Below are 461373 nucleotides of genomic sequence, written 5' to 3'. Positions count from 1 at the left end.
CCACCACCGACCACAAGACGATCGGCACGCTGTATCTGGTGACGTCGTTCGCGTTCTTCTGCATCGGCGGCGTCATGGCGCTGCTCATGCGCGCCGAGCTCGCCCGGCCCGGTCTGCAGATCATGTCGAACGAGCAGTTCAACCAGGCGTTCACGATGCACGGCACGATCATGCTGCTGATGTTCGCGACGCCGCTGTTCGCCGGTTTCACGAACTGGATCATGCCGCTGCAGATCGGCGCGCCCGACGTGGCGTTCCCGCGGCTGAACATGTTCGCGTACTGGCTGTACCTCTTCGGCTCGACGATCGCGGTCGGTGGCTTCCTCACCCCGCAGGGCGCGGCCGACTTCGGCTGGTTCGCCTACTCCCCGCTGTCGGACGCGGTCCGCTCGCCGGGCATCGGCGCCGACATGTGGATCATGGGTCTGGCCTTCTCCGGCTTCGGCACCATCCTCGGCGCGGTCAACTTCATCACCACCATCATCTGCATGCGCGCTCCGGGCATGACGATGTTCCGCATGCCGATTTTCGTGTGGAACGTGCTGCTCACCGCGGTGCTGGTGCTGCTGGCCTTCCCCGTCCTCGCGGCGGCCCTGTTCGCGCTGGAGGCGGACCGTAAATTCGGTGCGCATGTCTTCGACGCGGCGAACGGCGGAGCCTTGCTCTGGCAACACCTCTTCTGGTTCTTCGGGCATCCAGAGGTGTACATCATCGCGCTGCCGTTCTTCGGGATCATCTCCGAGGTCATCCCGGTCTTCTCGCGCAAGCCGATGTTCGGTTACATGGGCCTGATCGGCGCGACCATCGCGATCGCCGGTCTGTCCGTGACGGTGTGGGCCCACCACATGTACGTCACCGGCGGTGTACTGCTCCCGTTCTTCTCCTTCATGACGTTCCTCATCGCCGTTCCGACGGGTGTGAAGTTCTTCAACTGGATCGGAACGATGTGGAAGGGCTCCTTGTCCTTCGAGACACCGATGCTCTGGGCCGTCGGCTTCCTCATCACCTTCACCTTCGGTGGTCTGACCGGCGTCATCCTGGCCTCGCCGCCGATGGACTTCCATGTCTCCGACTCGTACTTCGTGGTGGCTCACTTCCACTACGTCGTCTTCGGCACCGTGGTGTTCGCGATGTTCTCCGGCTTCCACTTCTGGTGGCCGAAGATGACCGGCAAGATGCTCGACGAGCGCCTCGGCAAGATCACCTTCTGGACGCTGTTCGTCGGCTTCCACGGCACGTTCCTGGTGCAGCACTGGCTGGGTGCCGAGGGCATGCCGCGTCGTTACGCGGACTACCTCGCGGCCGACGGCTTCACCGCGCTGAACACGATCTCGACGATCAGCTCGTTCCTGCTCGGCCTGTCGATCCTGCCGTTCCTCTACAACGTGTGGAAGACGGCCAAGTACGGCAAGCCGGTCGGCGTCGACGACCCGTGGGGCTACGGCCGTTCGCTGGAGTGGGCTACGTCCTGCCCGCCGCCGCGGCACAACTTCCTCACCCTGCCGCGGATCCGCAGTGAATCCCCGGCGTTCGACCTGCACCACCCGGAGATCGCCGCTCTCGACCAGCTCGAGAACGCCGGTCACGGTACGTCGGCTCTGTCTGGTGGCAAGGAGGCCGGCAAGTGAAGGTCCAAGGCAAGATGTTCATCTGGCTGGCCCTCTTCATCCTCGTCATGGCGATCGTCTATGGCGTGTGGTCGAAGGAGCCGGCCGGTACCACGGCGCTCTTCCTGGGCTTCGGCCTGAGCATCATGATCGGCTACTACCTGGCCTTCACGGCCCGGCGGGTCGACCAGATGGCCCAGGACAACAAGGAGGCCGACGTCGCGGACGAGGCCGGCGAGGTGGGCTTCTTCAGCCCGCACAGCTGGCAGCCGCTCGCGCTCGGTGTCGGTGGCGCGCTCGCCTTCATGGGCGTCGTCTTCGGCTGGTGGCTGCTGTACTTCTCGGCCCCGATCATCATGATCGGCCTGTGGGGCTGGGTCTTCGAGTACTACCACGGTGAGAACCGCACCCAGTAGGGCGCGTCGATCACCCGGGAGCCCGGACTTTCCGCGAGGAGGGTCCGGGCTCCCTCGTTTGCCGGTAGCCGTCCCCCGCACGGGTCACCCGCCGCGCAGCAGTTGACGGTCGTTCATAGCGTGGGCCCATGAACCACTCTCCGCGCATCCGCACGGTCATCGGCTGCACAGCCCTGGTGGTCGCCCTCGGCGCCGGCGTCACCGCCTGCTCCGACGGCCATCCGCTCTCGGCGAAGCCGTACGACGCGGCGGGACTGATCTCCTTCAACGGTGTATCCGGCGACGGCAAGAAGGCCGCGAAGATCGACCCGGACAAGCCTCTGGAAATCACCGCCGAGGACGACGACGAGCAGATCACCGACGTCACGGCCACGGACGCGTCAGGACGCTATGTCGTCGGCGAACTCGCCGCCGACGGCAGCCGCTGGCACAGCACCTCCCCGCTGGCCGCAGGCGCCCACTACACGGTGCGGGTGAGCACCGAGGACGAGGACGGCGCCCAGGGCCGCAAGACCTTCGAGTTCGACACCACCACGCCCACCACGAAGCAGCACGTGGACGTGAAGTTCGGCCCGAAGGAGGGCACCTACGGGGTGGGGCAGCCCGTCACGGCCGAACTCAGCGTCCCCGTCAAGGACAAGGCGGCCCGCACGGTCGTCGAGCGGGCCCTCAAGGTCGACTCGATCCCCGCCGTGGAGGGCGCCTGGCACTGGGTGGACGACAAGACGCTGCACTACCGCCCCAAGGAGTACTGGCCCGTCCACGCCACGATCCAGGCGCACAGCAACCTGGCGGGCATCCGGATCGGCGACCGTCTGTGGGGCGGCAACGCCAAGGCACTGAAACTCACCACCGGCGACAAGCTCGTCGCCGTCACGGACGCCGCGGCGCACTCGATGACGGTCTATCGCAACGGCCGGCAGATCAACCAGATCCCGGTCACCACCGGCAAGGCCGGCTTCGAGACCCGCAACGGAGTCAAGGTGGTGCTGGAGAAGCAGTACTTCGTACGGATGCGCGGCACCACCGTCGGCATCGCCGAGGACAGCGCGGACTCGTACGACCTGCCCGTCTACTACGCCACCCGGGTCACCTGGAGCGGCGAGTACGTGCACGCCGCGCCCTGGTCCGTGGGCGACCAGGGATACGCCAACGTCAGCCACGGCTGCACCGGCATGAGCACCAGCAACGCCGAGTGGTTCTTCGACAATGTCCGCGAGGGCGACATCGTGCAGGTCAAGAACTCCAACGGCGCGACGATGGACCCGTTCGGCAACGGCTTCGGCGACTGGAACATGCCTTGGAAGAAGTGGCGCGAGGGCAGCGCCGTCGTGGGCGGCACCCCCGATGCCCCCGCTCCGGCGGAGAAGGCCCGCCTGCGCCCAGAGTCCGTGTGACGTCCGGGCGCCGGGCGGGAGCCCGTCTCTCAGGCGCCCAGAAGAGCCTTACGGCGCAGCAGGGAGGCCAGCGAGGCCGCGAACTCCACCGGGTCCACCGGATGGGTCACGGCCGCCTCCGCGCGGCTCCACGTGGCCAGCCAGGCGTCCTGGGGCCGGCCGATCAGGACGAGCACGGGCGGGCAGTTGAAGACCTCGTCCTTGATCTGCCGGCACAGACCCATGCCGCCCATCGGCACGGCCTCGCCGTCCAGCACGCAGACGTCGATGCCGCCCTTGTCGAGCTCACGGACGACGGCGGCCGGCGTCGCGCACTCCACGAACTCGACGGCGGGGACGTCGGGAGCGGGCCTGCGCCCGGTTGCGAGCCGCACCTGTTCGCGGGTGTTGGAGTCGTCGCTGTAGACCAGCACCGTGGCGGTCGGCTGCATTCTTCCTCCGAGACGTCGGCGTCGTACGGACATGAAGCGATCGGGTTGATCGGTCAGGCCCCGATGCGCGGATGCTACTCCCTTGAACACCTCGTCAACACCGGTTCGGACAGGCCTTCGATGGGCCATATGGGCTGGACACGCCCCATCAACACTCCGAACGGCACCCCCCGGGGTGAGGGCGGGATAAGCGACCGACATAATGTCGGTCGTGGCGACAGCAACGACAGTAGAAACCGGGCACGCGCACCCGTCGGTCAATCGGCCGAACCTCACCAGCGTCGGAACCATCATCTGGCTGAGTTCCGAGCTGATGTTCTTCGCGGCCCTCTTCGCGATGTACTTCACCCTGCGATCGGTGACCGGGCCGGAGCACTGGAAGGAAATGGCGTCCAGCCTGAACTTCCCGTTCTCCGCGACGAACACCACGATCCTGGTGCTCTCCTCTCTGACCTGTCAGCTCGGCGTCTTCGCCGCCGAGCGCGGGGACGTGAAGAAGCTCCGGATGTGGTTCGTCGTCACCTTCATCATGGGTGCGATCTTCATCGGCGGTCAGGTCTTCGAGTACACCGAGCTGGTCAAGAAGGACGGGCTCTCGCTCTCCTCCGACCCGTACGGCTCGGTGTTCTACCTGACCACCGGCTTCCACGGACTGCACGTGACGGGCGGCCTGATCGCCTTCCTGCTGGTCCTCGGCCGCACCTACGCGGCCCGGAGGTTCACCCATGAGCAGGCGACCGCCGCCATCGTCGTGTCCTACTACTGGCACTTCGTCGATGTCGTCTGGATCGGCCTCTTCGCCACGATCTACATGATCAAGTAGCCGGGCCCACCGCCCGACACATCCAGAAGCATCGACGCAGAAGATCCTGACACCGGGGTAATCCGTGAAAAAGCTCTCCGCACGACGACGCCATCCGCTGGCGGCGGTCGTCGTCCTACTCCTCGCGCTGGCGGCCACCGGGGGGCTGTACGCCGCGTTCGCACCCGCGGGCAAGGCGCAGGCCGATGAAACCGCCCAGTCCCTCGCCATCGACGAGGGCAAGAAGCTCTACGCCGTGGGCTGCGCAAGCTGCCACGGCACCGGCGGTCAGGGCACCACCGACGGGCCGAGCCTCGTGGGCGTCGGCGCCGCGGCGGTCGACTTCCAGGTCGGCACCGGCCGTATGCCGGCCCAGCAGCCGGGCGCGCAGATCCCGAAGAAGAAGGTCATCTACTCGCAGGCCGAGATCGATCAGCTGGCGGCGTACATCGCTTCGCTCGGCGCCGGTCCCGCGATCCCGACCAAGAACCAGGTCAGCCCCGAGGGGGCGGACATCGCCGCGGGTGGCGAGCTCTTCCGCACCAACTGCGCCCAGTGCCACAACTTCACCGGCAAGGGCGGCGCGCTCACCCACGGCAAGTTCGCGCCCAGCCTGGAAGGTGTCGACCCGAAGCACATCTACGAGGCCATGCAGACCGGCCCGCAGAACATGCCGTCCTTCCCCGACACGACGCTGTCGACGAAGAACAAGCAGGACATCATCGCGTACCTCGACGCGGTCAACGGTGACGACACCGAGAGCCCCGGCGGCCTCGAACTGGGTGGCCTCGGGCCGGTCAGTGAGGGCCTGTTCGGCTGGGTGTTCGGTCTCGGCGCGCTGATCGCCGTCGCCGTCTGGGTCGCCGCTCGGACCGCAAAGGCCAAGAAGTCATGAGTAGCCAAGACATTCCAGAAGAGAACCTGCCCGCTGCGCAGGACGCCGACGAGCACGCTCCCGGCACGGTAGCCGTCGCGGACGAGACGAACCCGTTCGCGGACCCCGGCCTGCCGCCCCACGAGCACCGCATCCAGGACATCGACGAGCGGGCCGCCAAGCGGTCCGAGCGCACGGTCGCCTTCCTGTTCACGCTGTCGATGCTGGCGACCGCCGGCTTCATCGCGTCGTACGTGACGATCCCGAGCGACAAGTCGATCTACGTCTTCCCGATCGGCCACGTCAGCGCGATGAACTTCGCGCTCGGTCTGACCCTCGGCGTGGCGCTGTTCACGATCGGTGCGGGCGCGGTCCACTGGGCCCGCACCCTGATGTCCGACGTCGAGATCATCGACGAGCGTCACCCGATCTCGGCGGAGCCCGAGGTCAGGGCCAAGGTCCTGGCCGACTTCAAGCAGGGCGCCAAGGAGTCCGCGCTCGGCCGCCGCAAGCTGATCCGCAACACGATGTTCGGCGCGCTGGCCCTGTTCCCGCTCTCCGGCGTGGTGCTGCTGCGCGACCTCGGTCCGCTGCCCGGCACCAAGCTCCGCCACACGCTGTGGTCCAAGGGCAAGCTGCTCGTCAACATGAACACGAACGAGCCGCTGCGTCCCTCGGACGTCGCCGTCGGTTCGCTCACCTTCGCCAAGCCCGAGGGCCTGGAGGAGCACGACGAGGACTTCCAGAAGGAGATCGCCAAGGCGGCCCTGATGATCGTCCGGCTCCAGCCGGCGAACATCAAGGACAAGCAGGAACTCGAGTGGTCCCACGAGGGCATCGTGGCCTACTCGAAGATCTGCACCCACGTCGGTTGCCCGATCTCCCTGTACGAGCAGCAGACGCACCACGTCCTCTGCCCGTGCCACCAGTCCACCTTCGACCTCTCCGACGGTGCCCGAGTCATCTTCGGCCCGGCCGGTCACGCCCTGCCGCAGCTGCGCATCGGCGTGAACGACGAGGGCTACCTCGAGGCGCTCGGCGACTTCGAAGAGCCCGTCGGTCCTGCATTCTGGGAGCGCGGATGAGCACTACCACGACCTCCGACTCGCGCTCGCGCGAGAAGGCGCCCGCGGGTGAGCGGGTAGCCGACTGGGCCGACGGCCGCCTGGGGATCTACTCCCTGGCCAAGGCCAACATGCGCAAGATCTTCCCCGACCACTGGTCGTTCATGTTGGGTGAGGTCTGCCTCTACAGCTTCATCATCATCATCCTCACGGGTGTGTACCTGACGCTGTTCTTCCACCCGTCGATGAACGAGGTGGAGTACCACGGCAGCTACGTCCCGCTGCAGGGCCAGCTGATGTCCGAGGCGTTCAACTCGACCATGCACATCTCCTTCGATGTGCGCGGTGGTCTGCTGATCCGGCAGATCCACCACTGGGCGGCGCTGATCTTCCTCGCCGGCATGTTCGTGCACATGATGCGCGTGTTCTTCACGGGTGCGTTCCGCAAGCCCCGTGAGGTCAACTGGATCTTCGGATTCCTGCTGTTCGTCCTGGGCATGTTCACCGGCTTCACCGGCTACTCGCTCCCGGACGACCTGCTCTCCGGCACCGGTGTCCGCTTCATGGAGGGCGCGATCCTGTCCGTGCCGATCGTCGGCACGTACCTGTCGTTCTTCCTCTTCGGCGGCGAGTTCCCGGGCGGCGACTTCGTGGCCCGCTTCTACTCGGTGCACGTGCTGCTGCTGCCGGGCATCATGCTCGGCCTGGTCGTCGGCCACCTGATCCTGGTCTTCTACCACAAGCACACGCAGTACGCGGGCCCCGGCAAGACGAACAACAACGTCGTCGGCATGCCGCTGCTGCCGGTCTACATGGCCAAGGCCGGAGGCTTCTTCTTCCTGGTCTTCGGTGTCATCGCGGCCATCGCGGCGATCGCCTCGATCAACCCGATCTGGTCCCTGGGCCCGTACCGTCCGGACCAGGTGTCCACGGGCGCCCAGCCCGACTGGTACATGGGCTTCTCCGAGGGTCTGATCCGTGTCATGCCCGGCTGGGAGATCAATTTCTGGGGTCACACGCTCGTCCTGGGTGTGTTCATCCCGCTGATCATCTTCCCGCTGGTCCTGGTCGCGATCGCGGTCTACCCGTTCATCGAGTCCTGGGTCACCGGCGACAAGCGCGAGCACCACATCCTGGACCGCCCGCGCAACGTCCCGACCCGGACCGCGTTCGGTGCCGCCTGGATCAGCTGGTACTTCGTCCTGCTCGTCGGTGGTGGCAACGACCTCTGGGCCACGCACTTCCACCTGTCGATCAACTCGATCACCTGGTTCGTCCGGATCGCGTTCTTCGTCGTGCCGGTGCTGGTCTTCATCGCCACCAAGCGGATCTGCCTCGGCCTCCAGCGCCGCGACCGGGACAAGGTGCTGCACGGCCGCGAGTCGGGCATCATCAAGCGCCTGCCGCACGGTGAGTTCATCGAGGTCCACGAGCCGCTCAGCCAGGACGCGCTGCACACGCTCACCGCGCACGAGCAGTACAAGCCGGCCGAGATCGGCCCGACGGTCGACGAGAACGGTGTCGAGCGCAAGGTCAACGGCCCGGAGCGACTGCGCGCCAAGCTGAGCAAGGGCTTCTACGGGGAGGACAACCAGATCCCCAAGCCCACGGTCGAGGAGTACAAGGAGATCACGAGCGGCCACGGCCACCACTGATCACCCACCGATCCTGCTGATCGCCACGGCTGGAGCCCCGTCCATTGCATGGACGGGGCTCTTTGCCGTCCTCCGGGCTGGATAGGGTGGAGCCTGCCGGTACGTGCGTGCGTACCCGCCTTTTGTACGTGTCTACGAACCCAGGAGCGGCATATGAGTGCTGTGACCCCCGCTGGAGGCGACATCGCGGCGGGCCGTTCCTGGCCCGAGGTACTGAACGGCCTGCTCGACGGCCGTGACCAGAGCGCCGACGACACGGCGTGGGCGATGGACCGCATCATGCGCGGCGAGGCGACGGACGCGCAGATCGCCGGCTTCGCGGTGGCGCTGCGCGCCAAGGGCGAGACGGTCGAGGAGATCTCCGGACTCGTCCGGACGATGTACGAGCACGCCAATGTGATCGAGGTGCCGGGCCCGGCGGTGGACATCGTCGGGACGGGCGGCGACGGCGCGAAGACGGTGAACATCTCCACGATGTCCGCGATCGTGGTCGCCGGGACCGGCGCCAAGGTCGTCAAGCACGGCAACCGGGCCGCGTCGTCGGCCTCGGGCGCCTCGGACGTCCTGGAGAAGCTCGGCGTCAATCTGGAACTGACGCCGAAGCGGGTCGCCGAGGTGGCCGAGGAGGCCGGGATCACCCTCTGCTTCGCCGTGAAGTTCCATCCGGCGCTGCGTCACGTGGCCGCCGCGCGCGGCCAGCTGGGGATCCGGACGACGTTCAACATCCTCGGCCCGCTGACCAACCCGGCACGGGTGAAGGCCCAGGCCGTCGGTGTGGCGGACCCGCGCATGGCACCCATCGTGGCCGGTGTCTTCGCCGAGCGGGGCAACTCCTCGCTGGTCTTCCGCGGCGACGACGGGCTCGACGAGCTGACCACCACGTCGACCTCGCGCGTCTGGGTCGTGCGCGACGGCAAGGTGACCGAGGAGCGCTTCGACCCGCGTGACGTCGGGATCGAGCTGGTCCCGGTGGAGGCCCTGCGCGGTGCCGACGCCTCGTACAACGCGGACGTCGCGCGACGGCTGCTGAACGGCGAGCGCGGTCCCGTGCGGGACGCGGTCCTGCTGAACTCGGCGGCGGCGCTGGTGGCGCTCTCGCCGGGCGACGCGCCGCTCACGGAACAGATCCGTGCCGCCATGGCGCAGGCGGCCGAGTCGATCGACTCGGGGGCCGCGAAGCAGGCCCTCGACCGGTGGGTGCGGGTCAGCAACGCCTGACCCACTGCCGTCCGTACCCGATGTGACACAGGGCGCAGTCCGGATCCTGGACTGCGCCTTGCACGTCGAAGATCTTCTGGCAAGATGCTGTACCAGGTCATGAGCGACAGCCATCAGGCCCCGGCCGGCTGTCCGGCAACCCTCCGTCCGTGGCGGGGTGCCCCGGGTGAAGACCAGGCCGTAGGCAGCGAGGTCTACGGCAAGCGCGGACCCCTCGTGTCACCAGGGGTCCTGGTCGTTCGAGGGAGCCTTCTGTGAGCAAGCGAATGCGATAGGGCGTCGAGCCCCGCCTCCGCGTACCCCTTTCACGCTTTTCCCGCGCCGAGCCGTGCCCCCGTGCACCGGCCGCGCGGTGATTCCGCCTGCCTCTCACAGGAGCTCGCCATGTCTGTCACCACCGTTGCCGCCGACCGGTCCGTTTGTGCCCCTCTGGCCGTTCTCGGGCGAGATGTCACCGTCCCGCTCGTGACGGGCGGCGAGGTCAGCTACGCCGCGCTCGACTACGCCGCCAGCGCCCCCGCCCTCCAGCGGGTGTGGGACGACGTCGCCGCGTACGCCCCGTACTACGGCAGCGTGCACCGCGGGGCCGGCTACCTCTCGCAGCTGTCCACCGACCTGTTCGAGAACGCCCGCCGGACCGTCGCCGAATTCCTCGACTGCCGCTCCGACGACCAGCTCGTCTTCACCCGCTCCACCACCGACTCGCTCAACCTGCTCGCCGCCACCCTTCCGGCCGGCTGCCAGGTCTTCGTCTTCGAGACCGAGCACCACGCCTCGCTGCTGCCCTGGCGGGACGCGCACGTGACGTACCTGAACGCCCCGCGCACCCCCGGGCAGGCGGTCGCGACGCTGGAGCGGGCCCTCGCCGACCGCGATCCCCACGGCCCCGCCCTGGTCTGCGTCACCGGCGCCTCGAACGTGACCGGCGAGCTCTGGCCGGTGCGCGAACTGGCCGCGGCCGCGCACGCCCACGGCGCGCGCATCGTGCTGGACGCCGCGCAACTGGCCCCGCACCACCCGGTCTCGGTGCGGGACCTCGACGTCGACTGGGTCGCCTTCTCCGGGCACAAGCTGTACGCGCCCTTCGGCGCCGGCGTCCTCGCGGGCCGCGCCGACTGGCTGCGGGAGGCCGACCCGTATCTGGCGGGCGGCGGCGCGAGCCGCAAGGTGTCGCGGCGGGAGGACGGCGGTGTGGACGTGGAGTGGCACGACACCGCTGCGCGGCACGAGGCCGGTTCACCGAACGTCATCGGCGCCTACGCGATCGCGTCCGCCTGCAAGGCGCTCACCGAGGCCGGCTTCGACACGCTGGTCGCCCGCGAGCGCCACCTGATCGACACCGTCCGCGCCGGTCTCGCCGGCGTACCCGAGGTGCGGGTGCTCTCGCTCTTCGGCGACGACGCCGCGCGCGTCGGGGTGATCTCCTTCGTCGTCGAGGGCTGGAACAGCTCGCACTTCGCCGCGGCGCTCTCCGCCGAGTACGGCATCGGTGTCCGCGACGGCCTCTTCTGCGCCCACCCGCTGGTCAGGACCCTGCTCGGCAGCGACCCGCAGACGCAAGGGGAGTGCGGGGCCCCGGAGGCCGCGCCCGGCGAGAAGTCCCTGAACGCGATCCGCGTCAGCTTCGGCGCGGGTACCCCCGACGAGCACGTCGAGCGCTTCGTCACCGCGGTGCAGGAGCTCGTGCGGGACGGCGCGAAGTGGCGGTACCGCACGGAGGACGGCCGCTGCGTGCCCGCCGTCTGAGCGGGGTTCTCGTCAAGGGCCGCCCGGCGACCGGGCGGCCCTTCGTGCTGCGGTCACACGATCAGGAGTCGAGCCCGATCGCGAACGCCGCCTCCAGGTCGTGCTGGGAGTAGGTGCGGAACGCGACGTGCGTGTCCGTGGCCTCGACGCCCGGGATCTTGCTGATCTTGCCGGGGATGACGTCCGCCAGGTCGTCGTGGGCCTGCACCCGGACCATCGCGATCAGGTCGTACGTACCCGTGACGGAGAAGACCTCGCTGACGGAATCCAGCGCGGCGATCGACTCGGCGATCTCGGGGATCCGGTCCACGCTGGTCTTGATGAGGACGATCGCGGTGATCACGGCTGGTTCTCTCCCTCGGGGGCCGCTGCTGAGGCTCTCACCCTACTCGCGGTCCAAGCTGCCCGGTCGCCGCGCCGGGGGTCCGCCGTGCGGCCGGGCCGTCGCCGGGGGCGGTGTCCCCTCGGCGGGCCCGGCGGCGGCCCGGCCGAACCGCAGCCACGCGTAGCCGAAGCCGAGTGTGAAGCCCACCAGATGGGCCAGATAGGCGACCCCGGGGCCGCCGTCGTCCTGGCCCGCCGCCATCCCCTGGAGGGCCACCCAGAAGGGCAGCACCACCCAGGCCGGAAAGCGCAGCGGCAGGAAGAAGAGGAACGGCAGGAGACTGGTCACCCGGGCCGTGGGGAACAGGTACAGGAACGCGCCGAGAACAGCGGAGATCGCCCCGGAGGCGCCGACCAGGGACTGCTGCGACTCCGCGTTGGCCGCGGCGTAGCCGAGGAGCGCGAGATAGCCGCAGCACACGTAGAAGAGGGCGAACTGCAGATGCCCCATGCGTTCCTCGGTCATCAGCCCGAAGACGAAGAAGAAGAGCATGTTGCCCAGGAGATGGAGCCAACTGCCGTGGATGAAGAGGGCCGTGGCGGGGGTGAGCGCCTCGCGTGCGGCTCCGTCGAACAGATCGCCGGGGACCACGCCCCAGCGCCGGAAGTAGGCCCGCTGCGCGGCGGCCAGCGTGTCCCCGGTGCCGTAGACCGGGTTCAGGCCGGATGCCGGGCCGATCACGAAGATCAGGCAGCACAGGGCGATCAGCCCGTACGTCACCGGCGCCGACTGACTCCGTACCGCTTTGCCGACCGTCGTACTCCATTTGCTGATCATGGTGCAGAGCATGGCGTAACGGGACGGATGAACACAGACCGCCTCGCCGCGGTGGACGGCGGAGCGTCGGGGAGCTGCCAGGCCGTAGGGTTACGAGCCACATGCACCAGGAGACTGGCGCTGGACGGACACTAGAAGGAAGCGGACTGCCTCATGACGGTTCCCCTGCCGGACGCCAAGACGCGCTGGCGCTGCACTCTGTGCGGCAACCTCACGCGTTTCGACGTGACCCGCTCGTCGAAGGTCGTCGAGTATGTGCACCTCGACCTGGCCGGTGAGCCGAAGGTCGAGGAGCGCGAGGTGGTCAGTGAGACCATCGAGTCGGTCCGGTGTCGCTGGTGCAACGCGGTGGACCAGGTGGAACTGGTGGACAGGCCGGGTGCCGGCTCCTGAGGGAGCGGGCCCCGCACAGACATTGGGGTGACGGATGGCGGAGACCACAGGCGGGGAGCCGGACGACGGCGCCGCTGAGGTGCTCGACCGTCCGCTGCCCGACGGCGTGCGCCGCCGCGTCGTGCAGATCGTCTCCGACGGTTTCGGCGGGCTGACCGTCGGTGAACTGCCCGCCCAATTGCGGCAGTATGCGCGGTTCGCCCCCAATCGGCGGGCCAAGTTCGCCGGGAACGCCATGGCGGCCGCCCTGGAGACGGACACGCTGTTCAGACAGCGCATCGCCGAGAAGCTGAGAGAGGCGCAGCCGGAGATCGCCGGTGCCCTCGACTCGGGCGCGCCGCCCCCGGCCGCGGATCCGCTGGACGTGGCGGCCGCGGCCTATGTGCTGCGCCCCACGGGCTGGGTGAAGCTGGTCACCGCCGCCGGCGAGGAGGCCCTGCGGGCGGACGCCGAACGCGCCGACGAGGAGACCCGTGCCGAGCTGGAGCGGCTGCGGGCGGAGCTCGCCGAGGCCCGCGGCCAGACCAGGGCCGAGACGGAACGGCTGCGCTCGGAAGTGGAGTCGGCGAAGAAGGAAGCGGAATCGCTTCACCGCAAGCTGCGCGGGGCCCTCAGCGACGTCAAGCGCGGTGAGGCGGCCCTGCGCAAGCTCCAGGGCGAGATGGACGGCGTACGGGCGGAGGCGCAGGCCCAGGTGTCCGCCTCCGACAGCGAGACCCGGCGGCTCAAGGCGCGCCTCGGCGAGGTCGAGGCCAATCTGGAGGCGACACGGCGGGCGGCGCGTGAGGGCCGCAGTGTCGAGGACATGCGGGTGCGGCTGCTCCTCGACACGGTGCTGGACGCCGCTCAGGGGCTGCGGCGCGAACTCGCCCTGCCACCCGTGTCGGTGCGGCCGGCGGAGACGGTCGACGCGGTCGAACCGGGACGAATGACACCAAAGGACATCGCCGCTCGTGCGCTGTCCGAGAGCGATCCCGCGATCCTCGACCAGCTGCTCGCGCTGCCCCAGGCGCATCTGGTCGTCGACGGCTACAACGTCACCAAGACGGGCTATCCGCAGATGCCGCTGGAGAAGCAGCGGCTGCGGCTCCTCGGGCAGCTCTCCCAGCTCGCCGCGCAGACCGGCTCCGAGGTGACCTGTGTCTTCGACGGGGCCGAACTGGCCGCGCCGGTGCTGCTCGCGCCGCCGCGCGGGGTGCGGGTGCTGTTCTCCAAGCCCGGTGTCACCGCCGACGAGTTGATCCGTCAGCTGGTCCGTGCGGAGCCTTTGGGGCGGCCGGTCATCGTGGTCTCGACCGACCGCGAGGTGGCCGACGGCGTCGCGAAGGCGGGTGCCCGGCCGGTGGCCTCCGCGGTGCTTCTCAAGCGTTTTTCGCGCGGCTGACCTTCTGCGGCCTAAGACTCAAAGGCAACGTACGTCCCATGCGTAACGTCCGGGCGTGATGCCCGAATTGGCGTGACCTTCACGCAACGTAGTGTCAGAGCCGCATCACTGCATGTGAGTTGTCGGCAAAGAATGCGCTCGGTGACCGAGATTTTTCCTATGAGGATTTGAACTGATCACAGGAAGGTCACTAGGGTCAGGCCTCGAACCTCCGCTCGGGTGATCACTCATTGGGAGTGACGGTGGAGGGGCACCGCCCGTCGCACCTCGGCAGGCGGCTGGAGGAAGAAGGAGCTCGCCTTCGTGGCGTCCCACCGTCGACCCAAGCAGCCGAGCCGCACCCGTGTGACCGTGCTCACCACCGCCGCCGCCGCTGCCGTGGCCCTCAGCGCCAACGCCGCCAATGCCGCGCCGAGCGAGAAGCCGAGCAAGGACGAGGTCAAGTCGAAGGTCGACAAGCTCTACGAGGAGGCCGAGAAGGCCACCGAGAAGCTGAACGGCGCCAAGGAGAAGCAGGAGAAGCTGCAGAAGCAGATCAGCTCCCTGCAGGACAACGTCGCCCGCGGCCAGGAGGAGCTCAACGAGCTGCGCGACGGCCTCGGTTCGATGGCCAGCGCCCAGTACCGGTCCGGCGGCATCGACCCCTCCGTGGCGCTCTTCCTCTCCTCCGACCCGGACGACTACCTCGACAAGGCGTCCGCGATGGACCAGCTGAGCGCTCAGCAGGTCGAGGCGCTCAAGAAGGTCCAGGAGAAGCAGCGTTCGCTCGCCCAGCAGCGTTCCGAGGCCTCCGAGAAGCTCAAGGACCTCGCCGACACCCGCACGGAGCTGGCCAAGAAGAAGAAGGAAGTCCAGGGCAAGCTCGGTGAGGCGCAGAAGCTCCTCAACACCCTGACGGCCAAGGAGAAGGCGGCCCTCGACGCCGAGCAGGCCCGCGCCAGCCGTGCCAGCGAGCGCAGCGCCCTGGGCGGCTCCGGCGCCCCCGCCTCCGGCCGTGCCGGTGCCGCGTTCGGCGCGGCCCAGAGCAAGATCGGCTCGCCGTACGTCTACGGCGCCTCCGGCCCCAGCTCCTTCGACTGCTCCGGTCTCACCTCCTGGGCCTACGCCCAGGCCGGTGTCTCCATCCCGCGCACCTCCCAGGCGCAGGCCAACGCGGGCACGCGCATCTACTCGCAGAGCGACCTCCAGGTCGGCGACCTGGTCATCTTCTACGGCGACATGCACCACGTCGGCCTGTACGCGGGCAACGGCCAGGTGCTGCACGCCCCGCGCACCGGCACCGTCGTGCGCTACGAGTCGATCGGGAACATGCCCTTCCAGTTCGGCGTCCGGATCTGACGCACGCCTCCTGACGAGCCCTCGCCGAAGCATCGGCGGGGGCTCGCGTCGCTCCGCCCAAACGGGCGAATTGCGGTACCGCCGCCTGACCCCGCGACCCGTCCGTGACCTGCGTCTGAGGCGGGGCGTCACTTTGTGTGCCCGCAGGGACCTTTGGCCGTTGCGTAGTCGCGCGGCTACTGTCTGGCGCGTTTCCCCCAATCCGGGGGACCGTCAGCGGAAGGGAGAGCGGCCACCCGTGGGGTTTCATCGCCGCCTTGCACCGTCCGGCTTCGACCGGGGCGTCGGCGCCTTCGGCCTCGCCGCCTGCGTGATGTCCGCGGCGGCCGCCGCACTCGGCACCCTGCCCGCCTCCGCGGCACCGCAGGACGACACCCGGGCCGAGGTGGACCGCCTGTACACACAGGCGGAGAAGGCCACCGAGGCGTACAACAAGGCCGACGAGCGGGCCGACTCGCTGCGCGAGCAGGTCGGCACGGCACAGGACGAGATCGCCCGGCAGCAGGAGCGCATCAACACGATGCGGGACGCGGTCGGTTCGCTCGCGGGCGCCCAGTACCGCTCCGGCGGCCTCGACCCCTCCCTCGCGCTGCTGTTCTCCGACGACCCGGCCGAGTACATCGACAAGGCCGCCGCTCTCGACCGGATCAGCTCCCACCAGGCCGGAGAGCTCAAGGATCTCCAGTTCGCCATGCGGGAACTCGCGCAGAAGCGTGAGGAGGCCACCGGCAAGCTCGCCGAACTGGAGAAGAGCCGCAAGGCCGTCGCGCGGCACAAACGGACCGTGGAGCGAAAGCTCGCCGAGGCGCGACAGCTGCTCAACTCGCTGCCCTACGCCGAACGCGCCGCCTACGACCGGGCGTCCCGCTCCGGCCGCTCGGACCTGCCCGACCTCGGGGACGCCGTCCCGTCCTCGGCCCGCGCGGCCGCCGCGGTCGCCGCGGCCCGCTCCGCGCTCGGCCGCCCCTACGTCTGGGGCGCCAACGGGCCGGGCGGCTTCGACTGTTCGGGCCTCATGCAGTGGTCGTACGCGCAGGCCGGGGTCGGGCTGCCGCGTACCTCGCAGGCCCAGCGGTACGCGGGCCGGCAGGTGCCGCTCTCCCAGGCGCAGCCCGGCGACCTCATCGCCTACCGGTCCGACGCCAGCCACATCGCGATGTACATGGGCAACGGCCAGGTGATCCACGCCCCGTACCCCGGCGCTCCGGTGCGGTACGACCCGGTGGGCATGATGCCGGTCTCGTCGGTCACCAGGGTCTGACCGCGGCCGGACCGGAGCCCGAAGCGCCCGGGCAGCCGTACGATCGGGAACGTGGCTGGTCGAAGGCGTGCGTCGAGAGCGGGACTCTCCCTGGTGCTGCTGCTCGCCGTGCTCGTCGGCTGCGGCGGCCGGGCGTCCTCGGACACCGTGTCGGCCGAGGTGCAACGGGTCCTCGACCTGCGGGCCGCCGCGGTGCTCGCCCGGGACGAGCCGGCGTACCGGGCGACCGGTCGGCCGGCCGGTGCCGATCCGGCCTTCGCGAACCTGCGCGCCGTCCCGCTGGAGTCCTGGGCGTACCGCGTGACCGATGTCCACCGCACCGGCGACCGGGCCACGGCCGACGCCCAGTTGCGCTACCGCATCGAGGGGTACGACGCCGCGCCCGTCACCGTCGGCCGCACCCTGCGCCTGGTCCGCGCCGGCGGGACCTGGTACGTCGCGTCCGACGAGCCCGCGAAGAAGGCCAGCGAACAGCTGTGGGAGCAGGGGCCGGTGACGGTCGTGCACGGCGAGCACAGTCTGGCGCTCGGGGTGGGGCAGTCCGCCGAGCGGCTGCGCGACTACGCCGGGCTGGCGGACCGCGCGGTGCCCGCCGCGTCCGGGGCGTGGGGCACGGACTGGTCGCGGCACGTCGTCGTGCTCGTGCCGAAGTCGCTGGAGGGCATGGCTGGGCTGCTCGGCGCCCCGGCGTCGGGGTACCGGGGGATCGCGGCGGTCACCACGGGTGAGGCGGGCGGGTCCGGGAAGGCGCCCGCGGACCGGATCATCGTCAATCCCGACGCGTTCGGCGTCCTCGGCGACTTCGGCAAGCAGGTCGTGCTCACCCACGAGACGACCCATGTCGCCACCCGTGCCCACACCTCGGCCGCCACACCGCTGTGGCTCTCCGAGGGGTACGCGGACTGGGTCGGCTACCGCGGCAGCGGGCGGACGGCCTCGCAGGTCGCGCCGGAGCTGGAGCGTGCCGTGCGGGACGGGAGCCTGCCGGCCGCGCTTCCCGTGGACGGGGACTTCGGGTTCAGCGGGGACGCGGCTCGGCTGGCACGGGCGTACGAGGGCGGCTGGCTGGCCTGCCGGCTGATCGCGGACCGGTGGGGCGAGGTCCGCCTGAACGACTTCTACCGCGCCGTCGGCGACCACGACAAGCGTGCCGGGGCCGTCGAGGACGCGCTGCGGGACGTGCTGCACACGACGCCGGAGCGCTTCACCGCGCAGTGGCGGGACTACCTCAGGGCGCAGCTGCTTCCAGCCGGGTGATCGCCTCGGTCAGCCACGCCCGCTCCGCCTCGCCCGTCGCACGTGCCACCCGCAGCATGCCCTCCCGGAACAGGTCACCGCTGTCCTCGGCCCGCACGGGCTCGCCGTCGCGGTAGAAGAAGCTCGCCGGCGTCCTCAGGAAGTCCAGCCTGCGGCGCAGCACCGCGGCCTGCTCCTGCCGGTCGGGCAGGTGGCGCAGGAAGGCCAGCAGGGTGTTGAACCGCACGTGGTCGGTGATCTCCGCCTGCTTGGGGTGGCGCAGCCGCTCCAGCAGATCCTCGCGGCCCCGGTCGGTGAGCGACAGGATGCGGCGGGGGGCCGCGCTGCTGCCGGGCTCGGTGCGCTGGTCCAGCTTGCCCGCGTCGACCAGGCGGGTGATCGCGGGATAGAGGGCCCCGTCGCTGACCGGGCGGACATGGCCGCTGAGCGCCTTGATGCGCTCCTTCAACTCATAGCCGTGGAGCGGCTCTTCGGACAGGAAACCGAGGATCGACAGCTCCAGCATGCGGCGGCTCCGTGGTTGCGGGTCTCTTGGCGCCATGGTACCTCTTATCGAGATACCTCGAAACGAGGTAACTCTGATCGAGGTGTCGCGGCGGACCGCACCCGCCGGGCGCCCGTACCGAGGCGGCCCCTGGCCGGGCCCGCCCGTCCAGGGAGGCCCACCGGGCCGCCCGCACCGAGGGAGCTCCCGTGAACGCGCACCGCAAGCAGCTCATCGCGCTCGCCCACCCCGTCTACCTCTCCCTGCTCGCCTCCGTCGCCTCCGGGGTCATCAACACCCTCTGGGTCTCCCGGCTCGGCGGCGCCGCCGTGGCGGCCGTCGCCGTCGCCACCAACACCGAGAACGTGCTGCTCGGCGTCGCCCTGGTCTTCGCGTCCGGCACCACCGTGCTGGTCTCGCACGCCCGTGGCGCCCGGGACCCGGGCGAGGTCCGCGCGGCCGTACGCGGGGGATGGGCGCTGTGCGCCGTGGTCACCCCAGCGGTCGTCGCCGGCGGTCTGCTGCTGCGGGAACCGCTGGCCCGGCTGGTGCTCGGCGGTGACGGGAAGGCCACGGTGCTCGCCGTGCAGTACTTCGCGATCTCCCTGCCGGGCATCGCGGTCTTCTTCGCGCAGAACCTCGTCGACGGCATCCTGAAGGGCACCGGCGACACCCGCACCCCCATGCGCCTGGCCCTGCTGGCCAACGGTCTGATCCTCTGCCTCGACCCGCTCCTCATCCACGCGTACGGCGTCCCCGGCGCCGCCGCCTCGACCGTGCTCTGCCGTTGCGTGGCCCTGGCGGCCGGGCTGCGCGCCCTGCGCCGGAACTCCCTGCTGCGCGAGGCCGCCCCGACCCCGCCCGCACGGTCCACCGCCGCCGCCCTGCGCCGCACCCTGCGGACCGGGCTGCCGATGTCCGCCGACTTCACCCTGCGGCAGGGCGGCGCGCTGGTCCTGGTCGCGATCGTGGCCCGGCTCGGGGTGACGGCCGTCGCCGCGTACTCCATCGCCTACAAGGTCATGTACGTCGCCACCATGGCGTTCTACGCGGTCCGGCAGGCCGCCTCGATCCACACCGCGCACACCCGCGGCGCCGGGCGCGACGAGCGGGGCGCCATCGGGCGGCAGGCCGTCCTCGTCGCCGGCGCGGCCGGACTGTCCGCCGCCTGTCTGCTCGGCACGCTGGCACCGTGGATCATGCGGGCCTTCGGCGCCGGTCCAGGCGTGGCGCACGACGGAGTGCTGTTCCTGCGTTGCGTCGGCCCGTACCTGCTGCTGATGGCCTGCTGCATCGCGCTCGGCGGGGTCTTCGAGGGGAGCGGGGGAGCGCCGGTCCTGCTGCGCGTCACCCTGCTCGGCACCGCGGTCCAGCTACCGCTCGCCTACGTCCTGTCGGGGCTCGGACTGCCCGGGATCTGCCTCGCCCTCGCCCTGTCCATGACGGTGCAGTGCGCGGCGCTGGGCACCTGGGCCCGGCGTCAGGAGGACGCCAGGCTCTCCTGGGTGCGGGTCGCCTGAGGGGGCACCCTCGGCGCCGGGTCCGACACCGTGCTCCGCCACAGCTCCAGGGCGGCCAGCACGGTGGCGATCACCAGCAGGCCGTTGCGCGCGAAGAGGAGGCTCACGCCCAGCAGATCGCTGCCCACGACGTGCGAGAACCAGACCGGGAACTCCAGGACGGTCACGAAGCACGCGGCCAGCACCAGGACGACCGGCAGGGTCATCCCGCTGCGGCGGAAGCACAGACAGACCGCCGCGAGCCCGACCAGCCACACCATGTACTGCGGGCTGATCACCCGGCTGGTGGTCGTGAACATCAGCACCGCCACGAACGCGGCGTCCGCGAGCGTGTGCGGCAGGAACCGCCTGACGCGCAGCCGCCACAGCAGCAGCCAGCCGAAGGCGAGCCCGGTGAGGACCAGCGCCGCCGTGCTCACCACGTCGACGTACGGGCCGAGGAACTCCACCGAGCCGTAGTTGAGCAGCACCTGACCGTCCCAGCCGTGCCCGCGCGCCACGTGGAAGACCAGGGAGCCGAGCGACTCCACCTCGGTGCCGCGGTCGCGCTGGAACGTCAGGAAGGAGAACGCGCCCGGCATCGCCAGTCCGAACACGACCGCGATCACCGCGGCCGTCACCGCGGCCGCGGCCCAGGCCCGGCGCCGGACGGCCCCCACCAGCAGCAGCACCGGCCACACCTTCACCAGCGCGCCGAAGCCGGTGAGCATCCCCATGATCCGCGGATGGCGCGCGCCGGCGAGCAGCGCGGCGACCGCGACGGCCGTCACCATCACGTCGTAGCGGGCGTACACGGTCGGACCGAGCAGCGGCACCCCGACCGCCCACACCCAGGCCCCGCGCAGGGTCTTGCCGGGGCGCAGGCCCGCGTAGAAGAGCAGGGCGAACACCACCAGGTCGGCGACGCAGGCCAGCACGAAGAACGCCTGCGCGTAGCCCAGGGAGGGCAGCAGCGCGGGGGAGAGGATCGCGAGCGCGGCGGCCGGCGGGTACTGCCAGGTGACGTCGTCCAGCGGGAAGGTGCCGTCACGCAGGACCTCGTACCAGCCCTGGTAGATCACGAAGACGTCGCTCGTGACGTCGGGGCCGGGGAAGACGTACACCTTGAACACGAACAGGAGCAGCAGCACCCTGGTCAGGGTCCAGGTCCCGAGCAGCGCGAGCGGTCCGTACGGGAACCACGCCCCCCTAGTGCCCGTCATGCCCACCTGGTCCTTGTCCGTCCGGAGCGAATGTGCTGTGCTGCCGTGGTCCCGCACGGCCCGCGGTCGCGTCGTCGCGGAGCCCGCTGCGTGCCGCGTGCGCCGTGGTCATGATGTCGCGCCGCCCTGTGCGCGAGCCGTCAAGCGCGGCCGTGCGGAGCTGTGAGTATAGGTTCGATAGTGTCGAACACGATGCACAAGACCTTGATCGTGACGAACGACTTCCCGCCCAGGCCGGGCGGCATCCAGGCGTTCCTGCACAACATGGCGCTGCGCCTGGACCCCGAGCGGCTCGTCGTCTACGCCTCCACCTGGAAGCGCGGCCGCGAGGGCGCCGAGGCCACCGCCGCCTTCGACGCGGAGCAGCCCTTCACCGTCGTGCGCGACCGCACGACGATGCTGCTGCCCACCCCGGGGGCCACCCGGCGGGCCGTCGGACTGCTGCGCGAGCACGGCTGCACCTCGGTGTGGTTCGGGGCCGCGGCACCGCTCGGTCTGATGGCGCCGGCGCTGCGCCGGGCCGGTGCGCGGCGGATCGTGGCCACCACCCACGGGCACGAGGCCGGCTGGGCGCAACTGCCCGCGGCCCGCGGACTGCTGCGCCGCATCGGCGAGTCCACCGACACGATCACCTACCTCGGCGAGTACACCCGCTCCCGGATCGCCTCCGCGCTGACCCCCGAGGCCGCCGCGCGCATGGTCCAGCTGCCGCCCGGCGTCGACGAGAAGACCTTCCACCCCTCCTCGGGCGGTGACGTGGTCCGCGCCCGGATGGGCCTGACCGACCGCCCCGTCGTCGTGTGCGTCTCGCGTCTCGTGCCGCGCAAGGGCCAGGACACCCTGATCCTCGCCATGCCGCGCATCCTCGCCAAGGAGCCGGACGCGGTGCTCCTGATCGTCGGCGGCGGGCCCTACGAGCGGGACCTGCGCAAACTCGCCTACGACACGGGTGTCGGCGAGGCGGTCCGGTTCACCGGGGCGGTGCCCTGGTCGGAGCTGCCCGCGCACTACGGCGCCGGCGACGTCTTCGCGATGCCCTGCCGTACGCGGCGCGGGGGTCTCGACGTCGAGGGGCTCGGCATCGTGTACCTGGAGGCGTCCGCGACCGGGCTGCCCGTCGTGGCCGGGGACTCCGGCGGGGCGCCGGACGCGGTGCTCGACGGTGAGACCGGGTGGGTCGTCCGCGGCGGCTCCCCGTCCGAGACGGCCGACCGCGTCGTCACCCTCCTCGGTGACTCCGAGCTCCGCCGCCGCATGGGCGAGCGGGGCCGCGCCTGGGTCGAGGAGAAGTGGCGCTGGGACCTGCTGGCCGAACGCCTGCGGGAGCTGCTGTAGCGGTCACTCGCCCCCTCCGCCCCTGCCCGTCCCGTACCCGGGGCGCCGCCCCGGACCCCGCTCCTCAAACGCCGGAGGGGCTGATTTCAGCCCGTCCGGCGCTTGAGGACGAGGCCGTCCAGGCCGATACGGGGGTCTGGGGGCGGAGCCCTCAGGGGCAAGGGGCGGCGGAGCGAGGGCCTACCCGGGGACTCCGTCGCCAGACCCGGAAAACGCGGAGGGCGCGAATCCTCGGTGAGGACCCGCGCCCTGAAGGCATCCGAAGGGCTCAGCCCCGGTAGATCGCCTCGATCTCGTCCGCGTAGTCCTTCGCCACCACATTGCGCTTGAGCTTCAGCGACGGCGTCAGGTGCCCCGACTCCTCGGTGAACTGCGACGCGAGGATGCGGAACTTGCGCACCGACTCCGCCTTGGACACGGCGGCGTTGCCGTCGTCGACGGCGTCCTGGATCGCCGCGAGGAGATCCGCGTCCGCGCGCAGCGACGCCGCGGTCGAACCGGCCGGCTTGCCGTGCTCGTCGGCCCAGCGGCCCAGGAACTCCTCGTCGACGGTGACCAGCGCGCCGACGAACGGACGCCCGTCGCCGACGACCATGCACTCCGCGACGAGCGCGTGCGCACGGATGCGGTCCTCGATCACGGCCGGGGCGACGTTCTTGCCGCCCGCGGTGACGATGATCTCCTTCTTGCGGCCGGTGATGCGGAGGTAGCCGTCCTCGTCGAGGGTGCCGATGTCACCGGTGTGGAACCAGCCGTCGGCCAGCGCCTCGGCGGTCGCGGCCTCGTTGTTCCAGTAGCCCTTGAACAGGTGCTCGCCGTGCAGCAGCACCTCGCCGTCGTCGGCGATCCGGACGACGGAGCCCGGCAGCGGCTGGCCCACCGTGCCGATCTTCGTCCGGTCCCAGGGGTTGAACGCGGTCGCCGCGCAGGACTCGGTCAGGCCGTAGCCCTCCAGCACCGTGAAGCCGATGCCGCGGAAGAAGTGACCGAGGCGCTCGCCCAGCGGCGCGCCGCCGGAGATGGCGTACTCGCCGCGCCCGCCGAGCACCGCGCGCAGCTTGCTGTAGACCAGCTTGTCGAAGGTCTTGTGCTTGATCCGCAGGCCGAGGGAGGGACCCGACGGGGTGTCCAGGGCACGGCTGTACGCGATCGCCGTGTCCGCCGCCTTGTCGAAGATCTTGCCCTTGCCGTCCGCCTGGGCCTTGGCGCGCGCCGAGTTGTAGACCTTCTCGAAGACGCGCGGCACACCGAGGATCAGCGTCGGCCGGAACGCGGCGAGCTCGTCGGTGAGGTTCTTGATGTCGGGGACGCAGCCGAGCTTGATCGGCGCCATCATCGGCGCGACCTGCACGAGCCGGCCGAAGACGTGCGCCAGCGGGAGGAACAGCAGGACGGAGCACTCGCCCGTGCGGAACAGGGGGCGCAGACGCTCGACGATGTTGCCGCACTCCGCGAAGAACGCCCGGTGGGTGAGCACACAGCCCTTGGGGCGGCCGGTGGTCCCGCTCGTGTAGACGATGGTCGCCGGGTCGTCGGCCTTGGCGAGGGAGCTGCGCTCCTCGACGGTCGCGTCGCTGACGTCCTTGCCGGCCCGGCCCAGCTCCTCGATGCCGCCGGCCTCGATCTGCCAGACGTGCTTGAGGGCGGGCAGCCGGTCGCGCACCGAGTCCACCGCGGCGGCGTGCGCGTCCAGTTCGACGATGCAGGCGGTCGCGCCCGAGTCGCCGAGGATCCACTGGACCTGCTCGGGGGAGCTGGTCTCGTACACGGGCACGGTGATCGCGCCGGCGCTCCAGATCGCGAAGTCGAGCAGCGTCCACTCGTAGCGGGTGCGGGACATCAGGCCCACCCGGTCGCCGGGCTGCACGCCCGAGGCGATCAGGCCCTTGGCCGCGGCGTGCACCTCGGCGAGGAAGGCGGTGGCGGTGACATCCGTCCAGGTGCCGCCGACCTTGCGGGCGATGACGGCCACGTCGGGATGCTGCGCGGCGTTTCTGCGGACGATGTCGGTGAGATTTCCGTCCGCAGGGACCTCGTACAAAGCCGGAAGGCTGAACTCGCGCAAGACTGCTGCTCCTCATAGGGCGCCGACGCCACGACTCTGTGTGATGCGACGGTGCGGTCCAAGGCTCGGGCAGGTACTCGGGTGATCACTTGTTGAAAACCTGAGTACGACTGGACTGCCCGGACGTTACCCGCCGGTATGGCGTCTTCGACAGGGGGTCCCGGCGAGATGTTCTGTGCGTCACACGTGTTGGCGTTCCTTCGCGCACAGTAGTCCACGCAATTCCTGACTAGCCAGTAACCGCAGGTCCGACCGCCTCTATTCACGTTTGCCCCACACGCCTACGCTTGATCGTCATGGCACCCACACCGGTCGGTAACGCGAGGACGCGCATTCATGTGGTCAGTGACGTGCACGGCAACGTGCGCGACCTGGCCGGAGCCGGGGACGGCGCGGACGCCCTGATCTGCCTCGGTGACCTGGTGCTCTTCCTCGACTACGCCGACCACTCGCGCGGCATCTTCCCGGACCTGTTCGGTGTGGAGAACGCGGACCGCATCGTCGAGCTGCGCACCGCCCGCCGCTTCGAGGAGGCGCGCGCGTTCGGTGCCCGTCTGTGGTCGGGCATCGGCGCGGACCGGGCCGCCGCCATCGAGAAGGCGGTGCGCAAGCAGTACGCCGAGATGTTCGCCGTGTTCCCGACGCCGACGTACGCGACCTACGGCAATGTCGACATGCCGACCCTGTGGCCGGAGTACGCCGGGCCCGGTACGCAGGTCCTCGACGGCGAACGCGTGGAGATCGGCGGCCGGGTCTTCGGGTTCGTCGGCGGGGGACTGCGGACGCCGATGCGGACGCCCTACGAGATCAGCGACGAGGAGTACGCCGCCAAGGTCGAGGCGGTCGGCGAGGTCGACGTGCTGTGCTCGCACATCCCGCCGGAGGTGCCGGAGTTGGTGTACGACACGGTGGCACGCCGCTTCGAGCGCGGCTCCCGCGCCCTCCTGGACGCGATCCGGCGCACACGCCCGCGCTACGCCCTGTTCGGCCACGTCCACCAGCCGCTCGCCTCCCGTATGCGGGTCGGGGCGACGGAATGCGTCAATGTGGGCCACTTCGCGGCCACGGGCACGCCCTGGGCGCTGGAGTGGTGAGGCGCCGGGGCCGGTGAACCCCAGGTGGGGTGATAGCGCCCGCGGCTGTGCGCGGTAGCCTTCACGCTGCACACACGTGCGCCCCACCCTCCCTCACCGGACCGCATCTGGAGGAGCCACCGCGATGGCGGAACACACCAGTTCGAGCATCACGATCGAGGCGGCACCGGCTGACGTCATGGCGGTGATCGCCGACTTCGCCCGCTACCCGGACTGGACGGGTGAGGTGAAGGAGGCCGAGGTGCTCGCCACCGACGACCAGGGCCGCGCCGAGCAGGTGCGCCTCGTCATGGACGCCGGCGCCATCAAGGACGACCAGACCCTCGGCTACACCTGGACCGGCGACCACGAGGTCTCCTGGACCCTGGTCAAGTCCCAGATGCTGCGCTCGCTCGACGGCTCCTACCTCCTCAAGCCCGCGGGCACGGGTGCCACCCAGGTCACCTACCAGCTGACCGTCGACGTCAAGATCCCCATGCTCGGCATGATCAAGCGCAAGGCCGAGAAGGTCATCATCGATCGCGCGCTGGCGGGCCTGAAGAAGCGCGTGGAGTCGGGCGAGGTCTGACTCCCGGCACCGGAGCGCACCTACGGCGATCCCGGCACCCCGGGACCGGAGCGGGGTGCGCCCGGCGGTCTCCGGCAGCGGCGCGGCGCCCCCGGCGTCCCGGCGACCGAGCCCGGTGACTCCGGCGGCCTGTCCCAGGGCGACGTCCGCGGTGACTCCGGCGGCCTGTCCCAGGAGGGCGACGTCCGCGGTGGCCTCCGGACCGAGCGCGGTGAACCCGGCGCCCCGGAACCGGATGGCGGCGACCCGGGCGGCCCGGCGACGGAGTACGACGCCCTCGGCGACCGGAAGAAGACGGAGCACGGTGACCTCGGCGACCCGGGGACCGAGTCCGGTGACCCCGGCAACAGGGGGAGCGCGGTCCGTCCCGCCTGTGCGGCGCAGGTACCGTTCACCCTCATGCGCACCATCCTGATCACCGGCCAGGGCGGCACCGGCCGTACCACCGTCGCCGCGGCCACCGCGCTGCGGGCAGCCCACCAGGGCACCCGCACCTTGGTGCTCACCGCCGACCGCACCGACACCCTGGGTGCGGTCCTCGGCGTCCCGACGGGCCCGACCCCCGTCGAGGCCGCGCCGAACCTCACCGCCTGGCGCCCCGACGCCGCCGCGCGCTTCCGCGAGGACCTCACCGCCTTCCAGCAGCGCGCCACCGCCGCCCTCGACCTGCTCGGCGCCTCCCGCCTGGACGCGGAGGAGGTCACCCCGCTGCCCGGCGCCGAGGAACTCGCCGTGCTGCGCGCCCTGCGCGACGCGGCACTCTCGGAGGCCTACGAGCTCCTGGTCGTCGACCTCCCGCCGGCCCCGCAGACCCTCGCCCTGCTCGGACTCCCCGAGGAACTCCGCCGCTATCTGCGCCGGCTGCTCCCGCCGGAGCGTCAGGCCGCCCGCGCCCTGCGACCCGTCCTCGGCCGGCTCGCGGGCGTCCCGATGCCCGCGGAGTGGCTGTACGAGACCGCCGCACGCTGGGACGTCGAGCTGGCCGCGGTGCAGGCGGTCGTCGAGGACAGGGCCACGACCGTTCGACTGGTCGCGGAGCCCGGCCCGGCCGGCACCGACGCCGTACGGACCGCCTCCACCGCGCTCGCCCTGCGTGGACTGTCCGTCGACGCCCTGGTCGCGAACCGTGTCCTGCCCGCCGCCACGGACGACCCCTGGCTCGCCGCCCTCGCGGCCCAGCAGCACAAGGCTCTGGACGAGTGGTGCGAGACGTACGACCTGCACGAGGTCCCGCACCTGGGACGGGACCCCCGGGGCGGCGGCGACCTCGCCGAACTCCCGGTGCCCCACGTCAACGCGGCGCCCACCCCGGTCGAGTGGCCCGTCACCGACCGGCTCGCCGACGACGGCGTGCTCGTCTGGCACATCCCGCTGCCCGGCGCGATACGCGAGGAACTGGACCTCGTCCGGCGCGGCGACGAACTCGTCGTCACCGTCGGACAGTTCCGCAGGATCGTCGCCCTTCCGTCGGCCCTGCGCCGCTGCACCGTGGACGGCGCGGCGCTGCGCGAGGGCGAGCTGCGGATCCGCTTCGCGCCGGACCCCGCGCTGTGGCCGCGCGGCAAGTGAGGCACCGTCCGTGGCCCGGCCGATCCGTGCCCCGGACACGGTGAACGGTGTACCCCCGTTCGGGTAACGTCGAAGGCACGAACCGTAGGCAGGAGTCCGCCATGAGCGAAGAGCGCCCCACACCCGACGCCGCTCAGGAGGAGACGGCCGAAGAGGTGCGCGCGGCCGACGCCGACGCCTGGGCGCAGGCGTGCGCCGAGGACCTCGCGGCGGAGAAGGCCCGCCGCCGCGCCCAGTACGGCACGCCCCCCGGCTCGGCCGCCGAGGAACTGCGCAAGCTCGTCGACGCCGTCGCCGACAAGCTGTCCGGACTGCAGTCGCCGCTGTTCGGCGCGGTCGCCTCCGGCACCGCCCAGCAGATGGTCAACCAGGTCGTGCAGCAGGCCAAGGCCGCCGTCGAGCCCGTCCTGGAGCGCAATCCGGACGTGTTCGACCACCTCGCGGCCGCGGGTTCCGAGCTGCTCGCCGCCTACCGCTCGGCCGTCGAGGCCCAGGAGCGGCGCTGGACGACCCGGGACACCGGACCCCGCGACGAGGGCACCGGTCCGGGGGAGCGGATTGACTTGGACTGAAGGCCCCTCGGGTACGGTTGGCCGTAGCGGGGCTCGACCGAAACTGAGGGATTCATGGGACTCACCATCGGCGTCGATATCGGCGGCACGAAGATCGCGGCCGGTGTGGTCGACGAGGAAGGCAACATCCTCTCGACCCACAAGGTGCCGACCCCCAGCACGCCGCAGGCCATCGTGGACGCGATCGCCTCGGCCGTTGAGGGCGCGCGCGCCGGTCACGACATCGTGGGCGTCGGCATCGGTGCCGCCGGATATGTGAACCGCCAGCGCTCGACGGTCTACTTCGCGCCGAACATCGACTGGCGGCAGGAGCCGCTCAAGGCCGAGGTCGAGGCCCGCGTGGGCCTGCCGGTCGTCGTCGAGAACGACGCGAACGCGGCCGCGTGGGGCGAGTACAAGTTCGGCGCCGGCAAGGGTCACCGCAACGTCATCTGCATCACCCTGGGCACGGGTCTCGGGGGCGGCATCATCATCGGCAACAAGCTGCGCCGCGGGCACTTCGGGGTGGCCGCCGAGTTCGGCCACATCCGCATGGTGCCCGACGGTCTGCTGTGCGGCTGCGGCTCGCAGGGCTGCTGGGAGCAGTACGCCTCCGGGCGCGCCCTCGTCCGGTACGCCAAGCAGCGGGCCAACGCGACCCCCGAGCACGCGGAGATCCTCCTCGCCCTGGGCAACGGCACGCCCGACGGCATCGAGGGCAAGCACATCTCGGTGGCCGCGCGCCAGGGCGACCCGGTGGCGGTGGACTCCTACCGTGAGCTGGCCCGCTGGGCCGGTGCCGGCCTCGCCGACCTGGCCTCGCTCTTCGACCCGTCCGCGTTCATCGTCGGCGGCGGCCTCTCGGACGAGGGCGAGCTGGTCCTCGACCCGATCCGCAAGTCGTACAAGCGCTGGCTCGTCGGCGGCAACTGGCGCCCCGTGGCCGACGTCATCGCCGCGCAGCTGGGCAACAAGGCCGGCCTCGTCGGTGCCGCGGACCTGGCCCGGGAGCCCGACCCGATCATGTGACGCCCGCACCGCCTGTGTACCTCTCCGCCCGCCGCGCCCTCCGGGGACGGCGGGCGGTGCCATGCCCGGCCCGCTCCCCGACCGGATTGCCGAAGCGGGCCTCCGCTCCGGCTCTCCGGCCACAGCGCCGCCCGGCGCGCGCCGTCGCTCTCCGGCCGGATCGCCTTGGCGGGCGCGCCCTCCTGCTTCCCGGCCCGGATCGCCGCCCCGGCGTGCACTCCCGCTCCCGGTGGGCCGTGGCGGCGTATCTTGATCGGCATGGCGACGACCCCGCTGCCCAACTCCCGTACCGAGCCCGACGGTTCCGCCGTCATCCGGGTGCTCAGCTACAACATCCGCTCGATGCGCGACGACACCGACGCGCTCGCGCGGGTGATCAGCGCCTGCGAACCCGACCTCGTCCTGGTCCAGGAGGCGCCGCGCTTCTTCCGCTGGCGCAAGAAGCTGGCACGGCTCGCGGCGGCGTCCGGGCAGGTGATCCTCTCGGGCGGCGCCACCGCCGCGGGCCCCGCACTGCTCTGCTCCCTGCGGGGGACGGTGGAACGCACCGAGGACGTCCTGCTCCCGCTCACCCCCGGCCTGCACCGGCGCGGCTTCGCCACCGCCGTGGTGCGCTTCGGCGGCGCCCGCCTCGGCGTCCTGAGCTGCCACCTCTCGCTCCAGAAGGACGAGCGGTACGAGCAGGGCGGCATGCTCCTCGACCGTCTCGCCGGCCTCGGCACCCCGTATGCCGTCGCGGGCGGAGACCTCAACGAACGCCCCGGCGGGCCCACCTTCACACGCCTGGCCGGCACGCTCCAGGACGCCTGGACGACCCGCCCCTGGGGCGCCGAGCACACCTCCACCCCCACCGACCCGCACCAGCGGATCGACGCGATCTTCGCCACGCCCGGCGTCGAGATCCTGGGCTGCGGGGTGCCACTCGGCCTGCCCGGAGTGACGGAGGACGACCTGAGGGCGGCCACGGACCATCTGCCCGTACTGGCCGCCCTCAAGGTGCCCGCGTCCTGAGACGCGCTCAGACCACCGCGCCCCGGCCGGGGTCGTCCCCATCCTCGTCGTCGGTCTTCATCCGCATCACCAGGGTGGTGAAACCGCCCAGGAAACCGCCTATGCCGAGGGTGGCGAGCCACCAGGTCATGTCCCAGCCGAGGAGCACCGCCAGCAGCAGGAGCACCGGGCCGCCGAGTACGGCGAGCCAGGCGAACTTCGCGGTCGCGTCCGCGGCCGGCAGCGGGGGCGGCTCGGGCGGCACGAAGTGGCCCTCGTCGTCCTCGTCGAAGTCGTCGTCGGAGGGCTCGGACGCGCGATAGTCGCGCGGGCCGCCCACACCGGGAGCGAACGCGACCGAGCTGCCCAGCGGCTTCGCCGGGGTCGGCTCGTCCGCGGACGGCCCGTCCGAGGAGCCGGTCCCCGCGGCGCTCTTGTCGCCGTCGCTCTTCTCGCCGTCGTCCGGGCCGTCGTTCGTCTCCGGGTCGAGGAGCGCGAGGTCCTCGACCGACTTGAACGGCTTCGCGCCCGGCGGGTCCGGCGGCTCCTCCCCGTACCCCTCGACGATCGCCTGCCACGCGGCGTCCTCGTCGAAGGGCACGCTCTGCTCCTCCGGCGACCCGCCGAGGGAGTCACCGGACGACCCGCCGAGGGGCTCCCCGACCGGGATGCCCTTCTCCTCGGAGTCGCCGCGGTCCGCGTCGTACTCAGCCACCGGTGGCCGTCCCTTCCTGCTGACCCAGCCGGCCCGTGCCGGGCTCCTTGCCGACAGCGGGTGCGAGCCGGGCGATGAAGGCGTAGCTCTCCTCGAAGATCCGGTCCGCGTCATGGTCCAACGTCGCGACGTGGTAGCTCTGTTCCAGCAGGATCTCCGTGACGTCCGTGGACGACACCCTGCTCAGGACACGGGCCGAGTCCGCGGGCGGCACGACATGGTCCTGCGGGCTGTGCAGCAGCAGCAACGGCTGGGTGACCTGGGGCAGCTCACCGTCGACCTGCCGGTAGAAATTCCGCATGGAGTGCGCGGAGTGCAGGGGCACCCGGTCGTAGCCGATCTCCTGGGCGCCCTCCTTGGCGATGTCGCTCGTGATCCCCTTCACGGTGGGCACGAGGTGGCGCAGGACCGGCAGGGCGTGCGCGGCGAGGCCGTGCACCTTGTTCGCCGGGTTGACGACCACGACGCCGGTGACGTCGTCCCCGTGCTTGGCGGCCAGCCGCAGGGCCAGGGTGCCGCCCATCGACAGACCGAGGACGAAGACCTGGTCGCACCGGTCCTTCAGGGCGCGCAGCTCGCGGTCGACCTCCGCGTACCAGTCCTGCCAGCCCGTGAGCTGCATGTCCTCCCAGCGTGTGCCGTGCCCCGGCAGCAGCGGCAGCGCGACGGTCAGGCCGCGCTCGGCGAGAAACTCCGCCCAGGGCCGCAGCGACTGCGGGGACCCGGTGAAACCGTGGCAGAGGAGGACGCCGACCTCTCCGCCCTCACGGCGGAACGGCTCGGCTCCAGGAAGGACCGGCACCTTCGGTCTCCTGTTCATCAGGCGGGCGGAACGGAACGAACGGAACCCCCGAGGCTTCGAGGCGTACTTCACCGTACGCGACCGCACTGACACCGACCAGGGTCGTCGGACCCTTTGACGGCGCTCCGGGTTAAGGTCTGACCGACGACACAGGAGGCACTCGGTTGATCTACGGCGCAATGAAGTTTTCCATCGGAGGGCCGCTGAAGCTCGCCTTCAGACCCTGGGTGGAAGGCCTCGAGAACATCCCCGCCGAGGGCCCCGCGATTCTGGCGAGCAATCACCTGTCGTTCTCGGACTCGTTCTTCCTGCCCGCGATGCTGGACCGCAAGGTGACCTTCATCGCGAAGGCCGAGTACTTCACGACGCCCGGCCTCAAGGGCCGGATGACGGCCGCCTTCTTCAAGGGTGTCGGGCAGCTCCCCGTCGACCGCTCCGGCGGGCGCGGCGCGGGCGAGGCGGCGATCAAGAGCGGCATCGAGGTCATCGAGCGCGGTGAGCTGTTCGGCATCTATCCGGAGGGCACGCGCTCCCCGGACGGCCGGCTCTACCGCGGCAAACCCGGCGGCCTCGCGCGCGTGGCGCTCGCCACCGGCGCCCCCGTCATCCCGGTGGCGATGATCGACACCGAGAAGATCCAGCCGCCGGGGAAGGTGATGCCCAAGCTGATGCGCCCGGGCATCCGTATCGGCAAGGCGATCGACTTCAGCCGGTACGCCGGCATGGAGCACGACCGTTTCGTGCTCCGCGCGGTGACCGACGAGGTCATGTACGAAATCATGAAGCTCTCCGGCCAGGAGTACGTCGACATGTACGCGACGGCCGCCAAGCGGCAGATCGCGGAGGCGGCGAAGGCCGAGAAGGAGGCCGAGAAGGCGGCGAAGGCGGCGCTCGCGCAGGCCGCGAAGCAGGCCGCCGGGGAATCCGGCCACGGGGACAAGGAACGTTCCGGCTCCTAGCTGCGTCCGTGAGGACGTCGGGGAGCGGTGGGGTGGGGGGACATGGCCAGGCGCGAGAGAGTCATGAGGATGTCGGTCGAGCTGCCGCTGTGGCGCGCGCTCACCGCCTACCGCGTCCTGACCATGTTCTACGCGGTCGGGCTCTTCGCCACCGCGTACGACGAGTTCACCCGCCCCTGGGTGGCCATCGTGTTCTACGCGGTGCTGTGCGTGTGGACCCTGGCGACCCTGCCCAGGGTGGCGAACGCGGCCAACTGCACCAAGCGGTTCCTGGCCGCCGACCTCACCGTCGCGCTCGTCGGCATCCTGCTCACCCGGGTCGCCGACGCCTCGTCGCGGATCGAGGACGGCGGCCCGACGCTGCCGTCCATATGGACCGCCGGTTCCGTCCTCGCCTTCGCGGTCAAGGGCGGCTGGCGATGGGCGGCCTTCGCGTCGACCCTGGTCGCCGCGGTCAACGTCGTCGAGCGGGGCGCCCCGACCCGCGACACCGTGCACAACGTGATCCTCGTCTGGGTCGCCTCCATCGCCATCGGATACGTCGTCGAGGTCGCCCGCGCCTCCGAGCGCACCCTCGCCCGCGCCCTGGAGATCGAGGCCGCCACCCGCGAGCGGGAGCGCCTGGCCCGCGACATCCACGACGGCGTGCTCCAGGTGCTCGCCATGGTGCAGCGGCGCGGATCCGCGCTCGGCGGCGAGGCGGCGGAGCTCGGCCGGATGGCCGGTGAGCAGGAGGTGGCGCTGCGCACGCTGGTCTCGGGCGGTCTGGTGCCCGTCTCCCGGGTGTCCGAGGACGCCGCGCTCGGCGCGGTCGTACGAGCCGTCGACGAACCGGACGCCGGCGAGGAGCCGGCCGGCCCGGTCGACCTGCGGGCCCTGCTCGCCCCGTACGCCGCCGCGCGCGTGACCCTCTCCGAGCCCGGCGCGCCCGTACGGCTCGCGCCGGGAGCCGCCGGGGAACTGGCCGCCGCCGTCGGTGCCGCCCTCGACAATGTCCGCAAGCACGCCGGTCCCGACGCCCGTGCCTGGATCCTCGTCGAGGACGAACCGGACGAGGTGATCGTGACCGTGCGGGACGACGGTCCGGGCATTCCCGAGGGCCGGCTCGCGCAGGCCGAGGGCGAGGGGCGGCTCGGGGTCGCCCTGTCGATCCGCGGGCGGCTGCGCGACCTGGGCGGCACGGCCGAGCTGATCTCGGTCCCGGGCCAGGGCACCGAGGTCGAGCTGAAGGTGCCGAAGGCGTCCGCGGCGAAGGCGGAACAGTGACCCGCGCGAGGACGGAGCGGTGAACCGCAGGAGGGCGGAGCGGTGATCCGGGGGGGAAGAGGCAATGGCGACGACGAACACGGTGGGGCGGCGATGACGGCGAAGACGGAGGCGGCGGACGTGCGGGGGAACGACCCGATCAAGGTCATGGTGGTCGACGACCACCCCATGTGGCGTGACGCGGTCGCCCGCGACCTCACCGAGTCGGGCTTCGACGTGGTCGCCACCGCGGGCGACGGCGAGCAGGCCGTGCGCCGTGCCCGGGCCGCCGCGCCCGACGTCCTCGTGCTCGACCTGAACCTGCCCGCCAAGCCCGGCGTCCAGGTCTGCAAGGAACTGGTCGGCGCCAACCCCGCCCTCCGTGTCCTGGTCCTGTCGGCCAGCGGTGAGCACGCCGACGTCCTGGAGGCGGTGAAGTCCGGGGCCACCGGTTATCTCCTCAAGTCGGCGTCCACGGAGGAACTGATCGACGCGGTGCGCCGTACGGCCGTCGGCGACCCGGTGTTCACACCGGGCCTCGCGGGCCTCGTCCTCGGCGAGTACCGCAGGCTCGCCTCCGAACCGGTCCCCGCCGCGGGCGACGACGAACCGAAGGCCCCGCAGCTCACCGACCGCGAGACCGAGGTGCTCCGGCTCGTCGCCAAGGGCCTGAGCTACAAGCAGATAGCGGAGCGTCTCGTCATCTCCCACCGCACGGTGCAGAACCACGTGCAGAACACCCTGGGCAAGCTCCAGTTGCACAACCGGGTGGAACTGGTGCGGTACGCCATCGAACGCGGTCTTGACGAGGCGTAAACCTGGTGCATCCCACCTTCGGGTGAAGGCCGTAGATCAACACCCCCACAATTCACCGGAATTGACCTTCCGCACCATGCCGAAGTGACCTGCATCACCCTTAGCGTGAGTCCATCAGGCAACCGCGGAGAAGGGACTTTTCCATGCGGGTCGGAGTACTGACCGGAGGCGGCGACTGCCCCGGGCTCAACGCCGTCATCCGGGGCATCGTCCGCAAGGGCGTGCAGGAGTACGGCTACGACTTCGTCGGCTTCCGGGACGGCTGGCGAGGTCCTCTCGAAGGCGACACCGTCCGTCTCGACATCCCCGCCGTGCGCGGCATCCTGCCGCGCGGCGGCACCATCCTCGGCTCCTCGCGGACCAACCCCCTCAAGCAGGAGGACGGTATCCGCCGGATCAAGGAGAACCTCGCCAAGCAGGAGGTCGAGGCGCTCATCGCGATCGGCGGCGAGGACACCCTGGGTGTCGCGGCACGCCTCACCGACGAGTACGGCGTGCCCGTCGTCGGCGTACCGAAGACCATCGACAACGACCTCTCCGCCACCGACTACACCTTCGGCTTCGACACCGCGGTCGGCATCGCGACCGAGGCCATCGACCGCCTGCACACCACCGCCGAGTCCCACATGCGCGTGCTCGTCGTCGAGGTCATGGGCCGTCACGCGGGCTGGATCGCCATCCACTCCGGTCTGGCGGGCGGGGCCAACGCCATCCTCATCCCGGAACAGCGCTTCGACGTCGAGCAGGTCTGCCAGTGGGTGACCTCGCGCTTCAAGGCGTCGTACGCCCCGATCGTCGTGGTCGCCGAGGGCGCCATGCCCAAGGACGGCGAGATGGTCCTCAAGGACGGCTCGCTCGACTCCTTCGGTCATGTCCGCCTCTCCGGCGTCGGCGAGTGGCTGGCCAAGGAGATCGAGAGGCGCACCGGCAAGGAGGCCCGCACCACCGTGCTCGGGCACGTCCAGCGGGGCGGCACCCCGAGCGCCTTCGACCGCTGGCTCGCCACCCGCTTCGGCCTGCACGCCATCGAGGCCGTCCGGGACGGCGACTTCGGCAAGATGGTCGCCCTGCGCGGCACGGACATCGTCCGCGTCCCGATCGCGGAGGCCACGGCCAAGCTGAAGACGGTCGACCCGAAGCTGTACGAGGAAGTCGGCGTCTTCTTCGGCTGACCCGGCACCCTGGGGTTATGGGCCGTATATTCGGCCCATAACCCTCCAGAGCGGGAGATGCCGGTGGAGATCGTCGCGTTCGGAGTGCAGTCCGACGAGAGGCCGCTCATCGAGAGGGCCTTCGAGGGGCACCACGAAGTCCGCTGCCTCGACGTCTTCCTCACCGAGGACACCGCTCCCGTCGCGGCCGGCTACGAGGCCGTCTCCAGCAGCGTCAACTGCGCTCTGGGACACCGCGTCCTGCAGACGCTGGCGGCCGGCGGCACCCAGCTGATCGCCCAGCGCTCCACCGGGTTCAACAACATCGACCTCGCGGTCGCCGAACGCCTGGGCATGACGGTCGCCCGGGTGTCGTACTACTCGCCCCACTCGGTCGCCGAGTTCGCCTGGACCCTCGCCATGGCCGTCAACCGCCGTATCGTGCGTGCCGCGACCCGCACCCGCGACTTCGACTTCCGGCTCGACGGACTGATGGGCCGTGACATGCACGGCCGCACCGCCGGCGTGGTCGGCACCGGCAAGATCGGTGAGGCGTTCGCCACCATCGCGCACGGCTTCGGCATGAATCTGCTCGGCTGGGACATCGCCGAGAACCCGGCCTGCGTCGGACTCGGCATGAAGTACGTCCCCAAGGAGCGCCTCCTCGCCGAGTCCGACCTCATCACCCTGCACGTGCCGCTGATGCCGCAGACCCATCACCTCGTCGACGCCGCCGCCCTGCGCGCCATGAAGGACGACGCGATCCTGATCAACTCCAGCCGCGGCGGGCTCGTCGACTCCCAGGCCCTCGTCACCGAACTGCGCGAGGGCCGTTTCACGGGCGTCGGCCTCGACGTGTACGAGGAGGAGGCCGGGCTCTTCTTCCTCGACAAGTCCCTGGAGCCCGTCGAGGACGACACCCTGGCCCGCCTGGTCACCTTCCCGAACGTCCTGGTCACCTCGCACCAGGCGTACTACACCGAGGACGCCGTCGGCCAGATCATCGACACCACGGTCCGCAACGTCCTCGACTACGCCGAGGGCCGCCGCTCGGACAACGTGCTGGTGCCCCGCAGCTGACCGATCAGCTCCCGCACCACGGCCGTGCCGTTCAGCGTCAGCACCGACTCGGGGTGGAACTGCACACCCGCGAACCCCGGACCGCGCATCGCGTGCACCTCGCCGCCGTCGCCGCGGCTCACCTCGACGCCGTGCGCGGCGAGCTCCGCGAGGGCCTCGTCGTCGCAGCGCGCCACGAAGCTGTTGTAGAAGCCGACCGTCTCCGTCCGCCCGAAGAGGTCGATCGCCGTCTGCGCCCCCTGGTACGGCACCTCCTTGCGGACGATCTCCAGGCCCAGCTCGGCCGCGATCAGCTCATGGCCCAGGCAGACGCCCAGCACCCCGTGCCGGTGCCCCCGGAGCACCTCGGCGGTGAGGCCGCGCAGGAAGCGCATCTTCGGGTCCCGGACGTCGTCCGGATCGCCCGGACCGGGGCCCAGCACGAGGGGGCCCTCGTGCGCGAGGACCGCCTCCCGCAGACCCGGCTCGTCGTAGCGCCGCACCGTCACGCCGAGCCCCGACGAGCGGAGCAGATGCGCGAGCATCGCCGTGAAGGTGTCCTCGCCGTCCACGACGAGCGCGTGCCCGTCGAGACCGTCGCCCCGCTCCTGCATCCGGAGCCAGAACGGTGCGAGCGAGGACCGCCGGCCGTCGAGCGCGGCCTGCACCCGCGGGTCGTCCGCCAGCCGCGGCCCGGCGTGCTCGGTGCGCGGCCGGACCTCCCCGACCCCCAGCGCCGCCAGCACGCCCGCCGCCTTCGCATGCGTCTCGGCGACCTCGCCGGCCGGATCCGACCCCCGGACGAGGGTGGCGCCCACCGGGACCCGGAGTCGTCCGTCCGCGTCGATGTCGGCGGTCCGGATCAGGATCGGGGAGTCGAGGGTCTGCGCCCCGCCGGAGTCCCGTCCGACGAGAGCGAGCGCGCCCGCGTAGTAGCCGCGCCCGCCGACCTCGTGCCGCTCGATGACCCGGCAGGCGTTCTGCACCGGCGACCCGGTGACGGTCGCCGCGAACATGGTCTCGCGCAGCACGTCCCGGACGTCCAGCGAGGACCGGCCCCGCAACTCGTACTCGGTGTGCGCGAGATGGGCCATCTCCTTGAGCCGCGGGCCGATCACCACCCCGCCCATGTCACCGACCGTGCACATCATCTTGAGCTCCTCGTCGACGACCATCGACAGCTCCTCGATCTCCTTGCCGTCGGCCAGGAAGGCGAGCAGGTCCTCCGGAGTCGGGCCCTCGGCCGGATAGCGGTACGTCCCGCTGATCGGGTTCATCACGACGGTCCCGCCCGACATCCGGACATGCACCTCGGGGCTCGCCCCGACCAGCGTGCGCCCACCCGTCGCATGCCCCTCGGGCCCTTCCTGCGCCCCGGTGTGCACCACGTACGTCCAGTACGCGCCCCGCTCTCCCACCAGCAGCCGCCGGAAGAGCGCGAGGGCGTCGGCCCTCCCGAACCCCGCGATCCGTCCCTCGTACGTCCGCCGGATCACGAAGTTCGCGCCCTCGCCCCGCCCGATCTCCTCGTCGAGCACCCGCCCGACGATGCGGGCGTACTCCTCGTCGCCGACGTCGAAGCCGCCGCCCTCGACGCGCACGTCGTGCGACGGCAGCTGCTCCAGGACCCGGTCCAGCGGCAGTTCGTGGCGCTCCCGGGGGACGAGCACGGTGAGCGGGGTGCCGTCGTCGCGGACGTCGAAGCCGCGCTCCCGGATCTGGCGGAAGGGGATCAGCGCGAGCGCCTCGCCCGGGATGTCGGCGAGCAGGCCGACCTCGCGCACCTCGCCCAGCAGAAGCTCCACCACGTCGTGGTCGTGGCCGGGTGTCCGGCGGCGCAGCAGGGCGAACGGTCGGGGATCGTCCAGCAGGTCGAGCAGGTTCATCGGTCGGTTCCTTCTCGTGAGCGGAGCTCGCTCGGCGAGCTCACCTGGAGAGGAACGACCCCGGGAAACACCGAAGGCCGCCCCTCGGGCGGCCTTCGCGAAGTCTTGCGTACGCGCAGTCAGTGGGCCGCCGGATGAGCGGTCCACCACCAGTTCTGGATCGAGTGCACGAACATGCGCCGAACCCTACCCGACGCCGACGGTCGGGCAACAGCGTGAACCGTTCCCGCGCGGCGTTCGGACAGCGCGGCCAGCGGCCATGGATGGCCAGGACACACCGACCCGACCGGAGGAGAGAGCCATCCACGCCGCCCGTTCACCCCAGTCCCGCCGAAGGAGCGCCCGCGCTCTCACTCTGGTGCTCGCCGCCGCGGCCCTGGCCGCCGGACCGCTCGGCGCCGCACGCTCGGCCCCGCTGCCGACCGACTCGGACGACATCACCCGGGTCTCCTACCGGGGCCACGAGTTCACCGTCCCCGCCTCCTGGCAGGTCGTGGACCTGGAGAAACATCCGGATACCTGCGTCCGGTTCGACCGGCACGCCGTGTACCTCGGCACCCCGGGCAGCCGGCAGGACTGCCCGGCCCAGGCCAGGGGGCGCACCGAAGCGCTCCTGATCCAGCCGGCGTCCGCAGCCGTCACGGGCAGCGCCGTCACCGAGAACCGCGTGGCGCGCACCTACCGGGCGACCGCCGACCGGATCGCGGTGACCGCCGCCTACGGCTACGACCGCAGCCGCATCCAGGACGTCCTGCGCAGCGCGGGCCTGCCCGTCGCAGCCGCCCAGGACGAGCAGCCGTCCGGGACGCCCGCCGTGGCCACGCTGCCCGACGACGCGACCTCCTTCCGGGGCGAGGGCTTCGACGCCTGCACCGCGCCCGGCCAGGACGCCATGGACGCCTGGCGGGAGCACTCCGACTACGGCGCCATCGGCATCTACGTCGGCGGGATCAACCGGGCCTGCTCGCAGACGAACCTCACCGCCGCATGGGTGCGGACGCAGTACACGAAGGGCTGGCGGTTCTTCCCGCTGTACGTCGGCCGCCAGCCCTCCTCCGACGGCGGCAGCTGCCAGGGCGACTGCGCGGCCATCACCAGCCCGGTGTCGCAGGGCACCGCGGCCGCCGACGACGCGGCCCGGCAGGCCGCCGCGCTCGGCTTCGGCAAGGGCTCGGTGATCTACAGCGACCTGGAGAACTACGAGCCCGGCGGCACCGTGACCGACCAGGTCCTCGGCTACGTCGACGCCTACACCGAGCGGCTGCACGAGCTCGGCTACCGGGCGGGCGCGTACGGCAACACCTCGTCCCTGGTCGCCGACCTCGTGAAGAACCGCAAGGACGTGACCCTGCCCGACGTGATCCACTTCGCCCGCTGGAACAACCAGGCGACCACCGCCGACCCGGCGGTCCCCGCCGACCTGTGGAACGAGCACCAGCGCATCCACCAGTACGCCGGCGACACGACCGAGACCCACGGTGGCGTGAAGATCTCCATCGACCGCGACCGGCTCGACGTGGACTGACCGGCCGACGACCCCGGAGAGCAGCGGTTCCGGGCGGCCGGGCGACCTCGTCGCGCCGGCCGCCCGAGGCGTCCCGATCGAGCGTGCACCGTCTCAATTGATGAGCACGTGAATGGACGCCCGACACGACCCCGTAGTGTTGGGAGGGTGACCGTGAACGCTAAGTCCAGCGCGAGCGCTGGCAACACCTGGCGAAACCTGCCCGCGGCGCAGCAGCCCGAGTACCCCGATGCCGAGGCTCTGCGCGATGTGATCGCGGACCTCGAGTCGTATCCGCCGCTCGTCTTCGCGGGCGAGTGCGACCAGCTGCGCGCCCGGATGGGAGCCGTCGCCAAGGGCGAGGCGTTCCTCCTTCAGGGCGGCGACTGCGCCGAGGCCTTCGACGCCGTGTCCGCCGACCACATCCGCAGCAAGCTCAAGACCCTGCTCCAGATGGGCGCCGTGCTGACGTACGCCGCCTCGGTGCCGGTGGTGAAGGTCGGCCGCATCGCCGGCCAGTACTCCAAGCCGCGCTCAAAGGGCACCGAGACCCGCGACGGCGTGACCCTGCCGACCTACCGGGGCGACTCGGTCAACGGCTTCGACTTCAACGAGAAGGCCCGCGTCCCGGACCCCGAGCGCCTGAAGCGGATGTACAACGCGTCCGCCTCCACGCTCAACCTGGTGCGCGCCTTCACCACCGGTGGTTACGCCGACCTGCGCCAGGTGCACGCCTGGAACCAGGACTTCGTGAAGTCGTCGCCCTCGGGCCAGCGCTACGAGCAGCTGGCGCGCGAGATCGACAACGCGCTGAACTTCATGCGGGCCTGCGGCACCGACCCGGAGGAGTTCAAGACCGTCGAGTTCTTCTCCTCGCACGAGGCGCTGCTGCTCGACTACGAATCGGCGCTGACCAGGGTCGACTCGCGTACGGGACAGCTGTACGACGTCTCGGGCCACATGGTGTGGATCGGTGAGCGCACCCGGCAGCTGGACGGCGCGCACATCGAGTTCGCCTCGAAGATCCGCAACCCGATCGGCATCAAGCTGGGCCCGACGACGACGGCCGAGGACGCGCTGCAGTACATCGAGCGCCTCGACCCGGAGCGTGAGCCGGGCCGTCTCACCTTCATCGTGCGGATGGGCGCGGACAAGGTCCGCGACAAGCTGCCCGAGCTGGTCGAGAAGGTCACCGCGTCCGGTGCGACGGTGGCCTGGGTGACCGACCCGATGCACGGCAACACCTTCGAGGCGGCCTCGGGCCACAAGACCCGCCGCTTCGACGACGTGCTCGACGAGGTCAAGGGCTTCTTCGAGGTCCACAAGGCCCTCGGTACGCACCCGGGCGGCATCCATGTCGAGCTCACCGGTGACGACGTCACCGAGTGCGTGGGCGGCGGCGACGAGATCTTCGTCGACGACCTGCACCAGCGCTACGAGACGGCCTGCGACCCCCGCCTGAACCGCAGCCAGTCCCTCGACCTGGCCTTCCTCGTCGCCGAGATGTACCGCGACCAGTAACGGACCGCCGACAGGTCCGGCTGTTACCAGCAGGTGAAGTGGGGCGTGGATCACATACGATCCGCGCCCCACCGCACTTTTGCGGCCCCTGGGAGCCGGGTAAGGTTAGGTTAGCCTCACCGATCAATCGGGAATCCGCTCCATCGGTACGGCACGACCCTGAAACCCCGACGGGAGGTGGACCGCGTGTTCGTCTGCAGCTGCTTCGGTGTCACCGAGGCGCAGGTAAAGAAGCACGCGGAAGAGGGTGCCTGCACCCCCCGCCAGATAGCGTCGGCATGCAAGGCGGGCACGGACTGCGGTTCGTGCGTCCGCCGTATCCAGGCCCTGCTGGGCCGTGGCGCGTGCCCGCGTCGTGAGCTCGCGGACGAGGGCAAGCCGGTCCTGTCGGACCTCGTGGACGCCCCGGTGCCCGCGCCCGTGGCGATGCCCGCGACGGCCATGCCCGCCACGGCGGCGCTGACCGTGGCGGCGCTGACTGCGGCGGCGGCCGAGGCCGCCTGACGCGTCTGTCGCCGGATCAGCTCTCCGGCTGCTCGATCAACTGCGCGATGTACAGCGCCTCGCCGAGCTTCTCGATCAGTTCGAGCTGGGTGTCCAGGTAGTCGATGTGGTGCTCCTCGTCCGCCAGGATCGACTCGAAGATGTTCGCCGACGTGATGTCGCCCTTCGTGCGCATCACCTCGATCCCGCGCTTGAGACGGTCGATCGCCTCGACCTCCACCTGCCGGTCCGCCTGGAACATCTCGGTGAGGGTCTGTCCCACCCGGACATGGAACAGGCGCTGGTAGTTCGGCAGGCCCTCCAGGAAGAGGATCCGGTCGGTGAGCACCTCGGCGTGCTTCATCTCGTCGAACGACTCGTGCCGCGTGTACTTGGCGAGCTTCGTCCAGCCGAAGTTCTCCTGCATCTTCGCGTGCAGGAAGTACTGGTTGATCGCGGTGAGCTCGCCGGTCAGCTGCTCGTTGAGGAATTCGATGACCTCGGGGTCGCCCTGCATCGCAGAGGCTCCTTCCAAGCGGGGACTGGGCAGGTTGCGCCGCATCCTCGCATCGGCGCAGTGAACCGTCCAGTAAGTGCACGCTTAGTAGGAGTTGCCCGATTCGGGACGGGGCTGGTCATGTGCACTGTCCCGGGTCTGTCAGGATGGAGTCATGGGTCAGCCGGTGGAGAGAGAATCTGGAGAAGCGGCACAGCCGGAGCTTCCGCCGGGGCAGCGACTTCAGCGCGGCTGGCCGGTCACGCACTACGGGCCCGTACCCAAGTTCCGTCCCGAGCGCTGGGAGTTCAGGGTCTTCGGCGCCACCGCCGACGGGGAGAAGCACTGCTGGACCCACGAGGAGTTCACGGCCCTGCCGTACGCCTCGGTCGTGGCCGATCTGCACTGCGTCACGAAGTTCAGCATGCTCGGGGCCGAGTGGGGCGGCATCCCGGCCCGGACGATCCTGGACATCGCCCCGCCCGCACCGTCGGTCACCCATGTGATGGTCTGGGCCGAGTACGGCTTCAGCTCGAACCTCCGTCTGTCGGACTTCGCGTCCGACCGCACGATCTTCGCCACGCACAAGGACGGTGAGCTGCTGACGGCGGAGCACGGCTTCCCGCTCCGCCTCGTCGTCCCGCACCTGTACGCCTGGAAGGGGCCCAAGTGGGTTCGCGGCGTGGAGTACATGACCGCCGACCGCCGTGGCTTCTGGGAGGAGCGCGGCTACCACAACATCGGCGACCCGTGGCGGGAGCAGCGCTACTCCTACCAGGAGGAGCCCGGGGACGGCCCCGAGCTCTGACTCCCGTGACGGCGGCCGGCCGCTGACCGGCGGCCCCTCAGTGGTGGTACCGGTGGACCACCGCGTGCCCCTTGCCGCGGCCGATCGTCCACTTGTTGACCGGAGTGGTGACCACGAAGGCGATCACCAGCGAGATGGCCAGCGAGATCCAGAACAGGGCGTCGGCCAGGCCCGCGTCCATGGCGTCCGGCCACAGCACGATCACGCCGTTGTCGATCAGCTCCATCACGGCGATGGACAGCGTGTCGGCCGCCAGCGCCACCCGGAAGGCGGTCCGGAAGTCGACGCCCGCCCGCAGGACGCCGCGCAGCGTGAGCGAGTAGCCGAAGAAGAACGCGAGCACGATCGCCAGGACCATCGTCGGCACATTGCCCCAGCCGAGCGCCGTGCCGATCACCATGCCGAGGATCTCGCCGATGGCGCACCCGGTGAGGCAGTGCAGGGTGGCCTGCGCGGCCATGGACCAGCTCGCCCCGCCCTGGTGGCCGCCGTGGCCCGCGTGCCCCCGGTGCTCCTCGTGTCCCTGGTGCTCGTGGTGCTCGTGGTGCTCGTGCTGGTCCTGCTGGGCCCCGTGGTGCTCGTGCCGTGCGTGCGTGTTGTGTTCCATGCGTGCCCCCATGCCGGATGACGGTCCCTGTGCGCAGAAGGAACCGTATACCCCCTGGGGGTATTCCTCAACGGGTTATGAATCCCGGAGTTTCTTCAGCCGCTCCACGTCCGCCGCATGCCCTTCCTTGCCGCCGGGCGTCTCGATGACCAGAGGCACGCCCGCCGTGGCGGGGTGGGTCATCAGGGCGCGGAACGGGTCCTCGCCGATGTGTCCGGAGCCGATGTTCTCGTGGCGGTCCTTGTGCGCGCCGACCACGTCCTTGGAGTCGTTGGCGTGGATCAGCTTCAGCCGTCCCTCGCCGACCGTGCCGACCAGCAGATCGAGCGTCTGGTGCATGCCGCTCGGCCCGGTCAGGTCGTGGCCCGCCGCGAAGATGTGACAGGTGTCGAGACACACGCCCAGCTTGGGATGGGCGTCGAGCGCCTCGAAGTACGGCCCGAAGTCCCAGGTGCGGGAGCAGAGCGAGGCGCCCTGCCCGGCCGTCGACTCCAGGAGGAGGAACGGGTCGTCGGCGTGGGTCAGCTCGTCCAGCAGGGGCAGCATGTGCTCACGGACCTGCGCGAGGGCGACGGAACGCTCCCTGCCGCCCGTGGCGCTGCCGGTGTGCACCACCACGCCGAGAGCACCTATCTCCCGGGCCCGGCGCAGCGAGTGCCGCAGGGACTCCACCGACCTCTCCACCGTCGCCTCGGTGTGCGAACCGAAGTTGATCAGATACGGGGCGTGGACGTACGCGGGGATCGACTCGGCTGCGCACGCGGCGCGGAAGGCCTCGTCCTGCCGGGGGTTTCCCGCGGGCGTGGCCCAGCCGCGCGGGTTGGCGACGAAGACCTGGACGGTCTCGGCCGCGAGGTCGCGTGCGTAGGACAGGCCGACGGAGTGGAGGCCGCCGGCCACCGGGACATGGCCGCCGACGGGGTTGCGGAGCTGCTTGCTGGTCACACCCTTCAGGGTGTCATGGGCCGCCGAGGGCTCCGTCGGCGGATCGCGACGGGGTCGCGACGGCCCGCGGCAGAGCCGCGGGCCTCACTCAGCGGATCTCGATGGTGATCGTCGACCCCTTGGGCGCGGTCTCCCCGCCCTCCACCGACTGGCTCTTGACCTTGTCGCCGAACAGCCCGAGCAGCCCGCGGTCCTCGTCGACCTTGAACCCGGCGTCCTCGAGCTTCTGATGGGCGTCGTCGACACTGTCGCCCACCACGTCGGGGACCTCGACCATCTCGGGGCCCTTGGAGATCGTCAGGGTCACCGTGTCGCCGGAGGCGGCCTCGCGGCCCGCGGCCGGCGACTGCTCGGCGACCTGGCCCTTGTCGAACTCCGAGGTGACGCGCTTGGTGGCGATCTTCACCTTCAGACCGGAGTCCTCCAGCTCGGCGGTGGCGTCCTCGACGGACGAGCCCGTGACCTCGGGCACCTCCACCGGGCTGCCCTTGCTGACGGTGATCGCGATGGCCGAACCCGCGTGCCGCTCGGTGCCCGCCTGCGGGTCCGTACGGATCACGAAGCCCTTGGCGACGTCCTCGCTGAACTCGCGGTTGACCATGCCCGCGGCGAGACCCTTGTCCTTCAGCACGTCCTTCGCCTTGAACAGGGCGAAGCCCTTCAGGTCGGGCACCTTCACGGTCTCGGGCCCGTCGGAGACGGTCAGCGTCACGGAGTCGTTCGCGCGGATCCGGGCGCCGACGGCCGGGTCGGTGCCGATCACACTGCCGCGCTTCACGGTGTCGCTGAACGCGTGCTTGACCGACTTCACGTCGAGCCCGGCCTTCTCCAGCTGGGCCCTGGCGTCCTGCTCGCTCTTCGAGAGGACCGGCGGGACCTTGGTGAACTGGCCCGAGTTGATGTACCAGATGCCGGTGCCGAGGCCCAGCACCAGCACGACGGCGGCGACGACGGCGAGCATCCCGCGCCGGGGCCGGGCAGGTCCGCGCCGCGGCAGCGGCGGCTCGGAGGCGAACCGGGTGGTCCGCTCGAACCGGCTGGTGTGCGCGACCGCGCCGTCCGTGTCGGGTTCGTTCACCGGCAGCGGCCGGGGCACGGACAGCGAGCGCGGGATCACGCTCGTACGGTCCTCGGCGATGTCACGGCCCACCGCGAGGGCGCCCGGCGGCACGGCGTCGAGCTGCTCGGCGGTGAGCCCCGCCCGCACCTCCAGGACCTGGCCGAGCAGCGCCACCGCGTCGTGCGGGCGCACCTCGGGGTTGCGGGCGGTCGCCGTGGCGACGAGGTCGTCCAGCGCGTACGCCATGCCGGGGACCAGGCCCGACGGCGGCGGCACGTCCGCGTGCAGGTGCTGGTAGAGCACCTGGGCGGGCGAGTCCCCGGAGTGCGGCTTGGCGCCGGTGAGCATCTCGTACAGGACGACGCCGCAGGCGTAGACGTCGACGCGGGTGTCGGCCGTGCCGTGCTCGATCTGCTCGGGAGCGAGGTACGACACGGTGCCGAGGACCGTGCCCGTCGTGTTCGTCACCGTGTCCACGGCCCGGACCAGGCCGAAGTCCGCCACCTTGACCCGGCCGTCGTCCCCTATGAGGACGTTCTCCGGCTTCATGTCGCGGTGCACGAACCCGGCCCGGTGCGCGGCGCCGAGCGCGGCGAGCACCGGCTCCAGGATGTCCAGCGCCGCCCGCGGCTGGAGCGCGCCCCGGTCGCGCAGCACGTCGCGCAGGGTGCAGCCGGCGACGTACTCCATCGCCAGGTAGACGTACGACCCGTCCGCCCCCTGGTCGAAGACCTGCACCACATTGGGGTGCGCGAGCCGCGCCACCGACTTGGCCTCGCGGATGAACCGTTCGACGAACGAGCCGTCGGCGGCCAGCGTCGGGTGCATCACCTTGAGCGCGAGCACGCGGTCGAGGCGGGTGTCCAGGGCTCGGTAGACCGTGGCCATCCCGCCGACCGCGATCCGCGCCTCGACGCGGTAGCGGCCGTCGAGCACCTGCCCGACAAGCGGGTCGTGAAGGGTCGTATCCACGCAGGTGAGTGTACGAGCCGCCACTGTCACGACGACCCGTTCGGCCGATACCGGGGCGGGACTGCAGCCGAGCTGTGACGCGCGGCGTACGCAAGCGCGCACCGCTCTCGCACAGACGTCCGGTACGGGGCGGGGGTATCCGAACGAAGGGCCGTTCCGTCAGAAGGCCGGACGCTCGGGATCCAGTCGTGCCATGCCCTCCGTGGGGGACGACGCCTCGGCGAAGTGACGGCGCGGGATACGGCCGGCACGGAAGGCGAGGCGTCCCGCCTCCACCGCGTGCCGCATCCCCTCCGCCATCAGTACCGGCTCCTGCGCCCGCGTCACGGCCGAGGCGAGCATCACACCCGCGCACCCCAGCTCCATGGCGAGCGCCGCGTCGGAGGCGGTCCCGGCGCCCGCGTCCAGGATGACCGGCACGCGCGCGTGCTCGGTGATCAACTGGAAGTTGTGCGGATTGCGGATGCCGAGCCCGGAGCCGATCGGCGAGCCGAGCGGCATGATCGCGGCGCAGCCGACGTCCTCCAGCTTCCGCGCGAGCACGGGGTCGTCGTTCGTGTACGGGAGCACGGTGAACCCGTCGTCGACCAGGGTCTCCGCGGCGTCCAGCAGCTCGATCGGGTCGGGCAGAAGCGTGCGCTCGTCGGCGATGACCTCCAGCTTGACCAGGTCCGTGCCGAGCGCCTCGCGCGCGAGGCGGGCGGTCAGCACGGCCTCGCCCGCGGTGAAGCAGCCCGCCGTGTTCGGCAGTACGCGAATGCCGAGCCGGTCGAGCACGGACAGCACGGAGCCGTGCACGGACGCGTCCACACGCCGCATCGCGACGGTCGTCAGTTCCGTGCCGGACGCCACGAGCGAGCGCTCCAGGACGTCGAGGCTGGGCGCCCCGCCCGTCCCCATGATCAGCCGGGACGAGAAGGACGTACCACCGAGGACCAGGGGATCGTCGGCCATGGGTCAGCCTCCCTGGACGGCGGTGAGGACCTCGACGCGGTCTCCCTCGGTCAGTGGCGTGACCGGCCACTGCGTGCGCGGGACGACCGTTTCGTTGAGCGCGGCCGCCACCCCGGAGGGGGCGGCGGTGAGCGTGGCGACGAGCGCGTCGAGAGCGGTCCCCGCGGCGATGTGCCGCCGCTCGCCGTTGACGAAGATGTTCATGCGGGCTGCTCCGTGAGGGCGGCGGCGAAGCGCCGCGGGGTGAAGGGGCGTGCCGCGTCGGGAAGTTCGCCCGTGGTCAGGACGTGCGCCATGGCGTCACCGGTGACCGGGGTGAGCAGCACGCCGTTGCGGTAGTGGCCGGTGGCCAGCAGGAGGCCGTCCAGCCCGGTCGGGCCGATCAGCGGCGCGTTGTCCGGCGAGCCGGGGCGCAGCCCGGCGCGCGTCTCGGTGAGCGGCAGTTCGGTGATGCCGGGCACCAGCTCGTGCGCGTCGCGCAACAGCTCGTAGACACCGCCCGCGGTCACCGTCGTGTCCCAGCCCAGCTCCTCACTGGTCGCGCCCACGACGAGCTCGCCGCTCTCCCGCGGCACCAGATAGACCTGGCTGCCCCGGACGACCGCACGGACCGTGCGGCTCAGGAACGGCGCGTACCGCTTCGGCACCGTCAGCCGCAGCACCTGCCCCTTCACGGGGCGCACCGGCGGCAGCACATCGTCGGGTACGCCCGCCAGGCGCCCGCTCAGGCTCCCCGCGGCGAGCACCACCTGGCCCGCGGACAGTTCGCTGCCGTCCGTGGTCACGGCCCCCACGGCCCTGCCGCCCTCGACCCGCAGGCGCTCCGCCCACGTGCGGTGGAACACCACGTCGGCCCGCTCGCAGGCCGTGACCAGGGCGCCGGCGAGCCGGCGGGGGTCGATCTGGTGGTCGCCGTCGACCCGCAGGCCGCCGCGCACGCCGGGCGCGAGCATCGGCTCCAGACGGCGGCACTCACGGCCGCTCAGCCACTCCGACTCCAGCCCCGACCGGCGTTGCAGGGCGTGCAGTTCGCGCAGATGGGCACGGTCGTCGGCGTCCAGGGCGACGGCCAGCGTGCCGCACCGGCGGTACCCCAGCTCCTGGCCGGTCGCCTCGGTGAGTTCGGCGGCGAAGTCCGGATAGCGGCGTGCCGAGGCCAGGTTGAGGCCCAGCAGGGTCTGTTCGCCGTAGTGCAGTTCGGTGACGGCGGCGAGCATCCCGGCCGCGACCTGAGCGGCCCCGCCGCCGGGCTCGGGGTCCACGATCGCGGTGGCCATCCCGCGTTGCGCGGCCCGCCAGGCCGTGACCAGGCCGATGATCCCGCCCCCGATGACGAGGACGTCGGGCGTTCGTGACGACATGGGCGTCCAGCCCCTCCCTTCGCCGGCATGACCCGGATCAGGTTCGTACGGTCGGAGGCCGCCCAGCCTCCCTCTCAGCCCGGTGCGTCCGGGCTCCCGCGAGTGCTTTACGTTGGCCACCCTAGCCCGCCGTCACATGTCTCAGTAAGGGAGCCTCCGCCCATGGCCCGATCGCTCGACGGCGTCGTCCTCGCCCCTGTCGCCGACCAGGCGCCCGGCCAGGTGGGCACCCGGACCCGGTTCGTCTACCACGAGAGGAACGGGGAGATCTGGGCCGAGTACGAGGGCGGCGACGTGGTACGCGGCCGCCTCGTGGGTACCCGTGAAGGTGACCGCCTCGACTTCCGGTACGTGCAGCTGGGGCGTGCCGGCGACACCTCGTCGGGCCACTGCGTCTCCCGCGTGGTGGAGCTGCCCGACGGGCGGCTGCGCCTGGAGGAGACCTGGGAGTGGGAATCGCGGGCGGGCAGCGGGACGAGCACGGTGGAGGAGGTCGCCCGGGTGGAGCATTCGCCGGCGGCGGACGAGCAGGTGTGGAACAGCTCACTGAGCACGTCCGCTGACTGACGAATTGTCAGGTGTCTATGGTGATCAGGTGAGCGAGCAGACGCAGGCGCAGGAGCGCACGAAGCGGCGGGTCGTCGTCGTGGGCGCGGGCATGGCCGGTGTCCAGACCGCGGTCGCCCTGCGCGAACAGGGCTTCACCGGCACCGTCACCCTCATCGGCGCGGAGCCCCATCAGCCGTACGACCGGCCGCCGCTGTCCAAGGCCGTGCTGCTCGGCAAGTCCGAGGGTTCGGCCTTCGACGTCGACTTCGAGGCGCTGGACATCGACCTCCGGCTCGGCTGCGAGGCGCTCGGCGTCCGCCCGGCCGACCATGAGCTGGACACCGAGGCGGGGCCGGTCCGGTACGACGTGCTGGTCATCGCGACCGGCGCCGAACCGATCCGGTTGCCCGGCGCCGAAGGGGTGCCCGGCGTCCATCTGCTGCGCACCCTCGACGACGCGGAACGGCTGCGTCCCGTCCTCGCCCGGCAGCACGACATCGTGGTCGTCGGGGCCGGCTGGATCGGCGCCGAGTTCGCCACGGCGGCACGCGAGGCCGGCTGCACGGTGACGGTCGTCGAGGCCGCCGACCGCCCCCTCGCCGGGGCGCTGCCCGCCGAGGTGGCCGCGCCGATGGCCGCCTGGTACGCGGACAGCGGAGCCGAGCTGCGTACCCACGCGCGCGTGGAGCGTGTCGAGCCCGGTGCCGTGGTGCTGGACGACGGCTCCCGGGTGCCCGCGGACGCCGTGGTCGTCGGAGTCGGCGCCCGTCCGGCCACCGCGTGGCTGGCCGGCTCCGGCATCGAGCTGGGCGCCCATCGCGAGATCGTGGCCGACGACCACCTGCGCACCTCCCTGCCGGACGTCTACGCGGTCGGCGACTGCGCCTCCTTCCCGTCGGGCCGGTACGAGGACCGCCTCCTGGTCCACCACTGGGACAACGCCCTCCAGGGCCCGCGCACGGTCGCCGCGAACATCATCGGCGAGGCCCCCGCCGCTTATGACCCGGTCCCGTACTTCTGGTCCGAGCAGTTCGGCCGCTTCGTCCAGTACGTCGGGCACCACGCCCCCGACGACACGACCGTCTGGCGCGGCGACCCGTCCGGCGCCGCGTGGACGGTCTGCTGGCTCCGCGACACCCGCCTGGTGGCCCTCCTGGCGGTGGGCCGCCCGAGGGATCTCGCCCAGGGCCGCAGGCTGATCGAGGCGGGCGCCGAGATGAGTCCGGAGCTCCTGGCGGATCCGGCGAGGCCCCTGAAGTCGGCGACCGTCTAGCCGGGCGGCCGCACCGGGGGCCGGCGGAAGCACTGGGGCGGAGGCGCCGCGGCGAGGCACCGGGGCGGAGGTCCTGGGGCACGGCGGCCGCGCTTCGGCCTTCCGGCGGAGTGGCCGGACGCAGGGCGACACCCGGCGCGCGGCGGGTCCCCGGGGGTGCCGCGGGCTTGGGAGCCCGGGGCGCAACGGCGTGCGCGGAGCCCCGACGGAGCCGGACGCGGCGCGCGCCCGGACGGTGGCCCGGGTACCGAGTGTCAGTCCGGGATGGCAGGCTTGTCCCGTGACCGAGATTGACGCAAAGATCGATGCTCTCGTCCCCGCCTGGCTCACCCTCCCCGACATCGCCGAACAGCTCGGCGTCGAGGTGACCCGCGTGCGGCAGCTGGTCAAGGAGGGCCAGCTGATCGCCGTACGCCGTGGTGAGAACCGCGCGCTGCACGTCCCCGCCGCCTTCATCGACGGGGACAAAGTGGTCAAGGGCCTGTCCGGCACCCTGACGCTGCTGCGGGACGACGGCTTCACCGACGAAGAGATGCTGGAGTGGCTCTTCACCCCCGACCCGACCCTGCCGGGCACCCCCGCGCAGGCTCTGAGCGAGAATCGCGGCACGGAGGTGAAGCGCCGCGCCCAGGCGCTCGCCGTCTGACCTGAACCGACCGTCCGGCGTACGGACCGCGGAGCGCCAGCCCCTGGCCCCCGTGGTCCGTACGCACCGACCACGGGGGACACACGCATGCCCGAGAACGCCGCGACCACCGCGCGCGCCCAGCTCGCCGACGCCCGTCTCTACCTCTGCACGGACGCCCGCAAGCGCCAGGGCGACCTCGCCGAGTTCCTCGACGCAGCCCTGTCGGGCGGCGTCGACATCGTGCAGCTGCGTGACAAGGGCATGGAGGCGGCCGAGGAACTGGAGCACCTCCAGGTCTTCGCGGAAGCCTGCGCCCGGCACGGAAAGCTCCTCGCGGTCAACGACCGGGCCGACGTGGCCCACGCCGCCCGCGCGGACGTGCTCCATCTGGGGCAGGGCGACCTCCCGGTCCCGGCGGCCCGCGCCGTCCTCGGTGATGACGTGCTGATAGGCCGTTCCACGCACGCCGAGTCCGAGGCCTCGGCCGCCGCCGTCCAGGAAGGCGTGGACTACTTCTGCACCGGCCCGTGCTGGCCGACGCCCACCAAGCCCGGCCGCCACGCACCCGGCCTCGACCTGGTCAGGCACACGGCGGCGCTGGGCACCGACCGCCCCTGGTTCGCCATCGGCGGCATCGACCTCGGCAACCTCGACGAGGTGCTCGACGCGGGCGCTCGCCGGGTCGTCGTGGTCCGGGCGATCACCGAGGCGAACGACCCGGGCGCGGCGGCGGGGGAGTTCGCGAAGCGACTGCGCGGCGCGTAGGCGCGAGCGTCCGGCAGGACGCCGTCCGGCGTCCCGGCACCGCCGGGATCCCGTCCTGCGTTCCGTCCGTGCCGGGGAGCCGTTCCGCGTCCCGTTCGCGGCACGGTCCGGGGCGCTGTCCGCGGGATCTGTCCGAGGGGTGGACAAGAAATCGACAGATCGGACAATTTGCGTCGGTCCGGTTGGGGGACCGGCGCCCCCTGGCTAACCTGCCCGTATGGCCCTCGGATCTGCCTCCACCAGGACTGATCGCGCACGCACCGTGCGCGACATGCTCGCGACCGGCAAGACGACGTACTCGTTCGAGTTCTCCGCGCCGAAGACTCCCAAGGGCGAGCGGAACCTGTGGAACGCGCTCCGCCGGGTCGAGGCCGTCGCGCCCGACTTCGTCTCCGTGACCTACGGGGCGGGCGGCTCCACGCGTGCGGGCACCGTCAAGGAGACCCAGCAGATCGTCGTCGACACGACGCTCACCCCGGTCGCCCACCTCACCGCCGTCAACCACTCCGTCGCCGAACTGCGCAACATCATCGGCCAGTACGCCGACGCCGGGATCCGCAACATGCTCGCCGTGCGGGGCGACCCGCCGGGCGACCCCATGGGGGAGTGGGTGCCGCACCCCAAGGGCCTGACCTACGCGGCCGAACTCGTCCGGCTCATCAAGGAGTCGGGGGACTTCTGCGTAGGCGTCGCGGCCTTCCCGGAGATGCACCCGCGGTCCAGGGACTGGGACCTGGACGTCGGCCACTTCGTCGACAAGTGCCGCGCCGGCGCCGACTACGCCATCACGCAGATGTTCTTCCACCCGGAGTCGTATCTGCGTCTGCGCGACCGCGTGGCCGAGGCGGGCTGCGCGACTCCGGTCATTCCCGAGGTCATGCCGGTCACGAGTGTGAAGATGCTGGAGCGGCTCCCGAAGCTCAGCAACGCCGTATTCCCGGACGCCCTGAAAGAGCGGATCCTCACAGCCAAAGACGATCCGGCGGCTGTACGCTCCATTGGCATCGACTTCGCAACGGAGTTCTGCGCGAGGCTGCTGGCCGAGGGAGTCCCCGGACTGCACTTCATTACGCTGAACAACTCCACGGCGACGCTGGAAATCTACGAGAATCTGGGTCTGCACCACCCACAGCAGGCCTAGACCGGTCGCACCCGCGTACGACACACTGCGTAGCGGCCACTGGGAGAGGGGCGTACATGGGCTGGACGGTCCTCTATTTCGCGTTCGGAGTGGTCGCGCTGTGGCTGCTCGGCGAGGTCCTGCTGCAGTACAAGGCGCGACTGCGCTACCGGCTGCTCGCCTTCGTCGGCTTCCTCGGTGTCGTCCTCGGTGTGCTGATGCCCTCGGTGGTGGTCATCGGCCTGGGCGCGGCCGCCTTCGCGGTCGGTCAGACCTACGTCACGCTGTCGTTCCGCCGCGGCTTCGCCCAGGGCTGGGCCATCAACGGCCGTTCCGGGCCGGACAGGCCCAGCAAACGCCGTCGCGGCGAGCCGGAGTACCAGGACCCGACGCTGGAGGTCTCCGACCTCGAAGCCGCCGACGGCGCGGCCTACGCGCACGGTGACGACTACGCCGGCGACGACGACGTCTTCTCGCCCGGCCAGTCCGACCGGTTCGCGCCGACGGGGGCGAACGAGCCCTCGGCCGCCGAGGCCACCGCCGTGTACGAGCCGCAGCCCCTCCCCGAGGACACCGGCTCCTACGGCATCTACAGCGACAACGCGTACGCCGCGGCCACCGACCAGTCCTACGGTGCCGCCCACCAGTCCCAGGACCAGCAGGCCTACGCCTACGACTACTCGGGCTACAACCAGCAGCAGTACTCCTACGACAACGGCCAGCAGCAGTACGCCGCGTACTCCGACCCGTACATCGGCACGCAGACCTACAGCGGTGCCGGATACGACACCACGTACGGCGGGCAGCAGCAGTACCCGCAGCAGGGGTACGGCCAGGACCAGTACGCCGGCACCGGCACCTACGGCGGCGAGACCCCGGCGGGAGGCGTCTGGGTGCCGCAGCAGCGCAGCACGGACGACCCGTACGGCGGCGAACTCCCGCCCGAGCAGCCGTATCCCTACCAGGGCGACGGCAACGGCACGGGCTCCGGAAACGGGTACGACGAGCAGTACCGGTACTGACCGCGGCCGGTGCCGCCCGTCCGCACCGGCCCTCGGACCGTCCGGTCCCGGTCCCCCGACGGGTCACCGGGACCGCTCACTGCGACCCGCGGAACTCCGGTCCCTCCACGATCAGCCCGGCCACCAACGCCCCCGACATGCCGGCATGCGGAAGACCGCCGCCGGGGTGCGCCCAGCCGCCCGCCGTGAACAGGCCGGGCATGCGTGTGCCGTTCGACGGGTGCAGCAGCCGGCCGTCCGCCGCGGCGAGCGCCGGGGCGGGAACCGCGCCGCCTTCCGCGCCCGTCTCGTCCGCGATGTCCGCCGGGGTGCGGACCTCGTGCCACAGGAGCCGCTCGCGCAGGTCGGGCAGCGCGCGCCCGGCGGCGCCGAGAACCCGCTCCACGTCCGCGTCGGACACCGAGAACCCCGACGGCACGGTGACCGACAGCGTCACCGCCTCGTGCTCGGCGTCCGGGGCCGTCGCCGGGTCGTCGGGGCGTGTGACCACGAGGGTGGGCGAGGCCGGCAGCCCCGGGCGCTCGCCGAACAGGCGGTCCAACTCGTCGTCACGGTCGGCCGAGTGGACCACCGTCCGGTGCGCCACCCGCTCGGGCCGCCCGCCGCGCAGCGCCAGCAGCACGGTCAGCCTGCTCGGTGCCCCGCTCTGCGGCGGGACCTCCCCGTCGCCACGGACCGCCGTCTGCGGGACGAGGCCCCGCAGCACGCCGGGTGCCACACCGGCGACCACGAACTCGGCCTCCTCCACGGCGCCGGACGCGAGCTCCACACCCGCGGCCCGGCCGTCCTTCTCGACGATCCGTGCGACGTCCGCCCCGAAGCGGAACTCGACCTTGCGGGCGAGGCACCGCTCGTACACCGCGCGGGCCAGTTCCCGCAGGCCGCCGCGGACGTACCAGGTGCCGAAGGCGTGCTCCATGTAGGGCAGCACGGCGGCGCTCGCCGGCGCCACGCGCGGATCGAGCCCGTACGCCAGGGCGTGGCTCTCCAGCAGGGCCGCGAGGCGCGGTTCACGCAGCTCCCAGGCGCCGACCTCGGCGAGGGTGGTGGCACGGCGGGTCCGCAGCAGCTTCTTGTGCGGCACCGAGGGATAGGGCTCCTGCCGGGCGAGCACCGGCCAGTCGGGCCACAGCGGCTCCTCCAGGAGCGGTCTGCGCGTGCGGTCCCACGCCTCGCGGGCCCGCACCAGGAAGTCGCCCCAGCGCCCGCCCGCGCCGGCTCCGAGCGCTTCGTCCAGCGCGGAGACGACGCCCGCGCGGGAGGCGTTCGGCAGGGACACCTCCGTGCCGTCCGCGAAGAGGTGCCGGGCCGAGGGGTCGACCTGGACCAGTTCGACGCACTCCTCCAGGGGCTGCTTCCCCGTCTTGACGAACAGGTCGCGGTGGACCGCGGGCACCGGCAGGAGCGTCGGGCCGGTGTCGAAGGTGAAGCCGTCGCGCTCGACGCGGCGCAGCGCACCGCCGTACGTCGCCGTGCGCTCGTACACCACCACCCGGTGGCCCGCGACGGCCAGCCGGGCGGCCGCCGCCATCGCGCCCATCCCGGCGCCGATCACCACAATTCGTGCCATGCCAGGGACTTTATCGGCCGCCTCCGACACTCCCTCCCGCGGGCGCTCAGTCGGGGGGCCGCTCGACCCGCGCCGCGAGCCGTCTCTCCTCCCGCCGCTGGGCTCGGCGCCGCAGGAACCGGCGGATCCGCGAGAGCAGGAAGAACAGCACGACCAGTCCGGCCACGAGCAGGACGGCCGCGATGATCGCCGCCGCCAGCGGGTGGAACATCGCGAACGTGACGATCGCGCCGACCCCGAGGTCCTCGGCCAGGCTGATGACCATGTTGCTGAGGGGCTCCGGGGAGGTGTTCACCGCCATCCGGGTTCCGGCCTTGACCGTGTGACTGGCCAGCGCCGTCGAACCGCCGATCAGGCCCGCCACCACGTCCGAGAGCGAACCGCTCTGCCCCGCGAGCAGCGCGCCGATCCAGGCGCCGGCGACCGGCCGTACCACCGTGTGCACCGAGTCCCACGCCGAGTCCACGTACGGGATCTTGTCGGCGACGGCCTCGCACAGGAACAGCGCGCCCGCCACCGCGAGCACCTCGGGGCGCTGCATCGACTCGGGGACGTCGTCGGTGAGACCGGTCGCGCCGAAGACGCCCAGGAGCAGCACCACCGCGTACGCGTTGATGCCGCTGGCCCAGCCGCTGGTGAAGACCAGGGGGAGTACCGACACGGACGCGATCGTAACCAGTGGCGGACGCCACGGCCTGGGCATGAGTGCGTACGGCTGAGTACACGTACTCAGTGAGTGAGATGAGTACGCGCGCGGATGGGGCCCGACCAGCGCGAACGAGAGAGTGGAGACACGGAAAGGGGCGCGGCTCCGGTACCGCCGACACGGGGCGGCGGAACGGTTCTCGCGCCCTTGGCCGCTCCTTCCGCCGACCCGGTCGGCGGGAGTGAGGCACGGGGGACCCGGGGGACGACCGGAGCGGGGCCCGACGGGGGAGCACGGGGGAGTACGGCGAGGCGCCGGTTCGATCGGCCCGCGGGGGACGCGGCCGATCGGACCGGCGCTCTCGCCTGTCCGGCTCCGTTGCGCCCCCGCCCTCAGCGGCCGCCGCTCACGCGTCCCTGGAGCAGCCGGGACAGCGCCGCGTGCACGTCGTCCAGCGAGCGCTCCGGCTGGAAGGCCTGCCAGTCCAGCGCGGCCACGAGGACCATGCCGACCAGCGCCGCAGCCGTCAGCGGGATGTCGATCTCGTCGCTGAGCTCGCCGCCCGCCACGCCCTCGCGCAGGACGTTCTCGACGACCGCGACGGCCTCCTGCCTGACCACCATCAAGGTGGACTGCCAGGCACGGTTCGTGCGCCACAGCTCCGCCACGTACAGCTGGGTGAAGGCCGGATACCGGTCGATGAAGACGAGCCCCGCGCGGATCATCGCGTCCAGCGCGTCGACCTTGCTGCCGCCGTCGCGCGCGGTCTTCTCGGCCGCCTCCCGCAAGGAGGCGGTGAGCAGGCCCACGCCGTGCCGCAGCAACTCCTCGAAGAGGACCGACTTGCTCGCGAAGTTGTAGTAGACCGTGCCCTTGGCGACCCCGGCGCGCTCGGCGATCTCGTCCACCGTGGTGGCGGAGAAGCCCTGTTCGGCGATCAGGGTGACGGCGGCCTCGTAGAGCTTCTGCCGGGTCGCCTCGCGGCGGCCGCCGCCGCCCGCCGTGGTGCTGCTGCTTTCCATGGCCCCGATTGTCACAGGGCCGGTGGCGGGCGTGGTCACAGGCTCAGCTCCGGGTGCAGCCGGTCGAGGGTCCACACCTGCTTGCGGCGTGCCGACAGGGCGGTGAGCGCGAGGGCGCCCGCGGTGAAGGCCACCAGGACGGCGCACGCCTGCCAGACGGGACCCAGGCCGCCGCCGGTGATGAGCCTCCTGAGGGCCTCGACGACGTAACTCATCGGCAGGAAGGGATGGATCGCGCTGAAGAAACGCGGACTGGTCTGGACGGGGTACGTGCCGCCCGCCGACGTCAACTGGAGCATCAGGAAGGCGAGGACGAGGATCCGCCCCGCCGCGCCGAAGCGCGCGTTCAGCCACTGGACGAGCGCGGCGAAACACGCCGTCACGAGGAACAGGAAGCCCACCGTCCCGGCCGCGCGCGCCATCTCCAGGCCGATCGCCCAGTGCAGCACGGACATCAGGGCCGCCGTCTGGAGCACTCCCACCGCGGCCACCGGGAGCCAGCCCGCCAGCGCGACACGCCACGCCGAGGCCCCCACCGCGAGCGCGCGCCGGTTCAGCGGCGGGATCAGCATGTACGCGACCATCGCGCCCACCCAGAGCGACAGCGGGATGAAGTACGGAGCGAAACCGGTGCCGTAGTTGGGCGCCTTGTGCAGGTCCTGGGAGGCGAGCCGGACCGGGTCCGCCATGACCTGGGTGCGCCGGTCGCGGTCGGACTTGCCGTAGTCAGGGATCTGCTCGGCGCCGTCGTGCAGCCCGCCGGCGAGCTTGCCGGAGCCGCCGACGAGCTTGTAGATGCCCCCGTCGAGGTCGCTCGCGCCCGTCTTCAGCGCCCCCACGCCCGTGTCGAGGTCGCGCGCCCCGGCCTTCGCCGTGCCGAGTCCGGTGTGCAGCCGCTTGGCGCCCTTGGCGACCTTCGCGGCGCCCTCGTTGAGCTTGTTGATCTTGGAAACGGCGTCGGTCAGGTCCTCGGAGAGGTGCGGCGAGCGGTCGGCGAGCGCCTGGGCCTGCTTCTCCAGGGTGGCCAGGTTCTTGTCGAGCTTGTCGAGATCGCCGTCCTGGTCGTCGATCAGCGTGTTCAGGTCGTCGGCCACCTCGGCCACGTCCGCCGCGGCCGTCCTGGCCTTCTTCAGGTCGCCGCACGCGAGGTCGGGGACGACCGGCGTCTCGCAACGCGCCTTGTAGACGGCATCCAGCGCGGTGGAGGCCGCGTGCGCCCCCTTGGCCGCGGCCGGAGCCCGCTCCACGAGGTCGTCGAGGTTGTGCCGGATGCCGGACGCCGAGTCGGCGACGAGCTGGGCCGTGTCGCCGATCGACTTCTCGTTGTCCTTCAGGAACGGCCCCACCTTGCCGGCGACCCCGTTGACCCGGTCGGCCAGCGTCTGCGTGCCGTCCGCGACCTGCCGCGACCCGTCCTCCAGGTCGCCCGCGCCCTTGTCGAGCTTCCTCAGGCCGCCGGACAGCTTCCCGCTGCCCTTCTTGGCCTCCGCGAGACCGTCCGCGAGGTCCTTGGATCCCTTCTTCGCCTTGCCGATCCCGCCCTTGAGCCGGTCGGCCCCGTCGGCGGCCTTCTCCGTCGCCCCGTGGATGTCCGAGAAGGAGATGAAGATCTTGTCCAGGAACGACCGTGACGCCTTGGTGGACGCGGCGGTGCGCACCTCGCTGAACACGGTCCGGGAGATCTGCCCGACGATGTAGTTGTTCGCGTCGTTGGTCCGCACCTGGAGCGCGCCCGTCTCGGGCGAGGCGCCGGAGTTGGAGGCGATGCGCTCGCTGAAGTCGTCCGGCATCGTCAGGGACAGGTAGTACGTGCCGTCCTCGACGCCCTTGCGGGCCTCCGAGGCGCTCACCTCGTGCCACTCGAAGGTGTCGCTGTCGCGCAGCCCCTTGGTGATGTCGTCGCCCGCCGAGACCTTCCTGCCCGCGGCCGTCGCCCCCTTGTCGTCGTTCACGAGGGCCACGGGGATGCGGTCCAGGCGGCCGTACGGGTCCCAGAACGACCACAGGTAGAGGGCGCCGTACAGGAGGGGCAGCAGGAGGAGGGCCACCAGCGCGGCCCGGGGCAGCTTGCCGCGTCCGAAGCGCCGGAGTTCAAGGGCGGCCAGTTTCGGCGAGCGCATCGGCCGTCTCCTCGTCGTCGGGGGTGTTCTTGCCGGGGGTGCCGTCACCGGTGGCCGGGGTTTGCTCGGCGGGGGTGACGTCCGCGGTGGCAGTGGCGGTGGCGGTGACGTCGGTGCCGGTGGTGCTGTCCGTGGGGCTGGTGGCGTCCGCGGGCGTGGGCGTAGGCGTGGGCGTGGCGCCGTCCTCGGCGGCCGGCTCCCGCCCGCCGTGCGGTCGGGTCGAGACGACGACGGCACCTTCAGGAGCCTCGCTGCACACGGCCACCACGGTGGTGCCCGAGTCGGCGATCGACCTCAACAGGGCCCACACCTCGGCCCGTTCGGCGTCCGAGAGCTTGAGATCGGTGTCGTCGACGCCGAGCAGGCGGGGGCGGCCGATCAGGGCCAGGGCTATCGACAGCCGCAGGGATTCGAGCCGCTCCAGGTCGCGCACGGCGGTCCGGGAGCCCTTGGGCAGCGCCTCCCGGTCGAGTCCGGCTGCCGCCAGCGCGGTGTCGATCCGCAGCTTCGCCTCGGCCGCCCTGCCGCCGGTCCGCGCCTGCCCGCCGGCCGGGCGCGCCCCCTTGGACCACGATCGCAGCAACCCGCGCAGGGGGCCGCCGAACCGCCGCTCCAGCAGCGCCCGTTCGCTCAGGTGCTCCCCGACGGTCAGTGCCGGGTCCAGGTCGGTGACCCCGGGCACGTGCGCGAGCCCGCTCGTGCGGCGCACGGCGGCCATCTGCTTCGGCAGTCTCGACGAACCCACGCGGGCCGTCCCCTCGGTGGGCCTCATCCGGCCCGTGAGCGCGAGCAGCAGGCAGGTGCGTCCGGAGCCCGAGGGCCCCTCGATCGCGATCAGCGAGCCGGGCTCCGCGTCGACGCGGACCCCGCCGAACACCCGGCCGCGCGGTCCTTCGAGCCCGAAGTCCTCGGCCGTGACGCCCAGTCCGTGCGGACCGTCCACAGCTTCCCCATCCCTGGAACTACTTTTGAACTGACTGGTCAGTGCAAAAAGTATCCCGAACCTTCGATCGAAGCAAAAGCCCTGGTCAGAACGGATTGTCAGTGGCATACCTCACGATGGGCACATACGGCCACAGTGCCGTCACACAGACGACAGGAGGTTCGTCATGGCCAGCTCTTCCGCAGCCGCCGCCCGCCGGCGCCGCGCCACCGGCCCTGCCCCCTCACTGACCGGTCCGGCGAGCGACGTGCACCCCGTGCTGCGCCGGGCCACGGCCCCGCCCGCCGCCCTCGATCTGCTCGCCCAGGCCCGCGCCGGACTCGACGAGGCGACCGCGCTGGACACGCCCAACGAGCGCTATGCGACAGCCCACTTGGCCGCACTGCGCACCGCAGCCGCCGTCCTCGCCGCACGGGGACGCCCGGAGACCACCCCCCGGCGCAGGGCGCGCATCCGCAGCGCCTGGGAGGTACTCCCCGAGATCGCGCCCGAACTGACCGAGTGGAGCGCGCTGTTCGCCTCCGGTGCCACCCGCCGCGCCCGCGCCGAGGCCGGCATCCAGGGCGCCGCCACCACGCGCGACGCCGACGATCTGATACGCGACGTCGCGATGTTCCTGCGCCTCGTCGAGCGCATGCTCGTCCTGCAACCCGTCCTGCCCCAGCCCCGGCAGCAGAGGGAGGAGGACGGCGAGGTCCCGGACGCGGGCTGACCGGCACGGCGGCCACGCCCCACGACCGGCAAGTGACGGCCCCCTCCTGGTGAGCCGCCGCGTGAGCCGGAGGATCGGCGACGCCCGCGGAGGCAATAGGGTGGAGGCGCCTGCGACCTCCCCGCCGGGAGGGCCCCGATCGCTCCGCCGCGCAAGAGGCGGTGCCGCGCCGAGGAGTCAACTGCCGTGCCGGACCCGATGCGCCCCCGCGCTTCTCTCCGTACCGCCGTGGTCTGGGAGGTCCTCAAGGACGCCCTCGACCGCCGGGTCAAGGCCACCGGGCGGGAGTCCCTCGACGTGCTCGACACCGGCGGCGGCAGCGGCAATTTCGCGGTGCCCGTGGCCCGCCTCGGCCACCGCGTCACCGTCGTCGACCCCAGCCCGAACGCGCTGTTCGCGCTGGAGCGCCGGGCCGCCGAAGCCGGTGTCGCCGACCGGGTGCAGGGGGTCCAGGGCGACGCGCACGGCCTCTTCGACGTGGTCGGCCGCGGCGGGTACGACGCCGTGCTGTGCCACGGGGTCCTGGAGTACGTGGACGACCCCGCCGAGGGCGTGCGCAACGTGGTGGACGCGCTGCGCCCCGAGGGTGTCCTCAGCCTCCTCGCCGCGGGCCTGGGCGGAGCCGTGCTGGCCCGCGCCCTCGCCGGCCACTTCAAGGAGGCCAAGCAGGCGCTCGAGGACCCGGACGGACGCTGGGGCGAGGGCGACCCCGTACCGCACCGCTTCACCGCCGAGCAGCTCACCGCGCTCGTCGAGGGCGCGGGCCTGCGGGTCGGAGCCGTGCACGGTGTGCGGGTGTTCGCGGACCTGGTGCCGGGCGTCCTCGTGGACACCGAGCCGGGTGCGCTGGAGGCCCTGCTGAAGCTGGAGGCGGCGGCCGCGGAACTCGCCGCGTTCCACTCCGTGGCCACACAGCTCCATGTGCTCGGTGAGGCGCGAGGGGCCTCGGAGAGCTGAGCCGCCTCCTGTGACGTAGCCCTGATCAGGGGCTTGGCGGCAGATGGAGTACGCCACAGACCCCCCGATCGGGTGCTCGGCGCCGTATGATCGAGGGAGACCGTCCGGCATGACGGACCGTTCGCTGGGGAATGCACGCCTCAGCGAGTCGGGGTGCCATGGCGGGTTCCGGTTGGCGAATTGGCGTAGAGGGGCGGGTTTCACGGGGGCGATTCCCTGCCTATCCTGAAGGGGACCCCCGGGTCGCCCCGGCGACTGCACGATGAGGAGGACTCCGTGCCGCTCTCGGAGCACGAGCAGCGCATGCTCGAGCAGATGGAGCGAGCGCTGTACGCCGAAGATCCCAAGTTCGCGACAGCGCTTGAGGGAAGCGGGCTGCGTACGTACACCCGGCGACGGGTCTACCAGGCGGTCGCGGGCTTCCTGGTGGGTATCGCGCTCCTCATGGCCGGAATGGTCGCTCAGCTGATCTGGGTAAGCGTGGTCGGCTTCCTCGTCATGCTGGGTTGCGCGGTGCTTGCCGTCACCGGTTGGCGCAAGGCCCCCAAGCCGGGCGAACAGTCGGCGGCCACGGGTTCCCCCGCTGCCCGCCGCCAGGGCCGACAGCGCCGCTCCATGATGGATCGCATCGAACAACGCTGGCAGCGCCGCCGAGACGAGCAGGGTCACTGACCCTCCGGGCGGACAAGCAGACATCGCGTGAGGGGGTGTCCACCGACGAGGTGGACACCCCCTCACGCACGCCCTGGAACCCGGGCCGGCTGATCCCACCACGCCCGGCACCCCCGCACGGCCGCCGCCGACCTGCCCACTTGCGGAAGTACGACCGAGAACTTCGCACCTCGGGAGCCCCGGCCTCGCGGCCCGGCGGCCCCTCATGCGCGGTGCGCGGAGAGCGTGCGCGACGCGTCCCCGACCGCCATGCGTCCCCGGTGGCCACACGTCCCGGGTGACGTCCCCGGCAGACGCCGTCCGTACCTCCCGCGCCGGGCCCGCACGGCAGACGCAGGTCCGTACCTCCCGTGTCGGCCCCGCGCGGCAGACCAGGTCCGTACCTCCCGTGTCGGCCCCGCGCGGCAGACGCGGCGGTGCTTTCCCGCTCCGCGCCGGCAGACGCAGGTCCGTACCTCCCGTGTCGGCCCCGCGCGGCAGACGCGGCGGTGCTTTCCCCGCCCCGCGCCGGCAGACGCCGTCCATACCGCCCGCGCCCGCCCGCCTCGTCGGGCACACACGGCGGTACCGCCGCGCCGCCCGGCAGACACGGGCGGTACGGCCTGCGCCCGCCCCGCCCGGAAGCCCCCGATCCGCCGCCCCCGCCGATCCGCCGAGGCGTCCCCGGCCCCGCGCAGCCCGATACGTGTGTGGCCCCGCTCCCGACGGGAGCAGGGCCACACGACGTGTTGCCGAGCGTCAGCCGCTCTGTCCGGAGGGACGGCCCGGCAGACGGCGCAGCACCGTCTCCCGGCGGCTCGCGAGACCGGCCCTGAGGGTCGACCAGCGGTCCGAGAAGGCCCAGGCGACCCGGACCGCCGAGCGGGGCGCGAGGAGAGCGCGGAGCCGGGCCGGACGGCTCGCGGAGGCGCGGAAGGCGTCAGCGACGAGGCGCGCGTCGTTCCCCAGGCCGGCCACCGGACGTGGACGGGGCGCGTAGAGGACCTGCTCCACGGCCGCCGCCAGCCGGTGCACCGACTCCGAGGCGTCCTGGTCGAGGCTCCCGAGACGGACGATGCGCGCGGCCGCCTTGCGCGGGGTCTGCGAGTCGTCCGGCGCGATCCCGTAGTCCCACGCCGTGTCGGTGACCTCCTGCCAGGCGCCCAGCGTGTACGCCGCCGCGTCCGCCTCCGTGCGGCCGTGCCCGCCGAGCCGCGCTGCCCGTTGGCGTAGTCGCCAGAGCATCGGCAGCAGCGGCACGCCCAGGACCAGGAGCCCGGCCAGCGTCAGTCCGAGGATCTTGAACCAGGGCCAGTTGTCCTCGTGGGACCCCACCGTCGCCAGCGACGACTCGCTCGGGCAGGCCTCCAGCTTCCGCTGCTGGGCCGAGCAGCTCTCGCTCGCCGACGGTGCGCTGGAGGGCGCCGCGGACGACGACAGCGTCGGCTTCGGGACGGCCGGAACATCGGTGCCGGGTGTGTCCGCCTGGGTGTACTCCGGCACCGTCCCACGGTTCGGCGTCGGCTCGAAGCGGGTCCAGCCGACGCCCTCGAAGTACAGCTCGGGCCAGGCGTGTGCGTCCCGCAGCCCGACCGACATCGAGCCGTCCGCCTGCGGGGAGCCGGGCGTGAAGCCCACCGCCACGCGGGCCGGTATGCCGAGGGTCCTGGCCATCGCGGCCATCGCGAAGGAGAAGTGGACGCAGAAGCCCTCCTTGTCCTTCAGGAAGCGGGCGATCGCGGCGGACCCCGTGCCGACCTGCACCTGGGTGTCGTAGCGGAAATTGCCGCTGACGGCGAAGTAGTCCTGGAGCTTGACCGCCTGCTCGTAGTGGTTGGCCGAGCCCTCGGTGACCTGGCGTGCCGTCCTCGCCACCACGGCGGGCAGCGACTCGGGAACCCGGGTGAACTCGCGCTTCAAGGCGCCCGGAGGCTCCGGCGCGTCCGCGAGCTGCTCCGCCGTCGGCTGCACGACCAGACTCGTGACCTGATACTGCACGCCCCGGGTGTTCTGCCCGTGGTCCCCGACGAGGGTGCGGCCCACGGGCTCGTACCGCCAGCGGCCGCTGATGTCGACCTTGCTCGCGGGGTACGGCATGGGCAGCCAGTCCTGCGCGTACCAGTCGGCGGCCGAGATACGGGTCTGGATCGAGGCCCGCCGGATGTCGCCGCCGAGACCGGTCGGCGTCGGGAAGGTGTCGGGCACGTCCTCGATGTGGCGCTGGGCCGGTTTCCACGCCGTGCCGTCGAAGTCGTCCAGGGAGACGATCCGCAGATACAGGTCCTGGGTGTCCTCGGTGTTGGTGCGGTAGGACAGGACCTGGCGGTCCTGGTCCACGTTCAGGCTGTCGCGGAGGGAGACCAGGGGGTTGACGGCGGAGATCGTGCCGCCGCCACCGGTGCCCGTGCCCACACCCGTCCCCGCGGCGTCCAGCAGCCCGCCGTCCAGGGCCGGCAGGCCGAGCGGCACCACCAGGGCGATGCCCAGCGCCACCGCGCCGATGCGGCGGCCGGTGCGGACGGGCGCGACGGCGCCGCTCGCGGAGTCCGGGCCGGGCACCCGGGGCGCCCCGCCGAAGACGCGTCCCCACTGCGAGAGCCGGTCACGGCCCTCGGCGAGCAGCAGCATCAGATAACCCGCGGCCGCCAGGACGAACCACAGCCACGCTGCGCCTCCGCCGGCGAGGCCCGCGGCGACCGAGTAGAGCGCGAGCAGCGGAAGCCCTGCCGGTGCCGCGCTGCGGTACGTCACGGCGAGGGCGTCGACCGCGAGCCCGATCACCAGGACGCCGCCGACGAGCATCAGCCGGATGCCGTCGGACAGCGGCGCCGGGATCGAATACCGGCTGACGTCGTCGCTGCCCGCCTGGAGCAGGTCGCCGAAGTGCTGGAAGACCTCGGGCCCCGGGATGATCCCGGCGAGGGCCTCCTGCCGGGCGAAGGCCAGGGTGAGCAGCGCCAGCGTCACCAGTGCCTGCACCGCCACGGTCAGCGGCCGGGCCAGCGGGACCCGCCGGGTCAGCGCGCCCACCGCGGTCTGCACCGCCAGCAGGAACGCCGCCTGGAAGATCCAGGTCGCCGGGTCGACCAGCGGCAGCAGGGCGCAGGAGGCCATCAGCGTGGCCGCGGCCGCGCACAGTGCCAGTCGCGCTCGCCCGCTCATGAGTCACCACCCCCCGCAGTACTCCCCGTCGACGCCACGTGCGTGCGCTGACGGTCCGCCTCCCGCCACAGGTCGGCCAGTTGGGCGCCGCGCGGCACGGTCACCGCGGTCCAGCCCGCCTCGCGCAGCATGCGCAGCCGGTCCTCACCCCTGTCCAACGGCCCGGCCACATCGGTCGGTTCCCGCCCCCAGGACTCGCTGTCCAGCAGGAAGGCGACCGCCCCGCCGCTGCGCTGACGCATCCTGCCGAGCACGCCGGCCTGTTCCTCGTCCAGATCGCCGAGGAAGGCGATCAGCAGTCCTTCGTTCCCCCCGCGCAGCACGTCGTAGGCGCGGGACAGGCCCGTGCCGTCCGAGTGGTCGATGACCGCGAGGGTGTCCATCATCATCCCGGCCGCGTCCGCCGACTCCTGGCTGGCGCCCGCGAAACCGTCGGCGCCCTCGCCGGGCACCGAGCTGCCGGTGTCGGTCAACAGCCTCACCGAAAAGCCCCGTTCGAGCATGTGGACCAAGGTGGAGGCGGTGCCGGAGACGGCCCACTCGAAAGCCGAGTCGGGGCCCGCGCCCTGGAAGGCGACGCCGCGGGTGTCGAGCAGCACCGTGCAACGGGAGCGCTGGGGCTGTTCCTCACGACGGACCATCAACTCGCCGTAGCGCGCGGTCAGCCGCCAGTGCACCCGGCGCAGATCGTCGCCGTAGCGATAGCCGCGCGGGATGATGTCGTCCTCGCCCGCCAGGGCCAGTGAGCGCTGCCGTCCGTCGCCGTACCCCTTCGCCTCACCGGTCAGGCGGACCGGCGGCAGAGCCTCCACGCGCGGGATGACCGTCAGGGTGTCGTACGTCGAGAAGGAGCGGGTCAGCTCGCACATCCCGAACGGGTCTGTGAGCCGCAGCTGCAGCGGACCCAGCGGATAGCGGCCACGCAGGTCCGAGCGCACGCGGTAGGACACCTCGCGGCGGCCCCCCGCCTCCACCCGGTCCAGGACGAACCGGGGCCGCGGCCCGAGCACGTACGGCACCCGGTCCTGGAGCATCAGCAGTCCGGTGGGCAGCCGCGAGACGTTGTCCATCCGCAGATGGACCCGGGCCTCGGAACCGGCGGGCACCCTGCCGGGGGAGAGCCGGCGGCTTCCCGCGACGCGGTAGCGGGTGCGGTACAGCACGGTGGCGCACACCAGCGGGAGGACCGCGAGGAGCAGTCCGACCCGGAGCAGATCGCTCTGCCCCAGGACGTACGCGCAGATCGCGGCGGCGACGCCGGCGGCCAGGAAGGAGCGTCCGCGGGTCGTGAGCCCGGCGAGCGCCGTGCGCAGTCCGCCCTTGTCCTCCTCGGCGGCGGGCCCCGTCCCCCCTTGCGTCATCACAGCCTCCGCGGCGGCTGCTGGCCGTAGGCGGGCGCACCCCGGCCCATCGGGAAGCCGGCCTGCTGCTGGGGAGCCGCGGGCACGGGCGTGCGCTGCAGGATCTCCAGGACGACCTGCTCGGCGGTGCGGCGGTTCAACTGCGCCTGGGCCGTGGGCAGCAGGCGGTGGGCCAGGACCGCCACGGCGAGCGCCTGGACGTCGTCCGGCAGCGCGAACTCCCGGCCGCTCAGAGCGGCGGACGCCTTCGCCGCGCGCAGCAGGTGCAGCGTGGCACGCGGCGAGGCGCCGAGTCTGAGGTCCGGGTGCGTACGCGTGGCCGCGACCAGGTCCACGGCGTACCGCCGCACCGAGTCGGCGACGTGGACGGCGCGGACCGCGTCGATCAGCTTCACGATCTCGTGCGCGTGGGCGACCGGCTGGAGGTCGTCCAGCGGGTTCACCCCGCCGTGGATGTCGAGCATCTGCAGCTCGGCGTCCGCGCTGGGGTAGCCGATGGAGACGCGGGCCATGAAGCGGTCGCGCTGGGCCTCGGGCAGCGGGTACGTGCCCTCCATCTCGACCGGGTTCTGCGTGGCCACCACCATGAAGGGGCTGGGCAGTTCGTAGGTCTGGCCGTCGATCGTGACCTGCCGCTCCTCCATCGACTCCAGGAGCGCGGACTGCGTCTTGGGCGAGGCGCGGTTGATCTCGTCGCCGATCACGATCTGCGCGAAGATCGCTCCGGGCTTGAACTCGAAGTCCCGGCGCTGCTGGTCCCAGATGGACACACCGGTGATGTCCGAGGGCAGCAGGTCGGGCGTGAACTGGATACGCCTGACCGAGCAGTCGATGGACCGCGCCAGCGCCTTGGCGAGCATGGTCTTGCCGACGCCCGGGACATCCTCGATGAGGAGGTGCCCCTCGGCGAGCAGTACGGTCAGCGAAAGCCGTACGACCTCAGGCTTGCCCTCGATCACTCCTTCCACCGAACTGCGGACGCGCTCCACAGTGGCGGTCAGATCCGTAAGGCTCGCTCGATCGTCATAGGTCGTCACCCGGCCCTCCTCGGCCCGTTCTCGGGCCGACGCCCTGTGCGGACCGGCCCACCCCGAAACACGGACACCACGCGTGAAAAGTTCCGCGTGACGCCACACCCGCATTCTTGTTGCCGTTACCGGTTCGTGTCACTCGCCTGTGGATAACTGGCCGCGATATGTCAGGTCTTGCGGCTCTTTGGGCGCCGGGGAGGCAGGGTGTTTCCGTGCGGAGAGCGTCCCACGGGCCGCCGGCGGACGGCGACCCGGGTCAGGACGTGGACCTGGGCGAGGGGGAGCGAAGCCGGAGAACCGGGTCCCGGCGCGGCCGGGACCGGGCCCGTCAGGCGGGGTCGATCTCGCGCAGGAGTCCGGTCTTCACGTCGAAGACGAAGCCCCGCACGTCGTCGGTGTGCAGCAGGAACGGCGAGGTGCGCACGCGCTGCATCGACTGCCGCACGTCCTGGTCGACGTCGCGGAACGACTCGACCGCCCAGGCGGGGCGCTGGCCGACCTCCATCTCCAGGTCGTGCCGGAATTCCTCGGTGAGGGACTCCAGGCCGCAGCCGGTGTGGTGGATGAGGACCACGCTGCGGGTGCCGAGCGCCCGCTGGCTGATGGTGAGGGAGCGGATCACGTCGTCGGTGACGACTCCGCCCGCGTTGCGGATGGTGTGACAGTCGCCGAGCGCCAGGCCGAGTGCGGCGTGCAGGTCGAGTCGGGCGTCCATGCAGGCGACCACCGCGACGTGCAGCACGGGGCGGGCGTCCATGCCGGGGTCGGTGAACGCGTCGGCGTAGTGATGGTTCGCGTCGACGAGGCGGTCGGTCACGGTGCCGGAAGTGACTATGGCGCCTTCGGGCTCGGTGGGAACGGATGCAGAAGTCGTCATACCTATGACGGTACTGGTCACGTAGGGCGTGGTCTTGTTGTGAGAGTGGACAAAGAACGTCATCGTGGCTTGTTGTGACGTAACCCACACGGGCGGTGTCGGTGCGTCCGTCAGGGTGATAGGGGCGTATTTGCGGCTTCGGTGGGAGCGGGGTCCGCGACGCGCATGCCGGTTGATTGACCGCGAGACACCGTGGACTAAAGTGACGCGAAGCGGGAGGCGAGGCTCTCCCTGCTGGACTTGTATCCCCCGGAGACCCGGCGATTTTCCGGCGTCTCCCCGCGTGCGCGGCGCGTACGTACGGCTCGGCCTCCTCCCGCTCCCGGTCGGCTGACGCCACTCACCGGCGCCAGCAGGCCTCCCCTTCTCGAGCGGGCGGGGACCCGGCGGTGCGTACGGCCGCGCCGGACCTGAGAGGGCCCCTTGAGCCAGAGTCGACATGTCCCGGTGATGCTCCAGCGGTGCCTGGACATGCTGGCCCCGGCCCTCGGTGAGCCGGGGGCCGTCGTCGTCGACTGCACCCTGGGACTCGGCGGCCACAGCGAGGCCCTGCTCACGCAGTTCCCCGAGGCCCGCCTGGTGGCCCTGGACCGCGACAAGGAGGCCCTGCGCCTGTCGGGGGAGCGGCTCGCCCCCTTCGGTGACCGCGCCACCCTGGTGCACGCCGTCTACGACGAGCTCCCCGAGGTGCTCGACCGCCTCGGCATCCCGCGTGTCCAGGGCGTGCTGTTCGACCTCGGTGTGTCGTCCATGCAGCTCGACGAGGCGGACCGCGGGTTCGCGTACGCGCAGGACGCCCCGCTCGACATGCGCATGGACCAGACGACCGGGATGAGCGCTGCCGAGGTGCTCAACACCTACCCGCCGGGTGAGCTGGTGCGGATCCTGCGGGCGTACGGCGAGGAGAAGCAGGCCAAGCGGATCGTGTCCGCGATCGTGCGCGAACGCGAGAAGGAGCCCTTCAGCAACAGCGCACGGCTCGTCGAACTGATCCGCGACGCACTGCCCCAGGCCGCCAAGCGAACCGGCGGCAACCCCGCCAAGCGCACCTTCCAGGCGCTGCGCATCGAGGTCAACGGCGAGCTGAGCGTCCTGGAGAGGGCGATCCCCGCCGCCGTGGAGGCGCTCGCCGTCGGCGGCCGCATCGCCGTGCTCTCGTACCACTCGCTGGAGGACCGGCTGGTCAAGCAGGTGTTCGCGGCCGGCGCCGCCTCCACCGCGCCGCCCGGACTGCCGGTCGTCCCCGAGCGCTACCAGCCCCGGCTCAAGCTGCTCACCCGCGGTGCCGAACTTCCCACCGAGGAAGAGGTCGCCGAGAACCGGCGGGCGGCACCCGCCCGGCTGCGGGGGGCGCAACGCATTCGCGAGGACGCCGAGTGAGGCGCGGCGAGAGGGAGGGCGCGTGAGCCGAAAACCGGAGCTCAGGGGGCGGGCCGCCCGGCTCGCCCGACTGCTGCCCACGGGGGCCGGCCAGGCCGCCCGCACCCCCTTCGTGCTGCTCGTCGTCCTGCTGCTCGGCGGCGGCCTCATCGGTCTCCTCGTGCTGAACTCCGCGCTCAGCGAAGGGGCGTTCCGGCTCGACGACCTCCAGAAGGACACCAAGAGCCTCACCGACGAGGAGCAGGCCCTCCAGCGGGACGTGGACGCCTACTCCGCCCCCGACGCCCTCCAGCGCCGCGCCCGTGAACTCGGCATGGTCCCCGGCGGGGACCCGGCCTTCCTCGACCCCGACGGCACCGTCAAGGGCGTCCCCGGGGGGCCCGCCCAGCAGTCCTCCGCGCGCGCCCCGATGATCCCGGCGCCCGAGGTGCTCGCACCGCAGCCCCGCCGGAGCCCGGCCTCGTCCCCGGCGTCCACCGCGCAGCCGTCCGTGACCGCCCCCTCCCGTCAGGGCCCCGCCCCGTCCACGCAGTCCCCCACGACCCCCGGCAGGTGACGGAAGTGTCCGACAGGGAACCGCCGCGCCGCCGAGTGCCCGGCCCCGCCAGGCCCGTACCCGGCGGCCGGCGCCGTCCGGGACCCGGCGCGCGCCCCGTACGCCGACCGGGTGCGGGCCGCCCCCAGGCCCCGAGCGCCATCCGGCTCGGCAGCCCCCGCCCCCGCCTGCGCATGGTCAGCCTCGCGCTGACCCTGGTGATGGTCGCCTTCGTCGTACGGCTGCTCCAGGTGCAGGCCGTGGACGCCAGCGCCTACGCCGCCAAGGCAGAGCAGAACCGCTACGTGGGGCGCACGCTCGCCGCCGAGCGGGGCGGCATCACCGACCGCAACGGCGTCGAGCTCGCGACCAGTGTGGACGCGTACGACATCACGGCCGACCCGACGATGTTCACGCGGGAGGCGACGAAGGCCGGTGACGCGCCCGAGCAGGCCGCCGCGCTGCTCGGGCCCATCCTCAACGAGGACATGGACAGCGTCGCCAGGAAGCTGCGGACGAAGAACACCCGCTACGTCCTGCTCGCGCACCGCCAGACCCCGCAGGTGTGGAAGCAGATCAAGGACCTGAAGTCGACGCTCGGCACCAAGGCGGAGACCGACACGAACACGGTCAACGTCCTCGCCGGCGTCCTGGCCGTACCCGCCAGCAAGCGCGTGTACCCGAACGGCGACCTCGCCGCCGGGATACTGGGCTGGGTCAACGCCGACGGCAAGGGCGGCGGCGGCGTCGAGCAGGCGCTGAACAAGCAGCTCGCCGGCAAGGACGGAAAGATCCGCTACGCGCAGTCCGGCGGCCGGCAGGTGCCGACCGTGGGCTCCACCGAGACGCCCGCCGTGGCCGGCTCCGACGTCGAGCTGACCATCGACCGGGACATCCAGTGGGCCGCGCAGAACGCGATCACCGAGCAGGTGAAGAAGTCCAGGGCCGACCGCGGTTACGTGATAGTGCAGGACACCCGGACCGGTGAGATCCTCGCGATGGCGAACGCGCCCGGCTTCGACCCGAACGACCTCTCCCAGGCCAACTCGGCGGCCATGGGCAACGCCGCCCTCCAGGACGCCTTCGAGCCCGGCTCCACCGCCAAGCTCATGTCGATGGCGGCCGTCCTGGAGGAGAACGCCGCCACACCCGACACGCACGTGGTCGTGCCGAACCGGCTGCACCGCGGCGACCGGCTCTTCCAGGACGACGTCGACCACTCGACCTGGTACCTGACGCTCAACGGCGTCCTCGCCAAGTCCAGCAACATCGGCACCATCCTGGCGACCGGGCAGCTGGGCAAGACGCAGAAGGAGGCCAACCGGGTCCTGTACTCGTATCTGCGCAAGTTCGGCATCGGCAGCCACACCGGGCTGGACTTCCCCGGCGAGACGGCGGGCATCCTCGCCCGCCCCGACGCCTGGTCGACCTCGCAGCAGTACACGATTCCTTTCGGCCAGGGCGTGTCGATCAACGCGATGCAGGCGGCCTCCGTCTACTCGACGATCGCCAACGGCGGCGTCCGCGTCGAACCGACCCTGGTGCGCGGCGCGAAGGGACCCGACGGCCGCTTCACCCCGGCCGCCGAGCCCAAGAAGACACGGGTCGTGAGCGAGAAGACGGCGAAGACCCTCGCCCAGATGCTGGAGTCCGTCGTGGACGACGAGCAGGGCACCGGCAACAAGGCGCGCATTCCCGGCTACCGGGTCGCGGGCAAGACGGGTACGGCCAACCGCGTGGATCCGGCCACCGGCAAGTACCACGGATACACCTCCTCGTTCGCCGGATTCGCACCCGCGGACAAGCCGCGCGTCACCGTCTACTGCGCGATCCAGAACGCCACCAAGGGCAGCTACTTCGGCGGCCAGATCTGCGGACCCATCTACAAGCAGGTCATGGAATTCGCGCTGAAGACCCTCCAGGTCCCGCCCACCGGGGCGCAGCCCGCCCGACTGCCCGTCTCCTTCTCGCCGTGATCCAATCCGACCGCACGCCCTGATCGGCCCCCACGCACAACGGACCAGGAACCAGCCCGTGACAACGATCACCCCCGCTCCCGGGAACCAGTCCCCGCCGAACCCCTCACTTCGCTCCGGCGGGGGTGCGCCCGGTACGCTCACCGCCGTGCCACATGCTGATCAGTCCCAAACCACCCAGAAGGGCGTTCCTGTGACATATCCGGGGCCGCCCCGACCGGTTCACGTCTCCGCCACACCCCTCGCGGAGCTCGCCGATCAGCTGGGGACCACCGCCCCGGCGTCGACCGCGGAGGTCACGGGCATCACCCATGACTCCCGCGCCGTGCGCCCGGGCGACCTGTACGCCGCGCTGCCCGGCGCCCGCCTGCACGGCGCCGACTTCGTGCCCCAGGCCGCCGGCCTCGGTGCCGTCGCCGTGCTGACCGACCCGACCGGCGCCGAGCGAGCCGCGGCCACCGGCCTGCCTGTGCTCGTCGTCGACGACCCGCGCGGACGGATGGGCGAACTGGCGGCCACCATCTACGGCCACCCCGGGCGCGAGCTGCTCCAGATCGGGATCACCGGCACGTCCGGCAAGACCACGACGGCGTACCTCGTCGAGGGCGGTCTGAAGACGGTCCGCAGCACCGGCCTGATCGGCACGGTCGAGATGCGCATCGGCGACGAGCGCATCAAGTCCGAGCGCACCACCCCCGAAGCCACCGACCTCCAGGCGCTGTTCGCGGTGATGCGCGAGCGCGGCGTCGAGGCGGTCGCGATGGAGGTCTCCAGCCACGCGCTGGTCCTCGGGCGCGTCGACGGCTGCGTCTTCGACATCGCCGTCTTCAACAACCTGAGCCCGGAACACATGGAGTTCCACTCCGACATGGAGGACTACTTCCGGGCCAAGGCGCAGCTGTTCACGCCGAAACGCAGCAGACTCGGCGTCGTCAACCTCGACGACGAGTACGGGCGCCGGCTGGCCAAGGAGGCCACCGTCCCGGTCGTCACCTTCTCCGCCGAGGGCCACCCCGACGCCGACTGGCGGGCCGAGGACGTCGAAGTCGGGCCCATGGACTCGACGTTCACCGCCGTCGGCCCCAAGGGCGAGCGGATCACCGCCAGGTCACCGCTGGCGGGCCCCTTCAACGTGGCGAACACCCTCGCCGCCGTCGTCGCCCTCGCCGTCGCGGGGATCGACCCGCAGGACGCCGCCGACGGCGTCGCCGCGGTGCCGGGCGTACCGGGCCGCCTGGAGCGGGTGGACGTCGGCCAGCCCTACCTCGCCGTCGTCGACTACGCCCACAAGACGGACGCGGTCGAGTCCGTGCTGCGCGCCCTGCGCAAGGTCACCACCGGACACCTGCACGTCGTGCTCGGCTGCGGCGGCGACCGCGACAAGACCAAGCGGATGCCGATGGGCGCGGCCGTGGCCCGGCTCGCCGACACCGCCGTACTGACCTCCGACAACCCCCGCTCCGAGGACCCCCTCGCGATCCTCGCCACGATGCTCGCGGGCGCCGCCGAGGTCCCGGCGCACGAGCGCGGCGAGGTCCAGGTCTTCGAGGACCGCGCCGCCGCCATCGCCGCCGCGGTCGCCCGCGCGCAGCCGGGCGACACCGTGCTGGTCGCGGGCAAGGGCCACGAGCAGGGCCAGGACATCGCCGGGGTGGTCCGTCCGTTCGACGACCGCCAGGTGCTTCGCGAAGCTATCCAGCAGACCCAGGGATGAACTTGTGATCGCCCTCTCTCTCGCCGAGATCGCAGCAGTCGTCGGCGGGCAGACGCACGACATACCGGATCCGTCGGTACAGGTCACCGGACCGGTCGTCAGAGACTCCCGTGAGGTGGAGTCCGGCAGCCTCTTCGTCGCCTTCGTCGGCGAGCGCGTGGACGGCCACGACTTCGCCGGGGCGGTGGTCGAGGCGGGCGCGGTCGCCGTGCTGGCGTCCCGCCCCGTCGGCGTGCCCGCGATCGTCGTCGCGGACGTCCAGGCGGCGCTCGGCGCGCTCGCCCGGCACGTCGTGGAACGGCTCGGCGCGACCCTCGTCGCCCTCACCGGCTCCGCGGGCAAGACCAGCACCAAGGACCTGATCGCCCAGGTGCTGCGGACCAAGGCGCCGACCGTCTTCACGCCCGGCTCGCTCAACAACGAGATCGGCCTGCCGCTCACCGCGCTCAGCGCCACCGAGGAGACCCGTTTCCTCGTCCTGGAGATGGGTGCCCGCGGCATCGGCCACATCAGCTACCTCGCCGGCCTGACGCCGCCGAAGGTCGGCCTCGTCCTCAACGTCGGCACCGCCCACATCGGCGAGTTCGGCGGACGCGAGCAGATCGCACAGGCGAAGGGCGAACTCGTCGAGAGCCTCCCGGAGGACGGCGCGGCGATCCTCAACGCCGACGATCCCCTCGTCCGCGCCATGGCCTCCCGGACGAAGGCGCGCGTGATCCTCTTCGGTGAGTCCGACGAAGCGGACGTACGCGCCGAGAACGTCCGTCTCACGGACAGTGGACAGCCCGCCTTCAGCCTTCGCACACCCTCCGGGTGCAGTGATGTGACCATGCGCCTGTACGGTGAGCACCACGTGTCGAACGCGCTCGCCGCGGCCGCCGTCGCCCATGAGCTGGGCATGTCCGCAGACGAGATCGCCCGCGCGCTCTCCGAGGCGGACTCCCTCTCCCGCTGGCGGATGGAGGTCACCGAGCGTCCGGACGGCGTGACGGTCGTCAACGACGCCTACAACGCGAACCCCGAGTCCATGCGAGCCGCCCTGCGCGCGCTCGCGGCCATGGGCAAGGGACGTCGTACGTGGGCGGTGCTCGGCCAGATGGCCGAGCTCGGGGACGAGGCGCTCGCCGAGCACGACGCGGTCGGACGGCTCGCCGTCCGGCTCAACGTCAGCAAGCTCGTCGCGGTCGGGGGCAGGGAAGCGTCCTGGCTGCAACTGGGCGCATATAACGAGGGTTCGTGGGGTGAGGAGTCGGTGCACGTGTCCGACGCACAGGCGGCTGTCGACCTGTTGCGCAGCGAGCTGCGCCCGGGGGACGTCGTACTCGTGAAGGCGTCCAGGTCGGTCGGGCTCGAACGGGTGGCGCAGGCGCTGCTCGACAGCGGCCTCGAGGGTGAGGTTGCCGCCCGATGATGAAGCAGATCCTGTTCGCAGGAGTCATTGGCCTGTTCCTGACGCTGGTCGGCACTCCGCTGCTGATCAAGCTCCTGGCCCGCAAGGGTTACGGCCAGTACATCCGCGACGACGGCCCGCGCGAGCACCACAGCAAGCGCGGTACGCCGACCATGGGTGGTATCGCCTTCATCCTCGCGACGATCATCGCGTACTTCCTGTCGAAGGTGATCACCGGTTACGCGCCCACGTTCTCCGGCCTGCTGGTGCTCGGCCTGATGGCGGGCATGGGCCTGGTCGGCTTCCTGGACGACTACATCAAGATCGTCAAGCGGCGCTCGCTGGGTCTGCGCGCCAAGGCGAAGATGGCCGGACAGCTGATCGTGGGCATCGCCTTCGCGGTCCTGGCCCTCCAGTTCGCCGACAACCGCGGGAACACCCCGGCCTCCACGAAGCTCTCCTTCGTCCAGGACTTCGGCTGGTCCATCGGCCCGGTGCTCTTCGTGGTCTGGGCCCTGTTCATGATCCTGGCCATGTCCAACGGCGTGAACCTGACGGACGGTCTGGACGGTCTCGCCACCGGCGCGGCCACGATGGTCTTCGGCGCCTACACCTTCATCGGCGTCTGGCAGTTCCAGGAGTCCTGCGCCAACGCCACGACTCTCACGAACCCGGCCGCCTGCTACGAGGTACGCGACCCGCTGGACCTCGCGGTCGTCGCCTCCGCCCTGATGGGCGCCTGCTTCGGCTTCCTGTGGTGGAACACCTCGCCGGCCAAGATCTTCATGGGTGACACCGGTTCGCTGGCCCTCGGCGGCGCGCTCGCCGGTCTGGCGATCTGCTCCCGCACGGAGCTGCTGGTCGCGCTCCTCGGCGGTCTCTTCGTCCTCATCACCATGTCGGTCGTGATCCAGGTCGGGTCCTTCCGGCTGACCGGCCGACGCGTCTTCCGCATGGCACCGCTCCAGCACCACTTCGAGCTCAAGGGGTGGTCCGAAGTCCTTGTGGTGGTCCGCTTCTGGATCATTCAGGGCATGTGCGTCATTGTGGGACTGGGCCTCTTCTACGCAGGATGGGCAGCCAAGAAGTGATCGACTGGCAGGGCAAGAACGTCACCGTCGCCGGGCTCGGCGTCTCCGGCATCCCGGCGGCCAAGGTGCTGCACGGCCTCGGCGCGGTCGTCACGGTCGTCAACGACGGCGACGACGAGCGCTCCCGGGCCCAGGCCGCGGAGCTGGAGGCGCTCGGTGTCACCGTGCGCCTCGGTGACGGCGCGACCCTGCCGGAAGGCACCGAACTGATCGTGACCGCACCCGGCTGGAAGCCGGACAAGCCGCTGTTCGCCGCGGCCGCCGAGGCGGGCGTCCCGGTCTGGGGCGACGTCGAACTCGCCTGGCGGCTGCGCGGCCAGGACGGCAGGGAGCCAGCACCCTGGCTGGCGGTCACCGGCACCAACGGCAAGACCACCACCGTCCAGATGCTCGCCTCCATCCTGGAGGCGGCCGGACTGCGCACCGCGGCGGTCGGCAACATCGGCGTCTCGCTGCTGGACGCGGTCCTCGGCGAGGAGACGTACGACGTCCTCGCGGTGGAGCTGTCGAGCTATCAGCTGCACTGGGCGCCCTCGCTGCGCGCCCAGTCGGCCGCCGTGCTGAATCTCGCGCCCGACCACCTCGACTGGCACGGCTCCATGGAGGCGTACGCCGCCGACAAGGGCCGTATCTACGAGGGCAATCGGGTCGCCTGCGTCTACAACGTCGCCGACAAGGCGACCGAGGACCTGGTGCGCGAGGCGGACGTGGAGGAGGGCTGCCGGGCGATCGGCTTCACGCTCGGCACGCCCGGACCGTCCCAACTCGGCGTCGTGGAAGGCATCCTGGTCGACCGCGCCTTCGTCGAGGACCGGCACAAGAACGCGCAGGAACTCGCGGAGGTGTCGGACGTCAATCCGCCCGCCCCGCACAACATCGCCAACGCCCTTGCGGCGGCGGCCCTGGCGCGCGCCTTCGGTGTGCCCGCCAAGGCGGTGCGCGACGGACTGCGCGCCTTCCGCCCGGACGCGCACCGCATCGCGCACGTCGCCGACGTGGACCAGGTCGCCTACATCGACGACTCCAAGGCCACCAACACGCATGCGGCGGAGGCCTCTTTGGCCGCCTACGAGTCGATCGTGTGGATCGCGGGCGGCCTCGCCAAGGGCGCGACCTTCGACGAACTGGTCGCCAAGTCGGCGAAGCGGCTCCGGGGCGTCGTCCTGATCGGGGCGGACCGCGCGCTCATCGGCGAAGCGCTCGCGCGACACGCCCCGGAAGTACCCGTCGTCGACCTCGACCGGACCGACACTGGGGCGATGCTCGCGGCGGTCCGGGAGGCCGCGCGGCTCGCCGGGCCGGGGGACACCGTTCTGCTGGCGCCGGCCTGTGCGTCCATGGACATGTTCGCCAACTACAACAAGCGCGGTGACGCTTTCGCGGAGGCGGTTCGCGAACTCGGCGCCGCGAGCGCCTGACGGCGGGTCCGGCCGACCCGGGCGCCCGGGACCCTTGGGAGCGACGCGTGACGCCATCCTGGTCGGTACCTCGTCTGCGGCTTCGGGCCGGCGGCACGGTGCCGTGGAGGCCCCTCCCGCCCTGCGGGGAGTCCTCCCGCGGCACGGGAGGTGCCGGCCGTGCCGAGTAGCCGTACGGGCCGCCCTCCGGTCCAGCGCGCGCCGCGACGGCCGTCCGGTGCCCGGCCCCCGCGCGACAACCCCGTCCGCCGGTTCCTGCTGCGCGCCCGCAAGGCCTGGGACCGGCCGCTCACCGCGTACTACCTGATCCTGGGCGGCAGCCTGCTGATCACCGTGCTGGGCCTGGTGATGGTCTACTCGGCCTCGCAGATCACCGCGCTGCAGCTCTCGCTGCCGGGGTCGTACTTCTTCCGCAAGCAGTTCCTGGCCGCCGTGATCGGCGGTGTGCTCATGCTGGTCGCCTCGCGGATGCCGGTGAAACTGCACCGGGCGCTGGCGTACCCGATCCTGGCGGGCGCCGTCTTCCTGATGGCCCTGGTGCAGGTGCCGGGGATAGGGGTCTCGGTCAACGGCAACCAGAACTGGATCTCCGTCGGCGGCCCGTTCCAGCTCCAGCCCAGCGAGTTCGGCAAGCTCGCGCTCGTGCTGTGGGGCGCCGACCTGATCGCCCGCAAACAGGACAAGCGGCTGCTGACCCAGTGGAAGCACATGCTCGTGCCGCTCGTGCCGGTGGCCTTCATGCTGCTCGGGCTGATCATGCTCGGCGGCGACATGGGAACCGCGATCATTCTCACAGCGATCCTCTTCGGGCTGCTGTGGCTGGCGGGAGCGCCCACCCGGCTGTTCGCCGGTGTGCTGGCCGTCGCCGCGACCATCGGCGTCATCCTCATCAAGACCAGCCCGAACCGCATGGCCAGGCTCGCCTGTATCGGCGCCACCGACCCGGGGCCGGGCGACCACTGCTGGCAGGCCGTGCACGGCATCTACGCCCTCGCCTCCGGCGGACTCTTCGGTTCCGGCCTGGGCGCCAGCGTGGAAAAATGGGGCCAACTACCCGAAGCGCACACCGACTTCATCTTCGCCATCACCGGGGAGGAACTGGGTCTGGCGGGGACGCTGTCGGTACTCGCCCTCTTCGCGGCTCTAGGCTATGCGGGTATCCGCGTGGCCGGACGCACGGAGGACCCCTTCGTGAGGTATGCCGCGGGAGGCGTGACCACCTGGATCACGGCCCAGGCCGTGATCAACATCGGTGCGGTGCTCGGTCTGCTGCCGATCGCCGGAGTCCCGCTCCCGCTGTTCTCCTACGGAGGTTCCGCCCTGCTGCCGACCATGTTCGCCATCGGGCTGCTGATCGCCTTCGCACGCGACGAGCCCGCTGCGCGGGCGGCGCTTGCCATGCGGCAACCCCGCTTTGGTAGAAAGCGTGCTGCGGTGAGAGGCTCCGCGGGGACCGCGGGGCCTCGGAGATGGAACACGATGCGACGGCGTGCCGGCACGGCGCGTTCGTCCGGAGAGCGGTGAATTTCGGTGCATGTCGTACTCGCCGGCGGGGGGACCGCCGGCCACATCGAGCCCGCGCTCGCCCTCGCGGACGCCCTGCGCAGGCAGGACCCGACCGTGGGGATCACGGCCCTGGGCACGGAGCGCGGTCTGGAGACCCGCCTCGTACCGGAGCGCGGCTACGAACTCGCGCTGATTCCCGCCGTGCCGCTGCCACGCAAGCCCACGCCCGAGCTGATCACCGTCCCCGGGCGGCTGCGCGGCACCATCAAGGCGGCCGAGCAGATCATGGAGCGCACCAAGGCGGACGCCGTCGTCGGCTTCGGCGGGTACGTCGCCCTGCCCGGCTATCTCGCGGCCAAGCGTCTCGGTGTGCCGATCGTCATCCACGAGGCCAATGCCCGTCCCGGCCTCGCCAACAAGATCGGCTCGCGGTACGCCGCCCAGGTCGCCGTCTCCACGCCGGACAGCAAGCTCCGCGGGGCCCGCTACATCGGCATCCCGCTGCGCCGCTCCATCGCCACCCTCGACCGGGCAGCCGTGCGCCCCGAGGCCCGCGCCGCGTTCGGGCTCGACCCCAACCTGCCGACCCTGCTGGTCTCCGGCGGCTCGCAGGGCGCCCGCCGCCTCAACGAGGTCGTCCAGCAGGCGGCGCCCTACCTCCAGCAGGCGGGCATCCAGATCCTGCACGCGGTCGGCCCGAAGAACGAACTGCCGCAGGTGCACCAGATGCCGGGGATGCCCCCGTACATCCCGGTACCGTACGTGGACCGGATGGACCTCGCGTACGCCGCTGCCGACATGATGCTCTGCCGCGCGGGCGCGATGACCGTCGCCGAACTCTCCGCCGTCGGGCTCCCCGCCGCGTACGTCCCGCTGCCCATCGGCAACGGCGAACAGCGGCTGAACGCCCAGCCGGTGGTCAAGGCCGGCGGTGGGCTGCTGGTCGACGACGCGGAGCTGTCGCCCCAGTGGGTGCAGCAGAACGTGCTCCCCGTGCTCGCGGACCCGCACCGGCTGTACGAGATGTCCCGTGCCGCCAGCGAGTTCGGCCGCCGGGACGCCGACGACCTGCTCGTCGGCATGGTGTACGAGGCGATCGCCTCTCGCCGCCACTAGGACCGCATGAGGGAAGGCAGGGAGCGTGGCCGGACCGAGCACCGCCGAGCGCGGCGAACGGCAGAAGCAGGAATCCGGCCCGCCCCGGCCGCCCCGTGCCGGGCGGCTGAGACACCCTCGTAGGCTCATCGTCGTCTTGGCCTCCGTGGTGTTGACCGGGGCCGCGTCCGTCTGGGTCCTCTACGGCTCGCAGTGGCTGCGCGTGGACCGCGTGACGGTGTCGGGGACGCAGGTGCTGACGGCGGACCAGGTGCGCAAGGCGGCCGACGTTCCGGTCGGTTCCCCGTTGATTTCTGTCGAAACGGACGCGATTGCGGCACGATTGCGGCGTGAATTGCCCCGAATTGACTCGATTGACGTCGTCCGTTCCTGGCCGAACGGAATCGGGCTGAAAGTGACCGAGCGCACCCCCGTCCTGATTATCGAAAAAGGCACAAAATACGTCGAAGTGGACGCCAAGGGTGTGCGATTCGCGACGGTTTCCGACGCTCCGAGGGGCGTGCCCGCACTGGAATTGAAAGTTTCCCGGTCGGCCGGCCTGCGCCGCTTCGGCACCGACCGGCTGGTGCGCGAGGCGGTGCGGGCCGCGGGCGACCTTCCGGCCGCCGTCGCCCGCGACACGAGCACCGTCAAAGTCCGTTCCTTCGACTCGATCCGGCTGGAGTTGAAGGGCGGCCGGACAGTCGACTGGGGCAGCGGCGAGAAGGGGCGCGCCAAAGCCAGGGCGCTCACCGCTCTCATGAAAGCCGCTCCCGGCGCCCGGCACTTCGATGTCAGCGTTCCCACCGCCCCTGCGTCATCGGGGAGTTGACGCACATCTGCGCAGGCCAGCACCCTAGTTGGGCAGCGCTACGGCTGATCACATAGGGTGAAAAGAAAAACGGGAGGTTCGGCGTGTTCGTTGAACGTGCGCCACTTGTCGACTTAGTGTCCTGTTCGGAAGAGTCCAAGGAACAGACACACTGGTAACCCTAAACTTCAGCGTTAGGGTTCGGGTCGGCGTTCGGACCGTCCCAATTCGGCATCAGCCGTCGGACCGCGGAGCACCCGTGGGGCGACGGCAACGTAATTCGAGGCGAGAGGCCTTCGACGTGGCAGCACCGCAGAACTACCTCGCAGTCATCAAGGTCATCGGTGTCGGCGGCGGTGGTGTCAATGCCATCAACCGGATGATCGAGGTCGGTCTCAAGGGTGTCGAGTTCATCGCCATCAACACCGACGCACAGGCGCTGTTGATGAGCGACGCCGACGTCAAGCTCGACGTCGGCCGCGAACTCACCCGCGGACTCGGCGCCGGCGCCAACCCGGCCGTCGGCCGCAAGGCCGCCGAGGACCACCGCGAGGAGATCGAAGAGGTCCTCAAGGGGGCCGACATGGTCTTCGTGACCGCCGGTGAGGGCGGCGGCACCGGCACCGGCGGCGCACCCGTCGTGGCCAACATCGCGCGCTCGCTCGGCGCCCTGACCATCGGCGTGGTCACGCGCCCGTTCACCTTCGAGGGACGGCGCCGCGCCAACCAGGCCGAGGACGGCATCGCGGAACTCCGCGAAGAGGTCGACACCCTCATCGTCATCCCGAACGACCGGCTGCTGTCCATCTCGGACCGCCAGGTCTCCGTCCTCGACGCCTTCAAGTCGGCGGACCAGGTCCTGCTCTCCGGTGTTCAGGGCATCACCGACCTCATCACCACGCCCGGTCTGATCAACCTCGACTTCGCGGACGTCAAGTCCGTCATGTCCGAGGCCGGTTCGGCGCTCATGGGCATCGGCTCGGCCCGCGGCGACGACCGGGCCGTCGCGGCGGCCGAGATGGCGATCTCCTCGCCGCTCCTCGAAGCCTCCATCGACGGCGCGCGCGGCGTACTGCTCTCCATCTCCGGCGGCTCCGACCTCGGCCTGTTCGAGATCAACGAAGCCGCCCAGCTGGTCAGCGAGGCCGCCCATCCCGAGGCCAACATCATCTTCGGCGCGGTCATCGACGACGCCCTCGGCGACGAGGTGCGGGTCACCGTCATCGCCGCCGGCTTCGACGGCGGCCAGCCCCCGGCCAAGCGGGACAACGTCCTCGGGTCGTCCACCGCGAAGCGCGAGGAGCCGGCACCGGTGCGGTCCACCGAGAGCCGCCCGTCCTTCGGCTCGCTCGGCAGCGTCACGCCGAAGGAAGCCGCTCCGGAGCCCGCCCCCGAGCCGGTCAGCGAGATCCAGGCCCCGCCGCCGGTCCCGCCGTCCCGCTCGTACGCCGACAGCCCGGCCGAAGAGCTGGACGTGCCGGACTTCCTGAAGTGATAGGGCAGCGCTCCCGAACGAGCACAGTGAGCGGCGCGCACTTCGCCTTCACCGACCGGTGGGGCGGGGTGAGCGCCGTTCCGTACGAGGAGCTCAACCTCGGCGGGGCGGTCGGCGACGACCCCGCCGCCGTGCGCTCCAACCGTGAACTGGCCGCCGGGTCACTGGGACTCGACGCGGCCCGGGTGGTCTGGATGAACCAGGTGCACGGACCGGACGTGGCCGTCGTCGACGCGCCGTGGGGGGACCGCCCCGTGGCCGAGGTCGACGCGATCGTCACCACGCGGCCAGGACTCGCCCTCGCCGTGCTCACCGCGGACTGCACGCCCGTGCTGCTCGCCGATCCGGTGGCCAAGGTGGTGGCCGCCGCCCACGCGGGACGGCCCGGCATGGTGGCCGGAGTCGTCCCCGCGGCGGTGCGGGCCATGGTGGAACTGGGGGCCGAGGCGGAGCGGATCGTCGCCCGGACCGGACCCGCGGTCTGCGGACGCTGCTACGAAGTGCCCGAGGAGATGCGCGCCGACGTCGCCGCGATCGAGCCGGCGGCGTACGCCGAGACCAGCTGGGGCACCCCCGCGGTCGACGTGACCGCCGGAGTGCACGCGCAGTTGGAGCGGCTCGGGGTGAGCGACCGGGAGCAGTCGCCGGTGTGCACGCTCGAATCGCAGGACCACTTCTCGTACCGCCGCGACCGCACGACGGGGCGGCTCGCGGGCTATGTCTGGCTGGACTGATGGGGCATGACAGAACGTAAGGCTCAACTCGCCGCGAATCTGGCGAAAGTGGAGGACCGCATCGCGGCCGCGTGCAAGGCGGCAGGGCGGGAGCGCGAAGAGGTGACCCTGATCGTGGTCACCAAGACCTACCCCGCGAGCGATGTGCGGATCCTGTCGGAACTCGGTGTGCGTCACGTCGCCGAGAACCGCGACCAGGATGCGGCACCCAAGGCCGCGGAGTGTTCGGATCTGCCCCTCTTTTGGCATTTTGTCGGTCAGTTGCAGACCAACAAGGTGCGTTCCGTGGTCGGTTACGCGCATGTGGTGCAGTCCGTCGATCGTTCCAAGCTCGTCACGGCCTTGTCGAAGGAGGCGGTGCGGGCGGAGCGCGAAGTGGGGTGCCTGATCCAGGTCGCGCTGGACGCCGAGGAGAGCGGCCGGGGTGAGCGCGGGGGTGTGGGAGTCGCGGGAATCGAAGAGTTGGCCGACCTCGTCGCGGACTCCCCGGGGCTGCGACTCGACGGGCTGATGACCGTCGCGCCGCTCAGCGGACCGTACGCGGGACGTGAACAGGCTGCGTTCGAGCGGCTGATGGATTTGTCGACTGTCCTGCGCGGCGCTCATCCGGCTGCGAACATGGTCTCGGCAGGGATGAGCTCGGACCTCGAACAGGCCGTGGCGGCCGGAGCGACACATGTACGCGTCGGTACTGCGGTACTCGGAGTCCGACCCAGGCTCGGGTAACGTCGCCAAGAAGTCGGACCACAGCAGAAAATATGGTCATTTCCGCCAAAGGCGGGCATAACGACCACGTGGATCGCGGGCACTTGGCAATTCGTCAGCCGATCCACCACAGAGCGGAGGACTCAGAGCATGGCCGGCGCGATGCGCAAGATGGCGGTCTACCTCGGCCTCGTGGAGGACGATGGGTACGACGGCAGGGGATTCGACCCCGACGACGACTTCGAGCCCGAGCTCGACCCGGAGCCCGAGCGGGACCGGCGACGGCATGAACCGTCACACCAGTCACATCAGGCACACCAGTCCCAAAGGGACGATTCGGTACGAGTGGTGCAGCCTCCGGCGCCGCGCGATCCGGTGCCCCATTCCGCTTCGCTCCCCGCGGAATCCGGGCGTCCGGCGCGAATCGCCCCCGTGGCGTCCATCACACAAGAACGTCAGAGCCTGGAGAAGAACGCGCCGGTGATCATGCCCAAGGTCGTGTCCGAGCGAGAGCCGTACCGGATCACCACACTGCACCCCCGGACCTACAACGAGGCCCGTACCATCGGGGAACACTTCCGTGAAGGCACCCCGGTGATCATGAATCTGACTGAGATGGATGACACAGACGCGAAGCGACTTGTCGACTTTGCGGCCGGTTTGGTGTTTGGTCTCCACGGCAGCATCGAGCGGGTGACGCAGAAGGTGTTCCTGTTGTCGCCTGCTAACGTCGATGTCACGGCGGAGGACAAGGCCCGCATCGCAGAGGGCGGGTTCTTCAACCAGAGCTGAGACGCAGGACCGGAACAAGGCTGGGAAACAGGGGAGAGGGAAGCACGAATCATGAGCGTGGTCGGGCAGGTTCTTTACATCGCGCTGATGTGTTTCCTCATCGTGCTGATTTTCCGGCTTGTCATGGACTACGTCTTCCAGTTCGCCCGCTCATGGCAACCCGGCAAGGCGATGGTGGTCGTTCTGGAGGCCACCTACACTGTCACCGATCCACCGCTCAAGCTTCTGCGGCGGTTCATCCCGCCGCTGCGTCTCGGGGGCGTGGCGCTCGACCTGTCCTTCTTCGTACTGATGATCATCGTCTACATCCTGATCTCCGTCGTGAGCCGGCTGTGAACGATACGGTCTTGCCGAATGCCGACGACTACGTTGAGGTGAAGAGATGCCGTTGACCCCCGAGGACGTGCGGAACAAGCAGTTCACGACCGTCCGCCTCCGAGAAGGCTATGACGAGGACGAGGTCGATGCCTTCCTCGACGAGGTCGAAGCCGAACTGACGCGCCTGCTGCGCGAGAACGAGGACCTGCGCGCCAAGCTGGCCGCCGCCACGCGTGCCGCCGCGCAGAACCAGCAGCAGGGCATGCGCAAGCCGCCCGAGCAGCAGGACCAGCAGCAGGGTCCGCCGCAGGGCATGCGAGGTCCCGGCGCTCCTGTGCCCGCCGGCATATCGGGCCCGCCGCAGCAGCAGATGGGTGGCCCCATGGGTGGTCCGCCCCAGCTGCCGAGCGGTGCACCGCAGCTGCCCGCAGGCCCCAGTGGGCAGGGCGGTCCGCAGGGTCCCGGCCCGATGGGTCAGGGTCCGATGGGTCAGGGTCCCGGCCAGATGCAGCCGCAGATGCAGCAGCAGATGGGCGGCCCTATGGGCGGTCCCATGGGTGGTCCCATGGGCGGCCATGGTCCGCAGATGCCGCAGCCCGGTCAGGGTCCCGGCGGCGACAGCGCCGCCCGTGTGCTCTCGCTGGCCCAGCAGACCGCCGACCAGGCGATCGCCGAGGCCCGTTCCGAGGCCAACAAGATCGTCGGTGAGGCCCGCAGCCGCGCCGAGGGTCTGGAGCGGGACGCCCGCGCCAAGGCCGACGCGCTGGAGCGGGACGCGCAGGAGAAGCACCGCGTCGCGATGGGCTCCCTGGAGTCCGCCCGCGCCACGCTGGAGCGCAAGGTCGAGGACCTGCGCGGCTTCGAGCGCGAGTACCGTACGCGACTGAAGTCCTACCTGGAGTCGCAGCTGCGCCAGCTGGAGACGCAGGCGGACGACTCGCTCGCCCCGCCGCGTACCCCGGCCGCCGCGTCCCTGCCGTCGCCGTCCGCGCCCTCCATGGCTCCGGCCGGTGCGAGTGCGCCGTCCTACGGTGGCAACCAGGGCATGGGTGGAGCGCCGGCGCCGGCCGCGCCCTCCTACGGCGGGCAGCAGCAGATGTCGCCGGCCATGACCCAGCCGATGGCTCCGGTGCGGCCGCAGGGGCCGTCGCCGATGCAGCAGGCTCCCTCGCCGATGCGTGGGTTCCTCATCGACGAGGACGACAACTGACGGCCTTCAGTACGCCTTAGGCGTCGGCAGCGTTCAGGGCGGGGCCCCCGGGATTCCGGGGGCCCCGCCCTTTTGCGTCCTCCCGCGGCGGCGCGGACCGCGTTCTTCGCCCCCTCCGCCCCTGCCCGTCCCGTGTCCCTGGGGGCTCCGCCCCCAGACCCCCGGTCGGCCTGGACGGCCTCGGCCTCGTCCTCAAGCGCCGGACGGGCTGAGATCAGCCCCTCCGGCGCTTGAGGAGAGGGGTCCGGGGCGGCGGGGGGCGAAAGAAGACGGCCCCGGCGTCCCGGTCCGCCGCTGGGGAAGCGGGGCCGGGGCGCCGGGGCCGAGAGGGTTCCGGGGCGGGTTACGCCTTGCGGAGGCGGAACGTCAGGGACAGGGACTCGTCCGTGAACGGGGCGCCGTAGGAGTCGTCGGCCTCGCCCTGGGCGAAGTCCGTGGCGAGGACCTCGTCCGCGATGAGCGAGGAGTGCTCGGAGAGCGCCGCGATGACGGCCGGGTCCGTGGACACCCACCGCAGCGCGATCCGGTCGGCCACGTCGAGCCCGCTGTTCTTGCGGGCCTCCTGGATCAGCCGGATCGCGTCACGCGCGAGGCCCGCCTGCCGCAGCTCCTCGGTGATCTCCAGATCGAGCGCGACCGTGGCACCGGAGTCGGACGCCACCGACCAGCCCTCACGGGGGGTCTCCGTGATGATGACCTCGTCCGGTGCCAGCGTCACCGTCTCCCCGTCGACCTCGACCGACGCCGTGCCCTCACGCAGGGCGAGGGAGAGCGCCGCCGCGTCCGTCTCGGCGATGGCCTTCGCCACGGCCTGGACGCCCTTGCCGAAGCGCTTGCCGAGCGCCCGGAAGTTCGCCTTGGCGGTGGTGTCCACGAGTGACCCGCCGACCTCGGAGAGCGAGGCGAGCGAGCTCACGTTCAGCTCCTCGGTGATCTGGGCGTGCAGCTCGGGGTCGAGGACGTCGAAGCCCGACGCGGCGACCAGCGCCCGGGACAGCGGCTGACGCGTCTTGACGCCCGACTCCGCGCGCGTGGCGCGGCCGAGCTCCACGAGACGGCGCACGAGCACCATCTGCCGCGACATCTCGGGGTCGATCGCGGACAGGTCCGCCTCCGGCCACGAGGACAGGTGGACGGACTCGGGGGCGCCCGGCGTGACCGGGACGACCAGGTCCTGCCAGACCCGCTCGGTGATGAACGGGGTCAGCGGGGCCATCAGCCGCGTGACCGTCTCGACGACCTCGTGCAGCGTGCGCAGCGCGGCCTTGTCGCCCTGCCAGAAGCGGCGGCGCGAGCGGCGCACGTACCAGTTCGACAGGTCGTCGACGAACGCCGAGAGCAGCTTTCCGGCGCGCTGGGTGTCGTACGCCTCCAGCGCCTGCGTCACCTGGTCGGTGAGCGCGTGGAGTTCGGAGAGCAGCCAGCGGTCGAGCACCGGGCGGTCCGCCGGGGCCGGATCGGCCTCGCTGGGCGCCCAGTCGGAGGTGCGGGCGTACAGAGCCTGGAAGGCGACCGTGTTCCAGTAGGTGAGGAGCGTCTTGCGGACGACCTCCTGGATGGTGCCGTGGCCCACGCGACGGGCCGCCCACGGGGAGCCGCCGGCCGCCATGAACCAGCGCACCGCGTCCGCACCGTGCTGGTCCATCAGCGGGATCGGCTGGAGGATGTTGCCCAGGTGCTTGGACATCTTGCGGCCGTCCTCGGCCAGGATGTGGCCCAGGCAGACGACGTTCTCGTACGACGACTTGTCGAAGACGAGGGTGCCGACGGCCATCAGCGTGTAGAACCAGCCGCGGGTCTGGTCGATGGCCTCGGAGATGAACTGCGCCGGGTAGCGGCTCTCGAACAGCTCCTTGTTCTTGTACGGGTAGCCCCACTGCGCGAACGGCATCGAACCCGAGTCGTACCAGGCGTCGATGACCTCCGGGACGCGCGTCGCCGTGCTGCCGCAGCCGTCCTGCGGGCAGGCGAAGGTGACCGCGTCGATGTACGGCCGGTGCGGGTCCAGGGCGGACTGGTCGGTGCCCGTCAGCTCGGTGAGCTCCGCGCGGGAGCCGACACAGGTGAGGTGGCCCTCCTCGCAGCGCCACAGCGGGAGCGGGGTGCCCCAGTAGCGGCTGCGGGACAGCGCCCAGTCGATGTTGTTGTTCAGCCAGTCGCCGAAGCGGCCGTGCTTGACCGACTCCGGGAACCAGTTGGTCTTCTCGTTCTCCTCGAGGAGACGGTCCTTGACGGCCGTGGTGCGGATGTACCAGGACGGCTGCGCGTAGTAGAGCAGCGCGGTGTGGCAGCGCCAGCAGTGCGGGTAGCTGTGCTCGTACGGGATGTGCTTGAACAGCAGGCCGCGGGTGTCGAGGTCCTCGGTGAGCTTCTCGTCGGCCTTCTTGAAGAAGACGCCGCCGACCATCGGGACGTCTTCGTCGAAGGTGCCGTCGGGGCGCACCGGGTTGACCACGGGCAGGCCGTACGCGCGGCACACCTTGAGGTCGTCCTCACCGAAGGCGGGGGACTGGTGGACCAGACCCGTGCCGTCCTCGGTGGTGACGTACTCGGCGTTCACCACGAAGTGCGCCGGAGCCGGGAACTCCACCAGCTCGAACGGTCGTTGGTAGTTCCAGCGCTCCATCTCGGCGCCCGTGAAGGACTCGCCGGTGGTCTGCCAGCCCTCGCCGAGCGCCTTCTCGACGAGCGGCTCGGCGACGACGAGCTGCTCCTCGCCGTTGGTGGCGACGACATAGGTGACGTCGGGGTGCGCGGCGACGGCGGTGTTGGAGACGAGCGTCCAGGGGGTCGTCGTCCACACCAGGAGCGAGGCCCGGCCGGCCAGCGGACCGGAGGTGAGCGGGAAACGGACGTACACGGACGGGTCGACGACCGTCTCGTAGCCCTGCGCCAGCTCGTGGTCCGACAGGCCGGTGCCGCAGCGCGGGCACCAGGGGGCGACGCGGTGGTCCTGGACCAGCAGACCCTTGTCGAAGATCTCCTTGAGCGACCACCAGACCGACTCGATGTACTCGGGGTCCATCGTGACGTAGGCGTCGTCCAGGTCGACCCAGTACCCCATGCGGGTCGTCAGGTCGGAGAAGGCGTCGGTGTGGCGCAGCACGGACTCGCGGCACCTGGCGTTGAACTCGGCGATCCCGTACGCCTCGATGTCCTTCTTGCCGCTGAAGCCGAGCTCCTTCTCGACCGCCAGCTCCACCGGCAGGCCGTGGCAGTCCCAGCCGGCCTTGCGGGCCACGTGGTAGCCGCGCATGGTGCGGAAGCGGGGGAAGACGTCCTTGAAGACGCGCGCCTCGATGTGGTGGGCGCCCGGCATGCCGTTGGCGGTGGGCGGGCCCTCGTAGAACACCCACTCGGGGCGGCCCTCGGACTGCTCAAGGCTCTTGGCGAAGATCTTCTGCTCGCGCCAGAAGTCGAGCACTGCGTGCTCGAGGGCGGGCAGGTCGACCTGGGCGGGCACCTGGCGGTACTGCGTCGGTTTCATCGGCGAGCTTCCTCCGGCGGACGTTCTGCCTTCCGTCGGAGGGACGAGAGCCTGTTCTCATACGGACGCCGTGTGCGGCGCGCTCCCGCGGTACCACCCTCCTTGGCTCCCCGGTGCGCCGTTCGCACCAGTGAGCCCCCTCATTGGGGTCGCGATACCGGGTCTACTGGCCCCTGCGGGGTGTTCTTCCGGCGGCTCCGGGGTGATCTTCACGTCGCGCTGACCCCCGGGCTTCCACCGTCCCCGGGTCGCTCATGGCCGCGTACGCCGCTACTCGTCCCCATCCACGCTTCTCGCTCCGCCCAGTGTACGGCGCCGCGGGGACAGCGGCCGACCGGTTTAACGGGTGTCCGGGCGGCCCGCGCGGTGACCCGAATGGCGAGGCGGGACCGTCCGGATCCTGGGACGCGGGGCCATGCGGATTACCCGGCGGGGAGCTGGGCACAACGCAGGCAGGCTTGCCGCGCGGGACCCGCGGGGCGGACGAATCGATGGCGTGCCCCGTTGCCGCGGGCCGGAAGTCGATTTATCGTCCCAGCACGATTCGCGAGCAAGATCACAGTATGTGAAGGGGCCGCGGCCATGGTGGCGAAGAAGACCGCCGTACAGCAGTCGGCGTCCGGCAGATCCACGGTTTCGGCGGCCAAGGACGTGGGTGGGAAGAAGAGCGCCACGGGGGCACCCGTGTCCCACGAGGCCCGGTCCGTGAAGACGGTCTCCGGGGCGCACTCCGGATCGAAGCCCGCGGCCGGTGGGACCGCCCCCGGGGAGGCGGACGGCAAGAAGGTGGCCACCAAGAAGGCGGACGGCAAGAAGGCGGATGCCAAGAAGGCGGCGGCCGGGAAGAAGGCGGCCAAGAAGGCGGCGACCGGCAGGAAGGTCGCGAAGAAGGCGGACGCCCGGGAGCCGGGAGCCGGGAAGGCCGCGGAGGAGGCTTCCGCGGCGGCGGAGAAGGCCGCGGAGGAGACGGGGGCCGGCGCCGCGGCGGAGGGCGGCGCCGCGAAGAAGACCCGTGCGAAGGGCGCCACGGCCAGGAAGAGCAGCGGTACGGCGAAGAAGAGCACACGCACGGCGAAGAAGGCGGTCGCTTCCGCGGCCGAGGGCGCGGCCCATGCCGCGAAGACGACGGGAGCCACGACGGTGGTTGCGAAGAAGACTCCTGGCACGGCCACGGCGGCGAAGAAGCCCACGGCCGTCCCCAAGGCGCGGGTCGGCGCGGTGGAGCCGGGCGAGCTCGCGGTGCGCCCCGGTGAGGACCCCTGGACATCCGAGGAGGTCGAGGAGGCCCGCGCGGAGCTCCAGTCGGAGGCGCTGCGGCTGAGCACCGAGATCTCGTCGTCCGAGGAGGCGCTCGCGGGACTGATGCGCGACTCCGGTGACGGAGCCGGGGACGACCAGGCGGACACGGGCACGAAGAACATCACCCGCGAGCACGAGATGGCGCTCGCGGCCAACGCGCGCGAGATGCTGGAGCAGACCGAGCGGGCCCTGGAGCGCCTGGAGACGGGGACGTACGGGCTCTGCGAGAGCTGCGGCAATCCGATCGGCAAGGCCCGTATGCAGGCCTTCCCGCGCGCCACCCTGTGCGTCGAGTGCAAGCAGAAGCAGGAACGCCGGTACTGAACCGCGTGGGAGTACTCCTGAGCACGTGGGCCGCGCGGGGCGTGCCGTACTCTCGTCCTCAGTCAGGAACCTAGGTCGAGGGACTCACTCACGTGGCAGAGGCGGAGCGCATCATCGGTACGCCGGACATCCCAGGCGCGGCGGGGGCCGATCCGGAGCAGTCCGACGAGAAGGCGGCGTCGGGCGGCCGGTCCGGTTCCGGCGAGCAGGTCCCGGCCGAGCGGTCCGCCGAGGATGCCGGGCGGCCCTCCCCGGAGGCCTCGGACGCCGGCGCGGACGGGGCGCCGTCCGAGGACGGGCGGCCCAGGGGCAGGCGCCGGATCGCCGTGCTCTTCACGGTCGCGGTGCTCGCGTACGCCCTGGACCTCGTCAGCAAGATGATCGTCGTCGCGAAGCTGGAGCACCACGACTCGATCGAGATCATCGGGGACTGGCTGAAGTTCGAGGCGATCCGCAACGCGGGCGCGGCCTTCGGCTTCGGCGAGGCGTTCACGGTGATCTTCACGGTGATCGCCGCGGCCGTGATCGTGGTCATCGCCCGGCTCGCGCGCAAGCTCTACAGCCTGCCCTGGGCGATCGCGCTGGGCCTGCTGCTCGGCGGTGCGCTCGGCAACCTGACCGACCGGATCTTCCGCTCGCCGGGCGTCTTCGAGGGCGCGGTCGTGGACTTCATCGCCCCCAAGCACTTCGCGGTGTTCAACCTCGCCGACTCGGCGATCGTGTGCGGCGGCATCCTGATCGTGCTGCTGTCCTTCCGCGGACTCGACCCGGACGGCACGGTCCACAAGGACTGACGCGCGGCGCTCCGCCGATCCCCCGGACGCCCCGGCGGCGGGCGGGCCGGGCCCCGGCGGCGGCCTTCGCCCCGGCGCCGGGGACACCAGGCGAGGGCACTGATGTTCGGGCCGTGGTCAGGGGGTGTCCGAGCCTTCCGGCATACTCGACGGGTGAGCACGCTTCCCGAGATCCGTACCCTGCCCGTGCCCGACGGCCTGGAGGGCGAGCGCGTCGACGCCGCCATCTCCCGCATGTTCGGCTTCTCCCGCACGAAGGCCGCCGAGCTGGCCGCCGCGGGGAAGGTCGCGGTGGACGGCTCGGTGGTCGGCAAGTCCGAGCGTGTGCGCGGCGGCGCCTGGCTCGAGGTCGAGATGCCGCAGGCGCCCGCGCCCGTGCAGATCGTCGCCGAGCCGGTCGAGGGCATGGAGATCGTGCACGACGACGACGACGTGGTCGTGATCGTCAAGCCGGTCGGCGTGGCCGCGCACCCCAGCCCCGGCTGGTCGGGCCCGACCGTGATCGGCGGTCTCGCGGCCGCCGGGTACCGCATCTCGACCTCCGGCGCCTCGGAGCGGCAGGGCATCGTGCACCGCCTCGACGTGGGCACCTCGGGCCTGATGGTGGTCGCCAAGTCGGAGTACGCGTACACGTCGCTGAAGCGCCAGTTCAAGGAGCGCACGGTCGACAAGCGCTACCACACGCTCGTCCAGGGCCACCCGGACCCGACCAGCGGCACCATCGACGCCCCCATCGGACGCCACCCGAACCACGACTACAAGTGGGCGGTCACGGCCGAGGGCAAGCCCTCGGTCACGCACTACGACCTGGTCGAGGCGTTCCGCGCGGCCTCGCTGCTCGACGTCAAGCTGGAGACCGGACGCACCCATCAGATCCGCGTCCACATGGCGGCCCACCGCCACCCGTGCGTCGGCGACCTGACCTACGGCGCGGACCCGACGCTCGCCAAGCGGCTCGGCCTCACCCGGCAGTGGCTGCACGCGGTGCGGCTCGGCTTCGAGCACCCCGGGGACGGGCAGTGGGTGGAGTTCGCCAGCGACTACCCCGAAGACCTCCAGAAGGCGCTCGACAAGGTCCGCGAGGAGAGCTACGCGTGAGCACCGAGTACGTGGTGCGGGTCGCCGAGGACCCCGCCGACCGCGAGGCCTGCTTCGTGGTGCGCAAGGAGGTCTTCGTCGGCGAGCAGGGCGTCCCCGAGGACATCGAGTACGACGCCTACGACGCCACGGCACTGCACGTGCTGGCCGTCCGCGCGGACGGCACGGCGCTCGGCACCGGTCGGCTGCTGTACGGCGAGGCGGCGGCCGCGAAGACCGGCGGCGATCTCACCGTCGGCTCGCTGGGGCGGCTCGCCGTGACCCGCGAGGCACGTGGCCTCGGCGTCGGCGCCGCGCTCGTGGGCGCCATCGAGGACGCCGCACGCGCGCGTGGACTGGCCGCGGTCGACCTGCACGCGCAGACCCACGCCCTGGGGTTCTACGAACGGCTCGGGTACGTGGCGTACGGGCCGGAGTTCCCGGACGCCGGCATCCCGCACCTGGCGATGCGCAAGGTCCTGTAGCGGGGGATCGTCCCGAGGGCATGGCAGGCTTGGAGCCTGCTTGTCCTTGATCTCCTAGAGCTGCCGGAGCGCTGACCGTGGATCAGTTGGCCCTGCTGTTCGTCATGCTGCTCGGGGCCGTGGTGAGCGTCCCGGTGGGGGACCGGTTCGGGCTGCCCGCGCCGGTGCTGATGACCCTCCTCGGGATCGCGCTGGCGCTTCCGGACTTCGTCCCCAACGTGGACATCCCGCCGGACCTGATCCTGCCCGCGCTGCTGCCGCCCCTGCTCTACGCGGCGGTGCGGCGCACCTCGTGGAGACAGTTCGCCGCCAACATCCGCCCGATCTTCCTGCTCGCCGTCGCGCTGGTGTTCGTGACCACCCTGGCCGTGGCCGCCGTCGCCCACGCGATCGTGCCGGGGCTGCCGCTCGCCGCCGCGGTGGCGCTCGGCGCGCTGGTGGCGCCGCCCGACCCGGTCGCGGCGACCGCCGTGGCCGGCCAGCTTGGGCTGCCGCGCCGCCTGGTGTCGATCCTGGAGGGGGAGGGCCTCTTCAACGACGTGACGGCCATCGTGCTCTACCACGTCGCGATCGCGGCCGCGGTGAGCGGCACCTTCTCGCCCTGGGCGGCGGGGCTCGACCTCGTGCTGTCCGCGGTCGTCGCGGTCGCCGTCGGAGTGGCGCTGGGGTGGGCCGCGAACAAGCTGATGTCCCTCCTCGGCGACGCCACCCTGCAGATCGGCCTGACGCTGCTCGTGCCGTACGCCTCGTACGTCCTGGCCGAGGAGCTCCACGGTTCCGGGGTGCTGGCGGTGCTCACCACCGCGCTGTTCCTGGCCGAGTACGCGCTCGACGCCGACGACGTGCTGACCCGGCTGACCGGATCGACGGTCTGGGACGTGGTGGACACGCTCGTGACGGGCGTCGCGTTCGGGCTCATCGGGCTCGAACTGCACAACGCCATCAGGACGGCGGCGGGACGCTGGGGCGAGATGCTCGGCTGGTCCGCCACGATCGTCGCCGTCGTCGTGTTCGTACGGCTGGCCTGGCTGTTGCCCGCGACCTGGCTGACCAAGCGGCTGCACGCCAAGCGTGACTACGACGAGGAGATCCCGACGTCGTGGCGGGAGACCGTCGTGATGTGGTGGGCCGGAATGCGGGGCGTCGCCTCCGTGGCCCTGGCGCTGGCGATCCCGCTGGAGATGGACGACGGGTCGCCCTTTCCCGACCGCGACGAGATCGTGTTCATCGCCTTCGGAGTGATCATGGCGACGCTCGTGCTCCAGGGGCTCACCCTGCCGTGGCTGGTGAGGAAGCTCGGGGTGCGGGCCGACGAGGACGTCGAGAAGGCCTTCGAGAAGGAGCTGGCGATCCGTGCCGCGAAGGCCGCGAGGACGCGGCTGCGGGAGATCGAGGACGTGGAGGAGCTGCCCGAGGAGGTCTCCGAGCAGCTGCTGCGGCGGGCCCACGACATCGGGGTGCGGATCAGTCCCGACATGGGGGACGAGGAGCGCCGCGAGGCGTACGAGCAGCGGGCACGGCGGTTGAAGCGGATGCGGCGGATCCAGGCGGAGATGCTGAGCGCGGCGCGGCACGAGGTGCTGGCCGCGCGCAGTGAGCCCGGGGCCGATCCCGAGGTCGTCGACCGTGTGCTTCGGCATCTGGATGTGCGCAGCCTGCGATGACGGTCCCCTGGGGCTGCGGGGGCGTTTCCTGCCCGGCCTGCGGCCGGGTTCGTCTCCCGCCCGCGCACCACCCGTGACCCTCCGCCGAGCGGCCGGACCCTCCCGTGGGGGTGCGCGCCGCCTGCGGCCTCGCGTGGGCTCTGGCCGCTGTGGGCGTGCAGCAGCCGTCACCCATGGCCGAGTCTCCCGTGGGGGGTGCGCGCCGCCGGCGGTCTCGGCTGTGAGTCGGGGCTGTGGGGCCTCGGGGCGGCCTAGCCGCGGCCCGTGCCTGTGCGTGGGGGGTCGAAGGGGCGGGTGGCGGCGCCGTCCTGGTCGCGGCGCGGGCCCCGCAGCGTCCTGCCGGGAGGCGGCGCCGCGTCCGCCGTGTTGACGCGGGGGAGCGCGTAGGGGTGGTCCTCGGTGAGCCAGCGGATCATCCGCTCGCGCACCGTGACCCGCACCGTCCATATGTCGTCCGCGTCCTTGGCCGTGACCAGGGCGCGCACCTGCATGGTGTTGGGGGTGGAGTCCGTGACGGCGAGACCGTAGTCGCGTCCGTCCCAGGCCGGGCACTCGCGCAGGATGTCGCGCAGCTTCTCCCGCATGGCCTCCACCGGCGCCGAGTGGTCGACGTGGAAGAAGACGATGCCGGTCATCTGGGCGCTGCCGCGCGACCAGTTCTCGAACGGCTTCGAGGTGAAGTACGAGACGGGCATCGTGATCCGCCGCTCGTCCCAGGTCCGTACCGTCAGAAAGGTCAGGGTGATCTCGTCGACGGTGCCCCACTCGCCGTCCACCACGACCGTGTCGCCGAGGCGCACCATGTCGCCGAAGGCGATCTGCAGCCCGGCGAAGAGGTTGGAGAGCGTGGACTGCGCGGCGACACCGGCGACGATGCCGAGGACGCCCGCCGAGGCGAGCAGCGAGGCGCCGGCCGCCCGCATCGCCGGGAAGGTGAGCAGCATCGCGGCGACCGCGACCACGCCGACGATCGCGGAGACCACCCGCTGGATCAGCGTCACCTGGGTGCGCACCCGGCGCACCCGGGCGGGGTCGCGGTGCGCGGTCGCGTAGCGGGTGTAGGAGGTCTCCACGACGGCGGCGGCGATGCGCACGACCAGCCAGGCCGTGGAGCCGATGAGGGTCAGTGTCAGGGTCCGGCCGATGCCGACGGAGTGCTCCTCCAGCAGCTTGGCCTGCGCGTAGGACCCTCTGAGCATGGCGGTGCACAGGACGAGTTGGAAGGGGACACGGCCGCGACGGAGCAGCCCCCACAGCGGGGTCTCGTGGTGCCGGCCGTCCGCGCGTCGCAGCAGCTGGTCCACGGCCCACCCGACGAGCAGCGTGAGCACGACCGAGCCGCCGACGACGATCACCGGGCGCAGTACGTTCTCCATGCCCCCGACCGTAACCGGCCCGCCGCGGTCCAAACCTGGAGCCGGAAGCCGTCGGTACGCGGGCCCGCGCGGCGCCGTCGGTCCAGGCTGGCACCATGGAGCCCATGAACGTCATGCTCTTTCACTCCACCTACGGGCTGCGGCCGGCGGTGCGCGCCGCGGCGGACCGGCTGCGTGCCGCGGGGCACGAGGTGTGGACGCCCGACCTCTTCGAGGGCCGCACTTTCGACACAGTGGAGGAGGGAATGGCCTTCAACGAGGAGATCGGCAAGGACGAGCTCCTCAAGCGCGCCGTGCTCGCCGCCGCGCCCTACTCCGAGCGCGGCCTGGTGTACGCGGGCTTCTCCCTCGGCGCGTCGATCGCGCAGACCCTCGCCCTGGGTGACGAGAAGGCCCGGGGACTGCTGCTCCTGCACGGCACTTCGGACATCGCGGAGAGCGCCTCGGTGGACGAACTGCCGGTCCAGCTGCACGTCGCCGAGCCGGACCAGTTCGAGACGGACGACTGGCTGAGCGCCTGGTACCTGCAGATGCGCAGAGCCGGCGCCGACGTCGAGGTCTACCGGTATGCCGGAGCCGGTCACCTGTACACCGACCCGGACCTGCCGGACTACGACGCCGAGGCGGCCGAGGCCACCTGGAAGGTGGCGCTCGGCTTCCTCGACAGCCTGTAGAGCGGCGGCGCAAGCCGGTCCGCCGGCGTCCCGGGGAGTTGCCCGGGCAGCGCGGGGAGCGCCGGCGGCCCGGAGAGCTCCGTCGGCCCGCGGAGCTCTCCGGACAGCGCCGTCGTCACGGCGTCACACCGGGTCGTACGTCCGCTCCACCTTCTGCGTACCGCTGCGCGTGCGGTACGAACGGACCCAGGACGCGGTCGCGTTCGGGTCCGTGCGGTCGGAGAGCACGTAGTAGTCCATCTGTGCGCGGGCACTGGTGATGTCCAGGACGCCGAAGCCGTGGCGGTCGGTGTCGACCCAGTGGACGTGCCGGTTGGCCGCGCGGATGATCGGCGACGCCAGGGCCGAGACGGTGCCCTCCGGGACCTTGACGATGTCGTCGAGGTTGTCGGAGGAGACCGAGGTGACCACGAACTCGGTGGCGGCGGAGGCGGACAGCGGGTACGTACCCGCGTCGACCGGCACGTCATTGGCCCAGGCCATGTGGATGTCGCCGGTGAGGAAGACGGTGTTGCGGATCGCCTGGGAACGCAGGTGCGCGAGCAGTTCGCGGCGGTCGTCCGTGTAGCCGTCCCACTGGTCGGTGTTGAGGGCGATGCCCTCCTGCGGCAGCCCGAGCAGCTTGGCGAGCGGCTTGAGCAGATCGGCGGGGAGCGAACCCACCGCGAACGGCGAGATCATCACCGAGTTGCCGACCAGGCGCCAGGTGGTGTCCGAGGCCTTCAGCCCCGACTTCAGCCAGTCGAGCTGGGCCCGGCCGGTGAGCGTACGGTCCGGGTCGTCCACCGAGCCGCTGGCCGTGGAGGCCTGCTGCGAGCGGAAGGAGCGCAGGTCCAGCAGCGAGAGGTCGGCGAGCTTGCCGAAGCGCAGTCGGCGGTAGGTGGTGCCCTCGATGGCGGGACGCACCGGCATCCACTCGAAGTAGGCCTGCTTCGCGGCGGCCTGACGGGCCGACCAGGTGCCTTCGGCGCCCTCGGTGTGGTTCACGGCGCCGCCCGACCAGGCGTTGTCGGCGAACTCGTGGTCGTCCCAGATCGCGACGACCGGCGCCTTGTGGTGCAGGGCCTGGAGGTCCGGGTCCGTCTTGTAACGGCCGTGCCGGGTGCGGTAGTCGGCGAGGGTGAGGATCTCGTTCGCGGGGGCGTGCGGCCGGACGACCTTGCCGCGCGCCGCGTACTCGCCCGACTTGTACTCGTAGATGTAGTCGCCGAGGTGCAGCCAGGCGTCCAGGTCGCCGCGGGCGGCCAGGTGGCGGTAGGGGGAGAAGTAGCCCGCCTCCCAGTTGGCGCAGGACACCACGCCGAAGCGCAGCCCGGCCACGGAGGCGTCGGCGGCGGGCGCGGTGCGGGTGCGGGCGGCGGGGGAGTCGGTGCCGCCGGCGGAGAAGCGGAACCAGTAGTCGGTGGCGGGTTCCAGACCGCGGATGTCCGCCTTGACGGTGTGGTCCGAGGCGGCCGTCGCGGTGGTGGTGCCCTTGGCGACGATCGTGCCGAACGCCTTGTCCTTGGCGACGGTCCAGCTGACCACGGTGTCCGGGCCGAGCCCGGAGCCGGGTATCGCCTCCGGGGTGGGCGTCACGCGGGTCCACAGCAGGATGCCGTCGGGCAGCGGGTCGCCGGAGGCGACGCCGTGCAGGAAGGCGGGTGCCTCCGCGGCGGCCCGGGCGGGCAGGGCGGCCGCCAGCGGGGCGGCGAGGACGGCGGTGGCGGCCGCGGCCTTGACGACCGTGCGGCGGCGCGGGGCGCGGGAGTTGAGGGCGCCCGAGGGGTCGGATGATCTGAAGCGACTGGTCACGAGCGATCAGGTTACCGATCGGTACAAGCCAAGAGCGGGCGAACTGGCAAAAGTTCGCCCGCTCTTCGAGAGCCGGTCGTTCAACGCACCCGTGAGGGGCCGCCGGTGGTCCCGGTCCCGGTCTCGCCACCGGCACCGGAACCGGTGACTCAGGCCTTGAGTGCCGCCTCGATCGCCGTGGTGAACTCGGCGGTCGTCATCGGCGCGTTCTCTCCGTCGGAGCCCGTGAGCTTCTTGCCGTCCATCACCAGGCTCGGCGTGCCGTCGACGCCGTCCTTGTTGGTGTTGAAGGTCTGCGACATCGCGAGCGCCCAGGAGTCGTACGTGCCGTCCTTGACGGCCTTCTGGAACGCCGTGTTGTTCTTGAGCGCGCCGACCGTGTCCGCCACCTTGATCAGGTAGTCGTCGCTCTTGAACTTGTCGTCCGTCTCCTCGGGGTGGAACTTCGCCGAGTACAGCGCCGTCTTGTACTCCAGGAAGGCCTCGGGGCTGACGTTCAGCGCGGCGCCCAGGGCGCTCATCGCGTTCTTGGAGCCTTCGCCGCGGGAGCCGATCTGGATCTTGCCGCTCTTGTCGGAGTCGCCGTCCAGGAACGTGCCGCCGATGAACTGGATCTTGAACTTGCCGGCGTCGAGGTCCGACTTCAGCGTCGGGCCCACGGTCTGCTCGAACTGCGCGCAGATCGGGCAGCGCGGGTCCTCGTACAGCTTCAGGGTCTTCTTCGCGGTGCTCTTGCCGAGGACGACCGTCGTGCCGTTCGTGCCCGTGGTGTTGGCCGGAGCCACCACCTTGTCGTCACTGGCGGTCTCCCAGTAGGTGGGCTTGTTGTTCTGCACGACCGCGTAGCCGACACCGCCGGCGATCGCGAGGACGGCGACCAGGGAGCCGGCGACGACGGCCTGCCGCCTGATCTTCTCGCGCTTGGCCTGACGCTCGCGTTCGAGGCGCAGCTTCTCACGGGCCGCCGACTTCGCCGCCTGGCTGTTCCGCTTGCTCATAGTGGTGATCTCCATGGGGGACGCGCACATGTCGTACGCGGATACGTAAAGGGGACTGCTTGTGCTCCGGGGCGCCGGCCCGGGAGCGGTCGCTCAGACGAGAACGAGTGAGCGGGGCGGTCCTCGTCGTCCCAGGGAGTGCACGAACAGACGTGTGCGGGTGAAGGCCGCGCGGTGCGCGGTGTGCGGCAGGCGGCGCGCCGGAGCGAGCCGCACGGTCACCGCGGCGACGGCGATCAGCAGCGGCCGGAAGGTCGAGGCGCCCACCGCGCGCAGCAGCTGGGCGAGGGCCCGCTCGCCGCGGCGCAGCCAGGCGGCGGCGATCAGCCCGACGGTGACGTGCGCGCCGAGCAGCAGCCAGGCGGCCTTCGGGTCGGTGTGCGCGAGCAGCGTCGCCGCCCGGTCGCCGTGGCCGCCGGTCACCCGGGCAAGCGGGGCGCCGACGCTGCCACCGCCGCACAGCACGTCGAGGCCGACCGAGCGCAGCGGGCCGGCGACCGGACCGCCGGCCCGGCCGTAACAGACGTGCTGGCCCGTGGTGAACACGGTGTCGGCGGCCAGCTCCAGCGGGATCAGCAGGGCGGCGATCCGTCCGAAGCCGCGCTCGCGGCCGGCCAGCGCGAACGCGATGACGAAGACGGCGGCGGCGATCGCGGCGACGGTGCCGAGCGGCAGCGGAGCCCGGGACAGCAGGACGTGCGACGCGGTGGAGAGGGTCACGACGACAGCCGTGAACAGCACCGCGCGCACGGCTCTGAGTGGGGTCCCGGACAAGTCCATAGCGCAGAGAGTCTCCCACGCGCTCCCGTAAGAGTCCCCTAAAGGATTCCCATGAATACCGGGAGCGCCGTGGGAGCGGGCCGGAGCCCTACAGCCCCGGGATGCGGCCGTTGCGGAAGAGGTCCACGAAGATCTGGTGGTCGGCACGCGCCCGTGCGCCGTAGCTGTGGGCGAAGTCCACCAGGAGAGCGGCGAAGCCGTCCTCGTCGGCCGCGATCGCGGCGTCGATGGCCCGCTCCGTGGAGAACGGGACCAGCTCCGAGTGGCCGCTCTCGTCGTCCGCCGCCGCGTGCATCGTGGCCGTGGCCCGGCCGAGGTCCGCGACGACCGCGGCGATCTCCTCGGGGTCGTCGATGTCGCCCCAGTCGAGGTCCACCGCGTACGGCGACACCTCGGCGACCAGCTGGCCCGCGCCGTCCAGCTCGGTCCAGCCGAGCCACGGGTCGGCGTGCGCCTGGAGCGCCCGCTGGGAGATCACCGTGCGGTGGCCCTCGTGCTGGAAGTACTCGCGGATCGAGGAGTCCGTGATGTGGCGGGAGACGGCGGGGGTCTGGGCCTGCTTGATGTAGATCACGACATCGTTCTCCAGGGCGTCGCTGTTGCCCTCGAGGAGGATGTTGTACGACGGGAGGCCGGCCGAGCCGATGCCGATCCCGCGGCGCCCGACGACGTCCTTCACGCGGTACGAGTCCGGGCGGGCCAGCGAGGACTCCGGCAGCGTCTCCAGATAGCCGTCGAAGGCGGCGAGCACCTTGTAGCGGGTGGCCGCGTCCAGCTCGATGGAACCGCCGCCCGGCGCGAAGCGGCGCTCGAAGTCGCGGATCTCGGTCATGGAGTCGAGCAGCCCGAAGCGGGTCAGCGAGCGGGCGTCACGCAGCGCGTCCAGGAGCGGACCCTCCGCGGTGTCCAGCGTGAAGGGCGGCACCTCGTCGCTCTTGGCGCCGGTCGCGAGGGCGTGGATGCGCTCGCGGTAGGCCGCCGCGTACACCGTGACCAGCTCGGTGATCTGCTCGTCGCTGAGCGCCTTGGCGTAGCCGACGAGGGCCACGGAGGCCGCGAAGCGCTTGAGGTCCCAGGTGAACGGGCCGACGTAGGCCTCGTCGAAGTCGTTCACGTTGAAGATCAGGCGGCCCTGGGCGTCCATGTACGTGCCGAAGTTCTCGGCGTGCAGGTCGCCGTGGATCCACACGCGCGCGGTGCGGTCGTCCAGGTACGGACCGCCGCGCTTGTCGGCGTCGAGGTCGTGGTAGAAGAGGCACGCCGTGCCCCGGTAGAACGCGAAGGCGGAGGCCGCCATCTTGCGGAACTTCACGCGGAACGCGGCCGGGTCGGCGGCCAGGAGCTCGCCGAAGGCGGTGTCGAAGACGGCGAGGATCTGCTCGCCGCGTTGCTCGTCGCTGAGCTGCGGGACCGACATCGCTGGGTGCCTCCTGGTGCAGGTGATGCGTGACATGGGGCCGGCGCACCGTCCCCGTGGACAAGGGGTCCGGTCATCCCAACGGACGGCGGACCACGGGAGTGCCCGGAATCCGGCGGCGACGGTGCCGAGGCTTACGGGTACCCCGCATGAAGGTACGTGTGATCCTCCGCGGAGTGTCAGTGGCCCGGCATAGACTTCGACGCTGACCCCCCAGACTGTCCGCAGCCTGTCGACGATTGTTCTCCTTGGAGGCCGAAGCCGTGTCGAAGCCGCCGTTCACGCACCTGCACGTCCACACCCAGTACTCGCTGCTGGACGGTGCCGCGCGGCTCAAGGACATGTTCAATGCCTGCAATGAGATGGGCATGACGCACATCGCCATGAGCGACCACGGCAACCTCCACGGGGCGTACGACTTCTTCCACTCGGCCAAGAAGGCGGGCGTCACACCGATCATCGGCATCGAGGCGTACGTCGCCCCGGAGTCCCGGCGCAACAAGCGCAAGATCCAGTGGGGCCAGCCGCACCAGAAGCGCGACGACGTGTCCGGTTCGGGTGGTTACACGCACAAGACGATCTGGGCGTCGAACAAGACGGGCCTGCACAACCTCTTCCGCCTCTCCTCCGACGCGTACGCCGAGGGCTGGCTCCAGAAGTGGCCGCGCATGGACAAGGAGACGATCTCCCAGTGGTCCGAGGGGCTGATCGCCTCCACCGGCTGCCCCTCCGGTGAGCTGCAGACGCGGCTGCGCCTCGGCCAGTTCGACGAGGCCCTGAAGTCGGCCGCCGAGTACCAGGACATCTTCGGCAAGGACCGGTACTTCCTGGAGCTGATGGACCACGGCATCGAGATCGAGCGCCGGGTCCGCGACGGCCTCCTGGAGATCGGCAAGAAGCTCGGCATCCCGCCCCTGGTGACGAACGACTCGCACTACACGTACGCGCACGAGGCGACCGCGCACGACGCGCTGCTGTGCATCCAGACCGGCAAGAACCTCTCCGACCCGGACCGCTTCCGCTTCGACGGCACCGGCTACTACCTGAAGTCCACGGACGAGATGTACGCGGTCGACTCCTCGGACGCCTGGCAGGAGGGCTGTGCCAACACCCTCCTGGTGGCCGAGCAGATCGACACCACGGGCATGTTCGAGGCGAAGAACCTCATGCCGAAGTTCGACATCCCCGAGGGGTTCACGGAGGTCACCTGGTTCAAGGAGGAGGTCCGCCTCGGCATGGAGCGCCGCTTCCCGGGCGGCGTCCCCGAGGACCGCCAGAAGCAGGTCGAGTACGAGATGGACGTCATCATCCAGATGGGGTTCCCCGGCTACTTCCTCGTGGTCGCCGACTTCATCATGTGGGCCAAGAAGCAGGGCATCGCGGTCGGCCCGGGCCGTGGTTCGGCGGCCGGCTCGATCGTCGCCTACGCCATGGGCATCACCGACCTCGACCCGATCCCGCACGGTCTGATCTTCGAGCGGTTCCTCAACCCCGAGCGCGTCTCCATGCCCGATGTCGACATCGACTTCGACGAGCGTCGGCGCGTCGAGGTGATCAGGTACGTGACGGAGAAGTACGGCGCCGACAAGGTCGCCATGATCGGCACCTACGGCAAGATCAAGGCCAAGAACGCGATCAAGGACTCCGCGCGCGTGCTGGGCTACCCGTACGCGATGGGCGACCGCCTCACCAAGGCGATGCCCGCCGACGTCCTCGGCAAGGGCATCGACCTCAGCGGCATCACCGACTCCTCGCACCCCCGCTACAGCGAGGCCGGCGAGATCCGGGCGATGTACGAGAACGAGCCGGATGTGAAGAAGGTCATCGACACCGCCAAGGGCGTCGAAGGCCTGGTCCGGCAGATGGGCGTGCACGCCGCCGGCGTGATCATGTCCAGCGAGCCCATCGTCGACCACGCCCCGGTCTGGGTGCGGCACACGGACGGCGTGACCATCACGCAGTGGGACTACCCGCAGTGCGAGTCGCTCGGCCTGCTGAAGATGGACTTCCTCGGCCTGCGCAACCTGACGATCATGGACGACGCCGTCAAGATGGTGAAGTCCAACAAGGGCGTCGACCTCGACCTGCTGGCCCTCCCGCTCGACGATCCGAAGACCTTCGAACTGCTCCAGCGCGGCGAGACTCTCGGTGTCTTCCAGTTCGACGGCGGCCCCATGCGCTCCCTGCTGCGCCTGATGAAGCCGGACAACTTCGAAGACATCTCCGCCGTCTCGGCGCTCTACCGTCCCGGCCCGATGGGCATGGACTCGCACACGAACTACGCGCTGCGCAAGAACAAGCTCCAGGAGATCACCCCGATCCACAAGGAGCTGGAGGAGCCCCTCGAAGAGGTCCTCGCGGTCACCTACGGCCTGATCGTCTACCAGGAGCAGGTGCAGAAGGCCGCGCAGATCATCGCCGGGTACTCGCTCGGCGAGGCCGACATCCTGCGCCGCGTCATGGGCAAGAAGAAGCCCGACGAGCTGGCGAAGAACTTCACCATCTTCCAGGCCGGCGCCCAGAAGAACGGCTACAGCGACGAGGCGATCCAGGCCCTGTGGGACGTGCTGGTCCCCTTCGCCGGATACGCCTTCAACAAGGCGCACTCCGCCGCGTACGGCCTGGTCTCCTACTGGACCGCCTACCTGAAGGCGAACTACCCGGCCGAGTACATGGCCGGGCTGCTCACCTCGGTCAAGGACGACAAGGACAAGTCGGCCGTCTACCTGAACGAGTGCCGGCGCATGGGCATCAAGGTCCTCCCGCCGAACGTCAACGAATCCCAGTCGAACTTCGCCGCCCAGGGCGACGACGTGATCCTCTTCGGCCTCTCCGCCGTCCGCAACGTCGGCACGAACGTGGTGGAGGCGATCATCCGCGGACGCAAGGCGAAGGGGAAGTACTCCTCCTTCCCCGACTACCTCGACAAGGTCGAGGCGGTCGTCTGCAACAAGCGCACCACGGAATCGCTCATCAAGGCGGGCGCGTTCGACACCATGGGGCACACCCGCAAGGGCCTCACCGCGCAGTTCGAGCCGATGATCGACAACGTGGTCGCGGTCAAGCGCAAGGAGGCCGAGGGCCAGTTCGACCTGTTCGGCGGGATGGGCGACGACAGCGCGGACGAGCCGGGCTTCGGCCTCGACGTCGAGTTCACGACCGACGAGTGGGACAAGGCCTATCTGCTCGCCCAGGAGCGGGAGATGCTCGGCCTGTACGTCTCGGACCACCCGCTCTTCGGCCTGGAGCACGTCCTGTCCGACAAGGCGGACGCGGGCATCTCCCAGCTCACCGGCGGCGAGCACGCGGACGGCGCCGTGGTGACGATCGGCGGCATCATCTCGGGCCTCCAGCGCAAGATGACCAAGCAGGGCAACGCCTGGGCGATCGCGACGGTCGAGGACCTCGCGGGCTCCATGGAGTGCATGTTCTTCCCGGCCACCTACCAGCTGGTGTCGACCCAACTCGTCGAGGACGCGGTCGTCTTCGTCAAGGGCCGCCTCGACAAGCGGGAGGACGTGCCGCGCCTGGTGGCGATGGAGCTCCAGGTCCCCGACCTGTCGAACGCGGGCACCAACGCCCCCGTGATCCTCACCATCCCCGCGGTCAAGGTCACCCCGCCCATGGTCAGTCGCCTCGGCGAGATCCTCAGCCACCACAAGGGCGAGAGCGAGGTGCGCATCAGGCTCCAGGGCCCGCGTAAGACGACGGTGCTGCGGCTCGACCGGCACCGTGTGAAGCCGGACCCGGCGCTCTTCGGCGACCTCAAGGTGCTGCTCGGCCCGTCCTGTCTGGCGGGCTGATCAGCAGGCCCGCACGGGGCGGGTGAGCCGGCGGGCACGGGCTCTCGCGCCCCGGAGGGGCACCGGGCCGGGCGACGTGACGCACCGAGTCGCGCGACAAAGGGGGCGCATCCCAGTGGGATGCGCCCCTTAGTGTGTGCCGGGCTTCAACGGCCCGAACGCGCGGCCTCAGTTGTGGCCGAAGCGCTTCTGCTGCTTACGCGCAACATCCGCGGGGCTGCCCTGGGCGTGCGACATCGACGACTGCTGAGCTTCCGCCGAGGAACGCTGCGCCTGCTCGTGGGCCTGCTCGGCCTGCGAGGCGCGGTTCTGCTGGCTGCCCTGCTTGCGGTTCTTGTTCTTGGCCATGGTGATCTGCCTCCTGTGGGGGATCTAGGGGCCAGGGCCGCGACCAGATTCACATAGGCTGACAAGAGGCGCATTTCAGAGAATTACCGTGCGTAATAAGCCCTGTCGAGGGGTGATCCTCCGATACGCCACGCCGAAGATCGAGTTCCGGCCGTTAACCTCCGCGCGGTCGGGCAGACTCGAAGGAAGCCCGAAGCAAACCTCCCGGAGACCGGAAAGAGGGTGGACCGCGTGGACCGCTGCATCGTCCTGGTGGACGCCGGTTATCTGCTCGGGGCTGCTGCCAGTCTCCTGGCCGGGGAGCCGTCGCGATCCCGGATCACCGTCGACCACGCCGCCCTCATCCAGGGCCTGCGCGAGCGCGCCGAGTCCGACACGGAGCGGCCCCTGCTGCGCATCTACTGGTTCGACGGCGCCCCCGACCGCGTACCGCAGCCGGAACACCGCAGGCTGCGCGTGATGCCGCGGGTGACCGTCCGGCTGGGCGCACTGACCCGCAGCGACGGGCGGTGGGCGCAGAAGGGCGTCGACGCGGCCATGCACGCCGAGCTGACCGAGCTGGCGCGCAACCGCGCCTGCTCCGACGTGGTCCTGGTGACCGGCGACGGCGATCTGCTGCCGGGCATGATGGCGGCCAAGGAGCACGGAGTCGCCGTGCACCTGTGGGCCGTGCAGGCCGCCGACGGCGACTACAACCAGTCCGAGGACCTGGTGGCCGAGGCCGACGAGCGCCGCGTCCTCGACCGGGCCTGGATCACCAAGGCCGTACGGGCCAAGGAACTGGGCGGGATCTGCGCGCCGCCGCCCGCGCCGCGCCCCGAGATCGCCGCGATCCTGTCCGCCCCGCTGCCCGACGCGGCGCTCGCCGCGGCCGCCGAACGGCCCGCCCCGGAGACCGAGCACCAGACGGCGGCCGAGCCGCGCAACGGCACCGAGGAGCGCGTCCCCACCCCCAAGGGCGTCCCCACGCCGAAGGACCTCGCCGCGCTGCGCGGGCCCGGCACCCAGCCCGCCCAGCACCCGGCGAGCGCGACGCTGCGCTGGTCCTCGGACAAGGGGTGGATCGACCGGCCCGGGGCCCCCGCGGAGCCGGCGGAGGCCGCCGCGCTGCCCACGCTCGCCCAGCTCACCACCGCCGAGCAGCGGTGGGCCGACCGCGAGGAGGACATCACCACGGTCGGCGGCGACCCGTACGAGGTCGGACAGGTCTTCGCGCGCCGGTGGATGGCGCGCCTGACCGACCAGAATCATCTGCAGAAGCTGTCCACGATGTACCCGCGCATCCCGCACCGCGTGGACGGCGAGCTGCTGCGCTACGCGGCCCGGTTCGGCCTGCTCGCGCACAAGGACGACCAGATCGACGAGCACGACCGGTACGCGATCCGGGCCGGCTTCTGGCGCGAGATCGACGTGCGGACGGCCGCGGAGCACGCCCCCGCCGGGGAGTGAGCCGCGGCCCGTGCGGGGCCCGAGCCATGGCCCCGGACGCATAACGGGGCATCGGACCCCGTACCCTCGTCCTTCGTGAGTACGCGCACGGCACAGACGGTCCCGGACGGACACGAAGGCGACGTCGTGTGCGCGGTGCGCGGACTGACCAAGACCTATCCGCCGCTGCGCGGACACCGCGGCACCCCGCCGACGCCCGAGGTGCGGGCCACCGACGGCGTACGCCTGGACATCCGCCGTGCCGAGATCTTCGGACTGCTCGGACCCAACGGTGCCGGGAAGTCGACCCTCGTACGGCAGCTGACCGGCCTCATGCGCCCCGACAGCGGCAGCGTCGAGATCCTCGGGCACGACATCGTGCGCCACCCCGACCGGGCGGCCCGCATCCTCGCCTACCTCGGCCAGGAGTCCACCGCGCTGGACGAGCTGACGGTGTCGCTGGCGGCCGAGACGACCGGGCGGCTGCGCGGACTCGACCTGCGGCAGGCGCGCTCGGAGCGCGACGCGGTACTCGACGAGCTGGGACTCACCCCGCTGGCCTCCCGCCCCCTGAAGAAGCTCTCCGGCGGGCAGCGGCGGCTCGCCTGCTTCGCCGCGGCCCTCGTCGGAGAGCGCCCGCTGCTGGTCCTCGACGAGCCGACGACCGGTATGGACCCGGTGGCCCGCCGTGCCGTCTGGGCGGCCGTGGACCGCCGCCGCGCCGAGCGCGGCACGACCGTGCTGCTGGTCACCCACAACGTCATCGAGGCCGAGACCGTGCTCGACCGGGTCGCCGTGCTCGACCGGGGCCGCGTCATCGCCTGCGACACCCCGGCCGGGCTCAAGGAGCGGGTGGCCGGCGAGGTGCGGGTCGAACTCGTGTGGCGTGAGCGCGCCCCGCTGGAGGTGCCCGAGGTCGCCGCGCTGCGGACCCGGGCCGTCGAGTCGGGCCGCCGCTGGACCCTGCGCCTGGCCCCCGAGGAGGCCCGCGCGGCCGTTGCGACCGTCACCGGCGGCGCGGCGTTCGCGGCCCTCGACGACTTCACCCTGGCCACCCCGAGCCTGGAGGACGTGTACCTGGCGCTCGGGGGCAACACGCAGGGGCTGGTGAAGGCGTGAGTGCGCGGGACGCACGGATCGTACGTACCCTTCGAGGGCCCGCGGGTGCGCGGAACCCGGGGGAGACCGTGGGCGTTGGGAACAGGACGGCTGCCGAAGCGAAGGGAAGCAGCTCGACGTGAGTGTCGTACCCGCCGGAGTGCTGCCGGGCAGTGCGCTGCCCGTGGCCGAGGAGCCCGGTGCCGCCGCGGAGCTGGGGCCGCGTGCGCGGCTGTGGCCCTCGCTGGCCGCCGTGTACCGTGCGCAGCTCTCCCGGGCGCGTGTCGCGCGCATCCCGCTGCTGTTCGTGGCCACCTTCCAGTCCGTCGGGATCATGATCCTGATGCGTGGAGTGGTGGACGGCGGCGCCGAGGCGCGGGCCGTGGTCGCCGGGTCGTCGGTCCTGGTGGTCGCCTTCGTCGCGCTCAACCTCCTCGCGCAGTACTTCGGGCAGCTCAGGGCGAGCGGCGGGCTCGACCACTACGCGACGCTGCCCGTGCCGCCCGCCGCCGTCGTGCTCGGCGCCGCGGGCGCCTACGCGTCCTTCACCGTGCCCGGGACCATCGCCACCGCGGTCTTCGGCAGCGTGCTCTTCGGGCTGCCGATGGCCCACCTGTGGGTGCTCGCCGCGGTCATCCCGCTCGCGGGTGCCGCGCTCGCGGGGCTCGGGGCCGCGCTCGGACTCCTCGCCCCGCGGCCCGAACTCGCCACTCTGCTGGGCCAGTTGGGGATGTCCGCGGCGCTGCTGCTGGGTGTGCTGCCGGCCGACCGGCTGCCCACGGTCGTGCAGTACGGCCGTGACCTGCTGCCCTCGACGTACGGCGTCGAGGCGTTCGCCCGCACCTTCGGGGCGCATCCCGACTGGACCGCGGTCCTCGTGGACCTGGCCGTCTGCGCGGGTGTCGGGGCGGTATCGCTGGCCCTCGCCACCTGGGCGTACCGCCGGGCCGCCGTCCGGTGACGCGCCCGCCGGCCGGGCCTGGCACGATGTCAGGGTGACCGCTCCGCTGACTCCGCCCCCGCCGCCGCACCGACAGCCCCCGCACGACGCCTGGCAGGTTCCCCCCGCCGGTGGCGTCGCGTACGAACAGGACGGCCCCGGGATGAAGACCGAAGTGCGCGAGGCCGCCGTGATCACCGTGGCCGTGGCGCTCACGGGACTGCTCCTCGGGGTGCTGTGGTGGTGGCTGGCGCCGCATGTGCCGCTGATCGCGGACGACAGCGCCGTGTATCTGAAGGACACCGAGGGCGAGCAGGCCATCGGTGTCGACGGAACGTTCACCCTGCTCGCGCTCGGCTTCGGCGCGGTGAGCGCGCTCGTCGTGTTCCTGGTGCGGCGGCGCGGCGGTGTGCCGCTGGTCGTGGCGCTGGCCGTCGGGGGGCTGCTCGGTTCGCTGATCGCGTGGCGGATCGGGGTCTGGCTCGGGCCCACGCAGAACGTGGTGGCGCACGCCAAGGCCGTGGGCAAGGGGGTGACGTTCTCCGCGCCGCTGAAGCTGGGCGCCAAGGGGGCGTTGCTGGCCTGGACCGTGGCGGCGCTCGTCGTCCACCTCGGGCTCACCGCGCTGTTCGGTCCGCGGGATCCCGATCCGTACCAGAGCCCCTACACCGGCGGTCCCTCCGCGCCGCCGGCCGCCTAGGCCCGGTCGGACAGGCCCGATCGGACAGGCCCGATCGGACAGGCCCGATCGGACAGGCCCGGGCAGGCGCTCGGCGCCGGCTGTGCCCGGCGGGCGGTTCGTCCGCCGGGTCCCCGCTCGTCGTCCGCCCGGGGCCGGCGCCCTCCGGAGCCCCCGTTCCGGTCCGTACGGCCCTTCCTCAGGCGCCGGACGGGCCGGCACCGGGGGAGTGGGTCACGCCGGACGGCGGCCGTGGTTGGAGCGGCCCTTCTTGATGCGCCACTTGCGTTTGCGTGTTTTCTTCGACATGTCCCTCGTACTTAACCGAGGACGGGACGTCCGTCGAGGGGTCACGCACGGCCGACGGGCGCGGAGACCGCGTCCGTGAGCTTCGCCAGGTCGTCGGGGGAGAGCTCCACCTCCAGGCCCCGGCGGCCCGCCGAGACGCAGATCGTGGCGTGCGCCGCGGCCGAGGAGTCCAGGACCGTGCGGAGCCTCTTGCGCTGGCCCAGGGGCGAGATGCCGCCGCGGACGTAGCCCGTGGTGCGCTCGGCCGCCGCGGGGTCCGCCATCGCCGCGCGCTTGCCGCCCACCGCCGTGGCCAGCGCCTTCAGGTCGAGGGAGCCCGCCACGGGGACCACGGCGACCACGAGGGCGCCGTCCACGTCCGCCACCAGGGTCTTGAAGACCCGCTCCGGCGAGACACCCATGGCCTCCGCGGCCTCCTCGCCGTACGAGGGGTGGGACGGGTCGTGCTCGTAGGAGTGGACCGTGAACGCGACGCCCGCGTCCGCGAGCGCCACCGTCGCCGGGGTGCCCCCGGACTGCTGCTTCTTCGACTTCTTCGCCATCGGCCTTCTCGGATGCGTCAGTTGAGACTCGTCGGGCCGCGCGTCAGGTCGGACGCCGGCAACGACGGCAGATTACGGATGATCGCGGTCTCGGCGCGCAGGAGTTTCAGCTCCTCGCGCAGCCGGGACGCCGTGTCCGGCGCCTGGAGCAGCCGCTGCTTCGCCGGGATGTCCAGCATCACGGCGGCCGCGACGAGGTACGAGACGACGGACGGCTCGTCCGGCAGGTCGGCCCCGGTGGACAGGGACCTCTCCCGGGCGCCCGCCAGCCGCTTCTGGTACTGGCGGAAGGCCCGCAGGACGCCCTCGGCGAGCGCCCCCGCCTCCTCGCCCTGGTCCTCGGGCAGCTCCTCCAGCTCGGCCGTCAGGAACGCCCCGGAGGCGTCCACCGAGAGCAGCCGTACGCGTGTGGTGCCCGTGGCGAGCACCTCGAAGCTGCCGTCGGCGCGCTCCCGGATGGTCGCCGCGTCCGCGATGCAGCCCGTCTGGTGGAAGGCCTTGGCAGGGTCGTCGCCGAAGCCGGCGGCGGGTCCGCGTTCGGGCACGGCCGTCTGGTCCGGCATGCCGGGCGCGGACGCAGCGACCTCGTGCCCGTCGCGGATGGCGACGACGGCGAATCGGCGCGGTTCGTCCTCGGGGGTCTTCAGCAGATCGCGCATCATGGCGCGATAGCGCTCCTCGAACACGTTCAGAGGAAGCACGAGCCCCGGGAAGAGCACCGAGTTCAGGGGGAAGAGCGGGAGCCGGACGGTGGTCACGACGGGAAAGCCTAATGGTCGCCGGAGCGGGCGCGTCCGTCGCGCCCACTCCCCGGATGCGGATCGGGGCCCGGCGAGCGCAGCGGAAGGCCCGAGGCGACCTCCAGCCGGATGCCGTCGCGCAGCTCCAGGAACTGGCCGAGCGGGTCGTCGGAGACCCTGTCCCAGGGGAACGACGTCGCGTACGGGCCGATCAGGCGCAGCTGTTCCAGCGCGTCCGTCCAGCGCTCCAGCCGGACCAGGACGTACATCAGCAGGTTGCGGACCTCCGCGGGCCACGGATCGGACTCCGTGTACGTCGAGGACAGGGCCACGGCGAGGTCGGCCGCCGCGTCCAGGCGTTCGCGCGGGACCTTCGCTCCGCCGCCCTCGGTCAGGTAGGCGAAGGCCGCACGCACCGGCAGCGCCTGCACCAGCGAGCCGGGGAGCGCGTCCTGGGCGGCCGTCTCGGCGAAGTCGAAGCATTCGCGGTGCGAGCCGTACCAGGCGGCCGACAGGTACTGGAGCGCCGCGACGTGGCAGCCGTAGTGGTGCGGGGAGCGCCGTACGGCCTCGCCCCACAGCTGCTCGAACTCGGAGTGCCCGACGTTCGTGCCGCGGGCGTGGTCGAGCGCGATCCGCCAGGGGACCGGGTCGCGCGGATCACCCTCGGCGGCCGCGGTGATCAGCGGCCCGACCTCGCGGAGCAGCTCGGCACGGGCCGGGGACTCCCAGCCCCGGCGCACCGCCAGCTCGGCCTTCACGAGCAGGGCGTCCGGATCGTGCGGCGCGGCGGCCTGCCACTCCCGCAGCCATGCGTCGCGGGAGCGGGCGAAGGTCGCGAGGCGCATCGCGTAGCGGTCGCGGTTCTCCCACTCGGCGGCCTCGCGTGTGGTGGTGAGCAGCTTGGCGGCCGGCCCGTACTCGCCGCGGGCCGCCGCGACGAGGGCGGGACCGAGACGCTCGTCGGGGGCGTCGAGCAGTACCTCGTCGTCGGCCGGCAGTCCGGCGGCGAGGCGCGAGGTGTTTCTGGCCATCCGTGCCGTACGGATGAACGCGCGCAGCAGTGCCATGGTGTCGACCATTGAAAGACGCAGGTCGGGGGTCTGCCAGGGGGTATGCGGTGACGCTTTTGTAACCGTCGTTTGGTTGTATGCGCATTGGTCAAGGGCGAGTAAAAGCTGACTGTTGCTCACCTGTTCGACGGCTGTTCGTGCGGCATGCGGGGTCGTGTGTGCGAGTCCGGGGGAGCCCTCGTACCGCCCGCCCCACAGGCCCCGCGCCGGCGGCCGGGCCCCGCCTCAGCCGCGCCGGAGCAGCCGGGTCGCGCCCGCCGCCACGGTCGTCGCGAGGATCCAGCCGAGGAGGATCACCGCCGCGGCCAGCCACTGCCAGCCGCCGCGCAGCTGCCAGAAGCCGGCCTGGCCCAGGTCGATGACGGGCAGCAGCAGGTCCAGGGCGAACAGCGAGGCGTTCCACGGCGGATGCCCGTTGCCGTCGATCGGCGGATGGCTGGCGTGCGAGAAGGCGATCGACGACGCCGCCCACAGCACCGCCATCCACAGCGCGGCCCGCCCCGGCCGGTACCCGTAGGCGACCGTCCAGTCCTGCGCGTACCCCCACAGCTTGGCGGCCAGCGGCAGGGTCTCGCGGCGGCGGCGCTGCTTGGCGAGCAGCACCTCGCGCGCGTCCTCGTCCTCCCCGGAGTTGCGCAGCACCGTGGCCAGCCGCTCGTACGGCTCCGGGTTGTACTCGGCGGTCGCCGCCGCCACCCATTCCAGCCGCCGGGTCAGCGGGAAGGCGCCCTGCGGCACCAGGCTCTCGTAGGTGAAGCCGCCCATGTGGAGGCTGCCGGGACCCGGCCAGCTGGACGCCCGGTCGATCAGGTTGACGACGCGCGCGCCGGACAGCACCACCCGGCCCCGCTCCGGGCTCTCCCCGAGGAAGCGCAGTTCGGGCGTCTGGACCCGGCGCAGCGACAGTTCCTGGTCGTCGTCGAGGACGAACCGGGCCCGTTCGAGGTCGACGGCGTCCCCGAACCGGCCGTCGTCCAGGCGGATGCCGCCCTGGCACTCGAAGCGCTGCACCAGCGTGCCGCGGGCCGGCGTGGTGCCGCTGGTCAGCAGCGGATTGCCGATGCCCGCCGGCGTCATGTACAGCGTGCGGTTGACGGTGAGCTGTGGGGCGTTCAGGGCCAGCCGGGTGTACGGGTTGTTCAGCTTGCTGCCGCGCAGGCTGAGCGAGACGCCGACGGTGGCGCCGCGCAGGCTGAGCTCGCCGTGCGACTCCAGCATCTCGGCCTGGAGGTCCTGCCCGACGGTCATGCCGTCGCCGGTGAGCGAGCGCCCCCGCCGGTCCCGGTAGACGACGGCCTGGTTGAGCAGCAGATCGGTGCCGATGTGCGCGTCGGTCAGACGCACCCCGTTGTGGAAACGGCAGCGCGGCAGGTGCAGATCGCCCTCGGTGTGCAGCCGGGCCGCCTCCAGCCGGGGCACCGAGCAGTCCACCAGCCGTACGGTCGTGAAGCGGGCCTCCGGCAGCAGGACCTCCTTCTCGAACCGGCACCCCTTCAGCTCGACGTACGGCACCACGGTGCCGCCGGCGAGGTCGAGGACGTCGGTGATCCGGACACCGGTCAGCTTCAGGGACGAGACCCTGCCCTGGAGGGCCGGCGGGCCGTCGAGCAGCAGCCACGCCACGATCCGCGCCCGCACGCTGCGCTCGGGCCCCCACGGATGGCCGCCGTGCGGATCGTCGACGGTGGTGTCCCCACTGCGCAGGTCGTACACGCTGCCGTTGCGGAAGGCCTGCCACATCCCGGCTTCGGCGGCGGTCAGTTCGTCCGGCAGGTCCCCGTTGCGGATGCCGGCACCCTCGGTCACGGCTCTTCCTTCCTCCCCAGCTACTCGCGGGTTTCGTACAATCGTTCAATGCCCGCTCGGTGACGGCCCGAACGCTACTGGTGACGAGGATCTTCCGGTGAACCGAAGGTGGCCTGTATCAGCCACTGATACGGGCGTCCGGCGCCTTGTCGCCGTCTGAGAGAATTGGGCCTGTGATCTCCCGAATCGATCTGCGCGGCGACGCCCTCCCCGAGGGCTCCGCCCTGCGCGACCTGCTGCCCCGAGCCGACTTCGACGTTTCGGCCGCACTGGAGAAGGTGCGTCCGATCTGCGAGGCCGTGCATCATCGGGGCGACGCGGCGCTGATCGACTATGCGGAGAAATTCGACGGCGTCCGGCTGGAATCCGTACGCGTCCCGGCCGAGGCACTCCGTGACGCGCTCGACACGCTCGACCCGGCCGTGCGGGCCGCCCTGGAGGAGTCGATCCGGCGCGCCCGGCTCGTCCACCGCGAGCAGCGGCGCACCGCCCACACGACCCAGGTCGTGCCGGGCGGCTCGGTGACCGAGAAGTGGGTCCCCGTCGACCGCGTCGGTCTCTACGCGCCCGGCGGCCGGTCGGTCTACCCGTCCTCCGTGATCATGAACGTCGTCCCCGCCCAGGAGGCCGGCGTCGGCTCCATCGCGCTCGCCTCACCCGCCCAGGCCGAGTTCGGCGGGCTGCCGCACCCCACGATCCTGGCGGCCTGCGCGCTGCTCGGCGTCGACGAGGTGTACGCGGCCGGCGGCGCGACCGCCGTCGCCATGTTCGCGCACGGCACCGAGTCCTGCCCGCCCGCGAACATGGTCACCGGCCCCGGCAACATCTGGGTCGCCGCCGCCAAGCGGTACTTCGCGGGCAAGATCGGCATCGACGCCGAGGCCGGTCCCACGGAGATCGCGATCCTCGCCGACGCGACCGCCGACCCGGTGCACGTCGCCTCGGACCTGATCAGCCAGGCAGAGCACGACCCGCTGGCCGCCGCCGTCCTCGTCACGGACTCCGTGGAGCTGGCCGACGCGGTCGAGAAGGAGTTGGAGCCGCAGGTCGCGGCCACCCGGCACATCGAGGACCGGATCGTCCCGGCGCTCGGCGGCAGGCAGTCCGCCGTCGTGCTCGTCGACGGCGTGGAGGAGGGCCTGCGGGTCGTCGACGCGTACGGCGCGGAGCACCTGGAGATCCAGACCGCCGACGCCGCCCGCGTCGCCGACCGCGTCAGGAACGCGGGCGCGATCTTCGTCGGCCCCTGGGCCCCGGTCTCGCTGGGCGACTACGCGGCGGGCTCGAACCACGTCCTGCCCACCGGCGGCTGTGCCTGCCACTCCTCCGGCCTGTCGGTCCAGTCCTTCCTGCGTGGCATCCACATCGTGGACTACACGAAGGACGCGCTGGCCGACGTGGCGCACCACGTGGTGACGCTCGCGGAGGCGGAGGACCTGCCCGCGCACGGCGCGGCGATCAAGGCCCGGTTCGGTTGGAAGGTGCCTGAGAGCCAGTGAGCTTCGGAATCGACGATCTCCCCGTACGGGACGAGCTGCGCGGCAAGTCCCCCTATGGCGCGCCCCAGCTCGACGTCCCCGTACGCCTGAACACCAACGAGAACCCGTACCCGCTGCCCGAGCCGCTCGTCGAACGGATCGCCGAGCGGGTGCGCGAGGCCGCCCGTGACCTCAACCGCTACCCCGACCGGGACGCGGTGGAGCTGCGCACGGAGCTGGCCAAGTACCTGACGCGGACCGGCGGCCACCGCGTCGGCCGGGAGAACGTCTGGGCGGCCAACGGGTCGAACGAGGTCATCCAGCAGCTGCTGCAGACCTTCGGCGGCCCCGGCCGCACGGCGATCGGCTTCGAGCCGTCGTACTCGATGCACGCGCTCATCGCGCGCGGCACCGGTACCGGTTGGATCTCCGGTCCCCGCAAGGAGGACTTCACGATCGACGTCGCGGCGGCCGAGCAGGCCATCGCCGAGACCCGGCCCGACGTGGTCTTCATCACCACCCCCAACAACCCCACGGGCAACGCGGTCCCGCCCGGGACGGTCCTCGCGCTGTACGAGGCGGCCCAGGCGGCCAAGCCGTCGATGGTGGTCGTGGACGAGGCGTACATCGAGTTCAGCCACGGCGACTCGCTGCTGCCGCTGCTCGAAGGTCGGCCGAATCTCGTCGTCTCGCGCACCATGTCCAAGGCCTTCGGGGCGGCGGGGCTGCGCCTCGGCTACCTCGCCGCGCATCCCGCCGTCGTGGACGCCGTCCAGCTGGTCCGGCTGCCGTACCACCTGTCGGCCGTCACCCAGGCGACCGCGCTGGCCGCCCTGGAGCACACCGACACCCTGCTCGGCTACGTGGAGCAGCTCAAGGCCGAGCGCGACCGGCTGGTCGCCGAACTGCGCGCGATCGGCTACGAGGTCACCGAGTCCGACGCGAACTTCGTCCAGTTCGGGCGGTTCGACGGCGCGGACGGCTCCCACGAGGCCTGGCGGCGGATCCTCGACCGGGGCGTCCTGGTCCGGGACAACGGCGTGCCGGGATGGCTGCGGGTGTCCGCCGGGACCCCCGAAGAGAACGACGCGTTCCTCGACGCGGTCCGTGAACTGAAGAAGGAGCAGAGCGCATGAGCCGCGTAGGACGCGTGGAGCGCACCACGAAGGAGACGTCGGTCCTCGTCGAGATCGATCTCGACGGGTCCGGCAAGGTCGACGTGTCGACGGGGGTCGGCTTCTACGACCACATGCTCGACCAGCTCGGCCGGCACGGTCTGTTCGACCTGACCGTGAAGACCGAGGGCGACCTGCACATCGACTCGCACCACACCATCGAGGACACCGCCCTCGCCCTGGGCGCCGCCTTCAAGCAGGCGCTCGGCGACAAGGTGGGGATCTACCGCTTCGGCAACTGCACGGTCCCGCTGGACGAGTCGCTCGCCCAGGTCACCGTCGACCTCTCCGGCCGCCCCTACCTCGTGCACACCGAGCCCGAGAACATGGCGCCGATGATCGGCGAGTACGACACCACGATGACCCGGCACATCCTGGAGTCCTTCGTCGCCCAGGCGCAGATCGCGCTGCACGTGCACGTGCCCTACGGGCGCAATGCCCACCACATCGTGGAGTGCCAGTTCAAGGCCCTGGCCCGGGCCCTGCGGTACGCCTCCGAGCGCGACCCGCGCGCCGCCGGCATCCTGCCCTCCACGAAGGGGGCGCTGTGAGCGGCGCACGCGCGGCCACCGGGCCGCGGACGACGATGACCCGGCCGGCGCGCCGCCAGGGCGCAGAAGCGAACGGAAAGACACTGTGACCGGCCTGTCGAGCATCCTGATCGTCGTCGGACTCTTCCTCCTCGGCGGCGTCTACTCCTTCGCCAAGCAGAAGATGCCGCGCAGCCTCATCGTGCTGCTCTCCATCGGTGCCGCGATGTGTCTCGTCGCGGGCGTCATGAGGCTGGAGGTGTGGGCGTGAGCGACCCGAAGAAGGTCGTCGTCTTCGACTACGGCTTCGGGAACGTACGGTCCGCCGAGCGGGCCCTCGCCCGCGCGGGCGCCGAGGTCGAGATCACCCGCGACTTCGACACCGCCATGAACGCGGACGGCCTGCTGGTGCCCGGCGTCGGCGCCTTCGCCGCCTGCATGAAGGGCCTCAAGGAGGCCCGCGGCGACTGGATCATCGGCCGCCGGCTCTCCGGCGGCCGCCCGGTGATGGGCATCTGCGTCGGCATGCAGATCCTCTTCGCCCGCGGCATCGAGCACGGCGTGGAGGCCGAGGGCCTGGACGAGTGGCCCGGCACGGTCGGCCCGCTCCAGGCCGACGTCGTGCCCCACATGGGCTGGAACACGGTCGATGCGCCGGCCGACTCGGAGCTCTTCGCGGGCCTCGACGCCGACGCCCGCTTCTACTTCGTGCACTCCTACGCCGTCCACGACTGGTCCCTGGAAGTCGCGAACCCGGCGATGCGCGCGCCCAAGGTCACCTGGTCGACGTACGGCGAGCCTTTCGTGGCCGCCGTCGAGAACGGCGCCCTGTGGGCCACGCAGTTCCACCCCGAGAAGTCCGGCGACGCCGGAGCGCAGCTGCTGAACAACTGGATCGGAACCCTCTGATGGCTTCGAAGCTCGAACTCCTCCCCGCCGTCGACGTCCGCGACGGGCAGGCCGTCCGCCTGGTGCACGGCGAGTCCGGTACCGAGACGTCCTACGGCTCGCCCCTGGAGGCCGCCCTCGCCTGGCAGAGCGCGGGCGCCGAGTGGCTGCACCTCGTCGACCTGGACGCCGCGTTCGGCACCGGCGACAACCGCGCCCTGATCGCCGAGGTCGCGAAGGCCATGGACATCAAGGTGGAGCTGTCCGGTGGCATCCGCGACGACGACACGCTCGCCGCGGCCCTCGCCACCGGCTGCACCCGCGTCAACCTCGGCACCGCGGCGCTGGAGACCCCCGAGTGGGTCGCCAAGGTCATCGCCGAGCACGGCGACAAGATCGCGGTGGGGCTCGACGTCCGCGGCACCACGCTGCGCGGCCGCGGCTGGACCCGCGACGGCGGCGACCTCTACGAGACGCTGGAGCGACTGAACTCCGAGGGCTGCGCGCGGTACGTGGTCACCGACATCGCCAAGGACGGCACGCTCCAGGGCCCGAACCTGGAACTGCTGAGGAACGTGTGCGCGGCGACGGACCGCCCCGTCGTGGCCTCCGGCGGCGTGTCCTCCCTGGACGACCTCCGGGCCATCGCCGAGCTGGTGCCCCTCGGCGTCGAGGGCTCGATCGTCGGCAAGGCCCTGTACGCCAAGGCGTTCACGCTGGAAGAGGCGCTGGAGGCGGTCTCCGTATGACCGACGACGGAGTACGGCGGATCTCCTCGGGCGGTCCGTTCGAGGACGCGGTCGGCTACTCGCGGGCCGTGGAACTGCCCAACGGCCTGGTCCTGGTCTCCGGTTGCACCTCCGTGGTCGGTGGCGTGATAGACGCGGGCACGCCGTACGAGCAGGCGGTCAACGCCTTCCGGGCGGCGCTGGACGCGCTGAAGACCCTCGGGCTCGGCCGCGAGCACGTGGTGCGCACGCGGATGTACATCACCCACGCCCGTGACGTCGACGAGGTGGGCCGCGCCCACAAGGAGCTCTTCGACGACGTGCGCCCCGCCACGTCCATGCTCATCGTCTCCGGCTTCATCGACCCGAGCCTGGTCGTCGAGGTCGAGGTGGAGGCGTTCCGCCCCAGGGCGGAGAACGGAGGTGCGCGGTCATGACGCTCGCGGTACGCGTCATCCCCTGCCTGGACGTGGACAACGGCCGGGTCGTCAAGGGGGTCAACTTCCAGAACCTGCGCGACGCGGGCGACCCCGTCGAGATGGCCAAGGTGTACGACGCCGAAGGCGCCGACGAGCTGACGTTCCTCGACATCACGGCGTCCTCCGGCAACCGGGAGACCACGTACGACGTGGTGCGCCGCACGGCGGAGCAGGTCTTCATCCCGCTCACGGTGGGCGGCGGCGTCCGCACCGCCGAGGACGTGGACAAGCTGCTGCGGGCCGGCGCGGACAAGGTCGGCGTCAACACCGCCGCCATCGCGCGGCCCGACCTCATCCGGGAGATCGCGGAGCGGTTCGGGCGGCAGGTGCTGGTGCTGTCCGTGGACGCCCGGCGCACCGAGGCCGGTTCCTTCGAGGTCACCACGCACGGCGGCCGCAAGGGCACGGGCATCGACGCCGTCGAGTGGGCGCACCGCGCCGCCGAGCTGGGCGCGGGCGAGATCCTGCTCAACTCGATGGACGCGGACGGCACGAAGGACGGGTACGACATCGAGATGATCGAGGCCGTACGCAAGCACGTGAACGTCCCGCTGATCGCCAGCGGCGGCGCCGGCCGGCTCGCGCACTTCCCGCCCGCCATCGACGCGGGCGCGGACGCGGTGCTGGCCGCGTCGGTCTTCCACTTCGGCGATCTGCGGATCGGCGAGGTGAAGGAGACGCTGCGGGGGGCGGGGCACCCCGTCCGCTGAGGTCCCGAGGAGTCCGCCGCCGCGGACCCGCCGCCAGGTGTTGTCGAGCCCCGGTCACCGAGTGACTGGGGCTCCTTCATGGGGAGACGTGAAAGAAAAGTTGCGCAATTTATGTTGCGCAACTTTTCCTTCGCATCTACGGTGAAGGCATGGCGGAAGAAGAGACTCGCAAGGAGAGCCGCAGGGTCTCGGATCTGGGAACGCTCAAGGCGCTCTCGCACCCCCTGCGGATGAATCTGTACCGCTCGCTGCACGTGGCCGGCGCGGCCACCGCGTCGCAGCTGGGGGAGCAGGTCGACGAGGCTCCCTCCCTGGTGAGCTACCACCTGCGCAAGCTGGCGGAGCACGGACTGATCGAGGAGGCGCAGCCGCGCAGCGGGGACGGCCGCGAGCGGTGGTGGCAGCCGACGTCCGGGGGCGTGAGCTTCCACGACGAGGACTTCCGCGGCGCCCCCGAGACGGCCGCCGCGCACACCGCGTTCGCCCGGCTCCTCGTCGACCAGCGCGCCGACCTCTACCGGCGCTACCTGGACGAGCGGCACGCCTGGGCGCCCGAGTGGCGCACCGCCTCCTCCGACTCCGAGTCCAGCCTGCGTCTGACGGCGGCCGAACTCGCCGAGCTCAACGAGGAGTTGCTCGACCTCGTCAGGAAGTACGACGAGCGGGGCCGCGCGGCCGAGGAGGCCGGCGACACCGAGGGCCGCGAGAACGTCGCGGTGCACCTGTACGGCTTCCCGTTCCGCGCCTGACCCCCTCGCAGGGACCTCGTCCGGCACGCGACGCGGTCCGCCGCGAGAGCCGCGCCCGCGCGGGACCTCGCCCGCATCCCGGGACCTGCTCCCGGCCCGTACCCCGCACATGCCTGCTTCCGTGCTCGTCTCAGCGTCTGAGAGGACCTGGACCGTGACCACGACCGTCCTGACACCGGCCCCCGCCGCCGATGGCCGCCCCGCCCACCGCGACGGCAACGTACTGCGCTGGCTCGGTGCCTACACCTCGTCGATGATCGGCGACAACGTCTACTACATCGCGCTGTCCTGGGCCGCCGTGCAGACCGGGACGCCCGCGCAGGCCGGTCTCGTGATGACCGTCAGCGCGATTCCGCGGGCCCTGCTGATGCTGGGCGGGGGAGTGGTCGCCGACCGGTTCGGACCGCGGAAGGTCGTCATCGGGAGCGACGCCGTGCGCTGCGCCGCCGTGCTGGCGGTCGCGGCCCTGCTGTTCGCGACCTCCCCGGGGCTGTGGCCGCTGGCCCTGCTGGGCCTCGTCTTCGGCACCGTCGACGCGGTCTTCATGCCCGCCGTGGGCGCCCTCCCGGCCCGCATCACGAGCCGCGGCCAACTGGCCCGCGTCCAGGGCATGAGGGGCCTCGCGATCCGCTTCGCCAACGTCGCCGGCGCCCCGCTCGGCGGCCTCGGCGTGGCGCTCGGCGGCGCCGCCGCGGCGTTCGCGCTCGCGGGGGCGCTGATCGCCTTGTCCGTGCCGCTGCTCGTCTCCGTTCGCGTGCGGGAACTGCCCGCCGACGACACGGCCGCGGAGCGCACCCCGTGGCGTGACCTGCGCGAGGGCCTCGGCTACATCCGGCGCCATCGGGTCCTCGCGCCCCTCGTGATCGCCATCGCGCTCGGTGATCTCGGCTTCGTCGGACCGCTCAACGTGGGCCTGACCCTGCTGGCCGACCGGCGCGGCTGGGGCGCCTCCGGCATCGGCTGGGTGCTCGCCGGGTTCGGGATCGGCGCGGGCGCCGCGGCCCTGCTCCTCACCGTGCGCGGCAGGCTGCCGTACGCGGGCCGGGTGGCCGCGGTGGCGATCCTCGCCGGTTCGGTCGCCATCGGCGGGCTCGCCTTCGTGCCGACCGTGGCCGCGGCCGTCGGAGTCGCCCTGGTCGTCGGTCTGTTCGCCGGGCTCAGCGGTGCCCTGTGCGGCGCGCTGCTGCAGACCCACGCCGACCCCGCCTTCCTGGGCCGGGTCAGCTCCGTCGCCACCATCGGAAGCCTGGGGCTCGCCCCGCTGAGCATGCCGCTGACCGCCGCCGCGATCGGCTGGTGGGGCACCGGGCCCGTCTTCGTCGTCAGCGCCGCGGTGTGCGGCCTCGGCGGGGTGGTCACCCTCTGCGTCCGCGACCTGCGCCGCGCCGAACTGCCGCGCTGAACAGTGCGCCGGCGGACGTGCGCCGTCGTCGCTGCCGCCGCTGCCGTCGTCGTTGCCGCCGTCACCGGCGTGGTGCGCGGCCCGGAGGTCTCGGGAGGGGGTCCCCGGGAGGGCGGGCGCCTCCCCGGGAGGGGGCCCCGGGAGGGCGGCGCGGGAGGGTTCCCCGGGAGGGCGGGCGCGGGCACGGGTGCGGGCCAAGGCCGGTGATTCTGCCGATGTGCGCGGCCGGGGCACGGGCGGACAGTTGCCACCGCAACCCACCGAGACGGACCCCGCCGCTTCGGAGCGTGCGCCGTCCGACACCCACGCCCCGGCCGCGCAGCGACCCGCGGCGCGGGTCCGTCACCCCTCACCGAGAGGACGCACCCGCCGTGCAGCAGCCGAACAACGCTTCCCCCGCCGCGCCCGTCGGCCCCGACCCGTCCGCCCCGCGCCCGCACCGGTTCACGAACCGTCTCGTGCGGGCCGGCCTCGCGGTGCTCCTGGCCGCGGGCGGCCTGGTGGCCGCGCAGGCCGCCGGAGCGCAGGCCGTCCCGGCGGGGGCGGCCGCCGCGAACCCGTACGAGCGCGGCCCCGCGCCCACCGAGTCGAGCATCGAGGCGGCCCGCGGGCCGTACGCCGTCTCGCAGACCACCGTCTCCTCGCTGTCCGTGTCCGGATTCGGCGGCGGCACCGTCTACTACCCGACCTCGACCAGCGACGGCACCTTCGGCGCGGTCGCCATCTCGCCCGGGTACACCGCGTACCAGTCGTCCATCGCCTGGCTCGGACCCCGGCTCGCCTCCCAGGGCTTCGTGGTGTTCACCATCGACACCCTCACCACCCTCGACCAGCCCGACAGCAGGGGACGTCAACTGCTGGCCGCGCTCGACTACTTGACGCAGAGCAGTTCCGTGCGGACCAGGATCGACAGCAGCCGGCTCGGCGTCATGGGGCACTCGATGGGCGGCGGCGGCACGCTGGAGGCCGCGAAGAGCCGTCCCTCGCTCCAGGCGGCGATCCCGCTGACCGGCTGGAACCTGGACAAGACCTGGCCGGAGATCAAGACGCCGACCCTGATCGTGGGCGCCGACGGTGACACGATCGCTCCGGTCGCCACCCACTCCGAGCCCTTCTACGAGAGCCTGCCGAGCTCGCTCGACAAGGCGTATCTGGAGCTCAACGGCGCCACCCACTTCACGCCCAACAGCTCGAACACGACGATCGCGAAGTACAGCATTTCGTGGCTGAAGCGATTCATCGACAATGACACCCGCTACGAGCAGTTCCTCTGCCCGTTGCCGCGGCCGTCCCTCACGATCGACGAGTACCGAGGCAACTGCCCGCACACCTCCTGACCCGTCCCGGCGTCGTCGAGTCCGCGCCCGGGGTGCTCTCACGGCACCCCGGGCGCACCGCTTGTGCGGGCGCACAGGCAAGACCCGCCGGGTCTGGGAGCGCGCCCAGCCCGCGCCCGCCCCGTGCCTCCCCGACGGCCCTCTTCTCCCTGGTCACAGGGGGTCTCCGGGAGTGCGGGGCAAGCGAACCCGGCACTTCCGCCGTCGTTTACGCGGAAGTAACGTGACGCTCGTGACCGGAATGACGACTGCGCGAAGTCCACTCCGGACAGCGGGCCGGAGCGCGTCACCCCCACCCGTGCGGGGGGCGTCGGATCCACCGCCCCGGAGCCGTACGCCCGGAGCGCCGACCGCCGCGGCCACCGAACCACCGGAGGGCCGCACGGAGACTCAGCCGCCCCCGGCGGCGGAGGCGACGGCGGTCCCGGGCGCGGGCGCGACGCCGCCCCCGAGTGCGGAAGTGACGGCGGTCCCCCTCCCGGACCCGTCGATGGCGCGGGCGGGGAGTGGGCGGGGCCGCACCGGTCCGACTCCCGCCGCCGCTCCGGTACTCGACGCGGAGGGCCCCGCCCGGGCCGACAGGCCGCCGGGGTCCAGCCGCAGGGGTTCAGCGGGCGCCGCGAGCTCCGCCGGGCCGTCCGGTCCCGCCGTGCCGGTCGTCGGGGGTGAGGCCGTGTGGCCCGGTGAACGGTGCGTGGGGGAGGGTGAGTTGATGCTGCTGGCGGCTGCCGAGGGGGAGCGGGGCGTGAGGGGCGCCGGAGTGGACGCCGCGGTGGTCCGCAGAGCCGCCGGCGCGGGCGGGCTCGACGCGGGTGTCCTCGACGCGGCGGAGGCCGCGGGTCTCGTCCGGCTCACCGGAGGCCGGATCGGCGTGGTGGACCCGGGCACGGCCCGCACCCTCTACGCGACCGCGCCGGCCGCCCGGCGGCGCGCGGCCCACCGTCTGCTGGCCGAGGCCCACGCCGGGGGCCCGCATGCGCTGCCCGTGCTCTTCCACCGGGCCGCGGCGGCCACGGCACCCGCACCCGGCCTCGGCGACGCGCTCGCCGCCGCCGCGGCGGCCCGGGCGCAGGCCGGGACGGACTCCGCGGAGCTGTCGGCGGCCTGGGCGCGGTCCGCCGAACTCGCCGCCGAGGACGGTGTACGCGCCCTCCGGCTGATCCACGCCGCCGAGCACGCCCGGCTGGCGGGGCTGCCGCGGCGCGCCCGGGACCTGCTGGCGCAGGCCGGCTACGAGGGTGCGCGGGACGCCGTGCGCGGAGCGGCGGAACTGGTCGGCGGACGGCTCGCCCTCCAGGACGGCCCGGTCGCCGACGCGCGCGAAGCGCTGCTCCTGGCGGCCGAGTTACTGGCTCCCGCCGACGCGGGCCGTGCCCAGGCCGCCCGGCTCGCCGCCATGGAGGCGGCCTGGGCGGCGGGCGACGCGGCGGCCTGCCTGGAGGCCTTGGAGCCCTCCTCCGCACAGCCCGGCGCCGACCGCCGGCTCACGGCGTACCGGGAGGGGATGACCGAGGTGATGCACGGCCGTCTGGAGGCCGGACGGCAGCGGCTGCGCGAGGTGGTGGCGGGCGCGTCCGGTACCGCTCCGCAGAGCCCGGAGGCGCTCCTGCGGGCCGGGGGTGCCGCCCTGGTGGCGGGCGATCTGCCGGCCGCCTGCCGGGCCGGCTCCCGTGCCCTCGCCGTCGCCCGGGCCAGGGGCCCGCGCCTGCTCGTCGCCCAGGCGCTGGAACGCCTGGCCTACGCCGAACTGCGCGCCGGCCGGCACGCCCGTGCCCGCGCCCACGCCGAGGAGGGACTGCGCACCGCCCGCGACGCCGGCCAGGACAACCTCGCGGCCCACCACCACGCGATCCTCGCGCTGGTGGCGTCGGTCGAGGGTTCCGCGGAGGCCGTCGCCGAGCACGCCGACGCCGCCGAACGTGTCGCCGCGCCCCACGGACTCGTGCAGGCGGCCACCCTGGCCCAGTGGGCGCGGGCCCGCGCCGACCTGGCCCGCGGCCGGGTCGCCGAGGCCGCCGCGCGACTCGGCCCGCTGGTCGGACCCGGCCCGCGCCGCGGTCACTTCGCGGTGCGGATGCTCGCCGTCCCCTGTTTCGTGGAGGCGGCGGCCCGCACCGGCCAGGCGGAGGCCGCCCGTTCGGCGGTGGCCGAGTTCGCCCGGTGGGCCGGTCAGGGCGCCGACCCGCAGGCGCCAGCCCAACTGGCCCGCTGTCGCGCCCTGCTGAGTAGCCATCAGGAACGCGAAGCGCTGTTCGTCGCCGCGCTCGCCCGCCACGAGGAGGCGACCGGGGACTTCGAACGCGGCCGTACCCAGCTGCTGTACGGGTCGTGGCTGCGACGGCGGCGCAGACCGGGTGAGGCCCGCGGTCGTCTGCGTGACGCGCTGGTCTCCTTCGAGCGGGGCGGCGCACTCGGCTGGGCCGCGCAGGCGCGGGCCGAACTGCGCGCCACCGGGGACGCCGCACCGCGTGAACCGTCCGGCCCGCTGGCGCTGCTGACGCCCCAGCAGCTGCGGATCGCGCGGTGCGTGGCGGAGGGCGCCACCAATCGCGAGGTGGCGCTCAGCCTGTCCGTGAGTCCCCGCACCGTCGACCACCACCTGCGGAATGTCTTCGCCGTCCTGGGGATCCGCTCCCGCGTCGAGCTCTCCCGACTGGTGGACCGGGCCGAGAAGACCATCGCACACCCCTAGGTACCGACCGGGCGGTATGTCATCCTGCGGGATCAGGAGGTCCGGAGCACCCGTGTGCCGCGCGTCGGCGCACCGGGCCGCCCGGACCGAGCCGACTCCGGTGGAGGACAGCGATGCAGCACCTCGTACCCGCCCACGTCCGGCCCCTGCCCGGACCGCGGCCCCCGGTACCCGCCGCACGCCCGGCCGTCGACGCGGAGGCACTCTCCGTACTGCACCGCGCGGCCCGGACGCTCATGGCGGGGCTGCCCGAGCTCACCGAACGCCTGATGACCCTCCTGAGCGAGTGCGAACCCGCCTACCGCACGGCCGTGCGGACCGACCCGGAGAACGTGCGCGACGAGGTGCAGCGCTCGCTGCGGCTCAACGTCGGATCCCTCATCCGGCCCGGCGAACTGCGCGAGGCCGCCCACCGCTGCTCCTGGGCCATCGGCAGGGCCCGGGCCGAGGACGGCCTCCCGCTGGACGCCCTGCTGCGCGCCTTCCGGCTGGGCGGCGGCATGGTCTGGCAGGGGCTCGTCGACGAGACGGCCCGCCGCGACCCCGCCGACGTACGGCTGCTCGTGCACGTGGCCGCCGACGTGTGGAACTTCGTCGACGACCACTGCGCGATCGTCGCCGACGCCTACCGCCAGACCGAGCGCGAGCTGACGTGGCGCCGGGAGAACCGGCTGCGGCTGATGACGACCGCGCTGCTGGACGGCACCGCGCGCATCGCCGACCTGCCGGCCACCGCGGCCGCGCTGGGGCTTCCCGAAGAGGGCCGGTACGCCGTCGTGCTGGCCCGCCTGCCCGCCGTCCGGGCGGGTGCGGACGTACGGGTCCGGCCGCACCTGCCCGGCCTGCGTGTCCTGTGGTCCCGTGATCACGACGGCGGCGGGAGCTACGGGATCGTCCTGCTCGGCGGTGACCTCGACGTGCCGCACGGCGGGGGTGAGCCGGGCCACGGCCACGACGGCGGTCTCGGCGCCCGGGGCCCGGGGCGCGCGGCGGCCGTGCCGGAGGCCGGCGGCCCGGGCGGCGGCGACGGCCCCGACGGTGAGCACGCCCGGACGCACGGGACCGACGCGGACGCCGGGGAGATCGCCCGGCGGCTGGCCTGCCCGCCCGGTTCACGGATCGGGGTGAGCCCGGTGGTGGAGGGCCTCGCCGCGATCGGCGACGCCCGCCGCCTGGCCGACACGGCGCTCCGGGCCTGCCCGCGCTCCGGGGGCACGGTCGTGCTGGAGGAGCACCTGCCCGCCGCCCTCGTCGTGTCCGCCCCGGCCCTCGGGGCGGCGCTCGCCGAGCGGGTCCTGGGCCCGCTGCTGCGGCTGGACGCCTCCGACCGGGACATCATGCTGGACACCCTGACGGCCTGGCTGGCCTGCGACGGCTCCGCCCAGCGTGCCGCCGGCCGGCTCTACTGCCACCGCAACACGGTCCTGAACCGGCTGCGCCGCTGCGAGCAGCTCACCGGCCGCTCCCTGACCCGGCCCGCGGACGTCGTGGAACTCTCGCTCGCCCTGGCCGCCCGCAACCTGCTGGACCCCTGACGGACACCGGAGGCGGCACGGGCGGACCGCCCGTCCGCCGGCCGCTCAGATCCCGAGCTGCTTCCCCTCGTGCAGCTTCGTGATCGCGTCCTTGTCGCCGTCCAGCTCCACATCGGCCGCCTGCTGCCGGCCGAGCGCGAACATCAGCAGCTCCGAGGGCTCGCCCGTGACCGTCACGACCGGAGTGCCCTTGTGCGCGACGGCGGTCTGGCCGTCCGGGCGGCGCAGCACCAGGCCGGTCGGGGAGCCGCGGCCGGCCAGCCGGGCCGTGCGCTCCAGCCGGGACCACAGGGCGTCCTGGAACACCGTGTCCAGCTCGCGCGGCGTCCAGTCGGGCTGCGCGCGCCGCACGTCCTCGGTGTGGACGTAGAACTCGACCGTGTTCGACGCCTCGTCGATCTGCTTCAGGGAGAACGGCGAGAACCGCGGCGGCCCCGTACGGATCAGCTGGATCAGCTCCTCGTACGGCTTCTCGGCGAACTCCGCCATCACCCGCTCCAGCCGTGGTGCGAGCGGTTTGATCAGGATTCCGCCGGCCGCGTCGGCACGGCGTTCGCGGACCACCACGTGCGCGGCGAGGTCCCGGGCGTTCCAGCCCTCGCACAGCGTCGGGGCGTCCGGGCCCACGGCCTCCAACAGATCGGCCAGGAGAAGTCGTTCACGCTTGGCATGGGTCGACATGCGGCAAGCCTACGACCGCCCCCCGCGTCCGCCCAGTGGACGCCGGCCGCCGGGACGGCGTGCCCGCGCCGGACGGCCCGGGCGGCGTCCGGCCCGTGGACGACGGCGGGACACGTCGTCCCGGCGCGGCAGAATGGCACCCATGACCAGCACGCCTCAGCCCAGCAGCCCCAGCGGCCTGGACCCCGAGATCGCCGCGCGCCTCAAGCGCAGCGCCGACGGGCTCGTCCCCGCCATCGCCCAGCAGTACGACACCGGCGAGGTGCTCATGCTCGGCTGGATGGACGACGAGGCGCTGCATCGCACCCTCACCACGGGCCGCTGCACGTACTGGTCGCGCAGCCGACGGGAGTACTGGGTCAAGGGCGACACCTCCGGCCACGTCCAGCACGTGAAGTCCGTGGCCCTGGACTGCGACGCCGACACCCTCCTGGTGAAGGTCGACCAGGTGGGCGCGGCCTGCCACACCGGCGCCCGCACCTGCTTCGACGCCGACGTCCTGCTCAAGGACGCCGATTCCGGCGTACCGTCACTGGATCAGTAGGGTCAGCCGCCATGGACCTCGAGACCTTCCGCAAGCTGGCCACGGACCGCCGTGTGATCCCCGTCAGCCGCAAGCTCCTCGCGGACGGCGACACGCCGGTCGCGCTCTACCGCAAGCTCGCCGCCGAGCGCCCCGGCACCTTCCTCCTGGAGTCCGCGGAGAACGGCCGGTCCTGGTCCCGCTACTCCTTCGTGGGCGTCCGCTCGGCCGCCACGCTCACCGAGCGGGACGGCCGGGCGCACTGGCTCGGCACCCCGCCCGTCGGCGTCCCCGTGGACGGCGACCCGCTGGCCGCCCTGCGCGCCACCATCGAGGCGCTGCACACCCCGCACGGCGAGGGCCTGCCCCCGTTCACCGGCGGCATGGTCGGCTATCTGGGCTACGACATCGTGCGGCGTCTGGAGAAGATCGGCCCCGGCGAGCGGGACGACCTGAAGCTGCCCGAGCTGACCATGCTGCTCACCAGCGACCTGGCCGTCATGGACCACTGGGAGGGCTCGGTCCAGCTGATCGCCAACGCGATCAACCACAACGACCTCGACACCGGCGTCGACGAGGCCTACGCGGACGCCGTCGCCCGCCTCGACGCCATGGAGGCCGACCTGTCGCGCGCGGTGTCCCAGCCGCCCGCCGCGCTCCCGCCCTCCGAACTGCCCGAGTACACCGCCCTGTGGGGCGGCGCCGATTTCCGGGACGCCGTCGAGGACGTCAAGGAGCGCATCCGGGCGGGCGAGGCCTTCCAGGTCGTCCCCTCCCAGCGCTTCGAGACGCCGTGCACGGCGAGCGCCCTGGACGTGTACCGCGTCCTGCGGGCGACCAACCCGTCGCCGTACATGTACCTGTTCCGCTTCGACGGCTTCGACGTCGTCGGCTCCTCCCCCGAGGCACTCGTCAAGGTCGAGGACGGGCAGGCGATGGTCCACCCCATCGCGGGCACCCGGCCGCGTGGCGCCACCGTCCAGGAGGACCAGGCCCTCGCCGACGAGCTGATGGCCGACCCCAAGGAGCGCGCCGAGCACCTCATGCTCGTCGACCTGGGCCGCAACGACCTCGGCCGGGTCTGCGAACCCGGCTCCGTCGAGGTCGTCGACTTCATGTCCATCGAGCGGTACTCGCACGTCATGCACATCGTGTCGACGGTGACGGGGCGGGTCGCGCGGGGGCGCACGGCCTTCGACGTCCTGGCCGCCTGCTTCCCGGCGGGCACCCTGTCCGGAGCGCCCAAGCCGCGCGCGATGCAGATCATCGACGAACTGGAGCCGTCCCGGCGCGGGTTGTACGGCGGCTGCGTGGGCTATCTGGACTTCGCGGGCGACTCCGACACCGCCATCGCGATCCGCACGGCCCTGCTGCGCGACGGCACGGCGTACGTCCAGGCGGGCGCGGGCATCGTCGCCGACTCCGACCCGGTCGCCGAGGACCACGAGTGCCGCAACAAGGCGGCGGCCGTCCTGCGCGCGGTGCACACCGCGAACCGCCTGGGCCGGTAGCGCCGTTGGCCCCCGGCCGCGGGGGGCTGCCGGACCGTCCGGCTCCCGGCAATAGGACGAGGCTCACGTGAACCCCGGGTGACGGTTCGCCCGGGGTTCAGGCGATAGTGGAGTACGTGACTGCTGTACCTCACCCCCGATCCGAAGCCGCCGGCCCCGCCGGGTCCGGCCGCCGCAGCCTCGGAGTGGCCCTGCTCAGCGGCGCGCTCGGCGCGGCCGTGGCCCTGCTGTCCACCCGGCGCAGCTGGGCGGAGGGCACCGCGACGGTGGCCGGCGGCGACTTCCCGCTGACCGCCAAGGGCAGCGACGTCACGGGCGTGCCCGCGGCGCTCGCCATAGTCGGCCTCGCCGCGCTCGTCGCCGTGTTCGCCGTACGCCGCTCCGGGCGCCTGCTCGTCTCCGTGCTGCTCGCCCTCTCCGGCGCGGGCACCGTCGTCGCGGCCGTGCTCGGCGCGGACGACAGCTCCGCACTCGACGAGAAGGCCGCCGCCGCCTCCGGCAACACCGCCGCCACCGCCGACGCGCTCAGCCACACCGCCTGGCCGTACGTCGCGGCCGTGGGCGGTGCGCTGATCCTCCTCGCGGGTCTGCTCGCGCTGCGCTACGGCAGCCTGTGGCCGGCGATGTCGGGCCGCTACGAACGCGACGGGACGCCCCGGCCGCGGAAGGCCGAGCCGGTCGACCCCGACCGCCCCGAGGACCTGTGGAAGGCGCTCGACCGCGGTGAGGACCCGACGGGTCCCGACCCGGCCGGGACCTGAGCGCTCCGCAGCGTCCCCGGCCCGCCCGGCACCCCGGTCACGCACCGGCACGGGCGGCGCGCGAGGAAGGACCCCCCGCTCACGGCACGCGCCCGAGTACGGGACAATGGATGTGAGCGTCCGACTCACATACGCATACAGCAACGAGGAGCAAGTCATGGCGGGCAGCAGCCACGGTCACACCCCGGCCGCCTGGACCGGTGTCATCATCGCCTTCATCGGTTTCTGCGTCGCGGGTGCCTTCATGGTGATGGCCCAGCCGCTGGGTTTCTGGGCGGGCATGGTCGTCGTCGCGCTCGGCGGTGTCGTCGGCTACATCATGAAGTCCGCGGGCCTCGGCCAGCAGAAGTCCACCCCGGTCCGCGAGACGGCGGGTGCCCAGGGCTGACCGGCCCGCGAACCTCCCGAGAGGCGGTCCCGGCACGGCCGGGGCCGCCTCTCGCGTTCGCGCGACAGGCGCGCGACGCGGGAGAGGGGCACAATGCGTGGGGTGAACGCAGAAACCCAGAGGGTGACGCGGGCGGCCGGACTTCCGGACGCGCTGCGCCGGCTCCTCGTCCCCGGTGGGGTGCTGGCCGCTGTCGTCGGTGCCTTCGCGTACGTCGGGGCCGTCGACCCGAACCAGCCCGGCCACTACCCGGTCTGCCCGCTGCTGCGCTTCACGGGCGTGTACTGCCCCGGCTGCGGAGGTCTGCGCAGCGCGCACGCCTTCGTGCACGGGGACATCGCGACGGCGCTCACCGACAACGTGCTCGCCGTCGCCGGATACCTGGTCTTCGCGGTGGTGTGGGCCGTCTGGGTGGTCCGCTCGGTCCGCGGACGGCCGGTGCGGCTGGATCTCGGACCGGTCCACCTGTGGAGCCTGGGCGCGCTGGTGCTCGTCTTCACCGTTGTCCGGAACCTGCCGTTCGGCGGCTGGTTGCATCCTTGATCAACGGGCAAACGTCCAGGTAGTGGGACCGGCGTCAACCGGATGCAAGGCCTACGCCTTCCTCCGGATACCATCACAAGTGACCCGTCCGAACCGTCCGGGACGGTCCACCCGGGTCGACTGCTTCAACCCTCCACCGCAGGAAGGGGGCCGCTCGCGTGAGCGTGCTCGACGAGATCATCGACGGAGTCCGTGCCGACCTCGCGGAGCGGCAGGCGCGCGTCAGCCTCGACGAGCTCAAGGAGCGCGCGGCGAAGGCTCCGGCGGCCAAGGACGGCGTGGCGGCCCTGCGCGGTGACGGCGTCAAGGTCATCTGCGAGGTCAAGCGGTCCAGCCCCTCCAAGGGTGCGCTGGCCGCGATCGCCGACCCGGCCGGCCTCGCCGCGGACTACGAGGCGGGCGGCGCCGCCGTCATCTCCGTGCTGACCGAGGAGCGCCGCTTCGGCGGCTCGCTCGCGGACCTGGAGGCCGTCCGCGCCCGCGTGGACATTCCGGTCCTGCGCAAGGACTTCATCGTCACGTCCTACCAGCTGTGGGAGGCCCGCGCCTACGGTGCCGACCTCGCGCTGCTGATCGTCGCCGCCCTCGACCAGCCCGCCCTGGAGTCCCTCATCGAGCGCGCCGAGTCCATCGGGCTCACCCCGCTCGTCGAGGTGCACGACGAGGACGAGGTCGAGCGCGCGGTGGACGCGGGAGCCAAGGTCATCGGTGTCAACGCGCGCAACCTGAAGACGTTGAAGGTCGACCGCACGACCTTCGAGCGCGTCGCGCCCGAGATCCCCGACTCCATCGTCAAGATCGCCGAGTCCGGCGTCCGCGGCCCGCACGACCTCATCGCGTACGCCAACGCCGGCGCCGACGCGGTCCTGGTGGGCGAGTCGCTCGTGACCGGCCGTGACCCGAAGACCGCGGTCTCCGACCTCGTCGCGGCCGGGGCCCACCCCGCGCTGCGCCACGGACGGGACTGACCCGCCCGTGTCCGTCGCGCCCCGCGCCGTCGCCGACTCCCGTCCGGGCCTGCGCCCCGACGGTGAAGCGGCACGCCCGGGGCGCGGGGGCACCCACACCGGCCGGCCCGCCGTGCGCTCCGCCGCGGCACCGTCCCCCGCCTCGGCGGTCCGGGGCCCGTACGCCCGTCTCGCCCGCGGCTGCCGTCCGCGCGGCTGCCGGGCGCCCGCGCGGCGCGTGCACGGCCGCCGGGTCCGTTACGTCATCGGCGACGAGCCGGGCCAGGTCAACGGCATGCGATGGCCCGAGCGCGTACGCGCGCTCGCGCCCCTTCCGGCCACGTCCTCCCTTCGGGCGGTCTGAGCCGGAGTCCGGCACCGGCCACTCCAGGAGATCCGCCCCGTCACACCGCCGGGCGCGGTTCCGGGCGTGGGACGGGCTCCGCCCGTCCCGCCGTCGAGTGGCTCCGCCCGGCGCGGCACCGCCGATCACCGCCGCACGGCCGCATGCCGTCGTGGCGGTCCTCGCCACCCGACCGGTGACTCTTCCGGTCCGCCCGGCCGTCATGCGGCGGGGTGTCCGCCGTGGAGGGTGGACGGGACGGCTCGGCCCCGTGCCGCGGGTGCATCGCGGGCGTACGTGGCTAACGTGACCACTGACCGGCCTTCAACCGGGGCGACAGCCCCTGCGAGGTAATCGCATGCCCAGCGAGTTCTTCATTCCCGACCCGGAGGGTCGAGTTCCCAGCGCCGAGGGCTACTTCGGCGCGTTCGGCGGCAAGTTCATCCCGGAGGCGCTCGTCGCCGCCGTGGACGAGGTCGCCGTCGAGTACGACAAGGCGAAGGCGGACCCCGAGTTCGCCCGCGAGCTCGACGACCTGCTCGTCAACTACACCGGGCGGCCGAGTTCGCTCACCGAGGTGCCCCGGTTCGCCGAGCACGCGGGAGGCGCCCGTGTCTTCCTGAAGCGGGAGGACCTCAACCACACCGGCTCCCACAAGATCAACAATGTGCTCGGCCAGGCCCTGCTGACCAAGCGGATGGGCAAGACGCGCGTCATCGCGGAGACGGGCGCCGGCCAGCACGGCGTCGCCACCGCGACCGCCTGCGCGCTCTTCGGTCTCGAATGCACCATCTACATGGGCGAGATCGACACCCGGCGCCAGGCACTGAACGTGGCCCGGATGCGGATGCTCGGCGCCGAGGTCATCGCCGTGAAGTCCGGCAGCCGCACCCTCAAGGACGCCATCAACGAGGCGTTCCGCGACTGGGTCGCCAACGTCGACCGCACCCACTACCTCTTCGGCACCGTCGCGGGCCCCCACCCCTTCCCGGCCATGGTGCGCGACTTCCACCGGGTCATCGGCGTCGAGGCGCGGCGGCAGATCCTGGAGCGCGCCGGACGCCTCCCCGACGCCGCCGTCGCATGCGTCGGCGGCGGCTCCAACGCCATCGGGCTCTTCCACGCCTTCATCCCGGACGCGGACGTCCGCCTGATCGGCTGCGAGCCCGCCGGGCACGGGGTGGAGACCGGAGAGCACGCCGCGACCCTGACCGCCGGCGAGCCCGGCATCCTGCACGGTTCGCGGTCGTACGTCCTCCAGGACGAGGAGGGGCAGATCACCGAGCCCTACTCGATCTCGGCCGGACTCGACTACCCCGGCATCGGCCCCGAGCACTCCTACCTCAAGGACAGCGGCCGGGGCGAGTACCGCGCCGTCACCGACGACGCGGCCATGCAGGCGCTGCGCCTGCTCTCCCGCACCGAGGGGATCATCCCGGCCATCGAGAGCGCCCACGCGCTCGCGGGGGCCCTGGAGGTCGGCAAGGAGCTGGGCAGGGACGGGCTGATCATCGTCAACCTGTCCGGCCGCGGCGACAAGGACATGGACACGGCCGCCCGCTACTTCGGCCTGTACGACGAGGGCACCGACGCGGTCGTCCCCGCGGACGCGGCCGGCGAGAACGCCGAGATCGAGGGGGACGCCAAGTGAGCGGCAACATCCAGCTGTTGAGCGACACCCTCGCCGGTGCGAAGGCGGAAGGGCGCTCCGCCCTCATCGCCTACCTGCCGGCCGGTTTCCCGACCGTCGACGGCGGCATCGCCGCGATCAAGGCCGTCTTCGAGGGCGGCGCGGACGTCGTCGAGGTGGGCCTGCCGCACAGCGACCCCGTCCTCGACGGCCCTGTCATCCAGACCGCCGACGACATCGCCCTGCGCGGCGGCGTCAAGATCGCCGACGTGATGCGGACGGTCCGGGAGGCCTTCGAGGCGACCGGGAAGCCGGTCCTCGTGATGACGTACTGGAACCCCATCGACCGCTACGGCGTGGAGCGCTTCACCGCCGAGCTCGCCGAGGCGGGCGGCGCGGGCTGCATCCTGCCCGATCTGCCCGTCCAGGAGTCGGCGCTGTGGAGGGAGCACGCCGAGAAGCACGGCCTGGCGACCGTCTTCGTCGTCGCGCCCAGCAGCAAGGACGCCCGGCTCGCCGAGATCACCGCGGCGGGCAGCGGCTTCGTGTACGCCGCCTCGCTGATGGGCGTCACCGGCACCCGCGAGTCGGTGGGCGCCCAGGCCCAGGACCTGGTGCGGCGCACCCGGGCCACCACCGAGCTGCCCGTCTGCGTCGGCCTCGGCGTCTCCAACGCGACCCAGGCCGCCGAGGTGGCCGGGTTCGCCGACGGTGTGATCGTCGGCTCGGCGTTCGTGCAGCGGATGCTGGACGCGCCGGACGAGGCCGCAGGTCTCGACGCCGTGCGCGCCCTCGCGGGCGACCTCGCCGAGGGCGTGCGCAAGAAGGCGTGAGGCCTGCACCGGGGGAGCCGGCGGAGCTGTCGCGCCGGCCCCCCGACAGGTGCGTAACGGACAATCCGCTCACTCGAAGGGGTGGACCTGGGACCGGGGAGGCGCGCTGCGCCTCCCCGGTTCGTTCTGCCGGATGTGAGCGAGAACAACCGTGACGTAAAGCGCAATGCCCGCGAGCGGCTGGCGGTCGAGCGAGAGAAGCAGAAGGCCGCGGAGAAGCGCCGGCGCGCGCTGATCGTGGGGGCGTCGGTGGTCTGCGTCCTGGCCCTTGCCGCGGTGGTCGGCGTCCTGGCCGCCAACTCCGGCAAGGAGACCAAGAAGACCGAGACGGCGGGTCCGGCCGTGTCGCCGTCGGGAGCCACCGGCAAGGACGGTCTCGCCATCCCCGTCGGGAAGGACGGCGCCAAGTCGACCCTCACGGTGTGGGAGGACTTCCGCTGCCCCGCCTGCCAGGCCTTCGAGGCCATGTATCGGCCCACGATCCACGAGCTGGTCGACGCCGGACAGCTGAAGGTCGAGTACCACCTGGTCACCCTCATCGACGGGAACATGGGCGGCAGCGGCTCCCTGCGCGCGGCGAACGCCGCGGCCTGCGCCCAGGACGCCGGCAAGTTCACCGAGTACCACGACGTGCTCTACGAGAACCAGCCCACGGAGACCGACGACGCCTTCGCCGACAACGCCAAGCTCATCGAGCTGGCGGGCAAGGTCGACGGCCTGGACACCCCGGCCTTCCGCAAGTGCGTCAACGACGGGACGCACGACAGCTGGGTCGTGAAGTCGAACACCGCCTTCCAGAACAACGGCCTGCACTCGACCCCGACCGTGCTGCTGGGCGCGACGAACATCTATGCGGACCAGACGATGACGCCCGCCAAGCTGAAGCAATTGGTGGAGGCGGAGAACAAGTCCTGAGCTCCCCGCACGCCCGCTGCCCCCGGCCCGCCGCCCGGCCCGGGGGCAGCCGCACGTTATGGACCCGTTGCCGGGCTGCTTGCCTCAGGTGAGGTCCGGCACGGTAGCGTCGACCCTGCCATGGAACTTGCCTTCATTCCCAGCCCGTCGCGCAGTGTGCTGCATCTCGGCATCATTCCGCTGCGCGGGTACGCGTTCTGCATCATCATCGGCGTCTTCGTGGCCGTCTGGCTCGGCAACAAGCGCTGGATCGCCCGGGGCGGGCGATCCGGCACCGTTGCCGACATCGCGGTCTGGGCCGTCCCCTTCGGTCTCCTAGGAGGCCGGCTCTATCACGTGATCACGGACTACGAGCTGTACTTCAGCGAGGGCCGTGACTGGGTGGACGCCTTCAAGGTGTGGGAGGGCGGGCTCGGCATCTGGGGTGCCATCGCGCTCGGCGCGGTCGGCGCCTGGATCGGCTGCCGCCGCCGCGGCATCCCGCTGCCCGCGTACGCCGACGCCATCGCCCCCGGCATCGCCTTCGCCCAGGCCATCGGGCGCTGGGGCAACTGGTTCAACCAGGAGCTGTACGGCAAGGCCACGGACGTGCCCTGGGCGCTGCACATCACCTCCTCCGCGGACGGCCGCGTCCCGGGCTACTACCACCCGACGTTCCTGTACGAGTCGCTGTGGTGCATCGGCGTCGGACTCCTGGTCATCTGGGCCGACCGCCGCTTCCAGCTGGGCCACGGGCGCGCCTTCGCGCTGTACGTCGCCGCCTACTGCGTCGGCCGCGGCTGGATCGAGTACATGCGCGTCGACGACGCCCACCACATCCTCGGTCTGCGTCTGAACGACTGGACCGCGATGGTGGTCTTCCTGCTCGCGGTGCTGTACATCGTGATCTCCGCGCGCCGCCGTCCCGGCCGGGAGGCCGTCGTGGAGCCGGGCGCGGACACCCCCGGCGACAAGGACGGCGAGACCGCCGCGGCCACCGAGGCCTCCGGCAAGGACGCGGACGACTCCGCCGAGGACGCCGACGACTCCGCCGTCCGGGCGAAGCCCGTCGACCCGGATGCCGACCGACCCGGTGAGCCCGGCTCCGCCGAGGACACGGACGCCGTCGAGGACGTCGCGCCGGCCACCGTCGACGAGGCGGGGTCGGCCAAGAAGGGCTGACCTTCCGTACCCCGAAGGGGGCGCCGCGTCCCGGACGCGGCGCCCCCTTCGTGTGCGGGGCCCGCTACGTCAGACGGCGCGCCAGCGCGAGGGTGCGATGGGCGGCCATCACCACCGCCGCGTCGACGAACCGGCCGTCGGGCAGGGCTTGGGCGCCCGCGTCGCTCTCGGCGGCCTTCACGACGGCCTCGGCCGACTCGATCTCCGCCGGGGTGGGGAGGTAGGCCTGCTCGATGATGGGCAGCTGGCGGGGATGGATCGCCGCACGCCCGAGGAAACCCAGCGTGCGGCCGTGCCCGCAGGACGAGGCCAGCCCCTCCACGTCGCGGATGTCCGGATAGACCGACTGGACGGGCGGGGGCAGGCCCGCCGCACGCGCGGCCACGACCACACGGGCGCGCGACCAGTCCAGGCCCGTGTCGTTGCGGACGCCGAGGTCGGCCCTCAGGTCGGTCTCCCCGATGGCGATGCCGTGCAGTGCCCGGTGCGACGAGGCGATGGCGAAGGCGTGCTCCACGCCGAGTGCCGTCTCCAGCAGCGCGTACAGGGGAATCGCGGCGCCGTCGGCGGGCGTGGCCTCCTGCGCGGCCCGTACGACGTCGGAGGGCGAGGTCACCTTCGGGAGCCGGATGCCGGACAGTCCGGGGAGCGGGGAGAGCGTCTTCAGGTCGGTCTCCGTCAGCGGGTTGTCCAGGGCGTTGACGCGGACGTGGACGGGGACGGGCGGCGGATCGCACAGCAGGTCGGCCGTGGCCTCGCGGGCGTACGCCTTGCGGTCCGGGGCCACCGCGTCCTCCAGGTCGACCAGCACGACGTCCGCCCCGGAGACCAGGGCCTTGGCGACCACGGCAGGACGGTCCCCGGGGGCGTACAGCCAGGTGAGGGGGAATTCCGCGGTCACAGGGCGCCCTCCGCGCGCAGCGCGCCGATCTCCGCCCCGGTCAGACCGAGCTCGGTGAGGACGCGCTCCGTGTCCGCGCCGTGCGGGCGGCCCGCCCAGTGGATCGCGCCCGGCGTGCCGGAGAGCCGGAAGAGGACGTTCTGCATGCGCAGCGGTCCGAGGTCGGGGTCGTCGAGAGTGGTCACGGTGTCCAGGGCCGCGTACTGCGGGTCGGTCATGACGTCCCGCACGTCCTGCACGGGGGCCACCGCGGCCTCCGCCTTCTCGAAGGCCTCCAGGACCTCGGTCCGGTCGTGCCGGGCGATCCACGAGCCGACCGCCTCGTCCAGGACGTCCGCGTGCCGTGCCCGGTCCGCGCCCGTCGCGAACCACGGCTCGTCGATCAGGTCCGGGCGTCCCACCAGCCGCATCACCCGCTCCGCGATCGACTGCGCCGACGTGGAGACCGCCACCCAGGAGCCGTCCGCCGTGCGGTAGGTGTTGCGGGGGGCGTTGTTCGCGGAGCGGTTCCCGGTGCGCGGCTGGACGTGGCCGAGCTGGTCGTACCAGATGGGCTGCGGGCCGAGGACGGTCAGGATCGGTTCGATGATCGCCATGTCGATGACCTGGCCCTCGCCGGTGCGGTCGCGGGCCCGCAGCGCGGTCATCACGGCGTACGCCGTCGCCAGGCCCGCGATCGAGTCGGCGAGCCCGAAGGGCGGCAGGACCGGCGGCGCGTCGGGCTCCCCGGTGACCGCGGCGAAGCCGCTCATCGCCTCGGCGAGCGTGCCGAAGCCGGGGCGGTGCGCGTACGGGCCGAACTGGCCGAACGCGGTGACCCGGGCCAGCAGCAGGCGGGGGTTGGCGGCCGACAGTTCGTCCCAGCCCAGGTCCCACTTCTCCAGCGTGCCGGGCCGGAAGTTCTCGACGATCACGTCGGCGGTGGCGGCGAGCCGGAGCAGGGTCGCGCGGCCGCCGCGCTTGGACAGGTCCAGCGTGATGGTGTGCTTGTTGCGGCCGAGGAGCTTCCACCACAGGCCGACGCCGTCCTTCGACGGGCCGTGGCCTCGCGACGGATCCGGTTTCGCCGGATGCTCCACCTTGATGACCTCCGCGCCGAAGTCGCCGAGCATGGTGGCGGCCAGCGGTCCGGCGAAGAGGGTCGCGAGGTCCAGGACGCGCAGCCCGGCGAGCGGGCCGTCGCGTTCCGGTCGGGCGCTCGCGCGATGCGGCGGCCGGGTGCGCTCCGGGTCCGTGCTCGCCGGACCGGTGCCCTGCGGGCCCACCGGGCGGGCCGGGCGCGCGGTCATGAGCGCGCGCCGTTCGCCTGTGCGGCCTGGGCGTCGATCTCCGACCGGTACGGCATCGAGGAGGAGGCCCCCGGCCGCTGCACCGAGAGCGCCGCGGCCGCCGACGCCCGGACGAGCGCCTCCGGCATCTCCCGGCCCTCGGCGAGCGCCACGGCGAGGGTGCCCGCGAAGGTGTCGCCCGCACCGGTCGAGTCCACGGCGGTGACCCGGGGAGCGGGCACGGTGAGGGGCCGCGCGCCCCGGGCCGCGTACAGACTGCCCGCCGCGCCCAGGGTGACGACGACCTGCGGGACCTGTTCGAGCAGGGCCGCGGCGGCCTCGTACGGGTCGGTGACGCCGGTGAGCGCGGCGGCTTCGTGCTCGTTGGGCAGCAACAGGTCGATGGCGCCGAGCAGTTCGGCTGCCAGCGGCTGGGCGGGGGAGGGCGTCAGGATCGTGCGGACGCCGTGCCGGCGCGCGGCCCGGGCGCCCGCGACGACGGCGTCGAGCGGGATCTCCAGCTGGAGCAGGAGGGCGTCGGCGGTGGCGATGAGTCCCTCGTCGCCGGGGGCGAGGGCGGTGACGGTGCCGTTGGCGCCGGGGACGACGACGATGGCGTTGCCGCCCTCGTCGTCGACGACGATGTGCGCGGTGCCCGACGGGCCCTCGGTGGTGCGCAGGTGGTCGGTGTCCACGCCCGAGTGCTCCAGCGTGGACCGGAGCTGGCTGCCGAAGGCGTCCGCGCCCACCGCGCCGATCAGCGAGACGTCGGCGCCCGCGTGCGCCGCGGCCACCGCCTGGTTGGCGCCCTTGCCGCCGGGGATCGTACGGAACTCCCGTCCTGTCACGGTCTCCCCGCGCTGCGGGGCCTTGGGGACGTACGCGACGAGGTCCATGTTCGTGCTGCCGAGCACGGCGATGTGGGTCATGGGCGACGGATCTCCCGTTGTGTGAGGTGGGCGAGGGTGTCGAAGCCGATGCCGTCGAAGTCGGCGATCGAGGTGGCGAGCCGGTTCTTCAGGGGGCTGGTCCAGCGGTCGGGCAGGGCCAGGGGGTCGCCCGCGAGGAGGCCCGCGACGCTGCCGGCCGTCGCGCCGTTGGAGTCGGTGTCCCAGCCGCCCGACACCGCCCGGCAGATGGACCCGGTGAAGTCGCCGTCCGCGTGGGTGAGGGCGGCGGCGATCAGGGCGGTGTTGGGCACGGCGTGCACCCAGTGGCAGTCGTGGTGGACGGCGTGCAGTTCGTCCACGACCGTGTCGAAGTCGTCCGTCGTACGGGCGAGCCGGACGGCGTGCCGGACCGCGCGGGCCAGTCGGGAGCCGGGCGGCACGACGGTGAGTCCGGTGCCGAGACACCGGTGGACGTCGCTCGTCCCGCCGGCCGCCTCGGCGACGACCGCCGCCGTGAACATCGCCGCGTAGACGCCGTTGGCGGTGTGGGTGAGGGTGGCGTCCCGGTGCGCCTGTGCCGCGGCGGCGCCCGGATCACCGGGGTTGGTCCAGCCGTGCACGTCGGCGCGGATCAGCGCGCCGATCCACTCGCGGAACGGGTTGCGGTGGCGGGCCGTCCGCGGGGGTTCGATGCCGGACAGGAGGTTGCGGTAGGCGACGCGTTCCGCGGTGAACGTGCGGCCCGCGGGGAGTTCGTCCAGCCAGAGCCGGGCCACGTCCGCGGTGGTGAACCGCCTGCCGTGGCGTTGCAGCAACAGGAGGTTCAGGAGCGGGTAGTTGAGGTCGTCGTCCTCCGGCATGCCGTCGATGTTCTCGGCGAGGGAGGTGGGCGCGGACCGCTTGTTCCAGGGGTAGGCCTCCTTGAGGTGCCCGGGCAGTCCGCGCGCCGTGAACCAGGTGTGCAGCGGCCAGTTCCCGGTGGCCCGGGCCAGCTCCCGGATGCCCCGCAGAGGCAGCTTCTCCACCGGTTTGCCCAGCAGGCAGCCGACCGCCCTGCCCAGCCAGGCCGCTTCGAGGCGGGCCTGGCCGGGGACCGGCGGCGGTACCGGTGGTGGCGCCGGCCAGTCCGCGCAGTGGGCCCTGATCCTCGTCAGGCCGGTCGGCTCCTGGTGCGCCGACGTGCTGGGCAGGTCCGCCAGCTCGTCGAGCAGGTCCTCGGCCAGGACCCGCAGGTACGGGGAGACCGGAATCGGGGAGGAACCCGCGCGCAGCGGGGCCTCGGAGCCGCCCGCCGCGCGCCAGCGGGCCGCGACGGCCGCGGGGGAGCGGCCGTCCTGGACCGCCTGGTGCAGTTCGTGGCCCAGGAGGTCCTCGGGCTGGACCCAGGTCAGCCGGAGCGCCTTCGCCGGCGACCCGGCGGAGCCGGTCACCGTGGTCCCGCCAGAGCCGCGTACGCCGATTCGTGGGCCCGGCGGCGGCGCACGTCCCGCTCGAAGATCTCCCGGGTCACCTCCGCGAGCGTCCTGGCCGGACCGTCCAGGTCGAGGCGGCTCGACTCCGCCACCGTCTTCGCCCAGTCGTGCGGGACCTCGGAACCGAGGGCGCCCGCGAGGGCCCCGGCCATGGTCGCGATGGAGTCGCAGTCGCGTCCGTAGTTGACCGCGCCGAGGACCGCGTGCCGGTAGTCGCCGCCCCCGACCACCAACATGCCAAGGGCGACGGGGAGTTCCTCGATGGAGTGCAGGCGTGAGGGGCGGCGGGCGCCCAGGGACGGGGCACGGTAGTCGGGGCCGACGGTGTCGTAGGGGGCCACCGCCTCGCGCAGCGGGGCCAGCGCGGACTCGAAGTCCGTGTGGCGGGCGGCGACTTCGCAGACCGCCTCGACGGCGTCGCGGGTGCCGTCCTTCGCCAGAGCCAGGCAGGCGTCGACCACCGAGGCGGGGGTCGCCCCTGGGGCGCAGGCTGCCGCGACCGCCGCGGCGAAGACGCCCGCGGCCTCGCGGCCGTACGACGACTGGTGGGCGCCGGCGACGTCGAGCGCCTCGGCGTACGCGGCGGCCGGGTTCGCCGCGTTGACCAGGCCGACCGGGGCCATGTACATCGCCGCACCGCAGTTGACGATGTTGCCGGTGCCCGCCTCACGGGGGTCCACGTGGCCGTAGTGCAGCCGGGCCACCAGCCACTTCTCCGCGAGGAAGATCCGTTGCAGGGGGAGCGCCTCGGCCTCCAGTTCGGGGATCCAGCGGGGGGTGCCCATGAGGTCGGGCACCAGGTGCTCGGCGACGGAGTACGCGTCGAGGTGGTCGCGGACGGTCGCGTACACCCGTACCAGCGCATGGGTCATCAACGTGTCGTCGGTGACGTGTCCGTCGCCCTTGTGGTACGGGGCGATGGGGCGGGCGGTGCGCCACGCGTCGCCGTTCCAGGGGCCGACGATGCCGTGCACCCGGCCGCCGTGGCGCTCGGTGATCTGCTCGGGGGAGTACCCCTCGACGGGGCCGCCGAGCGCGTCGCCGACGGCGGCTCCGACGAGGGCTCCGGTGATCCGTTCGTCGAGGGTTCCCGTTCCTTCTCCTTTGGGCGTCATGCCCGAATCATCCCTCTGGGTGGGCCAGTTCCGTCGCTTCGAGCAGATCGGCGAGTCCGATGAGGTCCGTCCCGGTCAGCCGGGGCAGCGCACAGCCGGACAGCGTGCGGCAGGCGTCGCGCCAGGAGGCGGGGATCGCCGCGCTCCCGCCGAGCGCGCCGGTCAGCGCCCCCGCGAGCGCCGGGGCGGAGTCGGCGACCCGGGACAGACAGGCGGCGGCCGGAACCGCCTCGGCGATCCGGCCGCGCGCGGCGGTGGCCAGGGCGAGGGCCACCGGGACGGTCTCGGCGGCGGCGATGCCGTAGCTGTACACGTGATCCACGATCTGGTGTTCCAGCAGTGGGACCAGGGCGAACGTGTCCTCGCTGGCGCGCGCGAGGGTGAGCGCGTGCCGGGCGTTGCGGCCGATCTCCGTCGACTCGGGGAGTTCCGCGAGCGCGGCGTCCGCGCAGGCGTCGACGTCGGCCCCGGCGAGGGCCAGCGCCAGTGCCGCCGCCATCGCCCGGGCGCCGTGCACACCGTCGCCGTCCTGGGTGTAGCGGGCATCGAACTCCGCGAGTTCGGCGGCGAGTCGGGGGTCGCCCGGGTGGGCCACGGCCAGCACGCAGGCCCGGACGCAGGCCGCGTCGTCGAAGTAGTGCGGATTGTCGTGGCCGGTGGCCGGCGGGCGCAGTCCGGTGGCGAGGTTGCCGAGCCCGGCCCGTACGGAGATCCGGGCGCGCAGCGGGAGCAGGGCGGACTCGACCTCCGGGGCGCGTTCCGCGGCGGCGGCGACCTCGCTGGCGATCGCGTTCCACGACAGGTCGATGGACGCCCGCATCCGCCGCTCCCGGCTCAGGTCGCCGAGCGCGGCGCCCTCCCCGGCGCGCAGCACGGCCTCCGCCGCGAACGCCGCCCACTCCGCGTCGTCCGACGGGCCGAGCCTGAGCGGCTCCGGCGGCTGGTTGAGCGCGATCGGCACGGGCAGTGTCGTGGTCGCGTTCTGTTCCGCGAACGTGTCCAGCTCCCGGGTCAGCCGCCGCGTCCACTCGGGCATCCGCGCGGCCCGGTGCCGGGCCGCGGGCCATCCCGCCGCGTCCCCCGCGGCCAGCCCGAGGAGCAGCCCCTCGATGCGCCGGACGCGTGGCCGCCGGGCCACGCCCGCACGGACCTCGCGACCGGGCTCCGCAGCGGGGTCCTCCGCGACGACGATCCGCACCGGGCGCTCGGAGCGCCCGGGCACGGCCTTGTGGGCGGCGGGTGCGGGGGTCGTCTCCCGGACGGCAACGGGTGCGGTGACCTCCGGGGCGGCGAGGGACGCCGGGTTGGTCACCGGGACGGCCGGCAGCGTGGGAGTCGTCGCCGGGGCGGCGATGGCCGCCGTGCCGGCTCCCGCTGCCGGGGGCGGAGGCGGGGGCGGGGGCGCGGTCTGCGGGGCGGCGGCAGGCGCGGGCGTGGTCTCCGGGGCGACGGGAGGCGCGGGCATGGTCTCCGGGGCGACGGGAGGCGCGGGCATGGTCTCCGGGGCGGCGGGAGGCGTGGGTGCGGTCTCCGGGGCGGACGCCGCGCCCTCGCCCGCGCGTTTCGCGGGCTCGTCTCCGACCAGGCCGGGCCTCACGGGCGCACCTCCTCGTCCTCGGCGGCCGGCAGGTAGGCGTCGGCGTACGCGTCGGCGCCGGGGGGCGGGCACGGGTGCGGGGTGGTGGGCGGACGTCCGCCCGGGGACCCCGGCGGGCGCCTGCCCGCGGTGGTGAGCGGGCGCCGGCCGGAGAGCGGCGGCAGGTACGCCCCCGGTTCCAGCGGCGGCCACTCGCCCCCGGCGCCGGGCTCGACCCGCGCACGCCCCTGAGGTCCCCACTTGCCCGCGTCCTCCGGAGTCAGCAGCTCCGCCACGTCCAGGATGTGGTGGCCCTTCATGGAGGGCAGGCAACTGCCCCGGGCCGGGCCGATCGCCGCCGCCCAGGCGGCCGGGATCGCCGAGACGCCGCGGGTCGCCCCGGCCAGGGCACCGGCCACCGCGGCCGTGGTGTCGGCGTCGCGGCCCATGTTGACGGCCGTGAGCACGGACTCCTCGAAGGCGCCGTCGGCGGCGGCGTAGGCGCCGAAGGCGAGGGCCACCGCCTCCGGTGCCAGGTCGGTCCAGGGGTAGCCGCCGATGACGACCGCCGAGCGGACCGCCCGCTCGCCCCGGTGGGCGACCGCGACCGCCCGGCGCAGCGAGCGGGCCGTCCAGGAGTCGTCCGGGATCACCGCCAGCGCGGAGGCGACGACCGCGATGGTGTGGGCGCCCGCCATGGCCGCGGCGACACCCGCCGCGACCGCCTGGCCGCCGTAGATGCCCTCGCCGTCGTGGCTCACCGAACCGTCGACGGCCACGAGCCGTGCGGCCTCCGCCGGCCGGCCCGCCGCGAAGACCCCGAAGGGCGCCGCCCGCATCGCCAGCCCGTCGCTCCAGGCGTGCCGGTGCTGGGCCGAGATCGGCGCCGCCAGCCCCCGGCGCAGGTTCTCCAGCGTGCCGCGCTCGCTGAATCCGGCGCCCCGGAACGGGCCCTCGTCGCGGTCGGCGATCCACTGGTGCCAGGCCGCCTCGACATGGGCGACGGTGAGTGCCGAGCCGTGCCGGGCCAGCAGCAGTCCCGAGAAGATCGCGTACTCGGTGTCGTCCGTCCCGGCCGGGTGCTCGGTGACGTACCCGGTGATCCGGCCCCATTTCGCGCGGATCTCCGACGGCTTCATGTTCTCGGCGGGCGCGCCCAGCGCGTCCCCGACGGCCAGTCCCAGCAGCGCGCCGCGCGCCCGCTCACGGAGTTCGGCGGCGTCCCCGGGTGCCGGGACCGAGGGAATGCAGGCGATGGAAGCCATACGTGCCTCTCTTCCGAGGACCCCTGCCGGTGCGCGGACTTCGGTGCGCGGAGCCCTTTGCGGATCTGTCCCACATCGGCGGTTGACAAGAGCCTCACGGGCCCCGCTGTCACCCGGTCGACATCTGTGCGTCTCATATCTCGGATGAGCGGAAAGAAGGAAAGCCGCAGGTAAGCCCAGCCTTTCCTTGCTGGCGAGCGGGAATTCCGAGGCGTACTTTGAGGGTTGTCGAAAAGTGGAAACAGTCCAATCAAGCATCATGGGGGACCCCGGCATGGCCATCATCGAGACCGAAGCGACCCTGCACGAGGCGCACCGCGACAACCACACGCACCGCGATGTCAACGGCGGCTGGCTGCGCCCCGCCGTGTTCGGCGCGATGGACGGACTCGTCTCGAACCTCGCCCTCATGACCGGCGTCGCCGGCGGTGCCGTCTCCCACCGGACGATCGTGATCACGGGACTCGCGGGGCTCGCCGCGGGCGCCTTCTCGATGGCGGCCGGCGAGTACACCTCCGTCGCCTCGCAGCGCGAACTCGTCGAGGCGGAGCTCGACGTGGAGAGAAGGGAGCTGCGCAAGCACCCCAAGGACGAGGAGCGCGAGCTCGCCGACCTGTACGAGGCGCGTGGCGTCGAGCCGGAGCTGGCGCGAGAGGTCGCCCGGCAGCTCTCCCGCGACCCCGAGCAGGCCCTGGAGATCCACGCGCGCGAGGAGCTGGGCATAGACCCGGGCGACCTGCCCTCTCCGTCCGTCGCCGCCGTGTCGAGCTTCGGCTCCTTCGCCCTCGGCGCGCTGCTCCCCGTGCTGCCGTATCTGCTCGGTGCGACGGCCCTGTGGCCGGCCCTGGTGCTCGCGTTCATCGGGCTCTTCGCGTGCGGTGCGGTCGTGGCCAAGGTGACCGCCCGGTCCTGGTGGTTCAGCGGACTGCGGCAGCTCGCTCTCGGTGGCGCGGCGGCGGGTGTGACGTACGCCCTGGGCAGTCTGTTCGGTACCGCCGTAGGATGAGATGCCGAGCACTTATGCAAGGGACTGCATAAGTAGCCGTTACTCGGCGGTTTCGATTCCTTAACCACCGGGCATGAGCCGTAAGCACCGCAGGCAATGACGCCTGCGCCCGCAACCCTCGTGACGAGCGATGATGCCCGCTGCGAACCGGACCGACGGGCACTGATCTGTCCGCTTAGGTCCCCCTTGATTCCACCGTCTGGCGCGGAACCCGACCGCGACCCCGCGGTGTCCGCATGTTGGAACGGTGTATCCGGTTTTCGAGAACCACTCCATCATGTAACCTGCGTGAAATTTTGAACCCCCAGCAGAGGGCCAACGTCGTCCCTCGGCAGATGTCATATGCCACGACGACGACGGGAGAGCCGATGCGTACGCCGCGCCAGCCGTCCCAGCACTCCGCGAATGGCCAGAACTGGTCCTTCATGGATGCTCGCCCTGCTGCGCAGGGTATGTACGACCCCCGCAACGAGCGCGACGCCTGTGGCGTCGGCTTCGTGGCCACCCTCACCGGCGAGGCGAGCCACGCGCTGGTCGAGCAGGCGCTCACGGTTCTGCGCAACCTGGAGCACCGCGGCGCGACCGGCTCCGAGCCTGACTCGGGCGACGGCGCCGGCATCCTCTCCCAGGTGCCCGACGCCTTCTTCCGTGAGGTGGCCGGATTCGAGCTGCCCGAGGCCGGCGCCTACGCCGTCGGCATCGCCTTCCTGCCCGAGGACGCCGCGGCCGACGCCGTCTCACAGATCGAGACGATCGCGGGCGACGAGGGCCTGACGGTCCTCGGCTGGCGCGAGGTCCCGGTCGCCCCCGAGCTGCTCGGTGCCACCGCTCGCTCCACGATGCCCGCCTTCCGGCAGATCTTCGTGGCCGACGGCGGCAGCACGGGCATCGACCTCGACCGCAAGGCGTTCGTGCTGCGCAAGCGCGCCGAGCGCGAGGCCGGCGTCTACTTCCCGTCGCTGTCCGCGCGGACCATCGTCTACAAGGGCATGCTGACCACCGGCCAGCTGGAGCCCTTCTTCCCGGACCTGTCCGACCGCCGCTTCGCCTCCGCGATCGCGCTCGTGCACTCCCGGTTCTCCACCAACACCTTCCCGAGCTGGCCGCTCGCCCACCCGTACCGCTTCGTCGCGCACAACGGCGAGATCAACACGGTCAAGGGCAACCGCAACTGGATGCGCGCTCGCGAGTCCCAGCTCGTCTCCGACCTGTTCGGCGACAAGGGCCTGGACCGGATCTTCCCCGTCTGCACTCCGGACGCGTCCGACTCGGCCTCCTTCGACGAGGTGCTCGAACTGCTGCACCTCGGCGGCCGCTCCCTCCCGCACTCCGTGCTGATGATGATCCCGGAGGCGTGGGAGAACCACGACTCCATGGACCCGGCCCGCCGCGCCTTCTACCAGTTCCACTCCACGATGATGGAGCCCTGGGACGGCCCGGCCTGTGTCACCTTCACCGACGGCACCCAGGTCGGCGCGGTCCTCGACCGCAACGGCCTGCGCCCCGGCCGCTACTGGGTCACCGACGAGGGCCTCGTCGTCCTCGGCTCCGAGGTCGGTGTCCTCGACATCGACCCCGCCAAGGTCGTCCGCAAGGGCCGCCTCCAGCCCGGCAGGATGTTCCTCGTCGACACCGCCGAGCACCGCATCATCGAGGACGACGAGATCAAGGCCGATCTCGCCGCCGAGAACCCGTACGCGGAGTGGCTGGAAGCCGGCGAGATCGAGCTCTCCGACCTGCCCGAGCGCGAGCACATCGTGCACACCCACGCCTCGGTCACCCGCCGCCAGCAGACCTTCGGCTACACCGAGGAAGAGCTCCGCGTCATCCTCGCGCCGATGGCCAAGGCGGCCGCCGAGCCGATCGGCTCGATGGGCACGGACTCGCCGATCGCCGCCCTCTCGCAGCGTCCGCGTCTGCTCTTCGACTACTTCACCCAGCTGTTCGCGCAGGTCACCAACCCGCCGCTGGACGCGATCCGCGAGGAGCTGGTCACCTCCCTGCGCTCCTCGCTGGGCCCGCAGGGCAACCTGCTGGACCCGACGGCCGCCTCCTGCCGCTCGGTCACCCTGCCCTTCCCGGTGATCGACAACGACGAGCTGGCCAAGCTCATCCACATCAACGCCGACGGCGACATGCCCGGCATGAAGGCCGCGACCCTCTCCGGTCTCTACCGGGTCTCCGGCGGCGGCGACGCGCTGGCCGCAAGGATCGAGGAGATCTGCGCCGAGGCGGACGCCGCGATCGAGAACGGCGCCCGGCTGATCGTCCTGTCGGACCGTCACTCGGACGCCGAGCACGCGCCGATCCCGTCGCTGCTGCTCACCGCGGCCGTCCACCACCACCTCATCCGCACCAAGCAGCGCACCCACGTGGGCCTGCTGGTCGAGGCCGGTGACGTCCGCGAGGTCCACCACGTCGCCCTGCTCATCGGCTTCGGCGCCGCGGCGGTCAACCCGTACCTGGCGATGGAGTCCGTCGAGGACCTCGTCCGCGCGGGCACCTTCCTGTCCGGCATCGAGTCCGAGCAGGCCATCCGCAACCTGATCTACGCGCTCGGCAAGGGCGTCCTCAAGGTCATGTCCAAGATGGGCATCTCCACCGTCGCCTCCTACCGTGGCGCCCAGGTCTTCGAGGCCGTCGGCCTGGACGAGGCCTTCGTCGAGAAGTACTTCAACGGCACGGCGACGAAGATCGGCGGCGCCGGTCTCGACGTCATCGCCAAGGAGGTCGCCGCCCGGCACGCCAAGGCCTACCCGGCCTCCGGCATCGCGCCCGCGCACCGCGCCCTCGACATAGGCGGCGAGTACCAGTGGCGCCGCGAGGGCGAGCCGCACCTGTTCGACCCGGAGACGGTCTTCCGCCTCCAGCACGCGACGCGCACCGGCCGCTACGACATCTTCAAGAAGTACACGGACCGCGTGAACGAGCAGTCCGAGCGTCTGATGACGCTGCGCGGCATGTTCGGCTTCACGTCCGGCCGGCAGCCGATCTCCGTCGACGAGGTCGAGCCCGCCTCCGAGATCGTCAAGCGCTTCTCCACCGGCGCCATGTCGTACGGCTCCATCTCCAAGGAGGCGCACGAGACCCTCGCCATCGCCATGAACCAGCTGGGCGGCAAGTCCAACACCGGTGAGGGCGGCGAGGACCCGGAGCGCCTGTACGACCCGGCGCGCCGCTCGTCGATCAAGCAGGTCGCCTCCGGCCGCTTCGGCGTGACCTCCGAGTACCTGGTCAACGCCGACGACATCCAGATCAAGATGGCCCAGGGCGCGAAGCCCGGCGAGGGCGGCCAGCTGCCCGGCCACAAGGTGTACCCCTGGGTCGCCAAGACCCGGCACAGCACCCCGGGCGTGGGCCTCATCTCCCCGCCCCCGCACCACGACATCTACTCCATCGAGGACCTGGCTCAGCTGATCCACGACCTCAAGAACGCCAACCCGCAGGCCCGCATCCACGTGAAGCTGGTCTCCGAGGTCGGCGTCGGCACGGTCGCCGCGGGTGTCTCCAAGGCCCACGCGGACGTCGTCCTGATCTCCGGCCACGACGGCGGTACGGGCGCCTCGCCGCTCACCTCGCTGAAGCACGCTGGTGGTCCCTGGGAGCTCGGCCTTGCCGAGACCCAGCAGACGCTGCTGCTCAACGGCCTGCGCGACCGCATCGTCGTGCAGACCGACGGCCAGCTGAAGACCGGCCGCGACGTCGTCATCGCCGCGCTGCTCGGCGCCGAGGAGTTCGGTTTCGCGACCGCGCCGCTCGTCGTCTCCGGCTGCGTCATGATGCGCGTCTGTCACCTGGACACCTGCCCGGTCGGCATCGCCACCCAGAACCCGGTGCTCCGCGACCGCTTCGCCGGCAAGGCCGAGTACGTGGTGAACTTCTTCCGGTTCATCGCCGAGGAGGTCCGCGAGATCCTCGCCGAGCTGGGCTTCCGCTCCATCGAGGAGGCCGTCGGCCACGCCGAGAACCTCGACGTCACGCGGGCGGTCGACCACTGGAAGGCGCAGGGCCTGGACCTGTCCCCGCTGTTCCACGTGCCCGAGCTGCCCGAGGGCGCGGTGCGTCACCGGACCGTCTCCCAGGACCACGGTCTGGAGAAGGCGCTCGACAACGAGCTGATCAAGCTGGCCGCCGACGCGCTGGCCGCGGACTCCGCGACCGACGCCCAGCCGGTCCGCGCGCAGGTCGCGATCCGCAACATCAACCGCACGGTCGGCACCATGCTCGGCCACGAGGTGACGAAGAAGTTCGGCGGGGCGGGCCTGCCCGACGACACCGTCGACATCACCTTCACGGGATCGGCGGGCCAGTCCTTCGGCGCCTTCCTGCCGCGCGGTGTCACGCTGCGCCTGGAGGGCGACGCCAACGACTACGTCGGCAAGGGCCTCTCCGGCGGCCGGGTGATCGTCCGTCCCGACCGGGGCGCCGACCACCTGGCCGAGTACTCGACGATCGCGGGCAACACCATCGCGTACGGCGCGACGGGCGGCGAGCTCTTCCTGCGCGGCCGCACGGGCGAGCGCTTCTGCGTCCGCAACTCCGGTGCGCTGGTGGTCTCCGAGGGCGTGGGCGACCACGGCTGCGAGTACATGACCGGCGGTCACGCGGTGGTCCTCGGCGAGACGGGCCGCAACTTCGCGGCCGGCATGTCCGGCGGCATCGCGTACGTCATCGACCTCGACCGCGACAACGTCAACGTCGGCAACGTGAACGCCGTCGAGGAACTCGACGACACCGACAAGCAGTGGCTGCACGACGTGGTGCGCCGGCACGCGGAGGAGACCGGCTCCACGGTCGCCGAGAAGCTCCTCGCCGAGTGGTCCGTGTCCGTGGACCGCTTCAGCAAGATCATCCCCAGCACGTACAAGGCAGTGCTCGCCGCCAAGGACGCCGCCGAGCGAGCCGGACTCCCCGAGTCCGAGATCACCGAGAAGATGATGGAGGCGGCGACCAATGGCTGATCCCAAGGGCTTTCTGAACCACGGCCGTGAGGTCGCCCGGTCCCGCCCCGTCGAGGAGCGGGTCCGGGACTGGAACGAGGTCTACGTCCCCGGTTCGCTGCTCCCGATCATCTCCAAGCAGGCGAGCCGCTGCATGGACTGCGGCATCCCGTTCTGCCACAACGGCTGTCCGCTGGGGAACCTGATCCCGGAGTGGAACGACTACGCGTACCGTGAGGACTGGTCCGCCGCGTCCGAGCGTCTGCACGCCACGAACAACTTCCCGGAGTTCACGGGCCGTCTGTGCCCCGCTCCGTGCGAGTCGGCGTGCGTGCTCGGCATCAACCAGCCGGCCGTGACCATCAAGAACGTCGAGGTCTCGATCATCGACAAGGCGTGGGACAGCGGCGACGTCGCGCCCCGCGCCCCCGAGCGGCTGTCCGGCAAGACGGTCGCGGTGATCGGCTCCGGCCCCGCCGGTCTGGCCGCCGCCCAGCAGCTGACCCGGGCCGGCCACACCGTCGCGGTCTACGAGCGCGCCGACCGGGTCGGCGGCCTGCTCCGCTACGGCATCCCCGAGTTCAAGATGGAGAAGCGGCACATCAACCGCCGCATCGAGCAGATGCGCGCGGAGGGCACCCGCTTCCGCACCGGCATCGAGATCGGCCGCGACCTCAAGGCGACGGACCTGCGCAAGCGGTACGACGCCGTGGTCATCGCCGCCGGTGCGACGACCGCCCGCGACCTGCCCGTGCCCGGGCGGGACCTCAACGGCATCCACCAGGCCATGGAGTACCTGCCGCTGGCCAACAAGGTGCAGGAGGGCGACTACGTTGCGCCCCCGATCAGCGCCGAGGGCAAGCACGTCGTCGTGATCGGCGGCGGCGACACGGGCGCGGACTGCGTGGGCACCGCCCACCGCCAGGGCGCGGCCTCGGTCACGCAGCTGGAGATCATGCCGCGGCCGGGCGAGGAGCGGAACGCGGGCCAGCCCTGGCCCACCTTCCCGATGCTCTACAAGGTCACCTCCGCGCACGAGGAGGGCGGCGAGCGGGTCTACTCCGTCTCGACCACCCACTTCGAGGGCGACGAGGACGGCAACGTCCAGTGGCTGCACCTCGCCGAGGTGGAGTTCGTCGACGGCAAGCTGACGGCCAAGCCGGGCACGGAGCGCAAGATCCCCGCCCAGCTGGTGACGCTGGCCATGGGCTTCACCGGCACGGACGTGGAGAACGGCCTGGTCTCCCAGTTCGGCCTGGAGCTCGACGCCCGCGGCAACATCGCCCGCGACGCCGAGTTCGCGACGAACGTCCCCGGCGTGTACGTCGCCGGTGACGCGGGCCGCGGCCAGTCGCTGATCGTCTGGGCGATCGCCGAGGGCCGCTCGGCCGCCCGCGGGGTGGACCGGTTCCTCACGGGCGTCAGCGACCTCCCGGCCCCGATCCGCCCGACGGACCGCTCGCTGATGGTCTGACCCCCCGAACGGTGACCTGACGGTCACTCATCTGCGTCCCGTACAAAGGCGTACGGAACACAGACGGCGCCTGCCTCACTGTCCCCGACCGGACGACCTGGCAGGCGCCGCCACATGTCCGGTGGGCCGTCCCCGGCCCGGGGCCACCCCACCGGTTCCAAGACATGACCGGGACGCGGCCACGGAGCACCGCGCACGACGGTCACTTCACGACGGCGGTCACTTCACGAAGCGGTACTTCAGGTGGGTGGCGAGGGGCGTCTCGACCACCCTGACCTGTTCCAGGTCCCGCCGTCCGGCGCCCGGTCCGTCGAAGAGCCGCAGCCCGTCGCCGAGGAGCGCGGGCACGACGTGCAGTTGCAGCTCGTCGATGAGCCCTTCGCGGAGGTACTGCCGCACGGTGCTCGCCCCGCCCGCGATGTCGACATTCCTGTCCCCGGCGGCGGCCCTCGCCCGGTCGAGGGCGCTGTGGATGCCGTCGGTGACGAAGGTGAAGACGGTGCCGCCCTCCTTGACCAGGGTGGGCCGGGGCCGGTGGGTGAGCACGAAGACCGGGGTGCGGAACGGCGGGTTGTCGCCCCAGAACTCCTCGCCGGTGTCGTACATCATCCGGCCCATGACCACCGCGCCGGTGGCGTCGAACCACTCGCGCATCAGCTCGGAGTCGCGGTTCTCGTGCCCGCCGGTCATGCCCTGGCGCTCGCGCCAGCTCGCCAGGTCGTGGATCCACTCGAAGAGCGGTTCGGCGCCGTCGCCTCCCGGGTTGTCGAGGGCGACCCCGGTGCCGGCGACGAAGCCGTCCAGGGAGATGGCGAGGTCCGCGGTCACGGTCACGGTCACGGTCGGTGCTCCTGAACTCCTGGGGTGTACTGCCTCCACCCTCACGTCGATCGGGAACCCGCGCATTCGACACGCGGCTCAGGGAATCCTGTACGCCTCCCCGTAGACCTTCCACTCCAGCGGCGTCTTCAGGTCCAGGTTCCCGTCGTACAGGAACTGCCGCTGGGCCGTGTCGATGCGGGTCGTGTCGCGGTCGGCGTTCTTGGACTTCATGGCCTTGCGGCGGATGTCCAGGAAGATGTCCAGGTAGGCCTTCTCATCGCCGCCCTCGGAGGGCAGGTCGGCCTCGCGCATGGCGCGTTCGCGCAGACCGTAGAAGCCGTCGGGGCCGGTGCCCGGGCCGTGCAGGACCATGGCGTCGTAGTAGACGAACTGGCCCAGGGTGCCGAGGCCGTCGAGCTTGGCGAGCCGGACGGCGGGGCCGAAGTAGACGCGGTCGCGTTCGCTGACCTGGGCGTCACGGAAGGCGGGGAGCCGGGCCTCGCGCTTCCAGGCCGCGGTGAAGCCGGGGTCGAGGCCCTCGTGGGAGTCCGTGCCGTCGACCTTGCGCAGCGCGGGGAGATAGCGCGCGAGGCCGTTGTCCGGGTGGGCGTCGGTATAGCGCTCGACGAGGGTGAGCAGGTCGTGGGTGCCCGTGCAGAAGCCGATGATGCCCGCGGTGTAGCCCTGGCCGTCGCCGATGTCCTCGATGTAGCCGTACGCCTCGCGCCAGTTCAGGGTGGAGTTCTCGGCGCTCGCCACGATCTGCTGGGCGAGCTCCTTCTTGCCCGGAGCGGCGAGGCCGGGCGGCATGTCGGCGATGACCTCGTCGTCGGCGGCCCGCTCGGCCTTGGCCTTGGCCTCCTCGCGGGCCTGACTCGACGCCGAGGTGCTGCCCTTGCCGTCGGCCGTGGCCGGGTGCTCGGGCGTGGCGAAGTACACCACCGCCGTGACCAGGACGGGGATCGCGCCGAACAGCAGGCAGCCAGCTCTCTTCATGGCGCACAGGTTACGGCGGGGAGGCGCACAGGTGTGCACCCCCTCCCGCCTGCGGGGGACGGCGGTCCCGCCGCCGAGCCGTCACGGGCCACGCTCTAGGCCATACCGCTCTTCAGCGACGACACCTTGACCACGGTCAGCACCACGAGGAGCACCAGGAGGCCCGCACAGGCGGCCGCCTGCACCGCCGTGCGCCGCCGGCCGCGGGGCGCGTAGGCGTACGCGGCCGTCACGGCGCCGCCGGCCAGCAGACCGCCGAGGTGCCCCTCCCAGGAGGTGACCGCGGCCGAGACGGCCAGCCAGAGCAGCAGCCCCACCATGACGCGGTTGACGGCGCGCATGTCCGCGCCGAGCCGGCGGGCCATCACGTAGTACGCGGCGCCGAGGCCGAAGATCGCGCCGGACGCGCCGAGCGTGTGGTCCTGCGGGGAGATCAGCAGGACGAGGACCGAACTGCCGAGCGCCGACAGCAGGTACAGCGTGATGTAGCGGGCACGGCCGAGCTGGGCCTCCACCACGCGGCCGATGTTCCACAGCGAGACCATGTTCATCACGATGTGCAGGATGCCGAACGTGCCCTCGGTGGGCGGCAGATGGAGGAACGCGCCGGTCAGCAGCCGGTACCACTCGCCGTCGACGAGGCCCTCCGGGTGGTAGCCCGCCGGGTACAGGGCCTGCCAGACGTAGTGGCCGCCGTCCGGCCCCACCAGATCGGCGCCGAGCATCTCGAACCGGTCCGTGACCGAGGAGCGCGCCAGTTGGGCGAGGTAGGCCAGCACATTGAGGCCTATGAGCACGTACGTCACCGCGGGGACCGTCGAGATCCGGCCGCCGAAGGCGGTGCGGGCCTGGCGGATCGACCGGGCGCCCTCCTTCACGCATTCCACGCACTGGTGGCCGACGGCCGCCTCGCGCATGCAGTCCGGGCAGATGAAGCGGTCGCACCGGGTGCACCGCACATGGGACTCCACCTTGGGATGGCGATAGCAGGTGGTGACGGCGGACTCGGGCTCCACGGCCGGCTCCTCGGGAGATAGTTCGGGACAAGTCGGGTGTGGGGGCGGTGCGACGGGTGCCGACGGTGCGGCGGCGAACAAAATAGCGAACGTCCGTGGGCAGGTGGGACGGCAGGGGGCCGTGGTGCCGTAATCTCGGCGGTCCCGTCACCAGCGCGCGATCGGAGATCCGTATGGCCGGAATCAGCCTCACCAAGGTGGAGGAGACCGCGCCGGCCCTGGTCGGTCCGTACAAGAGCGCGGGAGTCTCCCTCACCAAGCACGGGCTGAGCGGTCAGCGGGCCGCCGTGTACCTCGTGGTCGACTACTCGGGGTCGATGAAGCCGTACTACCGGGACGGCAGCGTGCAGGCGCTCGCCGACCGGGTGCTCGGCCTCTCCGCGCACCTCGACGACGACGGTTCGGTCCCGGTCGTCTTCTTCTCCACGGACGTCGACGCCGTCACCGACATCGGGCTCGACAACCACCAGGGCCGGGTCGAACGGATCGTGGCCGGGCTCGGGCACATGGGCAAGACCAGCTACCACCTGGCCATGGACGCCGTCATCGACCACTACCTGGACAGCGGTTCCAAGGCCCCCGCCCTCGTCGTCTTCCAGACCGACGGCGGCCCGATCAACAAGCTCGCCGCGGAGCGGTACCTGTGCAAGGCGGCGAAGCTCCCGCTGTTCTGGCAGTTCATAGGGTTCGGTGATCCGGGCAGCAGGCAGTTCGAGTTCCTGCGCAAGCTCGACGAGCTGGCCGTGCCCGAGAAGCGGGTGGTCGACAACGCCGGGTTCTTCCACGCCGGTTCGGATCCGCTGAAGGTGTCCGACGAGGAGCTGTACGACCGGATGGTCGGCGAGTTCCCGCAGTGGCTGACCGCCGCGAGGGCGCGGGGGATCGTGCGATGACCGTGCGCCTGCTGCCCGCCGCCGGGCGGGCCGCCGTGCCCTGGAAGAACGGCGGCGGGGTCACCCGGGAGATCGCCGCCTGGCCCGAGGGCGCGGGCATGGACGACTTCGCCTGGCGCGTCAGCCTCGCCGACGTCCGCGCCGACGGGCCCTTCTCGGCGTTCGCGGGGGTCGACCGCATCCTGACCATGGTCGAGGGCGCGGGAATGGACCTCACCGTCGGCGGCGCGCACCGGCGGGTCGACACGCGGTACGTGCCCCAGCACTTCCCCGGCGACCTGCCCACCGACTGCCGGCTCATCGCGGGACCGGTCGTGAACCTCAACGTCATGTGGCGCCGGGGCGGCGAGGCGGCCCCGGCCGTCATCGTGGCGCACCCCGGCTCGCCGCCCGCCGGCCCGGCCGCGCTGGTCGTCGTGCTGGACGGGACCGCCGAGGTGGCCGGGCTGACCCTCGGGCGGTACGACGCCGCGCTGCTGACCGGCGAGTCGGCCGTGCCGCGCGTGACGGGCCGCACCGCCGTCGTCGACCTCACCGGAGTGCGCTGAACCGGCCGACCTCCTCGGGGCGAGTGGTGAGCGGGGATCGCGGGAGCGCATCGGCGGCTCCGGCCGGCCGGTGACGCCCCGTTGGCTTCGACGGGACGACATGCCACCCTTGGGGGCCGAGGGGAGCGGCGTATGGGCGCACGAGAGACCAACTCCGGGCGGGCTGCGGAGACTTCGGACGCCGGGGCACCACGCACCGGCGCGTCCGAGGCCGCGGGGTCGGCGCCGGCCGGCACCGGGAACGGGACGGCCGGGTCCGCGACGACGGGCACCCGGAACGGGGCTGCCGGGTCCACCACGGTCGGCGCAGGGAACGGGACGGCCGGGTCCACCACGGTCGGCGCAGGGAACGGGACGGCGCGCGCCGCGACCGGGACGACGACCTCCCGGCCCGTCGCGCCCGGAGCCGGCACCTCCCGGGCCGGGCGGGCGGCCGAGCCCGCCAAGGGCGAACGGCTCGCGGACTGGGCCGACGGGCGGCTCGGCATCTACGCGCTGGCCAAGGCCAACATGCGCAAGGTGTTCCCGGACCACTGGTCCTTCCTGCTCGGCGAGATCTGCCTCTACAGCTTCCTCGTGCTGATCCTCACCGGCGTGTACCTCACCCTGTTCTTCGAACCCAGCGGTGTCGAGGTCGTCTACCACGGCTCGTACGAGCCGCTCAACGGCGTCATCATGACCAGGGCCTACGAGTCCACGCTGGACATCAGCTTCGACGTGCGCGGCGGGCTGCTGATCCGGCAGATCCACCACTGGGCGGCGCTCGTCTTCCTCGCCGGGATGCTCGTGCACATGATGCGGGTGTTCTTCACCGGTGCGTTCCGCAAGCCGCGCGAGGTCAACTGGCTCTTCGGGTGGACCCTGTTGATGCTCGGCCTGATCACCGGGCTGACCGGCTACTCGCTCCCCGACGACCTGCTGTCCGGCACCGGCGTCCGCTTCGCGCAGGGCGCCATCCTCTCGGTCCCGGTCGTGGGGACGTACCTCTCCTTCTTCCTCTTCGGAGGGGAGTTCCCGGGGCACGACATCATTTCGCGCTTCTTCCCGATCCACGTGCTGCTGCTGCCCGGCATCATGCTCGGCCTGGTCGTCGCCCACCTGATCCTGGTCTTCTACCACAAGCACACGCAGTACCCCGGCCCCGGACGGGACGAGAAGTCGGTCGTCGGGATGCCCTTCATGCCCGTCTACATGGCCAAGGCCGGGGGGTTCTTCTTCCTCGTCTTCGGCGTGCTGTCGATCGTGGGCGCGATCGCGACGATCAACCCCGTGTGGGCCTTCGGCCCCTACCGTCCCGACCTGGTCACCACCGGCGCGCAACCCGACTGGTACCTGGGCTTCTCGGAGGGCCTGATCCGGGTGATGCCGGGATGGGAGATCAACGCCTGGGGACACACGCTCCAGCTGGGCGTCTTCATCCCCTTCATGCTCTTCCCGCTCATCATGACCGCGATCGCCGTCTACCCCTTCGTCGAGGCGTGGATCACCGGCGACAGGCGCGAGCACCACATCCTGGACCGGCCGCGCAACGTGCCCACGCGCACCGCGCTCGGCGTGGCCTGGCTGACGCTGTACGCGGTGCTGCTCGTCGGTGGTGGCAACGATCTGTGGGCCACCCACTTCCATCTCTCGATCAACGCGATCACCTGGTTCGTACGGGTGGCGGTCTTCGTCGGTCCCGTGCTCGCCTTCGTCGTGACCAAACGGATCTGCCTGGGGCTGCAACGCCGGGACCGCGACAAGGTGCTGCACGGGCGCGAGTCCGGGATCATCAAGCGCCTTCCGCACGGCGAGTACGTGGAGGTGCACGAACCGCTCACGCCGGCCCGGCGGTTCACGCTCACCCAGCACGAACAGGCGCCGCCGTACGAGGTGGGGCCGCGTGTCGACGCGAACGGCGTCACCCGGCGGATCCCCGTCCCGCACCGGCTGCGGGCGCGGCTGGCCCGCGCCCTGTACGGACCCGGGACACGGATACCCAAGCCGACGGCGGAGGAGTACCGGGAGATCACGAGCGGGGACCGGCACCACTGAGCCCGCGCAGGACCTCCGCCCGGCACTCGGCGGGAGTGCCCCACGCGGTGCGCAGCGCACGGGCCTTGGTCAGCCAGAGGGAGAGGTCGTACTCCGCCGTGTAGCCGATCGCGCCGTGCAGCTGCAACGCGGACCGGGCCGTCGTCCAGGCCGCCTCGCAGGCCGTGACCTTGGCGGCGGCCACGTCCGCCGGGGTCATCGACAGGGCGGCGCCGAACAGCAGCGGACGCGCGAACTCCAGGGCGATCCTCGCGTCCGCCAGCCGGTGCTTGACGGCCTGGAACGAGCCGATGGGCACACCGAACTGGGTGCGCCGCCGGACGTGCCCGACGGTCCGGTCGAGGAGCGCCTGCCCGACGCCGAGGGCCTGGGCCGCGGTGGCGAGACGGGCCCAGTCGAGCGCGCGGGCGGCCGCGTCGGCCACCCGGGGTCCGTCGGCGAGGCGTTCGCCGCCGGAGCGGGGGAGAGCCAGCCGGCGGGCGGGGTCCAGGGACGTCCGCGGGAGGCCGACGGGCCCGGCGGCGGCCCGGGACGACGCCCGCAGCTCCACCGCCGCGCCGGTGCCGCGCACCGTCAGCTGCAGGTCCGCCGCGTCGCCGTCCAGGGCGAAGGGGCCCCCGCCCGGCAGGACCAGCGTCGTCATGGACTTGCCCGACACGATCGCCGGCAGGAGCCGCTCGGCCGGCCCCTCCGCGCCGAGAGCGGCGAGGAGGGCGGCCCCCGCCACCGTCTCGGCCAGCGGTCCCGGCACGGCGTGGCGCCCCAGCTCCACGAAGGCGACGGCGATGCCGACGGGCAGCGGGCCCACCCCCTCGTACGCCTCGGGCGCCGCCAGCGCGAAGACGCCCGCGTCGGCGAGCCGGGACCACACGGCGCGGCCCGGTCCGTGGTCGCCCGAGGCCCAGGCGCGTACGACGGCCGGGGTGTCCGCGGACGACAGCATCGCGTCGAGCGAGGCGGCGAAGGCGCGTTGTTCGGTGTCGAGCAGGAAACGCATCAGCGGCGGCCCTTCGGCAGGCCGAGCAGCCGCTCGGCGATGATGTCGCGCTGGATCTCGTTGGTGCCCGCGTAGATGGGGCCGGCGAGGGAGAACACGAACCCTTCGGACCATTCGGTGTCCGCCTGCTCGCCCGCCGGGCCGAGCAGGTCGAGTGCCGTCTCGTGCAGCGCGATGTCGTACTCGGACCAGAAGACCTTGTTCAGGCTGGACTCCGGCCCGACGCTCTCCCCGTCGAGGAAGCGGGAGGCGTGGGCGTAGGTGAACAGTTGGTAGGCACGGGCGCCGATCACCGCGTCGGCCACCCGGTCGCGCAGGGCCGTGTCCGAGGGGTCGGCACGGTCGCGCCACAGGCCCACCAGCCGGTCGGCGGCGGCCAGGAAGCGGCCCGGCGAACGCAGGGTCAGCCCGCGTTCGTCGCCCGCCGTCGCCATGGCGACCCGCCAGCCCGCGCCCGGCTCGCCGATGACGTCCGCGTCCGGGACGAACACGTCGTCCAGGAACAGCTCGGCGAAGGCCGGCTTGCCGTCCAGCCGGCCGATCGGGCGGACCGTCACCCCCGGCGCCCGCAGGTCGAACATCAGGTAGGTCAGGCCCTGATGGGGCTTCGGGGTGTCCGGTTCGCTGCGGAACAGGCCGAACGCGCGGTCGGCGAACGCGGCCCGCGACGACCACGTCTTCTGGCCGCGCAGCAGCCAGCCGCCGTCCGTGCGTACCGCGCGGGAGGTGAGCGAGGCCAGGTCGGAACCCGCCTCCGGCTCGGACCACGCCTGCGCCCAGACGACCTCGCCCGTGGCCATCGACGGCAGCACGCGCGCACGCTGCTCCGCCGTCCCGTGGCCGAAGAGCGTCGGGGCGAGCAGGCTGATGCCGTTCTGGCTCACCCGGCCGGGGGCGCCCGCGGACCAGTACTCCTCCTCGAAGACCAGCCAGCGCACCACGTCCGCGGCGCGCCCGCCGTACTCCTCGGGCCAGGACACCACCGACCAGCGGTCCGCGGCCAGTTCGGCCTCCCAGGCGCGGTGGGCGGCGAATCCCTCCGCGGTCTCCAGGGAGGGCAGGGGGACGGCCGGGACATGGGCGTCGAGCCAGGCGCGGGCCTCGGCGCGGAACGCCTCGTCGGCGCGGGAATGGGCGAGATCCATCGGCGGCACCTTCCGGCGGCAACCTTCCCTAACAAGTGTTTGGTAGGTTAGCGTGGAGCCATGAGCGACGTCGAGAGCCCGGCGTACGTCCCCGGGCACGGGCTGCTGGAGGGGCGCACCGCCGTCATCACGGCCGCGGCGGGCGCGGGCATCGGAGGGGCCACGGCGCGGAGGTTCCTGGAGGAGGGTGCGCGCGTCCTGATCAGCGATGCCCACACGCGCCGGCTCAAGGAGACCGAGCAGGCCCTCGCCGCGGAGTTCGGCGCCGAGCGCGTCGCCGCACGGCCCTGCGACGTCACCGACGAGACCCAGGTCCAGGCGCTCCTCGAGGCGGCCACGGACCTGCACGGAAGCCTGGACACGGTCGTCAACAACGCCGGGCTGGGCGGCACTTCACCCCTCGTCGACATGACCGACGAGCAGTGGTCGAAGGTCCTCGACGTGACACTGACCGGCACCTTCCGGTGCACCAGGGCGGCCCTGCGGCTGTTCCGGGCGCAGGCGGGCGGGGGAGTCCTCGTCAACAACGCGTCCGTCGTCGGCTGGCGCGCCCAGGCCGGCCAGGCCCACTACGCCGCCGCGAAGGCCGGGGTCATGGCGCTCACCCGCTGCGCGGCGATCGAGGCCGCCGCCTACGGAGTGCGGGTCAACGCGGTGTCGCCGAGCCTCGCCATGCACCCCCACCTGGCGAAGGTGACCACCCCCGAACTGCTGGAGGAGCTGACCGGACGCGAGGCCTTCGGCCGGTACGCGCAGCCGTGGGAGGTGGCCAACGTGATCGTCTTCCTGGCCTCCGGCTACTCCTCGTACCTGACCGGCGAGGTCGTCTCCGTCAGCAGCCAGCATGCCTAGGCGCCGACCCGGCGCGATCCGTCGGACGGGCACCGCCCGCGCAGCGGTGCCCGGGGTGCGGGGCCCCGGGGCCCGCGGGACCACAATGGACCCGTGCCTACCAAGAAGAAGCCCCAGGTGACCGCGACACCGGAGCGGCGCCGCGAACTGCTCGACACCGCCGCCGAGGTCTTCGCCGAGCAGGGCTACAACGCCACCACCGTACGCAAGATCGCGGACGAGGCCGGGATGCTCGCGGGCAGTCTCTACTACCACTTCGACTCCAAGGAATCGATGCTGGAGGAGATCCTGCGGACCTTCCTCGACGAGCTCTGGAGCGGGTACGACGCCGTCCTGGACGCCGGTCTCGGCCCCCGCGAGACCCTGGAGGCACTCGTCACGGAGTCCTTCCGGGAGATCGACCGGCACCGGGCGGCCGTCGCGATCTACCAGAAGGAGTCCCGGCAGCTCGCCGCACAGCAGCGCTTCGCGTTCCTCGCCGCGTCGCAGCGCAACTTCGAGAAGGCGTGGCTGAGCACACTGGAACGCGGCGTCGTCGCCGAGGTCTTCCGGGCCGACCTCGACATCCGGCTCACCTACCGGTTCGTGCGCGACACCGTGTGGGTCGCCGCGTCCTGGTACCGGCCCGGAGGACAGCACAGCCCCGAGGAGATCGCCCGGCAGTACCTGTCGATGGTGCTGGACGGCATCTCCGCACGGGAGTAGCCGTACGCCAACACCCCATGTCTGCCAAGGAGTCGCCATGGCCGAGGCCTACATCGTCGAAGCGGTCCGCACGCCCGTCGGGCGCCGCGGGGGAGGCCTGGGCGGTGTCCACCCGGCCGACCTCGGCGCGCACGTCCTGAAGGCCCTGATCGAGCGGTCCGGCATCGACCCGGCCGCCGTCGAGGACGTCGTCTTCGGCTGTCTGGACGCGGTGGGACCGCAGGCGGGGGACATCGCCCGCACCTGCTGGCTCGCCGCCGGACTCCCCGAGGAGGTGCCGGGGGTCACCGTCGACCGGCAGTGCGGATCCTCCCAGCAGGCGGTGCACTTCGCCGCCCAGGCGGTGCTCTCCGGAACCCAGGACCTGGTGGTCGCGGGCGGAGTGCAGAACATGACCCTCATACCCATCGCCTTCGCCTCCCGGCAGGCCGCCGAACCGCTCGGCCTGACCGAGGGACCCTTCGCCGGCAGCGCGGGCTGGCGGGCGCGCTACGGCAGCCTTCCCGTCAACCAGTTCCACGGCGCCGAGTCGATCGCTCGGAAGTGGGGTATCGACCGGCGCGCCCAGGAGGAGTTCGCACTGCGCTCGCACCGGCGGGCGGTCCGCGCGCTCGACGAGGGCCGCTTCGCACGCGAGACGGTGCCCTACGGAGAGGTGACGGCCGACGAAGGCCCGCGCCGTGACACCTCGCTGGAGAAGATGGCGGGACTGAAACCCGTCGTCGAGGGCGGCACCATCACCGCCGCCTGCTCCTCGCAGGTCTCCGACGGCGCCGCCGCCATCCTGCTCGCCTCGGAGCGGGCGGTCCGCGAACACGGGCTGACGCCGCGCGCCCGCGTGCACCACCTCTCCGTCCGGGGCGAGGACCCCATCCGGATGCTGTCGGCCCCGATCCCCGCGACGGCGTACGCCCTGAAGAAGACCGGCATGTCCCTGGACGAGATCGACCTCGTCGAGATCAACGAAGCCTTCGCCCCGGTGGTCCTCGCCTGGCTCAAGGAGACCGGAGCCGACCCGGACAAGGTCAACGTCAACGGCGGCGCGATCGCACTGGGCCACCCGCTCGGCGCCACCGGAGCGAAACTGATGACGACCCTCCTGCACGAACTGGAGCGCACCGGCGGCAGGTTCGGCCTCCAGACCATGTGCGAGGGCGGAGGGCAGGCCAACGTCACCATCGTCGAACGGGTCTGACCTGAACGGCAGTTCACCGAAGGGGGCGTCACCCGGGCCCGGGGCGGGCCGGGTGACGCCGCAGCGGCCTCAGCGGACGAGGGAGAAGCCCAGCAGCACCGCTCCGTGGACCTCCACCATGCCGGGCGCCAGGTCGCCGTCGGAGTTCCCGCCGCCGCTGCCGTGCCCGCGCCCGCCGCCGCGCAGCTCCCAGGACTCCGGGTCCACGTCCTGGATGTGCACCACCGTGCCCAGCTCGACCCCCGCGGCCTCCGCGTACACCTCGGCCTTGCGGCGGGCCGCCGCTACCGCCCTGCGACGCGCCTCGTCGCGGACCGCCGGCTTGTCCCGGACGTCGAAGACGACGTCCTCGACGCGGTTGGCGCCCGCCTCGACCGCGTCCACGATCAGCTGCTGGAGGGTGTCGATGGCCTCGGTCTCCACCGCGTACGAAGCCCGGCAGCGGTACCCGAGGAACTTGCGGTCGCTGCCGTACCCCTCGTACTCCGAGTTGAGCTTGAGGCGGGAACCGGACACCGACGCGTCCGGTATGCCGTGCGTGCGCAGTGTCTCCCGCAGCCGGGACACCGCCGTGCCCGCCTCCTGGAAGGCCCGGTCCGGGGAAGGCTCCAGGACATCGATGGTGAGTCGCACCCGCACCAGCTGGGGTTCCAGCCGGACGCTTCCCGCACCGAAGACACTGAGGCCCCACGGCTCATTGATCGACTGATTCATGCGGGCATTGAAGCACCGGGGTCCGGCAGGGCGCCGAGGGTTTCGTGCGCCTGGGCCATCACGCGCGTGACCAGCTCCGCGCACGACGGCAGGTCCTCGATGACACCCGCGACCTGCCCCGACGCCATCACCCCCAGATCCGTGCGCCCCTCCACCATCGACGCCCGCAGCAGCATGGGGGTGTTGGCGGCGAGCAGGACCTGGCTCCACGTCAGGTCCCGGCCGTGCTTCATGGCCAGGCCGTCGCGGATCATCCGCGACCAGGACAGTCCGGACAGCCGCCGGAAGCCGGCCGCCCGGCGCACGGCCCGGACCAGCGTCCGCGCACGGCCGGACCGCTCCAGGGAGTCGACGAGCTCGCTGCGCAGCATGCGGTGCGGCAGCCCGTCCACCGCCCTGGTCACCGTGACGTCCTTGACCGTCGCCGCCAGGTATCTCGCCTTCACCGCGTCGGGGACGGTGGAGTCCGAGGTGAGCAGGAAACGGGTGCCCATGGCGATGCCCGCCGCGCCGTACGCCAGCGCGGCCACCAGGCCCCGCCCGTCGTGGAAGCCGCCGGCGGCGACGACCGGTATACGGACCGCGTCCACCACCTGGGGCAGCAGCACCGTCGTCGCCACCTCCCCGGTGTGGCCGCCGCCCTCGCCGCCCTGCACGATCACGGCGTCCGCGCCCCATGCGGCCACCTTCTCCGCGTGCCGCCGGGCGCCGACGGACGGGACGACGACCACGCCGGCCTCCTTCAGCTCGGCGATCAGTTCGCGTGAGGGGGCGAGCGCGAAGGACGCGACGCGGACGCCCTCGTCGATGATGATCCGCACCCGGTCTCCCGCGTCCCCGGCGTCGGCGCGCAGATTCACCCCGAACGGCTGGTCCGTACGGGACTTGACCTCCCGCACGGCCTCCCGCAGCCGGTCGGGCGTCATGGTCGCGGAGGCCAGGACACCCAGTGCGCCGGCGTTCGCCGTCGCCGAGACCAGACGGGGGCCTGCCACCCAGCCCATCCCGGTCTGTACGAGGGGGTGGCGGACCCCGACGAGCCGGGTCAGCGCGGTCTCCATCAGCGCCCGCCCCGTCCCGCCGGGGGGACCTCACGGTCCCGCGCCCCGGCCGGGTCGATGACCTCACGGATCAACTCCAGTTCCTGATCCGTCGGTTCGCGGGTGGACGGCACCTCGTCGGGGACGGTCAGCGCGAAGCCCGTGGCCGCCCGCACCTCGTCGACCGTGACACCCGGGTGCACCGAGGCCAGCCGCATCGAGCGATCGGGCGTCGCGAAGTCGAGGACGGCGAGATCGGTCACCACGCGTGGCAGGCGGTGGAAGCGGGTGGCGCTCGGCCCCGCGGCGGCGGCGCGGTCGTACCCCACGCCGCACACCATGTCGACCCGCTCGACGAAGACGCGCGGGGAGTGCTTCGGGATCCAGTAACTCGTCGGGTTGTTCAGGGTGTTGACCGGGGCGCCGCGCACGCCCAGCAGCTGGCGCCCGGGGCGCTCCCGGTCGCCGATGCGGGAGATGTTCTGGTTGCCGAAGCGGTCGAGCTGGCTCGCGCCCATCATCACGTGCCGGCGCCCGCCGGTGACCGCCGTCAGATGCCGGCGGTAGGGCAGCCAGCCCTCGGGCGTGCCGTCGGGGCCGACGAGCATGGCCTCGCCGTCGGTGAGCAGCAGGTCGGGCGAGAAGGTGCGCCGGGCGAGCCGGGCGGCGACGGAGGGGATCAGGCCCATGGGGCTGGCGAGCACCTCGCCGTCGCCCCGCCAGGCCTCGGCACAGGCGATCACGCAGTACTCGGCACGGGTCGTCCTCACGGGGTCCCCTCCTTCTGCCAGGCTTCGACGGCGCGTTGATAGGCGTGTTCGTCGCCGCTCAGGAAGCGCTCGGCGAACTCGGCGTGCCCCGTGGTGGCGTACAGCTTCTGGAAGGCCTCGTCGCGTCCGTAGTCGGGGGCGCAGGAGGTGAAGTGCGCGCCGTTCGGTGTCTCCACGACGCCCGTCACACTCGACCGCTGGAGCAGCAGCGTCTGCGGGGCGGCCTCCTTGACGAGGTCCGCCGTGTCGACGATCCGCTCGCAGGAGACGTACGCCGCGTCCGCCGCCTCACAGAACAGGTCGTCGAAGTACGGGTCGGGGCCCAGATACTGGCCGTTGCCCAGGCGGTCCGCGCGGTTCATGTGGACCAGGGCCGCGTCGAGGCGCAGCGCGGGCATGGCGACGAACTCCTCGCGCACTCCCGTGGACGGGTCGGCGTACGGCGAGGTGACCGTCCGCAGGCCCGGGTCGGCTCTCAGGACGTCCGAGCCGAGGCCCGCCCGCACCGGCAGGAACGGCAGCCGGTTCGCGGCGGCGTGCAGCCCCCACATGAACATCGCCTCGTCGACCTCCGTCAGCTCGATGGCGCCGCTCTCCCGCGCCGCGCGGTAGTGCGGTTCGAGGGGGATCGAGTCGAGGGTGACGAAGGCGGTGACGAGCTTGCGGATGCGTCCGGCGGCTGCCAGCAGGCCCACGTCCGGGCCGCCGTACGACACGACGGTGAGGTCCGTGACCTCGCTCCGGAGCAGGGCTCTGACCAGGGCCATCGGCTTGCGGCGTGCGCCCCAGCCGCCGATGCCCAGGGTCATCCCGCTCTCCAGGCGGGCGACGGCCTGGTCCGCGGACATGGTCTTGTCGGTCACTGGACGGCCTCCTTGCCGAAGGTGTCGCGGACGCGGCCGGCCACCCCGCTCAGGTTGGCCTCGAAGGTGAAACCCTGCTCGAAGCGGTAGCTGCGGCGCACGTCGACGGGATCGATGCCGTTGATCGCGGCCTTGGCGAGGCGGATGAGCCGGCCGTCCTTGGCGGCTATCTCGCGGGCCAGCTCCAGCGCGGCGGCGCGCAGCCGCTCCCGCCCGACGACCCGCCACACGGAGCCGTGCGCGTGCAGTTCGGCGGCGCTCGCCGTGCGTGAGGTGTAGTACAGCGCGCGCATCAGGTGCTGCGGGACCAGCCGGGCCAGATGCGTGGCCGCGCCGAGCGCGCCCCGGTCCAGCTCGGGGAGGCCGAAGGTGGCGTCGTCGCTGGCCACGATCGCGTCGGCGTTCCCCACGAGGCCTATGCCGCCGCCCAGGCAGAAGCCGTGCACCGCGGCCACGACCGGGACCTCGCACTCGTACACCGCGGCGAAGGCCTCCGCGCAGCCGCTGTTGGCGCCGAGGAGCGCGCTGTGGCCGTCCTGGTCGCGCTGCATCTCCTTGATGTCGACTCCCGCGTTGAACCCGCGTCCCTCGGCCGCCAGCACCACACAGCGATGCCCGGGGTCGCGGCCCGCCGCGCGGATCGTGTCGGCCAGGGCGAACCAGCCGCTGACCGGCAGTGCGTTCACCGGGGGGTAGTCGACCGTGACGACGGAAATCCCCTTTTCCGGGGACGAGGTGGAGACACCCATGGGCGCATCAGCTACCTTTCCACCAAACGTTTGTTAGGTGCAATCTCGAAGCTAGCAGCGAATGCATCCGCGCGGGAGGCCCTGTGGACAACCTGGATCTCGACGGCAGGACGGTCGTCGTCACCGGCGGCACCCGTGGTGTCGGGGCCGGGATCGCCCGGGCCTTCGCACGGACCGGCGCGCGGGTCGTGGTCTGTGCCCGCAGACCACCCGAAGTGCCGCTGGAGGGCGTCGACTTCGTCTCCGTCGACCTGCGCGACACGGCCGCCGTGCACGCCTTCTTCGACGCCCTGCCGCGACTCGACGTGCTGGTCAACAACGCGGGCGGCGCCCCCTACCGGCCGCTGGCACGAGCGGACGCGGCACGGCACGCCCGGGTGATCGAGCTCAATCTCACCGCGCCGCTCACCGCCTCGCTCGCCGCGTACGAGCACCTCAGGCGGGCCGGGGGCTCCATCGTGATGATCGGCAGCGTGAGCGGGACACGGCCGTCACCCGGGTCGGCGGCGTACGGCGCGGCCAAGGCGGGTCTGGAGAACCTCGCCCGCTCGATGGCCGTCGAATGGGCCCCCGACGTCCGGGTCAACACGCTGGTCGTCGGCATGGTCCGCACCGAACTGGCCCATCTGCACTACGGCGGTGAGGACGGGGTCGCGGCCGTCGCCGGCACCGTCCCGCTGGGCCGCCTCGCCCGGCCGTCCGACGTCGGGGAGGCCGCCGTCTTCCTCGCGTCGGACGCCGCCGCGTACATCAGCGGGGCCTCGCTCCTCGTCCACGGGGGCGGGGAGCGGCCGGCGTTCCTGGACGCCGCGACGGTCAACAAGGAGAAGGGAGACGTGCGATGAGCGCACGGCCGCTGTGCGAAGGGCGGGTCGTCGTCGTCACGGGGGCGGGCCGCGGGCTCGGGAGGGCGCACGCCCTCGCGTTCGCCGCCGAGGGTGCCCGGATCGTGGTGAACGACCTCGGTGTCGGCCTCGACGGCACGCCGGGGGAGGGGGGTCCGGCCGCGCGGGTGGCCGAGGAGATCCGTGCGGCGGGCGGCGAAGCGGTCGCGCACGGCGGCGACATCGCGACCGCCGAGGGCGCCGCGTCGCTGGTCCGTACCGCCCTGGAGACGTACGGCCGCCTCGACACCCTCGTCAACAACGCCGGGTTCCTGCGCGACCGGATGCTCGTCAACCTCGAAGAGGACGACTGGGACGCCGTGATGCGCGTCCACCTGAAGGGGCACTTCCTGCCGTTGAAGCACGCGGCGGCGCACTGGCGCACCGAGGCCAAGGCGGGACGGACCCCGTCGGCCCGCGTCGTCAACACCAGCAGCGGAGCCGGGCTGCTGGGCTCGGTGGGGCAGGGCAACTACAGCGCGGCCAAGGCGGGGATCGTCGGGCTGACCCTCGTCGCCGCCGCGGAGCTGGGGCGCTACGGCGTCCAGGTCAACGCGATCGCCCCGGCGGCCCGTACGCGGATGACCGAGCGGACGTTCGCCGAGTCCATGGCCGCGCCGGGGACCGGGTTCGACGCCATGGCCCCCGAGAACGTCTCACCGCTCGTCGTGTGGCTGGGCTCGGCCGCCAGTGCCGGGGTCACCGGCCGCGTCTTCGAGACCGAAGGCGGACGGATCACCGTGATGGAGGGCTGGCGGCCGGGCCCGAGCGCGGACAGGGGCGCGCGCCGCACCCCGTCGGAGGCGGGCGAGACGGCACTGAAACTGCTGGCGGCGGCGGAGACGCCCGGCGCGGTGTACGGAGCGGGGTAGTCCCGCGCGCCATGGCCCGGCTCCTCGGTGCGCCACGGTCCGGCCCCTTGAGCAGGCCTTTTGGGTGGGGTGAGCCGCGGCCCGGCTCTCTCCCTGAGTGGGCGTGCATCCCGGCGAGCGGGCATCCTGATCTCCCTCGGAGCGGGCGGGAGTTCGGCCTCTCCGAGGCGAGGGGCACCCGGTTTCCCCGGGCGCGCCCTGGCCCGGCCGTCCGGGCGCGGGGTCGTGTGCCGGTGCCGAAGGCCCGGCCGCGCCGTCGTCCCGGGCGCGGCGAGAAGTCCCCGCGGCGGCCGTGCGGCCGGACCCGCTACCGCGCGAGGCGGGCGGCGGCCTCGCGCTGCCGTTCCGACATGACGGACAGGAAGCGGACCACGGTGTCCAGCTCGTCCGTGCTGAACTCCTCGCAGGCGTCGACCACGTCGCGCGCCCAGTCCTCGAAGAACCCGGCCAGTTCGGCGATCTTCCCGTCGTCCAGCTCGACGACGACCCGGCGCTTGTCGGTCGGGTGCTCGACCCTGCGGACGAAGCCCTTGGCCTCCAGCCGGTCGATGAGTCCGGTGACCGACGCGGGGGCCAGGCCCGTGTGTCCGGCCAGGTCCTTGGCGGTCAGCGGGCCGAACCGCTGGAGCAGGTCGAGGGTCTTGGTCTCGGTGGCGTTCAGACCCTGACGGGCCGCGACCGCCGCATGGAACATCACGGTCACCCCGCTGTGCTCACGGCCGACGGTCATGAGCCGCTCCAGCGTCTGCGCACGCCGGGCGTCGGTGTCGTCGGCAGGCACATGCCCGGTCCGGTCGCCGGTCCGAGCGTCGGGGGGATCGCCCGCCGCATCGGCAGTCGCGCCGGAGCGCTTCGCGCTGCCGCCCCTCTCCTCGCTGCTCATGACGGCAAGGCTAGCAAATATTTCGTTCGGTCGAACTAAGGACTTGCGATCACGGCAGGGTCGATGCAAGTCTTTCGTTAGTCCGAACGAAATAAATCACCCGGTCACTCCGCCACGGAACACCGGTGACCCACGCCTTCGAGTCAGGGGGAACCCATGTCCACGACCCTCGCCGCCACCGCCCCGCCGGTGTCCGAACCCCACCCGCGCCGCTGGGCCGCGGCCGTCGTGATGATGGTCGCGGCACTGATGGACCTGCTGGACGTGACGATCGTGAACGTCGCCATCCCGTCCGTGGGCCGTGATCTGCACGCCTCCCAGAGCGCCCTGCAGTGGTTGGTCTCCGCCTATCTCCTGGGCTTCGCCGCCACTTTGATCCTCGCCGGGCACCTCGGGGACCGCGTCGGGCGGCGCTTCCTCTTCCTCGCCGGCACGGCAGGTTTCGGCCTCGCTAGCCTCGGCTGCGGGTTGGCCCAGTCGCCGGGGCAGCTCATCGCCGCCCGCGCCGTGCAGGGGGTGGCGGCGGCCGTACTGATGCCGCAGGTGCTCGGCTCGTTCCGCACGCTGTTCCAGGGCAAGGAGCGCGGTGCCGCCTTCGGGATGTACGGCGCCGTGGCCGGCTTCGCCTCCGCCGTCGGACTGCTGCTCGGCGGCGTGCTCACCGACGCCGACCTGTTCGGGTGGGGCTGGCGGTCCGTGTTCCTGGTGAACGTGCCGATCGCCGCGGCGACCCTGGTGGCCGGGTTCGTCCTCGTACCGGCCACGCGTGAGCGGTCCGCCGGACGGCCCGACGTGCTCGGCAGCGCGCTCCTCGCCGGCGGCCTGGTCGCGATCGTGCTCCCCCTGGTGCAGGGGCGTGGCAACGGGTGGCCGCTGTGGGGCTGGATCTGTCTCGCGGCCGGGGTGCTCGCCGTGGGCGGGCTCGGGGTGTACGAGGCGCGGCGGCACACGTCGGTGACGGTGCCCCTGCTGCCGGTGCGCGCCTTCCGGCTCCCCGCGTTCTCGGTGGGCGTCCTCGTCCAGCTCCTCTTCTCCGTCGGGATGCAGGGCTTCTTCCTGGTCTTCGCGATCTGGCTGCAGGGCGGCGAGGGGTACACGCCCACCCAGGCGGGGGTGCTGACGGTGGCGTTCTCCGCCGGGAGTTTTCTGACGGCGCCCGCGGCCGACGGACTCGCCGTGAGGTTCGGCCGGCTGGTGCTGGGACTCGGCGCGCTGCTCATGGCCGGCGGCTTCGGGTGGATCTGGGCGGCCGTCGCCGATTCCTCCGCCGCGGGTGCCGGGGCATGGCCGCTGGTGCCGGGGCTGGTGCTCGCCGGGGCGGGCCTCGGCTTCCTCGTGGTCCCCCTGGTGAACGTGGTGCTGTCCGCCGTGCCCGGCGAGCTCGCCGGTGCCGCGTCGGGGATCTTCTCCACGGCCCAGCAGTTCGGCGGGGCGCTCGGCGCGGCGGTGATCGGGAGCGTGTTCTTCGGGCGGGCGTCGCACGGGCTGACCAGCGCGCTGACCTCGGCGATGCCCTGGGTGCTGGCCGGGTTCGTGCTCTGCGCCGGGTTGTGCGCGGCTCTGCCCCGCAGCGCCGTGGCCGCGTACGAGGCGTGACCTCGGGGTCGGCGTGAACGGCCGTGGCCACGAGCGACGGAGGGGCCGGGGGCGTGCCGCGAGGCGGGCTTCCGGCCCCTGCGGCGTCGCCGTGACCACCCGGTCGCGGCGGCCGGCCGCGGTGCACGGAGCGCCGCCCGTCCTCGACGCCCGCTAAGGGCCTTCCAGGAGGGCGGCGATCTCTGCGTGGCCCGTGTCGCGGTCGTCGCCGGCGAAGGGGTGGCCCTGCGCGTCGAGGAGCTGGACCTCGACGACCGTCCGGCCGTCCTGCCGGGAGAGGTGGGTGGTGGAGGGGTGTCCCGCGCCGTGGGTCAGGGCCAGCCCCGCGAGGAGCTCGGCCGCCACGTCCAGGGTGAGCTGGCGGCGGGCCTCCGCCAGTGCCGCGCGCCTGGACCCCGCGCCCCGCGCGAGAAGGGCGCGGACGCAGCCGGGGGAGCCCCGGTGGGCGGCGGCCACCAGCGGCGCCTCGCCCTGGGGGCCGGGCCGGTCCGGGTCGGCGCCCGCGGCGAGGAGGGCCTCGGCCACCGCGGAGTGGCCGCGCCTGAGCGCCCAGGTGAGGGCGGTGAATCCGAAGGCCTCCACCGTGTCGGGCCCGGCCCCGGCCGCCAGCAGTGCGCGCACCACCTCGGTGTGCCCGCCGCAGGCCGCGCCGCACAGCGGGGCGTCGCTGCCCTGGCTCAGCCGGTCGGGGTCGGCCCCGGCCACGAGCAGCAGCCGTACGATGCCGGGCTGATCGCTGACCGCCGCCAGGTACAGCGCCGTCTGACCGTCCTCGTCCACCGACTCGGGGCTCGCTCCGGAGCGCAGCGACCGTACGACCGCGTCCTCGTCACCCTCGTACACAGCGGTGAGGAGACGCGCCGCGGGGTCGTTCGTGCTCATCCTTCGACCCTCGCGCGCGAAGGAGGCGCGAGGCAAAGGCTTTTGAGGTGTTCTGTCTCACCCCTCGCTCGTCCTCGCACGCGACTCACCCGTCACGTGTCGCACTCCAGCACCGTCCTGCACAACGTGCAGCGGGCCCGTACCCGGCCGCGTACCGGGACCCTGATCCGCTGGTGGCAGGTCGGGCAGGGGAAGGAGACGCGCAGGGGACCCCGGCTGTCGGGCGTGAAGGAATAGGGGGCGCCGGGCCGGTGGGCCGAGGAGTGGTGGTCCTGGGCGTACCGGCGGTCCTTGGCGTAGCGGTGGCGGCCCGCCCAGCCGGCCGCGGTCAGCGGCGGCTGCTGCTCGTCGCGGCGGGCCTGTGCCATGCCCTTGGTGTACGCCGTGTAGGCCTGCGGGCTGGTGAACCAGACGGAGGGGTCCTCGCCGAAGAGGAGGGCGCGTTTGGCGAGGACGTACCCGAACTCCTCCGGGGTGAGGTAGCCGAGCTTCTGCGAGGACGCCGCGTCCTCCCGGTAGGCGTCGAGGAGGAGCCAGCCCGCGCCCAGGTAGGCCGCGGCCGTGTCGGTGAGGATCTCGTTGTCGCGGGTGCCGGGGAAGGAGAGGTCGAGACGGTGCAGATAGACGTGCATCACCTCGTGGGCGAGCGCGGCCCCGATGTCCCTGCGGTGGGTGCGGAAGCGGTCGTTGAGGTCGACGAAGTACTCGGGTCCCGCGGCGAGCTCGACGTTGGCCGCGTGGGTCATCTCGCGGAAGCCGATGATCATCCGGGCGTCGGGCAGCCGGTAGTGCCGGACCATCTCGCGGGCCACGCGCTGCGCGCCGAGGTGCAGGTCGTCGGTGTCGGCGAAGGCGACGTCGGCGGGGGCGACGCTGGCCGCGAACGTGTGGATCGTGTCGTACGAGAGCCGTCTGTAGAGCGCGGTGATCGACGCCCGCACCGTGTCCAGATGCGGGTATCCGTGCTCGACGGGACCGCCGTTCGCCACGTCCGCACCCCCTGAAGACGCCGGAACCGACTTCCACTCTAAGCGGGGTTCCCTCCCGGTGACGGGGGGGTGCGCGGGCGCCCGGAGCCGCGTCTGGCCGGAATCCGGCCCTTGCCCCTGCCGTGCCCGGGTCCTCATAATCCGCACAGCTTGGCAGGAGCATGCCAGGACATTTCGGCGTGCCTTCCGCCCGGCGTTCAACCCCCCACGAAAGGAAGCGCGTTGAAGTCTCTCAAGAAGCACGGCGTCATCAGAAGACTGCTCACCGTCGCCGCGGTGGCGCTCGCCGCCGCGTCCCTCCAGCCGCTGTCCGCCCAGGCCGCCCCCGCGCCCGTGGTCGGCGGGACCCGCGCCGCCCAGGGCGAGTTCCCGTTCATGGTCCGCCTGTCCATGGGCTGCGGCGGCGCCCTGTACACCAAGAGCATCGTCCTGACCGCCGCGCACTGCGTGGACGGCTCGGGCAACAACACCTCCATCACCGCCACCGCCGGGGTCGTCGACCTGCAGAGCAGCAGCGCGATCAAGGTCAAGTCGACGAAGGTGCTCCAGGCGCCCGGCTACAACGGCAAGGGCAAGGACTGGGCCCTCATCAAGCTCGCCAGGCCGATCGAGCAGCCCACCCTGAAGATCGCCACCACCACGGCGTACAACAACGGGAACTTCACCGTCGCGGGCTGGGGTGCCACCCGCGAGGGCGGCGCCCAGCAGCGCTACCTGCGCAAGGCCACCGTCCCCTTCGTCGACGACGCCACCTGCCAGCGGGCGTACGGCAGCGATCTCGTCCCCGGTGACGAGATCTGCGCCGGGTTCGTCCAGCAGGGCGGGGTCGACACCTGCCAGGGCGACTCCGGCGGGCCCATGTTCCGCAAGGACGACACGGGCGCGTACATCCAGGTCGGGATCGTCAGCTGGGGCCAGGGCTGCGCGGAGCCGGGCTACCCCGGCGTCTACAGCGAGGTCTCCACGTTCGCGGCCGACATAGCCCGCGCGGCGTCCGGGCTGTAACCGTCGCCGCACCTCGTGCGGTGCGGGCGCCCGCGACCAGGTCGCGGGCGCCCGTCCGGGAGCGAAAAAGCGTTCGGCCACCGCCCCCTCGCGCTGCGATACTCCCGGCCATGACCGCCCAGCAGCCCACCGGCCACGCCCAGCAGCCCGCCGCCACCGCGTCGTTGGAGGTGGGAGCCAAGGACGCGGCCCTGGAACGGCGGCTCGACGACGAGCTCACCGCGTTCAACGCGGAGGCGACCGGAGCCGGCACACCCCAGCCGCTCTCGGTCCGCGTCACCGACGAGGCGGGGGACCTGGTCGGCGGACTGACCGCCTGGGTCTGGGGAAGCTGCTGCGCCGTCGACATGCTCTGGGTGCGCGAGGACCAGCGGCACGCCGGCTGGGGCAGCAAACTGCTGAGGGCCGCCGAGGAGGAGAGCGCGCGGCGCGGCTGCACCGAGGTGATCGTCTCCTCCTTCACCTTCCAGGCCCCCGACTTCTACCGCGGACACGGCTACCGCGAGACGGGCCGCACGGAAGGCATCCCGGGCGGCCATCAGGACGTGCACTTCCACAAGGAGCTGAAGGCGCCGGTCGGTTAGTCCAACTCCTCTCCCTCCTTTGTCCATGGGCACGTTCACCTCACCCGGCGCAGGCTGACGGCACCGATCGCAGCCCCCAGGAGGAGTGCCTTGCAGCCCTCAGCCATGCCCTCGCCCGCATTCGCCCCCACGCGCCGCGCGGTCGTCGCGGCGGGCGCCGCCGCCGGAGTCGGGGCCGCACTCGGCGCGGCCGGTCCGGCCTCCGCCGAGGCCGCCGCCCCCGGTGCGGACCTCGTCCTGCGCTCCCGCGCCCTCGACGTCCGGGTCGCCGCCGGATTCCCGCGGATCGTCTCCTACACCGACCGCGCGACCGGCGCCGTCCTGCACGCCCAGGAGGACGAGGTCACCTCCGTCCTCGTCGACGGCACCGAGCGGACCCCGACGGTCACCGCCACGGCCGGCGGCGACACCGTCGCGTACCGCCTCGTCTTCGACGGCGGCACCACGATCGACGCCGAGATCGCCGTCACGGACCGGCGGGTGACCTGGCGGATCACGAAGATCACCGAGACCGCCGCGCTGCCCGTCGGCACCCTGCGCATCCCCGGCCTCGCCCTGCTCTCCGTCCGCAGCGACCAGCCCGGCGCGCAACTCCTCGCCGCCCGGATCCAGTTGGACAAGTCCAAGAGCGGTGACACGCTCGTCACCCCGGCCCGCGACACCCCGGCGGAGGCGGCGACCGGATGCGCGTACGCCGTCGTCGCGCACCATGGCCTCGCGGGCGCCGTCGAGACCAACACGGTCTACGACAAGCCCGACAGCACCAGCTCGTGGGAGAACGGCCGGCTGTGGCGGCAGACCGTCCGCAAGGAACCGGCGGACGGAGCCGACGGCTACGTCAAGGCCCAGCTCGTCCCCGGCGAGTGGACCCACCGGGCCGCGACGGCGACCGACACCGAGCCGCTCCCGTACGCCACCGTGATCGTCACCGGCGACCGCAACGGCGACGGCGTGATCGACTGGCAGGACGCCGCGATCGCCTTCCGGGACATCATGGTCGACCCGCTCGGTGCCGACGGCACGTACCGCCGCGTCGTGCCGCACATCCCGTTCAACTTCGCCTCCCAGGCCACCCATCCGTTCCTCGCCACCCTCGACGACGTCAAGCGGATCTCCCTGGCGACCGACGGGCTCGGGCAGTTCACCCTTCTCAAGGGCTACCAGTCCGAGGGGCACGACTCCGCCCATCCCGACTACGCGGGCAACCACAACAAGCGGGCCGGCGGCCTCGCCGATCTCAACACCCTGGTCGCCGAGGGCAGGAAGTGGAACAGCGACTTCGCCGTCCACGTCAACGCCACCGAGTCCTACCCGGTCGCCCACGCCTTCTCCGAGACCCTGGTCGACAGGACCAATGAGCAGTGGGACTGGCTGGACCAGTCGTACCGGATCGACCAGCGGCGCGACCTCGTCTCCGGCGACATCGTCAAGCGCTTCGCCGACCTGCGCGCGGAGACGCACCCGGCCCTCAACTCCCTGTACATCGACGTCTTCCGCGAGTCCGGCTGGACCTCGGACCGCCTCCAGCGCGCGCTGCGCGAGCAGGGCTGGCACGTCACCTCCGAGTGGGGTCACGGCCTGGAGCGCTCCAGCCTGTGGTCGCACTGGGCGACCGAGACGGACTACGGCCCGGACACCTCGCGCGGGATCAACTCCCGCCTCATCCGTTTCGTCCGCAACCACCAGAAGGACGTCTTCGCCGACAAGTGGCCCACGCTGCTGGGCATCGCCCGCATGGGCAACTTCGAGGGCTGGACCGGCAAGACCGACTGGAACTCCTTCTACGCGCTGATCTGGACGCACTCCCTGCCCGCCAAGTACCTCCAGGCCCACCCGATCAGCACATGGGGCGAGCACACGATCACCTTCTCCGGGCCGGGCGGCACCTCGGTCTCCGACGCGGACGGCGTACGCCGCATCACGACCGACGGCCGGCTCGTCTACGACGGCGGCGCCTATCTGCTGCCCTGGGACCCGAAGAAGCCCACGAAGCTCTACCACTACAACCCGGCCGGCGGCAGCGGCGCGTGGCGGTTGCCGCGCGACTGGGAAGGCCTCTCCCGGGTCGCCCTGTACCGGCTCACCGACCAGGGCCGGGTGTTCGTCGCCGACGTCCCCGTGCGCGACGGCCGGATCACGCTCGACGCCGAGCCCGCCCAGCCGTACGTCGTGTACCGCACCCGCGTGGCCCAGCCCCCCGCCCCCCGCTGGGGACAGGGCACCCCGCTCTACGACCCCGGCTTCAACTCGGGCTCCCTGAAGGGCTGGACGGTCAGCGGCCCGGCCTCAGTGGTGCGCAGCGACCTCGGGGACCACGAGCTGGTGATCGCCCCCGGCGGGGCCGCCACGGTCTCCCAGCGGCTCACCCGCCTCAGGCCCGGCCAGTACGCCGCGTCCGTGCAGGTCGAGGTCGGCGAGAGCGCCGACGGCACCCGCAGGGCGTCCCTCCGGGTCCGCACCGCCGACGGCGTCACCGCAGCCAACTGGACCGAGACCTCGACGGCGGGCAACTTCGTCGCCGCCGACCGCAAGCACGGGACCCGTTTCCAGCGGATGTTCACCTGGTTCACCGTGCCCGAGGGCGGCGGGCCCGTCGAGCTCGCCCTGTGCGCCGAAGCCGGGCAGGCACGGGTGCGGTTCGACAACGTCCGCGTCGTGCCCGCCCGGCGCCCGGCCAAGCCCGGGACGCTGGTCTTCGAGGACTTCGAGAACGTCCCGCAGGGCTGGGGCCCCTTCGTGAAGGGCGACGCGGGCGGGTCCACCGACCCGCGCACCCACATCGCCCAGCGGCACGCGCCGTTCACCCAGCGGAGCTGGAACGGCAAGGCGATCGATGACGTCGTCGACGGCTCCGAGTCGCTCAAGTCACGCGGCGAGAACGACGGTCTGGTCTACCGGACCGTGCCGCACACCGTCCGGTTCGCTCCGGGGCACCGCTACCGGGTCTCGTTCCGTCACGAGAACGAGAAGGCCGGGCAGTACGCCTGGATCACCGCCGTCGACCGGGGAGCGACGACGACCGAGCTCGAACGGACCGCCCTCCCCGTCGCCACCGAACCGACTCTGCACTCCTACGAGTTCACGGCGCCCGCCGACGGCGAGGCCTGGGTGGGGCTGCGCAGTACCGGGGACGACGGCACGGCCGAGTTCGTGCTCGACTCGTTCGAGGTGAGCGAGGCCGGCTGAGCGGCCGCCTCCAGCTCCAGCACCCGCACCTCGTTCACCCCCTCCCGCAGCACGGGACCGGGCACGTACAGCGCGTGCTGCGGGCCGACGGACCAGTAGCGACCCAGACAGAAACCGTTGACCCACACGAACCCCCGGGTCCATCCCGGGAGTTCGAGGAAGGCGTCCCCGGCGCCGCGCACCTCGAAGGTGCCGCGGTACAGGCCGGGGGCGCCGCCCGGGGGAAGCGGGCCGAACGGCACCCCCGCCACGTCGTCCAGCGCGTCCAGCCGCAGCCCCCGCGCCCGCACACCGTGCAGATACTGCCGCTCGTGCAGCACGCCCCCGGTGATGCCCTTCGGCTCACCCGTGCGCGGCCCGTAGTTGACCCGCCCCAGGGACTCCACCCACAGCTCCACCCGGGCGGGCCCCGCCACCGGCTCCTTCAGCTGTGCGGAGTCCTCGCCGAGCACCCCGGCCGCCACCCCGTCGACGTACACCACGGCCAGGTCGCGCAGCCCGCGCACGGTCAGCGGGTACGGCTGCCGCGGGCCGGGCACGTTCACCTCGTACTTGACCAGCCCCTGGCCGACGTCCAGGTCCTCGAACGTGGGCGGCACCGCGTACTCGCCCCCCGCGCCACCGAGCGTCTCCAGCAGCGTGTCCCGGGAGGCCCACTCCCCGAGGACGACCGGTGTGGCGGCACCGAGCGTCCCGGGGGCCGGCGGCACGTCCGGCAGCGGCCCGTCCGCGTAGGCGGCTAGGATCTCCCGGAACCGCCAGAACTTCTCCGTGGGGCGGCCCAGTTCGTCGACCGGTGCGTCGTAGTCGTACGAGCTGACGTCCGGCTCCAGCGGCCCGTCGTGCAGCGCGCCACCGCCCCGGTTGGCGCCCGCCCAGCCCGCGAAGCTGGTGCCGCCGTGCGCCATGTAGAGGTTGACCGAGGCACCGCACTCCAGGATCTCCCGCAGGGCGTCCGCCGCGTCTCCGGGATCGCGCACCACGTGCTCGGCGCCCCAGTGGTCGAACCAGCCGCACCAGAACTCCATGCACATCAGCGGACCCGTCGGCCGGTGCCGGCGCAGCGTCGCGAAGGCCTCCCGGGCGTGCGAGCCGAAGTTCGCGGTGGCCAGGACGCCGGGGACCGAGCCGCCGGTCAGCATGTGGTCCTCGGGGCCGTCCGAGGTGAACAGCGGGACGCTCACGCCCGTGGCGCGCAGCAGATCCGCGAGCCGGCGCAGATACACCTGGTCGGAGCCGTAGCTGCCGTACTCGTTCTCGACCTGCACCATCAGCACCGGGCCGCCGCGGTCGATCTGCCGGGACACGACCTGGGGCAGCAGCCGCCGGAACCAGCGCTCCACGTGCCCCAGGTACTCCTCGTCGCGGGTGCGGAGCCCGCCCGTCAGCCAGTGCGGCAGCCCGCCGTTGTCCCACTCCGCGCAGATGTACGGCCCGGGCCGCACGATCGCCCACAGCCCGGCCTCGGCGACCGCGTCCAGGAAACGGCCCAGCTGCTCCACGTCCCGGAAGCCGCCGGGGCGCGGCTCGTGGAGATTCCACGGCACGTACGTCTCCACACAGTTCAGCCCCATCGCCCGCAGCATCCCCAGGCGATGCGCCCACTGCTCCTCGTGCACCCGGAAGTAGTGCAGCGCGCCGGACAGCAGCCGCACCGGGCGGCCGTCCAGCTGGAAATCCGTGTCCCCCACCGTGAACTCGCTCATGGCCCCCACGATCAGCCCTGGCGGCAGTGGCGTCCATGGACAAAGATCGTCGCTGATTGGACGCAAGAGGCGGCCGGACAGGCGGGAGGAAAGCGGATGTACCACACCTGGATGCGCTATTTCACCCCCGGCCCCGTCCATCACCGGCTCGGCCTCGCCTGCCTCGGCGTCGGCCTCCAGCACGGCGAGCTGCCGGCCGTCGGCCCCCGCACCCTGGACCACCACGTGGCCGTCGTGATCGGCGCCGGCAGCGGCTGGTACCGCACCCCCGACGGACACCGCCATCCCGTCACCGCGCCCGCCCTGATCTGGCTCACCCCCGGGGTGCCGCACCACTACGGGCCCGACCCGAGCTGGGACGAGTGCTTCGTCGACTTCACGGGACCCGCGGCAGCCACGTACACCGAGCTCGGCTACATCGAGCCCGGCCGGCCCGTCGTGCCCCTCTCCGACGCGGCCGCCGCCCGCGCCGTCGTGGGCCGCATCGCGCGCGCCGCCCGCCGCGGCAACCCCCTGCTGGAGGTGGAGACGGGCGCGGCCGTCCACGAGCTCCTCGTCGCGCTGCGCCGCGCCCGCGCCGACCTCGCCCCCGACGGCGACGAGGTCCTCCAGGCCCTCGCCCGCGACGCGTTCAAGGCGATGTCCGTCGCCGACCACGCCGCCCGGCACGGTATGACCCCCGCCGAACTGCGCAGCGCCGTGCGCCGCGGCGCCGGTTGCAGTCCCAAGGACTACCTCCTCGGCATCCGCCTGGGACGCGCCAAGGAACTCCTCGCCGCCACCGAACTCCCGGTCGCCGCCGTCGCCCGCCGCGTCGGCTACGACGACCCCGCCTACTTCTCCCGGCTGTTCACCCGGCGCGTCGGCATGGCTCCCGTCCGCTTCCGGGCCCAGCAGGGACGGACCGTCCCCGGTGGCTGGAGCGACCGGATACCCGACCCCGACGATCCGCCCATGATCGAGCGGCCGCAGGCCACGTAGGGTGGGACCTCATGACCACGAGCAAGCCCCAGGAAGTCGACCCCGCCGTCAGCGCCGAACTCGCCCGGCTGCGCGACAGCATCGACAACATCGACGCCGCCGTCGTGCACATGCTCGCCGAGCGCTTCAAGTGCACCCAGCAGGTCGGACACCTCAAGGCCGCCCACCAGCTGCCGCCCGCGGACCCGTCCCGCGAGGCCCAGCAGATCGAGCGGCTGCGCAGGCTGGCCGAAAGCGCCAAGCTGGATCCGGCCTTCGCCGAAAAGTTGCTGAATTTCATCATTGCCGAGGTCATCCGGCACCACGAGCGCATCGCGGACGACGCGGGAGGCGCCGCGGCGGACGCGGGGGAGTGACACCGGGCGGTCCGAGCGTGCATCCTGCCTGAACACTCCGTGCCGGGTACACGCCGGGCACATGCCGGGAACAAGAGCACGCGCCGAACACACGCCCAGCACGCCCTGCCGGGCACGCGCTGTCAGGCCACGGGCGCAGCCCGTGAGTCCGTACGGGCATAAGCTGTACGCCCAACCGAGGGGACGTCGGGCCATGCCGTCGGATGCCAAGATCCTCATCGTCGACGACCACAAGGACACGCTGTACGCCCTGGAGAGCGCCCTGGCACCGCTGGGCTACGAGGTGGCGCGGGCCACCAGCGGCGACGAGGCGCTCAAGGAGGTCCTGCGCGGCCAGGTGGGGCTGCTCCTGCTCGACGTGCGCATGCCCGGCGTCAGCGGCCTCGACGTGGTGCGCTACATGCGCCGGGTGGAGCAGACCCAGCACATCCCGATCATCCTGCTCACCGGCTTCGGCCCCGACGCCGAACTCACCTCCACCGCCTTCGGCCTCGGTGTCGCCGACCTCCTCATGAAACCCGTCGACCCCTGGGCGCTGCGCACCAAGGTCCGCTACCTGTTCGACAGCCACCGGCGCCACCAGGCCCTGGAGGAGGAGCTGCGCGAACTGCGCGCACAGGCCAGGGGCGCCACCCCGCGCGCCGCCGGCCCGGTCCTGCCCCGCCCGGACACCCGCTTCCCCGTCCAGCGCGAGCCCCGCAACGGCACACTGGAGCAGGGCCGCACCCCGTAGGGACCCGCTCCGCGGGAGGAGGACCGCGCGGTGGAGCGGTGGGGTGCATATGCCGCGTACCGGACCACCTCTGTGCCCTGTCGGAGCCATCAGGCAGCATGTCCTCATGTCCGTACTGACGCGCGACGAAGCGCAGACCCGTGCCAAGCTCCTCGACGTCCACCACTACGGGATCGAACTCGACCTGACCCGCGGGGACGAGACCTTCGACTCCCGGACCGTCATCCGGTTCACCGCCCGCGCCGACGCGGACACCTTCGTCGAGCTGAAGCCCGCCGAGCTGCGCTCCGTCACCCTCGACGGGCAGCCGCTCGACCCGGAGACCCTGGCCGAGAACCGGCTGCCCCTCAAAGGCCTGACCGCGGGCGAGCACGAGCTGCGCGTCGACGCCGTCATGCGCTACTCCCGCACCGGCGAGGGCATGCACCGCTTCACCGATCCCACCGACGGCGAGACCTACCTCTACACCCAGCTGTTCATGGAGGACGTGCAGCGCGTCTTCGCCGCCTTCGACCAGCCCGACCTGAAGGCCGTCTTCGAGCTGTCCGTCACCGCCCCCGAGGGCTGGACCGTCCTCGCCAACGGCGTCACCGAGCACCTCGGCAACGGCCGCTGGACGGCCGCCCCCACGCCGCTGGTCTCCACGTACCTCGTCGCCGTCGCCGCGGGCCCCTGGCACTCCGTGCGCACCGAGCACCGCGGCCTCCCCTTCGGCATCCACTGCCGGCGCTCCCTCGCCCCGCACCTGGACGCCGACGCGGACGAGATCCTCGACGTCACCCGCGCCTGCTTCGACCGCTACCACGAGAAGTTCGACGAGCCCTACCCCTTCGACTCCTACGACCAGGCGTTCGTCCCCGAGTTCAACGCCGGCGCCATGGAGAACCCCGGGCTCGTCACCTTCCGCGACGAATTCATCTACCGCTCCGCCGTCACCGACACCGAGCGGCAGACCCGCGCCATGGTCATCGCCCACGAGATGGCCCACATGTGGTTCGGCGACCTCGTCACCCTGCGCTGGTGGGACGACATCTGGCTGAACGAGTCCTTCGCCGAGTACATGGGCTACCAGACCCTCACCGAGGCCACCCGCTTCACCGACACCTGGACCGACTTCGGCGTCGCCCGCAAGTCCTGGGGCTACGACGCGGACCAGCGTCCCTCCACCCACCCCGTCGCCCCCGACCCGGACGCCGTCCCCGACACCGCGTCCGCCATGCTCAACTTCGACGGCATCTCCTACGCCAAGGGCGCCTCCGCCCTGCGCCAACTCGTGGCCTGGCTCGGCGAGAAGGACTTCCTCGCCGGCATCAACACCCACTTCGCCCGCCACAAGTTCGGCAACGCCACCCTCGCCGACTTCATCGACAACCTCGCCTCCGCCACCGAGCGCGACGTGCACGCCTGGGCCGACTCCTGGCTGCGCACCACCGGCGTGGACACCCTCGTGCCCACGATCACCGCGGCGGCCGACGGCGGCCACACCCTCACCGTCGAGCACCGCGGCAGCCGCCCGCACCGCATCGCCGTCGGCCTCTACGACCCGGACCTGTCCGACGGAGGCCGCCTCACCCTCCGCGAGCGGCTCGAACTGGACGTCCCGCAGGCCGAGCCGGTGGCCATCGGCAAGCGGCCGGCCCTGCTCCTCCTGAACGACGGGGACCTCTCCTACGCCAAGGTCCGCTTCGACACCGAGTCGTTCCGGGCCGTGCGCGGCTCCCTGTCGGCCCTGCCCGACCCGCTCACCCGCGCGGTCGTGTGGAACGCCCTGCGGGACGCCGTGCGCGACGGCGAACTGCCCGCCATGGCCTATGTCGAGGCCGCCCGCGCCCACCTCCCGCACGAGACGGACCTCGCCCTCGTCCAGGGCGTCCTGTCGTTCGCGGCCGCCCAGGTCGCCGACCGGTTCGTGTCCGCGGAGGAGCGGCCCGCCGCGCTCGCCGGCCTCACCGACCTGTGCCGCGACCTGATCCGCCGCACCGAGGACGGGTCCCACCCGGGGCTGCGCCTGACCGCCGTACGCCACTTCATCGACGTCGCGGCCCACCCCGACACCATCAGTGCCTGGTTCTCCGAGGGCACCGTGCCCGGCGGCCCGGAACTCGACCCGGAGCTGCGCTGGCGCATCCTCGGCCGGCTCGCCGTGCTCGGCGCCGTCGACGACGCCGTCATCGACGCCGAACTCGTCCAGGACCCGAGCGCCACCGGCCAGGAGGGCGCCGCCCGCTGCCGGGCCGCGCTGCCCGACCCGGAGGCCAAGCGCAGGGCGTGGGAGGAGATGTTCACCACCGACGACCTGTCCAACTACCTGTTCACCGCAACCGCCCAGGGCTTCTGGCAGCCCGAACAGGCCGAGCTCGTAAGGGAGTACGTCGAGCGGTACTGGCCGGACGCGGTGGCCGTCGCCGCCCGCCGCGGTCCCGCGATCGCCGAGGCGGCGGGACGCTGGGCGTTCCCCGTGCACGCGATCTCCGACCGGACGCTGGCGCTGGGCGAGGCATGTCTGCGGGACGCCGAGCCCATTCCGGCGCTGCGGCGCAAGCTCGCGGACCAACTCGACGATCTCGCACGGGCGCTGCGGGTCCGCGAGGCCTGATCCCGGGCGATCCGTGCCCGCCCTCCGAGGGCGGGCACGGACGTCTCGTTTCCGGGCGCGGCGCCGGACGTGCCGCGCCCCGGGTGCCGGACGTGCCGCTTCCCGCCCCGTCCGGAACCTGAGGCGCGCCGAGCACCGGGCGAACCGGGGCGGCGGGGCGTGCGGGCGGACCGGGGCGGCTGGGCGTGCAGGGCGTGCGGGCGGACCGGGGCGGTGGGGTGCGCAGGCCCCTCGGGCGGACCGGGGCGGCGGGCGCGTACGGTCTGGGAGCGGACCGCGGCGCGTAGCACCCCGGCCGCCCCGACACATTTCCTCCGCACGGCAGTACCCCCTTTCGGGTCGGATCGTTGTCCCATACGGGCGCGCCGACCCGAAATGCGTACACCCTGGGAATCGCCCCGCCGCGCGCCCACCGGAGGACACCCCATGAGCACGCCGCCCCTCGCCTCAGGTCCCGAAGGTCCCGGCGTTCTGCGGCCACTGCTCGACGCCGTCCTCGACGCCCTGCGCGAGGGCGCGGCGTTGCGCGGGGGCCCGCTGCCCGCCGGGGGCCCGGAGGCGGTCGCGCGGCACGTGCGCGACGCGGTGGGCGAGGTGCTGCCCCGGGAGGGCCGCGACGACGCCCTGCGCGTCCTGGTGCGCGCCCTGGCGGCAGGCGCGGCCGACCCCGCCGACCCGCTGTGCGCCGCCCACCTGCACTGCCCGCCCCTCGCCGTCGCGGCCGCCGCCGACCTGGCCGCCACCGTGCTCAACCCGTCGCTGGACTCCTGGGACCAGGCGCCGGCCGCCTCCGCGCTCGAAGCCCTCGTCACCGCGGCCCTGGCCGCGGAGGTCTACGCGGGCGCCGACGGGCCGCCCGGACGGGCCGACGCCCTCGTCACCACCGGCGGCACCGAGTCCAATCAACTCGCCCTCCTCCTCGCCCGCGAGGCCCGCGGGGGCGTGCGGCTGGTCTGCGGCGCCAACGCCCACCACTCCCTGCACCGTGCCGCATGGCTGCTCGGCCTGCCCGAGCCCGTCGTCGTGCCCGCCCCGGCCGGCACCATGGACCCGGCCGCCCTCGACGAGGCGCTCACCGAACTCCCCGGCCCCCGCGGCTCCCTCCTCGTGGCCGCCACCGCCGGCACCACCGACGCCGGACTCCTCGACCCGCTGGCCGACATCGCCGACCTGTGCGCGGCGCACGGCGCCCGCCTCCACATCGACGCCGCCTACGGCGGAGGTCTCCTCTTCAGCGACCGGCACCGCGCGCGGCTCGACGGGCTCCACCGCGCCGACACCGTCACCCTCGACCTGCACAAACTGGGCTGGCAGCCGGTGGCCGCCGGACTCCTCGCCGTACGGAACGCGAGCGACCTCGCCGTCCTGGGGCACAGCGCCGACTACCTGAACGCCGACGACGACACCGAGGCCGGCCTCCCCGACCTCCTCGGCCGCTCCCTGCGCACCACCCGGCGCCCCGACATCCTCAAGATCGCCGTCACCCTCGCCACGCTGGGACGGGCCGGACTCGGCGCGCTCGTCGACCAGGTCTGCGCGCATGCCGCCGAACTGGCCGACCTGATACACGCACATCCCGGCTTCGAGCTCTACGACCGGCCGGTCATCAGCACGGTCCTGTTCCGGCCCGCGGGCGCCTCCGACGCCTCCGTCGCCGCGGTGCGCCGCGTCCTCCTGCACGAGGGCCGCGCCGTCCTCGGCCGCGCCGCTCTCGACGGCCGCCTCTGGCTCAAGGTCACCCTCCTCAACCCCCACACCCGGCCGGGCGACCTGGCCACCCTCCTGAAACTGGTGGAAGGACACACATCGCGATGAGCCAGACGCCCAACCCCCCGCGTCCCGCCGCCGAAGCACCCCGCGACCTGGTGGGCATCGGCATCGGCCCCTTCAACCTCTCCCTCGCCGCCCTCGCCCACCCCCTGGCCGAACTCGACACCGTCTTCTACGAACAGCGCCCCGGCTTCGACTGGCACCCCGGCCTGCTCATCGACGGCGCCACCCTCCAAGTCCCCTTCCTGGCGGACCTGGTGACCCTCGCCGACCCGGCGAACCAGTGGTCGTTCCTCAACTACCTCAAGGACCGCGACCGCCTCTTCCCCTTCTACTTCGCCGAGCGCTTCCACATCCAGCGCGCCGAGTACGACGCCTACTGCCGGTGGGTCGCCGACAGCCTCCCCGGACTGCACTTCGGCCACCAGGTCGACGCCGTTCGCTGGAACCCCGAACGCGCCCTCTTCGAGGTCGACTTCAGCCGGCTCGACGCCGACGGGGAGGCCGAGGCGCTGGGCCGCTCGTACACGCGCAACATCGTGCTCGGCGTCGGCACCGCCCCGCACATCCCCGACCCCCTCAGACCCCTGGTCGAAGCACCCGGCGTGCCCGTCATCCACGCCGCGGACTACCTCCAGCACCGGGAGCGGTTCCTCACCGCCGAACACATCACCGTGATCGGCGCGGGACAGTCCGGTGCCGAGGTCTTCCTCGACCTGCTGCGCAACCGCCCCGCCGGACGCGAGAAGATCCACTGGCTGGCCCGTACCGAGGCGTTTGCGCCCATGGAGTACTCCAAGCTCGGCCTGGAACACTTCACACCCGACTACACCCGCTACTTCCACGCCCTGACCGAACCGGTCCGCGACCGGCTCGTCGCCGCGCAGTGGCAGCTCCACAAGGGCATCGACGCCGACACCATCGCCGCCATCCACGACGAGCTCTACCGCCGCACCCTGCACGGCGGCTGGCCCGACGCCGTCCTCACCCCCGCCGTCACCGTGCGCACCGCGGGACGGGTCGCCACCACCAAGGTCGAACTCCACCTGGAACACGTCCAGCAGGGCGCCCGTTCCCGGCTCACCACCGACGCCGTCGTCCTCGCCACCGGCTACCGCGAACGCCCGCTCGGCCGCATCCTCGCCGGACTCGACCCCTACCTGCGCCGTGACAGCGCCGAGCGCCCCCGGATCGACGACCACTTCCGCCTCGTCCTCGACCCCTCCGTCACGGGCCACCTGTACGTCCAGAACGCCGAACTCCACACCCACGGTGTCGGTGCGCCCGATCTCGGTCTCGCCGCCTGGCGCAGCGCCACCATCCTCAACTCCCTCACGGGCAAGGACCCCTACCCGCTGCCCGGTCGCACCGCCTTCACCACGTTCGGACTGGAGCAGCAGCACGTCCCGGGTGCGCGCCGGGACGAGCTGACGCTCACCCCGCTCGTCGACGGGCGATAGGCCGGGGCGCCGCCCGCCCGCCGGAAGACCGACGGCGTCGGCGCGGAGTTCCGCGCCGACGCCGCCGGCCGGCAGGAAGCCCGAGAACGGGCCACCCGGGGTGAGGACAGGCCTCGTGGGCTAGAAGACGGGCGTGCCGTTCCGCGTCAGCTTCCAGTCCACCGAGGCGAACTCCTTCGGGTCCAGCGTGCCCTTGGCGGTCACCCACTCGGAGATCCGCGTACGGATCTCCGTCGACTCCGACCACACCTCGGTGGCCGACGCGACGTGCGGGAAGGCGCCGCCGCCGTTCGCGCGGTAGTTGTTCACGGCGAGCACGAACTGCTGGGCGTCGTCCAGCGCGGCCCCGTTGTAGGTCAGGTTCTTGATGCGCGAACCGGCCGCCTGCGCGACGTCGATGTCGTACTGGAGCCCCGACACGTAGTCGTAGTTGTAGTCGGGGCGGTTGTTCGCGTTGGTGAGCTTCTCCACGTCGACCGGCGCGCCGGCCGCGGTCTGCACGAAGTACTCCGCCGAGTACTCCAGGTACGCACGGATCTGAGCGCCGGTCATCACCTTGGCGACCAGGGTGTTGTCGTACACGTACAGGCTCGACAGGTCGCGGATGGTCACCTCGCCGGCCGGGATCTCCGAGGTCCGCGAGAACGGCGACGCCTGCGCGATCACGGGCAGCGAGGCGTACGAGGTGCCCGCCAGCGCCGCCTTGACCACGTCCTCCTGCACCTTGGTGATCAGGTCGATGATCGGGGCGTCCTTGTAGCGCGCCTCGACCGTCGTCAGGGTGTCGGTCGCCGTGCCGACCACCTGGTTGACGTACTCCACGACCGCCGCGTGCTCGTCCTTCAGCAGCTTGGTGATCTTCGGGTCGTCGGCGACCGAGTTCGAGTTGCGGACCGACGACGCCACCGACTCGACCTGCCACCGGCCCTTCTCGAAGACCAGCTCGATGTCGAACACGGACAGCCGCTCCGCGAAGGCCAGGGGCTCCGACAGGACGACCGTCTTCCCGGTGGCGGTGTTGGTGACCTTCAGCTCGGGGATCTCCACGTGCGCGTGGCCGACCAGGATCGCGTCGATGCCCGGCACCTGCTGGGCCACCAGGGCCGCCGAGTTCTCGACGTAGGGCAGCTGGTCACCGTACGAGGAGGTGCCGGAGGAACCGGAGTGCGCCGACACGACGACGACGTCCGCGCCCATGGAGCGCAGCTTCGGCACCCACTTGGCCGCCTGCTCCTCGAGGCCGGGGAACGTCAGCTTGCCCTGCACGTAGGCCTTGTCCCAGATCGCGATGCCCGGGTTCGTCAGACCGAGCACGGCCACCTTCACCGGCGCGGCACCCGGCACGTGGAACGTCTTGATGAAGTACGGCGGGAAGGCGGGCTTCTGGGTCTTCGCGTCGAGCGCGTTGGCGCCGAGCAGCGGGAAGTGGCACTGCGACTCGAACTTCCGCAGCGTCTCGATGCCGTAGTTGAACTCGTGGTTGCCGAGGGCCGCCGCGTCGTAGCCGATCGCGTTCATCGCCTGCGCCATCGGGTGCACCGGACCGCCCTTGGCGGTGATCGGGTCGACCTTCGCGTAGTAGTACGTCAGCGGGGTGCCCTGAATGGTGTCGCCCGCGTCGAGGAGGAGCGTGTTGCAGCGGCCCTTCTCCTCGCGGATCTGGTTCACCAGCGTCGAGATCCGGGACAGGCCCTGGGCGTTGCCCGCCGCGTCCTTGTACTTCGCGTCCTTGAAGTAGTCCCAGTTGAAGACGTGGCCGTGCAGGTCCGTCGTGCCCATCACCGTCAGGGAGTACCGCTTGGGCTTCTTGCCGCCCTTGGTCTCGGCGGCCTGCGCCGCCGGAGCCGCCGCCGTACCGGCGAGCGCGACGCCCGCACCCGTCACGGCGGACTTCTTGAGGAACTTCCTGCGGTTCAACGGCATGTCTGTGGCTCCTAGGAAATGGGTCGACGACGCGCGTAGATTCTGGCCCACGCGTCACGGCGGCAACAGGTCCGTGAGGTTTCTTTCTGATGACCTGTGGGCGCCACAACCGGCCGCCTCGGTGACAGAGTGGGACGTATGGCCCCCAATGCAGACTCCACCCCGGAAGAACCCCAACTCGCCGTCCCGTACAGGACGCCCGAGTCCCCGCGCATCGCCGTGCGCGGCGAGGCCCACCTGGAGGTCGACCCGGAGATCGCCCGGATCGGCGTCACCGTCGCCGCGCGCGGCAAGGACCGGCAGGAGGCGCTCGCCGACCTCACCCGCCGCAACGCCGCCGCACTCGACCTGGTGAAGTCCTACGGCGACGCCGTCGAGCGCGTGGAGACCGGCGGGTTCTCCATCGCCCCGGAACTGACCCGGCACGGCCGCGGCGAACGCGTCCACGCCTACGTCGGCCGTGTCCGGATCGACGCCGAACTCACCGACTTCACCGCGCTCGGCGAGCTCACCACACGACTGGCGGACCTCCAGATCACCCGTGTCGACGGCCCCTGGTGGGCCCTGCGCCCGGATTCGCCCGAACACCGCAGGGCCAGGCAGCAGGCGGTCCGCGAGGCCGTGCAGCGCGCCCGCGAGTACGCGGAGGCACTCGGCACCACCCTTACGGCCCTGGTGGAACTGGCGGACATCGGCGCGGAGAACGTCCAGCCGTACGGTCTCGCCGGCGCCGCGCGCTCACGGTCCGTGTACGCCGCGTCCGCGGACGAGGAAGCCGCGCCCCTCGACCTCGAACCGCAGCGCCAGCACGTCTACGCCCAGGTCAACGCCCGCTTCACGATGGCGCCGCCGCGGTTGTGACCGCCGATGGTCCGGTATTTCGAATAGAGGGGCGACGGATCCCTCGAATTGTTCCGGGGCGCTTCCGAATGCTCATCGGAGCGCCCCGGCGCACAATTCAACACTTGTCAATAACGCTTCACGCAAGCGTTGTTGAGTAGTCACACGCGACCAATTCTCTACCCGCCGGTAAGGCCTAGGCTCGAATCATGCGCCGAGCAAAGATCGTTTGTACATTGGGCCCCGCCACCGACTCGTACGACCAGATCAAGGCACTGGTCGACGCCGGAATGGACGTAGCCCGCTTCAACCTCAGTCACGGCACCCATGCCGAGCACGAGGAGCGTTACCAGCACGTGCGGAAGGCCTCCGACGAGACCGGCCGCAGCGTCGGCATCCTCGCCGACCTTCAAGGCCCGAAGATCCGGCTCGGCCGCTTCAGCGAAGGTCCCGTACTCCTTGAACGCGGAGACAGCTTCACCATCACCGTCGAGGACGGCTTCGAGGGCGACCGCCAGACCTGCGGTACGACCTACGGAGGGCTGGCCTCCGACGTCACGCCCGGTGAGCGCATCCTCGTCGACGACGGCAAGGTCTGCCTGGAGGTCACGGCCGTCGACGGTCCCCGCGTGCACACCACGGTCGTCGAGGGCGGCATGGTCTCCGACCACAAGGGCCTCAACCTCCCCGGTGTCGCCGTCTCCGTCCCCGCCCTCTCCGAGAAGGACGAGGCGGACCTGCGCTGGGCCCTGCGCTCCGGATTCGACGTCATCGCCCTGTCGTTCGTCCGCAGCGGCAAGGACATCGAGGACGTCCACCGGATCATGGACGAGGAGGGCCGCCGCCTCCCGGTGATCGCCAAGGTGGAGAAGCCCCAGGCCGTCGAGAACATCGACGACATCGTCGCCGCGTTCGACGGCATCATGGTCGCGCGCGGCGACCTCGGCGTCGAAATGCCGCTGGAGCAGGTGCCGATCGTCCAGAAGCGCGCCATCAAGCTGGCCAAGCGGAACGCCAAGCCGGTCATCGTGGCCACCCAGATGCTCGACTCGATGATCGACAACTCCCGGCCCACCCGCGCGGAGGCGTCCGACGTCGCCAACGCCGTCATCGACGGCACGGACGCGGTGATGCTGTCCGGCGAGACGAGCGTCGGCAAGTACCCCGTCGAGACCGTGCGCACCATGGCACGCATCGTGGAGGCGGCGGAGGAGGACATCCTCGCCAAGGGGCTCCCGCCGCTGACCGAGCGCAACAAGCCCCGCACCCAGGGCGGTGCCGTGGCGCGCGCCGCCGCCGAGATGGGCGACTTCCTAGGCGCCCGGTTCCTCGTCGCCTTCACCCAGTCCGGGGACACGGCCCGCCGGCTGTCCCGCTACCGTTCGCCGATCCCGCTGCTGGCCTTCACCCCGGCCCAGGCGACCCGCTCCCAGCTCAACCTCACCTGGGGCGTGGAGACCTTCCTCGGCCCGCACGTCGGCTCCACCGACGCCATGGTGGAACAGGTGGACGAGTTGCTCCTGAAGTACGGCCGTTGCGAGAAGGGCGACATCGTCGTGATCACGGCGGGGTCGCCGCCCGGGGTCTCCGGTTCGACCAACCTGGTCCGCGTGCACCACATCGGTGAGGACGACAGCCCCAAGTAGGCGGTACGGCGACAGGCCCCTGCGGAATCGTAACCAGGGGCCCGTCGGTGTACCCCGACGTCGCGGCCGGGTGGTGATCGGGCGGTGCCGTTCCGGGCCGGGACGAAGCCCCAACGGGTACGCGCGGACAGCCCGGTTCACGGACAGGGGTGCGGGGCCGTCATGTCCTGGAACCAGGGGCGAATGCGCCGGAGAACTGATCGCCATGACGCGCGCAAAAGGCGCGGATGTTCAAGGGAAAGGAAACATCCACTCTTGGATGGCGACCTTGGAATCGAAAGAAAAGTGCCCCGGGTCGGACTCGAACCGACACTGTATGGGTTTTGAATCCATTGCCTGCTGCCAATTGGGCTACCGGGGCCCGCTGAATCGAAGGTTTACCCCGACCCGCTGCCTGACCACCATACCGCAGCTGGGTAGGCTCTTGGGAGCAGTACCCGCGCCCTGAACGAGGAGCCCCCGTGACCGCCCCCGAGTCGCCCCAGCCCGTAGACGCGCCCGACGACGACAAGTCGCACGTGCCTCCGCTGACGACCCGTGTCGTCATCGCTGAGGACGAGGCACTGATCCGACTCGACCTCAAAGAGATGCTGGAGGAGGAGGGCTACACCGTCGTGGGCGAGGCGGGCGACGGTGAGCAGGCCGTCGAGCTGGCCCGCGAGCACAAGCCGGACCTCGTGATCCTCGACGTGAAGATGCCGAGGCTGGACGGGATCTCCGCGGCGGAGAAGATCGCCGAGGAGAGCATCGCCCCCGTCCTCATGCTGACCGCGTTCTCGCAGCGCGACCTCGTCGAGCGGGCCCGTGACGCCGGCGCGATGGCGTACCTGGTCAAGCCCTTCAGCAAGAGCGACGTGGTGCCCGCCATCGAGATGGCGGTGTCGCGCTTCACCGAGCTGAAGGCGCTGGAGAAGGAGATCGAGGATCTCACCCAGCGGCTGGAGACGCGCAAGCTCGTCGACCGGGCCAAGTCCGTTCTGCAGACGGAGTACGGGCTGACGGAGCCGGCCGCCTTCCGGTGGATCCAGAAGACGTCCATGGACCGTCGGATGTCCATGCAGCAGGTCGCCGAGGCGGTCATCCAGGACGCCGCGGAGAAGAAGGCCGCGAAGGGCTAGTCCGCCGCACCGCCGCACCCCTGCGGCCGGGCACGCGGCGAGCGGAGCCCGTACCGGGCACACGCGAGAGGCCCGCACCCCGAGGGGTGCGGGCCTCTTCGCGCGTCCGGGGACGTGCCGGGCGGGGTGCCTCAGTCCTCGCCCAGGTACGCCTTCCGCACGGACTCGTCGTGCAGCAGGTCCTGACCGGTGCCGGAGAGGACGATGCTGCCGACCTCCATGACGTGCCCCTGGTCGGCGAGCGAGAGCGCCGCCTGGGCGTTCTGCTCGACGAGCAGGATCGTCGTGCCGGCGGCCTTCAGCTCGGCGATCGTCGACATGATCTTCTGCATCATGATCGGCGAGAGGCCCATGGACGGCTCGTCCAGCATGAGCAGCTTGGGCTGGGACATCAGCGCCCGGCCCATCGCCAGCATCTGCTGCTCACCGCCCGAGAGGGTTCCCGCGGCCTGCTTGCGCCGCTCGCCCAGGATGGGGAACAGGTCGTAGGCCCGCTGGATGTCCTTCTCGATGCCCGCCTTGTCGCTCCGCAGGAACGCTCCGAGCTGGAGGTTCTCCGCGATGGTCAGACGGGGGAAGATGTGCCGGCCCTCGGGGGAGTGGGCGAGTCCGAGGGCGACGATCTTGTGAGCGGGGACATTGGCGAGGGGCTGACCGTCGAAGAGGATGCGCCCGCCGCTGGGCTTGAGGAGCCCGGAGAGGGTACGCAGAGTCGTCGTCTTGCCGGCACCGTTGGTGCCGATGAGGGTGACGATCTGACCGGCTTCGACGGTGAAGGAGATGCCCTTGACGGCCTCGATCTTGCCGTAGGCGACCTTGAGGTCCTCGACCTCCAGCAGTGCGGTCACTGGGCGGTTCCTTCCTTGCTGGTGCTGCTCGACGCCTCGGCGGCCTCGGCGGCCTCGGCGGCTCCGGCTTCGGCGGCCTCGACCTCCGCGGCCTCCTCGTCGCCGGGGGCGCCCTCGAACGGCGTACCGAGGTAGGCGGCGATGACGCGCTCGTCGCCCTGGACGACCTCCGACGTGCCCTCGACGAGCTTCTCGCCCTGGACGAGACAGGCGACGCGGTCGCTCAGGTTGAAGATGAAGCGCATGTCGTGCTCGATGACGAGCACGGCGATGCCCCGGTCACGGATGGCGAAGACGAGTTCCTCCGTCGCCCGCGTCTCCTGCGGGTTCATGCCCGCGGTCGGCTCGTCGAGGAGCAGCAGGCCCGGGTCGCTCGCCATGGCGCGGGCGATCTCCAGCTTGCGCTGCTCGCCGTAGGGGAGGTTGCGGGAGAGATGGTCGGCCTTGTGGTCGAGGCCGATGAACTCCAGCAGCTCCATGGCGCGTTCACGGGACGCGGCCTCGGCCTTGCGGAAGCCCGGACCGCGCAGGAGCGCGGACCAGAGGCCTTCCTTCGTCCGGGTGTGCCGGCCCACGAGCACGTTCTCCAGAACGGTCATGTTGGCGAACAGCCGGATGTTCTGGAAGGTACGGGCGATGCCCGCGCTGGTGACCAGGTGGGGCTTGGGCGGGAGGACCTTGCCCTTGTACGCGACCTTGCCCTCGGTGGGGACGTAGAGGCCCGTCAGGCAGTTGAAGAAGGTGGTCTTTCCCGCGCCGTTGGGTCCGATGAGGCCGACGATCTCACCCGAGTTGACCGTGAGGTCGACGCTGCGGACGGCGGTGAGACCGCCGAAGCGCATGGTGACGCCGCTGGCTTCGAGCACCGGGGTGGGGGCTGTGGTGGTGGTCATGTGGGTCACGCCCCTGCCTTCGTGACGCCGACGGTGGTGTCGGGCAGGGCCTGCTCCGGAATGTCGAGCTGGCCGGTGTCGTGGAATTCGAGCTGACGGCGGCGGTTGGCCACGATGCCCTCGGGGCGGAAGCGCATCAGGATGACGAGCGCGAGACCGAAGGCGAGGAGCTGGTACTCCCTCAGGAAGCCGAGCTTCTCGGGGAGGAGGTAGAGCAGCGACGCGCCGAGGATCGGGCCGTTGACGGTGCCCATGCCGCCGAGGACGACCGCGGCGAGCAGGAAGGCGGAGTTCGGCGGCACCGAGCCGGCGAACTGGTACGGGGCCGGGTTGACGCTGTAGCCGACGTGGGCGCTGACGGTGCCCGCGAGGCCGGCGAGCGAGGCGCCCAGCGCGAAGGCGATGAGCTTGACGCGGAAGCCGTTGATGCCCATGGCGGTGGCGGCGGTCTCGTCCTCGCGGATGGCGATCCACGAGCGGCCGATACGGGAGTCGGCGGCGCGGTTGAAGACGACGACCACGATCGCCGTGATGATCAGCATCAGCAGGAAGTAGTTCGCGAACCGGCCGAGGGTGACCCCGCCGACGTCGTGGCTGCTGCCGAAGTTGAACCCGAAGATGCTGAGGTCCGGGATCATGGAGATGCCGTTGGGGCCGTTGGTGAGGTTGGGCCCGGAGGAACCGTCCATGTTGTTGACGGAGATACGGAAGATCTCTCCGAAGCCGAGCGTCACGATGGCGAGGTAGTCACCGCGCAGGCGCAGGGTCGGCGCTCCGATGAGGACACCGAAGACGAGCGACGCGGCCATGCCCGTCAGCATCGCGGCCCAGAAGGGGAACTGGACGCCGGAGAAGCGGGAGAACTCCGAGCCGGAGACGAGGGCCGCGGCGTAGGCGCCGACACCGAGGAAGGCGACGTAACCGAGGTCGAGGAGACCGGTGAGGCCGACGACGATGTTCAGGCCGAGGGCGACGGTGGCGACGACGAGGATGTTCACGCCGAGGTTCGAGTTGTGCTCGTTGTTCTCGACGAAGGGGAACAGCGCCGCGGCCAGGAACGCCATCGAGGTGGCGAAGCCCTTGTGGCGGGCGTTGAGGGCGGAGAACCGGTCGAAGAGGCCCGCGGTCATCAGCGCCCAGACGCCGAAGACGACCAGCAGCAGATAGCCGAGGAACGTTTCGCTCGCCTCGGGGTCGACGCCGATGCCGTACGCGAAGATGATCAGTGCCGCGGCGGTGGCGCCGGTGATGACGAGGCGCTCGCCCCAGACCGGGAGCTTGGCGGCCGGCGGGATGTTCTCCGGCTTGGTGACGTAGTCCTTGAACGTGTCGCCCGGCTTGGGCAGCGCGAGCGCGCCGAGGACCGCGATCAGGGAGCCGACGGCGGTGATGTAGGCGCCGGGGTCCAGGGCGACGAGGCCTTTGAGGTCCACGGCGATGGCGATGGCGCTGAACCAGCTGACCGCGAAGGCGGAGCAGGACGCGAGGACGACGGGCTGCGTGGCGCCCGACGGGTTGAGCCAGCCGAGGCCCCGCACGTTCCACAGGGTCAGCGCGAACAGCAGGGTGAGGATGCCCGCGACGAGGTCGAGGATCTGGAGACCGGCCGGGGAGCCGTAGTACGTGAGGTCCCCGGGGAATTCGTCCGTGTACGTCCAGGACATGAACGTACTGGCGATGGTGGCGACGGCGCCGACCGCGACGAGGACGCGGGCGGCGGCCTGCGGCAGTGCGATCAGCCCGCGCTCCGGGGACGTGGTGTCGATGGATGCCATGGTGCTCACGCCCTGTCCGCGACGCGTTCGCCGACCAGGCCTTGTGGCCTGAACAGCAAGACGAGGATGAGGAGGACGAAGGCCCAGACGGAGGACCAGCCGCCGCCGCCGAGCTGCTGCATGCCCGGGATGCCGTCGATGTAGGAGGTGGCCAGGGTCTCGGCGAGGCCGAGGACGAGGCCGCCGATCATGGCGCCGTAGATGTTGCCGATGCCGCCGAGGACGGCCGCGGTGAAGGCCTTGAGGCCCATCTGGAAGCCCATGTCGTACTTGATGGTGCCGTAGCGCAGGCCGTACGCGACGGCCGCGACCGCGGCGAAGAAGCCGCCGATGGCGAAGGCGACCACGATGATGCGGTTCGTGTCGATGCCCATCAGCTGCGCGGTGTCCGGGTCCTGCGCGGTGGCCTGCATGGCGCGGCCGGTGCGCGACAGACGGACGAAGAAGGCGAGGGCGGCCATGCAGATCGGGGCGGCGATGATGACGAAGAAGGAGCCGCTCTGGATGCTGACCGAACCGATGTGCAAGGGCCCGAAGGGGAGTTGCGGGAACTTGAGGTCGTTCTTCGCGTTCGGGTACCAGTTGAAGACGGCCTGCTGGAGTGCCAGTGAGAGGCCGATGGCGGTGATGAGCGGTGCGAGGCGTGGTGCTCCGCGAAGTGGTCGGTAGGCGAAGCGTTCCGCCCCGACGGCGATGAGGACGGAGACGAGGCCGCCGCCTATCAGCATCGCTGGGAGGGCTATCCACATGGTGGTGCCGTCGGGCAGGACATACAGGTAGACCGTGAGCGCGCCGAAGCCGCCGGTCATGAAGATCTCGCCGTGGGCGAAGTTGATGAGCTGGACGATGCCGTACACCATCGTGTAGCCGATGGCGATCAGCCCGTACATCGAGCCGAGGAACAGCCCGTTGGCCAGCTGCTGCGGCAGGGTGTTCACCGCATGGCCTCCATGTGGTGGGGAGAGTTGAGCAGGGCGTATGAAGCGGGCCGCGCGGTGACGGGTGGTCTGGCCGCGCGGCCCTTGGATGGTGCTAGCGGCAGTGTGGATCAGCCGTTGAACGTGCCGCTCTTGACGGCCTTCCACTTGCCGTCGACGACCTGGTAGACGGTGAGCTGCTTGTTCGTGGTGTCACCGAACTCGTCGAAGGAGACGGGGCCGGCGATGCCGTCGAACTTGGTCTTCTGGACCTCGGCGACGATCTTGGCGCGAGCGTCGTCCGGGACCTTGCCGTCCTTCACGACGTTGCCGATCGCCTTGATGATGGCGGTCGCGGCGTCGTAGGAGTAGCCGCCGTAGGTGCCGTAGTCGCCCTTGAGGCCGGAGGCCTTGTACTTCTTGATGAACTCGGCGGCGGAGGGCAGCGAGTCGACGGGCTGGCCGACGGAGGTCACGAGGTCGCCCTCGGACGTCTTGCCGGCGGTCTCGATGTAGGTCGGGGTGAACATGCCGTCACCACCGAACAGCGGGATCTTGGCTCCGCCGTCCTTGAGCTGCTTGGTGAGCTTCTCCGACTCGTCGTACTGGCCGCCGTAGTACACGAGGTCGGCCTTCGACTTCTTGATCTTGGTGACGAGGGCCGAGAAGTCCGTGTCGCCCGTGTTGACGTGGTCCTCGCCCGCGACCTTGCCGCCCGACTTGGTGAAGCCCGCCTTGAACAGCTTGGCGAGGCCGGCACCGTAGGTCTGCTTGTCGTCGACGACGAACACCTTGCGCTTCTTCAGCGTGTTGTAGGCGTAGTCGGCCGCGAAGCCGCCCTGGAGGGCGTCGGTGGTGGCGGTGCGGAAGTACGTCTTGAACGGACGCGACTTCGACGTCTGCCAGTTCTTGCCCTGGGTCAGCTCGGGCGCCGTGTTGGACGGCGAGATCTCGACCAGGTTGGCCGTGGCGAAGACCTGCTGCATCTGCGTGGCGACACCGGAGTTGAGCGGGCCGACGACGCCGAGGACCTTGTCGTTCTGGACGAGCTGGGTGGCGTTCGACTGGCCCTGGGCCGGGATCGCCTTGTCGTCGAGCGCCTGGACCTTGAAGGTCACGCCGGGAACGGTGTTGTTCTTGTTGGCGTCGTTGACGGCGATCTGGACGCCGCCCTGGATACCGAGGCCGGTGGCCGAGTTCTGGCCGGTCAGCGGCGCGTCGACGCCGATGATGATCTCGGTCTTCTTGCCGCTGTCCTTGCTGTCCCCGCCGTCGTCGCGCGAGCCGCAGGCGGTCAGCGTGAGTGCTCCCGTGGTGAGCACGGAGGTGAGTATGACCAAAGAACGGTGTCGCACGTTGATTCCTCTCCCTGGCGCGGCACCCCAAGGTGGGGGCCGTGAGTCTCGCCGGGCCGTACTGGGTGAAACAGGCCGTGCAGCAGACGCGCCCGGCGGCGCGGTGACTGGCCGTGACTCTAAGCGCAGGTAGGGGGCATGGGGAGGAGCGCGGGGAAGGCTGTGACGCTCTTGTTATGCGGGGGCTGTCCCGGTGGGTGCGGGCCGGACGATCGGACTATTTGGGCACCGCGGTCCGGGGGCACCGTGTGTTCGCATGCTGAGAACGCCCTGTTCCGGTTCATGGCGTCGGCCGGACCCGGTAGACCTGGCGGGTCGCCGCGGCCTTCCGTGGGGCGAGATCCGGACACGGTCCCGGCCGGGCCATTGCTTCATTACGGCAGAGGTAACCCACTGTTACCGCCGTATGAGGCGGCGGCGGGTGTCCCGATGGGACGAAGTGGGCGCGGGTGAGCTGGGGTTGGGAAAGCAGACGGCGTGCAGGTCGGCCCACAGGTCCCGCGGGTAGGCGCCGCCGAAGAGAAAGCTCTGCTGCTGCCGAGCGGTCCTGTTGCTCAGGAGCAGGTCGAGGTGCGGGAGGTCGAGGGCCGGCGGCAGCGCGTTGCACTTGTATACGGAGATGCGCACCGTGATCAGCCGGGGCGAGCCCGCCTTCACTGTCAGTGGCAGGCGGGGTGTCGTGGCCGCCCCCAACTCCGGCAGCCCTGCGCCCACTTGATGGACGGTGACCGGGCTGCCGCGCGAGACGTCGACCTCGAAGCGGAAGGTGGCGGGTGCCGGCCCCCGGCCCTTGTAGTACACGTTCGTGACGCCTGCCGGCCAGGGGTACGGATTCGGGGTGGCCTCTGTGGCCGGGTCGGGGCGCAGCAGGAAGAATGCGCCGGTGACGGCCGCGGTGACCACCAGGGCCTGGGCGAGACGCTGCCGGGAGCGCGGCAGGGAATCCCAACGGGTGTGGGCGCGCGCGGAGTTCGACCACAGGAGGTCGGGTGGCGGGTCCTGGTGGGGGCCGTCGGGGTCATCGGGGTGGTACGACTCGACGGGCCCGATGCCGGTCATGCCTCACGCTAAGCCGGAGCCGGTGACTCCGCCAATGGTCCTCTCGGCGAGAAGAGTTGGCCGCACCCGCCGCCGAGCCGTCTTGGCATGCGGGCGGTGCTGGCCCTTGATCGCCCCGGGTTGCTATAACGGCGGACGAGCCGGACGGACCGGGCACCGAGCCCCGTCTCCGCACGAAGACGTCGGCGGGGGACCGCCGGCCGGGTCCCGCGCACACGAGAGGCGGGCATGGAACGGTCGGCGACCTGTGTGTTCCTCGCGGGTATCGGCAACTCCGGGCCGGAACACTGGCAGTCCCTGTGGCGCGGTCGGCTCCCCGGCAGCGTCTGGGTGGAGCACGACACGTGGGACGAGCCCGACCGCGACGCGTGGGTCCGCGACCTGGACTCCGCGCTCCGCTCGATCGCGGGGCCGAAGGTCCTCGTCGCCCACAGCCTCGGCTGTTCGGTGCTGGCGGAGTGGGCCGTCGACCACGCCGACGAGGGCGTCGTCGGGGCGTTCCTGGTCGCCATGCCCGATCCGCACGGGCCCGGGTTCCCCGCGGAGGCGGTCGGCTTCGACGCTCCCCGGCACGAGCCGCTGCCCTTCCCGGCCGTGCTCGTCGCCAGTGAGGACGATCCCTACGGATCCATGGAGTACGCCGTGGCGGCCGCCGGACGGCTGGGTGCCCCGCTGGTGAACGTCGGCTCCAAGGGGCACATCAACGCGCAGTCGGGACTGGACGACTGGCCGGAGGGCTGGTCCCTGTTCACCGAGCGCTTCCCGGGCTGAGCCGCTCCGCGGGCCGATCGGCTCGATCGGACTGATCGGGTCCGCCGGGCCGATCGGCTCGATCAGGCCGATCCGCTCCGCCGGACTCATCTGCCGTGTCGGATTCATCCGTTGTGTCGGATTCATCCGCTCCGGCGGCGTGCGTCGTCGGTGCGCTCCGGTGCGGCGACCCGTGCGCCGCGGGAAGGGGCGCGCCCGCCGGTGGGGAGGGGCGCGCAAGGAGGCGGCGCGCCGCAGGCCCGGCCAGGGCGCACGCCAGGAAGGGGGTGCGCGCCCCTGGTCCGTCGTCGGGCGAGGGGCGCCGCCGGACGTCAGATGCCGGGCGCGTCCTTGAGGACGCAGGTGAGCCGCGCGCTGCAGACGCGCTTGCCGTCCTCGTCCGTGATGGCGATCTCGTACGTCGCCGACGTGCGGCCCCGGTGCACGGGCGTGGCCACGCCCGTGACCAGACCGGAGCGCACTCCGCGGTGATGCGTGCAGTTCAGGTCGACGCCCACGGCGATCTTGGTGATGCCGCCGTGCAGCATCGCGCCGACGGAGCCGATGGTCTCGGCGAGGACGGCGGAGGCGCCCCCGTGCAGCAGGCCGTAGGGCTGGGTGTTGCCCTCGACCGGCATGGTGCCCACGACCCGGTCCGCGGAGGCCTCGACGATCTGCACGCCCATCCGGGTGCCGAGGTGGCCCGCGGAGAACAGCGCGGGCAGGTCGACGCCCAGGGCGGCGTACTCGTCGATGACCTCTTGCGGGAACTTCACGGGGTGCTGCTCGCCCATCGGGCCCGGCTCCGTTCGTCGTGGATCACGTCGTCGTGGATCGCTGTGTCTGAGCAAACGCTCAGTCGGTTGCCGATTGTTCCAGACGGACGACCACGGACTTGCTGGCAGGGGTGTTGCTGGTGTCCGCGGTGGCGTCCAGCGGGACGAGGACGTTGGTCTCCGGGTAGTACGCCGCCGCGCAGCCCCGCGCCGTCGGATAGTGCACGACGCGGAAGCCGGGCGCGCGCCGCTCCAGGCCGTCCTTCCACTCGCCGACGAGGTCCACGTACGAACCGTCGGCGAGCTTCAGCTCCCGGGCGTCCTCGGGGTTCACCAGCACCACGCGACGACCGTTCTTTATGCCCCGATATCGGTCGTCCAGGCCGTAGATGGTCGTGTTGTACTGATCGTGCGAGCGCAGGGTCTGGAGCAGCAGACGGCCCTCGGGGACCTCCGGGTACTCCACGGGCGCGGCCGTGAAGTTCGCCTTGCCGGTGGCCGTGGGGAAGCGGCGCTCGTCGCGCGGGGCGTGCGGGAGGGCGAACCCCCCGGGGTGCGCCACGCGCGCGTTGAAGTTCTCGAAGCCGGGGACGACGCGCGCGATGCGGTCGCGGATCGTCGCGTAGTCCTTCTCGAACTCCTCCCAGGGGGTGGCGCTGCGCTCGCCCAGCACCCGGCGGGCCAGCCGGCACACGATGGCGGGCTCCGACAGCAGCCGCGGGCTCGCGGGCTCCAGCCGGCCGCGTGAGGCGTGCACCATGCCCATGGAGTCCTCGACGGTGACGAACTGCTCGCCCCCGCCCTGGAGATCGCGCTCCGTGCGGCCCAGGGTGGGCAGGATCAGCGCACGCGCGCCCGTGACCACGTGCGAACGGTTCAGCTTCGTCGACACGTGCACCGTCAGCCGGGCACGGCGCATCGCCGCCTCCGTCACGTCCGTGTCGGGGGAGGCCGCGACGAAGTTGCCGCCCATCGCGAAGAACACCTTCGCCTCGCCGTCCCGCAGGGCCCGGATGGCGCGTACGACGTCGAAACCGTGCTCGCGCGGCGGCGCGAAGCCGAACTCCTTCTCCAGGGCGTCCAGGAAGGCGGGGGCGGGCCGCTCGAAGATGCCCATCGTGCGGTCGCCCTGCACGTTCGAGTGGCCGCGCACCGGGCAGACACCCGCGCCGGGGCGGCCGATGTTGCCGCGCAGCAGCAGGAAGTTGACGACCTCACGGATGGTGGGGACCGAGTGCTTGTGCTGGGTGAGGCCCATCGCCCAGCACACGATGGTGCGCCGTGAGGCGAGGACCATGCGCAGGGCCTCGTCGATCCGCTCACGGGTCAGGCCGGTCGCGGCGAGCGTCTCGTCCCAGTCCGCGCCGCCGGCGGCCGCGGCGAACTCCTCGTACCCGTGCGTGTGTTCCCGGACGAATTCCTCGTCGACGGCGCCGTCCGTCTCCAGGATCAGCTTGTTCAGCAGGCGGAACAGCGCCTGGTCGCCGCCGAGGCGGATCTGCAGGAACAGGTCGGTGAGCGCCGCGCCCTTGAGCATCCCCTGGGGGGTCTGCGGGTTCTTGAAGCGCCCCAGGCCCGCCTCGGGCAGCGGGTTGACCGTGATGATCTTCGCGCCGTTCGCCTTGGCCTTCTCCAGCGCCGAGAGCATCCGGGGGTGGTTCGTGCCGGGGTTCTGCCCGGCGACGATGATCAGATCCGCCTGGTGGAGGTCGTCGAGCAGGACGCTGCCCTTGCCGATGCCTATGGTCTCGGAGAGAGCGGACCCCGACGACTCGTGGCACATGTTCGAGCAGTCCGGCAGGTTGTTCGTGCCGAGCTCACGGGCGAACAGCTGATACAGGAACGCGGCCTCGTTGCTGGTGCGCCCGGAGGTGTAGAAGACGGCCTCGTCGGGGGAGCCGAGCGCGGTGATCTCCTCGGCGACGATGTCGAAGGCCCGCTCCCAGGTCACCGGTTCGTACCGGTCGGCGCCGTCCGCCAGATACATGGGGTGGGTGAGGCGGCCCTGCTGGCCGAGCCAGTAGCCGCTGCGGGTCGCGAGGTCGGCCACGGGGTGCGCGGCGAAGAAGTCGGGGGTGACCCGGCGCAGCGTGGCCTCCTCGGCGACCGCCTTCGCGCCGTTCTCGCAGAACTCCGCCGTGTGCCGGTGCTCGGGCTCGGGCCACGCGCAGCCCGGACAGTCGAAGCCGTCCTTCTGGTTGACCCTGAGGAGGGTGAGCGCGGTACGCCGCACCCCCATCTGCTGCTGCGCGACGCGCAGGGTGTGCCCGATCGCGGGCAGCCCGGCGGCCGCGTGCTTCGGCTCGGCGACCTTCGGTGCGTCCTGGACCGGATCGCTCTTCGGAGGCTTGCTGGCCATCGCCCACCCCTTCACGTGCACAGTCAGCTGTACGACACCTCGTACCCCGGCCGAAATCCTCGCATGTCGTGCCGGCGGGCCCCCCGCCGGGCCCACGGTGTCCGGCCCCGCGGACGCCCGCACCGGGCCGGGAGGGCTCTCGATGTCAGTGGGGCGTGGCAGGATCGGGGGCGTGGCAGAAACAGCATCGAAGAAGACCGAGAAAACCGCAGGTGCGGGTCGTCCGCGGCTGATGCTCATGGACGGGCACTCGCTGGCGTACCGCGCGTTCTTCGCGCTGCCCGCGGAGAATTTCACCACCGCGACCGGCCAGCCGACGAACGCAATCTACGGTTTCGCGTCGATGCTGGCGAACACGCTGCGCGACGAGGCGCCCACGCACTTCGCGGTGGCCTTCGACGTCTCGCGCAAGACCTGGCGTTCCGAGGAGTTCACCGAGTACAAGGCGAACAGGTCGAAGACCCCGGACGAGTTCAAGGGGCAGGTCGAGCTGATCGGCGAGCTGCTCGACGCGATGCACGTCCAGCGCTTCGCGGTCGAGGGCTTCGAGGCCGACGACATCATCGCCACGCTCGCCACCCAGGCCGAGGCCGAGGGCTTCGAGGTGCTGATCGTCACCGGCGACCGCGACTCGTTCCAGCTGGTCTCCGAGCACACCACCGTGCTGTACCCGACGAAGGGCGTCTCGGAGCTGACCCGGTTCACCCCGGAGAAGGTCGTCGAGAAGTACGGACTGACGCCGGCCCAGTACCCCGACTTCGCGGCCCTGCGCGGCGACCCGTCCGACAACCTGCCGGGCATCCCCGGCGTCGGCGAGAAGACCGCCGCGAAGTGGATCAACCAGTTCGGATCGTTCGCGGACCTCGTCGAGCGCGTCGACGAGGTCAAGGGCAAGGCCGGACAGAACCTGCGCGACCACCTGGAAGCGGTGAAGCTCAACCGCCGCCTCACCGAGATGGTCAAGGACGTGGAGCTGTCCCGCACGGTCCCCGACCTGGAGCGCGCGGCGTACGACCGCAAGGCCGTCGCGATGGTCCTGGACACCCTGGAGATCCGCAACCCCTCGCTGCGCGAGCGGCTCCTCGCCGTCGACCCGGGGTCCGACGAGGCCGAGGCGGCCCAGCCGGTCGCCGAGGGCGTCGAGGTGGACGGCACGGTGCTGGGCGCGGGCGAGCTGAAGCCGTGGCTCACCGAGCACGGCACGGCGGTCCTCGGCGTGGCCACCGTCGACTCGTGGGGCCTGGGCACCGGCTCGGTGGCCGAGGTCGCGCTCGCCGCAGGCGCCGGCGCCGCCGCCTGGTTCGACCCCTCGCAGCTGGACGAGGCCGACGAGAACGCGTTCGCGACATGGCTCGCCGACCCCGCGAAGCCCAAGATCATGCACAACGCCAAGGGCGCGATGCGGGTCTTCGCCGAGCACGGCTGGAGCATCGAGGGCGTGTCCATGGACACCGCGCTCGCCGCCTACCTGGTCAAGCCCGGCCGTCGCTCCTTCGCGCTGGACGCGCTGTCCCTGGAGTACCTGGGCCGGGAGCTCGGACCCGCCGCCGCGGCCGACGGGCAGCTCGCCTTCGGCACCGACGACCGGGCCGAGGCCGACGCGCTGATGGCCCAGGCCCGCACGATCCTCGACCTGGGCGAGACGTTCGTGGGCAAGCTGGAGGAGGTCGGCGCCACCGACCTGCTGCGCGACATGGAGCTGCCCACGTCCGCGCTGCTCGCCCGCATGGAGCGCTTCGGCATCGCGGCGGACAGGGCCCATCTGGAGGCCATGGAGCAGATGTTCGCGGGTGCCGTGCAGCAGGCGGTGAAGGAGGCCCACGCCGCCGCCGGGCACGAGTTCAACCTCGGCTCGCCCAAGCAGCTCCAGGAAGTGCTCTTCGGCGAGCTGGCCCTGCCGAAGACCAAGAAGACCAAGACGGGTTACACGACGGACGCGGACGCCCTCGCGTGGCTCGCGACGCAGACCGACAACGAACTGCCCGTGATCATGCTCCGCCATCGCGAGCAGGCGAAGCTGCGCTCCACGGTCGAGGGTCTGATCAAGACGGTCGCTGCGGACGGCCGCATCCACACCACGTTCAACCAGACCGTCGCGGCGACGGGCCGTCTCTCCTCCACGGACCCGAACCTCCAGAACATCCCGGTCCGCACGGACGAGGGACGCGCGATCCGCCGTGGCTTCGTCGTCGGCGAGGGCTTCGAGTCCCTGATGACCGCGGACTACAGCCAGATCGAACTGCGCGTGATGGCCCACCTGTCCGAGGACGAGGGGCTGCTGGAGGCGTTCACCTCCGGCGAGGACCTCCACACCACCGTCGCCTCCCAGGTGTTCTCCGTGGAGCGGTCCGCGGTCGACGCGGAGATGCGCCGCAAGATCAAGGCGATGTCGTACGGCCTGGCCTACGGGCTGTCGGCCTTCGGCCTCTCGCAGCAGCTGAACATCGAGGCGGGCGAGGCCCGTGCGCTGATGGACACCTACTTCGAGCGCTTCGGCGGGGTGCGGGACTATCTGCGCCGCGTGGTCGACGAGGCGCGCGCGACGGGCTACACGGCGACGCTCTTCGGCCGCCGCCGCTACCTGCCGGACCTCAACAGCGACAACCGGCAGCGCCGCGAGGCGGCCGAGCGGATGGCGCTGAACGCGCCGATCCAGGGCACGGCGGCGGACATCGTCAAGATCGCCATGCTGAATGTGGACCGGGCGCTGCGCGAGGCGGATCTGAAGTCCCGGATGCTCCTCCAGGTGCACGACGAAATCGTCCTGGAGGTCGCCGCGGGCGAGCGCGAGCGGACCGAGGAGCTGCTGCGCCGCGAGATGGCGTCGGCGGTGCAGCTCCGGGCTCCCCTCGACGTGTCCGTCGGCACGGGCACGGACTGGGAGTCGGCGGCGCACTGAGCCGTTCCCCGGCATCCCCGCCGGGCTCCGGCGGGGATGGCGGGCTTCGGGCGGGGCGCTCCGCTCATCGGGCGGGCCGCCGGCCCCGGAGCGGGTGCAGTCTCCGGAGGGGGGTCCTGTCTCCGGAGGGGGTCCTGTCTCCGGGCGAGCCGGCCCTCGGGGTCCGGTCCCAGGGGGCCGGTCAACGGGAGGGGCGCCGCCCTTGCGAGCCGGTCCTCGGGCCGGTCCAAGGGAGGCCTGATGTCCCGAGGCCGATGATCCCTGGGGGAGTGGTCCCCGGTACGTCCAGCGCCGGAGAGCCGGTACGGGAGGCCCCAGCGGGTGGGCTGGTACCGGAAGGTCCGGCCGGGAGGGCTGGTACGGGGCGGGCCCGGCGGGGTGAGCCGGTGCTGGAAGGTTCCGCCGCGAAGGCCGGTGCAGGAAGTTTCCGCCGGGAGGGCCGGTACGGGGCAGGCCCGGCCGAGTGAGCCGGTGCAGGAAGGACCCGCCGCGCCGGGAGGACGGCCGCGGGCAGGCCCCGTCGGGAAGCCCGTGCTGGAGGGCCCGCCGGGAGGGCCGGTGCTGGAAGGTTCCGCCGGGGGCGGTACGGGGCGGGCCCGGCGGGGTGAGCCGGTGCTGGAAGGTTCCGCCGGGAGGACGGCCGTGGGCGGGCTCCGTCGGGAAGCCCGTGCCGGAGGGCCCGCCGGGAGGGCCGGCACCCTGGGGACCGGCCCGGCAGGGCAGGCGCGGGGACCGCGTCGGCTCCGGGGGCGTCACCCGCGTGGCCCCCGCAAAGACGCCCCCGGGCCGCAGCGGCCGCAAGGATGCGGGCATGGGTATACGCATGCTCCACCGCCGTACGGTCATGGCCACCGCCGTCGTCTGTGCGGCCACGGCCGTCGTCCCGGCGCTGCTCGCGCCGATGCCCGCTGTCGCCGCGGGAGCCGGTACCGCCCAGGTGCCCGCCACGTACCGCACGCCCCGTGACCCCGAACGCGCCGCCCGGATGTCCCGCGACACCCGGGCGGCGCTGTCGTCCCGCACAGGCACCGCCCCGGCAGCGGTCCACGAGGACGACACCGGGCTGAGCTGCGCCCGCGCGAGCGAGCGCCAGATCGACGAGGTGAGCGGAGCCCGGGGCGTGCTCATGGAGGCCGTCCTGCGCCTCGCGGAGACACGGCTGCCGGGCGTCCTCACCGACGCCCGTTCCTTCCTGAAGACCCGCACCCACGGACTGATGCCGCCCGGCCGGATCCGCGGCGACGGGCGACGTGTGCCCTCCGGCGCGGCGCGCGAGCCGGCGACCCGTTCCGAGGACGGCCCGCTGCTCAGGACCCGGCACGGGTGGCGGGTGCACGGCGTCGGCGCGTTCAAGGGCACCCACCGCACCTATCGCATGGTCGTCCTGACCCGTGACAACCCGACGACGCCCTACCAGGTCCGCACCATCGGACGGATCGCGACCATCGGGCGCATCGCGCAGGCCGTGCACCGCGGCCTCAACCAGGGCCGCGGCCTGATCCAGGGACTCAGCCCGCAGAGCGTGATCGGTCAGGAGCCGGACGGCCCGGTTCCGTACGAACCGCTGCCGGGCCGGGACGAGCCGGAGCAGGACGCCACACCCTGATCCCGGCCGCGTACAGCGCGAGTCCGAGCGCCAGCCCGGCACCCGCGCCGAAGCACACCGTCGGGATCAATTCCCAGGGCTTGGCGGTGGAGCCCCAGTAGGCCCACCAGCGCGACGCCCGCTGCACCGCGCCCAGCAGCGCGCAGCACCCGAGCACGGCGGCGGCGAGCCACCGGTCGGACGAGGACAGCACGGGCACCCCCACGGGCTCGCCGTGGGGCGTCCGGCGCAGCGCGACGACCACGAAGACCACGAGCACGATGGCCGCCACGGCCGAACTGCCGTACTGCGCGTACCAGAACAGTGGCGAGCCGCCCACGTCCCGCCCGAGGACGGGGACGAGCCGCACGCCCCACCGGTCGTGGTGCGTGAAGGCGTCCCACACGACATGGGTCAGCCCGCCGAGCACCGCGGAGACGTACCACCGCAGGGCCGTCGACCACCGGGGACGCGTACGGGGCGTGCCGCAGCGCAGCAGCCGGGCCGGACGCCCCTGCGCGGCGGCCGGCAGCAGCGCCACCAGCGGCTCGCGCAGCACCAGCCAGGCGGCCACGAGTGCCCACGCGACGAACACGTCGAAGGAGAGGACACCGGGCAACGAGTGCGTGAACGTGCCGAAATCCATCGCCCCGGGCAGCACACTCGCCGCGTAGTAGGTCATGTCGGGAGCGAACGAGCCGGCCACCAGCACGGCGGGGACCAGCCGGCCGCGCCCCGTCCCGTCGCCGCGGACGCCCGGCAGCACCGCAGCCGCGTGGCTGAGAGTGAAGGGCAAGTCGTCCCCCTGCGACTAGGGTTGGCCGAGCATGCCCGGCACGGTGATCACCGACGCCCAGTATGAGGGACGTCGGGACATGGCCAACCGGTGAAAATCGGGCGCGAACGGGTGCCCGCGCGACGGAAGTTGTCGTAGGGTCACCTGGGTTGCCGTGCTGGGGACACGGGAACGTCGAACATCAGAGCAAAAGCGCGAAGCGGCCCACGGGGAACCGCGAAGCACAAGAGAATCTCTGAATACAAGAGAATCGCACAGCACAACCGCACAGACGCACAACCGCACAGCGGACCACAGGTGTACGGGCGGTCGTCCACGGGAGGGGTTCACTCGATGTCGGCGCAGGCGCATTTCGGCAGGAGGCTGCGCAAGGGGGCGGCCACCACCGCTGTGGCCGCGGTCGCGGTCGCGGCTCTGGCCGCGTCCCAGGCCCCGGGAGTGACGACCGACAATCGCGGCAGACAGACGACCGGCTCCGATTCCACGCCGAGCCCGGACAACGACGACACCGCGACCGGCAACTCGCGCTACTACACCGACCTTCCGCCGCTGGACAGCCCCAGCCCGTCGCCGACCGTCGGCACCCCGGTGTCCCGGGGCGAGGCCGAGGCGGGCATCCCCGCGACCGTCCTCGACGCCTACAAGAAGGCCGAGGCGTCCCTGCGCGAGTCCAAGCCCGGCTGCAACCTGCCCTGGCAGCTGCTCGCCGCCATCGGCAAGGTCGAGTCGGGCCAGGCCCGCGGCGGCCGGGTCGACGCCTCCGGCACGACGTACTCGCCGATCCTCGGACCCGTCCTGAACGGCAACGGCTTCGCGAACATCAGCGACACCGACAACGGCGCGTACGACGGCGACAGGACGCACGACCGCGCGGTGGGCCCGATGCAGTTCATCCCGTCCACCTGGGAGTGGGCGGGCCGCGACGGCAACGCCGACGGCAAGAAGGACCCCAACAACATCTACGACGCGGCGCTCGCCGCCGGGCACTACCTGTGCCGCTTCGACCACGACATGTCGGTCCAGGCGCAGATGAACGCGTCGATCCTGAGCTACAACAACTCGACGGCCTACCTCAACACCGTCCTGTCCTGGCTGGAGTACTACCGCAAGGGCACGCACGAGGTGCCGGACGGCACCGGAACGCTGCCGTCGCACAACAGCGACGACAGCTCCGGGAGCCTCCCGACGCCGACTCCGCCCGCCACCTCGGCGCCGCCGTCCAAGCCCGCCGAGCCGTCCGAGCCGGGCAAGCCGAAGCCGGGCGACGGCACGTCGACCCCGACCCCGCCCACCTCGCCGCCGTCGACCACTCCGCCCCCGACCACCCCCGCCCCGACGCCGACCCAGACGGTGGATCACCTGGAGGACGCGGGCACCGGGAAGCTCACCGCCATGGCGGGTGACTCCTTCGACCGGAAGGTCGCCGTGCGGACGGAGACCAAGGACGGCAAGGCCGTGGCGAAGGTCCGGGTGCGCTTCACCATCGTCGGCGACGCCACGGACGCCACGTTCAGCGGTGGAGAGACGGTCGCCACGGTGGTCACCGACAAGCTGGGCACGGCCACCGCGCCCGCGCTGGTGGCCGGCGAGAAGACCGGTGACTTCACGGTCCGCGCCACCGTGGTCGGCCGCGTCATGTCCGGCCTCGACTACACGGCGACCGTCACCGCGCGCCAGGCCGACACCCTCACCCGCACCGGCGACGCCGCGCCGACCTGTGTGCCGGGCGGCGAGTTCGCCGAGCAGATCGAGGTCAAGGCCACGTACAAGGGGGCCGTCGCGGACAAGGTCGCGGCCACCGCGACCCTCGTCAAGTCGGCCGACGACGCCACCGCGAACGACAAGGGCCCCTACTTCAAGGACGCGGACGGCAAGACCGTACGCACCCTCACGGACCTGACCACGGACGCCGACGGCGTGCTCAAGCTCCCCAAGCTGTACGCGGACGACACCACCGGCACCTTCCTGCTCCGTATCGACACCGCGGGCGGCGCGACGCTGACCGTCGAACTGAAGGTGGCGGCGGCCGCCTCGTAGAACCCGTTGCACCGCGGCGCCCCTCCGGTTTCCTCCGGAGGGGCGCCGCCGTGTGTGTGCGACGTGTTCTCATCTCGCCCCGCCGTTGCTACGGTGCCGGACCTGACGGTGTATCAGCTCATGGTTCCCGGGAGGCCCGTATGCGTGCCCTCATCGCCGCCGCGACCGGTCTCGCCGTGGCCCTCGCCCTGGTGCTGACCATCACCGCCCTCGGCTCGCCGGCCGGCAGCACCTCGCCGAAGCCGCTGCTGACCACCGTGCCCGCACACCCGTAGCCCGCGGCCCGCGCCCGAGGCCCGCCCCCGGGCCCCGAGGCCCGTGCCGGCCCGTCCGCAACACCCAGGGAGGGACGCCGAGATGCGCCGCAAGGCAAGCCTGATCCTGCTCGCCTTCGCCGTGTTCTTCACGGCGCTGTCCCCGCTGCTGCGCTGGTACGCCTTCCCGCGCCTGGCGAAGATCCCAGCCGGCCAGTACCAGGACATGGTCCTGGAGGCGAAGGACGCGACCCTCCTCGACTACGGCACCATGAAGGCCAGGAAGGTCCCCAAGGTCACCATCGTGCAGACCCTGAGGGGCAATGTCGAAGCGTCCGAGAAGATCGAGAGGACCGCGGGCCGCGACGTCGTCGTCTGGGACTCTCTCTCCTACGTCCAGGGCCCCGACGGGAAGATGGTCTCCAAGCTGCCCGAGCGCTACATCTTCGACGCGCACAGCCAGGAGCCCGTCCACGCCACCGGCGAATCCGTCGACGGCGACCCCGTCACCCGCCAGGGCATCGAGTTCAAGTGGCCCTTCCAGACGGAGAAGCGGGACTACGAGTACTTCGACGCGCAGACCCGGACCTCGGCCCCCATCCATTACAAGGGCACCCGGACCTTCCGCGGCATCAAGGTCTACTACTTCGAGCAGACCATCCCCTGGACCAAGGTCAAGTTCCCCAAGGTCATGCCGGTCGAGGGCATCACCCCCGAGTCGGTCGCCAAGACCGGCACCACCCGCTGGTACACCACGGTCCGCAAGTTCTGGGTGGAACCGGTCACCGGAGCGCCCGTGTACGGCGAGGAGATCCACAAGGAGGAACTCCGCGGCGGCACCCTGCTCGGCGACCGCGACAAGGTGACGGCGTTCGCCGGGCACGTGAAGATGCGCGAGGACTACATCGAGCACACGGTCGACCTGGTCGACTCCAACCGCACCCTGGTCCTCCTGATGACCTCCTACCTTCCCTGGGGCTTCCTCGCTCTCGGCGCCGGGTTGCTCTCCCTCTCCCTCTACCTGGAGGCCCGCAGCCGGCGGCCGGGCGACCCGGAACCCGCCGGGGTCACCGAACCGGAGCCGGTCGGCGCCTGACCGATCGCGTCAACCGGTCGGCGCCTGACCGGTCACGTCAGCCGGTCGGCGCCTGACCTGCTTCTCGCTTCCGCTTCACCGGCGGGAGGTCACGTCCTGCGCAGCCGGGCGTTCGTGTGCCGGGTCGGCTCCGCCGTCGCCGGGTCCTCCGGCCACGGATGCTTGGGATACCGCCCGCGCAGCTCGGCCCGCACCGCCCGGTAGCCGTCCTTCCAGAAGGAGGCGAGGTCGGCCGTCACGGCGGCGGGACGCCCGGCGGGGGAGAGGAGGTGCACGAGCAGGGGCACACCGGCGATCCGCGGCGTCTCGGCCAGCCCGAACATCTCCTGGAGCTTCACCGCGAGGACCGGACGCTCAGGGTCGGTGTAGTCGATCCGGATTCCGGACCCACTGGGCACCTCGACGCGCTCCGGCGCGAGCTCGTCCAGCCGCGCGGCGTCCCCGCTCGCCCACGGAAGCAGCCGGGTGAGGCCCTGCCCCGCGTCGATCCGCCCCAGATCGGCGCGCCGACGCGCCCGGCCGAGCTCCGGCTCCAGCCACTCGTCCACGCGCGCGTGCAGGGCGTCGTCGGACACGTCGGGCCAGGGATCGCCCAGGTGTGCGTGCAGGAAGGCCAGGCGCTGCCGCAGCGTCTCGGCGTCCCGCGTCCACCGCAGCAGCCCGAACCCTTCGGCCCGCAGCCCCTCCACCAGTGCCTCGCGTACGAGTCCGGAGCCGGCGTCCCGGAGCGGACGCACCGCCAGCTCCACCGCCCCGAGCCGCTCGACCCGGCGCGCGACCACGTCGCCGTCGGCCCAGCCGACCTCGTCGCCCTCGGCGTACAGGTGCGCCGCTGCCCGCCGGGCCGTCTCCTCGTCGATGACGGCGCCGAGCCGCACGCGCGCGTGCCCGGCGCCCACGGGTCTGTCGGCCACGGCGACCGCGAGCCAGGGAGCGGCCCGCAGACCCGTGTGGTCCCCGAGCTCGGCCCGGGTCCCGGACGCCATCAAATAGGACCCGCCGTGCGAGCGTGCGACGCGCTCGGGGAAGGCGAGGGCGGCGACGAGGCCCGCGACGTGATCGTCCCCGGTCCGCGCCGCGCCGCCCCGGCCGCCCGCGGAGGACGACGACAGCCCCGGCGACGGCCGGGCGGACCCACCCCGGGCCTGCCGGGTGGACTCCTCCGGGGCGGGCTCCCGCGGCGGCCGGGCGGCCCCTTGCGAGGCGAGCTCCTGCACCTGCCGTGCGGACTCTTCCTGGGCGGACTCATCCAGGGCGGGGCCCTGCTGCCGGGGACCCGGTGCCGACATGGTCCGCAGCCGCTTCGCCTCCGCACGCCACCGCCCGGCGTAGGCGTCACCGCCACGCCGGGCGGCACGCCAGGCCGCGGCGAGATCGTCGCCGTACTCCCTCGGCGGCTCCTCGCTCAGCAGGGCGACGACCTCGGCGGCGCGGTCCGCGCCGACCTCGGGCGCCGCGTCCAGCAGGGCGCGGGCGAGCCGCGGGTGCAGTCCGAGCCGGGACATGCGGACACCCCGGTCCGTCGCCCGCCCCGAGTCGTCCACCGCGCCCACCGCCGACAGCACGGCGCGCGCCGCGGCCATCGCCCCGCCCGGCGGCGCGTCGAGGAGAGCCAGCCCCGTCGCGTCCGGGTCGCCCCAGCAGGCCGCCTGGAGGGCGAACGCCGTCAGGTCCGCCACCTTGATCTCCGGGGCGGGGAAGCGGGCCAGCCGCCCGTCCTCCGCCTCCGTCCAGCACCGGTACACCGCTCCGGGGGCCTCACGTCCGGCCCGTCCGGCCCGCTGCCGCCCGGCCGCCTGCGAGGCCCGTACGGTCGTCAGGGCGCTCAGCCCGCGCGCGTGGTCCACACGCGGTTCCCGCGCCAGCCCGGAGTCGACCACCACCCGCACCCCGGGAACCGTCAGGGAGGACTCGGCGACCGAGGTCGCGAGAACCACCCGGCGCCGCGCCCCCGGGGAGAGCACGGCGTCCTGCACGGCGGCCGGCGCCCGCCCGTGCACCTGGAGCACGTCCACGTCGCCCCGGCCCGTCGGGTCCCCCAGCTGTCCGGCGACCCGCGCGATCTCCCCCACCCCGGGGAGGAAGCACAGGACGTCCCCCTCGCGCTCGGCCAGCGCCCGCCGCACCACCGCCGCCACGTGCGTCAGGAGCGCCGGGTCCACCCGCATGCCGTGCGGCGGCCGGACGGGGCGGGCGGGCGGCGCCCAGACCACCTCGACCGGATACGACACGCCCTCGGCCTCGACCACCGGCGCGTCGCCCAGCAGCCGGGCCCACCCCTGCGCGTCCGTCGTCGCCGAGGCCGCCACCAGCCGCAGCTCCGGCCGCAGGGCGGCCCGGACGTCCCACAGGAAGGCTGCCACCGTGTCGGCGTCCAGATGCCGCTCGTGGCACTCGTCCAGCACGACCACGTCGACGTCCGCCAGCTCCTGGTCCCGCTGGAGCCGCTGCAACAGCACACCGGTCGTGACGACCTCCACGCGCGCGTGGCGGCCGACCACCCGTTCCCCGCGCACCGTGTAGCCGACGCTCTCGCCGACCTTCTCGCCGAGCAGCCACGCCATGCGGCGCGCCGCGGCCCGGGCGGCGATCCGCCGCGGCTCCGCGACGACGACCCGGCGCGCCGGCCGCCCGTCGTCCAGGAGACCGGCGAGCACGAGCGGCACCAGGGTCGTCTTGCCGGTGCCCGGCGGCGCCACGAGCACCGCGGTGCCGTGGCCCTCCAGGGCGTCGTCCAGGCCGGGCAGGGCGCCGCGCACGGGCAGCGCGTCCAGAGCGTCGTAGCGGATCACGCCCCCCAGTCTCGTACGCGGGTGGAAGCGGCCTCCACGCGCGCGTGCCGCACCAGGGCACGGGCGGCAGGCGCCTGTGTCAGTCGCGCTCGCAGACGAAGATCGCCGTCCCGGGGATGAGGTTCCCGCGCAGCGGTGACCAGCCGCCCCACTCCTGGGTGTTCCAGGCGGGCCACTGCGGCTCGACGAGGTCCACCAGCCGGAAGCCGCCGGCCACGACGTCACGGACGCGGTCCCCGACCGTCCGGTGGTGCTCGACGTACACCGCGCGGCCCTCCTCGTCCTGCTCCACGTACGGAGTGCGGTCGAAGTACGACGCGGAGACGCTGAGCCCCTCCGGGCCGGGCTCGTCGGGGAAGGCCCAGCGGATCGGGTGCGTCACGGAGAAGACGAAACGGCCGCCCGGCCGCAGCACCCGGCGCACCTCCCGCAGGACCCGCACCGGGTCGGCGACGAAGGGCAGCGCCCCGTACGCCGAGCACGCCAGGTCGAAGGAGCCGTCCGCGAAGGGCAGGGCGCCCGCGTCGGCCTCCACCAGCGGCACGCCGCCGCCTATGCGCAGCGCGTGCTGGAGCTGGCGGTGGGAGAGGTCCAGGGCCACGGGCCGCGCCCCCTGCCCGGCCAGCCAGCGCGAGCACTGGGCCGCGCCGGCGCCGATCTCCAGGACGTCCTTGTCCTTGAGATCCTCCGGCGGTCCGAGGAGCTCGGCCTCCACCTCGTCGAGGCCCTCGGGGCCCCATACGAACCGGTCGTCGCCGAGGAACGTGCCGTGTTCGACCTGGTACTCGTCCGCGTTCCGGTCCCACCAGCCGCGGTTCGCGCGGGAGCTCTCCGCGGCGTCCGCGGTACGACGGGTTGCTTCCGGTTCGAACGCTTCGGGCTCTTGGATGATCGGCTCCCTCGTAATAGTCTGCGGGCCACCGTCCGACCCGCCTCGGGGGTGTCACGACAGGGGTGTCCCAGGGCCCGCGTGGCCTCGTGTGACAGGTTTTGTGCCGGGAATGCGGCGATCCGCCCCGGGTGTGCGCCTTCGCGCATTGACCCTGCCCGGCTGCCCCCGTATGCTACAAGTTGCGCTGCGGGCCTGCGCTCCTCAGACGTAGCAGGCTGCGCTCGCATCTGTATGTATGTCCCCTCGGTTGTCGAGGCGCCCCCGGGTCACCGGGTTAGGCGCTTCCTTGGCTGTCCGGCTTCTGCAGAGCGAAACGGGCTCCCGGCGCAAGCAGTACCTACGACTCAATGTCCGTACCGGAGCCCTTTCCCACATGACGAGCAGCACCGAGACCACCGCCACCACCCCGCAGGTTGCGGTCAACGACATCGGTAACGAGGAAGCCTTCCTCGCCGCGATCGACGAGACGATCAAGTACTTCAACGACGGCGACATCGTCGACGGCGTCATCGTGAAGGTCGACCGGGACGAGGTCCTGCTCGACATCGGTTACAAGACCGAAGGTGTCATCCCGAGCCGTGAGCTCTCGATCAAGCACGACGTCGACCCGAACGAGGTCGTGGCCGTCGGCGACGAGATCGAGGCCCTGGTCCTCCAGAAGGAGGACAAGGAAGGCCGCCTGATCCTCTCGAAGAAGCGCGCCCAGTACGAGCGTGCCTGGGGCACCATCGAGAAGATCAAGGAAGAGGACGGCATCGTCACCGGTACCGTCATCGAGGTCGTCAAGGGTGGTCTCATCCTCGACATCGGCCTCCGTGGCTTCCTGCCGGCTTCTCTCGTCGAGATGCGTCGTGTCCGCGACCTCCAGCCCTACGTGGGCAAGGAGCTCGAGGCGAAGATCATCGAGCTGGACAAGAACCGCAACAACGTGGTCCTGTCCCGCCGTGCCTGGCTGGAGCAGACCCAGTCCGAGGTCCGCCAGACGTTCCTCACGACCCTGCAGAAGGGTCAGGTCCGTTCCGGCGTCGTGTCCTCGATCGTCAACTTCGGTGCCTTCGTGGACCTGGGTGGCGTCGACGGTCTGGTCCACGTCTCCGAGCTGTCCTGGAAGCACATCGACCACCCCTCCGAGGTCGTCGAGGTCGGCCAGGAGGTCACGGTCGAGGTCCTCGACGTCGACATGGACCGCGAGCGTGTCTCCCTGTCGCTGAAGGCGACGCAGGAAGACCCGTGGCAGCAGTTCGCCCGCACCCACCAGATCGGCCAGGTCGTGCCCGGCAAGGTCACGAAGCTGGTTCCGTTCGGTGCGTTCGTCCGCGTGGACGAGGGCATCGAGGGTCTGGTGCACATCTCCGAGCTGGCCGAGCGCCACGTGGAGATCCCGGAGCAGGTCGTCCAGGTCAACGACGAGATCTTCGTCAAGGTCATCGACATCGACCTCGAGCGTCGTCGCATCAGCCTCTCGCTGAAGCAGGCCAACGAGTCCTTCGGTGCCGACCCGGCCTCGGTCGAGTTCGACCCGACCCTGTACGGCATGGCCGCGTCCTACGACGACCAGGGCAACTACATCTACCCCGAGGGCTTCGACCCCGAGACCAACGACTGGCTCGAGGGCTACGAGAAGCAGCGCGAGGAGTGGGAGCGCCAGTACGCCGAGGCGCAGCAGCGCTTCGAGCAGCACCAGGCGCAGGTCATCAAGTCCCGCGAGGCCGACGCCCAGGCGGCGGCCGAAGGCGGCGACGCGGCGGGTGCGGCTCCGGCCGCGTCCGGCGGTGGCTCGTACTCCTCGGAGTCCGCGGACAACTCCGGCGCCCTGGCGTCGGACGAGGCCCTGGCTGCCCTCCGCGAGAAGCTCGCCGGCGGCCAGAGCTGAAAGCTCACCGCTAGGCGCTAGCCGATGACTGCGGGCCCGCACCCATCAGGGTGCGGGCCCGCAGTGCGTTTCCCGCCACCCGCGCGGGTCACGTCGGCTGTCCCGTCGCCCCCGTCACCCCTGCCGGTCACGGCGGCCGGGCGCCCCTTCCGGCGACAGTCCCCGGTGCGCGCGGTGCGCGCGACGACGGCTGACCGTTCCCGGTGATCGCGGCGCCCCGGGCGCGCGGGCGGCGGCTGCCCGGCGGTCTCGAAGCGCACGGTGTCCACCCGGCTGGACGCGTGCGCGGGCAGAAACGTGCGGGATACACGAGTTGCCGATGGGCCGTAACCGGCCATTGGGAGGCTTCCCCGGTCGTTCAAGATCGAAAGGGGAGCCCTGTCATGCCACAGCCTCAGAGCCGTCCTGGTACGAGCCGGCGTTCGTTCCTGCGCACGGTGGGTCTCACCGGTGGCGCGGGCACGATGTTCGCCACCATGGGAGCCCTCGGTCTCGCTCCCACCGCCCACGCCGCACCGCGCGAACAGCCCTTCCGCGCCCTGAAGCCGAGCGACTTCACACTCACGGGACGCGGCGCGGCGAAGGTCGTCATCGTCGGCGGCGGCATCGCCGGACTGGCGTCCGCGTACGAACTCGGCAAGGCCGGCTACGACTGTACGGTCCTGGAGGCCAGAGACCGCACCGGCGGGCGCAACTTCACCGTGCGGGGCGGGGATTCGACCACCGACCTCTACGGCAACACCCAGACGGCGCGCTTCAGCGAGGGCCAGTACATGAACGCGGGCCCGGCCCGCCTGCCGCAGTGGATGGTCACCCTCGACTACTGCCGTGAACTCGGCGTCCCCGTCGAGGTGTTCACCAACTCCAACGCGGACGCGTACCTCTTCAACGAGTCGGCCGGCATGACCGAGCCGATGCGGTACCGCACAGCCAAGGCCGATGTCTACGGCTACGTCTCCGAGTTGCTCGCCAAAGCCACCGACAAGGGCGCCCTCGACAAGGAGCTCACCGCCGCCGACCAGGAGAAACTCGTCGAGTTCCTCAAGGACTTCGGCGAGCTCGGCGACAAGCTGACGTACGAGGGCGGTGAGCGGCGCGGCTACACCACCGTCCCCGCCGCGGCGGGCACCCCCGGAGTGCTCCTCGACGGCCTCCCCACCGCGTCCGAGGTCTTCGCCAGCGGCGTCGGCCGGTACTTCTCCTTCGAGTTCGGGTTCGACCAGGCGATGCTGATGTTCCAGCCGGTGGGCGGCATGGACCGGATACCGCGGGCGCTGACGGAGGCGGTCGGCGCCCGTCGCATCCGGACGGGAGCCGTCGTCTCGCGGATCACCGACAAGGGCAGCGGCGTCACCGTCACGTACACCCAGGGCGGGCGGACCAGGTCCATCGACGCCGACTACTGCATCGGCGCCCTGCCGCCCAACATCCTCGCCAGGATCCCGCACAACCTCGGTCCCGGAGTGCAGAGCGCCCTGGAGGCGATCACCCCGCAGTCCGCGGGCAAGATCGGGCTGGAGTACCGCTCCCGCTGGTGGGAACTGGACCACCGCATCTACGGCGGCATCACCGAGACCGACCAGGACGTCACCCACATCTGGCACCCCTCCTACGGCTTCCACGGCGAACGCGGCGTCCTGATCGGCTACTACAACTACGGCGGTGACGCCGACGCGTACGCGAAGCTCACCCCACGGGAACGCGAGAAGCGAGCCGTTGCCGCGGGCGTGAAGATCTACGGCGAGAAGTACCGCACCGAACTCGCCTCCTCGTTCTCCCACCACTGGCGTCAGACACCGCACCTGGAGGCCGCCTGGCACGACACCCCGGGCGGGCCCGACGACATCCGCTACAAACCCCTCAACGAGCCCACCGGGCGGGTCTACTTCGCGGGCGACTGGCTCAGCTACACCGACGCCTGGCAGCACGGCGCCTTCACGTCCGCCCGCAAGGCGGTGACCGCGCTCCACGCGCGCGTGCTGTCCGCGTGACCGTCCGGCGGCGGCCGGCAAAGGGGTAAGAGGATGGTGGTGAGGGGCGCGGGCCGGGAATGCCCGCGCTCCGCACCATGTTGTGCTGTACGAACACGAGGAGGAGCGGTCACAGTGCTTGATCCGCAGGGTTTGTACGCATGGGAGCCGAAGGGCCTGGCCGTCGTCGACGTGGCGCTGGCCCAGGAGTCGGCCGGTCTTGTCATGCTCTACCACTTCGACGGATACATCGACGCGGGCGAGACCGGCGACCAGATCGTCGACCGGCTGCTCGACTCGCTGCCCAACCAGGTCGTGGCCCGTTTCGACCACGACCGGCTCGTGGACTACCGTGCCCGCCGGCCGCTGCTGACGTTCAAGCGCGACCGCTGGACCGACTACGAAGAGCCGACCCTCGACGTGCGGCTCGTCCAGGACGCCACCGGAGCACCCTTCCTGCTGCTGTCGGGCCCGGAGCCGGACGTGGAGTGGGAACGCTTCGCCGCCGCCGTCCAGCAGATCGTGGAGCGGCTCGGCGTCCGTCTGTCGGTGAACTTCCACGGCATCCCCATGGGCGTCCCGCACACCCGGCCCGTGGGCCTCACCCCGCACGGCAACCGCACCGAACTGGTCCCCGGCCACCGCAGCCCCTTCGACGAGGCCCAGGTCCCCGGCAGCGCCGAGTCCCTCGTCGAGTACCGCCTCATGGAGGCCGGACACGACGTCCTGGGCGTCGCCGCTCACGTACCGCACTACATCGCCCGTTCGCCGTACCCGGACGCCGCGCTGACCGTCCTGGAGTCGATCACCGCCGCGACCGGCCTGGTGCTCCCCGGCATCGCGCACTCCCTGCGCACCGAGGCGCACCGTACGCAGACCGAGATCGACCGGCAGATCCAGGAGGGCGACGAAGAGCTCGTCTCCCTCGTCCAGGGCCTTGAGCACCAGTACGACGCGGCCGCGGGCGCCGACACGCGGGGCAACATGCTCGCGGAGCCGGTGGAGATCCCGTCGGCGGACGAGATCGGCCTGGAGTTCGAGCGGTTCCTGGCCGAGCGCGAGGGCGACTCCTGACCGGATCACGGACCGCGCGGACGACCGGGCCTGTTCCCTCCCTCCGGGCCGAGGGATGCCTCCCGGCCGAGGGGTGTGCCGTCGTCAGGGCCTAAGCTGCTGGGCATGCTGAAGGTGGGTCTGACCGGCGGTATCGGCGCCGGCAAGAGCGAGGTGTCACGGCTCCTCGTCGAGCACGGAGCGGTACTGATCGACGCGGACAGGATCGCGCGGGAGGTCGTCGCGCCCGGAACCGCCGGGCTCGCGGCGGTCGTGGACGCCTTCGGGCGGAACGTCCTCGCCCCGGACGGGAGCCTGGACCGGCCCCGGCTGGGGGCGATCGTCTTCGCCGACCCCGAGAAGCTCGCCGTGCTCAACGCGATCGTGCACCCGCTGGTGGGTGCCCGCTCGCGCGAACTGGAGGACGCCGCCCCCGACGACGCCGTCGTCGTGCACGACGTGCCCCTGCTCGCCGAGAACGGCCTCGCGTCGCTGTACGACCTCGTGATCGTCGTCGACGCGGCCCCCGAGACCCAGCTCGACCGGCTCGTACGGCTGCGGGGCATGACCGAGCAGGACGCCCGCGCCCGCATGGCCGCCCAGGCCACGCGCGAGAAGCGCCGGGAGGTCGCGGACGTCGTCATCGACAACGACGTGGCCCTGGACGAGTTGGAACGCCGAGTACGGGACGTATGGGACGGTCTCGTGCGCCGAGCCCACCGACCCGGGGAATAGCGGCCCCCGACGGGGGCGTTGAACCCGTGCAGTGAGGGAAGGACTCAGCCGTGCCCGAGACCAGCGGTTCGACCGGACGTACTCCGGAGACGCATGTCATCGACTTCCGTGCCGCCGAGCAACTGCTCGCCGCGCGCGACCCGCGGGGCGCGGTGAAGCTGCTCGACCCGGTCATCGCCGCCCATCCCGAGAACACGGCGGCCCGGCTGCTGCGCGCACGGGCCTTCTTCGCCGCCGCGCAACTGCGCCCTGCCGAGCTGGAGTTCACGATCGTGCTGGAGCGCGAGCCGGACAACGCGTTCGCGCACTTCGCGCTCGCCCGCACCTACGAGCGTCAGCGCCGCCCCGAGCAGGCCAAGCGTCACTTCAGGCTGGCGGCCGCGCTGGACCCGAAGCCGCAGTACCTGGAGGCGGCGCGCTTCGACGCGTAGGCGCCGAGCCGTGCGGGGGTGCCGGTGCTCCGGGCGGTCAGGGGTGGCGGTGCTCCGGTGGCCGTCGGTAGGGCGGCCGGCTGCCCGGAGGCCGGTACGGCGGCCGCGTCTCTGGCGGAGCGTAAGGCGGCACGTCGCGTCCCGGCTGATAGTGCGGCCCCTGGCGGATGTGCCGCAGGATCATCGCCATGTCGACGGTGACGACCAGCCACAGAACGCCGCACGCGGCAGCCCAGCCGGGCCGCCCGACCAGCGCGAACGCGACCGTCCCGAAGATCGCCCAGACCAGACCCCACACGCTCAGCCAGAAGCGTGCCCGCAGTGCACTGCGCGCTGTCGTCGGTTCACTGCCCGTACGCATCAGGATCACCACTCCTACTGGGAAACGTACTCTTCGTGGTGCACGTTCACCAAGTGAGAGCGGTCGGTACGGCGACCGCCGGGGGAGGCGACGGTGCTGCTGGAGGCGCTGCGGGCGGACGCGGGACTCGCGGAGTGGCTGAAGGGCCTGGAGGGCGAAGGTCCGCCAGGGGTGGAAGCGGTGCTCCCGGACGGCGACGAGCTGGCCGACGTGCTGCTCGACCTGACCGTGGCCCACGAGCACATCAACGAACTCGTCGCGCTGCGCGCCCGGTTGGTGGCCGACCCGGAGGCCATGACCCTCCTCGCGCGCTGCGTCGCCCGCTTCGTGCGGGACATGGGGGAGATCGGCAAGGGCTGGGAGCCGCCCGCCTTCCCGGAGTCCGCCGGAGCACTCGGACGGTGCTTCCATGTGTACGTCTTCATCGCGGCGCTGCCCCACGTGCGGGCCTACCACCAGGAGCGCGGCATCCCCGAGGACGTGTCCCGGCGCACCCTCGCCGACCTCGGCCGTCACGTGGCCGTCCACCACAGGAGGGCCGGGACGCCGGGACTGCTGTTCCCCTGGTGGATAGCCCTGCACTTCCACGGGGAGCTGTTCCAGCTGGGCCGGCTCCAGTTCCAGCGGGCGCGGCTCGGCCGGCGCACGGGCCGGGCCGTCGCCGACGCGGGTCTCGACCTGGGCCCGGGCGACCCGTGCCTGAGCCTGCACATCACCGACTTCCGCGGGCCGCTGACGCCCGCCGCCTGCGACCGTTCGCTCGCCCTGGCCCGCGACTTCTTCGCCCGCCACTTCCCCGACGAGCGCTACGAGGTGGCCGTCTGCCACTCCTGGCTGCTCGATCCCCAGCTCAAGCGCTATCTGCCCGCCGAGTCCAACATCGTCCGCTTCCAGGACCGGTTCGCGCTCGTCCACCAGGACGGCACCCCGGACGACGGGGTGCCCGTCGGGTTCGTCTTCGGCGATCCCGAGCTGCCGCTGGAGACGCTGCCCCGGCGCAACAGCGTGGAGCGGGCGGTCGTCGACCATCTGCGGGCGGGCGGCCACTGGTACGGCGGGCACGGCTGGTTCGCGGTCTGAGCCGGACGGTGGGTGCCGTGACCGACCCGAGCCCTCGGCCCCGGGCGGCTTTCCTCGAACCGCCCCCCTCTCGATCCGGTCCTTCTTGAACCGGTCCTCCTCGAACCGGCCGTTCTCGAACCGGTATCCCTCGAACACATCACCCGAACGAGTGGCGGTGAGCCGGAACGGGGCGCCGGAGACCGTCCGTTGGACGGGTATGAGCATCGAGAAGCGTCAGAAGACAGAGATGCGGCAGGGACACGCGGGGACGGGACCGGGCGCGATCACACCGGACGGCTGCGCCGTCGAGCTGTACGCGCGCCTGCCCGTCGGGGACGAGCCGGACATCGTCACCGCCGCGGTGCCTCCGGGCGCTCACATCCTGGAACTCGGCAGCGGGGTCGGCCGCGTGACCCATCCGCTCCTGGAGCGGGGTTTCACGGTCACCGCCGTGGACGAGTCCGCCGAGATGCTGGAGCGCGTCCGTGGGGCCCGCACGATATGCGGCACGATCGAGGGCCTCGAGCTCGGTGAGACCTTCGACGTGGTGATGCTCGCGTCGTTCCTCGTGCACACCGGTGACGAGAGAGAGCGCAGAGCGCTGCTGGACACCTGCGTCCGCCATGTCGCCGACGACGGCTGTGTGCTGATCCAGCGCGAGGGGCAGGACTGGCACACCCGTGTGCCGCGTGAGCGGGTGGACGCGTCCGGCTTCACCGTCCGCATCCTGTCCGCGGATCCGGTCGGCGACGCGGTGAACTCGGTCCGCGCGGAGTACGAATTCCCCGACGCCACCTGGACCCAGACGTTCCTGGCCCGCCCACTGACGGAGGACGAGTTCGAGGAGGCCCTGCGGGAGGCCGGGCTGAGAGTGGATCGTCGCCTGACCGAGGACGGCGTGTGGATGAGGGCGGTGAAGGCGACGCGGGGCTGACTCCGAGGGTGTGGGGCTGTCTCGGGGAGCGGGGGGCGGGGCAAGGGGCGAACGGGGCGAACAAATGTCGTCCGGCGGCGATGAGTTCCGCGGGCCCGCCCGGTCTACCTCTGTGAAAGCACGAGCCACCGCTTCCCACAGGAGACCAGCATGTCCGAGACCACCCTCCCCGCCTCCCGAGTCGCCTCCGCCGCTTCCGTGAACGCCCCGCGCAGCCGTGGCGCACGCGTCTCCCTGACCGCTCTGCAGATCGTCCTCGGCCTCTTCTACGCCATCGCGAGTGCCCTGCCCAAGCTGATCGCGCACCCGTCGGCCGCCGAGACCTTCGACAAGCTGGGCTGGGGCCACACGGGCATGTACATCATCGGCGCGCTCGAACTCGCCGGAGGCATCGCCCTGTTGATCCCGCTGCTCGACTCCGTGGCGGCGATGGCGCTCGGCGCGCTGATGGTGGGCGCGTTCATCGCCAACATCACCGCCATCCACGGCCCCTATGTGGCGACCCCGCTCATCCTCGTCCTGCCGCTCGCCCTGATCGCCTGGGCCAGGCGGAGCCACACCACGGAACTGCTGCGCCTGGTGCGCCGACGGGCATGACGGCCGTACGGCGGCGAGGGCACCCCGGCAACAAGGGGTGCCCTCGCCGCCGTACGGCGTCACGGGGTGTGTCAGCGTCAGTGGGGCTTGATGTCCCGCCGTCGGACGGTCCGGTCGGGTGCCCCGGCCGGACCGGACGGCTCAGGAGTCCGCGTCGCCGAAACCGTCCTGCCCGCCGCGCGCGCCGGAGGATCGCGAGGAGCCCGAGGACCGGGACGAGCCCGACGGGCGGGACCTGCCCGGGTGGGCCGTCGGGGCGGGGCCGCTGCCGGGAGCGCCGCCCGCACGGGCCGCGTCGGCGAAACCGGACGTGCCGGCGGCGAGCCCCCGCAGCCGTTCCATGTCGCGGCGGTCCCGCTTGGTCGGACGGCCCGTGCCGCGGTCACGGATGCCCGCCGGGGCGACGGCCTCACGCGGCGGGGGCGGCGGGCTGTTGTCGACGTAGCACTCGACGGCGACGGGCGCACCGACCCGCTTGCGGATGAGCCGCTTGACGACGACCACCCGCTCCCGGCCTTCGTGCCGCAGGCGCACCTCGTCGCCGACGCGCACGGAGTACGCCGGCTTGACGCGCTCGCCGTTCACCCGGACATGTCCGCCGCGGCAGGCGGTGGCGCCCAGTGAGCGGGTCTTGACGAGCCGCACGGACCAGATCCAGCTGTCGACGCGCACGCTCTCGCCGCTCGCCGGACCCGCGGCCCTGGCGGAGGCCGCCGCGTCGCCCGAGCCGGGCGCAGCGTCCGCGCCCGTGTCCTTCTTCTCCCCGTCAGCACCCTGAGAAGCCATGTCGTCGACTTTAGTCCCCCTGGGCCCGGACACCTCCGGGTTTTTCCGTCGCACGGACCGCCCCGGATGCGGCGGGCCGGGCGAGTCCGGAGGCTGTCGTCCGGGCGCCCGTGGCACGAAGGCCGGGGACCTCGGCGAGACCGCGGAGGAGGAGGGGCGACCCTCGCCTCCCCCGTGGACCGCGGGCGTCTCCCGCGCCGTCGTCACCGCCCGGCAGGCCCACCGGCGGCCGGCCGAACCTCTGGGTTCCCCCCGCCACCGTGACCTTCCGCGGCATCGCCCCTCGCGAAGGTCGGGCACGACAAGCACCCCCGTTCCCTTCAGGCCGCTCCTCACCTTCCTCCTGCCGGTCCTCGGGTTCGTGGCCGCGGGCGCGGTGATGACCTGGTCGTACGGTGGAGGCATGGACACCGGTGGCCTGGCCGAACTGGACGCGCGGATCTCCGGCTGCCGGGCATGCCCGCGCCTGGTCGCCTGGCGCGAGGAGGTGGCCCGCACCAAGCGTGCCGCCTTCGCCGACGAGACGTACTGGGGACGGCCGGTGCCCGGTTTCGGCCCGGCGGACGCCCGGCTGCTGATCGTCGGTCTGGCCCCCGCCGCGCACGGCGGCAACCGCACCGGCCGCATGTTCACCGGCGACCGCTCCGGGGACGTGCTGTACCAGGCCCTGTACGACGTGGGTCTGGCCTCGCAGCCGACCTCCGTGTCCGCCGCCGACGGCCTGGAACTGCGGGGCGTCCGCGTGACCGCGCCCGTCCACTGCGCCCCGCCCGGCAACAAGCCGACACCGGCGGAACGGGACACCTGCCGACCCTGGCTGGTGAGGGAACTGGAGCTGCTGCGGCCCTCGCTCCGCGCGGTGGTGGTCCTCGGCGCCTTCGGCTGGCAGGCCGCGCTGCCGGCCTTCGCCGAGGCGGGATGGGCGGTGCCGAAGCCGAGGCCGGCCTTCGCGCACGGGACGCGGGTGTCGCTCGACGGGCTGGAGCTGTTCGGCTGCTTCCACGTCAGCCAGCGCAACACCTTCACCGGCAAGCTCACCCCCGAGATGCTGCGGGACGTCCTGCGAACGGCGAAGGAGGCGGCCGGGTTGGCGTGAATCGCCGAGACGGCGCCGCGGTACGGGCGTTACGGTGCGCGGATGGGCCTGTATCCGGAGATCGAACCCCACGACGGCGGAATGCTCGATGTCGGGGACGGCAACCAGGTGTACTGGGAGGTCTGCGGCAATCCGCGCGGCAAGCCGGCGGTGATGCTGCACGGCGGCCCCGGCTCCGGCTGCACCCCGCACTACCGGCGCTACTGCGACCCGGCCGCATACCGGATCGTGCTGCTCGACCAGCGCGGCTCCGGACGGTCGACCCCGCACGCGAGCGCCTACGGCACGGACATGGGCGTCAACACGACGGACCGTCTGATGCGGGACCTGGAGCTGCTGCGGCGGCGGCTCGACATCGAGCGGTGGCTGGTGTGGGGCGTGTCATGGGGGTCGGTGCTCGGGCTGCGGTACGCGCAGACCCATCCGCACGCGGTGTCCGAACTCGTGCTGACCGGAGTGGCCACCGGTTCGGACCCCGAAGTGGCGCTGCTGACCAGGGGGTTGGGGAAGATCTTCCCGGAGGCGTTCGAGCGGTTCCTCGGCGAGCTGCCGGCGCACGACCGCGACGGGAACCTCGCCGCCGCGTACAACCGGCTGATCGAGTCGCCCGACCCGCGGGTGCGGGAACGCGCGGCGCGCGCGTGGACCGACTGGGAGACGGCGACCGTCCCGGCGCCGCCCCGCTCGGTGGCACGCTACGAGGACGCGGCCTTCCGCATGGGCTTCGCCCGGACCGTCACCCACTACTGGGGCAACGACCACTTCCTGGGCGAAGGGAACGCCGAGGGCGTGGTGCTGCGGGACGCGCCCCTGCTCAAGGGCATCCCGGGCACGCTGGTGCAGGGCAGTCTCGACTTCGGGAACCTGCTGGGCATCGTCTGGCGGCTGCACCGGGCCTGGCCCGACAGCGAGCTGGTCGTCGTGGACGACGCCGGGCACGGTGCCGGCGCTCCGGGCATGGCGGAGGCGCTGGTCGCGGCCACCGACAGGTACGCGCGGGGATAGCGGACCCGCACGACGTCAGGGGGCTCGCGGACGGCGTCACGTGTCCGGTGTGCCGGGATCAGGGACCTCGGTCTCGCCGAACAGATGCCGGACCGTGGAGCGGTAGTTGGCGCGCACGTGGCTGAGCGCGTGGGCGCGGGCCCGGTCGGGGTCTCCGGAGGCGATGGCCTCGTACAACTCGCCGTGTTCGGTGAGCAGCTGCGGCCATTCCTCGTTCTGCCGGGTGAGCCAGCGCAGGCGGCCGTCGACCGGCTCCATGACGGAGATCAGCAGGCTGTTGCCCGCCATGGCGAGGATGCGGTCGTGGAAGCGGGTGTTGATGTCGGTGATCGCCTCGGCGTCCCCGGCGCGGGTCGCCGACGCCGCCTGGCCGAGCAGCTCCCGCAGCTCCGCCAGACCCTGAGGGGTGGCCCGTGACGCGGCCAGCCCCGCCGCGTACACCTCCAACGCCTCGCGCAGCTCGAAGAGTTCCTTGACGTCGGTGGGGGTCAGACGCCGCACGACGGTGCGGCGTGCCGACTCGAAGAGGACGAATCCCTCCGCGACCAGGGCCCGGATCGCCTCCCGGACCGGGACCCGGGAGACTCCGAACCGCTCGGCCAGCTCACGCTCCACGAGCCGGTCACCCGGGCGCATCCGGCCCGCGATGATGTCCTGCCGCAGGGTCGCGAGGACGCGCTCGCGCACCGCGCCAAGGGGTTCGATCTTCGTCATGGGGCCATCTTCGCCGAAGCGAGGGGGCTTTTACGGAGCCGTAACGGCAACGACATCGGTCGCGACGCTTGACGGGAGGACCATGACGGCAGTTTGGTATACCAAACGCATCCGGCTAGCCGCCCTCCGCCGTCCCTCGCTCACGTCGTCCCTGGAGGCCCCGTGTCCCTCGCCGACCGCGCCGAAGCCACCGGCACAGCAGCGTTCGTCCCCGACCCCCGCCTCACCAACGAAGACCTCGCACCCGCGGGCAAGCGCAACTGGAAGGTCTTCGACCTCTTCGCCATGTGGATGTCCGACGTCCACAACCTCGGCAACTACACCTTCGCGGCGGGCCTGCTGGTCCTCGGCATGAACGTCTGGCAGATCTTCACGTCCCTGCTCGTCGGTTTCGTGCTCATCTACGCCGGCATGAACCTGATGGGCCGCGTCGGACAGCGCACCGGCGTGCCGTTCCCCGTCGTCAGCCGCATCAGCTTCGGGGTCTGGGGCGCCAACATCCCCGCACTGATCAGGGCGGTCATCGCCATCATGTGGTACGGAATCCAGACCTATCTGGCCTCCGTCGCCGTGAACGTCATGCTGCTCGCCGCCTGGCCGGGCCTGGAGTCCTGGACCCACCATTCCTTCGTCGGCCTGGACGCGCTCGGCTGGACGTCGTTCCTCGCCCTGTGGCTCCTCCAGGCGCTGATCATCAGTCAGGGCATGGAATCCGTCCGCAAGTTCCAGGACTTCTGCGGCCCCGCGATCTGGCTCGTGATGATCGCCCTGGCCATCTGGGTCCTCGCCAAGGCCGGCTGGAGCATCCCGCTCTCCTCCACGCCGCACCCGGTCTCCGCGGGCGAGCAGTGGCGCCAGTGGTTCGGCGCGGTCGGACTCATCCTCGCCACCTACGGCACGCTGATGCTCAACTTCTGCGACTTCTCGCGGTTCGCCCCCAGCTACCGGACCGTCAAGCGCGGCAACTTCTGGGGCCTGCCGATCAACTCCACGGCCTTCGTCATCGTGTCCGTCGTCGTCACGGCCGGCTCCATCGAGGCGTTCGGCGAGGCCATCACCGACCCCGCGCTGCTCGTCGCCAAGGTGGGCAACACCTGGGTCCTGGTCCTCGGCGCCCTGACCTTCGCCATCGCCACCATGGGCGTCAACATCGTCGCCAACTTCGTCTCACCCGCCTACGACCTCGCCAACGTCTGGCCCCAGAAGATCACCTTCAGGGTCGGCGGCATGATCAGCACGGTCGCCGCGCTCGTCGTGACCCCCTGGAACCTCTTCTCCAACCCCACCGTCGTCAACTACTTCCTCGGCGGACTCGGCGCCTTCCTCGGCCCCCTGTTCGGCGTGATCATGCTCGACTACTACTGGGTCAAGCGCGGCCACGTCGACATCGACCAGCTCTTCGACGCCGGGCCGGGCTCGCGCTACTACTACCGCAAGGGCGTCAACCCCAAGGCCCTGTGGGCGTTCCTGCCCTCGGCCGCGGTCGCCGCGGTCCTCGCCCTGGTGAAGGCGTTCAGCGACGTCGCCCCGTACTCCTGGTTCATCGGCACGGCACTGGCGGCCGGACTCTACGCGGTGCTGTGCCGCGCGGAGCGTGCCGCCGCGGAGCCCGAGCCCGCACCCGTGGAGGGCTGAACGTGCGCATCCTCGTCACCAACTGCAACACGACGCAGGAGATGACCGCGGAGATCGTACGAGGTGCTCGGGCCGCCGCGGGCCCGGGCACCACCGTGACCGGGCTGACCCCCGCCTGGGGGCCCGAATCCGCGGAGGGCTGGCTCGACAGCTACCTCTCGGCGGCGGCCGTCCTCGACACCCTGCGCACGTACGAGGGCCGGTACGACGCCGTGGTCATGGCCGGCTTCGGGGAACACGGGCGCGAGGGCGCACGGGAGCTGGTGGACGTGCCGGTCGTCGACATCACCGAGGCGGCCGCCCACCTCGCCTGTCTGCTCGGCCGCCGCTACGGCGTCGTCACCACCCTGGAACGCTCGCGCGGGCAGATCGAGGACAGCCTGCACACGGCCGGTGTCGCCCAGAACTGTGCCGCCGTCGTCGGCACCGGCCTCGGCGTCCTCGACCTCGGCGACGCCCAGCGCACCGAGGAGGCCTTCGTCACCGCCGCCGAACGGGCCCGTGAGGCGGGGGCCGAGGTACTGGTCCTCGGCTGCGCCGGCATGACGGGACTCCAGCGGGCGGTGGGGGAGAAGCTGGGGCTGCCGGTGGTCGACGGGGTCGCCGCGGCCGTCAAACTGGCCGAGTCCCTCGTGCAGCTCGGACTGCGGACGAGCCGGGCGGGGGGATTCGCACGACCACTGCCGAAACGGCGGGCGTGGGGACGCCCCGGCCCCGGCCCCGACCCCGATTCCGGCCCCGACCCCGGCCCCGATTCCGGCCCCGCCCCCGATTCCGGCAACGATCCCGACGCCGCGCCGGCCCCGATGTGACGCCGTTCCCGCGTCGCCCCCGCAGCCCCACGGCGCGGGAGCCGACGCCGGTCCGGAGCGGTGCCCGGCCCCGAACCCGGCCAGGACCTGTCAGGCCGGGTTCGGCGTCGCCGGGCAGGCGGGACTGGTCGGTCGGGTACTAGGGCACGACGGCGGTCGCCGTGATCTCCACCAGTTGCCCCGTGTACCCGAGGCAGGCCACCCCGAGCAGCGTCGAGGAGTGCGGGCCGACGCTCAGCCCGGACGCCTCGACGACGTTCCACACGGCGGACAGCACCGCCGGCTCGCTGCTCACGACGTACACGTCGGTCGACACCACGTGCGCCATGTCGCTGCCGACCGCGCGGAGTTGCTCGTCCAGGTTGGCCAGCACCTGCTGGGCCTGCCGCACGGGATCGCCCTCACCGACGATCTTCCCGTCGGCGTCGAGGGGTACGGACCCGGCGAGGAACGCCAGCTTCGTCCCCGCCTCGACGACGGACGCGTGCGCATAGACGGGCGGTGCGAAGAGGGTGGGGACGGTGACGCGCTGGACCACGGGAGCTCCTGAAGGGGTCTTCGACGCCGGGCCCGCTCGGCCCGGTCTGTCGTCGGCGGGCGACCCGCCGATGATGCGGCGGGACGGCCGGACCCCGCACCCGAATTTCGCTCGACACCCCGGCCGCGCCACCCGCATCCTGACCCGATGCGCACCTCCCGCTCTCTCCTCGGCGCCGGCTCCCGACCGGGTCACGCCGGAGGGTCCGGCGATCCCGGTGGGAGCCCCTGATGTCCCGCACCGTTCACCATGTCCCCGCCGGACGCCGCGCCACGCCTCCGTACTGGACGGCCGGACTGCCGGGCCCGCTCACCGCGCACCGGCTGACCGAACTCCGGCTCAGCGGCGCGGAGTCGGCCAGGGCCCGGCGGGAGGGCCGTCGAGCCGTCCCGGCCCGGCTGGTCCGCTCCTTCGCCGCCTACACCTACCCCCGCGCCCTCGACGAGACCTTCGACACCGCCCACGAATCCACGGCCCGAGCAGAACTGCGCGCCTTCCGCACGGCCGCCCGCAAACTCCTGCACGCCGCACCGCCGGGCGAACTCCTCGGTGCGGCGCAGGACCTGGACCATCCACCGACCCGCCACCGCCACCGGAATCTCTGGGAAGGCTGACCCGCCGGCGGTGGCAGGTCACCGAACACGCGCGTGCGGCCGTTCCGTTCCGTCGCTCTCGTCCTCGTCCATCCGGCGAAAAGCGATCCCGAGCCCCGCGCGATGCCCTCGAATAATGCTTCGAGAAGGACCGGTTGCCGCTGTTACCGTTCCGAGCGTGGCGAAACTCAACCAGATCATCGCAGTCGAGAAGGGCGTCAAGTCCAAGTCCCACCAGGACCTGACGGCTGCTCACCATGGGCTCCAGAAGCCGGCTCTCCTGGCCGGAATATCGCGGACCTATCAGCCGAAGGACGAGGAGGGCGAGCAACTGCCGCCCGAGTCGACCCGGGTGCAGGTGAAGGCCGAGGACGTACTGCGGGACACCGCGGCGACCCTCACGCGACTGTTCGACATGACCGCCACCAAGGACTGGGCCAACTGCACGGCCCGCGCGGACGTGAAGGTGGACGGGCGCGTGCTCGTCGCCGATGTACCCGTGTCCTATCTGCTGTTCCTGGAGAAGCAGCTCACCGACCTCAATTCCTTCGTGCGGAAACTGCCCGTTCTCGACACCTCCGAGTCGTGGGCGCAGGACCCGTCCACCGATGCGTGGAAGACCGAGCCCGTGCGGACGGTCCGTACGAAGAAGGTGCCCCGGAACCACGTCAAGGCCGAGGCCACCGAGAAGCACCCGGCCCAGGTCGAGGTGTACTACGAGGACGTGCACGTCGGTTACTGGACGACCGTGAAGTTCTCCGGCGCCCTTCCCGCACGACGGGTCAACGAACTCCTGGACCGCGTGGAGAAGTTGCAGCAGGCCGTCAAGTTCGCCCGCGAGGAGGCGAACGGCGTCGACGTCGTCGACCAGCGGGTCGGGGACGCCGTGTTCGGCTACCTCTTCGGGTAGCCTCCGAACTCCCCGGCCGGCTCAGTACGGCCGGGGTGCGCGAGGAGCGCAAGCTGAAGCTGAAGCTTGTCGTGATGAGCGTTCCGTACCCGCCACAGAAGTCAGGGACGGGACGCGGTCAATCTCAGACTCTTGCTCCAGACTCAGTATTCGCCGCCGATCACCGGATCGAACGGCCCAGGCCCCAGTACGTCGAAATGCCGGTTCAAGTCCGGCCCGCGCAGCTCGATGCGTGGTGGTCCAAAGGCAGGACGCGGCGACATAACGACTGACCTGGTCCGCACAGTGTCCGGTGTGTGAAATGGGCGGCATCACAGGGTCCGGGGGCCGGCTACGCCCTCGGGCCCGCTCCGCGTCCGGAGGTTCCGCGCGTCCTTCCGCCCGCTCCGGTTTCCCACCGCCGGCGTTTGCCTCCGATCGCGTTCATGAAGGACGCGGAATTCCCGCACGCCGTCACACCGTGGAAATGCGTACGTTCCGTTCCCGTACGCGACACGGCCTATCGTGGGAACGACACCGCCCGGCCGACGTCGCCCGAAGGCAGCCAGCAGATGCCCGCCCTCGCCGACAGGAGCCCCGTGTCCCGCCCCGGCTTCACCCCACCGCCCTGGCTCGCCCATGCCCTGCGCACACAGCGCGGGCCCGTGTCCTGGAGCGCCGTCGTGCGCGGCGCACTGGCGGCCGGGCCCCTGCTCCTCGTGGCCGTGCCGGCCCAGCACGTCTCCGCGGGCGTCGTCGCCGCCCTCGGCGCCATGCTCGCCGGCGTCAACGACCGGCCGGGCAGCAGGCGCGCCGCCGTCTGGAGGCTCGGGGTGCCCGCCCTGGCCGGAGCCGCCGGCCTGCTGGTCGGGTCGTACGCCGGACAGCACATGGGCGCGGTCGCGCTCACCATCCTGCTCACCGGGCTCGGGCTCGTCGCCGGAGCCGTCAGCGCGGTCGGGCCCGTCGCCTCCGGTGCCGGGACCCAGTTGCTCGTCGCCTCCGCGATCGGAGCCGGGATGCCGCTGCCCGAACCGGGATGGCAGCGCGCCCTCTTCTTCCTCGGCGGCGCCGGCTGGCTTCTCCTGCTCCGGCTCGCGCTGCCGACCCCCGGCGCCACCGCCGGCGACTACCGCTTCGACGGGGAGCGCGCGGCCGTCGGCGCCGTCTACGACGCGATCGCCGACCTGCTCGACGCCGCCGGCGGGCCGGAGGCGAACCGTCGCCGGGTCGCCCTCACCGCCGCGCTCGACCACGCGCAGGACGCGCTCGCCGGACCCCGGCTGCGGCGGTACGCCAGTTCCGCGGCCGAGCGGCGGCTGCACGCGCAGTACGCCGCCGCGCTGCCGCTCGCCGAGGCCGCGACCGCGCTCGCCTGGTCCGGGGACGCCCGCTCCGGCCGCGCCTCCGCGGGGCCCCGGCGCCTCGCCGACGCCGTACGGGGCAACACCCGCACCGGCCCGCTGCCCGCCCCCACCCGCACCGCGCCCGCCCTGCGCGCTCTCGACAACGCCCTTCTGCACGCCGCCGAGACCTTCGACCGGGCGGAGGGCGGCGGCCTGCACACCCGGACGCGCACACTCGCCTCCACCGTCCGTACCGTCCTCGGCTCCGCCGGACGCGAATACGGGATCCGGGTCGCGCTCTGCTTCGGCGCCGCCGCGGCCGTCGCACAGGCCCTGCACCAGGCCCACTGGTACGGCCACCACACGCACTGGTACTGGCTGCCCGCGACCGCCGTCTTCCTCGTCAAGCCCGACCTCGGGCCGCTGGCCTCGCGCGTGCTGTGCCGCGCGGCCGGAACGGTGCTCGGCGCCCTCGCCTTCGCCGGGCTCGCGGCCCTGCTGCCGCGGCCCGAGGGCCTCGTCGCCCTGGTCGCGGTCAGTGGCGCCCTCCTCCCCGTCGCCACCCGGCACTTCGCCGCGCAGACCGCCGTCGTCACCGTCCTCGTCCTCGCCCTGGTGATGCTGGGAGGGGAACCGCAGGCCTCGTGGAGCCGCCTCGGCGAGACCCTGCTCGCCTGCGCGATCGTGCTCCTCGTGGGCCATCTGCCGATGCCCGGCCGGCGCGGGGGAGCCGTGCGGGCACGGCTCCGGCACGCCGAACGGGCCGCCGGTGCCTATCTCGCACACGTCCTCGACGAGGGCCGGGGCGAGGATGCGGGACGACGGGACGCGGACGGGGGACGACGGGACGCGGACGGGGGACGGCCGGGCGAAAGCCGCGGCGAACACGGAGCACCCGGCGAAGGCCGGCACGGGGGCGGGGGAGAGGCAGGGTCGGACAAGTGGGCCCTGGGCGGTGGTGCGGCCGACGTCCGGGCCGGGCGCTGGGTCCTGCGCCGGGAGGCGTATCGCACGCTGGCCGAGGCCCGCACCGCGATCGACCTCGCCGCCGCCGAACTCCCCGCCCTGGCCCGGCACGCCGAAGGGACCGACGCGGTGGCGGCCACGCTGGAGCGGCTCGTCGACACGACCACGGCGTGCGCCGTGCACCTCGACGACACCGGGCGGCTCACCCCCCGGCACACCGGCCGGCTCGTCGAACTCCTCGACGAGCTGGCCGAACGCCGGGAACGCGCCGGCCTGGACGCGCACGGGGCGCCGGGGTCCGCCCCCGAGGTCCCGATCGCGGTGTAGCCCCGGCGCGGTGCGACCGTCCGTCCTCAGCCGCCGGCCCCCGTGTCGGGAGCGGCCGGCGCACCGGTCACGTCCGCACGCGCACCCACACCGGCGCATGGTCGGACCCCGGCGCACCGCGTCGCTCGACCGGGTCCGCGGCCACCGACGGCAGCCGGAGCCGCTGCTCGTCCGGCAGGCCCGTGCCCGCCGCGGTGACCCGGTGGACCAGGTGGTGGCTGACCAGGATGTGGTCGATCAGTTCACGGCGCCCGGAACTGACACGGGAGTAGCGCCGGTCGGCGGGGATGAGCGGAGCGACGTCCCACAGGCGCATCCCGTCGCCCGCGTCGGGGCGGTCGTACCCCGAGGTGCCGATCTCGGACCCGGGCGGGCCGAGGAGGATCTGCGTGGTCGCCGCCTGCACCTCGTCGTTGAGGTCGCCGAGCACCGCCACGTCCCGGGTGCGGCCCTCTCCGGCCAGGAGTTCGTCGGCCAGCGCGCGCAGCGCCGTTGCCTCGGCGGCGCGCCGGTACAGGGCGTAGGCGCCGTATCGGGCCCGCTCGCCCTCGTCGCGCGGCTGGAACCGCCCGCCGGGGTACGAGAGCAGCTTCGACTTCAGGTGGCAGACGGCCGCCGTGAGGGTCAGCGCACCCGTGGACACCTCCACGGCGAGGAAGCCGCGGCCCGCGTGCGCGGCCGTGCCACCGCTGTCGTCGGCCTGCACGGGGCGCAGCTTCGAGGGGAAGGCGACGGTGTCGGCGACGACCCGCGGGGCCGCGCGGCTGAGGAAGCCCACCCTGATGCCCCGGTCGTCGGGGTGCTCGGAGACGGTGACCTGCCAGTCGCCGTCGAGCATGTCGGCCAGGTCCGCGAGCGCGTCCGGGTCCCCGACCTCCTGTACACCGAGCAGTTCGGGGTCGAGTCCGTCGACGACGCCGGCCAGGGCGGCGAGCTTCGACTCGTACGCGGCCTTGTCCGGCGGCCCGAAGGGGCCGCCGGGCCGGTACAGGTTCTCCAGGTTCCAGGTGCCGAGGAGCATGCGGGCTCCTTCCGAAAGGCGCGCCGAGGCGCGCGGAGACGGGCTGAGGCGCACCGGTGACGACGGTGGTGACGCACACCGGGGCGACGGACGCACCGCGCACCACGGCGGTGCCGCGCGCCGAGGGCGACAGTGATGACACGCACCGAGGGCGACGGTGGTGACGTCAGAGTGCTCGCCCGTCCGCCGTCGCGACAGAGCTCGTACGGGATGAGCGGTTCACGTCCCCCGACGGCACGACGCCGTCGTACGGTGACGTAATGACCCGGTCCGGTGGAACACCCACGCCCGCCGATCTCGTCATCAGCGGATGCACCGCGCTGGTGCACGACGACCGGGGGGAGGCCGGATTCGTCGACGACGCCTCGATCGTCGTACGCGGAGGCGTCATCGAGACGGTCACCGGCGGCGGCCTGCCCCGCCCGGACGCCGTCGAACACATCGACGGCCGCGGCCAGGTGGCGATGCCCGGCCTGATCAACTGCCACACCCACGCGCCGATGGTCGCCCTGCGCGGAGTCGCGGAGGACCTGCCGGCCGAGGAGTGGTTCAACGACCACATCTGGTCCATCGAGTCCAACCTCACCGCGAAGGACGTGGAGTTGGGCGCGCGGCTGGCGTGCGCCGAGATGATCCTCGGCGGGGTCACCTGTTTCGCCGACCACTACTTCTCCATGGACGCCGTCGCCGCGGTGGTGGCGGAGAGCGGGCTGCGCGCACACCTCGGCCAGGCCTTCTTCTCCTCGCAGGGGCTCGAAGGGCGTGAGAGGTCACTGGAGTTCGCGCTGCGCCACCGCGGTGCCGCCGACGGCCGCATCACCACCGCCCTGGCACCGCACGCGCCCTACACGGTGGACGACGCCGACCTCGCCGCCACCGCCGAACTCGCCCGCGACCACGGGCTTCCCGTGCACCTGCACGCCTCCGAGAACCTCGCGCAGACCGAGACCAGCCTGGCCCGCCACGGTGTGACACCCGTCGAGGTGCTGGAGCGCACCGGGCTCCTGGACCACGACGTGCTCATCGCGCACGGCACGGGCATCGTCGAGCGCGACCTTCCCGTGCTGCGCGACGCGCCCGGGCGGATCGCCGTCGCCACCGCCCCGCGCGGCTACCTCAAGTTCGCCTGGGGCCCCACCCCCGTGCGGGCGCTGCGCGAGATCGGCGTCCCGGTCGGCCTGGCCACGGACGGGGCCGCCTCCAACAACTCCCTGGACGTGTGGGAGTCGATGGCGCTCACCTCGCTCGTGCAGAAGTCGGCCGAGGGCGACCCCCGTTGGCTGACGTCCCGGCAGGCCCTGCACCACGCGACGCTGCAGAGCGCGCAGGCCGTCGGACTGGGGGAGCGGATCGGCAGCCTCGCCCCGGGGCGCCGGGCCGACATCGTCCTCGTCGACCTCACCGGACCACACACTCAACCGGTCCACGACCTGGCGGCCACGCTCGTGCACAGCGCCCGCTCCGCCGACGTGCGCACGACCGTCGTCGACGGGCGGGTGCTGATGCGGGACCGGCGCCTGCTCACGATCGATCTGCCCGCCACCGTCGCCGAATTGGGGCAGCGGCTGCCCGCGCTCCTCGACCGGAGCCACGGCAGGCGGATCCAGGAGTACGACACCTGATCCGCCCGGTGCGCCCGGGCGCCGCTCGCGCTCTTGGCGACGCACCGACGAAAAATCTCCCCGATACGCCGATGAGTTCTGCTTCTCCCGCCGGTCACCACAGAGAAGACACTGTTGCGTAGGAGGAGCACATGACGCTTCCGCGGATCGTCTCGCGCGAGGAGTGGCGCGCCGCACGCGAGGAACTGCTGGTCCAGGAGAAGGCCGCCACCCGCGCGCGTGACGCGCTCAACGCGGAACGTCGCGGCCTGCCGATGGTCGAGATCGACAAGGAGTACGTGTTCGAGGGCGGCGACGGGAAGGCGACGCTGCTCGACCTCTTCCGGGGACGGCAGCAACTGGTGGTCTACCACTTCATGTTCGCGCCCGAGTGGGACGCGGGCTGCCGTAGTTGCTCGGCCTTCCTCGACCAGATCGGGCACCTCGCCCATCTGCGGGCCCGCGGCACGGAGTTCGCCGCCGTGTCCAGGGCGCCGTACACCAGGATCCTGCCCTTCAAGGCCCGCATGGGCTGGACGGTGCCCTGGTACTCGTCGTACGACAGCGACTTCAACCACGACTTCCAGGTGTCCTTCACGGGCGACGAGGGCGACGGCGGCGGCGAACCCTACGAGCGCCCGGGGATGAGCTGCTTCCTGCGCGACCGCGACCGTGTCTTCCACACGTATTCCACTTACGAACGCGGCCTCGACGTGCTGGGCTCCACGACCAGCCTCCTCGACCTCACGGCCCTCGGCCGGCAGGAGGAGTGGGAGGAGCCCAAGGGGCGCGCGTCTTCTCTGGGAGCGCCCGCGGGCAGCGCACGCATCCGCTACCACGACGAGTACGCGGACTGACCGGACAGGTCCGCATCGACACCACCGGTGACCAGGAGTGACCGGAATCGTCAGATCCGTCACGCCGCACCCACAGCCAAGTGTCGGCAATGTCTCAGTACCGTCACTTCCCGAGCCGCCGACCCCATGCCGGGCGTTTAACTCTTCGAGTACAGCGCGACATGGAGGTGCAGGGTGAACGGGCGAACGGTGCTGGAGCGCTTTCCCGCCGGTGGGCCGCGCGGTTCGTGGCCCGCTGAGGAGTTCGCACAGGCGCGCCGCCAGGAGGGCCAGGCGGCGGAGGTCGTGATGGACCTCGCCACGGACGCGTTCCTGGTCGTCGTGCGCGGAGGCGAGTCCGTGGAGTGACAGGGCGTGACGGCGCGTCGGGTCCGTCGGCGTCCGGGCAGTTACCCGCGCCGCGTCGGTCGGCGTCCGGGCCGGTACGCGCGCCGCGTCGGTCGGCGTCCGGTCCGGTACCCGCGCCGCGTCGGTCGGCCTCAGGGCCGGTGCCCGCGCCGCGTCAGCCGGCCTCCCCGGTCGGTACCCGCGCCGCGAACTGCTCCGCCTGGAGCGAGTACAGCTCCGCGTAGACGCCGCCCGTCGCCAGAAGCTCGTCCGGGCTCCCCGACTCCACGAGACGGCCCTGGTCGAGCACATGGACCAGATCGGCGTGGCGCACCGACGCCAGCCGGTGCGTGATGAGGATGACGGTCTGGCCGGTGCCCGCCAGCGCCCGGATCTTCTCGAAGACCTCCAGCTCGGCACGGGCGTCGAGCGCCGCCGTCGGCTCGTCCACGATCAGGATGGTGCCGCGCCGGTAGGCGGCGCGGGCGATGCCGAGGCGCTGCCACTGCCCGCCCGACAGTTCGTGACCGCCGCTGAAGCCGCGGGCCAGAAGCGTGTCCAGCCCCCTCGGGAGGTCGGCCACGACCTCCTCGGCCCCCGCCTCGGCGACCGACGCCGTGACGCGCTCCCCGGTCAGCGGCGCCGAGGCGCGGCCGATCGCGACGTTGACACGGGCCGTGAAGGGCCACCGCTTGAAGTCCTGCGCCACCATCGCGATGCGCTCGGCGAGCTGCTGCCGGTCCGCGGTCGCCGCGTCCACGTCGTCCCACAGGATGCGCCCGCTCTCGGGCGCGTACAGCCCGGCGAGCAGCTTCACCAGGGTCGTCTTGCCCGAGCCGTTCTCGCCGACGAGGGCCACGATCTTGCCCAGCGGCACGGTGAGCGTCACGTCCGCGAGCGCCGGCCGCGCCGAGGCGCCCGGATAGGTGAACGTGACGTTCTCGAAGCGGATCTCCCGGGGGCGCTCGGGCAGCGGATCGCCGCCCACCGGGATCGCGCGCTCGGCCGCCTCCACGTACAGGCGGTGCAGGTCACCGACGAACAGGGCTTCCTCGTGCAGGGAGTTGATCTCCAGGACGAGGGTGTCGAGGCTCGCCGAACCGGTGCGGATCGCGATCACGGCCGTCCCGGCGACGGACAGCGCCATCGCCCCGGCGAGCAGCAGCCCGCCCAGCGTCGCGTACGTCGCCACCGTGGCAAGTCCCGTCCAGGCGGCGGCGATCAGCCCGGTGCGGGCCGAAAGCCGTGCCAGGCGCGCCTGTTCGGCCTCGGCGGTCTCCGACATCGAGCGGAAGTGCCGCAGCAGGAACGGCCCGACACCGTGCACCCGGATCTCCGGAGCCGCGGCCGGCTCGGTGAGCAGACTGCTGATCAGGTGCCCGGCGCGGGCGTGCTGCACCCAGGTGTGGAACGACTCGTAGCGCCGCCGGGCGTTCGTCAGGGCGCTCCAGGCGCTCGGAAGCGTCATCGTGACGAGCAGCGGCAGCAGCGCGGGGTGCAGAACCGTCAGGACACCGGCGGCCGCGCACAGCGAGATCAGCGCGTTCACGACCCGGGTTGCGATGCTGATCATGCGGCGTGCGGACTGGGCGCCGTACTGCGCGGTGTCCAGCAGTTTGTGGAAGGCGTCGTCCTCGATCGCGGACAGCTCCACGGCCGCGGCCCGCTCCAGATAGAGCTCGGTCGCCACCCGCTCCACCTTCGGCTCCAGGCGCCCGGTGGCGTACGTCGACGCGGCCCGCAGCAGTGCGGCGACCAGCATCACGGCGGCGACCGTGACCAGCGCCGGGAGCGCGCCGCGCAGCCGGTCCTCGACAGGGCCGCCCGCCATCAGCCGCCCCAGCACGCTGTTGACCGCGAGCAGGCTGATGGCCTGGGCTCCGCCGCGGGCCAGCTCGGCGGCCAGCACCACCCGGGCGGCGCGCCGGTCCGCCTTCCAGGCGAGCCGGAAACTGGACGCGAGCAGGGACGGCAGCCGCGTCACCATCGCGCGGAAGTTCAACTCCAGGAACGCGTCGGAGTGTTGTGACCAGCCCATGTCGTACCGGAGCGGGCCGCCGAAGAGCAGATGTTCCGAGTCGGACGGCGGCGGCTCGTCGGCGTCGCCGTTCTTCTTCCGTGCGGGTTTCTCCACCGATGGCCTCCCCCGAGAACGCACGAACGGTGCAATTCCCAGGAACGCAGCGCTCCACCCCTGGCGGCAACGGGGTTTTGCGGCGACCGGCGCACTTCGGACACGCGGTACGGGCTCCGGGCGGCGCTCGCGTTCTCAGCCGCGTGCCGGGTGTCACCTTGTGCGCCCTCGGCCGGGTGCCGGGTCGCCCTCAGCCGGGTGCCGGGTCGTCACCCCGTGCGCCCCACGGCGCTGCCGGTGACCGGCAGCCCCTGACCGGCGCACCCGGCGTCCGCGGCTGGTGACCGGCGGCCTTCGGCGGGCGTCCCGAGGCCTCGGTCGGGAGCGGCGCCCCCGGTCCGGAGCCGGGCCTCACGCGCTGATCGGACGCGACCAGACGGGTGTCGTCCCCGTGACCCGGCACACGGCCAGGTAGAGGGGGATCGGCGGGGTGTACGGAACAGTGCCCTCCGGCCGGTGGATCAGGCCGGGTTCGGCGGGCGCGTCCACGACGACGGCTCCCGTGGCGTAGTGCGCGGGCGCGGGCCACTCCAGCGCGACGTCGGAATCCGAGGGCACGATCCACCACCAGTGCGCCCCGTCGGCGTAGACGCAGCCCACCCGGGGCAGTCGGGGCAGCAGCAGCGGGCCGAACCGGGCCGGCACCGACACGGCGTCGCAGCCCAGCGGCACCGTCATGTCCTCCGGTACGAGGAGACGCCTCGGCTGCCCGGACCCCGGCCGCGCGCGCCTCACGCGCACCAGCGTGTCCAGGCTCAGGACCCCTGCCGAGGGCCCCGTCGCCGACGATCCCCTCACACCCATGCGGTCCCCGTTCCCCAGGACGCCTCGGCCCCGGAACCCCGGCCGTCGGCCGGGGGCTTCTTGGCGCTCCAGCCCAGGTCCGACCGGACCTCGGTGTCCACGCCGGGCCGACCGGCCGTGCACGGCCGCTGCGTCGCGGCCTTGGCCTGGGACGGCACCGTCATACGCCCTTGGCCGGTGCCCGAGTGCTCCCGCGCCGCGGTGCGCTCGATGCCCGCCGAGTGGTCCCCTCCGGCCGGCCGGTCGTAGTCCGCCGGCAGCTCGGACGCCGTCCCGTGCTCGGAGGCCGCCGGGTGCCCGGACCCGGCCGAACGGTCCAGCTCGGCCCAGACCAGCAGGCCGGGGCCGGTGTCCTGAGCCCCCCAGGCCCTGGACATGGCCGCGACGAGGAGCAATCCCCTCCCGTGCTCCTCCTCGGGCCGCTGTGGGGAGGGGTGCGGCTCACCCGGAGCGCATCCCTCGTCGCGCACGGCTATCCGCACCAGGTCGTCGCCGTCGTGCAGCTCGCAGACGACACGTTCACCGGCGGCATGGACGATCGCGTTGGTGACCAGCTCGGAGACGACGAGCGTCGCCGTGTCGCAGGTGTCCTCGCACACCGCCCAGCGGGCCAGGCGGGCACGGGTCAGGCGTCTTGCCTGAGCCACGGAGCCCGGGTGTGCGGACAGCTCGAAACGGAACCGGCGCTCGGCAGCCGCGCCGGGGCGGAGCCCTGGGGCGGCGCGGAGACCGGACCGGTCTTCGGCGGCGTCTGTTCCTAACGGCGCGGACGGAGTCACGCTTGCCACTATCGCCCCGACGTGAACACTTGGCAAGTGTCACTCTGAAAATTGCAGAGTGCCGTGTGACTCGGTGAGCGCGCGTGGCACACTGCTCGCAACAGCACGTCGAGCGGCGCCAGTTGGGACCAGTCGAAGAGTTCCCGGACGGCGCCGCCCGGCCTGTCCGGACACAGTGGAGGTGGGGCGTGAGCGAACCGCGGTCCGCGCCGACGGTGGGCCAGGTCGTCCTCGGCCGGCGCCTGCTGGACCTGCGGGAACGCGCGGGTCTCAAACGCGAGGAGGCGGCCCGCATCCTGCGCGTCGCGCCCGCCACGGTCCGCCGCATGGAGACGGCCGAGGTCTCCCTCAAGATCCCGTACCTCCAGCTCCTGCTGAAGTCGTACGGGGTCGGCGACGAGGAGGCCGAGGCCTTCGTCCGTCTCGCCGAGGAGGCCAACAAGCCCGGCTGGTGGCAGCGTTTCCATGACATCCTGCCCGACTGGTTCTCCATGCACGTCAGCCTGGAGGGCGCCGCCGCCCTCGTCCGCTCGTACGAACCCCACTTCGTGCCCGGGCTGCTGCAGACCGAGGACTACGCGCGCGGCGTCCTGAAGGCGGGGGCCATCGGCCAGACCCAGCCGGAGGACATCGAGCGCCATGTGGCGCTGCGCATGCAACGCCAGGATCTGCTCACTCGTGAGGACGCACCCCGGATCTGGGCCGTGATGGACGAGACGGCCCTGCGCCGTCCCATCGGCGGCCCCGAGGTGATGCGCGCCCAGATCGACAAGCTGCTCCAGGCCACGAAACTGCCCCATGTGACGTTGCAGGTGATCCCGTTCTCCTCGGGCCCGCACCCCGGCACCTACGGGCCCTTCGTGCTGTTCCGCTTCGCCATGCCGGAACTCCCGGACATGGTCTACAGCGAGTACCTGACCGGCGCCGTCTACCTGGACGCGCGCTCAGAGGTGGCGACCCATCTCGAGGTCATGGACCGCATGGCGGCTCAGGCCGCTACGGCACATCGCACGAAGGAGATCCTCCGTGATCTCCGCAAGGAGCTGTGAATGGAACGCATCAAGCCCGCAATAGGCAACGTGCGCATCTACAACGGAATGCCGGCCCGTGAACTGGGCAGCGAGGGCTGGCACAAGCCGTGGAGTGGCGGGAACGGCGGCAACTGCCTGGAGGCGATGAAGCTCGCCGACGGCCGCATCGCGGTCCGTCAGTCGGCGGATCCGGACGGCCCCGCGCTGATCTACACACCCGGCGAGATCACCGCGTTCATCCAGGGCGCGAAGGCGGGGGAGGCCGACTTCCTGCTGTCCTGAGGCACTTGCGGTCCGCCTTTCGCGCGTTCTCCGGTTTCCCGATCTGCCTTGATTTCACGATTACTTGACGCTTACGGGCGTCCTCTGTCTCCCGATTCCCCAGAGGACGTCACGACTTTCCTGAACCAGACACCCGATTTCCGAAACCCGATACCCATAGGCCGAAACCCGATATCCACTGGCCGACCCCCGATACCTACTGGCCGGCCCCCGACAGTCACTGGCCGGGACCCGACATCCACTGGCCGGGACCCGTCGGCCGGCTGAACGCCTTCCGGCCGCACGGCTGTCATGGCGCCGAGCGCCAGGGCCCGCGGATGAGGTGTCAGAGCCGGGACCAGATACGCCGTGGGGCGTCCACCAGACGGCTCACGGCGACCACCGGCAACGGCGGCTGGTCCGCGCGGTCCCGTCCCAGGCTGAGCCCGTAGTAGATCTGCTCCACCGACGGCGGTCCGACCGCCAGGTTCCGCCTGACCGCCGCCGGTGCCGACTCCTGGCCGGTCCGCACGAGATACGCGGCCACCATGGCCCCCGTGCGCCCCACGCCCGCGCCGCAGTGCACGAACACCGGACCCGGGGCCTCGCCGACCACCCGGAGGAATCGCTCCACCTGGCGGGGCGTCGGGGTCTGCCCGTCACGGACGGGGAGGCGCACCACATCGAGCCCGGCCTTGCGGGGCCCGGCGAGCTGCGCCGCGGTCAGATCCTCGGCGCGCAGATCCACGACGGTGCTGAACCCCCGTCGCGCGAGCGCCCGGTACCCGTCGGGGGACGGCGCGCCGCCCCGCCACAACGTCCTTCTGGCGTCGACGGGTTGGAAATGGTGGATGCCCCGCACCGCGTACGCGCCCTCCGGCGGCGGGGTCTCCTCACGGGCCCAGTACGACAGCGCAAGGATGCCGAGCGCGCCGGTGGCCCACAGGGCGAGATAGCCGAGGGTGACGCCGGCGAGCGTGCGCAGGCCGGTGCGGAGCCATCTGCGGGATCGCGCCGATCGCGGTGATCGGCCCGTGGGCACGGTGACGCGGGGCGGTGGAACGGAGGCGACAGCCATGGGCGACCCGGGATGCTCGGGGACGAGGGGCGCCTTGGCATCGTAACCCGGGCCGGGGGCAAGGGTGTTGTACCCGGCATGCCGGGTGGCCGCCCGCACCGGCTGAGCCGCCCGCATGTGGCCGAGCCGCGCGGACGCGGTCCACGTCCTCGTCCGCGGTCCTGGCTCGTCGTCCTCGGTCGTCCGTGGCCCGGTTTCGTCGTCTTCGGTCGTCCGTGGTCCTGGCTCGTCGTCCTCGGTCGTCCGTGGTCCTGGCTGGTCGCCCCGCAGTCGTCCGTGGCCCTTGGTCGTCCTCAGTCGTCGTCGTCGGCGTCCGCGTCACCGACGCCGACGACCGTCAGGTGGGCTCGGTCGATGCTCGTGTCCTCCAGGCATCCGGTCAGCCGCATGCGGTCGTGGTCGGTGAGCGCGGGGCGTACGACACCGGCGTACAGGCCGTCGCCGAGACTGCCGAGGGTGGCCCGGTTCAGCGGTGCGGACGTCGAGTCCCGGCAGCGCTCCCACAGTTGGTGCGCCGCGAGGGACTGTCGCTGCTGCGTCATCCCCTGTCCGCGCATGTCGACCCGGACGAGCACAGAGGTCGCCTCCTGCTCGTTCACGTGCTCCTCGCGGGTCTGCGTGAGTTCGGCGAGCCCGCCGACCAGGGCGGCGAGCAGGGCGGCACCGACGACCCCGACGGCGACCAGCCGCACGGTCCCGCGCCGTTCGCGCCGGGCGCCCACGCGCGGCAGATCGTCCAGGTCGGCCGTGCCCGCCGGATCGGGTGCGGCCAGGACGGCCAGCCGCCCGGCGAGCCGCCGCTCCGCCGAGGGACGTGCGGTGGCCGACGCGATCCGCTGGACCAGCCAGGCGAGCCCGGACAGCAGGACGCCGGTGACCATGAGCACGGGCACGAAGACGTAGGAGCGACTGGTGGGGTCCTCCAGCCACCGGAACCGTTCACCACCCGAGTCCTGCCGGTCCTGGCGGAGCCGGGCGAGGACGTCCTGCTGGCGCCGGTCGCTGTCCCGCATCCGCTCCTCGATCCGCGAGAGCCGGCCGAGCAGGACGATCCCGAGCAGCATCACCTCGACGACGAGGAGCAGCACCCCGCAGAGAATGGCCCGCTGCCATTGCCAGCGGTACAGGTAGACGACGACGTACGCACCCGCGCCGGCGGCGGCCGCACCCCCGAAGAAGTACGCGAGGCGCCTCACCGGAGCTCCCGCACGTCGTCGACCGCGTCGTCGCGCGTGATCCCCACGTCGCCGGTCGTGCCGTCGACCGTGAGGCGGGAACCGGGCGGGAAACGGCGTACCGCGTCGGAGGCCCCCACGACCGTGGGCAGGGCGAATTCCCTTGCGAGGACGGCGAGATGGGACAGCGGGCTGCCGGTCTGGGCGACCAGTCCGGTGAGACCGGGCAGGAGCGGTGCGAGCGCCGGGTCGAGGGTGCGGACCACGAGCACGGCGTCCGGAGGGCGGGGCCCGGTGCCGTCCCAGGCGGTACCGGCCGCGCGCCCACCGGCGACGCCCCGTCCGTCCGTCTCGCCGGTCCGCCCCCGCTCGGCGACGACCGCACCGCCCTCCGTCAGCCGGAAGGTGTCGGGCAGCGGGGCGGAGACGGCCCGGGGGAGCCGTTCCTCCAGGTCGCCGGGCAGTCGTCCGCCCTCCAGCGCCGCGGTGAACTCCTCCCACCGCAGCAGCCCGACCCGCGCCGGGTCGCCCAGCCCGCCGCGCACCGCCAGCCTGCGCGCCCCCTCGCGCACCAGCCGGACCTGCAACTCCTGCACCCAGCGCACCCGCAGCCGCAGGGACTCGCGCGGCGGCAGCGAGGGCAGGGCGGTCCCGCGCGCCGAACCGGTCCCGCCCGCCGTCGACTTGACCGTACGGTCGTGGCGCCGGGTCCCGTCGGCGGCTCCCGGCAGTCGCAGTTCCGCGCGCAGGCTGGGCGCCACGAGGGCCAGGACCACCGGTTCGACGGCCGCGATGCGGTCCTCCGGGACGCCCTCGGCGCGGGCGTCCGCCAGAGCCGTGAGGGCCGCGCCCGCCGCCGTGGCGGTCCCGCCGTCCGGGAGCAGGGCACCGGCCAGGGCCTCCTGCGCGTGCAGCGAGACCAGTGCCGTACGGGCCCAGCGCAGGGCGGAGACCAGGGCGGGGGAGGAGAGCGAGGAGGGGGAGGGTGTCTCGGCGAGGCGGCGGTCGACGTCCGCGACGAGGTCGACCGCGAGACCGGGCAGCGCCGCGGACAGCCGGCCCACCCGCCAGGCCGCGGCGAGCCTGCGGGCGCCCGGCGCCGGGTTGAGGAACGCCAGCCGCCGGTGGACCGCGGGCGCGGCCCCGAGCAGCCGCAGGTCCGCGGCGGCTCGTCCGCCGACCGCCGTGACGACCGGCAGTGTGCGCAACTGCCGTCGTGGCGCGCTGCCCCCGATGTCCAGCGCGGCGGCGAGCCCCCGAGCCATGGGGGCCAGCCACAGGTCCTCCTCCAGCGGCTCCAGCTGTCCGGGCAGCGTCTCCGCCACCGGGCCGGGCCCGAGCAGCCGGGACCGGCGCGGGGGCCGGGCCGCCATCGCCGTGATCGGGCGGCTCTGGAACAACCACAGCCGCCCGTCCCCGTCGAATCCGAATTCGATGTCCTGGGGGCCGCCGAAGACCCGCTGGGCACGGCGGGCGAGCCGGGCCAGTCGGCGCAGTTCGGAGGATGTGAGCAGCGGCCCTTCGGGCGGTACGGCGGAGACGGGCGAGGTCGAGTTGTGCGGCCGCAGCGGGCTGTCGGGCGACGGCGGGCCCTGCGGCGGTACCGCACTCTCGGGCGTCAGCGGGGCGTGTGGCGGCACCGCGGTCCCGGGCGGGGGCGGGCCCTGGGACGGCGCCGCGCCGTCGGACAGGACCGCACCGGGCGGCGATATCGCGCCCTCCACCGGCATCGTGCCCTTCACCGGCGTCGTGCCTTCCACCGGCGTCGTGCCTTCCAACGGCACCGTGCTTTCCACCGGCGACGCGGCTTCCGTCGGCACCGGACCTGCCGTCGGCACCGGACGCGCTGTCGGTACCGGACCTGTCACCGGCAGCGCACCTGCCGTCGGTACCGCGCCTGCCGTCGGCACGGCGCCTGCCGTCGGCACGGCGCCTTCCGTCGGCACCGCCCCTTCCGGCGGTTCCGTCCGCAGCAGTCGTCCTCGTCGGCTCAACCAGTAGTTCGTGCCGGGCTGTTCACCGCTGACCAGCGAGTCCGGCCCGCCGCGCACCGCGCTCACCAGCATCCGGTCGGTGCGGCCCTCGACGGGGTCCGCCCCGAACAGCACGCCCCCGACACGCGCCGCCAGCATCGGCTGGACGAGCACGGCCATCGGTGCGGTGCTGCCGTCGGGGCGGTGCGCCGACTCCAGGACCGTCCGTATCGCCTCACCGAACTCATGTCGGCCCCGCATGTCCAGCACGGAGGCGAACTGGCCCGCCAGGGAGGACTCCTGGGTGTCCTCCTGCGGGGACGAGGACCGTACGACGAGGGGGCGGGTGCCGTCCTGGGACAGCTCGTACCAGGCGCTCCCGAGAGGCAGGGGACCGGTGGCGCCCTCGGCGTCGGCCGCGGTCTCGTAGGGCACGACGAAGCCGGGAAGCACCGGCAGTCCCGCGCGGGCCGCGCGCGCGAGGTGCGCGGCCTTGGAACCGGCGAACCGGGTCTGTGCCGCCGCGGGGTGGTCGAGCGGGACGGCACGGAGGCCGTGCGGTCCGGACGCGATGCCGTCGCGGAGTGCTTCCCCGTCGCGCGCACCGTCCTCATGACGTTCGTCGAGCGTCGTCATCGAAACACCCTCCAGGACCGACCGCCAACAGGGGGGACGCGCGGGGGTGGCCCTGCGCCTGACGGCGGAACGAAGGATGGGGGCGGTCACGGTCGCGCCGGTGCGGGCCGCGACAGGGACACGCCTCCTGTCCCCAACGATCCCACCGTTGTTCCGCTCCTGGTCGACCAGAGGTCATTTTCCGGCCAGCGCGCGGCCCGGGTGCGGTCCCCTGGTCAGCCCGGCGGCAGTACTCCGCACAAGGCGTCGAGCGCCGCCGCGTACGCATGCTCCGCGGGCGTCGCGTACCCCACCACCAGCCCGTCCGGTGCGGACATGTCCGTACCGGGATGCCGGAACTCGTCGAGTCCGTCGAGCGCGATGCCCTGCCACACCGCCGCCTTCACCGCCGACCGCTCCGTCCCGGGTGGCAGCCGCAGCACCGCGTGCAGCCCGGCCGCGATCCCCGTCACCTCGATGTGCGGCGCCCGCTCGGCGAGCGCGGCGACCAGCCGGTCCCGCCGCGCCCGGTACCGCTGCCGCATCCGCCGCACATGGCGGTCGTACGCCCCGGAGACGATGAAGTCGGCGAGCGTCAGCTGGTCCAACGTGCCGGCCCACGCCTCCCGTTCACCCTTCACGGCGAGCACCGGGTCGACGTAACGCTCGGGCAGGACCATCCAGCCAAGCCGCAGCGCGGGCGACAGGCTCTTGCTGACCGAACCGATGTGGACGACCCGCTCCGGGTCCAGCCCCTGGACCGCGCCCACGGGCTTGCGGTCGTAACGGAACTCCCCGTCGTAGTCGTCCTCCAGGATCACCCCGTCACGCGCGCGTGCCCAGTCGATCACCGCCGCGCGGCGCGTCGGATGCAGCGGGCCACCGGTCGGGAACTGGTGTGCGGGAGTGAGCAGTACGGCCCGCTCCCGGCCCAACTCACCCACCTGCGCCCCGTCTTCGTCCAGGGGCAGCGGCACGGTCCGTACCGACGCGGCGGCCAGCAGATCCCGGTGGAAGCCGAGACCGTACGCCTCGACGGCCAGCGGACCTCGCAGGACCTGGGGAAAGAGCAGACGCAGGGCATGCGCGAAGCCGGAGCAGATCACGATCCGCCCGGGCTCCGTACGGACGCCGCGCGCGCGTGCCAGGTACTCGGCGAGCGCCTCGCGCAGCTCGACGCGGCCCGCGGGATCGCCGGGCCCGAAGGCCTCGTTGGGCGCCTGCTGCACGGCGCGCCGATACGACGCGAGCCATGCCGCGCGTGGGAAGGACGAGGCGTCCGGCGTGCCCTGTCGCAGATCGTGGCGGGGTCCACGCGCGCGGGCCGGCGCCTTCTTGGGGACGCGTGCCGGGGCGGTGCCCGACGGCGCGGCACGCTCCGCGACCCGCGTGCCGGAGCCCTGCCGGGCGGTCAGCCAGCCCTCGGCGACGAGTTCGGCGTACGCGTCGGCGACGGTGTTGCGCGCGACGCCCAGGTCGGCGGCGAGCGAACGGTACGGCGGCAGCCGGCTGCCCGGGGCGAGCCTCCCGCTGCGCACCGCCTCACGCAGCGCACGGATCAGTGCGGCTCGTCGGCCGCCCGAACCGGACAGCTCCAGGTGCAGGTCGGCGCCGATCCGCTGCGCCGAATTGACCCATGATTCCACCATGGAAATGAACCCTACAGCCGGTCTTTCAGGTCCGTAGATTCATGGTCATGACGACGAACACGATGCACACGACCACCGCCACCGACGCCGCCCACGACGCCGCCCGCAACACCGCCCACGACGCCGCCCACAACGTCGGGCCGGCGGAGACGGCCGGAGCGACCGGGGGGACCGGCGCCACCGGCGTCCCGGGAGCGGTCGTGGCCGAAAACACCCGCCTCGACTTCGCGAAGTCCGCCCCGAAGGTCTTCCGGGCCCTCATCGGCTTCGACGCGGCGGCCCGTGAGGGCCTCGACCCGGCGCTCGTCGAACTGATCCAGATCCGCGCCTCGCACCTGAACCACTGCGCGTACTGCCTCCACATGCACACCAACGACGCGCGCAAGGCCGGGGAGAGCGAGAACCGGCTGCACATGGTCGCCGTGTGGCGCGAGGCCCGCCACTTCTTCACGCCGCGGGAGCAGGCGGCCCTGGCGCTCACCGAGGCCGTCACGCGTGTCGCCGACGCGGGCGTGCCCGACGACGTGTACGCGCAGGCCGCGGCCCACTTCGACGAGCACGAACTGGCCCACGTCCTGGCCCTGATCCTCACGATCAACACCTGGAACCGAGTGGCGCTGTCCACCGCGAAGGTCGCCGGCACCGACGAACGCCGCTGAGCACGGCCCGGCCGCGGCGCGAAGGGAAGTTGGGCCGCGGCGCGAAAGGGAGTTGGGCCGCGCGCGGCACGGCCCGCGCGGCGGGGCGACGGGGGGTGACGGGACGGGTCGCGTTGAGCGGGTACGGCCCCGGGGCGACGGGAGACGGCGGCGCTGAGCGCGCGGCCCGCGAAGGCCCGCGCCCTCGGCGGGAGCCGTGACCGGCGACCGCGCGGCAGGCCCCCGGGGTCAGGACGTCGTCATGGGGCGGTCGTACGGGCCTATCGGTGCCGGCAGCCGGGACGTTCCTGTCAGGGCACGGTCCACCGCCGCGGCCACCGCACGGCCCTCGGCGATCGCCCAGACGATGAGGGACTGGCCACGCGCCGCGTCCCCGGCGGCGTACACCCCGGGGACGTTGGTCTGGAAGTCCGCGTCGCGCGCGATCGTGCCGCGCGGGTCGAGGGCGAGACCGAGTTGGTCGATCAGACCGTCCCGGCGGTCGGGGCCGGAGAACCCGAGGGCGAGCAGCACCAGATCAGCGGGGAGCGTGCGCCCCGACTCGGCGATCGGGCGGCGCCGCTCGTCGACCTCGACGAGGTGCAGTTCCCGCACGTGCCCGTCCGCGTCCCCGGCGAAGCGGAGCGTGGACGCGGCGAAGAGCCGTGCGTCCGCGTCCGCCGCGGGTGCCGTCTCCAGCGCCCCGGCCTCCTCGTGCGCGGCCGAGAGCCGGTAGATCTTCGGATACGTCGGCCACGGCTCGACGTCCTCGTCGCGCTCGGCCCGCGGCAGCGGGTAGATGTCGAGCTGGGTCACCGACGCGGCGCCCTCCCGTACCGCCGTCCCCAGGCAGTCCGCGCCCGTGTCACCGCCACCCACGATCACCACGTGCCGGCCGGCCGCGGACAGCGGCGAGACCTCCAGATCCCCCTCGCACACCCGGTCGGCGAGGGGCAGGTACTCCATCGCCTGATGGATCCCGTCCAACTCTCTGCCCGGCACATCCAGTTCACGCCAGGCCGTCGCGCCGACGGCGAGTATCACCGCGTCGTACCGCGCCTTCAGATCCGTGGCACGGATGTCCCTGCCGATCGCCGTCGACGTACGGAAGCGGGTCCCCTCCGCACGCATCTGGGCGAGCCGCCGGTCGAGGTGCCGCTTCTCCATCTTGAACGCGGGGATCCCGTACCGCAGCAGTCCGCCGACCCGGTCGGCCCGCTCGTACACGGCGACGGTGTGCCCGGCCCGCGTCAACTGCTGCGCCGCCGCGAGCCCGGTGGGCCCCGAGCCGATCACGGCGATGGTCCGCCCGGACAGCCGGTCGGGCGGGCGCGGGGGAGTGAAGCCGTCCTCCCAGGCTCGGTCCGCGATGGCGACCTCGACGTTCTTGATGGTCACCGCCGGCTGGTTGATCGCGAGGACGCAGCCGGCCTCGCACGGAGCCGGGCACAACCGCCCGGTGAACTCCGGGAAGTTGTTGGTGGCGTGCAGCCGGTCGCTCGCCGCGCGCCAGTCCTCGCGCGAGACCAGGTCGTTCCACTCGGGGATCAGATTGCCCAGGGGACAGGCGTCGTGGCAGAAGGGGACTCCGCAGTCCATGCAACGGTCGGCCTGCTTGCTGATGATCGGCAGCAGGGCTCCCGGGACGTACACCTCGTTCCAGTCCCGCACCCGCTCCTCGATGGGCCGGCGCGGGTACTCCTCGCGCGGTGTGGTCATGAACCCTTTGGGATCGGCCATGGCCGTCTCCCTCGCGTACGCGTACCGGCAGGGAGCCGCGCGCCGGCGCACGTGAACGGGCCATGACCTCCGCGCGACACTCCTTTCCCGCCACGATACGTCCCCTTCAGGAGCCCCGCCGCTCAGGTGAGGGGCCGCTCCCTCGGGGCCGCCCGGGGGCGTCCTGAGGGCCGTTCACAGGGTCGGCCGGAGGGCCGCTCGCAAGGTCGTCGGGAGGGCGTCCCCGGGGCCGAGCCGGACGGTCCGGACGGTCCGGACGGTCCGGGGCGGAGCACCAGGGCTCAGGTCAGGGCGAGCGTGTACGACACGGCGGCGGCAGCCGAGGCGACCGTGCGGACGTGGTTCCACCACGTCCACTCCCGTACGTACGTGCGCCAGTACGCGGCGGCCTCCTGCGTCCCCGGGTCCAGCTTGAGCAGCGTGTCGTTGCGCGGCACGTTCGCGACGATCGTCACTCCGAACGACCCGAACAGATACAGCGCGCTGCCCAGCAGCAGCTCCACCGTCCCCTCGTCCGGCAGCAGCACGAACGTGACCACTCCGAGCACGGCGCACAGCCCCGCCGAGCCGACGAACACCAGCATGAACGGCGGTCGCACCGCCGCGACATTGATCGCGTTCATCGCGGCCACCCCCTGCGCGGGCGGCAGGTCGGCGAGCCCCCTCATCACGAAGGTCGAGAATCCGCAGAAGACCCCGGCCACCACCCCGCAGCCGAGCACTCCCAGCACCGTCAGTACGAAATACGGTCCATCGATCATGTTCACTCCCCCGTCCCCGAGACCAAAGATCTTGCACCGACCGTCACCACAAGTGAAGCCCCCTGCGTCCACAGTGACCATCACCGAGGAGCGCGGGCACATGCGTGAACGTCCAGACCGCGCGCCGCGCCCGTGCGCCAAAGAGCGGGTTCCCTGCTCACACGCCCCGCATCCGCCGGAAACGGGTGGGGCACGCTCCTCACCCGCGCCGGAGACGAGCCCTGCCGCCCCGTCCGGCACGGGCCGCCGGGGCCGGAGACGGGCCCTGCCGTCCCGTCCGGCATGAGCTGCCGGGGCCGGAGACGAGCCCTGCGGCCCTGTCCGGCACGGGCTGCCCGGGCCTCGCTCACCCCTCACCGTCACCCCTGACCGTCAGCCGTCAGCCGTCAGCCGTCAGCCGTGGCCGGTGGCTGGTGAGCCGTGAGCCGTGAGCCGTGAGCCGTGAGCCGTGAGCCGTGACCCGTGGCGCGTGACCCGTGGCCTTTGGGCCGTGGGCCGTGGGCGGTGGTGGTCTGTGGGCCGTGAGCCCTTGTGCCGTGCGCCGGGGCCACGCCCTCACGCGTGACCCGTGCCTCCCTCGCGCCATGTGCCGAGCCGCGCCTCCACCACGGCCTCGATCCGGCGGCGTGCCTCGTGGCGCGGCACGCCGTCCATCAGCAACTGGTCGTACGACGTGTCCACGTGCCGTACGGACGCCCGGACCGCCGCGGTCACCGCCCCCTCCGACAGCGCACGGCCCGCCGCACTGCGCCCCACCCGTCCGCTTCCGCGCACCGAGGCGTGGCCGGCGATCGCCCGGGCACGGTCGGCCGGACAGCGCGGGAACAGCCGGCGTATCTCCCGTGCGAACGCGTCCGTGAACCGCACGTCCTCCCTCTCCCGCCGTCGTGCCTCCCGCACCCGGCGCCGCCTCCTCGCCTCCGCGTCGGCCAGACACCGTGCCTCGGCACGGGCGAGGGCTTCCTCCTCCACGAGCAGGCCCTGCCGTTCGTAGCGGCCACGCCGCCGGTTGAACCGCACCACCACCGCCGACAGCGCACTGCCCTCCCGCGATCTCCGCGTCAGCGCGGTGTCCCCACGCGGCAGGAAGACCAGGTGCCCGAGATCGGCGCAGTCCAGGCACCGAGGTGCCCCTTCCTCCACCACGAGCATCGCCAGCGGTCCGGTCCGGCAGTCACCGCAGTGTCGCCTCTTGAGCGGCTGGACGACGAGAAGTCCGCTCCCTTGCAGGGGAGTTGCCATCGGTGCCATACGCGGTTCATTCCCCCCTTCGCCCCGTACGGAATGCGGGGGCATGCCGTCTTTCCCGGCCGATACGGCCCCCGGGCCGTATCGGCTGCCCCCGGAGCCCTGCCGCCGTCCCCGTCGGCCGACGAGAACCTCGCCCGCCCGGGGCATCATGGGCTCTGTGCGACTCGAAGCGATCACCTGGGAACGGCTCGGCGACCGTCTCGCCGATCGCCTGCTCGACATGAAGCCGGACGACGGCAGTCCGTGGCCGCGCATCGCCTTCGACGGAGCCCCCGCCGCCCGCCCCGGCGAACTCGCGCACCGCGTCTCCGAAGCGCTGCGCATACGCGGCCGGACCTCGCTCGTCGTCGGCACCGAGGGCTTCCTGCGCCCCGCGTCGCTCCGCCTCGAATACGGTCACCAGGACGCCGACAGCTACTACGACGGCTGGTTCGACACCGGCGCCCTCTGGCGCGAGGTCTTCGGCCCCCTGGATCCGGACGGCGACGGGCGCGTGCTGCCCGACCTCTGGGACCCGGTCAGCGACCGCGCCACCCGCAGCCCCTACGTGCAACTCCCGCCCGGCGGAATCCTGTTGATGCACGGCCCCTTCCTCCTTCGCCACTGGTTCCCCTTCGACCTCAGCGTTCACGTGCTCCTTTCTCCGGGCGCCCTGCGACGCCGTTCCCCCGAGGCGGATCAGTGGACCCTCCCCGCCTTCGCGCGCTACGAGGCCGAGGTGGACCCGGGCGCCACGGCGGACCTCATGGTGCGCGCCGACGATCCACGCCATCCGGCTTGGAACGGCTGAACGATCGCTCACGGCCACTGACGCGAAAAGGCTTTTATATGCACGTGCATATAGTTAGCCTGTTGTCCATGACGACCTCCGCTGTGAGCCCGGCATCCTTCGACGACTCGGTTCGTGCCCTCCTCGACGGCAAGAACTTCGCCAGCGTCGCCACCCTCGGACCTGGCGGCGCTCCGCAGAACTCCGTGGTGTGGATCAAGCGCGACGGCGACACCGTCCTCTTCTCGTCGACCGCCGGACGCCAGAAGGTGCGTAATCTCCGGCGCGACCCCCGCATCAGCCTCTCCGTCTTCGATCTCGCCAACCCCTACTCCTCGGTCGAGATCCGCGGCACCGCCGAGATCCTCCCCGACGACGGCAAGCGTCTCCCGTACGAGCTCTCCCACAAGTACCTCGGGATCGACCCCCCGGCGGAGAAGGACGACGAGGTCCGCGTGATCGTCCGCGTCGTCCCGCGGAAGGTCGTCGGCTTCTCCGCCTGATCCCGTGGGCCACCGCGCGGGTGGGGGCTCCGGCAGCGCCGGAAATCCCGTAGTTCCGGGTGCGTTCGTCCGGCGACACGGCGAGAATTGAGGGCGCCGGGACTAGCGGTGCGTCCCGCGCCGCGCCGGCCGTCCGGCACTGGGAGGTACTACATGACCACCGCCGGAGACATCATGCACCGCGGTGCCCAATGGATCCCCGCGCACGAGACCCTGGACCGCGCCGCCCAGCTGATGCGCGAGCTCAACGTGGGCGCCCTGCCCATCAGCGACGAGAACGAACGGCTCTGCGGCATCCTCACCGACCGCGACATCGTCGTCGGGTGCGTGGCCAGGGGTCACGACCCGGCGAAGATCACCGCGGGAGACCTCGCCCAGGGCACACCGCGCTGGATCGATTCGAGCGCAGATGTCGACGAAGTGCTCCAGGAGATGAAGGGGCACCAGATCCGCCGGCTTCCCGTGATCGAGAACAAGCGGCTGGTCGGCATGATCAGCGAGGCGGACCTGGCCCAGCATCTGACGGAGGAACAACTCGCCGACTGGGTCGAGGGCGTCTACGCGAGGAGCCTGGCCGGCTGACACGGATGTCCAGTCGTCCCCGAGGGCGCACTCTCGTCCGGCCGGCCGTGCCGGGCGAGGGGCGTCTCAGAGCCAGCCGTTGCGCCTGAATCCCCGGTACAGCACGACACAGGCGATGGATATCACGCCTATGACCAGGGGGTAGCCGAACCTCCAGTGCAGTTCCGGCATGTTGTCGAAGTTCATTCCGTAGACGCCGCAGACCATGGTCGGCACCGCGATGACCGCCGCCCATGCCGTGATCTTCCGCATGTCCTCGTTCTGCGACACGGTCACCTGCGCGAGGTGGGCCTGGAGGATCGAGTTGAGCAGTTCGTCGAAGGCCGCGATCTGTTCGGCGACGCGCATCAGATGGTCGGAGACGTCGCGGAAGTAGGCCTGTATCTCCGGGTCGACCACGCGTATCGGCCGGGTGGCGAGCTCCTGGACGGGGCGTGCGAGCGGCACCACCGCACGCTTCAGCTCCAGGAGTTCGCGTTTGAGCTGATAGATGCGGCCGGCGTCCGCACGGGCTCCGTTGGGAGCGAACACATCGGCCTCGACCTGGTCGATGTCCGACTGGACCGAGTCCGTGACGCTCACATATTCGTCCACCACGTGGTCGGCGATCGCGTGCAGGACGGCCGCCGGCCCCTTGGACAGCTGCAGACGGTCGGCCTCCAACTCCTCGCGCAACGGCCCCAGGGAGCCGTGCCGTCCGTGCCGCACCGTGATGACGAAGTCCGGTCCGACGAAGACCATGATCTCGCCGGTGTCGACCACTTCGCTGGTCGCCGTCAGTTCCTTGTGCTCGACGTAGCAGACGGTCTTGAACACCGCGAACAGCGTGTCGCCGTACCGCTCCAGCTTCGGGCGCTGATGGGCTTCCACCGCGTCCTCGACGGCCAGCGGGTGCAGGTCGAAGAGTTCGGCGATGCCGGCGAACTCGCGATCCGTCGGCTCGTGCAGCCCGAGCCAGACGAAACCTTCCTCGTCCTTGCGGATCCGCTCCACGGTGTCGACCAGGTCGCGGCCGCCGGGGACTCTGGCGCCGTCCCGATAAGCGACGCAGTTCACCACGGCGGAGCCCAGGGGAGACCGGGCGGGGTGGCTCAGGTCGACACGGGCACGCCGCCGTGTCAGCCGTGCCACCTTGCGGAGGCCGCCGACCGCGCCGAGGGCCGTCACCTTCCGCAGATTCCCTGCCATGGACATCTGGATCTCCTTGCGTGGATCTCCTCGCGCCGCACTTTGCGCCTTGGCGCGCCAGTCTGCCAGTCCTGATCGGATGCCGGAAAAGCCTGTGGGAACGGAATATTCCGTTCCGTTGAATGTGGGTGGGTACGGGACCGCGCCGCCGGTCCGCGCCGACGCCGCCGAGGTGAGCGTCTCGCGAGTGCCGGCGAGGCGTGCCCGGTCGAGAACCGCATGGACCTGCGGGTGGACGTGTGCCCGCGGGGCGCTCGCGCATGCGGGCGAGTGGGCGAGGAGCGGCCGGCGGGTGTCGCTGGGGGGTGGGAGCGGTCCCGCCGGTGCCGACGACGGGAGCGTCGCCGATTCCCGGCAAGCCGGTCAACTGGGATGATCTCTCCATGACGCGAACCGACGGATACCTCCTCGACAACCGGCAGAACGAGGCGGGGCAGCGCTTCGACGCCTTCGCCACCGTCTTCGACCCCACGACGTTCCGGCACTTCGAGAGCTTCGGCATCGGATCCGGCTGGCGCTGCTGGGAGGTCGGCGCGGGCGGCACGTCCGTGGTGTCCTGGCTCGCCAAGAAGGTCGGCCCGACCGGCCGGGTCCTCGCCACCGACATCGACACCTCGTGGGTGGCCTCGGCCGCGCGCTCGCCCGTAGAGGTCCGCGTCCACGACGTGGGCGCGGAGGAACCGCCGGGGGAGGGCTTCGACCTCGTGCACGCCCGGCTCGTCCTGGTCCATGTGCCCGACCGGGAGCGGGCGTTGCGCTCGATGATCCGGGCCCTGCGGCCCGGCGGCCGACTCCTCGTCGAGGACGCCGACCCCGCCCTGCAGCCCCTGCTCTGCCCCGATGAGTACGGCCCCGAACAGCAGCTCGCGAACCGGCTGCGCAAGGGGTTCCGCAGTCTGCTCGCGGAGCGCGGCGCCGACCTCGCGTACGGCCGCAAGCTCCCGCGCCTGCTCCGCGAGGCCGGCCTGAGCGGCGTCGAGGCCGACGCGTACTTCCCCGTCGCCTCACCCGCCTGCACCGCGCTGGAGACGGCGACGGTCCAGCAGATCCGCGACCGGCTGGTCGGCGCGGGCCTCGCCACCCACGAGGAGATCGACCAGCACCTCACGAACGTCGCCTCCGGAAGCATGGACCTGGCGACGGCACCGATGATCTCCGCGTGGGGGCGCAAGAAGTAGCCGGCGCGGCCATCGTGCCGTCGCCGGCTGCTCGTGACCGTCGTCAGGGGCGGGTCGGAGGCCTGCCGCCGACCCGCTCGACCGCCCTCGCTCCCGCCGCGCACCCCTCCACCGCCGCCTCCTCGGGGTCCGCGCCCGCGAGCAGGGCGGCCAGGAACGCCCCGGTGAAGGCGTCCCCGGCACCCGTGGTGTCGCGAGGGGTCGCGGGCGCCGCCGGGACACGGGCCAGGATGCGCCCCGAACGGGCCACCAGCGCCCCGTCGCCGCCCTGTTTGGCGACGACCAGGGGCACGTGGTGGCTGAGCTTTGCCGCGGCGTCGGCCGGATCCGGCAGCCCGGTCAGCAGGTGCGCCTCGGCACGGCTGGGCAGCAGGACGTCGATGCCCTCGACGAGCCCGAGGAAGCGGTCCACGCCCAGTTCGACGAGGAAACCCGCCGACGCCGGATCCAGACTCACCGGCACGCCACGCGCGCGTGCCGACTCCAGCGCCACCGGCAACAACGCCCTGCCCGGCTCGGAGAAGAGCAGGTATCCCGACAGGTGCAGCCGCGCCACACCGTCGAGGAGCGCGGACGACCAGTCGGCCGGTTCGAGCCGCAGGGACGCCCCGCTGTCCGTGAGGAACGTCCGCTCGGCCGCGGCGCCCTGGTCGACCAGACAGATCACCGTCCCGGTCGGTGCCCGCGGATCCACGACCAGCAGCGGACGTACCCCGCAGGCGGCGAGCTCGCGTCCGTGCCACTCGGCCGCGTCCGTGCCCACCCGGCCGAGCATCCGTACGTCCGGGCAGCCCCGATGCGCCGCCCAGCACGCGACATTGGCGCCGGCCCCGCCCGGCAGGGTCCGGATCGCGGCAGCCGTGTCCGTGCCCGTGGTGAGCGGCCCCCGATGCCGGGCGACGACATCCGTGACCACGTCCCCGACGACCAGCAGCGCGCCCGAGGAGCTCCCGGCGCCCCGCCCGGCTTCCCCGCGGCCCGTCCCGCTCACACCCGGGCCCAGGCCGCCGCGATCCGTGCCGCGAGGCGTACGTTGCCGCGCACCGCGGCCAGATTGGCGCTCAGCGAGGCACCGTCGGTGTGCCGGACCAAGTAGTCCAGCAGGAACGGCGTCACCGCCTGCCCCGTCATGCCCTCCGCCTCGCACGCCTGCAGCGCGTCGGCGAGCACGCGCGCATGGAGCCCCGGATCGAGCTGCTCCTCCTCGGGGACCGGGTTCGCCACGATGAGGGACGAGTCCGGGGCGTCCAGCACGTCCTGTGCGCGCATGACCTCGGCGACCTGCTCGGGGGAGTCCACCGTCCAGTCGACGGGATGACCGGAGTCCGACAGATAGAAGCCGGGGAACCGGTCCGTGCCGTACCCGGCCACCGCCACACCGAGCGTCTCCAGGCGCTGCAGGGTCGCCGGCACGTCGAGGATCGACTTCACGCCCGCGCACACCACCGTGATCCTGGTGCGCGCCAGCAGGCCCAGGTCGGCGGACTCGTCCTGCGTCACCGTCCACTCCCGGTGCACCCCGCCCAGCCCGCCCGTGGCGAACACCCGCAGACCCGCCCGCGCGGCCAGCAGTGCCGTCGCGGACACCGTCGTCGCCCCGCTCGCGCCCGCCGCCATGGCGAGGGGCAGGTCGCGATGGCCCAGCTTGCGGATCCCTTCCTCGTTGGCGACCCGCTCCACCTGGTCCTTGTCCAGCCCCACGTGGGGCCGCCCGTCGAGCACCGCGATCGTCGCGGGTACCGCGCCCTCCTGCCGTACGGCGTCCTCCAGCTCCAGCGCGACCTGCAGATTGCGCGGGCGGGGCAGCCCGTGCGCGATGATCGTCGACTCCAGAGCCACCACCGGCCGGCGCGCGTCGAGCGCCTCTCGCACCTCTTCGGACACCACGATCACGCGTCTGCCTCCTGTCGGTCGAGGGTCCCCCGTATCTGGATCTCTGGCGGGCGGCGCACCCGGTCAAACTCTTGCGAGCCGCGCCGTACGCCACCAGCCTGGGGACATGACGGACAACTCGACACGTCTCGACCATGTCGTCCTCTGGGTGCGCGACCCGGCCGCCGCGGCCGCGTTCTACGAGGACGCCGTCGGCCTGGAGCCCCTGATGGTCGCCGAATACGCCGCCGGAAAGGCGTCCTTCCCTTCCGTGCGCGTCAACGAGGAGACCATCCTCGACCTGGCGCCGCTGCCCCTGGCGGAGTACATGAACATGGTCCCGGGCGGCACGGAGAGTGCCGGACACCCGGTGAACCATGTCTGCCTGTCCTTCCCGGAGGACGAGTTCGACGCCCTGCGCGCCCGTCTGGAGGAACGGTCCGTCTCCGTCTCGGGCTTCTCCTACGACGCCTCCGGCGCCCGCGGGCCGGCCAAGCGCAGCTTCTACTTCCGCGACCCGGACGGAAACGTCTTCGAGGCCCGGCACTACGAGTAGTCCCCCTGGCCCCCTCGGCGAATCCGGCCGGTCGAGCGGCGGGGCACCCTCGCCGCCGCTCCCGACGGCCCTGCCCTTAGGGTGACCGCTCATGACCACGAACACCGGTGCCACCCCGTCCTTCGCCGTGCACATCCCCGACGCCGAGCTCGAACCGGAGCCGCTGGACCCGGCCCAGATCGTCTCCGGCGAGCCGGTCGTGACGGGCAAGGTGCTGTGGGAGTCCCCCGACGGCAAGCAGCTGCGCGGCATCTGGCAGATCACGCCCGGCGTGGTGACCGACACCGAGGCGAACGAACTCTTCGTCGTGGTCAGCGGCCGCGCCACGATCGAGGTCGAGGGCGGCGACGTCATCGAGGTGGGCCCGGGCGACGCGGCGATCCTGCGCGAGGGCGACCGCACGACGTGGACCGTGCACGAGACGCTGCGCAAGGCGTACCACATCAGCCTCTGAAGTCCTCGAAACCTTCGGAGCCTTCGCAGCTCCTGAAGCTCCTGAAGCTGCTGAAGTCCTGGACCCCTGAAGCCACGAAGTCCAGAGGCCTTTGCACGTCGCAGGGCCTCTGGGGCTCGACAGCATCCGCCGGCCCGGCTCATCGGCCGCGGCGGCTCCGGGTGAACAGCGCCAAGCCGCCCAGCGGCACCAGCAGACAGGCGGCGGCGAGGTTCAGCCAGCCGTAGCCCGCCTGCGCGGCGACGACTCCGGCGGTCGCTCCACCGAGCCCGGCCGCCGTGTTCATGGTCAGGTCGGACAGTCCCTGGGCCGCGGCCCGTGCCGCCTGCGGCACGGAGTCCGTGAGGAGCGCGGAGCCCGACACGAGCGCGGAAGACCAGCCGAGGCCGAGCAGGAACAGTCGCACCGCCGTCTGCTCGTGGCGGGCACCCGCCGTCCCCGCGAGCAGCGTCGCCACCGCCAGCAGGGCCACCGCGAGCGCTATCCCGGACAGCCGGCCGAGCCGGTCCGAGAGCCGCCCCATCAGCGGCGAGAACGCGTACATGCCCGCGATGTGTCCGCTGATCACCAGCCCGATCAGATCGATGCTCGCCCCGTGGTGCCCGAGGTCCACGGGGGTCATCGACATGACCGAGACCATGGCCGTGTGCGCGACCGCCACGGTCACGAGTGCCAGCCTGGCCCGCGGCGAGGCCGCGACGGCGGCGAACCCGGCCCGCAGCGAGCGCGCGTGGGCCGACCTCTCCTCGACCGGGGCGAGCGCCCTGGCGGTCAGCAGCGGATCGGGCCTCAGGAGTACGGCCACCAGCAGCGCCGACGCGAGGAACACCCCGGACGCCCACAGGAACGGTCCCGCCGCCTGGGGGATGCCGAGTCCCGAGACGCTGCGTCCGGCGGGCGCGGCGATGTTGGGGCCCAGCACCGCGCCGATCGTCGTCGCCCACACCACGTTCGAGATGGCGCGGGCCCGCATCGTGGGCTCGGCCAGGTCGGCGGCGGCGAACCGCGCCTGCAGATTCGCCGACGAGGCCGCGCCGAAACCCGCCATGCCGAGCAGCAGCAGCGGGAAGTTTCCGACGCTCGCGGCGACCACGACGACCGCCGCGCCCGCCGCACCGATGAGATACCCCAGCACAAGGCCAGGCCGCCGTCCTCGCGCCGTCATCAGCGCCGCCAGCGGCACCGAGAGCACCGCCGTACCGGTCACGGTCGCGGTCGGCGCCAGTCCGGACAGCGACTCGGTGCCGCTGACCTGCTGTGCCAGTACGGTGGCGAGCGCGATGCCGGTGGCGACGCCGAGCCCGCCGAGGATCTGACCGGCGATCAGCACGGCGGTGATGCGGCGGCGCAGCGCGGGTATCGCCTCGGCGTCGACGGGGACGCCGGCCTGCCGCTCGACGGACGTCACGCGGGACACCGGGGCGCGACGGAACAGGACGCGGTACAGGATCTGGTCACCGGCGCAGTGTCCCAACTCGCACCCCTGTACGAACATCCGCCGGAGGTCCCGGTCAACGGCGGTGCCGGCGTCAGAACAGCGGCTCCGGCAGCACGCCTTCCAGCGCGAGCAGTTTCCGCTTGGTCTCCAGGCCGCCCCCGAACCCGCCGATGCCGCCGTCGCTCTCGACCACCCGGTGGCAGGGCACCACGACCGGCAGCGGATTCGAGCCCATGGCCACGCCCACGGCCTGCGCCGCGCCCGGCTGGCCGACCCGTCCGGCCAGGTCGCCGTAGCCCACGACCGAGCCGAACGGCACGCCCGAGGCGAGTTCGCGCAGCACCTGACGGTTGAACCCGGAGATCAGGGACCAGTCGAGCGGCAGCTCGAAGTCGTGCCGCTCGCCCGCGAAGTACGCCGAGACCTGGCGTATCGCCTCCGCGAGCAGGGGGGATCCGGGTGCCTCGACGGGGTCGGTGCCCAGCCGGGACGCGAGCCGGTCGAGTGCCTTGTCGCGCACCGGTTCCGTGGCGTGGAACACGACGTTCACCAGGCCGTCGCGTGTCGCCGCGAGCAGCAGCGGACCTATGTCCGTGCCGACGACGGTCCACACGACCTGTTGCCCGTACTGCCCGTGGCTGTCCATGCGCCCCACCGTACGGCGTGCCACTGACAGTGCCCGTCGCGCCGACGGACCGCCCGTGGCGCGGACCCGGCGTGTGTCCGCACCACGGGCGGGGGAGCCGTGGAGCCCGGGACGGCAGAGCGGCCGCGCGGGGCCCCGGGTGAGGAGGCCGCCGCGCCGCCCCGGACGGGGAAGCCCGCTAGTCGTCCACCGCCTCGCGGACCACGTCGGGAGCGTTGGTGATGATCCCGTCGACACCGAAGCCCGCCACCCGCCGGGCGCCGTCCGCGTCGTTCACGGTCCACGCGAAGGCCTTCATCGGCGTGCCGTGCGGTCCGTGGAAAGCGTGGACCGCCGAGACGTAGCCGGAGGAGAGCGTGGTGTGATCCGAGTTGATCTGGTCGGCGAATCGCGCGTACTGCGGCAGCTGCGCCACCGACGGCGTGCCCAGGAAGGCCGTGCGGACGTCCGGGCGCAGGTCGTGCACCGTTCGCACACTGTCGGCGCTGAAGCTCTGCACGAGCAGCCGGCCCGTGACGTGTGCCCGGTCGAGCCAGCCCTCGTTGCTCAGCAGCTTGAGGGTCTCCCGTTCGATGTCCGGGTAGAGCTGGGGGTTCTTGATCTCCAGGACGAGCTTCTGGTGGTTGTGCTCGACGCGCTCCATGTACTGCGTGAGCGTCGGCACGCGCGCGCCCGCGTACCGGGAGCCGAACCAGCTCCCGGCGTCCAGGCGGGCGATCTCGGCCGCGGTGAAGTCCCTGACGTTCCAGGGAGCTCTGTCCGGGTAGAGCTCCTCGACATCGGTCGTGCGCGCCAGACCCGCGTCGTGCAGGACGACGAGTTCGCCGTCCTTCGTGCGCTGGACGTCGTTCTCGACCCAGTCGAACCCCAGGTCGGCGGCCTTGTCGATGGCGGCCAGGGTGTTCTCGGGAGCGTAGGCGGAGGCGCCGCGGTGCGAGACGACGACCGGACCGGTCCCCTGGGACCCCGCGCGCGCGTGCGGGCTGGGCAGTATCACCGCGGCGCCTCCAAGAAACGCGGCGGTCGTGGCGGCGGTTACGCGCGCGTACATGCGTCCTCCTCGCGTCGTGTGATCACGGACAGCACAAGAGTGACAGCAGAGAGTCAATGAAGATGGTGTGTGAGGTGGCCACAAATTGAATGGAGTTGCCCAAGTCCGCTCACCGGCGCCGCACAGGTGCGGCGAGGCCGTGATTCTTTGCCGGAAAATCGTTCGACCATTCCGGTGGGAGTCATACTCTTCGCCTCGGCCCAGTCCGCTCGTGCGGTCCTCCGGGTGGGGGAATTTCAGGGCTTTTCAGGAGCAACACGGCGGGGAGGGCATCCGCGCATGCAGGGCACGGTAGACGGCTTCACTTACGGACTCGTCACACCGCTGGTGGCCTATCTCATGGCCTGCCTGGGCGGAGCGCTCGGACTGCGCTGCACCACCAGATCGATGCTGGTCGCCCGCTCGTGGCGGGCCGGCTGGCTCGCCCTCGGCTCGGCCGCGATCGGCTCCGGCATCTGGACCATGCACTTCATCGCGATGATGGGATTCAGCGTCGAGCAGACGCCGGTCCACTACGACAGACCGACGACGTTCGCGAGTCTGGGCGTTGCCATCGTGATGGTGGGCATGGGGATCTTCATCGTCGGCTACCGCGGTGCCAGTGGGGCGGCGCTCTTCACGGGAGGCACGATCACCGGCCTCGGCGTGGCCTCGATGCACTATCTCGGCATGGCGGGAATGCGGCTGAACGGGAAACTCGAATACAACACCCTCACCGTGTCCGCCTCCGTCGTCATAGCCGTGGTCGCCGCCACAGCCGCCCTGTGGGCGGCGGGACAGGTCCGGGGATTTCTCTGGAGCGTGGGCGCGAGCCTCGTGATGGGACTGGCGGTGACCGGCATGCACTACACGGGCATGGCCGCCCTCAGCGTCCATCTCCATGGCACGTCAAGCACTCCCGGCGGGGACTCGGCCGCCGCCCTGCTCGCGCCCATGATGATCGGCCCACTCGCCTTCCTGTGCCTCGCGGGCGTGGTCGTGATGTTCGACCCGCTGATGGTCATGGGCAAGCCCGACTGGACTCCCGCGGAGAACCGGCCGGGAGTCCCGGCCCATACGGCGGCGCGGCGCACCGGCGGCCGGCCCCCGGTCCGTCCCGGGCGGGTCCGCCCGCAGCGGAGGTCGCGCACTCCGCAGAACTGGTGATCAGGCCCCGTTGTCAGTGCGGGGTCGTACGGTGGATTCCATGCGGCCCGTATCCAAGATCGAACGTTCGGTGGCGCCCTTCGAGGTCGTCAGCCCCTTCCAGCCCAATGGCGACCAGCCCGCCGCCATCGCCGAGCTGGAGAAGCGCATCAGCACAGGCGAGAAGGACGTCGTCCTCTTGGGCGCGACCGGCACGGGCAAGTCCGCCACCACGGCCTGGATGATCGAGAAGCTCCAGCGCCCCACCCTGGTGATGGCTCCGAACAAGACCCTGGCCGCCCAGCTGGCGAACGAGTTCCGCGAACTCCTCCCGAACAACGCGGTCGAGTACTTCGTCTCGTACTACGACTACTACCAGCCCGAGGCGTACGTCCCGCAGTCGGACACCTACATCGAGAAGGACTCCTCGATCAACGAGGAGGTGGAGCGCCTGCGCCACTCCGCGACCAACTCGCTGCTGACCCGCCGTGACGTCGTCGTGGTCGCCTCGGTCTCCTGCATCTACGGCCTCGGTACGCCGCAGGAGTACGTGGACCGCATGGTCGCGCTCAAGGTCGGCGACGAGATCGACCGGGACGACCTGCTGCGCCGCTTCGTCGACATCCAGTACACGCGCAATGACGTGGCGTTCGCCCGGGGCACCTTCCGGGTCCGCGGCGACACCATCGAGATCTTCCCCGTGTACGAGGAGCTCGCGGTCCGCATCGAGATGTTCGGCGACGAGATCGAGGCCCTGTCCACGCTGCACCCGCTCACCGGCGAGGTCATCAGCGACGACGACCAGCTCTACGTGTTCCCCGCCTCGCACTACGTGGCGGGCCCCGAGCGCATGGAGCGCGCGGTCAACGACATCGAGAAGGAGCTGGAGGAGCGCCTCGCCGAGCTGGAGAAGCAGGGCAAGCTCCTGGAGGCCCAGCGCCTGCGGATGCGCACCACGTACGACATCGAGATGCTCCGCCAGATCGGCTCCTGCTCCGGTGTGGAGAACTACTCGATGCACTTCGACGGCCGTGAGCCCGGCTCCCCGCCCAACACGCTGCTGGACTACTTCCCGGACGATTTCCTGCTCGTCATCGACGAGTCGCATGTGACCGTGCCCCAGATCGGTGCCATGTACGAGGGCGACGCCTCCCGCAAGCGCACGCTCGTGGACCACGGTTTCCGGCTTCCGTCGGCCCTGGACAACCGCCCCCTGAAGTGGGAGGAGTTCCAGGAGCGCATCGGGCAGACGGTGTACCTCTCGGCGACCCCGGGGCAGTACGAGCTCTCCCGTTCGGACGGCCAGGTCGAGCAGATCATCCGGCCCACCGGCCTCGTCGACCCGGAGGTCGTGGTCAAGCCCACCGAAGGGCAGATCGACGACCTGGTGCACGAGATCCGCACGCGTGTCGAGAAGGACGAGCGCGTCCTGGTCACCACGCTCACCAAGAAGATGGCCGAGGACCTCACCGACTACTTCCTGGAGCTCGGCATCCAGGTGCGCTATCTGCACAGCGATGTCGACACCCTGCGCCGTGTCGAGTTGCTGCGCGAGCTGCGCGCGGGAGAGTTCGACGTCCTCGTCGGCATCAACCTGCTCCGTGAGGGGCTCGACCTGCCCGAGGTCTCCCTCGTGGCGATCCTCGACGCCGACAAGGAGGGCTTCCTGCGCTCCGGCACCTCACTGATCCAGACGATCGGCCGCGCGGCGCGCAACGTGTCCGGTCAGGTCCACATGTACGCCGACAAGATCACCCCGGCGATGGAGAAGGCCATCGACGAGACCAACCGTCGCCGGGAGAAGCAGATCGCCTACAACAAGGAGAGGGGCATCGACCCGCAGCCCCTCCGCAAGAAGATCAACGACATCGTGGCGCAGATCGCCCGCGAGGACGTCGACACGGAGCAGCTGCTCGGCTCGGGCTACCGCAAGTCGAAGGACGGCAAGGGAGCCAAGGCCCCGGTCCCCGCGCTCGGAAAGGCCGGCAAGGCGGCCAAGGGCAAGGCCAAGGAGACGGTGCCCACGGACCGGCCCGCGGCGGAACTGACCGAGCAGATCGAGGAGCTGACGGAGCGGATGCGTGCCGCGGCCGCCGACCTCCAGTTCGAGATCGCGGCCCGGCTGCGCGACGAGGTCTCCGAGATGAAGAAGGAGCTGCGGCAGATGAAGGAAGCGGGCCTGGCCTGACGCTCCCGCCGAGGCGCCGGACCTCGGGACATGCGCACTGTGTTGCAAGACCGACACAAAGTGCGCCCCAGGGTTCGGTGCTGTCGGTGCCCCTGCGTAGTGTTCTGGTCATCCGCGGACTCCGCGGCAACAGGGGACAGTTCGAGAGGGGAACAGCGCGTGACGGTCAACATGACCAAGGGTCAGGCCATCAGTCTGCAGAAGAACGACGGGGGCACGCTGACCGCGGTGCGCATGGGCCTCGGCTGGCAGGCCGCTCCGAGGCGCGGTCTGTTCGGCTCGCGCACCCGGGAGATCGACCTTGACGCGTCCGCCGTGCTGTTCGCGGACAAGCAGCCCGTCGACGTGGTGTTCTTCCGTCACCTCGTCAGCGACGACGGCTCCGTACGGCACACGGGTGACAACCTGGTCGGCGGCGCGGGCCAGGGCGGCGACGACGAGTCGATCCTCGTCGACCTGCAGCGCGTCCCGGTCCACATCGACCAGATCATCTTCACTGTGAACTCCTTCACGGGCCAGACCTTCCAGGAAGTGCAGAACGCGTTCTGCCGTCTGGTCGACGAGACCAACGGCCAGGAGCTCGCCCGCTACACGCTCGCGGGCGGCGGGCAGTACACGGCCCAGATCATGGCGAAGGTGCACCGTGCCGGAGCCGGCTGGCAGATGACGGCCCTCGGCACGCCGGCCAACGGCCGCACGTTCCAGGACCTGATGCCGGCGATCCTGCCGCACCTGTAGGCACGCGCCCACACCGCACGAAGCGATACAGCGACATAGCGACACAGGGGGACAAGGCGATGACGGCCGAGCTGGTCCGGGGGCAGAACCACCCGCTCTCCCAGGTCCGTCTCGAGGTCCGGATCTCGGCCGGTAAACCGGTCGTGGCCGGGGCCACGCTCAGCGACGAGCAGGGCAAGATCCGCGGCGTCGAGTGGGTGGCCCACCCGGGCGCGCCCACACTGCCGGGGCTGGAGGTCTCCAGGCAGGCGGCGGCCGATCACCGCCTGGCGTTCGACCTCGACGCCCTGCCGGAGCACGTGCACCGGGTCAGTGTGCTCCTCGCACTGCCGTCCGGAGTCGGCGGCCCGGTCCGGTTCGGCGCCGTCGCCGCCCCCTTCGTCGCGGTCACCGGCCTCGACGGCGCGGAGGTCGCCAGCTACACCGTCACCGGCCTGGACGCCGAGTCCGCCGTCGTCGCCCTGGAGCTCTACCGCAGGCAGGGCGCCTGGAAGGTACGCGCGGTCGGCCAGGGGTACGCGGGCGGCCTCGCCGAACTCCTCGCCGACCAGGGCCTTCCCGAGGCCCAGCAGCTCGCCGGAAGCATCAATGAAGCGGTGGCGCGCGGAATGGCCCGCTCGGTCGCCGCGCCCCCGCCGCGTACGGCGGACGTGGACCGGTCGCGGCAGGCGGCCAGTTCGGCGCCCGGCGCCGACCAGCCGTACCCAGGACCGCAGGGCGCCCCGGGGACCGTCACGCCACCGCAGTCCCCGTACGACACCCCCGGTCCGCAGGGGGGTGCGACGCCGGGGCAGGGCTACCCGGGCGGCACCACACCGCCCGACCCCTCCGCCGTCACCCAGCCGTCCGCCTCCGCCGGCGGCGGGATCAACTACACCCACCCCGGCCGGCAGACCGCGGCGCCGCCCCCTCCTCCGCCGACCGCGCCACCGGCCGAGCCCGGCCGCCCCGCCCAGCCCGTCGCGGGCGACGCGACCGGCTGGTCCATGGACGAGCGGCTCTACAACCAGGTGTGGGGCATGTTCGAGGACCTCGCCCGCACCACCGCCGCCTACCGCAGCGCTGTCGACTTCGCCGACTCCCGTATGGAGAAGGAACTCGACCAGGTGCTGTCTGACCCGCGCAGCCGGATCGGCGGCCAGGGCGACGCGGCCCGTGAGGCGGCGCGCGCCAGGCACGCCCAGCTCGTCGACCAGGCCCGCGAGGCGCTCGACCGGGACCTCGCCCAGCTCGTCGCCGAGTCCGAGGTCGTCGAGCCCGCGCTCCCCCCGGCGTACGCACGCTGGGACAACCCTGTCTGGCACGGCTACCGGGTACCGATGGAGATCCCCATGGCCCTGCGTCTGGGCGATCTCAGCCTGCCCGAGAGCGAACGCCTGAGCATCCCGATGCTGCTGCGGCTGCCGCTGGAGCGCGGCCTGTGGATCGACAGTGGCCGCACCTCCGCGGACGGCGGCCTCGCCGACGCCGACGAGCTGCGCCGCCTGGCGATGGACACGGCCGTCGCTCACGCCGCGCGGCTGCTCGCCGTGTATCCGGCCGGCGAGTTCACGGTGCACGTCATCGACCCGGCCGGTTCCGGAGCGTCCTCCCTCGCACCGCTGACGCAGTCCGGGGTGCTCGACGTGCCGCCCGCTGTCGGCGCCGCCGGGGTCTCCGAGGTCCTGGCCCGGCTCACCCAGCGCGTCGACCTGGTGCAGATGGCGATCCGCGGCGGAGCGTCCGACTCGCTGCCGCCGGGGTTCGACACCGCCGAGCAGTTGCTGATCGTCAATGACTTCCCGCACGGGTTCGACGACCGTGCCGTGACCCAGCTGCGCTATCTCGCGGACGAGGGCCCGGCCGTCGGGGTGCACCTGATGATGGTCGCCGACCGGGAGGAGGCCGCTGCCTACGGGCCGCTGCTCGACCCGCTCTGGCGTTCGCTGCTGCGGCTCACGCCGGTGGCCGACGACCACCTCGCCGACCCCTGGGTCGGGCACGCCTGGACGTACGAGCCGACGCTCGTCCCGCCGGGCAGTCAGGTGCTCCAGCAGGTGCTGGCCCAGGTGGCCGCGGCCCGGCGTCCGTGGAACCGATGAGCATGCGCGGGGCCGAGCGCCTGGAGTGTGCCAAGTAACAGTAAAGCCCCTCTGACCTGGGGATTTGGCTCTTCTTTTACCAATCGCTTTACCTTTCCTTGGTGGTTGGGTACTCTCGTTCGTACGGAGGGGAGTACTCCCTACCTATGGCGACGTGCCCGTCAATACGGATCAGGCCAGATCCCGGGGCGTCGGCCCGCGTACACCGGGCGCATCACGCGCCCCGGCCGTCCCGGGTGGAAGAGACCTCCGGCAGCGACGACGCTGAGACCTGCCGTTACGTACTGCCGGAGGCGCAGTGGATGTTTCCCTGACCCTGTGGGTCCTGACGATCGTGGGCCTCGCCGCCCTCATCGCGGTCGATTTCTTCATCGGCCGTAAACCGCACGACGTGTCGATCAAGGAAGCCGGAATCTGGACGATCGTCTGGATCGCCCTGGCCGGCCTCTTCGGACTCGGCCTGCTCGTCTTCTCCGGTGGCCAGCCCGCCGGAGAGTTCTTCGCCGGCTTCATCACCGAGAAGTCGCTGAGCGTCGACAACCTCTTCGTCTTCGTGCTGATCATGGCGAAGTTCGCGGTGCCCTCGCAGTACCAGCAGCGGGTGCTCCTCGTCGGTGTGCTCATCGCCCTCGTCCTGCGCGCGATATTCATCGCCGCGGGTGCCGCGATCCTCGCGAGCTTCGCCTGGGTCTTCTACATCTTCGGCGCGTTCCTCATCTACACCGCCTGGAAGCTGATCCAGGAGGCCAGGGCCGAGGAGGAGGACGAGGAGTTCGAGGAGAACCGCCTGCTGAAGGCGGCCGAGCGACGCTTCGGCGTGGCCGACCGGTACCACGGCACCAAGCTGTGGATCCAGCAGAACGGCAAGCGCGTCATGACGCCGATGCTCGTCGTCATGCTGGCGATCGGCACCACCGACGTGCTCTTCGCCCTCGACTCGATCCCCGCGATCTTCGGCCTCACCCAGGACCCGTACATCGTGTTCACGGCGAACGCGTTCGCGCTGATGGGTCTGCGACAGCTGTACTTCCTCATCGGCGGGCTGCTCAAGAAGCTGGTCCACCTGAGCTACGGGCTGTCGGTCATCCTCGGCTTCATCGGCGTCAAGCTCGTCCTGCACGCGCTGCACGAGTCCGGCGTCCACGTCCCCGAGATCTCCATCCCGGTCTCTCTCGGCGTGATCTGCGCGGTCCTGGTGGTCACCACGATCACCAGCCTGATGGCCTCCAGGAAGCAGGCGGCGCGCGACGAGGAGGAGAGCGCCGGGGACAAGAGCCCGAAGAGCGTCGACGTCTGACGGCGTCGACTGCGCGAACAGCCTCCGGGAGCGGCGTGCGGCGAGGAGCCGACCACCGCTCCCGGAGCATGTCCGGGCACAGCGACGGACCGCCCTGACATCCGCTCCTCCCGACCCGTCCGGAGGAGCACACCCATGACGTCGACCAGGCACGCCGGCCACGGCCGCGAGCGCACCGACCCCACGGAGCCCCGAACACACCCCACGACACCGAACAGGACGGCACGCCGACGACCCGAAGGCCCACCGGCCCGCCGTCCGCCCATCGAACGCGACACACGGGAGATGACTGATGCGAGACACGGGACACGACCGAGCCGACCTGGCGGCCGATCCCGGAAGCGAATCGTCCTCCATGGCAGAGGCGCGGGCACCGGGAGACCGGAGTGCGGGCCCCGCGAAGGGCTGCGACGATCGCAGCATGATCGATCGGCTCCGGTCACCCCTCACGCAGTGGACGGCCATCGTGCCCCTGCTCGCGGTGGTCCTGCTGGTCTTCACCTGGGGACGCGACGTGCCCGGCGCGGTGGTGGTCCTGGTGACGCTGGTGCTCGCCGGGGCCGTGCTGGCAGCCGTCCACCACGCCGAGGTGGTGGCCCACCGGGTCGGCGAACCCTTCGGGTCCCTGGTGCTCGCCGTCGCCGTCACCATCATCGAAGTGGCCCTGATCGTCACCCTGATGGCGGACGGCGGCGACAAGAGCGCGACGCTGGCCCGCGACACGGTGTTCGCGGCAGTGATGATCACCTGCAACGGCATCGTCGGTCTCTGTCTGCTCGTCGCCTCCCTGCGCCATGGGCTCGCCGTCTTCAACGCCGAAGGCACCGGAGCGGCCCTCGCCACCGTCGCGACGCTCGCCACGCTCAGCCTCGTCCTGCCGACGTTCACCACCAGCAAGCCGGGCCCCGAATTCTCCTCGGCCCAGCTCACCTTCGCCGCCCTGTCCTCGCTCGTCCTCTACGGCCTGTTCGTCACGACCCAGACCGTGCGGCACCGCGACTACTTCCTGCCGATCACCCGGCAGGGCGAGGTCATCCACGCGGACGCCCACGCGGACGCCCCGTCGGGCCGTACCGCGGCGCTCAGCCTCGGACTGCTGGCCCTGGCCCTCGTCGGTGTGGTCGGACTCGCCAAGGGCGTGTCGCCGACCATCGAGTCCGGGGTGGAGGCGGCCGGCATGCCGGCCGCCGTGGTCGGTGTGATCATCGCCCTGCTGGTCCTGCTGCCCGAGACCATCGCCGCACTCCGGTCGGCCCGCCGCGACCGCGTGCAGACCAGCCTGAACCTCGCTCTCGGCTCCGCGATGGCCAGCATCGGACTGACCATTCCCGCCGTCGCCCTCGCGTCCATCTGGCTGTCCGGACCGCTCGTCCTCGGCCTCGGCGCCACACACATGGTGCTGCTCGCGCTCACCGTGGTGGTGAGCTCCCTGACCGTGGTTCCGGGCCGCGCGACCCCGCTCCAGGGCGGTGTCCACCTGGTTCTGTTCGCGGCCTATCTGGAACTCGCGGTCAACCCCTGAGCGGCTCGCACCAGGGACGGCACCCGCCCCCTCAGTCGGCCGCCTGCACGACCGCGAGGCGTGGCACCGACCGCGTCTCCGGGAGCAGCGCGAAACATCCCAGGCTGAGCAGCGCGATCCCGGTCAGATACGCGGCCACGCCCCAGGGGACACCCGGTCCGCTCGCCACCGCGGTCGCCACGACGGGTGTGAGCGCGCCACCGAGAACCCCGCCCAGGTTGTAGCCCACGGCGGCGCCCGTGCACCGCACGCGGGGCTCGTACAACTCCGGCAGATACGCGGCGATGACGGCGAACATCGTGATGAACGCGATCAGGGCCACCAGGAAGCCGGCGAACATCAGCAACGGTTCACCGGTCGACAGCAGGGCGACCATGGGGAACATCCACAGCGCGGCGACCGTGCAGCCCACCAGACACAGGGGACGCCGCCCGAACCGGTCGCCGAGCAGGGCCATCACCGGTGTCAGACAGCCCTTGACCACCACCGCGGCCATGATGCAGGTCAGCATGACGGTACGGCTCACGCCCAGTCGCTCGACGCCGTACGCGAGCGCCCACGTCGTCACCGCGTAGAACACGGCGTAGCCGACCGCGAGTCCGCCGGCCGTCAGCAGCACCAGCCGCCAGTGGTCGCGCACCACCTCGGCGAGCGGCACGCGCGCGTGGTCCCGCATCTCCAGGAACTGCGGGCTCTCCGCCAGCGAACCGCGCAGCCACAGTCCCGCCGCCGCGAGCACGCCCGCGGCCCAGAACGGCACCCGCCACCCCCACGCGGCGAACTGCGCGTCGGACAGCGTCGCCGAGAGCGCCAGCATCACGCCGTTGGCCAGCACGAACCCCAGCGACGGGCCGACCTGCGGGAAGCTCGACCACAGTCCTCGCCGCTCGGCGGGCGCGTGCTCGGCGGTCAGCAGCACTGCCCCGCCCCACTCGCCGCCCAGGCCCAGGCCCTGGAGGAAACGCAGCACGAGAAGGAGCACCGGAGCGGTCACGCCGATGTGCTCGTACGTCGGCACACAGCCCACGGCGACGGTGGCCGTACCGGTCAGCAGCAGTGAGGCGACCAGGACGGGACGCCGCCCGCGCCGGTCCCCGAGATGCCCGAAGAGCACCGAGCCGAGCGGGCGGGCGACGAACCCGACACCGAACGTCGCGAAGGCCGCCAGCGTCCCCGCCAGCGGTGAGAACGTCGGGAAGAACAGCGGCCCGAGGACCAGAGCGGCCGCCGTCCCGTACACGAAGAAGTCGTAGAACTCGATTGCGGTCCCGGCGAGGGAGGCGGCCGCGAGCCGCAGCATGGAGGGCGCCCTTACGGTGCGTACGTCGTGCATGCCGCGTCAACTACCCAGGGTGACGGGCGGTTACGGGGGCGTGCGGGTGCTCTCCTCGGTGCCGGCCTACGCGTCCGGCGCACGGCGGCCGGCCCGGTCGCGATCGTCGTGCGCCCGTGTCAGTACGTCACGGTGATGCGCCGGGCCGGGCCGTCCACCCGGACCGTGCCCCCGTAGGGGATGACGATCTGCGGATCGGTGTGCCCGAGGTCCACGTCGAAGACGACCATCGTGTCGGGCGCGTACTGGTCGACGGCCCGCAGCACCGCCTCGCGCTGCTCCCGCGTGTAACGGGCCTTGGCGTCGGCATCGTTGGGGTGCTCGAACGACCAGGCCTTCGCACGGCCCATCAGCAGCGCCGGGAAGCGGCGCAGCAGACCGCGCTCGCCCATGCTGCGCAGGATCCAGAAGACGTCGTCCGCCTTCGGCATGTCTTCCGAGGTCTCCAGGAACAGCACATGACCCTCGTACACGGCGGGATCGCGGGCGATCTCCCGGTCGGCCATCAGCAGCCAGGAGAGGATCTCGATGTTGCCGCCCCAGGAGCGGCCCTCGACGATCCGGTCCGGGCGGTGCCACGTCCAGCCGCCGCCCGGCTCCGACGCGGGTTCGGACTCGAACGTCGCGGGGTCTTCCCAGGGGCCGTTGACGTCGCCGAACCGGTCGGTGGGACGCAATTCGTACGTTCCCGAGGTGAACAGCGCGGCGCGGAGCGACTCCGCGGTCAGCGGGTGCATCGCGGCCGGACGGCCGAGCTCGCACATCACGCTCCCGCCGTGGTAGCCGACGATTCCGGCGTTCCACAAGTACGCGAGCAGGTTGGTGTTGTCGCTGTATCCGAAGAAGGGCTTCGGATTCGCGCGGATCAACTCCCGGTCCAGCAGCGGCAGCACGGTGATCTGGTCCGCACCGCCGATGGACGAGACCACGGCCTTGACCGCCGGATCCGCGAACGCCGCGTGGATGTCGTCGGCGCGCTGCTGCGGCGTCGCCCCCATCTTGCGGGTGGTCGGGTACTCGACCGGTTCCAGGCCGTACTCCGTGCGCAGTCGCTCCAGGCCCAGCTCGTAGGGGCGCGGGAAGAGTTCCGGCAGGCCCGCGGAGGGAGAGAGCACGGCGACGCGGTCGCCGGGCGAGGGCTTGGGGGGATAACGGGGCGTCGTCATGACCGGAGGGTACGGGCCGTCGCCGCTTCGTCGCACCGTGATAAACCGGGTCCGAGCAGCGGTCCTCGACGGGCCGTCAACCTGGAAGGACCGGAGGAACCGTGCCCCGCACCCTCGCCAACGCCCCGATCATGATCCTCAACGGGCCCAACCTGAACCTCCTCGGGCAGCGCCAGCCGGAGATCTACGGGTCCGACACCCTCGCGGACGTGGAAGCGCTGTGCGCGAAGGCGGCGGCCGTGCACGGCGGCACGGTGGACTTCCGGCAGTCCAACCACGAGGGCGAGTTGGTCGACTGGATCCACGAGGCCCGCCTCGATCACGCCGGGATCGTGATCAACCCCGCTGCCTACTCGCACACTTCCGTGGCGATCCTGGATGCGCTCAACACCTGTGACGGCCTTCCGGTGGTGGAGGTCCACATCTCCAACATCCACCAGCGCGAACAGTTCCGGCACCACTCGTACGTATCGCTGCGCGCCGACGGGGTCATCGCCGGCTGCGGTGTGCAGGGGTACGCCTTCGCGGTGGAGCGGGTGGCGGCGCTGGCCGGGACGGGGAAGGCGGACGCCTGAACCGGCAGCGGGCGTCGGAGGCGGAGCACGCCGAGGACGTGGGGTGCGCACGAACCCGCGTACGGTCACCCGAGTGTGCCGGGGCCGCCGGCCGAGGGCGGGGATCGAAGGCCGGCGGCCCGTTCCGCGCCGGAGCCGTCATCCCGCGCGGGGCTGGCTCCAGTGGACTGCACCAGTGACGGCGCCGGGAGCGCACGCGTGACACCGGCGCGTGCGCTCGGTTCACACGGGGCGCGTGTTCAGTGCGCGCGCCCCGTGCGTGGAGAGCATCGACCCGCGGGTCGCCCGGCGGCTCGGCAGACTCGGCGGCATCGCGCCCGGGGTCCCGGCCGCAGACTTCGGGTCATGCAACGGCCCGGCGCGTGACTCACCAGCCGCGCGCGTGCCACTCCGGCAGATGGGGCCGCTCCGCGCCCAGCGTCGTGTCGTTGCCATGACCGGGGTAGACCCAGGTCTCGTCCGGCAGCGCGTCGAAGATCTTGGTCTCGACGTCGTGGATGAGACTCGCGAACGCCTTCGGATCCTTGCGCGTGTTGCCCACACCGCCCGGGAACAGGCAGTCGCCCGTGAACACATGGGGGTGCCCGTGCGGGTCGTCGTAGACGAGCGCGATCGAGCCCGGCGTGTGTCCCACCAGATGGCGCGCGGTCAGCTCGACATGTCCCACCCGGATCGTGTCGCCGTCGTCGACGGGGACGTCGGTCGGCACCGGGATGCCGTCGACGTCGTCCCGGCCCGCGTAGGTACGCGCGCCCGTGGCCGCCACGACCTCGGCCAGTGCCTGCCAGTGGTCGCCGTGCTGGTGGGTGGTGACGACGGACGCGATGCCGTCGTCACCGATCAGACCGATCAGCGCCGAGGCGTCGTTCGCCGCGTCGATCAGGAGCTGCTCGTCGGTGGCCCGGCAGCGCAGCAGATAGGCGTTGTTGTCCATCGGGCCGACCGCGATCTTGGAGATCATCAGGTCCCGCAGCTCATGCACATCGGCAGGGCCGCCGACCTTCACCGCTCCGCTGTACGTCATGGCGGCAGCCTATAGCGGGGGGAGGGTGGGAAGCGCGCCGCCGCCGACGGTCAGTCCGGCGCCGTCACGGCGTCCCGCCAGCCAGCCGAGCAGCGCGGGCGCCGCACCGGTCACCGTGATACCGGGGTCGCCCTGCGCGGCACGTCCCGTGCTCCACGCGCGCGTGCCGTCGGTGAGGCGGGTGGCCGGCACCTCGGGGTGGCCGCGGAAGCGGTCGGTGAGGAACGCGATCTCCCGTGCCACGAAATCTTCGGGGAGGTCTTCGAGCTCGTAGCCGATCCCCAGGTCCACGTGGTGCAGCTCGACCTCGATCCACCGCCGGAACGGAACCCGGGCCGCTGTGTCGGTGACCCCGTTGCGCAGCTCCACCGTGCGCGACCAGTCCGCGGGAACGGCCCCCGCGTCCTGGAAGCGGGCCGCGCTCGCCCGCACGTCGGCGAGCTGCGCGTCCACGGGCCGTGGCGCGTCCCGTTCGATGTCGGCGTCGCGCGCGTCGCCGGAGGCGTACATGGGGCGTCCTTCGAGGACGTTCACCAGAGCGTCCGCGTTGCGGGCGAGGTGGGCGAGCACGTGGCCACGGCTCCAGCCGGGCAGCCGTGACGGCTCGGCCGCGGAAGCGTTGTCCAGTTTGGTGGCTGCGGTGAGCAGTCGTTCCGTCGCGTCACGTACAGACGCCAGGTCGCGCACATGATCAATCATGAGGTCGACCCTAGTCCCGCCACTCCTTCGGGTGAAGGTGGTCGACCGCCCCCGCAAATCGAATGTGCGTGCTATAAGCTCGGATGCGGCGTCGGGCATGCTGGAGGGCCCGGGATTGTTGTGAACCAGCGAATACCGACCGGCGCTGTCAGTGGCTCCCCCTAGTCTGAGAAAGACCGGGGCCTCGGCCCCTGTCACTTCTCTCAAGAAAGGTGCGGACCGGCGTGGCCGACCGTCTCATCGTCCGTGGAGCGCGCGAGCACAACCTGAAGAATGTCTCGCTCGACCTCCCGCGCGACTCGCTCATCGTCTTCACGGGCCTGTCGGGGTCGGGCAAGTCCTCCCTCGCCTTCGACACGATCTTCGCCGAGGGCCAGCGCCGCTATGTCGAGTCGCTCTCGTCGTACGCCCGGCAGTTCCTCGGTCAGATGGACAAGCCGGACGTCGACTTCATCGAGGGCCTCTCCCCGGCGGTCTCGATCGACCAGAAGTCGACCTCGCGCAACCCGCGCTCGACGGTCGGCACGATCACCGAGGTCTACGACTACCTACGTCTGCTGTTCGCGCGTATCGGCAAGCCGCACTGTCCCGAGTGCGGCCGCCCCATCGCGCGTCAGTCGCCGCAGGCCATCGTCGACAAGGTCCTGGAGCTGCCGGAGGGGAGCCGCTTCCAGGTCCTGTCGCCGCTGGTGCGCGAGCGCAAGGGAGAGTTCGTCGACCTCTTCGCCGATCTCCAGACCAAGGGGTACAGCCGGGCCAGGGTCGACGGCGAGACGATCCAGCTCACCGAGCCGCCCGTGCTCAAGAAGCAGGAGAAGCACACCATCGAGGTGGTCGTCGACCGACTCACGGTGAAGGACTCCGCCAAGCGCCGCCTCACCGACTCCGTCGAGACGGCCCTCGGTCTGTCCGGCGGCATGGTCGTGCTGGACTTCGTCGACCTCGCCGAGGACGACCCCGACCGCGAGCGCATGTACTCGGAGCACCTGTACTGCCCGTACGACGACCTGTCCTTCGAGGAGCTGGAGCCCCGCTCCTTCTCCTTCAACTCGCCCTTCGGCGCCTGCCCCGAGTGCACCGGCATCGGTACGCGCATGGAGGTCGACCCCGAGCTGATCGTCCCGGACGAGGAGAAGTCCCTCGACGAGGGCGCCATCCACCCCTGGTCGCACGGACACACCAAGGACTACTTCGGGCGCCTCGTCGGAGCCCTCGCGGACGCCCTGGGCTTCCGCACCGACATCCCGTTCGCGGGACTCCCGCAGCGCGCCAAAAAGGCCCTGCTCTACGGGCACAAGACGCAGATCGAGGTCCGCTACCGCAACCGGTACGGACGCGAGCGGGTCTACACCACGCCCTTCGAAGGGGCCGTCCCCTTCGTGAAGCGGCGGCACAGCGAGGCCGAGAGCGACGCCAGCCGCGAGCGCTTCGAGGGCTACATGCGCGAGGTGCCGTGCCCCACCTGTGAGGGCACGCGACTGAAGCCGCTCGTCCTCGCGGTCACCGTGATGGACAAGTCGATCGCGGAGGTCTCCGCGATGTCCATCAGCGACTGCGCGGACTTCCTCGGCGAGCTGAAGCTCAACGCCCGCGACAAGAAGATCGCCGAACGCGTCCTGAAGGAGGTCAACGAACGGCTGCGCTTCCTGGTCGACGTGGGCCTCGACTACCTGTCGCTGAACCGCGCGGCCGGCACCCTCTCCGGCGGCGAGGCCCAGCGCATCAGGCTGGCCACCCAGATCGGCTCCGGACTCGTCGGCGTCCTCTACGTCCTCGACGAGCCCTCCATCGGTCTGCACCAGCGGGACAACCACCGGCTGATCGAGACGCTGGTCCGGCTCCGCGACATGGGCAACACGCTCATCGTCGTCGAGCACGACGAGGACACCATCAAGGTCGCCGACTGGGTCGTCGACATCGGCCCCGGCGCGGGCGAGCACGGCGGCAAGGTCGTGCACAGCGGCCCCTTGAAGGAGCTCCTCGCCAACGCCGAGTCGATGACCGGCCAGTACCTGTCGCGCAAGAAGGAGATCGCGACCCCGGACATCCGCCGCCCCACCGACCCGAGCCGCAGGCTCACGGTGCACGGCGCCCGGGAGAACAACCTCCGGGACATCGACGTGTCCTTCCCGCTGGGCGTCCTCACGGCCGTCACCGGCGTCTCGGGCTCCGGCAAGTCCACCCTGGTCAACGACATCCTCTACACGCACCTCGCCCGCGAGCTCAACGGCGCGAGGAACGTCCCCGGGCGGCACACGCGCGTGGACGGCGACGACCTCGTCGACAAGGTCGTGCACGTCGACCAGTCGCCCATCGGCCGTACGCCCCGGTCCAACCCGGCGACGTACACCGGCGTCTTCGACCACGTTCGCAAGCTGTTCGCCGAGACGACCGAGGCGAAGGTCCGCGGCTATCTGCCCGGCCGCTTCTCCTTCAACGTCAAGGGCGGCCGCTGCGAGAACTGCTCCGGCGACGGCACCATCAAGATCGAGATGAACTTCCTGCCCGACGTGTACGTCCCGTGCGAGGTCTGCCACGGTGCGCGCTACAACCGGGAGACCCTGGAGGTCCACTACAAGGGCAAGTCGATCTCCGAGGTGCTCGACATGCCGATCGAGGAGGCCCTCGGCTTCTTCGAGGCGGTCCCGGCGATCGCCCGCCACCTCAGGACGCTGAACGACGTCGGTCTCGGCTATGTCCGGCTCGGCCAGTCCGCGCCCACGCTGTCCGGCGGTGAGGCGCAGCGCGTCAAGCTCGCCAGCGAGCTCCAGAAGCGCTCCACCGGCCGTACGGTGTACGTGCTCGACGAGCCGACCACCGGTCTGCACTTCGAGGACATCAGCAAGCTCATCTCCGTGCTGTCCGGCCTGGTGGACAAGGGCAACACGGTCATCGTCATCGAGCACAACCTCGACGTCATCAAGACCGCCGACTGGGTCGTCGACATGGGCCCCGAGGGGGGCAACGGCGGTGGTCTAGTGATCGCCGAGGGCACCCCCGAGCAGGTCGCCGGAGTCCCGGCCAGCCACACCGGCAAGTTCCTGCGGGAGATCCTCGGCGCCGACCGGATCAGCGACGCCGCTCCCGTGAAGGCCGTGCGCAAGACCGCGGCCAAGACGGTGGCGGCCAAGGCCACGACGAGGAAGACGGCCACGAAGGCGGTCAACAACACGGCCACCAAGAAGGCGGCCTCGGCGACCAAGAAGACGGCCGCCAAGAAGGCGACGCCCGCGAAGAAGACCACGCGAGCCCGCCAGGCCTGACCGGCCGGCACCGGCCGCGGCCTCGGCCCCGGCCGGTCGGCCGGCGGCGGGAAGACCTTTCCGCCGCCGGTGCGAACGCAGGCCGTCCGCAGGCGCGACGCCCGGCGGTCGAGTCCGACAAGTCACCAGAAATACGGCGCCCCACGGGAACTCCCCGTGGGGCGCCGCCCGTTGAACAGTCAGCCGCCCTGTCCCTGCGGCTCGACGAACTGCATGTCCAACTGCACCTTGACAACATCACCGAGGAAACCGGTCCCGAAGTCCAGACCGAAGTCACTGCGCCGGATCTCACCCGTCGCCTCGAACCCGGCATGCCTGCGCTGGTCGGCGGGGGAGTCCACCACCCCACCGAACTCGACGGCGAGCGTCACCGGCCGGGTCACGCCCCCGATGGTCAAGTCCCCTTCCATCGACCACTCCTCGCCGTCACCGAAGACCCGCGTCGAGGCGAAGGACATCGTCGGCCGCTTCTCGACGTCGAGCAGGTCGGCCGAGCGGGTGTGCGCGTCCCGGTCGGGGTTGCCGGTGTCGATGGAGGCCAGGGCGATCTCCGCGCCCACCTTGATGGCGTCGGCCGTCTCACCGACGTGGAGCGAGGCCTGCACATCGGCGAAACGTCCGCGCACCTTGGCGATCCCGAGGTGGCGGATGGTGAAGTTGACCGCCGAGTGCAGCGGATCGAGCTCCCAGTCGCCGGCGGACAGCGGCAGCGAAGCGTGCGTGGCAGGGGAGTTGTCGTAAGTCATGGCTCCACCGTGCGCGGCCGGAGGGAAAGGAGGGAGGCCGGGCGGATGGTGGTAGTGACAGGGCCACGATCCGAGGCCACGCGCGCTGTACGTTCGACAGGTGAGCGACAACGAACTGGGCACCTTCCTGCGCACACGACGTGAAGCGATCACACCCGCGCAGGCGGGGCTCCCGGCCGGCCCCCGCCGCCGCACGCCGGGACTGCGCCGCGCCGAGCTGGCCACGCTCGCCGGAATCAGCGTCGAGTACCTCATCCGTCTCGAACAGGGCCGCGACCGCAACCCCTCGCCCCAGGTCCTGGGCGCGCTCTCCGACGCCCTGCAACTGCCCGTGACGGAACGGATCCTGCTGCGCCGGCTCGCCAAGGAGTCCGGTCACGACGCCATCCTCTGTTCGACGGCCGCGGCGCCCACCCACGCGGTGCGTCCCACCGTCCAGGCCATGCTGGAGCGGCTGGAACCCACACCGGCCGTCCTCCTGAACTGGATCGGCGACATCCTGGCGTACACCAACGGCTATCGCCGCCTCACCGGGCCGCTGGGGATGCTCGACGGCCGGCAGCCGAACATCCTCCGGTACGTGTTCACCGATGAGCGGGCCCACACCGCTTTCGCCGACTGGGACCAGGTCGCCGACACACAGGTCGCGCACCTGCGGCACGAGGCGCCCCTCCAGGACCCCCATGTCGCCGCCCTGGCCGACGAGCTGACCGTCACGGCGGGAGCCCGTTTCGCCGACCGGCTCGCCGCGGTACCGGCCATGCCCCGCCGGGCCGGGATCGACCTCGTCACCCACCCCGAGGTCGGACCGCTGCGGCTGTCGTACGAGACGCTCGCGCTGCCGGACGACGGTCACCGCATGGTCGTGCACCTGCCCGCGGACGAGGCCACGGCCGCCGCACTCGACCGGCTCGACGGGCGGCAGCCGGGCGCGCTGCGGGCGGTCGGCGGCTGAGCGCGTCCGTCACACGCCGCCGAGCTCGGACGCGTACGGCGGTTCGGCCCCCGCGCGCGAGCACGTGATCGCCGCGGCGCGGGCCGCGAAGCGCAGCAGCCGGGTCCAGTCCTCGGGGCCCAGTTCCGTCAGTGCGGCCGGTGACAGGGCGTCCCGGGCGGCCAGACCGTGCAGCAGCGCCGCGTTCACCGTGTCGCCCGCGCCGATGGTGTCCACGACCTCGACCGGTTCGCCGAGCACGGAGAGTTCCCGGCCGTCGCGGGTGAACACGGTCAGTCCGTCGCCGCCGCGGGTGATCACCACGGCACCGGGGCCGGACGCCAGCCACTCGCGCGGGGTCCCGCCGAGCCATTCGGCGTCCTCCTGCGAGAGCTTGAGGAGCGAAACGGACGGCAGCCAGCTCTTGAACCGGGCCCGGTAGGCGTCCGGGTCGGGGATGAGCACGGCCCTGATGTTCGGGTCGAGCGCGGTGAACACGCCGCGCGCGGCGGCGGCCCGCATCAACTCCTCGTAGGCGGTCGCGCCCGGCTCCAGGACCAGCGAGCACGTACCGAAGGACACCGCCTTCGTGGCGTCGGGGAGCCCGTCGGCCGCCGAGAAGAGGCGGTCCGCCGTGCCCTCGACGTAGAAGGAGAATCCCGCCGAGCCGTCCGGGCCGATCGTCGCGACGGCGAGCGTCGTCGGCTCCGCGCCGCGCTGCACGAGGGAGACGTCGACGTCCGCCTCGCGCAGCCCGCCCAGCAGAGCCTCGCCGAAGGCGTCGTCCGAGACGCGGGAGCAGAAGGCGGTGGGGGAGCCGAGACGGCCGAGGGCCACCGCCGTGTTGTACGGTCCGCCGCCGAGGCGCGGCAGCAGGCCCACGAGGGCGCCCGCGCCCTGCGGTACCAGATCGATCAGGGCCTCACCGGCGACGACGATCACGACTCGGGTCCTTTCCTGTGGTGCTCGGGCTCGGGGGAGTTGTCGGGGCAGCCGCACGAGGTGCGGTGGACGAAGGAGGAGGGCAGCCGAAGGGTGCGGCCCGCCCGCTGGGGGGACGCCAGCCGGTCCAGCAGCAGGCGTACGGCCTGGGCGCCGATCTCCTTGCTGGGCTGGGAGATCGCGGTCAGCCGCGGGGTGAACAGGTCGGCCCACGCGAAGTCGTCGAAGCAGCACAGCACCAGGTCGTCGGGCACGGACAGATGCAGGCCGCGCAGGGCTCGCAGGGCGCCGATGGTCATCGCGTTGTTGGCGGTGACGAGCGCGGTGGGCGGCGCCGGGAGCGACAGCAGGCCGAGGGTGGCTTCCTCGGCGGCGTCCGCCTGGGAGTTGCCGTGGGCCACGAGCCGTTCGTCGTGGGAGAGCCCGGCCTGTGCGAGGCCGTGCCGGTAGCCGGTGATCCGCTCGGTCGTGGTGCTGAGCCCCGGGAGGCCCGCGACGAGGGCGATGCGCCGGTGCCCCCGCTCGGCGAGGTGGGTGACCAGGTGCGCCATGGGCTCGGTGTTCTCCGTGCACACCTGGTCGAAACGGAAGGGGGAGCCGGCGGGGGAGTCGACGAGTCGGTCCAGGAACACGGTGGGTACCTCGTGCTGCGCGAGATGACGCAGCAGCCCCTGCGGCTCTGCCGAGGGCGCGATGATCATGCCGTCGACACGTCGTTCGTGCAGCAGCTGGACGACCTTGCGCTCGTGCTCCGGGTCGTCGTGAGGATCGGCGATGAGCAGGCTGTAGCCGTGCTGGAGGGCGCCGGCCTCGACGCCCTGGAGGATCTCCGTGAAGTACGGGTTGCTGATCGCCGACACCGCGAGCCCGATGGACCGCGTACGGGAGGTCACCAGTGAACGGGCCAGGGTGTTGGGTGTGTAGCCGAGCTCGTCGATGGCGTCGAGGACGGCCTGGCGCGTCGCGGGCAGCACGGGGCGCGTGGCGTTGAGCACGTGCGAGACGGTGGCGATGGACACGCCCGCGCGCCGAGCCACATCGACCATCGTCGCCATGGCGTTCCCCTCGCCGGTAGCCGGTTCCTAGCCGGGGAACGTATCTCATCCACGGCGGCACGTAAACGCTTACGCATGGATGCGCGTAAGCGTTTACGCGAAGGCCTGTACCGGCGTTCGCCGCGGCTCCGGCTCCGACCTGCCCCGGCTCGGGCGGAATGACCGGTACCGGTATCGTCGACGAACGACGCATCGCGTCCGTCGAGGCGGCCGAAACGGCCCGAAGCGTGCCCAGGCGCGCTCGCGCGCGTCGAAGGCGAGGACGCACACGGCTCGCTCCGTGCCGCCCGATGTCCTTCGAAACGTCCTCGACCAGTGGAGATGCCATGCCTGGCCGTCCGTCCGCGAGCCGCCGCACCGTGTTGCGGGGAGCCGCGACAGTCCCGGTCGCCGGGTTCGCCCTGACCGCCTGCTCCGGCGGCACGGGCGGCGCGGCCCCCGCGACACCGACCGCGCCGGTCGAGCTGGGCGCGGAGGCCGAGATCGCCAAGGGCGGCGCCAAGCTGTACCGCGATCACAACGTCGTGGTCAGCCGTGCCGAGGACGGTTCACTGAAGGCGTTCAGCACGATCTGCACCCATGCCGGGTGCCCCATCAACAAGCTGGAGGGCACGACGCTGACCTGCCCGTGCCACGGCAGCGCGTTCGACGCCGCGACGGGCGAGGTGCTGCACGCGCCGGCGACCGTGCCGCTCGACGAACTGTCCGTCGAGGTCAAGGGCGGGAAGATCGTCACGGGCCCGGACGCCTGAGCCGGCGCCCGGCTCCGGTCACTCCCAGTCCCAGCCGATCCCCACGATCCCCGACCGCACACGCGGCTCGACCAGATGCACCGAACGGTGGTGGCCGCTCATCGTCAGCTCCTGGCGGCCGCTGCGCGGAGCGGCCGCCGAGTGCTGCGTGAAGCGGTGGCAGCGCACGGGCAGGGCGTCCTCGGCGAACCGCACCTGGAGCGCGTACTGCCCGCCCGCGAAGCCGAACCCGCGCACGTACTCGGTGGACGCGCCGGCCGTGCCGTCGTCGAAGCCGTAGCGGAAGAGGAACGTGTCGCCGGCGCGCAGGCGTGTGTCGAAGAGCAGCTCGGCCACGAGCAACCCGGTGTCGTGGTGCCGGCGCACCCGCCCCGTACGGCAGTTCTCCAGGGCCCGCACCGTCATGCGCTCGGGCACGCAGCCCGGATCGCCGTGGTGGATCGCGACATAGCGGTCCACGCCGTCCCTGTGGGCCCGCACTATGTGGTGCGATTCGCGGCCGAGCAGTTCGCGGTGCGCGCCGATGTGTACGCGTTCGTGGTGGCCGATGGTGTGCAGACCGCCGTCGAGCGGTGACTCCAGCTCGGCCAGCAGCTGCTCCTGGACGCTGGAGGCCGCCACCAGGGAACGGTAGGTGCGGCCCGCGGGGCGTTCCGGGTCGGACCGTTCGTCGGCCTCGGTGAGCAGCCGGATCAGCGACTCGTCCGGAAGCCGCAGGATCTCCTCCAGGGCGCGTACGGCGCGCAGCGACTCGGGGCGCTGCGGGCGCCGGGCGCCCTGCTGCCAGTAACTGAGGCTCGTCACCCCCACCTTGACCCCGTACCGGGACAAGTGGTGCTGTACGCGCTGGAGGGGGAGGCCGCGGGCGGTGATGGCGGCGCGGAGCGCGACGTGGAAAGGGCCGCCCCGCAGGGCCGTCTCCAGTTCCGCCGCGGCGGTGTCCGCCTGCTGTGTGCCGTGCCGCATGCAGGGGCCTTTCTGTGAATGTTCACAACGGCTGGTCAGGCCGTTCGTGTGGGGCGCAAGGGTCGCCAGGTCGGCGCATGGGAGCCCGTTCACACGCAAGTGCAGCCGTTCACGCCCCGAGTTCCCCCGCATTGAAGCGTGTTGACCAAGCCGCGACAACACCTGATGCTCAACATGCTCCACCGCGGCGTCCGGAGCGCTCCTCAACTCCTCACCCCCCACCCGGGAGCATCGCGATGCGCCACAGCGTGCTGTGCGTGCTGGCCGCGCGCGCGGAACACACCGACCCGGCGGTCGTCGTCGCGTCCGTCATCGCGGGCGTCGGCGCATTCGTCGCCCTCGTCCTGAGCGCCGTGCGGGCCGTGCGCCGGAGGCGCCGCTGATCTGCGGTGCCCGGCCGCTCCCCGCCCCGGCTGCTCCCGCCCAGGCCGCTCCCGCCGCGGGCGCGGCGGCCCCTTCGTCGACCTCGCCGAGACCGCAGCCGTATGTACGTCGTCCCCGCCGGCCCTAGTCCGCGCGCCCCAGCAACTCCCGCACCGCCCGTGCCGAAAGCGCCGACTTGTGGAGGAAGCCGCGGGCCGCGCTGGCCACGACGAGTTCCTGGAAGTCCTCCAGGGCGTGCGTCGAGATGAGGATGACGGAGGGGACGGTCACCGCGAGCCTGCCCGCGACCTCGAAGCCGTTCTCCCCGTCGAGGTCGATGTCGACCAGCGCGACGTCCGGAACCAGCTCACCGGCGCGCGCGACGGCCTCCGCGCCCGTGGAGGCGGTACCGACGACCTGCATCCCGCCACGTTCCAGCAGGGCGCACGCGGCCTCCAGGAAGTGGGCGCTGTCGTCGACGAGGAGACAGCGCATGGACATGCGGACAGCTTCCCAACAGGCCGAGCCCGCGCGCCTTCCGGCTACCCGGAAAGTGCTGAAGTCCTGTGCCGGAAAAGCCGATCCGCGTTCACGCAAAGCGTCCGGCGGGTCACGCGCGGTAGCATGTCCGTGCCCTGGAGTGGCCCTGTCCCGTCGGCCGGATGGGGGTGCTCGATGACGTCACTCCGAAGCGACAACCACGGGATCGCGCCCGCCGTCGCGCGGCGACGCGCCGGCGGCACGGCACGGTCGGCCGGTGAGGTGCCCATCGCCGCCCACCCGGCCGGTGCGCCATGAGAGCGGGCACCCGGCGCCGGACGCGCGAGGCCCGCGCCCGGTACCGGGCGTGCGAGGGAGCCCGCACCCGGCAGGGGCTGCGCGGGACGGCCCCCACCCGGCACCGGACGCGCGAGTGCGGGACCGGGCCGCCGCTGCTCGCACGAGTGGGGGTGGGCACCAGACTGACGCTGCTCGTCCTGCTGCCGGTCGCCGGGCTGCTCGCCTGCGCGATCGTCCCGGCCCTGGCCCGATGGCACGAGACACGCGCTCTGGAGCAGGACCGGTCCGCGACGCGGGTGTCCTTCGCCACGGCAGGGCTCTACGAAGCGGTCGCCCGGGAGCGTCTCGCGGAGGTCCTCGCACGGACGGTCCCGGACGGGGCCGGCCTGTCCGCCGAACGGACGGCCGCCAGGAACGCCACCGACCGCGCCCTCGCCGCCGCACAGGACGTCGCCGCGCAGGACGCCGTGGCGCGGCGCGGGGGCCGGCCCGACATGCTCCGCGCCCTCGACTTCGTGCACGGTCGACTACGAACCGCGCGGCTGGAGCCGGGCGACGGGGCCGGTGCGCCGCTGCGCACCGAGCAGCGGTACGCGGCCGTGGCGACGCGTCTGCTCGACACCGTCGGCCGCCTGGTCTCCGGCCGGCCCGCAGGGGCCTCGCGTCGATCCGGTGACGCCTGGACGGCCCTCCTGGCCGCCGTCGAGGCCGCCGAACGCGAACGCGCCCGACTCGGCGTCCTGCTCGCCGCGCAGAGCCCGGACCCGTACACCGGCCTTGCCGACGGCTGGCCCGCCCTGGAGGCGGCTCGGCTCCACGCCTTCCGCCAGGCGGCCTCGGGGCCGCTGCGCGAGCGTCTCTCGGCGGCGCTGGAACAGCCCGCGGGGCGCGCCGTGCGCGGGTTCCGGGAGGCTCTCGTGGACGCCGCCGACTCCGGCACACAACTCCCGTCCTCGGACGGCTGGCTGACGGCCTCGGCCGACCGGCTCACCGCCCTGCGCGGGGTCGCCCACGCCGCGGCGGCCGAGCTCGCCGACGACACCGACCGCGACCTGGCCGGCGCCCGGGAGCGGAGTGAGCGCGAACTCGCCCTCTTCGCAGGGGTTCTCTGCGCCGTCCTCGTCCCCGCCGTGGCACTGCGCCGTTCCGTCGTGCGGCCGCTGACCGAGGTGTCCCGGGGCGCCCGGGCCCTGGCCGACGGAGACCTCTCGTACGAGGTCCACTACCGGGGGCACGACGAGACCGGTGTCGTAGCCGACAGCCTGCGCGAACTCCACCTCACCAGCACGCGGCTCACCGCGGAGGTCCGTGCCATGAGCACCGCGATCGACGACAACCGCCTCGGCCACCGCGCGGACGTCGCGGCCTTCCACGGGACCTGGGCCCGGCTGCTCGACGACATGAACGCCACCATGGCGGCCTTCGCCGCCGGGCACGGCAGACGCCGCAGGGCCGAACGGGAACTGGCGAGCGTCTTCAACCTCTCCCCCGACCTGCTGTGCATCTGCGGGACCGACGGCCGCTTCAAGCGCGTGAACCCGGCCTTCGAGCGGACTCTGGGCCACGGCGCCGCGACGCTCTCCGGCACCTCCTGGACGGACCTCGCCCACCCTGATGACCGGGCACGCACGCGTGCCGCCCTCGACCGACTGGCCGACGGCATCGCGCTCGCCGAGTTCGAGAACCGCTGCGTGCGCGACGACGGAACCGAGGTCTGGCTGCAGTGGAGCGCCCGCCCGGTGACCGGCGAGGGCCTCGTCTACGCCGCCGCCCGCGACGTCACCCGGACCCGCCGCGCCGACCGCGAGCAGGCCGCGCTGCGCCGCGTCGCCACGCTGGTCGCCCGTGGTGATCCGCCGCGCGAGGTGTTCTCCGCGGTCGCGCGCGAGGTGGGACTCGTCCTGGGCACCGGGGCCGTCGCCGTCCTGAGGTACGGGGCCGACGGCGCCGCCACGGTACTCGGCTCGGCACCGGGGGCGGGGCCCGCACCGGGCCCGGCACACGGTACGGGCCCGGCGTTCGGCTCGGCACGCGGTACGGGCCCGGCGCAGGACCCGGCACCCGTGACGGGCCTTGCGCCGGGCCCACTCCCGGCCGACGCTGCCGACGCTGCCGACGCTGCCGACGCTGCCGACGCTGCGGGCGGTGCAGGTAGTGCGGGCGGTGCAGGTAGTGCAGGTGGTGCGGGCGGTGCAGGTAGTGCAGGTGGTGCGGGCGCTGCGGGCGGTGCGGGCGGTGCGGGCGAGGAGGTGGCGCGCGTCGTGGCCTCGACCCGCCGGGCGGCCCGCGCAGGACGCTCGGTCGGTGCGCCGATCGTCGTGGACGACCGTCTGTGGGGTGCCGTCGTCGCGGCCCCGACGGGCCCGGAGCCCCTGCCCCCGGGCACCGAGCACCGGCTCGCGGACTTCACCGAACTCGTCGCCACCGCGATCGCCAACGCCGACAGCAGAGGCCAACTCACGGCGTCACGCGCGCGCGTGGTGGCCGCCGCGGACGCCTCCCGGCGGCGGATCGAGCGCGACCTGCACGACGGCGTGCAGCAGCGACTGGTGACGCTGCGGCTGGGGCTGCGGATGGCCGAGTCCCTGACGGACGGCCAGCCCGCCGGGCTCGCCGAACAGTTGGCACTCCTCGGCAAGGGCCTGGACGACGCCTTCGAGGACCTTCTGCGGATCTCGCGCGGCATCCACCCGGCGATCCTCTCGCAGGGCGGCCTCGGTCCCGCGCTGCGAGCCCTGGCCCGCCGCTCCGCCGTCCCGGTGGAACTGGACCTGCGGCTGCCCGCCGCCCGTCTCCCGGAACGGACCGAGGTCGCCGTCTACTACGTGACCTCCGAGTGCCTCACCAATGCCGTCAAGCACGCGCACGCCACGGTCGTACAGGTCGAGGCCCACGCGTACGACGACGTCCTGGCGGTGTCCATCCGCGACGACGGCACAGGCGGAGCCGAACCGGGCGGCGGCTCGGGGCTGATCGGTCTGATCGACCGCGTCGAGGCGATCGGCGGCAGGCTCGCGGTCGGCAGCCCGCGGGGGAGCGGCACCACCGTGACCGTCCGACTGCCGCTGCGGGACCCGCGGCCCGAGAACCCGCGGCACCTGGAGCTCCCGACGACCACGGACACCGCACGGAGCACCCCCGCCACGGAGCCGGGAAAGAGCCCTGGATAGCCGGGCCTCGGACCACCCCCACGCGCCCCTGCCGATCTGCGGCAGCGAGGCGTACCGGCGCGGGACCGCGGACGTACCGAAAGTACGCGCGCGTACCGGCGGACACGGACCGACCACCGTCATCCCTCGGTCCGTGTCCGCCGCGTATCTCCCGCAGCCCTTCGGGCGCGCCTGGCCGCCCCTCGCCCGGAGCGGCCGGCCGTTGCGTCGGCACTGCTACGAGCATCGCCCCGGAAGACCCCGGTGTCGTCATGGGCAGCCCCCAGAGCTCCTTCCCGCTAGCCGTAACACCGTTGGTCCGGGACGCTGTCGGGAACGCACCGCACCAGCCCGTCGGACCCGGCGGTCCGGCCTGGGACGGGCAAGGGGGCCGTGACCATGGACGCAGCGCAGCAGCCCGCGCGGGGACGGATCGTGCTCGCCGACGACGACGTCCTGCTCAGGGAGGGCCTGGCGAGCCTGTGCGAGCGGGCCGGTTACGAGGTGGCCGGTCAGGCGGGGGACGCCGCGCGGCTCCTGGAGCTGGTGGACGACCGGCGGCCCGACCTGGCGATCGTCGACATCAGGATGCCGCCCGACCACTCGACCGAGGGACTCAAGGCGGCCCGCACGATCCGGGAGCGCCACCCGGCCACCGGCATCCTGGTCCTGTCGGCGTACGTCGAGGTCGAGGACGCCCTGGAGCTGCTGGCCGGCGGGCACAAGGTCGGCTATCTCCTCAAGAGCCGGATCACCGTCGTGGAGGAGTTCACCGAATCGCTCGACCGGATCCACAAGGGCGGCTCCGTCGTGGACCCCTCGCTGGTCCAGGAGCTGTTCTCGGCGCGACGGCGCGACGATCCGCTGTCGTTGCTCAGCACCCGGGAACGCGAAGTTCTGTCGCTGATGGCCGAGGGCCGCTCGAACGCCGGGATCGGCCGTCGGCTGTGGGTCACCGAGGGCACGGTCGAGAAGCACGTCCGCAGCATCCTGGGCAAGCTGCGGCTTCAGGAGGACACCGACGACCACCGCCGGGTCCTCGCGGTGCTGACGTTCCTGGAGTCGCGCTGACGGGGTGGCCGTGCCGGTCGTCGCCACCCTGCGGTCGCGGGCCGGTGACACGGCCCCGCGGGAGCGTCCGAGCCGCCCCGGGGGTTCTGTCCACAGGCACGGCCGGGAGCCCGCCGCGCTGTCGGTCCCCGCCAGTAGGGTGTGTGACATGGCCGACCCCTCCAGCTACCGCCCCAAGCCGGGACAGATCCCGGACTCGCCCGGGGTGTACAAATTCCGCGACGAGCACCGCCGGGTGATCTACGTCGGAAAGGCGAAGAGCCTGCGCCAGCGCCTGGCGAACTACTTCCAGGACCTGACCAATCTCCACCCGCGCACCCGCACCATGGTCACGACGGCCGCGTCGGTGGAGTGGACCGTGGTGTCCACGGAGGTCGAGGCGCTTCAGCTGGAGTACAGCTGGATCAAGGAGTTCGACCCCCGGTTCAACGTCAAGTACCGCGACGACAAGAGCTATCCGTACCTCGCGGTCACGATGAACGAGGAGTTCCCCCGCGTCCAGGTGATGCGCGGCCAGAAGAAGAAGGGCGTGCGCTACTTCGGCCCCTACGGCCACGCGTGGGCCATCCGCGACACCGTGGACCTGCTGCTGCGCGTCTTCCCCGTCCGCACCTGCTCCGCGGGCGTCTTCAAGAACGCGGCCCGCACCGGCCGCCCCTGCCTCCTCGGCTACATCGGCAAGTGCTCCGCCCCGTGCGTGGGCCGTGTCCCCGCCGAGGAGCACCGCGAACTGGCCGAGGAGTTCTGCGACTTCATGGCGGGGCGTACGGGGACGTACATCCGCCGCCTGGAGAAGCAGATGACGGACGCGGCCGAGGAGATGGAGTACGAGCGGGCGGCGCGCCTCCGCGACGACATCGAGGCCCTGAAGAAGGCCATGGAGAAGAGCGCGGTCGTGCTCGCCGACGCGACCGACGCCGATCTGATCGCCGTCGCCGAGGACGAGCTCGAAGCCGCCGTGCAGATCTTCCACGTACGCGGCGGGCGCGTGCGCGGCCAGCGCGGCTGGGTCACGGACAAGGTGGAGGCCGTCACCACCGGTGACCTGGTCGAGCACGCGCTCCAGCAGCTCTACGGCGAGGAGAAGGGCGACTCCGTCCCCAAGGAGGTGCTCGTCCCGGCGCTGCCCGCCCCCGTGGAGCCGGTCCAGGAATGGCTCACCGAGCGCCGCGGCTCGAACGTGTCGCTGCGCATCCCGCAGCGCGGCGACAAGAAGGCGCTGATGGAGACCGTCCAGCGCAATGCGCTCCAGTCGCTCGCCCTGCACAAGACCAAGCGCGCGTCCGACCTGACCACCCGCTCGCGTGCCCTGGAGGAGATCGCCGAGGCCCTCGACCTGGACAGCGCGCCGCTGCGGATCGAGTGCTACGACATCTCCCACCTCCAGGGCGACGACGTGGTGGCCTCGATGGTCGTCTTCGAGGACGGGCTCCAGCGCAAGGGCGAGTACCGCCGCTTCCAGATCAAGGGCTTCGAGGGCCAGGACGACGTCCGGTCGATGCACGAGGTGATCACCCGCCGCTTCCGGCGCTACCTGGCGGAGAAGGAGAAGACGGGGGAGTGGGCCGACGGCGAGGGCGCGCTCACCGAGGAGGACGGCCGTCCCAAGCGGTTCGCCTACCCGCCCCAGCTCGTCGTGGTCGACGGCGGACAGCCGCAGGTCGCGGCGGCGAAGAGGGCCCTCGACGAGCTGGGCATCGACGACATCGCCGTGTGCGGCCTGGCCAAGCGTCTGGAGGAGGTCTGGCTGCCCGAGGAGGACGACCCGGTCGTCCTGCCGCGCACCAGCGAGGGCCTCTACCTGCTCCAGCGGGTCCGTGACGAGGCCCATCGCTTCGCGATCACGTACCAGCGCGCCAAGCGGGCCAAGCGCTTCCGGTCCAGCCCCCTGGACGACGTGCCGGGCCTGGGCGAGACGCGCAAGCAGGCGCTGATCAAGCATTTCGGTTCGGTCAAAAAGCTGCGATCCGCGACAATCGACCAGATCTGCGAGGTTCCCGGCATAGGCCGCAAGACGGCGGAGACCATCGCCGTGGCACTCGCCCAGGCGGCCCCGGCCGCGCCCGCCGTGAACACGGCGACTGGAGAGATCATGGGAGACGAGGAAGACGGGGTGCCCGAATCGACGGCGGGCTCCCCGGAGGAGCCCGTGACCGCGGGCGCCTCTGACGAGCGACGGGGGCAGGAGACATGACCGAGCACGACGCGCGCGAAGAACAACAGCAGCCGCAGGGCCCAGGAGCCGGTGCCGCACACGAAGCGCCCGCACACGAAGCGCCGCACGCGGCGCCCGCGGACGAGGCGCACAGGAAAGCAGGCGAGGATCACCTGGCGGGCGAAGCACCCCAGGAAGACGGAGCACAAGTGGGTACGGGCATCGAGACGGCCGGGGTCCCCGACGCGGCCATCCCCGAGCTGGTGATCATCTCCGGCATGTCCGGAGCCGGCCGCTCGACGGCGGCCAAGTGTCTGGAGGACCTCGGCTGGTTCGTCGTCGACAATCTGCCGCCCGCCCTGATCCCCACCATGGTGGAGCTCGGGGCCCGGTCCCAGGGCAATGTGGCGCGGATCGCGGTCGTCGTCGACGTACGCGGCCGCCGCTTCTTCGACAACCTCCGCGAGTCCCTCGCCGACCTGGAGTCGAAGCACGTCACCCGGCGGATCGTGTTCCTGGAGTCCTCCGACGAGGCCCTGGTGCGCCGCTTCGAGTCGGTGCGCCGCCCGCACCCCCTCCAGGGCGACGGCCGCATCGTCGACGGCATCGACGCCGAGCGCGAGCTGCTGCGCGAGCTGCGCGGCGACGCCGACCTGGTGATCGACACCTCCAGCCTGAACGTGCACGAGCTGCGCGCCAAGATGGACGCCCAGTTCGCGGGCGAGGAGGAGCCCGAGCTGCGGGCCACCGTCATGTCCTTCGGCTTCAAGTACGGCCTGCCGGTCGACGCCGACCTGGTGGTGGACATGCGCTTCCTGCCCAATCCGCACTGGGTCCCGGAGCTGCGCCCCTTCACCGGCCTGAACGAAGAGGTCGCGGCCTACGTCTTCAACCAGCCCGGTGCCAAGGAGTTCCTCGACCGCTACGCCGAGCTGCTCCAGCTCATCGCCGCCGGGTATCGCCGCGAGGGCAAGCGGTATGTGACCATCGCGGTCGGCTGCACCGGCGGCAAGCACCGCTCGGTCGCCACCTCCGAGAAGCTGGCCGCGCGACTCGCCTCCCAGGGTGTGGAGACCGTCGTCGTGCACCGTGACATGGGACGCGAATGACAGGACGTGCCGCACTGCGGCTGAGCAGGCTGCGGCGTACCACCCCGGACGGACGGGGTGGTACGCCCGCCGAGGCGCGCGGCGGGCGCCCGCGCCGTCGGGGCACCCAGCCCAAGGTCGTCGCCCTCGGCGGCGGCATGGGCCTGTCCGCCTCGCTCGCCGCGCTGCGCCGGATCACCGGCGACCTCACCGCCGTCGTCACCGTGGCCGACGACGGAGGCTCCAGCGGGCGCCTGCGCGACGAGCTGGGCGTCCTGCCGCCCGGCGACCTGCGCAAGGCCCTGGCCGCGCTGTGCGGCGACGACGACTGGGGCCAGACCTGGGCGCGGGTCATCCAGCACCGCTTCCAGTCCAAGGGCGACCTGCACGAACACGCCGTCGGCAATCTGCTGATCGTCGCCCTCTGGGAGCAGCTCGGCGACCACGTCCAGGCACTGGACCTGGTCGGCAGACTCCTGGGCGCACAGGGCAGGGTGCTGCCCATGTCCGCCGTACCCCTGGAGCTGCAGGCCCTGGTCAAGGGCCACGACCCGGACCGGCCCGACGACGTCGACACGGTACGGGGCCAGGCCACGGTGGCGCTCACGCCCGGCGAGGTGCAGTCCGTGCACGTCGTGCCGCACGACCCGCCGGCCGTCCCGGAGGCGGTGGCGGCGGTCCTGGACGCGGACTGGGTGGTCCTCGGCCCGGGCTCCTGGTTCTCCTCCGTGATCCCGCATCTGCTGGTCCCGGAGCTGCTGGACGCGCTCACGCAGACCAAGGCCCGCCGGGTACTCTCCCTGAACCTCGCCCCGCAGCCCGGAGAAACCGAAGGCTTCTCCCCGCAGCGTCATTTGGAGGTTTTGGGGCGACACGCCCCTAAACTCGCCCTGGACGTGGTGCTGGCCGACGAGGCCGCCGTGCCCGACCGCGACTCACTCACCGACGCCGCCAAGGGGTTCGGCGCCGCGGTCGAGCTGGCGCCGGTGGCCCGGACCGACGGATCTCCGCGGCACGACCCGGAGCTGTTGGCAGCCGCGTACGACCGTATTTTTCGGATGCATGGAAGGATCGGCCCATGGCGATGACGGCAGCGGTGAAGGACGAGATCTCCCGGCTTCCCGTCACGCGGACCTGCTGCAGAAAGGCGGAGGTCTCCGCCATTCTGCGGTTCGCCGGCGGCCTCCACCTGGTGAGCGGGCGCATCGTGATCGAGGCGGAGCTGGACACCGCGATGGCGGCACGCCGCCTGAAGCGGGACATCCTGGAGATCTTCGGCCACAGCTCGGAGCTGATCGTGATGGCGCCCGGCGGACTGCGCCGCGGCTCCCGCTACGTCGTGCGCGTCGTCGCGGGCGGCGACCAGCTGGCCCGCCAGACGGGTCTTGTGGACGGTCGCGGCCGCCCGATCCGGGGACTGCCCCCACAGGTGGTCTCGGGGGCCACCTGTGACGCGGAGGCGGCCTGGCGCGGAGCGTTCCTCGCCCACGGCTCGCTCACCGAGCCGGGCCGGTCCTCCTCCCTGGAGGTGACCTGCCCCGGTCCGGAGGCCGCGCTCGCCCTGGTCGGCGCCGCCCGCCGGCTCTCGATCGCGGCGAAGGCCCGCGAGGTGCGCGGCGTGGACCGCGTGGTCGTCCGGGACGGTGACGCGATCGGCGCGCTGCTCACCCGGCTGGGTGCCCACGAGTCGGTGCTGGCCTGGGAGGAGCGGCGGATGCGCCGCGAGGTCCGCGCCACCGCGAACCGCCTCGCCAACTTCGACGACGCCAACCTGCGTCGCTCGGCCCGTGCCGCCGTCGCCGCCGGGGCCCGCGTGCAGCGTGCCCTGGAGATCCTCGCCGACGAGGTGCCGGAGCACCTCGCCGCCGCCGGCCGGCTGCGCATGGAGCACAAGCAGGCCTCCCTGGAGGAGCTGGGCGCGCTCGCCGACCCGCCGCTGACCAAGGACGCCGTCGCGGGCCGTATCCGCCGCCTGCTGGCGATGGCCGACAAGCGGGCCCAGGACCTCGGCATCCCCGGTACGGAGTCGAACCTCACCGAGGAGATGGCGGACAACCTCGTCGGCTGACGCCGGGCGGCCCACGATCCCCGGAGCCCGGAGCCCGGAGCCCGGAGCCCGGAGCCCGGAGCCCGGAGCCCGGAGCCCGGAGCCCGGAGCCCGGAGCCCGGAGCCCGGAGCCCGGAGCCCGGAGGTCCCGCCTCGTGTCGATCGTCAATACGCCGGTGCCGACGCCCACTTGGGTGCCGGCACCGGCGTTTGTTCGTCCTTGAGGCACTCTTGACTCGATCATGAAGTGTCATGAGCCTGGCATCTGTTCGCTGCTGTGGCGGACCAGTGCAAGGGGGGCTCATGAGACGAAGAGCGAGAGCGATCCTCGCCACCGGCGCGCTCCTGTTGGGCGGTGCGGGAACGACACCCATCGCCCAGGCGCAGAACGGCACTTCACCCAAGCCCGACGCGAACGCCGTGAAGGTGTTCCGTGCCGAGGTCACCAAGCAGCAGATACCCCTGCTGCTCGCGGCCGGACAGGACGGCCACGAACTCGGCGACCAGACCTGGAAGAACGGGAAGACGACGGTCGAGGTCTACGCCACCGACCAGCAGGCCGGAAAGCTGGAGCAACAGGGCGTCGAACTCACCGAGCACACCCTCTCGGCCAAGGCCGAGGACCGCGTCGAGGACGCCGCCCAGGGCGTGTTCCGCCCGTACAGCGGCAAGGGCAATCTCCAGGAGGAGATCGTCCGGACGGCGCAGGAGAACCCCGGCCTCACCAAGGTCGTCTCCATCGGCAAGACAATCAAGGGCCAGGACATTCTGGCGCTCAAGCTCACCAAGGGCGCCAAGAAGACCTCGGACGGCGCCAAACCGTCGGTGCTGTACATGTCCAACCAGCACGCGCGCGAGTGGATCACGCCGGAGATGACGCGGCGTCTGATGCACTACTACCTGGACAACTACAAGACGGACAAGCGCGTCAAGAAGATCGTCGACTCGACCGAGCTGTGGTTCGTGCTGTCCGCCAACCCCGACGGCTACGACTACACGTTCCAGAGCGAGGACACGCGCCAGTGGCGCAAGAATCTCCGCGACGTGAACGGCGACGGAGTCATCTCCACCGGGGACGGCGTCGACCTCAACCGCAACTTCGCCTACAAGTGGGGCTACGACGACGAGGGTTCGTCCCCGAACCCCACCAGTGAGACCTACCGCGGCACGAGCCCCGCCTCCGAGCCCGAGACCAAGGCCGTCGACGCCTTCGAGAAGCGCATCGGCTTCACGTACGGCATCAACTACCACTCGGCCGCCGAACTGCTCCTGTACGGAGTCGGCTGGCAGGTCGCGACGCCGACGCCCGACGACGTGCTCTACAAGTCGCTCGCCGGGACGCCCGAGAACTCGGCGATCCCCGGATATCACCCGCAGGTCTCCTCCGAGCTCTACACCACCAACGGTGAGGCGGACGGCCACGCGGGCAACGTCAACGGCATCGCGATGTTCACCCCCGAGATGTCGACCTGCCAGACCGTGTCGAACCTCGACCCGAACGACGCCTGGAACGCGGCGGACTGCGCCTCGGTCTTCACCTTCCCGGACGACGAGAAGCTGATCCAGCAGGAGTTCCAGAAGAACGTCCCGTTCGCGCTCTCCGTCGCCGAGACCGCGAGCCACCCCGACCAGCCGTCGTCCTCGGTCGGTATCGCCGCGCCCGACTTCACGCCGGCCGCGTTCACCACCTCGTACTCCCGCGGCGCCGACCAGGAAGTCTCCGTCGTCGTCCGCAAGTCCGTGCGCGACAAGGAGCTCAAGTACCGGGTCAACGGCGGACGCACGCACGACATGACGCTGCGGCCCTGGCGCGGCGGCGAGACCTACGGCGGTGACGACAACCTCTACTTCGACGAGTACCGGGCCAAGGTCCAGGACGGCGGCCCCGGCGACAAGGTCGAGGTCTGGTTCACCGGTGAGACGAAGAGCGGCAAGCCCACCTCCAGCACGCACTTCACCTACACCGTGGCCGAGTTGCCCCGCGTCGACACGCTCGTCGTCGCCGAGGAGGGCGCGACCGCCTCGCAGGCCCAGACGTACGTCGACGCGCTCAAGGCCAACGGCAGGAAGCCGCTGGTCTGGGACGTCGCGACGCAGGGCGCGCCCGACGCGCTCGGCGTGCTCGCCCACGTCAAGACCGTCGTCCACTACACGGGCGGCGTACGGCCGGGCAACGCGACCCAGCTCCAGCTGCGGGCGTTCCTCAACGAGGGCGGCAAGCTGATCGAGGCCGGCGAGCTGGCCGGCGGCAGCGTCGACCTCGGCGGCGGCACCCTCTCGAACGACTTCAGCCAGTACTACCTGGGCGCCTACTCGCGTACGTCCACGCCGGGCGCCAAGGGCTTCAACGGGGCCGGGAAGCTCGCCGGTGCCACGGGGACGCTCGGCGACGCGCCCGGCAACCCGCTGAACGCGGCCGGCACGTACGCCGTCACCTCGGACTCGCTGTCGGCCACGCAGTACCCGCAGTTCGGGTCCAGCGCCGGAGCGGGCCAGTTCGCCGGCACCGTCAACCCGTACGGGCCCTACGCGGGCTCCTCCATGGCCGCCGCCGTGCACACCGACGACGGCTACAAGCGACTCACCCGCACCATCGACCTCACCGGGGTCAGCGCCGCCGACAGGCCGACGCTGCGCACCCAACTGCTGTGGGACACCGAGCCCGGTTACGACCACGCGGTGCTCGAGGCCCACACGAGCGGGGCCGACGACTGGACGACACTCCCGGAGGCGGGCGGCGCCACCAGCACCGCGGTGCCCACGGAGTGCGAGGCCGGGTTCCTCGTCAGGGAACACCCCTGGCTCAAGCGGTACCTGACGGTGAATTCCACCGGCTGCACCAACACCGGCACCAGTGGTGTGTGGAACAGCTTCACGGGCGCCTCCAGCGGATGGCAGCAGGTCTCCTTCGACCTGAGCGCGTACGCCGGCAAGTCGGTCGAGGTCTCCCTCGCCTACATCACCGACCCGGGCAGCGGCGGGCACGGCGTCCTCGCGGACGACGCCTCCGTCGTCGTCGGCGGCACGGCCACCGAGACCGAAGGCTTCGAGACATCCTTCGGCCCCTGGAAGGTCTCCGGTCCGCCCCCGGGCAGCCCGGCCGTCCTGAAGGACTGGGCGCGTTACGGGGAGCTGTTCAAGACATATGGAGCGGTCACCACGAAGGACACCGTGCTGCTCGGCTTCGGCCTTGAGCACGTCACCGCGGCGGCCGACCGTGCGGCCCTCGTCGGCAAGGCACTCACGGCGCTGCGCGGCTGACCCTGTGTGACAGCGTCGTCAACGCGGAGGGCGTTCCGTACCCCTACTGGCGGGTACGGAACGCCCTGCCGTGTATGGGGCATCTGGATGTCACCACAGCCGCCTCAGGGAGGTAGGGTCGTAGGCGGTCGGGGACATCCCATACAGCTCGCCGGTCTCGCAACCGGCGTACCAACGAGGAGATCGGTTCGTGACGATCCGCGTAGGCATCAACGGCTTTGGCCGCATCGGTCGTAACTACTTCCGCGCGCTGCTGGAGCAGGGTGCTGACATCGAGATCGTGGCTGTCAACGACCTGGGTGACACCGCGACCACCGCTCACCTGCTCAAGTACGACACCATCCTGGGCCGTCTGAAGGCCGAGGTGTCGCACACCGCCGACACGATCACCGTCGACGGCCACACCATCAAGGTGCTGTCCGAGCGCAACCCCGCCGACATCCCGTGGGGCGAGCTGGGCGTCGACATCGTCATCGAGTCGACCGGCATCTTCACCAAGAAGGCCGACGCCGAGAAGCACATCGCCGGCGGCGCCAAGAAGGTCCTGATCTCGGCTCCGGCCAAGGACGAGGACATCACGATCGTGATGGGCGTCAACCAGGACAAGTACGACCCGGCGAAGCACAACGTCATCTCCAACGCCTCCTGCACCACCAACTGCGTGGCGCCGATGGCGAAGGTCCTCGACGAGAACTTCGGCATCGTCAAGGGCCTGATGACCACGGTGCACGCGTACACCAACGACCAGCGCATCCTTGACTTCCCGCACTCGGACCTGCGCCGCGCCCGCGCCGCCGCCGAGAACATCATCCCGACCACCACCGGTGCCGCCAAGGCCACCGCCCTGGTGCTCCCGCAGCTCAAGGGCAAGCTGGACGGCATCGCGATGCGCGTCCCGGTCCCGACCGGCTCGGCCACCGACCTGGTCGTGACGCTCCAGCGCGAGGTCACCAAGGACGAGGTCAACGCCGCGTTCAAGAAGGCCTCCGACGACGGCGACCTCAAGGGCTACCTGTCCTACACCGAGGACCCGATCGTCTCCTCGGACATCGTCGGCGACCCGGCCTCCTGCACCTTCGACTCCTCCCTGACCATGGTCCAGGAGGGCAACTCGGTCAAGATCCTCGGCTGGTACGACAACGAGTGGGGTTACTCCAACCGTCTCGTCGACCTCACGGTCTTCGTCGGCGGCCAGCTCTAGGTCCGGAGCAGGTACCCAGACGTGAGAGCAGGGCTCGGGCAGCGCAAGGGCGCGTTGCCCGGGCCCTGCTCTGTGCACGTATCGTCCAGCTCTCCGGATAGAGCCCTCCTAGGAGTCCACTCATGAAGACGATCGACGAACTTCTCGCCGCGGGCGTGGACGGCAAGCGGGTCTTCGTCCGCGCCGATCTGAACGTGCCGCTGGCCGACGGCCGCATCACCGACGACGGCCGTATCCGTGCCGTCCTGCCCACCGTCAAGGCTCTCGCCGGCGCGGGTGCCAAGGTGATCGTCGCCTCGCACCTGGGCCGCCCCAAGGGCGCGCCCGACCCGGCCTTCTCGCTGCTGCCCGCCGCCGAGCGGCTCGGCGAACTCCTCGGTGCCCCCGTCGCCTTCGCGCAGGACACCGTCGGCCCCGCCGCCCACGACGCCGTCGACGGCCTTCAGCCCGGCCAGGTCGCGGTCATCGAGAACCTCCGCTTCAACGCCGGTGAGACGTCCAAGGACGACACCGAGCGCGGCGAGTTCGCGGACCGCCTCGCCGCCCTCGCCGACGTCTACGTCGGTGACGGCTTCGGCGCCGTGCACCGCAAGCACGCCTCCGTGTACGACCTCCCGGCCCGCCTCCCGCACTACGCCGGCTACCTCATCGCCACCGAGGTCGGCGTCCTGAAGAGGCTCACCGACGACGTCGAGCGCCCCTACGTGGTCGCGCTCGGCGGCGCCAAGGTCTCCGACAAGCTCGCCGTCATCGACGAGCTGCTCGGCAAGGCCGACCGCCTGCTCATCGGCGGCGGCATGGCCTACACCTTCCTCAAGGCCAAGGGGTACGAGGTCGGCATCTCCCTCCTCCAGGAGGACCAGGTCCCGGCCGTCAAGGAGTACATGGAGCGCGCCGAGAAGAACGGCGTCGAACTCGTCCTCCCCGTGGACGTCCTCGTCTCCACGGAGTTCCCCGACCTCAAGACGAAGGCCCCGGCCAACCCCACCACCGTCGCCGCGGACGCCATCCCGGCCGACCAGGAGGGTCTGGACATCGGTCCCGAGACCCGCAAGCTGTACGCCTCGAAGCTCGCCGACGCGGCCACCGTCTTCTGGAACGGTCCGATGGGCGTCTTCGAGCACCCCGACTACGCCGAGGGCACCAAGGCGGTCGCCCAGGCCCTCATCGACTGCCCGGCCTTCACGGTCGTCGGCGGTGGCGACTCCGCCGCCGCCGTCCGCACGCTGGGCTTCGACGAGAAGGCATTCGGCCACATCTCGACCGGTGGCGGCGCCTCCCTCGAATACCTCGAGGGCAAGACGCTCCCCGGCCTCGCCGCACTGGAGGACTGACCAAGCATGAGCACGCGCACGCCGCTCATGGCGGGCAACTGGAAGATGAACCTCAACCACCTTGAGGCCATCGCGCACGTCCAGAAGCTCGCCTTCGCCCTGGCCGACAAGGACTACGAGGCCTGCGAGGTCGCCGTCCTGCCGCCCTTCACCGACCTGCGCTCCGTGCAGACGCTGGTCGACGGCGACAAACTGAAGATCAAGTACGGCGCCCAGGACCTCTCGGCGCACGACTCCGGTGCCTACACCGGCGAGATCTCCGGCTCGATGCTGGCCAAGCTGAAGTGCACCTACGTGGCCGTCGGGCACTCCGAGCGCCGCCAGTACCACGCCGAGTCCGACGAGATCGTGAACGCCAAGGTCAAGGCGGCCTACAAGCACGGCCTGACCCCGATCCTGTGCGTCGGCGAGGAGCTGGAGGTCCGCGAGGCGGGCAACCACGTCACGCACACGCTCACGCAGGTCGAGGGCGGTCTCAAGGACCTGTCGGCCGAGCAGGCCGAGTCCGTCGTGATCGCGTACGAGCCCGTCTGGGCGATCGGCACCGGCAAGGTCTGCGGCGCCGACGACGCCCAGGAGGTCTGTGCGGCGATCCGCGGCAAGCTCGCCGAGCTGTACACCCAGGAGCTGGCCGACCAGGTCCGCATCCAGTACGGCGGCTCCGTGAAGTCCGGGAACGTCGCCGAGATCATGGCGAAGCCCGACATCGACGGTGCCCTGGTCGGCGGCGCCTCCCTGGACGCCGACGAGTTCGTCAAGATCGTCCGGTTCCGCGACCAGTGAGTATGCGGTAGCCGCGATACGTCGTACCCTTGCGGGGGCCGGGAGCCTCGAAAAGTGAGCGGACCGCTCACCCAGTAGGCTTCGGCCCCCGTCGTCCATCAAGATCCGAGGGAATTTCTCGGAAAGGGAGTCCAGCCGTGGTTTTGGGGTTCTCGATCGCCCTGATCGTCTTCAGCCTGCTGCTGATGCTGCTCGTGCTGATGCACAAGGGGAAGGGCGGCGGCCTCTCCGACATGTTCGGTGGCGGCATGCAGTCGTCCGTCGGTGGCTCCTCGGTCGCCGAGCGCAACCTCGACCGCATCACCCTGCTGATCGGTCTGCTCTGGTTCGCGTGCATCGTCGTGCTCGGCATCCTGATGAAGGTCAACAACTGATCACCGACCGACATCGGTACGGCAGCACAACTGCACATTACGCAAGCACATTCCGCACGTATGGCCCCATGTCCGGTACGCGTCCTCAGGCGCGGCCTATCATGGGGCTTGCGTCTAGGGGTGGGGATGTAACTCCAATCACTGGACGCGCGTTGGGCCTTACGTAGACTGAGGCGCTCGCAGCGAAGCGTCACGCCGACTCGCTTCGCGGCACCATCACGCAGGGAGTTACGACCGTGGCAAGTGGCAACGCGATCCGAGGAAGCCGGGTCGGGGCGGGGCCGATGGGTGAGGCCGAGCGCGGCGAGTCCGCACCCCGGCTGCGCATCTCCTTCTGGTGCTCCAACGGACACGAGACTCAGCCCAGCTTCGCCAGCGACGCGCAGGTTCCCGAGACCTGGGACTGCCCGCGCTGCGGCTTCCCCGCAGGACAGGACCGGGACAACCCGCCGGACCCGCCGCGCACCGAGCCCTACAAGACGCACCTCGCGTACGTACGGGAACGCCGCAGCGACGCGGACGGCGAGGCGATCCTCGCCGAGGCGCTCGCCAAACTGCGGGGCGAGATCTAGAAGTTGAGACCGGCCGGGTACCGACAGGTGCCTGGCCGGAGCTGTTCCGCGCCCCCCGCGGCACGCACCGCCGCAAGCGGCCGCTGTACGGCCTCGCCGGTCCCGCGCCCGGAGCCGACGTGGTACGGGGCAGCCGGGCCATGACGTGACGGCGGGCCGGACCGGAGTGCGTGGCCGGGTGGCTCGCGCCGTGCCGATGTGCGTGGCCGGGTGGCTCGGGTCGTGCCGGTGTGCGCCGTCGAGTGGCTCGCGCCGTGCCGGTGTGTGTGGCCCGTTGGCTCGCGCCGCGCCGGAGCGCGTGGCCCGTTGGCTCTGGTCGTGCCGGGGCGCGCAGCCGGGTGGCTCGGTCTGTGCCGGACTGCGTGGCCGGGCAGCGGAGCCGGACGTGCTGTGTCCCCGGCCGCTCCGAAGCCGGTTGTCAGTGGCGGCCCTTACGGTTCTCGAAGTGGTGGAACCGGAGGGGGCGTTGTGACGACGGCGGAGGCGGCGGGCGTGCGCCCGCCCGCGTGGCGCGGCGGATTCGGCAGGCTGTGGACGGCGGCCGTGGTGTCGCGGTTCGGGGACGCGCTGCGCAACTCCGCCCTGCCCCTGCTCGCCGTGCGGCTCACCGACGCCCCGCTCGTCATCGCCTCCGTCACCGCCTGCGGCTATCTCCCCTGGCTCCTGTTCGGGCTGCTCGGGGGCGCGATCGCCGACCGGGTGGACCAGCGGCGGGCCATGGGAGCCGTGGACGCCGTGCGCGGCGCACTGGTGGCCGGCTTCGCCCTGACCGTGGCGCTCGGACACGCCTCGATCGTCCTGCTGATCGCGCTGGCCTTCAGCCTGACCACCCTCCAGACGCTCTTCGACAACGCGTCCACGGCCCTGCTGCCGTCCCTGGTGGACCGCGAGGCCCTCGGCAGCGCCAATGCCCGGCTGATGACCGGCCAGCAGCTCGCGGGCGGCCTGCTCGCCGGCCCCTTCGTGCCGCTGCTGCTCGCCGCCGGGGCCGCCGTGCCGTTCACCGCGGACGCCGTCACCTACCTCCTCGCCGCCGCGCTCGTCGCCTCCCTGCGGATACGGCCGCCCCGGAGGGAGCCCCGCCCCGCGGGCAGCACGCTCCGTGCCGAGGTGGCCGTCGGCCTGCGCGCCCTGTGGCGCGACCGGGTGCTGCGCGCGGTGTGCACGGCCACCCTGCTGTGCAACATCGGCATGGGCGCGCTCATCGCCACCCTCGTCCTGCACGTCACGCACTGGCTGCACACGGGGGACGCGGGGTACGCGGCGGCCATGACGGCGTACGCGGTCGGCAGCTTCTGCGGCGGCTTCCTCGCCCAGCGTGTCGCCGGGCGGGTCGGACGGGCCCGGAGCCTGCTGGTGGCCGGATGCGTGCAGACGTCGTCGCTGCTGCTCATCGGCACCGTCCGGCACCTCGGCGCCCTCCTCGCGGGCATGGCACTGCTCGGACTGATGAACATGGTGTGGAACGTCAACCAGGTCACGCTGATGCAGCAGCGCAGCCCGGAATCCATGGTGGGCCGCATCAGCGCCGCCTTCCGGACCACCTCGACCTCGGGGGCCCCGCTCGGCGCCCTGCTGGGCGGCGCCGTGGCAGGGGCGTACGGGCTGAACGAGCCCGCCCTCCTGGCGGCGGCCCTCTTCGCCCTCGCCGTCACCTCGCTGATACCTGCGCTCAAGCCGGACGTATCTGTTGTCGAGCCGGACGACGGCGCGACGACAGCTCGTGTCAAGCCCTGATCAATTAGGTTGGGACCGGCAGTGGGGCAAGGTACGCAGCAGCACAGGCAGGAAAGAAGGCTGGAGTCCGAGATGAACGCAGAAAGCCGTACCAGGCTCAACCAGACGCCCGAGTGGAGCGCTCTGGCCAAGCACCGCGAGGAACTCGCGGACACCCGTCTGAGGGACCTGTTCGCAGCCGAACCGGGGCGTGGCACCGGCTACACGCTCCAGGTCGGGGACCTGCACATCGACTACTCCAAGCACCTCGTCACCGACGAGACCCTGCGCCTGCTCCGCGACCTGGCGGCCGCGACGGACGTGTTCGGGCTACGGGACGCCATGTTCCGGGGCGAGAAGATCAACGTCACGGAGGGGCGGGCGGTGCTGCACACCGCGCTGCGTGCCCCGCGGGACGCGGTCGTCGAGGTCGACGGTGAGAACGTGGTGCCGGCCGTGCACGCGGTCCTGGACAAGATGGCCGGCTTCGCCGACCGGGTCCGCTCGGGTGAATGGACCGGTCACACCGGCAAGCGCATCAAGAACGTGGTGAACATCGGCATCGGCGGCTCCGACCTGGGCCCCGCGATGGCCTACGAGGCGCTGCGCTCGTTCACCGACCGCGACCTCACGGTCCGTTTCGTGTCCAACGTCGACGGCGCCGACCTGCACGAGGCCACCCATGACCTCGACCCGGCCGAGACGCTGTTCATCATCGCGTCCAAGACCTTCACCACCATCGAGACCATCACCAACGCCACCTCGGCGCGCTCGTGGCTGCTGACCGGGCTGAGGGCGGATCAGGAAGCGGTCGCGAAGCACTTCGTGGCGTTGTCGACGAACGCGGGGAAGGTGTCGGAGTTCGGCATCGACACCGCCAACATGTTCGAGTTCTGGGACTGGGTCGGCGGGCGGTACTCCTACGACTCCGCGATCGGCCTGTCCCTGATGATCGCGATCGGTCCGGACCGGTTCCGCGAGATGCTCGACGGTTTCCACCTGGTCGACGAGCACTTCCGTACCGCGCCCGCCGAGGCCAACGCGCCGCTGCTGCTCGGCCTGCTGGGCATCTGGTACGGCAACTTCCACGACGCCCAGTCGCACGCCGTGCTGCCGTACTCGCACTACCTGTCGAAGTTCACCGCGTATCTGCAGCAGCTGGACATGGAGTCCAACGGCAAGTCCGTGGACCGCGACGGCAACCCCGTGCAGTGGCAGACCGGCCCGGTGGTGTGGGGCACCCCCGGCACCAACGGCCAGCACGCCTACTACCAGTTGATCCACCAGGGCACCAAGCTCATCCCCGCCGACTTCATCGGCTTCGCCGACCCGGTGGAGGACCTCCAGCCCGGTCTGGTCGCCCAGCACGACCTGTTGATGGCGAACTTCTTCGCGCAGACCCAGGCGCTCGCCTTCGGCAAGACCCCCGACGAGGTCCGCGCGGAGGGCGTGCCCGAGGAGTTGGTGCCGCACAAGACGTTCCGCGGCAACCACCCCACCACCACCATCCTGGCGCGCGAACTCACCCCCTCCGTGCTGGGCCAGCTGATCGCCCTCTACGAGCACAAGGTGTTCGTCCAGGGTGCCGTCTGGAACATCGACTCCTTCGACCAATGGGGCGTCGAACTCGGCAAGGTCCTCGCCAAGCGGATCGAACCGGCCCTGACCGAAGGCGCCGACGTCCCCGGTCTGGACGCGTCGACGAAGGCCCTCGTCGCCAAGTACCGCGAGCTGCGCGGACGGTAGGGCACACCGAATCGCGGGAAGCGGGCGGCGGGAGTCCGTCCGCTTCCCGTAGAATCCCCGGGCGATCATGCAGGCGATGACTCGGGGGAGCAGAGGTTGGCCGGCACGCGTGGACGCTGGACGAGCGAGCGGCTGTCGGCGAGGTCGGTCCTGCAACCCAAGCAGGTGGCGAAGGCGCTGTTCCACCCGGCGTGGATCCCGGAGTCCCTCGACCCGTCCGTGGAACGGCTCAAGCGCGTACGCGTCATCGCGGGAGCGATCGCCGCGTTCGGCGTGTACACCTTCGTGCAGGGCAGGTTCGACTTCACGGAAGTGCTGGAGAACATGCTCACGGCGTCCGCCGTGCTGCTGTTCATCACGCCTCTGACCGTGGGCGTGATGCTCTTCGTATGGCGGCGCACGGGGACCGTGCGGCAGCTCAGGACCCCCTTGGTCAACTCGCTCAAGCTGCTGCTGTTCTTCATCGGCACGGTGGTCCTCACGGTCTTCCTGTGGCAGCTGTCCACCTCGCTCGGCATGGCCGCGCTGCTCGTGGTCGGTCTGTCGGCCATGTGGCTGACCGGCGTCGTGGCCTACGGCGCGGTGCAGGTGTCGGGGAATTTCTTCGGCTCCGCCGCCGTGCACCGCTGTCTGCCGCCGCTGCTGGCCACGGTGACGACCTGGCTGATGGCCATCCCCGACCTGGTCACCGGTGATCTGCACGGGCTCGGCTTCACGATGGGCATCGTCTTCATCCTGGGCGCGCCGGTGACGGTGACGGCCATCGCGGCGCTGGAGATGAGCCGGCTGCGCCGCCGGTACGGGATCCGGCTGGGCGCGCATCCCGCGACGCTGCCGACGCCGCGCCCCGCGCAGCCGCCCGCGTACCCACCGCCCGGCGGGTTCGCACCGCCGCCCGGCCGGCCGTACGCCCCGCACCCGCCGCAGGGGTCCCCGTACGTCCCGTTCCCGCCCCAGGGACACCCGTACGCGCCGAACCCGCAGGGCAACCCCTACGCGCCGAGGACGCCGCAGAACCCGTACCCGTATCCCTACGGTCCGGGAGCGTCCGGGTCCTGACCGCGCTCAGGCCACCGCGCTCAGCGTGTCCGCCGGCCGCCTGCGGGCGGCGCGGGCGGCGGGCAGGGCGGCGACGGCCGCGGCGCCCAGCACGGCGGCCACGCCGAACAGCACCAGCAGGACGGGGGACGGCCCCCGGGCGATGCCGGCGCCGATGCCGCTCGATCTGCCCTGGGCGTCGATCAGCCAGTGCGCGAGAGGCAGCCCCAGCGCCGTGCCGACGACGACGGCGGCCAGTGCGGTGCATCCGGTGGCCGTCACCGTCACCGCGGTGATCTGCCGCGGGGTCAGCCCGATCGCCTTCAGCGCCAGCAGGTCCCGCTCGCCCTCGCGCACGGTCCCGCCGATGGCGGTGAGCAGTTCGATGAGGCCGATCAGTGCCAGTACGGCGATCAGCCCCGCGACGACCGCGCGCAGTGGCGACAGCCCGTCGGCGGGGTTCGTCACCGCGTGCACGTCGATGTGCCCGTGCCCGGACGCGGTCAGAGCGGCGGCGACACGGTGCTGGTCGGCGCCCTGGCGCAGCTGGAGCAGATAGAGGCTCGGCCGCAGCTCCGGGTCGTTCTCGCGCAGCGAGTCCAGTGAGGTGGAGATGACCCGTCCGCTGTTCTCCGGCTCGATGCTGCGCCCCACGATGTGCAGGATCTGCGGGCGGTCACCCACCATCATCCGGATCCAGACACCGACCTTCACGTCCAGCAGGTCCAGCAGCCCCTGGCCCGCCACGGCCTCGTCGGGGCCGCTCGGGAGGCGCCCCTCCGCGAGGGAGAACGGGTAGGGGTGCTCGTGCGTGCCGAGCCCGCGCAGCGCGATCGTGCCCGTCTGGCCGGGCGCCAGTGCGGCCACCTCGATGCCCGGGTGGACGGCGGTGACCTGCGGATTGCGGGCCAGCAGGGCCCGGACACCGGGCTCGCCCAGACTGTCGTCGGCCCGCACGGTGAGACCGGCGGCGAGACCGATCTGCTCGGGCTCGCTGTGGAAACGGTCCATGGTGGTCCAGGCGCTCATGGCCACCACGATGAGCAGCAGCGGCAGCGCCAGCCGGGCGACGGTGGCCAGCGAGCGGAGCCGCCGGGTGAACGCCTTGTGCCAGCCCAGGACCAGGGCCGACGGCAGCCGCAGCCCGAGCGCCCCGCGTGCCAGGCCCGAGAGCGGCCCGCCGAGCGGTGCCGCGGCACGCAGCCCCGGAACCGGCGGCACCCGGCCTGCCCGCCATGCCGCGAGCCCGGTCGTCGCGGCGATGAACAGCACCGCGGCGACCGGCACCGCGAACAGCGCCGCCGTGTACCCCGGCAGTCCCTGCCACACGCCGACCGCATCCCCGAGTCGCCCGGGGATCCGGCTGCCGAGGCCCTCGGTGAGCGCCGCCGCGAGCACGGCGCCCAGCAGGGCGAACGCCACGTGCTGGAGCAGGAAGATCCGCACCACCTGGCCGGGGGTGAACCCGATGGCCTTCAGGACCGATATGTCCCGGAGGTGGCCGCGCACCCGGGTGCCGATCGCGCCGTGCACGGCGAGACCGGCGGCGACCAGGGCGCCCAGCCCGAACAGGCCGAGGACCTGGCCGAGCAGCCGGTTGTCGCCCTGCGCCTCGGCCCGCGCCTGCTGCCAGGCGGAGACCTCGGTGACCGCTCCGGCGCCGAGCAGGGTGACGGCACGCTGTACGGCGTAGTCCGTGTCCCCGGGATCGGCCAGCCGCAGCCCGGTCACCTGCCCGCCGGTGGCGCGCGGCAGCGCCGAGGGGAGCGCCCAGACGAGACCCGGTCGTTCCCCGGGGCTGTAGCTGGGCTCGGCACTGTCGGCGACGCCCCGGACGGTCAGGGTCCGCGAGGTGCCGGGCAGGGTGAGGATGTCGCCGGGCTCCGCCCACAGCGCCCGGGCGAGGCTGCTCTCCAGCACCACGCCGTCCGGCGCGCCGACGTCGAGCCAGCGGCCCGCGGTGAGCAGCGGCCGGCCGATGGCGGGAGGCTCGACGGTGCCGCGCAGCTCCACGGAGGCACGGGTGCCGCGCGACTCCAGGGTGGCGCCGGCCGTCGGATAGGGGCCCGCGACGGACGTGACGCCGTCCACCTCCGCGAGTCTGCGCGGGTCGGCGGAGGGACCGGTGTGGATCCACACGTGCGCGCCCTGCGACTGGCTGAAGACGCGCTGCCACGGGTTGGTCGCGTACCCGAAGAGGGCGGCGGCCAGCAGCAGGGAGGCGACGATGCCGGCGGTGGCGAGGACGATGAACAGCGCCTCGCCGCGATGTGTGCGCAGATCGGCGTGAGCCCAGCGCAGAGTGGCCCGCACGACGGCTCAGTCCTTCAGTTCCAGCACGCCGGATATGCCCGGCGCACGCGAGGGAGTGCCGCCGAGCTCCGCGTCGTCGGCGATACGGCCGTCGAAGAAACTGATCACCCGGTCCGCGGCGCTCGCGAGGCGGGCGTCATGGGTGACGAGCACGATGGTCTGGCCCCGCTGGTGGAAGCGGGACAGCAGCCGGGTCACCTCGCGGGTGCCCTTGCTGTCGAGGCTGCCGGCCGGTTCGTCGGCGAGCAGCAGCGGCGGATGGTTGACCAGGGCGCGGGCGAGTGCCACACGCTGCTGCTCGCCGCCGGACAGCTCGCCCGGCATGCTGCGTTCCTTGTCCTTCAGGCCCAGCTCGTCCAGCAGCAGCTCGCGTTCGGCGCGGGCCTGACGGGGGGAGACCCCGGCGAGCAGGGCGGGCAGTTCCACGTTGTCGGCGACCGACAGGTTGGAGACGAGGTTGAAGAACTGGAAGACGATGCCGATGCGGCGTCGGCGCTCCACGGCCCAGCGGGCCTCGCCGTACCCGTCGGTGCACTCGCCGTCCAGCCAGATGCTGCCGGCGTCCGGGCGCTGGAGCCCGCCGAGCAGATGCAGCAGGGTCGACTTCCCGGCGCCGGACGGGCCGGTGACCGCCACGAACTCGCCCTTGCGCACGGCGAGGTCCACACCGCGTACGGCATGGGCGGGGGCACCCTCGCCGTAGTGCGTCTTGGCCAGGCCCTCGGCCCGCAGCAGCGGAACCGGGTCGCTCGTGGCGTGCGGCCCGGGAACGGGATCGGCGGCGTTCATTCCAGCTCCTCCTGGCAGCGCTCCAGCCAGTCGAGGTCGGCCTGCAGATGCAGCATGGCCCCCTCGATGAGCAACTGGGAGATGCGGTTGTCCCGGTTCTCGGCCGCGGCGAGCTTCGACAGATTGCGCATGGTGTTCAGGTACTGGCGCCGCTGCTTGTTGATCAGGGCGATCTGGTCGGCGAGACCGGTCTGCGGTGCGAGCGCGAGCTTCATGAAGAACTCGTCCCGGACGCGCGGCTCGTCCGCCGTCTCCTCGTACCAGGCGCGCAGCGCCTCACGCCCGGCGTCGGTGAGGTGATAGATCTTCTTGTTCGGCCGGCTCGACTGCTCGACTTCCTCGCCCTCGATCAGGCCCGACTTCTCCAGGCGGCCGAGAGTCACATAGACCTGGCCGACGTTCGGCTGAGGGTACGCGGAGCCCAGCAGTTGCTCAAGGTCCTGCTTGAGCTCATAGCCGTGCGCCGGGCCACGCGCCAGCAGGGCCAGGAGGGGCAGCCGCACTCGTGCTCTCCTCCTCGGATCCTTGTAATGTGCCGCAGGCCCTAGTATCGCCCATACCTAACAGGTATACATGGCCTCTGACTCCGGGCGAAGGCGCCCGGCGCCGGTGTACAGGGAGGAACCTATGCGGTGGATGCATGCCGCCGGTAGGGGCCTCCTGGTCATGGCTGTCGTGCTGACCGGTTACGTCGCCTCCGGGGCGCGGGCCGCCGAAGGGCGCGGCACGGGGCGCGGCCCGCTCACCCTGGCCACCGCGGGGGACCTCACCGGCTATCTGGGGCCGCTGCTCGACGGCTGGAACCGTACCCACCCCGGTGAGAAGGTCACCCTCGTCGAGCTGCCGGACTCCGCGGACGAGACCCACGCGCAGATGACCACCGACCTGCGCGGCGGCGACCGCAGCCGCTTCGACGTCCTCAACATCGACGTCAACTGGACCTCCGAGTTCGCGGCGGCGGGCTGGATCCGGCCGCTGCCGCGCGACCGCTTCCCGCTGAAGACCTTCCTGGACCCGGTGACCGACACGGCCACCTACGACGGGCAGTTGTACGCCGTCCCGTACGTCACGAACGCCGGGCTGCTCCTGTACCGCAAGGACGTGCTGGCCAAGGAGGGCGTCCCGCCGCCGCGCACCTGGGCCGAACTGGAGCGGGACGCGAGGACCATCGCGCCGAAGTACGGGCTGGACGGCTACGCGGGCCAGTTCCTGCCCTACGAGGGCCTCACCGTCAACGCGGCCGAGGCGGTGTACTCGGCGGGCGGCACGATCCTCGGCGACGAGGGCACCCGGGTCACGGTGAACTCCGACGCGGCCCGCGAGGGCATCGGCTTCCTCGCCCGCGGGGTGCGCGAGGGCTGGATCCCGCAGCGGGCGCTGATGTACAAGGAGGAGGAGTCCAAGCAGGCCTTCCAGGACGGCCGGCTGCTCTTCCTGCGGAACTGGCCCTACGCGTACGTCGCCGCCTCGGCCAAGGGTTCCGAGGTGGCCGGCAAGGTCGGTGCCGTACCGCTGCCCGGACCGGACGGTCCCGGCAGGAGTGTCCTCGGCGGGTCCAACCTGGCCGTCAACACCCATGCCCGGCATCCCGACTCGGCCGCGCGGCTGATCGCGTACCTGACCGGTGAGCGCGTCCAGCGCCAGGTCCTGACCCGCGGCGCGCTGCCGCCCGTCCGCGCCTCGCTCTACGACGACCCCGAACTGATCCGGCGCTTCCCCTATCTGCCGACGCTGCGCGCCGCCGTGGAGACGGCCTCCCCGCGCCCCAAGAGCCCGCACTACGACCAGGTCAGCCTGGTGGTGCAGGCCGTCGTGCACGACGCGCTGACCGGGCACCAGACCCCCGAGAGCGCGGTGCGCCGGCTGGCGCGAGAGCTGGCCGCCATCTCCCAGCGCTAGTTACTTGTTAAGTAACGCCAAGGTCTCAACCTGTCTCCGGATGCCCGAATAAGTCCGCATATTCGGGGCCAACTTCTCAGTAGCTTCCGCCTCTTCGTTGACACCCGCGCGACACGCCTACTTAACATGCATGCATAACCGTAGGCACGCACAGACAGGTCAACGGGTGACGCTCAACACGCACCGCTGGTGGCGCGACGCAGTGATCTACCAGGTGTACGTCCGGAGCTTCCTGGACAGCACCGGGGACGGCATAGGCGATCTCGCCGGGGTCCGGGCCGGACTTCCCTACCTGAAGAAGCTCGGGGTCGACGGCATCTGGCTGAGCCCCTTCTACCCCTCGCCGCAGCACGACCACGGCTACGACGTCGCCGACTACTGCGACGTGGACCCGCTGTTCGGCGACCTCGCCGAGTTCGACCTGCTGATGACGGACGCCCGGCGGCTCGGCGTCAAGGTCCTCCTCGACATCGTCCCCAACCACTGCTCCAGCGACCACCCGTGGTTCCGGGAGGCGCTGGACGCCGGGACCGGCAGCCGAGCGCGCGCCCGCTTCCACTTCGCCGAGGGCCGCGGACCGGACGGAGTCGAACCGCCCAACAACTGGCACGCCATGTTCGGCGGCCCCGCCTGGACCCGGACCACCGGGCCGGACGGCACCCCGGGCCAGTGGTACCTGCACATGTTCACGCCCGAACAGCCCGACCTGAACTGGCGCAACCCCGAGGTCGGCGCCCACTTCGAGCATGTCCTGCGGTTCTGGCTCGACCGGGGAGTCGACGGGTTCCGCATCGACGTCGCCGCCGGTCTCTTCAAGCACCCCGACCTGCCCGACTCGCCCGACCCCGAGGCCGACGCGCGGACCCGCGACTCGGTCAACCCGCTCGCCTGGAACCAGCCCGAGGTGCACGACGTCTGGCGCCACTGGCGGTCGGTGTGCGAGGAGTACACCGCCCGCGACGGCCACGAGCGGCTGCTCGTCGGCGAGGTCTCCGTACCGACCGCCCGCGAGCACGCCGAGTACGTGCGCCACGACGAGCTGCACCAGGCCTTCTTCTTCGACCTGCTCAGCGCCCCCTGGAACGCCGACGCCTTCCGCAAGGTCGTCTCCGAGGCCATGCAGGACATCGCCGGCACCGGTTCCACGGTCACCTGGGTGCTCAACAACCACGACCAGGTCCGCACGGTCACCCGCTACGGCGAACCCACCACCGAGGGGAGCGGCCTGGGCGCCGCCCGGGCCCGCGCCGCCGCGCTGCTGATGCTGGCCCTGCCCGGAGCCGCGTACATCTACCAGGGCGAGGAACTCGGGCTCCCCGAGGTCGTCGACCTGCCGGACGACGTGCTCACCGATCCGATCTACCGCCGCACCGGGAGCCGCGCCCGCATCCGCGACGGCTGCCGTGTGCCCCTGCCCTGGTCGGGCGCCGCCTCGCCCTTCGGCTTCACCTCCGGTGTCGAGGGCGCCAAGCCGTGGCTGCCGCAGCCCGCCTACTTCGCCGAGTACGCCACCGACCGCGCCCTCGCCGACACCCGCTCCTTCTGGCACCTCTACCGCGACGGGCTCCAACTGCGCGCCGGGTTGCCCCAGTTGGGCGAGGGCACGCTGCGCTGGCTGGAGACGCCGCCCGGCGTCCTCGGCTTCGTCCGCGGCGACGGCCTCGTCTGCGCCGTCAACTTCGGTACGGCACCCACCTCCGCGCCGGTCTCCGGCACCCCCCTGCTGTCCAGCGGCCCCTGCGCGCCCGGCGTCCTGCCCGGCTCGACGGCCGCCTGGTGGATCAGCGACTGCACCAACCCCTGAGTCGCCTGCTCTTTGCACGCACGTCAATCCTCCTGCCCTCGAAGGGACATCAACGATGATGCGACGACGTACGACCCTGCTCGCGAGCTGCACCACCCTCGCCCTGGCCCTCGGCGCGACCGCCTGCGGCGGCGGCCCCGTCTCCGCGGGCGGCGGCAAGTCGCTGAGCGGACAGACGATCTCCGTGGCCGGTGTCTGGTCCGGCAGCGAACAGAAGAACTTCCAGAAGGTCCTCGACGCCTTCACCGAGAAGACCGGCGCCAAGACCCAGTTCACCTCCACCGGCGACAACGTCTCCACCGTCGTCGGCAGCAAGATCGAGGGCGGCAACGCCCCGGACGTGGTCATGGTCCCGCAGGTCGGCGTGCTCCAGCAGTTCGCGAAGAAGGGCTGGCTCAGGCCGCTGTCCCAGAAGACCGAGCAGGCCGTGGACGCCAACTACGCGAGCGTGTGGAAGAACTACGGCAGCGTCGACGGCACCCTGTACGGGCTGTACTTCAAGGCCGCCCACAAGTCGACCGTCTGGTACAGCCCCGACGCCCTCGACCAGGCCGGCGTCAAGCCGCCGACGACGTACGACGCGATGCTGAAGGCCGGGCACACCGTCTCCGAGTCGGGTCTCGCGGCCTTCTCCGTCGCGGGACAGGACGGCTGGACCCTCACCGACTGGTTCGAGAACATCTATCTCTCGCAGGCCGGACCCGAGAAGTACGACGCGCTGGCCGCGCACAAGATCAAGTGGACCGACCCGACCGTCGTCGAGGCGCTCACCACCCTCGGCAAGCTGTTCAAGGACAAGCAGCTCATAGCCGGTGGCCAGAAGGAGGCGCTGAACACCGACTTCCCCGGCTCCGTGGAGAAGGTCTTCGGACCCAAGCCCGCGGCGGGCATGGTGTACGAGGGCGACTTCGTGGCCGGCGTCGCGAAGGACCAGTTCGGCAAGAAGATCGGCGAGGACGCCGACTTCTTCCCCTTCCCCGCGGTCGGCGGCGGCAAGGCGCCCGTGGTCAGCGGCGGCGACGCGGCCGTCGTGCTCAAGGACGGCAAGAACCAGAAGGCCGCCCAGCAGTTCCTGGAGTACCTGGCGACCCCCGAGGCGTCCGCCGTCTGGGCCGAGGCGGGCGGCTTCCTCTCCCCGAACAAGAAGCTCGACCTCGCCTCCTACGGCGACGACGTCACCCGTGAGACCGCCAAGTCGCTGGTCGCCGCGGGGGATTCGGTCCGCTTCGACATGTCCGACCAGGCCCCCGCCGCGTTCGGCGGCACCAAGGGCACGGGTGAGTGGAAGATCCTCCAGGACTTCCTGCGCGACCCGTCCGACCCCAAGGGCACCGCGGCCGCTCTGGAGAGCGCGGCGGCCAAGGCGTACCAGGGCTGATCGACGTGACCGCCACGCTCCTGAAAGAGGCAAGCCCCCCGCCCGTCGGCATGGCCGACCGCAGGCGCCGGGCCCGCCGCCGCGGCCGGATCATCGCGATCGCGTTCGTCTTCCCGGCGCTGCTCCTGCTCGGTGCCCTGGTCGTCTACCCGGTGCTGTTCTCCGTGGGGCGCAGCTTCTTCGACGCCTCGGGCACCCGGTTCGTGGGCGGCGACAACTACAGCGCGATGTTCCACGACCCCGCCACGATCAAGGCCATCCGCAACACCACCATCTGGGTGGTCGTGGCGCCGGCGCTGCTGACGGCCCTGGGCCTGATCCTCGCCGTGCTGGTCGAGAAGGTCCGCTGGGCCACGGCCTTCAAGCTGCTGCTCTTCATGCCGATGGCGGTCTCCTTCCTCGCCGCGGGCATCATCTTCCGGCTCGCCTACGACGAGGACCCCGACAAGGGCGTCCTGAATGCGGCTGTCGTCTCCGTGCACGACGCCTTCAAGGGCACCTCGTCCTACCCGACCGCCCGTGCCCGCGACGGCCAGGGCCTGACCAAGGGGGCCGACGGCTCCTACCGCACCGCCGCCGCGTCGCCCGGTCACGCGGTCGACCTCGGGCTGGTCGGTGTCCTCGCCGACGACCTTCCCGGGGACGCACGGCCCGCCTACCCGGCGGCCGTGCGGAAGGCCGCTCCGGACGAACTGCGCGGCGTCGTCTACCTGGACTTCACGCGCGGCGGGGGAGGGGAGCAGGGCAAGGTCGACAAGAAGGAGAGCGGGCTGCCCGGCATCGAGGTCGAGGCCGTGCGCGACGGGAGGACGGTCGCGAGCACCACCACGGCGGCCGACGGCTCCTTCCGCTTCGGCGGCCTGGACTCCGGCTCGTACGCCCTGCGGCTGCCGGCGTCGAACTTCGCCCCGCCGTACGACGGGATCTCCTGGCTCGGGCCCGCGCTCGTCACCCCCGCCATCATCGGCGCCTACCTGTGGATCTGGACCGGATTCGCCATGGTGCTGATCGGGGCGGGCCTCGCCTCGCTGCCGCGCGACGCGCTGGAGGCGGCGCGGATGGACGGCGCGAACGAGTGGCAGGTCTTCCGCCGGATCACCGTGCCGCTCCTCGGGCCCGTCCTCACCGTGGTCTTCGTGACCCTCGTGATCAACGTGATGAAGGTCTTCGACCTCGTCTACATCATCGCGCCGGGCCCGGTGCAGGAGGACGCCACCGTGCTCGCGACCCAGATGTGGCTGGTGTCCTTCGGCGGGGGCAACGACCAAGGGCTGGGCAGCGCGCTCGGAGTGCTGCTCCTGCTCCTCGTCATCCCCGCCATGGTCTTCAACGTCCGCCGCTTCCGAGGGAGTCAACGATGAACGCGCTCAGGCGAGGGCTCGGCAACAGCCTGGTGCAGGCGTTCCTCGTGGTGGTGGGGCTGATCTGGCTCACCCCGCTCGCCGGGCTGTTCCTGTCCTCGCTGCGATCCGCCCAGGACACCGCGAAGGGCGGCTGGTGGACCGCGCTGGCCGAACCGGGCCGGCTGTCCTTCGACAACTACTCGGCGCTGCTGGGCAACGCGGGCATGACGCAGGCCTTCTGGAACACGGTACTGATCTCGGTCCCTGCCACGTTCCTCGTCGTCGTCATCGCCGCACTCGCCGGATACGCCTTCGCCTGGCTGGAGTTCCCCGGCCGGGAGCCGCTCTTCCTGCTCGTGGTGGCCCTGCTGGTGGTGCCGGTGCAGATCGGCCTGCTGCCGGTGGCCAAACTCTTCGGTGAGCTGGGGCTGTTCGGCACGATCCCCGGAGTCGTCCTCTTCCACGTCTCCTACGGGCTGCCGTTCGCCATCTTCCTGCTGCGGAACTACTTCGCCGAGATGCCGCGGGAGATGCTGGAGGCGGCGCGCATGGACGGCGGCACCGAGTGGCGCATCTTCACGCGGCTCGTCCTGCCGGTCGGCCGCCCGGCGATCGCCAGCCTGGCGATCTTCCAGTTCCTGTGGGTGTGGAACGACATGCTCGTCGCGCTGCTCTTCGCCGACAGCTCCTCGCAACCACTGACCGTGGAACTCCAGTCCCAGATACGGCAGTTCGGCAGCAACATCGATGTGCTCGCGCCCGGCGCGTTCCTGTCGCTGGTGGTGCCGGTGATCGTGTTCTTCGCCTTCCAGCGGCACTTCGTGCAGGGGGTGATGGCCGGGTCGGTCAAGTGACCCGGTCGCGGGTCACTCGGCCGGTGGGGCGGCGGAGGGGGATGAACCCCTCCGCCGCCCCCGTGTCATGCCGAAGCCGGCGGGTACAGCGAGCGCGGCAGCTGCGAGGCGGCCGCCGCGTCCAGGAGCCACAGCGTGCGGGAGCGGCCGTGAGCCCCGGCGGCCGGGGCCTGGATCTCACCCGCTCCCGACAGCGCGATGGCGGCGGCCTGCGCCTTGTCCTCGCCGGCGGCCAGCAGCCACACCTCGCGCGCGGACCTGATCGCGGGCAGGGTCAGCGAGATCCGGGTCGGCGGCGGCTTGGGTGCACCGTGCACGCCGACCACCGTCCGCTCCGTCTCCCGCACCGCGGGCAGCTCCGGGAAGAGCGAGGCCACATGGGTGTCCGGCCCGACGCCCAGCATGAGGACGTCGAACGTCGGCACCGCACCGTGGTTCTCCGGTCCCGCGGCCTTGGCGAGCTCGGCGGCGTACGCCTCCGCAGCCGCGTCCGCGTCGGCGCCGTACGGGCCGTCCGACGTGGGCATCGGATGCACCCGGGCCGGGTCCAGCGGCACCGAGTCGAGGAGCGCCGCACGGGCCTGGGTGTCGTTGCGGTCCGGGTCGCCCTCGGGCAGGAACCGCTCGTCTCCCCACCACAGGTCGATACGTCCCCAGTCGACGGCGTCCCGGGCGGGCGCGGCGGCGAGCGCCGCGAGCAGCCCGTTGCCGTTGCGGCCGCCCGTGAGCACCACCGACGCGTAACCGCGGGAGGCCTGCGCGTCCACCACCTTGGTGATCAGCCGGGCCGCGGCGGCCTGGGCCATCAGCTCCTTGTCGCGGTGCACGACGAGCTGGGGAGTACTCACTCGGCCGCCGCCTTCCTCGCCGGGACCCTCTTGGCGGTGGCCTTCTTCGCCGCGGCCGAGCCGCTCCTCCCGGCGGGGGCCTTGGCCGCGGGCGACTTGGCGGCGGGCGCCTTCGTGGTGGTCCCGGCCGGGGCGGGGACCCCCTCGTCGGCCGCGCCGTCCACGTTCAGCCGGTCCACCCCGTAGCGGAGCGCCGAGGCGTACGTGTCGTCCGGGTCGAGACGGCGCAGCTCCTCCGCGATCAGCTCGGAGGTGTCGCGGCGCTTGAGCGCCACGGCACGGTCGGGCTGCCCGTGGATGGACAGGGTCGCCAGGGTGCCGTCGGCGCGGTCCAGGACGATCGGGCCACAGCTCGTGCCCAGCCGGACACCGGTGAGGCCGGGACCGGAGGACACGGAGCGCGTGACGGGCACGTCGAGGCGGTTCGCCAGCCACATGGCGAGCAGCTCGCAGCTCGGGTTGAACTCCTCGCCCTCCACCTCCACGGCCTCCACCTCGCAGGAGACCTGGTCCAGGGCCGCGGCCAGCATCGAACGCCAGGGCGTGATGCGGGTCCACGACAGGTCCGTGTCACCGGGGGTGTACGCGTCGGCGCGGGCGCTCAGCTCCCGTACCGGTGACTCGGCCGCGTAGGTGTCCGTCACCCGGCGTTGGCCGAGCGCGCCCAGCGGGTCCTTGGCCGGGTCCAGCGGCGCGTTCACCGGCCACCACACGACGACCGGCGCGTCCGGCAGCAGCAGCGGCAGGACCACGGAGTCGGCGTGGTCGGCGACCTCGCCGTACAGGCGCAGCACCACCGTCTCACCGGTGCCCGCCTCCGCCCCGAGCCGCACCTCGGCGTCGAGCCGTGACTTGGTGCGGTCGCGGGGGGAGCGCGAGACCCGCTTGATGACGACCAGGGTGCGCGAGGGGTGCTCGCGCGAGGCGTCGTTCGCTGCCTTCAGGGCGTCGTAGGCGTTCTCCTCGTCGGTGACGATGACGAGGGTGAGCACCATGCCGACGGCCGGTGTGCCGATGGCACGGCGGCCCTGCACCAGCGCCTTGTTGATCTTGCTGGCCGTGGTGTCCGTGAGGTCGGTCTTCATGGGCGACGCCAGCTCCGTCCGTCTCGCTCGAGCATGTCGTCGGCCTCGACGGGCCCCCAGGTGCCCGCCGGGTACTGCGCGGGCTTGCCGTGCCGGTCCCAGTACTCCTCGATCGGGTCGAGGATCTTCCAGGACAGCTCGACCTCCTCGGTGCGCGGGAAGAGGTTCGAGTCGCCGAGCAGCACGTCCAGGATCAGCCGCTCGTACGCCTCCGGGCTCGACTCCGTGAACGACTCGCCGTAGGCGAAGTCCATGGACACGTCCCGGATCTCCATCGAGGTGCCGGGGACCTTCGAGCCGAAGCGGACCGTGACGCCCTCGTCCGGCTGGACGCGGATGACGATCGCGTTCTGCCCGAGCTCCTCGGTGGCCGTGGTGTCGAAGGGGGAGTGCGGGGCGCGCTGGAAGACGACCGCGATCTCGGTGACGCGACGGCCCAGACGCTTGCCGGTGCGCAGATAGAAGGGGACGCCCGCCCAGCGGCGGTTGTCCACGCCCAGCTTGACCGCCGCGTACGTGTCGGTCTTCGACTTGGCGTCGATGCCGTCTTCCTGGAGGTAGCCGGTGACCTTCTCGCCGCCCTGCCAGCCGGCCGCGTACTGCCCGCGCACGGTGTGCTTGCCCAGGTCCTTGGGCAGCCGGACCGCGCCGAGGACCTTGGTCTTCTCCGCGGCCAGCGCGTCCGCGTCGAAGGAGGCGGGCTCCTCCATGGCGGTCAGCGCCATCAGCTGGAGCAGATGGTTCTGGATGACGTCACGGGCCGCGCCGATGCCGTCGTAGTAGCCGGCCCGGCCGCCGATGCCGATGTCCTCGGCCATCGTGATCTGCACATGGTCCACGAAGGACCGGTTCCAGATCGGCTCGAACATCGTGTTGGCGAACCGCAGGGCCAGGATGTTCTGGACCGTCTCCTTGCCCAGGTAGTGGTCGATACGGAAGACCTGGTCCGAGGCGAAGACCTCGTGGACGACCTTGTTGAGCTCCTCGGCCGACTTGAGGTCGTGGCCGAAGGGCTTCTCGATGACCGCGCGGCGCCAGGAACCGTTCTCCTGGTCGGCGAGCCGGTGCTTCTTCAGCTGCTGGATCACCACGGGGAACGACTTCGGCGGCACCGACAGGTAGAAGGCGAAGTTGCCGCCCGTGCCCTGTGCCTTGTCGAGCTCCTCGATCGTGGAGCGCAGCCGTTCGAAGGCGTCGTCGTCGTCGAAGGTGCCCTGCACGAAGCGCATGCCCTGGACCAGCTGCTGCCAGACCTCCTCGCGGAAGGGCGTGCGGGCGTGCTCCTTGACGGCGTCGTGGACCTCCTGGGCGAAGTCCTCGTTGGCCCACTCGCGGCGTGCGAAGCCGACGAGCGAGAAGCCCGGCGGCAGCAGACCCCGGTTGGCGAGGTCGTACACCGCGGGCATCAGCTTTTTACGTGACAAATCGCCCGTGACGCCGAAGATGACCAGGCCCGACGGCCCCGCGATACGCGGGAGCCGTCGGTCTGCGGGGTCACGCAGCGGATTGCTGCTCGACAAGATTTCAGCCCTCCGACGGGGCGAGGCGCTCAAGCTCCGCCTCGGTCGACTTGAGCAGGTCGTTCCAGGACGCCTCGAACTTCTCGACGCCCTCGTCCTCCAGGAGCTGGACCACTTCGTCGTACGAGATCCCGAGCTTCTCGACCGCGTCGAGTTCGGCGCGGGCCTGCTCGTACGTACCGGCGATCGCGTTGCCCCTGATCTGCCCGTGGTCCTCGGTGGCCAGCAGAGTGGCCTCCGGCATGGTGTTCACCGTGTTCGGCGCCACCAGCTCGTCCACGTACAGAGTGTCCTTGTACGCCTTGTCCTTGACACCGGTGGAGGCCCACAGCGGACGCTGCTTGTTGGCCTGCGCCTTGTCCAGGGCCGCCCAGCGGTCGGAGGAGAAGACCTCCTCGTACGCCTCGTAGGCGAGCCGCGCGTTGGCGACGCCGGCCTTGCCGCGGGCGGCCTTGGCCTCGTCGGTGCCCAGCGCGTCGATGCGCTTGTCGATCTCGGTGTCCACGCGGGACACGAAGAAGGACGCCACGGAGTGGATCTTCGACAGGTCCAGACCCCGCTCGCGGGCCTTCTCCAGACCGGCGATGTAGGCGTCCATCACCTCGCGGTAGCGCTCCAGCGAGAAGATCAGCGTGACGTTGACGCTGATGCCGAGGCCGATCGTCTCGGTGATCGCCGGGAGGCCCGCCCTGGTGGCCGGGATCTTGATCAGGGTGTTGGGACGGTCCACCAGCCAGGCCAGCTGCTTGGCCTCGGCGACGGTCGCCTTCGTGTTGTGCGCCAGACGCGGGTCGACCTCGATCGACACCCGGCCGTCCTGGCCGCCGGTCGCGTCGAAGACCGGGCGCAGGATGTCGGCGGCGTCACGGACGTCCGCCGTCGTGATCATGCGGATGGCTTCTTCGACGGTCACCTTGCGGGCGGCGAGGTCCGCGAGCTGCTGCTCGTAACCGTCACCGCTGCTGATCGCCTTCTGGAAGATCGACGGGTTGGTGGTGACGCCGACGACGTGCTGCTGGTCGATCAGCTCCGCGAGATTGCCGGACGTGATCCGCTTGCGCGACAGGTCGTCCAGCCAGATCGCGACGCCTTCCTCGGAGAGGCGCTTGAGTGCGTCTGTCATGGAAATTGCATCTCCTACGTGTCGTATTTCAGCGTCAGCGCTGGGCTGCGGCGATCGATTCCTGTGCGGCGGCGGCGACGTTCTCGGCAGTGAATCCGTATTCGCGGAAGAGCACCTTGCCGTCGGCCGAAGCGCCGAAGTGCTCCAGCGAAACAATGCGGCCGGCGTCCCCGACGAAGCGGTGCCACGTCAGACCGATACCCGCCTCGATCGCGACCCGCGCCTTCACCGACGGCGGCAGGACGCTGTCCCGGTACCCCTGGTCCTGCTCGTCGAACCACTCCACCGACGGCATGGACACGACCCGCGTCGGGACGCCCGCGGCCTGGAGCTGCTCGCGCGCCTCCACCGCGACGTGCACCTCGGAACCGGTGGCGATCAGGATGACCTCGGGAGCGCCGCCCTCGGCCTCGAACAGCACGTAACCGCCCTTGGCGGCACCCTCGTTCGGCTCGTACGTCGGCACGCCCTGGCGGGTCAGCACCAGGCCGTGCGGGGCGCCCTTGCCGAACACCTTCGTGTAGCGCTTGAGGATCTCGCGCCACGCGATCGCGGTCTCGTTCGCGTCGGCGGGACGGACGACGTTCAGACCCGGGATGGCGCGCAGCGAGGCGATGTGCTCGACCGGCTGGTGGGTCGGGCCGTCCTCGCCCAGACCGATCGAGTCGTGCGTCCACACGTACGTGACCGGCAGGTGCATCAGCGCGGAGAGGCGCACCGAGTTGCGCATGTAGTCCGAGAAGGTGAGGAACGTACCGCCGTACACACGGGTATTGCCGTGCAGCGTGATTCCGTTCATCTCCGCGGCCATCGAATGCTCACGAATACCGAAGTGGATCGTGCGGCCGTACGGGTTCGCCTCCGGCAGCGGATTGTCCGCCGGCAGGAACGACGACGTCTTGTCGATGGTCGTGTTGTTCGAGCCGGCCAGGTCGGCGGAGCCGCCCCACAGCTCGGGGATGACGGCACCGAGCGCCTGGAGGACCTTGCCGGACGCGGCACGCGTGGCCAGGCCCTTGCCCGCCTCGAAGAGCGGGAGCTTCTCCTCCCAGCCCGTCGGCAGCTCGGCCGCGGAGATGCGGTCGAACTCGGCCGCGCGCTCCGGGCTGGCGGTACGCCAGGCGGCGAAGCCCTTCTCCCACTCGGCCTTGGCCTCACGGCCCCGGTCGAGCGCCCCGCGCGTGTGGGCGAGGACCTGCTCGGAGACGTCGAACGACTTCTCCGGGTCGAAGCCCAGGACGCGCTTGGTGGCCGCGACCTCGTCGGCGCCGAGCGCCGAGCCGTGCGCGGCCTCGGTGTTCTGCGCGTTCGGGGCGGGCCAGGCGATGATCGAGCGCATCGCGATGAACGACGGCTTGTCGGTCACCTTCTTCGCGGCCTCGATGGCGTTGTAGATCGCGTGCGGGTCCAGGTCGCCGTCCGGCTTCGGGGCCACGCGCTGCACGTGCCAGCCGTACGCCTCGTACCGCTTGACCGTGTCCTCGGAGACCGCGGTCTCCGTGTCGCCCTCGATCGAGATGTGGTTGTCGTCCCACAGCAGGATCAGGTTGCCGAGCTCCTGGTGGCCGGCCATCGAGGACGCCTCGGCGGAGATGCCTTCCTGGAGGCAGCCGTCACCGGCGATGCAGTAGATGAAGTGGTCGAAGGGCGACTCGCCCTGCGCGGCGTCCGGGTCGAACAGACCGCGCTCGTAACGGGAGGCCATCGCCATGCCCACGGCGTTGGCGACACCCTGGCCGAGCGGGCCGGTCGTCGTCTCGACGCCCTTCGTGTGCCCGTACTCCGGGTGGCCGGGGGTCTTGGAGCCCCAGGTGCGGAACGACTCCAGGTCCTCCAGCTCGAGGCCGAAGCCGGCCAGGTAGAGCTGCGTGTAGAGCGTCAGGGACGAGTGGCCCGCGGACAGCACGAACCGGTCTCGCCCGACCCACTCGGGGTCCGCGGGGTCGTGTCGCATCACCTTCTGGAAGAGGGTGTACGCGGCCGGAGCCAGGCTCATCGCCGTACCGGGATGGCCGTTGCCGACCTTCTGTACGGCATCGGCGGCCAGGACGCGGGCGGTGTCCACGGCCCGCTGGTCCAGCTCGGTCCAGTCCAGGTCTGTGGTGGTCGGCTTGGTGCTCACCCTGGGTCAGGGCTCCTCTCCACATGTCACGCATGTCGAATACCGGTGCACTGGGCGCCCACCGGCGTTGTCGAGCCTACCCCCGTAAGTACGTGCGTTTTTTCGAGTCATTCCAGACTGCCGGGACTCTTCGGGATCCGCCTCCCGACTGGGCCGATCCGTGTCCGGCAACTGAATACGGAGCCGCTCGTCCGAGTGCTCAATCGAGTGCCGCTCGGCTCTTCCAGCGGCGCCGCCCAACACGACCCCACCCCCGCGAATGTCGGGGTCTGGGCAACGTCTACAGTGGCGTGGTACGCGCGAGCCTTTACCGGGACTTCACACGGGGAGGCTTGCTGGGATGTCTCTGTCAGGGGTGTGCGTGACGGCCGTCGAATCCCGTCCAGCGGGTGTGGGCACCTCCCGCGCCCTCGAGGCCGCGGGGGAGCTCGAGTCCAGCAGCAGCCGGGGCCGGCAGCCGTTCGGGGCCCGCGTGAAAGCGTTCGTGGCGCTGACCAAGCCGCGCATCATCGAACTGCTGCTGATCACCACCGTTCCGGTGATGTTCTTGGCCCAGCAGGGTGTGCCCGATCTGAAGCTGGTGCTTCTCACCTGCCTCGGCGGTTATCTGTCCGCGGGCGGCGCCAACGCGCTGAACATGTACATCGACCGTGACATCGACGCCCTGATGGAGCGCACCTCGCAGCGCCCGCTGGTCACCGGCATGGTGAGCCCGCGCGAGTGTCTCGCCTTCGGAGTCACGCTGGCGGTCGTCTCGACCCTGCTGTTCGGCCTCACCGTCAACTGGCTGTCGGCGTGGCTGTCGCTCGGCGCGCTCCTCTTCTACGTCGTCGTCTACACGATGATCCTCAAGCGCCGTACGTCGCAGAACATCGTGTGGGGCGGCATCGCGGGCTGTCTGCCGGTGCTCATCGGCTGGTCGTCCGTCACGAACTCCATGTCGTGGGCGCCGGTCATCCTCTTCCTCGTCATGTTCTTCTGGACGCCGCCGCACTACTGGCCGCTGTCCATGAAGGTCAAGGAGGACTACGCGCGCGTGGGCGTGCCCATGCTGCCGGTCGTCGCCAGCAACAAGGTGGTCGCCCGCCAGATCGTCCTCTACAGCTGGGTGATGGTCGTGGTCTCCCTGCTGCTCACCCCGCTCGGCTACACCGGCTGGTTCTACACCGCGGTGGCCCTCGCGGCCGGCGGGTTCTGGCTGTGGGAGGCGCACGGTCTGCAGAACCGTGCCAAGGCCGAGGTGACGGGCGCGAAGCTCAAGGAGATGCGCCTGTTCCACTGGTCCATCACCTACGTCTCGATCCTCTTCGTCGCCGTCGCGGTCGACCCCTTCCTGCGCTGATTCCCCACTGACGACACACCACGGGTGGGGTGCGTGGCCAAAGCCACGCACCCCACCCGTCGCCGTTCGATCTACCCGTCGGTAGCATCCTGGCCATGGCAGACACGCAGCAGGTTGACGAGAGCAACGGCGCCGTCCAGGACGCCAAGGCCGAGCGCAAGGCGGCCAAGCTCGCCCAGCGGATCTCCGCGTTCTCCAAGGAGCACGGCGGGGCCGAGGGACAGGTCGCGTACATCGGGCAGAAGGGCGCCCGGATCGTCCTCGTCGGCGAGGACGGCGACTGGGGCGACCTCGTGGCACCCACCTACGCCATCGCCGAGCAGGCCGTGCAGAAGGCCGGGATCACCGTCCACGAGGAGTTCGACGGGGAGTTCGCCGCCAAGGTGAGGACCGGCCGGTACGAGTGGACGCGGATGGCGGGCATCCAGGTCGGCGGACCGAGCAACGGCTGACAACCGTCGACCGTTCGTACGGGGTGTGCGAGAGCAACACCTGACACCCGGTTCACCCGTTAGGACCTGAGAAGCCACGGTCCAGTCGCGGGAGTCCGGATGATCGAAACGCCGTCCCTCGTGGACCAGTACTGCCACGGCGTACTGAGGACGGAGCTGGGCCTCGGCACGTTCGAGGCCCACCTTGCCCGGACCGAGGGGCCGCCGGCCCCCGGCACCACCTTCTTCGACACCCAGACGGGCTTCGCCGTACGCCGCTGGTGTCCACCCCTGCTGGGCCTGGAACCGCACTGCCCGCCGGCCCGCTATCTCGCGCGGCGGCGCGAGCTCGGCGTTCTGGAGTCGGGCCGCAGACTGCTGCGCGGCAGCGGCATCACGACCTATCTCGTGGACACCGGACTGCCCGGCGACCTCACCGGACCCGGTGAGATGGCCTCCGCGGGCGCCGCCCGGGCACACGAGATCGTCCGGCTGGAGCTGCTCGCCGAGCAGGTCGCCGACACCTCCGGCACCGTCGAGTCCTTTCTCGCCAATCTCGCCGAGTCCGTGCACGGGGCCGCCGGGAACGCGGTGGCCTTCACCTCCGTGGCCGGAGTGCGGCACGGTCTGTCGCTCGCACCGGAACCGCCCGGCCCCGGGGAGGTGCGGGGCGCCGCGGGACGCTGGCTGGCCGGCCGCCGCGTGGGCGGGACGCTCAGCGATCCGGTGCTGCTGCGCCATCTGCTGTGGATCGCGGTCGCCTCGGGCCTGCCCCTGCAACTCCACGCCGGCCTCGGCGAACCGGGCCTGCGCATCGACCGTACGGACCCGGTCCTGCTCACGGACTTCGTGCGCGCCACGGCCGGCCTGGGCACCGATCTCGTCCTGCTGCACGGCTACCCGTACCACCGGCACGCGGCCCATCTCGCGGGTGTCTTCCCGCACGTGTACGCGGACCTCGGCGCCGCCCTGGTCCGTACCGGGGCGCGGGCGGCGGCCGTCCTGTCCGAGATCCTGGAGCTGGCACCCTTCGGCAAGCTCCTGTTCTCCAGCGGCGCGCACGGTCTGCCCGAGCTGCACGTGGTGGGTGCCCGGCTGTTCCGTGACGCGCTGGCGCGGGTGTTCGGCACCTGGGTCGCCGAGGGCGCGTGGTCGCCGGCCGACGCGCAGCGGGTGGCCGGCCTGATCGCCGCGGGCAACGCGCAGCGGGTCTACGGGGTCGAATAGCGCCACGCCCTTTCACCGGCCGGTGCGGGCACTCCAGACTGTGCGGATGACCGACGACGCCGCCACCACCCGGTTACTGGACCGCTTCCGCACCGATCTGCGCCCCTTCGCCCCGGTCGCCCTCTGGGCGCACGGCTCGCTGGCCGGGGGCGACTACCAGGAAGGGCACAGCGACCTCGACCTGATCGCGGTCCTGGAAGGGCCCGTCACGCTGCGCACGCTGCGCGGACTGACCCGGCTGCACCGGCGTCTGCGCACCGCCGAACCGCTGGCCGTGAAGCTGCACTGCAGCTATCTGACCCCCGGCAGCACGGCCGGCGCGGGACTGCCGCACGTCACCTGGGCGCACAACGGTCTGATGAGGCGGCCGGTCACCCCGGTCACGCGCCGCGAACTCCAGGCGTTCGGGCTCGTCCTGCACGGTGAGCCGCCCGAGAAACTGCTGTCGCCCGTGCCGGACGCGGAGCTGCGTGCCTTCGTCGTGCGCGACCAGAAGGAGTTCTGGCGGCCCGCGCTCGACAAGGCCCGGCGGTGGGAGCAGGACGTGTGGGTCGACCTCGGCATGGTCACCTTCGCGCGGGCGACGGTCACGCTGGAGGACGGGCGTCTGATCTCCAAGCGCGAGGCCCTGGAGCTGCTGCCGGATCTCGGCGCGCCCGGCGTCGTCGTCGACGACATCCGGCGGCGGCGCTACGGCGACCCGGCGCCGCACGACGACGGGTGGGCGGCACGGCGGGCCGGCCTGACGCGGAGCTTTCTGGGCCCGGCGATCGACGGTCTGGTGGCCGCGTACGAGCCCGTCACGCGGGGCTGACGGCCCGCCGACGAGGGCCCGCGGCCCACGTGCGCGTGGGCCGCGGCGCGGGGCTCACGCGCGGGTGAGCGCCGACTCCGCCGAGGGGCCGGGCAGGTCGGCGACGACGTCCGGGCGTTCGCGCAGCGAGAGCAGGACGCGCAGCACCGCGATCCAGACCAGGCAGGACCCGAGCATGTGGAGGCCCACCAGCGCCTCGGGCAGGTCCGTGAAGTACTGGACGTAGCCGATGACGCCCTGGGCGAGCAGCACGAGGAACAGATCGCGGGTCCGGTGCAGCGGGCCCTTGGGGGCGTCGACCGCCTTGAGCACGAACCACAGGGCGAAGGTGAGCGTCACCACGATCCAGGCCAGCACGGCGTGCAGCTTGGCCACGTTCTCCCAGCCGACGTGCATGCGGTCGACCTCGCTCGAGTCACCGGCGTGCGGGCCCGCACCGGTGACGACCGTGCCGACCGCGATCAGCAGGACCGCGGCGGCGACCAGGAACCACACGAGCTGCTGCACCGACTTGCCGACGAGCGGACGCGCCTCGGCGTCGCCCTCGCGGGTGCGCTGCCACATGAGGGCCGCGACGGTGATGAGCGCGGTGGAGAGCAGGAAGTGGGCGGCGACCGTGTACGGGTTGAGGCCGACCAGCACGACGATGCCGCCGAGGATCGCGTTGCTCATGACGATCCAGAACTGGGCCCAGCCGAGCCGGGTGAGGCTGCGCCGCCACGGCTTCTGCGAGCGGGCGGCGATGATCGCCCAGCCGACGGCCGCGCACAGCACGTACGTCAGCATGCGGTTGCCGAACTCGATCGCGCCGTGGAAGCCCATCGCGCTCGTGGCGGTGAGCGAGTCGTCGGTGCACTTCGGCCAGGTCGGGCAGCCGAGGCCGGAGCCGGTGAGCCGTACGGCGCCACCGGTGACCACGATGACGACCGCCATCACGAGCGCGGCGAGGGCCGCGCGCCGGACGGTCCGGGACGTCGGGGTCCAGCGTCCGGCGATGAAGGCGAGAGGGTTGCGCACCGCGCTGATCGCGTCGGCTCGGGTCACGTTTGGCACGCACACCATCGTAGGGGGCCGCTTGTGCACGTCTTCACGAGGGCCCCGCACCCGGGCATATCGCTACTCCCAGCGGAAGAACCGGCCCGCCGCGGCGAGGCCCACGACGGCCCACCCGGCGAGGATGCCGAGGTCGCCCCACGGCATGCCGGCCCCGTGCTGGAGCACGTCGCGCAGCCCGTCGGAGAGCGCGGAGATCGGCAGCAGGCCGAGGACGTCCTGGGCGCCGGACGGGAACTTGTCGAGCGGTACGACGACCCCGCCGCCGACCAGCAGGAGCAGGAAGACGAGGTTGGCGGCGGCCAGCGTGGCCTCCGCCTTCAGCGTGCCGGCCATGAGCAGGCCGAGCCCGGAGAAGGCGGCCGTGCCCAGCACGAGCAGGAGCAGCACGGCGAGCGGGTTGCCGTGTGGCGACCAGCCCAGCGCGAAGGCGATCACCGTGAGCAGCACGACCTGGAGGACCTCGGTGACCAGGACCGACACGGTCTTCGCGGCCATCAGGCCCCAGCGGGGGAGCGGGGAGGAGGCGAGCCGCTTGAGGACGCCGTAGCGCCGCTCGAAGCCGGTGGCGATGGCCTGCCCGGTGAACGCGGTCGACATCACGGCGAGGGCGAGGATGCCCGGCGCGAGGAAGTCGACCGCCTCGCCCTTGCCGGTGTCGACGACGTCGACCGAGCTGAACAGCACCAGCAGGAGCGTCGGGATGACGACGGTGAGCAGGAGCTGCTCGCCGTTGCGGAGCAGCATCTTCGTCTCCAGCGCCGCCTGCGTGCCGATCATGCGGGGCAGGGGTGCGGCGCCGGGTTTGGGCGTGTAGGTGCCGGCGGTGGTCACGGACGCAGCTCCTTGCCGGTCGGTTCGAGACTGTGCCGTCCCGGGGGACGGCCCCCGGACGCCTGGCCGGCGGAGAGGCGAACCCGGGTCATGCGCGCAGCTCCTTGCCGGTCAGTTCGAGGAAGACGTCTTCGAGGGTGTGGCGCTCGACGGAGATCTTCTCCGGCAGCACGCCGTGCTGGGCACACCACGAGGTCACGGTCGCCAGCAGCTGGGGGTCCACCTTGCCGGTGACCCGGTAGGCGCCGGGTGTCAGTTCGGCGGCCGTGCAGTCCGCGGGCAGGGCCTTCAGCAGGGAGGCCACGTCGAGTCCGGGGCGGCCGGTGAACCGCAGGGTGTTCTCGGCGCCGCCCCGGCACAGCTCCTCGGGGGTGCCGTGGGCGATGACCCTGCCGGTGTCGATGATCGCGACGTCGTCGGCGAGCTGCTCCGCCTCGTCCATGTGGTGGGTGGTGAGGATGACGGAGACACCGTCGTTGCGCAGGTCGCGGACCAGGTCCCAGGTCGCGTGGCGGGCCTGGGGGTCGAGGCCGGCGGTCGGCTCGTCGAGGAAGACCAGCTCGGGGCGGCCGACCACGGCCATGGCGAGCGCGAGACGCTGCTGCTGGCCGCCGGACAGGCGCCGGTAGCTGGTACGGCCGCAGCTGCCGAGGCCGAGCCGCTCGATGAGGGTGTCCACGTCCAGGGGGTGGGCGTGCAGCCGGGCCACGTGGCGGAGCATCTCGTCGGCACGGGCGCCGGAGTAGACGCCGCCGGACTGGAGCATGACGCCGATGCGGGGGCGCAGCGCGGCCGCCTCCCGGACCGGGTCGAGGCCGAGGACGCGCACGGTGCCCGAGTCGGGTCTGCGGTAGCCCTCGCAGGTCTCGACGGTGGTGGTCTTGCCGGCGCCGTTGGGGCCGAGTACGGCGGTGATACCCGCCTCGGCCACCAGGTCGAGACCGTCCACCGCGGTCTTCGTGCCGTACCGCTTCACCAGGGCCTGGACCTGGACGACGGGCTCGCTTCGCATGAGGCGCAATTCTAAGGACGTCGTCGGGGTGCCGGGGCGCCGGGGGCCGTATCGACCGCGAGCTCGCGCGGGCGGTGCAGCGCCAGCCAGCGCTCCGCGTACGCCACGGCGTCGGCGACCGGGAAGAGCCGGGCGACGGCGGCGCCCACGGCGCCCCGGACGACGGGGCGGTCCCGTTCGTAGTCGGAGCCCAGTGCGTCGAACCCGTCCGAGGTGATCGACACCTCACGCACGGTCCGCCAGCCCCGCGGGGACGGCCGCCCCACGTCGACGACGGGCGACGCGATGCGGTACTCGGCCAGATGGAAGCTGGTGCAGGCGTCGTAGCCGGCCCCCAGCAGCAGGACGCGCGCACCGTCGGCCTCCAGGCGGGCCAGCGGGCTCCGCTCGCCGAGCCGGCAGTCGGGCGCGTGGCCTTCGAGGACCGCCGCGGCGCGTGGACCGAGCGCCGCGAACGAGGTCTCCGGGTGCGCGCTGCGCACGGCGCCCGGCCAGTTGCGCACGGTCTCCGGGATCACACCGACACCCCGGGTGGGGGTCACCCGCGGGTCGTACACGGGCATGGTGGCGCGGATGGTCGCCCACCACTCCTCGGGCACGGGCGGATTGCTCCACAGCGCCGGGTCGGACAGGTCGCCGGACTGCGTGGGGACCACCAGAGTGCCGTCGGGGCCGAGCGTGTCGAGCAGTGCCTGGACGGCGGCGACCGGGCCTCCGTTCACCCATCCGAGGGCGCTGAGCGAGGAGTGCACGAGCAGTGTCTCCCCGGGCCGTACCCCGAGCGTGCGAAGGTCCGCGGCGAGGGTGTCCCGAGTGACGAGTGGGCCGGTCGGAGGGGGTGTGGGCATGGTTCGGGAGTCTCCCGGACGGCCTGTCCCGGCGCCACCGAATTGATCGATCAAAGATCGTTTCCCCAGGTCATCTTAGGTATACCTAAGTGATGCACGGCACCGTCGGCCTGTCAGGGCGCGGCTTGTCAGGCTCTGAGGAATTACGCAACAATGGCGTTGTGAAAAACGTTGGCGAGGCTCCGCGAGAGGATCTCGCGGCCGGGTTGCCCACACGCAACCGGGTCGCGCGGTCCATCCTGGATCACGGCCCGTCGACCGTGGCCGACCTCGCCGGGCGGCTGGAGCTGACCCAGGCCGCCGTGCGCCGTCACCTCGACGCACTCGTCGCCGACGACGTCGTGGTCGCGCGCGAGCAGCGGGTCTACGGAGCGCGTACCCGCGGCCGTCCCGCCAAGGTGTTCGCCCTGACGGACTGCGGCCGGGACGCCTTCGACCAGTCCTACGACAAGCTCGCCGCCGACGCCCTGAGCTGGATCGCGGCCCGCGAGGGCGGGGACGAGGCGATCCTCTCCTTCGCCCGCGCCCGGATCGCCGCGCAGGCCCGCGCCTACCGCGAGGCCGTCGACGCCGCGGACCCCGAGGAGCGCACCGAAGCGCTGGCCAAGGCCCTGAGCGCCGACGGGTACGCTGCTACGGCGCGCAGCGCGCCGCACCCCCAGCGGGGCGAGCAGCTCTGCCAGCACCACTGTCCGGTCGCCCACGTCGCCGAACAGTTCCCGCAGCTGTGCGAGGCGGAGACCGAGTTCTTCTCCCAGTTGCTCGGCACGCACGTCCAGCGGCTGGCGACCATCGCCCACGGCGACGGGGTGTGCACCACGTTCATCCCCAAGATTTCCAAGAACACCGACAACGCATCTGCAAGCACGGCCGGGAGGAACCCCGCATGACGCTCCCCACGGAGACTGCCCACCCCGAACTCGAGGGTCTGGGCAAGTACGAATACGGCTGGGCCGACTCCGACGAGGCCGGCGCCTCTGCCAAGCGCGGTCTGAGCGAGGACGTCGTCCGGGACATCTCGGCCAAGAAGAACGAGCCGGAGTGGATGACCAAGCTCCGCCTCAAGGGCCTGCGTCTCTTCGACAAGAAGCCCATGCCCAACTGGGGCTCGGACCTGTCGGGCATCGACTTCGACAACATCAAGTACTTCGTACGTTCCACGGAGAAGCAGGCGGAGTCCTGGGAGGACCTGCCCGAGGACATCAAGAACACGTACGACAAGCTCGGCATCCCGGAGGCGGAGAAGCAGCGTCTCGTCGCCGGTGTCGCGGCCCAGTACGAGTCCGAGGTCGTCTACCACCAGATCCGCGAGGACCTGGAGGAGCAGGGCGTCATCTTCCTGGACACCGACACGGCGCTGAAGGAGCACCCGGAGCTCTTCAAGGAGTACTTCGGCACCGTCATCCCCGTCGGTGACAACAAGTTCGCCTCGCTGAACACCGCCGTGTGGTCGGGCGGCTCGTTCATCTACGTGCCGAAGGGCGTGCACGTCGAGATCCCGCTCCAGGCCTACTTCCGTATCAACACGGAGAACATGGGCCAGTTCGAGCGGACGCTGATCATCGTCGACGAGGACGCCTACGTCCACTACGTCGAGGGTTGTACGGCGCCGATCTACAAGTCGGACTCCCTGCACTCCGCGGTGGTCGAGATCATCGTGAAGAAGGGCGCCCGCTGCCGCTACACGACCATCCAGAACTGGTCGAACAACGTCTACAACCTGGTCACCAAGCGCGCCGTGGCGTACGAGGGCGCGACCATGGAGTGGATCGACGGCAACATCGGCTCCAAGGTCACCATGAAGTACCCGGCCGTCTACCTGATGGGCGAGCACGCCAAGGGCGAGACCCTGTCCATCGCCTTCGCGGGCGAGGGCCAGCACCAGGACGCCGGCTCCAAGATGGTCCACATGGCGCCGAACACCTCGTCGAACATCGTGTCGAAGTCCGTGGCGCGCGGTGGCGGCCGTACGTCCTACCGCGGTCTGGTCGAGATCGGCGAGGGCGCGGCCGGCTCCAAGTCGAACGTGCTGTGCGACGCGCTGCTCGTCGACACCATCTCCCGCTCCGACACGTACCCGTACGTCGACGTCCGTGAGGACGACGTGTCCATGGGCCACGAGGCGACCGTCTCCAAGGTCTCCGAGGACCAGCTCTTCTACCTGATGAGCCGTGGTCTGACCGAGTTCGAGGCGATGGCGATGATCGTGCGCGGCTTCGTCGAGCCGATCGCCAAGGAGCTGCCCATGGAGTACGCCCTTGAGCTCAACCGGCTGATCGAGCTGCAGATGGAAGGCGCGGTCGGCTAGGACCGCCCCCTCGACAGCAGCCAGCAATTTCTGACGTAGGAAGAGAGCAGACCGACAGCCATGGCTGAGGCTCAGAATATTCCGGTGGGGTCCACCACCGCCGGCCAGATCGCGGTGGCCGCCGAGTCGACCGTCGCCACGCGCATGAGCGCGCCCCCGTCCTTCGACGTGGCGGACTTCCCCGTCCCCCACGGCCGCGAGGAGGAATGGCGGTTCACGCCGCTGGAGCGACTGCGCGGGCTGCACGACGGCACCGCCGTCGCGACCGGCGACGGCGTGAAGGTCGACATCGACGCGCCCGAGGGCGTCGTCGTCGAGACCGTCGGCCGCGACGACGCGCGGCTGGGCAGGGCCGGCACCCCCGTGGACCGCATCGCCGCCCAGGCGTACTCGGCGTTCGAGAAGGCCGGTGTCGTCACCGTCCCCAAGGAGACGGTGCTCACCGAGCCGATCCGCATCGCCGTGCGCGGCGAGGGCGGCGTCGCCTACGGCCACCAGGTCATCGAGCTCGGTGCCTTCGCCGAGGCCGTCGTGGTCATCGACCACACCGGTGACGCGGTGCTCGCCGCCAACGTCGACTACATCCTCGGCGACGGCGCCAAGCTCACCGTGGTCTCGGTCCAGGACTGGGACGACAAGGCCGTCCACGTCGGCCAGCACAACGCGCTGATCGGCCGGGACGCCGGTTTCAAGTCGTTCGTCGTCACCTTCGGCGGTGACGTGGTCCGGCTGCACCCGCGCGTCGCCTACTCCGGCACCGGCGGCGAGGCCGAGCTGTTCGGTCTGTACTTCACGGACTCGGGCCAGCACCAGGAGCACCGCCTCCTCGTCGACCACAACACCCCGCACTGCAAGTCCAACGTCGCCTACAAGGGCGCGCTCCAGGGCGACGGCGCGCACGCGGTGTGGATCGGTGACGTGCTCATCGAGGCCAAGGCCGAGGGCACCGACACCTACGAGATGAACCGCAACCTCGTCCTGACGGACGGCGCCCGGGTCGACTCCGTGCCGAACCTGGAGATCGAGACCGGCGAGATCGTCGGCGCGGGCCACGCCTCCGCCACCGGCCGCTTCGACGACGAGCAGCTGTTCTACCTGATGGCCCGCGGCATCCCGGCCGGCGAGGCCCGCCGCCTGGTCGTCCGCGGCTTCTTCGCCGAACTGGTCCAGCAGATCGGCGTCGACGACATCGAAGAGCGCCTTCTCGTGAAGATCGACGAGGAGCTGGAGGCGTCGGTCTGATGACCACCACCTTCGTACGCGCCTGTGGACTGAGCGAGCTGGAGGACGACACCCCGAAGCGGGTGGAGCTCGACGGCACGCCGGTCTCGGTCGTCCGCACCGAGGGCGAGGTGTTCGCGATCCACGACATCTGCTCGCACGCGAACGTCTCCCTCTCCGAGGGCGAGGTGGAGGACTGCCAGATCGAGTGCTGGCTGCACGGCTCCAGCTTCGACCTCCGCACCGGCAAGCCGTCCGGCCTTCCCGCGACGCGCCCCGTCCCCGTATACCCCGTAAAGATCGAAGGGGACGACGTGTTCGTCTCCCTCACCCAGGAGTCCTGAGGAACCCATGGCAACGCTTGAAATCCACGACCTGCACGTCACCGTCGAGGCCGACAACGCCACGAAGGAGATCCTCAAGGGCGTCGACCTCACCGTGAAGCAGGGCGAGACCCACGCCATCATGGGCCCCAACGGCTCCGGCAAGTCGACTCTCGCCTACTCGCTCGCGGGCCACCCGAAGTACACGGTCACCGGCGGCACCGTCACCCTCGACGGTGAGGACGTCCTGGAGATGTCCGTCGACGAGCGCGCCCGCGCCGGCGTGTTCCTGGCGATGCAGTACCCGGTCGAGGTCCCCGGCGTCTCCGTCTCCAACTTCCTGCGCACCTCCGCCACCGCGATCCGCGGCGAGGCCCCCAAGCTGCGCACCTGGGTGAAGGAGGTCAAGGAGGCCATGGAGCACCTCAACATGGACCCCTCCTTCGCCGAGCGCAACGTGAACGAGGGCTTCTCCGGCGGTGAGAAGAAGCGCCACGAGATCCTCCAGCTGGAGCTGCTCAAGCCGAAGATCGCGATCCTCGACGAGACCGACTCCGGCCTGGACGTCGACGCCCTGCGCATCGTCTCCGAGGGCGTCAACCGCGTCCGCGAGACCGGCGAGGTCGGCACCCTGCTGATCACTCACTACACGCGCATCCTGCGCTACATCAAGCCCGACTTCGTCCACGTCTTCTCCGCCGGCCGGATCGTCGAGTCCGGCGGCGCCGAGCTCGCCGACAAGCTGGAGAACGAGGGCTACGAGGCTTACACGAAGGGTGGCGTATCCGCGTGACACAGCTGCCGGGCCTCCTCGACACCGAGGCGATCCGCAAGGACTTCCCCGTCCTGGACCGACTGGTCCACGACGGCAAGAAGCTCGTGTACCTGGACAATGCGGCGACCTCGCAGAAGCCGCGCCAGGTGCTGGACGCCCTCAGTGAGTACTACGAGCGCTACAACGCCAACGTCCACCGCGGTGTGCATGTGCTCGCCGAGGAGGCCACGGCGCTGTACGAGGGCGCGCGCGACAAGGTCGCCGCGTTCATCAACGCGCCGAGCCGCGACGAGGTGATCTTCACCAAGAACGCCTCCGAGTCGCTCAACCTCGTGGCCAACATGCTCGGCTGGGCCGACGAGCCCTACCGGGTCGACCACGAGACCGAGATCGTCATCACGGAGATGGAGCACCACTCCAACATCGTGCCGTGGCAGCTGCTGTCGCAGCGCACGGGCGCGAAGCTGAAGTGGTTCGGCCTCACCGACGACGGCCGCCTCGACCTCTCCAACATCGACGAGGTCATCACCGAGAAGACGAAGATCGTCTCCTTCGTGCTGGTGTCGAACATCCTGGGCACCGTCAACCCGGTCGAGGCGATAGTGCGCCGCGCCCAGGAGGTCGGCGCCCTGGTCCTGATCGACGCCTCGCAGGCGGCACCCCACATGCCCCTCGACGTCCAGGCACTCCAGGCCGACTTCGTGGCCTTCACCGGTCACAAGATGTGCGGGCCCACGGGCATCGGCGTGCTCTGGGGCCGCCAGGAGCTCCTGGAGGACCTGCCGCCGTTCCTCGGCGGCGGCGAGATGATCGAGACCGTGTCGATGCACTCGTCGACCTACGCGCCGGCGCCCCACAAGTTCGAGGCGGGCACGCCCCCGATCGCGCAGGCGGTCGGACTCGGCGCGGCGATCGACTACCTGTCCTCGATCGGCATGGACAAGATCCTCGCCCACGAGCACGCGCTCACCGAGTACGCGGTGAAGCGGCTCGCGGAGGTCCCCGACCTGCGGATCATCGGCCCGACCACGGCCGAGGACCGCGGTGCCGCGATCTCGTTCACGCTGGGTGACATCCACCCGCACGACGTGGGTCAGGTCCTGGACGAGCAGGGCATCGCCGTCCGTGTCGGGCACCACTGCGCACGTCCGGTCTGCCTGCGGTACGGAATTCCTGCGACCACGCGAGCGTCGTTCTATCTGTACTCCACTCCGGCCGAGATCGACGCGCTGGTCGACGGCCTGGAGCACGTCCGGAACTTCTTCGGCTGAGGGGCTGGCTGGAACGTGAAGCTTGATTCGATGTACCAGGAAGTCATCCTGGACCACTACAAGCACCCGCACGGGCGGGGCTTGCGGGATGGCGATGCCGAGGTGCACCACGTCAACCCGACGTGCGGCGACGAGATCACGCTGCGCGTGAAGTACGACGGCGAGCGGATCGAGGACATCTCGTACGAGGGCCAGGGCTGCTCGATCAGCCAGGCCTCGGCCTCCGTACTGAACGAACTGCTCGTCGGCAAGGACGTGTCCGAGGCGCAGAAGGTCCAGGAGACTTTCCTGGAACTGATGCAGTCCAAGGGCAGGGTCGAGCCCGACGACGCGATGGAGGAGGTGCTGGAGGACGCGGTCGCGTTCGCCGGTGTCTCCAAGTACCCGGCCCGGGTCAAGTGCGCCCTGCTGAGCTGGATGGCGTGGAAGGACGCGACGGCCCAGGCACTGGGTGACGAGCCCGACAAGGCTGCGAGGAAGACGGCATGAGCGAGAACGAGACCTTGACGACGAAGCCGGCCTCCGAGGAGGAACTCCGCGAGGCGCTGTACGACGTCGTCGATCCCGAGCTGGGCATCGACGTCGTCAACCTCGGTCTGATCTACGGCATCCACATCGACGACGCGAACATTGCGACGATCGACATGACCCTGACGTCGGCGGCCTGTCCGCTCACCGACGTCATCGAGGACCAGGCCAAGTCCGCCACGGACGGCCTCGTCAACGAACTGCGCATCAACTGGGTCTGGATGCCGCCGTGGGGCCCGGACAAGATCACGGACGACGGCCGCGAGCAGCTTCGCGCCCTCGGCTTCAACGTCTGAGCAACCCCCGCGTCCGACGCGCGAGTCGACGACGGCCCCCGGCAACCGTGCCGGGGGCCGTCGTCGTGTCGTGCCGGTCCTCTCCCCGCACGGCCGGGGTTCACACGGCTTTCTCAGCGGCCTCCCAGAGCGGGCTCATCGGGGCGCGACAGCGTGGGGCCGTGCCAGAATCCGTGCGCCCCGTCTTCGTCCTCGGCTGTCCCCGCTCCGGGACCACCCTTCTCCAGCTGATGCTGCATGCGCATCCACGGATCGCGCTGCCGCCCGAGACGCGGTTCGTCCTGCCGGCCTACGAGGGGCGGCTGGGCTTCGGTGACCTCGTGGAACGCGCGAACCGGGCCGGACTCGCGCGGTGGATCACCGGGCGCCGGCAGACGCGGTTCCACGAACTGGGCGTGGACGCCGGGCAGGTCGCGCGGCGCATCACCGACGGTCCCCCGACGCTCGGCTCGGCACTCGGCATCGCCCTGAAGGCGTACGCCGAGGAGCACGGGAAGGTCCGCTGGGGCGACAAGCGGCCCGCGTACGCCCTCCATGTCGCCGAGCTGCTGCGGCTGTTCCCCGACGCGCAGTTCGTCCATCTCGTCCGCGACGGACGGGACTGCGTCGCCTCGCTGCTCGGCATGCCATGGTGGCACCGCGGATTCCACGAGGCCGTGGCGACCTGGTCGCAGGTCATGGACGCCACCCGCGGGCACGCCGAGACGCTCGGCCCCGGCAGCTGGCACGAGCTGCGCTTCGAGGACCTGGTGGCCGATCCCGAGGGCCGGCTGCGGGAGGTCTGCGGCTTCCTGGGGGAGGAGTACCACCCCGTGATGAGCGAGCCGCACCGGATGGCCGGGGTGGGGGTGCCCGCGCGCAAGACCTGGCACCGGCGCACCCACGGCAAGCTGGACGCCTCACGCGCGGGCAGCTGGGCGACCCGGCTGACGCCCGCTCAGATCGCGCTGTGCGACGACGTGCTGGGCGACCGCCTCGTCTCCCGGGGGTACACGCTCGCCGGAGCCGTCCGGCCCGACCCCGCCGAACTGCTGCGCTACCGGCGCGTGGAGTTCTCGCGACGGGCCGCCCACGCCAAGCGGCGGCTGCTCGACCGCGTGACGCGGGTGCGGGAACCGAATCCCGTCGCCTGCAGTCCGGCCGCCCTGTCCGGGGCGGCGCGGAGTGCTTCGTGACCCGGCGGTCCCTCAGCCGCGCGGGTTGGCCTCCGCCGCCCGCAGCAGGACGTCGGCGAGACCTTCGCGGCGGATGCGCCGGTCGATGTAGAGCAGGGTGGTGATCAGCGGCATGAACACCATCGTGAACACCTGGGCGACGACGCTGAGGACCGTCGAGAGCGTGAACGACAGGCCCAGGTGCGGCAGGCTCTGCGCGAACGCGTCCGACATGCTGGTGCGCTGCGGCGACGAGGGGTCGTAGGGCTGGGGGCCGGGCGTCGTGAACACCGTGGGGATGCGCAGCACCAGCGAGACGATCAGCACGGTCAGTCCGCCGAGCAGCGTGATCCCGAACGTGCGCCACCAGGCGCCCCGGATCAGCCGCATCGACCGCCGCAGCGCCTCGACCGGCCGGGCGGCCTCCAGCACGGCGGCGGCCGGGGCGAAGGAGAAGAGCACCCAGAGCCAGACCGTCAGCGGCATGGCCAGCAGCAGGAGCAGGAAGAAGATCCCGAACAGGCTGTCGCTGCCGACGAGCAGCGCCGCGAAGAGCGAGACGGCCATCGCGGCGAACAGCAGCATGGGGATCAGCAGGATCAGCCCCATGAGCAGGTTCACGCCGAGCACGGACAGTGTGCGCGGCCAGGAACGCCGCCACACCTGGCCGATGCCGGCCCGTCGGCCGAGGACCGCGTCGTGCAGGGTGGCGACACAGGACGCCTGTACGAAGGCGCTCGCGACCAGCACGGCGATCATCGCGAAGGCCCACACGCTGCCGAAGGCGACCAGGACGGGCTGGACGTCGCTCCAGCGCGGCCGGTCGCTGTCGTACAGGGCGTCCAGCCGGTCACTCACCGAGAAGTACGCGAGGACGGCCGCGCCCCCGATCAGCACCACCAGGGCGAGCTGGACCAGTGCGGCGAGCCCGAACAGCGGCTTGGCGTACCGGCGCATCGTCGTGAAGGCACCGCCGAAGACATGGTCCACGCCGAGCGGGGCGAGGGGTATGACGCCCGGCTTGGGCGGCGGGGGCGGCGGTGTCCAGCCCCAGCCCGCCGGAGGGCCTCCGTACGGCCCCGCTGGTCCCCACCCCGATGTGTCCGACATTCTTCTTGCGCTCCCATGCTCCGGGAGTCCGACGACTCCGCCCCCACTGTGATGATCGCGAACGATATCCGGTGCGCCGCCCGGTGCCCATGGGGGAGGGGGCCGCAGTTTGCGTACGGGCGTACGCATCGATAAGTACACTCGTACGCATGGGATATGTGCTGCTCGGCGGAGCCATCGCCGCGGAGGTGGCCGCGACCACCGCCATGAAGTACAGCGAGGGTTTCAGCAGGCTGTGGCCGTCGCTGGTGACCCTCCTCGGGTACGTCGTCGCGTTCGCGCTGCTCGCCCAGACCCTGAAGACGGTCTCGGTCGGCACGGCCTACGCGATATGGGCGGGTGTCGGCACCGCGGTCATCGCCGCGATCGGCATGGTGTTCCTCGGGGAGGGGATCGGCGCGGCCAAGCTCGCCGGTATCGCCCTGATCATCGGCGGGGTCGTGCTGCTGAACCTCGGCGGCGCGCACTGATGGCCCGCCGGTACGACCCCGAGCGACGGCAGCGGATCATCGACGCGGCGATCCGTGTCGTGGGCGCCAGGGGAATCGCCGGGCTGAGCCACCGGACCGTCGCGGCCGAGGCCGATGTGCCGCTCGGCTCCACCACCTACCACTTCAGGACACTCGACGAACTGATGGTCGCCGCGCTGCGCCAGGCCAACGAGGGCTTCGCCAAGGTCGTCGCCGCGCGCGGCGCGCTGGAGGATCCCCGGACCGACCTCGCCGCCGACCTCGCCGGCCTGGTGGGCGAGTGGCTCGCGGGCGACCCGACCGGGGTGGAGCTGGAGTACGAGCTGTATCTCGCGGCGCTGCGCCGCCCTGCCCTGCGTCCCGTCGCCGCCGAGTGGGTCCAGAGCCTCGTGGACCCGCTGGCCCGGCGCACCGACCCCGTGACCGCGCGGGCGCTGGTCGCCCTGATGGACGGGATCTGCCTCCAGGTGCTGCTGACCGGCACGCCGTACGACGAGGCGTACGCCCGCGAGGCACTGCGCCGGCTCATCGGCTGACCGCACGGCGCCGGGCACGGGGACGCTGTCCGGCGGGGTGCGGCCGGCCGCTGAAGGGACGGCACCCGGACCCACGTCGCCGCCGAGGACGTCGAAGCAGTGCCCGATGTCGCCCTGGTAGGCGAGGAGGCGAGCGGCCCTGACGCGGAGCCGGGCGGGCGGTGCGCCCGCACGCTGAGACGCCGGGCGCACCGGTTCGCCCGCGCGGCCCCCGCCAAGTTAGGTTTCACCCATGACCGACACGACTGCTACTCGCACCACCGGCGCCGTCGCCGCCGGGCTTGCCACCGTCACCGCCGACGGCACCGTCCTCGACACCTGGTTCCCCGCTCCCGAGCTGTCCGCCGAGCCCGGCCCGGCCGGCACCGAGCGGCTGTCCGCCGAGCGCGCCGTGGAGCTGCTCGGCGAGGGTGCGGCCAAGGCCGTCGGCCCGGACGCCCGTCGTGGCGTCGAGGTGGTCGCGGTCCGTACGGTCATCGCCTCCCTGGACGACAAGCCGCTCGACGCGCACGACACCTACCTGCGGCTGCACCTGCTCTCGCACCGCCTGGTGAAGCCGCACGGCCAGAGCCTGGACGGCATCTTCGGCCACCTCGCCAACGTCGCCTGGACCTCGCTCGGCCCGGTCGCCGTCGACGACGTCGAGAAGGTCCGGCTGAACGCCCGCGCGGAGGGGCTGCACCTCCAGGTGACGTCGATCGACAAGTTCCCGCGCATGACGGACTACGTCGCCCCGAAGGGCGTCCGCATCGCCGACGCCGACCGGGTCCGCCTCGGCGCGCACCTCGCCGAGGGCACGACGGTCATGCACGAGGGCTTCGTGAACTTCAACGCGGGCACCCTCGGCACCTCCATGGTCGAGGGCCGCATCTCCGCGGGCGTCGTGGTCGGCGACGGTTCCGACATCGGTGGCGGCGCCTCCACGATGGGCACCCTCTCCGGCGGCGGCAACGTCCGCATCACCATCGGCGAGCGCTGCCTGGTCGGCGCCGAGGCGGGCGTCGGCATCGCGCTCGGCGACGAGTGCGTGGTCGAGGCCGGCCTGTACGTCACCGCGGGCACCCGCGTGACGATGCCCGACGGCCAGATCGTCAAGGCCCGCGAGCTCTCCGGCGCCTCCAACATCCTCTTCCGCCGCAACTCGGTCACCGGCACGGTCGAGGCCCGGCCGAACAACGCCGTGTGGGGCGGACTCAACGAGGTCCTGCACAGCCACAACTAGCCCCACCCGCCTGACCCGTGCCGTGTGCCCTCCCGCCGTCCGCGGGAGGGCACACGCGTCATCGGGTCAGGCCCGCGGCGAACTCGGCGAGCGCGGTGAAGTCGTCCTCGTCGAGACCCAGCCGGGGATCGACGTGGCGCAGCAGCGCGGGCGCGGGGTGGCGGGCGGCGACGTACGCGTCGTCGGCCGGGCTCTGTTCGTCGTCCACCCACGCGAAGGGGCGGTCCTGCGCGTACGCGACGATCCGCTCCGTCTTCCAGTGCACCCCGTCGGGCCGCTCGGCGAACAGGGCGCCGGTGAAGTCGACGTACGGGATCTCGGGCAGCCCGATGACGGGACCGATCCAGCGGTTCGCCGCGTCCATCCAGGTGGTCGCCCAGCACAGGTCGTAGTCGAGGGTGAGGAGTGCCCGGCCGTGGTCGGGGTGCAGCCACACCCGCAGCGGCCTGCCCGGCGTCAGGGCCACCCGGATCGTCGTGTAGCCCGCCGGACGGCGTTCCGGCTGGGCGGCGTACGGGTTGAGAGGCCCGTCGACGTCGAGGAACAGCAGCGGTCGGCTCACCCCGTCACCGTAAGGGACACCTGCCGGGACCGGCTCGGAAATTCTTTCCGGGGCCAGGCATAGCGGCGCCCGGGCAGGGGCGTCACAAGGGGCACAGGGGCGGTTCACCGGGGCCGCCGGGGAAGAGAAGGTGACGATGGATGCCGAGGCGCAGGAGAGCTTTCGACAGTTCGTGGCCAACCGGTCGTCGGCTCTGCTGAAGACCGCGGTGCTGCTCAGCGGCGGCGACCGGCACGCGGCCGAGGACCTGCTGCAGAACGCCCTGATCAAGGCCGCCGGACGCTGGCACCAGATCGACGAACCCGAGGCGTACGTACGGCAGATCCTGTACCGGCAGCAGGTGGGCCGGTGGCGGCTGAAGTGGCCGCGACGCGAACTGAGCGTCGCGGAGCTGCCCGAGACCGCGCCCGGCGCGGACCTCTCCTCCGCCGCCGAGCTGCGCGTCGTGATGCGCGGGGCACTGGCCCGGCTGACCGCACGGCAGCGCACCGTGCTGGTGCTGCGCTACTTCGAGGACCTGCCCGAGGCCGATGTGGCCCGGCTCCTCGGCTGCTCCGTCGGAACCGTGCGCTCCACGACCCATCGCTCGCTCGCCCGGCTGCGGAGACTCGCTCCCGAACTGGCCGCGCTCGGCCAGGGGCGCGAGCCGCAGCCGCCGTCCCGTGACTTCTCGCCCGTGGAGGTACACCGGTGAACGTCGAAGAACTGATCCGCGACACGTTCCGGGAGCAGGCCGAGGACGATCCGCGCACTCCGCCGGGATTCGCCGACCGTGTGCTCGCCGTCCGCCGGCGCCGCAGGGCTCGTACGATCGCCGGCGCCGCGCTGGCGACCGTGGCGGCCATCGCCGTGACGGTGGGCGTCCCGCGGCTCGACGGCGGCGGGCAGGACGTGCGTCCGGCGGGCCCGGTCGACCGGAGCGCTGACATCGTCGCCCGGCCCGATCAGTATCCGCCGCGCGACATGGTCGCCGCGGGCGGCACCGTGCTCGCCGCGTTCAGCGTCCAGTCGCTGGTGAAGCAGCCGGACAAGGACGAGGTCCTCACCCGCACCTACCAACGGCTGGACCGGAAGACCGGGCGGTATGTGAAGGACACCCGGTGGTCCGTCATCGACACCGCGCCGAGCTCACGGACCGCGGCCGTGCTGGAACGCACGCTCCCCGCCCGGCGCGTCGGACTGCTCGACCTGACGACCGGTGAGATCCGCCGCTGGATCCCGGTCCCGCAGGGCGTCGCCGGTGTCGCGCTCTCGCCCGACGGCAGGAAGATCGTCGCGACGACGTACTCCAGTGATCCGGACCGGCGCTACTGGAGCCACCGGATCGAGACCAGCGGACCCGGCGGCGAGAAGGGCTGGATGCTGCAGGGCGTGGCCTGCCGCACCGGTTTCAGCATCATCGACGTGGCCTCCGGGCGTACGGAATGGCACCGGGCGCCGGACTGGAAGGACGAGTGGGGACGCTCGCAGGGCGGCCGCTGGGACTTCAGCTTCAGCGCCGACAGCACCCTGCTCTACGAGCACATCGTCACCCAGCCCCACCGCCAGTACCACGATCTTTCGGGCAGGAGCGTGGCCACGCCCGTGAACGAGAGGAAGTTCGAGCTCGACCTGGCCGGATACTCACCCGACAAGAAGTTCCTGGTCCATCCGTCGGGAGTGCGGGACATGACGACCGGCAAGGACGTGCCCAAGGTGTCCGACTACATGGCGCTTCTGGCCTGGGCCGACAACAAGAGGCTCATCGTCTTCGAGAACAGCCGGCACGGCGACCATCCCCACCGGCTCGCCCTGCTCACCCTCGGCTCGTCCAAGGTCGTACCGCTGACCGCCTACGGGCCGCAGATGATGAACGAAATGGGCTCCTGGGAGCCCCTGTTCAGCGCCCGCTGACCGCCGTTCCGCCCGCACCGCTCGCCTCCCGGTGAACCGCCAGCAGCCCGTCGACCGCCTCCCGGCCGGCGGGCCGCAGCGGCGCCCGCACCGGACCGGCGGGCAGCCCGAGCGAGTTGAGCAACGCCTTCGCCGTGACCGCTCCGGGCAGACCGGCGGACATCATCGACTCCACCAGCGGGAGCACCTGCCGCTGGCCCTGAGCGGCCCCGGCGGTGTCCCCGGCGTCGAACGCGTCGACGATGGAACGGAACTGACGAGGCACCACATTGGCCACGGTGCTGACGTACCCGGCCGCGCCGATCGCGTACAGCGCGAGGACGTACTCGTCGCAGCCCGCGTAGTACGCCAGCTCGGTGCGGGCCAGCACCTTCTGGGTGCCCAGCAGGTCGTACGCGCAGTCCTTGACCGCCACGATCCTCGGGTGCCGGGCGAGCCGGATCATGGTGTCCGGCTCGATGCGGGTGCCGGTGCGTCCCGGGATGTCGTACAGCGCGAGGGGCAGCCCGACGGCGTCCGCGATGTCCAGGAAGTGGGCCTCCAGCGCCTCCTGCGGCGGCCTGCTGTAGTAGGGGGAGACCACCAACAGGCCGTCCGCTCCCGCCTTTTCGGCCTGGAGCGACAGTTCGACCGTGTGCCGCGTGTCGGCGGTGCCCACGCCCGCCACGAGCGCCGCCCGGTCGCCCACCGCCTCCCGCACCGCCCGCACCAGGGAGGCCTTCTCCGCGTCCGTCGTGGTCGGGGATTCACCGGTGGTGCCGGACAGCACCAGCCCCTCGCAGCCCTCGGTGACCAGCCGGTCGGCGAGCAGCTGGGCACCGTCGAGGTCGAGCGCGCCGCTCTCGGTGAAGGGCGTGATCATGGCGCACAGGGCGCGGCCGAACGGTGCGGCGTGCGCCGGTGCCGGCGCCGTGGAGTCGGTCGTGGCAGTGGTCATGACAGTAGTCTCGGCACCTCGACCGTGAAGCTCCACTTAATTCTTCTACGAAGTACATGCAACAGATGCTAAGGGGTTCCGGCTCCGTCCGCCGGGCGTGCGCCCGCGAGGGGCGGAGGCCCTGGTGCCAACTCGCCCTGTTGTGGGTCACTATGGCCGGGACGACAGTCGTCAGCAGATCGCGGGAGGCGTCATGAGGCTGGGCAAGGCACTCGCCACCGGAGTCGCGGAAGAAGAGGACCGGACGCGGGACGACGGACTTCGAGTGCCCGAGGCGGTCGAGGAGCCGGAGACGTCCGTGCCCGAAGAGGTCACGGCCGGCCGATGAGGCTGCGGCTCCCCGAGGAACGCCCGACGGAGCCGCCGACCGGATACAAGATCGCCCACCCGATGCTGTCCCAGGACGGCACCCGGGCCGGGTTCACCGGTGTGTCGCTGGGCGGTGCGCTGCCGTACGGAGTGCTGGACGAGGCGCGCTGCGTCTACGGACGGCGGCACCGGGCACCGCACCGCCGCTGCGACTGCGGCTTCCACTGCGTGCACGACCGGGCAACCGCCGAGGCCCTGTTGTGCACTGCCGAGCACCGGGCGGCCGTGCTTCTCGAAGTCGCCGTCCTGGGTGCCTACATCCGCTTCGAGCGGGGTTTCCGGTACGCCCGTCAGCGGGTACGGACGGCGACCGTCGGCCCGTGCGCGTGCGGCGCCGTGGCCGGTGCCCTCGCCGACGCCGGCTGGGGGAGGCCCGGTCGGCGCGCGCTCGCGGCGGCGTGCGCGGGCTGTGTGCGCGGGCGTACGTCCGTGTCGCTCGCCGCGTTCGCCCGGCTGGCCGGGGACGGACTGCGGGTGGTGGCGGGCCGCGGTGTGCAGCCCGCCACGGACCTGCCCGAGGGGCTCGGTGTCCCCGAACTCGTCGCGGAGGCAGCTCTGTTGCAGGCCAGGCTCGACTGGTTCCAGACGCAGCTGACCCGGCTCGACGACCGGCCGTCCGGCGGAGAGGAGTGAGGGGGTCGCCGGGACGGGGTTGACCTCGACCACGGTCGAGGTCGAAGGGTGGTCGGTACGTCCGTGACGGCCGACCACCGGAGGCACGTATGACCCGTCGTACCGACACCCACCCCGATCCCGCCGACCCGCGCGTCGGCGCGCCCTTCTTCAGCGTCTGGAGGCTGGGCACACCGCTGCGCCGGCAGCAGGCGGCGGAAGCCGTCGCCCGGACTTGGCAGCGCCGCCCCTGGCCCGCCGACGGCCTGCTCGGCCGTCATGTGTACGCGGCGCACGACGCCGCCGGCCTGCTGCACTACGCGCAGTGGACGAGCGAACAGGCCCACGAGGCCTTCGTGAAGACGCACCGCCAGGAGCGCGCCGACGAGATCGACACCGCCGTCCCCGGCATCGAGCGGCTGGGGCCCGGCCGTTTCCGGCGCTACCGCAGCGTCGGTCCGGCGGACCGCGGCGGACGTGTCCCCGGCTGCGTCGTGATCGTCGACGTGGAGTTCGAGAGCCCGGACCCCGGGCGGCAGCGTGCCTGGGTCGACGCCGTCCTCGAAGCGCTGGAGGGCGAGCCGAACCCGCATCCCGGCGGCATCGGCGCCCACTTCCACCTCGGCACCGACGGCACCCGGGTCCTCAACTACGCCGAATGGGAGAGCGCCGAGGCCCACATCGAGGCCCTTGCCGCGCCCGGCGACGGGATCGGCTCCACGACGGCCCTGTGGGAGCGGGTCCAGACCTGGCCGGGGCTGAAGAGCAGCACGGTCACCCGGTACGAGCACCTCTTCGGGCTCGTACCGGACTGACCCCCGCGTCGCCGGCCCGCGGCGCGCCCGGCCGCCGTGCGCGAGAGGAGCGCCGCCGCAGGCCCACGGCTCGCCTCCGAGGCGACGGCCATCGCCCCGACTCACCGAACACTTCATCCGTCTGGACAAAAAAAGTTTTCGGTGAGACGGTGGAGTCATGTTGGACGTGACCGTGATCGAGGACGCAGAGGCCGCCGCCGTCTCGCTGGACCCCGTACGGGCCCGGCTGCTGGCCGAGCTGGCCGCCGGGCCCGCGTCGGCCGCCATGCTGGCCGGCAAGGTCGGGCTGCCCCGGCAGAAGGTGAACTACCACCTCAAGGCGCTGGAGCGGCACGGCCTGGTCGAGCTGGCGGGGGAGCGCCGCAAGGGCAACGTCACCGAGCGGCTCATGCGCGCCACCGCCGCCTCGTACGTCATCTCCCCCCTCGCCCTGTCCGCCGTGCAGCCCGATCCGGACCGCTTCCGCGACCAGCTCTCCGCCCGCTGGCTGCTCGCCCTCGGCGCCCGGCTGGTCCGGGACGTCGGCTCACTGGTCACCGGCGCGGCGAAGGCCCGCAAACGGCTGGCGACCTACGCGCTGGACGGCGAGGTCCGCTTCGCCTCGGCCGCCGACCGCGCGGCCTTCGTCCAGGAGCTGACCGCCGGAGTGAGCGCCCTGATCCGCAAGTACGACGCTCCCGGCGCCGACGGCGGACGGGACCACCGGATCGTCGTCGCCCTCCATCCGACGGTCAAGGACCCCGCCGGGACCGGCGCCGCCACGACGGACCCCACGGCGACGCAGAAGGCCGTGACGGAGGCGGCCGGCGCGCGGACCGCGATCGCCGAGGCCGCCGACACCGGCCGGCCCACCCCCGAGAACGACCCCGAGACCCACTGAGCAGGAGCCCCCATGTCCAAGGAATTCGAGATCGCCCGCGAGTACGAGGTCGACGCCACGCCCGAACAGGTGTGGGACGCCCTCACCACCGGTACCGGGGGCTGGCTGTGGCCCATGGAGTTCGACGGCGAGCGTCGCGTCGGCCCCTTCGGGTCCACCCTCACCAACTGGGACCCGCCGCACCGGCTGACCTCCCGCAGCGAGGACGTCGGGTTCCCCACCCAGAGCCTCAACCAGCTGGACAACACCATCGAGCCGCGCGACGAGGGCCGCCGGGCCTGGGTGCGCTACGTGCACAGCGGGATCTTCACCGACGACTGGGACAACCAGTACGACGGCGCGAGCAAGCACACCGACTTCTATCTGCACACCCTGCGCCAGTACCTCACGCACTTCGCGCCCCGCCCGGTCGCGTTCACGACGCTCAACGGGCCCGAGGCCTCGCAGGCGTCCGACGCGTTCACCGTCGTGGGCCGGGCCCTGGGACTGTCCGACGACACGGCCGAGGGGGCCAAGGTGGCCGCCCGGGGGCCCGGCGGCCGGACCCTGGACGCGGTGGTCGACTACCGCAACCCGTACTTCATCGGCCTGCGCACCGACGACGCCCTCATCCGCTTCTTCGGGCGCAACCACTGGGGCGCGCCGGTCGGCATCAGCGTCCACGACTTCGCGGCGGACGCCGACGCCGGGCGTGACGAAGCCGCCTGGCAGGGCTGGCTGAACGGAGTGTTCGACACCCCGTAGACGCGCCGGGCCGGCCCCCCGCGGGGAACCGGCCCGTGCCGCGGTGTCGCCACCGCGAGCGGACAGGGCAGGAGCCCGGCCCCCCGGACGACGGGGCCGGGCTCCTGCCCGCGCCGGACTACGGCCTGAACCGCAGCACCTGCGGGTCGTGGTCGCTGATCTGGTCGTGGAACTCCGAGTTGATGTGCACGCTGTCGTACTCGAAGTCGCAGTCCCGACGGATCGCGGGGCTGACCAGGATCTGGTCGAGGACCTGGCTGTTGCCCTGGTAGTCGTAGGTGTAACGCTCGCTCTTCGGCAGCGACTTGATCGCCGACCAGAGCTCGCCGTCACCCTCCAGGATCTTCACGGTGTCCGAGAACTCGAAGTCGTTCATGTCGCCGAGGGCGATGACGTCCGCGTTCTTCTGCGTCTTCAGGATCTCGTCCACGAAGGTGTTCACCAGGGTCGCCTGCGCGTGGCGCTGGGTCTCCGAGCTGCGTACCGGCGGCTGGTACTGCGAGGTCAGACCCTGGTCGCCACCCTTGGAGTTGAGGTGGTTGGCGATCACGAAGACGGTCCTGCCGCGGAAGACGAACTCGCCCGCGAGCGGCTTGCGGCTGCTCTTCCACGCCGTGTCTGCGGGGGCGATCCGGCCCGGGGACGCGGTCAGCTGCGCCTTGCCGTGCACCTTGGTGACGCCCACCGCGGTCGTCGAGTCGCCGCCCGCGCGGTCGGTGAAGGACACCCGCTCGGGGTTGAAGAGGAAGACCTGGCGGATGTTGCCGCCGGGCTCGCCGCCGTCCTGGTCGTTGACCGGATCTATGGAGCGCCAGTCGTACTTGGGGCCGCCCGCCGCGACGATCGCGTCGATCAGCTTGTTCACCGTCTGGTCGGCCGCGACCGTGCCGTCGTCCGTCGCGCCGTTGTTGTCCTGGATCTCCTCCAGGGACACGATGTCGGGCGACCGGAGGTTGTTCACGATCGCGGACGCGTGGGCGGCGAAGGTGGCGTCGCCCGGGTCGAGGTTCTCGACGTTGTAGGTCGCGACCGCCAGCTCGCCGCGCGCCTGCTTCTTCGTCGTCTCGCGCTCCAGGCCGCCCTGCTCCAGGGTGCCGAGCTGCCCGGCGACGAGCGTGTAGCCGCCGAACTGGTTGAAGTCGAGCGGGCCCGCGGTGTCGCCGGCGAGCTCGTCGCCCACGTTCGCGACCGGGAAGTCGGCCGTCGAGCCCAGGGACTGGATCTGGATCCGGCCCGTGTTCTGCGAGGTGTACGAGCCGTACACCGAGCCGCCCCGCTGGTTGGCGTGCTCGCGCGGCTTCACCGTGACCCACAGCTCGCTGTACGGGTCGGTGGCGGTGACCACGCGGGCGTCGCTGACCTGGACGTTCATGCCCTCGAGGGACTCGTAGTAGTCCAGGGCGTACTTCGCCGGCTCCAGGGTCAGAGCGTTGATCGAACCGCTCGCGGCGGTGTCGCCCGCGGGCGCGTAGGCGTCCGGCACGGACCGGGCGTCGACGACCGTCGCGGCCGGGACGGCGTTGCCGCTGGAGACGACGGTCACCGTCGGCTTGGTGATCTCCGTCAGCGACTGGTTGCCGCTGGAGGCACCGCCCGGGACGTACTCCGAGACCGTGCCCGTCACCGTGACCGAGTCGCCGACCGCGACCTTCGGGGTGGAGCTGGTGAAGACGAACACGCCCTCACTGGTCGCCGGGTTGTCGTCCGGGGTGGGGTCCTGGATCCAGAAACCCTTGGACGAGCCGTAGGTGCGCACACCGGTGACGATGCCGGCCACGTCCGTGACCTTCTGGCCCGCGAGCGGGGAGATCCGGGTGGTTCCCTGGATGTCGTGGATGTGGACGGTGTCCGCGTGAGCGGGCGTGGTGAGCACCACGGCGGAAAGGGTGGAACAGACCGCGGCGACGGTCAGCGCGCCTGTGCGCGCGGTTCTCCTGCTCGGCAAGGGAATCCCTCCGGGGACGTACGTGAGCGCCGGGACGAGGGTGGAGCTGTGGTCAACGCGTCCTGTGTGCGGGCCGGTGACGCGCGTAGAAGTCGACGGATCGCTGACCCGTTCGACTTCTACGCGCGTCAATCTCGTGTGTGGCGGGGGGAGTTGTCAAGGTTTCCGTGGTGTACGGGGGTTGTCGGGGACATGAACCAGGCGGCATGGGTGGAAATCCGTCTAGGCTGAGCGGTCGGCACGGATTCCCCGGCGGCCCTCGGACCCTCGCGTCCGGGGACACCTCCTCGGGTCCGGTGCGGTGACAGGGAGACGCTCGACGCCCGTTTTCGGGCGCTCTGCCGATTCTTGTCACTGCTCGCCGCTGCTTTTACGATTGCCCTGCTTGTCCTGGTTGTTCGGAGGAGAACCCAGCCGATGTCAGACAGCTCCCCCCTGCCGCCGGTGCGGCTGCACTCCGAAGCGCAGCTGGCGCGGGACGCGCTCGCCACCCCGCTGCTCTCCCGCGCCGCCCGGCTGGCCCGCTGGGCGGGTCCGGACACACGGGTCGGCGCGGGGGGCGAGCTCGTCGAGGAGCAGCTGCCCGAGGCCGCCGCCCTCCTCGGGCTCTCCGGGGACGACGCGGAGGCCTTCGCCGCCGCGGCCTGGGGGATGGCCGTCGACACCGGGCTCGTCGAGATCGTGGACGAGGAGGAGGGCACCGTCGGTCCGGGCGAGGACCTCGCCCTCCTCACCTCCGGCGCCCCGCAGGACGTCCTCGGCGTGTGGCTCGCCCTGCTCGACACGGTGCTCGCCGACGCGAGCGTGCCCGACCTCGACGACCTGGTCGACGCGATGGGGGAGAGCGGCGAACTCGACCTCTCCTCCCTGGACTGGGACCCCGAGGCGGAGGCCGAGTTCCTCGACGGGGTGCTCGGCAACCTGTACCTGCTCACCGTGGGCGACGACGGGGCCGGCGACGGGACGGTGCCGCTGCCCGCGCTCGCCGCGTCGGTGATCGTGCCCGACGACATGGGAGAACCCAGCAACGACGTCCTGGAACAGGTGTCGGACGCGATGATGCGGCTCGACGACCAGTTCCGGCTGCTGGAGCCCGCCGGGCTGGTCGACTTCCAGCCCGTCGACGAGGCGCTCATGGCGGACGCCGACGACGCGGCCGCCGACGCCGACGACGCGGACGTGTCCCGGTACGGGATGGTCCGGCTGACCCCGCTCGGCCTGTACGGGATGCGCGCCCGGCTCCTCGAAGCGGGCCTCGACGCCCCCGCGGTGGGCGACCTCGCCGACAAGGGGGCGGACGCGCTGCTGGACGGGACGGCCGTGTTCCCGCCGACGGCGGCGCAGGCCGAGACCGAGCAGTGGCTCGCCCGCCGCGAACCGCTGCCCGCCGCACACGAGTTGCTCGCCGCGGCCCGTGGCGGCGACGCCGGTGGGCCGCTGCGGCGGCTGCGCTGTCAGCAGGCGCTCTCCCTGGTCGGCCTGGAGGCCGAACCCGCGCTGCGGGACGTCCTCGACGACCCGGAGCTCGGAGGCCTCGCCCGGGTCTGGCTCTCCGAACACGGTGCGCCCGACGTGCCCCCGCCGTCCGAGGCGATGGTCTTCTGGCTCACCGTCGACACGGTGGCGGCCCAGCTCGCCGCCGAGGGCAACTCCGCTGAACTCCAGGCCCTCGTGGAGGGGCTGGCCCAGCAGCACAGCGGCTTCTTCGCCACCGCGTGGCGGGTCGACCATCCGGCTACCGCGGAGGTCCTGGAGGCCATGGGGCGCCTGCACCCCGACAAGAAGGTCGCCAAGGAGGCCCGCAAGGCCGCGTTCAAGGCGCGTTCGCAGCAGGGCAATTAGCGGCACGCGCGGCATGCGCGGTACGCCGGGCGCGACCCCGTCGAGGATGCGCCGGCGTGCTGCGCCCGGCGCAGTCGTCGCCCGACGGCGCCCGGCCCGGGCGCCGTCGTGGGGTGAGCCGGTGCCCGTAGGCCCGCGGCGCCGGTCATCACGGAGGAGTTCCCCGTCCACGCGATCCAGTGCGACCGGAGTCCGGGTTCCGGTGGATTCATGGAAGCGGGACCGGTGAAGTCGGCCGGTGTTCAACTCCCGTTCAGGCGCGGGCGGGAGCGTGTGGCCGCAACCGAGGTCGCCCCCGCCCCCCACGACAGTCCCCCTCCACCGTCACAGGAGACACCACATGTCGCTCACCCGCAGGGACTTCGCCAGACGATCCGCGATCACCGGTGCCGGAGTCGCCCTGGCCGGCAGCGTAGGCGCGCTGGCCACCGCTCCGAACGCCCTCGCCTCCACGGAGACGGACACCGACGGCGCGGGCGAGGCTTCGGGGGCGAAGCACGGCGGCGTCGGCTACGGTCCGCTGCTCCCCGACCCCGACGGCCTGCTCGCCCTGCCCGCCGGGTTCTCTTACCGCGTGATCACCTACAGCGGCAGGACCAAGCTGGAGTCCGGCGAATTCACGCCCTCCAACCACGACGGCACGTCCACCTTCCGCGGTCCGCGCGGCGCCACCCTCCTCGTCAACAACCACGAGCTCAAGGGCCCCCGCGCCGACTGGCCGCACCCCGTTCCGCTCACCGAGGGCCTGGTCTACGACCCGGCGGCGTCCGGCGGCTGCACGGTCGTCGAGGTACGGCACGACAAGGTCGCCGAGTGGGTCGGCATCGCGGGCACCTCCACCAACTGCGCCGGCGGAAACACCCCTTGGGGCACCTGGCTCACCTGCGAGGAGACCGAGGACAAGGCCGGCCAGAACGGCATGACCAAGGACCACGGGTACGTCTTCGAGGTCGACCCCGTGGACCGCCGCCGCAACCGCGGCCCCAAGCCGATCAAGGCGCTGGGCCGCTACGCCCACGAGGCCGTCGTCGTCGACCCCAAGCGCGGCCGCCTCTACCTCACCGAGGACGCCGCGGGCCCGAACGGCCTCCTCTACCGCTGGACCCCGCCGCAGGGCTTCGAGCACGGCCACGGGCAGCTCGCCACCCTCGCCGACGACGCCGGCTCGCTCCAGGCCTTCAAGTGCTTCGACTCCGGCGGCAAGTTCGTCGACGACCTGTCCCGCGCCACGAAGATCGGCACCGTCTACGGCGTGGACTGGGTGGACGTGCCCGACCGTGATGCGAAGACCACCTCCGTGCGCAAGCAGTTCACCGACGGCCAGGTCACCCGCGCCCGCAAGCTCGAAGGCATGTGGTGGGGCGACGGCGGCGTCTACATCGTCTCCTCGTACGCCCGCGGCGAGAGCCCCGTCCAGCACGACGGCGCCGTCTGGTTCTACGACCCCAAGCGCCGCACCCTGACGCTGAAGGTCCTCATCGGCGTCAACCCCGACCCGTCGGTCGACGGCGCCTTCGACGGCCCCGACAACATCACCGTCTCCCCGTACGGCGGCCTCGTCATCGCCGAGGACGGCGAGGGCATCCAGCACCTCTTCGGCGCCACGGACAGCGGCCGTACGTACCCGATCGCCCGCAACGAACTGAACATCGGCAGCGAGGAGGAGCCCGAGTACAGCGAGTTCACCGGCGTCACCTTCTCCCCCGACGGCAGCACCCTCTTCGCCAACATCCAGGACCCGGGCATCATGCTCGCCATCACCGGCCCCTGGAAGCGCCAGAAGCGCGGCTGAACTCCCTCGGACGACAGCACGCATTAATTCGCTCGCCCGGCCCGCGGCCGTCCTCCTAAAGTGATGCACGTCCAGGTGCGAAGGCAGGACCTACTTCCACTCATAATGGGGCGGCCGCGGGTTCGAGTCCCGCCACCGGTACGACGCGCCGGTGTAGCTCAGGGGTCAGAGCACCTTGTCGGTTCCGCCGACCTCGATCTCTGGACACCACAACTTCATGCACCTCCCGGTGCGCGGGCTGCGGCTACTTCTTCTCTCAAAAGAATCCAGAGCCGCCGCCGACCTGATCTCGGGAGGCGCAGCACAAGGTGGGTGCCCGGTGCGCAGGCAGCGGATACTTCAGGGACCTGGTCAAGAAATTGGTGCGGGTTCGAGTCCCGTCACCGGTTCAGTGCCGGTGTGGCGGAAATGGCAGACGCGCCAGGTTATAGCCCGTCGCCGATCCCGATCTCGGTCACCTTCCTTTTGCTGCGCCTCCCTCCGAAACAGCAACGAATTCGGGGGAATTCATCATGGCGCGATTCAACACCAAGGCGGCCCGAGCGCGGCCCACCTCCCGCGTGACGTCCACGGGACGCGTGCTCCGCACGTACGAGGGCGGGCGCGGTCAGGAGCGTGACGCGCGCTCCGAGCTTTTCTTGCTCGCCGTCGCCAACTTCGTGTCCCAGCAGACCTTCTACGAGACCGGCGCCGACCGTGACGACCGCTTCGCCGCGCTCGTCCGTGACCTCGCGGTCGCCGACCCGTCGTGGACCGCCGGTCTGCTCGGCTGGCTGCGCGGCGAGGGCAATCTGCGGACCGCCTCGATCGTGGGTGCCGCCGAGTACGTGAAGGCACGGCTGGACGCGGGCGCCACCGACGGCCCCTCGAACCGCCAGGTCGTGGCCTCCGTGCTGCGCCGGCCGGACGAGCCGGGCGAGCTGCTCGCCTACTGGACCGCCACCTACGGCCGCAACGTGCCGAAGCCCGTGAAGCGCGGTGTCGCCGATGCCGTACGCCGTCTCTACAGCGGCAAGTCGCTGCTGAAGTACGACACGGCGTCCAAGGGCTACCGCTTCGGCGACATCCTCAACCTGGTGCACGCGGCGCCGGACCCGGACAAGCCGTGGCAGGGCGAGCTGTTCCGCTACGCGCTGGACCGGCGGCACCACCCGGACGCGGCGGTGCCGCCCGCGTCGGACCGTGTGCTGAGCGCGCATCGCGCGCTGATGGCGCTGCCCGTCGCCGAGCGGCGTGCCGTCGTGACGGCGCCCGACGGTGCCGAGCGGCTCGCGGCCGCGGGCATCACGTGGGAGGCGCTGGCCGGCTGGCTCCAGGGGCCGATGGACAAGGCGGCCTGGGAGGCCGTGATCCCGTCCATGGGTGTGATGGCGCTGGTGCGCAATCTGCGCAACTTCGACGAGGCCGGTGTGTCCGACGAGGTGGCCGAGCAGGTCGCCGCGCGGATCAGCGACCCGGCAGAGGTGGCGCGTTCGCGGCAGTTCCCGTTCCGCTACCTCGCCGCGTACCGGCACGCGCCCTCGCTGCGCTGGTCGTACCCGCTGGAGCGGGCGCTCGGTCACTCGCTGGCCAACGTGCCCGCGCTGCCGGGCCGGACGCTGGTGCTCGTGGACCGCTCGGGATCGATGTTCTACTCGCGGATGTCCGACCGTTCGGAGCTCAACCGGGCCGACGCGGCGGCGATCTTCGGTACGGCGCTCGCGCTGCGGGCGGCCGACGCGGATCTGGTCGAGTTCGGCACCACGAGCGGCCGGGTGAAGTACCGCAGGGGCGAGTCGGTGCTCAAGGTGCTGGAGCGTTTCGGCGACCTCGGCGGCACCGACACGAGCGGGGCGGTGCGCAAGCACTACAGGAAGCACGACCGGGTCCTGATCGTCACCGACGAGCAGGCCGCGTACAGCCACTACGGCGACCCGACCGAGCAGGTACCGGCGGACGTGCCGGTCTACACCTGGAACCTCGCCGGATACCGGCCGGGTCACGGCCCCTCCGGGCGCCCCGGCCGGCACACCTTCGGAGGTCTGTCGGACGCGGCCTTCCGGATGGTGCCGCTGCTGGAGAGCGCGCGGGACGCCGACTGGCCGTGGGCGGTGTGACGGCGGGGGTGCCTGCCTGAGGCATGAGGGGAGCGGGGTCCGCACATCGGTGCGGGCCCCGCTCTTGTCGGCCCGGCGGATTGACATCTAACATTTCAGTTCATGGAGGCCTTGCGACCCGTGCGGCGGACCCTGCTCAGGGACCGCGCCTACGAAGCGATCCGCGACGCCATCGTGGCCGGGGAGATCGAGCCGGGCGCGGTGGTGCGCGACGCCGAACTCGCCGAGCGGCTCGGACTGTCCCGGGCCCCCGTGCGGGAGGCCTTCGCGCGGCTGGTCGACGAAGGCCTGCTGGAGACCAAGCCGCAAAGCTACACACGGGTGACCCCGGTCGTGGCCGCCGACGTGCGGGACGCGGCGGCGGTGGTCGGCGCCATGCACGAGCTGGTGACCCGGGTCGCCGTGCCCAGGCTGCGGGACACCGACGTGGACGCCATGCGCGCGGCCAACGACCGGTTCGCCGCCGCGGTGCGCGCGGGCGACGTGGACGCGGCCCTGGGCGCCGACGACGCACTGCACGACGTCCTCGTCCGGGTGAGCGGCAACCGTGCCGCGGCCGCCACCGTCACCCGCTACACCCCGCTCATCCGCCGTCTGGAGCGCCGGCGCTTCGGCGAGGGCGGCAGCTGCCGCTCGGCGGGACTGCACGAGCGACTGATCGAAGCCTGCGCGGCCGGCGACACGGAGGGCGCGGTCCGTGTGACGGCGGAGATCTGGCGGGGCCTGGAGGAGCTCGCCGACGAAGACACCCACTGATCCGGGAGGCCCCATGTCCCTTTCCTCGTACGCCCGTTATCCGCTGCTCTTCGGCCCTTCCCCGGTGCACCGGCTGGAGCGGCTGACCGGGCATCTCGGCGGGGCCGAGCTGTGGGCCAAGCGGGAGGACTGCAACTCCGGTGTCGCGTACGGCGGGAACAAGACCCGCAAGCTGGAGTACCTCGTCGCCGACGCGCTGGCCGAGGGCTGCGACACGCTCGTCTCGATCGGCGGAGTGCAGTCCAACCACACCCGCCAGGTCGCCGCCTGCGCCGCCCGCGCCGGACTCAAGTGCGTGCTGGTCCAGGAGAGTTGGGTGGAGTGGCCGGACTCCGTGTACGACAAGGTCGGCAACATCCTGATCAGCCGGCTCGCCGGTGCCGACGTGCGGCTCGTGCGGGCCGGGTTCGGGATCGGCTTCAAGGAGAGCTGGGAGCAGGCACTGCGCGAGGTCGAGGAGTCGGGCGGCAAGCCGTACGCCATCCCCGCCGGCGCCTCGGACCACCGGCTCGGCGGGCTCGGCTTCGCGAACTGGGCGTACGAGGTCGCGGAACAGGAGCGGGAGCTGGGGACCTTCTTCGACACCGTGGTGGTGTGCTCGGTGACCGGGTCGACCCAGGCGGGCATGATCGCCGGGTTCGCCGCCCTGGAGGAGGCGGGCGGAAGGCCGCGGCGTGTCCTCGGGATCGACGCGTCGGCAGAGCCCGCCCGCACCAGGGAACAGATCGCGAGGATCGCGCGCGACACCGCCCGGCTCATCGGCGTACGGAGGGAGCTCACCGAGGCGGACGTCGAGCTCGACGAGCGCTACCACGCGGGCACGTACGGGATCCCCGACGAGACGACGCTGGAGGCGATGCGGCTCGCCGCGCGGACCGAGGGCATGGTCACCGACCCTGTGTACGAAGGGAAGTCGATGGCCGGGATGATCGACCTCGTCGCGCGCGGCGAGCTGGACCGGGACTCCGCCGTGCTCTACGCCCACCTCGGCGGACAGCCGGCCCTGAACGCGTACAGCGCGCTCTTCTAGACGGCGCGCCGCCGTCCCTTGATCACGACCGCCGACACCAGCAGCGCGGCCAGCGCGATCAGCGAGCCGATGCCGAACGCGCGGGCCGCGCCCGCGGTGAGGATCTCGGCCGGGGAGCCGGTCGTGTGCCGTGTCGTCGTGCCGAACACCGTGACCAGGACGGAGAGCCCGAGGGTGCCGCCGAGCCATTGAAGGGTCTGGAGCAGGCCGGAGGCGGCACCCGCCTCGTGGGGTTCGACGCGCGCGAGGATGGTCGCGTTCAGGGGCATGAAGCTCAGGCCGACACCCACGCCGAGCAGCAGCAGCGGGCCGAGCAGCCCCGCCAGGTAGCCGTCGCCCGGTGCCAGCCGCCACAGCCAGGCTCCGGCGGCGACGAGCAGGGCCATACCGGTGAGCAGTACCGGCTTGGCACCGAGGCGCTGGAGCAGCCGCGGCACGCACCGCACGGTCGTGAACATCGCCAGCGTCATGGGCAGGAAGGCGAAGCCCGCGCGCAGCGGGCTGTACTCCAGCACCCGCTGGCTGAACAGGGTGAGGAAGTAGAACGCGCCGAACATGCCCGCGGGCAGCAGCAGGACGCCCGCGTAACCGCCCGCCCGGTCGCGGTCGGCGAACAGGCGCAGCGGCATGATCGGCTGCTGCGCGCGCGACTCGATCAGGGCGAAGCCCGTGAGCAGGGCCGCCGCGGCGCCGAAGCCGAGCTGCGCCTGCGGGTCGCTCCAGCCCTGGTCCGACACCTGGATGAACGCGTAGACGAGGGAGGTCGACCCGGCCGTGCCGGTGAGCGCTCCCGCCGCGTCGAAGCGGCCCGCGTGGCGCGGGGTCTCGGCCGCGAAGCGGGGGAGGGCGAGGGCCACCGCGAGGCCGATGGGCACATTGATGAGCAGGGCCCAGCGCCAGGAAGCCCAGGAGGTGAGCATGCCGCCGAGGACCAGCCCGACCGAGGCGCCGATGCCGGCCATGGAGGAGTAGACGCCGAGGGCGTGGTGGCGGCGGGGGCCGTCCGGGAAGTTCGTGGTGATCAGGGCGAGGGTGCTCGGGGCGATGAGGGCGGCGCCGACGCCCTGCAGCGCGCGGGCGGCGAGCAGCCAGCCGCTCTCGGTGGCGAGTCCGCCGAGCAGCGAGGAGGCGGCGAAGAGGAGTACGCCGGTGGTGAGTGTGCGGCGGCGTCCCGCGATGTCGCCGACCCGGCCGCCGAGGAGGAGCAGACCGCCGAAGGCGAGGGTGTAGGCGTTCAGGACCCAGGACAGGCCGGTCGGGGTGAAGCGCAGGTCCGTCTGGATGTCGGGCAGGGCGACGTTGACGACGGTGGAGTCGACGCCGACCATCAGATACGCGGTGACGATGACGAGCAGGGCGGGGCCGAGCCCGGCGGTTCCGGACGACGCGGAGGGTGCGTCGGCTGTGGTGGGCGGTGCGGACGGGGTGGACATGGGATGCTCCCTGTCTCTTGTCCCCGACGGATGCGTGCGGGCAGCACCGACCGCCCGCGAAGGTAAGCGGGGACTGTCTCCGTTTAGTCCTCGTTAAGATACGGAGACGGTCCCCGGTTGGCAAGGAGTATCTGAATGGCGCAGGTCAAGCCGATGCGGGCGGACGCGCGGCGGAACTACGAGCGACTCCTGGAGGAGGCCGCGCTCGCCTTCGCCGAGCACGGGGAGGGCGCGTCCCTCGACGACATCGCCAAACGCGCCGGCGTCGGGTCCGGGACGCTGTACCGGCACTTCCCCAACCGGCAGGCGCTGTTGGAGGCCGTGTACGTCGACCGCATCGAGGAGATCGCGGCCCGCGCCGACGCTCTCGCCGCCGGACTCCCGCCCGGCGCGGCGCTGGTGGAGTGGCTGAACGAGCTGAGCGAAGGCATGATCCAGGTCCGCGGCCTCAAGGCGCTCCTCGGATCGGCGGTCACCGACGGCAGCTCCGCCGTGGTCACGGCCTGCGGCAACTCGGTGAAAGGGGCCGCGGCCCGCCTGGTCGGCGCGGCCCAGCGGGAGGGCACCCTGCGCGCCGACGTGGAGCCGATCGACATCCTGCGCCTGGCCCACGGCGTCGCCACGGCGTCGGAACTGGCGAACGGCGAGGGCAAGCACATCCGGCGCTACCTGTCCCTGCTGACGGAGGGGCTGCGTCCCTAGAGCCCCGAAGCCGGACGCGGCCGACTGCCCCACGGCTGCGCGCCACCGTCGCCCGCTGCCGACGATTCGGGTGGCGGACCGAGCGGTTCGTCGAGGACTCGTACGGATCGTGGAAGTGTCTCCGTGCCGGAGACCGGCACCTCGAAGAACACGGTGGTCAGTCGGGGGAACTCGCTCAGCCACTCCCAGGTGCACCCCGGATCGACCTCCACCCACAGGTCGCGGAGACTGCCCGGATCGCACGCGCGCAGGAACGCCTCCGGGGTGAACGGGCCCGAGATCTTGATGTGGGGCCGTCCGCCGAAGCTCCGCAGTGCCCGCAGTTCGGCCGGGCTGGAGACGGGAAAGTACAGGTACTCGTCACTCAGGCGCGCGATGACCTCCTCACCGTAGCGGTCGCAGTCGAACCGGCTCCAGACCCGGGCCAGTTCGGCGCGGACCCGGATGTCGAGCAGCTCCCCGTACGCGGCCAGCACGGGGATCGCAGGGTCCGTGCCGATCCGTGTAGCAGTCAGAACGGTGAAGTACGCCTCGTCCGGTGTCAGTCCCTCCGGTCCGGGAAGCAGATCCAGGACCACCGGGCCGACGTCGGCGAGGGCGCGCGCCTGTTCAGCCGACTGAGGCGGGATCAGGTCCGCCGCGCGTCGCTGCACCTCGGCCCGTACCGCCGGGTCCAGCTCCGTCGCGTGCTCCAGACAGGCCGCGGCCAGCAGATGCAGCCGGCGGCCCTCCCTCTCCGAGCCGTCGCCGCGCTCCACGAGCCCGGTGAGCAGACGCGCGCGCTCCGACATCCTCGCGTGGGCGACCGACATCCGGATGACGTCCTCCCACTGGTCGAGATGGGCATGCTGGATCAGGAAATCGAAGTCAAGGTCCTCCACTGCGGCCTTGGCACCCAGGTAGTCCTGGAAAGTGCGGTGGATGAAGTCCATAGAGCCCTCGGTCGGCTCGCGCAGCAGGCCACTGCGGATCAGCAGGTGGCGGTAGATGTCGTCGGCGGTGCCCTGCCCGGCGATCTGCGGCATCGACGGCAAGGCGTGCGCCAGAAGGCGGACAGCATCGGACCTGTCCATCTCCGATCGCCCGTTGCGGATCATCCAGTACGCCAGTTTCTGGATCAGCTGGACGTGATGGGCCTCGCCGATGCGGATGGTGCCGGGCTTGTAGATTCCCCGCTCACGGTCGCGACGGGCCAGCAGCATGGACAGGGCGGCGTCGTAGATCTCCTTGCGGCCGTCAGGCAGATAGCCGCGTCGATCCTGATGCAGGGCGCAGATCAGCGCGCACATCAGGGGGTTGGTGGCGAGCCGCCCCAGATCCTGTTTCGCGCGGATCGCACGCAGCAGGTCCTGTGCGTACTGGTCGCCGGTACCGGCGGCCTTGTGCCAGCGTTTGACGAACTCGATCACGTTGTCCCGGCTCATCGAGGCCAGGTCCAGCTCGGCGAAATCGTCCCCGACCAGCCAGTCTTCGCGCACCGCCGACGGCCTCGACGTGACCAGCCACCGGTTGCTGGGGTAGGAGCCGACCAGGTCCTGGAGCCAGCGGCGCGCTTCTTGGCGTTCGTTCTCCGGAATCTCGTCGATACCGTCGACGAGGATGAGGCCGCGCCCCGACCGCAGCACGCGGTCGAACCACCCCGTCGGCTGGAGGCTCGCGATCGGGCAGCCCACCTCGGACAGGAACTCGTCGGGTGTGGGCAGGGCCTGACCGCCCCGGGTCAGCGTGCGCAGTGGCAGGACGAAGGGCACGAGTCCGTACAGGTACAGCAGTCGTTCGTCGAGGTCCTTCTGTGCGGTGGACACGGCCAGCCACTGCACCAGCGTCGTCTTGCCGGAACCGGCCACCCCGCGCAGCAGGACCCGGTTGCGGCCCGCGAGCACTTGGTCGGCGGGGAGGAGCATCGGGTTTGTCGTATCACCCACCGCGTCCAGGCTCAGATACGCGGCATCCAACGGCCAGGTGCCTGGTGACTCGGACAGATCGAGGCCGAAGATGGTGAGTTTGCCGTGCTTGGCTGCGATGTACTGGGCGTAGCGTTCCTCGAACGGGGCGTCGGCGGGCGACGGGGTCCGCGCGATCAAGACATCGATCTTGGCAGACAGTTCGTCGATCCGCCGGCTCTGCTCCACCAGGGTGCGGGCGACGAAGGCCGACCTCTGGGTGAAGAAGTGCACGATATGCAGACAGGCCGTGTCGAGCACACTCAGATAGAGGTAGACCGCGTCGCTCGACAGGCCGAGCGTGGCGGACGGGCTCTGCGCCCGCAGATGCTGCGCCAGCGCCGTGTGGCCGAGTTGGACGGCCTGCACGTCGTCCATGTCGATGCTGTCCATGGCGCGCAGTGAATCGGCGACCGCGTGGGCTACGGCCCGCAGTTCGTACGAGGGGAGTCGCTCCGCCACGCCTGTCGACTGCGCCGCGCGTCCGACCAGCTCCTTGGCGATCTTGTGCAGGTCGACTTCGGACAGGACGCGCTTCTCGCCGGTGAACGAGACGAGGCCGGAGATGCGTACCGGTCTGTCGATCAGCCCCGCTCCGGGTCCCTCCGCCACGAACAGTTTCCTGATCAGCGGTGCGACAACGCTTGACGCGAGACGCGCGCCAATGGCAGCGGGATCCATCTACCCCCCCGTCCGGTGCCTGCGGCGGTTGTCACCACGGTGGTGACTCCGTGGAGCGCACGGACTGAAGCAGACTAGGACAAGAAAGGGCATTGCGCAGGACGAACCGTCCGGGATGTGAAGCACGGCGGTGGTGACCCGAAGTCACCACCGCCGTCTGCGACTTGTGTTCCCGGATGTGCCCTTGCGCTGCCTTCGCGGGCGTGGCCGGAAGGGGGTCAGAGCGCCTGGGCCGCCGGCTTCACCATGCCGCGGACCGTGCGGGACTTGACGAAGTCGCCCATGGCCGTCATCTCCCACTCGCCGGAGAACTGCTTGATCAGCTTGGCCATCATGACGCCGGTCTGGGCCTCGGCGTTGGTGAGGTCGAAGCGGACCAGTTCCTCGCCGGTGGCGGCGTCGAGGAGACGGCAGTAGGCCTTGGCGACCTCGGTGAACTTCTGGCCGGAGAAGGAGTTCACCGTGAAGACCAGGCCGGTGACCTCCTGGGGCAGGCGGCCGAGGTCCACGACGATCACCTCGTCGTCGCCCCCGCCCTCGCCCGTGAGGTTGTCGCCGGAGTGCTTGATCGCGCCGTTCACGATGGAGAGCTTGCCGAAGTAGCAGCTGTCGATGTGGTTGCGCTGGGGGCCGTACGCGATGACCGAGGCGTCCAGGTCGATGTCCTTGCCGCGGTACGCGGGCTCCCAGCCGAGGCCCATCTTCACCTGGGAGAGGAGCGGACGGCCGCCCTTGACCAGGGAGACGGTCTGGTTCTTCTGGAGGCTGACCCGGCCCTTGTCGAGATTGATCTTCCCGGTGCCGGGCGCGGCGGCGGGCGGAGCCGGGGGAGCGGCCGGGGCGGGCGGGACGGCGGCCGTCCGCGGGTCCAGCGGCGGGGCCGGCGGGGCGACGGGCGGCGCGGGCGGCGCGGCGAGGGGCTGCGCGGGGGCCGGTGCCGGTGCCGGCTCCTCCACGCTCACGCCGAAGTCGGTGGCGATGCCCGCCAGGCCGTTCGCATAGCCCTGGCCGACCGCCCGGGCCTTCCAGGCGCCGTTGCGCAGGTAGATCTCCATGACCACCAGGGCCGTCTCCGTGCCCAGGCGGGGCGGGGTGAAGGTGGCCAGGACCGCGTTGTCGTCCGCATTGCGCACGGTGGCGGTGGGCTCGATGCCCTGGAAGGTCTGGCCCGCCGCGTCCGGGCTGGCCGTGACGACGATCTTCTCGATGCCCGGGGGGACCGCGGTCGTGTCGACCGTGATCGCGTCCGGGGCGGTGCCGCCACCGGAGCGGTAGGTCACACCGGGGCCCGCGGGCTGGTTGTAGAAGATGAAGTCGTCGTCGGAGCGCACCTTGCCGTCGGCGGTGAGCAGCAGGCCCGAAACGTCGAGCCGCACCGGGGCGGTGACGTCCACCGTCACGCGGGAGACGGGGAGAGGGATGTTCGAGCCGGGGGTCATAGCTGTCATGCCGGGGATAACGAGCGGGGCCGCTTTACCGTTCCCTTACCCAAGGAATGATTCGAGCGGCCCCGTCCGTCCCATCCGTCCCGTCGGTCTCGCAAGTCCCTCGGTCCCGTCGACAGCGGCTACGGGACCACGACGATCTTGCGCCCCACTCCCTTCGCGAACTGCTCCAGCGCCTGCGGGTAGCTCGTCAGCGGCAGCCGGTCGCTGATGAACACGTCCGGGTCGAGCACCCCCGTGGCGAACAGTTCCGCGGCCCGTTCGAAGCTGTGCAGCACCGCCATCGACCCGGTGATGGTGATCTCCTGGTTGTAGATGCGGTAGGGGTCGATGGTGACCCGGGTCGCGTAGTCGGCCACGCCGAACTGGAGGAAGGTGCCCGCCTTCGCCACCCGGTCCAGGCCGTCCTGGATCGCCGCCGCGTTGCCCGTCGCGTCGATCACCACGTCCCAGCCCTGCGGGCGGTCCAGTTCGTCGGCCCCCGCCGCGGCCGCCGACACGCCGAGCTGTCGGGCCGTGGCCAGCCGTTGCGGGTTCACGTCCACCACGTCCACGCTCGCCGCGCCCGTGCGCTTGGCGAGCTCCAGCATCATCAGGCCCATCGTGCCGGAGCCGTAGACGAGCACATGGGCACCGAGACGGGCGTTCAGCACGTCGTAGCCGCGGACCGCGCAGGAGAGCGGCTCGACGAGGGCGGCGTCCTCGGTGCGGACGTGCTCGGGCAGCTTCACGCAGTTGGCCACGGGGGCCACCGCGTACTGGGCGGCGCCGCCCGCCGTCGTGACGCCGATCGCCGCCCACCGCTCGCACAGGTTGTTGTGGCCCGTGCGGCAGTACCGGCACTCGTAGCAGTACAGGGAGGGGTCCACCGCCACCCGGTCGCCGACCGCGAGTTCCGTGACCTGGTTGCCCACACCGACCACCTCGCCCGCGAACTCGTGGCCGGGCACGATGGGCAGTTCGGGCGCGAACTCGCCCTGGAGGATGTGCAGGTCGGTGCCGCACAGGCCGCAGGCGGCGACCTCGACGACGACCTCGCGGGGGCCTGGCGTCGGGTCCGGGACCTCGGCGACGACGGCCTTGCCCACGGACTCGATGACGGCGGCCTTCATTTCACGGCTCCCAACGACAGGCCCTGGACCAGCTTGTCCTGGGCGGCGAACCCCGCGGCGAGCACCGGCAGGGAAATGACGAGCGACGCGGCGCACACCTTCGCCAGGAACAGCCCCTGGCTGGTGATGAAGCCGGTCAGGAAGACGGGCGCGGTCTCCGCGACCACCCCCGTGAGCACCCGGGCGAAGAGCAGCTCGTTCCAGCTGAAGATGAAGCAGATGAGTGCCGTCGCGGCGATGCCGGGCAGGGCGATCGGGGCGACCACACGGGCCAGGATCGTCGGCAGCCTGGCGCCGTCGATCTGCGCGGCCTCGATCACCGCGACCGGCACCTCGGCGAGGAAGGACTGCATCATCCACACCGCGATCGGCAGGTTCATGGAGGTGTAGAGGATGACCAGGAGCCAGATGTTGTCCAGCATCCCGGTGTTCTTCGCGAAGAGGTAGATCGGCAGGAGGCCCGCGACCACCGGCAGCATCTTCGTCGACAGGAAGAAGAACAGGACGTCGGTCCACTTCCGCACCGGCCGGATGGACAGCGCGTACGCGGCCGGCAGGGCCAGCAGCAGGACGCAGAGGGTGGAGACCACCGACGCCACCGTGGAGTTGACCAGCGCGGGCCACGGGCTCGCACCGCCTCCGGTGCCGAAGAACTCGCGGTAGCCGTCCAGGGTGAGCGCGGCGCCCAGGGAGGGCGGGTTGGTCGCGGCGTCCGGCTCCGAATGGAAGGACGTCAGGGCCATCCACGCGATGGGCAGGAAGAAGACGACTCCGGCCAGCCAGGCCACCAGGCCCAGGCCCGCACCCCGGGCGCGGACGGTGCGGCGGGGACCGCGGGTGCGGCGGGATCGTACGGGTACGGCGGTGGCGCTCATGCGCGGGACGCCTCCTCGCGGAACAGGGACGACACCACGCGCAGGGCGAAGGTCGCGATGATGATCGAGCCGATGACGACCAGGACGCCCGCGGCCGACGCGAGGCCGTTCTCGTGGGCCTGGTAGAAGCTCTGGTAGACGGTGTAGGGCAGGTTCGCGGTGCCCAGGCCGCCGGAGGTGAGGGTGAAGACCGCGTCGAAGTTCTGCACGATGTAGATCGACCCCAGGAGCGCGCCCAGTTCGAGATAGCGGCGCAGGTGGGGGAGGGTGAGGTGGCGGAAGATCTGCCAGTCGCTCGCGCCGTCCACCCGCGCGGCCTCGATCTGCTGATGGTCGCGGCTCTGCAGCCCGGCCAGCAGGATCAGCATCATGAACGGCGTCCACTGCCAGACCAGGGAGGCCTCGACCGCCGGCAGCGGGGTGTCCGAGATCCAGTCCGGCTGGGGGCCGCCCACGATGTGCAGGAGCCCGTTGAGCAGGCCGTACTCGGGGTTGTAGAGCACGTGCTTCCACAGCAGTGCCGCCGCCACCGGGACCATCAGGAAGGGCGCGATCAACAGGGTGCGGACGACGCCGCGGCCCCGGAACCTGCGGTCCAGGAGCAGGGCGAGGCCGAGGCCCACGACCAGGCTGACCAGCACCACGGTGACGGTCAGCACGATCGTCGTCCAGACCGAGTGGCGCAGGTCGGCGTCGGTCAGGACGTCGGAGTAGTTGCCGAGGCCGGTGAAGTGCCGGGCCTTCGGGTAGAGGGCGTTCCAGTCGAAGAAGGAGATCACCAGCGTGGCCACGAAGGGCAGCTGGGTCACGGCGATCATGAAGATCAGGGCGGGCAGCAGCGGGGCGCGGGTGGCCCAGGCGCGCAGCCGGGAGGACGGCCTGCGCAGGGTGCGTACGGGAGTCGCGGCCACGGGGGCCGTCGTCGTGGCGGTCATCGTCCCTCGTACTCCTTGGAGATCTTCTCGGCGAGCTTCTGGGACTTGCTCAGGGCCGAGTCGACGGACTGGTGTCCGGCGATGGCCGCGCTGATCTCCTGCGAGACCTTGGTGCCGAGGTCGGTGAACTCGGGGATGCCGACGAACTGGATGCCCGGCGCGGGACGCGGCTGCACCCCGGGGTCGCGCGGCCGGGCCCCTTCGATGGCCTCGCGGGTCATGTCCTGGAAGGCGGCGGCCTCCTTGCGGTAGGCGGCGTTCGTGTAGGTCGAGGCGCGCTTGCCCGCCGGGACGTTGGACCAGCCGGTGGTGTCCCCGACCAGTTGCTCGTACTGCTTGCCGGACGCCCAGGAGATGAACTTCCAGGCCTTGTCCGAGTTGTGGGAGGCCTTCTGCATGCCCCAGGCCCAGGTGTAGAGCCAGCCGGAGGAGTCGGTCTTCTCGACCGGTGCCGGGACGTAGCCGAGCTTGCCCTTGACCGGGGAGTCGGCCGCCTCCAGCAGGCCGGCCGCCGACGTGGCGTCGTACCACATGGCGGTCTTGCCCTGCGTCATGTTGTTGAGGCACTCGGCGAATCCGGACTGGGCCGCGCCCGACTCGCCGTGCTCGCGGACGAGGTTCACATAGAACTTGGTCGCCTTCTCGAACTCGGGGGAGTCGAGGCGCGCCTTCCAGTCCTTGTCGAACCAGGTGCCGCCGAAGGTGTTCACGACGGTGGTGAGGGGGGCCATCAGTTCGCCCCAGCCGGGCAGGCCGCGCAGACAGATGCCCTTCATGCCGGACTCAGCGCCGTCGGCCTGTGCGGCCAGCTCGCCCACCTGTTCCCAGGTGGGGTGCGCGGGCATCGTGAGCCCCTTCTTCGCGAACACGTCCTTGCGGTACATCAGGAAGGACGACTCGCCGTAGAACGGCTGCCCGTAGAGCTTGCCGTCGTCGGCCGTCAGGGACTGCCGCATCGGCTTCAGGACGTCCTGCTCGTCGTACGCGCCGTCGTCGCGCACGTACGAGTCCATCTCGTGCAGCCAGCCGTTCCTGGCGTAGATCGGTATCTCGTAGTTGCTCAGCGTGGCGACGTCGTACTGGCCCGCCTGGTTGGCGAAGTCCTGGCTGATCTTGTCGCGCACGTCGTTCTCCGGCAGCACGGTGAAGTTCACCTTGATGCCGGTCTCCGCGGTGAAGTGCGCCTTGGTGAGCTTCTGGAGCTCCACCATCTGAGGGTTGTTGACCATCAGGACGTTGATGGAGTTGCCTCCGGAGCCCGCGCCGCCCGCTCCGGTCCAGCAGCCGGAGAGCAGCGGGGTGAGCAGCGTCCCTGCGGCGACCGCGGCGAGCAGCGCGCGCGGCCTCCGTCGGCTCGGGATTCGCATGGATCACTCCTGGACGTATGGGGAGATAAGGGGCGCGACCGGGCGCGGACGGGCCCCTGGGGAGGGTCGGTTGGGTTTCTGGATGTGAGGAGGGGAGGGGGTGAGGGGTGGGGGAGAGCGGGTGAGTTGGGTTCTCAGACTCGGATGACCTGGGGGCCTTGCAGGGAGTAGCGGTGCGCCTCGGACGCCGGGAGCAGCGTGCTGGTGACGATCGCCTCCAGGGCGGTGACGTCGGCGAACCGGCAGAAGCTGACCGCGCCGAACTTGGTGTGCACGCCCGCGAAGACGGTGCGCCGGGAGGCCCGGATCGCCTGTGCCTTGACCTCGCTGACCGCCGGGTCGGGGGTGGTGAGGCCGTGCTCGCGGGAGATGCCGTTCGCGCCGATGTAGGCGAGGTCGATGACGAAGCCGGCGAGCATCTTCGTCGTCCAGTGGTCCACGGTCGCGAGCGTGCCGGGACGGACCCGGCCGCCGAGCAGCAGGACGCTGGTGTGGTCCGCCTCGGCGAGCGCGCCGGCCGTGGCCAGGGACGCGGTGACCACCGTCAGCGGCCGGTCCCTGGGCAGTGCCTCGGCGATGAGCTGCGGGGTGAAGCCCTCGTCGACGAACACGGTCTCGGCGTCCCCGAGCAGCTCGGCCGCCGCGGCCGCGATCCGGCGCTTCTCGGGCACATGGCTCGTGGTGCGGAAGGCGAGCGTGGTCTCGAAGCCGGCGCTCTCCACGGGGTAGGCGCCGCCGTGGGTGCGGCGCACCAGACCGTGGTCCTCCAGGGTGCGCAGATCGCGCCGTACGGTCTCCTTGGCGACGCCCAGTTCGGCGGCGAGCGCGGTGACGTCGACCGAGCCCGCGCGGCGTGCGGCCCGGACGATCTCGCGCTGCCGTTCCTCCGCCGTCATGGCCGTCACCCGCTCCCTCGCGCTCCGTCGCACACTGCCCGTTCGGGCCCGGCGGGCCCTTGAGGGAAGTTCTACAGCGGGTTTTCGCCACTGACCAGGCCTGTTGCGTGCCCGATGGTGCCCGGTCGTGCCCGTTTCGCGCGACGGCTGCCCGCGGCGGACCTGGGGCGGAGCGGGGGCCGGGGGGAGATCGGGCAGGGTGCGTGCCCGAACGCGGGAGCGGGCGGGCCCGTTCGGTGCCCGCCCGCTCCCGGGTCGTCGTCCTGTGTCGGTGTGCCGGTGTGCCGGTGTGTCGCTGTGCCGAACCGCCGTCAGTGCGGCCAGATCGGCGGGCGGGTGGTGAAGTGGCCGCCCAGGTGGGCGTGGTCCGGGTTGTCCGGGTCGAGCTCGCCCTGCTCGGCGATCAGCTTCGGCGCGTACGGCTCGGAGTCGTCCCGCGGCTCGTAGCCCAGGGACCGCGCGGTCGACAGGTCCCACCACAGGCGGGTGTTGGCGGACGAGCCGTAGACGACGGTGTGCCGCACGTCCTCGGCGGTCAGCGCCGCGTGGAAGAGGCGGGCCCCGTCCTCGGGGCTCATCCAGACGGAGAGCATGCGCACGCTCGTCGGCTCGGCGAAGCAGGAGCCGATCCGCACCGAGACGGTCTCCAGACCGTGCTTGTCCCAGTAGAACTGCGCGAGGTCCTCACCGAACGACTTGGACAGTCCGTAGAAGGTGTCCGGGCGGCGCGGGGTGTCGACCGGGATGAGCGGGTCCTCGCCCTGCGGGCGCGGGGTGAATCCCACCGCGTGGTTGGAGGAGGCGAACACGATCCGGCGTACGCCCTCCTCGCGCGCCGCCTCGTACAGGTTGTACGTCCCCTCGATGTTCGCCTTGAGGATCTTGTCGAAAGAGGCTTCCAGGGAGATGCCCGCGAGGTGGATGATCGCGTCGACGCCCCGGACCGCCTCGCGCAGCGCCGCCCGGTCGGAGAGGTCCGCGGTGATCGCGTCCGGCTCGCCCTCGACGGGCAGCAGGTCGAGGAGGCGCAGCTCGTAGCCGTACTCCGGCAGCAGTCCCCGCATCAGGGTGCCGAGTCCGCCGGCGGCGCCGGTGAGCAGAACGGTGCGGGGAGCGGGCATGCGGGTGTCTCCTCGGTGCGGGGCGATGTGCCACGACGGGCGGCCGTATTCATGTACGACATTCACATCCGTGGACACGCTAGGGAGTGCCGACCTGCCCCGTCAAGTGTCGCGCGGAGGTGGCGAATCCGCTGCGGTGTTGCGGGTTTGCGCGCTTGACCCGTCCTGAGGTCGCGAATTAGCGTGGGCGCGTTCAGAAATATAGACGTGGATCAGAAACGTGCACCGGTGAGCACCTGTCTAGGGAGAGCCCGTGACCTCAGCCCCTCTCGCCGCTCGACTGAGTATCCCGAGCGGGCCGTTGTTCTTCCCCGTCACCGCGTACGGCCCCGACGGCTCCGTCGACCTCGACGTCTACCGCGCACACGTGCGGCGCGGTGTCGAGGCCGGAGCCGCGGCCGTCTTCGCCTGCTGCGGCACGGGTGAGTTCCACGCGCTCACGCCGGAGGAGTTCGAGGCGTGCGTGCGGGCGGCGGTCGAGGCGGCCGCGGGACGCGTGCCCGTCGTCGCGGGCGCCGGATACGGGACCGCGCTGGCCGTCCGCTACGCGCGGCTGGCGGAGGCCGCCGGGGCCGACGGGCTGCTCGCCATGCCGCCGTACCTCGTCGTGGCCGGCCAGGAGGGACTGCTGCGGCACTACCGGGAGATCGCCGCCGCCACCTCGCTCGACATCGTCGTCTACCAGCGCGACAACGCCGTCTTCACGCCGGAGACCGTCGTCGAACTGGCCCGCACGGACGGCATCATCGGCTTCAAGGACGGGCTCGGCGACCTCGACCTGATGCAGCGCATCGTGAGCGCCGTGCGCAGCGAGGCCCCGGGCGACTTCCTGTACTTCAACGGACTGCCGACGGCGGAGCTGACCGGGCTCGCCTACCGGGGCGTGGGCATCACGCTCTACTCGTCCGCGGTGTTCTGCTTCGCCCCCGAGATCGCGCAGGCCTTCCACCGCGCGCTGAACACCGGGGACGACGAGACGGTGAACCGGCTGCTCGACGGCTTCTACCGCCCCTTCGTCGACCTGCGGGCCCTGGGCCGCGGCTACGCCGTCGCACTCGTCAAGGCGGGCGTACGGCTGCGGGGCCTGGACGTGGGCGAGGTGCGGCCGCCGCTGCACGAACCGGCCGAGGACCACGTCAAGCAACTGGCGCAGCTGATCGAGCGCGGCCACGCGCTGCTGGAGGAGGGCCTGTGAAGACGTCCGCGTTCCTCTACCCGTGGGACGTCAACGGAGACCCGGAGGCCGCCGCGCGCACGGCCGGACTCGGCGTCCGGCAGGTCACGCTGGCCTCCGCCTACCACTCCACGCGGGCCCTGACGCCCCGGCATCCCCGGCACCGCGTCGTCACCGCCTCGCACGCGGCCGTGCTGTACCCGGCGGACGACGCGCGCTGGCAGGGGCGCACCCCGCGGCCGTACGCGGCCGGCGACTGGGCGCCCGGCGACGCGTTCGGGACGGCCGCCGCCGAGCTCGCCGGCGCCGGCCTGGAGGTCCACACATGGGTGGTCCTCGCGCACAACTCCCGTATGGGAGCGGACCATCCGTCGACGTCCGTGGTCAACGCGTACGGCGACCGCTACCCCTGGGCACCGTGCATCGCGCAGCCCGCGACGCGGGCCTACCTCGTCGACCTCGCCGCGGAGGCCGCCGTGCGCCCCGGAGCGCACGGTACGGAGCTGGAGTCGCTGGGCTGGTACGGGCTGGCCCACCTGCACGCACACGACAAGATCGGCGGAGTGGCGCTCGGCGACGCCGGCCAGTACCTGATGTCGCTGTGCTTCTGTCCGGCGTGCCTCGACGGCTACGCCGGACAGGGCCTCGACGCACGGCGGCTGCCGACCGCCGTACGGGAGGCGCTGGACGCGGTGTGGCGCGGCGCGCCGTCGGACGGCGGCTGGGCCGGGGTCGAGAAGCTGCTCGGGGCGGAGGCGGCGGCGGGCACGCACGCGTGGCGTGACGCGGTCGCCGGGGAACTCCAGGAGGCGGCGGTCGCGGCGGTGCGGGCCGCGGCGCCCGACGGGTTCCAGGTGCTGCTGCACGCGGACCCGGTGTCCTACCACTGCGGCGCGAACGCCGGTGTCGACCCCGCACGCGTCCTGTCCGTGGCGGACGGGGTGGTCGTCCCGTGCACCGGCGGCGCGGGGCTGCTGACCCCCTTCGCCGAGGCCCGCCCGGCCGGCCGGGAGAGCGTGCTGGCCGCCAACTTCACCGTCGTGTCGGGGATGGGCGGCCACCCGGGGACGCTCGCCGCGGACGCGGAGCGGGCGGCGGCGCTGGGCGCGACCGAACTCCGCCTCTACCACGCAGGGCTGGCGTCGGACGCGGACCTGGCCGCGGTACGGGAGGCCCTGGCGGGGCTGACCTAGGGGGAGTGCGGGAGCCCGTACGGCGTCCGGGGGCTTAGGCCGTTCAGGCAGCCGGAGCCGGGGGGCCGCCCCCCGTTCCGGGGGTGACGGGCCGGGGCGAAGGGGGGCGAGCCACCCGGTGCTAATCCGGCACCGGCGCCCCGGACCGCCGCAGCAACGGCCCCACCGTGACCAGACGGGCGACCCCCAGCGCCACCAGCAGCAGCCGATGGTCGACCAGCTCGACCAGCCCCGCACCGACGGCCAGCCCCACGGCGTTGGGTGCGTACAGCAGCGTGCCCGCCGTCGCCGTGACACGGCCGAGCAGATGACCGGGAGTCTCCCGCTGGATCGCGGTGTACGCCGCGACCAGGACGCACGGCAGTCCGACACCGACGGCGAGGCACGAGCCGAGCACCACGGCGTCGGAGGGGACCGCGCGCAGTGCGACCGCGACGGCGGTGAGCGCGATCCCGTACCCGGCGAACCGCCGTTCGCCCAGACGGCGCAGGAGCGGCCCGGAGGCCAGCCCGACGGCGACGGACCCGACGCCCTGGGCGACGTACAGCACGCCCACGTACGCGGGGGAGTGCCCCAGCCCCTCGGCCACGGCGTAGACCGTCGCGCCGTTCAGGCCCGCGAAGAGCATGGTCGTGCCTCCGGCCAGGACCAGGGTCCGCAGGCCGCCGTGGCGCCACAGGGCACGCGCGCCCAGCGCCGTGCGGGCCCGCCACCCCTCCGTCGTCCCCCTGGGCGGCGGGGTCTCACGGACGCGCAGCAGCGCGAACACGCCCGCGGCCGAGGCGAACGTCGCCGCGTCCAGCAGCGCGACCGGTGCGCCCCCGTACGCCGCGTACAGGCCGGCCCCGGTCAGCGGGGCGACCAGCTTCATGCCCTCGTTGACCGCCATGCGCAGACCGTTGAAGTCGCCGAGGAGCGGCGCGCCGACCACGGAGGCGAGCAGGGCGGACTCGGCCGCGTCGTGCACGACCCCCGTCGCGCCGTAGACCAGGAGCACCGCGAACAGGACCCACAGGCGGTCCGGCGCGTCCACGGTGAGCAGCAGGGGCAGCAGCGCGGCGAGGGCCAGGTTCGAGGCGATCAGCAGCGGTCTGCGGCGGGTGCGGTCGGCGAGGGTGCCGAGCGCGGGGCCGATCAGCGTCGGGGCCCACAGCGTGAAGACGCACAGGGCCGCCAGGCCGTCCGAGCCGGTCAGGTCCTTGACCCAGATGCCGCAGACCAGCCACATCGCCGACGAGCCGAAACCGGAGACCGCTGCTCCGGTGAGGTACAGCGCCGCGTTGCGGTCGCTCAGCACCCGGGTCACTGTCCATGTCATGGCCGGTGATCGTGGTTCTAAGGCGGCTGCCCGGGGATCGGGCGATCGCCCTAGGGTCCGGCCTGCGCGGGCCGGGCCGGCGCGCGACCGATGAGTTTCGGGCGCGACTCCGGTCCACCCGTCAGTGGACACGAACGCTGAGGAGAAGTGGATGACCGTCGAGATGTTCGACCTCGGGCCGCAGGCCCTGATCGTGGCGCGGCTCGCGGAGGGCGTGATGGACGGGCAGCTCGACAACGAGACGCCCTGTCCGAGGTACCCGGTGCACACCATGCTGGGACATCTGGCCGGACTGTCCGTGGCCTTCCGCGACGCGGGCCGCAAGGACCTGGGCCCCACGACGGACAGCAGCCCCGACACCTCGCTGCCGGACATCGCGGCCGGCTGGCGGGAGACCCTGCCGAAGGCGCTCGACGAGCTCGCCGAGGCCTGGCGGGACCCGGCTGCCTGGACGGGCGAGACCCGGGCGGGCGGAGTGCCGCTGCCGGGCGCGGTGGCCGCCGCCGTCGCCGCCGACGAACTGGTGGTGCACGGCTGGGACCTCGCCCGCGCCACCGGCCAGGCGTACGAGCCGGACCCCGTCGCCCTGAAGGCGTCGTACGGCTTCCTCGTCGCGGCTGCCGAGGATCCGAGCAGGGGCGGGGGCATCTTCGGTCCCGTGGTGCCGGTGCCCGACGACGCGCCGCTCCTCGACCGGGTGCTCGGGCTGAGCGGGCGCGACCCCGGCTGGAAGGCGTAGCGCGCCCGCGCCGCTCGACGGCGCCCCCGGCGTCCGACGTCCCGCGCCCCCCCCCGGCGTCCGACGTCCCGCGCCCCCCCGGCGTCCGACGTCCCGCGCCCCCCGGCGTCCGGCGGCCGGCGTCCACGGAACGCCGGCCCGGCACCGTCGGGCCGGCGTGTGCCGCGTGACGGCGCGGGCCCGTATGCGGCGGCCCCGCGCGTCGGTCCCGCGTGCTCCGGTCCCGGTGAAATGCCGGGCCCCGCAACGCGGCCCGCGCGTACGCTCCCCGCATGGCCATCGCCCTCACGGTCCTCGGCACCGCCTCTCCGCACCCGCAGCCCGGCCGTCCCTGTTCCGGCCATCTGCTGCGAGGCGGAGGCGCCGAGGTGTGGGTCGACGCGGGGCCCGGGACCTTCGCCGCGTTGCAAAGGCACACGGATCCGACGCGGCTGGACGCGATATGGGTCTCGCATCTGCACGCCGATCACTACGCCGACCTGACGGCCGCCCTGTACGGGTTCGCCTACGGAGGGCTGACGCTTCCCTCGCCCCTGCCCGTGTACGGGCCGCCGGAGCTCGCACGCCGGCTCGCCGGCTTCTTCGGACAGCCCGATGTCGGCTTCATGGCCGGGGTGTTCGACTTCCGTCCCCTGTACGACGGCCACGAGGAGCGCGTGGGCGAACTGGTGCTGCGGACCAGGGCCGTCGTGCACGACGTCGAGGCCTACGGGCTGCGGGCCGAGTGCGGCGGCAGCGTCCTCGCCTATTCCGGAGACAGCGGGCCGTGCCCCGCGCTCGACGAACTCGCCTCCGGCGCAGACCTGTTCCTGTGCGAGGCGGACATCGACCGGCATGGCGAAAGCGAACGCCCGGTGCACCTCACGCCGGAGGACGCCGGCGCGGTCGCCCGGCGGGCCGGGGTCGGCGAGTTGCTCGTCACCCACGTGGGGCCGACGCTGACGCCGCAGACGGCGACCACGCGCGCCGCGGACGCCTTCGGCGGCCGGACCGCGACCGCCCGCGAGGGCGGCACCCGGGCCTTCTGACCACGCACCGGCCACTCCGCCCCGGCGGCGCACCCCTGAAGTGCCGTGCGCAGTGCGGAGTCCGGCCGTGGCGTTCGCCCGAGCACCTCTTGCGCACCGCCGAGTCCGGCCGTGGCGTGCGCCCGAACACCTCGTGCGCAGTACGGATTCCGGCCGAGACGAGCGCCCGAACACCCGGTGCGCACCGGCTGGTCCGGCCATGACCTGCACCCGAACACCCCGTGCGCACCACCGAATCCGGCCCGGACGCGCGCCCCCTGAACAGCCCCTGCGCCACGCACCCCGACTCGCCCGGCACCGTCCCCGGCCTGCCGGTCACCCCAACTTCTTTTGTCCGAAGCGTTGACGAAACACTGCACCGCTCTTACCTTCATCGCGTCGTACTTCGTACGTCATATATGAGACGCGATACGCGAGATCCGATACACGCGATCCGACACGTGAGATCCGAGAGGCGCGCATGACCTCTGTGCCCACCCCGATCCCGTCCCGCACGCAATTCGTGCTGGAGGGGATCAAACACCGCATCCTCACCGGGCAGTTGACGCCCGGACAGGCCCTGGTCGAGACCGAGCTCGCCGCGCAGTTCGGGGTGTCGAAGACACCGGTGCGCGAGGCGCTCAAGACACTGGCCGGTACCGGTCTTGTCGTGATGAACCAGTACAAGGGCGTCACGGTGCGCATGGTGGATGCGGACATGGCGCGCGAGGTGTACGACGTGCGGCTGCTCCTCGAACCGGAGGCGCTGCGCCGGGCGGTGCGCCGCGGGGCCTCCCTCGACGCCGCGCGGGACGCGCTGACCCGCGCCGACGGGGCCGCCGACACCGCGGAACGCTCGCTCGCCAACCGGGAGTTCCACCGCGCCCTGTACGTGCCCTGCGGCAATCCGCTGCTCGGCCGGATGCTCGACGAGGTGCGCGACCAGGCCGCCCTGGTCTCCACGGTCGCCTGGGCCGCGAACCCGTCCTGGGAGCGCGAGGCCAGCGAGCACCGGGAGATCCTGCGGCTCGCCCTCGACGGTGACGCCGACGGCGCGGCCGGGGCGCTGCACGCCCACATCGCGTCGTTCGTGCAACGGGCCTTCCCCCAGGGCCAGGAAGAGGATGGACAGGAATGACAGCGACGTACGAGACCCAGCGGGCGGCGCTCGCCGAGGTCGTGGCGATCCCCGTGACCCCGTTCGCCGAGGACGGCACGATCGACCGCGACACTCACCGGGCCCTGCTGCGCCGGCTGCTCGACGGCGGAGTCAGAACCCTGACACCGAACGGCAACACGGGGGAGTTCTACGCGCTGACGCCCGAAGAGCGGCAACTCGTCACCGAGCTGACCATCGAGGAGGCGGGGGACCGGGCCGCAATCCTCGTCGGCGTCGGACACGACGTGCCCACCGCGATCGCCTCCGCGCGGCACGCACGGGAACTCGGCGCACAGATGGTGATGGTCCACCAGCCGGTGCACCCGTACGTCTCGGAGGGCGGCTGGGTCGACTACCACCGGGCCATCGCCGAGGCCGTGCCCGAGCTCGGTGTCGTCCCCTACCTCCGCAACCCCCTGCTGGAGGGCGCGCGCCTGGCCGAACTCGCCGACGCCTGCCCGAACGTCGTCGGGGTGAAGTACGCCGTGCCGGACGCCGCGCGCTTCGCCGCCTTCGCGCGGGACGCCGGACTCGAACGCTTCGTCTGGGTGGCCGGACTCGCCGAGCCCTACGCGCCCTCGTACTTCTCGGCCGGTGCCACCGGCTTCACCTCGGGGCTCGTCAACGTCGCCCCGGCGGTCTCCCTGAACATGATCGAAGCGCTTCGGTCCGGGGACTACCCGGCCGCCATGAAGGTCTGGGAACAGATCCGCCGCTTCGAGGAACTGCGCGCGGCCAACGGCTCGGCGAACAACGTCACCGTGGTCAAGGAGGCGCTGGCCTCGCTCGGCCTGTGCCGCCGTGACGTCCGCCCGCCGAGCAAGCCGCTGCCCGGACCCGAGCGCGCGGAGGTGGCGGCCATCGCCGCGGGGTGGTCCATATGAAGCGCCCGGAAGACCTCAGAAGCCACCAGTGGTACGGCACGGACGGGCTCCGCTCGTTCAGCCACCGGGCCCGGACACGGCAGCTCGGCTATCTGCCCGAGGAGCACCTCGGCAAGCCGGTCGTCGCCATCCTCAACACCTGGAGCGACATCAACCCCTGCCACGTGCACCTGCGCGACCGCGCGCAGGCCGTGAAGCGCGGAGTGTGGCAGGCCGGCGGGTTCCCGCTCGAATTCCCGGTGTCGACGCTCAGCGAGACCTTCCAGAAGCCGACCCCGATGCTCTACCGCAACATGCTCGCGATGGAGACCGAGGAACTGCTGCGGTCGTACCCGGTCGACGGCGCGGTGCTGATGGGCGGCTGCGACAAGTCGACTCCCGCCCTGCTGATGGGCGCGGCCTCCGTCGACCTGCCGACCGTGTTCGTGCCCGCCGGGCCGATGCTCCCCGGGCACTGGCGCGACGAGGTCCTCGGCTCCGGCACGGACATGTGGAAGTACTGGGACGACAAGCGCGCCGGGCTCATCGGGGACTGCGAGATGAGCGAACTGGAGAGCGGGCTCGCCAGGTCGCCGGGGCACTGCATGACCATGGGGACGGCGTCCACGCTCACCGCCGCCGCCGAGGCCCTCGGCGTCACCGTGCCCGGCGCGTCGAGCATCCCCGCCGTCGACTCCGGACACGACCGGATGGCCGCCGCGTCCGGGCTCAGGATCGTCGAACTCGTCCGCAAGGACCGCAAGTTGTCCGACATCCTGACGGCCGACGCCTTCACGGACGCGGTGACCACCGTCCTCGGGCTCGGCGGCTCCACCAACGCCGTGATCCATCTGATCGCCATGGCCGGCCGAGCCGGGGTTCCCCTCACCCTCGACGACTTCGACCGCATCGCGCGGACCGTGCCGGTGCTCGCCGACGTCCGGCCCGGCGGACAGAAGTACCTGATGGAGGACTTCCACTTCGCCGGCGGCCTGCCCGGGTTCCTGTCCCGGATCACCGACCTGCTGCACCTCGACCGGCCGACCGTGTCGCACGACAGCATGCGCGAACAGCTCGACGGCGCACGCGTGCACAACGACGACGTCATCCGCACCCGCGACAACCCGGTCGCCCCGGAGGGCGGGGTCGCCGTGCTGCGCGGCAACCTCTGCCCCGACGGCGCCGTCATCAAGCACATCGCCGCCGAACCGCACCTGCTCAAGCACACCGGTCCCGCGGTCGTCTTCGACGACTACCGGACCATGCAGCGCACCATCAACGACCCCGGGCTCGGCATCACGGCCGACAGCGTGCTGGTGCTGCGCAACGCCGGCCCCAAGGGCGGCCCCGGCATGCCCGAGTACGGGATGCTGCCCATCCCCGACCACCTGCTGAAGCAGGGCGTCCGGGACATGGTGCGGATCTCCGACGCCCGGATGAGTGGGACCAGTTACGGCGCGTGCGTGCTGCACGTGGCGCCCGAGTCGTACGTCGGCGGGCCGCTCGCCCTGGTGCGCAGCGGTGACACGATCACCCTCGACGTCGAGGCCCGCACCCTTCGGCTCCACGTGGACGACGAGGAGCTGGAGAACCGCGGGGCGCGGTGGACGCCGCCGCCCGCCCGGTACGAGCGCGGCTACGGCGCGCTCTACAACGACCAGATCACGCAGGCCGACACCGGCTGCGACTTCGAGTTCCTGGCCAGGCCGGGGAAGGTGCCGGACCCGTACGCCGGGTGACCCCGAGCGGGGGCGGGGATGCCCGCCCCCGCACACGGGGACCCCGATCCGCACCCGGGGTCCTCGGACCGCACGTCCGCACGGCCGACATCCCGAACGAGATCCGCGAAGCGCTTCAACCAGATGTACGTAGCAAGCGCTTCCTGCACAGTCCGTGAACGACCGGTCGCACCCACCGAACAGACCCACCGCAAGCGAACGGAGAACAGTCATGGCCCAAGCCGCAGCCGTGGCGAAACCGCCCGCGCCGGCCCGGCGACGCCGTGCCTCCGCGACGCCGCACAGGCTCCCGTATCTGCTGATCGCCCCGGCGGCGCTGCTGATGCTGGGCTTCATCGCCTACCCCGTCATCAGCGTCTTCTACTACAGCCTGCAGAACTACAACCCCACCAAGCCCTGGCGCAACGGCTACGCGGGCTTCGACAACTTCGTGCACGCCTTCACCGACGACCCCCAGTTCTGGGACACGCTGACCTTCAGCGCCAAGTGGGTCGTCGTCGAGGTGGGCCTCCAGCTGCTGTTCGGCCTCGCGCTCGCGCTGATCGTCAACCAGACCTTCGTGGGACGGGCGGTCGGCCGCGCGCTGGTCTTCTCACCGTGGGCCGTCTCGGGCGTGCTGACCTCCGCGATCTGGGTGCTGCTCTACAACTCCCAGACGGGCATCACGCGTTACCTCGCCGACGCGGGCATCGGACAGTACGGCACCAGCTGGCTCTCCGACACCTCCACCGTCTTCCCGGCCGCGGTGGTCGCCGACCTGTGGCGTGGCGTGCCGTTCTTCGCGATCCTCATCCTCGCCGACCTCCAGTCCGTCTCCAAGGATCTGTACGAGGCCGCCGAGGTCGACGGCGCGGGCCGGGTCCGGCAGTTCCTGCACATCACACTGCCGCACCTCAAGGACGCCATCGTCCTGTCCACGCTGCTGCGCGCGGTGTGGGAGTTCAACAACGTCGACCTGCTCTACACGTTGACCGGCGGAGGCCCCGCGGGCGAGACGACGACACTGCCGCTCTACATCGCGAACACCAGTGTCGACGCCCACAACTTCGGCTACGCGTCGGCCCTGACCACGGTCGCGTTCGTGATTCTGCTCTTCTGCTCGATCGTCTACCTGCGACTGAGCAAGTTCGGAGGCGGGGACAAGTGATCACCAAGGACGCCGGGACGATCGCTCCGGCCGCACCCGCACCGGCCGCCGAGGAACCCCGGCCGACCGTACGGAGGACGAGGCGGGCCTGGGACGAGGTGCCCCGCTGGCAGATCTACCTCCCGCTGTCGGTCTACCTGCTCTTCACCCTGGTCCCCTTCTACTGGATCCTGCTGTTCGCGCTCCGCCCGGCCGGCTCCACCTCGCTCGTGCCGTGGCCCATGACCTTCGACCACTTCGACAAGGTGTGGACCGAGCGCAGCTTCGGGACCTACTTCCAGAACAGCGTGCTCATCGCGCTAGCCACCCTGGTGCTGACGACCGTCGTCGCCCTCGCCGGCGGATACGCCCTCGCCCGCTTCGACTTCAGGATCAAGCGCGGCTTCATGCTGGCGCTGCTGTGCTCCCAGTTCGTGCCGGGGGCGCTGCTCCTCGTGCCGCTCTTCCAGATCTTCGCCAAGCTCCAGATGATCAACTCGCTGGGCAGCGTCATCATCGCCGAGACGGTCTTCCAGCTGCCGCTGTCGATGATCCTCATCAGCGGGTTCATCAGGAACGTGCCGTACTCCCTGGAGGAGGCGGCCTGGGTCGACGGCTGTGACCGCTTCAAGGCCTTCCGGATCGTCGTGCTCCCGCTGCTGCGGCCCGGCCTGATCGCCGTCGGCTCCTTCGCCTTCGTGCACGCCTGGAACCACTTCCTGTTCGCCCTGATGTTCCTCAGCGACCAGGGCAAGCAGACCATCCCGGTCGGCCTGAACACCCTGATGAGCTCGGACAGTGTCGACCTCGGCGCGCTCGCCGCCGGCGGAATCATCGCCGCCGTCCCCGTCGTCATCGTCTTCGCCTTCATCCAGAAGTGGCTGATCACGGGATTCAGCGCGGGGGCGGTGAAGGGATGAGCCACCAGCCTGCGGCGTCCGCCGCCGGCGGGCCGACGAGCCCGCCCGCCCGGGACCTGCCGCTGCCCGTCGTCCTCGCGGGCGCCCGCGGCCACGGCGACTGGCACCTGCGCAACATCCGCCGCCTGCAGGACGAGGGCCTCGTACGGCTCGCCGGGATCTGCGAGCTGACCCCGCTCACGGACGCGGAGCTGGACGGCCGGCAGGTCCAGCAGTCCGCCGACTTCGGCGCCCTCCTCGACTCCACCCGCGCGGCGATCGCCGTGATCTGCACCCCCATCCCCACCCACACCGACCTGGCGCTGACCGCCGCGGGCAAGGGCGTGCACCTGCTGCTGGAGAAGCCGCCCGCCCCCTCGTACGCGGAGTTCCGCAGGATGGCCGACGGGGTCGCCGCGGCCGGCGTCGCCTGCCAGATCGGCTTCCAGTCGCTCGGCTCGCACGCCGTGCCCGCCGTCCGGGAACTGATCGCCGGGGGTGCGATCGGCCGGGTGCTCGGGATCGGCGGGGCCGGGGCGTGGGCACGCGACGAGGCGTACTACCGGCGTGCGCCGTGGGCGGGCAAGCGCCGCCTGAACGGCGTGGACGTCGTCGACGGTGTGCTGACCAACCCCCTCGCCCACGCCGTCGCCACGGCGCTCGCCCTCGACGGCGCCACCCGCGCCGAGGACGTCGCCGGGATCGAGACCGAGCTGCTGCGCGCCAATGACATCGAGTCCGACGACACCTCGTGCGTGCGCGTCACCACGGCCGGCGGCCGGGTCACCGTGGCCGCGACCCTGTGCGCCGAACGGCCCGACGAGCCGTACGTCGTGGTGCACGGAAGCGCCGGGCGGATCACCTTCTGGTACAAGCAGGACCGCGTTCTCGTACAGCGCTCCGGGCACGGCCCCGAGGAGACCGCCTTCGGCCGGACGGACCTGCTGGAGAACCTGGTCGCCCATCTGACGGACGGCACGGACCTGTTGGTCACGCCCGAGTCGACGGGTGCCTTCATGAAGGTCGTTGAAGCGATTCGACAGGCGCCCGATCCCCGCGCCCTGCCCGAGGACAGCTGGACCCGGGTGCCCGGCGAGAACCGCCGGGTCGTGCGCGGCGTCGACGGCCTGGTCGCGGCCGCCGCCGACACCCTCGCCCTCTACTCCGAGCTGGGCGCCGTCTGGGCGCCGCCGAAGGAGGTGAGCACCGGATGAACGAGGAGTCGCTCGTCCTGCGCGTGGCGGGCCGCCCCGTCGGCCGCTATCTCACCCGGCCCGCACTGCCGGCCCGGCTGTCGCCGCGCCCGTACCTGCACCCCGTCACCACGCTGGCCGGCACCGCCGTCACCGAGCTGAGCCCCGCCGACCACGCACACCACCTCGGCGTCGGTGTGGCCGTACCCGACGTCGAGGGGCACAACTTCTGGGGCGGACGCACCTATGTCCGCGACCGGGGACCCACCGAACTCGACAACCACGGCGCTCAGCGGCACACCGCCTTCCAGCTGCGCGACCCCGACGGCTTCGTGGAGGAACTGCGCTGGGTGGCCGCCGGCGGCGAACTGCTGCGCGAGCGGCGCACGGTGGCGACCACCGCACTGACCGGGTCCGCCTGGGCGCTGGACTTCACCTTCTCGCTGACGAACACCACCCGGGGCACGCTGTCCATCGGCAGCCCGGCCACCAACGGGCGGCCCGGCGCGGCCTACGGCGGCTTCTTCTGGCGCGCCCGCAAGGAGGACGAGGCACCACGGGTGTTCACCGCCGACGCGGAGGGCGTGACCGCGGTGCACGGCCGGCGCGCCGACTGGCTCGCCCTCGCGGGCGCCACCTGGACGCTCGTCTTCGCCGGCGCCACCGCGGCGACGCGTCACGACCCGTGGTTCGTGCGCACCGCCGAGTACCCGGGGGTGGGTTCCTCGCTCGCGCACGAGGAGAGGCTGCCCGTCGCCGCCGGTGACACGGTCGTGCGGCGGATCGTCACCGTCGTCGCCGACGGCCGGCTCGACCGGTCCGAGGCCGCCGCGCTCGTCCGCAAGGCGGTGAGTCCCTGATGGCCCTGCCCTCCGCCGACCTCGGCGACGGGACCTACCGCAACCCCGTCCTGGACGCCGACTGGTCCGACCCCGACATCCTGCGGGTCGGCGACGACTTCTACCTCACCGCCTCCAGCTTCGGCCGTGCTCCGGGCCTGCCGCTGCTGCACTCCCGCGACCTGGTCAACTGGACGCTCGTCGGACACGCCCTGCCCCGCCTGGAGCCCGCGGCGGACTTTTGCGCCCCCCGGCACGACTGCGGGGTGTGGGCCCCGTCGCTGCGGCACCACGACGACCGCTTCTGGATCTTCTGGGGAGACCCCGACCATGGGGTCTTCCAGGTCAACGCCCCCGAGATCCGGGGTCCTTGGACCCGCCCGCATCTGGTCGAGGCGGGCAAGGGGCTCATCGACGCCTGTCCGCTGTGGGACGAGGAGACCGGCGAGGCCTATCTCGTGCACGCGTGGGCCAAGTCCCGTTCGGGCATCAAGAACAGGCTCACCGGCCACCGCATGCGCCCCGACGGCACGGGCCTGCTCGACGAGGGGAAGGTCGTCGTCGACGCCGACCGGATCCCCGGTTGGTTCACCCTCGAAGGCCCGAAGCTCTACCGGCACGACGGCTGGTTCTGGATCTTCGCGCCCGCCGGGGGAGTGGAGACCGGCTGGCAGGGCGTCTTCCGCTCGCGCGGCTTCTTCGGGCCCTACGAGGAGCGAGTCGTCCTGGAGCAGGGCGACACCGACGTCAACGGCCCCCACCAGGGCGGCTGGGTGCGCACCGGCGGCGGTGAGGACTGGTTCGTGCACTTCCAGCAGCGCGGCCCCTACGGGCGGGTCGTCCACCTCCAGCCGATGCGCTGGGAGGAGGACGGCACCCCGGCCGGCGGAGCCTGGCCGGTGATCGGCGACAGGGGAGCGCCGGTCGCCGTGCACCCGAAGCCCGCTCTGCCGCCGCAGCCGTCGTCCGTGCCCGCCACGGACGACGACTTCCCCGGGGGCCGCTTCGGGCGCCAGTGGCAGTGGACGGCCAACCCGCGGGACGGCTGGGCCACCCAGCATTCCGGGGACGGGCTGCGGCTGAGCTGTGTGCGCACGGCCGACGCGCACGACCTGCGCAGACTGCCGCACGTGCTCACCCAGCGGCTGCCCGGCGGCGCCGCCTGCGTCGAGGTCGGGCTGCGGCTCGACAGCGAGGAGCCGGGCGCCCGGGCCGGACTCGCCGTGCTCGGGGACGCGTTCGGCTGGATCGGGCTCCAGCGGGAGGCCGACGGATCGGTGCGGCTCGTGCACCGGTTCGCCGAGTCGGCCGCCGAGTACGAGCGTGACGCCGCGCACTCCCGGGTGGCACCCGACGGGTCGGCCCGGCTGTGGATCGAGATCGGCGCGGGCGCGCGCTGCCGCTTCTCGTACGACGTGGGCGACGGCCGGGAGTCCTCGGGACAGGTCTTCGCCGCCACGCCCTGGCGCTGGGTCGGTGCCCTGCTCGGGCTCTTCGCGCTCGCCCCGGCGGGCGCGGGTCATGCAGGCGCCGCCACGTTCACGCAGTTCCGTGTCACCGCGGCCCCCTGAGGGCCGCTCCCGACGCACGCACACCGGTGCGGCGACACCGCAGTCGCCGCACACCCGGAAAACCCCACAACCCCGTTGAATCCAGATGAAGAGAGCCGACCAATGAAGATCAGCATCCGTAGAAGCAGGCGTGCCGCGACGGCCGTCGCCCTGGGTTCCGTGCTCGCGCTGACCGCCACCGCCTGCGGCGACGACGGCAGCGGCTCGGCCGGTGACAAGGGCGGCGAGGGCTCCGGCAAGGGCGAGATCACCTTCTGGGACAACAACGGCGGTGTCCGCACCGACATCTGGAAGCAGATCATCGCCGACTTCGAGAAGAAGTACCCGGACATCAAGGTGAACTACGTCGGCATCCCCGCGGCGAGCGCCCAGTCCAAGTACGACACCGCCATCCAGGGCGGCGGCCTGCCCGACGTCGGCGGTGTGGGCACGGCGATGCTCGCCGAGGTCGCGGTCCAGGGCGCGCTGGAGCCGCTGGACAGCCGGGTCGAGAAGAGCGCGCTGAACGGCAGGCTGAGCAAGAACCTGCTCGACAGCAGCCGGGCCGCGGGCGGCGGCGACACGCTCTACCAGGTGCCGACCTCCGCCAACAACGGCACGCTGTGGTACCGCACCGACCTGTTCGATAAGGCCGGTCTGGACGCCCCGACGACCTGGTCGAAGTTCTACTCGGCGGCCGACAAGCTCACCGCCAAGGGCAAGAACGCGTTCGGCTTCACCATCCGGGGCGGCGAGGGCGCGATCGCGCCGGCCCTGGACGCGGTGTACGGCCAGACCGGCATCACCTCGTTCTGGAACGGCGACAAGACCACCGTCAACGATCCGAAGAACGTGGCCGCGCTGGAGAAGTACGTGGCCCTGTACAAGAAGGACACCCCGTCCGCGGACGTCAACAACGACTTCACCAAGATGGTCGCCCAGTGGGACAGCGGCACCATCGGCATGCTCAGCCACAACCTCGGCTCCTACCAGGACCACCTGAAGGCCCTCGGCGCGGACAAGTTCCGCGGCATCCCGAACCCGACGCAGGACGACGGCACGCGCGTCCAGGTGTCCAACCCGGTCGACGGGCTGAGCCTGTTCAAGTCGAGCAAGAACAAGGCCGCCGCCTGGAAGTTCATCGAGTTCGCGCTCTCGGCCGAGGAGAACTCCAAGTTCAACGAGTCCGCGGGCCAGGTGCCGGCGAACACCGACGCGGCCAAGGACGCATGGATCCAGCAGGCCGAGCCGACCAAGCTGGCGGCCGAGGCGCTCAACGGGACCGGCACCAAGATCGTGCAGCTGCCGTACTACCTGCCGGACTGGAACACCATCTCCAAGGCCGACAACGAGCCGAACTTCCAGAAGCTGCTGCTCGGCAAGATGACCGCGAAGCAGTTCCTGGACACGCTGGCCGACCAGCTCAACGCCGCGCAGGCGGACTGGAAGAAGAACCACGGATGACCCGCCCGCACGCGCGGTGAAGCGACTGCGCGACCGTCGTCCGGCCGTCGGGCCGGCCGGTCGCGCAGTGCCCCGCGCCCCTGCCGGGGCGCGGTTCCCACCCCCTGGGGAAAGGCACGACGAGATCCCCGAGTCCTGGATCACCTGGCCCACGGCCTGACCGAGTACCACCCGCCACCCGACCCGACGGGAAGAGAGCCGCACCATGAACGCACAGGAATGGCATGGGCATGCCATAGCACGACGTTCGGCGACACGTGCCGCGGCGCTGATCGGCTGCACCGCCCTCGTCCTCGCCGTCACCGGTACCACCGCCGAGGCCCGCTCCGCCGACCCCGCCCGCCAGACCCTCGCGGCCCGCGACGGATGGGCCTCCGCGGGCACCGGCACCACCGGCGGGTCCACCGCCGACGCCGCGCACGTCTACACCGTCACCACCTGGGACGGATTCAAGGCCGCCCTGGCCGCCGGCGGCACCGCCCCGAAGATCATCAAGGTGAAGGGCACCATCGACGCCAACGCCGTCGGCTGCGACTCCTTCGCCACCGACGGCTACGACTTCGACGCCTACCTGCAGAAGTACTCGCCGGAGAACTGGGGTTACGGCACCGACCTGTCGGCCGAGCCCGACGACAGCCCCGAGGGACTGCGCCGCGCCTCCGCCGCCCGCCAGGACACCGCCATCAAGGCCTCCGTCCCCGCCAACACGACACTGATCGGCATCGGCGAGGACGCGGGCTTCAAGGGCGCCAGCCTCCAGATCAAGGACGTCGACAACGTCATCGTCCGCAACCTCGCCTTCGAGAGCCCCCTCGACTGCTTCCCGCAGTGGGACCCCACCGACGGCGACACCGGGAACTGGAACTCCGAGTACGACAGCGCCGTCGTGTACGGCTCCACGCATGTCTGGCTGGACCACAACACGTTCACCGACGGGGAGCACCCGGACAGTACCCTGCCGACGTACTACGGCCGGATCTACGAACAGCACGACGGAGAACTCGACATCGTCAAGGGCGCGGACTACGTGACCGCCTCCTGGAACGTGTTCGCCGACCACGACAAGACGATCCTGATCGGCAACAGCGACAGCGCGGCGACCGCCGCTGTCGACCGGGGACACCTGAAGACCACGTTCCACCACAACCTGTTCACCGGTCTCGTCGAGCGCGCGCCCCGCGTCCGCTTCGGCCAGGTCGACTCCTACAACAACCACTTCGTCGCCGACTCCACGTACTCCTACAGCTTCGGCATCGGCATGGAGTCCCAACTCGTGGCCGAGCACAACGCGTTCACGCTGCCCGACGGGATCAGCGCCGCGACCGTCCTGAAGAAGTGGAAGGAGGCGCCGCTCACCGCCGCCGACAACTACGTCAACGGCAGGAAGACCGACCTGATCGCCGTGCACAACGCGGAGATCCCGGCCGAGACGCTCCAGTCCGGTGCCGGCTGGACTCCCACCCTGCGCACGAAGGTCGACCCGCCGAAGGCCGTCCCGGGCCTCGTCGACCACCGGGCGGGCGCCGGAAGGATCTGCTGACATGGCCGGGCCCTCGCTCAGCAGACGGGCGTTCGTCGCCGCGAGCACCGGAGCCGCGCTGGCTCCGCTGCTCGCGGCCCCCGCGACCGCCGTGCCGCCGTCGGCGGCACGGCGTCACGGCAGGCCCTTCGGGCGGTACGGATCGCCGTCCGCGCGGCTCACCGAGCGGACCCTGTACGTCCATCCCGGCGGCCTCGGCGACCACACCACCGTCCAGGCCGCGGTGAACGCCGCGACGGGCGCCGGACACACACTGGTCCTCGCACCCGGTGTGTACCGCGAGACCGTCTCGGTCGGTGTCACCGACCCGGCCACCGGCCTGCCCGGCGTCGCGGGCACCGGGATGACGTGGATCGGCGCCTCCGAGGACCCGCACGACGTCGTCGTCGTGTACGACAACGCGGCCGGCACGACGAAGCCTGACGGTTCGGGCACCTACGGCACCTCCGGCTCGGCCACGACCACCGTGCGCACCGACGGCTTCACGGCCCGCTGGATCACCTTCGCCAACGACTGGCTGCGCGCGGACCACCCCGGCATCACCGGCACCCAGGCCGTCGCCGTCAAGGTCCAGGGCGACCGTTCGGCCTTCCACCACTGCCGGTTCCTCGGCCATCAGGACACGCTCTACGCCGACTCGATCGCGCTCGGCACCTTCGCCCGCCAGTACTACCGCGACTGCTACGTCGAGGGCGACGTCGACTTCGTCTTCGGCCGGGCCACGGCGGTGTACGAGCACTGCCACTTCCACACGCTCGACCGCACCGACCTGGCATCCGCCCCGTACGGCTTCGTCTTCGCGCCGTCCACCGCGGTCGCCGCTCCGCACGGCTACCTGGTCGTCCGAAGCCGGATCACCAGCGCGGCCCCCGACGGGTACTACAAGCTGGCCCGCCCCTGGGTGCCCAGCTCGGACACCACCGCCCGGCCGATGCTGACGGTGCGCGAGACCCGTCTGGACGCCGGGACCGACGCGGTCGCACCCTACGCCGACATGTCGTCCGCCCACCCTTGGCAGAACCAGCGCTTCGCCGAGTACCGCAACACGGGACCGGGCGCGGCCGTCACGGTCCCCGCCGACCGGCCCCAACTCACCCCAGAGGAGGCCGAGTCCGCCACCCGCGAGACACATCTCGGCGACTGGGCGCCCTGGCAGGACCGCTGACCCGCCGGCCGCCGGCGCCGGGCTCTCCGGTGCCGGCGGGGCCCGTTGCCTGTGGAGTATGTATCGATCGGGCAACGGGCCTCGCGTTCCCCTGGGTGACGCGCGTAGAAACCTGTCATGCATAAGCCACGCATCGCGGCCATCGCCGCCGCCTGTGCCGTCGCCGGCGCCGCCCTGTACGGCGCCGGTGCGGCCACCGCCGGCCAGTCGACCGCGAACTCGACCCACGAGCCCTACAACATCGGGGTCCTGGTCAAGGACATCGACACCTACTACGGCACGACGCTCGACAGCAACGGCGTGTACCAGGCCTCCCCGGACAGCCCGTACGCCAAGGACCTGGCGCGCATCGAGTCCGACGCCGAGCGCTACATCGACAAGGCGGCGCGCAAGGCCCGCCACCACGGCGAGAAGCCCGCGGTCGTCTTCGACATCGACGACACGCTGCTGCTCTCCCTCGACTACGAGAAGAAGACCAACTACACGTACAACTCGGCCTCCTGGGCCGCGTACGTCGCCCAGGCCGACCGCCCGGCCGTCTTCGGCACCCCCGCGCTCGTCGAGTACGCGCGGTCCAAGGGTGTCGAGGTCTTCTACAACTCGGGCCTGAAGGAGTCGCAGCGCGCCGACGCCGTCAAGAACCTCAAGAAGGTCGGCGCCGACGTCAACCTCGACGCCGGCCACATGTTCCTCAAGGACGCGGCCAACCCGCCCGCCTACCTGAGCGACTGTGCCACGGCCACCGCCTGGAACTGCACGACCGTGCAGTACAAGTCCGGCACCCGCAAGCACATCGAGTCCCTCGGGTACGAGATCGTCGCCAACTTCGGCGACCAGTACTCCGACCTCGACGGCGGCTACGCCGACAGGACGTACAAGCTCCCGAACCCGACGTACTTCGTGAGCTGAGCCCTTCCGGGAGACGAACGCCCCCGCCGGTCGTCACCGGCGGGGGCGTTCTCTGCCGACCGAGGGGGGCTCAGGTCGGCAGGTCCGTGCAAGGGAGAGGACGCCGGAATCGAACGTCCGGTTGTTTCCCCCGGGCAATCGATCCCGTAAGCGAGGTCCGAGGGCCCGCGGAACGCGAGTCCGTGAGGGAAAAGGGTTGCCGTGTGCGGGGCGGGATCACGAGGCGGCGCCGGACGCCGTGCCGTCGTCCGCGTGGACCGCGAAGTCACCGGCGACGGCGGACCGTTCACCGCCCGAGACGGCCGTGGCCGTGTACCGGTCGTCCTTCGCGTCCCGGCCGCCGCGCTCGTGGTCGTACTGTCCCGCGAAGACCCACTCGCCGGGCCAGACCGTGCGCCCCGGCTTCAGCACCCAGGTGTAGACGAGGAAGCCGTCCCGCTCCCGGACCGTCGTCGTGAAGTCGTCCTCGGGCAGGGACCGCCAGGCGCCCGTCTCGTTCACCCCGCCGGTCTGCCGGATCCTCAACCGGACCGTGAGCGCCGTCAGTTGCCGGTTCGTCCTCACCGTCACACTGCTCTGCGCCCAGAAGTCGTTGCTGTGCGGGTCGACCGAGCCGTCGGACCGCAGCGGCCCGTCCTCGCTGCCGGTGGCCGGCGGGCGGCCCGTCGCTTCCGGCGACGGTTCGGGGGTCGGCGAGACCGCGACGGTCTGCTGCGGCGTCCCGTCCCGCACGGCCGAGGCCACCGTGTAGCCGCCCACCGCGAGGACTCCGGCGACGGCCGCCGTGGCACCCGCGACCCGGAGCCAGCCGCGGGTGCCTGCCCCGCGCCGTGCGGGCCGCCGCTCCCGAGCGCCCGCCATGCCGCGCTCCACCCGGGCCAGGATGTGCGCGCGGTCGGGCCGGTGCGCCTCGGCGGCGTCCCGCAGCCCGGCGCGCAGCTCGTCGTGCACGTCCCGCGCCTTCCTCATCGGTCCGACCCTCCGGTTCCACCCGCGGGCAGCGCTCCCGCATGCACCCGCACCGGCGTCCCGTCGGTGCCGAGGAGCCGCTTCAGTTCCGCCACGCCCTTCGAGGTCTGGCTCTTCACCGTACCCACGGACACACCGAGGGCGAGGGCCGTGTCCTTCTCCGAGAGGTCGAACGCGTGCCGCAGCACGACGCACGCCCGCTTGCGGAACGGCAGTCTGCGCAGCGCCTCCTGGACGTCGATCGCACCCGGCACATCGGGGTTCTCGGCCCTGTCCTCACGGCTCGACCAGAAGAGCGTGATCCGCCGCCGCTCGCGCACCGCGCTGCGGATGCGGCTGCGCGCGAGATTGGCGACCACACCGCGCGCGTACGCCACCGGGTGGTCCGCCGCACGCACCCGGTCCCAGCGGTGCCACAGGGCGAGCAGCGCGTCCGCCGCCAGATCGTCCGCGACGTCCGGTTCGCCCGTCAACAGGGCCGCGAGGCGGGAGAGTTCGGCGTAGTGCCGCTCGAAGAAGGCGTGGAACTCCACGGAGGCGTTGTCGTCGAGGACCGTGCCCACGGGTGACCTCTCCTCGCTGCGGATCCCGGCACCGTTGCAGGTGCGTGGTCATGCGGCCCCCGTGTGCCACCCGTGACGAAGTGGCGTGTCCGTGGGGCGGGATGCGAGAGCGTATCAGCGTCCGTACGGAGCTTCGAACGCCGTATGGCGGGCCGAACTCGATTCCGTAACACGGAGAAAACCTGAAACCGGTGCGACGCGGGAACAATCCAGCCAGCATCCGCACACCCAGCACGCAGGCATCGAGGAGCAACGCCATGTCCGAATCCCAGAAGGTGGCCGACCGGCCAAGTGCCGTGCCCCCCGCGGCGAACAGCGTCGACGGGTTCTTCAAGATATCCGCCCGGGGCTCCACCTTCGGCCGGGAGATACGCGGCGGCTTCGCCACGTTCTTCACGATGGCCTACATCCTTGTCCTGAACCCGATCATTCTGGGCAGCGCCAAGGACAAGTTCGGCCACCAGCTCGACGCCGTCCAACTGACCACCGCCACCGCTCTGGTGGCCGCCGTCATGACCGTCGTCATGGGCCTCGGCGGCAACCTCCCGCTCGCGCTCGCCGCGGGCCTCGGCCTCAACGCGGTCGTCGCCTTCCAGATCGCCCCGCTGATGAGCTGGGACGACGCGATGGGCCTGATCGTCCTGGAGGGCCTGCTGATCTGCGTACTGGTGGTGACGGGCCTGCGCGAAGCGGTCATGCACGCCATCCCGCAACCGCTGAAGCAGGCGATCAGTGTCGGCATCGGTCTGTTCATCGCCTTCATCGGCTTCGTCGACGCCGGGTTCGTCACCCGCATCCCGGACGTCGCGAGCACCACGGTCCCGGTGCAGCTCGGCGGCACCGGCACGCTGACCGGCTGGCCGGTCCTCGTCTTCTGCTTCGGCGTGCTGCTGACCATCGGACTGCTCGCCCGCAAGGTCAAGGGCGCGATCCTGATCAGCATCGTGACCATGACGATCGTGGCGATCGTCATCAACTCCGCCGCCGACATCAAGAGCTGGGGCCTGACCACGCCGAAGCTCCCCGACGACGTGGTGGCCTCACCGGACTTCGGACTGCTCGGTCACTTCAGCCTGTTCGGTGCCTTCGGCGAGACCGGCGCGATCACGGTCGTCCTGCTGATCTTCACGCTCGTCCTGTCCGACTTCTTCGACACGATGGGCACCGTCGTCGGCATCAGCGCCGAGGCCGGCCTGCTGGACGAGGAGGGCAAGGTGCCGAACCTCGGCCGGGTCCTGCTCATCGACGGCGCCGCCGCGGTGGCCGGCGGTGCCGCCTCGGCCTCCTCCTCGACCTCGTACATCGAGTCGGCGGCGGGTGTCGGCGAGGGAGCCCGTACCGGCTTCGCGAATCTGGTCACCGGCGGGCTCTTCGCGCTCGCGCTGTTCCTGACCCCGCTGCTCACGATCGTCCCGCTGCAGGCCGCCGCGCCCGCGCTCGTCGCGGTCGGCTTCCTGATGATGACCCAGGTCAAGCACATCGACTGGGACAGGTACGAGATCGCCATCCCCGCCTTCCTGACCATCGCCGTGATGCCGTTCACCTACTCGATCACGAACGGCATCGGCGCGGGCTTCCTCGCCTACGTCCTGATCAAGACGGTCCTCGGCAGGGCGAAGGAGGTCCACTGGCTGCTGTGGGCCTCCTCGGCGCTGTTCCTCGTGTACTTCGCGATCGACCCGATCGAGCAGATCCTCGGCGTGAAGTGACGACGAGGGCCCCGCACCCGGACGGGGGTGCGGGGCCCTTCGCGGGTGGCGCTCAGCCCTTCAGCGCGGCCCGCATGGCGGCCTTCGCGACCGGCGCCGCCAGGCCGTTGCCGCTGACCTCGGAACGGGCCGCGTCGGACTGCTCGACCATCACCGCGACGGCGACCTCCTTGCCGTTGGAGTCGGACTTCGCGTACGACGTGAACCAGGCGTAGGGCGTCTCGCTGTTGTTCTCGCCGTGCTGGGCCGTACCCGTCTTGCCGCCCACGGTCGCGCCGGAGATCCTGGCGTTCGTGCCCGTGCCGTCCTCGACGACCGTCTGCATCGCCGACTGGAGCTGCTGCGCCGTGGACGAGCTGACGATCTCCTTCGTCCGCGTGTTGTCGTCGTAGTTCTTCAGGACGTTCCCGTCGGCGTCGCTGGTCTGCGCCACCATGTGCGGCGAGACGAGCTTGCCGTCGTTGGCGATCGCGGCGGACACCATGGCCATCTGGAGCGGCGTCGCCGTCACGTCGAACTGGCCGATGCCGGTCAGCGCCGTCGAGGACCTGTCCATGCCCGAGGGGTACACGCTGGCGTAGGCGCGCACCGGCACGTCCTGCTTCTCGTCGTTGAAGCCGAACTTCTCCGCCATCGCCCTGACCTTGTCCTGGCCCAGGTCGACGGCCATCTTCGCGAAGACGTTGTTGCAGGAGTACTGGAGCGCGACGCGGATGGAGGCGTCCTCGCAGGGGGCCGAGCTGTTCTCGTTCTTCAGGACACGGCTCGTGCCCGGCAGCGTGTACGGGTCGGGGCTGTCGGTCTTCGTGTCCACGTCCGAGTACAGCCCGTCCTCCAGCGCCGCGGCCGCGACGACCAGCTTGAACGTCGAGCCCGGCGGCAGCGGCTGCCGGATCGCGCGGTTGACCAGCGGCTTGTCGGCGTCCTTCTTCAGCTTCTGCCAGGTGCTGTCGTTGCCCGCGGAGATCGTCGTCGGGTCGTACGACGGTGTGGAGACGGCCGCGAGGATCTTGCCCGTCTTCGGGTCGATCACGACGGCTCCGCCCTTCTTGTCGCCGAGCGCGTCGTACACCGCCTTCTGCACGTCCGGGTCGATCGTCGTGATCACGTCACCCGGGTCGGCGTGCTTGTTGGTGAGCGCGTCCAGCGGGTTCTTCAGCTGGGTGTCCGTGCCGTCCAGCAGGTCCCGGTAGATGCCCTCCAGCTGGGTCGCCCCGTACACCTGCGAGCTGTATCCGGTGACCGCCGCGTACAGGCTGCCGTCCTTGTACGTCCGCTTGTACTTGAGGTCGCCGCCCTTCGTCGGCGCGGAACCGGTGATCGCGTCGCCGGCCACGATGATGTTCCCGAGCGGGTTCGCGTACAGCGAGATCGCGTTCCGCCGGTTGTCCTTGTCTTCCGCGAGCGCCTTGCCGTCGTAGAACTGCACCCAGGTCGCCCTGACCAGCAGGGCGAGCACGAGCAGCAGAGAGAAGACGGCGGCCCGCCTGATCGTCTTGTTCATCCCGCTCAGAAGGACGAGCGGAGGAGGGCGGATCGTTCCCTTCCGCCCCGGTTTCTCATCCGTCCCTCATGAAGCCGGCCTCGTAGGCGGCGATCACCGCCTGGGTGCGGTCCCGCGTCCCCGTCTTCGCCAGCACCGCCGCCACGTGCGACTTCACCGTCGCGGGACCCACTCCCATGCGTGCGGCGATCTCGGCGTTCGTGAGCCCCGTCGCCATCAGCCGCAGCACGTCGCCCTCCCGCGCGGTGAGCTTCGCCACCCACGGCGGCGGCGCGGGACGGGACCGGGCGTACCCGGCGGCCAGCGCGCGCACCGCCGACGGGAACAGCAACGTGTCGCTGCGTGCCACCAGCCGCACGGCCTGCACGAGCGCGTCCGCGTCGGCCCGCTTGAGCAGGAAGCCCGCGGCTCCGGCGCGCAGCGCCTCGTACACGTGGGCGTCGTTCTCGAAGGTGGTCACGACGACGATGCGCGGGGGGTCCGGCAGAGTCGCGAGAATCTGCTCGGTGGCGCGGATGCCGTCGACCTCGGGCATCCGCACGTCCATGAGCACGACGTCCGGGGCCAGCTCCCGCACGACCGACACGGCCTCGGCGCCGGTCGCCGCCTCGCCGACCACCTCCAGGCCGGGCTCGGCGTCGAGGATCGCGCGCAGGGCGGTGCGCACCATGCGCTCGTCGTCGGCGACGACGACGCGCAGGGGAGCGGTGCCGGGGGACGTGCCGGTCATGCGGGCTCCTCGCTTCTCTCGGCGGACGGTCGTACGGGCAGGCGCACGGCCAGGCGCCACAGCCCGTCGGCGGGGCCGGCCTCGGCCGTTCCGCCGAGGAGGCGGGCACGGTCGGCGATGCCGCGCAGACCGTGCCCGCCGCCGGGACGGGGCGCGGGGACCGCCCGGGACACCGGGTTCTCCGCGGTCATGCACAGCTCGGTGCGCGGCCCGTCGCCGGTGAGCGCGATCCGCAGCGTGACACGGGTGCCGGGACCGGCGTGCTTCAGCGCGTTGCTCAGTGCCTCCTGCACGATGCGGTACGCCTCGCGGGACACCAGCGGCGGCAGGGTTTCAGGGCGTACCTCTACCGCGGCCGTGACGCACAGCCCACCGGCCCGGGTGCGGCGCAGCAGGCCGTCGAGGTCGGCGTCGAGCGTGGGGGTGGCGGGTTCCCTGTGGCCGGATCCCGCCGCCGCGTCCGGGCCGGGCCGCCGCTCCCGGTCGTCGCCCTCCCGCAGCATGCCGAGGACCGCGTCCAGTTCGCCGACCGTGCGCCGCGTGGTGTCCTCGATGGCGGTGAGCGCCTCCCGGACGAAGTCCGGGTCGGTGTCGAGGACCCGGCGGGCGGCGCCCGCCTGGAGGGTGACCGCGCTGAGGGCGTGGCCGACCGAGTCGTGCAGCTCGCGGGCGAGACGGTTGCGTACGGCGAGGTCGGCGGCCCGGCGTTCGGCCGCGGCGAGCCGGTCCTCGGGCGTGGGGCCGAGCAGCCGCGGTGCCCAGCGGGCCAGCAGCCCGCCGGACCCGGCGGCGCAGCCCGCGAGCGCGATCAGCGTGACGGTCCCGGCGACCGGGGAGAGCGCCAACGCCCAGCCGTGGTCGAGGACTTCGGGCAGCCCGAGACGTGAGTCGCGCAGCAGGGAGACGGCGGGCAGCGCGATGAGGACGGCCGCGAACGGCGGTACGGCCAGCGACATCCCGCTGATGATCCCGCCGAACCCGAGGTGCAGCGTGAACCAGGCCGCCGCCCGCCGACGGGCCGCCCAGGTCCGCGCGGGTCCCTCGGCGAGCACGTCGCCGCCGATGCCGCACAGGGCGCGCACCGCGGCCACCGACATCGGCCGGGTCAGGGGGAACAGCGCGGTGACCGCGGCGAGCGGCAACCCGACGGCGAACGAGAGGAGTTGGAGCGGCAGCGAGTCGAACACGTGCCGCGCTCCGGTGGCGGGCCCGACGATCACCTCGCCGACCAGCACGTACGGCATGGCGAGCGCGCCGCCGAGGATCAGGTGGACCCATCGCCGACGGGCCCGCCGGCCGAACAGGAAGCGGGCGGCATCCCTCACGCGACCCCCCTCACGTGGTACGCCGCGGGGCCCCGGCGGCAGCGGACCGCTCCGCGAAGAAGTACGCGCCGAGGGTGACCACGAGCACGCCGACGATCATCTGCACAGAGTAGGTGAGGTTCATCAGGCCCGTCGGGCGATCGGCGACGTCGTCCCCACCGCCCAGGCCCGCCAGCGACATCCAGCCGCCCCAGCAGGCCACCGCGCCGGAACCGGCCCAGCCGAGGGCGAGCGGCACAGCCACGGGCAGATCCCGGCCGCGCCGGAAGGCGAGCATCCAGGCGCCCGCGACGGCGCACAGCAGATAGACCACGTACATCGCCTCCAGCACCCGGAAGTCGCCGGACCGGTCGGCGATCCGCCCGGCGCTCAGCCCCGACGTGCCGCCGCAGGCCCACATCAGGTGCGTGGTGAGCGGGAACAGCGCGAGCACGGCGGCGGCGACCGCCGTGGCCCGCCGGGCGGCGCCGACGGGACCGGTGGTCAGCTCCCGGACCCGGCCCCGCCACAGGTGGGCCCAGCGGTCCCGCGCGTACAGCACGAACAGCGTGCCGAGCGTGAGGCCCTGCACGATGAACCCGGTGTAGACGACGCCGAAGACCCATTCGTCCAGGAACGGTTCGCGGCCCGGGGCGGCCGGCTCGCGACCCGAACCGCCGAGGAGCCGGACGAGGAGCTGCATCGGATAGCCGGTCATGATCGGCGTGAGCAGGCCGGTCGCCACCCACATGGGGAAGGCGAGCAGCCAGGCGGGGACGCGCAGGCCCCACGGCCGGGTCAGCAGCAGCGCCAGCACGATCACGGCGCTGTCGAGCAGCACGCTCAGACCGTTGGCGACGGCCATGCCGACGCGGTGGTCCAGCAGCGAGCTGCCGTCAGGGATGCCGATACGGCTTCCCGCCACCCAGGCGGTCTTGAGGGACAGATAGGGCACGCAGGAGACGACGGCGACGGCGCGAAGGACCCGGCGCGCCCGGCCGGGCCCTCCCCAGGACGGTTCCGACTGCGACGGCGTGCCCGGCCCGGCGGTTGATGTCTGCGTCATGCCCTCCACGCTGCCGTGACGGGTCCCGCCGCACGTCGTGCCCGGCGACGATCCGCCTCCGCCGCGCGGGGGAGGCGCGTCTCACCCGTCAGAGCCTGCGCGTCGCCAGGGTCAGCCGGTCGCGCGCGTCGAACAGCGCGTCCTTGACCATCTGTTCGTGCGCCGGGGTGAGCCGGGCCACCGGCACCGAGCAGCTGATGGCGTCGCGGGCCGGCGTGCGGTAGGGGATGGCGACGCCGAAGCAGCGCAGCCCCAGCGTGTTCTCCTCGCGGTCCACCGCGAAGCCCTGCTCCCGTACCTGGTGCAGCTCCTCGATGAGCTTCTCCCGGTCGGTGATCGTGTGCTCGGTCAGTGCCGGCAGGGTCTCCGGGAGCATCTTGCGGACCTGCTCGTCCGTGTGCGTGGCGAGCAGCGCCTTGCCCAGCGACGTGGAGTGCGCGGGGAGCCGGCGGCCCACCCGCGTGAACGGGCGCAGGTAGTGCTGGGACTGGCGGGTGGCGAGGTAGACCACGTTCGTGCCGTCCAGGCGCGCGAGGTGGATGGTCTCCGTGGTGTCGTCGGACAGCCGGTCGAGTGTGGGGCGGGCCGCGGCCACCACCTCGTCGCCGTCGATGTACGACGTGCCGACGAGCAGCGCGCGCACCCCGATGCCGTACCGCGTGCCCGTCGCGTCGGTCTCCACCCAGCCGAGCTCCACGAGCGTGCGCAGCAGCATGTACAGGCTGGACTTGGGATAGCCGACGGCCTCCTGGACCGCGGCCAGGGAGTGCATTCCGGGCCGGCCGGCGAAGTACTCGAGCAATTCCACGGTCCGCACCGCGGACTTGACCTGCGCCCCGCCGCCTGTCTCGCCTGCCGACATCGCCCTTGACCCCTTCGTTGGACGGGAAATAGTCTCCGACAGCATATTCATCATCAGAGACAGCGTTCAGTATATCGAACGCCCCTGGTGAGTGACACAAGAACTGCGGCATCACATCTGGAGGGACCCGCGGTGGCAGCAGCACCAGTCTGGAGTGTCGACCCCCGTACCGGGAAGCAGCGTGAACAGGTTGCGGTGGAGGCCACAGCCCAGGAGGTGGACGACGCCGTCCGCGCCGCCCACGCCGCCCGCCCGGCCCTCGCCGACCGAACCGTACGCGCCGCGTTCCTGCGCACCGCCGCGGAACTCCTCGAAGGCGCCCGCGAACAGCTCGTCGAGGCCGCCGACGCGGAGAGCGCGCTCGGCCCGGTCCGGCTCACCGGGGAACTCGCCCGCACCTGCTACCAGTTGCGGGCCTTCGCGGACATCGTCGACGAGGGCGCCTTCCTCGACGTGATCATCAACCACCCCGACGACACGGCGACCCCGCCCGTCCCGGACCTGCGCCGCTACAAGGTGCCGCTCGGCGTCGTCGCCGTCTACTCCGCCTCCAACTTCCCCTTCGCGTTCTCGGTCGCGGGCGGCGACACCGCGAGCGCGCTGGCGGCCGGCTGCCCGGTCGTCGTCAAGGCCCACCCGGACCACCCCGCCCTCTCCGAGCTGGTCGCGGCCGTCCTGCGCCGGGCCGCCGCCCGCCATGACGTCCCCGAGGGCGTCATCGGCCTGCTGCACGGCTTCCAGGCCGGCGTCGACCTGGTCAAGCACCCGCTGATCGCCGCCGCCGGGTTCACCGGTTCGGTGCGCGGCGGCCGGGCCCTCTTCGACGCCGCCGCCGCACGCCCCGTGCCGATCCCCTTCCACGGCGAACTCGGCTCGCTCAATCCCGTGGTCGTGACCGAGGCCGCCGCCGCCGAGCGCGCCGAGGCGATCGGCGCCGGCCTGGCGGGCTCGATGACGCTGGGCGTCGGCCAGTTCTGCGTGAAGCCCGGCCTCGTGCTCGCGCCCGCCGGGGCCGCCGGCGACCGGCTGGTGAAGTCCCTGACCGACGCCGTCAGCGACACCGACGCCGGTGTCCTGCTCGACCACCGCATGCGCGACAACTTCATCGCCGGGGTCGCCGAGCGCGCCGAACTCCCCGAGGTGGAGACCCCGGTGACCCCGGGCGCGGGCAGCGAGCACACGGTGAGCCCCGGCTTCCTGACCGTGCCCGCGCACCGGCTCGCCACCGAGGGCGAGCACGACCTGCTCCTGGAGGAGTGCTTCGGCCCCCTCACGGTGGTCGCGCGCTACGAGGACGAGTCCGAGGCGAGCGCGGTCCTGTCCCGGCTGCCCGGCAACCTCACCGCGACCGTCCAGCTCTCCACCGAGGAGGCCGCGGGCGAGGGCCGCGGCGCCGAGATCCTCGCCGAGCTGACCCCGCTCGCCGGACGCGTCCTGGTCAACGGCTGGCCGACCGGTGTCGCCGTCGCCCCGGCACAGCACCACGGCGGCCCGTACCCGGCGACGACGTCCACCTCGACCTCCGTCGGCGGCACCGCCGTCGAGCGGTGGCTGCGTCCGGTGGCGTACCAGAACGCCCCCGAGGCGCTGCTGCCGCCGGAACTGCGCGACGACAACCCGCTGGGGCTGCCGCGCCGCTTCGACGGACGCCTGGAGCGGTAGCCGCGCCGGAGCCGCGTATGCCACTTTCCCGCGCCCCCTCCGGGGCGCGGGGGCGGACCTGAGAGACTCGCGCCATGGACGTCGAACTCCCCGAACTCCCCTTCTCCCTGCGCACGTACGGACCCGACGGTCACTGGTCCTACGAGGACGGGGTGCTCGCCGGCTGGGCGGGCCCCCGCCAGGACCGGTTCGTGCCGCCCACCGGTGAGGGGCTCGATCCCGCCTCCGACGCGCCCCGACTGCTGGGCGCGCCCGAGGGGGACTTCCAGCTGATCGCCCGGGTCACGGTCGGCTTCGGGGCCGCCTTCGACGCGGGTGTCCTCTACGTCCACGTGGGCGAGCGGGCCTGGGCGAAGCTCTGCCTGGAGTACTCGCCGGACGTGCCGACGGTGTGCACGGTGGTCACCCGTGGACACTCCGACGACGCCAACTCGTTCACGGTGGAGGGAAGTTCGGTCTGGTTCCGGGTCAGCCGGACCGGGCGGGCCTTCGCCTTCCACGCCTCGCGCGACGGAAAGCGGTGGACCTTCGTCCGGCTCTTCACGCTCGGCGAGGAGAAGGAGACCGGGGCGGCCCTCGTCGGCTTCATGACCCAGTCGCCCATGGGCGAGGGCTGCGTCGTCACCTACGACGGCATCGAGTACCGCCCGCACTGGCCGAAGGACCTGCGCGACGGCAGCTGACCCACGGGCGGCGGCCGGCAGCGCGCCCGCGGGGAGCGGCCGGTGACAGGTCACCCGCGGGGAACAGCAGGTGTCAGGTCACCCGCGGGGAGCAGCCGGAGACAGCCCTTGGCGGGGAGATGCCGAAGACAGCCCTTGGCGGGGAGATGCCGGAAGCAGGGCGCCCGCCAGGACCGGCCCTGGACGAGGCGCCCGCGGCCACCGGCTAGCGAGGCGTCCGCAGGCCGACCGTCGCCGCGGCCGTCGCGGCGAGCAACCCCGCGCTCAGTGCCAGACTCACCCGCATCCCGGACTCGAAGTCCCCGGCCACCAGGGAGCCGAAGGCGGCGACCGCGAGCCCGCCCGACACCTGGCGTGCCGAGTTGAGGACGCCCGCCGCCAGCCCCGCCCGCGCGGACGGCACCGCGTCCATCATCGCGGCCGTCAGCGGCGGGACGGTCAGGGCGCACCCCAGGGCCGTCGGCACCAGCAGCAGCGCCACCGCCCAGGGGCGCGTCGCCGGATCGACGACCAGCAGGAGCAGCAGTCCCGCGGCGGCGAGCGACTGCCCCAGCAGCATCGGCAGCCGCGGTCCGAACCGGCCCGCAAGCTTGCCCGCCACGACGTTCGTGACCGCGATCAGGCCGGTCATCGGCAGGAACATCAGCCCCGCGTACAGCGGGGAGCGGCCCTGGACCTGCTGGAAGAACAGGGAGAACACGAACACCACACCGTAGAAGGCCACACTGCACGCGGCGCCCGCCGCGACCGCGACGGTCACCTGCCGGCTGCGGAACAGGCCGGGCGGGACCACCGGATGCGGCTGCCGCGCCTCGACGCGGACGAAGACCGCGCCCGCGACGACCGCCACCGCCAGGGCGACGAGCCCGGTCCCGCCGCCCTCGATGACCGCGAAGGTCAGCGCGGCGAGCGCCACGACGGCCGTCAGCTGACCGGGCAGGTCGAGCGGCGCGGGCCGGGGACGGGACCGCGGCGCTCGCACCAGCAGGGCCGAAGCCACCACGCCGAGCGGCACGTTGATGAAGAAGATGCCGCGCCAGTCCCACACCGTGGTCAGCGCACCGCCCGCCACCGGACCGAGCGCCACCGCGACCGAGCCGCCCGCGGCCCACAGCGACACCGCCCGCGCCCGACGGGCCGCGTCCGGATACGCCTGACGCACCAGGGCGAGCGACGCGGGCAGGACCACGGACGCCGCGACGCCCTGCGCGACCCGCGCGCCGACCAGTACCGGCAGGTTCGGCGCCAGCCCGCAGGCCATGGACGCCAGGGTGAACACCGTGATCCCGATGCCGTAGGCCCGGCTAGCCCCGACCCGGTCGGAGAACGCCCCGGTCGACAGCATCAGCGCCGCGAACGCCAGCGTGTACGCGTCGACGACCCACTGCAGGCCCGACATCCCGCCGCCGAGATCCGCCCGGATCGACGGGAGCGCCACGTTCACCACGGACGCGTCGAGGGTGATGAGCGCGAAGCCGAGCAGGGCGGCGACGAGGGTGAGCGAGGCGGACCGCCCGGGCGACCGGCCCGGTACGGAGGGGAGTCGGGTGTCGAGCGGGGGCGCCTCGGTGGCCGGGTTCGTTGACATGCCCTCATGCTGCGGAAGAGCGTCGGCCTACAGTAGTGGCCCGAATGCCATACGTCCGGAGGTTCTGGCCATGCCCGTCACGCAGGGGACACCGCACCGCATCGCCGTCATCGCCCCGTCCCCCGTGTCGATGTTCAACCTCGCCATCCCCGAGCTCCTCTTCGGAGAGGTCGAGGTCGACGGACGGCCGGGCTACGAACTGGCCGTGTGCACCCCGCACCCGGGCCCGATCGCCACCACCGGCGGACTCGACCTGCACGTCGGGCGCGGCCTGGACGCGGTGGCCGGCGCGGACACGGTGATCGTCGCGGGCACCGGGCGGCGGTACGCGCCCGATCCGGCCACCGTGGCCGCCGTGCGCGAGGCGGACGCCGCCGGCAAGCGGATCGCCTCCATCTGCAGCGGCGCCTTCGTGCTCGCCGAGGCGGGACTCCTCGACGGCCGGAGTGCCACCACGTACTGGCAGCTCGCGGACGAGCTGCGCGAGCGCTACCCGGCCCTCGACCTCAAGGGCGACGTCCTGTACGTCCAGGACGACCGGATCATGACCTCGTCCGGATACGCCGCCGGAATCGACCTCTGTCTGCACATCATCCGCACCGACTACGGTGCCGCGGTGGCCAACCGGGTGGCACGGCTCGCCCTCGTCGCCCCCGTACGGCCCGGCGGACAGACCCAGTTCACCCAGACCCCGCTGCCGCCCGAGCGCGGCGAGGCCTGCGCCGACACCCGCGGCTGGGCGATGCGCAACCTCGACAAGCCGCTCACGCTCACCGACCTCGCCCGGCACGCGGGCGTGAGCGTGCGCACGCTCACCCGCCGCTTCCATGCGGAGAGCGGAGTGAGCCCCTTGCAGTGGCTCCTGCACCAGCGCGTCGAACGGGCCAAGGAACTCCTGGAGACGACCGCCCTTCCCATGGACCAGGTGGCCCGCGCCAGCGGCCTGGGCGCGGCCGACTCGCTGCGCGGACACATGGTCCGGCGCACCGGGCTCACCCCGAGCGGCTACCGCGCCCAGTTCAGCAGGCTGGGAACCGCGGCCTGACCGGGAGCGTCCTGGCCTGCATGATCGAAGACCGTGTCAGCTGTGTGAGCCGTGTGATCAGAACCGCGCTGCCCGCCGAGGCCGACGTCGTCGCGGCACTGCACGCCCGTGCGCGGGCCACCTACTACCCGGACGGCGTACCGCAGGACGGCACGGACTGGCTCGCCGCCTGGCGCGGCGCCATCGAGCGGCCGGACGGGCACGTGCTCTGCGTCGTCGAGGGCGGCCGGATCACCGGCGTCGCCTCCTTCCGCACCGACGAGGGCGCCGCGGCCGACACCGTCAAGCTGTTCCAGTTCCACGTGGACCCCGACCACTGGCGGGCCGGGGTCGGTACCGAGCTGCACAGGGCGTGCGTCGAGGAGTGGAGCGCCGACGGGAAGCGCACGGCCACCCTGGACGTGCACGTCGACAACCGGCGCGCGCAGGCCTTCTACACCCGCCAGGGCTGGGTCCCCGACCCGGAGAACGCGCCGGCCGAGGGGGACCACCATCTCCACCTGCGGTACGAGGTGCCGGTGCCGGGGAAGTGACCGGGCGGCCCTCGCGGAGCGAGCCCACGACGCCAGGGGGAGCGGTCGCGCGGGGCCCGGGGTGCGGTCTCGCGGCGCCTCGAGTGCGGACCTGCCGGCACGGAATAGAACGAGCCGCTTGAACGTTCACACACCGACCCGTCCGAGGGTCCACCGGTACCCGCACGACCTGGAGAGAGCCGAGACATGCGCGTCGAGATCTGGAGCGACATCGCCTGCCCGTGGTGCTACGTGGGCAAGGCCCGCTTCGAGAAGGCGCTGGAGGCCTTCCCGCACCGCGACGACGTCGAGGTCGTGCACCGGTCGTTCGAGCTGGACCCGGGCCGTGCCAAGGGCGACATCCAGCCCGTGCTCACGATGCTCACCAAGAAGTACGGCATGAGCGAGGCGCAGGCACAGGCCGGCGAGGAGAACCTGGGCGCGCAGGCCGCCGCCGAGGGCCTGGAGTACCGCACCCGGGGCCGCGACCACGGCAACACCTTCGACATGCACCGCCTGCTGCACCTCGCCAAGGAGCAGGGCCGCCAGGACGAGCTGATCGGCCTGCTCTACAAGGCGAACTTCGCGGAGGAGCGGACCGTCTTCGACGACGACGAGCGGCTCGTGGAACTGGCCGTCGCCGCCGGGCTCGACGCCGACGCCGCCCGCGCGGTGCTCGCCGACCCGGCCGCGTACGCCGACGACGTCCGTGCCGACGAGCGCGAGGCGGCGGAGCTGGGCGCGAACGGCGTCCCCTTCTTCGTCCTCGACCGCAAGTACGGCGTGTCCGGCGCCCAGCCCGCCGAGGTCTTCTCCCAGGCGCTCACCCAGGCGTGGGGCGAGCGCGAGCCGCTGAAGCTGATCCAGCAGGGATCCGCCGACGTGGAGGCCTGCGGGCCCGACGGCTGCGCCGTGCCCGGGCACTGAAAACCGCAGGTCGGGGCGGACGTATAAGGGTTCCTTGGCAGAACCACGCAGAAATCCGCAATGGACGGGGGGTTCCCGGGGCCGCAGAGTGGACCCATGGAGACCTTCGAGACCCTCGTCCGAGCCGAGTTCGCCCCGAAGAACACCTATCTGAACACCGCGAGCACCGGACTCGTGCCGGCCCGCACGGTGACCGCCATGCGGGCCGCCGTGGAGTCCGTCGCCGCCGGGCAGCCCGCCGACATGTTCGCCGACGTGGAGGCCGCCCGCGCGTCGTTCGCGCGGCTGGCCGGGGTTCCGGCGAACCGGGTGGCCGCCGGGGCCTCCGTCGCCGTGTACAGCGGCCTGATCGCCGCCTCACTGCCGCCGGGCGCCGAAGTCCTCACCGCCGAGGCGGACTTCAGCTCCGTCGTCACCCCCTTCCACGTGCGCGGCGACCTCAAGGTCCGCTCCGTGCCGCTGGAGCGGATCGCCGAGTCGGTCCGTCCCGGCACGGCGCTCGTCGCCGTCAGCGCCGCGCAGTCCGCCGACGGCCGGATCGCCGACCTGGAGGCGATCCGCGACGCCGCGCGGACGCACGGGGCGCGTACGTACATCGACGCGTCCCAGGCCGCCGGATGGCTGCCCCTGCGGGCGGACGCCCACGACTACGTCTCCTCCGTCGCCTTCAAGTGGCTCGTCTGCCCGCGCGGCGTGGCCTTCCTCGTCGTCCCGGAGGACCTCGGCGGGCTCACCCCGGTGTTCGCGGGCTGGGTCGCGGGCGAGGCCCCCTGGGACAGCTGCTACGGCCCGGTCGAGGAACTGGCGCACTCCGCACGGCGGTTCGACGAGAGCCCCGCGCTCTTCTCCTACGCGGGCGCGCGACGGTCGCTCGAACTCGTCGAGGAGCTGGGCGTGGAGCGCGTGCACGCCCACGACCTCGCCCTCGCCGACCGCTTCCGGGCGGGCCTGCTCACCCTGGGCAGGCAGCCGGTCGAGGCCCCCGGCTCGCCCATCGTCTCCGTCCCCGGGCTCGGCCACCGGCAGCCCGAGCTGAGCCGGGCCGGGGTCGAGGTCTCCGACCGCGCGGGCAACCTGAGGGCGGCCTTCCACCTGTACAACACGGCCGCGGACGTCGACCGGCTGCTGGACGTGCTGTCCGGCTGAGCGACCGTACGCCCGCCCCGGCCCCCTGGCGCGGGGTGCGGCGGGGCGCTAGGAAGGGCACCACGAGGTGGTGGTGCCGGTGGAACCTACGCTCGTCGACGCCGAGTTGCATCGGCGGCTGGTGTACGGGGACGAGTCCGCGCTGGGCGAGGCGTATGCCGCCTACGGCGCGCTGGTCCGGCGGGTCGCCCTGCGCGTCACGCGCAGCCAGGCCGCCGCCGAGGACGTGGCGCAGGAGGTCTTCGCCCATCTGTGGAGCCGGCCCTACGCCTTCGACGCGCGCCGGGGCTCGCTGCGCACCTGGCTGTCCATGCTCGCCCACCGCAGGGCCGTGGACTGGGTGCGCAGCGAGGCCCGGCACCGCAAGGACGCCCGCGCCGACGACTCCGCGCTGCACGCCATCCCCGACTCCGGGCCCGGCCCCGACGAGACCGTCGTCGACCGCGAGCGCGCTCTGCTGCTGCACAGCGCGCTCGCCGAACTCCCGCTGCCCCAGCGGGAGGTGGTCCATCTCGCCTACTTCGCGGGCCGCACCTACCGCCAGGCGGCGGTGGAACTGGGCATCCCGGAGGGCACCGCGAAGACCCGGCTGCGAGCGGCCCTGCGCAAGCTCGCCGAGTCACTGGCCGATCCACCGGACCCCGCCCTGGAAAGGGGTGCGTGATGGCGGCGCGGACGGTCCCGGCCGGGCCGGGCGTGCGTATCGTGGCCACAGCGGGGCGGGGCCCGGCCGTCCTGCCGGCCGCACCCCGGAAGGGCGGTGGACGATGAGCGGCGAGCACGAGGCGGTACGGGACCTGCTGGCGGCCTGGGCGGTCGGCGCGCTGACCCCCGCCGACGAGAGGACCGTCCCCCGGCACCTCGCCGCGTGCGAGTCCTGCGCGGCGGAGGCGGAACGCCTGCGCGAGACGGTACGGCTCCTGGACGGGCCGCGCACCACACCCCCCGGCCCGGCGACCGGCCCGGTGAACGGAGCGGGGACCGGCCGCGCGGCACGGGGCACCCGGGACACGGCACCGGCCGGACGGGGCCGGCCCACGGGAGGGGACGGTCCGGGCGGCCGCCCGGCCGGACCTGGGCGGGCGGCAGGCCTTCCGCTCGCCCTGCTCGCCGCGGCCCGGCGCGCCCGCCCCGCCGCTCCCCGCGTCGCCGCGCACGCCGCCCCGTACGCGGCGGCCGTCGCCGGGCTCGGGGCGCTGCTGTCGGAGCTGGACGCACTCGGGAGCTGGTCGACGCCGGTCGTGCACGACTGGGACGTGCAGGCCACGGTCGCCCACCTGATCGCGGCGGACGAGCCGTTGGCGAGACGGCTGGGGCTCGCGCCGCGGGTGCCCTGGTCCGCCGGCGCCGAGAAGGCGGGATGGGAAGCGGCCTGGGCCGCGCGGACCGCCGAGGTGATCGCGCACGAGCGGGCCCGGACCCCCGCCGAGACCGTCGCCGTCTGGTCCGCGCAGGCCGCCGCGCTGCTGGCCGTGCCGGAGGCGGCGGACGCCGGACGGGCGGCGCACGCGACCACGCTGATGGGCGTACGGCTGCCCGTGGCCGACCACTTCGTCGTGCGGGCCTTCGAGGCGTGGATCCACACCGACGACATCGGGCGGGCCCTCGGGCTCACCGTGCCCCCGCCGCCCGAGCCCCACTTGTGGCAGCTCGTCCGGCTGGCGGTGCGCATCCTCGGCAGGGCGCTGGGTCCCACGGCGGCGCCGGTCCTGTTCGCGCCGGCCGGCGGCGGGCGCGACGCGCAGTGGGTGCTCGGCTCCGAGGACGAGCCCGTGGCCGCGGAACTGGTGCTGGACCCCGTCGACTTCTGCCTGCTGATCGGCGGACGCTACGCGCCCGGCGAGGTGCCCCGGGGCGCCGTGGGGGACACCGCCGCCGTCACGGCCGTGCTGGAGCGCGCCGCGTCACTGGCGTGGCTGTAGCACCCGGACCGCCGGCGGGCCGAAACCGACTCCCCGGCCCACCGGTGGGATCCGACTTGCAGACCCACGGCGTCTCTTGCGCGCACACGCACGTGGCCGGTGCCTCCCCACCCGGGAGGCACCGGCCACGGACGGACGTCACTTCACCGGGGTGAAGTCCCGTGCCCCGATGAACTCGGGCCGGCGCACCGGCGCCGCGAACGGTTCCACCGCCGCGTTCTCCACGCTGTTGAACACGATGAAGACGTTGCTGCGCGGGAACGGGGTGATGTTGTCGCCCGAGCCGTGCATGCAGTTGCAGTCGAACCAGGTCGCCGAACCGGCCCTGCCGGTGAACAGCTTGATGCCGTGCCGCGAGGCGTAACGGGTGAGCGCCTCGTCGGACGGCGTGCCCGCGTCCTGCATCTGCAGCGACTTCTTGTAGTTGTCCTTCGGCGTGGCCCCCGCACACCCGAGGAACGTCTTGTGCGACCCCGGCATGATCATGAGTCCGCCGTTGGTGTCGTGGTTCTCGGTCAGCGCGATCGACACGGACACCGTCCGCATGTTCGGCAGACCGTCCTCGGCGTGCCACGTCTCGAAGTCCGAGTGCCAGTAGAAGCCGCTGGCCCCGAAGCCCGGCTTCACGTTGATCCGCGACTGGTGGACGTACACGTCCGAGCCGAGGATCTGGCGGGCCCGTCCGACCACGCGCTCGTCGCGCACGAGCCGGGCGAAGACCTCGCTGATGCGGTGCACCTCGAAGACGGAGCGGATCTCCTGGGACGCCGGCTCCACGATGGACCGCTCGTCGGCACGGATCGCCGGATCGGCGACCAGGCGCTCCAGCTCCTGCCGGTAGACGGCGACCTCGTCGTCGGCGAGCAGGTCCCCGACGGGCAGGAAGCCGTCGCGCTCGTAACACTGGAGCTCGTGCACCGTGATCGGGCCGGGCTCGCCCGGCGCGCTCCACACGACCGGGGCCTTGCGGGGTACGGACACCTCCGTGGCGCCGCGGCTGGGGTAAAGATCGGTGACTTCGGCGACGGTGGTCATCTGTCTCACACCTCCTCGGTGATCAGCGGGTAGACGCCGTTCTCGTCGTGGTCCTCCCGTCCGGTGACGGGCGGATTGAAGACGCAGACGCACCGGAAGTCGGTCTTCGGGCGCATGGTGTGGCGCTCGTGACCGTCCAGGAGATACATGGTCCCCGGGGTGATCCAGTGCTTCTCGCCGGTCTCGTCGTTGGTCAGTTCGGCCTCGCCCTCCACGCAGAGCACGGCCTCGATGTGGTTCGCGTACCACATCGACGTCTCGGTACCGGCGTAGAGAGTCGTCTCGTGGAGGGAGAAGCCGACCCGCTCCTTGGCGAGCACGATGCGCTTGCTCTCCCAGGTGCCGGACTTCGCCTTCACATGACGGTCGGTTCCCTCGATGTCCTTGAACGATCGGACGATCACGGTGCGTTGCTGCCTTTCTGCTCTGCTGGTGCGGGCTGCGCACGGCCGCCGTACGCGGGGGCGTACGGCGGCCGTGGGCGCGTCGTACGGCTGCCGTACGCGGTCAGGCGGCCGTCTCGTGGACGGCGCGGGCGAGGGTGCGCAGCCCCTCGTCCAGCTCGTCGGGGGTGATGGTGAGTGCCGGGAGGAGCTTGACGACCTCGCTCTCCGGACCGGACGTCTCGATGAGCAGCCCCAGTTCGAAGGCGCGCTGCGCGACGCGGCCCGCACGCGCCTTGTCCTTGAACTCCAGGCCCCACACGAGTCCCCGGCCGCGGTACTCCTTGACGTCGGCCAGGTTCTCCTCGGTGACGGAGATGAGCGCCTGCTCGATCTGCTCGCCGCGGGCGCGGGTCTGCTTCTCCATGGCGGAGCCGTCGGTCCAGTACGTCTCCAGGGCCGCGGCGGCGGTGACGAACGCCGGGTTGTTGCCGCGGAAGGTGCCGTTGTGCTCGCCCGGCTCCCAGATGTCCAGCTCGGGCTTGAACAGGCACAGGGACATGGGCAGGCCGTATCCGCTGATGGACTTCGAGACGGTGACGATGTCGGGCACGACCCCCGCCTCCTCGAAGGAGAAGAAGGCGCCGGTGCGACCGCAGCCCATCTGGATGTCGTCCACGATGAGCAGCATGTCGCGGCGGGCGCAGAGGTCGGCGAGGGCGCGCAGCCACTCGGGGCGGGCGACGTTGATGCCGCCTTCGCCCTGCACGGTCTCGACGATCACCGCGGCGGGCTGGTTGAGGCCGGAGCCCTGGTCCTCCAGGAGCCGCTCGAACCACAGGAAGTCCGGGACCTGGCCGTCGAAGTAGTTGTCGAAGGGCATCGGGGTGCCGTGCACGAGCGGGATGCCCGCGCCGGCCCGCTTGAACGCGTTGCCGGTCACGGCGAGCGACCCGAGGGACATGCCGTGGAAGGCGTTGGTGAAGGACACGATGGCCTCGCGCCCCTTCACCTTCCGCGCCAGTTTCAGCGCGGACTCGACGGCGTTGGTGCCCGTCGGCCCGGGGAACATGACCTTGTACGGCAGGTCGCGCGGGCGCAGGATCAGGTTCTGGAAGGTCTCCAGGAAGCCCCGCTTGGCCGTCGTCGACATGTCGAGGCCGTGCGTGACGCCGTCGCGCTCCAGGTAGTCGATCAACGCCCGTTTCAGTACGGGGTTGTTGTGGCCGTAGTTCAGGGACCCCGCGCCGGCGAAGAAGTCGAGGTACTCGTGGCCGTCCTCGTCGTACATCCGGCTGCCCCGGGCCCGGTCGAAGACGGTGGGCCAGCCGCGGCAGTAGCTGCGCACCTCGGACTCCAGGGTCTCGAAGACGCTCAGGTCGGGCTGGGTGATGGTCACAGCGAATCGCTCCTCGGAACGTGGGGGGAGGGGGATCGGCGAAGTCTCGGAGGGAGGCCGGCGCGGGTCACAGGGAGAGCGGACCGATGCGGTGCAGCACTTCCGGCTCGTGCGGTCCGTCGGGGAAGTGGTCCGTCCCGAACAGCACTTCGCGCTCGACGGTCGCGCCGTGGCGTCGGGCGTATGACGCGAACAGGCGCTCGGAGGCGGTGTTGCCGGGGGTGATGGTGGTCTCCAGGGCGGTCGGCGCCTGGGTGCTCTCCTCGGCGAGCCGGGCGGTCAGGCCGTCGAGCAGGGCCGCGGCCAGCCCGCGTCCCCGATGCGCCTCGTCGACGGCCACCTGCCAGATGAGCAGGGTGCGGGGGCGCTCGGGGCGGACGTACCCGGTGACGAAGCCGACCGGCGTCCCTTGCGCGTCGCGTGCCACCGCGGACGTGCGGGCGAAGTCACGGCACCAGAGGAGATAGCTGTACGAGGAGTTCAGGTCGAGGGTTCCGGAGTTCTTGGCGAGATGCCAGAGCGCGGCCCCGTCGGCCACCTCAGGACGGTCGATCCGAAGGCCCTCCGGCATTTCCCGGAATTCCGCTTGCAGGTCTGCTTGTGCGGCGGTCATGCGAATTGAATTTACCGAGGGAAAGCTGAAATTGCATCGCCGATAGGGGTTACGGGAGGCGCGTCGGTGTGTTATCACGCGCCCGTGCGTGAGCGCGCGAAAAGGCGACGTTAGATCCGGTTCTGTCCGGAAAATACCGCACAAAAGGGGTGCGTTGTGGAGTGCGTCACAGGCGCTTAATGTGTAAGAGACCTGCCCGAATTACGCCGGTTGGCGTTCGCGAAATCTTTGCGTTTAGGGCCAGGAAAAGCGGGCAGAAGAATACGGGAAGCTGCGCTTGATTAATATATGGATAAGCGGACGGAGTGGCCCTGAAATTCTTTTCGGAGAGTGTTCCGTCCGACCCGTTCCCGGCGCCCTTCCGGAGCACCGCGGGTCGTTTCGGGCAGGACGGCGTCCGGCGGAGGCGCTCCGCCGGACGCCGGGGAACCGGCGGGAGCTCAGCCCCAGGCCTGTGCCACGGCCCGGCGCGCCCCCTCCAGATCCACCGGGAAGCCGGACTCGGCCAGCGCGGCCCCCAGTCCCGCGAGGCTGGAGTGGACGACGCCCCGCGTCGCGTCGGGCCCGTAGTGGTTCACCCGGATCATCTCCTTGGCGAGCGCACCCCCGCCCGCGACCAGCGGCAGCACCGGGTCGGCGGCCAGCGCCTTCGCGACCAGTGCGGACGCGTCCGCCCCGGCGGGCACCCGCAGCGTGGTGGCGACCGGCGCCGCGTCGGAGGCCACGTACACGTAGGGCTCGAGTCCGCCGCCCAGAGCGAGCGCACCGGCCCGGGTCGCCGCCGCGGCCGAGGCGTGGCGGTCCATCACCGCGCCCAGTCCCTCGCCCTCGATGCGCTCGACACAGGCCTCCAGTGCCAGCATCTCCAGCTGCGCCGGCGCGTGCAGCAGCGCCTTGCGGCCGCCGTCGACCCATCGCTGCTTCCAGTCCAGCAGCGACAGGTACGACCGGCGCGGCGCCGCCGGGTTGGCGGCCATCCGCGCCCACGCCCGCTCGCTCACCGAGACCGCCGACACACCCGCGGGTCCGCCCATCGCCTTCTGCGCCCCGATCACGCACAGGTCGACGCCCCAGGTGTCCGGCAGCACCGGCTCGGCGCCGATCGACGCGACCGCGTCCAGATAGAACAGGGCGCCGTGCTCCCGGACGACCTCCCCGATCTCCGCGACGGGGTTGGTGTTGCCGGTGGCCGCCTCCGCGTGCACGAGCGAGACGAAGTCGATCGACGGGTGCTCGGCGAGGGCCTCGCGGATCTGCTCGGCGGTGACCGCCGTGTGGAAGGGCACCGCCAGGTCGATCACGGTCGCGCCGCAGTCCCGCAGCCAGTCGCCGAAGGTCTGCCCGTACGGGCCGGTGATCACATTGAGCGCCGTCGTGCCGGGACCGGCCGTCGCGCGGATGGCCCCCTCCAGCGGGAGCAGCGCCTCGCCCTGCATGATCACGACGTCCTGCTCGGTGGAGAGCAGCCCGGCCACGCGGTCCTCGATCGAGGCGAAGTGCGCGGCGCTCAGCGGCGCCAGGTCCAGGAAGGGGTGGGTCACGGCGGTGCTCTCTTCGCTCACGGGTCCGGTACGCGGGTGCGTGCCTCCCGCACGGCTGCGCGGGGGGACTCGTCGTGAGCGTAACCGGAGGTCTTCCCCGCGACCGGACCGCCGTCGCCGCCCGCGCGGGACGCGTGACAGGAGGCCGGACGGTCCTTCGCGGGCGCGGGATCCGAGGCCGGACGGCCGTGTGGCCATCGGATTGGTTTGAGCAACCCAAACCTTTCCTTATAATCGGAACCCACAGTTCCCCCACAGGAGGTCCCCCGTGAACTCGGTCCTCGGACGCCGGACGCGCATTCTGGCCGCCACCACCGCGACGGCCGGGCTGCTGCTCGTGGCCGGTTGTTCCTCGGACGGCGGAGACGGCGGCACCGCCAAGGGCGTCCCCGTGGTCAAGGCGGGCAAGCTCACGACCTGCACCCACCTCCCGTACCCGCCCTTCCAGTCGGAGATCGACGGCAAGGTGCAGGGCTTCGACGTGTCGCTGATCGACCTGGTCGCCAAGGACCTGGGCGTGAAGCAGACCATCGTCGACACCCCCTTCGAGAACTTCAAGACGGGCGCGTTCCTCAACTCCGGCCAGTGCGACCTCGCGGCGGCCGGCATGACGATCACCGAGGAGCGCAAGAAGAACGTCGACTTCTCCGACCCGTACTTCGACGCCACCCAGGCCGTCCTCGTCGACAAGAAGAGCGGCATCGACTCGCTCGCCGACGTGAAGGCCAAGGGCAAGAAGCTCGGCGCCCAGGCGCAGACCACCGGCGAGGAGTACGCGAAGAAGCAGGGCTTCGACCCGGTCTCCTTCGAGTCCTCCGACGCCGTCATCAACGGCCTGCGCACCGGCCAGGTCCAGGCCGTCGTCATCGACTATCCGGTCGTGCAGGGCTGGCTGAAGGACAAGGCCACCGCCGACGCCTTCAAGGTCGTCGACAACCTCAACACCGGTGAGCAGTACGGCTTCACCGTCAAGAAGGGCAACACCGAGCTCGTCGACGCCATCAACAAGGCGATCAAGGACGCGAAGGCCGACGGCACGTACAAGAAGCTCTACGAGAAGTGGATCGGCCCGTACGACGCGTCCGCGGCCACCGCCTCCCCGTCCGCCTCATGAGCGGTGCCGACACACGGGTCCAGCCCCGCAGGTCCGGCCTGACCCGCCGGCAGAAGCGCGCGCTGTCGCGCGGCGTCCAGTACGCCGTCTTCATCGCCGCCGTGGCCGTCTTCGCGGCCACGGCGGACTGGGCACGTCTGAAGAACCAGTTCGCCCAGTGGGACCTGGTCCAGCAGATGTTCCCGGACGTCATCACGCTGGCGCTCAAGAACACCGTGCTCTACACGATGTCCGGCTTCGTCGTCGGCCTCGTGCTCGGCATGGTCATCGCCCTGATGCGGCTCTCCCCGGTGGGTCCCTACCGCTGGGTCGCCGGCATCTACATCGAGATCTTCCGCGGCCTGCCCGCCCTGCTGATCTTCGTCTTCGTCGGTGTCGCGGTGCCGCTGGCCTTCCCGGGCACGGAGATCCCCGGCGGCACCTACGGCAAGGTCGCTCTCGCGCTCGGCCTGGTGTCGGCCGCGTACATGGCCGAGACGATCCGCGCCGGCATCCAGGCGGTCCCCAAGGGACAGATGGAAGCGGCCCGTTCCCTGGGCTTCTCGCACGCGCGGGCCATGGTCTCGATCGTCATCCCGCAGGCGTTCCGCATCGTGATCCCGCCGCTCACCAACGAACTGGTCCTGCTGTTCAAGGACTCCTCCCTGGTGCTGTTCCTCGGCGTCACGCTGGAGGAGCGCGAACTCACCAAGTTCGGGCGCGACCTGGCCAGCCAGACCGCCAACTCCACACCGATCCTGGTGGCGGGCCTGTGCTACCTGCTGGTGACCGTGCCGCTCGGATTCGTCGTACGACGTCTTGAGGCCAAGGCGGGGGAGGCCACCCGATGAGTGCAAGCGGTACTCCGGAGATCCAGGTCCGCGACCTGCACAAGTCCTTCGGCGACAACGAGGTGCTGCGCGGCATCGACCTGGAGATCCGGCAGGGCGAGGTCGTCTGTGTGATCGGCCCGTCCGGCTCCGGCAAGTCGACGCTGCTGCGCTGCGTCAACCTGCTGGAGGAGCCCACCAAGGGCCAGGTCTTCGTCGGCGGCACCGAGGTCACCGACCCCGACGTCGACATCGACGCCGTACGCCGCCGCATCGGCATGGTCTTCCAGCAGTTCAACCTCTTCCCGCACCTCTCGGTGACCGAGAACCTCACGCTGCCCCAGCGGCGCGTGCTGAAGCGGGACAAGGCCGAGGCCGCCCGGATCGCGGCGGCCGACCTGGACCGTGTCGGCCTGGCCGAGAAGGCGGACGCCTACCCCTCCTCGCTGTCCGGCGGCCAGCAGCAGCGCGTGGCCATCGCCCGCGCGCTCGCCATGGGCCCCGAGGTGATGCTCTTCGACGAGCCCACCTCGGCACTCGACCCCGAGCTCGTCGGCGACGTGCTCGCCGTCATGCGGATGCTCGCCGACGAGGGCATGACCATGATGGTCGTCACCCACGAGATGACGTTCGCCCGCGAAGTGGCCGACCGGGTCGTGTTCATGGACGGCGGCGTGATCGTCGAGGACGGCACCCCGGCGCAGGTCATCGGTGCCCCGAGCCACGAACGCACCCGCCACTTCCTGTCCCGGCTCCTCGACCCCGCGATGGCGGACGTCGAGGAGGAGGCGCCGGACGCGGCCGAAAAGGGCTCGTAGCGCCCGCCCGTACGGCACGAACTAAGGTGCGGTGCATGAGCGATCGCGCGGTGCTGCACGTGAGGGGGCGGGTGCTCGTCGGGCCCGACGACGTCCGGGACGACCTCTGGGTCGTCGGCGGGAGGGTCACGTACGAGCGCCCGGCGGGAGCCCGTGACGTCCGCACCGTCGAGGGGTGGGCGCTGCCCGGCCTGGTGGACGCGCACTGCCACGTCGGGCTCGACGCCCACGGCCCCGTCGAGCCGGACGTCGCCGAGAAGCAGGCCCTCACCGACCGTGAGGCCGGCACCCTCCTCGTCCGGGACGCGGGCTCGCCGTCCGACACCCGCTGGATCGACGACCGCGAGGACCTGCCGAAGATCATCCGGGCGGGCCGTCACATCGCCCGTACCCGCCGATACATCCGCAACTACGCCCATGAGATCGAACCCGAGGACCTCGTCGCCTACGTCGCCCGGGAGGCCCGGCGCGGCGACGGCTGGGTCAAGCTGGTGGGGGACTGGATCGACCGGGGCACCGGCGACCTGAGCGCCTGCTGGCCGCGCGACGCCGTCGAGGCCGCGATCGCCGAGGCGCACCGGCTCGGCGCGCGGGTCACCGCACACTGCTTCGCCGAGGACTCGCTCCGGGACCTCGTCGAGGCGGGCATCGACTGCGTCGAGCACGCGACCGGGCTGACCGAGGACACCGTCCCGCTGTTCGCCGAGCGCGGCGTCGCCATCGTCCCGACCCTCGTGAACATCGCCGTCTTCCCGCGCCTGGCGGCCGGCGGCGAGGCCAAGTACCCGCGCTGGGCGGCCCACATGCGAGAACTGCACGCACGACGCCACGACACCGTGCGCGCCGCCTACGACGCCGGAATCCCCGTGTACGTGGGCACCGACGCGGGCGGCACCCTCGCGCACGGGCTCGTCGCGGCCGAGGTCGCCGAGCTCGTCACCGCGGGCATCCCGCCCGTCGAGGCCCTCTCCGCCACCACGTGGGGCGCCCGGCGCTGGCTCGGGCGGCCCGGCCTCGACGAGGGAGCGCCCGCGGACCTCGTGGTCTACGAGGGCGACCCCCGCGAGGACGTCCGGGTCCTCGCCGCTCCGCGGCGGGTCGTCCTGAACGGGCGGGTCGTCGGCTGACCCGGCGCCCTCGGGCCCACCCCGGTCGACCGGCTCGGCCGGCGTCCACCCGCCGGCCGCGTGGACCGGTGCCCGTCCGCCGACCCGGGGCGGCCTCCACGTGCTCGTCGGCCGGCACCCCGCCCGTTGACTGACGGTGACGAGCGGGGCGGACCGCTCGTTGTGCACTCCTGCGCGCGCTCCGGCGCTCCGACCGGCGCTTTCGTCTCCGCGCGGTGGTCCGGGTGACGGTGGGGAACAAGCGTGCCGGGAGAATCGAATGCGTTCGCGGAATTCCCACGTTGGAGTGAAGTGGCGGAAGGTCGCTGACTGTTCACTCTCAGTGCGCAATTCTTTCCGGGTCCCGAGCTTTTCTCCCCTGGGGGTCCCACCCGTGAACACCAACAGCTTCCGCCTGCCCGCACGCCGTCTCGCCGCCACCGCGGCCGCCACCGCCCTCGCCGCCGGTCCCGCGGCACTGGCCGGCGCGGGCACCGCCCACGCGACCACCGACCACGGTCGCGCGAGCGCCGTCGTGCTCCGCACCGGACTCGACGTCTCCCTGCTCAACAAGACCGTCGACGTCCCGCTCGCGGTCTCCCTCAACGAGGTCCAGGCACCGCAGAGCGCGCAGAAGACCGCGCTCACCGCCCAGTTGGACGGGGTCGACGGAGGACGCCCGTTCAGCGTGCTGCGCGCCGACGTCGCCACCGCCCGGGCCACCGTGTCCGCGGACAAGGCCGAAGGCTCCACCACCCTCGCGCACGCGGCGGTCCATGTCCCCGGACTGCCCCTGCTCTCGGTCATCGAGGTCGAGCAGGTGACGTCGAAAGCGACGTGCGAGGCGGGGAAGAAGCCCGTCGCCACCGCGAACCTGCTCGGATCGGTCACCGTGCTCGGCAAGAAGGTGACGCTCTCGGCGGGCGGTCCGACGAAGGTCGAGGTGCCCGGCGTCGGAGAGGTCCGCCTCGACCTGTCCACGACGCGGACGACGACCCGCACGGCCGCCGCCTCCGCCCTCGAACTCAAGGTCTCCATCAACCCGTTGAAGCTGAACGTGGCCGAGGTCGAGGGCACCCTGACCCTCGCGGGCGCGACCTGCGAGGCCCCGTCGGCGCCGGCCGCACCGGCCAAGCCCGACGACCCGGTGGCCGACGTGAAGCCGCAGGGCGCGCCCGCGGAGGCGAACCTCGCGGAGACCGGGGGAAGTTCCACGACCCCGTACATCGCCGCCGGGGCGGCGGCGCTCCTCGCCACGGGCGCCGGAGTGGTGGTCCTGGCCCGTCGCCGCCGGGGCTGAGGCCGCCGGGGCGGCCCCGCCGAGGAGTCGGGCCGGCCTGAACGACGACCCCGTCCCCGGGTGCCGGCGGGCTTCCCGGCCCGTCCGGCACCGGCGTCGCGGGGCCGGGGGGCGAAGATCCCTCAGTCCCGCGACAGCGTGATCGCGCGATCGACGGCCTGGAGCAGCCGGTTGACCGTCGTCCTGTCCCGGACGGCGATCCGGAGCCAGTCCTTGTCGAGCCCGGGAAACGTGTCGCCGCGCCGCACCGCGAACCCGAGGTCGCGCAGATGCCGGCGCACCGCGGCCGCCCGCGGAATACGGACCAGCACGAACGGCCCCTCCGAGGGCTCCACGACGTACAGGCCGTCGGAGGCGAACTCCCGGAGCCCGGCCACGAGATGGGCCCGGTCCGCGGCGATCCGGTGCGCCGCGTGCGCGGCCTCCGCGAGCGCCTGGGAGGACACACAGGCCTCGGTGGCGGCGAGCGCGGGCGTGGACACGGGCCACAGCGGCTGGGCCCGCTCCAGCTCCTCGACCGTCCCGGGATCGGCGAGCACGTACCCGACGCGCAGCCCGGCCAGTCCCCACGTCTTCGTGAGACTGCGCAGCACGACGAGCCCGGGGACGTCCGTGCGGCCGGCCAGCGCCTCCCGCTCACCGGGCACCGCGTCCATGAACGCCTCGTCGACGACCAGCACCCGCCCGGGCCTGGCGAGCCGCGCGATGGACGCGGCCGGGTGCAGCACCGACGTCGGATTGGTCGGATTGCCGATCACGACGAGGTCCGCGTCCTCGGGCACGGCCGCCGGATCCAGCCGGAAACCGTCCTCGGCCCGCAGCAGGACCCGGTCGACGGTGTGCCCGGCGTCCCGCAACGCGGCCTCCGGCTCCGTGAACTGCGGATGCACGACCACCGGCCGGCGCACCTTCAGGGCGCGCGCGAGCAGCACGAACGCCTCGGCGGCCCCGGCGGTCAGCAGCACCCGCTCCACCGGGAGCCCGTGCCGCGCGGCCACCGCGGCCCGCGCCGCCCGCCCGTCCGGGTAGGCCGCCAGCCCGGTCAGCGACGCGGCGATCCGCTCGCGCAGCCACGGGGGAGGCGTGCCGGCACGGACGTTCACGGCGAGATCGGTGAGCGCGGAGCCGTCGTCGCGCACCTCGGCGTCACCGTGGTGACGCAGGTCGTGGCCGCCGTCGCCCGCGGCCGGAGCGTCCGCCCCGGGCGCGTCCACGCGGCCCGCACCGTCGCCGTGCCCGCCGTCAGTGCGCATGCGAGTGCGAGTGCGCGTGGCCACCGTGGTGGTGTCCGTGGTGGTGACCGTCGTCGTCCGGGTGGAAGTGCGGCTGCTGGGGGAGCCCCACCTTGTCCTCGAACCCGGGCATCGCGATCCGGTACACGCAGGAGTCGCAGTTCATCCGCAGATCGCCCCTGACGGCCTCCTCGTACCGCTCCATGACGAGGTCGAGCAACTCCGGCTCGGGGCCGATGACATCGGCGGAGCGCACCTCGACCTCCGGGTGCGCGGCGGCCCAGCCCTCGGTCTGCTGCCGCACCCGGTCGGGGAGGATGCCGGTGAACAGGAAGTAGGGGAGCACCACGATCCGGCGGGCGCCCAGCTTCACGCACCGGTCGAGCCCGGACGGCACGTCCGGCGCCGCCAGCGACACGAACGCCGTCTCGACCCCCGCGTATCCGCGGCCCTCCCACAGCAGCCGGGCCGCCTTGTGCACCTCGGCGTTGGCGTCCGGGTCGGTGGAACCGCGCCCCACGAGCAGCACGGTCACATCGGCACGGTCCTCCGGCGTCCGCGCCGTCCCGCCGAGCGCCTCGTCCAGCCGCCGCTCCAGGACGGCGAGCAGCGACGGGTGCGGGCCCAGCGGACGCCCGTACGTGTACGAGATGCCGGGGTGCCGCTCCTTCTCGCGGGCGAGCGCCGCCGGGATGTCGCCCTTGGCGTGCCCGGCGGACACCAGCATCAGCGGTACGGCCGCGAAGCGCCGCACGCCCCGTCCGACGAGTTCGGCGACGGCCTCGCCGAGCGGCGGCGGCGACAGCTCGATGAACCCGCCCGCGACGGGCAGGTCGGGGTGGCGGCGGCCCAACTCCCGTACGAAGTCGCGGAAGGCCTCGGCTCCGGCCTCGTCCCGGGTGCCGTGTCCGGCGATGAGCAGGGCGGGGGCAGGGGTGGTCACGATGTCTCCTTGGCGGATTGTGAAGCCTCGGTGGCCTGTGGAACGGGTTGGTACGGCGGGACGCCGGCTGCGGCGGCGACCGCCGGCCGGAGCCCGCCGGACTTGGTGCGGGCGGCGGTCCGGCCGCTCGCGACGTGCGGTTCGGATGCCGGGACGCCGGGCCGGCAGGACGCCCGTCCGACGGGCCGCGCCGGGTGGGCCGGTCCGTCGGCGCGCGCGGCCCGTGCCCGCGGGGAGCGCGGGCTCATCCGGCCGTCTCCTGCCAGCGGTAGCCGCGCGGCGTCACCATGCGGCCGGCGATGTCACGGGTCGCCGTGTTCCCCACGGTGACCACGGTCATCATGTCCACCGTCGCCGGATCGAGCGCCGAGAGGCTGGTGAGCCGGCTCGACTCGTCCGGACGCGACGCATTGCGCACGACACCCACCGGTGTCCGCGGCTCGCGGTGCTCGGCGAGGATCGCCAGCGCCTTCGGGAGCTGCCAGTCGCGGCCCCTGCTCCGGGGGTTGTAGAAGGTCACCACGATGTCGGCCTCGGCGGCGGCCCGCACCCGGCGCTCGATGACCTCCCAGGGCGTGTGCAGGTCGGAGAGGCTGATCGACACGTGGTCGTGGCCGAGCGGGGCACCCAGGATCGCTCCCGCCGCCAGCGCCGCCGTCACCCCGGGCACCCCGACCACGTCGATGTCGTCGGACGCCTCGGCCAGCGCGGGCGACGCCATCGCGTACACGCCCGCGTCGCCGCTGCCGATCAGGGCGACGGCCTGCCCGCGCCGGGCCTCGGCCACCGCGGTCCGCGCCCGCTCCTCCTCGGCGCCCAGCCCCGACTCCAGGACCCGGGTGCCCGGGCGCAGCAGATCGCGGATCTGGTCGACGTACTGGTCGAGCCCGACGAGCACCGACGCACGCCGCAGCTCCTCCTTGGCGCGCGGGGTGAGCAGGTCGCGGGCCCCCGGTCCGAGACCGACGACCGCGAGCCGGCCGCGGGCCACCCGCCGCACGACCGCGCAGGTCGCCATCGCGGGCCGCCCGTCCGCGCGTTCCGACTTGCGCTTGGGGACGAGGAGTTCGCCTCCGCCGACGAGGGCGGCGGCCTCCGCCACCGAGGGGGTGCCGACGGCGGCGAGCGGTGCGCTTGACGGGTTCGGCACGTCCACGCGCGCCAGTTCGTCCGCGGCGTACGTCGCCAGCGGCACCCCGAGGCGCTCGGCGGCCCCGACGATGCCGGGCTCACCCGCCTTGGCGTCCACGGTGGCGAGTTCGCCCACCGACCGCACCGACAGCCCGGCCTCCCGCAGGGCGTCCTCGACGAGACCCAGCACCTCGTCGACGGGCGCGCCGCTGGACGCGCCGACGCCCACGACGAGGGACGGCGGACGCAGCACGACCTCCCGGTCGGCGGCCGGCCCGAGCCGGTCGGTGACCCGGATCGTGCACACGCCCTCGTCCGTGACCGGCAGCGGAGGCAGCGGCCAGGCCAGCTCGGCCGACAGCCCGACGGGCTCGCCGTCCAGCAGGGCGCGGGTGACACCGGCGACGTCCCCCTCCACGGGGAAGCCGAGGGTGTCCAGACCGGGGACGCCCACCGCGTCGGTCGCCGTGGTCACCACGGGCGCGGCGCCGAGCACCTCGCCGACCTCGCGGGCCAGTTCGTTCGCCCCGCCGCCGTGACCGCCGACGAGGGACACCGCGAAGCGCCCCGCCTCGTCGACGCACACGATCCCCGGGTCCGACGTCTTGTCGCCCAGCAGCGGTGCGACGAGCCGTACGACCGCGCCGGTGGCGAGGAAGCACACGAGCTGGTCGCACTCCGCGAACGCCCGCCGCACGGCGTCGGCGACGGACCCGTCGTACACCCGCGTACGGGAGGGCCAGGCCGCGGCCAGCCGGTCACGCGCCGCCGCGCCGGCCGCCGTGGCGGAAATCAGGCCGATCACTGGGGGACTCCTTCGATACGGGCCGGGGGCCTGACACCCCACAGCAGGAAGACGGGGTTGGTGGCGGCGAGCCGGTCGACACCACCGGGCAGCGGTGCCAGCCGGGACGACTGCAACAGCACTCCGTCGCAGTCGAACCCGGCGGCGACGAGCGCGTCGCGGGCCGCCGGCACCCGGTCCAGCGCGGCCATGGCCACCACCACGGCACGCCGGGCCCGCCGCGCGCAGACCGTGACGATGGCGGGCAGTTCACGTCCGCCGCCGCCGATGAACACGGCGTCCGGATCGTCCAGATCGGACAGCACCGTGGGCGCCGCCCCATGCACGACGCGTACGTCCACGCCGTGCGCCTCGGCGTTGGCGCGGATCCGCCCGACCCCGTCCACGGTCTTCTCGACCGCGGCGACCGCGGCGCCGAACCGCGCGCACTCGACGGCGACGGACCCGGAGCCCGCGCCGACGTCCCAGACCAGGTCGCCCGGGCGCGGACCGAGCCGGGCCAGCGCGAGCGCCCGCACCTCGAACTTGCTGATCATCGAGTCGCGGTGGGTGAACTCGCTCTCGTCCAGGGCCCAACGGTCCGGCCCCGGCCGGGGCCCGGCGACGGTCCGCACCGGGCCGAGGGCGCGCGCCTCGTCCAGGCACAGCACGACGCTCACCGCCGTCCCCCAGTCACGGGCGGCGGCCTCGGCGGGCGTCACCCGCTCCACGCGTTCGCGGCCGGGGTCGCCGAGGGCGCTCGCCACGACCAGGACACGTGTCCCGCAGCGGTGCGCGAGGGCCGCGCCCAGTTCGGCCGGCCCGGAGCCCGGGCCGGTCAGCACGGCCACCTTCGGATGGGCGCGGCACACGTTCACCGCGGTGCGCAGATCACGTCCGTGCGCGCTCACCACCACCGCGTCGTCCCAGGGCACTCCGAGCCGCGCGAACGCGGTGGCGACGGACGAGACTCCGGGGTGCACGTCCAGCTGGTCAGGCCCGAACCGCCCGGCCAGCGCCCGCACGATCCCGAAGAACCCCGGGTCGCCGGAGGCGAGCACCACGACCCCGTCGCCGTGCGTGCCGTCCGGTCCCGCCCCGTCCGGCCGCGCGGACCCCGCCGCCCGCTCCGCGGAGCGTTTCTCCACGTACTGCTCCATCGCGTCCAGCGCGGGCGCCAGCGGCCCGAGGACGATCCGCTCCACCCCGTCCGGCAGCCGTGCCGCCGCCAGATGACGGCGGGCGCCCACCACCAGCCCGGCCCCGGCGAGCGCGGCCTCGGCGTCCGGGGGCAACGGCGCCCCCGTCCCCGTACCGACGACGGTGATCACGACGAACCGCTCTTCCGTGCCGCGCGCAGCTCCGCGCGCGCCTGCGGGTCGGCCTTGCGGAAGCCGTGGAAGTGACCGGGGTGGTAGAGGTGCGAGCGGGTGCCGCTCGCGTCGAGCGCCGGACCGACCAGGAACAGCGTGTGCTTCCACAGCTTGTGCTCCTTGACGGTCTCCTCCAGGGTGCCGATCGTGCACCTGACGACCAGCTCCTCGGGCCAGGTCGCCTGGTGGGCGACCACGACCGGCGTGGACGTCGGATAGCCGCCCTCCAGCAGCTCCCGGACGAGCTGCCCGCTGCGCGCGGCCGACAGGAACAACGCCATCGTCGTCCCGTGCCGGGCGAACTCCCGCACCTCCTCCCCGGGCGGCATCGGCGTCTTGCCGCCGCCGAGCCTGGTGAGGATCACGGACTGCGCGACCTCGGGGATCGTCAGCTCGCGCCGAGCGATCGCGGCGACCGCGGAGAAGGAGGAGACGCCGGGCACGATCTCCGTCTCGATCCCGATGGCGGCGCACCGGTCGACCTGCTCCTGCGTGCCGCCCCAGAGCGCCGGGTCGCCGGAGTGGATCCGGGCCACCCGCAGTCCCTGCGCCGCGGCCCGCTCGTACACGGCGACGACGTCCTCCAGGGACATCGTCGCGGAATCCAGGATCTCGGCACCCTCCCGCGCGTGGTCGAGGACCTCGGCCTGCACCAGGCTGGCCGCCCAGATCACGACGTCCGCCTCGGCGATGGCGCGCGCGGCGCGGAACGTCAGCAGGTCGGCGGCGCCGGGGCCGGCACCGACGAACGTCACCTTGCCGGTGGGGGCTTCGGCCATGGGAATCGGTCCTCTCCTACACAGTGCGAGTACTACGGCTGCGGGCACCGCGGATGCGGTGATCGCGAAAAGTCAGCGGATGATCCGCCGTCGGACGTGCGCGAACGGGGGTTGATCGGATAGCAAGGGCGTATGGCGGTCCTCGTAGCGCTCGGCGCGTTCCTGATGACGCTGGCCGGCGGCTGGACGGCACAGCGTGTGACCGACCGCCGCCACCTGGTCCTGGGCCTGGCCGGCGGGCTGATGCTCGGCGTGGTCGGCCTGGACCTGCTGCCCGAGGCGCACCGGGCGGCGGGCGAGGAGGTCTTCGGCGTACCGGCCGCGCTGCTGCTGTTCGTCGCGGGATTCCTGCTGGCGCACCTGGTGGAGCGGCTGCTGGCCCATCGTCAGGCCGCGCACGGCGGCGAGGAGGACGGCGGACGCGCGCCCGAGGTGGGCCTGACGGCGGCCGCGGCGATGGTCGGCCACAGCGCGATGGACGGCGTCGCGATCGGCGCGGCCTTCCAGATCGGCGGCGGGATGGGTCTCGCGGTCGCCCTCGCGGTGGTCGCGCACGACTTCGCGGACGGCTTCAACACGTACACGATCACGAGCCTGTACGGGAACGCCCGTCACAAGGCGATCATGATGCTCGTCGCGGACGCCTGCGCCCCCGTGGTCGGCGCGGCCTCCACGCTCTTCTTCACCATCCCGGAGCAGGTGCTCGGCTGCTATCTCGGGCTCTTCGGCGGCGTCCTGCTCTATCTCGCCGCCGCGGAGATCCTCCCCGAGGCGCACCACGAGCACCCGGCCCGCTCGACCCTGCTGTGCACGGTCGCGGGCGTGGGTTTCATCTGGCTGGTGGTCGGTGTCGCGGGCTGAGCCCGGGCGGTTCACAGTTTTCCGCCGCGGGTGCCGTCACGTCGCGCTGGCGCGATGAGCGTGGACAGGTAAGGGAGGACGGCGCCGTCCAGTTCGGCCGCGGAGCGGATGGACTCGCCCTCCAGGCCGAGCGCGGAACCCCACACGGCGTCGTCGATCCGGCCGGTCTCCCGCAGCGCCTCGGCCACCTCCCGCGCCTGCCGCCCGAACTTGTACGCGACCACGGTGCCCGGTCCGCCGAGGGCGTCCTTCAGCACGGTGGCCCCCGCGGTCACCGGGACCAGCACCAGCGGCTCGGTCCCTTCGGTCAGCACCGCGCCCGACCGTGCGGCCAGGTCCTGCATGGCGGTGATCCCGGGCACGGTCTCGATCACCGTCCCCGGCACCAGCTCGCCGATCGTCTGCGCGAGATAGGTGAACGTCGAATACACGTTGGGGTCGCCGATGGTCGCGAAGGCCACCGTGGCGTGCCGGGTGAGGAGCTCCGCGACCCGCCCGCCGGCGGCGTCCCAGGCGGCCTCGCGGCGTGCCCGGTCGGTCCGCTCGTTGAGCGCGAACACCACCCGCACGACCTTCTCCTCGGGCACGTAGTGCAGCACGGTCGCCTCCGCGCGCCCGGGCTCGCCGCCGTCCTGCCCGTCCGGCGCGGCCATGACGGGTACGACGACGACCTCGGCGGCGCGCAGGGCGTTGACACCCTTGACGGTCACCAGCTCGGGGTCACCGGGGCCGACCCCGACTCCGATCAGCTTGCTGCTCATGACGTCAGGCACCTCTCCACGAACCGACGGGCGACACCGGGCTCGGACGCCCAGTGCGTGTGCAGATAACTCGCGTGCACACCTTGTTGTACGAAACCTTCGAGCCGCCGCTCAGGGGCGCGCACACCCCAGGCGGGAGCCGCCCCGGCGCCGGGGTCGACGACGGTCCGGTGGAACTCGTGCCCACGCATCCGTGTTCCGGCCGTGGCGAGCACACTGTCGGACACGGCGACGGCATCGCGGTAGCCCAGCGTCAGCCGTTCCGTCATGCGCGCCGTGGCGTCGAGCACCCCGCACATGGGCCGCCCGTCGAGCTCACGGCACAGGTACAGCAGTCCGGCGCACTCGGCGGCGACGGGAGCGCCGCTCAGCGCCAGCTCCGCGACCGCCTTGCGCAGCGGCTCGTTGGCGGACAGCTCGGCCGCGTACACCTCGGGGAAACCGCCGCCGACGACCAGCCCCGCGGTGCCGTCCGGCAGGTGCTCGTCGTGCAGCGGGTCGAAGGTGACGACCTCGGCACCGGCGGCGGTCAGCAGCTCACCGTGCTCGGCGTAGGAGAAGGTGAACGCGGCGCCACCCGCGACGGCGATCCTCGGCCGCGGTCCGTCCGCCGCCCGGGGGCGGGAGCGTCCGGGCGGCCCCGAGGGGTCCGCGGGCCCGGTCTCCGGAGACGGGCCGGGCCAGGTCTGAGGGACAGGACCGGCCACGGCCTCGGCCGGGTCCCACGCGGCGCCGGGCAGCGCCCCGGCGCCCCGCGCCAGCGCGGCCAGGGCCTCCAGGTCGCACCCCTCGGCCACCTGCGCGGCCATGGCCGCCACGGCCTCGACGGCGGCGGCCCGCCGCTCGGCGACGGGCACCAGCCCGAGGTGCCGCGACGGCGTGTCCACCTGCGGAGCGCGGCGCAGCACACCGAGCACGGGCACCCCCGCCGAGTCCAGCGCGTCGCGCAGCAGCGCCTCGTGCCGGTCGGAACCGACCTTGTTCAGGACGACCCCGGCGACCCGCACCTCGGGGTCCCAGGACGCGAAACCGTGCACCAGCGCGGCCACCGACCGCGACTGCGACGAGGCGTCCACGACGAGCACGACCGGCGCCCGGAGCAGCTTCGCGACCTGCGCGGTGGACGCCAGTTCGCCCTCCCCGGCGGCCCCGTCGTACAGACCCATCACGCCCTCGACGACCGCCAGGTCGCAGCCGCGCGCACCGTGCGCGAACAACGGCGCGACGAGTTCCGGCCCGCACAGGTACGCGTCGAGATTCCGTCCCACGCGCCCGGTGGCGAGCGCGTGATACCCGGGATCGATGTAGTCCGGCCCCACCTTGTGCGGGGACACGGCGAGCCCCCGCGCGGCGAACGCCGCCATCAGCCCCGTGGCAACGGTGGTCTTGCCGCTGCCCGAGGAGGGCGCGGCGACGACCAGCCGGGGGACGGACATCACCACTCGATGCCCCTCTGGCCCTTCTGACCGGCGTCCATGGGGTGCTTCACCTTGGACATGTCGGTCACCAGGTCCGCGAAGTCCACGAGCTTCTCCGGCGCGTTCCGCCCGGTGATCACCACGTGCTGGGTCCCCGGCCGGTTCCGGAGCACGTCGACGACCTCGTCGGTGTCGACCCAGCCCCAGTGCATCGGATACGCGAACTCGTCGAGCACGTACAGCCGGTACGTCTCGGCGGCCAGGTCCCGCTTGACCTGCTCCCAGCCCTCCCGGGCCTTCTCCTCGTTGTCCAGCTGCTCGTCGCGCTGGACCCACGACCAGCCCTCGCCCATCTTGTGCCAGTCGACGGTCCCGCCCTCGCCGGAGGCGCCGAGCACCTTGAGCGCGTTCTCCTCGCCGACCTTCCACTTCGCCGACTTGACGAACTGGAACACCCCGATGGGCCACCCCTGGTTCCAGGCACGCAGCGCGAGCCCGAACGCAGCCGTGGACTTGCCCTTGCCGACGCCCGTGTGCACCACGACCAGCGGACGGTTGCGGCGCTGACGTGTCGTCAGACCGTCGTCCGGCACCACGCTCGGCTGTCCCTGCGGCATTACGCGGCCCTCCTGTCGCCCTGAACTTCCCTGACCAGCCCGGCGATCGAGTCCGCCCGCAGCTCGTCCAGCGTCACCGCCGTACCGGCCAGCTCACCCGCGAGCCGCCCGGCGAGACCCAGCCGTACCGGCCCCGTCTCGCAGTCGACGACCACGGACGCGATCCCGTCGGCCGCGAACAGCCGCGCCGCGCGCCCCGCGAGCGCGACCGGCTCCGTCCCGCCCGTCGCCCGGCCACCACCCCGGCCCGAGGCGCCTCGCGCCGCCCCTGCGTCCGTGGCACGTCCGTCCGTCACCAGCACGACCAGCGGCCTCCGTGCCGCGTCCCGCAGCCGCTCGACCCGCAGCACCTCGTGCGCCCTGAGCAGCCCCGCGGCGAGCGGCGTGCGCCCGCCGGTGGGCAGCGACTCCAGCCGCGCCGCCGCCGCGTCCACCGACGACGTGGGCGGCAGCGCCACCTCGGCGGCCGAACCGCGGAAGGTCACCAGCCCCACCTTGTCCCGCCGTTGGTACGCGTCGAGGAGCAACGACAGCACGGCACCCTTCACCGCGCTCATCCGCTGCCGGGCCGCCATCGAACCGGAGGCGTCCACCACGAAGAGGACGAGGTTGCCCTCGCGGCCCTCCCGCGTCGCCTGCCGCAGATCGTCGCGCCGGACGACCAGGCCGGGCCCCGACCGTCCGCGTGCCCGCTGGTGCGGCGCCGCCGCCCGTACGGTCGCCGCCAGGTGCAGCTTGGTCAGGGCGCCGCGGGGCCGCCGCGACCCGGTCGTGCGGCCGTGCTCGGTCCGCGCGCGCGAACGCCGCCCGGCGGCGCCCTCACCGAGCCCGGGAACGCTCAGCATCTTCGTGCGGAACGGCTCCGCGGCCCGCACCGGCGACTGCTCGCCCGCACCGGAGGCCTGCGGCTCCCCGCCCTCCCCGGACTCGGGGCGGGCGGCCGTGTCGCCGCCGGCCGGACCCTCGTCCGGCGCCGGCTGCCCACCGCCACCGGGTCCGTCCGGCCCGGGGTCCGGGTCGTCGTCGCCCTGGTCCGTGTCCTGACCGCCGAACTCCTCCAGCGTCTCGTCGAGCTTGTCCTCGTCCAGCCCGGGCGCGTCGAAGGGATTGCGGCGCCGCCGGTGCGGCAGCGCCAGCAGCGCCGCCTGGCGCACGTCCTCGGCGAGCACCTCGGTGCGCCCCGCCCACGCGGCGAGCGCGGTCGCGGTCCGCGCCATGACGATGTCCGCCCGCATGCCGTCCACCTCGAAGGCCGCGCAGGTCGCCGCGATCTGCCGCAGCGCCCCGTCGCCGAGCCGCACCGACGGCAGCAGGGCGCGCGCCGCCACGATCCGGGCCCGCACCGCGGCCTCCTCGTCGGCCCAGCGCGCGGCGAAGGCCTCCGGGTCGTCGTCGTGGGCGAGCCTGCGCCGGACGACCTCGACGCGCTGGTCGGGCTCCCGGGACGCCGCGACCTCGACGGTCAGCCCGAACCGGTCGAGCAACTGCGGCCGCAGCTCGCCCTCTTCCGGGTTCATCGTCCCGACCAGCAGGAAGCGGGCCGCGTGCCGCACCGAGACGCCCTCGCGCTCCACGTACGAGGCGCCCATCGCCGCCGCGTCCAGCAGCAGGTCGACCAGGTGGTCGTGGAGGAGGTTGACCTCGTCGACGTACAGGATGCCGCGGTGCGCGTCGGCCAGCAGGCCCGGCTCGAAGGCCTTCACGCCCTCGGCGAGCGCCCGCTCGATGTCGAGCGCGCCGACCAGCCGGTCCTCGGAGGCGCCGACCGGCAGTTCCACCATGCGGGCCGGACGCGACTCGGACGCCCCCGGCCCGTGGGGCCCGTCCGGGCACGCCGGGTCGGGGGCCGCCGGGTCGCAGGAGAACCGGCATCCGGAGACGACGTCCACCACCGGCATCAGAGCCGAAAGGGCGCGCACGGCCGTGGACTTGGCGGTGCCCTTCTCGCCGCGCACCAGCACGCCGCCCACCGCGGGCGACACGGCGTTCAGCAGCAGCGCGAGCCGCAGGTCGTCCTGGCCGACGACGGCCGTGAACGGGAACGGGGTACTCACTTCTCGTCGCCCTCCAAGTCGCCTTCGAGCTCCAGATAGGTGGCGCGCAGCTCTTCGATCGTGTCGGCGTCCGGCTCGGCCCACAGCCCGCGGTCGGCGGCCTCCAGGAGCCGTTCGGTGATGCCGCGCAGCGCCCACGGGTTGGACTTCTTCATGAAGTCCCGGTTCTCGGCGTCGAAGACGTACTCCGCGCTGAGCTTCTCGTACATCCAGTCGTCCACGACCCCGGCGGTGGCGTCGTAGCCGAAGAGGTAGTCGACCGTCGCCGCCATCTCGAAGGCGCCCTTGTAGCCGTGACGGCGCATCGCCGCCATCCAGCGCGGGTTGACCACACGGGCGCGGAAGACGCGGTGGGTCTCCTCGCCCAGCGTGCGGGTCTTCACCTGGTCCGGGACGGCCGAGTCGCCGACGTACGCCTCGGGGGAGGCCCCCGTCAGGTGCCGCACCATGGCGACCATGCCGCCGTGGTACTGGAAGTAGTCGTCGGCGTCCACGAGGTCGTGCTCGCGGGTGTCGACGTTCTTCGCGGCCACCGCGATCCGCCGGAACGCGGTCTCCATGTCCCCGCGCGCCGCCCGCCCGTCGAGCCCGCGCCCGTACGCGTAACCGCCCCACACCGCGTACACCTCGGCGAGGTCGGCGTCGGAACGCCAGTTGCGGGCGTCGATCAGCGGCAGCAGACCGGCGCCGTACGCGCCCGGCTTGGAGCCGAAGACCCGGGCGGTCGCCCGCCGCCGGTCCCCGTGCTCGGCGGTGTCCTCGTCCGCGTGCGCCTTCACGAAGTTCTGCTCGGCGGACTCGTCCAGCTCGGCCACCGCCCGCACCGCGTCGTCGATCAGCCCGACGACGTGCGGGAACGCGTCCCGGAAGAAGCCGGAGATACGGACCGTCACGTCGATGCGCGGCCGGCCGAGCTCCTTCAGGGGCACGATCTCGAAGCCGGTGACCCGGCGCGAGGCGTCGTCCCAGACCGGACGGCAGCCCAGCAGCGCGAGGATCTCCGCGATGTCGTCGCCCTGGGTGCGCATCGCCGAGGTGCCCCACACGGTGAGTCCGACGGAGGTCGGGTACGCGCCCGTGTCCTGGAGGTAGCGCTGCACGAGGGAGTCCGCGAGGGACTGCCCGACCTCCCAGCTCAGCCTGGAGGGGATCGCCTTGGGGTCGACGGAGTAGAAGTTCCGTCCCGTCGGAAGGACGTTGACGAGTCCGCGCGTCGGCGAACCCGAGGGCCCCGCCGGCACGTAACCCCCGTCCAGCGCCTTGAGGATGTGGCCGATCTCGTCCGTCGTCCGGGCGAGCCGCGGCACCACCTCACGGCAGGCGAACTCCAGCACGGCCACCGCGTCCGGCAGTTCGGTGCCGAGGACCTCCCGGACGAGGCCCGGGCCCTCGGCGACCGCCCAGCCGCGCTCCTCCATGCCCTCCGCGATCCGCCGGCACAGCTGCTCCAGCAGGTCGATCGCGTCGGCTCCCGTCCGGGAGGGGCCGGCGACCAGGCCGGTCAGCCCGTCCGGCACCTTGACCGGCGCGCCCGGCTCGGCGAGCAGCTCCTTCTCGACCAGGCCGAAGTGCGCGGCCAGACAGGCCCGCAGACCCGGCAGGGCGTTCGCCGTGCCGCCCCACACCTGCGAGGCGCGCAGCACGGCCAGCACCAGGTTCACGCGCGGCTCGGCCTCGGGACCGCCACCGAGGACGTGCAGGCCGTCCCGGATCTGCACGTCCTTGATCTCGCACAGATAGCCGTCGATGTGCATGACGAACTCGTCGAAGTCGTCGTCGCCCGGCTGCTCGTCGACGTGCAGGTCGTGGTGCAGCTCGGCCGCCTTGACCAGCGTCCAGATCTGCGCGCGCACCGCCGGGGCCTTCGTCGGGTCCAGGTCGGAGACGAGCGCGTACTCGTCGAGCAGCTGCTCCAGCTTGGCCAGGTCGCCGTAGGTGTCCGCGCGCGCCATCGGCGGCACGAGGTGGTCGACGACGGTGGCGTGCCCGCGGCGCTTGGCCTGGGTGCCCTCGCCGGGGTCGTTGACGATGAACGGGTAGATCAGCGGCAGCTCGCCGAGCACGGCGTCCGGCGCGCAACCCCCGCTCAGGCCGAGGCCCTTGCCCGGCAGCCACTCCATCGTGCCGTGCTTGCCCATGTGGACGACCGCGTCGGCGCCGAAACTGTTCTCCAGCCACCGGTAGGCCGCCATGTAGTGGTGGGAGGGCGGCATGTCGGGGTCGTGGTAGATCGCGATGGGGTTCTCGCCGAAGCCGCGCGGCGGCTGGATCATCACGACGACGTTCCCGAACTGCAGGGAGGCGAGCACGATCTCGTCCCCGTCGACGTACAGGCTGCCTGGCGGCTCGCCCCATGCCTCCAGCATGGCGTCCCGCAGCTTCGGGTCGAGCTCGTCGAACCAGGCCCGGTAGTCGGCGAGCGGCACCCGGGCGGGAGCGGCGGCCAGCTGGTCCTCGGTGAGCCATTCGACGTCGTGGCCGCCCGCCTCGATCAGCCGGTGGATCAACTCGTCGCCGTTGTCGGGGTATTCGGTCAGGGAGTACCCCGCGCCCCGCAGCGCGTCCAGGACCCGCACCGCCGAGGCGGGCGTGTCCAGACCGACCGCGTTGCCGACCCGCGAGTGCTTGGTCGGGTAGGCGGTGAAGACCAGCGCGAGCTTCTTCTCCTCGTTCGGCTTGTGCCTGAGCCGGGCGTGCCGCACCGCGATCCCGGCGACCCGCGCCGCCCGCTCGGGGTCGGCGACGTACACCGGGACGTCGTCCGGGCCCTGCTCCTTGAAGGAGAACGGCACCGTGATCAGCCGCCCGTCGAACTCCGGGATGGCGACCTGCATCGCCGCGTCCATGGGGGACAGGGCGGCGTCCGAGGCTGCCCAGGCGCTCCGCGAGGAGGTCAGGCACAGCCCCTGGAGGACGGGCACGTCCAGGTCGGCGAGCGCGCCGACGTCCCAGGCCTCCTCGTCGCCGCCCGCGGACGCCCGCGAGGCGTGCGTGCCGCCCGCCGCGAGCACGGTGGCGACCAGCGTGTCGGCCCTGCCGAGGATCTCGTACAGGCCCGGGTCCGCGCCGCGCAGCGAACCGCAGAACACCGGCAGCGCGTTGGCGCCCCGCGCCTCGATCGCGTCGCACAGCGTGTCCACGAACGCAGTGTTCCCGGACAGCTCGTGGGCCCGGTAGAACAGCACGCCGACCGTGGGGCGGCCCTCGGTGACCGCGCGCTCGCCGTGCACACCGAACTCGGCCGTCCGGTGCGGCTCCTCGAAGCCCTCCCCGGTGAGCAGCACGGTGTCGGAGAGGAACCGCGCCAGTTCGGTGAGGTTGGCCGGGCCGCCCTCCACCAGATAGCGCAGCGCCTCCGCGACCACACCGGCGGGCACCGACGACTCGGCCATCAACTCGGCGTCGGGCACGGACTCGCCGCCGAGCAGGACGGTCGGCACACCCGACGCCCGCAGCACGGCCAGGCCCTCCTCCCAGGCGCGCTTTCCGCCCAGCAGCCGTACGACGGCGACGTCGGCGCCGTCGAGCAGAGCGGGCAGCTCCGCCACGACGTCCACCCGGGTCGGATTGCCGATCCGGTAGGGGGCACCGGAGGCACGGGCCGCCAGCAGATCCGTGTCGGCGGTCGACAACAACAACACTGTGCTCATGCGGGCGCTCCCGGTGGAATGAAAGGCAGTCCTTGCGGCGCGCCCGACTCGATGAGCCGCAACAGCGCGTCCGTGTCCGCGTGTTCCTCGATCAGATCGCCGAGCCGGTCCAGCTGCTCCTCGCGCAGCGCCGCGAACGACGTGTCGGCGGCCGGCACGAAGCGGCGGCCCGCGGCGGCGGCCACCTCGCGCAGGAAGGCCCGCCGGAATCCGTCCGACTCCAGCGAGCCGTGCCAGTGGGTGCCCCACACGGAGCCGACCCGGCATCCGTCCAAGAAGGGTTCCCCACCGGTGACATCGGCGACACCGTGGTGGATCTCGTATCCCTCGACCCGTTCACCCAGGGCCTCACCGACCGGTCTGGTCAGTGTCTTCTCGTGCGCGAACCGCACCCGCACCGGCAGCAGTCCGAGCCCGTCGACGTGCCCGGCGCGGCTCTCCACGTCGTCCTCGATGTGCTCGCCGAGCAGCTGGAAGCCACCGCAGATGCCGAGCGTGGGCCGCCCCTCGGCGGCCCGGCGCAGCAGCGCGTCGGCGAGTCCGCGTGCGCGCAGCCACTCCAGCGCCTTCACGGTCCCCCGCGTCCCGGGCACCACGACCAGGTCGGCGTCGGCGAGTTCCTCGGCCCGGTCCACGAACCGCACGACCACGCCCGGTTCGGCGGCCAGCGCGTCGACGTCCGTGAAGTTCGACATGAGCGGCACCGCGCAGACGGCGACCCGCAGGACGTCCTCGCCGACGGGGGCGGTGACCTCCGACTCGCGGACCGCTCCGCGCAGCGACACCCGCAGCCCGTCCTCCTCGTCGATACCGAGGCCGTGCCGGAACGGCAGCACACCGTAGGAGGGCCGCCCGGTGAGGTCCTTCAGCATGTCGAGTCCGGGTTCCAGCAGCGACACGTCACCGCGGAACTTGTTGACGAGGAACCCGGCGACGAGCGCCTGGTCCTCGCGCGACAGCAGCGCGACCGTCCCGAAGAAGGAGGCGAACACACCGCCGCGGTCGATGTCGCCGACGACGAGCACGGGCAGCCCCGCATTGCGGGCGATGCCCATGTTCACGATGTCGGTGCGCCGCAGATTGATCTCGGCAGGACTGCCGGCCCCCTCACAGATCACCGCGTCATACGTGCCCCGCAACTCGGTCAGACAGTCCAGGACCGTGCCGAGGAGCGCCTGCTGGCGGCCGCCGTGGTAGCCGCGCGCGCTCATCTCGCCCACGGGCTTGCCCATGAGCACGACCTGACTGCTCCGGTCGCTGCCCGGCTTGAGCAGCACGGGGTTCATGAGCGCGGTCGGCTCCACGCGCGCGGCCTGCGCCTGCATGGCCTGCGCGCGCCCGATCTCGGCGCCCTCACGGGTGACGAACGAGTTGAGGGACATGTTCTGCGCCTTGAACGGCGCGACCTTGACGCCCCGTCGCACCAGCCACCGGCAGATCCCGGCGGTGACGACGCTCTTGCCGGCGTCGGAGGTCGTTCCGGCGATCAGCAGTCCGCCGCTCATGACTCGGCTCCTTCGCGCGCTCCGGCATCCATGGCGTACCCCTCCCCGGTCATGCCCCGGCCCCTCGCCGCCGTGCGGCGGCGCGCCCGACGAGCGTCCGCCCGACGGCGCACGCGCCCAGCGCCAGCCAGCCCACGCGACGCGACAGCCGTACGGCCCGTTCGATGTCGGCGACGGCCACCGCACGGCCGTCGCCGTTGAGGACGGGCCGGTGCTCGACCCGGCCCGCGTACGAGAGCGTCCCGCCGAGCCGCACCCCGAGCGCCCCCGCGAACGAAGCCTCCACCGGACCGGCGTTGGGACTCGGATGCTTGCGGGCGTCGGTGCGCCAGGCGCGGGCGGCGCTGCGCGGGGCGCCACCGGCGACGGTCGCGAGAACGGCGGTCAGGCGCGCCCCCGGCCAGCCGGCGACGTCGTCGAGCCGCGCGGAAGCCCAGCCGTACCGCCGGTACTTGGGCGACTTGTGCCCGACCATCGCGTCGAGCGTGTTCACGGCGCGGAACGCGACCAGACCGGGGGCACCGCCGACGGCCCCCCACACCAGGGCTCCCACCACGGCGTCGGAGGTGTTCTCGGCGACGGACTCGACGACGGCCCGCGCGATCCCGTCGGCGTCCAGCGCCTGGGGGTCGCGTCCGCACAGGTGCGGCAGCCGTTCCCGGGCCGCCTCCACGTCGCCGGCGGCGAGCGCCGAGCCGATCGCCCGCGCCTCACGGCCGAGTGTGGTGCCGCCGACGACGGCCCAGGTGGCGGCGGCGGTCAGCGCGACGGAGGCGGTGGGGGAGGGCCGGACGGCACGGTGCGCGAGGGCGGCGAGGGCGGTGGCACCGCCGACGCACACGACGGTGTGCAGCGCACCCCGTCCGCGGTCGTCCCGCCACAACACCCGTTCCACGGCGCCCGCGGCCCGCCCGAACACGGCGACCGGATGCCCCCGGCGAGGATCGCCGAGCAGCAGGTCGCCGAGAAGGCCGGCGGCGGCGCCGTACGCGAAGACGCGATCGGCACGCATCGGTTCAGCCGGCCGTCAGGTCGGTCTCAACCGTCGTTCGCGTTCTGCGCAGAGCACTTGGGCAGCCGTGCATGGCGACATGTCCTCACTCAGGGTGTCCACGCCCTGGTTCGACTAGACCGGCGGTGAGAGTTCCTGGCTCCCGGGACATCTCTTCCCCGGTGACAGTGGCGGGACCGCGCCGGACTTGCACCGGCTTCCTCTCTTGCCGCCGTACTTGGCTCCGGCAGTCCACCACGGGGCGAGAACAGCCGTCAACTTGCTGTTGACCTGCGAGGAGAGAGTGTGCTGAGCCCCACACCGCCACCACGCCCGGCTGCCCGCCAAGACCGAATTGCGCCGTGTGCCGGGGCCGTTGCGCGGGCCCGCGGACCGCCCTCCGGCGACCCGGAACGCATCCCGCTGCGCGCGACCACCTGTCGTCCCTTCGCGCGCGGGCCCCGGCACGACGAAGGGCGGGTACGGGACAACGTGTCCCGTACCCGCCCTTCGTGCGCCGGAGCGTCGCCCGTGTCAGGAGACGATGATGAAGATCCCGTACGCCACCGCCGCCGCGCAGGCCGCGAAGCAGGCGTACGCGCCGGTGACCGCGAGGGCCGCCGAGTCGCCCCGGGCGGACGCCGACTCACGCTTGGAGAGGCCGACGATGCCGAGGGTGAAGAGGCCGACGAGTGCCACGGTGGCCCCGAGGCTGACTCCGAAGACGGAGCCGAGAGCTGCCCAGTCGATGTTCATGCTGTTCGTTCCTTACACCGTGGCCGGGCGGGTGGGTTCGGCGGAGGGACCGGGGTCCGGCACCGGGATGGTGGCCTTGAGCTCGGTGTCGGCCGCGGTGACCGGGCCGGCCGGCGGCACGGCGACGGCGGCCATCGCCGTGGTGACGACACCCGCGGGCTCGGCGTCGACGTCGTTCACGTTGTCGACGGTGACCGGCTGGCGGCGCGACAGCGTCCAGATGACGCCGGCGCCGGCGACCAGCAGCACGCCCGTGAGGACGATGCCCCAGGTGCCCTGCTTGGTCAGGAACTCGGCGGAGGCACCGGCCAGGCCCGCGGCCGGCAGGGTCAGACCCCAGGCCACGAACATGCGGGTCGCGGTCGACCAGCGGACCACACCGCCCTTGCGGCCGAGGCCCGAGCCCATCACGGCGCCGGAGCAGACCTGGGTGGTGGAGAGGGAGAAGCCGATGTGCGAGGAGGCCAGGATGGCCGTCGCGGCGCTGGTCTGGGCGGCGAAGCCCTGCGGCGGCGCGAGGTCGGTGAGGCCCTTGCCCATGGTGCGGATGATGCGCCAGCCGCCCAGGTAGGTGCCGAGCGCGATGGCCATACCGGCCGAGACGATGACCCAGGTGGGAGGGTTCGAGCCGGGGGCGATGACGCCGCCGGTGACCAGGGCCAGGGTGATGATGCCCATCGTCTTCTGCGCGTCGTTCGTGCCGTGGGCGAGGGAGACCAGGCCGGCGGAGGCGATCTGGCCGGCGCGGTAGCCCTTGGCGGTCGCCTTCCCCTCGGCGCGACCGCCGATGCGGTAGGTCAGCCGGGTGGCCAGCATGGCGGCGATTCCGGCCACGAGCGGCGCGGCCACCGCGGGGATGAGCACCTTGGTGACGACGGTCGAACCGTTCACCGACGACCAGCCCGCCGACATGACGGCGGCACCGATGAGGCCGCCGAAGAGCGCGTGGGAGGAGCTGGAGGGCAGACCCAGGAGCCAGGTCAGCAGATTCCAGAGGATGGCGCCGACGAGCGCCGCGAAGATCACTTCGGTGCGTATGCCCTCTTCGTTGATGATTCCGCCGGAGATCGTCTTGGCGACCTCCACCGAGAGGAACGCACCGACGAGATTCAGCACGGCGGACATGGCCACCGCCGTCTTGGGCTTGAGAGCGCCGGTCGAGATGGTCGTCGCCATCGCGTTGGCAGTGTCGTGGAAACCGTTCGTGAAATCGAACACGAGAGCGGTGACGATCACGATTCCGAGGAGGAGCGTGATGTGTTCCATTTACCCAGGCTTCTGTTGGACGTCAGTGGCATGTGGACCGTAAGCAACCTGGGTGAACGGAAGATGAACTGAGGCGGACTGTGGGGTGTCTCAATCGGCGGGACGCCCCTCCGTTTGTGCCGGAGGGGTCCCCGTTCCTCGAACGCAGGTGGAATATCGGGCTCCGCTACCAGTGTCTAGCCTCGGGTGAGCCGCTTGAGTCCGGATATGGACCCATTGAAGAGATTTTGGTCACCCGGCAGGCTGCCGCTGTTGTCGTACTGCCAGAACGTCCAGTACGACCAGCCGGCGGGCAGGGTGCCGGCGTCCGCGGAGTCGTAGCGCGCCAGCCACAGGGCGTGGTTCGCGCCGAAGGCCCGGCTGGCGCCGGTGCAGGTGTTCCACCAGTGCGTGGTCGTGTAGATCACCGGGCGGCGGCCGGTCTGCCGCTTGACCTCGTCGCTGAACGCCTTGATCCAGCTCACCATCCTGGCCTTGCTCAGGCCGTAGCACTTGCGCTTGCCGTACGGGTTGTACTCGATGTCCAGTGCGGGCGGCAGCGTCCAGCCGTCCGCGCGCCAGGCGCCGCCGTTGCGCACGAAGTACGCGGCCTGGGTGGTGCCGGAGGACTTGTCCGGCACCGCGAAGTGGTAGGCGCCGCGGAGGATGCCCGCGTTGCGCGCGCCGTTGTACTGCCGGCTGAAATAGGGGTTGCGGTACGTGTGGGACTCCGTCGCCTTGACGTAGACGAACCGCGCGCCCTTCGCCCTGGCGCTCTGCCAGTCGACGTTCTTCTGGTGAGAGGAGACGTCGTGCCCCTTGGGTTTGCCCGCGGCGACGGCCGGGAGCGAAGTGAGGGCGGTGCCCGCCGCGGTGAGCGTCGCTACGACGGCCGTCGCGGCGGCGGCGCGGACGTGGCGACGGAGTGGTTTGTGATCACGGGCCATATTTCCCCCCGGAATGGCGACGTGTACGACAAATCCCCCAGAGGCTACTGGAAGATCCGTGATCAGAGGTCGATCACCGGCCAATCCGCCTGGGAGGGTGATCCGTGCCCATATGTGCCCTTACGGAGGCGTGGGCTCCGGCCTAAAGTGCCCTCGCCCGCGCCATGTCGAGGTCGCCTGCTGGCAGGATCGCGGCATGGCTGAACAGCGGCGGGACGCACGGGACGTGCGGGAGGAAGCACAGGCCACGGGTGCGCGGGACACGAGGGGCGCGCGGGACGCGGTGGCGCGGGCCTGGGAGGAGCTCGTGGCGACGGCCCGTCGGACAGTGGCCGACGGGCTGGTCGTCGGAACGTCGGGCAACGTGTCGGTCCGGGTCGGCGACACCGTCCTGGTCACACCGACGGGAGTGCCGTACGACCGTCTCGCGCCCGAGGACGTCGTCGGCGTCGGCCTCGACGGGCGGCAGGTGCTCGGTTCGCTGCTGCCGACGAGCGAACTGCCGATGCATCTCGCGGTCTACCGCGCCACGGACGCCGTCGCCGTCGTGCACACCCACGCGGCCCACGCGACGGCCGTCTCGACGCTCGTCCCCGAGCTCCCGCTGATCCACTACATGGCCGGCGCCCTCGGCGGACCGGTCCGTGTCGCCCCCTATGCGACGTACGGCACCGCGGAGTTGGCCGAGAACATGCTCCGGGCCCTCGACGGCCGCAGCGCCTGCCTCCTCCAGAACCACGGCACCGTCGCCCACGGCGCCTCCCTGTCCCAGGCGTACGACCGCACGGCCCAGCTGGAGTGGATGTCCCGCGTCTGGCTCCTCGCCGCGTCGGTCCCCGGCCTCACCCCGAACCTGCTGACCCCGGCCCAGGTGACCCGGGCGGCCGAACAGCTGAAGACCTACGGCCAGAAACCGTAGCCCCGACCGCCACCATCACTCCTCCGGCCGACTCCGGACACGGAGGCCACGCAGAACAGGGCATCCCCGGCCGGGGGTGCCCTTCCCTCCGCCGTGGCGCTCGGCCGGGAGAGCCTTTCCCACCGCCGTGGCGCTTTGCCGAGACGGACTGTTCCGGCGGTGCCGAGCCCGCGCTCCGGCGGAGCCCTGCCCGCCCGGCCGGGGGAGGGATTCCCTCCCAGCGACGCGGCGCTCGGCCCGCGCGGACCACTCCGGCGGTGCCGGGCCCGGCGCGCCCAGCCCCACGGAGACGACCCCTCTTCCGCGGGCGTGCCCCCGCGCTCCCACTGGCCGACCGCGGGCTCCCCCGGGAGACTGAACCCGTGCGCACTGTCAAAGCGACGGCCGCAGCCGTCACCGTAGCCATCGCCGCGGGCGCAGCCTCCGTGGCGGCGGGCCGGTTCGCCAGCGACGCCGCACTGAAGGCGTCACCCGGTCGGCCCCTGCCCACCGAACCCCGGCTCACCGTGCACGCCACGACGTCCGGCGGGATCACGCTCACCCGTGATCTGGCCTCACTGCGTCCGGGCACCTACGGCCTCGCCGGCAACGGCTCCCACGCGGTCGTCGGCCCGGTCCTGCGCGGCACGCCCCACCCCGCCGACACGGTCGTGCGCCGTCTGGAGCGCGTCACCCACGGCGCCCTGGAACCCGGCGACAAGGTGTGGCTCACCCCCAACCTGCACATCGGCGACCCGAGCTCCGCCCTCGGCCTGGAGACCGCCGACGTCGACATCCCCGGCGAACTCGGCGCACTGCCCGCCTGGTTCGTGCCCGCCGTCCGCGACACCTGGGTGATCGCCGTGCACGGCCTGGGCACCACCCGCGAGCACCCCATGAACGTCATGGAGTTCCTGAACCGCTACCACTTCCCGGTGCTCGACATCGCCTACCGCGGCGACCTCGGCGCCCCCCGCCCCCAGGACGGGCTGAGCCACCTCGGCGAGACCGAGTGGCGCGACCTCGACGCCGCCATCCGTTACGCCGTGCGGTACGGCGCCGAACAGGTCGTCCTGTACGGGTGGTCCACCGGCGCCACCATGGCCCTGCTCGCCGCCACGCGCTCCGCCCTGCGCGAGCGGATCTCCGGGCTCGTCCTGGACTCCCCGGTCCTCGACTGGAAGGCCACGCTGCGCGCCCTCGCCACGGCCCGCCACACACCGGGCGCCCTGCTGCCCCTCGCGGTGCGCGCCGCCCAGGGCCGCACCGGTCTGCGCGACGAGCGGCTCGACGGCGCGCATCCCGACCACCTCAAGGTGCCCACCCTGCTGGTGCACGGGCCGGACGACACCATCGCCCCCTGGGGGCCCTCGCGCCGCTTCGCGCAGCGCCGCCCCGACCTGGTCACCCTGCACACCGTCCCGCAGGCCCCGCACGGCGCCATGTGGAACGCCGACCCGGAGACCTACGAGGAGGCGCTGCGCCGCTTCCTCACCCCCTTGATGTAGCCCGGGGCGGGCTCTTCCGCCGCTTCGCGAGAACCCCTCCGGCGGGGGCCGCGCACCCGCTTCCGGTTCGGCCTCGGACGACTCCCGCGACGGCCCGTTCCCGCGTGTGAAGAGCGCCCGGAGCCCCGCCCCGCGAGCACCCCCGTCGCCCTCCGTGGCATTCCGTTTGGGTTTTCGGACCGTCAACCGGAAGACTGCACCCGTGACGTCCCGTAATCCGCGCGACTCCAGGCTCCGACTCGTCAGCCCACGGCCCCTGGCCGCCGCCCCCCGAGCGGTGACCCAGCGCCGCACGCGCCGCCCCGCACCGCGGCCGCCCGAGGGCACGCCCCCGCCCGCGGAGCTGGCCCGCACGGCGCGCAGCCTCCTGGCCGGCGCGGCCCGCGTCGCCCGCTGGGCGGACGCCGCCCTGCGCCCGGGCCGTGACGGCGGAACCCCCGACGGCAAGGGCATCCTGTCCGAGGCCACCGCCGAACGCGCGGCCGCCGACCTCGGGCTGAGCACGGCTCAGGTCCGCGCGGACTGGGACACGGCACGCCTCGCGGGCCTCGTCGAGGTGCACGGCGACAGCGCCCGCCCGGGATGGCGGCTGCGCGCCTGGAACCGCGACGACAGCGCCGTCCTGCGCGGCTGGGTCGCCCTCTTCGACGCCTGGTCGCTCGCCCACCCGGAACCCGAGGACCGCGAACCGGCCGCCGTCGCCGAGGTCGTCTCCGCGATGCCCCAGGTGCTCTCCTTCCTCCAGCTCTCCGCCGGCCCCGTCCCGATGGAGCAGCTTCTCGACCTGCTGGAGCAGCGCGTCACGGAACTGCGCACCGCGCGCTGCGAGGTCTCCTACGGCCCCCAGCCCGAGGCCGCGCCGGAGGGCCCCGAGGTCCCGGACGCGGAACTCGCCCCCCTCCTCGACTGGTCCCTGCACGCCCTGGCCTCCGTCGGTGCCCTCACCTACGGGGACGGACAGGCCACCCTCACCCCGCTCGGCAGTTGGGCGGTCTGGGTCAAGCTGGAGCAGATCTGCGTCGCCGCGCAGAGCCCCGCCGGGAACATCGAGCAGTCCGCCGAGGACATGCTCCGGGGCTGCGCCCAGCTGCGCCCGAACGCCGCCCGTGCCGAGTACCGCGCCTGGCTCGCCGCCCGTCCCGTCGGCAGCGCGGTCACCGAACTCCTCGACGCCGCCCGCGGCGAGGACGCCCTCACCCGCGGCCTCGCCTTCGAAGCCCTGCGCGTCGTCGGCGCCCCCGCCGAGCCCGATGTGCGTGCCGTGGCCGGGGAGACCCCGCTGCGTCCGTACGCCCTGCTGTGGCTGGCCGAGCACGACGGCCACGACCCCGAGGACGCCCACGAGGTGCTCACCCGGGAGGAGGCGACCTGGCTGTGGGTGGACACCGCCGCCGCCGTCGCCGACCACGGCGAAGCCCCGCTCCTCGTACGGCATTTGGAGTCGGCGGTGCAGCCGACCGTGCCCGCGCTGCTCGACGCGGTCCGCGCGGTCGGACACCCGCGCACGGTGCAGGTCCTGGTCGCGCTCGCGGCCGCCCACCCGGATCCGGCGCTCGCCAAGGCCGTACGCCGCGCGGCCTTCCAGGTGCACACCGGAGGCAGCTGACGGACGCGCTCGGCGAGCCGGTCCTGGAGCCCTACGCCCCTGTCTCCGGGGCGTAGGTGCCGAAGCTCCAGATGTTGCCCTCCAGGTCGCGGGCCATGTAGTCGCGGGAGCCGTAGTCCTGGTCGGTCGGGGGCATCACGATCTCGGCGCCGTGGTCCACGGCCCGCTGGTGGTGGGCGTCGATGTCGTCCACCACCACGTACACCCCGGCGGGGCCGGCGTCCTTCATCGCGGTGTCGAACACTCCGCCGCGGCCCTTGGACCCCAGCATCACCGCGCCGTGGCCCTGGACCAGCTCGGCGTGCATCACCGTGCCGTCCTCGCCCTCGTACACCGACGCCTCGGTGAAGCCGAAGGCCTCCGTGAGCTGCCTGATGGCCGCTTTCGCGTCCGCGTACAGCAGGGTCGGGTAGATGCTCGGGCGCCCGCCGTCCAAACCTGCCATGCCGATCACTTCCTCTGGTCCCGCCGCCGGATCTCGACCTGTCGCCCAGTCTTGCACCGGCCACTGACAACGCCCCGCCGATCGCGGGCCGCCACGACGGCGACCGGCCGCACGTGCGACCCGGACGAGCCTGCAAGCCGCCGGAGCACGTGATCTGACGGGGCGTACGGACGGGGGGAACGGCGGCTCAGCGGAACGTGTTGCACTGCGCCATGTCGCCGCTGCTGAAGCCCCGGTAGAACCACTGCTGCCGCTGCTCGGAGGAGCCGTGCGTCCAGGTCTCCGGGGTCACCCGGCCCTGGTACCTCTCCTGGATCCGGTCGTCCCCGACGGCCGCCGCCGCGTCCAGGCCGTCGCGGATGTCGGCGTCCGTGAGGCTGGTCAGCAGCGCCTTGCCGGTCACCGGGTCCTTCGTGGTCGTCGCGTGGCTCGCCCACACCCCGGCGTAGCAGTCGGCCTGCAGCTCCGTCCGCACCGAGTTGCTGTTCGCGCCGGTCACGCCGTCCTGCGCCTTGGCCAGCGTGCCCATCAGGTCCTGCACGTGGTGCCCGTACTCGTGCGCCACCACGTACGCCTGGGCGAACGGCCCGCCGCTGGAGCCGAACTTGTCGCGCAGTTCGTCGAAGAAGCCGAGGTCCAGGTAGACCTTCCGGTCGCCAGGGCAGTAGAAGGGCCCGACGGCGGACGTGGCCGTGCCGCACGCCGTGCCGACCCGGTTGGTGAAGAAGACCGTCGGGGAGGGCGTGTAGGTGCCGCTGCGCCGTTCGAACTCCTGTGTCCAGAAGTCCTGGACGCTGTTGACCACCGCCACCATGCGGCAGTCCTCCTTGGTGTTCGCGTCGCTTCCCTTCTTGCAGGTCTGCTGGACCTGCGCGAGGGAGGAGCTCGCCGCGTCCGGCTGGCCGTCGCCCGAGGACAGGCCGAGCTGGTCGGGGCCGACCCCGAAGAACAGACCGAGGATCAGGGCTATGAGCGCGGCGACGCCGCCGCCGACGGTCGCTCTGCCGCCGGGGATTCGACTGCCGCGCACATCCTGGACCTCGGAGGTGTCCAGGTCGGCGTCGTCGTCGAACTGCATGCGCACACCACCCTCTGCCGCACGTCACTCCCTGCCGCCATCCTCGTACGCCCCCGGACGCCCGGCCATTCGGGCGGAGGTCCGAACGGGCTACGCGCCCGCCCCCGCCCGTCGTGTCGTCGGCCTCCCGCGGCCCGCGCGTCTACGCTCTGCGCCTGTCCCATGGGTGGGACGGTCCGTGACCGTCGGAACACCCGGGACGGTCCGTGCTCCCTGCGCGGGCCGCCGAACGTGGCCGTCGGGGCGAGGGGGCAAGAAGGTGGTCGTCGCGCGCATCGGTGTCCCGGACGCGCCGCCCACGGCCCCGGACACCTCGGCCGCCTCCACGGGTCTGGTGGCCTCGGCCGCCTGCACGGGTGTGGTGACCTCGGCTGGCCCCGCAGGTCTGGTGACCTCGGCTGGCCCCACAGGTCTGGTGACCCCGCCCGCTCCCGCAGGCCTGGTGACCCCGCCCGCCCCCGCAGGCCTGGTGACCCCGCCCGCCCCCGCAGGCCTGGTGACCCCGGCTGGCTCCGCGAGCCCGGTGACCCCGGCCCCGCCCACCGTCCCGGGCGCCCCGGTCGCCCCGTTTCCTCGCACGGTTCCTCCGGCCACCCCGGCGGTCGCACCGCGCGGCGCCGGGCGGCCTCCGCGCCGGGACGCCGGGCGCCGCACCGCCCGGGCGTTCCTGCCCGCCGCCCTCGCGTTCCTCCTGGCGGTGCCGCTTCTCGTGGCGGCCCACAAGGCACGCTCCGCGCCCTTCGGGGACCGCCTCACCGTCCACGCACGCGTGGAGCACGGCCCGCGGCCCGCGCTGCGCGCGCGAGGGGCGACGGTGGAGGCGTACGACACGGCGACCGGGCACCCCCGCTGGACCTACGCGCGCGAGGGGCGGCGACCGCTGGTCGTGCTCCCCGCGCGCGGGGACGCGATCGCCCTCTGGGACGACGGACTGGTCACCGCGACCGTGCGGGACGACGGCCGCGCGGTCCGCTGGCACCGGGCGCTGCCCGACGCGGCGCCCTGGCTCGCGGGCCGCGGAGGAGCGGGCGTGCTGCGTGTCCTCGGCCCCCGGGTGCTCGCCGTCGTCACCCCGCGGCGCGTCGCCGCGTACCGCCTCGCCGACGGCGACCTGCGCTGGGTGCTGCCCGCCCGCCCGGGCTGCGCCTTCGCCCCCGCGCGCGGGGTGCGCCACGACGGCGCCCTGCTGATCGCCCAGCCGTGCGCCACCACGGACGACTGGACCGGCGAGATCGTCGCCGTCGACGAGCTGGGCAGGATCACCCCCCACCGCACCCCCCTGGGCGGCGAACGGCGGGGCGAGCATCACAGCGCCGAACACCCGCACGCAGAAAAAGTGCTTGCACGGCCCCGTTAGACTTGGCCCCATGGCCATTCTCCTCGCGCAATAGACGGCGGGAACGTCCTCAGCCGCCCATCCCGTCACCCATCCGCCCCAGGAGCATGTCCGTGATCTCCGCCTCCGCCATCGAGCTGCGCGCCGGCGCCCGTGTCCTCATCGAGTCCGCCACCTTCCGTATCGCCAAGGGCGACCGCGTCGGTCTGGTCGGCCGCAACGGCGCGGGGAAGACGACCCTCACCAAGGTCCTCGCGGGGGAGGGCATCCCCGCCGGCGGCACCGTCACCCGCTCCGGCGAGGTCGGCTATCTGCCGCAGGACCCGCGCACCGGCGACCTCGACGTGCTCGCCCGCGACCGCATCCTGTCCGCGCGCGGCCTGGACACCCTGATCCGCAAGATGCGGCAGAACGAGGAGCGGATCGCCACCGGCACCGGCGCCACCCGTGACAAGGCCATGCGGCAGTACGAGCGCCAGGAGACGGAGTTCCTCACCAAGGGCGGGTACTCCGCCGAGGCCGAGGCCGCGACCATCGCCGCCGCGCTCAACCTGCCCGACCGCGTGCTCGGCCAGCCGCTGCACACGCTCTCCGGCGGTCAGCGGCGCCGTATCGAGCTCGCCCGCATCCTGTTCTCGGACGCCGACACCCTGCTGCTCGACGAGCCGACGAACCACCTCGACGCCGACTCGATCGTCTGGCTGCGCGACTACCTGAAGACGTACCGCGGCGGCTTCATCGTGATCTCCCACGACGTCGACCTGGTCGAGACGGTCGTCAACAAGGTCTTCTACCTCGACGCCAACCGCTCCCAGATCGACGTCTACAACATGGGCTGGAAGCTCTACCAGCAGCAGCGCGAGGCCGACGAGAAGCGCCGCAAGCGCGAGCGCCAGAACGCCGAGAAGAAGGCCGCCGCGCTGAACGCGCAGGCCGACAAGATGCGGGCGAAGGCGACCAAGACGGTGGCCGCGCAGAACATGGCCAAGCGCGCCGACAAACTGCTCGCCGGCCTGGAGGCGGTGCGCGTCTCCGACAAGGTCGCCAAGCTGCGTTTCCCCGAGCCCGCGCCCTGCGGCAAGACGCCGCTGATGGCCGAGGGGCTGTCGAAGTCGTACGGCTCGCTGGAGATCTTCACCGACGTCGACCTCGCCATCGACAAGGGCTCGCGCGTGGTCATCCTCGGCCTCAACGGCGCGGGCAAGACGACCCTGCTGCGGCTGCTCGGCGGCGCCGAGCAGCCCGACACCGGCCAGGTCGTCGAGGGCCACGGCCTCAAGCTCGGCTACTACGCGCAGGAGCACGAGACCCTCGACCCGGAGCGCACGGTCCTGGAGAACATGCGCTCCGCCGCCCCCGACCTCGACCTGGTCGAGGTCCGCAAGGTGCTCGGTTCGTTCCTGTTCTCCGGCGACGACGTCGACAAGCCGGCCGGTGTCCTCTCCGGCGGCGAGAAGACCCGTCTCGCCCTCGCGACTCTCGTGGTCTCCTCGGCGAACGTGCTGCTGCTCGACGAGCCGACGAACAACCTCGACCCGGCCAGCCGCGAGGAGATCCTCGGCGCGCTGCGCACCTACAAGGGCGCCGTCGTCCTCGTCACCCACGACGAGGGTGCCGTCGAGGCGCTCCAGCCGGAGCGGATCATCCTGCTGCCGGACGGCGTCGAGGACCTGTGGGGCGCCGACTACGCGGACCTGGTCGCCCTCGCCTGACCCCTGAGACGCGGCCACGGCCCGCCTCCGCCATGGGCGGGCGGGTCAGCCGCGCTTGATCGAATGACTGATCCACTGCGTATGGATCATTCGGCCGATCCGTGATCCATCATCTGTGTGAGATCTCCTCGTACCGAGGTGTGTCGTACATCGATTTTGCGGCCGAGCCCTTTGTTCCCAAGGGCTCGGCCGTCCTGCGTCGCTGACCAGGTACTTCGCCGAAGAACCCGTTCGGGCGTACGGAACGCGGCAGCCGGAACGAAAGATTCCACTCGTGGGGACGGGCTCCTGTCGTCAAAACCTTGTCTTACGGACCTTGCCGAATGGGTGGCCATGACGCCCAGGAGGGGTGATCATGAGAGTCCAGAGCGCACTTCCCATGAGGAGGCACGGGTGGCCGAGACTCTGAAGAAGGGCAGCCGGGTGACCGGCGCCGCGCGCGACAAGCTCGCGGCAGACCTGAAGAAGAAGTACGACTCCGGTGCGAGCATCCGGGCGCTGGCCGAAGAGACCGGCCGCTCGTATGGCTTCGTGCACCGGATGCTCAGCGAGTCGGGCGTCACGCTGCGAGGGCGTGGCGGAGCGACGAGGGGCAAGAAGGCCGCCTCGGCCTGAGGCCGGGCGTCCCCATCGGCTTCGGTGGTGGCCACCCGGTCGGTCGCGCGATCGGCCGGGTGGTTACTGTGCAGTCACTTAGGTGTGTCTCCTCTGGGTACGCACCTGATCCGACCGCACCCATCGGAGGCGCCCCATGGCTTCGCTCGACCCGGTACTCGACAAGGACGGCGTACGGCTCACCGTCGACGACGCGATCGCCACGGTGACGCTGACCAACCCGGCCAAGCGCAACGCCCAGAGTCCCGCTCTGTGGCGGGCGTTGACGCAGGCCGGACGGTCACTGCCGGGCTCCGTCCGGGTGGTCGTCCTGCGTGCCGAGGGCAAGTCCTTCTCCGCGGGGCTCGACCGGCAGGCCTTCACGCCGGAGGGGTTCGACGGGGAACCGTCGTTCATCGATCTGGCGCGCGGCTCCGACGCCGAGCTCGACGCGACCATCGCCGAGTACCAGGAAGCGTTCACCTGGTGGCGGCGCAGCGACATCGTGTCCATCGCCGCTGTCCAGGGTCACGCGATCGGTGCGGGGTTCCAGCTCGCCCTCGCCTGTGATCTGCGTGTCGTCGCGGACGACGTGCAGTTCGCCATGCGTGAGACCAGTCTGGGACTCGTCCCCGACCTGACGGGGACGCATCCGCTGGTGGGCCTGGTGGGCTATGCCCGTGCGCTCGAGATCTGCGCGACGGGCCGGCTCGTGACGGCCGACGAGGCCGAGCGCACCGGACTCGCCAACCTCGCCGTGCCCGCCGACCAGCTCGACGAGGCGGTACGGGACCTGTCCGCCGCGCTGCTCGCCGCGCCGCGCGACGCCGTCATCGAGACGAAGGCGCTCCTGCGCGGTGCCCAGGAGCGGACGTACGAGGAGCAGCGCGTCGCCGAGCGGGCGGCGCAGGCCCGACGCCTCCGCGACCTCGCCGGCGTGGGCGACTGACACCACGGCACCAGGAGCGAGGCACCGTCTGCACGGTGACCCGCGCCGCTCCCGTGGGCCGGCGCCCCCGCACTCGCCGTACGCACGAAGGGCACCCCGGCATGCCGTGGTGCCCTTCGCACGTCCCGCCTCACTCCCGGGCGGCATCGCGCTCCACCACCGCGATCACTCCGTCACCGCCGTCACCAGGACCGTCACCGACGGGGCGTCCGGGAGGGTCCGGGCGGCCGCCGCCCTGACGGCCCCCACCACCTCGACGGCGTGGCTGCGCGCGGCCACCGCCAGTTCGACGCGCACATGGCGTCGGGGCAGCGCCGCGTCACCGCCGGGACGGACCTCGATGTGCACCGGGTGACCCAGGACGTCCGTCAGACGGCTCACCCCCGGCACGGACCGTGCCGCCGCGGCCACCCGCGCCTCCTCGGGGTCCGTCGGCTCGGGCGCCGGCCGCGGAGCGTCGGGGCGTTCGGCGACCGGCACCTCGTCCTCCTCCCACAGCCCCGTGATCCGCAGGTCGACCCGTGTGACCACCAGGCCGAGACGGTCCGCCGCCCCGGCGAGGGCCGAGCGCAGCCGCGCCGCGGTGGCCGGCAGCGGCTCGGCACCCGGCGCCGTCGGATCCACGGCGGCCCGGAACTCGGCGTCGATCCGCAGGGGCCCGGGCGGCAGCGCGCCGGGCGGGGGCACCACGACCGGGTCGTACACCTCGTCCGGATCGGCGAGCGCGATCCTGAGCGCGCCCACCCGTACCCCGCGCACGCGCTCCGCCGCGCTCCGCAGGACCGGTCCGGCCGCCGCCTCCGCGATCCACGCGCCGTCCTGCGGGAGCCCCAGGGGCAGCAGTCTGCCGAGCCCGAGCTGATGCCGCACCACCTGAGTCCACCGGTCCGCCGTCATTGCTCCAGCCTGCCCCATCCCCGGCGCGCGACCACGCAACCGCACTTACTGTGGGCTCAGGAGGACGACCGAAAGGGACGTACGGCCATGACCGACATGACGGAGCCGAACCGGACGGGGAGCCCCGAAGGCGGGACGGAGTCGCCCCAGATCCGCAAGCCCACCAGACGCGGCGGCGGGGACCCCGCGACGC

The 461373-nt window shown here is 71.9% G+C and carries 404 protein-coding genes, 1 tRNA gene, 1 pseudogene and 3 riboswitches (2 of these 409 running past the window's edge); of the genes and pseudogenes, 247 read left to right on the top strand and 159 right to left on the bottom strand.

Annotation, left to right across the window (positions count from 1 at the left end):
* From ctaD to ACSYGO_RS15285, 3 genes are all read left to right on the top strand, one after another.
* Positions 1–1628 carry the 3' portion of an aa3-type cytochrome oxidase subunit I gene (gene ctaD, locus ACSYGO_RS15295; protein ID WP_345643474.1) on the top strand. It extends 109 nt beyond the left edge of the window, so the window shows 1628 of its 1737 coding nt (coding positions 110–1737); its start codon lies beyond the left edge, outside the window; it ends in the stop codon at positions 1626–1628.
* Positions 1625–2023, top strand: coding sequence for a cytochrome c oxidase subunit 4 (locus ACSYGO_RS15290; protein WP_095933792.1), 399 nt, complete (start codon positions 1625–1627; stop codon positions 2021–2023). Before ctaD ends, ACSYGO_RS15290 begins: the two co-directional genes overlap by 4 nt.
* 128 nt (positions 2024–2151) lie before the next feature.
* Entirely contained in the window at positions 2152–3420 is a 1269-nt protein-coding gene (locus ACSYGO_RS15285; protein ID WP_426675826.1) for a L,D-transpeptidase, read from the top strand.
* 29 nt (positions 3421–3449) lie between these two features.
* Here ACSYGO_RS15285 and ACSYGO_RS15280 read toward each other — a convergent pair whose 3' ends face one another.
* Entirely contained in the window at positions 3450–3851 is a 402-nt protein-coding gene (locus ACSYGO_RS15280; protein ID WP_095933790.1) for a response regulator, read from the bottom strand.
* A 202-nt stretch (positions 3852–4053) separates the two neighbouring features.
* On the opposite strand from ACSYGO_RS15280, the gene ctaE reads away from it, so the two are divergent.
* The 6 genes from ctaE to ACSYGO_RS15250 all read left to right on the top strand — a co-directional run bounded on the left by ctaE (position 4054) and on the right by ACSYGO_RS15250 (position 11210).
* Positions 4054–4674 (top strand): aa3-type cytochrome oxidase subunit III, encoded by a 621-nt coding sequence (gene ctaE / locus ACSYGO_RS15275; RefSeq protein ID WP_028803258.1) that lies wholly within the window; start codon positions 4054–4056, stop codon positions 4672–4674.
* A gap of 64 nt (positions 4675–4738) precedes the next feature.
* Positions 4739–5548 carry a cytochrome bc1 complex diheme cytochrome c subunit gene (qcrC, locus tag ACSYGO_RS15270; RefSeq protein WP_345643487.1) on the top strand — a complete coding sequence of 270 codons (810 nt, stop codon included), beginning with the start codon at positions 4739–4741 and terminating at the stop codon, positions 5546–5548.
* On the top strand, positions 5545–6612 hold the full coding sequence (gene qcrA, locus ACSYGO_RS15265; RefSeq protein WP_426675827.1) for a cytochrome bc1 complex Rieske iron-sulfur subunit: 1068 nt from the start codon (positions 5545–5547) through the stop codon (positions 6610–6612). Before qcrC ends, qcrA begins: the two co-directional genes overlap by 4 nt.
* A complete protein-coding gene (qcrB, locus tag ACSYGO_RS15260; protein ID WP_426675828.1) occupies positions 6609–8246 on the top strand; it encodes a cytochrome bc1 complex cytochrome b subunit in 1638 nt (545 codons plus the stop codon). The genes qcrA and qcrB (ACSYGO_RS15260) overlap by 4 nt, the downstream gene beginning before the upstream one ends.
* A gap of 153 nt (positions 8247–8399) precedes the next feature.
* Positions 8400–9464: an anthranilate phosphoribosyltransferase gene (gene trpD / locus ACSYGO_RS15255; protein ID WP_426675829.1), complete on the top strand. Its 1065-nt coding sequence runs from the start codon at positions 8400–8402 to the stop codon at positions 9462–9464.
* Positions 9465–9559: 95 nt separating this feature from the next.
* Positions 9560–9676, top strand: a riboswitch (SAM riboswitch).
* Between the two features lie 172 nt (positions 9677–9848).
* Positions 9849–11210, top strand: a complete 1362-nt coding sequence (locus tag ACSYGO_RS15250) for an aminotransferase class V-fold PLP-dependent enzyme (RefSeq protein ID WP_460386861.1) — start codon at positions 9849–9851, stop codon at positions 11208–11210.
* A 61-nt stretch (positions 11211–11271) separates the two neighbouring features.
* Here ACSYGO_RS15250 and ACSYGO_RS15245 read toward each other — a convergent pair whose 3' ends face one another.
* Both ACSYGO_RS15245 and ACSYGO_RS15240 read right to left on the bottom strand, forming a co-directional pair.
* Complete coding sequence (locus tag ACSYGO_RS15245; RefSeq protein WP_028803252.1) at positions 11272–11553, bottom strand: Lrp/AsnC family transcriptional regulator; 282 nt, start codon at positions 11551–11553, stop codon at positions 11272–11274.
* Between the two features lie 42 nt (positions 11554–11595).
* Positions 11596–12372 (bottom strand): rhomboid family intramembrane serine protease, encoded by a 777-nt coding sequence (locus ACSYGO_RS15240; protein WP_426675831.1) that lies wholly within the window; start codon positions 12370–12372, stop codon positions 11596–11598.
* A 153-nt stretch (positions 12373–12525) separates the two neighbouring features.
* On the opposite strand from ACSYGO_RS15240, the gene ACSYGO_RS15235 reads away from it, so the two are divergent.
* The 5 genes from ACSYGO_RS15235 to ACSYGO_RS15215 all read left to right on the top strand — a co-directional run bounded on the left by ACSYGO_RS15235 (position 12526) and on the right by ACSYGO_RS15215 (position 18005).
* The gene (locus ACSYGO_RS15235; protein WP_037624014.1) at positions 12526–12765 is read left to right on the top strand and encodes a hypothetical protein; all 240 of its coding nucleotides are present in this window, start codon (positions 12526–12528) and stop codon (positions 12763–12765) included.
* A 34-nt stretch (positions 12766–12799) separates the two neighbouring features.
* Positions 12800–14149 (top strand): NYN domain-containing protein, encoded by a 1350-nt coding sequence (locus tag ACSYGO_RS15230; RefSeq protein WP_435220180.1) that lies wholly within the window; start codon positions 12800–12802, stop codon positions 14147–14149.
* A gap of 303 nt (positions 14150–14452) precedes the next feature.
* Positions 14453–15487, top strand: a complete 1035-nt coding sequence (locus ACSYGO_RS15225; protein WP_460386860.1) for a C40 family peptidase — start codon at positions 14453–14455, stop codon at positions 15485–15487.
* Between the two features lie 238 nt (positions 15488–15725).
* On the top strand, positions 15726–16748 hold the full coding sequence (locus ACSYGO_RS15220; protein ID WP_426675834.1) for a C40 family peptidase: 1023 nt from the start codon (positions 15726–15728) through the stop codon (positions 16746–16748).
* A gap of 51 nt (positions 16749–16799) precedes the next feature.
* Positions 16800–18005: a hypothetical protein gene (locus ACSYGO_RS15215; protein WP_460386859.1), complete on the top strand. Its 1206-nt coding sequence runs from the start codon at positions 16800–16802 to the stop codon at positions 18003–18005.
* On the opposite strand, the gene ACSYGO_RS15210 is transcribed toward ACSYGO_RS15215, so the two are convergent.
* Positions 17977–18510: a PadR family transcriptional regulator gene (locus ACSYGO_RS15210; RefSeq protein ID WP_432173307.1), complete on the bottom strand. Its 534-nt coding sequence runs from the start codon at positions 18508–18510 to the stop codon at positions 17977–17979. The two genes, ACSYGO_RS15215 and ACSYGO_RS15210, sit on opposite strands and share 29 nt — an antisense overlap.
* 188 nt (positions 18511–18698) lie before the next feature.
* On the opposite strand from ACSYGO_RS15210, the gene ACSYGO_RS15205 reads away from it, so the two are divergent.
* Positions 18699–20009 carry an MATE family efflux transporter gene (locus tag ACSYGO_RS15205; RefSeq protein ID WP_426675837.1) on the top strand — a complete coding sequence of 437 codons (1311 nt, stop codon included), beginning with the start codon at positions 18699–18701 and terminating at the stop codon, positions 20007–20009.
* Here the strand turns inward: ACSYGO_RS15205 and ACSYGO_RS15200 are convergent.
* On the bottom strand, positions 19970–21211 hold the full coding sequence (locus tag ACSYGO_RS15200) for a glycosyltransferase 87 family protein (protein WP_426675838.1): 1242 nt from the start codon (positions 21209–21211) through the stop codon (positions 19970–19972). The genes ACSYGO_RS15205 and ACSYGO_RS15200 overlap by 40 nt on opposite strands.
* Before the next feature lie 192 nt (positions 21212–21403).
* Here ACSYGO_RS15200 and ACSYGO_RS15195 point away from each other — a divergent pair, with 192 nt between their 5' ends.
* Complete coding sequence (locus tag ACSYGO_RS15195) at positions 21404–22546, top strand: glycosyltransferase family 4 protein (protein ID WP_426675839.1); 1143 nt, start codon at positions 21404–21406, stop codon at positions 22544–22546.
* Positions 22547–22814: 268 nt separating this feature from the next.
* Here ACSYGO_RS15195 and ACSYGO_RS15190 read toward each other — a convergent pair whose 3' ends face one another.
* Entirely contained in the window at positions 22815–24611 is a 1797-nt protein-coding gene (locus tag ACSYGO_RS15190) for an AMP-dependent synthetase/ligase (RefSeq protein WP_426675840.1), read from the bottom strand.
* Positions 24612–24949: 338 nt separating this feature from the next.
* Between ACSYGO_RS15190 and ACSYGO_RS15185 the strand changes: the two genes are divergently transcribed.
* The 6 genes from ACSYGO_RS15185 (at position 24950) to ACSYGO_RS15160 (ending at position 30433) form a co-directional block, all read left to right on the top strand.
* Entirely contained in the window at positions 24950–25705 is a 756-nt protein-coding gene (locus tag ACSYGO_RS15185; protein ID WP_426676051.1) for a metallophosphoesterase family protein, read from the top strand.
* Positions 25706–25829: 124 nt separating this feature from the next.
* Positions 25830–26273, top strand: a complete 444-nt coding sequence (locus ACSYGO_RS15180) for an SRPBCC family protein (RefSeq protein WP_095933775.1) — start codon at positions 25830–25832, stop codon at positions 26271–26273.
* 399 nt (positions 26274–26672) lie between these two features.
* Positions 26673–27842, top strand: coding sequence for an ArsA family ATPase (locus ACSYGO_RS15175; RefSeq protein WP_460386858.1), 1170 nt, complete (start codon positions 26673–26675; stop codon positions 27840–27842).
* 101 nt (positions 27843–27943) lie between these two features.
* Positions 27944–28414, top strand: coding sequence for a DUF5304 domain-containing protein (locus tag ACSYGO_RS15170; protein ID WP_359491362.1), 471 nt, complete (start codon positions 27944–27946; stop codon positions 28412–28414).
* Between the two features lie 54 nt (positions 28415–28468).
* Positions 28469–29422: an ROK family glucokinase gene (locus ACSYGO_RS15165; RefSeq protein ID WP_028803236.1), complete on the top strand. Its 954-nt coding sequence runs from the start codon at positions 28469–28471 to the stop codon at positions 29420–29422.
* Positions 29423–29680: 258 nt separating this feature from the next.
* On the top strand, positions 29681–30433 hold the full coding sequence (locus ACSYGO_RS15160; protein ID WP_432185876.1) for an endonuclease/exonuclease/phosphatase family protein: 753 nt from the start codon (positions 29681–29683) through the stop codon (positions 30431–30433).
* Positions 30434–30440: 7 nt separating this feature from the next.
* Here ACSYGO_RS15160 and ACSYGO_RS15155 read toward each other — a convergent pair whose 3' ends face one another.
* Together ACSYGO_RS15155 and ACSYGO_RS15150 are read right to left on the bottom strand one after the other, a co-directional pair.
* The gene (locus ACSYGO_RS15155) at positions 30441–31127 is read right to left on the bottom strand and encodes a hypothetical protein (RefSeq protein ID WP_432173302.1); all 687 of its coding nucleotides are present in this window, start codon (positions 31125–31127) and stop codon (positions 30441–30443) included.
* Positions 31120–31929: an alpha/beta hydrolase gene (locus tag ACSYGO_RS15150; RefSeq protein WP_426675845.1), complete on the bottom strand. Its 810-nt coding sequence runs from the start codon at positions 31927–31929 to the stop codon at positions 31120–31122. Before ACSYGO_RS15150 ends, ACSYGO_RS15155 begins: the two co-directional genes overlap by 8 nt.
* Before the next feature lie 179 nt (positions 31930–32108).
* Between ACSYGO_RS15150 and ACSYGO_RS15145 the strand changes: the two genes are divergently transcribed.
* The 5 genes from ACSYGO_RS15145 (at position 32109) to ACSYGO_RS15125 (ending at position 37180) form a co-directional block, all read left to right on the top strand.
* Complete coding sequence (locus ACSYGO_RS15145; protein ID WP_435220173.1) at positions 32109–32888, top strand: lysophospholipid acyltransferase family protein; 780 nt, start codon at positions 32109–32111, stop codon at positions 32886–32888.
* 42 nt (positions 32889–32930) lie between these two features.
* Positions 32931–34154, top strand: a complete 1224-nt coding sequence (gene macS, locus ACSYGO_RS15140; protein WP_426675847.1) for a MacS family sensor histidine kinase — start codon at positions 32931–32933, stop codon at positions 34152–34154.
* Positions 34155–34301: 147 nt separating this feature from the next.
* Positions 34302–34949 carry a response regulator gene (locus ACSYGO_RS15135; RefSeq protein WP_095933774.1) on the top strand — a complete coding sequence of 216 codons (648 nt, stop codon included), beginning with the start codon at positions 34302–34304 and terminating at the stop codon, positions 34947–34949.
* Positions 34950–35092: 143 nt separating this feature from the next.
* Entirely contained in the window at positions 35093–36121 is a 1029-nt protein-coding gene (locus ACSYGO_RS15130) for a 6-phosphofructokinase (RefSeq protein ID WP_426675848.1), read from the top strand.
* Between the two features lie 63 nt (positions 36122–36184).
* Positions 36185–37180, top strand: a complete 996-nt coding sequence (locus ACSYGO_RS15125; RefSeq protein WP_460386855.1) for a 2-hydroxyacid dehydrogenase — start codon at positions 36185–36187, stop codon at positions 37178–37180.
* On the opposite strand, the gene ACSYGO_RS15120 is transcribed toward ACSYGO_RS15125, so the two are convergent.
* The gene (locus ACSYGO_RS15120; protein ID WP_432185880.1) at positions 37132–39045 is read right to left on the bottom strand and encodes an anthranilate synthase family protein; all 1914 of its coding nucleotides are present in this window, start codon (positions 39043–39045) and stop codon (positions 37132–37134) included. The genes ACSYGO_RS15125 and ACSYGO_RS15120 overlap by 49 nt on opposite strands.
* A gap of 119 nt (positions 39046–39164) precedes the next feature.
* Positions 39165–39221: a trp operon leader peptide gene (locus ACSYGO_RS15115; protein WP_460389718.1), complete on the bottom strand. Its 57-nt coding sequence runs from the start codon at positions 39219–39221 to the stop codon at positions 39165–39167.
* 182 nt (positions 39222–39403) lie between these two features.
* Here ACSYGO_RS15115 and ACSYGO_RS15110 point away from each other — a divergent pair, with 182 nt between their 5' ends.
* The 3 genes from ACSYGO_RS15110 (at position 39404) to ACSYGO_RS15100 (ending at position 42574) form a co-directional block, all read left to right on the top strand.
* Positions 39404–40570: a glycoside hydrolase domain-containing protein gene (locus tag ACSYGO_RS15110; protein ID WP_426675851.1), complete on the top strand. Its 1167-nt coding sequence runs from the start codon at positions 39404–39406 to the stop codon at positions 40568–40570.
* A 147-nt stretch (positions 40571–40717) separates the two neighbouring features.
* Positions 40718–42070 (top strand): class II 3-deoxy-7-phosphoheptulonate synthase, encoded by a 1353-nt coding sequence (locus tag ACSYGO_RS15105; protein WP_345643581.1) that lies wholly within the window; start codon positions 40718–40720, stop codon positions 42068–42070.
* 186 nt (positions 42071–42256) lie between these two features.
* Entirely contained in the window at positions 42257–42574 is a 318-nt protein-coding gene (locus ACSYGO_RS15100; RefSeq protein ID WP_426675852.1) for a (2Fe-2S)-binding protein, read from the top strand.
* 16 nt (positions 42575–42590) lie between these two features.
* On the opposite strand, the gene bfr is transcribed toward ACSYGO_RS15100, so the two are convergent.
* Positions 42591–43070 carry a bacterioferritin gene (gene bfr, locus ACSYGO_RS15095; protein WP_095933737.1) on the bottom strand — a complete coding sequence of 160 codons (480 nt, stop codon included), beginning with the start codon at positions 43068–43070 and terminating at the stop codon, positions 42591–42593.
* A 154-nt stretch (positions 43071–43224) separates the two neighbouring features.
* Here bfr and ACSYGO_RS15090 point away from each other — a divergent pair, with 154 nt between their 5' ends.
* A complete protein-coding gene (locus ACSYGO_RS15090; RefSeq protein ID WP_426675853.1) occupies positions 43225–43857 on the top strand; it encodes a sulfite oxidase-like oxidoreductase in 633 nt (210 codons plus the stop codon).
* Between the two features lie 37 nt (positions 43858–43894).
* Here ACSYGO_RS15090 and ACSYGO_RS15085 read toward each other — a convergent pair whose 3' ends face one another.
* From ACSYGO_RS15085 to thiO, 6 genes are all read right to left on the bottom strand, one after another.
* Positions 43895–44464 carry a DUF4396 domain-containing protein gene (locus tag ACSYGO_RS15085; protein ID WP_432173297.1) on the bottom strand — a complete coding sequence of 190 codons (570 nt, stop codon included), beginning with the start codon at positions 44462–44464 and terminating at the stop codon, positions 43895–43897.
* Positions 44465–44539: 75 nt separating this feature from the next.
* Entirely contained in the window at positions 44540–45409 is an 870-nt protein-coding gene (locus ACSYGO_RS15080; RefSeq protein ID WP_460386853.1) for a deoxyribonuclease IV, read from the bottom strand.
* Between the two features lie 88 nt (positions 45410–45497).
* On the bottom strand, positions 45498–47441 hold the full coding sequence (gene pknB / locus ACSYGO_RS15075) for a Stk1 family PASTA domain-containing Ser/Thr kinase (protein WP_426675856.1): 1944 nt from the start codon (positions 47439–47441) through the stop codon (positions 45498–45500).
* Positions 47442–47600: 159 nt separating this feature from the next.
* A complete protein-coding gene (locus ACSYGO_RS15070; RefSeq protein ID WP_095933732.1) occupies positions 47601–48395 on the bottom strand; it encodes a thiazole synthase in 795 nt (264 codons plus the stop codon).
* Between the two features lie 3 nt (positions 48396–48398).
* Positions 48399–48599 carry a sulfur carrier protein ThiS gene (gene thiS / locus ACSYGO_RS15065; protein ID WP_426675858.1) on the bottom strand — a complete coding sequence of 67 codons (201 nt, stop codon included), beginning with the start codon at positions 48597–48599 and terminating at the stop codon, positions 48399–48401.
* A complete protein-coding gene (gene thiO, locus ACSYGO_RS15060; RefSeq protein WP_460386852.1) occupies positions 48596–49756 on the bottom strand; it encodes a glycine oxidase ThiO in 1161 nt (386 codons plus the stop codon). The genes thiS and thiO overlap by 4 nt, the downstream gene beginning before the upstream one ends.
* Positions 49754–49866, bottom strand: a riboswitch (TPP riboswitch). Its footprint overlaps the gene before it by 3 nt.
* Positions 49867–49918: 52 nt before the next feature.
* On the opposite strand from thiO, the gene ACSYGO_RS15055 reads away from it, so the two are divergent.
* The 6 genes from ACSYGO_RS15055 (at position 49919) to ACSYGO_RS15030 (ending at position 55113) form a co-directional block, all read left to right on the top strand.
* Positions 49919–50323, top strand: coding sequence for a hypothetical protein (locus ACSYGO_RS15055; RefSeq protein WP_432173294.1), 405 nt, complete (start codon positions 49919–49921; stop codon positions 50321–50323).
* Between the two features lie 28 nt (positions 50324–50351).
* A complete protein-coding gene (locus tag ACSYGO_RS15050; RefSeq protein ID WP_426675861.1) occupies positions 50352–51578 on the top strand; it encodes an NAD(P)/FAD-dependent oxidoreductase in 1227 nt (408 codons plus the stop codon).
* Positions 51579–51858: 280 nt separating this feature from the next.
* Positions 51859–52224, top strand: coding sequence for an Rv2175c family DNA-binding protein (locus ACSYGO_RS15045; RefSeq protein ID WP_028803215.1), 366 nt, complete (start codon positions 51859–51861; stop codon positions 52222–52224).
* An 87-nt stretch (positions 52225–52311) separates the two neighbouring features.
* Positions 52312–52971 carry a thiamine phosphate synthase gene (gene thiE / locus ACSYGO_RS15040; RefSeq protein ID WP_432173293.1) on the top strand — a complete coding sequence of 220 codons (660 nt, stop codon included), beginning with the start codon at positions 52312–52314 and terminating at the stop codon, positions 52969–52971.
* Positions 52972–53188: 217 nt separating this feature from the next.
* Positions 53189–54112 (top strand): methylenetetrahydrofolate reductase [NAD(P)H], encoded by a 924-nt coding sequence (gene metF / locus ACSYGO_RS15035; RefSeq protein ID WP_426675863.1) that lies wholly within the window; start codon positions 53189–53191, stop codon positions 54110–54112.
* A 56-nt stretch (positions 54113–54168) separates the two neighbouring features.
* Positions 54169–55113, top strand: coding sequence for an SCO2102 family sporulation regulator (locus ACSYGO_RS15030; protein WP_426675864.1), 945 nt, complete (start codon positions 54169–54171; stop codon positions 55111–55113).
* Positions 55114–55189: 76 nt separating this feature from the next.
* Here ACSYGO_RS15030 and ACSYGO_RS15025 read toward each other — a convergent pair whose 3' ends face one another.
* The 5 genes from ACSYGO_RS15025 to ACSYGO_RS15005 form a co-directional block, all read right to left on the bottom strand.
* Entirely contained in the window at positions 55190–56683 is a 1494-nt protein-coding gene (locus tag ACSYGO_RS15025; protein ID WP_460386851.1) for a phytoene desaturase family protein, read from the bottom strand.
* A gap of 46 nt (positions 56684–56729) precedes the next feature.
* The gene (locus tag ACSYGO_RS15020; protein WP_095933723.1) at positions 56730–57344 is read right to left on the bottom strand and encodes a DUF4126 domain-containing protein; all 615 of its coding nucleotides are present in this window, start codon (positions 57342–57344) and stop codon (positions 56730–56732) included.
* Between the two features lie 377 nt (positions 57345–57721).
* The gene (locus tag ACSYGO_RS15015; protein ID WP_345643636.1) at positions 57722–58351 is read right to left on the bottom strand and encodes a TetR/AcrR family transcriptional regulator; all 630 of its coding nucleotides are present in this window, start codon (positions 58349–58351) and stop codon (positions 57722–57724) included.
* A gap of 35 nt (positions 58352–58386) precedes the next feature.
* Positions 58387–60471, bottom strand: coding sequence for a YhgE/Pip family protein (locus tag ACSYGO_RS15010; protein WP_460386849.1), 2085 nt, complete (start codon positions 60469–60471; stop codon positions 58387–58389).
* Positions 60443–61414 (bottom strand): ATP-binding cassette domain-containing protein, encoded by a 972-nt coding sequence (locus ACSYGO_RS15005; RefSeq protein ID WP_460386848.1) that lies wholly within the window; start codon positions 61412–61414, stop codon positions 60443–60445. The genes ACSYGO_RS15010 and ACSYGO_RS15005 overlap by 29 nt, the downstream gene beginning before the upstream one ends.
* Positions 61415–61580: 166 nt before the next feature.
* Here ACSYGO_RS15005 and ACSYGO_RS15000 point away from each other — a divergent pair, with 166 nt between their 5' ends.
* From ACSYGO_RS15000 to ACSYGO_RS14990, 3 genes are all read left to right on the top strand, one after another.
* A complete protein-coding gene (locus ACSYGO_RS15000; protein WP_432173291.1) occupies positions 61581–62126 on the top strand; it encodes an SAV_6107 family HEPN domain-containing protein in 546 nt (181 codons plus the stop codon).
* Between the two features lie 186 nt (positions 62127–62312).
* Positions 62313–63083 carry a methyltransferase gene (locus ACSYGO_RS14995; protein WP_095933719.1) on the top strand — a complete coding sequence of 257 codons (771 nt, stop codon included), beginning with the start codon at positions 62313–62315 and terminating at the stop codon, positions 63081–63083.
* Between the two features lie 276 nt (positions 63084–63359).
* Entirely contained in the window at positions 63360–63755 is a 396-nt protein-coding gene (locus tag ACSYGO_RS14990) for a DUF3040 domain-containing protein (RefSeq protein ID WP_028803204.1), read from the top strand.
* 738 nt (positions 63756–64493) lie between these two features.
* On the opposite strand, the gene ACSYGO_RS14985 is transcribed toward ACSYGO_RS14990, so the two are convergent.
* From ACSYGO_RS14985 to ACSYGO_RS14970, 4 genes are all read right to left on the bottom strand, one after another.
* Complete coding sequence (locus ACSYGO_RS14985; RefSeq protein WP_426675869.1) at positions 64494–66896, bottom strand: transglutaminase TgpA family protein; 2403 nt, start codon at positions 66894–66896, stop codon at positions 64494–64496.
* Positions 66893–68257, bottom strand: a complete 1365-nt coding sequence (locus ACSYGO_RS14980) for a DUF58 domain-containing protein (RefSeq protein ID WP_426675870.1) — start codon at positions 68255–68257, stop codon at positions 66893–66895. Before ACSYGO_RS14980 ends, ACSYGO_RS14985 begins: the two co-directional genes overlap by 4 nt.
* Complete coding sequence (locus ACSYGO_RS14975) at positions 68257–69294, bottom strand: AAA family ATPase (RefSeq protein WP_426675871.1); 1038 nt, start codon at positions 69292–69294, stop codon at positions 68257–68259. Before ACSYGO_RS14975 ends, ACSYGO_RS14980 begins: the two co-directional genes overlap by 1 nt.
* A 322-nt stretch (positions 69295–69616) precedes the next feature.
* Entirely contained in the window at positions 69617–70165 is a 549-nt protein-coding gene (locus tag ACSYGO_RS14970) for a beta-class carbonic anhydrase (RefSeq protein WP_345643658.1), read from the bottom strand.
* 423 nt (positions 70166–70588) lie between these two features.
* Between ACSYGO_RS14970 and rsmH the strand changes: the two genes are divergently transcribed.
* The 16 genes from rsmH (at position 70589) to ACSYGO_RS14890 (ending at position 88335) form a co-directional block, all read left to right on the top strand.
* Positions 70589–71545 (top strand): 16S rRNA (cytosine(1402)-N(4))-methyltransferase RsmH, encoded by a 957-nt coding sequence (gene rsmH, locus ACSYGO_RS14965; protein ID WP_426675872.1) that lies wholly within the window; start codon positions 70589–70591, stop codon positions 71543–71545.
* A gap of 22 nt (positions 71546–71567) precedes the next feature.
* On the top strand, positions 71568–72101 hold the full coding sequence (locus ACSYGO_RS14960) for a septum formation initiator family protein (protein ID WP_426675873.1): 534 nt from the start codon (positions 71568–71570) through the stop codon (positions 72099–72101).
* A 5-nt stretch (positions 72102–72106) separates the two neighbouring features.
* A complete protein-coding gene (locus ACSYGO_RS14955) occupies positions 72107–74056 on the top strand; it encodes a peptidoglycan D,D-transpeptidase FtsI family protein (protein WP_460386846.1) in 1950 nt (649 codons plus the stop codon).
* Positions 74057–74249: 193 nt separating this feature from the next.
* Positions 74250–75770, top strand: coding sequence for a UDP-N-acetylmuramoyl-L-alanyl-D-glutamate--2,6-diaminopimelate ligase (locus tag ACSYGO_RS14950; protein WP_460386845.1), 1521 nt, complete (start codon positions 74250–74252; stop codon positions 75768–75770).
* Positions 75771–75774: 4 nt separating this feature from the next.
* Positions 75775–77181 carry a UDP-N-acetylmuramoyl-tripeptide--D-alanyl-D-alanine ligase gene (locus ACSYGO_RS14945; RefSeq protein ID WP_426675876.1) on the top strand — a complete coding sequence of 469 codons (1407 nt, stop codon included), beginning with the start codon at positions 75775–75777 and terminating at the stop codon, positions 77179–77181.
* Complete coding sequence (gene mraY, locus ACSYGO_RS14940; protein ID WP_095933709.1) at positions 77178–78251, top strand: phospho-N-acetylmuramoyl-pentapeptide-transferase; 1074 nt, start codon at positions 77178–77180, stop codon at positions 78249–78251. The genes ACSYGO_RS14945 and mraY overlap by 4 nt, the downstream gene beginning before the upstream one ends.
* Complete coding sequence (gene murD, locus ACSYGO_RS14935; RefSeq protein WP_460386844.1) at positions 78233–79669, top strand: UDP-N-acetylmuramoyl-L-alanine--D-glutamate ligase; 1437 nt, start codon at positions 78233–78235, stop codon at positions 79667–79669. Before mraY ends, murD begins: the two co-directional genes overlap by 19 nt.
* Positions 79670–79828: 159 nt before the next feature.
* Positions 79829–81193, top strand: coding sequence for a putative lipid II flippase FtsW (ftsW, locus tag ACSYGO_RS14930; protein WP_426675878.1), 1365 nt, complete (start codon positions 79829–79831; stop codon positions 81191–81193).
* Positions 81194–81199: 6 nt separating this feature from the next.
* Entirely contained in the window at positions 81200–82291 is a 1092-nt protein-coding gene (gene murG / locus ACSYGO_RS14925; RefSeq protein WP_095933706.1) for an undecaprenyldiphospho-muramoylpentapeptide beta-N-acetylglucosaminyltransferase, read from the top strand.
* Between the two features lie 25 nt (positions 82292–82316).
* Entirely contained in the window at positions 82317–83102 is a 786-nt protein-coding gene (locus ACSYGO_RS14920; protein ID WP_426675879.1) for a cell division protein FtsQ/DivIB, read from the top strand.
* A 280-nt stretch (positions 83103–83382) separates the two neighbouring features.
* Positions 83383–84576, top strand: coding sequence for a cell division protein FtsZ (ftsZ, locus tag ACSYGO_RS14915; protein WP_345643689.1), 1194 nt, complete (start codon positions 83383–83385; stop codon positions 84574–84576).
* Positions 84573–85310, top strand: coding sequence for a peptidoglycan editing factor PgeF (gene pgeF / locus ACSYGO_RS14910; protein WP_460386841.1), 738 nt, complete (start codon positions 84573–84575; stop codon positions 85308–85310). Before ftsZ ends, pgeF begins: the two co-directional genes overlap by 4 nt.
* Positions 85311–85316: 6 nt before the next feature.
* Positions 85317–86036, top strand: coding sequence for a YggS family pyridoxal phosphate-dependent enzyme (locus ACSYGO_RS14905; RefSeq protein ID WP_426675881.1), 720 nt, complete (start codon positions 85317–85319; stop codon positions 86034–86036).
* Between the two features lie 129 nt (positions 86037–86165).
* Positions 86166–86807 (top strand): cell division protein SepF, encoded by a 642-nt coding sequence (locus ACSYGO_RS14900; protein WP_028803187.1) that lies wholly within the window; start codon positions 86166–86168, stop codon positions 86805–86807.
* A gap of 51 nt (positions 86808–86858) precedes the next feature.
* Positions 86859–87143, top strand: coding sequence for a YggT family protein (locus ACSYGO_RS14895; RefSeq protein ID WP_028803186.1), 285 nt, complete (start codon positions 86859–86861; stop codon positions 87141–87143).
* A gap of 46 nt (positions 87144–87189) precedes the next feature.
* Positions 87190–88335 carry a DivIVA domain-containing protein gene (locus ACSYGO_RS14890; protein ID WP_426675883.1) on the top strand — a complete coding sequence of 382 codons (1146 nt, stop codon included), beginning with the start codon at positions 87190–87192 and terminating at the stop codon, positions 88333–88335.
* Positions 88336–88678: 343 nt separating this feature from the next.
* On the opposite strand, the gene ileS is transcribed toward ACSYGO_RS14890, so the two are convergent.
* The gene (ileS, locus tag ACSYGO_RS14885; protein ID WP_426675884.1) at positions 88679–91822 is read right to left on the bottom strand and encodes an isoleucine--tRNA ligase; all 3144 of its coding nucleotides are present in this window, start codon (positions 91820–91822) and stop codon (positions 88679–88681) included.
* A gap of 582 nt (positions 91823–92404) precedes the next feature.
* Between ileS and ACSYGO_RS14880 the strand changes: the two genes are divergently transcribed.
* From ACSYGO_RS14880 to ACSYGO_RS14860, 5 genes are all read left to right on the top strand, one after another.
* Positions 92405–93445: a TraR/DksA family transcriptional regulator gene (locus tag ACSYGO_RS14880; protein ID WP_460386840.1), complete on the top strand. Its 1041-nt coding sequence runs from the start codon at positions 92405–92407 to the stop codon at positions 93443–93445.
* A gap of 92 nt (positions 93446–93537) precedes the next feature.
* On the top strand, positions 93538–94239 hold the full coding sequence (gene lspA, locus ACSYGO_RS14875) for a signal peptidase II (RefSeq protein ID WP_460386839.1): 702 nt from the start codon (positions 93538–93540) through the stop codon (positions 94237–94239).
* A 153-nt stretch (positions 94240–94392) separates the two neighbouring features.
* Entirely contained in the window at positions 94393–95337 is a 945-nt protein-coding gene (locus ACSYGO_RS14870; RefSeq protein WP_426675887.1) for an RluA family pseudouridine synthase, read from the top strand.
* Entirely contained in the window at positions 95334–95801 is a 468-nt protein-coding gene (locus ACSYGO_RS14865; protein WP_426675888.1) for a GNAT family N-acetyltransferase, read from the top strand. The genes ACSYGO_RS14870 and ACSYGO_RS14865 overlap by 4 nt, the downstream gene beginning before the upstream one ends.
* A 77-nt stretch (positions 95802–95878) precedes the next feature.
* Positions 95879–97465, top strand: coding sequence for a Na+/H+ antiporter (locus ACSYGO_RS14860; RefSeq protein WP_460386838.1), 1587 nt, complete (start codon positions 95879–95881; stop codon positions 97463–97465).
* A 251-nt stretch (positions 97466–97716) separates the two neighbouring features.
* Here the strand turns inward: ACSYGO_RS14860 and ACSYGO_RS14855 are convergent, their stop codons facing one another.
* Complete coding sequence (locus ACSYGO_RS14855; protein ID WP_426675890.1) at positions 97717–98841, bottom strand: mechanosensitive ion channel family protein; 1125 nt, start codon at positions 98839–98841, stop codon at positions 97717–97719.
* A 104-nt stretch (positions 98842–98945) separates the two neighbouring features.
* Here ACSYGO_RS14855 and ACSYGO_RS14850 point away from each other — a divergent pair, with 104 nt between their 5' ends.
* Complete coding sequence (locus tag ACSYGO_RS14850) at positions 98946–99515, top strand: dienelactone hydrolase family protein (RefSeq protein WP_359491265.1); 570 nt, start codon at positions 98946–98948, stop codon at positions 99513–99515.
* Between the two features lie 123 nt (positions 99516–99638).
* On the opposite strand, the gene ACSYGO_RS14845 is transcribed toward ACSYGO_RS14850, so the two are convergent.
* From ACSYGO_RS14845 to ACSYGO_RS14830, 4 genes are all read right to left on the bottom strand, one after another.
* Entirely contained in the window at positions 99639–101309 is a 1671-nt protein-coding gene (locus ACSYGO_RS14845; protein WP_426675892.1) for an alkaline phosphatase D family protein, read from the bottom strand.
* Between the two features lie 149 nt (positions 101310–101458).
* Positions 101459–102307, bottom strand: a complete 849-nt coding sequence (locus tag ACSYGO_RS14840) for a thioredoxin domain-containing protein (RefSeq protein WP_426675893.1) — start codon at positions 102305–102307, stop codon at positions 101459–101461.
* A 93-nt stretch (positions 102308–102400) separates the two neighbouring features.
* On the bottom strand, positions 102401–103087 hold the full coding sequence (locus ACSYGO_RS14835; protein WP_426675894.1) for a hypothetical protein: 687 nt from the start codon (positions 103085–103087) through the stop codon (positions 102401–102403).
* A gap of 88 nt (positions 103088–103175) precedes the next feature.
* On the bottom strand, positions 103176–104504 hold the full coding sequence (locus ACSYGO_RS14830) for a DUF2252 domain-containing protein (protein WP_028803173.1): 1329 nt from the start codon (positions 104502–104504) through the stop codon (positions 103176–103178).
* A gap of 263 nt (positions 104505–104767) precedes the next feature.
* On the opposite strand from ACSYGO_RS14830, the gene dnaE reads away from it, so the two are divergent.
* Positions 104768–108307 (top strand): DNA polymerase III subunit alpha, encoded by a 3540-nt coding sequence (gene dnaE, locus ACSYGO_RS14825; RefSeq protein ID WP_426675895.1) that lies wholly within the window; start codon positions 104768–104770, stop codon positions 108305–108307.
* 168 nt (positions 108308–108475) lie between these two features.
* Here the strand turns inward: dnaE and ACSYGO_RS14820 are convergent, their stop codons facing one another.
* Positions 108476–108655: a hypothetical protein gene (locus tag ACSYGO_RS14820; protein ID WP_359491256.1), complete on the bottom strand. Its 180-nt coding sequence runs from the start codon at positions 108653–108655 to the stop codon at positions 108476–108478.
* A 231-nt stretch (positions 108656–108886) separates the two neighbouring features.
* On the opposite strand from ACSYGO_RS14820, the gene ACSYGO_RS14815 reads away from it, so the two are divergent.
* From ACSYGO_RS14815 to ACSYGO_RS14800, 4 genes are all read left to right on the top strand, one after another.
* Entirely contained in the window at positions 108887–110104 is a 1218-nt protein-coding gene (locus ACSYGO_RS14815) for an NYN domain-containing protein (protein WP_095933769.1), read from the top strand.
* Between the two features lie 126 nt (positions 110105–110230).
* On the top strand, positions 110231–111202 hold the full coding sequence (locus ACSYGO_RS14810; RefSeq protein ID WP_426676052.1) for an ABC transporter ATP-binding protein: 972 nt from the start codon (positions 110231–110233) through the stop codon (positions 111200–111202).
* Positions 111203–111320: 118 nt separating this feature from the next.
* Entirely contained in the window at positions 111321–112142 is an 822-nt protein-coding gene (locus ACSYGO_RS14805) for an ABC transporter permease (RefSeq protein ID WP_426675896.1), read from the top strand.
* A gap of 34 nt (positions 112143–112176) precedes the next feature.
* Positions 112177–112821: an AAA family ATPase gene (locus ACSYGO_RS14800; RefSeq protein WP_426675897.1), complete on the top strand. Its 645-nt coding sequence runs from the start codon at positions 112177–112179 to the stop codon at positions 112819–112821.
* Between the two features lie 329 nt (positions 112822–113150).
* Here ACSYGO_RS14800 and ybaK read toward each other — a convergent pair whose 3' ends face one another.
* The 4 genes from ybaK to ACSYGO_RS14780 all read right to left on the bottom strand — a co-directional run bounded on the left by ybaK (position 113151) and on the right by ACSYGO_RS14780 (position 117270).
* Positions 113151–113651: a Cys-tRNA(Pro) deacylase gene (gene ybaK, locus ACSYGO_RS14795; RefSeq protein ID WP_432176578.1), complete on the bottom strand. Its 501-nt coding sequence runs from the start codon at positions 113649–113651 to the stop codon at positions 113151–113153.
* Between the two features lie 17 nt (positions 113652–113668).
* Positions 113669–114409: an LON peptidase substrate-binding domain-containing protein gene (locus ACSYGO_RS14790; protein WP_095933685.1), complete on the bottom strand. Its 741-nt coding sequence runs from the start codon at positions 114407–114409 to the stop codon at positions 113669–113671.
* An 11-nt stretch (positions 114410–114420) separates the two neighbouring features.
* Positions 114421–115473 (bottom strand): hypothetical protein, encoded by a 1053-nt coding sequence (locus tag ACSYGO_RS14785; RefSeq protein WP_426675899.1) that lies wholly within the window; start codon positions 115471–115473, stop codon positions 114421–114423.
* Positions 115474–115689: 216 nt separating this feature from the next.
* Positions 115690–117270, bottom strand: a complete 1581-nt coding sequence (locus ACSYGO_RS14780; protein ID WP_426675900.1) for an oxidoreductase — start codon at positions 117268–117270, stop codon at positions 115690–115692.
* A 173-nt stretch (positions 117271–117443) separates the two neighbouring features.
* On the opposite strand from ACSYGO_RS14780, the gene hisD reads away from it, so the two are divergent.
* The 13 genes and pseudogenes from hisD (at position 117444) to ACSYGO_RS14715 (ending at position 130973) form a co-directional block, all read left to right on the top strand.
* Complete coding sequence (gene hisD, locus ACSYGO_RS14775) at positions 117444–118769, top strand: histidinol dehydrogenase (RefSeq protein WP_426675901.1); 1326 nt, start codon at positions 117444–117446, stop codon at positions 118767–118769.
* Positions 118766–119884, top strand: coding sequence for a histidinol-phosphate transaminase (locus ACSYGO_RS14770; RefSeq protein ID WP_426675902.1), 1119 nt, complete (start codon positions 118766–118768; stop codon positions 119882–119884). Before hisD ends, ACSYGO_RS14770 begins: the two co-directional genes overlap by 4 nt.
* A complete protein-coding gene (hisB, locus tag ACSYGO_RS14765) occupies positions 119881–120474 on the top strand; it encodes an imidazoleglycerol-phosphate dehydratase HisB (RefSeq protein ID WP_010987556.1) in 594 nt (197 codons plus the stop codon). Before ACSYGO_RS14770 ends, hisB begins: the two co-directional genes overlap by 4 nt.
* Before the next feature lie 85 nt (positions 120475–120559).
* On the top strand, positions 120560–120724 hold the full coding sequence (locus tag ACSYGO_RS14760; protein ID WP_028803161.1) for a hypothetical protein: 165 nt from the start codon (positions 120560–120562) through the stop codon (positions 120722–120724).
* On the top strand, positions 120721–121362 hold the full coding sequence (gene hisH / locus ACSYGO_RS14755) for an imidazole glycerol phosphate synthase subunit HisH (protein WP_432176581.1): 642 nt from the start codon (positions 120721–120723) through the stop codon (positions 121360–121362). The genes ACSYGO_RS14760 and hisH overlap by 4 nt, the downstream gene beginning before the upstream one ends.
* Entirely contained in the window at positions 121362–122090 is a 729-nt protein-coding gene (gene priA / locus ACSYGO_RS14750) for a bifunctional 1-(5-phosphoribosyl)-5-((5-phosphoribosylamino)methylideneamino)imidazole-4-carboxamide isomerase/phosphoribosylanthranilate isomerase PriA (RefSeq protein WP_095933680.1), read from the top strand. The genes hisH and priA overlap by 1 nt, the downstream gene beginning before the upstream one ends.
* Positions 122087–122506, top strand: a complete 420-nt coding sequence (locus ACSYGO_RS14745) for a RidA family protein (protein WP_426675905.1) — start codon at positions 122087–122089, stop codon at positions 122504–122506. The genes priA and ACSYGO_RS14745 overlap by 4 nt, the downstream gene beginning before the upstream one ends.
* Entirely contained in the window at positions 122503–123258 is a 756-nt protein-coding gene (hisF, locus tag ACSYGO_RS14740; RefSeq protein WP_460386836.1) for an imidazole glycerol phosphate synthase subunit HisF, read from the top strand. The genes ACSYGO_RS14745 and hisF overlap by 4 nt, the downstream gene beginning before the upstream one ends.
* Positions 123259–123407: 149 nt before the next feature.
* The gene (locus ACSYGO_RS14735) at positions 123408–124007 is read left to right on the top strand and encodes an ArsR/SmtB family transcription factor (RefSeq protein ID WP_460386835.1); all 600 of its coding nucleotides are present in this window, start codon (positions 123408–123410) and stop codon (positions 124005–124007) included.
* 109 nt (positions 124008–124116) lie between these two features.
* Entirely contained in the window at positions 124117–125409 is a 1293-nt protein-coding gene (locus ACSYGO_RS14730) for an MFS transporter (protein WP_426675907.1), read from the top strand.
* Positions 125410–125780: 371 nt separating this feature from the next.
* A complete protein-coding gene (gene bdeA, locus ACSYGO_RS14725) occupies positions 125781–126746 on the top strand; it encodes a bis(hydroxyethyl) terephthalate hydrolase (protein WP_460386834.1) in 966 nt (321 codons plus the stop codon).
* A 1096-nt stretch (positions 126747–127842) separates the two neighbouring features.
* Positions 127843–129438, top strand: a pseudogene (locus ACSYGO_RS14720) (LuxR C-terminal-related transcriptional regulator); the annotation flags it as partial.
* Between the two features lie 113 nt (positions 129439–129551).
* Positions 129552–130973: a PucR family transcriptional regulator gene (locus tag ACSYGO_RS14715; RefSeq protein WP_426675909.1), complete on the top strand. Its 1422-nt coding sequence runs from the start codon at positions 129552–129554 to the stop codon at positions 130971–130973.
* Positions 130974–131018: 45 nt separating this feature from the next.
* Here the strand turns inward: ACSYGO_RS14715 and ACSYGO_RS14710 are convergent, their stop codons facing one another.
* Entirely contained in the window at positions 131019–131654 is a 636-nt protein-coding gene (locus tag ACSYGO_RS14710; RefSeq protein ID WP_426675910.1) for a TIGR03085 family metal-binding protein, read from the bottom strand.
* A 142-nt stretch (positions 131655–131796) separates the two neighbouring features.
* Between ACSYGO_RS14710 and hisI the strand changes: the two genes are divergently transcribed.
* The 11 genes from hisI (at position 131797) to lgt (ending at position 141209) form a co-directional block, all read left to right on the top strand.
* Positions 131797–132198 carry a phosphoribosyl-AMP cyclohydrolase gene (gene hisI, locus ACSYGO_RS14705; protein WP_095933672.1) on the top strand — a complete coding sequence of 134 codons (402 nt, stop codon included), beginning with the start codon at positions 131797–131799 and terminating at the stop codon, positions 132196–132198.
* 11 nt (positions 132199–132209) lie between these two features.
* The gene (locus ACSYGO_RS14700; RefSeq protein ID WP_432176583.1) at positions 132210–133688 is read left to right on the top strand and encodes an anthranilate synthase component I; all 1479 of its coding nucleotides are present in this window, start codon (positions 132210–132212) and stop codon (positions 133686–133688) included.
* Between the two features lie 107 nt (positions 133689–133795).
* Complete coding sequence (locus ACSYGO_RS14695) at positions 133796–134449, top strand: TIGR02234 family membrane protein (protein ID WP_426675912.1); 654 nt, start codon at positions 133796–133798, stop codon at positions 134447–134449.
* A gap of 157 nt (positions 134450–134606) precedes the next feature.
* Positions 134607–134837 carry an HGxxPAAW family protein gene (locus tag ACSYGO_RS14690; protein WP_426675913.1) on the top strand — a complete coding sequence of 77 codons (231 nt, stop codon included), beginning with the start codon at positions 134607–134609 and terminating at the stop codon, positions 134835–134837.
* Positions 134838–134930: 93 nt separating this feature from the next.
* Positions 134931–135380, top strand: coding sequence for a DUF2752 domain-containing protein (locus ACSYGO_RS14685; protein WP_426675914.1), 450 nt, complete (start codon positions 134931–134933; stop codon positions 135378–135380).
* 158 nt (positions 135381–135538) lie between these two features.
* The gene (gene trpC, locus ACSYGO_RS14680) at positions 135539–136348 is read left to right on the top strand and encodes an indole-3-glycerol phosphate synthase TrpC (protein WP_028803146.1); all 810 of its coding nucleotides are present in this window, start codon (positions 135539–135541) and stop codon (positions 136346–136348) included.
* A gap of 112 nt (positions 136349–136460) precedes the next feature.
* Complete coding sequence (gene trpM, locus ACSYGO_RS14675) at positions 136461–136691, top strand: tryptophan biosynthesis modulator TrpM (RefSeq protein WP_426676053.1); 231 nt, start codon at positions 136461–136463, stop codon at positions 136689–136691.
* A 337-nt stretch (positions 136692–137028) separates the two neighbouring features.
* Complete coding sequence (gene trpB, locus ACSYGO_RS14670) at positions 137029–138321, top strand: tryptophan synthase subunit beta (protein ID WP_426675915.1); 1293 nt, start codon at positions 137029–137031, stop codon at positions 138319–138321.
* Complete coding sequence (gene trpA / locus ACSYGO_RS14665; RefSeq protein WP_345643823.1) at positions 138318–139133, top strand: tryptophan synthase subunit alpha; 816 nt, start codon at positions 138318–138320, stop codon at positions 139131–139133. Before trpB ends, trpA begins: the two co-directional genes overlap by 4 nt.
* A gap of 135 nt (positions 139134–139268) precedes the next feature.
* On the top strand, positions 139269–140048 hold the full coding sequence (locus tag ACSYGO_RS14660; protein WP_426675916.1) for a DsbA family protein: 780 nt from the start codon (positions 139269–139271) through the stop codon (positions 140046–140048).
* A gap of 120 nt (positions 140049–140168) precedes the next feature.
* On the top strand, positions 140169–141209 hold the full coding sequence (lgt, locus tag ACSYGO_RS14655) for a prolipoprotein diacylglyceryl transferase (protein ID WP_432176585.1): 1041 nt from the start codon (positions 140169–140171) through the stop codon (positions 141207–141209).
* 64 nt (positions 141210–141273) lie between these two features.
* Here the strand turns inward: lgt and ACSYGO_RS14650 are convergent, their stop codons facing one another.
* The 7 genes from ACSYGO_RS14650 to ACSYGO_RS14620 form a co-directional block, all read right to left on the bottom strand.
* Complete coding sequence (locus ACSYGO_RS14650; protein WP_426675918.1) at positions 141274–142110, bottom strand: HpcH/HpaI aldolase/citrate lyase family protein; 837 nt, start codon at positions 142108–142110, stop codon at positions 141274–141276.
* Positions 142107–143399, bottom strand: a complete 1293-nt coding sequence (locus ACSYGO_RS14645; protein WP_432185901.1) for a CaiB/BaiF CoA transferase family protein — start codon at positions 143397–143399, stop codon at positions 142107–142109. The genes ACSYGO_RS14650 and ACSYGO_RS14645 overlap by 4 nt, the downstream gene beginning before the upstream one ends.
* Positions 143396–144307, bottom strand: coding sequence for a ribokinase (gene rbsK, locus ACSYGO_RS14640; RefSeq protein WP_426675920.1), 912 nt, complete (start codon positions 144305–144307; stop codon positions 143396–143398). Before rbsK ends, ACSYGO_RS14645 begins: the two co-directional genes overlap by 4 nt.
* On the bottom strand, positions 144304–145698 hold the full coding sequence (locus tag ACSYGO_RS14635; protein WP_426675921.1) for an ADP-ribosylglycohydrolase family protein: 1395 nt from the start codon (positions 145696–145698) through the stop codon (positions 144304–144306). The genes rbsK and ACSYGO_RS14635 overlap by 4 nt, the downstream gene beginning before the upstream one ends.
* Complete coding sequence (locus tag ACSYGO_RS14630) at positions 145695–146855, bottom strand: ADP-ribosylglycohydrolase family protein (protein ID WP_426675922.1); 1161 nt, start codon at positions 146853–146855, stop codon at positions 145695–145697. The genes ACSYGO_RS14635 and ACSYGO_RS14630 overlap by 4 nt, the downstream gene beginning before the upstream one ends.
* A gap of 7 nt (positions 146856–146862) precedes the next feature.
* Positions 146863–148350, bottom strand: coding sequence for an ADP-ribosylglycohydrolase family protein (locus ACSYGO_RS14625; RefSeq protein ID WP_460389717.1), 1488 nt, complete (start codon positions 148348–148350; stop codon positions 146863–146865).
* 98 nt (positions 148351–148448) lie between these two features.
* Entirely contained in the window at positions 148449–149696 is a 1248-nt protein-coding gene (locus ACSYGO_RS14620) for an ADP-ribosylglycohydrolase family protein (protein ID WP_460386833.1), read from the bottom strand.
* Between the two features lie 274 nt (positions 149697–149970).
* Here ACSYGO_RS14620 and ACSYGO_RS14615 point away from each other — a divergent pair, with 274 nt between their 5' ends.
* From ACSYGO_RS14615 to ACSYGO_RS14605, 3 genes are all read left to right on the top strand, one after another.
* Positions 149971–150702, top strand: a complete 732-nt coding sequence (locus ACSYGO_RS14615) for a VIT1/CCC1 transporter family protein (protein ID WP_345643850.1) — start codon at positions 149971–149973, stop codon at positions 150700–150702.
* A 368-nt stretch (positions 150703–151070) separates the two neighbouring features.
* Complete coding sequence (gene gltB, locus ACSYGO_RS14610; RefSeq protein ID WP_426675924.1) at positions 151071–155663, top strand: glutamate synthase large subunit; 4593 nt, start codon at positions 151071–151073, stop codon at positions 155661–155663.
* Positions 155656–157116 carry a glutamate synthase subunit beta gene (locus tag ACSYGO_RS14605; protein ID WP_426675925.1) on the top strand — a complete coding sequence of 487 codons (1461 nt, stop codon included), beginning with the start codon at positions 155656–155658 and terminating at the stop codon, positions 157114–157116. Before gltB ends, ACSYGO_RS14605 begins: the two co-directional genes overlap by 8 nt.
* Before the next feature lie 219 nt (positions 157117–157335).
* Here ACSYGO_RS14605 and ACSYGO_RS14600 read toward each other — a convergent pair whose 3' ends face one another.
* The 3 genes from ACSYGO_RS14600 to ACSYGO_RS14590 all read right to left on the bottom strand — a co-directional run bounded on the left by ACSYGO_RS14600 (position 157336) and on the right by ACSYGO_RS14590 (position 159950).
* On the bottom strand, positions 157336–157950 hold the full coding sequence (locus tag ACSYGO_RS14600; RefSeq protein WP_426676055.1) for a dihydrofolate reductase family protein: 615 nt from the start codon (positions 157948–157950) through the stop codon (positions 157336–157338).
* Positions 157951–158034: 84 nt separating this feature from the next.
* Positions 158035–158934 carry a chitosanase gene (locus tag ACSYGO_RS14595; protein WP_460386832.1) on the bottom strand — a complete coding sequence of 300 codons (900 nt, stop codon included), beginning with the start codon at positions 158932–158934 and terminating at the stop codon, positions 158035–158037.
* A 95-nt stretch (positions 158935–159029) separates the two neighbouring features.
* Positions 159030–159950: a rhomboid family intramembrane serine protease gene (locus ACSYGO_RS14590; protein WP_460386830.1), complete on the bottom strand. Its 921-nt coding sequence runs from the start codon at positions 159948–159950 to the stop codon at positions 159030–159032.
* 173 nt (positions 159951–160123) lie between these two features.
* Here ACSYGO_RS14590 and ACSYGO_RS14585 point away from each other — a divergent pair, with 173 nt between their 5' ends.
* From ACSYGO_RS14585 to qcrB (ACSYGO_RS14575), 3 genes are all read left to right on the top strand, one after another.
* Entirely contained in the window at positions 160124–160843 is a 720-nt protein-coding gene (locus ACSYGO_RS14585; RefSeq protein ID WP_426675928.1) for a vWA domain-containing protein, read from the top strand.
* Positions 160840–161391 carry a HutD/Ves family protein gene (locus ACSYGO_RS14580; protein WP_426675929.1) on the top strand — a complete coding sequence of 184 codons (552 nt, stop codon included), beginning with the start codon at positions 160840–160842 and terminating at the stop codon, positions 161389–161391. The genes ACSYGO_RS14585 and ACSYGO_RS14580 overlap by 4 nt, the downstream gene beginning before the upstream one ends.
* Before the next feature lie 132 nt (positions 161392–161523).
* Positions 161524–163425, top strand: coding sequence for a cytochrome bc1 complex cytochrome b subunit (gene qcrB / locus ACSYGO_RS14575; protein WP_426675930.1), 1902 nt, complete (start codon positions 161524–161526; stop codon positions 163423–163425).
* On the opposite strand, the gene ACSYGO_RS14570 is transcribed toward qcrB (ACSYGO_RS14575), so the two are convergent.
* Positions 163400–164422 carry an acyl-CoA dehydrogenase family protein gene (locus tag ACSYGO_RS14570; protein WP_460386829.1) on the bottom strand — a complete coding sequence of 341 codons (1023 nt, stop codon included), beginning with the start codon at positions 164420–164422 and terminating at the stop codon, positions 163400–163402. The two genes, qcrB (ACSYGO_RS14575) and ACSYGO_RS14570, sit on opposite strands and share 26 nt — an antisense overlap.
* A complete protein-coding gene (locus tag ACSYGO_RS14565) occupies positions 164422–165567 on the bottom strand; it encodes an acyl-CoA dehydrogenase family protein (protein WP_426675932.1) in 1146 nt (381 codons plus the stop codon). The genes ACSYGO_RS14570 and ACSYGO_RS14565 overlap by 1 nt, the downstream gene beginning before the upstream one ends.
* Positions 165568–165627: 60 nt before the next feature.
* Between ACSYGO_RS14565 and ACSYGO_RS14560 the strand changes: the two genes are divergently transcribed.
* From ACSYGO_RS14560 to ACSYGO_RS14550, 3 genes are all read left to right on the top strand, one after another.
* Positions 165628–166419, top strand: coding sequence for an SDR family oxidoreductase (locus ACSYGO_RS14560; RefSeq protein ID WP_426675933.1), 792 nt, complete (start codon positions 165628–165630; stop codon positions 166417–166419).
* 93 nt (positions 166420–166512) lie between these two features.
* Positions 166513–167124: a TetR/AcrR family transcriptional regulator gene (locus tag ACSYGO_RS14555; protein WP_095933647.1), complete on the top strand. Its 612-nt coding sequence runs from the start codon at positions 166513–166515 to the stop codon at positions 167122–167124.
* A 37-nt stretch (positions 167125–167161) separates the two neighbouring features.
* Positions 167162–168319, top strand: coding sequence for an acetyl-CoA C-acetyltransferase (locus ACSYGO_RS14550; RefSeq protein WP_460386827.1), 1158 nt, complete (start codon positions 167162–167164; stop codon positions 168317–168319).
* Positions 168320–168388: 69 nt separating this feature from the next.
* Here ACSYGO_RS14550 and ACSYGO_RS14545 read toward each other — a convergent pair whose 3' ends face one another.
* Genes ACSYGO_RS14545 through ACSYGO_RS14525 form a run of 5 tightly spaced genes read right to left on the bottom strand, consistent with a single transcriptional unit; the run spans position 168389 to position 172455 of the window.
* Entirely contained in the window at positions 168389–169033 is a 645-nt protein-coding gene (locus ACSYGO_RS14545) for an SIMPL domain-containing protein (protein ID WP_426675935.1), read from the bottom strand.
* Positions 169030–170094 (bottom strand): NAD(P)H-dependent flavin oxidoreductase, encoded by a 1065-nt coding sequence (locus ACSYGO_RS14540; protein ID WP_345643887.1) that lies wholly within the window; start codon positions 170092–170094, stop codon positions 169030–169032. Before ACSYGO_RS14540 ends, ACSYGO_RS14545 begins: the two co-directional genes overlap by 4 nt.
* Positions 170094–170843 (bottom strand): CoA-transferase subunit beta, encoded by a 750-nt coding sequence (locus ACSYGO_RS14535; protein ID WP_435220129.1) that lies wholly within the window; start codon positions 170841–170843, stop codon positions 170094–170096. The genes ACSYGO_RS14540 and ACSYGO_RS14535 overlap by 1 nt, the downstream gene beginning before the upstream one ends.
* Positions 170840–171706 (bottom strand): CoA transferase subunit A, encoded by an 867-nt coding sequence (locus tag ACSYGO_RS14530; RefSeq protein ID WP_460386826.1) that lies wholly within the window; start codon positions 171704–171706, stop codon positions 170840–170842. The genes ACSYGO_RS14535 and ACSYGO_RS14530 overlap by 4 nt, the downstream gene beginning before the upstream one ends.
* Entirely contained in the window at positions 171703–172455 is a 753-nt protein-coding gene (locus tag ACSYGO_RS14525) for an enoyl-CoA hydratase family protein (protein WP_460386824.1), read from the bottom strand. The genes ACSYGO_RS14530 and ACSYGO_RS14525 overlap by 4 nt, the downstream gene beginning before the upstream one ends.
* 92 nt (positions 172456–172547) lie before the next feature.
* Between ACSYGO_RS14525 and ACSYGO_RS14520 the strand changes: the two genes are divergently transcribed.
* Both ACSYGO_RS14520 and ACSYGO_RS14515 read left to right on the top strand, forming a co-directional pair.
* A complete protein-coding gene (locus tag ACSYGO_RS14520; RefSeq protein WP_460389716.1) occupies positions 172548–173300 on the top strand; it encodes an SDR family oxidoreductase in 753 nt (250 codons plus the stop codon).
* Complete coding sequence (locus ACSYGO_RS14515) at positions 173297–174211, top strand: SDR family oxidoreductase (RefSeq protein WP_426675939.1); 915 nt, start codon at positions 173297–173299, stop codon at positions 174209–174211. The genes ACSYGO_RS14520 and ACSYGO_RS14515 overlap by 4 nt, the downstream gene beginning before the upstream one ends.
* Before the next feature lie 307 nt (positions 174212–174518).
* On the opposite strand, the gene ACSYGO_RS14510 is transcribed toward ACSYGO_RS14515, so the two are convergent.
* Positions 174519–175094: a MarR family winged helix-turn-helix transcriptional regulator gene (locus tag ACSYGO_RS14510; RefSeq protein ID WP_460386823.1), complete on the bottom strand. Its 576-nt coding sequence runs from the start codon at positions 175092–175094 to the stop codon at positions 174519–174521.
* 156 nt (positions 175095–175250) lie between these two features.
* On the opposite strand from ACSYGO_RS14510, the gene ACSYGO_RS14505 reads away from it, so the two are divergent.
* Positions 175251–176690 (top strand): MFS transporter, encoded by a 1440-nt coding sequence (locus ACSYGO_RS14505; protein ID WP_426675941.1) that lies wholly within the window; start codon positions 175251–175253, stop codon positions 176688–176690.
* A 153-nt stretch (positions 176691–176843) separates the two neighbouring features.
* Here ACSYGO_RS14505 and ACSYGO_RS14500 read toward each other — a convergent pair whose 3' ends face one another.
* Positions 176844–177572, bottom strand: a complete 729-nt coding sequence (locus ACSYGO_RS14500) for an ankyrin repeat domain-containing protein (protein ID WP_426675942.1) — start codon at positions 177570–177572, stop codon at positions 176844–176846.
* A gap of 92 nt (positions 177573–177664) precedes the next feature.
* Positions 177665–178561 carry a hypothetical protein gene (locus tag ACSYGO_RS14495; protein ID WP_345643904.1) on the bottom strand — a complete coding sequence of 299 codons (897 nt, stop codon included), beginning with the start codon at positions 178559–178561 and terminating at the stop codon, positions 177665–177667.
* A 222-nt stretch (positions 178562–178783) separates the two neighbouring features.
* On the opposite strand from ACSYGO_RS14495, the gene ACSYGO_RS14490 reads away from it, so the two are divergent.
* The 3 genes from ACSYGO_RS14490 to ACSYGO_RS14480 all read left to right on the top strand — a co-directional run bounded on the left by ACSYGO_RS14490 (position 178784) and on the right by ACSYGO_RS14480 (position 183336).
* Positions 178784–179566, top strand: a complete 783-nt coding sequence (locus ACSYGO_RS14490; RefSeq protein WP_095933635.1) for a S1 family peptidase — start codon at positions 178784–178786, stop codon at positions 179564–179566.
* A gap of 110 nt (positions 179567–179676) precedes the next feature.
* Positions 179677–180150, top strand: a complete 474-nt coding sequence (locus ACSYGO_RS14485; RefSeq protein ID WP_426675943.1) for a GNAT family N-acetyltransferase — start codon at positions 179677–179679, stop codon at positions 180148–180150.
* Between the two features lie 105 nt (positions 180151–180255).
* On the top strand, positions 180256–183336 hold the full coding sequence (locus ACSYGO_RS14480; protein WP_460386822.1) for an endo-alpha-N-acetylgalactosaminidase family protein: 3081 nt from the start codon (positions 180256–180258) through the stop codon (positions 183334–183336).
* On the opposite strand, the gene ACSYGO_RS14475 is transcribed toward ACSYGO_RS14480, so the two are convergent.
* Complete coding sequence (locus ACSYGO_RS14475) at positions 183222–185042, bottom strand: glycoside hydrolase family 35 protein (RefSeq protein WP_426675945.1); 1821 nt, start codon at positions 185040–185042, stop codon at positions 183222–183224. The two genes, ACSYGO_RS14480 and ACSYGO_RS14475, sit on opposite strands and share 115 nt — an antisense overlap.
* 96 nt (positions 185043–185138) lie before the next feature.
* Here ACSYGO_RS14475 and ACSYGO_RS14470 point away from each other — a divergent pair, with 96 nt between their 5' ends.
* From ACSYGO_RS14470 to ACSYGO_RS14445, 6 genes are all read left to right on the top strand, one after another.
* Positions 185139–186023, top strand: a complete 885-nt coding sequence (locus ACSYGO_RS14470; RefSeq protein WP_432176593.1) for a helix-turn-helix domain-containing protein — start codon at positions 185139–185141, stop codon at positions 186021–186023.
* Positions 186024–186034: 11 nt separating this feature from the next.
* Positions 186035–186379 carry a chorismate mutase gene (locus ACSYGO_RS14465; protein ID WP_095933631.1) on the top strand — a complete coding sequence of 115 codons (345 nt, stop codon included), beginning with the start codon at positions 186035–186037 and terminating at the stop codon, positions 186377–186379.
* 193 nt (positions 186380–186572) lie between these two features.
* Entirely contained in the window at positions 186573–187112 is a 540-nt protein-coding gene (locus ACSYGO_RS14460; RefSeq protein ID WP_426675947.1) for a response regulator, read from the top strand.
* 106 nt (positions 187113–187218) lie between these two features.
* The gene (gene pepN / locus ACSYGO_RS14455; protein ID WP_432176592.1) at positions 187219–189708 is read left to right on the top strand and encodes an aminopeptidase N; all 2490 of its coding nucleotides are present in this window, start codon (positions 187219–187221) and stop codon (positions 189706–189708) included.
* 426 nt (positions 189709–190134) lie between these two features.
* Positions 190135–191523 (top strand): pyridoxal phosphate-dependent decarboxylase family protein, encoded by a 1389-nt coding sequence (locus ACSYGO_RS14450; protein WP_460386821.1) that lies wholly within the window; start codon positions 190135–190137, stop codon positions 191521–191523.
* The gene (locus ACSYGO_RS14445; protein WP_460386820.1) at positions 191520–192938 is read left to right on the top strand and encodes a lysine N(6)-hydroxylase/L-ornithine N(5)-oxygenase family protein; all 1419 of its coding nucleotides are present in this window, start codon (positions 191520–191522) and stop codon (positions 192936–192938) included. The genes ACSYGO_RS14450 and ACSYGO_RS14445 overlap by 4 nt, the downstream gene beginning before the upstream one ends.
* 120 nt (positions 192939–193058) lie before the next feature.
* On the opposite strand, the gene ACSYGO_RS14440 is transcribed toward ACSYGO_RS14445, so the two are convergent.
* Positions 193059–194861, bottom strand: coding sequence for a bifunctional metallophosphatase/5'-nucleotidase (locus ACSYGO_RS14440; protein WP_460386819.1), 1803 nt, complete (start codon positions 194859–194861; stop codon positions 193059–193061).
* Positions 194862–194999: 138 nt separating this feature from the next.
* Here ACSYGO_RS14440 and ACSYGO_RS14435 point away from each other — a divergent pair, with 138 nt between their 5' ends.
* Together ACSYGO_RS14435 and pyk are read left to right on the top strand one after the other, a co-directional pair.
* Positions 195000–195722: an SIMPL domain-containing protein gene (locus tag ACSYGO_RS14435; protein WP_460386818.1), complete on the top strand. Its 723-nt coding sequence runs from the start codon at positions 195000–195002 to the stop codon at positions 195720–195722.
* A gap of 188 nt (positions 195723–195910) precedes the next feature.
* Entirely contained in the window at positions 195911–197347 is a 1437-nt protein-coding gene (gene pyk / locus ACSYGO_RS14430) for a pyruvate kinase (RefSeq protein ID WP_426675953.1), read from the top strand.
* Positions 197348–197633: 286 nt separating this feature from the next.
* Here pyk and ACSYGO_RS14425 read toward each other — a convergent pair.
* A tRNA-Leu gene (locus tag ACSYGO_RS14425) sits at positions 197634–197708 on the bottom strand.
* A 100-nt stretch (positions 197709–197808) separates the two neighbouring features.
* On the opposite strand from ACSYGO_RS14425, the gene ACSYGO_RS14420 reads away from it, so the two are divergent.
* The gene (locus ACSYGO_RS14420; RefSeq protein WP_426675954.1) at positions 197809–198465 is read left to right on the top strand and encodes an ANTAR domain-containing response regulator; all 657 of its coding nucleotides are present in this window, start codon (positions 197809–197811) and stop codon (positions 198463–198465) included.
* A 131-nt stretch (positions 198466–198596) separates the two neighbouring features.
* On the opposite strand, the gene ACSYGO_RS14415 is transcribed toward ACSYGO_RS14420, so the two are convergent.
* From ACSYGO_RS14415 to ACSYGO_RS14390, 6 genes are all read right to left on the bottom strand, one after another.
* Complete coding sequence (locus tag ACSYGO_RS14415; protein WP_028803100.1) at positions 198597–199313, bottom strand: ABC transporter ATP-binding protein; 717 nt, start codon at positions 199311–199313, stop codon at positions 198597–198599.
* Complete coding sequence (locus ACSYGO_RS14410) at positions 199310–200206, bottom strand: ABC transporter ATP-binding protein (protein ID WP_426675955.1); 897 nt, start codon at positions 200204–200206, stop codon at positions 199310–199312. The genes ACSYGO_RS14415 and ACSYGO_RS14410 overlap by 4 nt, the downstream gene beginning before the upstream one ends.
* 5 nt (positions 200207–200211) lie before the next feature.
* Entirely contained in the window at positions 200212–201981 is a 1770-nt protein-coding gene (locus tag ACSYGO_RS14405; RefSeq protein ID WP_432176923.1) for a branched-chain amino acid ABC transporter permease, read from the bottom strand.
* 5 nt (positions 201982–201986) lie between these two features.
* The gene (locus ACSYGO_RS14400; protein ID WP_432176920.1) at positions 201987–202919 is read right to left on the bottom strand and encodes a branched-chain amino acid ABC transporter permease; all 933 of its coding nucleotides are present in this window, start codon (positions 202917–202919) and stop codon (positions 201987–201989) included.
* A gap of 110 nt (positions 202920–203029) precedes the next feature.
* The gene (locus ACSYGO_RS14395; RefSeq protein ID WP_199791461.1) at positions 203030–204253 is read right to left on the bottom strand and encodes a branched-chain amino acid ABC transporter substrate-binding protein; all 1224 of its coding nucleotides are present in this window, start codon (positions 204251–204253) and stop codon (positions 203030–203032) included.
* A gap of 396 nt (positions 204254–204649) precedes the next feature.
* The gene (locus ACSYGO_RS14390; protein ID WP_460386817.1) at positions 204650–205312 is read right to left on the bottom strand and encodes a hypothetical protein; all 663 of its coding nucleotides are present in this window, start codon (positions 205310–205312) and stop codon (positions 204650–204652) included.
* A 228-nt stretch (positions 205313–205540) separates the two neighbouring features.
* On the opposite strand from ACSYGO_RS14390, the gene ACSYGO_RS14385 reads away from it, so the two are divergent.
* The gene (locus ACSYGO_RS14385; RefSeq protein ID WP_426675958.1) at positions 205541–206083 is read left to right on the top strand and encodes an RBBP9/YdeN family alpha/beta hydrolase; all 543 of its coding nucleotides are present in this window, start codon (positions 205541–205543) and stop codon (positions 206081–206083) included.
* Between the two features lie 311 nt (positions 206084–206394).
* Here ACSYGO_RS14385 and ACSYGO_RS14380 read toward each other — a convergent pair whose 3' ends face one another.
* Together ACSYGO_RS14380 and ACSYGO_RS14375 are read right to left on the bottom strand one after the other, a co-directional pair.
* On the bottom strand, positions 206395–206856 hold the full coding sequence (locus ACSYGO_RS14380) for a PaaI family thioesterase (protein WP_426675959.1): 462 nt from the start codon (positions 206854–206856) through the stop codon (positions 206395–206397).
* 61 nt (positions 206857–206917) lie between these two features.
* Complete coding sequence (locus ACSYGO_RS14375; RefSeq protein ID WP_460386816.1) at positions 206918–209197, bottom strand: FdhF/YdeP family oxidoreductase; 2280 nt, start codon at positions 209195–209197, stop codon at positions 206918–206920.
* Positions 209198–209369: 172 nt separating this feature from the next.
* Between ACSYGO_RS14375 and polA the strand changes: the two genes are divergently transcribed.
* On the top strand, positions 209370–212096 hold the full coding sequence (gene polA / locus ACSYGO_RS14370; RefSeq protein WP_432176916.1) for a DNA polymerase I: 2727 nt from the start codon (positions 209370–209372) through the stop codon (positions 212094–212096).
* Positions 212097–212907: 811 nt separating this feature from the next.
* Positions 212908–213702, top strand: a complete 795-nt coding sequence (locus tag ACSYGO_RS14365; protein WP_426675962.1) for a hypothetical protein — start codon at positions 212908–212910, stop codon at positions 213700–213702.
* Here ACSYGO_RS14365 and ACSYGO_RS14360 read toward each other — a convergent pair.
* On the bottom strand, positions 213605–214477 hold the full coding sequence (locus ACSYGO_RS14360; protein WP_426675963.1) for a DUF4184 family protein: 873 nt from the start codon (positions 214475–214477) through the stop codon (positions 213605–213607). The two genes, ACSYGO_RS14365 and ACSYGO_RS14360, sit on opposite strands and share 98 nt — an antisense overlap.
* A gap of 333 nt (positions 214478–214810) precedes the next feature.
* Between ACSYGO_RS14360 and ACSYGO_RS14355 the strand changes: the two genes are divergently transcribed.
* The 3 genes from ACSYGO_RS14355 to ACSYGO_RS14345 all read left to right on the top strand — a co-directional run bounded on the left by ACSYGO_RS14355 (position 214811) and on the right by ACSYGO_RS14345 (position 217864).
* Complete coding sequence (locus tag ACSYGO_RS14355; protein ID WP_460386815.1) at positions 214811–216514, top strand: lytic transglycosylase domain-containing protein; 1704 nt, start codon at positions 214811–214813, stop codon at positions 216512–216514.
* Positions 216515–216654: 140 nt separating this feature from the next.
* Positions 216655–216789 (top strand): SPW_0924 family protein, encoded by a 135-nt coding sequence (locus ACSYGO_RS14350; protein ID WP_426675965.1) that lies wholly within the window; start codon positions 216655–216657, stop codon positions 216787–216789.
* Positions 216790–216871: 82 nt separating this feature from the next.
* A complete protein-coding gene (locus ACSYGO_RS14345; protein WP_460386814.1) occupies positions 216872–217864 on the top strand; it encodes a PorA family protein in 993 nt (330 codons plus the stop codon).
* A gap of 89 nt (positions 217865–217953) precedes the next feature.
* Here ACSYGO_RS14345 and ACSYGO_RS14340 read toward each other — a convergent pair whose 3' ends face one another.
* Together ACSYGO_RS14340 and ACSYGO_RS14335 are read right to left on the bottom strand one after the other, a co-directional pair.
* Positions 217954–220656: an ATP-dependent RNA helicase gene (locus ACSYGO_RS14340; RefSeq protein ID WP_460386813.1), complete on the bottom strand. Its 2703-nt coding sequence runs from the start codon at positions 220654–220656 to the stop codon at positions 217954–217956.
* A 79-nt stretch (positions 220657–220735) separates the two neighbouring features.
* On the bottom strand, positions 220736–221563 hold the full coding sequence (locus ACSYGO_RS14335; RefSeq protein WP_426676058.1) for a class I SAM-dependent methyltransferase: 828 nt from the start codon (positions 221561–221563) through the stop codon (positions 220736–220738).
* 358 nt (positions 221564–221921) lie between these two features.
* On the opposite strand from ACSYGO_RS14335, the gene rpsA reads away from it, so the two are divergent.
* The 5 genes from rpsA (at position 221922) to ACSYGO_RS14310 (ending at position 227610) form a co-directional block, all read left to right on the top strand.
* Entirely contained in the window at positions 221922–223421 is a 1500-nt protein-coding gene (gene rpsA / locus ACSYGO_RS14330; protein ID WP_426675968.1) for a 30S ribosomal protein S1, read from the top strand.
* Between the two features lie 464 nt (positions 223422–223885).
* Positions 223886–225412 (top strand): flavin monoamine oxidase family protein, encoded by a 1527-nt coding sequence (locus tag ACSYGO_RS14325; protein WP_426676059.1) that lies wholly within the window; start codon positions 223886–223888, stop codon positions 225410–225412.
* A 114-nt stretch (positions 225413–225526) separates the two neighbouring features.
* Positions 225527–226465, top strand: a complete 939-nt coding sequence (locus tag ACSYGO_RS14320; protein ID WP_426675969.1) for a PAC2 family protein — start codon at positions 225527–225529, stop codon at positions 226463–226465.
* 105 nt (positions 226466–226570) lie between these two features.
* Positions 226571–227179, top strand: coding sequence for a dephospho-CoA kinase (coaE, locus tag ACSYGO_RS14315; protein WP_460386812.1), 609 nt, complete (start codon positions 226571–226573; stop codon positions 227177–227179).
* A 50-nt stretch (positions 227180–227229) separates the two neighbouring features.
* Positions 227230–227610 (top strand): tetratricopeptide repeat protein, encoded by a 381-nt coding sequence (locus ACSYGO_RS14310; protein ID WP_028806009.1) that lies wholly within the window; start codon positions 227230–227232, stop codon positions 227608–227610.
* A 37-nt stretch (positions 227611–227647) separates the two neighbouring features.
* Here ACSYGO_RS14310 and ACSYGO_RS14305 read toward each other — a convergent pair whose 3' ends face one another.
* Complete coding sequence (locus ACSYGO_RS14305) at positions 227648–227971, bottom strand: DUF6343 family protein (RefSeq protein ID WP_426675971.1); 324 nt, start codon at positions 227969–227971, stop codon at positions 227648–227650.
* A 93-nt stretch (positions 227972–228064) separates the two neighbouring features.
* Between ACSYGO_RS14305 and ACSYGO_RS14300 the strand changes: the two genes are divergently transcribed.
* The 3 genes from ACSYGO_RS14300 to ACSYGO_RS14290 all read left to right on the top strand — a co-directional run bounded on the left by ACSYGO_RS14300 (position 228065) and on the right by ACSYGO_RS14290 (position 230564).
* Positions 228065–229051: an acyltransferase domain-containing protein gene (locus ACSYGO_RS14300; RefSeq protein ID WP_432175848.1), complete on the top strand. Its 987-nt coding sequence runs from the start codon at positions 228065–228067 to the stop codon at positions 229049–229051.
* Between the two features lie 229 nt (positions 229052–229280).
* Positions 229281–229967 carry a class I SAM-dependent methyltransferase gene (locus ACSYGO_RS14295; RefSeq protein WP_460389715.1) on the top strand — a complete coding sequence of 229 codons (687 nt, stop codon included), beginning with the start codon at positions 229281–229283 and terminating at the stop codon, positions 229965–229967.
* 150 nt (positions 229968–230117) lie between these two features.
* Positions 230118–230564, top strand: a complete 447-nt coding sequence (locus ACSYGO_RS14290; protein WP_460386811.1) for a DoxX family protein — start codon at positions 230118–230120, stop codon at positions 230562–230564.
* A 141-nt stretch (positions 230565–230705) separates the two neighbouring features.
* Here the strand turns inward: ACSYGO_RS14290 and ACSYGO_RS14285 are convergent, their stop codons facing one another.
* Entirely contained in the window at positions 230706–231350 is a 645-nt protein-coding gene (locus ACSYGO_RS14285; protein ID WP_460386810.1) for an RNA-binding S4 domain-containing protein, read from the bottom strand.
* 403 nt (positions 231351–231753) lie between these two features.
* On the opposite strand from ACSYGO_RS14285, the gene ACSYGO_RS14280 reads away from it, so the two are divergent.
* Both ACSYGO_RS14280 and pip read left to right on the top strand, forming a co-directional pair.
* Positions 231754–232446, top strand: a complete 693-nt coding sequence (locus tag ACSYGO_RS14280; protein ID WP_460386809.1) for a uracil-DNA glycosylase — start codon at positions 231754–231756, stop codon at positions 232444–232446.
* Between the two features lie 42 nt (positions 232447–232488).
* On the top strand, positions 232489–233451 hold the full coding sequence (gene pip / locus ACSYGO_RS14275) for a prolyl aminopeptidase (RefSeq protein WP_426675976.1): 963 nt from the start codon (positions 232489–232491) through the stop codon (positions 233449–233451).
* Between the two features lie 36 nt (positions 233452–233487).
* Here pip and ACSYGO_RS14270 read toward each other — a convergent pair whose 3' ends face one another.
* Entirely contained in the window at positions 233488–234165 is a 678-nt protein-coding gene (locus ACSYGO_RS14270) for a GntR family transcriptional regulator (RefSeq protein WP_432175843.1), read from the bottom strand.
* A gap of 162 nt (positions 234166–234327) precedes the next feature.
* On the opposite strand from ACSYGO_RS14270, the gene ACSYGO_RS14265 reads away from it, so the two are divergent.
* Together ACSYGO_RS14265 and ACSYGO_RS14260 are read left to right on the top strand one after the other, a co-directional pair.
* Complete coding sequence (locus tag ACSYGO_RS14265) at positions 234328–235800, top strand: NCS1 family nucleobase:cation symporter-1 (RefSeq protein WP_460386808.1); 1473 nt, start codon at positions 234328–234330, stop codon at positions 235798–235800.
* Between the two features lie 2 nt (positions 235801–235802).
* On the top strand, positions 235803–236612 hold the full coding sequence (locus ACSYGO_RS14260) for an aspartate/glutamate racemase family protein (protein ID WP_460386807.1): 810 nt from the start codon (positions 235803–235805) through the stop codon (positions 236610–236612).
* 139 nt (positions 236613–236751) lie between these two features.
* Here the strand turns inward: ACSYGO_RS14260 and ACSYGO_RS14255 are convergent, their stop codons facing one another.
* Entirely contained in the window at positions 236752–237150 is a 399-nt protein-coding gene (locus tag ACSYGO_RS14255) for a RidA family protein (protein ID WP_460386806.1), read from the bottom strand.
* Positions 237151–237380: 230 nt separating this feature from the next.
* Here ACSYGO_RS14255 and ACSYGO_RS14250 point away from each other — a divergent pair, with 230 nt between their 5' ends.
* From ACSYGO_RS14250 to ACSYGO_RS14240, 3 genes are all read left to right on the top strand, one after another.
* A complete protein-coding gene (locus ACSYGO_RS14250) occupies positions 237381–237764 on the top strand; it encodes a hypothetical protein (RefSeq protein ID WP_426675981.1) in 384 nt (127 codons plus the stop codon).
* A gap of 157 nt (positions 237765–237921) precedes the next feature.
* Positions 237922–238653: a DUF7873 family protein gene (locus tag ACSYGO_RS14245; RefSeq protein ID WP_460386805.1), complete on the top strand. Its 732-nt coding sequence runs from the start codon at positions 237922–237924 to the stop codon at positions 238651–238653.
* A gap of 551 nt (positions 238654–239204) precedes the next feature.
* Positions 239205–241271, top strand: coding sequence for an FUSC family protein (locus ACSYGO_RS14240; protein WP_460389714.1), 2067 nt, complete (start codon positions 239205–239207; stop codon positions 241269–241271).
* 67 nt (positions 241272–241338) lie between these two features.
* Here the strand turns inward: ACSYGO_RS14240 and ACSYGO_RS14235 are convergent, their stop codons facing one another.
* Entirely contained in the window at positions 241339–242292 is a 954-nt protein-coding gene (locus tag ACSYGO_RS14235; protein WP_345655509.1) for an endonuclease/exonuclease/phosphatase family protein, read from the bottom strand.
* A 260-nt stretch (positions 242293–242552) separates the two neighbouring features.
* On the opposite strand from ACSYGO_RS14235, the gene ACSYGO_RS14230 reads away from it, so the two are divergent.
* The 3 genes from ACSYGO_RS14230 to ACSYGO_RS14220 all read left to right on the top strand — a co-directional run bounded on the left by ACSYGO_RS14230 (position 242553) and on the right by ACSYGO_RS14220 (position 245098).
* On the top strand, positions 242553–243914 hold the full coding sequence (locus ACSYGO_RS14230; RefSeq protein WP_460386804.1) for an amidohydrolase: 1362 nt from the start codon (positions 242553–242555) through the stop codon (positions 243912–243914).
* 131 nt (positions 243915–244045) lie between these two features.
* Positions 244046–244750, top strand: a complete 705-nt coding sequence (locus ACSYGO_RS14225; protein ID WP_426675986.1) for a DUF899 domain-containing protein — start codon at positions 244046–244048, stop codon at positions 244748–244750.
* A 174-nt stretch (positions 244751–244924) separates the two neighbouring features.
* Positions 244925–245098 carry a hypothetical protein gene (locus ACSYGO_RS14220; protein WP_095933592.1) on the top strand — a complete coding sequence of 58 codons (174 nt, stop codon included), beginning with the start codon at positions 244925–244927 and terminating at the stop codon, positions 245096–245098.
* 154 nt (positions 245099–245252) lie between these two features.
* On the opposite strand, the gene ACSYGO_RS14215 is transcribed toward ACSYGO_RS14220, so the two are convergent.
* The 3 genes from ACSYGO_RS14215 to ACSYGO_RS14205 form a co-directional block, all read right to left on the bottom strand.
* Positions 245253–247115, bottom strand: a complete 1863-nt coding sequence (locus ACSYGO_RS14215; RefSeq protein WP_426676061.1) for an ABC transporter ATP-binding protein — start codon at positions 247113–247115, stop codon at positions 245253–245255.
* Positions 247116–247562: 447 nt separating this feature from the next.
* Positions 247563–248015 (bottom strand): hypothetical protein, encoded by a 453-nt coding sequence (locus ACSYGO_RS14210; RefSeq protein WP_426675987.1) that lies wholly within the window; start codon positions 248013–248015, stop codon positions 247563–247565.
* Positions 248006–248803, bottom strand: coding sequence for an ATP-binding protein (locus ACSYGO_RS14205; protein WP_460386803.1), 798 nt, complete (start codon positions 248801–248803; stop codon positions 248006–248008). Before ACSYGO_RS14205 ends, ACSYGO_RS14210 begins: the two co-directional genes overlap by 10 nt.
* Before the next feature lie 179 nt (positions 248804–248982).
* Here ACSYGO_RS14205 and ACSYGO_RS14200 point away from each other — a divergent pair, with 179 nt between their 5' ends.
* Together ACSYGO_RS14200 and ACSYGO_RS14195 are read left to right on the top strand one after the other, a co-directional pair.
* Complete coding sequence (locus tag ACSYGO_RS14200) at positions 248983–249843, top strand: helix-turn-helix domain-containing protein (RefSeq protein WP_426675989.1); 861 nt, start codon at positions 248983–248985, stop codon at positions 249841–249843.
* Positions 249844–250107, top strand: coding sequence for a DUF397 domain-containing protein (locus ACSYGO_RS14195; protein WP_028805992.1), 264 nt, complete (start codon positions 249844–249846; stop codon positions 250105–250107).
* A gap of 325 nt (positions 250108–250432) precedes the next feature.
* Here the strand turns inward: ACSYGO_RS14195 and ACSYGO_RS14190 are convergent, their stop codons facing one another.
* The 4 genes from ACSYGO_RS14190 to pdxR form a co-directional block, all read right to left on the bottom strand.
* Complete coding sequence (locus tag ACSYGO_RS14190; RefSeq protein ID WP_460386802.1) at positions 250433–251164, bottom strand: protein tyrosine phosphatase family protein; 732 nt, start codon at positions 251162–251164, stop codon at positions 250433–250435.
* Positions 251165–251457: 293 nt separating this feature from the next.
* Positions 251458–252360 (bottom strand): hypothetical protein, encoded by a 903-nt coding sequence (locus tag ACSYGO_RS14185; RefSeq protein ID WP_460386801.1) that lies wholly within the window; start codon positions 252358–252360, stop codon positions 251458–251460.
* A complete protein-coding gene (locus tag ACSYGO_RS14180; RefSeq protein WP_460386800.1) occupies positions 252357–254948 on the bottom strand; it encodes a PEP/pyruvate-binding domain-containing protein in 2592 nt (863 codons plus the stop codon). The genes ACSYGO_RS14185 and ACSYGO_RS14180 overlap by 4 nt, the downstream gene beginning before the upstream one ends.
* Positions 254949–255163: 215 nt before the next feature.
* Positions 255164–256576 (bottom strand): MocR-like pyridoxine biosynthesis transcription factor PdxR, encoded by a 1413-nt coding sequence (pdxR, locus tag ACSYGO_RS14175; RefSeq protein WP_426675993.1) that lies wholly within the window; start codon positions 256574–256576, stop codon positions 255164–255166.
* A gap of 41 nt (positions 256577–256617) precedes the next feature.
* Here pdxR and ACSYGO_RS14170 point away from each other — a divergent pair, with 41 nt between their 5' ends.
* A complete protein-coding gene (locus tag ACSYGO_RS14170; protein ID WP_460386799.1) occupies positions 256618–257235 on the top strand; it encodes a carboxymuconolactone decarboxylase family protein in 618 nt (205 codons plus the stop codon).
* A gap of 228 nt (positions 257236–257463) precedes the next feature.
* Here ACSYGO_RS14170 and ACSYGO_RS14165 read toward each other — a convergent pair whose 3' ends face one another.
* The 3 genes from ACSYGO_RS14165 to ACSYGO_RS14155 form a co-directional block, all read right to left on the bottom strand.
* Positions 257464–258954: a glutamate synthase subunit beta gene (locus ACSYGO_RS14165; RefSeq protein WP_426675995.1), complete on the bottom strand. Its 1491-nt coding sequence runs from the start codon at positions 258952–258954 to the stop codon at positions 257464–257466.
* 281 nt (positions 258955–259235) lie between these two features.
* Entirely contained in the window at positions 259236–259715 is a 480-nt protein-coding gene (locus ACSYGO_RS14160; protein WP_432175833.1) for an anthrone oxygenase family protein, read from the bottom strand.
* 555 nt (positions 259716–260270) lie between these two features.
* Positions 260271–260966, bottom strand: coding sequence for a DUF2293 domain-containing protein (locus ACSYGO_RS14155; RefSeq protein WP_432175832.1), 696 nt, complete (start codon positions 260964–260966; stop codon positions 260271–260273).
* A gap of 148 nt (positions 260967–261114) precedes the next feature.
* On the opposite strand from ACSYGO_RS14155, the gene ACSYGO_RS14150 reads away from it, so the two are divergent.
* The 3 genes from ACSYGO_RS14150 to ACSYGO_RS14140 all read left to right on the top strand — a co-directional run bounded on the left by ACSYGO_RS14150 (position 261115) and on the right by ACSYGO_RS14140 (position 262820).
* Entirely contained in the window at positions 261115–261756 is a 642-nt protein-coding gene (locus ACSYGO_RS14150) for a nucleoside/nucleotide kinase family protein (protein WP_432189116.1), read from the top strand.
* A 68-nt stretch (positions 261757–261824) separates the two neighbouring features.
* Positions 261825–262238 carry a PPOX class F420-dependent oxidoreductase gene (locus ACSYGO_RS14145; protein ID WP_460386798.1) on the top strand — a complete coding sequence of 138 codons (414 nt, stop codon included), beginning with the start codon at positions 261825–261827 and terminating at the stop codon, positions 262236–262238.
* 153 nt (positions 262239–262391) lie between these two features.
* Positions 262392–262820: a CBS domain-containing protein gene (locus tag ACSYGO_RS14140; protein ID WP_426676000.1), complete on the top strand. Its 429-nt coding sequence runs from the start codon at positions 262392–262394 to the stop codon at positions 262818–262820.
* Between the two features lie 66 nt (positions 262821–262886).
* Here ACSYGO_RS14140 and corA read toward each other — a convergent pair whose 3' ends face one another.
* Positions 262887–264014: a magnesium/cobalt transporter CorA gene (gene corA / locus ACSYGO_RS14135; RefSeq protein ID WP_426676001.1), complete on the bottom strand. Its 1128-nt coding sequence runs from the start codon at positions 264012–264014 to the stop codon at positions 262887–262889.
* A 377-nt stretch (positions 264015–264391) separates the two neighbouring features.
* On the opposite strand from corA, the gene ACSYGO_RS14130 reads away from it, so the two are divergent.
* Positions 264392–265186, top strand: coding sequence for a methyltransferase domain-containing protein (locus tag ACSYGO_RS14130; protein ID WP_426676002.1), 795 nt, complete (start codon positions 264392–264394; stop codon positions 265184–265186).
* 43 nt (positions 265187–265229) lie between these two features.
* Here the strand turns inward: ACSYGO_RS14130 and ACSYGO_RS14125 are convergent, their stop codons facing one another.
* Complete coding sequence (locus ACSYGO_RS14125) at positions 265230–266177, bottom strand: carbohydrate kinase family protein (protein WP_426676003.1); 948 nt, start codon at positions 266175–266177, stop codon at positions 265230–265232.
* The gene (locus ACSYGO_RS14120; RefSeq protein ID WP_460386797.1) at positions 266174–267079 is read right to left on the bottom strand and encodes a pseudouridine-5'-phosphate glycosidase; all 906 of its coding nucleotides are present in this window, start codon (positions 267077–267079) and stop codon (positions 266174–266176) included. Before ACSYGO_RS14120 ends, ACSYGO_RS14125 begins: the two co-directional genes overlap by 4 nt.
* A gap of 106 nt (positions 267080–267185) precedes the next feature.
* Here ACSYGO_RS14120 and ACSYGO_RS14115 point away from each other — a divergent pair, with 106 nt between their 5' ends.
* The gene (locus tag ACSYGO_RS14115) at positions 267186–267614 is read left to right on the top strand and encodes a VOC family protein (protein WP_426676005.1); all 429 of its coding nucleotides are present in this window, start codon (positions 267186–267188) and stop codon (positions 267612–267614) included.
* Between the two features lie 91 nt (positions 267615–267705).
* A complete protein-coding gene (locus tag ACSYGO_RS14110; RefSeq protein WP_095933578.1) occupies positions 267706–268068 on the top strand; it encodes a cupin domain-containing protein in 363 nt (120 codons plus the stop codon).
* A gap of 139 nt (positions 268069–268207) precedes the next feature.
* Here ACSYGO_RS14110 and ACSYGO_RS14105 read toward each other — a convergent pair whose 3' ends face one another.
* The 3 genes from ACSYGO_RS14105 to ACSYGO_RS14095 form a co-directional block, all read right to left on the bottom strand.
* The gene (locus tag ACSYGO_RS14105) at positions 268208–269476 is read right to left on the bottom strand and encodes an MFS transporter (protein ID WP_460389713.1); all 1269 of its coding nucleotides are present in this window, start codon (positions 269474–269476) and stop codon (positions 268208–268210) included.
* 121 nt (positions 269477–269597) lie between these two features.
* The gene (locus tag ACSYGO_RS14100; protein WP_426676006.1) at positions 269598–270152 is read right to left on the bottom strand and encodes a methylated-DNA--[protein]-cysteine S-methyltransferase; all 555 of its coding nucleotides are present in this window, start codon (positions 270150–270152) and stop codon (positions 269598–269600) included.
* Positions 270153–270330: 178 nt separating this feature from the next.
* Entirely contained in the window at positions 270331–271203 is an 873-nt protein-coding gene (locus tag ACSYGO_RS14095) for a glycerophosphodiester phosphodiesterase (RefSeq protein ID WP_432175828.1), read from the bottom strand.
* 279 nt (positions 271204–271482) lie between these two features.
* Between ACSYGO_RS14095 and ACSYGO_RS14090 the strand changes: the two genes are divergently transcribed.
* From ACSYGO_RS14090 to ACSYGO_RS14065, 6 genes are all read left to right on the top strand, one after another.
* Complete coding sequence (locus tag ACSYGO_RS14090; RefSeq protein ID WP_426676008.1) at positions 271483–272349, top strand: MHYT domain-containing protein; 867 nt, start codon at positions 271483–271485, stop codon at positions 272347–272349.
* Positions 272350–272389: 40 nt separating this feature from the next.
* Positions 272390–274516 carry an excinuclease ABC subunit UvrB gene (uvrB, locus tag ACSYGO_RS14085; RefSeq protein WP_432175827.1) on the top strand — a complete coding sequence of 709 codons (2127 nt, stop codon included), beginning with the start codon at positions 272390–272392 and terminating at the stop codon, positions 274514–274516.
* Between the two features lie 159 nt (positions 274517–274675).
* Positions 274676–275254 (top strand): TerD family protein, encoded by a 579-nt coding sequence (locus ACSYGO_RS14080; protein WP_426676010.1) that lies wholly within the window; start codon positions 274676–274678, stop codon positions 275252–275254.
* Between the two features lie 59 nt (positions 275255–275313).
* A complete protein-coding gene (locus ACSYGO_RS14075) occupies positions 275314–277335 on the top strand; it encodes a TerD family protein (protein WP_426676011.1) in 2022 nt (673 codons plus the stop codon).
* A gap of 298 nt (positions 277336–277633) precedes the next feature.
* Positions 277634–278632, top strand: coding sequence for a TerC/Alx family metal homeostasis membrane protein (locus ACSYGO_RS14070; protein WP_359500526.1), 999 nt, complete (start codon positions 277634–277636; stop codon positions 278630–278632).
* Positions 278633–279053: 421 nt separating this feature from the next.
* Positions 279054–280154, top strand: a complete 1101-nt coding sequence (locus tag ACSYGO_RS14065; RefSeq protein WP_426676012.1) for a calcium:cation antiporter — start codon at positions 279054–279056, stop codon at positions 280152–280154.
* Positions 280155–280185: 31 nt separating this feature from the next.
* Here ACSYGO_RS14065 and ACSYGO_RS14060 read toward each other — a convergent pair whose 3' ends face one another.
* Both ACSYGO_RS14060 and ACSYGO_RS14055 read right to left on the bottom strand, forming a co-directional pair.
* Positions 280186–281487 (bottom strand): MFS transporter, encoded by a 1302-nt coding sequence (locus ACSYGO_RS14060; RefSeq protein WP_432175825.1) that lies wholly within the window; start codon positions 281485–281487, stop codon positions 280186–280188.
* A gap of 119 nt (positions 281488–281606) precedes the next feature.
* The gene (locus ACSYGO_RS14055; RefSeq protein WP_432189124.1) at positions 281607–282653 is read right to left on the bottom strand and encodes a S66 family peptidase; all 1047 of its coding nucleotides are present in this window, start codon (positions 282651–282653) and stop codon (positions 281607–281609) included.
* Positions 282654–282754: 101 nt separating this feature from the next.
* On the opposite strand from ACSYGO_RS14055, the gene aroQ reads away from it, so the two are divergent.
* Positions 282755–283228 (top strand): type II 3-dehydroquinate dehydratase, encoded by a 474-nt coding sequence (aroQ, locus tag ACSYGO_RS14050; RefSeq protein ID WP_426676015.1) that lies wholly within the window; start codon positions 282755–282757, stop codon positions 283226–283228.
* A 367-nt stretch (positions 283229–283595) separates the two neighbouring features.
* Here aroQ and ACSYGO_RS14045 read toward each other — a convergent pair whose 3' ends face one another.
* Together ACSYGO_RS14045 and ACSYGO_RS14040 are read right to left on the bottom strand one after the other, a co-directional pair.
* On the bottom strand, positions 283596–284252 hold the full coding sequence (locus tag ACSYGO_RS14045) for an MBL fold metallo-hydrolase (RefSeq protein WP_426676016.1): 657 nt from the start codon (positions 284250–284252) through the stop codon (positions 283596–283598).
* 9 nt (positions 284253–284261) lie between these two features.
* Positions 284262–284951: a maleylpyruvate isomerase family mycothiol-dependent enzyme gene (locus ACSYGO_RS14040; protein WP_435224102.1), complete on the bottom strand. Its 690-nt coding sequence runs from the start codon at positions 284949–284951 to the stop codon at positions 284262–284264.
* Between the two features lie 224 nt (positions 284952–285175).
* On the opposite strand from ACSYGO_RS14040, the gene uvrA reads away from it, so the two are divergent.
* Positions 285176–288214 (top strand): excinuclease ABC subunit UvrA, encoded by a 3039-nt coding sequence (uvrA, locus tag ACSYGO_RS14035; RefSeq protein WP_426676018.1) that lies wholly within the window; start codon positions 285176–285178, stop codon positions 288212–288214.
* A 179-nt stretch (positions 288215–288393) separates the two neighbouring features.
* Here the strand turns inward: uvrA and ACSYGO_RS14030 are convergent, their stop codons facing one another.
* On the bottom strand, positions 288394–288960 hold the full coding sequence (locus ACSYGO_RS14030) for a YceI family protein (protein ID WP_028805963.1): 567 nt from the start codon (positions 288958–288960) through the stop codon (positions 288394–288396).
* A gap of 100 nt (positions 288961–289060) precedes the next feature.
* Between ACSYGO_RS14030 and ACSYGO_RS14025 the strand changes: the two genes are divergently transcribed.
* Complete coding sequence (locus ACSYGO_RS14025) at positions 289061–289915, top strand: helix-turn-helix domain-containing protein (protein WP_460386796.1); 855 nt, start codon at positions 289061–289063, stop codon at positions 289913–289915.
* Positions 289916–289924: 9 nt separating this feature from the next.
* On the opposite strand, the gene ACSYGO_RS14020 is transcribed toward ACSYGO_RS14025, so the two are convergent.
* Both ACSYGO_RS14020 and ACSYGO_RS14015 read right to left on the bottom strand, forming a co-directional pair.
* Complete coding sequence (locus tag ACSYGO_RS14020; protein ID WP_426676020.1) at positions 289925–290836, bottom strand: carbohydrate kinase family protein; 912 nt, start codon at positions 290834–290836, stop codon at positions 289925–289927.
* Entirely contained in the window at positions 290833–291891 is a 1059-nt protein-coding gene (locus tag ACSYGO_RS14015; protein WP_426676021.1) for a LacI family DNA-binding transcriptional regulator, read from the bottom strand. The genes ACSYGO_RS14020 and ACSYGO_RS14015 overlap by 4 nt, the downstream gene beginning before the upstream one ends.
* 326 nt (positions 291892–292217) lie before the next feature.
* Between ACSYGO_RS14015 and ACSYGO_RS14010 the strand changes: the two genes are divergently transcribed.
* Positions 292218–292643, top strand: coding sequence for a Rieske (2Fe-2S) protein (locus ACSYGO_RS14010; RefSeq protein ID WP_426676022.1), 426 nt, complete (start codon positions 292218–292220; stop codon positions 292641–292643).
* Between the two features lie 18 nt (positions 292644–292661).
* On the opposite strand, the gene ACSYGO_RS14005 is transcribed toward ACSYGO_RS14010, so the two are convergent.
* Complete coding sequence (locus tag ACSYGO_RS14005; RefSeq protein ID WP_426676023.1) at positions 292662–293609, bottom strand: hypothetical protein; 948 nt, start codon at positions 293607–293609, stop codon at positions 292662–292664.
* Between the two features lie 236 nt (positions 293610–293845).
* On the opposite strand from ACSYGO_RS14005, the gene ACSYGO_RS14000 reads away from it, so the two are divergent.
* Positions 293846–293992 carry a hypothetical protein gene (locus ACSYGO_RS14000; RefSeq protein ID WP_345655416.1) on the top strand — a complete coding sequence of 49 codons (147 nt, stop codon included), beginning with the start codon at positions 293846–293848 and terminating at the stop codon, positions 293990–293992.
* A 124-nt stretch (positions 293993–294116) separates the two neighbouring features.
* On the opposite strand, the gene ACSYGO_RS13995 is transcribed toward ACSYGO_RS14000, so the two are convergent.
* A complete protein-coding gene (locus ACSYGO_RS13995; RefSeq protein WP_426676024.1) occupies positions 294117–294473 on the bottom strand; it encodes a response regulator in 357 nt (118 codons plus the stop codon).
* A gap of 449 nt (positions 294474–294922) precedes the next feature.
* On the opposite strand from ACSYGO_RS13995, the gene ACSYGO_RS13990 reads away from it, so the two are divergent.
* From ACSYGO_RS13990 to ACSYGO_RS13920, 15 genes are all read left to right on the top strand, one after another.
* Positions 294923–297922: a PAS domain S-box protein gene (locus ACSYGO_RS13990; RefSeq protein ID WP_460386795.1), complete on the top strand. Its 3000-nt coding sequence runs from the start codon at positions 294923–294925 to the stop codon at positions 297920–297922.
* Between the two features lie 378 nt (positions 297923–298300).
* Positions 298301–298972 carry a response regulator transcription factor gene (locus ACSYGO_RS13985; RefSeq protein WP_460386794.1) on the top strand — a complete coding sequence of 224 codons (672 nt, stop codon included), beginning with the start codon at positions 298301–298303 and terminating at the stop codon, positions 298970–298972.
* A gap of 148 nt (positions 298973–299120) precedes the next feature.
* On the top strand, positions 299121–301166 hold the full coding sequence (gene uvrC, locus ACSYGO_RS13980) for an excinuclease ABC subunit UvrC (RefSeq protein ID WP_432175816.1): 2046 nt from the start codon (positions 299121–299123) through the stop codon (positions 301164–301166).
* The gene (gene rapZ, locus ACSYGO_RS13975) at positions 301163–302236 is read left to right on the top strand and encodes an RNase adapter RapZ (RefSeq protein ID WP_432175815.1); all 1074 of its coding nucleotides are present in this window, start codon (positions 301163–301165) and stop codon (positions 302234–302236) included. The genes uvrC and rapZ overlap by 4 nt, the downstream gene beginning before the upstream one ends.
* On the top strand, positions 302233–303303 hold the full coding sequence (locus ACSYGO_RS13970; protein WP_460386793.1) for a gluconeogenesis factor YvcK family protein: 1071 nt from the start codon (positions 302233–302235) through the stop codon (positions 303301–303303). The genes rapZ and ACSYGO_RS13970 overlap by 4 nt, the downstream gene beginning before the upstream one ends.
* The gene (whiA, locus tag ACSYGO_RS13965; RefSeq protein ID WP_345655399.1) at positions 303294–304283 is read left to right on the top strand and encodes a DNA-binding protein WhiA; all 990 of its coding nucleotides are present in this window, start codon (positions 303294–303296) and stop codon (positions 304281–304283) included. The genes ACSYGO_RS13970 and whiA overlap by 10 nt, the downstream gene beginning before the upstream one ends.
* Before the next feature lie 282 nt (positions 304284–304565).
* Positions 304566–307523 carry a M14 family metallopeptidase gene (locus tag ACSYGO_RS13960; protein WP_460386792.1) on the top strand — a complete coding sequence of 986 codons (2958 nt, stop codon included), beginning with the start codon at positions 304566–304568 and terminating at the stop codon, positions 307521–307523.
* A 190-nt stretch (positions 307524–307713) separates the two neighbouring features.
* Positions 307714–308724 carry a type I glyceraldehyde-3-phosphate dehydrogenase gene (gene gap, locus ACSYGO_RS13955; RefSeq protein ID WP_095933550.1) on the top strand — a complete coding sequence of 337 codons (1011 nt, stop codon included), beginning with the start codon at positions 307714–307716 and terminating at the stop codon, positions 308722–308724.
* Between the two features lie 122 nt (positions 308725–308846).
* Positions 308847–310058: a phosphoglycerate kinase gene (locus tag ACSYGO_RS13950; protein WP_426676031.1), complete on the top strand. Its 1212-nt coding sequence runs from the start codon at positions 308847–308849 to the stop codon at positions 310056–310058.
* 6 nt (positions 310059–310064) lie between these two features.
* Positions 310065–310841, top strand: coding sequence for a triose-phosphate isomerase (tpiA, locus tag ACSYGO_RS13945; RefSeq protein ID WP_460386790.1), 777 nt, complete (start codon positions 310065–310067; stop codon positions 310839–310841).
* Positions 310842–310984: 143 nt separating this feature from the next.
* On the top strand, positions 310985–311215 hold the full coding sequence (secG, locus tag ACSYGO_RS13940; protein ID WP_218835031.1) for a preprotein translocase subunit SecG: 231 nt from the start codon (positions 310985–310987) through the stop codon (positions 311213–311215).
* A 236-nt stretch (positions 311216–311451) separates the two neighbouring features.
* Complete coding sequence (locus ACSYGO_RS13935; protein ID WP_003976875.1) at positions 311452–311787, top strand: RNA polymerase-binding protein RbpA; 336 nt, start codon at positions 311452–311454, stop codon at positions 311785–311787.
* Positions 311788–312255: 468 nt separating this feature from the next.
* Positions 312256–313524, top strand: a complete 1269-nt coding sequence (locus ACSYGO_RS13930) for an MFS transporter (RefSeq protein WP_460386789.1) — start codon at positions 312256–312258, stop codon at positions 313522–313524.
* 72 nt (positions 313525–313596) lie between these two features.
* Positions 313597–315249 (top strand): glucose-6-phosphate isomerase, encoded by a 1653-nt coding sequence (gene pgi, locus ACSYGO_RS13925; protein WP_460386788.1) that lies wholly within the window; start codon positions 313597–313599, stop codon positions 315247–315249.
* 96 nt (positions 315250–315345) lie between these two features.
* On the top strand, positions 315346–316308 hold the full coding sequence (locus ACSYGO_RS13920; protein ID WP_460386787.1) for a hypothetical protein: 963 nt from the start codon (positions 315346–315348) through the stop codon (positions 316306–316308).
* Between the two features lie 6 nt (positions 316309–316314).
* Here ACSYGO_RS13920 and ACSYGO_RS13915 read toward each other — a convergent pair whose 3' ends face one another.
* The 3 genes from ACSYGO_RS13915 to ACSYGO_RS13905 are packed head-to-tail and all read right to left on the bottom strand — an operon-like array spanning position 316315 to position 319892.
* Positions 316315–318600, bottom strand: a complete 2286-nt coding sequence (locus tag ACSYGO_RS13915) for an ABC transporter permease (protein WP_426676064.1) — start codon at positions 318598–318600, stop codon at positions 316315–316317.
* 6 nt (positions 318601–318606) lie between these two features.
* Entirely contained in the window at positions 318607–319389 is a 783-nt protein-coding gene (locus ACSYGO_RS13910) for an ABC transporter ATP-binding protein (protein ID WP_426676065.1), read from the bottom strand.
* Complete coding sequence (locus ACSYGO_RS13905; RefSeq protein ID WP_028803429.1) at positions 319386–319892, bottom strand: PadR family transcriptional regulator; 507 nt, start codon at positions 319890–319892, stop codon at positions 319386–319388. The genes ACSYGO_RS13910 and ACSYGO_RS13905 overlap by 4 nt, the downstream gene beginning before the upstream one ends.
* A 124-nt stretch (positions 319893–320016) precedes the next feature.
* On the opposite strand from ACSYGO_RS13905, the gene ACSYGO_RS13900 reads away from it, so the two are divergent.
* The 5 genes from ACSYGO_RS13900 (at position 320017) to ACSYGO_RS13880 (ending at position 326667) form a co-directional block, all read left to right on the top strand.
* On the top strand, positions 320017–321288 hold the full coding sequence (locus ACSYGO_RS13900) for an ABC transporter substrate-binding protein (protein WP_460386786.1): 1272 nt from the start codon (positions 320017–320019) through the stop codon (positions 321286–321288).
* Between the two features lie 130 nt (positions 321289–321418).
* Positions 321419–323092 (top strand): glycoside hydrolase family 13 protein, encoded by a 1674-nt coding sequence (locus ACSYGO_RS13895; RefSeq protein WP_460386785.1) that lies wholly within the window; start codon positions 321419–321421, stop codon positions 323090–323092.
* Positions 323093–323147: 55 nt separating this feature from the next.
* The gene (locus ACSYGO_RS13890; protein ID WP_432177107.1) at positions 323148–324470 is read left to right on the top strand and encodes an ABC transporter substrate-binding protein; all 1323 of its coding nucleotides are present in this window, start codon (positions 323148–323150) and stop codon (positions 324468–324470) included.
* Between the two features lie 5 nt (positions 324471–324475).
* The gene (locus tag ACSYGO_RS13885; RefSeq protein ID WP_435229680.1) at positions 324476–325831 is read left to right on the top strand and encodes an ABC transporter permease; all 1356 of its coding nucleotides are present in this window, start codon (positions 324476–324478) and stop codon (positions 325829–325831) included.
* Positions 325828–326667 (top strand): carbohydrate ABC transporter permease, encoded by an 840-nt coding sequence (locus ACSYGO_RS13880; protein ID WP_426676070.1) that lies wholly within the window; start codon positions 325828–325830, stop codon positions 326665–326667. Before ACSYGO_RS13885 ends, ACSYGO_RS13880 begins: the two co-directional genes overlap by 4 nt.
* Before the next feature lie 65 nt (positions 326668–326732).
* On the opposite strand, the gene pgl is transcribed toward ACSYGO_RS13880, so the two are convergent.
* From pgl to tkt, 5 genes are read right to left on the bottom strand one after another with little or no spacing between them, the layout of a single operon-like run.
* Entirely contained in the window at positions 326733–327515 is a 783-nt protein-coding gene (pgl, locus tag ACSYGO_RS13875) for a 6-phosphogluconolactonase (RefSeq protein WP_028803423.1), read from the bottom strand.
* Complete coding sequence (gene opcA / locus ACSYGO_RS13870; protein WP_460386784.1) at positions 327512–328600, bottom strand: glucose-6-phosphate dehydrogenase assembly protein OpcA; 1089 nt, start codon at positions 328598–328600, stop codon at positions 327512–327514. Before opcA ends, pgl begins: the two co-directional genes overlap by 4 nt.
* Positions 328597–330123, bottom strand: coding sequence for a glucose-6-phosphate dehydrogenase (gene zwf, locus ACSYGO_RS13865; RefSeq protein WP_426676211.1), 1527 nt, complete (start codon positions 330121–330123; stop codon positions 328597–328599). Before zwf ends, opcA begins: the two co-directional genes overlap by 4 nt.
* 1 nt (position 330124) lies before the next feature.
* Complete coding sequence (tal, locus tag ACSYGO_RS13860; RefSeq protein ID WP_426676072.1) at positions 330125–331243, bottom strand: transaldolase; 1119 nt, start codon at positions 331241–331243, stop codon at positions 330125–330127.
* A 34-nt stretch (positions 331244–331277) separates the two neighbouring features.
* Positions 331278–333365 (bottom strand): transketolase, encoded by a 2088-nt coding sequence (gene tkt / locus ACSYGO_RS13855; protein ID WP_460386782.1) that lies wholly within the window; start codon positions 333363–333365, stop codon positions 331278–331280.
* A 355-nt stretch (positions 333366–333720) separates the two neighbouring features.
* Between tkt and ACSYGO_RS13850 the strand changes: the two genes are divergently transcribed.
* From ACSYGO_RS13850 to ACSYGO_RS13835, 4 genes are all read left to right on the top strand, one after another.
* A complete protein-coding gene (locus ACSYGO_RS13850; protein WP_426676212.1) occupies positions 333721–334707 on the top strand; it encodes a heme o synthase in 987 nt (328 codons plus the stop codon).
* A 95-nt stretch (positions 334708–334802) separates the two neighbouring features.
* The gene (locus ACSYGO_RS13845; protein ID WP_426676074.1) at positions 334803–335159 is read left to right on the top strand and encodes a hypothetical protein; all 357 of its coding nucleotides are present in this window, start codon (positions 334803–334805) and stop codon (positions 335157–335159) included.
* 99 nt (positions 335160–335258) lie between these two features.
* A complete protein-coding gene (locus ACSYGO_RS13840) occupies positions 335259–336365 on the top strand; it encodes an amidohydrolase family protein (RefSeq protein ID WP_432189377.1) in 1107 nt (368 codons plus the stop codon).
* Between the two features lie 46 nt (positions 336366–336411).
* On the top strand, positions 336412–337179 hold the full coding sequence (locus tag ACSYGO_RS13835; RefSeq protein ID WP_460386781.1) for a nucleotidyltransferase domain-containing protein: 768 nt from the start codon (positions 336412–336414) through the stop codon (positions 337177–337179).
* A gap of 54 nt (positions 337180–337233) precedes the next feature.
* Here the strand turns inward: ACSYGO_RS13835 and ACSYGO_RS13830 are convergent, their stop codons facing one another.
* From ACSYGO_RS13830 to ACSYGO_RS13815, 4 genes are all read right to left on the bottom strand, one after another.
* A complete protein-coding gene (locus tag ACSYGO_RS13830) occupies positions 337234–338241 on the bottom strand; it encodes a COX15/CtaA family protein (RefSeq protein WP_426676077.1) in 1008 nt (335 codons plus the stop codon).
* Between the two features lie 54 nt (positions 338242–338295).
* Complete coding sequence (locus ACSYGO_RS13825; protein WP_257004661.1) at positions 338296–339012, bottom strand: ABC transporter permease; 717 nt, start codon at positions 339010–339012, stop codon at positions 338296–338298.
* 142 nt (positions 339013–339154) lie between these two features.
* Complete coding sequence (locus ACSYGO_RS13820; protein WP_432174855.1) at positions 339155–340078, bottom strand: ABC transporter ATP-binding protein; 924 nt, start codon at positions 340076–340078, stop codon at positions 339155–339157.
* 11 nt (positions 340079–340089) lie between these two features.
* Positions 340090–340926, bottom strand: a complete 837-nt coding sequence (locus ACSYGO_RS13815) for an AAC(3) family N-acetyltransferase (protein ID WP_460386780.1) — start codon at positions 340924–340926, stop codon at positions 340090–340092.
* A 161-nt stretch (positions 340927–341087) separates the two neighbouring features.
* On the opposite strand from ACSYGO_RS13815, the gene ACSYGO_RS13810 reads away from it, so the two are divergent.
* The 9 genes from ACSYGO_RS13810 (at position 341088) to ACSYGO_RS13770 (ending at position 348823) form a co-directional block, all read left to right on the top strand.
* The gene (locus tag ACSYGO_RS13810) at positions 341088–341816 is read left to right on the top strand and encodes a helix-turn-helix transcriptional regulator (RefSeq protein WP_426676080.1); all 729 of its coding nucleotides are present in this window, start codon (positions 341088–341090) and stop codon (positions 341814–341816) included.
* Positions 341813–343234 carry a Fe-S cluster assembly protein SufB gene (gene sufB / locus ACSYGO_RS13805; RefSeq protein WP_426676081.1) on the top strand — a complete coding sequence of 474 codons (1422 nt, stop codon included), beginning with the start codon at positions 341813–341815 and terminating at the stop codon, positions 343232–343234. The genes ACSYGO_RS13810 and sufB overlap by 4 nt, the downstream gene beginning before the upstream one ends.
* 60 nt (positions 343235–343294) lie before the next feature.
* Complete coding sequence (gene sufD / locus ACSYGO_RS13800) at positions 343295–344476, top strand: Fe-S cluster assembly protein SufD (RefSeq protein ID WP_426676082.1); 1182 nt, start codon at positions 343295–343297, stop codon at positions 344474–344476.
* Entirely contained in the window at positions 344476–344799 is a 324-nt protein-coding gene (locus ACSYGO_RS13795) for a non-heme iron oxygenase ferredoxin subunit (RefSeq protein WP_426676083.1), read from the top strand. The genes sufD and ACSYGO_RS13795 overlap by 1 nt, the downstream gene beginning before the upstream one ends.
* A 7-nt stretch (positions 344800–344806) precedes the next feature.
* Positions 344807–345571, top strand: coding sequence for a Fe-S cluster assembly ATPase SufC (sufC, locus tag ACSYGO_RS13790; protein WP_435226713.1), 765 nt, complete (start codon positions 344807–344809; stop codon positions 345569–345571).
* The gene (locus ACSYGO_RS13785; protein ID WP_426676085.1) at positions 345568–346824 is read left to right on the top strand and encodes a cysteine desulfurase; all 1257 of its coding nucleotides are present in this window, start codon (positions 345568–345570) and stop codon (positions 346822–346824) included. Before sufC ends, ACSYGO_RS13785 begins: the two co-directional genes overlap by 4 nt.
* Positions 346825–346839: 15 nt before the next feature.
* Entirely contained in the window at positions 346840–347313 is a 474-nt protein-coding gene (sufU, locus tag ACSYGO_RS13780; RefSeq protein ID WP_028803404.1) for a Fe-S cluster assembly sulfur transfer protein SufU, read from the top strand.
* Positions 347310–347648 (top strand): metal-sulfur cluster assembly factor, encoded by a 339-nt coding sequence (locus ACSYGO_RS13775; protein ID WP_028803403.1) that lies wholly within the window; start codon positions 347310–347312, stop codon positions 347646–347648. The genes sufU and ACSYGO_RS13775 overlap by 4 nt, the downstream gene beginning before the upstream one ends.
* A gap of 161 nt (positions 347649–347809) precedes the next feature.
* Complete coding sequence (locus ACSYGO_RS13770) at positions 347810–348823, top strand: sulfotransferase family protein (protein WP_460386778.1); 1014 nt, start codon at positions 347810–347812, stop codon at positions 348821–348823.
* A 12-nt stretch (positions 348824–348835) separates the two neighbouring features.
* Here ACSYGO_RS13770 and ACSYGO_RS13765 read toward each other — a convergent pair whose 3' ends face one another.
* Positions 348836–349912, bottom strand: coding sequence for a DUF7847 domain-containing protein (locus tag ACSYGO_RS13765; RefSeq protein WP_426676087.1), 1077 nt, complete (start codon positions 349910–349912; stop codon positions 348836–348838).
* A gap of 149 nt (positions 349913–350061) precedes the next feature.
* Between ACSYGO_RS13765 and ACSYGO_RS13760 the strand changes: the two genes are divergently transcribed.
* The 3 genes from ACSYGO_RS13760 to dapD all read left to right on the top strand — a co-directional run bounded on the left by ACSYGO_RS13760 (position 350062) and on the right by dapD (position 352140).
* The gene (locus ACSYGO_RS13760) at positions 350062–350382 is read left to right on the top strand and encodes a DMT family transporter (protein WP_095933513.1); all 321 of its coding nucleotides are present in this window, start codon (positions 350062–350064) and stop codon (positions 350380–350382) included.
* Entirely contained in the window at positions 350382–350918 is a 537-nt protein-coding gene (locus tag ACSYGO_RS13755) for a TetR/AcrR family transcriptional regulator (protein ID WP_095933512.1), read from the top strand. The genes ACSYGO_RS13760 and ACSYGO_RS13755 overlap by 1 nt, the downstream gene beginning before the upstream one ends.
* 232 nt (positions 350919–351150) lie before the next feature.
* Complete coding sequence (gene dapD / locus ACSYGO_RS13750; RefSeq protein WP_095933511.1) at positions 351151–352140, top strand: 2,3,4,5-tetrahydropyridine-2,6-dicarboxylate N-succinyltransferase; 990 nt, start codon at positions 351151–351153, stop codon at positions 352138–352140.
* A 58-nt stretch (positions 352141–352198) separates the two neighbouring features.
* Here the strand turns inward: dapD and ACSYGO_RS13745 are convergent, their stop codons facing one another.
* Positions 352199–352702, bottom strand: coding sequence for an HAD domain-containing protein (locus tag ACSYGO_RS13745; RefSeq protein ID WP_460386776.1), 504 nt, complete (start codon positions 352700–352702; stop codon positions 352199–352201).
* A 136-nt stretch (positions 352703–352838) separates the two neighbouring features.
* Here ACSYGO_RS13745 and ACSYGO_RS13740 point away from each other — a divergent pair, with 136 nt between their 5' ends.
* Together ACSYGO_RS13740 and ACSYGO_RS13735 are read left to right on the top strand one after the other, a co-directional pair.
* Positions 352839–353396: a SigE family RNA polymerase sigma factor gene (locus ACSYGO_RS13740; RefSeq protein WP_460389712.1), complete on the top strand. Its 558-nt coding sequence runs from the start codon at positions 352839–352841 to the stop codon at positions 353394–353396.
* The gene (locus tag ACSYGO_RS13735) at positions 353393–354595 is read left to right on the top strand and encodes a WD40 repeat domain-containing protein (RefSeq protein ID WP_460386775.1); all 1203 of its coding nucleotides are present in this window, start codon (positions 353393–353395) and stop codon (positions 354593–354595) included. The genes ACSYGO_RS13740 and ACSYGO_RS13735 overlap by 4 nt, the downstream gene beginning before the upstream one ends.
* Here ACSYGO_RS13735 and dapA read toward each other — a convergent pair.
* Positions 354582–355532 (bottom strand): 4-hydroxy-tetrahydrodipicolinate synthase, encoded by a 951-nt coding sequence (gene dapA / locus ACSYGO_RS13730; RefSeq protein ID WP_460386773.1) that lies wholly within the window; start codon positions 355530–355532, stop codon positions 354582–354584. The two genes, ACSYGO_RS13735 and dapA, sit on opposite strands and share 14 nt — an antisense overlap.
* A 193-nt stretch (positions 355533–355725) precedes the next feature.
* On the opposite strand from dapA, the gene ACSYGO_RS13725 reads away from it, so the two are divergent.
* The 5 genes from ACSYGO_RS13725 (at position 355726) to ACSYGO_RS13705 (ending at position 358952) form a co-directional block, all read left to right on the top strand.
* Complete coding sequence (locus tag ACSYGO_RS13725) at positions 355726–355860, top strand: hypothetical protein (RefSeq protein WP_432189369.1); 135 nt, start codon at positions 355726–355728, stop codon at positions 355858–355860.
* A complete protein-coding gene (locus ACSYGO_RS13720; protein ID WP_426676093.1) occupies positions 355857–356534 on the top strand; it encodes a hypothetical protein in 678 nt (225 codons plus the stop codon). Before ACSYGO_RS13725 ends, ACSYGO_RS13720 begins: the two co-directional genes overlap by 4 nt.
* Before the next feature lie 89 nt (positions 356535–356623).
* Positions 356624–357328 carry an antibiotic biosynthesis monooxygenase gene (locus ACSYGO_RS13715; RefSeq protein ID WP_435226697.1) on the top strand — a complete coding sequence of 235 codons (705 nt, stop codon included), beginning with the start codon at positions 356624–356626 and terminating at the stop codon, positions 357326–357328.
* A gap of 157 nt (positions 357329–357485) precedes the next feature.
* On the top strand, positions 357486–358208 hold the full coding sequence (locus ACSYGO_RS13710; RefSeq protein ID WP_460386771.1) for an ArsR/SmtB family transcription factor: 723 nt from the start codon (positions 357486–357488) through the stop codon (positions 358206–358208).
* A gap of 12 nt (positions 358209–358220) precedes the next feature.
* A complete protein-coding gene (locus ACSYGO_RS13705) occupies positions 358221–358952 on the top strand; it encodes an SRPBCC family protein (protein WP_432174848.1) in 732 nt (243 codons plus the stop codon).
* Positions 358953–359070: 118 nt separating this feature from the next.
* Here ACSYGO_RS13705 and ACSYGO_RS13700 read toward each other — a convergent pair whose 3' ends face one another.
* A complete protein-coding gene (locus ACSYGO_RS13700; protein WP_460386770.1) occupies positions 359071–360897 on the bottom strand; it encodes an endonuclease/exonuclease/phosphatase family protein in 1827 nt (608 codons plus the stop codon).
* Between the two features lie 417 nt (positions 360898–361314).
* Here ACSYGO_RS13700 and ACSYGO_RS13695 point away from each other — a divergent pair, with 417 nt between their 5' ends.
* The 5 genes from ACSYGO_RS13695 (at position 361315) to ACSYGO_RS13675 (ending at position 368413) form a co-directional block, all read left to right on the top strand.
* Entirely contained in the window at positions 361315–362739 is a 1425-nt protein-coding gene (locus tag ACSYGO_RS13695; RefSeq protein WP_460386769.1) for a hypothetical protein, read from the top strand.
* A gap of 340 nt (positions 362740–363079) precedes the next feature.
* Entirely contained in the window at positions 363080–364531 is a 1452-nt protein-coding gene (locus ACSYGO_RS13690; RefSeq protein ID WP_432174846.1) for an alkaline phosphatase PhoX, read from the top strand.
* Positions 364532–365043: 512 nt separating this feature from the next.
* Positions 365044–366627: a TROVE domain-containing protein gene (locus ACSYGO_RS13685; RefSeq protein ID WP_432189363.1), complete on the top strand. Its 1584-nt coding sequence runs from the start codon at positions 365044–365046 to the stop codon at positions 366625–366627.
* A 102-nt stretch (positions 366628–366729) separates the two neighbouring features.
* On the top strand, positions 366730–367383 hold the full coding sequence (locus ACSYGO_RS13680) for a GntR family transcriptional regulator (RefSeq protein WP_432174844.1): 654 nt from the start codon (positions 366730–366732) through the stop codon (positions 367381–367383).
* Between the two features lie 13 nt (positions 367384–367396).
* Positions 367397–368413: a 1-aminocyclopropane-1-carboxylate deaminase gene (locus ACSYGO_RS13675; RefSeq protein WP_460386768.1), complete on the top strand. Its 1017-nt coding sequence runs from the start codon at positions 367397–367399 to the stop codon at positions 368411–368413.
* Here the strand turns inward: ACSYGO_RS13675 and ACSYGO_RS13670 are convergent.
* Positions 368410–369846: an MFS transporter gene (locus ACSYGO_RS13670; protein WP_460386767.1), complete on the bottom strand. Its 1437-nt coding sequence runs from the start codon at positions 369844–369846 to the stop codon at positions 368410–368412. The two genes, ACSYGO_RS13675 and ACSYGO_RS13670, sit on opposite strands and share 4 nt — an antisense overlap.
* A gap of 135 nt (positions 369847–369981) precedes the next feature.
* On the opposite strand from ACSYGO_RS13670, the gene ACSYGO_RS13665 reads away from it, so the two are divergent.
* Complete coding sequence (locus ACSYGO_RS13665) at positions 369982–370548, top strand: TetR/AcrR family transcriptional regulator (RefSeq protein ID WP_435226687.1); 567 nt, start codon at positions 369982–369984, stop codon at positions 370546–370548.
* Here the strand turns inward: ACSYGO_RS13665 and ACSYGO_RS13660 are convergent.
* From ACSYGO_RS13660 to ACSYGO_RS13625, 8 genes are all read right to left on the bottom strand, one after another.
* Complete coding sequence (locus ACSYGO_RS13660) at positions 370545–373172, bottom strand: NACHT domain-containing protein (protein ID WP_435233425.1); 2628 nt, start codon at positions 373170–373172, stop codon at positions 370545–370547. The genes ACSYGO_RS13665 and ACSYGO_RS13660 overlap by 4 nt on opposite strands.
* 218 nt (positions 373173–373390) lie before the next feature.
* Complete coding sequence (locus tag ACSYGO_RS13655) at positions 373391–374611, bottom strand: TerD family protein (RefSeq protein WP_460389711.1); 1221 nt, start codon at positions 374609–374611, stop codon at positions 373391–373393.
* Between the two features lie 128 nt (positions 374612–374739).
* Positions 374740–375729 carry a zinc-dependent alcohol dehydrogenase family protein gene (locus ACSYGO_RS13650; protein ID WP_460386766.1) on the bottom strand — a complete coding sequence of 330 codons (990 nt, stop codon included), beginning with the start codon at positions 375727–375729 and terminating at the stop codon, positions 374740–374742.
* Positions 375726–376604 carry a carbohydrate ABC transporter permease gene (locus ACSYGO_RS13645; protein WP_426676107.1) on the bottom strand — a complete coding sequence of 293 codons (879 nt, stop codon included), beginning with the start codon at positions 376602–376604 and terminating at the stop codon, positions 375726–375728. The genes ACSYGO_RS13650 and ACSYGO_RS13645 overlap by 4 nt, the downstream gene beginning before the upstream one ends.
* Positions 376601–377539, bottom strand: coding sequence for a carbohydrate ABC transporter permease (locus ACSYGO_RS13640; protein WP_460386765.1), 939 nt, complete (start codon positions 377537–377539; stop codon positions 376601–376603). The genes ACSYGO_RS13645 and ACSYGO_RS13640 overlap by 4 nt, the downstream gene beginning before the upstream one ends.
* Complete coding sequence (locus ACSYGO_RS13635; protein ID WP_432174841.1) at positions 377536–378906, bottom strand: ABC transporter substrate-binding protein; 1371 nt, start codon at positions 378904–378906, stop codon at positions 377536–377538. The genes ACSYGO_RS13640 and ACSYGO_RS13635 overlap by 4 nt, the downstream gene beginning before the upstream one ends.
* A 134-nt stretch (positions 378907–379040) precedes the next feature.
* Positions 379041–379802: a DeoR/GlpR family DNA-binding transcription regulator gene (locus ACSYGO_RS13630; RefSeq protein WP_460386764.1), complete on the bottom strand. Its 762-nt coding sequence runs from the start codon at positions 379800–379802 to the stop codon at positions 379041–379043.
* Positions 379803–380113: 311 nt separating this feature from the next.
* Entirely contained in the window at positions 380114–380923 is an 810-nt protein-coding gene (locus ACSYGO_RS13625) for an NAD-dependent epimerase/dehydratase family protein (protein ID WP_460386763.1), read from the bottom strand.
* Positions 380924–381176: 253 nt separating this feature from the next.
* On the opposite strand from ACSYGO_RS13625, the gene ACSYGO_RS13620 reads away from it, so the two are divergent.
* Both ACSYGO_RS13620 and ACSYGO_RS13615 read left to right on the top strand, forming a co-directional pair.
* Positions 381177–382118, top strand: coding sequence for a 5-dehydro-4-deoxyglucarate dehydratase (locus ACSYGO_RS13620; protein ID WP_426676111.1), 942 nt, complete (start codon positions 381177–381179; stop codon positions 382116–382118).
* The gene (locus ACSYGO_RS13615) at positions 382115–383290 is read left to right on the top strand and encodes a hypothetical protein (protein ID WP_426676112.1); all 1176 of its coding nucleotides are present in this window, start codon (positions 382115–382117) and stop codon (positions 383288–383290) included. The genes ACSYGO_RS13620 and ACSYGO_RS13615 overlap by 4 nt, the downstream gene beginning before the upstream one ends.
* A gap of 121 nt (positions 383291–383411) precedes the next feature.
* Here the strand turns inward: ACSYGO_RS13615 and ACSYGO_RS13610 are convergent, their stop codons facing one another.
* Positions 383412–384608 (bottom strand): MFS transporter, encoded by a 1197-nt coding sequence (locus tag ACSYGO_RS13610; protein WP_426676113.1) that lies wholly within the window; start codon positions 384606–384608, stop codon positions 383412–383414.
* Between the two features lie 151 nt (positions 384609–384759).
* Between ACSYGO_RS13610 and ACSYGO_RS13605 the strand changes: the two genes are divergently transcribed.
* The 14 genes from ACSYGO_RS13605 to ACSYGO_RS13540 all read left to right on the top strand — a co-directional run bounded on the left by ACSYGO_RS13605 (position 384760) and on the right by ACSYGO_RS13540 (position 400800).
* On the top strand, positions 384760–385347 hold the full coding sequence (locus ACSYGO_RS13605; protein WP_426676114.1) for a TIGR03086 family metal-binding protein: 588 nt from the start codon (positions 384760–384762) through the stop codon (positions 385345–385347).
* Positions 385348–385619: 272 nt separating this feature from the next.
* Positions 385620–386375 carry an MBL fold metallo-hydrolase gene (locus tag ACSYGO_RS13600; protein ID WP_426676115.1) on the top strand — a complete coding sequence of 252 codons (756 nt, stop codon included), beginning with the start codon at positions 385620–385622 and terminating at the stop codon, positions 386373–386375.
* Between the two features lie 460 nt (positions 386376–386835).
* Positions 386836–387492 (top strand): GntR family transcriptional regulator, encoded by a 657-nt coding sequence (locus ACSYGO_RS13595; protein WP_345653189.1) that lies wholly within the window; start codon positions 386836–386838, stop codon positions 387490–387492.
* The gene (locus tag ACSYGO_RS13590) at positions 387489–388397 is read left to right on the top strand and encodes a dihydrodipicolinate synthase family protein (protein WP_426676116.1); all 909 of its coding nucleotides are present in this window, start codon (positions 387489–387491) and stop codon (positions 388395–388397) included. Before ACSYGO_RS13595 ends, ACSYGO_RS13590 begins: the two co-directional genes overlap by 4 nt.
* Positions 388394–390115, top strand: a complete 1722-nt coding sequence (gene araD / locus ACSYGO_RS13585; protein ID WP_426676117.1) for an L-arabinonate dehydratase — start codon at positions 388394–388396, stop codon at positions 390113–390115. Before ACSYGO_RS13590 ends, araD begins: the two co-directional genes overlap by 4 nt.
* Before the next feature lie 211 nt (positions 390116–390326).
* A complete protein-coding gene (locus ACSYGO_RS13580; protein WP_028803372.1) occupies positions 390327–391262 on the top strand; it encodes a carbohydrate ABC transporter permease in 936 nt (311 codons plus the stop codon).
* Entirely contained in the window at positions 391259–392161 is a 903-nt protein-coding gene (locus ACSYGO_RS13575; RefSeq protein ID WP_426676118.1) for a carbohydrate ABC transporter permease, read from the top strand. The genes ACSYGO_RS13580 and ACSYGO_RS13575 overlap by 4 nt, the downstream gene beginning before the upstream one ends.
* On the top strand, positions 392158–393354 hold the full coding sequence (locus tag ACSYGO_RS13570) for a Gfo/Idh/MocA family protein (protein ID WP_426676119.1): 1197 nt from the start codon (positions 392158–392160) through the stop codon (positions 393352–393354). Before ACSYGO_RS13575 ends, ACSYGO_RS13570 begins: the two co-directional genes overlap by 4 nt.
* Positions 393351–394193, top strand: a complete 843-nt coding sequence (locus ACSYGO_RS13565) for a DUF6807 domain-containing protein (protein WP_426676120.1) — start codon at positions 393351–393353, stop codon at positions 394191–394193. The genes ACSYGO_RS13570 and ACSYGO_RS13565 overlap by 4 nt, the downstream gene beginning before the upstream one ends.
* The gene (locus tag ACSYGO_RS13560) at positions 394193–395743 is read left to right on the top strand and encodes a glycoside hydrolase family 43 protein (protein WP_460386761.1); all 1551 of its coding nucleotides are present in this window, start codon (positions 394193–394195) and stop codon (positions 395741–395743) included. Before ACSYGO_RS13565 ends, ACSYGO_RS13560 begins: the two co-directional genes overlap by 1 nt.
* Positions 395744–395845: 102 nt before the next feature.
* Entirely contained in the window at positions 395846–397186 is a 1341-nt protein-coding gene (locus ACSYGO_RS13555; RefSeq protein ID WP_460386760.1) for an ABC transporter substrate-binding protein, read from the top strand.
* Positions 397187–397391: 205 nt separating this feature from the next.
* Positions 397392–398726: a pectate lyase family protein gene (locus tag ACSYGO_RS13550; protein ID WP_460386758.1), complete on the top strand. Its 1335-nt coding sequence runs from the start codon at positions 397392–397394 to the stop codon at positions 398724–398726.
* A gap of 1 nt (position 398727) precedes the next feature.
* Entirely contained in the window at positions 398728–399891 is a 1164-nt protein-coding gene (locus ACSYGO_RS13545) for a pectinesterase family protein (RefSeq protein ID WP_460386756.1), read from the top strand.
* A gap of 117 nt (positions 399892–400008) precedes the next feature.
* Positions 400009–400800 (top strand): HAD family acid phosphatase, encoded by a 792-nt coding sequence (locus ACSYGO_RS13540; RefSeq protein ID WP_426676124.1) that lies wholly within the window; start codon positions 400009–400011, stop codon positions 400798–400800.
* A gap of 216 nt (positions 400801–401016) precedes the next feature.
* On the opposite strand, the gene ACSYGO_RS13535 is transcribed toward ACSYGO_RS13540, so the two are convergent.
* Together ACSYGO_RS13535 and ACSYGO_RS13530 are read right to left on the bottom strand one after the other, a co-directional pair.
* Positions 401017–401769 carry a hypothetical protein gene (locus ACSYGO_RS13535; RefSeq protein WP_460386755.1) on the bottom strand — a complete coding sequence of 251 codons (753 nt, stop codon included), beginning with the start codon at positions 401767–401769 and terminating at the stop codon, positions 401017–401019.
* Positions 401766–402332 carry a SigE family RNA polymerase sigma factor gene (locus ACSYGO_RS13530; RefSeq protein ID WP_426676126.1) on the bottom strand — a complete coding sequence of 189 codons (567 nt, stop codon included), beginning with the start codon at positions 402330–402332 and terminating at the stop codon, positions 401766–401768. Before ACSYGO_RS13530 ends, ACSYGO_RS13535 begins: the two co-directional genes overlap by 4 nt.
* Before the next feature lie 257 nt (positions 402333–402589).
* Here ACSYGO_RS13530 and ACSYGO_RS13525 point away from each other — a divergent pair, with 257 nt between their 5' ends.
* Positions 402590–404041 (top strand): NCS2 family permease, encoded by a 1452-nt coding sequence (locus tag ACSYGO_RS13525; RefSeq protein WP_460386754.1) that lies wholly within the window; start codon positions 402590–402592, stop codon positions 404039–404041.
* A 52-nt stretch (positions 404042–404093) separates the two neighbouring features.
* Here the strand turns inward: ACSYGO_RS13525 and ACSYGO_RS13520 are convergent, their stop codons facing one another.
* The 5 genes from ACSYGO_RS13520 to ACSYGO_RS13500 all read right to left on the bottom strand — a co-directional run bounded on the left by ACSYGO_RS13520 (position 404094) and on the right by ACSYGO_RS13500 (position 409507).
* A complete protein-coding gene (locus tag ACSYGO_RS13520) occupies positions 404094–405545 on the bottom strand; it encodes a peptidoglycan D,D-transpeptidase FtsI family protein (protein WP_426676128.1) in 1452 nt (483 codons plus the stop codon).
* A gap of 55 nt (positions 405546–405600) precedes the next feature.
* Entirely contained in the window at positions 405601–406275 is a 675-nt protein-coding gene (locus tag ACSYGO_RS13515; protein ID WP_432188769.1) for a response regulator transcription factor, read from the bottom strand.
* Entirely contained in the window at positions 406272–407600 is a 1329-nt protein-coding gene (locus tag ACSYGO_RS13510; protein ID WP_426676130.1) for a sensor histidine kinase, read from the bottom strand. The genes ACSYGO_RS13515 and ACSYGO_RS13510 overlap by 4 nt, the downstream gene beginning before the upstream one ends.
* A 10-nt stretch (positions 407601–407610) precedes the next feature.
* A complete protein-coding gene (locus tag ACSYGO_RS13505; RefSeq protein ID WP_435224856.1) occupies positions 407611–408645 on the bottom strand; it encodes a hypothetical protein in 1035 nt (344 codons plus the stop codon).
* 88 nt (positions 408646–408733) lie between these two features.
* Complete coding sequence (locus ACSYGO_RS13500; RefSeq protein ID WP_028803360.1) at positions 408734–409507, bottom strand: IclR family transcriptional regulator; 774 nt, start codon at positions 409505–409507, stop codon at positions 408734–408736.
* 132 nt (positions 409508–409639) lie between these two features.
* Between ACSYGO_RS13500 and ACSYGO_RS13495 the strand changes: the two genes are divergently transcribed.
* Entirely contained in the window at positions 409640–411169 is a 1530-nt protein-coding gene (locus tag ACSYGO_RS13495) for an aldehyde dehydrogenase (NADP(+)) (protein ID WP_426676132.1), read from the top strand.
* 74 nt (positions 411170–411243) lie between these two features.
* Complete coding sequence (locus ACSYGO_RS13490) at positions 411244–411852, top strand: DUF1349 domain-containing protein (RefSeq protein ID WP_028803358.1); 609 nt, start codon at positions 411244–411246, stop codon at positions 411850–411852.
* 205 nt (positions 411853–412057) lie between these two features.
* Here the strand turns inward: ACSYGO_RS13490 and ACSYGO_RS13485 are convergent, their stop codons facing one another.
* On the bottom strand, positions 412058–413440 hold the full coding sequence (locus tag ACSYGO_RS13485; RefSeq protein WP_435224858.1) for an MFS transporter: 1383 nt from the start codon (positions 413438–413440) through the stop codon (positions 412058–412060).
* Positions 413441–413510: 70 nt separating this feature from the next.
* Here ACSYGO_RS13485 and ACSYGO_RS13480 point away from each other — a divergent pair, with 70 nt between their 5' ends.
* From ACSYGO_RS13480 to ACSYGO_RS13455, 6 genes are all read left to right on the top strand, one after another.
* Positions 413511–414485, top strand: a complete 975-nt coding sequence (locus tag ACSYGO_RS13480; protein WP_460386753.1) for a GlxA family transcriptional regulator — start codon at positions 413511–413513, stop codon at positions 414483–414485.
* Positions 414486–414505: 20 nt separating this feature from the next.
* Positions 414506–415018: a GNAT family N-acetyltransferase gene (locus ACSYGO_RS13475; protein ID WP_432174825.1), complete on the top strand. Its 513-nt coding sequence runs from the start codon at positions 414506–414508 to the stop codon at positions 415016–415018.
* 186 nt (positions 415019–415204) lie between these two features.
* Positions 415205–415924 (top strand): DsbA family oxidoreductase, encoded by a 720-nt coding sequence (locus ACSYGO_RS13470; RefSeq protein ID WP_460386752.1) that lies wholly within the window; start codon positions 415205–415207, stop codon positions 415922–415924.
* A gap of 96 nt (positions 415925–416020) precedes the next feature.
* The gene (locus tag ACSYGO_RS13465) at positions 416021–417070 is read left to right on the top strand and encodes an aminotransferase class V-fold PLP-dependent enzyme (RefSeq protein ID WP_460386751.1); all 1050 of its coding nucleotides are present in this window, start codon (positions 416021–416023) and stop codon (positions 417068–417070) included.
* Between the two features lie 67 nt (positions 417071–417137).
* The gene (locus tag ACSYGO_RS13460; RefSeq protein ID WP_426676138.1) at positions 417138–417734 is read left to right on the top strand and encodes an RNA polymerase sigma factor; all 597 of its coding nucleotides are present in this window, start codon (positions 417138–417140) and stop codon (positions 417732–417734) included.
* 103 nt (positions 417735–417837) lie between these two features.
* Entirely contained in the window at positions 417838–418992 is a 1155-nt protein-coding gene (locus tag ACSYGO_RS13455; RefSeq protein WP_460386750.1) for a maleylpyruvate isomerase family mycothiol-dependent enzyme, read from the top strand.
* Between the two features lie 138 nt (positions 418993–419130).
* On the opposite strand, the gene thpD is transcribed toward ACSYGO_RS13455, so the two are convergent.
* The 5 genes from thpD to ACSYGO_RS13430 form a co-directional block, all read right to left on the bottom strand.
* A complete protein-coding gene (gene thpD, locus ACSYGO_RS13450) occupies positions 419131–420027 on the bottom strand; it encodes an ectoine hydroxylase (protein ID WP_460386749.1) in 897 nt (298 codons plus the stop codon).
* Positions 420028–420032: 5 nt separating this feature from the next.
* Positions 420033–420431 carry an ectoine synthase gene (locus tag ACSYGO_RS13445; protein WP_095933457.1) on the bottom strand — a complete coding sequence of 133 codons (399 nt, stop codon included), beginning with the start codon at positions 420429–420431 and terminating at the stop codon, positions 420033–420035.
* A 103-nt stretch (positions 420432–420534) separates the two neighbouring features.
* A complete protein-coding gene (gene ectB / locus ACSYGO_RS13440) occupies positions 420535–421809 on the bottom strand; it encodes a diaminobutyrate--2-oxoglutarate transaminase (protein WP_426676141.1) in 1275 nt (424 codons plus the stop codon).
* A 67-nt stretch (positions 421810–421876) separates the two neighbouring features.
* Positions 421877–422422 carry a diaminobutyrate acetyltransferase gene (ectA, locus tag ACSYGO_RS13435; protein ID WP_432188779.1) on the bottom strand — a complete coding sequence of 182 codons (546 nt, stop codon included), beginning with the start codon at positions 422420–422422 and terminating at the stop codon, positions 421877–421879.
* Between the two features lie 440 nt (positions 422423–422862).
* Positions 422863–423963, bottom strand: coding sequence for a pyridoxal-phosphate-dependent aminotransferase family protein (locus tag ACSYGO_RS13430; RefSeq protein ID WP_460389710.1), 1101 nt, complete (start codon positions 423961–423963; stop codon positions 422863–422865).
* Positions 423964–424231: 268 nt separating this feature from the next.
* Between ACSYGO_RS13430 and ACSYGO_RS13425 the strand changes: the two genes are divergently transcribed.
* The 5 genes from ACSYGO_RS13425 to ACSYGO_RS13405 all read left to right on the top strand — a co-directional run bounded on the left by ACSYGO_RS13425 (position 424232) and on the right by ACSYGO_RS13405 (position 429110).
* On the top strand, positions 424232–425077 hold the full coding sequence (locus tag ACSYGO_RS13425) for a transporter substrate-binding domain-containing protein (protein WP_460386748.1): 846 nt from the start codon (positions 424232–424234) through the stop codon (positions 425075–425077).
* On the top strand, positions 425074–425907 hold the full coding sequence (locus ACSYGO_RS13420; protein ID WP_426676144.1) for an amino acid ABC transporter permease: 834 nt from the start codon (positions 425074–425076) through the stop codon (positions 425905–425907). The genes ACSYGO_RS13425 and ACSYGO_RS13420 overlap by 4 nt, the downstream gene beginning before the upstream one ends.
* Entirely contained in the window at positions 425904–426704 is an 801-nt protein-coding gene (locus ACSYGO_RS13415; protein WP_426676145.1) for an amino acid ABC transporter ATP-binding protein, read from the top strand. Before ACSYGO_RS13420 ends, ACSYGO_RS13415 begins: the two co-directional genes overlap by 4 nt.
* A 35-nt stretch (positions 426705–426739) precedes the next feature.
* Positions 426740–427831, top strand: coding sequence for an amidohydrolase family protein (locus ACSYGO_RS13410; RefSeq protein ID WP_426676146.1), 1092 nt, complete (start codon positions 426740–426742; stop codon positions 427829–427831).
* Positions 427832–428204: 373 nt separating this feature from the next.
* Positions 428205–429110, top strand: coding sequence for an SCO1860 family LAETG-anchored protein (locus ACSYGO_RS13405; RefSeq protein ID WP_426676147.1), 906 nt, complete (start codon positions 428205–428207; stop codon positions 429108–429110).
* Positions 429111–429232: 122 nt separating this feature from the next.
* Here the strand turns inward: ACSYGO_RS13405 and cobC are convergent, their stop codons facing one another.
* The 5 genes from cobC to cobM all read right to left on the bottom strand — a co-directional run bounded on the left by cobC (position 429233) and on the right by cobM (position 435352).
* On the bottom strand, positions 429233–430363 hold the full coding sequence (gene cobC / locus ACSYGO_RS13400) for an Rv2231c family pyridoxal phosphate-dependent protein CobC (protein ID WP_460386747.1): 1131 nt from the start codon (positions 430361–430363) through the stop codon (positions 429233–429235).
* Complete coding sequence (locus ACSYGO_RS13395) at positions 430353–431285, bottom strand: sirohydrochlorin chelatase (protein ID WP_432174820.1); 933 nt, start codon at positions 431283–431285, stop codon at positions 430353–430355. The genes cobC and ACSYGO_RS13395 overlap by 11 nt, the downstream gene beginning before the upstream one ends.
* Positions 431286–431529: 244 nt before the next feature.
* Complete coding sequence (gene cobJ, locus ACSYGO_RS13390; RefSeq protein WP_460386746.1) at positions 431530–433221, bottom strand: precorrin-3B C(17)-methyltransferase; 1692 nt, start codon at positions 433219–433221, stop codon at positions 431530–431532.
* Positions 433218–434531, bottom strand: coding sequence for a precorrin-6y C5,15-methyltransferase (decarboxylating) subunit CbiE (cbiE, locus tag ACSYGO_RS13385; RefSeq protein WP_426676151.1), 1314 nt, complete (start codon positions 434529–434531; stop codon positions 433218–433220). Before cbiE ends, cobJ begins: the two co-directional genes overlap by 4 nt.
* Positions 434528–435352 carry a precorrin-4 C(11)-methyltransferase gene (gene cobM, locus ACSYGO_RS13380; RefSeq protein WP_426676152.1) on the bottom strand — a complete coding sequence of 275 codons (825 nt, stop codon included), beginning with the start codon at positions 435350–435352 and terminating at the stop codon, positions 434528–434530. Before cobM ends, cbiE begins: the two co-directional genes overlap by 4 nt.
* A gap of 132 nt (positions 435353–435484) precedes the next feature.
* On the opposite strand from cobM, the gene ACSYGO_RS13375 reads away from it, so the two are divergent.
* Positions 435485–436213, top strand: coding sequence for a ZIP family metal transporter (locus ACSYGO_RS13375; protein ID WP_460386745.1), 729 nt, complete (start codon positions 435485–435487; stop codon positions 436211–436213).
* 11 nt (positions 436214–436224) lie between these two features.
* Here ACSYGO_RS13375 and cobI read toward each other — a convergent pair whose 3' ends face one another.
* The 10 genes from cobI to ACSYGO_RS13325 all read right to left on the bottom strand — a co-directional run bounded on the left by cobI (position 436225) and on the right by ACSYGO_RS13325 (position 450157).
* Positions 436225–436974, bottom strand: a complete 750-nt coding sequence (gene cobI / locus ACSYGO_RS13370) for a precorrin-2 C(20)-methyltransferase (protein WP_432174818.1) — start codon at positions 436972–436974, stop codon at positions 436225–436227.
* Positions 436971–438410, bottom strand: coding sequence for a cobyrinate a,c-diamide synthase (locus ACSYGO_RS13365; protein WP_460386744.1), 1440 nt, complete (start codon positions 438408–438410; stop codon positions 436971–436973). Before ACSYGO_RS13365 ends, cobI begins: the two co-directional genes overlap by 4 nt.
* A complete protein-coding gene (cobO, locus tag ACSYGO_RS13360; protein ID WP_426676156.1) occupies positions 438410–439009 on the bottom strand; it encodes a cob(I)yrinic acid a,c-diamide adenosyltransferase in 600 nt (199 codons plus the stop codon). The genes ACSYGO_RS13365 and cobO overlap by 1 nt, the downstream gene beginning before the upstream one ends.
* The gene (locus ACSYGO_RS13355) at positions 439009–441063 is read right to left on the bottom strand and encodes a putative cobaltochelatase (protein WP_426676157.1); all 2055 of its coding nucleotides are present in this window, start codon (positions 441061–441063) and stop codon (positions 439009–439011) included. The genes cobO and ACSYGO_RS13355 overlap by 1 nt, the downstream gene beginning before the upstream one ends.
* Complete coding sequence (gene cobN / locus ACSYGO_RS13350; protein ID WP_460386743.1) at positions 441060–444713, bottom strand: cobaltochelatase subunit CobN; 3654 nt, start codon at positions 444711–444713, stop codon at positions 441060–441062. Before cobN ends, ACSYGO_RS13355 begins: the two co-directional genes overlap by 4 nt.
* A complete protein-coding gene (locus ACSYGO_RS13345; RefSeq protein WP_460386742.1) occupies positions 444710–446218 on the bottom strand; it encodes a cobyric acid synthase in 1509 nt (502 codons plus the stop codon). Before ACSYGO_RS13345 ends, cobN begins: the two co-directional genes overlap by 4 nt.
* Positions 446219–446267: 49 nt before the next feature.
* Complete coding sequence (locus ACSYGO_RS13340; RefSeq protein ID WP_432174813.1) at positions 446268–447230, bottom strand: cobalamin biosynthesis protein; 963 nt, start codon at positions 447228–447230, stop codon at positions 446268–446270.
* A gap of 110 nt (positions 447231–447340) precedes the next feature.
* Positions 447341–447481, bottom strand: a riboswitch (cobalamin riboswitch).
* A 262-nt stretch (positions 447482–447743) separates the two neighbouring features.
* The gene (locus ACSYGO_RS13335) at positions 447744–447965 is read right to left on the bottom strand and encodes a hypothetical protein (RefSeq protein ID WP_095933436.1); all 222 of its coding nucleotides are present in this window, start codon (positions 447963–447965) and stop codon (positions 447744–447746) included.
* A gap of 12 nt (positions 447966–447977) precedes the next feature.
* A complete protein-coding gene (locus ACSYGO_RS13330) occupies positions 447978–449231 on the bottom strand; it encodes an inorganic phosphate transporter (RefSeq protein WP_426676161.1) in 1254 nt (417 codons plus the stop codon).
* Positions 449232–449407: 176 nt separating this feature from the next.
* On the bottom strand, positions 449408–450157 hold the full coding sequence (locus tag ACSYGO_RS13325; RefSeq protein WP_460386740.1) for a lysozyme: 750 nt from the start codon (positions 450155–450157) through the stop codon (positions 449408–449410).
* Between the two features lie 196 nt (positions 450158–450353).
* Here ACSYGO_RS13325 and ACSYGO_RS13320 point away from each other — a divergent pair, with 196 nt between their 5' ends.
* From ACSYGO_RS13320 to ACSYGO_RS13310, 3 genes are all read left to right on the top strand, one after another.
* Positions 450354–451076, top strand: coding sequence for a class II aldolase/adducin family protein (locus ACSYGO_RS13320; protein WP_426676163.1), 723 nt, complete (start codon positions 450354–450356; stop codon positions 451074–451076).
* Between the two features lie 362 nt (positions 451077–451438).
* Positions 451439–452563, top strand: coding sequence for an alpha/beta hydrolase (locus ACSYGO_RS13315; protein WP_345658985.1), 1125 nt, complete (start codon positions 451439–451441; stop codon positions 452561–452563).
* A 202-nt stretch (positions 452564–452765) separates the two neighbouring features.
* Positions 452766–454169, top strand: a complete 1404-nt coding sequence (locus ACSYGO_RS13310; RefSeq protein ID WP_426676164.1) for a hypothetical protein — start codon at positions 452766–452768, stop codon at positions 454167–454169.
* Between the two features lie 31 nt (positions 454170–454200).
* Here the strand turns inward: ACSYGO_RS13310 and ACSYGO_RS13305 are convergent, their stop codons facing one another.
* Together ACSYGO_RS13305 and ypfJ are read right to left on the bottom strand one after the other, a co-directional pair.
* Positions 454201–454614, bottom strand: a complete 414-nt coding sequence (locus ACSYGO_RS13305; RefSeq protein ID WP_432174810.1) for a VOC family protein — start codon at positions 454612–454614, stop codon at positions 454201–454203.
* 187 nt (positions 454615–454801) lie between these two features.
* Positions 454802–455692, bottom strand: a complete 891-nt coding sequence (gene ypfJ / locus ACSYGO_RS13300) for a KPN_02809 family neutral zinc metallopeptidase (protein ID WP_426676166.1) — start codon at positions 455690–455692, stop codon at positions 454802–454804.
* Positions 455693–455951: 259 nt separating this feature from the next.
* Between ypfJ and ACSYGO_RS13295 the strand changes: the two genes are divergently transcribed.
* The 4 genes from ACSYGO_RS13295 to ACSYGO_RS13280 all read left to right on the top strand — a co-directional run bounded on the left by ACSYGO_RS13295 (position 455952) and on the right by ACSYGO_RS13280 (position 460283).
* Complete coding sequence (locus tag ACSYGO_RS13295; protein ID WP_460386739.1) at positions 455952–457049, top strand: PQQ-binding-like beta-propeller repeat protein; 1098 nt, start codon at positions 455952–455954, stop codon at positions 457047–457049.
* Positions 457050–457141: 92 nt separating this feature from the next.
* Positions 457142–458740, top strand: a complete 1599-nt coding sequence (locus ACSYGO_RS13290; protein ID WP_460389709.1) for an ABC-F family ATP-binding cassette domain-containing protein — start codon at positions 457142–457144, stop codon at positions 458738–458740.
* A 393-nt stretch (positions 458741–459133) separates the two neighbouring features.
* A complete protein-coding gene (locus tag ACSYGO_RS13285) occupies positions 459134–459355 on the top strand; it encodes a helix-turn-helix domain-containing protein (RefSeq protein WP_006123601.1) in 222 nt (73 codons plus the stop codon).
* Positions 459356–459491: 136 nt separating this feature from the next.
* Positions 459492–460283: an enoyl-CoA hydratase/isomerase family protein gene (locus ACSYGO_RS13280; protein WP_095933406.1), complete on the top strand. Its 792-nt coding sequence runs from the start codon at positions 459492–459494 to the stop codon at positions 460281–460283.
* A gap of 165 nt (positions 460284–460448) precedes the next feature.
* Here ACSYGO_RS13280 and ACSYGO_RS13275 read toward each other — a convergent pair whose 3' ends face one another.
* A complete protein-coding gene (locus ACSYGO_RS13275) occupies positions 460449–461180 on the bottom strand; it encodes a nucleopolyhedrovirus P10 family protein (RefSeq protein ID WP_460386738.1) in 732 nt (243 codons plus the stop codon).
* A gap of 87 nt (positions 461181–461267) precedes the next feature.
* Between ACSYGO_RS13275 and ACSYGO_RS13270 the strand changes: the two genes are divergently transcribed.
* On the top strand, positions 461268–461373 hold the beginning of the coding sequence (locus ACSYGO_RS13270; RefSeq protein WP_028803319.1) for an Asp23/Gls24 family envelope stress response protein. 380 nt of this gene lie beyond the right edge of the window; 106 of the gene's 486 nt are visible here — the first part of the coding sequence; its start codon is at positions 461268–461270; its stop codon lies off the right edge, out of view.

The sequence above is a fragment of the Streptomyces krungchingensis genome (genome assembly GCF_054729265.1).
Note: the sequence above shows the minus strand (reverse complement) of the source record. Positions and strands in the feature narration are given on the sequence as shown.

What these genes read in the sequence shown, in the direction of transcription:
- lgt (WP_432176585.1), top strand. Translation starts at nt 140,169, where the DNA reads ATGGAACTTGCCTTCATTCCCAGCCCGTCGCGCAGTGTGCTGCATCTC.
- ACSYGO_RS13815 (WP_460386780.1), bottom strand. Translation starts at nt 340,926, where the DNA reads ATGCCCACACCCCCTCCGACCGGCCCACTCGTCACTCGGGACACCCTC.
- ACSYGO_RS14165 (WP_426675995.1), bottom strand. Translation starts at nt 258,954, where the DNA reads ATGGCCGATCCCAAAGGGTTCATGACCACACCGCGCGAGGAGTACCCG.
- pdxR (WP_426675993.1), bottom strand. Translation starts at nt 256,576, where the DNA reads ATGGTGGAATCATGGGTCAATTCGGCGCAGCGGATCGGCGCCGACCTG.
- rapZ (WP_432175815.1), top strand. Translation starts at nt 301,163, where the DNA reads ATGACCGAGCACGACGCGCGCGAAGAACAACAGCAGCCGCAGGGCCCA.
- ACSYGO_RS14290 (WP_460386811.1), top strand. Translation starts at nt 230,118, where the DNA reads ATGTCCGAGACCACCCTCCCCGCCTCCCGAGTCGCCTCCGCCGCTTCC.
- ACSYGO_RS15175 (WP_460386858.1), top strand. Translation starts at nt 26,673, where the DNA reads ATGCGCACCATCCTGATCACCGGCCAGGGCGGCACCGGCCGTACCACC.
- whiA (WP_345655399.1), top strand. Translation starts at nt 303,294, where the DNA reads ATGGCGATGACGGCAGCGGTGAAGGACGAGATCTCCCGGCTTCCCGTC.
- ACSYGO_RS14450 (WP_460386821.1), top strand. Translation starts at nt 190,135, where the DNA reads ATGAGCACGCCGCCCCTCGCCTCAGGTCCCGAAGGTCCCGGCGTTCTG.
- ACSYGO_RS13895 (WP_460386785.1), top strand. Translation starts at nt 321,419, where the DNA reads ATGCATAACCGTAGGCACGCACAGACAGGTCAACGGGTGACGCTCAAC.
- ACSYGO_RS14835 (WP_426675894.1), bottom strand. Translation starts at nt 103,087, where the DNA reads ATGGACTTGTCCGGGACCCCACTCAGAGCCGTGCGCGCGGTGCTGTTC.
- ACSYGO_RS14785 (WP_426675899.1), bottom strand. Translation starts at nt 115,473, where the DNA reads ATGGTCGACACCATGGCACTGCTGCGCGCGTTCATCCGTACGGCACGG.
- ACSYGO_RS14145 (WP_460386798.1), top strand. Translation starts at nt 261,825, where the DNA reads ATGACGACCTCCGCTGTGAGCCCGGCATCCTTCGACGACTCGGTTCGT.
- ACSYGO_RS13995 (WP_426676024.1), bottom strand. Translation starts at nt 294,473, where the DNA reads ATGTCCATGCGCTGTCTCCTCGTCGACGACAGCGCCCACTTCCTGGAG.
- ACSYGO_RS14480 (WP_460386822.1), top strand. Translation starts at nt 180,256, where the DNA reads ATGCCCTCGCCCGCATTCGCCCCCACGCGCCGCGCGGTCGTCGCGGCG.
- ACSYGO_RS13900 (WP_460386786.1), top strand. Translation starts at nt 320,017, where the DNA reads ATGCGGTGGATGCATGCCGCCGGTAGGGGCCTCCTGGTCATGGCTGTC.
- ACSYGO_RS13710 (WP_460386771.1), top strand. Translation starts at nt 357,486, where the DNA reads ATGTTGGACGTGACCGTGATCGAGGACGCAGAGGCCGCCGCCGTCTCG.
- ACSYGO_RS13670 (WP_460386767.1), bottom strand. Translation starts at nt 369,846, where the DNA reads ATGTCCACCCCGTCCGCACCGCCCACCACAGCCGACGCACCCTCCGCG.
- ACSYGO_RS13375 (WP_460386745.1), top strand. Translation starts at nt 435,485, where the DNA reads ATGGCGGTCCTCGTAGCGCTCGGCGCGTTCCTGATGACGCTGGCCGGC.
- ACSYGO_RS13345 (WP_460386742.1), bottom strand. Translation starts at nt 446,218, where the DNA reads ATGAGCGGCGGACTGCTGATCGCCGGAACGACCTCCGACGCCGGCAAG.
- tal (WP_426676072.1), bottom strand. Translation starts at nt 331,243, where the DNA reads ATGACAGACGCACTCAAGCGCCTCTCCGAGGAAGGCGTCGCGATCTGG.
- ypfJ (WP_426676166.1), bottom strand. Translation starts at nt 455,692, where the DNA reads ATGCAGTTCGACGACGACGCCGACCTGGACACCTCCGAGGTCCAGGAT.
- ACSYGO_RS14385 (WP_426675958.1), top strand. Translation starts at nt 205,541, where the DNA reads ATGGAACGGTCGGCGACCTGTGTGTTCCTCGCGGGTATCGGCAACTCC.
- ACSYGO_RS14100 (WP_426676006.1), bottom strand. Translation starts at nt 270,152, where the DNA reads ATGGACAGCCACGGGCAGTACGGGCAACAGGTCGTGTGGACCGTCGTC.
- ACSYGO_RS13515 (WP_432188769.1), bottom strand. Translation starts at nt 406,275, where the DNA reads ATGACCGGCACGTCCCCCGGCACCGCTCCCCTGCGCGTCGTCGTCGCC.
- cobN (WP_460386743.1), bottom strand. Translation starts at nt 444,713, where the DNA reads ATGAGCACAGTGTTGTTGTTGTCGACCGCCGACACGGATCTGCTGGCG.
- ACSYGO_RS13305 (WP_432174810.1), bottom strand. Translation starts at nt 454,614, where the DNA reads ATGGCAGGTTTGGACGGCGGGCGCCCGAGCATCTACCCGACCCTGCTG.
- thiS (WP_426675858.1), bottom strand. Translation starts at nt 48,599, where the DNA reads ATGAACATCTTCGTCAACGGCGAGCGGCGGCACATCGCCGCGGGGACC.
- ACSYGO_RS14010 (WP_426676022.1), top strand. Translation starts at nt 292,218, where the DNA reads ATGCCTGGCCGTCCGTCCGCGAGCCGCCGCACCGTGTTGCGGGGAGCC.
- sufB (WP_426676081.1), top strand. Translation starts at nt 341,813, where the DNA reads ATGACGCTCCCCACGGAGACTGCCCACCCCGAACTCGAGGGTCTGGGC.
- ACSYGO_RS13565 (WP_426676120.1), top strand. Translation starts at nt 393,351, where the DNA reads ATGAACGAGGAGTCGCTCGTCCTGCGCGTGGCGGGCCGCCCCGTCGGC.
- ACSYGO_RS13610 (WP_426676113.1), bottom strand. Translation starts at nt 384,608, where the DNA reads ATGACATGGACAGTGACCCGGGTGCTGAGCGACCGCAACGCGGCGCTG.
- ACSYGO_RS14250 (WP_426675981.1), top strand. Translation starts at nt 237,381, where the DNA reads ATGTCCCGCACCGTTCACCATGTCCCCGCCGGACGCCGCGCCACGCCT.
- ACSYGO_RS13665 (WP_435226687.1), top strand. Translation starts at nt 369,982, where the DNA reads ATGGCGCAGGTCAAGCCGATGCGGGCGGACGCGCGGCGGAACTACGAG.
- ACSYGO_RS14475 (WP_426675945.1), bottom strand. Translation starts at nt 185,042, where the DNA reads ATGAGCGAGTTCACGGTGGGGGACACGGATTTCCAGCTGGACGGCCGC.
- ACSYGO_RS13655 (WP_460389711.1), bottom strand. Translation starts at nt 374,611, where the DNA reads ATGACCCCCGGCTCGAACATCCCTCTCCCCGTCTCCCGCGTGACGGTG.
- ACSYGO_RS13740 (WP_460389712.1), top strand. Translation starts at nt 352,839, where the DNA reads ATGGATGCCGAGGCGCAGGAGAGCTTTCGACAGTTCGTGGCCAACCGG.
- ACSYGO_RS14550 (WP_460386827.1), top strand. Translation starts at nt 167,162, where the DNA reads ATGGCCGAGGCCTACATCGTCGAAGCGGTCCGCACGCCCGTCGGGCGC.
- ACSYGO_RS14435 (WP_460386818.1), top strand. Translation starts at nt 195,000, where the DNA reads ATGGCCCCCAATGCAGACTCCACCCCGGAAGAACCCCAACTCGCCGTC.
- ACSYGO_RS14895 (WP_028803186.1), top strand. Translation starts at nt 86,859, where the DNA reads ATGAGCGTGGTCGGGCAGGTTCTTTACATCGCGCTGATGTGTTTCCTC.
- ACSYGO_RS14620 (WP_460386833.1), bottom strand. Translation starts at nt 149,696, where the DNA reads ATGGCTTCCATCGCCTGCATTCCCTCGGTCCCGGCACCCGGGGACGCC.
- qcrA (WP_426675827.1), top strand. Translation starts at nt 5,545, where the DNA reads ATGAGTAGCCAAGACATTCCAGAAGAGAACCTGCCCGCTGCGCAGGAC.
- ACSYGO_RS15055 (WP_432173294.1), top strand. Translation starts at nt 49,919, where the DNA reads ATGGCCCGATCGCTCGACGGCGTCGTCCTCGCCCCTGTCGCCGACCAG.
- ACSYGO_RS14850 (WP_359491265.1), top strand. Translation starts at nt 98,946, where the DNA reads ATGAACGTCATGCTCTTTCACTCCACCTACGGGCTGCGGCCGGCGGTG.
- ACSYGO_RS14985 (WP_426675869.1), bottom strand. Translation starts at nt 66,896, where the DNA reads ATGAGCGGGCGAGCGCGACTGGCACTGTGCGCGGCCGCGGCCACGCTG.
- ACSYGO_RS14595 (WP_460386832.1), bottom strand. Translation starts at nt 158,934, where the DNA reads ATGAAGAGAGCTGGCTGCCTGCTGTTCGGCGCGATCCCCGTCCTGGTC.
- ACSYGO_RS13550 (WP_460386758.1), top strand. Translation starts at nt 397,392, where the DNA reads ATGAACGCACAGGAATGGCATGGGCATGCCATAGCACGACGTTCGGCG.
- ACSYGO_RS14230 (WP_460386804.1), top strand. Translation starts at nt 242,553, where the DNA reads ATGACCCGGTCCGGTGGAACACCCACGCCCGCCGATCTCGTCATCAGC.
- ACSYGO_RS14540 (WP_345643887.1), bottom strand. Translation starts at nt 170,094, where the DNA reads ATGGAGACCGCGCTGACCCGGCTCGTCGGGGTCCGCCACCCCCTCGTA.
- ACSYGO_RS14515 (WP_426675939.1), top strand. Translation starts at nt 173,297, where the DNA reads ATGAGCGCACGGCCGCTGTGCGAAGGGCGGGTCGTCGTCGTCACGGGG.
- ACSYGO_RS14170 (WP_460386799.1), top strand. Translation starts at nt 256,618, where the DNA reads ATGGTCATGACGACGAACACGATGCACACGACCACCGCCACCGACGCC.
- ACSYGO_RS15090 (WP_426675853.1), top strand. Translation starts at nt 43,225, where the DNA reads ATGGGTCAGCCGGTGGAGAGAGAATCTGGAGAAGCGGCACAGCCGGAG.
- ACSYGO_RS14110 (WP_095933578.1), top strand. Translation starts at nt 267,706, where the DNA reads ATGACCACGAACACCGGTGCCACCCCGTCCTTCGCCGTGCACATCCCC.
- ACSYGO_RS15230 (WP_435220180.1), top strand. Translation starts at nt 12,800, where the DNA reads ATGGCGGAGACCACAGGCGGGGAGCCGGACGACGGCGCCGCTGAGGTG.
- ACSYGO_RS14140 (WP_426676000.1), top strand. Translation starts at nt 262,392, where the DNA reads ATGACCACCGCCGGAGACATCATGCACCGCGGTGCCCAATGGATCCCC.
- ACSYGO_RS13650 (WP_460386766.1), bottom strand. Translation starts at nt 375,729, where the DNA reads ATGAAGGCCGCCGTCATCGAGTCCGTGGGCAAGGCCGTCGTCGCCGAG.
- dapD (WP_095933511.1), top strand. Translation starts at nt 351,151, where the DNA reads ATGACCGACACGACTGCTACTCGCACCACCGGCGCCGTCGCCGCCGGG.
- ACSYGO_RS13675 (WP_460386768.1), top strand. Translation starts at nt 367,397, where the DNA reads ATGTCCCTTTCCTCGTACGCCCGTTATCCGCTGCTCTTCGGCCCTTCC.
- ACSYGO_RS15280 (WP_095933790.1), bottom strand. Translation starts at nt 3,851, where the DNA reads ATGCAGCCGACCGCCACGGTGCTGGTCTACAGCGACGACTCCAACACC.
- corA (WP_426676001.1), bottom strand. Translation starts at nt 264,014, where the DNA reads ATGTCCATGGCAGGGAATCTGCGGAAGGTGACGGCCCTCGGCGCGGTC.
- ACSYGO_RS14355 (WP_460386815.1), top strand. Translation starts at nt 214,811, where the DNA reads ATGTCGGCGCAGGCGCATTTCGGCAGGAGGCTGCGCAAGGGGGCGGCC.
- ACSYGO_RS14155 (WP_432175832.1), bottom strand. Translation starts at nt 260,966, where the DNA reads ATGGCACCGATGGCAACTCCCCTGCAAGGGAGCGGACTTCTCGTCGTC.
- ACSYGO_RS14625 (WP_460389717.1), bottom strand. Translation starts at nt 148,350, where the DNA reads ATGCCCGCGCCTCCCGTCGCCCCGGAGACCATGCCCGCGCCTCCCGTC.
- hisI (WP_095933672.1), top strand. Translation starts at nt 131,797, where the DNA reads ATGACCAGCACGCCTCAGCCCAGCAGCCCCAGCGGCCTGGACCCCGAG.
- thiE (WP_432173293.1), top strand. Translation starts at nt 52,312, where the DNA reads ATGCCCGAGAACGCCGCGACCACCGCGCGCGCCCAGCTCGCCGACGCC.
- ACSYGO_RS13280 (WP_095933406.1), top strand. Translation starts at nt 459,492, where the DNA reads ATGGCTTCGCTCGACCCGGTACTCGACAAGGACGGCGTACGGCTCACC.
- ACSYGO_RS15015 (WP_345643636.1), bottom strand. Translation starts at nt 58,351, where the DNA reads ATGGAAAGCAGCAGCACCACGGCGGGCGGCGGCGGCCGCCGCGAGGCG.
- ACSYGO_RS15210 (WP_432173307.1), bottom strand. Translation starts at nt 18,510, where the DNA reads ATGCTGGAGCTGTCGATCCTCGGTTTCCTGTCCGAAGAGCCGCTCCAC.
- ACSYGO_RS13635 (WP_432174841.1), bottom strand. Translation starts at nt 378,906, where the DNA reads ATGCGAATCCCGAGCCGACGGAGGCCGCGCGCGCTGCTCGCCGCGGTC.
- mraY (WP_095933709.1), top strand. Translation starts at nt 77,178, where the DNA reads ATGATGAAGCAGATCCTGTTCGCAGGAGTCATTGGCCTGTTCCTGACG.
- ACSYGO_RS13490 (WP_028803358.1), top strand. Translation starts at nt 411,244, where the DNA reads ATGGACGTCGAACTCCCCGAACTCCCCTTCTCCCTGCGCACGTACGGA.
- cobO (WP_426676156.1), bottom strand. Translation starts at nt 439,009, where the DNA reads ATGCCGCAGGGACAGCCGAGCGTGGTGCCGGACGACGGTCTGACGACA.
- ACSYGO_RS13705 (WP_432174848.1), top strand. Translation starts at nt 358,221, where the DNA reads ATGTCCAAGGAATTCGAGATCGCCCGCGAGTACGAGGTCGACGCCACG.
- cobC (WP_460386747.1), bottom strand. Translation starts at nt 430,363, where the DNA reads ATGCGCACTGACGGCGGGCACGGCGACGGTGCGGGCCGCGTGGACGCG.
- ACSYGO_RS14505 (WP_426675941.1), top strand. Translation starts at nt 175,251, where the DNA reads ATGTCCACGACCCTCGCCGCCACCGCCCCGCCGGTGTCCGAACCCCAC.
- ACSYGO_RS14585 (WP_426675928.1), top strand. Translation starts at nt 160,124, where the DNA reads ATGGCCGGAATCAGCCTCACCAAGGTGGAGGAGACCGCGCCGGCCCTG.
- ACSYGO_RS15240 (WP_426675831.1), bottom strand. Translation starts at nt 12,372, where the DNA reads ATGATCAGCAAATGGAGTACGACGGTCGGCAAAGCGGTACGGAGTCAG.
- ACSYGO_RS14045 (WP_426676016.1), bottom strand. Translation starts at nt 284,252, where the DNA reads ATGACGTACAGCGGAGCGGTGAAGGTCGGCGGCCCTGCCGATGTGCAT.
- ACSYGO_RS13640 (WP_460386765.1), bottom strand. Translation starts at nt 377,539, where the DNA reads ATGACCGCCACGACGACGGCCCCCGTGGCCGCGACTCCCGTACGCACC.
- trpB (WP_426675915.1), top strand. Translation starts at nt 137,029, where the DNA reads ATGCCCAGCGAGTTCTTCATTCCCGACCCGGAGGGTCGAGTTCCCAGC.
- ACSYGO_RS13275 (WP_460386738.1), bottom strand. Translation starts at nt 461,180, where the DNA reads ATGACGGCGGACCGGTGGACTCAGGTGGTGCGGCATCAGCTCGGGCTC.
- ACSYGO_RS14605 (WP_426675925.1), top strand. Translation starts at nt 155,656, where the DNA reads ATGGCTGATCCCAAGGGCTTTCTGAACCACGGCCGTGAGGTCGCCCGG.
- ACSYGO_RS13480 (WP_460386753.1), top strand. Translation starts at nt 413,511, where the DNA reads ATGCCCGTCACGCAGGGGACACCGCACCGCATCGCCGTCATCGCCCCG.
- ACSYGO_RS14900 (WP_028803187.1), top strand. Translation starts at nt 86,166, where the DNA reads ATGGCCGGCGCGATGCGCAAGATGGCGGTCTACCTCGGCCTCGTGGAG.
- ACSYGO_RS14305 (WP_426675971.1), bottom strand. Translation starts at nt 227,971, where the DNA reads ATGCGTACGGGCAGTGAACCGACGACAGCGCGCAGTGCACTGCGGGCA.
- ACSYGO_RS13590 (WP_426676116.1), top strand. Translation starts at nt 387,489, where the DNA reads ATGACAGCGACGTACGAGACCCAGCGGGCGGCGCTCGCCGAGGTCGTG.
- ACSYGO_RS13795 (WP_426676083.1), top strand. Translation starts at nt 344,476, where the DNA reads ATGACCACCACCTTCGTACGCGCCTGTGGACTGAGCGAGCTGGAGGAC.
- ACSYGO_RS13625 (WP_460386763.1), bottom strand. Translation starts at nt 380,923, where the DNA reads ATGCCCGCTCCCCGCACCGTTCTGCTCACCGGCGCCGCCGGCGGACTC.
- ACSYGO_RS13465 (WP_460386751.1), top strand. Translation starts at nt 416,021, where the DNA reads ATGGAGACCTTCGAGACCCTCGTCCGAGCCGAGTTCGCCCCGAAGAAC.
- ACSYGO_RS14730 (WP_426675907.1), top strand. Translation starts at nt 124,117, where the DNA reads ATGCCTGCTTCCGTGCTCGTCTCAGCGTCTGAGAGGACCTGGACCGTG.
- priA (WP_095933680.1), top strand. Translation starts at nt 121,362, where the DNA reads ATGGCTTCGAAGCTCGAACTCCTCCCCGCCGTCGACGTCCGCGACGGG.
- uvrB (WP_432175827.1), top strand. Translation starts at nt 272,390, where the DNA reads ATGCGGCCCGTATCCAAGATCGAACGTTCGGTGGCGCCCTTCGAGGTC.
- hisB (WP_010987556.1), top strand. Translation starts at nt 119,881, where the DNA reads ATGAGCCGCGTAGGACGCGTGGAGCGCACCACGAAGGAGACGTCGGTC.
- ectA (WP_432188779.1), bottom strand. Translation starts at nt 422,422, where the DNA reads ATGACCGCCGCACAAGCAGACCTGCAAGCGGAATTCCGGGAAATGCCG.
- ACSYGO_RS13605 (WP_426676114.1), top strand. Translation starts at nt 384,760, where the DNA reads ATGACCGTCGAGATGTTCGACCTCGGGCCGCAGGCCCTGATCGTGGCG.
- ACSYGO_RS14410 (WP_426675955.1), bottom strand. Translation starts at nt 200,206, where the DNA reads ATGACCACCACCACAGCCCCCACCCCGGTGCTCGAAGCCAGCGGCGTC.
- ACSYGO_RS15285 (WP_426675826.1), top strand. Translation starts at nt 2,152, where the DNA reads ATGAACCACTCTCCGCGCATCCGCACGGTCATCGGCTGCACAGCCCTG.
- ACSYGO_RS14065 (WP_426676012.1), top strand. Translation starts at nt 279,054, where the DNA reads ATGATCGATCGGCTCCGGTCACCCCTCACGCAGTGGACGGCCATCGTG.
- ACSYGO_RS13720 (WP_426676093.1), top strand. Translation starts at nt 355,857, where the DNA reads ATGAGGCTGCGGCTCCCCGAGGAACGCCCGACGGAGCCGCCGACCGGA.
- ACSYGO_RS14005 (WP_426676023.1), bottom strand. Translation starts at nt 293,609, where the DNA reads ATGCGGCACGGCACACAGCAGGCGGACACCGCCGCGGCGGAACTGGAG.
- ACSYGO_RS13365 (WP_460386744.1), bottom strand. Translation starts at nt 438,410, where the DNA reads ATGTCCGTCCCCCGGCTGGTCGTCGCCGCGCCCTCCTCGGGCAGCGGC.
- ACSYGO_RS14130 (WP_426676002.1), top strand. Translation starts at nt 264,392, where the DNA reads ATGACGCGAACCGACGGATACCTCCTCGACAACCGGCAGAACGAGGCG.
- sufD (WP_426676082.1), top strand. Translation starts at nt 343,295, where the DNA reads ATGGCTGAGGCTCAGAATATTCCGGTGGGGTCCACCACCGCCGGCCAG.
- ACSYGO_RS14095 (WP_432175828.1), bottom strand. Translation starts at nt 271,203, where the DNA reads ATGTACGCGCGCGTAACCGCCGCCACGACCGCCGCGTTTCTTGGAGGC.
- ACSYGO_RS14510 (WP_460386823.1), bottom strand. Translation starts at nt 175,094, where the DNA reads ATGAGCAGCGAGGAGAGGGGCGGCAGCGCGAAGCGCTCCGGCGCGACT.
- ACSYGO_RS13540 (WP_426676124.1), top strand. Translation starts at nt 400,009, where the DNA reads ATGCATAAGCCACGCATCGCGGCCATCGCCGCCGCCTGTGCCGTCGCC.
- tpiA (WP_460386790.1), top strand. Translation starts at nt 310,065, where the DNA reads ATGAGCACGCGCACGCCGCTCATGGCGGGCAACTGGAAGATGAACCTC.
- uvrC (WP_432175816.1), top strand. Translation starts at nt 299,121, where the DNA reads ATGGCCGACCCCTCCAGCTACCGCCCCAAGCCGGGACAGATCCCGGAC.
- ACSYGO_RS15120 (WP_432185880.1), bottom strand. Translation starts at nt 39,045, where the DNA reads ATGAACCTGCTCGACCTGCTGGACGATCCCCGACCGTTCGCCCTGCTG.
- ACSYGO_RS13680 (WP_432174844.1), top strand. Translation starts at nt 366,730, where the DNA reads ATGGAGGCCTTGCGACCCGTGCGGCGGACCCTGCTCAGGGACCGCGCC.
- ACSYGO_RS14115 (WP_426676005.1), top strand. Translation starts at nt 267,186, where the DNA reads ATGACGGACAACTCGACACGTCTCGACCATGTCGTCCTCTGGGTGCGC.
- ACSYGO_RS14060 (WP_432175825.1), bottom strand. Translation starts at nt 281,487, where the DNA reads ATGCACGACGTACGCACCGTAAGGGCGCCCTCCATGCTGCGGCTCGCG.
- ACSYGO_RS13715 (WP_435226697.1), top strand. Translation starts at nt 356,624, where the DNA reads ATGACCCGTCGTACCGACACCCACCCCGATCCCGCCGACCCGCGCGTC.
- ACSYGO_RS14855 (WP_426675890.1), bottom strand. Translation starts at nt 98,841, where the DNA reads ATGGAGAACGTACTGCGCCCGGTGATCGTCGTCGGCGGCTCGGTCGTG.
- ACSYGO_RS13420 (WP_426676144.1), top strand. Translation starts at nt 425,074, where the DNA reads ATGAGCGGTGCCGACACACGGGTCCAGCCCCGCAGGTCCGGCCTGACC.
- ACSYGO_RS13545 (WP_460386756.1), top strand. Translation starts at nt 398,728, where the DNA reads ATGGCCGGGCCCTCGCTCAGCAGACGGGCGTTCGTCGCCGCGAGCACC.
- ACSYGO_RS14880 (WP_460386840.1), top strand. Translation starts at nt 92,405, where the DNA reads ATGGTGGCGAAGAAGACCGCCGTACAGCAGTCGGCGTCCGGCAGATCC.
- ACSYGO_RS14580 (WP_426675929.1), top strand. Translation starts at nt 160,840, where the DNA reads ATGACCGTGCGCCTGCTGCCCGCCGCCGGGCGGGCCGCCGTGCCCTGG.
- ileS (WP_426675884.1), bottom strand. Translation starts at nt 91,822, where the DNA reads ATGAAACCGACGCAGTACCGCCAGGTGCCCGCCCAGGTCGACCTGCCC.
- ACSYGO_RS15180 (WP_095933775.1), top strand. Translation starts at nt 25,830, where the DNA reads ATGGCGGAACACACCAGTTCGAGCATCACGATCGAGGCGGCACCGGCT.
- ACSYGO_RS14055 (WP_432189124.1), bottom strand. Translation starts at nt 282,653, where the DNA reads ATGACGACGCCCCGTTATCCCCCCAAGCCCTCGCCCGGCGACCGCGTC.
- ACSYGO_RS13765 (WP_426676087.1), bottom strand. Translation starts at nt 349,912, where the DNA reads ATGTCGGACACATCGGGGTGGGGACCAGCGGGGCCGTACGGAGGCCCT.
- qcrB (WP_426675828.1), top strand. Translation starts at nt 6,609, where the DNA reads ATGAGCACTACCACGACCTCCGACTCGCGCTCGCGCGAGAAGGCGCCC.
- ACSYGO_RS13485 (WP_435224858.1), bottom strand. Translation starts at nt 413,440, where the DNA reads ATGTCAACGAACCCGGCCACCGAGGCGCCCCCGCTCGACACCCGACTC.
- ctaE (WP_028803258.1), top strand. Translation starts at nt 4,054, where the DNA reads ATGTCGGTCGTGGCGACAGCAACGACAGTAGAAACCGGGCACGCGCAC.
- ACSYGO_RS13835 (WP_460386781.1), top strand. Translation starts at nt 336,412, where the DNA reads ATGACCGACGACGCCGCCACCACCCGGTTACTGGACCGCTTCCGCACC.
- ACSYGO_RS13505 (WP_435224856.1), bottom strand. Translation starts at nt 408,645, where the DNA reads ATGACGCAGACATCAACCGCCGGGCCGGGCACGCCGTCGCAGTCGGAA.
- ACSYGO_RS13960 (WP_460386792.1), top strand. Translation starts at nt 304,566, where the DNA reads ATGAGACGAAGAGCGAGAGCGATCCTCGCCACCGGCGCGCTCCTGTTG.
- dapA (WP_460386773.1), bottom strand. Translation starts at nt 355,532, where the DNA reads ATGACCACTGCCACGACCGACTCCACGGCGCCGGCACCGGCGCACGCC.
- ACSYGO_RS14345 (WP_460386814.1), top strand. Translation starts at nt 216,872, where the DNA reads ATGCGCCGCAAGGCAAGCCTGATCCTGCTCGCCTTCGCCGTGTTCTTC.
- ACSYGO_RS14225 (WP_426675986.1), top strand. Translation starts at nt 244,046, where the DNA reads ATGACGCTTCCGCGGATCGTCTCGCGCGAGGAGTGGCGCGCCGCACGC.
- ACSYGO_RS13595 (WP_345653189.1), top strand. Translation starts at nt 386,836, where the DNA reads ATGACCTCTGTGCCCACCCCGATCCCGTCCCGCACGCAATTCGTGCTG.
- ACSYGO_RS14445 (WP_460386820.1), top strand. Translation starts at nt 191,520, where the DNA reads ATGAGCCAGACGCCCAACCCCCCGCGTCCCGCCGCCGAAGCACCCCGC.
- ACSYGO_RS14160 (WP_432175833.1), bottom strand. Translation starts at nt 259,715, where the DNA reads ATGATCGATGGACCGTATTTCGTACTGACGGTGCTGGGAGTGCTCGGC.
- ACSYGO_RS15235 (WP_037624014.1), top strand. Translation starts at nt 12,526, where the DNA reads ATGACGGTTCCCCTGCCGGACGCCAAGACGCGCTGGCGCTGCACTCTG.
- pip (WP_426675976.1), top strand. Translation starts at nt 232,489, where the DNA reads ATGGGCCTGTATCCGGAGATCGAACCCCACGACGGCGGAATGCTCGAT.
- ACSYGO_RS13685 (WP_432189363.1), top strand. Translation starts at nt 365,044, where the DNA reads ATGGCGCGATTCAACACCAAGGCGGCCCGAGCGCGGCCCACCTCCCGC.
- ACSYGO_RS14735 (WP_460386835.1), top strand. Translation starts at nt 123,408, where the DNA reads ATGGCGGAAGAAGAGACTCGCAAGGAGAGCCGCAGGGTCTCGGATCTG.
- sufC (WP_435226713.1), top strand. Translation starts at nt 344,807, where the DNA reads ATGGCAACGCTTGAAATCCACGACCTGCACGTCACCGTCGAGGCCGAC.
- rbsK (WP_426675920.1), bottom strand. Translation starts at nt 144,307, where the DNA reads ATGACCCACATCGCCGTGCTCGGCAGCACGAACATGGACCTCGTCGCG.
- ACSYGO_RS14440 (WP_460386819.1), bottom strand. Translation starts at nt 194,861, where the DNA reads ATGCCGTTGAACCGCAGGAAGTTCCTCAAGAAGTCCGCCGTGACGGGT.
- macS (WP_426675847.1), top strand. Translation starts at nt 32,931, where the DNA reads ATGGCCAGGCGCGAGAGAGTCATGAGGATGTCGGTCGAGCTGCCGCTG.
- ybaK (WP_432176578.1), bottom strand. Translation starts at nt 113,651, where the DNA reads ATGGCGAAGAAGTCGAAGAAGCAGCAGTCCGGGGGCACCCCGGCGACG.
- ACSYGO_RS14840 (WP_426675893.1), bottom strand. Translation starts at nt 102,307, where the DNA reads ATGAGCAAGCGGAACAGCCAGGCGGCGAAGTCGGCGGCCCGTGAGAAG.
- ACSYGO_RS13725 (WP_432189369.1), top strand. Translation starts at nt 355,726, where the DNA reads ATGAGGCTGGGCAAGGCACTCGCCACCGGAGTCGCGGAAGAAGAGGAC.
- ACSYGO_RS13325 (WP_460386740.1), bottom strand. Translation starts at nt 450,157, where the DNA reads ATGGCCCGTGATCACAAACCACTCCGTCGCCACGTCCGCGCCGCCGCC.
- gltB (WP_426675924.1), top strand. Translation starts at nt 151,071, where the DNA reads ATGCGTACGCCGCGCCAGCCGTCCCAGCACTCCGCGAATGGCCAGAAC.
- ACSYGO_RS14375 (WP_460386816.1), bottom strand. Translation starts at nt 209,197, where the DNA reads ATGGCCAGCAAGCCTCCGAAGAGCGATCCGGTCCAGGACGCACCGAAG.
- cobM (WP_426676152.1), bottom strand. Translation starts at nt 435,352, where the DNA reads ATGGCCGAAGCCCCCACCGGCAAGGTGACGTTCGTCGGTGCCGGCCCC.
- ACSYGO_RS15135 (WP_095933774.1), top strand. Translation starts at nt 34,302, where the DNA reads ATGGTGGTCGACGACCACCCCATGTGGCGTGACGCGGTCGCCCGCGAC.
- ACSYGO_RS14090 (WP_426676008.1), top strand. Translation starts at nt 271,483, where the DNA reads ATGCAGGGCACGGTAGACGGCTTCACTTACGGACTCGTCACACCGCTG.
- ACSYGO_RS15165 (WP_028803236.1), top strand. Translation starts at nt 28,469, where the DNA reads ATGGGACTCACCATCGGCGTCGATATCGGCGGCACGAAGATCGCGGCC.
- ACSYGO_RS14500 (WP_426675942.1), bottom strand. Translation starts at nt 177,572, where the DNA reads ATGAGCACGAACGACCCCGCGGCGCGTCTCCTCACCGCTGTGTACGAG.
- ACSYGO_RS15070 (WP_095933732.1), bottom strand. Translation starts at nt 48,395, where the DNA reads ATGGCCGACGATCCCCTGGTCCTCGGTGGTACGTCCTTCTCGTCCCGG.
- ACSYGO_RS14235 (WP_345655509.1), bottom strand. Translation starts at nt 242,292, where the DNA reads ATGCTCCTCGGCACCTGGAACCTGGAGAACCTGTACCGGCCCGGCGGC.
- ACSYGO_RS14745 (WP_426675905.1), top strand. Translation starts at nt 122,087, where the DNA reads ATGACCGACGACGGAGTACGGCGGATCTCCTCGGGCGGTCCGTTCGAG.
- ACSYGO_RS15010 (WP_460386849.1), bottom strand. Translation starts at nt 60,471, where the DNA reads ATGCGCTCGCCGAAACTGGCCGCCCTTGAACTCCGGCGCTTCGGACGC.
- murD (WP_460386844.1), top strand. Translation starts at nt 78,233, where the DNA reads ATGGGCAGCCAAGAAGTGATCGACTGGCAGGGCAAGAACGTCACCGTC.
- coaE (WP_460386812.1), top strand. Translation starts at nt 226,571, where the DNA reads ATGCTGAAGGTGGGTCTGACCGGCGGTATCGGCGCCGGCAAGAGCGAG.
- ACSYGO_RS13755 (WP_095933512.1), top strand. Translation starts at nt 350,382, where the DNA reads ATGGCCCGCCGGTACGACCCCGAGCGACGGCAGCGGATCATCGACGCG.
- ACSYGO_RS14970 (WP_345643658.1), bottom strand. Translation starts at nt 70,165, where the DNA reads ATGACGACTTCTGCATCCGTTCCCACCGAGCCCGAAGGCGCCATAGTC.
- ACSYGO_RS14405 (WP_432176923.1), bottom strand. Translation starts at nt 201,981, where the DNA reads ATGGCATCCATCGACACCACGTCCCCGGAGCGCGGGCTGATCGCACTG.
- ACSYGO_RS13580 (WP_028803372.1), top strand. Translation starts at nt 390,327, where the DNA reads ATGGCCCAAGCCGCAGCCGTGGCGAAACCGCCCGCGCCGGCCCGGCGA.
- ACSYGO_RS14190 (WP_460386802.1), bottom strand. Translation starts at nt 251,164, where the DNA reads ATGGCTGTCGCCTCCGTTCCACCGCCCCGCGTCACCGTGCCCACGGGC.
- ACSYGO_RS13410 (WP_426676146.1), top strand. Translation starts at nt 426,740, where the DNA reads ATGAGCGATCGCGCGGTGCTGCACGTGAGGGGGCGGGTGCTCGTCGGG.
- ACSYGO_RS13825 (WP_257004661.1), bottom strand. Translation starts at nt 339,012, where the DNA reads ATGATCGGCACGCAGGCGGCGCTGGAGACGAAGATGCTGCTCCGCAAC.
- ACSYGO_RS15170 (WP_359491362.1), top strand. Translation starts at nt 27,944, where the DNA reads ATGAGCGAAGAGCGCCCCACACCCGACGCCGCTCAGGAGGAGACGGCC.
- ACSYGO_RS13760 (WP_095933513.1), top strand. Translation starts at nt 350,062, where the DNA reads ATGGGATATGTGCTGCTCGGCGGAGCCATCGCCGCGGAGGTGGCCGCG.
- ACSYGO_RS14295 (WP_460389715.1), top strand. Translation starts at nt 229,281, where the DNA reads ATGCGGCAGGGACACGCGGGGACGGGACCGGGCGCGATCACACCGGAC.
- ACSYGO_RS14015 (WP_426676021.1), bottom strand. Translation starts at nt 291,891, where the DNA reads ATGGCGACGATGGTCGATGTGGCTCGGCGCGCGGGCGTGTCCATCGCC.
- ACSYGO_RS14820 (WP_359491256.1), bottom strand. Translation starts at nt 108,655, where the DNA reads ATGGCCAAGAACAAGAACCGCAAGCAGGGCAGCCAGCAGAACCGCGCC.
- ACSYGO_RS14240 (WP_460389714.1), top strand. Translation starts at nt 239,205, where the DNA reads ATGCCCGCCCTCGCCGACAGGAGCCCCGTGTCCCGCCCCGGCTTCACC.
- ACSYGO_RS14365 (WP_426675962.1), top strand. Translation starts at nt 212,908, where the DNA reads ATGGGTATACGCATGCTCCACCGCCGTACGGTCATGGCCACCGCCGTC.
- ACSYGO_RS14380 (WP_426675959.1), bottom strand. Translation starts at nt 206,856, where the DNA reads ATGGGCGAGCAGCACCCCGTGAAGTTCCCGCAAGAGGTCATCGACGAG.
- ACSYGO_RS14390 (WP_460386817.1), bottom strand. Translation starts at nt 205,312, where the DNA reads ATGACCGGCATCGGGCCCGTCGAGTCGTACCACCCCGATGACCCCGAC.
- opcA (WP_460386784.1), bottom strand. Translation starts at nt 328,600, where the DNA reads ATGAAGACCGACCTCACGGACACCACGGCCAGCAAGATCAACAAGGCG.
- ACSYGO_RS14470 (WP_432176593.1), top strand. Translation starts at nt 185,139, where the DNA reads ATGTACCACACCTGGATGCGCTATTTCACCCCCGGCCCCGTCCATCAC.
- araD (WP_426676117.1), top strand. Translation starts at nt 388,394, where the DNA reads ATGAAGCGCCCGGAAGACCTCAGAAGCCACCAGTGGTACGGCACGGAC.
- ACSYGO_RS15250 (WP_460386861.1), top strand. Translation starts at nt 9,849, where the DNA reads ATGTCTGTCACCACCGTTGCCGCCGACCGGTCCGTTTGTGCCCCTCTG.
- ACSYGO_RS14040 (WP_435224102.1), bottom strand. Translation starts at nt 284,951, where the DNA reads ATGATTGATCATGTGCGCGACCTGGCGTCTGTACGTGACGCGACGGAA.
- ACSYGO_RS13695 (WP_460386769.1), top strand. Translation starts at nt 361,315, where the DNA reads ATGTCAGACAGCTCCCCCCTGCCGCCGGTGCGGCTGCACTCCGAAGCG.
- ACSYGO_RS13475 (WP_432174825.1), top strand. Translation starts at nt 414,506, where the DNA reads ATGATCGAAGACCGTGTCAGCTGTGTGAGCCGTGTGATCAGAACCGCG.
- ACSYGO_RS14630 (WP_426675922.1), bottom strand. Translation starts at nt 146,855, where the DNA reads ATGACGCCCAAAGGAGAAGGAACGGGAACCCTCGACGAACGGATCACC.
- ACSYGO_RS13950 (WP_426676031.1), top strand. Translation starts at nt 308,847, where the DNA reads ATGAAGACGATCGACGAACTTCTCGCCGCGGGCGTGGACGGCAAGCGG.
- ACSYGO_RS14710 (WP_426675910.1), bottom strand. Translation starts at nt 131,654, where the DNA reads ATGTCGACCCATGCCAAGCGTGAACGACTTCTCCTGGCCGATCTGTTG.
- ACSYGO_RS14350 (WP_426675965.1), top strand. Translation starts at nt 216,655, where the DNA reads ATGCGTGCCCTCATCGCCGCCGCGACCGGTCTCGCCGTGGCCCTCGCC.
- ACSYGO_RS13500 (WP_028803360.1), bottom strand. Translation starts at nt 409,507, where the DNA reads ATGTCGGCAGGCGAGACAGGCGGCGGGGCGCAGGTCAAGTCCGCGGTG.
- ACSYGO_RS13630 (WP_460386764.1), bottom strand. Translation starts at nt 379,802, where the DNA reads ATGACGGCGGAGGAACGGCAGCGCGAGATCGTCCGGGCCGCACGCCGC.
- ACSYGO_RS13600 (WP_426676115.1), top strand. Translation starts at nt 385,620, where the DNA reads ATGGCCATCGCCCTCACGGTCCTCGGCACCGCCTCTCCGCACCCGCAG.
- ACSYGO_RS14685 (WP_426675914.1), top strand. Translation starts at nt 134,931, where the DNA reads ATGCGTGGGGTGAACGCAGAAACCCAGAGGGTGACGCGGGCGGCCGGA.
- ACSYGO_RS14215 (WP_426676061.1), bottom strand. Translation starts at nt 247,115, where the DNA reads ATGGGCTGGTCACAACACTCCGACGCGTTCCTGGAGTTGAACTTCCGC.
- ACSYGO_RS13890 (WP_432177107.1), top strand. Translation starts at nt 323,148, where the DNA reads ATGATGCGACGACGTACGACCCTGCTCGCGAGCTGCACCACCCTCGCC.
- ACSYGO_RS14525 (WP_460386824.1), bottom strand. Translation starts at nt 172,455, where the DNA reads ATGGGTGTCTCCACCTCGTCCCCGGAAAAGGGGATTTCCGTCGTCACG.
- ACSYGO_RS15160 (WP_432185876.1), top strand. Translation starts at nt 29,681, where the DNA reads ATGGCGACGACCCCGCTGCCCAACTCCCGTACCGAGCCCGACGGTTCC.
- ACSYGO_RS15200 (WP_426675838.1), bottom strand. Translation starts at nt 21,211, where the DNA reads ATGACGGGCACTAGGGGGGCGTGGTTCCCGTACGGACCGCTCGCGCTG.
- ACSYGO_RS13775 (WP_028803403.1), top strand. Translation starts at nt 347,310, where the DNA reads ATGAGCGAGAACGAGACCTTGACGACGAAGCCGGCCTCCGAGGAGGAA.
- ACSYGO_RS13455 (WP_460386750.1), top strand. Translation starts at nt 417,838, where the DNA reads ATGAGCGGCGAGCACGAGGCGGTACGGGACCTGCTGGCGGCCTGGGCG.
- ACSYGO_RS13970 (WP_460386793.1), top strand. Translation starts at nt 302,233, where the DNA reads ATGACAGGACGTGCCGCACTGCGGCTGAGCAGGCTGCGGCGTACCACC.
- thiO (WP_460386852.1), bottom strand. Translation starts at nt 49,756, where the DNA reads ATGTCGTCACGAACGCCCGACGTCCTCGTCATCGGGGGCGGGATCATC.
- ACSYGO_RS13335 (WP_095933436.1), bottom strand. Translation starts at nt 447,965, where the DNA reads ATGAACATCGACTGGGCAGCTCTCGGCTCCGTCTTCGGAGTCAGCCTC.
- rpsA (WP_426675968.1), top strand. Translation starts at nt 221,922, where the DNA reads ATGACGAGCAGCACCGAGACCACCGCCACCACCCCGCAGGTTGCGGTC.
- ACSYGO_RS13840 (WP_432189377.1), top strand. Translation starts at nt 335,259, where the DNA reads ATGATCGAAACGCCGTCCCTCGTGGACCAGTACTGCCACGGCGTACTG.
- ACSYGO_RS13520 (WP_426676128.1), bottom strand. Translation starts at nt 405,545, where the DNA reads ATGAACAAGACGATCAGGCGGGCCGCCGTCTTCTCTCTGCTGCTCGTG.
- ACSYGO_RS14460 (WP_426675947.1), top strand. Translation starts at nt 186,573, where the DNA reads ATGCCGTCGGATGCCAAGATCCTCATCGTCGACGACCACAAGGACACG.
- ACSYGO_RS14285 (WP_460386810.1), bottom strand. Translation starts at nt 231,350, where the DNA reads ATGGCTTCTCAGGGTGCTGACGGGGAGAAGAAGGACACGGGCGCGGAC.
- cobI (WP_432174818.1), bottom strand. Translation starts at nt 436,974, where the DNA reads ATGAGCAGCAAGCTGATCGGAGTCGGGGTCGGCCCCGGTGACCCCGAG.
- qcrB (WP_426675930.1), top strand. Translation starts at nt 161,524, where the DNA reads ATGGGCGCACGAGAGACCAACTCCGGGCGGGCTGCGGAGACTTCGGAC.
- ACSYGO_RS14830 (WP_028803173.1), bottom strand. Translation starts at nt 104,504, where the DNA reads ATGTCGGTCCCGCAGCTCAGCGACGAGCAACGCGGCGAGCAGATCCTC.
- ACSYGO_RS13570 (WP_426676119.1), top strand. Translation starts at nt 392,158, where the DNA reads ATGAGCCACCAGCCTGCGGCGTCCGCCGCCGGCGGGCCGACGAGCCCG.
- bfr (WP_095933737.1), bottom strand. Translation starts at nt 43,070, where the DNA reads ATGCAGGGCGACCCCGAGGTCATCGAATTCCTCAACGAGCAGCTGACC.
- ACSYGO_RS14905 (WP_426675881.1), top strand. Translation starts at nt 85,317, where the DNA reads ATGACAGAACGTAAGGCTCAACTCGCCGCGAATCTGGCGAAAGTGGAG.
- pepN (WP_432176592.1), top strand. Translation starts at nt 187,219, where the DNA reads ATGTCCGTACTGACGCGCGACGAAGCGCAGACCCGTGCCAAGCTCCTC.
- ACSYGO_RS14485 (WP_426675943.1), top strand. Translation starts at nt 179,677, where the DNA reads ATGACCGCCCAGCAGCCCACCGGCCACGCCCAGCAGCCCGCCGCCACC.
- ACSYGO_RS15130 (WP_426675848.1), top strand. Translation starts at nt 35,093, where the DNA reads ATGCGGGTCGGAGTACTGACCGGAGGCGGCGACTGCCCCGGGCTCAAC.
- ACSYGO_RS14570 (WP_460386829.1), bottom strand. Translation starts at nt 164,422, where the DNA reads ATGCGTTTCCTGCTCGACACCGAACAACGCGCCTTCGCCGCCTCGCTC.
- ACSYGO_RS13470 (WP_460386752.1), top strand. Translation starts at nt 415,205, where the DNA reads ATGCGCGTCGAGATCTGGAGCGACATCGCCTGCCCGTGGTGCTACGTG.
- ACSYGO_RS13690 (WP_432174846.1), top strand. Translation starts at nt 363,080, where the DNA reads ATGTCGCTCACCCGCAGGGACTTCGCCAGACGATCCGCGATCACCGGT.
- ACSYGO_RS14565 (WP_426675932.1), bottom strand. Translation starts at nt 165,567, where the DNA reads ATGGATCTCGCCCATTCCCGCGCCGACGAGGCGTTCCGCGCCGAGGCC.
- ACSYGO_RS13340 (WP_432174813.1), bottom strand. Translation starts at nt 447,230, where the DNA reads ATGCGTGCCGATCGCGTCTTCGCGTACGGCGCCGCCGCCGGCCTTCTC.
- ACSYGO_RS13910 (WP_426676065.1), bottom strand. Translation starts at nt 319,389, where the DNA reads ATGAACGCCGCCGATCCCGTTCCCGGGCCGCACGCCACGAGCGACCCG.
- ACSYGO_RS14270 (WP_432175843.1), bottom strand. Translation starts at nt 234,165, where the DNA reads ATGACGAAGATCGAACCCCTTGGCGCGGTGCGCGAGCGCGTCCTCGCG.
- ACSYGO_RS13820 (WP_432174855.1), bottom strand. Translation starts at nt 340,078, where the DNA reads ATGCGAAGCGAGCCCGTCGTCCAGGTCCAGGCCCTGGTGAAGCGGTAC.
- ACSYGO_RS14325 (WP_426676059.1), top strand. Translation starts at nt 223,886, where the DNA reads ATGTTCGCCACCATGGGAGCCCTCGGTCTCGCTCCCACCGCCCACGCC.
- ACSYGO_RS13320 (WP_426676163.1), top strand. Translation starts at nt 450,354, where the DNA reads ATGGCTGAACAGCGGCGGGACGCACGGGACGTGCGGGAGGAAGCACAG.
- ACSYGO_RS15145 (WP_435220173.1), top strand. Translation starts at nt 32,109, where the DNA reads ATGAAGTTTTCCATCGGAGGGCCGCTGAAGCTCGCCTTCAGACCCTGG.
- ACSYGO_RS13560 (WP_460386761.1), top strand. Translation starts at nt 394,193, where the DNA reads ATGGCCCTGCCCTCCGCCGACCTCGGCGACGGGACCTACCGCAACCCC.
- ACSYGO_RS13555 (WP_460386760.1), top strand. Translation starts at nt 395,846, where the DNA reads ATGAAGATCAGCATCCGTAGAAGCAGGCGTGCCGCGACGGCCGTCGCC.
- ACSYGO_RS14560 (WP_426675933.1), top strand. Translation starts at nt 165,628, where the DNA reads ATGAGCGACGTCGAGAGCCCGGCGTACGTCCCCGGGCACGGGCTGCTG.
- ACSYGO_RS15025 (WP_460386851.1), bottom strand. Translation starts at nt 56,683, where the DNA reads ATGGCACGAATTGTGGTGATCGGCGCCGGGATGGGCGCGATGGCGGCG.
- ACSYGO_RS14700 (WP_432176583.1), top strand. Translation starts at nt 132,210, where the DNA reads ATGGACCTCGAGACCTTCCGCAAGCTGGCCACGGACCGCCGTGTGATC.
- ACSYGO_RS14690 (WP_426675913.1), top strand. Translation starts at nt 134,607, where the DNA reads ATGGCGGGCAGCAGCCACGGTCACACCCCGGCCGCCTGGACCGGTGTC.
- ACSYGO_RS14280 (WP_460386809.1), top strand. Translation starts at nt 231,754, where the DNA reads ATGGACACCGGTGGCCTGGCCGAACTGGACGCGCGGATCTCCGGCTGC.
- ACSYGO_RS15195 (WP_426675839.1), top strand. Translation starts at nt 21,404, where the DNA reads ATGCACAAGACCTTGATCGTGACGAACGACTTCCCGCCCAGGCCGGGC.
- ACSYGO_RS14545 (WP_426675935.1), bottom strand. Translation starts at nt 169,033, where the DNA reads ATGAATCAGTCGATCAATGAGCCGTGGGGCCTCAGTGTCTTCGGTGCG.
- ACSYGO_RS14465 (WP_095933631.1), top strand. Translation starts at nt 186,035, where the DNA reads ATGACCACGAGCAAGCCCCAGGAAGTCGACCCCGCCGTCAGCGCCGAA.
- ACSYGO_RS15000 (WP_432173291.1), top strand. Translation starts at nt 61,581, where the DNA reads ATGGCCAGCTCTTCCGCAGCCGCCGCCCGCCGGCGCCGCGCCACCGGC.
- ACSYGO_RS13330 (WP_426676161.1), bottom strand. Translation starts at nt 449,231, where the DNA reads ATGGAACACATCACGCTCCTCCTCGGAATCGTGATCGTCACCGCTCTC.
- ACSYGO_RS13880 (WP_426676070.1), top strand. Translation starts at nt 325,828, where the DNA reads ATGAACGCGCTCAGGCGAGGGCTCGGCAACAGCCTGGTGCAGGCGTTC.
- hisF (WP_460386836.1), top strand. Translation starts at nt 122,503, where the DNA reads ATGACGCTCGCGGTACGCGTCATCCCCTGCCTGGACGTGGACAACGGC.
- ACSYGO_RS15030 (WP_426675864.1), top strand. Translation starts at nt 54,169, where the DNA reads ATGGGCTGGACGGTCCTCTATTTCGCGTTCGGAGTGGTCGCGCTGTGG.
- ACSYGO_RS13535 (WP_460386755.1), bottom strand. Translation starts at nt 401,769, where the DNA reads ATGAGGAAGGCGCGGGACGTGCACGACGAGCTGCGCGCCGGGCTGCGG.
- pgi (WP_460386788.1), top strand. Translation starts at nt 313,597, where the DNA reads ATGAACGCAGAAAGCCGTACCAGGCTCAACCAGACGCCCGAGTGGAGC.
- ACSYGO_RS14890 (WP_426675883.1), top strand. Translation starts at nt 87,190, where the DNA reads ATGCCGTTGACCCCCGAGGACGTGCGGAACAAGCAGTTCACGACCGTC.
- ACSYGO_RS13525 (WP_460386754.1), top strand. Translation starts at nt 402,590, where the DNA reads ATGTCCGAATCCCAGAAGGTGGCCGACCGGCCAAGTGCCGTGCCCCCC.
- pyk (WP_426675953.1), top strand. Translation starts at nt 195,911, where the DNA reads ATGCGCCGAGCAAAGATCGTTTGTACATTGGGCCCCGCCACCGACTCG.
- ACSYGO_RS14210 (WP_426675987.1), bottom strand. Translation starts at nt 248,015, where the DNA reads ATGGGTGTGAGGGGATCGTCGGCGACGGGGCCCTCGGCAGGGGTCCTG.
- trpD (WP_426675829.1), top strand. Translation starts at nt 8,400, where the DNA reads ATGAGTGCTGTGACCCCCGCTGGAGGCGACATCGCGGCGGGCCGTTCC.
- ACSYGO_RS14715 (WP_426675909.1), top strand. Translation starts at nt 129,552, where the DNA reads ATGCAGCACCTCGTACCCGCCCACGTCCGGCCCCTGCCCGGACCGCGG.
- ACSYGO_RS13830 (WP_426676077.1), bottom strand. Translation starts at nt 338,241, where the DNA reads ATGGTGTGCGTGCCAAACGTGACCCGAGCCGACGCGATCAGCGCGGTG.
- ACSYGO_RS14980 (WP_426675870.1), bottom strand. Translation starts at nt 68,257, where the DNA reads ATGACGCAAGGGGGGACGGGGCCCGCCGCCGAGGAGGACAAGGGCGGA.
- ACSYGO_RS13645 (WP_426676107.1), bottom strand. Translation starts at nt 376,604, where the DNA reads ATGAGCGCCACCGCCGTACCCGTACGATCCCGCCGCACCCGCGGTCCC.
- ACSYGO_RS14075 (WP_426676011.1), top strand. Translation starts at nt 275,314, where the DNA reads ATGACGGCCGAGCTGGTCCGGGGGCAGAACCACCCGCTCTCCCAGGTC.
- ACSYGO_RS13415 (WP_426676145.1), top strand. Translation starts at nt 425,904, where the DNA reads ATGAGTGCAAGCGGTACTCCGGAGATCCAGGTCCGCGACCTGCACAAG.
- ACSYGO_RS14000 (WP_345655416.1), top strand. Translation starts at nt 293,846, where the DNA reads ATGCGCCACAGCGTGCTGTGCGTGCTGGCCGCGCGCGCGGAACACACC.
- ACSYGO_RS14615 (WP_345643850.1), top strand. Translation starts at nt 149,971, where the DNA reads ATGGCCATCATCGAGACCGAAGCGACCCTGCACGAGGCGCACCGCGAC.
- ACSYGO_RS13985 (WP_460386794.1), top strand. Translation starts at nt 298,301, where the DNA reads ATGGACGCAGCGCAGCAGCCCGCGCGGGGACGGATCGTGCTCGCCGAC.
- ACSYGO_RS13660 (WP_435233425.1), bottom strand. Translation starts at nt 373,172, where the DNA reads ATGGATCCCGCTGCCATTGGCGCGCGTCTCGCGTCAAGCGTTGTCGCA.
- ACSYGO_RS14180 (WP_460386800.1), bottom strand. Translation starts at nt 254,948, where the DNA reads ATGACGACGCTCGACGAACGTCATGAGGACGGTGCGCGCGACGGGGAA.
- ACSYGO_RS14150 (WP_432189116.1), top strand. Translation starts at nt 261,115, where the DNA reads ATGGGCTCTGTGCGACTCGAAGCGATCACCTGGGAACGGCTCGGCGAC.
- ACSYGO_RS15085 (WP_432173297.1), bottom strand. Translation starts at nt 44,464, where the DNA reads ATGGAACACAACACGCACGCACGGCACGAGCACCACGGGGCCCAGCAG.
- ACSYGO_RS14645 (WP_432185901.1), bottom strand. Translation starts at nt 143,399, where the DNA reads ATGACCGCGCGCCCGGCCCGCCCGGTGGGCCCGCAGGGCACCGGTCCG.
- metF (WP_426675863.1), top strand. Translation starts at nt 53,189, where the DNA reads ATGGCCCTCGGATCTGCCTCCACCAGGACTGATCGCGCACGCACCGTG.
- ACSYGO_RS14195 (WP_028805992.1), top strand. Translation starts at nt 249,844, where the DNA reads ATGGAACGCATCAAGCCCGCAATAGGCAACGTGCGCATCTACAACGGA.
- ACSYGO_RS13845 (WP_426676074.1), top strand. Translation starts at nt 334,803, where the DNA reads ATGGCAGACACGCAGCAGGTTGACGAGAGCAACGGCGCCGTCCAGGAC.
- ACSYGO_RS14030 (WP_028805963.1), bottom strand. Translation starts at nt 288,960, where the DNA reads ATGACTTACGACAACTCCCCTGCCACGCACGCTTCGCTGCCGCTGTCC.
- thpD (WP_460386749.1), bottom strand. Translation starts at nt 420,027, where the DNA reads ATGACCACCGTCGCCGAAGTCACCGATCTTTACCCCAGCCGCGGCGCC.